Raw genomic sequence first — 443,015 nt, 5'->3', positions numbered from 1 at the left:
CGGTGCACGATCGTGCCGTCCGTGATCGTGACGGACGAGGTACGCATCGACAGCAGCGCGCCCCCGAGGCCAAGCACGACGCCGGTCAGGATGGCACCGACGACGACCGCGAGCGGCACGACGCCACCTCCGGTCAGCCACGTCGCCACCCCGGAGACGAGGGCGACCCCGCCGTAGAGCACGGCCACGACGACGATCGCCGGCTCCGGCCGACGGAGCCAGGCGACGTAGCGGTCCGCGTCCGGTCGCAGCACCAGAGGCTCGACGGCGGTCATGCGGCCTCCAGCCAGCGCCAGGTCGACATGATCGCGTCGAACAGCTCGACCATGGCGTCGGCCAGCCCGTCCCGCGGGTGCTCGTGGCCGAACGTCGTGAACGTCACGACGTACCAGTACCGCTCGTCGGCCGGCAGGGCCGTCGTGTACTCGACCTTGCGCACGCTGACGTCGTCGGACACCGTCTCGTCAGCCGCGCGGTCGACGACCTCCTCGGTCCGGACCCACACGGTGTGTCCTGCGGTGACCGGCTTCGCGCCGTCGTCGGCCAGCAGTCGCGCCAGGACCTGGCCCGTGACCCCCTCCGGTGCTGACGCGTCGGGCAGCACCTCGTTGACGAGGAAGGAGGATCGGACGTCGACCCCGCGCGTCAGGGCCGTCGGCAGGTAGAAGTCGACCGCGCCCGTCTCGACGGCCGCCCTCAGTCGGGTCTCCAGCATCTCGGTGAGCTTGATCCGCCCCTGCGCGACCTGGTCGGGCGGCGCATCGTCGGGGAGCCTCGCCAACGCCTCGTCGACGATCTCGGCGATCCGTTCCCTGCGCCCGCGTCCGAGCGGCACGTGCTGCCACGGCGACGGCAGCATGAGTCCGTAGCGCATGTCGCTCACGCGCTGCCCCTGGCGTGCAGGGTGCGACACAGCAGATCGAGGTCCGAGACGGCCTCGACCATCAGGTTGGGGTGGGTGGAGGCCGTGTGCACGACGGCGAGGAGCGAGGGGGACGACGGCGACTCCACGACGTACCGAAGACTGACGACGAGCTCGTCGTCCAGGAGGCTGTACGACAGGCTGCGGCGGACCGATCGGCCGTCGGGAACGTCCTCGACCGCCTCGACGACCGGCGCCTCGACGACCAGGAGGTCCTCGGCCCGCAGGTAGGCCTCGACGTCCTCGGCGGGCCAGCTCTCCCGCGTCACCATGCCGAAGCGAACCGGCAGGGGGGCGTCCTCGACGGCCCTCCATCGGAGCAGGCGTTCGGTCAGGGGGTGGTCGTCGTCGCGGCCGAAGACCTGCAGGACCTGCGTGACGTAGTCCCGGCCCTCGGCGTCCTCGACCTCGAAGTCCTCACACACCACGTCGACCGCGGCGGGCAGCCAGCGGTCGTACGGCCGGTCCTCGGTGGGCCCGATCAGCCACGTCGACGGGTCGGCGTCGACGTCGAGACGCGCTCGTCCCACTAGTCGCGCACCGCGCCCACCGCCGACGGGAGCCCTGCGACGGAGTTGATGTTGATGGCGAAGCTGCCGCCGTTGGCCATCGTCCAGGTGTTCTGCAGCGCCCGGCTGGGGTTGTAGGCAGGGAAGGTCTTCTGGATGTCGGCGATGCTGCGGGTGAACTGCACCATGTCCCGGTTGAACCCGGACTTGACGATCTCCCTGAGGGTGCCCGACTGGCCGCTGGCCATGGTGAACTTGCGCAGGTCCATGACCCCCTTGAACGACTTGTACGCCTGGGAGAAGCGGCTCAGACCGGTGTTGCCGTTGAAGGCGGCGCGGGCGGCCGACGAGGCCGGCCGGCTCAGGAACGCCAGGCGTCCGCCCTTCGCCAGCGCCCCGATCGCCGATCCGAGGCCGAAGGTCGCCAGCGAGGCGAGGTCGAGCCAGACGTCGGTCCACGATCCGTTGCCGGTGGACGCCAGGGTCAGGTTGATCGCCAGTGAGGCGAGGATCAGCCCCAGCACGATCATGTTGAGTCCGGGGATGAACAGGGCCACCACCGCGAGCACGACGATGGCGATCGTGATGAGGACCTTCAGGGCCTTCAGGAACGGGGCGATCTTGTCGATGACCGACTTGAAGCGGTCCCACCGGGAGTCCTTCATGTCGTCGTCCGCGGCCTCCCTGATCTTCCGGGCGATGCTGTCGGCCGTGGTGTTGAAGGCCTCCATGGCGTCCTGGGCCTTCTTCTGCGCCGGCGTCCGCTCCCCCGGCAGGCGTGGCTCGGGGTCCTCCTCCTCGGCAGCCTCCTCCAGCTCGGTCAGCCTCAGGTCGAGCGCGGCCCTGGTCTCGCTGCGGGCCGTCTCGAGGGCCGGTTCCAGCAGCGTGAGCTGTTGGCTGGTGACGAGGAAGCGGTGGTGGACGTCGTCGAGCTGGTCGGCGACGTCGGCCATGCTGGACTTGATCTCGTCGACGTAGTGTCCCCGGAGGTCGTCGTCGGACTCCGACATCCGGCGGAGCCGGTACGCCTGGGCCTTGATCGTCCCGGCGATGTCGCCGTAGTCCGTGGCCTCCCGGCCGACGTCATCGGGGTCGCCGGGCACCGGGTCGGAGCTGTACCCGAGGTGGTGCCACTCGCCTGCACGTGCGCCCACGGCTACTCCTTCTCCCATGCCGTGACGAGCTCGTCCTCGGCGTCGCGGAACGCCTGGAGCGTGGCGCTGATCTGCTCGCCGAGCACCTGCAGGGACTCCGACAGCTTCTTGCGGCTGCGGTCCATGTTGCCGGCGAACTCGCCCATGGCGTCGCGGACCCCCCGGTGACCCCACAGGTCCTCGGTCTCGTCGCGGCGCTTCTCGAGGTTGTCGAACTCGTGCTTGAGCGTCCCGAGATCCTTCTCGGCCATCTCGAGCAGCATGAAGTCGACCTTGAGGTCGGACACGGCTCGGCCCCCCTTGCGTCGTCACCGGTGCATCCGCGGCCAGTCTAGCCACACGGGACTGCCGCGATGCGTCTCAGCCGGTCCGGGCGATGGTGGCCGATCCGACCACCCTGGTGCCGTCGTAGATGACGCAGGCCTGGCCGGGTGCGATCCCCTCCGCGGGATCGGTCAGCTCGACGTCGACCGCGCCCTCCGCGACCCGGACACGGGCACGGTGCTCGGCGCCGTGCGCCCGCAGCTGGACCGTGGCGTGCAGCGAGACCGGGGGCGAGCCGCACCACAACGGCTTGATGCACTCCAACCGGTCGACGGTCAGCGACTCCCGCGCGCCGACCGTGACGGTGCCGCTGACCGGCTCGATGTCCAGCACGAACCGCGGCCTGCCGTCGTCGGCGGGCACCCCGAGCCGGAGGCCCCGGCGCTGGCCGATCGTGAACGCGTAGGCACCGTCGTGCGACCCCACCACCGCGCCCTGCTCGTCGACGATCTCCCCGGGCCGCGGACCGAGCTTCTCGGTGAGCCAAGCGGCGTTGTCGCCGTCGGGGATGAAGCAGATGTCGTGGCTGTCGGGCTTGGTCGCGACCTGCAGCCCGCGTCGCTCGGCCTCGATCCGCACGTCGGACTTGACCGAACCCCCGAGGGGGAACATCGAGTGGGCGAGCTGGTCCTGGGTCAGCACCCCGAGCACGTACGACTGGTCCTTCGCGGCGTCGACGGCGCGGTGCATCTCGATCGTGCCGTCTGGCGCGGTCCGCAGGTCGGCGTAGTGGCCGGTGACGACAGCGTCGAACCCCAGGGCCAGGGCCCGGTCGAGGACGGCGGCGAACTTGATCGACTCGTTGCACCGCAGACACGGGTTGGGCGTTCTCCCGGCGGCGTACTCGGCCACGAAGTCGTCGACGACGTGGTCGGCGAACTCCTCGCTCATGTCCCACACGTAGAACGCGATGCCGAGGGCGTCGGCGGCACGACGGGCGTCACCGGCGTCCTCGATGGAGCAGCAGCCCCGGGCGCCGGACCGGTACGAGCGCGGATTGCGGCTGAGCGCCAGGTGCACGCCTGTGACGTCGTGTCCGGCATCGACCGCACGCGCCGCGGCGACGGCCGAGTCGACACCGCCGGACATCGCGGCGACGACCCTCATCGCGCCCGCCTCATCGGGCACCGCGCGCCGACGACGCCGACACCGCCCGGGCGTGCACCTCGGGCAGGGCCGCGAGGACCCGGTCGACGTCGTCGTCGGTGCTGCTGTGGCCGAGGCTGAACCGCAACGATCCGCGTGCGGCGGTCTCGTCGTAGCCCATGGCCAGCAGGACGTGGCTGGGCTGGGGCACGCCGGCCGTGCAGGCCGACCCCGTCGAGACCGAGACGCCGCGGGCGTCGAACAGCATCAACATGGCGTCGCCCTCGCACCCCGGGAAGGTGACGTGCGCGATGTTGGGCAGTCGCTCGGCCGGATCGGCGGCGCCGTTGACGATCGCGTCGGGGACGATCGCCGTGATGCCGTCGACGAGCCGCGAACGCAGCGCCTCCAGGCGCGGACCGGTCTGCTCCCGCCGGGCCGCGGACACGTCGACGGCGGTGGCGAAGGCCGCGATGAGCGCGGAGCCGATCGTGCCGGACCGCAGGTCGCCCTCCTGCCCCCCGCCGTGGAGCAGGGGGACGACGTCGAGGCCGCGGCGCACCAGCAGTGCCCCGATCCCGAGCGGACCACCGAGCTTGTGGGCCGTCAGGGTGAGGGCGTCCAGCCCGCTGGCGGCGAAGTCGAGCGGCAGGTGACCGGCTGCCTGCACCGCGTCGCTGTGGACGGCGATCCCGTGCTCGCGGGCGATCGCCACGACCTCGTGGACCGGCTGGACCGACCCCATCTCGTTGTTGGCCCACATCGTGGTGACCGCCGCCACGGAGCCGGGGTCGGCCTCGACGGTGGACCGCAGGTCGTCGACCAGCAGCCGGCCGGCGCGGTCGACACCGGTCGTGACGACGTCGGCACCTTCGTGCTTGGCCAACCACTGCACGGGGTCCAGGAGGGCGTGGTGCTCGATCGCGCTGTAGACGACGCGCGTGCGGGACGGGTCCCGCTCGTGCCGGGCCCAGTACAACCCCTTGATCGCCAGATTGTTGGCCTCGGTGCCGCCGGAGCAGAACACGACCTCGCTCGGCCGGGCGCCGAGCCGTTCCGCGATCAGCTCGCGCGACTCCTCCACCACGCGCTTCGCGGCGCGACCCTGGGCGTGCAGGGACGAGGGGTTGCCGACCCGGGCGAGCTCCTCGGCCATCGTGGCGATCGCCTCGGGGACCATCGGCGTGGTGGCCGCATGGTCGAGGTAGGCGTGGGAGGACGGCATGGTCATGACTCCCCCAGCGTAGTCTCGCCCCGGCTGCGACCGGGTCGCAGCCGGGGCGAGACGAACGATGCCGGTCAGCCCTTGAGGGCGGACGCGAGCTGCTCGTCGGTGTCCTCGAGCGCCTGGGCGGCCTTCACGAGGTACTCACCCATGCCGGTGAGACCCTCGATCATCTCGCGGGCACCGGAGTTGAAGTCCTCGTAGCTGGTGTTGAAGGCCTTGGAGGACTTGTCGGTGACGTAGCCGCCGCTGACGAGCTCCTCGACGAGCGACTTGAGCTTGTCGAGGGTGCCCTCGATCTCGCCCTGTCCGCTCTTGAGCTTCGTGGCCGCTCCACGCATGTCCTCGTAGGTGACGTTGACGTTCGCCATGATCGAACCTTTCGGTAGTGGTGCCGGCCCCCCGACGGCCTCTGCTGGCCTCCGGATCACATCCGGCTCTGGGTCGATACTGCAGCCACGATAACCGAGGCCCCGACCCACGTCATCCCGTCCGCCGCGACGTCAGCCCACCCGTTGAACGAGGGTCTGGGCCTCGCGGACCGGGATCTCGGTCGTCGACGTCAGGCTCACCCCGTCGAGCGGCTGGGCCCCGGCGGGAACCCCGGGGCCGGACCCCGTCCACGAGGCCGACCACGCGACCGTCGCCCGTACCGGGAACCCGGCCGGGTACCGCACCGACGCGCGGTCGAAGGTCAGCACGCAGGCGGTGTTCTCCGCGACGGTCGGCGCCCAGGCCGTGCGGGCCTGGGCCGGCGAGCACGACACCGCGCCTCCGGGCGACGCGATCTGCAGCGCCCCGGCCACGGCGGTGACGGTGACCGACACGGTCTGGCCGCCGGCGCCGGCCGTCGCGGTGACGGAGCGTTCGCCCTGCGCGTCACCCACGGCCGCATCGGCGTTGGTGACCCACAGCCAGGTGGGCAGGTTGACCAGGGTCGCGCCACCGATCTGCGCCGCTCGCGGGTTCCAGTCCAACGCGGCCGGCTGCAGGTCCAGGTACTCCAGGGCCACCGCGGCCATCTCCTCCGGCGCCGGCAGTGGGACCGGCGGGTTGCCGGGCGGGAACGGACGGATCAACGACCCGATGAACAAGCCCTCGTAGGGACCGGAGAAACCGTTGCAGCCGGCCGCCGCCAGCTGCTCGTCGGTGGCCCCGTCACGGTGCCGGCGGACGTACCAGCCGAACTGCTCCCCGGTGGCCTCCTGGTCGGCGTACACCTGCTGGAGGGCCGCGAGGTCGGCACCGATGCCGAAGATCGCGAAGAAGCCGGCGATCGCCTCGACACTCTCGGTGGTCAGCGCGATCGGCTCCCACCAGCACAGGGCCGGCGCGGAGGCCGCGACGGTCGTCCCTCCGGGGACCTGCCCGGAGATGCTGATCGGCGCCGTGGCCACGTAGCCGTCGCCTGTGGACTCGCCCCCGGGATCGGTGAAACCGGCCGACGCCGGGCTGGCGCACAGGGCCACGGCGAGCAGCGCAAAGAGCAGGAGCACGGCCAGGGCGTGCGGACGGCGGGCGCCCGTTGCGGAGACGATCATGCGAGGCAGCTCCCGTCCGGGTAGGTCACCGCGAAGCCGGTGACCTGTGTCCGCGGGCCGTCGGACGACAAGGAGGCGGTGATCTCGTAGAAGGGACGGATCTCCTCCGTCGGCTCGCCCGCGGCGTCGACGTTGAACGAGTAGTTCTCCCCGCAGATCCGCAGGACCGTCGCGGCACCGCTGCCCTCGATCGCCTGGACGTGGGTCCGGGTCCAGCCGACCACCCGCTGGCCGGTGGACTGCAGCTGGTTGAGCCCGTCGAGGACGAAGGTGGAGGCCTGACCGGTCGCGACGTCGAGCTTCGGCGACGGGCTGCCGGAGGAGAAGGTCTCGGTCACGGCCTCCCAGTAGGTCATCCAGGCCTCGACCGCAGCCTGCTCCTCGGCCGTCTCGGCGACGCTCGAGCCGAGGTCGGCCACGGCGATCTGCTTGGCCTGCTCGATCGTCGTCGGGAGGTCCTCCGACCCGCCGTCCTCGTCGGGCGTCTGCGCACCGAGCGAGGGCAACGGGGCCGACTCGTCGTCACCGCCTCCGCACCCGGCCGTGAGCAGGAGGCCCAGGACGGCAGCACTCGCCGCGATTCTCGTGATCATCGTCATCCCCCGACATCTCGATCAGTTCGGCGCTCACGCTACCGGATCCGGTGGGGTGCACGCCGACCTATGCTGCGTACATGCGGATCGAGATGATCGTGGTTGATCCTCGGGTGGGGTCGAGACAGCACGTGGTGGTCGACGGCGAGGCGTCGGCGCCCATGTCCGAGGTGTTCGACAGCCTCCTGGAGCGAGCCGGCCTGCCGGCGATGGAGACGGCCGGTGTCATCTCGTTGACCGCCCGTCGCGACGGGCGGGCGCGCGGTGCCGGGGAACGACCGACGTTCTTCCTGCGGGGTGAACCGGTCGACCCCGACCTGCCGTTCGCCGAGTCCGGGATCCGGCACGGCTCGGTCCTGTCGATCGGGGACGTCTCGACCTCGGTCGTGGAGGAGCCCGACGGACTGCTCGAGATCCGGGTGGTGTCGGGCACCGGGGCCGGAGCCGTCCACCGGCTCGGCGTGGGCGACTCCACGATCGGCACCGACCCGGGATGCGCGATCGCGCTGACCGACGGGCGGATCCCGCCGGTGTGCGCCGTCATCGACCTGGACGTGCACGCGATGGCCATGGTCCACGCGATCGACGGGGCTGCCGAGGTGCTCGCGGAGTCCGTCCCCCACGTCGACCACGGGCTGACGCTCGACCGCGCACCGCTGACCGGCGAGCCGGTCCTCTGGCCGATCGGTGGGCAGCTGCGCATCGGCGACACCCTGCTGGAGCTCGAGCACGTCGACACCCCCGACGCCGCCGTGGAGGACAGCCCGGACCCCGGGTGGATCGACTACAACCGGCCGCCCCGCCTGCTCCCGCCCGACCGCGACACCGCCTTCAAGCTGCCGCCGGTCCCGAAGGAGTCCGATCGAGGTGGGCTGCCGTGGCTGGTGATGCTGCTGCCCGTGATCATGGGCGTGAGCCTCGCCGTGGTCCTCGGCCGGTGGTACATGCTGACCATGGCGATCTTCTCGCCGATGATGATGCTGGGCTCGTACGTCCAGGGCAAGAAGCAGGGCAAACGGACGTACCGTCAGCAGATCGCCGAGTACCGCGACAAGAAGAGCCGTATCGAGGCCGACGTCGAGCAGGCCGTGGTCGACGAACGGATCGCCCGCCGCATGGAGGCGCCCGACCCCGCGCTCACACTGCTGATCGCCCACGGACCGCGCGCCCGCCTGTGGGAGCGACGCACCACCGACCCCGACTACCTGTCGCTGCGGATCGGGGTGGGCGACCTGGAGTCCGAGGTCACGGTCGACGACCCCGAGGAGCTCGAGCATCGCCGCCGCACCGTGCAGCGCGCCTACGACGTGCCGGTCACCGTGTCGCTGGCCGACCGCGGCGTCATCGGCATCGCCGGCGACGACGACCTCACCCGGCGGCTCACCTCGTGGATGGTCGCCCAGCTCGCGACGCTCCAGAGCCCCCGTGACACGCAGGTCTACGTGCTGACGAACGCCGACGGCGCTGACGCCTGGGACTGGATCCGCTGGTTGCCGCACGCCCGCCCGCAGTCCGGCCAGGACACCGTGGTGACGATCGGGATCGACGCCGAGACCTGTGCCCGCCGGATCGCCGAGCTCACCGCCATGATGGCCGCCCGGCAGGCGGCGTCGTCGTCGCGCACCACCCGCGAGCACGGCTGGGCCGACGTGGTGGTCGTCCTGGACGGCGCCCGCCGGCTGCGGTCGCTGCCCGGCGTCGTGGCGCTGCTGAAGCAGGGACCCTCGGTCGGGATCTTCAGCATCGGCCTCGACACCGACGAGCGACTGCTCCCCGAGGAAGCCAGCGCCGTCGTGCTGCAGACGCGCAGCGGGGTCACGCTGCGGCAGCAGAAGGTCACCGTGGTGGACGACATCACGCCCGATCTCGTCGAGCCGGCCTGGTTCGCCCGCGTCGCCCGCGCCCTGGCCCCGCTGCGGGACATCTCCGGCGGTGACGACGACTCGGTGCTGCCCGCCGCGTGCCGGCTGACCGAGGTCATGTCGATCGAACCACCGACCTCGGACCTGATCCGCGGTCGCTGGGCCGTCAGCCCCCGGTCGACCGAGGCCGTGGTCGGCATCTCGCTGGACGGCCCGTTCGCGATCGACATGCGCAAGGACGGCCCGCACGGGCTCATCGCCGGTACCACCGGTGCGGGCAAGTCCGAGCTGCTGCAGTCGATCGTCGCGTCGCTGGCCGTGGCCAACCGTCCGGACGGCATGACGTTCGTGCTGGTCGACTACAAGGGTGGGGCGGCGTTCAAGGACTGCGTCGACCTGCCGCACACCGTCGGCATGGTCACCGACCTCGACACCCACCTCGTCGAGCGCGCCCTCGTGTCGCTCGGCGCGGAGCTGAACCGTCGCGAGCACCAGCTCGCCGACGCCGGCGCGAAGGACATCGAGGACTACGTCGACCTGCAGACCAAGCGCCCCGAGCTGGACGCGATGCCGCGCCTGCTGATCGTCATCGACGAGTTCGCGTCCCTGGCGCGTGAGCTGCCGGACTTCGTGACCGGCCTGGTCAACATCGCGCAGCGCGGTCGGTCGCTCGGCATCCACCTGATCCTCGCCACGCAGCGCCCCGGCGGGGTGGTGTCGCCCGAGATCCGCGCCAACACCAACCTCCGGATCGCCCTGCGGGTCACCGACGGGTCGGAGAGCTCGGACGTGATCGACTCGCCCGAAGCCGGCAACATCGCCAAGAGCACGCCCGGACGGGCCTACGTGCGGCTCGGCGCGAACTCGCTCGTGCCGTTCCAGTCGGGTCGGGTCGGCGGCCGTCGGCCGGGCACCGTCACGACCACCTCGGCGCCGTGGGTCAGCCCCATCGACCTCCCGCAGCTTCCGCAGCCGGCCGCCGTTCCCCCGAAGGTCGACGTGGTGGACGACGCCGAGGTCACCGACCTCACGGTGCTGGTCGCGGCGATCCGCGAGGCCAACGACGAGCTCGGGCTCGCCCCTCAGCACAGCCCATGGCTGCCGTCACTGACGACCGACGTGCGGCTCGGCGACCTGCTCACCGAGGCCGCACCCCCAGTGCCGAACACGGCCGTGCTGCCCCCGATCCCGTTCGGGATCGAGGACCTGCCGGCGCAGCAGGCCCGGCGACACGCTGCCATCGACTTCTCGACGTTCTCGCACCTGTCGATCGTGGGCGGTCCGCGCAGCGGCCGCTCGCAGGCGCTGCGCACCATGGCCGGGTCGATCGCGCAGACCGTGAGCCCGGCCGACGTGCACCTGTACGCGCTCGACTGCGGCAACGGTGCGCTGCTCCCGCTCGACGACCTGCCGCACTGCGGGGCCGTGGTGCAGCGCATCCAGACCGATCGGGCCACCCGACTGTTCGGCCGTCTCCGGGCCGAGCTCGCCCGGCGACAGGAGGTCTTGGCCACCGGGGGCTTCGCCGACCTCGACGAGCTGCGGTCGTCGGTGCCCGAGGGTGAGCGACTCCCCCACGTGGTGGTGATGATCGACCGCTGGGAGGGGTTCCTCGGCAGCCTGGCCGAGCTCGACGGTGGAGCACTGCTGGACATCGTCCACAGCTTCCTCCGCGAGGGTGCGTCCGCCGGGATCCACCTGGTCATCACGGGCGACCGACAGCTCGTCAACGCGCGGATGGGCTCGATGGTCGAGGACAAGATCGGCCTGCGCCTGCCCGACCGTGGTGACTACTCGCTCATCGGCCTGCAGCCCCGCTCGATGCCCGAGGAGATCGCTGAGGGCCGGGGGTTCCGGTCGGAGTCCGGGATCGAGCTGCAGATCGCCCTGCTCGACGCCGATCCTGCGGGCCAGGCCCAGGGTGCCGAGCTGCGCCGCCTCGGGCAGGAGTCGGCCGAGAGGTACGCCGAGGTGCCGCGATCGGCGCGCCCGTTCCGTGTGGACGTGCTGCCGGCGCGGATCACCTTCGACGAGGCCTGGGCCCTGCGCGTCGACCCCGAGCCGGCTCCCCTGTGGGGTCTGGTCGGCGTGGGTGGTGACGAGCTGACCGCCGTCGGACTGGACCTCGCCCTGACGCCGGTGGCGATGGTCGGCGGGCCACCGCGGTCGGGCCGGTCGACCGTGCTGCACTCCGTCGCCGAGTCGGTCCTCCGCGGTGGCGGAGAGCTCGTCGTCATCGCACCCCGACCCTCACCGCTGCGCGATCTGGCCGGGCGCGACGGGGTCCGAGGGGTCCTCACCGGCGCGGAGCTGGCCGAGGACGAGCTGCGCCCGCTGATCGAGCTGCGGGACGGTCCGGTCGTGTTGATCGTCGACGACGGCGAGCTGCTCAAGGACGTCGACGCGAAGGACTACCTCAAGTCCTTGCAGCGCACCGCCGCCGATCACCGTCGGGCCATCGTGGTCGGTGGTGACTCCAGCGAGATCGGTAGCGGCTTCAGCGGCTGGCAGGTCGACCTGAAGGGCCGCCAGGGCGTCGTCATCGCCCCGCAGAGCACCAGCGACGGCGAGCTGATCGGTGTGCGGATGCCGCGCAGCTCCATCGGTGCGCCCGCACAGGCGGGCCGCGTCCTGGCCAACCTCGGCGACAGCGCCCTGGTCACCATCCAGGTCCCCCTGATCGCCTGACCCGGGTCACCCTCCCGCTGGGAGTGACGTTTCGGCCCCGGAATCGGTGATCTCGGGGCCGAAACGTCACTCCCAGCGGGGAGGTGCCGGTCAGCTGCCGGAGGCGAGGGACCCGCTCGACGGGAGGAGCTCCTCGACCAAGGCCTCGGTCTCGGGTTCCAGGGCCAACCCGTGCAGGGCGACACTCATCTCGTCCAGGGTCTTCTGCACCCCCGCCACGCCGGACTCGGCGTGCCGGGCGCGCAGCAGCACCCGCCACAACGCCTGGTTGGCCGCGGCTGCCCGCAACCCTGCCTCGGCGGCCTGCACGACACCGGGGTGGTCGCCGTCGTCGCCGGCCAGCGCCGCCAGCCGCAGCGACGCGTCGACCACCACACCGAGGATGGTCCGTGCGGTGTCGTCACGAGCGACCCAGCCGTACCGTCCTTCGGGAACACCCGCGAAGGCCTCTCCGCGCACCAGCTTCAGGGCACGTCGCAGGTGCTCCGTCTCGTCGCGGGTCGTCGACGACCCGTGGGCCTGCACCAGCAGGTTGCGCAAGCAGTCCCAGTCGCAGACGACGTCGTCGGACAGCGACAGGCGGCCGTCGGCGTCGGCCCGCAGCACGTGGCTGCCGTCCGGTGCCGAGCCCAGCCACGCGCGGGCCCGCTCGATGGTCGCGTCGCGAACGTCGGCGGTCACGCCACGTGGCCACAGCACGCCGGCGAGGACGGTCGGGTGGACACCTTCGGGGTGCAGGGCGAGATAGGTCGTCAGCTCGGTCGCGACCGCGGCCCGGTCGGCCGGAAGGTCACCCGTGCCCTGGACGGTGAGGACGCCGAGCACCCCGACCCGCAGGCCCGCCGTGCTCCAGTCGGCGTCCACGTGACGCCGCAGCGGGGTCTGCACCTCGACCCGGTCCGTGGCGTCGGGCCGCGCGTCCTCGGCCGCGGTGAACAGCTCGGCGATGCCGGACGCCTGAGCGGGGCTGATGCGGCTGGCGGCCAGGGTGAGGTCGAGGGCCGGGACCGTGAGGGAGCCGTGCTCGTCGACGTGCAGGCGCCACCGCGCCGCCGGGTGCGCGCCGGCCACGACGACCGACAGGGACTGCCGCCGGTCCCCGGCCAGGGCGCTCAGTCGCTCGGACACCTCCGGCGTGGGTCTGCTGCCCGCCACCACCAGGTGGGTGGCCTGGGGCGAACGGCGCCGCATGCGACCGGTGAGCACGTCCTCGCGCAGCCCGTCGACCCTGGCCTCGAGGTCGGCCAGGGCGGCGCCCAGGTCGTCGACAGAGGTCAGCCGGTCCGGGGCGATGTCGCGCAGGTCGTCGGGCAGGTCCGAGGCGATCACGGCCATGGTCCGCGCCCAGGGCGCGGTGGCAGCCTGGACCGCGATCGACGCGGCGATCTCGGCAGCGATCGACGGGTCGCCGCCGAGGGAGATGACGCCGCCGGCGGCCTCCAGGTCGACCAGCACGTCTCGCCCGTCGTCGTCGACGCCGAGGCTCACCAGGCCGGGGTACGGCGCGATGTCGTCGACGGTGCCGGAGACGTCGTCGGTCAGTTCACGTCGCCAGACGCGGCCCTCGTCGTCGACGGTCCATCCGTCGACCGCCTCCGGGACCGCCGGTGCGAGGCGCAGCTCCACCGCCCGCTCGTCGACGACCACCGCGTACACCGGCGGCAGTCCCACCGCTGCGCGTCGGCAGTCGGCGGCCAGCGACCGCAGGACCCGGTCGAGCCCCGTGGCCCGTCGCAGGGTCGCGGCGACGAGGAGCTCGTCCTCGACCACGCGCGCCTCGTCGTCCGGCCGGCGGCCGATCGTGGAGCGCCGCCGCAGGGCCAGGGCCGCGATCACTCCCGCCGCCACGAGTCCGGCACCCCCTGACCACGCGCCCTGCACGCCCGAACCGTCCGAGGCGAGATCCGTCGAACCGGCGTCGCCGGGCTCGACGGCCCCGTCGACGGGCGTCGGTGCCGGCGGCGCGGGTGCGGCGTCGGGTGCGGCGACGGGCGCGATGCCCAGCGCGTCGGCCGGCATGACCAGCTCCCACCCGGGCTGGATCAGCCGTGCCAGCTCGAGCTGGCGACCGTCGGCCTGGACCCGGTCCTTGTTGAGCTCGTAGATCTCCTTGTACCGCAGTCCGCTGCCGAGGTGGTTCTCGGCGATGTCCCACAGGTTGTCGTGGTACCCGTTGTTCGGCGCCTTGACGGTGTAGACCTTCTGGTCGGCGAGGTCGGACTCCTGGGCGGCGGTCTCGGTCGCGGTGTCGGGGGCGGGCGTGGGCGCATCGGCCTCGACCACCGCACTCGCCACATGGGCCGGCGCGGGCGCGTGGTCCGTCGTGGCCGCCTGCGCCGAGGTGGCCATGAGTCCGGTCAGCAGCAGGGTGCCGACCAGCACCTGCGCCAGCTTCTGCAGAGGACCGGCGAGCGGGACGGTGCGCGCGAGTCCGCCGCGGCGGGCGGCGACCACCTCGACGGCCACACACACCAGGAAGTACAACCAGGCCAGCCACACGACGGCGACCAGCAGCATCACGAGGTCCTCGACGCTCAGCTGTTGGGCGAAGTCGCGGGCCGAGGGTACCGACGTGGGAATCGGCGGCGGGCCGGACAACGCGATCAGGACGGCGGGGACGCCGACCACGAGCCCGAGGAGGGCGAGCAGCGAGCCGACGACCTCGAGGCCGCGACGACGCGGCGGCGGCGCCGTCCGTGCGGGTCGGGCGAATCGGGCCGGGTCGGTGGAGACCGGCTCGTGGTGCGTCGACGGTTCGGTCATGGTGCCCCCTGGGGTCCGGTGTTCGGGGTGGACGTGGCCCCGGCGCTGACGTCGTACTGGTTGATGCCCACCAGGCCCAGGATCAGGGTGGTGGTGGTGTCGCGGAGCTCGACGGTGACGGCGCCGTTGGCGGCGTCGACCACGACGGTCGCCTGCCCTGCCCCGTAGCCGCGGTTCGCCAGGAACGCTCCGGCCCGCTGCGTCGCCAGCCCCGCGTCGATGACGATCCCGCTGCCGGCGCGCAGCGCGGCCACGTCGATGGAGTCGGCGCCGATCCGCGCGGCCTGCTCGGCATCGTCGGCGACCGCCATCCGGGCGTTGATCGCGAGTCCGCCGTCGACCACCAGCCCGGCGCACAGCAGGAGCACGACCGAGAGCCCCAGCACGAAGATCGTGGCCGCACCCCGTTCCTCCCGGGGCCGCCTCATCCGGTCCTCCGGTAGGTGTCGATCGGGGCACTGGCATCGCCCGAGATCTGCAGGCTGCCGCCGAGCCCGATCAGGCCGAGACCCTCGTTGCTGACCCGGCACTCCAACGTGATGTCGATGACGCCCCCCGAGACGAACGAGCCGCCCATGCGGGCGACCTGGCAGTCGGAGTACCCCTGCAGCTGTGAGGCCGCCACCTGCTGGGCCGCCGCCCGGGCGGCCGCAGGAGTGCGCTCGAGCGAGGCCGCCCGCGCGGCGTCGCGCGCCGCGGAGTCGATGTCGGACCGCACGGTGACGTACCGGCCGGCGGCCACGACGAGCAGGAGGAACATGACCAGGATCGGCACGAGGAGCACCACCTCGATCGCCATCGACCCCCGCTCGTCCCCGCGCCGCCGACGCACCGGCGCCCTCATGGTGCGTCCTGCACGAACTGCTCGATGGGGCCCTGCACGGAGTCGCTGACGCGCGGCGGGGTCAGGAACGGCAGGATCCCCGGTGCGCGACCGGAGACGGTGGCCCGCATCCGGTCGCCGTCGATCTGCACCACCTGCACGTCGACGTCGTCGAGCACGCCTCGCCCGAGGTCGCGCGCGAGGCTCTCCCCCTTGGCCTGCCCCTGAGTGGCGTCGCCGGTGACCCGGGCGACCCGAGCCGCCTCACGGGCCGAGGCCGACGCCGCTTGGTTGCCCAGGTAGACGAGCGAGAACTGCACGGTCATGAGGATGGCGGTCATGAGCAGGGGCATGTAGAGGACGAGCTCGATCGAGCTCACCCCCGCCTCCTCGGGCCGCCGCCTCCGCACGGTCAGCGGATCTGGTTGCCGACGTCTTCGGCGCGACCCTCGATCGCGTCGCGCAGGACGGCGACGACCGCACCCACGATGAGGACCAGGGCGGCCGCGATCAGCACCCACTCGACGGCCGAGGCACCACGCTCGTCACGGACGCGCGTGCGCTGGACGTCGAGGAAGGTCATCAGGAAACCCAGCGTCGAGGCCGGGTTCACGAGTCGGTCGTAGTTCTTCATGGAGTACCTCCGGGGGTGAGGGGTTCAGACACCGACGACATTGGCGATCGCCGGGTAGATGAGGAAGAGCAGGAATCCGAGGCAGAGCAGCAGCTGGGCGACGAGCATCGACTGGGACTGCTGCTCGGCCCGGCCCTCGGCGTCGGTCAGCTCCCGCTGACGCATCGAGGCGGCACGGGCGGCGAGCGACTGACGGACCTTGGCGCCGTCCTCGGCCACCAGCGCCAGGGCCGCTGCGAGGTCGCTCAGCTCCTTGACGGCCATCTCGTCACCGAGGTCTCCGAGCGCGGCCCACGGAGTGACGCCCTGCAGCCGCGCCGACTCCATCGCGTCGCGGAGACGGACCATCGCCCACCCGTCGCTGAGCCCGGCCGCGGCGCTGAGCGCCTCGGGGACACCGCGACCGCCGGCCAGGTTCATGGACACCAGGTCGAGGAAGGCACTGACGACATGGCGGAAGTCGCGGCGACGTTCCTTCGCCTCGGTCGACAGCTGAGCCGTCGCGAGCACGAAGCCACCGGCGCCACCGACCAGGGCCAACCAGAGCGGGATGGTGAGGCTCAGGTCGAAGGCGTAGATGAGCGGGGACAGCGCCACGGCCGGCGCGAACAGGCCGGCGACCCCGGCGAGCACCGACATGCCCAGGTGGGTCTCGACCGAGCGGCCCATGACGGCGAGGTCGGCGCGGACCCCGGCGGGCACCTTCCACCCCCGGGCCTCCATGCCTGCTCTCACGGTGGACCCGACCCGGCGCAGTCGCTGCGACTCGGTCTGGTGCCGGCGGTCGGCCGTGAGGGTGGTGGTGCGGGTGGAGCGTTGCCGGGCGGCGTCCAGACGGGCCAGCTCGGCGGCGGCCGTGCCGGTGCCGTGGTCGAACTGCAGGACGAGCAGGAGGGCGCCGACTCCGGCCAGCGCGCCACAGGCGAGGACGAGGATCATCGGCGAGCCTCCTGCGTCCCGGCGGTGAACAGGAACCGGTCGGGCAGCTCGAAGTCCGACAACCGGCGCATCCAGGCGAAGCCAGCCACGAAGAACAGCATCACCACCAGGAGCACGACCTGCCCCAGCGCCGACGAGAACGGCTCCACGTAGTCGCGGTTGAACAGCGTCAGGCCGAACACGAAGGCGATCGAGATCGCCATGACGATCTGCACGCTGCGGCGCGTGCTCGCCCGGCCCGCACCGACCCGGCGTCGCATCTCCAGCTCCTCGCGGGCCGAGTCGGCCAGCGAGGTGAGGACGTCCCGCAGACCGGGACCGCGCAGCTTGGCGTTGAGCATCAGGGCGGCGACGATGAGGTCGGCACTGGGATCGTCCAGGTCGTCGGCGAACCGCTGCAGGGCCACCGGCAGCGGCGTGCGGACCCGCAGCCGATCGGCGAGGATCGTCAGCTGGGGCGCGATCGAGGGTGCGGCCGCGTAGGCGGTCGCCGGGATGGCCTGCTCCAGGCCGACCGCGCCGGCGATCGTGTCGCGCAGGGACTCGGTCCAGGCCGCGAGGCCCTCGAGCTTGGCGATCGCCCGCTTCTCCTGCGCGGCTCCGCCGAACAGGGCCGGACCGAAGAACACCAGGGCACCGGCCGCCGCCGCGAGGACCGGCCACCGGGTGAGCAGCAGGGTGACCAGCACCGCCGCGGCGGTGCCGGGAACGCGGGCACCGAGCCGTCGCAGGGCCGGCTGCACGCCCGAGCGCGGTCCGACGACGCTGCGCTCCTCCCGCGGCCGCAGCGCGAACACCAGCAGCACGCCGGCACCGCCCACGGCGGCACCGAGGGCGATGATGAGGAGCAGGTCGAGGGAGACCATGGTCAGCCGACCCGTTCGTGGAACAACGTCGGACGGTAGCCCGCCGCCTCGAGGTCGTCCTGACAGCTGATCGCGGCCGCCGGGACGGCCATGGCATCGGGCCCCTCGGCGAACACCTCGCTGGACAGCACCCGACCGTCGACGCCGTTGACCTCGCGGACCGAGGTGATCAACCGGCGCAGGCCCCCGCCGCTCGCGAACTCGTTGCGTCGCTCGACGAAGACGACGAAGTCGATGGCACCGGCGATGAGCATCGCGGTGGCATCGGCCGGAAGCCGTTCGGTCGACTGGATCGCGTACGTCGAGATGCGGTTGAAGACCTCCAGCGAGGAGTTCGCGTGGATCGTCGACAGCGAGCCGTCGTTGCCCTGGCTCATGGCGTTGAGCATCGTGACGATCTCGTCGCCGAGCACCTCACCCACGATGACCCGGCTGGGATTCATCCGCAGGGACCTCCGGACCAGGTCGGCCATCCCGATGGCTCCCTGCCCCTCGGAGTTGGGCAGACGTTCCTCGAAGGCCACGACGTTGGGGTGCAGGTCGCGGAACTCGCCGAGGCCGAGCTCCAGTGCCCGCTCGACGGTGATGAGTCGTTCGTCGGGCGGGATCTCGTTGGCCAGGGCGCGCAGCAACGTCGTCTTGCCGGCGTTGGTGGCTCCCGCGATCATGATGTTCTTGCGCGCACCGACCGCGGCGGACAGGAACGACGCGAGGTCGGGCGACATGGTGCCGCTCTCGACGAGCATGTCCAGGCTCACCCGACTCAACCGGGCGCGACGGATCGACAGCGAGGGCCGTGGAGTGACGCCCATGACGGCCGACAACCGGCTGCCGTCCGGCAGCCGCAGGTCGAGCTGGGGGTTGGCGCTGTCGAACGGCCGGCTGGTGAGGCCGGAGTAGGCGCCCAGCACCTGGACCAGCTCGACGAGCTCGTCGTCGGACTCCGCGACGGGCGGCAGACGCCGCTCCTCGCCGTTGGCGTAGCCGACGAAGACGTTGTCGCACCCGTTGATGTCGATGTTCTCGACCTCGGGGTCGTCCAGCAGCGGCTGCAGCCGGCCCACGCCGTAGAGCGCCGCGTGGATGCCGTCGGCGAGCTCCTCCTCGGCACCGCGGTCCGGCGGCGTGCGGCCGGCCGCGATCTCGGTGCGGGCGTGCGCCTCCAGCACGCGGGCGATGACGGCGCGCGCGAACTGGCGCTCGTCCTCGCTGGTCATCGGCGGGAGGCCGGCCGTGGCATCCTCGCGCCGCTGACGCGACAAGGTGTCGGCGACCTGTTCGCGCAGGCGGCGGAGCAGCTGCTGGTCCATGGTCACCTCGCCCCCTCGACGGCTCGCGAGCGGCTCGCCGCCAGCGAGCGGACGCCCGCCGCGACGTCGTGCAAGGAGCGGATGAACGAGGTGCGGTGCAGGTGGCGCACGGACCCCGCCGACAGGCCGCGGACCGTGCGGGGGTCGTGGGCCACCACCCCGAGCACGCTCACCGGGAGTCCGGCCGATCCCAGGAGCTGGTCGACGTCCTTGGCGCTGCGGCCGTCACGAGGATCCCCCACGAGGACGACGCCGGTCGGGAGTCCGTCGACGGCGCCCAGGTGCAGCGGCTCGGCGAGGGCGGTGAGCCGCTCCCGCAGGTGAGCCAGGGCCTCGACCTCCGAGCGCACGACGAAGACGAGGGCCGATGACCGCTCGACCACCGGCGTGACCGGCGACCCCGGCGAGAACCGGCCACCGTCGACGAGGACGTCCTCGCCGGCCGACCGCAAGGTCGTGGCGATGTGGGGCAGCGAGGTGCCCAGGCCCTGGACCTGGCCCGGCGAGGTGACGCCCACGAGCACATGGTGCCCGTCCTCGGTGTGCTGCAGGTGGTCGTGGAGGTCCGCCGCGTCGCCCCGCCGCAGGGCGGCACCGAGCGACACCACGCCGTGGTCCAGATCCAGGGGTGTGCCGTCCTCGCCCCGGTGCCGCAGGGCGAGGTCGCCGCCGGCCGGGTCGAGATCGGCGACGACGACCGGGTCGCCCCACACCGTCGCCAGGCCGGTGACCGTGCGGGTGACACCGGGCGAGCCCTTGGCGGACACGAAGGAGACGAGGCTCACGAGGGCGCCCCCAGCACCCGCAGGTCGGCGTCGTCGATCGCGACGCCGCGCCGCACGACGGTCACGCCGAGCAGGTCGCGGCCGGCCGCGTCGACCACGGCGTCGCTGGCCCCCTCGGCCACCAGGACCGTGCCGAAACCGTCGCTCGCGATGTCGCCGCCGAGGCCGCCGCCACCGTCGGTCGGCGAGCTGGCGCTCAGCACGAGCCCGACGGCCAGCGCCTCGGCCGGCTGGGTCCCGTCGCCGAGACGCACCAGGCGGACCTCGTCGCCCGAGCGCAGGTCGGGCGGGACCCGACCCGGGGTCAGGGTGAACCCGACCCGGACGTCACCCGCCGAGACCGGCTCCTCACGGGTCAGCATCGAGGTGTCGAGCAGCTGCCCCTCGGAGAGGCCGGTGCGGGCGTAGGTGCCCAGCACCTGGTCGACCTGGTTCTCCCGCACCAGCATCAGCGGACTGCTGGCGACGTCGGCGGTGGTCAGCAGGTCGGCGGTGATCTCGGTGCCGGCGGAGACGTCCTGGTTGAGCACCAGGACGGGCTCGCGGCTGTCCAGCCGGAGGGCCAGCAGACCCGCGAGGGCCGCTCCGCCCACGATGAGGAGCACCGCGAGGGCGGCCAGAGCCGGACGCCGGCGCCGCGGCGGGGAGGGCCGGTCGGCTCCCCCGGCGGCGCGCTCACGGGAGCGGATCCCGCGGGCGGCGCGGTCACGCTGACGGTCCTGCTCGGTGGTGGACGCAACCCGCGTGGTGTCGGTGGCCATCGTCGACGATCTCCCCGGTTCTGGTGTTCGGGGGAATGCAGTCGTCTCGCGCGCCGTGCGCGTCCCCCGAACGTGACACGGCCGAGCGCCATCCTAGGCGACCTCCGGGGCAGGGGCGAACCTGAGGTCAGCGCACCCGGGTGACGAGCGACTGGATCTCGCCCACCTCCAGCGCGAAGGGGTCGCTCGTGGTGGTCAGTGGTGTCCCCAACGTGATCGTGGGCGCACCGGGGACGACGACGGTGACGGTGTACGCCTGGGTGACCGAGACCTGTCGGGTGCCGGCCCGGCGGTACTGGTGCTCGACGGCCCCGGGGGCGCCGACCGCGGCCCCGGCGATGCCGGCCCCGGTGGCGGAGGATCCGTCGCCGAACGACCAGGTGGCGGTGGTCGGTTCGAACTGCACCTGCAGGGCGACGCCGAGGACCGTGACCGTCCGGGTCTCGCCGGCGGCCGTGGTCGAGAAGTTCGTCGGCACGTTGACGTAGGTCACGGGGGTCGGCTCGGCGTTGACCACCGGACGCGGGGCGGTCTCACGGACCGCCTCCAGCACGTCGGCCTCGGTGATCTGGACCGGGCCGCCCTCGGAGCCCTGCGACGCCGCACGGCACTCGGAGCCCTGGAACGCCCAGTTGGTGGGTCGGCCCTCCACCGGATGGACCCGGGTGTAGACGAACCAGCGGTTCTCGCCGTCCCCAGGACACGCGGACCACGCCGTGCACAGCACGTCAGCGTACGTGATGGTGTTGCCCTCGGCGTCCTGCGAGACCGAGTTCGGGCTGCACGCCGGAACGCGGTAGGTCTCGGTCCACTCCTGAGGGACGGACACGACGGTGCCGCCGCCCGGATTGCTGCCCGTGGAGCCCGGCTGGGACCCCTCGATGATCACGGTGTCGCCGTCGCCCTCGGCGTCCCAGTCGGCGTACGCGCCGGACGCACCCAGCAGCGAAGCCGCGGCGAGCGCCAGGCAGGCGACGATGGTCGTGACGGTGCGACGGGTCATGCGGGGGCCCTTTCGGGGAAGCTGAACGACTGGAGCTGCCAGCGGCCGTCGTCCCACCGGAGATTGACCGACATGTTGCGCTGCCCGGTCTCGAGCTCCTCGAGCACGTCTCCGCTGTCGGGATCGATCTCCTGGCCGTCGGGATAGGTGACGATCTGCTGGACGTTGATGAAACCGTCGCCGTTGTCGGTGACCAGCGGGTCGGCGACCGTCAACGGATCGGCCGACACCTGGCGGGTCCCGCTGTTCTGGGCGTAGTCGCCGCAGAGGTCGCACAGCTCGAGGTCGGCGATGTCCGTCAGCGGATCGTTGTCGCCCGAGCCCAACGCGTAGAAGGTCAGCTGCGCCACGTAGGCGGCGAACTCGGCGGCGCCCGCCTCCGACTCCTCGTCGTCGGGGCGCTCCGGCGGTTCGGTCGGGACCAGCCCGAGCGGGCCGTCGGCGGTGGCTGACGCGGTCGGCAGGATCTCCGGCGGGTCGTCGTCCTGGGCCGACGAGCAGCCGGCGAGCACGAGCAGGGCGACCAGCAGCAGGCCGGCCGGGCCGCGAACAGCGATGACGATCAACTCCCCCGAGTCGGGTACGAACCGTGCTCAGACTACCTCAGGCGACGCTGGCCACCAGAGCGTCCACCGCTTCAGCCAGCTGGTCGTCGGTGACGTGCGGGCCGAAGCTGAACCGCACGGCCGTCTGCGCGACCTCGGGTTCCAGGCCCATCGCGATCAGCACGTGGCTGGGCTCGTCGCTGCCGGCGGCACACGCCGACCCGCTGGAGCAGACGATGCCGCGCCGCTCCAGGTCGAGCAGGATCGACTCCCCGCTGCGGCCCGGGAAGACGAACGACGCGCTGCCCGGCAGCCGCTCGGTGGGGTGACCCGTGAGGCGGGCGACGGGCACCTCGGCCAGGACCCGCTCGATGAACGCGTCGCGCCGGCGCACCACGGACGCGGTGTCGACGTCGAGCAGGCGGACGGCCGCCGCGAGGCCGACCGCCCCGGCGACGTTCTCGGTGCCCGAGCGGCGCTCCGACTCCTGCCCGCCGCCGTGCAGCAGCGGCTCGAACGGCGTGCGGCGCGCGAGGTAGAGCACCCCGATGCCCTTGGGCGCGCCCAGCTTGTGGCCCGACAGGCTCAGGGCCTGCACGCCCAGGGCGCCGACGTCGAGGTCGAGCCAGCCGGCGGTCTGCACCGCATCGGTGTGGAACGGGACGCCCCTCGCCGCGGCGACCGCGGCGAGGTCGGCGACCGGCTGGACCGTGCCGACCTCGTTGTTGGCGTGCTGGATGCTGACGAGCGCGGTCTCGTCGCGCAGGGCCTGCTCGAGGTCGGCGGGGTCGACCCGGCCGGCGCCGTCGACCGGCAGCACCGTGAGCGCTCCCCCCGTGCGTGCCACGTGGTGCGCCGACTCCAGCACGGCCGGGTGCTCGACCGCCGACACCACGACGTGTCGTCCGCGGGTCGACGCAGCCGTGATGCCCTTGACCGCGGCGTTGTCCGCCTCCGTGCCGCCGCCGGTGAACACGACCTCACCGGGCCGGCAGCCGAGGAAGCGTGCGACGTCGGCCCGCGCCGCGTCCAGCGCACGGCGTGCGGACTCCCCCACCTCGTGGTGGCTCGACGGATTGCCGAAGTCGCCGGTGAGGTGCGGCCACATCGCCTCGATCACCTCGCGGCGCACCGGCGAGGTGGCGGCGGCGTCGAGGTAGATCATGCGGTGAGGACCACGTCCAGGCCCAGGTCCAGAGCCCGTGCGCTGTGGGTGAGCGCTCCGACGCTGACGACGTCGACCCCCGTGGCGGCGATCGTGGCGATGCTGTCGAGGGTCACACCCCCGCTGGCCTCGACGACGGCGCGTCCGGCGACCAGAGCGACGCCTTCGCGGAGCTCGTCGGGCGTGAAGTTGTCGAGCATGATCGTGTCGACACCGCCGGCGAGCACCGGCTCGATCTGCGCGATGCGGTCGACCTCGACCTCCAGGTGGGTCGTGTGCGGCAGCGCGGCACGGGCGGACCTGATCGCCGCCGTGAGGTCACCGATGAGGGCGAGGTGGTTGTCCTTGGCCATCACCGCGTCCGACAGCGAGAACCGGTGGTTGTGTCCACCACCGCACCGCACCGCGTGCCGTTCGAGGGCCCGCAGCCCCGGCGTCGTCTTGCGCGTGTCGGCGACCCGGACCCCGGTGCCGTCGACGGCCGCGACGTACTGCGCCGTCAAGGTGGCGATCCCGCACATCCGCTGCAGCAGGTTGAGCGCCACCCGCTCGGACTGCAGGACCGCACGCGCGGGACCCTCGACGTGGGCCAGCCGGTCGCCGGCGGAGAACGCCTCGCCGTCGTCCAGGTGGGTCCGCACCTCGACCGCGGGGTCCAGGGTGGTCATGGCCACCTCGAACACCTCACGTCCGGCGAACACCCCCGGTTCACGGGCCACGAGGTCGGCGACGGCCATGGCCCCGGCCGGCACGAAGACCTGGGAGGTCAGGTCGCCCGACGGTGCGTCCTCGTCGAGCGCCATCTCCACGACCCGCCGGATCTGCCGGCGTTCCAGCGTCATGCCGGCACCATGGCCCGGGCCGGCACGAGCACCGAGTGCAGGGCCTGGGCCGGGTCGGTGTCCGGCGCGTCGGTGCGGAAGTGCCCGCCGCGTGACTCGACCCGCGCCGCGCCGGCGTCGACCATGGCCCGGGCGACCAGCAGCAGGTTGGCGTCCTCGGCCGACTTCACGTCGGAGACCGCCGGTGCACGCCAGCTGCGCAGCACGCGGCGGGCCTCGGCCAGACCGGCAGCATCGCGGCTCAGCCCCACGGCGTCCCACATGAGCTCCTGCAGGTCGGCCCGGGTGAACTCGGCCGCCTCCTCGGTGTCGGCGAGGTCGACCACCACCGGCTCGGCCCACTGCGGATCCCGGGGCTCGGCCGCGGGTCGGGCGAGGAGCGCCTCGACCACCCTGCCGCCGTACACGGCACCCTCGAGCAGCGAGTTGGACGCGAGCCGGTTGGCGCCGTGCAGGCCGTTGCAGGCGACCTCACCGACGGCCCACAGCCCCGCCACGGAGGTGCGGCCCCATGCGTCGGTCCGGACACCGCCCATGAAGTAGTGCGCCGCCGGCGCGACCGGGACGGGGGTGGTGGACCAGTCCCACCCGCGGGCGCGGCAGGCCGCGTCGATCGTGGGGAACCGGCGGGCGAGGAAGTCGGGCCCGAGCGCGGTGGCGTCGAGCGTCACGGGCACCCCCGGCTGGTCGGCCATGCAGGCCGCGATACCTCGCGCCACCACGTCGCGCGGCGCGAGCTCGGCATCGGGGTGGACGTCGGTCATGAACCTGCGGCCGGCGGCGTCGAGCAGCACCGCACCCTCGCCGCGGACCGCCTCGGAGACGAGGAAGCTGTCGGTGGCGACCAGGGCAGTGGGGTGGAACTGGTAGAACTCCAGGTCCGCGACGGCTGCCCCGGCGCGCAGGGCCATGGCGATGCCGTCGGCGGTCGCCACCTCGGGATTGGTGGTGTGGGGGAACAGCTGCCCGGCTCCCCCCGTGGCCAGCACCACCTCGTCGGCCCGCAGGTCGCGACCGTCGAGCAGCCGCACGCCCACCACGCGCTCGCCATCGACGACGAGGTCGACCACGGTGGTCTCCTCGAGGATCGTCACCGCGGCAGCGCGCACCCGGTCGACCAGGGCGTACGCGATCCCGGCGCCGGTGGCATCGCCCCCGGCGTGCAGGATGCGCGGGTGCGAGTGCGCCGCCTCCAGACCGTGGGCGAGGTCGTCGCCGTCACGGTCGAACTGCACCCCGCGGCCGATCAGCTCGTGGATCGCGGTCGGGCCCTCCGCGCACAGGATGCCCGCCGTGTCGGGGTCGCCCAGACCGGCGCCGGCGGCCAGGGTGTCGGCCAGATGGGACGCGGGGCTGTCGACGTCGGCGAGAGCGACCGCCACGCCGCCCTGCGCGTAGCGGGTGTTGCTCTCGGTGAGCCGCGCCTTGGCGAGCAGGGTGACCTCGAAGCCGGCGGCGGCCGCTTCGAGAGCACAGGTCAGTCCGGCCACGCCGGATCCGACCACGATGAGGTGGGTCATGAGCAGAACCCTCCGATCTACTTCGGCAGCGCCGCGAGCATGCGCTCGAGCGCGACCTTGGCATGGGTGGCGACCTCGGCATCGACCACGATCTCGTTGCGGACCTCGCCCTCGACGATGCCGTCGAGGACCCAGGCCAGGTACCCGGGATGGATCCGGTACATCGTCGAGCACGGGCAGACCACCGGGTCCAGGCAGAAGATGGTGCGGTCCGGGTACTCGGCGGCCAACCGGTTGACCATGTTGATCTCGGTGCCGATCGCGATGACGTCACCGGGTTCGGACGCCGCCACGAACTTGCGGATGAAGTCGGTGGACCCGGCGGCGTCAGCAGCGTCGACGACCGGCATGGGGCACTCGGGGTGCACCACGACCTTGACGCCCGGGTGCTGGGCGCGGGCAGCCTCGATCTGCGCGACGGTGAACCGCTTGTGCACCGAGCAGAAGCCCGGCCACAGCAGGACCTCGGCGTCGCGCAGGACCTGCTCGGTCTGACCGAGCAGCGGCTTGCGGGGGTTGACCATCGGCATGGCGTCCAGCTCGATGCCCATCGCCTTGGCGGTGTTGCGGCCGAGGTGTTGGTCGGGGAAGAACAGCACCCGCTGCCCGCGCTCGAACGCCCACTCCAGCACGGTGGAGGCGTTCGAGGAGGTGCACACGATCCCGCCGTGCCGGCCGCAGAAGGCCTTGAGCGCGGCCGAGGAGTTCATGTACGTCACGGGGATGACGGGCTGGCGGCCCGACGCGTCGGGCTCGGTGCCGTAGATCTCGGTGAGCTGCTCCCACGCGGACTCGACGGAGTCCTCGTCGGCCATGTCGGCCATCGAGCAGCCGGCCGCGAGGTTCGGCAGGATCACGTGCTGGTCGGGCCTGGCCAGGATGTCGGCGGTCTCGGCCATGAAGTGCACGCCGCAGAACACGATGTGCTCGGCGTCGGGTCGGGTCAGCGCCGCGTTGGCCAGCTGGAAGGAGTCACCCACGAAGTCCGCGTGCCGCACGACCTCGTCGCGCTGGTAGAAGTGGCCGAGGATCACCAGCCGGTCTCCCAAGGACTCCTTGGCGGCCCGGATCCGGGCGTGCAGGTCCTCCTCGTCCATCCGCTGGTACGCGGCCGGCAGCTGTCCGGGACGGACGACGGGGTCGGGGATGACGTCGTCCTCGGAGGCCCCGGGGCCGTAGCCGGCGACGAGGTCGAACTCCCACGGGCCGGCCGCCAGCTCGACGTCGCAGCTGGAGGACGGGTCGGACGTGATGGTCTGGTTGACCGATCGGGTGTCGGTGGTCATGCCTGCTCCTCGGGCTGGTGGGTGGGACGCGACAGCGACCGGTACAGGGCCGGCGGTCGGTGGCTGGTGCCGGTCAGGAACTGCCCCGTCGGCTCGACCGAGCTGGAGGCCAGCACCTGCCGGCGGAAGTTCGCCGGATCGAGAGGACGCAGCAGGACACCCTCGTGCACGGCCCTCAGCTGGGCGAGCGTGAACTCGTCGTCGAGGAAGGCGTGGGCGATCGGCGAGTAGGTGATCTTGCTGCGGAGTCGGGCCAGGGCGTAGCGCACGATGGCGTTGTGGTCGAAGGCCAGCTCCGGCACCTCGTCGGCGACGAACCACCGCACGTTCTGCCCGTTCACCGCCCGCTCGGCCTCCTCGGCCCGCACGAGGGCCCAGTAGACGATCGACACGACCCGGTCGCGGCACTGCTGCTCGTCGCCCGCGCGTGACCGGTCGACCGCTCCGAAGGAGTACAGCTGCTCGAGGTGGCGAGGGTCCAGACCGGTGGTGCGCTCCAAGGTGCGGCGCGCCGACGTGACCAGGTCCTCGTCGGACTCCAGCGGTCCGCCCGGCAGGGCCCACTGGCCCTCGTACGGTTCGCGGATCCGCCGGACGAGCGGGAGCCACAGCGTGGACACCCCCGTCGTGGGGTGCGGACGCAGCGCGAAGATGACCGTCGACACGGCGACGGTCACGTGGTCCGTCGCCGGTACGGGTCCGGCCAGCACGTCGGTCGACATCGGCCACCTCCTTCAGGTACTCCTGACTCTAACCCCACCTTATGGTCAGTGCAACCCTGTGGCCGGCATCGATCGGTCGGACCGCGTTCGGGACCCCGTGACCAGGTGTTCACCGCCGGTGCCCGTGAGCGACCTAGGGTCGCGGGCGTGAGGACCCTGCGCCACCTGACCGTGCTCACCGTCCTGGTCGGCGCCGGTCTGGTCGGTGTCGCGGTGGCGGTCGACACGACGCCGAGCGCATCCGCCGCCGTCGCCCCGGGCACCGCGCCGGACCGGGTCGTCCTCAACCCCGGCGCCTCCCCCGACTCCCGGAGCGTCACCTGGCGCACCGCGGAACCGGTCACGGAGGGCGCGGTCGAGATCGGGACGCCCGGCGGGCCGACCCGACGGGTCGCGGCCATGAGGTCGCAGGTCGTCCGGCCGGGCCGCGATGCTCCGGCGGCACGGCACCACACCGCCGTGGTGGACGACCTGGCGGCTGGGCAGACCTACCGCTACCGGGTCGGCGGCGACGGGGTCTGGTCGCCCTGGTTCGAGTTCACGACCGTGACGGCCGACGACCCGTGGACGTTCCTCTACTTCGGCGACGCCCAGGAGGGACTCGGAGAGGCGTGGCCGGCCGCCGCGGAGGCCGCGTTCGACGCCCACCCCCAGGCCCGCGCCCAGGTCCACGCGGGAGACCTGGTCAACCTGGCGGACGACGACGGCCAGTGGGGTGCGTGGTTCGCCGGGCTCGGACCGCACGCCGCCTCCTCGACGCTCCTCAGCGCACCGGGCAACCACGAGCTCTGGGGCGACCCGGGGATGACGGCCTACCTCGGGCACTTCGGTCTGCCGGACAACGGTCCGGTCGGGCAGAGCGAGGGAGCCTGGTTCGCCGACCTCGGCGGGGTCCGGTTCGTCAGTCTGGACGCGAACTCCAACCTCGACGGTCGGGACGTGACCCAGACCGCGTGGCTGCGGCGGACGCTGGCCGAGAACCCGATGCCGTGGACCGTGGTCACGTTCCACCAACCGATGTTCGCCGCCCGCGCCGACCGCAACAACGCTGCGCTGCGGGAGTCCTGGTTGCCGATCCTCGAGCAGTACGACGTCGACCTGGTGCTGCAGGGCCACGACCACGCGTACGCGCGGGGTCGGCTCGACACCGATGCTGCCACGGACCGCGGGCCGGTGTTCGTGGTGTCGCACGCCGGTGCCAAGTTCTACGACCTGGACACCGCGGACCGGAACAACTGGACCCGCAACGGCGCGATCCGTGAGGTCGCCCACGACCAGGTGGCCACCTGGCAGAGCATCCGCGTCGAGGCCGACCGCCTCATGTACCGCTCCTACGTCGCCGGACTCGGACCGGACCGCGCCCGCACCGACCTGGCGGTCGGCGACCTGGCCGACGCCTTCACCGTGACCCGCCTGCCCGACGGCTCGACCCGGGTCACCGACGACCCCCGCTGACCCCCTTCCCCTCCCCGGGGGCGGGCGGACGTCACTGGTAGTCGCGGGAGCGGTGCCGGCCGGGGATCCGGCCGGCGGCCGCCGGGTACAGCCCCTCGATGCGGTCGGCCCGTTCGGCGACCAGGTTGACCACCCGGGCGTCGGTGATCTCCAGCATGCCCCGGATCACCACGCCCGCAGCGTTGCGCAGGACCCGACGGTTGCGCTCCCACACCTCGGTGAGCACGACCACGTTGAGCATGCCGGTCTCGTCCTCGAGGTTGAGGAAGGTGACCCCCGAGGCGGTCATGGGCCGCTGCCGGTGCGTGATGAGTCCGGCCACCCGCACCCGCCGGCCGTGCTCGCCGGCCATGGCGCCCGCCACCGAGAGCACCTGCTCGGACGTCAGCAGCTCACGCAGGTGCTCCATCGGGTGCCGGTCGGGCGAGATCCGCGTGGACCACAGATCGGCCAGCGTGGTCTCGACCGCGCTCATGCCCGGCAGCGTGGGCGGCGGTGCCGTGGTGGCGGTTCCGGGCAGCTGGTCGGGACGGTCGGTGTACCCGGCGTTCCACAACGCCTGCCGTCGGGTGAGACCGAAGCTGTCGAAGGCTCCCGCGGTGGCGAGCGACTCCATCTGGGCGACCGTGAGGGCGGTGCGACGGGCCACGTCGGCCATGTCGGCGAAGGGTCGCTCCTCGCGGGCGGCCACCACCCGGGCCGCGACCTCGGCACCGACGCCCTGCACGGCGTCGAGCCCGAGCCGGACCGCGAGCCCCTCGTCGCGACGGTGGGTGGTGGTGGGGTCGACGCCGTCGGGATCGAACCGCGTCATCGGCGGCTGCTCGCGATGCAGACAGGAGTCGAGGCCGGAGGCCCGCACCGACCGGGCGTCGAGCGGCTCGAGATCGGCGGTGGCCATCGAGCGGACGATGTCGGGGCCGCGCGTCGTCACCCCGTGGTGACGGGCATCGGCGACGAGCGACTGGGGGGAGTAGAAGCCCATCGGCTGGTTGCGCAGCAGGGCGGCGAGGAAGGCCGCCGGATAGTGCAGCTTCAGCCAGCTGCTGGCATAGACGAGCAGCGCGAAGCTGAGGGCGTGGCTCTCGGCGAACCCGAAGTTGGCGAACGACTGGATCGTGACGTAGATCGCGTCGGCGGCCTCGCCGGTGATGCCGTGCTCGGCCATGCCGGTGAACAGCTGGTCCTTGAGTCGTTCGATGCGCTCGATGCCGCGCTTGGACCCCATCGCCCGGCGGAGCAGGTCGGCCTCGTCGCCGGTGCAGCCTCCCAGCACGATGGCCATCTGCATGAGCTGCTCCTGGAACAGCGGCACCCCCTTGGTGCGTCGCAGCACGGGCTCGAGGACGGGGTGGGGGTAGGTCACCGGTTCACGGCCGGTGGCCCGGCGGATGTACGGGTGCACGGCACCGCCCTGGATCGGGCCGGGCCGGATGAGGGCGATCTCGATCGCCAGGTCGTAGTAGCTGCGCGGCTGCAGCCGGGGCAGGGTGCCGATCTGGGCGCGGCTCTCGACCTGGAAGACCCCGATCGAGTCGGCCCGGCACAGCATGTCGAAGACGCCGGGCTCCTCCTTGGGGATGGTGTCCAGACCCCACCGCTCCCCCAGATGGGTCTCGACGAGGCCGAAGGTGTGGTCGAGCGCGCCGAGCATGCCCAGACCCAGCAGGTCGAACTTGACCAGCCCCATCCACTCGCAGGCGTCCTTGTCCCACTGCAGCACGGTGCGGTCAGTCATGCGGGCCCGCTCGATGGGGCACACCTCGCCGATCGGACGCTCCGTCAGGATCATGCCGCCGGAGTGGATGCCCAGATGTCGTGGCGAGCCCATGAGCTGCTCGGCCAGCTCGACGACCGGGGCCGGCAGCTCGGCGTCGGGCTCCAGCCCACCCCACCGCTCGGCGGACCTGCTCCACGCGTCCTGCTGTCCGGTGGAGTACCCCAGCGCCTTGGCCGCGTCGCGGATCGCCGACCGTGGCCGGTAGGTGATGACGTTGGCGACCTGGGCGGCGTTGCGACGCCCGTACGTGTCGTAGACCCACTGGATGACCTCCTCGCGCCGGTCGGAGTCGAAGTCGACGTCGATGTCGGGCTCCTCGTCACGGGTGGAGGCCAGGAACCGCTCGAACGGCAGGCCGTAGCGGATCGAGTCGACGGCCGTGATCTCGAGGGCGTAGCAGAGCGCGGAGTTGGCCGACGATCCCCGACCCTGGCAGAGGATGCCGCGCTCGCGTGCCTCGCGGACGATGTCGTGCACGATGAGGAAGTAGCCCTCGAACCCCTTGTCGGCGATGACCGCCAGCTCACGCTCGATGCGTTCGCGGGCGGGACCGGGGTCGTGGGCGTACCGCCGGGCGATGCCACGGTCGGCCAGCTCACGCAGCCAGGACAGGTTGGTGTGCCCGGCGGGCACACCGCGCACGGGCAACCGTGGCGTGACCGACCGCAGGTCGAAGGCGATCTGCTCGGCGATGGTGACCGACCGGGCCACCGCGCCGGGGTACCGGGCGAAGCGTGCCTGCATCTCGGCGCCCGAGCGCAGGTGGGCCGCGCCCGAGGGTGGCAGCCAGCCGTCGAGATCGGCCAGACTGCGGCGGGCCCGGATGGCCGCCATGGCGGCGGCGAGCCGCCCGCCGGCGGGGGTGGCGTGGTGCACGTTCCCGGTGGCGACGACCGGGAGGCCGTGGTCGGCGGCCAACGAGGCCAGGGCGTCGTTGCGGCGGCTGTCGTCGGGCAGACCGTGGTGGGTGAGCTCGACGACCACGTGGTCCAGACCGAACAGTGCCGTGAGCCGGTCGAGCTCGGCCGCCGCGGCCGACACACCGGCGGTGGCCAGGGCATGGCGGACCGCGCCCTTGCGGCACCCGGTGAGCACGATCCAGTGGTCGCGACCGTGTGCCGCCAGCTGGTCGAGGTCGTACACCGGCCGGCCCTTCTCGTCGCCGTGCAGGTGGGCGTCGGTGATGGCGGCGGCGAGCCGGTGGTACCCCTCGGCCCCGCGGGCCAGCACCAGCAGGTGGGTGCCCACGGGATCGGCGACCCCGTTCTGCGGGCCGGGCAGGCCGAGGGACAGCTCGGCGCCGAACACGGTGGCGAGACCGTGCTCCTGGGCTGCCTCGGCGAACACCGGGGCTCCGGCGAACCCGTCGTGGTCGGTGAGGGCCAGCGCGGACAGTCCGAGGCGCACCGCCTCCTCGGCCAGGTCGGCCGGACCGCTGGCGCCGTCGAGGAAGCTGTAGTGGCTGTGGCAGTGCAGCTCGGCATACGGCACGACCGGACCGGACGGGCCGGCGAGCGGTGTCGGTTCGTAGCGCGGACGCTTGCGGCTGAACGCCGGACCGTCGCCCCCGTCGGGACGCTCGTCGGTGAGCGGCGCGCCGCTGAGTCGGCGTTCGAGCTCACGCCACGGCATGTCGGGGTTGTTCCACCCCATCAGTCCTCCCTCCCGCCCCCGCTGGGAGGGACGTTCCTGCCCTGAAATGCGCGGTTTCGGGGCAGAAACGTCACTGCCAGCGGGAAGGTGTGGGCCAGCGGGAAGGTGGGGGGCAGCGGGAGGGTGGGGTCAGTCATAGCGGGCCTCGGTCCACCACCGGGAGCCCTCGACGACCATCAGCCAGGCGCTGCCGTCGACCCCGACGACCTGGAACCGGGCGAGCCGTCGGGCTCCGGCTTCGTCCCACCAGCGTTCGTCGACCGGCCACGGACCGGCCCAGGAGGCCACCGGTTGCCAGTCACCGTCGGCGGTGGCCCGGAAGCGGGCGGGGGCGGCCGACACCGCACCACGGCCACTGACGCCGACCGGCTGGCCCTCGGCACCCACCACGACCGCGGCCGGCGGGGAGTCGAACACCGTGGCCGGCGCGGGGGCAGGGAGCCGCCCGGGCCACGGCCGACCGGCGGGACGACCGGTGTCGTCACGCTCGCCCCACGGGACCAGTCGTTGCCGGTCGGCCGGCCCGCGACCGCCCTGCACCGCGACCGCCTGCACCGCGTCGTGCCCGAGGAGGCTCTGCACCCGGGCGACACCCCGTTCGACCTCGGCATCGGGTCCCGAACCGAACAACGACTCGGCGTGCTCGCCCAGACCGTGGGTCTCCTCCGGGACGAGCCGGACGGCATCGACCGGCGCCCGCACCGTGTCGGTGCCCTGCAGCTGCCACCGGACCCGGTCGAGCAGGTCGACACTGCTGAACCACCGGGGGTGGCGCCACGTGCGGGAGGACGCGAGGGCGCCGTCGGCGTCGACCTCGACCGTGACCGCGGTGCAGACCAGCTGGTGGTCGGCCAGTCGCTGCACGAAGGACTCCGCCGTGCGACGCAGGCTGAAGACGATCGGCTCGACCAGCTCGACCGGGGGCTCCAGGGTCAGACCGGCCGTGAACTCCGGCGGCATCGACCGTCGGGAGATCGGGTGCGGGTCCTCGCCCCGCGCCAGCCGGTGCAGGAGCATCCCGTGGTCACCGAACCGGGTGCGGACGTCACCCGCCGCGAGGGAGGCGAACGCCCCCAACGTGCGGACCCCGAGCCGGCGCAGCAGGTCGACCATGGCGGTGTCGTCGGCCGCCTCGACGGGCAGGTCGGCCAGGAAGTCGGCCGATCCACCGGGCGCCACGATGAGGACGTCCTGCGTGAGAGCCCGGCGGGACGCCTGCTCGGCGGCGAACATGCCGTCAGCGATGCCCAGGCGGACGTCCCACAGACCGAGCTCGACGACCCGCTCGGCGATGACGGCGGCGGTCTCACGCTCACCCCCGTGGTACCGCGGAGGCACCCGGAGGGCGCACAGCCCCGGTCGCAGCGGCGCCACCCCGGGGGTGAGGTCCTCGATGGCGGCCAGCACCTCCTCGAACGCCCGGGCATCGAGCTCGGGCCGGTGGTCGAGCAGGGTCAGCTCGGGACAGCGCGACTGGGCGTCACGGCGTCGCATGCCACGGCGGACCCCCTCCAGTCGTGCCGCGGGTGAACAGGCCAGCACCTCTCCCCCGGCGATGACCGCGGCCGGGACCGTGACCGGAACCCGGGCCGCGACGACCGGCCAGTCGGGGCACCACACCGCGAGCGTCCTCATGCCGTGCTCCTCATGCCGGGACGGCGGATCGGGGTGGGGGCGGTGAGTGGCGGCTCGACCTCGCGGGCCACCAGATCGGCCGCGGGCCACCACACCTCGCTGCGCCGGACGGGACCGGCACCCTGGCGGACCTCGAGCACGGCTCGGCGGGCGACCAACCGGCCGTGGCCGGCACCCACCCCCGACCAGTGCGACCGGACGAGGCTGAGGCGGGCGTCGCACCGCGGCCACTCCCCCCAGACGACGAGCGCCGAACCCCTGGTGCGCAGCCGGGCGGTGAGCCGCGAGGCGTCACCGGGACGCACCGACCGCGGCGGCCGGACCGCCACGATGCCGAGCACGTCGACCAGAGCCGCGGTGACCTCCAACCAGGCATCGCCCGGGTCGGGCACCAGCACGGTCCGGGAGAGGTCGAGACCGGCCTCGGCGGCAGCCTCGAGCCCCAGATCGGCCGAGCCGACGATGCCGCACCACGCCCCGTGGGCCGAGGGGCCGGCCAGCACCGTGGTGAGCAGACTGGCGGCATCGACCCCGTAGACGCCACCGGCGCGCAGGGCGACCAGCCCGGCCAGCGCGGGGTGGACGGGCAGGGCCGCACCCCCGGCACGCCCCTCGAGCGCGGCGACCCGCTGCCTGAGCTCCTCGAGATCGACCGTCACTCACCCATGATCGAACATGCGTTCGAACGAGTCAACCCGGCGTCCCACCCCCTGGTCGGTGGCTAGTCGTCGCCCGCCTCGACCACGCCGATGGGGATCGAACCGCCCGGGATGGCGTCCAGCAGCGCCCGGGTGTACGGCTCCCGCGGGGAGTCGAACACCTCGGTGACGCTCGCCGCCTCCACGATCCGGCCGTCCTGCATGACCAGCACGTCGTCGGCGATCTGCCGCACGACCGCCAGGTCGTGGGTGATGAACAGGTAGCTGAGCCCCAGCTCGGCCTGCAGGTCGTTGAGCAGCGACAGGATCTGCGCCTGCACCAGCACGTCGAGCGCCGACACCGCCTCGTCGCAGATGACGACCTCGGGATCGAGTGCGAGGGCCCGCGCGATCGCCACCCGCTGACGCTGGCCGCCGGACAGCTCGTGCGGGAACCGGCTCATGACCGTCGTCGGCAGCGACACCTGGTCGAGCAGCTGCCGGATCTTGGCCTCCCGCTCGGCGTCGGTGCCGATGCCATGGGTGCGCAGGGGCTCCTCGATCGAGCGGTAGATCGTGTAGATCGGATCGAGCGAGGCGTACGGGTTCTGGAACACCGGCTGCATCCGACGCCGCAGCTGCAGTTGCGCGCCCTTGCCCGACACCGTGGAGACGTCGACGCCGTCGAACCTGACCGTTCCCGAGGTCGGCTCCAGCAGCCCCAGCACCATCCGGGCGACGGTGGACTTGCCCGATCCCGACTCGCCCACGATCGCCGTCGTCGTGCCCCGCGGCAGGCGGAACGACACGTCGTCGACCGCGGTGAAGTCGGTCGAGGAGAACGGCCCCTTGCCCGGGAGCTTGAACACCTTGGTGAGGTCCTCGACCACGATGACGTCGTCGCGGGTGGACGCGGTGTCGGTGCCGGGCACCTCGGTCGCGGCCTCGCGCACCTCGGTGCGGGCCTGCTGCGACGACAACCGCTGCGAGGCCAACGACGGCGCCGACGACACGAGGCGCCGGGTGTAGGGGTGGCGCGGATCCGTGAGGATCTCCAGGGCCGGACCGGACTCCACCACGCGACCGCGGTACATCACCACGAGGTGGTCGGCCCGCTCCGCGGCGAGGCCCAGGTCGTGGGTGATGAGCAGCACCGCGACCCCGAGGTCGGCGGTCAGCGTCTCGAGGTGGTCGAGGATCTGCTTCTGCACCGTCACGTCGAGCGCGGAGGTGGGCTCGTCGGCGATCAGCAGCTTCGGTCGCGCCGCCAGACCCATCGCGATCAGCGCCCGCTGCCGCATGCCGCCGGAGAACTCGTGGGGGAACTGTCGCGCCCGCCGGTCGGCGTCGGGCAGGCCGGCCTCCTCGAGCAGCTCGACGACCCGCCGATCGGCGGCCTTGCCGGTCGCGACGTCGTTGGCGACCAACGACTCCTTGATCTGCCGGCCGACCCGCCACAGCGGGTTGAGGTTCGACATCGGGTCCTGAGGGACCAGCCCGATCGACGAGCCGCGCAGGGCGACGATGTCACGTCTGCGGGCGTGCGCGATGTCCTTGCCCTCGAACAGGATCTCGCCGCCGGTGACCTCTCCGGTGCCCGGCAGCAGACCGATCACGGCGTGCGCCGTGGTGGACTTGCCGGAGCCGGACTCGCCGACGATGGCCACGGTCTGCCCCGGGTACACGGTCAGACTGGCGCCGCTGACCGCCGGGACGAGATCCTTGCCGTCGCGGAAGGCGACGCTCAGGTCGCGGACCTCCAGCAGGGGGGTGCTCATGACTTCCTCGCCTTCGGGTCGAGCGCGTCCTTGACCGCATCACCCAGCAGGATGAACGCGAGCACGGTCAGCGCGAGGGCGGTGGCGGGCACGAACATGACCGAGAGGTTGTCACCGGCCCGCACCAGCACCTGCGCGTCGGAGATGTCGTTGCCCCACGAGATCACCTGGTTGGGCAGCCCGAGTCCCAGGAACGACAGGGTCGCCTCGGTGACGATGAAGATGCCCAGCGAGATGGTCGAGGTGACGATCACCGGCGCCAACGAGTTGGGCACGATGTGCCGCACCAGGTTGGCCCGCGGCGACGCGCCGATCGCCTTGGCCGCGTCGACGAACTCAAGGTTCTTCACCGTGAGCACCGCGGCCCGCATCTGCCGGGTGATGCTGGGCCACGCGAACAACGACAGCGCCAGGATGACCGCCATGCAGCCGCCCCAGAAGCCGCGGTCCGGGAAGACGTTGTTGAGCACCGAGAGCGTCACGATCGCGGCGAGCAGCAACGGGATGGAGAAGAAGATGTCGGCGATCCGCGAGATCACCGCGTCGAGCCAGCGGCCGTAGAAGCCGGCCACGGCACCCGTCACGACGCCGATCAGGGCGACGATGAGGGTCGTGACCACGCCGACGAGCACCGAGGCGCGCGCCCCGTAGAGGGTGCGGGCCCAGACGTCGCAGCCCTGCTGGTTGAAGCCGAAGGGATGGCCGCTGCGCGCCGGGCCGAGCGAGTCGCTGAGCTGGCAGAAGGTCGGGTCCTGGCTGGTGAAGAGCCCGGGCACCGCCAGCATGATCGCCAGCAGGAACAGCAGCACGCTGGACACCCAGAACAGCGGGTTGACCCGCATCCGCTTCCAGGCCTCCTTCCACTGGCTCTCGGGCGGGGCGTCGTCGTCGACGGAGTCGACCGCGCGCAGGGGCGTCTCCTCCAGCGGGGCGACCCAACGCTCCTGACCGGGGCGGGGAGTCTCAGACATAGCGGATCCTCGGGTCGAGTGCGGCGTACAGCAGGTCGACGATCAGGCTCGTGGCGACGTAGATCAGCACGAACACCGTCACGACCGAGACGATCGTGGGGGTCTCACCTCGTTGGATGGCCCCGAAGGCCAGACCGCCGACGCCGGGGATGTTGAAGATGCCCTCGGTGACCACCGCCCCGGCCATGAGCGTGCCGAGGTCGACACCGAGGAACGTCACGACGGGCACCAGGGAGTTGCGCAGCACGTGCCGGTTGGTCACGGTGCGTTCGGACAGGCCCTTGGCCCGTGCCGTGCGGACGTGGTCGGCGGTCAGGTTCTCCGAGACCGCGGTGCGCGTCAGGCGCAGCACGTACGCGAACGAGACGAGTCCCAGCACGATGGCCGGCAGCAGCAGGTTGCGGAAGGAGGCCTCGCCGCCCACCGTCGGCGGGGCCCACCCCAGCTGGACGCCGACGATCAGCTGCAGCAGGAAGCCGAACACGAAGATCGGCACCGCGATGACCAGCAGCGAGGTCACGAGCATGGTGGAGTCGAACAGCTTGCCCCGGCGCAGACCGGCGATCGTGCCGGCGATGACGCCGAGCACCATCTCGATGACCAGGGCCATGCCGGCCAGTTTCAACGTGACCGGGAAGGCGCTCGCGAGCAGGTCGGTGACCGGCCGGCCGCTGAAGGCGGTGCCGAAGTCGAGCGTCAGCGCGTCCTTGAGGAACAACAGCCACTGCACGACGAAGGGCTTGTCGAGGTTGTACTGCATCTCGATCTGGGCCTTGACGGCCTCGCTGACCGGCTTGTCACCGAACAACGCACCCACCGGGTCACCCGGGCGCAGGAACACCAGCGCGTAGATGATGAACGTTGCTCCGAGGACCACCGGGATGGTCTGGAGCAACCGCTTGCCGACGTACCACCACACGGGAGCCTCCTGGGCCGGGATTGCCGATCACGAGAGGTCGCGTGGGGTGGCGCCGCAGCGCCACCCCACGCGACCGTCGTGCAGATCAGACGGGACGGGTCAGACCGGGTGGGTCAGCCGTTCCACGGGTTGATCTCGTTGGCCTGCTCCCACAGGTCCTTGGCCCGCTCGGGATCGAACTCGAGCACGTCGCTGCCCTCCAGGGCGTCGTTGTACCCGGGCATGACCGGCGAGCTGAAGTCCCGCGCCGGCGTGCGGCTGCCGTTGAAGATCGCGTCGGTGATCTCCTCACGGTTGATCGCCAGGCTGATCGCCTGACGACGCAGACGACCCTCCTCGTCGTCGCCGAAGTGCTCGAGCGAGAACGGGATGGTGAACGACTGGAACACCGAGCCGGGCACGTTGAACGACTGCACGTTCTCGTCCGTCTCGTAGGTCGTCAGAGCACTGTCGGGCACGGTCTTCAGCACGTCGAGGTTGCCGGCCTGCACGTCGGTGTAGGCGGCGTCCAGGTTCGTGTAGAAGGTGAAGGTGATGCCGTCGTTGGCCGGGACGACGTCACCCACGTAGTTCTCGTTGGGGACCAGCGAGATGCGGACGTCGTCCTCCCAGGCGTCCGGGCCGGCCAGGCGGTACACGCCGTTGCCGATCGGGTTGCGGCCGAAGGCCTCCAGGTCGTCGAAGGCCGTCGCGGGCAGCGGGTAGAACGCCGAGTAGCCCAGACGGTCCGGGAAGCTCGCCTCGGGCTGGTTCAGCTCGATGGTGAACGTCGAGTCGTCGACCACGGTCAGACCGGACAGGCCGTCGGCCTCGTCGGCCTGCGCCTCGTCGAATCCGGCGATCGGGTAGTAGAAGTACGAGTTCAGCTGGGCGTTGGAGCCCACCGCGCCGTAGTTCCAGGCATCCACGAAGGAGCTGGCCGTGACGGGGGTGCCGTCCGCGAACTGCTGACCGTCCTTGATGACCACGGTCCAGGTGAGGTTGTCCTCGGAGGTGATCGACTCGGCCACGGCGTTGACCGCGGTGCCGTCGGACTCGTAGCGGACCAGGCCCTCCCACAGGTTGTCGATGACGTTGCCGCCACCGGTCTCGTTGGTCGCCGAGGGCACCAACGGGTTCTGCGGCTGCGAGCCGTCGACCGTGATGGGTCCGCCCTCGGGCTTGCTGATGGACACGTAGTCGGGCAGGTTCTGCCACGTGAAGGACACGTTCTCGACGTCGAGGGCGGCGACCGCGGCGACGTTGGAGTACCACAGCGGGATGGCCGGCAGGTCCTGCAGCAGGACCTCCTGGGCCTGCTCCTGCAGGCTGAACGCCTCGGCCTGCTCCTGGGCGCCGGAGACCTGCGTCATGAGGTCGTCGAACTCCTCGCTGGAGTAGTCGCCGTCGTTGGAGCCGGCTCCGGTGAAGTAGAGCGGCTGCAGGTAGTTGTAGATCGACGGGTAGTCCGGCTGCCAGCCGGTGCGGAAGGCCGTCGTGATCGTCCGGTCGACCACGTCGTTGCGCAGCTCGTCGAAGGTCGCGTAGGAGCGGCCCGAGGCGTCGATGTCCAGGTTGTTGCGCAGCTGGTTGGAGACCGCGTCGACCCAGGCGTCGTGTCCGCCGTCGCCGTTGTAGGCGATCTGGAACGAGTCGGAGTCACCTCCGCCGCTGTCGTCCCCGCCTGAGCAGGCTGCCAGGACCAAGCTGCTGGCAGCGACTGCCGCCACCAGGCCCGTCAGGCGATTACGCCGAGTGAGACGCATCCGATTCCTCCTGTGTCGTCATGCTGGGGCGCCCGGCTTCCGTACCGGGCGCGCAGCATCCATACCTATCACCGGGCAGAGCCACCTGAGTAGTCACTTCGGGCTACTTCATCAAACTGACACCTGGTTCGAGGCAACCATGCCGACCGGCCCGGAGGGACTACGGACGCACCGAACCCCCGGGACCGCGAGGCCCGGGGGTTCGGTGGGGTGGTGCGTGGAGCGGATCAGCCCTTGCGCTTGGCGACCTCGTCGGTGGCCTGCGGCAGGACCGTCTTGAGGTCTCCCACGACGCCGAAGTCGACGAGCTCGAAGATCGGCGCCTCCTCGTCCTTGTTGACCGCGACGATGGTCTTGGACGTCTGCATGCCGGCGCGGTGCTGGATGGCACCGGAGATGCCGTTGGCGACGTACAGCTGGGGCGACACGACCTTGCCGGTCTGACCGACCTGGAACGAGTGCGGGTACCAGCCGGAGTCGACCGCGGCGCGCGAGGCGCCCACGGCGGCACCGAGGCTGTCGGCGAAGGCCTCGACCTCGGAGAAGTCGCCACCGGTGCCACGACCGCCGGAGACCACGATGGCCGCCTCGGTCAGCTCGGGACGTCCCGAGGCCTCCTTGGGCTTGCTGGAGGTGATCTTGGCGCCCTTCGCGGCGTCGGAGACCTCACAGGTGACGGCCTCGACGGTGCCGGCGCCCGTGACCGCCTCGGGTGCGGTCGAGTTCGGCTTGACCGCGATGACCGGGACGCCCTGGGTGACCTTGGCGTCGACGGTGAAGTTGCCGGCGAACACCGACTGAGTCGTGACGATGGCACCGTCGGCGACCTGGACGTCGACGGCGTCGGTGATCAGGCCGGAGTCGGCGCGCAGGGCGACCCGGGCGGCGATCTCCTTGCCCTCGGCGGACGACGGGACGAGCACGGCGGCCGGGCTCTTCTCGGCGACGAGCTGCGAGAGGGCCTCGGCCTTGGGGGCCACGAGGAACTCGTCGTAGACGGCGTCGTCGAACTGGTAGATCTTCTCGGCGCCGTACTCGGCGAGCGTGCTCGGGACCGAGCCGCCGAAGACGACGGCGGACGGTTCGCCGATGCGGCGGGCGATGGTCAGGAGCTCCAGGGACGGCTTGGTGGCCTTGCCCTCGGGAGCATCGATCAGCACGAGAACTTCAGTCATGGACGTGCTCCTTCTCAGACGAACTTCTTGGCGGCGAGGAAGTCGACGAGCTTGGAGCCGCCGTCCCCCTCGTCGGTGACGATCTCACCGGCCGTGCGCGGCGGGCGAGGCGTGGACGACTCGACGGCCGACCAGGCGTTGTCGAGACCGACGTCGCCGGCGTCGACACCGAGGTCGGCCAGGCTCCAGCTCTCGACGGGCTTCTTCTTCGCAGCCATGATGCCCTTGAACGACGGGTAGCGGGCCTCGCCGGTCTGGTCGGTCACGCTGACGACGAGCTTGCCGCTGGCCTGGATCTCCTGCGTGGCGGCGTCGCCGTCACGACGGATGGTGACGGTGTCGCCGTCGACGCTGACCTCCGAGGCGAACGTCACGGCGGGCAGGCCGAGGCGCTCGGCGACGAGCGTCGGGACGATGCCCAGGCCGCCGTCGGTCGACGCCATGCCGAAGAACACCAGGTCGTAGTCGAGCTTCTCGATGGCCTTGGCCAGCACCAGGGAGGTGGCGAACGCGTCGGAACCGGCGATGGCGTCGTCCTCGACGTGGACGCCTGCGTCGGCGCCCATCTGGAGAGCCTTGCGGACCGCGTCGGCGGCGTCGGCCGGGCCGACCGTGAGCACGGTGACCTCACCCTCGCCGGCCTCGACGACCTGCAGCGCCTGCTCGACCGCGTACTCGTCGAGCTCGGACAGCAGACCGTCCACGCCCTCGCGATCGACGGTGTTGTCAGAGGTGAAGGTGCGGTCTGCCGTGGCATCCGGCACGTACTTGACCGCCACAACGATCTTGGTCACGAGGACCCTCCTGGGACGTTCGGGGATCACGGAGCCGGGCTTCGGCACCGCGGCCATCGTCGATGGCTGTCGGGTCCACTCTGCCACTGCGTCGTCCGCGGCGGGAGTCGGCCCGGTTCACCCGCATGCTACCGAGTCGTAGCACGAGCGGCGACCCGTGCGCCGCATGCCATGGGTCACACGGCCGGGCCCGCCCGTGCGCCGTCGCCTCCGTCAGCGGGGCGCGGCCTCGACCCGTGCCCGCAGCACCGACTGTGCCGCCAGACCCACCACGAGGTAGATCATCGATCCCAGACCCCACGCGACGAGTGATTCCTTCTTGTCGGCGTTCGTGCCGCTGAAGTCGACCAGACCCTGCAGCGGACCGGTGAGCACGTTGCACACGGACTCGAGTGCGCCGAAGAACCCTCCGCCGTCGGCGCCCAGCGCCACGATCAGGGCGCCGACCGCCAGGACGACCGAGAAGATGAGTCCCGCCGCGCCCACGACCGCGGCTGCGGCCGCGAGCGCCTTCTTCGTGGTGCCGTTGCCACCGGGGAGATCCGGAGGTTCCGGCACCTCGTCGTGACGGGCTTCGGCGACCTGGGCAGCCTTGGCCTGCTGCTTCTCCTCGCGGCGACGCAGCTTGTCCGCCGCGGCGCCGGCCTTGCGGGCCGCGCGCTCCTCGGCCGCCTGCCGCTTGGCCTCGAGCTTCTCGGCCTTGCGGGCGGCTCGCTCGTCGCCCGTGTCGCGGACCTCGACCGGTTCGGGCTCGGGGTCCGGCTCAGGTTCGGGCTCCGGCTCGGGTTCCGGCTCGGGCTCGGGTTCCGGCTCGGGCTCGGGTTCCGGCTCGGGCTCGGGTTCCGGCTCGGGCTCCGGCTCCGGCTCCGGCTCCGGCTCAGGTTCCGGCTCCGGCTCGGGCTCCGGCTCCGGCTCGGGCTCCGGCTCCGGCTCCGGCTCAGGTTCCGGCTCCGGCTCCGGTTCCGGCTCCGGCTCCGGCTCGGTCGATTCGACCGCGAGGATCTCCTCGACCAGGGCCTCCTCGACGGCGGCCTCGTCCTCGACGGGCACGGCGTCCACCGGTGCGTCGTCAGCGGTCTCCTGCACGGCCGGCTTCGGGGCACGTCGCCGCTGCTCGCGTCGGGCGATCTTGGCCTCGCGCCGGGCGACAGCGGCCGCAGCGCGGGCCTCCTGTCGCTCCCGCCGCGCGACCTGTCGCTCCTGCAGAGCCCGCTGCCGCGGGGTCAGCTGCTCGACGGGCTCGGGATCGCCGTCCCCCGTGGTCTCGTCGACCACGGTGAGGTCGATCCGGACGTCCTCGACCGCCTGCGGGGCCTCCGTCGACTCCGACGCGAGACCCTCCTGCGTGCCGGTGTCGTCCGCCTCGGCGTCGGCGGACTGATCGGCGTCGTCGTCCGCGACGATGTCACCGGCCGTCGGCGCCCGGAACGGCGCCCACCGGCGCCGCGGGGTCTCCTCCGGATCGTCCTCGGGAGGAACGACGGCTTCTCCTGCCGCAGCGAAGCTCGCGGCGGCAGCGGCGATCGGGTCGGCCCGGGTCAGGTCAGCTGCGTCGGATGTTTCTTTTTTTGGTCGGGGGGGCGAGGGCTCCGGACTCGTCATTCACCTCCCGGAGCGATTCGCCCTCGGCGGTCTCGCCTGCATCAGGCTGGTCCTGCTCGGGGTCTGCGGCGGGCTCGTCGACGAACTCCTCCACGGCGGGCGCCGGTGCAGCGAAGCTGGATTCCTTCGCCGACTGGTTGGCCATGACGATGTGGGACTGCGCGACCCGCTCGGCCTCCGCCTCGGCAGCAGCGACCCACTCCATGGCCGTGCGCTCGGCCTCCTGCAGCTTCTGCTCGGCGGCCTCACGCGCGGCAGCGACCGCGCGGCTGAGCCGGTCCTGCGCATCCCGCTTGGACTCCGCGGTGAGTCGCTCGGCCTCGGCGCGCGCCTCGGCGACCCGCTGCTGGGCGTCCGCCTCGGCCTGCGCGGCGACCCGGCGGGCCTCCTCCTGGGCCTGGGCCACCCGTTCGGCGGCGTCACGCTCGGCCTCGGCGACCTTGCGCTCGGCGTCCTGCCGGGCCGCCTCTGCCTCGGCGTGCTGGCGACGCTCGGCGTCGGCCCGCGCCTCTGCGGCCACCCGGGCGGCCTCCGCCGCCTCGGCAGCGACCCGCTCGGCCTCCGCCTGGGCCAGCCGGACGCGTTCCTCGGCCTGCCGCTCGGCGTCGGCCAGTCGGGCTGCCGCCTCGACGCGCTGCGCCTCTGCGTCGCGAGCCAGCTTCTCCGCCTCGGCGTTCGCGCGCTCGACCAGCAGCTTCGCCTCGTCGCGCTCGCGGGCCAGCTCGGCCGCAGCCTCCTCGTGCCGGACGGCGGCGGCGGAAGCCAGGCGCTCGGCCTCGACCTTGGCCGCCACCAGCTTCTCCTCGGCCTGACGCTCGGCATCGGCGATGCGCACGGCGATCGCGACCCGCTCGGACGCCACCTCCTGCGCATACTTCTCGGCCTCGGCCTTGGCGGCGGCGACGTGGGCCGCCGACGACTGCTCGGCCTCCTTGACGATCCGCTCGGCCTCGGCGGTGACCTCGGCCAGACGGGCGTCACCGTCGGCCCGCTCCTGGCCCAGCTGCGCGAGGGCGGCCTCGCGGTCCTCAGCAGCCTTGCGTGCGACCTCGTCGGCCGCGGCACGTGCCTGGTCGATCTGACGCTGAGCATCGGCCTCGGCGGCCTCGAGTCGACGTTGCGCGGCCTCCTCGGCTGCTGCCTCCGCCTCGGCCATGCGGCGCTCGGCCGTGGCCTTGACCTGGGCCTCGGACTCCTCGGCGAGGCGCTGGGCCTCTGCGGTGGCCTCGGCGATGCGCTGCTGGGCCTGCCGCTCGGCGTCGGCGCGTGCGGCCTCGACCCGCTGGTCGGCGGCGAGCTGGAGCTCGGCGATCTTGGCGGCGGCCGCCTCGCGCTCGCGCTCGATCTCGCGGGCGACACGGTCGGCCTCGGAGCGGGCGGCGGCCACGCGCTCCTCGGCCGCCTGCTCGGCCGCGCGGAGGGTGGCCTGGGCCAGCTCCCGCTGGGTGGTCTCGTCGGCCTCGAGCCTGGCGGCGACCTCGGCCCGCTCGCGGGCAGCCTCGTCCATCAGGCGCGAGGCCTCGGCACGGGCAGCCGCGACACGCTGCTGAGCAGCGGCGCTCGCCGCCGCGAGCTTCTCGGCGAAGGTCGGCCCGGCAGCAGGCTGCGCGGGCGGGTCGGCGTCGAAGGTGAACTCCGACGATGCGGCCGGAGCCTGCTCGGCCACCGGTTCGGGCTCGGGCTGCTGCTCGGCCACCGGTTCGGGCTCGGGCTGCTGCTCGGCCACCGGTTCGGGCTCGGGCTCCTGCTCGGCCACCGGCTCGGCGACCGGCTCCGGCTCGACCTCGGGCGTCTGCTCGGGCTCCGGAACCGTGGCGCCAGCTTCCGGCGCGGACCCGGCTGCCTCATCGAGCTGCGGGTCGGCGTCGGGCTCGACCTCGGCGTCCGGCGTCTCGGCGGCGGCCTGTGCGGCGGTCACCGGGGCTCGCAACGCGGCCAGGCGCGATCCGAGCGTCATCTCGGCCGGCTTCTCGGGCTCCGGCTCCGGACGGGACCACGACGACCAGCTCGGCAGTCCGTCGTCCTCGACGACGACCGGGTCGGCGTCGAGCTCGGCAGCGATCTGGTCGGGCGGCGTCGAGGCTGCGGACCGGGCGGCCTCGAGCTTCTGCGCAAGGGTCTGCTCGGCCGGCTTCTCGTCGGCCCGGTGGTCGTCGGACGCCGAAGCGGTCTCGGCGGAGGGCTCCTCGTGCGACGTGGACTCGTCGCCGTCATCGGGGTCGGTGTCCTGGGAGTCGTCGGCCCTGGCCCCACGGCGACCGCGCTGCGCGCGCGCTGCGGCTCGCTCCTGGCGACGCTGTTCGAGGGCAGCAGCCTTGGCAGCACGAGCCGCGGCCCGCCGCTCGCGCGGGCTCAGGGATCGGTCCTCGTCCGCTGCAGCAGTGGCCTCGGCCTCGTCGCTGTCCCGACTGTTCAGGACGTCCGCGGCGACCTGCAGGGGGTCCGATCGCATGCGATCGGACGCCGGGTTCTGGTCTGAGTCCGTCATGACTCCCTCTCCTTGCGCGACCGTGTTGTCACCGTCCCGGGCCAGTATGCCTCATGCGATCGGTCGTATCGGGGACTCCCCGCACGGCCCCGGGCCAGCGCGTCGAGCCTCAGCGACCCGTGAACGTGGCCCGCCCCGGACCGTCCTCCACGAAGGACGTCATGCCCGCCGTGCGGTCATCGGTGGCGAACAGACCGGTGAACTCCAGGCGCTCGATCTCCAGACCGCTCTGCAGGTCCACCTCGAGTCCACGATCGATGGCGCTCTTCGCCGCCCGCAACGCCAGCGCCGGGCCCCCCACGAACTGCGTGGCCCACTCGACGGCTGCCGTGTGGACGTCGGCGGCGGGGACCACCCGATCGACCAGGCCGATCTCGAGCGCCTCGGCGGCATCGACGAAGCGTCCGGTGAAGATCAGGTCCTTCGCGCGGGCCGGGCCGACCAGCCGGGCCAGCCGTTGGGTGCCACCGGCGCCCGGGATGATGCCGAGGCCGATCTCCGGCTGTCCGAGCTTCGCGGAGTCGGCGGCGATCCGGACGTCGGCCGCCAGCGCCACCTCGCAGCCGCCACCGAGCGCGAACCCGGTGATGGCGGCGACCGTCGGCTTGCCGATCGCCGCGACCGCACGGGTGAAGTCCTGCAGCAGGTGACCGTGGAGGACCATCTCCTGGTAGGTCATGGTCTGCATCTCCTTGACGTCCGCACCGGCGGCGAAGACCCGCTCACCGCCGTAGAGGACGACGGCGGCCACGTCGTCACGTCGGTCGGCCTCGACGGCGGCCTCGATGATCTCGCGCTGCATCTGCGCGTCGAGAGCGTTCATCTTCGGACGGTCCAGGCGCAGCGTCCCCACGCCTGCCTCGACCTCGAGCCGGACGAACTCACCCATGACGGCCTCCTGCGTCGTGACCACCGCGGTCGGCGGCCTGCGTGTCGCAGCATAGACAGGGTCGGGCGGACCGGCCGGAGAGCCCGTCACCCGGACGTGCTTGACATCACACTCCCGCCGGTGTTCACTGTGAAAGCCACACAAGACCACATCAAATCCACATGAACTCACGCGGGAAGCAGCAGCCATGTCAGACCTCGGACTCATCACCACCGATCTCGTGTCACTCGACACCGACCTCGGCACCGACGCCGCCGCCGTCATCGGTGCACTGGCCACCCAGGTGGCGGCCGCCGGCCGTGCCGGCTCGGCCGACCGGCTGCGCGACGACGCCCTGGCCCGCGAGGCGCAGTCGGCCACCGGCCTGCCCTGGGGCATCGCCATCCCCCACTGCCGATCGACGGCCGTCAGCAGTCCGACCCTGGCCTTCGCCCGGCTTCGGCCGGCCGCCGACTTCGGCGCGGCCGACGGTGGCGCCGACCTGGTCTTCCTGATCGCGGCCCCCGAGGGCGGGGACTCCGACCACCTCACGCTGTTGTCGGCCCTGGCCCGCTCGCTCGTGCGACCGGACTTCACCGCGGCCCTGCGCGCGGCACCCGACGCCGAGGCCGTCGTGTCGCTCGTGAACGAGGCGATCGCCCCGGACGCGGCTCCCACCGCGCAGGCCGCTCCGACCGCCGGCGTCTCGATCGTGGCCGTCACGGCGTGCCCCACCGGCATCGCGCACACCTACATGGCGGCCGACGCACTGACCGCCGCCGCCGACCGGGCGGGGGTCACCCTGACCGTCGAGACCCAGGGGTCGTCGGGCTCCACCCCCGTGGCCGCCGACGTGCTGCGGCGGGCCGGCGCGGTCATCTTCGCCACCGACGTCGGCGTGAAGGACCGCTCCCGGTTCGTCGGCAAGCCGGTCGTGGCCAGCGGGGTCAAGCGCGCCATCAACGACCCGGACGCCATGATCGCCGACGCCGTCGCCGCGGCCTCCGACCCCGCTGCAGCCACCGTGCAGGCCGAGGCCAAGGACGCCGCCTCCGAGCCGTCGGGCACGACCTCCGGCGAGGCCGGGATCGGGCTCAGGCTCCGGCAGTGGTTGCTGACCGGAGTCAGCTACATGATCCCGTTCGTGGCGGCCGGCGGTCTGCTGATCGCCCTCGGCTTCCTGCTGGGCGGCTACGAGCTCGCCCTGACCCCCGAGGGTGGCGACGCGAACAACGCCACCCTCTTCCTGCAGAGCAACTCGCTGCTGAACCTCCCGGACGCGCTGCCGCAGGCCGCGTTCGACAGCAGCCTGTTCACCTTCATCGGCGCCCTGCTGTTCCTCCTGGGCGGCTGGGCGTTCTCGTTCCTGGTGCCGGCCCTCGCCGGCTACATCGCCTACGCGATGGCCGACCGACCGGGCATCGCCCCCGGCTTCGTCATGGGTTTCCTGGCCAACCAGATCGGAGCCGGGTTCCTCGGGGGCATCGTGGGCGGCCTGCTCGCGGGCCTCGTCGCCGGCTACCTCGGCCGGCGCCCGACCCCTCGGTGGCTCGCCGGACTGATGCCGGTCGTCGTGATCCCCCTGGTGACCACGATCGTCGCCGGTCTCCTGATGCTGCTGGTGCTGGGTCGCCCCATCGCCGACGCAGCCGACGGCCTGACCGACTGGCTCAACGGCCTGTCCGGCGGATCGGTCGTGCTGCTCGGCGCCATCCTCGGGGCGATGATGGCCTTCGACCTCGGCGGTCCGGTCAACAAGGCGGCCTACGTGTTCGCCACGACCGGCCTCACGGCCGGGGCGATCGCCGGCGGTGACTCCACCGAGCTCAAGATCATGGCCGCGGTGATGATCTCCGGCATGACCCCTCCGCTCGCCATGGCGCTGTCGACCGTCCTGCGGCCCCGCCTCTACAGCAATGCCGAGCGCGAAAACGGCAAGGCTGCGTGGCTGCTGGGTGCCTCGTTCATCAGCGAGGGAACGATCCCGTTCGCCGCCGCCGACCCGTTGCGGGTCATCCCGGCGATGATGCTCGGCTCGTCGGTCGCCGGCGCCATGGCGATGGGCACCGGGGTGACCCTCGCAGCACCCCACGGCGGCATCTTCGTGCTGTTCGCCGTCGACAACGTGGCGTGGTTCCTGGCCTCGCTGCTCGTCGGTACCGTCATCAGCGCGATCGCCGTGACCGCGCTCAAGGAGGTCACCCGACCGGCCGACTCGCCGGTGACCGACGCTCCCGTGCCCGCCACCGTCTGACCGACCATCCACCTGCCCGAGAGGACCACCATGGCCACCACCACCGTCACCGTCGGATCGTCGGTCGGACTGCACGCCCGTCCCGCCGCCACCATCGCCCAGGCCGCCACGGAGGCCGGGGTCCCGGTCACCCTCGCGACCGCCGGAGGGGTGCCGGTCGATGCCGGCTCGGCCCTCATGATCATGACGCTCGGCGCGAAGGCCGGCGACGAGATCACCGTCGAGAGTGACGACGAGGCGACCCTGGCCCGCATCGCGGAGCTCGTCGCCACCGACCTCGACGCCTGAGCTCCCCCCACTCCCCCGCTGCTTGCCTCCCCCGCTGGGAGTGACGTTTCTGCCCTCGAAACACCTCTTCTGGGGCAGGAACGTCACTCCCAGCGGGTTGGTGAGGTCCCGCGGGTTGGTGAGGTCCCGCGGGTGGTGAGGTCAGGGGGTGGGCGGGGCTCCGAGGGCGGCGAGGGCCGGGCCCGAGAGTCGGTAGGTCGACCACCCGTCCATGGGCCGTGCGCCGAGCGACTCGTAGAAGGCGATCGAGGGAGCGTTCCAGTCGAGCACGGACCACGTGAGACGTGAGTAGCCGCGTGCTGCGCACAGGCGGGCCAGGGTCGCCAGGAGGTCCCGCCCCGCTCCCCTGCCCCTGACGTCCGGCCGGACGAACAGGTCCTCGAGGTAGATGCCGTGCGCGCCGTCCCACGTGGAGTAGTTGAGGAACCAGATCGCGGTGCCGACCACGTCGTCGTCGACGACCGCCACATGGGCGAACAGCGCCGGGGCGTCCCCGAACAACGCCGTCCGGAGCTGGTCGACCGTCACGGTGCAGCTGTCCGGTTCGCGCTCGTACGCGGCCAGCTCGTGCACCAGCGCATGGATCCGTGGGACGTCGTCGGTCCGGGCCGGCCGGACGGTGGTGTCGCTCATCGCACCATGGTGGCCCACGTCGACCGGGGCGCGGGCCACGGCGGCGCGTCGTACGGTGGACCCGTCCGCCGTCTCGTCCCCGGGAGCCCGCATGTCCGACCCCCTGCCCGCAGCCACCGGCGAGCTCCGGGACGGCGACCTCGTCCTCCGGCCGACGCGCAGCACCGGCGGGTTCGACGGCTTCGCGGTCCTCGTCGACGACGAGCGGGTCGGCTCCGTCGCCCTGCGCGAGGAGTCGGCGGGGGTCCGTTCGGCGCGCTGGAACCTGGGCACCGGCCCCGACGCCATGACGTGGGCCGTCCGCACCCTGCGTCTGGTCTTCGACCACACCTTCGGCGAGCTCGGCGCGACGCGGGTCGAGGCGCGGGTCCCGGTCGACCGCACCGCCGACATCCGGGCCGCGTCGATCGCCGGCATGCGACGTGAGGGAGTGCTGCGCGGCGGGTCCGACGCCGACCGGGTCTTGGTCGCGCGCCTGGCCGACGACCCACCGTTGGACAGCCGCGACGCCTTCATCGCCATCCTGAACGCGGGACTGCCGACCAAGCGCGTCATCAGCCAGGGCCTGGTCCGCGACCCGGCCGGTCGGGTGCTGATGTGCGAGCTGACCTACAAGACGGAGTGGGACCTCCCCGGGGGCGTGATCGAGGTCGGGGAGTCGCCCGCGGTCGGTCTCGTGCGCGAGCTGTCCGAGGAGCTCGGCGTGACCGTCGAGGTCCGGGGGCTGCTGACGGTGACCTGGCTGCCCGCGTGGCGCGGCTGGGACGACGCGTGCATGTTCCTGTTCGACCTCGGCGTCGCCGAGCCCGAGATCGTCGACACGTTCGACCTGCAGGCCAACGAGATCGCCGCCGTCCACTGGTGCACGCCGGACGACCTGTCCGCCCGCGCCACGGCGGCGTCGCAGGAGATGCTGCGTCACGTGCGCGAGGGGACGGTCACCGCCTACCGGGACGCTCCCCTGGCACCCTGACGCGTCAGTCGGCCAGACCGACGAATCCCCCGAACTGACCGATGGCCCGCGGGGCGCCGTCCCCCGGGGGCAGCTGCAGCAGCACCTGGTGCCGGTACTGCAACGTCCCGGAGCCCGTGATGCCCTCGTCGAGGAACGCCGCCTGGGCCGAGCCCTCCGGCCACCGCACCGACAGGCCGGCCGGGACCCGATAGGTGTCGTCCCTCGCCAGGGTCACGAAAGCGAGAGCGCCCCCGTCGCTGGTGCGGAGCACGAAGCGGACGTCCTCGGCCGCCCAGGACTGCTCGAAGTCGACCCCGTCGAGGGAAGCGTTCTGGTCAGCGAGGCGGCGCATCTGCAGCACGAAGTCGTCATCGGTCCCGTCGCTGTCGGGGTCGAGCCCCGCGAGGGTCTCGGCGTAGGCGACCGCGGCGTCCTGCGGGGACGCGGCGAGACCTCGCCCGTTGGCGGGGTCGACCGTGACCGCGACACCCTCGCCGCCGGTGCGGATCGACGGCAGCTCGGCATCGGCGACGACCTCCGGGGTGGCCACCAGCAACCACGGATCGACCGCCCGCGTCCGCTCGAACACCTGCACCCGCTGCACGTCCGCGTCGGCCTCGCGCACCACGGCGACGAACCACAACGGGTACTCGCTGAACACCGGCGTGAGGACCCGGCGCACCTCGATGGGACCGATCTCGGCCCGGTCGGTCGAGAGCTGCTGGGCCACCTCGAACGACCCGGTGTCGATGGCCAGCACGGCTCCGGACTCCACGATCGACAACGGCCGGGGGTCGAGCAGACCGATCGCGGCATTGCGGACCTCGCGGTAGCGGTCGAAGATCTCCTGGGCACGGTCGGCGGTGACGGCCGGCTTGTTCACCTCGACGGCGGACCGTTCACGCGGGATCGTGCAGCCGGCAGCCAGGACGGCCACCACCAGGAGCCCGGCGACGGGCCGCAGCGCGCGGCGGTTCATCGCTCCTCCTCGGCCGGCTCGTCGACGACCTCGACGTCACCCAGCTCGTCCAGCTCGTCGGCCGAGATCTCGTGCTCCACCCCGTCCTCGTCGACCCACACGAACACTTCCTCCTCGATGACGTGGTGGCCCGCGGCATCCAGGGTGACCACGTCGGCGAACCCGGCTCCACGGCGCAGCAGCAGGCCGGCCCAGAGCAGCCCGGCCCCGAACATCGCCAGGCTCGCTCCCTGCCCGAAACCGCCGCGGACCCCGTACGCGAAGGTGACCTCGAGTCCGGCCAGGTTGGCCGAGCCGACCGACAGGATCGCCACCGACACGGTCTCGTCCGGCAGGGGGAGGCTGATCATCGCCCCACCGAGCCCGGCCTGGTCGGCGATCCACCAGTCCAGGGCCGTCGGGGCACTCGGCAGGTTCGCGTCACCGTCCACCTCGCGGGACTCCACGGTCCACGGCGTGCTGAACGAGGTCACCTCGATGCGGGCGGTGTCGCGCAGGTAGTCCTCGACGTCGACGGAGTTGCCGACCCCCACGAAGACCGGCTTGCCGACCGGCAGCTCGGCCAGCAGGTCGACCTGCAGCCCGCGCCACGACACGACCCCCGGGGCGGTGACGACGGCCACGCCGTCGGTGTCGACGGCGTGGGGGCCCGTGACGAAGCGACCGTCCGGCCCCAGCAGGACCATCACGGTGGCACCGAACAGCAGCAGGACGCCACCGAGACCGGTGACGGCCCACGCGGCCTTGTTCTGCATCGACGACTCCCTGTGGCGCACTCAGCGCGCCGTCACCCTACCTGCCCGAGCCTTCAGAACAGGGCAGTGGCAAGACGTCGACGCGCCGCGGCGACCCGCGGGTCGGCCACACCGACCACCGTGAACAGCTCGAGCAGTCGCTCACGGACGCGTTCACGCTCGGCACCTGCCGACCGCGCCACCAGGTCCAGCAGCCGGCCGAAGGCGTCCTCCACGTGTCCGCCGCTGACGTCGAGGTCGGCCACCAACAGCTGCGCGTCGACGTCGTCGGGAGCGTCGCCAGCGGCCTGGCGCGCAGAGGTGAGGTCCGCGCCATGGGTGCGATGCATCAGCCGGGCGCCCGCCAGCCGCTCCTTGACCTCGTCGTCACCCGGGTGCTGCGCGGCGAGCTTCTCGTACTCGGCCACGGCCAGCGCGAGGTCGCCGGTGGCGAACGCGGCGTCGGCCGCCGCGAACCGCGGGTCGTCGACCGGGTCGTCGTCGGGCTCGGCCACCGGCTCGCCCGATCCCACCGGGTCGGCGCGTCCGGTCAGACCGTTCTGGGCGGCGACCCGGATCAGCTCGTCGAAGTACGAGCGGATCTGCTCGTCGTCGACGGTGCTCTGGAAGAGCGGGACCGGTTGACCCTTGACCAGGCCGACCACGAGCGGGACGGCCTGGGCGCCGAGCGCCTGGCCGATGCCGGGCTGGCTGTCGACGTCGACCTGCACCAGCAGGATCTGCCCGTCGTAGGAGTTGGTGACCGCCGCCAGGCGGGCGTTGAACTCCGGGCCCTGCGGCGAGCGGGGGGACCACAGGCTCAGCACCACGAGGTGCCGCAACGACGCCTCCAGGGCGACGGTCTGGAAGTCCTGCTCGGTGGCGTCCACCACGTAGCCGGCGCCGGCAGGACCGGGTGCACCGGCCGCGGCGGGCGGCCGTGGAGCGAGGGCGGACAGGTCGATGGCGCCTGGTCGCGAGAAGTTCATGCCCACCATCCTAGGCAGGGGACCCCGCGCGCGGTCACCGCCCGTCGAGCGGATCCACCCCCGTGCGGGGGCCTCGCAGACCGGCCCGCTGCACCACCCGCTGGATCGTCAGGTCGCGCCGGTCGGGGTCCCCGATGTAGCGGATGTCCCGCAGCCCCTGGGCCTGCGCGGCCGACTCGAACACGAAGTGCCCGTACCCCAGCACCCGACCCACCAGCGGCTTGTCGACCGTGATGTCCAGGATCCGGGTGATGGGCATCGTGGCGATCTTCACGTTGAAGACCCCCGAGGCCCGGAACACCCGCATGTTGGTGATGACGAAGATGTCGCGGCGTTCCCGGGCGGTCCCGTACACCGCGTGGCCCGCCAGCGCGAACCCGAGGAGGAGGAAGAACCACCCGAGGTCGATCGGGCCGAGCACGGCCACGATCCACGACGCCGCCACGAGGAGGAGCTCGGTCGCCGGGAGCGCGTAGACGATCGAGTGCTTGCGGACGAGGTCGACGACGACCTCACCCTCCTCGCTCAGCAGGTGGGCGTCGACCTGCTGGTCGGGGATGCGGTCGATCAGCAGCTGGATCATGGGGCTCCCCCTACTGGAAGAGCTCCTGCACGAACACGCCGACGCTGCCGAACCCGTCGATGACGGCGTCGAAGGCTCCCTCGACGGCGTCGGCGGCAGCAGCCGGGGCCGTCAGCAGGTAGTAGACGGCGAATCCGGCCACGAGCAGGACGAGGAGCTTCTTCAGCACGCATCCTGTCTAGTGCACCTGTGCCGCCCGGCGGCGCAGGCGCGCCGAGGAGTCAGAGTCCGGCGATGAGCGAGTCCGCCGCGGAGAACGGATCCTGTCGGCCCCCGACGACGTCGGCGGCCAGTCCGTCGAGCCGGTGGTCGCCCGACAGGTGGTCGAAGCGCCGGCTCACCTCGCCGAGGGCGATGGCCTCGATCTCGCGTCGCGCTCTCGCCACACGGCGCCGCTCCCCCTGGCCGGACGACTCCAGGTGGGCGCGGTGCTCCTCGATGTGCTGCACGACCTCGTCCACGCCCTGCCCGGTCGTGGCGACCGTGAGCGTGATCGGTGGCTTCCACGCGCCGTCGACCCGGTCGGTCATCGACAGCATGGCCCGCACCTCGCGCCGCGTCGTCGCTGCGCCGTCCCGATCGGCCTTGTTGACCACGAACAGGTCGCCGATCTCCAGGATCCCGGCCTTGGCGGCCTGGATCCCGTCACCCATGCCCGGGGCGAGCAGCACCAGGGTGGTGTCGGCCAGACCGGCGATCTCGACCTCGGACTGTCCGACACCGACGGTCTCGACGAGAACCACGTCGCAACCGGCCGCGTCGAGCACGCGCAGGGCCTGCGGCGCCGCCGCCGAGAGCCCGCCGAGGTGACCCCGGCTCGCCATCGACCGGATGAAGACGCGCGGGTCGGTGGCGTGCTCGGTCATCCGGACCCGGTCGCCCAGGAGCGCCCCGCCGGAGAACGGCGAGGTGGGGTCGACCGCCAGCACCCCGACGGTGTGGTCGGCCGCGCGCAGGGCCGTCACCAGCGCGGAGGTCGACGTCGACTTGCCCACGCCGGGCGAGCCGGTGAGACCCACGACGTGGGCGCCGGTGGTCCGGGGCACCAGGGCCCGCGCGACGTCGCGCAGGGCCGGCGAGTCGTCCTCGACCAACGAGATGAGACGGGCGACGGCCCGGGGCTTGCCCGGGCCGTCGCCGCACGCGGTCTCGACCAGCTCGTCGACGTCGTCGGTGCGACGCGCCATCGACGGCTCCTGTCGACCCGGGGTCAGGCCTGCGGCACGCGGATGATCAGGGCGTCGCCCTGTCCTCCGCCACCGCACAGTGCGGCTGCGCCGACGCCTCCGCCACGACGCCCGAGCTCCAGCGCGAGGTGCAGCACGATACGGGCGCCGCTCATGCCGATCGGGTGGCCGAGGGCGATCGCCCCGCCGTTGACGTTGACGATGTCCTCGCTGATGCCGAGCTCGCGGGCGGACGCCAGACCGACCGCGGCGAAGGCCTCGTTGATCTCGACCAGGTCGAGGTCGGAGGCGGAGATGCCCTCCTTCTCGCAGGCCTTCGCGATCGCGTTGGCCGGCTGCAGCTGCAGGGTCGAGTCGGGTCCCGAGACGACACCGGAGGCACCGATCTCGGCGATCCAGGACAGACCGAGCTCCTCGGCCTTGGCCTTGCTCATGACGACCACGGCGGCGGCGCCGTCGGAGATCTGGCTGGCGGTGCCGGCCGTGATGGTGCCCTCCTTGGCGAACGCGGGACGCAGCTTGCCCAGCGACTCGCCGGTGGTGTCACCCCGGACACCCTCGTCGGCGCTGACGACGACCGGGTCGCCCTTGCGGGTCGGGATCTCGACCGGGACGATCTCGTCGTCGAACACACCGTTCTTGGCCGCGGTGGCCGCCAGCTGGTGCGAGCGCGCACCGAAGGCGTCCTGCTCCTCGCGCGACAGGCCGAGACCCTCGGCGTTGCACTGCTCGGTCAGCTTGCCCATGGCCTGGTCGGTCAGCGCGTCCCAGAGCCCGTCGTACTCCATGTGGTCGAGCATCGTGGTGGCCCCGTACTTGTGGCCCTCGCGCGAGTTCTTCAACAGGTGCGGCGCCTGGGTCATCGACTCCTGACCGCCGGCGACGACGACGTCGTACTCACCCGCCCGGATCAGCTGGTCGGCCAGCGCGATGGCGTTGATGCCCGACAGGCACACCTTGTTGATGGTCAGGGCCGGGACGCCCAGCGGGATCCCGCCCTTGTAGGCGGCCTGACGGGCCGGCACCTGGCCGGCGCCGGCGCCGAGGACCTGACCCATGATCACGTACTCGACCTGGTCGCCGGCGACGCCGGCCTTCTCGAGCGCGCCCTTGATGGCGAGGCCGCCCAGGTCGGACCCGGACAAGGTCTTGAGGCCGCCGAGGAGGCGGCCGATCGGGGTGCGCGCACCCGCGACGATGACGGAGGTGGTCATGTGGAACTCCTTCGAAGCCTGACGATGTCGTCACTGTACTCGCGGGTTACAGGCCCGTTACCCCGGTGTGCCGAACACCACGGGGGCCGGACGCGCCCCTGCTCTACCCTGCTGGCATGACCGAGCCCATCGTTCCCGACCACCTGCTCCTGGCGATCGACCACGTCGGCATCGCCGTGCCCGACCTCGACGAGGCCATCGAGTTCTACGGCAGCACCTTCGGCCTGCACTCCGTGCACGAGGAGGTCAACGAGGAGCAGGGAGTCCGCGAGGCGATGCTCGCCGTCGGTGACTCCGGTTCCTTCATCCAGCTCCTCGCACCGCTCAGCCCGGAGTCGACGATCGCGAAGTTCCTCGACCGCAACGGGCAGGGCGTGCAGCAGCTGGCCTACCGGGTGTCGGACATCGACGCCGTCGGAGCCACGCTGCGCGAGCGCGGCGTCCGGCTGCTGTACGACGCGCCGAAGAACGGCACCGGTGGCAGCCGCGTCAACTTCGTCCACCCCAAGGACGCCGGTGGCGTGCTCGTCGAGCTGGTCGAGCCCGCCGGCGACCTGCACCACTGACCCGTCGCGGCGCCGGTCCCCGTCGACGGAGACCGGAGTCACACGCCACCACGTGGGCGGCCCACGTTTCCCGCCGGTAACATCGGCGCAACCCTGACCCGGAGGACACCTGTGCAGAACATTCTCGATGCCATCCAGGCCGGCGACACCTCCTCGGAGGAGTACGCCGCGATCGACATCCCGAAGACCTACAAGGCCATCACCGTCCACAAGGAGGACGAGAAGATGTTCGAGGGGGTGCCGACCAAGGAGAAGGACCCCCGCAAGAGCCTGCACCTGGACGACGTGCCCGTCCCCGAGCTCGCCCCGGGTGAGGCCCTCGTGGCCGTGATGGCCAGCGCCATCAACTACAACACCGTGTGGACCTCGATCTTCGAGCCGGTCTCGACGTTCGGCTTCCTCGAGCGGTACGGCAAGCTCTCGGAGTACTCCAAGCGTCACGACCTGCCCTACCACGTGGTCGGCTCCGACCTCGCCGGCGTCGTGCTGCGCACCGGTCCGGGCGTCAACGCCTGGAAGCCGGGCGCCGAGGTCGTCGCGCACTGCCTGTCGGTCGAGCTGGAGAGCCCCGACGGCCACGACGACACCATGATGGATCCGCAGCAGCGCATCTGGGGCTTCGAGACCAACTTCGGCGGTCTGGCCGAGCTGGCCATCGTCAAGTCCAACCAGCTCATGCCCAAGCCCGACCACCTGTCGTGGGAGGAGGCGGCGAGCCCCGGCCTGGTGAACTCCACCGCCTACCGCCAGCTGGTGTCCAAGAACGGCGCCAACATGAAGCAGGGCGACGTCGTGCTGATCTGGGGCGCTTCCGGCGGCCTGGGTTCCTACGCGACGCAGATGGCGCTCAACGGCGGAGCCATCCCCGTGTGCGTCGTCTCGTCGCCGGAGAAGGCCGAGATCGTCCGCTCGCTCGGTGCCGAGCACGTCATCGACCGTTCGGCCGAGGGCTACAAGTTCTGGAGCGACCCGAGCACGCAGGACCCCAAGGAGTGGCGTCGCTTCGGCAAGAAGATCCGTGAGCTCACCGGCGGCGAGGACCCGGACATCGTCTTCGAGCACCCGGGTCGTGAGACCTTCGGCGCGTCGGTCTACGTGACCCGCAAGGGCGGCACCATCATCACCTGCGCGTCGACCTCGGGCTACATGCACGAGTACGACAACCGCTTCCTGTGGATGAACCTGAAGCAGATCAAGAGCTCGCACTTCGCGAACTACCGTGAGGCCTACGAGGCCAACCGGCTGATCGAGAAGGGCCTCATCCACCCGACCGTCTCGAAGGTCTACCCCCTGGCCGAGACCGGCCAGGCGGCGCTCGACGTGCACCACAACCTGCACCAGGGCAAGGTCGGCGTGCTCGCGCTCTCCCCCGAGGAGGGTCTCGGCGTCCGCAACGCCGAGAAGCGGGCCAAGCACCTCGACGCGATCAACCGCTTCCGGGGCATCTGACGCCTTCCCCAACCCGGTCCCACGAGGGGGCGCGACCGACGCGGTCGCGCCCCCTCGTGGCGTTCGTGGACCGTGGTGCGCGGTCCGTCCCGCGGGTCGAGCGCGGTGCACGGGAGCGTTCGGTGCGGGCAGTAGAATGGGCGACGACCCTCACCTCCACCCTGCTGTCACCTGCCTTGGAGCGTTATGTCCGATCAGTCCGGAGTGTCCATCTTCGATGCCGCGGCCCAGTCCGCCAACGCCAGCTTCCCGCCGGCGCGACGAGGTGGGTACGACCCCGACGCGGTCGACGCCTGGGTCCGGTCCCAGTCGGCCGAGCTCACCAAGGCCGCCGAAGCCGTCCGCGACCTGCAGCAGGCCCATGACCAGCTGGCCCGCACCAACGAGGAGCAGGCCGCCCGCATCGCCGAGCTGACCGAGCGCGTCGAGGCCGTCGACCGTCCCAGCTACGCCGGCCTGGGCAACCACGCCGCCCAGCTGCTCGGGCTGGCCGAGGCGGAGGCCGCCGAGGTGCGCGAGCGGGCCACCCGTGAGGCCGCCGAGGTCGTGGCGAGTGCCCACGAGGACGCGGCCCTGCTGCGCGCCGAGGCCTCGGCGGAGGTCGAGGAGCTGCGCACCACGGCCGTCAGCGAGCTGGAGGCCAAGCGCAAGCAGCTGCTCGACGAGGCCCACGCCCTGCACACCGAGGCCACCGCCACCGCAGCCGACCTGCGCGACCAGGCCGAGCGCGAGGCGGCCCGGGTCAAGATCGCCGCCGAGCAGGACGCCCAGTCGATGCGGCTGGGGGCGACCCGAGAGGTCGAGCAGTCCCGTGCGGCCGCCGACCGCGAGGTCACCGAGGCCCGTCGGGTGCTGGCGGTCGAGAAGGAGCGGTTGGCCCGCGAGGCCGCCGAGCACCACGAGTCGGCCGCCCAGCAGACCGCGCAGCTGGTCGCCGACGCGGAGTCCCGCGCCGGCGCCGCCGACCAGCGGGCGCGGGAGATCCTCGGGCAGGCCACCACCGCACGTGACAACGCCACGGCCGAGGCCACCCAGCTGCTCGAGAACGCCCGGGGGGAAGCCGCTGCGGTGGTCGCCCAGGCCCGGGCCGACGCCGAGAACATCCGCGTCGGAGCCACCACCGAGGTCGAGCGCCACACGCGGGCCCTGCGCTCGGAGGTCGAGGAGCTGGAGCGCAAGCGCGAGCGCATCGTCTCCCAGATGGGCCAGCTGCGGGACATCGTCTCGACCTTCGCCCCCAGCAGCGATCTGGGCGAGGTGGCAGCGGGCGCCGAGGTGGCTGACCTCGAGGGCGAGCAGGACGACGACGCCGCCGACGACGACGAGGCCCCGACCAGCACGAGCTGACGGCTCAGCGACCGCGCTCCCAGCAGGTGCGGTGCCAGTGTCGACGTTCGTCGAGGGCGTCGCGACTCAGGAGGGCCTTCTCGACCGGCCAGGCGACGACGTGGGCCGTCCCGGGAGGGATCGGCCGGTGGCAGCCCGGGCAGGTGTAGGTCTTGGCCGTCGTCGCACCGGTCAGCCGGCGCACGTGCCACGCGCCGGATCCGCGGTGCTCGATCTCGTCCCCGCCCAGCGGTCGGGCCGCGGTCCGGCGTGGCGGACGGCGGCGGGGCATGGACGGAGTCTACGGCGCGGCGGGAACCGATGACTGGGTCATCGTCGGCGTCAGGTCCACCGACCGCAGGTTGTCGTTGAACAACCCCAGGGCCGCCACACCACAGACGTAGGCGCCGACCGCGCACGAGAAGGCGACCCGAACCACTTGCGCGGTCCGCTGCACTGCTGCCGTGCTCATCCGCGCCTCCTGACGTCCGTCCTGTACACCACAACGAGGCGGCAGCCCGGGGGTTACCGCCTCGTCGAGGTGATTCGTGCCGCGCGCGGACGGCGGCCGGTCCGGCCTCAGTAGGTGTGGAAGCCTGCCTTGGTCTTGCGCCCCAGCCTGCCCTCGGCCACGACCTGCTCGAGCAGGGGTGCCGGCGTCCAGCCGTCGTGCCCGAACGTGGCGTGCAGCGTCTGCTGGATCGCAAGGGACACGTCGTTGCCGACGACGTCGAGCAGCTCGAACGGACCCATCGGCAGACGGGTCTCCTTGAGGGCGGTGTCGATCTCCTCCAGCGTGCCGCCGCCGGCCACGTGCAGGTTGACGGCGTCGTTCAGGTACGGGAACAGCAGCGCGTTGACGATGAACCCGGCCCGGTCGGTGCACGACACCGGGTGCTTGCCGACCGACAGGCACAGGGCCCGGGTGGTCTCGGCCACCTCGGCCGACGTCGCGGCGCCCGAGACGACCTCGACGAGCTTCATGACCGGCGCCGGGTTGAAGAAGTGCATCCCGATCACGTCGGACGGACGGGCGGTCTCGGCGGCCAGCGCGTCGATCGAGAGCGAGGACGTCGTGGTCGCCAGGATCGCACCGGGCTTGGTGATCCGGTCGAGGTCACGGAACAGCTGCAGCTTGATGTCGAGGTCCTCGGCGATCGCCTCGACCACGATGTCGACGCCGGCCAGGGCCTCGCGCTCGGTCGAGCCCGAGATCCGGCCCAGCAGGTCGGACTTGGCGTCCTCGTCCAGGCGGCCCTTCGCGATCGCCCGGTCGAGGTTCTTGGTGATGGCGGCCTCGACGCCGGCGAGCTGGGTCTCACCGCGGCCGACGTAGGTGACGTCGTAGCCCGCCTTGGCGAACACCTCGACGATGCCGGACGCCATCGTGCCGGTACCGACGACGCCGACCGAGCCGATGGAGTGCCGCAGCTCCGGCGCGGCCGGAGCGTCCGCGGAGGCGGCTTCGGCCTCGAAGGTCGAACCGGAGCCCGAGAGCCGCGTGAGGACGGGCGCCGGCTGGTGCAGCGGATCGCCGGTGGTGGCGCGCTGCGCCTCCAGGCCGGCCACCACGGTCGCCGCGCCGAGGGCGTCGACGAGGGCCAGGGGGCCGACGGGGTATCCACAGCCGAAGCGCATCGACGCGTCGATGTCGGCGGCGGTCGCGTAGCCGCTCTCGAACATCGTGGCGGCGTGGTTCAGGTAGGGGTAGATCAGCGTTCGAGCGATCTCGGCACCTCGGTCGGTACCGGTCAGACGGTCGACGATCTCCTGCATGGCTACTCCTCAGTAGTGAAGCGGTCGTGACACACTAGCGTGACCGTGACGACGCTGGGACGGGGAGCCGATGAATCGACGTGTGCAGGTGGCCACAGGCCTCGTGGTGGCCGTGATGACGGTGCTGGCGGGGTGCGGCGAGCCGGACGACGACCCCTCGGCGAGCCCTTCACCGACGAGCGGCACGACGTCCGAGGCGACTCCGTCGCCGACGACCGAGCCCTCGCAGACCCCTGACGGGCCGGCCGCGGAGCTGGTCGGCACCTGGCGCAGCGAGGAGGCCGACTGGACCGTGCGGTTCGCCGCCGACGGCACCTTCGTGGAGGACTTCCAGGGCAACGTGGACTTCCGCTCCGGCGAGTGGGAGCTGTCGGGCGACACGCTGCTGCTGATCGGCGGCGACGGCAACACCACCGAAGGGGTCCGGGTCGGCGACGACTGGGAGTTCATGCTCGGCACCCTCTCGAAGCGCTGACCGTGCGGCTGGTCATCGCCCGCTGCCAGGTCGACTACGCGGGGCGGCTCTCGGCGCACCTGCCGCCGGCCACCCGGGTCATCATGGTCAAGAACGACGGCTCGGTGCTGGTGCACTCCGACGGCGGCTCGTACAAGCCGCTCAACTGGATGAGCCCCCCGTGCACGCTGCGCGAGGGCGTGGCCGACGACGGGGTGGCCGAGTGGGTCGTGTCGGCCACCAAGTCCGACGACACGCTGCGCATCCGGCTCGAGGAGGTGCTGCACGACTCCTCGCACGACCTGGGCGTCGATCCCGGCCTGCAGAAGGACGGGGTCGAGAAGCACCTGCAGGAGCTGCTGGCCGAGCACACGTCGGCGCTCGGCGTCGGCATGAGCCTGGTCCGGCGGGAGTACATGACGGCGATCGGGCCCGTCGACCTGCTCTGCAAGGATCCGGCGGGCGCATCGGTCGCCGTGGAGATCAAGCGGCGCGGCGACATCGACGGCGTCGAGCAGCTGACGCGCTACCTCGAGCTGATGAACCGCGACCCGGGCCTGCGCCCGGTGCGCGGGATCTTCGCCGCGCAGGAGATCAAGCCGCAGGCGCGCGTCCTGGCGACCGACCGCGGGATCGAGTGCGTCGTCGTGAACTACGACGAGCTCCGCGGCATCGACGATCCCAGCCTCAGGCTGTTCTGATCACTGCAGGGGAACGTCGAAGAACGTCGTGCCGAGCGTGTCCCACCGGTCGATCTCGCAGCCGTTGGAGCGGCTGAACGCAGCGTCGACGGGCTCGCCCCGGTACGTCCCCGACACCTCGGCTCGCTGGGGTCCACCGAAGATCATCGTGCAGATCTCGTCCGGGCCGACCGGGTCGAAGACCTCGCCTCCTGCAGCGTCGAGAGCGGCGCACGCCTGCTCCGGCTGCGGGTGCTCGCCGCCCGCCGGGTCGCAGGTGAGCGTCAGCACCCGCGGGGCGGCTCCCTCGTCGGTCGTCACCTCGATGCGCAGCGAGGTGCCGGTGCCGGCGGTCGACGTCGGGTCGGCCGCCGTCGGCCCGGGCTCCGCGCCCGGCGACGGGTCGTCGACCGATCCGCACCCCGCCAGCAGTCCGAGCAGGACGATGCCGGCCTGCGCCTGCCTACGCACCGGCGGCGGGCGGCGCCGTCGGGTCGCCGTCGGAGCCCTTGTCCTCGCGAGCGATCCAGTCCTCGATGCGCTCGTAGTCGTCCGCCGAGCGGGTGACCACGGCCAGCAGGTCGCTCATCTTGGCGACCTCCTCGACCTGTTCCTTGATGAACCACTGCATGAACTGGTCGGAGGCGAAGTCGCTGGCGTCGCGAGCGATGCGGGTCAGCTCGTTGATCTGCTGCGTGACGCGCTTCTCCTGCTCCAGCGCCAGCCGCACCGGCGCGACCACGTCGGCGAACCCGGTCTGCGGGGCCGGGGTGGCCGGGATCAGCGGCGTCTCGTCGGCGTCGAGGAGGTAGCGGATCATCATCATCGCGTGCTCGCGCTCCTCCACCGCCTGCTGGTAGAAGAGCCCGGCGATCTGCGGCATCGTGAGCGCGTCGTAGAAGGTCGCGATCGCGATGTACTGCTGGTGGGCCGCGAACTCGTTGCCGAGCTGCTCGTTGAGCTTCTGCGTGAAGGCTGGTGCCGCCATGGTGAACCCCTCCTGGAAAGTGTAGTTAGCCTAACCTGAGGTACGGTGGTGTCGTGCCTCCGAAGCCGAAGAAGAAGTGCTGCAGCGACAAGCCTGCCTGCAAGCGCTGCCCCCTGCAGATGATGAAGAAGGGCACTCTTCCCCCCGGCTACACGGTCAAGAAGCGCAAGCTGGTCAAGGTCAAGAAGTCCGACAAGAAGAGCAAGGTCGCCGCCTGAGCCGCACCGCGAGCCTACGGGCTCGACGGAACCGCCCGCCAGCAAGGACCGGCTGACCTCAGGAGAGGCCGTTGGCCTTGCGGACCTCGTCGGCGACGCGGTCCATGATGTCGGTCATCCCGAAGTCCTTGGGCGTGAAGACCGCAGCGATGCCCTCGGCCTCGAGCCGGCGAGCGTCGGAGTCGGGGATGATGCCACCGACGATGACCGGGACGTTGTCCAGACCCGCCTCCAGCAGGCCCTTCTGCACCTCCGGCACCAGCTCCATGTGCGACCCCGACAGGATCGACAGGCCCACCACGTGCACGTCCTCGGCCACCGCCGCCGCCACGATCTGCGACGGGGTCAGCCGGATGCCCTGGTAGACGACCTCGAACCCGGCGTCGCGGGCCCGCACGGCCACCTGCTCGGCGCCGTTGGAGTGCCCGTCGAGGCCCGGCTTGCCGACGAGGAAGCGCAACCGGCCACCCAGCTCCTCGCCGGTGCGAGCCACCTTCTCGCGCACCGCGGTGAGCTCGGCACCCGCCTCGGCGACACCGACCACCCCGGCCACGCCGGTCGGTGCCCGGTACTCACCGAACACGCCACGCAGGGTGTGCGACCACTCCCCCACCGTCGCGCCGGCCCGGACCGCGTCGAGGGTCGCTGCCATCAGGTTGGTCGTGGTCTTGGCCTCGGCGGCGAGTCGCTCCAGGGCGGCGTCGACCGCGGCCTGGTCGCGCTGGCTGCGCCACTGCTGCACGTCGGCCACGGCGTTGGCCTCGGCCTGCGGGTCGGAGGCCATGATGGCGCCGTCGAGGTCGGCGGTCAGCGGCGACGGCTCGGTGGAGGTGTAGGAGTTGACGCCCACGACCTTCATCTCGCCCGACTCGATCCGCGCCCGACGCTCGGCGTGCGACGAGACCAGCGCCTGCTTCATGTAGCCGGACTCCACGGCCGCGACCGCGCCGCCCATCGCCTGCACGCGGTCGATCTCGGCCTTCGCGCCCTCGACCAGCTCGGCGACCTTGGCCTCGATGACCACCGACCCCTCGAAGATGTCGTCGTACTCCAGCAGGTCGGACTCGAACGCCAGCACCTGCTGCAGCCGCAGCGACCACTGCTGGTCCCACGGCCGAGGCAGGCCCAGGGCCTCGTTCCAGGCCGGCAGCTGCACCGCGCGGGCGCGCGCGTCCTTGCTGAGCGTGACACCGAGCATCTCCAGGACGATGCGCTGCACGTTGTTCTCGGGCTGCGCCTCGGTGAGCCCGAGGGAGTTGACCTGCACGCCGTAGCGCAGACGTCGCATCTTCGGGTCGGTCACGCCGTAGCGCTCGCGGGTGATCTCGTCCCACAGCGCACCGAAGGCACGCATCTTGCACATCTCCTCGATGAACCGCACCCCGGCGTTGACGAAGAACGAGATGCGTCCCACGACCCGCTCGAACTCCTCGGGCGGCACCTGTCCGGAGTCACGCACCGAGTCCAGCACCGCGATCGCCGTGGTGAGGGCGTAGGCCAGCTCCTGCGTCGGAGTCGCACCGGCCTCCTGCAGGTGGTAGCTGCAGATGTTCAGCGGGTTCCACTTCGGGATGGAGCTGACCGTGTAGGCGATCATGTCGGTCGTGAGTCGCAGGGAGGACTCCGGCGGGAACACGTAGGTGCCGCGCGACAGGTACTCCTTGATGATGTCGTTCTGGGTGGTGCCGGCCAGCTCGGCGGCATCGACGCCCTGCTCCTCCGCGGCGACCTGGTACATGGCCAGCAGCCACATGGCGGTGGCGTTGATCGTCATCGACGTGTTCATCTCGCCGAGCGGGATGTCCTGGAACAGCCGGCGCATCGACCCCAGGTGCGGGATCGGCACGCCCACCTTGCCGACCTCGCCGCGCGAGAGCTCGTGGTCGGGGTCGTACCCGGTCTGGGTCGGCAGGTCGAACGCCACCGAGAGACCGGTCTGACCCTTGGCCAGGTTCTTGCGGTACAGGGCGTTGGACTCCGCGGCGGAGCTGTGTCCGGCGTAGGTGCGCATCACCCAGGGCTTGTCAGGCGCAGACTTGTCAGGCATGGGGGCAGATTACCGTGACGTAAACGTCCACCGCACCGACGGTGAGGCACGCAACAGTCGCGTGGGGGTCGGTCGCTCCACGGACCGGCCGATACGCTCGGCCCCATGGTCAACCTGACGAGGATCTACACCCGCACCGGAGACGACGGCACCACGGCGCTGGTCGACATGAGTCGCACCAGCAAGAACGACCGGCGTCTGGTCGCCTACGCCGACGTCGACGAGGCCAACAGCCACCTGGGCGTGGTGCTCTCGCTGGGCGAGCTCGACGACGACGTCGCCGCGGTCCTGACCCACGTGCAGAACGACCTGTTCGACGTCGGTGCCGACCTCGGTGCCCCCGTGGTGGACGACCCCCCGTACCCGCCGCTGCGGGTGGAGCCCGACTACGTCGAGCGGCTCGAGCAGTGGTGCGACCTCTACAACGAGCGGGTGGAGAAGCTGCGGTCGTTCATCCTGCCCGGCGGCACGCCCTCCGCGGCCCATCTGCACGTCGCCCGGACCGTCGTGCGGCGCGCCGAGCGGGCTGCGTGGTCGGCCATCGAGGAGCACGGCGACAGCATGAACCCGCTCACGGCCACCTACCTCAACCGACTGAGCGACCTGCTGTTCATCCTGGCCCGGTGCGCGAACACCGGACGCGGGGACGTGCTGTGGGTGCCCGGCGGCGAGCGCCAGGCGTGACGGTGCGGTGCTGACGAGTCAGCGCTGACCGGTCAGTGCCAGTCGATCGCCCGCGCGACGACGAACGACCCTCCCGCAGGTCCGGCAGCCTTGCCGATCTTGACCGTCGACGTCGACGGCTCTGACGGGGCTGCGGAGGCGGCGGGGGTGGTGCCGAGAACCGGCACCAACACCAGAGCGAATGCGGCGGCGAACTTCTTCATCTCGATGTCCTCACGACGACGGCGGACCCGGAGGTCCTCTCCCTCGACACCGTCGATGACGGCGCCGTTGGTCCCAGACTAGCGCGGGACGCCGTCGTCGTCATCAGACGACCTTGTTGACACCGCGGCCCGGCGGCGACGACTCCAGCCACGCGAGCAGCCCGGTGAGCGAGGTGGGACTCATCGCGAGCTGACGGACCCCCGAGGAGGTCGTGCAGGTCGCCACGACCTGACCGGGGTGCAGGGTGAAGGCCTCCGCGCCCTGCGGCTGGCGGCGACCCTCGATCGCCACCTCACCGCGCGGGAACCGGTGCCGGGGCCGCCATGACAACGAGAAGGTGCGGTACCACTCGACCTCGGTGGCCCCGTAGACGGCGACGCCCAGGATCCATCCCCGCGGACCGGGCGCCTCGTGCCGGTTGATGCTCATCTCGAAGGCGCCAGCGGTCCGCTCCAGGTACCGCCGACGGATCACGACGGCGATCAGCACCAGGATCGCCAAGATGGCGAGCACGGCAAGGGAGTCGACGAACCACAGCCACAGTGGCACGGTGAACCCCCTCAGGTCGTCAGGACGCCTTGCCGATGGTGCGGAACTTGGCCTCCGCGCGCAGCACCGCGTCGTGGTCCTCGGCGGCTCGTGCCGTCTCGATCTCGTGCTGGATGGTCGCCGTGTCGAGCTCGGACTCCAGGTACACGTCCTCGCTGAGGATCGACACGTGGTCGTTCGCGACCGAGAGGAAGCCCTCGGCCACGGCCGCGCGCACCGTCTCACCGTCGGTGGACCGGATCACGACGACGCCGGGCACCAGCAGGGAGAGCAACGGGGTGTGACCGCGCAGCACGCCGAGGTCACCCTCGACCGTGCGCGCGCTCACCTCGCCTGCCTGACCGGACCACACGACCCGGTCAGCGGCCACGAGCTCGACCTGGAGGGCCTTGCCCTGTTCCTTGGCTGCCATCAGAGGCTCTTCTGGATTCGTTCCCAGTTGGCGTCGACGTCCTCGAGACCGCCGCACATGAAGAACGCCTGCTCCGCCACGTGGTCGTAGTCGCCGTCGCAGATCTTGGTGAAGCCGTCGATCGTCTCGTCGATGGAGACGGTCGAGCCCTCGATGCCGGTGAACTGCTTGGCCACGTAGGTGTTCTGGGAGAGGAAGCGCTGGATGCGACGGGCGCGGGACACCAGCGTCTTGTCCTCCTCGCTCAGCTCGTCGACACCGAGGATCGCGATGATGTCCTGCAGCTCCTTGTTGCGCTGCAGGATGCTCTTGACCCGGTTGGCGGTCGTGTAGTGGTCGTGGCTGATGTACCGCGGGTCGAGGATCCGCGACGTCGAGGTCAGCGGGTCCACGGCCGGGTAGATGCCCATCGACGCGATCTCACGGTTGAGCTCGGTCGTGGCGTCCAGGTGGGCGAACGTCGTGGCCGGGGCCGGGTCGGTGTAGTCGTCGGCCGGCACGTAGATCGCCTGCAGCGAGGTGATCGAGTGACCGCGCGTGGAGGTGATGCGCTCCTGCAGGACGCCCATCTCGTCGGCCAGCGTCGGCTGGTAGCCCACGGCGGACGGCATGCGGCCGAGCAGCGTGGAGACCTCCGAGCCGGCCTGCGTGAACCGGAAGATGTTGTCGATGAACAGCAGCACGTCCTGGTTCTGGACGTCGCGGAAGTACTCGGCCATGGTGAGGGCCGACAGGGCGACGCGCAGGCGGGCTCCGGGCGGCTCGTCCATCTGGCCGAAGACCAGGGCGGTCTGTCCGAGGACGCCCGCCTCCTCCATCTCGGCGATGAGGTCGTTGCCCTCGCGGGTGCGCTCACCCACGCCGGCGAACACCGACACGCCACCGTGGTCGCGCGCCACACGGGCGATCATCTCCTGGATGAGCACGGTCTTGCCGACGCCGGCACCACCGAACAGGCCGATCTTTCCGCCCAGCACGTACGGCGTCAGCAGGTCGATGACCTTGATGCCGGTCTGGAACATCTCGGTCTTGGACTCCAGCTGGTCGAACGCCGGGGCCTTGGCATGGATGCCGCGACGCTCCTCGACCTCCCACACCTCGCCCTCGGCCAGGTTCATGACGTCGCCGGTGGTGTTGAACACCTTGCCGAGCGTCTGGTTGCCGACGGGCACGGTGATCGGCTCGCCGGTGTTGATGACGGTCGCGCCGCGCACGATGCCGTCGGTCGGACGCAGGCTGATGGCGCGCACCAGGCCGTCACCGATGTGCAGCGCGACCTCGAGGGTCAGCGTCTCGGTGACGCCGTCGATCGTGGTGTCGACCTTCAGCGCGTTGTACATCTCGGGGATCGCATCGCTCGGGAACTCGATGTCGAGCACCGGGCCGATGACGCGCGCCACGCGGCCCGTGGCCAGGGTCTTCTCTTCGACGGTTGCAGTCATGATCTCTCTCACTCGCTCCCAGCGGTGGCGTCGGCCAGCGCGTTGGCGCCACCGACGATCTCGCTGATCTCCTGGGTAATGCCCGCCTGGCGGGCCTGGTTGGCAGTCCGGGTGTACTTCTGGATCAGGTCCTCGGCGTTGTCCGTCGCCGACTTCATGGCCTTCTGCCGCGCCGCGAGCTCGGAGGCCGAGGCCTGCAGCAGGCAGAAGTAGATCCGGCTGTTGACGTACTTCGGCAGCAGCGCGTCGAGCACCTCGTGCGCGGACGGTTCGAACTCGTACAGCGGCAGCAGCTCGGACTCCTCGGGAGCCTCGGTGCCCTCGACGACCTCCAGCGGCAGCAGCCGGATCACGTCGGGCTCCTGGGTCAGCATCGACCGGAACCGGGTGAAGACCACGTGCAGCTCGTCGGCCGCACGGGCGGGATCGACCGTGTCGTCCTCGTCGTCACCGGAGTTGAACGCCCGCACCAGCGTGGTGCCGATGTCGCGGGCGTCGGAGAACTCCGGCTTGTCGGAGAACCCGGTCCACGAGGTGACGAACGGACGCTGGCGGAAGTTGTAGTACGCCTCCGCCTTGCGTCCGGTGAGGTACAGGTCGACCTCCTTGCCCTCGTTCGTCAGCTTCTCGACGAGACGCTCGGCCTCCTTGATGACGGCCGAGGAGTAGGAACCGGCCAGACCGCGGTCGCTCGCCACGACCAGCACGGCGGCCCGGGTCGGGTTCTCCTTCTCGGTCGTCAACGGGTGGTCGACGTTGGAGAACGTGGCGACCGCCGACACGGCGCGGGTCAGCTCACGGGCGTACGGCGCTGCCGCCGCCGCTCGCTGCTGCGCCTTGATGATGCGCGAGGCGGCGATCAGCTCCATGGCGCGCGTGATCTTCTTCGTGGCCTGGGTCGACCTGATCTTCGCGCGGAGTTCACGGACCGAAGCTGCCATCGTCAGCCCCGCTTCTGCTTGACGATCTGCTCCTGCTCGACGTCCTCGTCGGACAGGGCCTCGTGCTCCTCGTGACCGACCTTGATCGAGCCGCCCTCGGACGTCTCGAACTGGTCGGTGAACGACTCGTAGGCCTCCTCGAGCGCCTGCTTGCTGTCGTCCTCGAACTTCCCGGTCTCGCGGATCGCGTCGAGGATCCCGGTGTGCGAGCGCTTGAGGTAGTCGAGGAACTCGGTCTCGAACCGGCTGATGTCCTCGACCGGCACGGGATCGAGCTTGCCCGCCGACGCGGCCCAGATCGACACGACCTGGTGCTCGACCGGGAACGGCTCGTACTGACCCTGCTTGAACAGCTCCATGATGCGCTGACCACGGGCCAGCTGCTGCTTGGACGCGGCGTCGAGGTCGGAGGCGAACATCGCGAACGCCTCCATCGCGCGGTACTGCGCGAGCTCGACCTTGAGCGAACCGGTGACCGCCTTCATCGACTTCTGCATCGCCGCACCACCCACGCGCGACACCGAGATGCCGACGTCGACCGCGGGACGCTGGTTGGCGTTGAAGAGGTCGGACTGCAGGAAGATCTGGCCGTCGGTGATGCTGATGACGTTGGTCGGGATGTAGGCCGACACGTCGTTGGCCTTGGTCTCGATGATCGGCAGGCCGGTCATCGAGCCGGCGCCCAGCTCGTCGCTGAGCTTGGCGCAGCGCTCCAGCAGCCGGCTGTGCAGGTAGAACACGTCGCCGGGGTAGGCCTCGCGGCCCGGCGGGCGACGCAGCAGCAGCGACACCGCACGGTAGGCCTCGGCCTGCTTGGACAGGTCGTCGAACACGATCAGCACGTGCTTGCCGGCGTACATCCACTCCTGGCCGATGGCCGAGCCGGTGTACGGGGCGAGGTACTTGAAGCCGGCCGAGTCCGAGGCGGGAGCGGCCACGATGGTGGTGTACTCCAGCGCGCCGGCCTCCTCCAGGGCGCCGCGCACGGCGGCGATGGTCGAACCCTTCTGACCGATGGCCACGTAGATGCAGCGCACCTGCTTGGACTCGTCGCCGGACTCCCAGAACGCCTTCTGGTTGATGATCGTGTCGATCGCGATGGCGGTCTTGCCGGTCTGGCGGTCACCGATGATCAGCTGGCGCTGACCGCGGCCGATCGGGGTGAGCGAGTCGATCGACTTGAGCCCGGTCATCAGCGGCTCGTGCACGCTCTTGCGCTGCATGACGTTGGGGGCCTGCAGCTCCAGCGCGCGACGCTTGCTCGACTCGATCTCGCCGAGCCCGTCGATCGGGGAGCCCAGCGGGTCCACCACGCGACCGAGGTAGGCGTCACCGACGGGGACGGAGAGGACCTCACCGGTGCGACGGACCTTCTGACCCTCCTCGATGCCGGAGAACTCACCGAGGATGACGACGCCGATCTCGCGGACGTCGAGGTTGAGCGCCAGGCCCAACGTGCCGTCCTCGAACTCCAGCAGCTCGTTGGCCATCGCCGAGGGCAGTCCCTCGACGCGCGCGATGCCGTCACCGGCCTCGGCGACGATGCCGACCTCTTCGGCCGCGGCTGCGGCCGGCTTGTAGTCGGCCACGAACTTCTGCAACGCGTCGCGGATCTCGTCCGGACGGATCGTGAGTTCCGCCATGTGTGTGCCTGCCTTCTTCTTCGTGGAGAGTGTGGTCAGCCTGCGAGTCGCCGACGGGCGTTCTCGAGACGAGTGGACATGGAACCGTCGACGGACTCGTCGCCGACGGAGACGGCGATGCCTCCGAGGACCGACGGGTCGACGATGATGTTGAGGTGGACCTCGCGGCCGTACTTGGCCGCGAGCGCCCGCGCCAGGCGGTCGGTCTCGGTGGCACCCAGCTCGGCGGCGACGCGGACCTCGGCGAGCAGCCGATGACGACGTGCCGCGACGGTCTCACCGAACGCGGCGATCGCCCGCTCGAAGGAGCCGGTACGAGCAGCCGCTGCCTGCGTGGCCAGGGCCAAGGTCGGGCCCGTCACCTTGCCGCCGACGAGGGAGGCGAGCAGCGTCGCCTTCGCGTCGGTCGCGACGGAGCGGTCCGAGACCACCTGCCGCAGCTCGGCGTCGGACCGCACCAGGCGGCCGACCTCGAACAGCTCGGTCTCGAGGGCGTCGAGCTCGCCGGCGGCATCGGCGGCCGCGACGAGCGCGGAGACCCCTGCCGTCTCGAGCCCGTCGGTGAGGTCACGCGACGACCCCCACCGTCCGCGGGCCGCGGTCTCGATGACGGCCACGGCGTCGGCCCCGACCTTGCCACCGAAGACCTGCGCGGCCAGACCGGCCTTGGCCTCGTCCTCGGTGGACGGGTCGGTGAGGACCCGCCGCAGCGCGGGTGCGCCGTCGAGGACGGCCACGGCACCGAAGAGCTCGGCGCCGAGGTCGCCGGTCGACCCCGTGGCGGCGTCGACCGCCGCCAGGACGTCGGCCAAGGACTTCGCTGAGATTCCACGCATCAGTTCGAGGACTCCTCGAGCTCGGCGATGAACCGCTCGACGGTGCGCTGCTGACGTGCATCGTCCTCGAGCGCCTCGCCGACGATCCGGCTCGCGAGCTGGGTCGCCATCGAGCCGACCTCGCTCTTGAGCTGGGCCACGACCTGGGCACGCTCGGCCTCGACCTGCGCGTGCGCGGTCGCGGTGATGCGCTCGGCGTCGGCCTGCGCCTGGGCCCGCAGCTCGGCGAGGATCTGCGCACCCTGCTCCTTGGCCTCCTCGCGGATGCGAGCGGCCTCGTGGCGGGCGTCGGCCAGCTGGGCGTTGTACTTCTCCAGCGCGGCCTGGGCTTCCTTCTGCGCTGCCTGCGCGTCCTCGATGCCACCTTCGATGGCGGCGGTGCGCTCGGCGTACGCCTGCTCGAACATCGGGACGACGAACTTGCGCAGGAGGAAGAAGAGCAGCCCGAAGACGACCAGGCCGATGATGATCTCGCTGACATGCGGGATGAGGGGGTTGAGCTCCTCACCCTCGGCTGCTGCGACGAGAGTCTCGATCATTGACGTGCCTTCTGTCGACGAATGGTGCGGTGGCTACAGGACGAACGCGAGTGCGACGCCGATGATGAACAGCTGCTCGGCGAGCACGAAGCCGAGGATGGCGATGGAGCGCAGCTTGCCCTCGGCCTCGGGCTGGCGGGCGACACCACTGACGAACGCGGCGAAGATCAGACCGATACCGATACCGGGGCCGATCGCGGCCAAGCCGAGACCGATCATGTTCAAAGTGCCTTCCACGGCATTTCCTTTCGTAGTGACGTCGACGACGCCAGCGAGGGGAATCTATGTAGTTGTGGGCCGGCAGACGCCGGCTGGATCAGGGGGTGGTGCGGAGCTCAGTGCTCCTCGGAGATCGCCGTGCCGATGTACATGGCGGTCAGCAGGGTGAAGACGTAGGCCTGCAGGAACATGATCAGCATCTCCAGGAAGCTGATGACGATCGCCATCAGCACCGACAGGATGCCGCCGGGGATCGCGAACGCGTTGTCCGAGCTCAGGAGCAGGTACTCGCCGCCGAGGGCGAACAGGATCAGCAGGAGGTGGCCGGCGAACATCGTGGCGAACAGTCGCAGGATGAGCGTGAACGGCCGCACGACGATGTTGGAGAAGAACTCCAGCGGGACCAGCAGGACCAGGATCGGGCCGTCGATGCCGGCAGGCACGGTCTGGTGCTTGAGGTAGCCGAAGAAGCCGTGCTTGATGATGCCGGCGATGTTGTAGACCAACCAGGCGATGCCGGCGATGGCGACGACGTAGCCGATGCGCGACATGGTCGGGAACTGGATGAACGGGATGATGCCGAAGTAGTTGTTGACCAGCACGAACAGGAAGATCGTGAACAGGTACGGCACGTACTTCATGTACTCGGCCGAGCCGATGTTGTCGCGGGCGACACCCTTGACGAAGCCGTAGACGCTCTCGCCGGCGAACTGCATCCGGCTGGGGACGACCGCCGCCTGGCGGGCCATGGCGTACATGACGCCGAAGGCGATGACGGCGGACAGGACCACCAGGACCATCGGCTTGGTGACGCCGAACTCACCGATCTCGAAGATCGGGGGGAGGTTGAAGTCCGCAGGTCCGGGGCTCGGCGGCTCCGAAACGGCAGCAAACGTCGTCCAGGCGAAAGTCACTCGGTCACCCTTGTCTCATGGCGCGGTCGCTGTCGACTGTGAGGTCGCGATCCGGCATACGGCCAGCGTCATCGTGCATCGAGAACCGGCGGTTCCGGAAAGCCGAAGGGGGTCGGTTCATCGCGCCTTGAGGCTATCAGGCAATCCTCACGGGGTGTCGCCCAGGTCATACGTCGGCACGCGCCGACGCCGGTACTGCAGCACCTGGAGCGTCGTGCTGGTGAGCGACGTGGCCAGCAGGGTGAATCCCAGCGACGGGCCGTCGAACCGCTCGGCGACGGAGTCGGAGTTCAGGAACACCGCCAGCAGCACCAGGACGACCGCCACCTTGCCGGTGAACAGCGCGAGGGACACCAGCAGCGCCAACGAGGGATCGGCCTTCGTCGCCGGCTCGAGGATCGTGCCGTTGGAGCTGAGGAACACCGCCACCAGTCCCCCGCCCACGGCGGCGCCGGCGACCCCCGCCGAGCCGACCACGAAGCCGGCCACGACGGCACAGACCGCGGTCAGCAGCAGGACGGGAAGGATCACGGAGCGCAGCGTCGACATGGCCCGATCATGTCAGGTGGCGACGTCGTCCCCGGGGTCGGCGGCAGCGACGCGGGCATCGAGGCGCGGCAGCAGGAAGATCGCTGCGGCGGTGAGCACGACCAGCGCGCCGAACCCGACGAAGGACTGCCAGCCGCTGAACAGGCTCACCACCACGGTGCCGAACGCCACCAGCCCGGCGACGGCGTACATGAGCAGCACGGCCATGCGGTGCGAGTGGCCGATCTCGAGGAGGCGGTGGTGGATGTGCATCTTGTCGGGCGAGAACGGCGAACGGCCCGCGCGGGTGCGGCGCACCACGGCGAGGCCGAGGTCGACGAACGGCACCAGCAGGATCAGGAAGGGCAGCAGCACCGGCAGCAGGGCGGGCAGCAGACTGGCCTCCGCCCCGTCGACGCCCTCGGCGAGGCTGGTCGGTGGGAACTGGCCGGTGAGACTGATCGACGAGCAGGCGATGACCAGCCCGATCAGCATCGAGCCGGAGTCGCCGATGAACATCCGGGCGGGGTAGAAGTTGTGCGGCAGGATGCCGACGCAGACCCCGGCGAGCGCGATGGTCAGCAGGGCGGCGGCGATGGCCCTGGTCTCACCGTTGACGACGGCGAGGACGAACGCGTAGGAGAAGAAGGCGACCGCGCCGATCGCGACGATCCCGGACGCGAGACCGTCGAGGCCGTCGACGAAGTTGACCGCGTTGGCGGTGCCGACGATGAGCAGCACCGTGACGATCACGGCCTGCGCCTGGTCGAGTCCGATGTAGGTCTGCGGCAGGGGGAGGTACACGAACTGCACGCCCAGGGCCACCACGACGATGCCGGCGAGGATCTGCCCCGCGAACTTGCTGAGCGCGTCAAGCTCGAAGAGGTCGTCGACGACCCCCACCAGACAGATGACGACCCCTCCCACCAGCACCGCCCGGACGTCGCGGAACACGCCGTCGTCGGCCGACCCGAGGAAGGGCAGCCGCTCGGCGACCAGCGAGGCGGCGAGCAGCCCGCCGAGCATCGCCGGTCCACCGAAGTACGGCGTCGGCAGGGCGTGGACGTCACGGTCGCGCACCGCGGCCACGGCCCCCAGGTGGACGGCGAGCTGTCGGGCGACGGACGCCAGCAGGTAGGTGACGCCCACCGCGACCCCGAAGACCACGAGGTACTCACGCACCGCGGACGTCCTCGATCGTGTTGTTGAACTCGTGCAGGGTCTCGAGGTCGATCGCGCCGGCCCGCAGGATCCGCGGGGTGTGCGCCGTGACGTCCAGGATGGTGGAGGGGGTGCCGCCCCGACTCGGGCCGCCGTCGAGGTAGACCGCCACGGAGTCGCCGAGCATCTCCTCGGCCTGCTCCACGGTGGTTGCCGCCGGCGCACCGGTCGTGTTGGCGCTGCTGACCGCCAGGGGTCCGGAGTCCCGCAGGACCGCGAGGGCCACCGGGTCGTCGGGCATCCGCACGGCCACGGTGTCGTGGGTGTCACCGAGGTCCCACGTCAAGGACGGCTGCTGCCGGCAGACCACTGTCAGCGGACCCGGCCAGTGTCGACCGATGAGGTGCCGCAGCCACGAGGGGATGTCGGTCGCGAGCGCCTCGATCGTCGTGGGCGCGCCGACCAGGACCGGCGGCGGCATGTCGCGTCCGCGACCCTTCGCCGCGAGCAGCCTGGCCACCGCTGACGGCGAGAACGAGTTGGCCGCGATGCCGTAGACGGTGTCGGTCGGGACCACCACCAGACGGTCGGCCGCGAGCGCCTCCACGGCGGCGGCGATGCCGGCGTGGAAGTCGTCGCCGGGGGTCGTGCAGTCGTACCTCACCGGTTCATCGTAGGGCGTGGGTCTCCGGACGGACGTCCGCCGCGGCGCGAGGGGTCAGAACGCCGCGTGCAGCAGGAACGCGAGGACGAGGTACTGCAGGGTCCGGCCCACGAAGACCATCGCCAGGAACAGCCACAGGGGCTGCCGGGACATCCCCGCGATGATCGTGACGACGGCGAGCGGCGGCACCATCAGCGCCGACGACACGAACACCGTGGCCGCACCGAGGTACGGCCGGTCGAGCAGGCCCAGCATCCAGTCGCTGAACCGTCGCACCCGCAGCATGAAGCGGTTGCGCGGTGGCTTGCGCTCGACCGAGCGGAACTTCGAGGCGCCCCGCCGGGCCAGGTCGAACACCACGGCCTTGCCGATCACGGTGCCGACGCTCAAGGCCATGACCAGCCAGAACAGGAAGACCCGGCTGGAGGTGAGGGTGCCGAGCGCCACCACGTAGACCTCGGCGTTGAGGAACATCGGCAGCAGGGACGACCCGACCCCGAAGGCGAATGCCGTCGCGAGCAGCGCGAGGTCACCCATGCCCGGCAGCCTATCGGCTGCGCGTCACCGTGACTCGAGGTCGTCGACCAGCCACTCGCCGTCGCGCTGCAGCATCGTGAGCACCACGCGGTTGCGCTCGGTGACGGGCTCGCCCGTGGTGCCCTGCACGACGGTCTGGTCGACGAACAGCACGACGACGACCTCGTCGGCGTCCACGACGTCCACGCCGGCTCCCAGCACCTCGCCCCGAGCACTCGCCCCGACGCCGACGATGACCTCGCGCAGCGGCTCGTTGGCCGCCGCGTACTCCGCCGCGAAGGCCTCCGTGGCACCCTCGGCCACCCAGGACTGGTCCTCGTCGAGAGTCGCGGCGGTGTACGTGGTGATCTGCTCGGCCCGCATCGTGGCGACCTCGAGCGCCGCCTGCCCGGCGGACAGCTCGGCCCGTGCGGTGCGACCGGACCACCAGACCGCGACGAGGGCGACCGCCAGCACGACCACGACGGCCCGGACGACCCACTCGCCGCCGGACCGCTCCTGACGACGGAGCCTGGTCAGGACCTCGCTCACGGCTCGACCCTCATCGCGCGAGGGGTCCGGGTGCGTGCGCCGCCCCGCGCTGCTGACGCTCGAACTCCGGTGAGCAGCCGCGGGTGCCGTCGATCTCGGGACGGGTCGGGTCGGTGGGGACCCGGTCGGGCACCCCGTAGGAGCACACGACGCTGTCGGCCACGAACATGCTCACCTGGATCCGGCCGTCGATGATGGTTCCCGCGAACTTGTTGAAGGCGCCCGGCAGGTCCGAGAGGGTCTGCCGCAGGTGCGGCTCGTACGGGATGGTGAAGTCGGTGAACTCCAGCATCTCCGCCAGCAGGGCCGGCAGCTTGAGCCCGAAGGTCGACGTCAGGGCGCGCAGCTCCTCGACCTGGGCCGGCGCCTCGTCGACGATCGCCCGCGCGTTGGGGTCGTAGGCCCGCAGCCAGGCGCCCAGCTCCCGCGCGGACCCGGCGAACTCCCGCAGGTCCGGACCGAGCTCGGCGCCCGTCGCCAGGACGGTGTTGCCGTTGCGCAGCACGCGCTGCGTCGTGGGCCACAGCGCCTCCAGCGAGGCGATGACCGACTGGCTGGACCCGATGATGTCGCCCAGGTCGTCGGGCGAGGCGAAGGCGATGCTCAGCTCGTCGAGCGTCGTCCGCAGGTCCTCGGGCTCGATCTGGGCCATCAGGTCCTCGATCGACCGCAGCGACTCCGCCACCGACACGGGGGTGGAGGTCCGGTCGGCGGAGATGCGGTCGCCGTCGGCGAAGTAGGGCGGCTCGTGGTCGTCGGGCTGGAAGTCCAGGAACTGCTCTCCGGCGGGCGACAGCAGCCGGACCACGGCGACGCTGTCGGCCGGGACCTCGCTGCCGGGCTCGATCGAGAGCACCACCTCCACGCCGGTGTCGGTGGTGCGGATGGCGTCGACCCGACCGACCCGGACGCCTCGGTAGGTGACGCCCGAGGACTCGAACAGACCGCCGGTCTCGGCGAGACTGACCGTCACCTGTGCCGGTCGCTCGGTGACCGAACCCCGGAGGAACCCTTGGTAGAGGTACACCGAGGTCAGCACCAGCACGACCACCAGGGCCAGCGCGGGGGCGACCAGACGGAACGGGAGCCGCTTCATGACCGGCCTCCTGACATCAGGCCGCGCAGCAGCCCGCCGAGGCCGAGATCGGGCGCGGTCTGCTGGGGTCCGGCCGGAGCCGCCTGCTGGTCCTCGGCCGGCGCCAGCGGGCCCTGGCCGCCGGTCCCGCCGAGCAGGTCCGTCAACGTGCTGGGGCTCAGGGTCGTGTCACCGAGGGTGAGCTCGAGGTGGAAGAACAGCTCGGCATTGAGGTACGTGCCCGGTACGGCCCGGTCCATCAGACCGACGAACCCGAGGATGTCGGCGACACCGGGCGCGATCTCGTCGCTGACCGCCGACACCTGGTCGAAGATGGGCGCTGTCTGCGCCAGCACCTGCAGCAGGTCGGACCGGGACTCGGTGATGACCTGCACCGCGGTGTCGCCCAGGTCGTCCACGCCGGTCAGCAGCGCCACGAGCTGGTCAGTGTTCTCGCGCAGCACCGCCGCCGCCGGTGAGATCTCGACCAAGGACTGGTTGATCGTCGCCTGACGCGCATCGAGCGCTGCTGCAGCGGCGCTGATCGCTGCGAGGGCGACGTCGATGTCGGCGCTGGCGTCGTTCAGGTCGGCCGCGGTGCCGGCCATCCGGCGCACGACGCTGCGGGCGGTGTCCTCGCGCCCGCCGAGGATCGCATTGGTCTCCTCGACGATCGTCTGCAGCTGGCCCAGACCGCCGCCGTTGATGAACAGCGACGCGGCCGAGAGGGTGTCCTCGATGCTCGGGGCGGCCAGCGAGTTGGCGGGGTCGACCGTGGCCCCGTCGTCGAGCACCTCCGTGGCGCCGGGCTCCTGCACGATGTCGACGAACAGCTCGCCGAGGGCCGTGGTGGCGCGCAGGCGGATGTCGGCGTCGGCTGCCACCTCGATGTCGGACTCGATGTCCAGGGTCACGATCGCGGTGTAGTCCTGCACCGCCAGCTCACTGACCCGGCCGACCGGGACGCCGCCCAGCTTCACGGGCGCACCGAGAGCGAGGTTGAGCGCGTCGGGGAAGGTCGCGGTGATGGAGTAGGTGTCCCCGCGGACACTGTTGCCCGGGAGCGGCAGATCCGCAGCGGTCGTGCCGCACCCGGCCGCCACCAGGGCGACCCCCACCAGGGCGATGACCGGCTTGAGCAGTCGGTTCACGGCGTCCTCACCCCCTGGATGATCTGCAGCAGGTCGAACAGCGGCAGGGACTGCAGGTCGAGCGTGTCGCAGATCGGCCCCAGCTGTCCGCACAGGATGCCGAGAGCCGCCTCGCCGGGAATCAGGTCGAGCACCCGCACCAGGAACGTGAGCCGGCCGCGCTCGTCGATGGCGCCGCCCAGGTTCTGGTTCAGCAGCGGACCGTTCTCGAGCAGCCGCGCCAAGTCGTCCTGCTGGTCCATGAGTCCCTGGGCCAGCACCACGAAGTCGTCGATCTGCCCGCTGACCTGCTCGCGGTGGTCGCGCGAGAACTCCGCCACCTCACGCACCATCGCCGCGAGGGCGTCGAACGTCGCTCCGATGGCGTCGCGCTGGCCGGCCAGCATCGTGGTGGCGTCGGTGACCTCGGTGGTGAACCGGCGCACCAGTGCGTCGTTGTCGGCCAGCGCCGCGGTGAGCTCGTCGAGTCCGGCCAGGTTCTGCTCGACGTCACCCATGCTTCCCTCGACCGCCGACAGCAGGGTCGCCAGGTCGCCCATGCTCTGGGCGATCAACCCGCCCTGGCCGTCGAGCGTGGCCGCGGTCGCCGAGAGGATCCGGTTCAGGGGTCCGGCCTCGCCGCCCTGCCCCGACATCGCCGACGAGACCTGCTCGACCGAGCCCAGGATCTCCTCGAACTCCACGGGGGTGCGGGTCCGGTCGAGCGGGACGGTGTCGCCGTCACCGATCTTCGGGCCGCCGGAGTAGGCCGGCGTCAGCTCGACGTAACGGTCGGTGGCGACCGAGCGGGCCACGATCAACGCGGAGACGTCGGCCGGCAACGGGACGTCGCCGTCGACCCGGATCTCGACCTCGACGTGGCCGCCCGCCGGAGTGATCGACACGACCTCGCCCACGCCCACCCCGCGGACGCCGACGTCGTTGCCCCGGAACAGACCGGTCGCGTCGGTGAACTGGACCGTGAGGGTGGTGGAGTCCGGTCCGACGCACCCCGACAGCAGGGCGATCGGCAGCAGCAGGGCCGGCAGCAGGCGCTTCACGAGCAGACCCCCGGGGTGGCGAGGCAGGTGAGGTCGTCCGGCACCACGAACGGCACGTGCAGGTCGATCCACGGACCGTTGCCGCTGGCGTTGGCGACGTACTTGGCCATCAACGACAGTCCTTGCACCGCGTCCGTGATCTGGTCCTGGTTGGCCCGGAGCTCGCCGAGGGCGAACGTCAGACCCTCCATCAAGGGGTCCAGGTCGGCCTCGGACTCGGCGAGCAGCCCGGTGACCTGGGTGGCCATGGCCAGACTGTCGCGCAGCAGGGCGTCGATCGTGTCCTTGCGCAGGTTCAGCTCGGCCAGGACGAGCACCGACTGGTCCAGCAGCGCGAGGATGTCGTCACGGTTGGCGTTCAGCTGACCGGTGACGCTGTTGGAGGCCTCCAGCAACCGGGTGAGCTGGTCGGTGCGGTCCGCCGCGACGGCCGACAGCTCGGCCACACCGGCCACGGCCGCCCGCGTCTCCTCCGGGGTCTGCTCGAGCACCTCGGCCACCACCGTCATGGCCTCGGCCAGCCGCGTCTCGTCCAGATCGGTCAGGGCACCCTCGACACCCTCGATGACGTCCTGCAGGTTGAAGGGGACGGACGTCCGGGCCAGGGCGATGGTGTCGTCGGGCAGCTCGCCGGAACCCGACGGGGCGACCTCGAGGAAGTGCGTGCCGAGCAGGGTGGCCACCTTCACCGCTGCCGTGGTGTCGGCGCCGAGCGGGATGTCGGCGTCGATCGTGAAGGTGACGGCGACGGCGGTGTCGGTGAGCTCGATGCCGGTGACCTCGCCGACCCCCACACCGGCCACCTGCACCTCCTCACCGACGCGCAGACCGGCGGTGTGCTCGACGACCGCGGTGACGGTGCGCTGGCCGAAGGAGGCGACGCTCAGCAGGAGCACCGCCAGACCGAGGGCCGCGACCGCGCTGATCCCGATCAGGCCCATCAGACGGGGGTTGGTCATGAGCTTCTTCATCGGCACACCTGCGAGAACTGACGGTCCGGCAGACCCAGCGGCACCGGCGTGCCCTGCAGGTCGATGTTCATCGCACACAGGTAGGTGTTCAGCCAGGTGCCGGAGTTCATCGGTCGGGCGAAGGCGCCGGTGGCGGTCGACATCGCGGGCAACAGCTCGCGGAGCTGGTCGGCGTTGACGACGAACAGGTCGGCGACGTCGCGCAACGAGGAGATGGTGGAGACGGCGTCGGGCCGCGCCTCGGCCAGCAGGTCGGCCGTGGCCGTCGAGAGCTCGGAGATGCCGGCGAGCGAACCACCGATGGCCTGCCGGTCCTCGGCGAGCCCCGTCATCAGCGCCTTGAGCTCGTCGATCGTGCCCGCGAGTGCCTGGTCCTGCGCCGTCAGGTTCTCGAGCACGGGGGTGAGCCGGTCCAGCACCTGCCCGAAGACCTCGTCCTTGGAGGCCAGGTCGGAGGTGAGCTCGGCGGTCTCGGCCAGCAGGGACTCCACCGTGCCGCCCTCGCCCTGCATGACGGCGACGATCGATCCGGCGAGCTGGTTGACGTCCTCGGGCTGCAGGGTCGCGAACAGGGGCTCGAACCCGTTGAGCAGGGTCGTGAGGTCGAAGCCCGGGTCCGTGCGTTCGCTCGGGACGGTCGCGCCGGCCTCGAGGACCTCGCCGGGCTGCTCGCCGGGGCTCAGCGACAGGTACCGCTGACCCAGCAGGTTCTGGTAGCGGACGGTGAGCCGGCTGGTGTCGGTGAGGGCCTGGTCGGCTCCCACCACGAAGGTGACCCGGGCGGTGGCGCCCTCGACCAGCTCGACCCGGTTGACCCGGCCGACCCGGATGCCGGCCGCGCGCACGTCGTCGCCGGCCTGCAGGCCACTGGCGGAGGTGAAGTCGGCCCGGTACTCGGTGGAGTCGCCCGCCACCTGGTTCACCATCGTGTTGTAGAGCACCAGCATGATCGCGAGGGCGACGATGCCGAACAGGACGAACTTCACCCGGATCCCGTAGTTCATCGGACGTCGCCTCCGGCGGCCGGGCCCAGGTACGGCCTGGCCAGCATCGCGCCGACTCCCCCGGGGTCGGCCGCACCGGCGCGCTCGAGGTCGGCCAGGAGCGTCTGGAGCTCGACCACCAGGGCTCGGTCGGCCTCGCCCGGCGCGGCTGCGTCGGCGGCGCCGCTGCCCGTACCAGCGGCAGCGGCGTCGGCACAGTTGTCGCCGACGGCGGGGCCGTACCGGGGGCAGTCGGCCGCCGTGTAGGGCTGGGCGTTGCCGACCCGGATGTACACGTCGGTGCTCATGAACGGACCGTTGCCGAACACCTGCTGGCCACCCTGGGACAGCGCGACGAGGGCTCTGAACGTCTCGGGGAAGCCCCGGCGTTCGTCGAACATGGTCTGGACGATGACCGCGGACTGGTCGATCGCGTCGACGAAGGACTGCGCCGTGTCGTCCGCCACCCGACGGGCCTCGGTGACGAGGGCCGAGCCGCCGGCGATCAGCGAGGTGATCTGGGCCCGCTTCTCGACCACGGTCCGCATCGCCACCAAGGAGTCGTCGGTCGCGTCGAACAGCTCGGGAGCGATCTCGGCCACGGTCTGCATGTTGGTCGCCAGCAGTCGCAGGTCCTCCCTGATGAGCGGGATCTCCGGCTGCACCTGACCCAGCAGCGAGTCGAGGGACTCCAGCGTCGAGCCGAGCTCCTCGCCTCGACCGTCGAGCGCGTCGGCGAACGCGCCGAGGGTCGCCGAGAGCCGCGCCGGCTCGACACTGGTGAGGATGTCGTAGCTGCGGTCCAGGGCGTCCTGCAGCTCCAGGGTCTGCGAGCTGGCGTCCTGCGGGATCACCGCGCCGGCGGCCAGACGCTCACCGGTGGGCACCGGCGGTGGCACCAGGTCGACGAAGGAGGTGCCGAAGACCGTGGCCGGCAGCACCCGGGCGGTGACACCCGCCGGGAGCCGGTCGGCCTCGTCGCCGCGGACCTGCAGCCCGAGACGCACGACGTCACCCCGCCGTTCGACGGTGTCGACCCGGCCGATGATGACGCCCTTGATCTTGACGTCGTTGCCGACGGTGAGCGCTCCGCCGATGTCGTCGACCTCGACCACCACCTGCTGGCGGTCGGCGAACATGCCACCACCCACGGCGGCCAGGAAGCCCACGGCCAGGACCAGCAGGACCAGTGCGATCAGGCCCCGCTGCGCCAGGGCCGACCGCTTCTCGGCGAGGTCGCGCGAGATGTGCGCCGCGCTCATCCGGAGATCCTCACGCCGGGGTCGGAGCCCCAGAAGACGAGGGTCAGGATCATGTTGAGCAGGACCACCACGACGATGCTGGCGCGGATGGCGCGCCCGGTGGCCTCGCCGACGCCCTCGGCACCGCCGGAGGCCATGAAGCCGTACCAGCAGTGGATCAGGGTCACGGCGAACGCGAAGACCAGCACCTTGACGATCGACAAGGCGATGTCCTCGAGCGCGATGAACGTGCCGAAGTAGTGCTGGTAGGTGCCCACCGGTTGCCCGAACAGCACCGTGACCGCCAGCTGGGACGCCAGGTAGGAGCCGACCAGCCCGATCATGTACAGCGGCAGGATCGCCAGCATCGACGCGATGAGCCGGGTCGTCACCAGGTAGGGGATGGCCGGAACGGCCATGACGCTGAGCGCGTCGATCTCCTCGCTGGTGCGCATCGATCCCAGCTGGGCCGTGAACCGGCAGCCGACCTGTGCGGCCAGCGCGAGGGCCGCGACCAGGGGGGCCAGCTCACGGGTGTTGACGACCGCCGAGATGAAGCCGGTGAGCGGCGCCAGGCCGATGGTCTCCAGCCCGTTGAAGCCCTCGATCCCCAGGGAGGTCCCGGCGGACACCGCGAGCAGGACCATGACCCCGACGGTGCCGCCGCCGACGAGCAGGGCGCCGGTGCCCCAGCTGATGTCGAGCAGGATGCGGAACACCTCGGCGCGGTAGTGCCGCAGGGTCATGGGGATGGAGCCGATCGCCCGGCCCGCGAACGTCATCTGCGTCCCGACGAGCGCCAGCATCGACGTCGGCCGCTCGAGCAGCACGTCCTTGGTGCTCATGCGATCCTCTGCGGCACGAGCATCACGTAGCCCTGGGTGATGGCGACGTTGACGACCGCGAGGACGATGACGGCGATCACGACACACTGGTTGACCGCATCGGCGACCCCCTTGGGTCCGCCGCTGGCGTTGAGTCCCTTGTGCGCCGCGATGATCGTGGCCAGGAAACCGAAGATGACCGCCTTGCCCTCGGCGAGCAGCAGGTCGGTCGGCTGGGCGAAGGCGATGAACGACCCCAGGTAGGCACCCGAGCTGACCGCTCCCCCGCCGACGTTGATCAGGTAGCCGGTGACCATCGCCGTGGCCGCGACGAAGACGTTCAGCAGGGCACCGACCACCATGGCGGCGGCGACGCGGGGGGCCACGATGCGCTGGACCGGGTTGAGTCCCATGACCTTCATGGCGTCGACCTCCTCGCGGACGGTCTGGGCTCCGAGCTGGGCGCAGATGGCCGACCCGACGGCTCCGGCCATCAGCAGCGACGTCACGAGCGGCGCTGCCTGCCGCAGGATCCCGATGCCGTTGACCGCACCGGTGAACGAGACCGCCCCGATCTGCTGGGCGACCGCCCCCACCTGGATGGCGATGATGATGCCGAACGGGATCGCCACGAGCACCGTGGGAAGGAAGGCCACGCGGGTCATGAACCACGCCTGGTCGTAGAACTCCTTCCAGGAGAACTTGCGGGTGACGATGTCCGTGGCGATGTACCGCAGGGCACCGATGCCGAGGATGACCATCGCTCCGAAGGTGTCGATGCCGTCGAAGGTCTTGCCGCGGACGGTGTCGACGGTGCGTCGCGCGCGGGTGGACGTCGTGGACATGGCCCGCCCCTCCCTCGTGCTCGAAACGCACCCTCCGGTTCCTACCAAGCGGTAGGATGCGCACACGGTACCGTGCCGTGTCACAGATCACAACGACGGGGGGTGCACGATGTCACGGGCGATGTCACATAGGAGCGGTCACCCCGATCGCCGGTCGCGTGCGGCCCATCTCGGCCCGGTCGCCCGACGGCCGCTGGTCCTCGACGCCGCGCTCGCGGTCTGGGACCGCCACGGCTACGCGGGGGCGACCACCGCGGCGATCGCCGAGGAGGCCGGCGTCAGCAAACCCGTGCTCTACGAGTGCTACTCCACCAAGGACGCGATCCTGTTCGCGCTGCTCGACCGCGAGGAGGAGCGACTCATGGCGGCCGTCGCCGCCGCCGTCCCGTCCGCGATCGACCCCGAGCACCCCGAGCACACGTTCCGCCAGATGTACGTCACTTTCTTCACCGCGGTCCTGGGCGATCCGATGTCGTGGCGGGTGTTCCTCGACGCGGGCCGCACGGTCCCCCGGGCGCTGCAGCAGCGGGTCGCCGAGGGCCGCGAGGTCTCCGTCGCCGGCATCGCCGCGCTGCTCGACACGTTCACCGTCGAACAGGGCCGACCGATGAGTCCCCGCGAGCTGCACCTGCGGGCCGAGCTGCTCGTCACGCTGGTCGAGAAGAACGCGCTGCTGCTGCTCTCGCAGGAGCCGGGACCCGACGCCTGGACCGTGGAGGACCTGGCGGAGGTCACCACCCGGATCGCCCTGCAGGGCTGGGCCTGATCGACCGCTACAGCGGTCCGGCCGGCGCCGGCCGGCCCTACGCAGAACATCGTATTCTCCCGGCCGGGGCCGGTCGGCAGACTGGGCGCGCCCCCCGCCGCCGTCCCGACGAGGATCCATGAAGAGCCTGCACCCCGCCCGTCCCGCCCGTGTCCGGACCTCCACGACGCGGCGTGCCGGTGCGGCGACGGTCGCCACCGTGGCCCTCCTCGCGTGCGGTGCGTGCTCGGGGACGGTCGACGTGAGTCTGGGCGGTTCGGACGGGATCAGCGGTCCGGCCCTGGAGCAGGACCTCTCGGACCGGGTCGTCGAGCTCACCGACCTGGCCCCGGCGTCGGTGGACTGCCCGGACGGCCTGACCGCCGAGGTCGGGGCCACGACCACGTGCGAGATGGTCCACGGTGGCGTGCGGGCCACGCTGGACGTCGAGGCCACCAGCGTCGCAGAGGACGAGGCCACGCTGGACTTCTCCTGGCAGGTCGAGCCCGGCTCGCAGAGCCTCCTGACCGAGGTCGTGGCCGACACCATCGCCGACGCGTTCGCCGCCGAGACCGGTCTGGTGCTCACGGGGGTGACCTGCCCCGCGTCCGAGCTCGACGGGACGCCCGGGACGGTGATGACCTGCGAGGCCGAGACGTCCGGCGGCCGTTCCGGACCGGTCGAGCTGCAGGTCCGGGGCGCCGAGGGCATGCGGGTCGACTTCTCGTGGCGGCTGGCCGACCGGTAGACCCCGCGGACCCGCTGACGACGTGGCGGCCGGACCGGCCGCCGGCGCCGTCAGCTGCCGCGGACGACCGCCACCGCCGCGGCGGCTCGCGACGACACCCCGAGCACGGCCATCAACGTCTCGACGTGCTTGCGTGCCGTGCCGGGTGAGATGGTCAGGGCCCGCGCGATCTGGACGTTGGTCGCACCGTCGACGATCAGCAACGCCACCTCCGCCTGCCGCCGGGTGAGGCCCAGACGCATCGCCGACTCGACCGTCGCCGCGTGCGCGGGCCGCAGGAGCAGGACGTGGGGTCCGACCGGGTTGACCGTGAGGGACGCGTCGAAGGCGCCGCCGACCTCCAGACTCGTCGACGGCACCCGCTTGACCGACCACCACTCCTGGCCCGGGGTCGAGGGCGTCGACCGCCCCCACAGGGTGGTGCCGAGCAACGAGTCGCCGATGGCCAGTCCCGTGCCGATCCGGCGGCCGATCTCCTCGGCGGCCGGAGTGGACTCGAGGACGGTCCCGTCGTCGGCGACGAGGAGCGTCTCCCACCCGTCGAGCCCGACCGCCGCGGTCATCCCGCGGGCCCGCTCGTAGGCCGCGACCATCCGGTGGATGTTCGAGAGGTGGAGGCGCAGCTCCTCCATGACCCGGCGGTCACGGCCGGTGAAGTCCGCGCCGTCGCGGTTGACGACGAGCGCGATCACGACCCCGGAGGGGGCCGGCAGCCCGAAGGCCGCCTGGCTCCGCACACCGAGCGGGGCGTAGTAGTGCCGGAACAGCTCGGTGTCCTCGAAGGTCCGGTCGGGGTCGAGGTCGAGCAGCGTCCGGACGTCGGACTCGCCGTCCTCGGAGATGTGCCGCACCAACGGGCTCTGGTGGGCGTACCGCGTGAACGTCCCGATGTTCTGGTCGAACCAGTCGGCCTCCCGTTCCGGCCAGACGAAGGTCGCCGTGCGGGCCGTCGACAGGTTGGTCTCGTTGTACGAGGCCCAGATGCCCGGGACCAGCCGGTGCAGCTCGCGGCAGGCCATCCGCGCGAACTCCTCGAGGGTCGCAGCCCGTCCGATCCGGCCGATGGCCTCCAGGACGGCCTCCTGGTCCTCCACGGTCAGCCCTTCGGTGGCGGTGGCCCGCGGCCGGTCGGGTTCCGACGCCGGGTGCACCACCCGTCGCATCAGGAGCCGCCACCGTCGCTGGTGCTCCACGGCCTGCACGTCGACGCCGCCGTAGGCGCTGTCGATCCGGTGGACGCCGGTCGGGCCGGCTCCCGCCGTCGCGACCGACCAGAGGTGGGTGCCCACGAGGGAGCGACCGACCAGCACCGACGCGCCGATGCTCTCCCCCAGCAGGGCGGCGTCCTGCGTCGCCGCCAGCACGACGCCCTCGGCGTCGACCACGGCCACCTTCCACCCGTCGCTCACCGTCAGCGCAGCGGCCAGCCGGGCCCGCTCACGCCAGACGAACAGGTCGCGCAGGTTCGCCACGTGGGGTCGCCAGAGCGCGGCGATCTCCCGATCGAGGGGCTCGAATCCCTCGGCGGCCCGGCACACGGTCATGGTGGCCACGGTCCGGGGGGCCGACGGCAGACGGATCGCGAGCTGGTCGTGGACCCCGTGCAGTGCGTAGAAGTCGGTGTGCAGCACGCTGGTGGTGAACGGTTCGAGGCGGCCGAGGTCACCCCAGGTCGCCACCGTTGCCGCGTCGTCGGCGAAAAGGTGTCGCAACGTCGGGTGCTCGCGACCGTGTCGTGCGTGCATCGCGACGTAGGACTCGTGCCAGTCGGCCGACTGCTCGGGCCAGGTCGTGACGGACGCGTCGCCCGACACGAGGTCGACCTCCTCGAAGGTCGCCCAGAGACCCGGGACCAGCCCGTGCAGCTCGCGGCTGGCCGCCGCGGCGAACTCCGCGCGGGTCGCGGACGACCCCAGGCGGGCGACGGCCTCCAGCACTCGCGCGTGCGGGGTGGGGACGAACGCCTCCCTCGGATCCGCCTGCTCGCGATCGCCGCCGGTCCTCACCGATCGGATCCTATCGATCCGCCGGCCGGCGAGCGGTCACGAACCGTGGTCTGCCGGCCAGGTCGACGTGGTCGCGCACGTCGACCCACCGACCCGCGAACACGGCCGGTGCGGTGTCGCCCTGGGCGTCGGCGTGCTCGGCCCCGACGACTCCCCCCGGCCGCAGCAACCGCCACGCGGTCTGCTCGACGACCCGCATGGCGTCCAGCCCGTCGTCGCCGGACCACAGGGCCAGCGCCGGGTCGTGGTCGCGCACCTCGGGCGCCACGCTCTCCCAGGCGTCGAGCGGGATGTACGGCGGGTTGGCGACCACCACGTCGACGGTGCCGTCGAGGTCACCGAACGCGTCCGCCATGTCGCCGAGCCTCAGGTCGATCCCGGTGCCGGCGAGGTTCTGGTGCGCCCACCCGAAGGCCACCTCGTCGAGCTCGACGGCGTGCACCACGGCGGTGGGCACCTCGTGCACGATGCTCAGGGCGATCGCCCCCGAACCGGTGCAGAGGTCGACCACCACCGGGGATTCCGGGCCGCGGGCGGAGAGCTGCTGCACAGCCCAGCCCGCCAGCAGCTCGGTCTCGGGTCGGGGGACGAAGACGCCGGGCCCGACCTCGAGGTCGACGTGCCGGAAGGCCGCGGAGCCGGTGAGGTGCTGCAGGGGCACGCGGGCGGCGCGGGCGGCCACGAGGGCGAGGTAGTCGCGTCGCTGGACCTCGTTGGGGCGCGCCGACAGGCGCAACATCGCCCTCGGCACCCCGGTCACGTGGCTGAGCAGGAGCTCTGCATCGACCCGGGGGGAACCGACGCCGGCGTCGGTGAGGGTCGTGGTGGCCTGGTCGAGCAGTCGCTCGCCGGGTGGGCGGATGCTCACCCGTGCTCGACGGCGGCGAGCCGGTCGGCGAGGTCGGCCTCGACCAGCGAACCGATGACGTCCTCGAGCCCGCCGTCCATGACGGCGTCGAGGTTGTAGGCCTTGAAGCCGGTGCGGTGGTCGGAGATCCGGTTCTCGGGGAAGTTGTAGGTGCGGACCCGCTCGGACCGGTCGACCGTGCGGATCTGCGAGCGACGCGCGTCCGACGCCTCGGCATCGGCGGTGGCCTGGGCCGCCTCGAGCAGCCGGGCCCGGAGGATGCGCAGGGCCTGCTCCTTGTTCTGCAGCTGGCTCTTCTCGTTCTGGCAGCTGGCCACGACCCCCGTGGGCACGTGGGTGATGCGGACGGCCGAATCGGTGGTGTTGACGCTCTGGCCCCCGGGCCCGGAGGACCGGTACACGTCGATCCGCAGGTCGCTGTCGTGGATCTCGACGTCGACGTCCTCGGCCTCGGGCAGCACGAGCACCCCGGCGGCCGAGGTGTGGATGCGACCCTGGGACTCCGTGACGGGGACACGCTGCACCCGGTGGACCCCGCCCTCGAACTTGAGCAGGGCACCGGGCGCCTCGCCCGGCTCGGGCGTGGACCGCGCCTTGACCGCCGCCGTCACCGACTTGTAGCCGCCGAGGGCGGACTCGGTGGAGTCGAGGATGTCGACCCGCCAACCGCGGCGCTCGGCGAAGCGCGTGTACATGCGCAGGAGGTCGGCGGCGAACAGGGCCGACTCCTCGCCCCCCTCGCCGCCCTTGATCTCCAGAATCACGTCCTTGGCGTCGCCCGGGTCGCGGGGCACCAGGAGCCGTTGGAGACGCTCGCCGAGCTCAGGCAGCCGGGCCTCCAGCTGGACGACGTCGTCGTCCATCCGGAGCTCCCGGGCTGCCTGCAGGTCGTCCCCGGTCTGCTGCCACTCGCGGTAGGTGCGGATGACGGCGGTCAGCTCGGCGTACCGCTGACCGATCCGTTTGGCCTGCACAGGGTCGGCGTGGACCGAGGGGTCGGCCATCTTGCGCTCGAGCTCGGCGTGCTCGGCGACGAGTGTCTCGACGGCGTCGAACACCCGTGGCGCTTACTTGTTGCCGTAGCGCTTCTCGAACCGCGCGACACGTCCGCCGGTGTCGAGGATCTTCTGCTTGCCGGTGTAGAAGGGGTGGCAGGCCGAGCACACGTCGGCACGCAGGGTGCCCTCGGTGGCCGTGCTGCGGGTCGTGAACGAGTTGCCACAGGTGCAGGTGACCTGGGTCTCGACGTACTCCGGGTGGATGTCGCGCTTCATGGTGGTCCTCTCGTGGGGCCGCTGGGTCGGCTGCGCGGCTGCGCACCGTGAACCAGAGCCAAGGAGTGATGGTGCCAGTGTCGACGGGGTCAACACAAATCGCCGACCGGGTGTTCCCGGGCCCGGCGCGGGTCCGATCAGGCCGGGAGGAGCTTCTCGATGTCAGCCGCGATCTTCTCGGGCTTGGTCGTGGAGCCGTAGCGCTTCACGACGTTGCCGTCGGGGTCGATGAGGAACTTGGTGAAGTTCCACTTGATCTTGCTCGGCCCGAGCCCGCCCTTCTCCTTCTTCAACCACTGGTAGAGCGGGTGGGCACCGTCGCCGTTGACCTCGATCTCGGAGAACAGCGGGAAGGTCACGCCGAAGTTCTTCTCGCAGAAGGTCGCGGTCTCGTCGTCGTCACCGGGGTTCTGGCCGCCGAACTGGTCGCACGGGAACCCGAGTACCACCAGTCCGCGGTCGACGTACTGCTGGTACACCGTCTCGAGGCCCTTGAACTGCGGCGTGAAGCCGCACTGGGTGGCCGTGTTGACGACGAGGAGGACCTTGCCGCGGTAGTCGGCGAGGTGTCGTTCGGTGCCGTCGATGGCGGTGGCGGAGAAGTCATGCGCTGTGGTCATGGGACCAGCCTAGGAGGTCCGGCGGCGACCCACCGGGTGACCTGAGCCGGACGACCGGCCGGACCGGTCGGACTCCGTCGTGCGCCGACTCATGGTCATTCAGGACCAGATCGACCCCCGGATCGCGTTTTCGCCCACGATCGCCGCGCGCGAGAGGCATTCCGGCCCTATCCTCGTTCCACGGGTCCGCGGCCGATCGGCCATCGAGGAACGGACCCACGGATTGGGAGGTCCGCCATGAAGAAGTTCGCTTGCGGTGACGTCGTGCCCGGGTGCCGCGCCGAGTGGGTGTGCACGACGGAGGACGAGATCTTGTCCAACGTCGCGGCCCACGCGACGGCCGACCACGGTCTGATGGAGGTGTCGGCCGAGCTGGTGGCGGCTGTCCGCTCCAGCATCGTGACCGTCTGAGGCCCGAGCTCGCGCCGTGCCGGATCGGCGGCGCGCACCCGGAACGGTGATGACCGACATGAGGGGGGGACGGGACCCGCGGGGTTCCGTCGTGGGTTCCCAACCCATCCTCGACGTGGTGCGCGGGGTCGCTGCGGGCTACCAGGCCGTCGCGCTCACCCCCGACGGTCAGGCGCAGCCCAGACCCCGCGGGGGCGAGGCACGGGTCGCGCAGACCGAGCACCTGGTGCGGTCGGCCCTGACGACGGTGCCGGCGCTGCCCACCAACACCTTCATCTCGATCCCCGTACCGCTCGACCTGCTGGCGCAGGGACGGGTGCGTTCGCCCCTCGATGCCCACGGGGAGCTGTCGGGCATCGTCCTGGACGTGGTCGACTTCGTGCCGGACCCGGCTCCCGCCGACCTCGACGCCCTGGCCGCGTACCGCCACGCGGGCGCGACGATCGCCGTCGGCGGCAGCGAGACGGCGCAGCCCGAGCTGCGGAGCATCCTCGACCTGCGACCGGACATCATCCGGCTCGGGCGTGACTGGATCCACGAGATCGACACGTCGGACCCCAAGCGGGCGGCGGTCGAGCTGGTCGGCAACCTGGCCGCGCAGCTCGATGCCTGGATCCTGACCGAGTCGGTCTCGACCGCCGGTGAGCTGCGTGCTCTGGCGGGCCTCGGGGTGCCCCTGGCACAGGGTCCGCTGATCGGTCGTCCGAGCCCGGGGTGGCCCGACATCACCCACGCGGCGCACCGCGCGCTGCCGCGCCCCGTGGGTCCCGGGGACCGCGGGCTCCGGTCGCTGCTGCAGCAGGCCTACACGACCGACCGCCCTCCGGCCGCGGACGCACCGGACGGCGAGACCAGCGGTTTCGAGGTGGTCGTCGTCGTCGACGAGGCGCGACGCCCGGTCCAGCTGCTGGTGAGGAACGACACGGGGGGCTGGCTGCCGCTGGATCCCCTGACCGTCAACGTCGACACCCCGGTCGGGGAGGCGGCGACCCGGGCCGTGGCCCGCCCCCGCGCGGCGCGGTTCTCGCCGGTCGTCTGCACCGACGCTGCCGGACGGTTCCTCGGGATCTTGTCGATCGAGCGGCTGATGGCCCGGCTGGCCGACGGGTCGTCCTGACCCGTCGGCCCGGGCCGAGGACTACTCCTCGACGTCGCCCGACGCGGGAATGGTCCGGGTGATCTGCTGCAGGAACTCGGCGTTGGTCGAGGTCTTGCGCAGCTTCTCGAGCATCAGCTCCATGCCCTGCTGACCGTCCAGCCCGGACAGGACGCGGCGCAGCTTCCAGACGACCGCGAGCTCGTCCTTGGACATGAGCTGCTCCTCGCGGCGGGTGCTCGAGGCGACGACGTCGATGGCGGGGAAGATCCGCTTGTCGGCGAGGTCACGGCGCAGGCGCAGCTCCCAGTTGCCGGTGCCCTTGAACTCCTCGAAGATCACCTCGTCCATGCGCGAGCCGGTCTCGACGAGCGCCGTCGCCAGGATGGTGAGCGATCCGCCGTTCTCGATGTTGCGTGCCGCGCCGAAGAACTTCTTCGGCGGGTAGAGGGCCGACGAGTCGACCCCACCCGACATGATGCGGCCCGAGGCGGGAGCGGCGAGGTTGTAGGCCCGTCCCAGACGGGTGATGCCGTCGAGGAGCACGACCACGTCGAGGCCGAGCTCGACCAGTCGCTTGGCCCGCTCGATCGCGAGCTCGGCGACCGTCGTGTGGTCGGTCGCGGGCCGGTCGAAGGTCGAGGCGATGACTTCACCCTTGACGGTCCGCTGGAAGTCGGTGACCTCCTCGGGACGCTCGTCGACCAGCACGATCATCAGGTGGCACTCGGGGTTGTTCGCCGTGATGGCGTTGGCGACCTGCTGCATGATCATCGTCTTGCCGGCCTTGGGCGGCGAGACGATGAGGCCACGCTGGCCCTTGCCGATCGGCGAGACCAGGTCGATGATGCGACCGGCGAAGGCGTTCTGGTCGCCCTCGAGGCGCAGTCGCTCCGAGGGGTAGAGCGGCGTCAGCTTGCCGAACTCGACCCGCTGCTTGGCCTCCTCGACCGACATGCCGTTGACCGAGTCGACCCGCACCATCGGGTTGAACTTCTCCTTGCGCTCGCCCTCACGAGGCTGACGCACCTGCCCGACCACGGCATCGCCGCGGCGCAGCCCCCACTTGCGGGCCATCGCGAGCGACACGTAGACGTCGTTCTCGCTGGGCAGGTAACCGGTGGTCCGGACGAACGCGTAGTTGTCCAGGATGTCGAGGATGCCCGCGGCGGGCACCAGCACGTCGTCGTCGCTCACCTGGATCTCGGTGTCGCCACCGCGGTTGCCGCCGCGGTTGCGACCACGGCGGTTGCGCCGGCGACCGTTGCCGAACTCGTCGTCGCCCTGACCGTCGTCCTGCTGGCCGCGGTCGTTGTTCTGGCCACGGTCGTTGTTCTGGTCCCGGTCGTCGCCCTTGGACTGGTTGCCGCCCTTGGACTGGTTGCCGCCCTTGGACTGGTTGCCGCCCTTGGACTGGTTGCGGTCGTCGCCCTTGGGCTGGTTGCCGCCCTTGCCCTGGTTGCGGTCGTCGTCCTTGCCCTGGTTGCGGTCGTCACCCTTGGCCTGGTTGCCGCCGTCACCCTTGGCCTGGTTGCCGCCGTCACCCTTGGCCTGGTTGCCGCCGTCACCCTTGGCCTGGTTGCCGCCGTCACCCTTGGCCTGGTTGCCCCCGCGACCCCGGCCACCCCGTCCACGCGACTCGTCAGCGCCCGCATCGGACGCGCTGGTGGCGGGTGCCTGCTCAGCCGGCTCGGTGGCATCGGGAGCGGCCTGGGCGCGCTTGGCCTGCCGGCGGGCCGGCTTCTCGGCCGCCGGTGCCGACTCCGGGGCCTTCGCCGCCGCAGACGTCGCCGGCGCCGCGTCGGCGGGCGCCTTCGCCTCGGTGCCCTTGGCCGCGGGCGCGTCGCCGCGGGCGGCCTTGATGGCGTCGATCAACGCTCCCTTGCGCATCGAGGAGGCCCCCGAGATGCCGAGGTCGGTGGCGATCTCCTGGAGCTCGGCGAGGACCTTGCCGCCGAGAGCCCCGGAGGACTTGCGGGGCGCAGCGGGCGCAGCGGAATCTGAGGCGATGGTGGTGTCGGTCACGTGGTTCCCTTTGACGTAGGACTGGCCACAGCCGGAGACTCCGGCGGATGTGATGAACTCGCCCGCATCTGGCGTGGCGATCTCTGTGGCGTCGTGCCGGGGAGCATGGAACTCGACTCCGGCGTTTTCATGCTAGCACCCGGTCGCCACCGCACCCGACGGTGCCGACCGACCCGTCAGGCCGTCAGGACGCGGGGAGGACCACGGCACCGTGAGGATCGACGTCGAGATGGTGGACCACCCATCCAGGCGGACAGAAGTCGTCGATGCCGCGGGCGAAGGCGAGCACGGTGGGCCCGGCCCCGGAGATGATGGCCGGCACACCCTCGACGCGCATCCGCCGGACCAGGGCGTAGGAGTCCGGCATGGCCAAAGACCGGTACGTCTGGTGCAGACGGTCCTCGGTCGCCGAGATCAACCGGTCGGGCGCGGCGGTCAGCGCAGCCACCAGGAGGGCCGCCCGACCGGCATTGAACGAGGCGTCCGCGTGGGTGACGGTGTCCGGCAGCAGACCCCTGGCCCGTTCGGTCGACACCGGCTCCGGCGGCACGAAGACGGTCACCGGCACGTCGCAGTCGAGGCGTTGCGCGGCAGCCGCCGCGCCGTCGACCCAGGCGATGGTCAGGCCGCCCAGCAGGGCGGGAGCCACGTTGTCCGGATGTCCCTCGAGGTCGGTGGCAAGCTGCAGGAGCATGAGGTCGTCCAGCCGGTCCTCCCCCGCGACGAGTGCCCGGGCAGCGACGAGTCCGCCCACGATGGCCGCAGCACTCGATCCGAGCCCGCGCCCGTGCGGCACGGCGTTGGTGCAGGTGAGCCGAACCCCGGCCGGACGCTCGCCGAGCAGCGAGAACGCCGCCTCCATCGACCGCACCACCAGGTGCGTGTCGTCGAGCGGGACCTCCCCGGCACCCTCGCCACGCACCTCGACCACCAGCCCGTCGTCGGTCGCCTCGACCGTGAGCTCGTCGTGCAGTCCCAGGGCCAGGCCGAGGGCGTCGAAGCCCGGGCCGAGGTTGGCGCTGGAGGCCGGTACGCGGACGCGCAGCGGCCCGCTGACCGGACTCACCGGAGTCCGGCCGCCTCGGCGGCGGCGTCGACGTCGGCCTCGATCACGGAGTCCACGAGGGTGCCGCCGTGGTCGAACAGTCCCGAGAGGGCGGTGTCGATGTCCTTCAGGCCGTGACCGGTGACCGTGACGGTGACGGTGAGTCCCGGCTCGACCTCTCCGGCCGCGGCAGCGGCCAGCAGGCCGGCGACGCCGGCGGCCGACGCCGGCTCGACGAAGACGCCCTCCCGCGCCGCGAGCTCACGCTGGGCGGCCAGGATCTGCTCGTCGGTGACGGACCCGATCCGTCCGCCGGACTCGTCGCGCGCGGCGACCGCCAGGTGCCAGGAGGCCGGGTTGCCGATCCGGATGGCCGTCGCCACCGTCTCCGGGTGAGGCACCGGGATGCCCGACACCAACGGCGCCGCTCCGGCCGCCTGGAACCCCCAGAGGGTCGGCGTGTGCGCGGCCAGACCGGCCTCGGCGTACTCGCGGAACCCCAGCCAGTAGGCCGAGATGTTGCCGGCGTTGCCCACCGGCAGGACGTGCAGGTCCGGTGCCGCGCCGAGAGCGTCGACCAGCTCGAAGGACGCCGTCTTCTGACCCTGGAGGCGGACCGGGTTGACCGAGTTGACGAGGGCGACGGGGTAGCGCTCGGCCAGCCCGCGGGACACCTGCAGGCACTCGTCGAAGCCGCCGTGCACCTGGATGACCTCGGCGCCGTGCATGACCGCCTGCGCCATCTTGCCGGCGGCGATCTTGCCGTGCGGGACGAGCACGATCGGGGTCAGACCCGCCCGGGCCGCGTAGGCCGTCATCGACGCGGAGGTGTTGCCGGTGGAGGCGCAGACCACGGCCTTCGCACCCTCGCCGACCGCCACGGAGATCGCGGCCGTCATGCCCCGGTCCTTGAACGAGCCGGTCGGGTTGTCACCCTCGACCTTGAGCCACACGTCGCCGTGGACGAGCCCGGAGAGCCATGCCGAGTGGACCAGGGGTGTGCCGCCCTCCCGCAGGGTGACCACCGGGGTCTCGGCCGTGACGGGCAACCAGTCGCGGTACTCCTCGATGACGCCGCGCCACAGGTGGGCGCCGGTACGGGTCTGCATCAGATTCCTCCCTCGACCCGCATCACCGAGGACACGTCCCGCACGATGTCGAGCCCCCGCAGGGCCTCGACCGTCGCGGCGAGCGAGGCGTCCTCGGCCTCGTGGGTCACGATGACCAGCTGGGCGTCGGAGCCGTGGCCCTCCTGGCGCAGGTTCTTGATCGAGACGTCGAACCGGGCGAACTCCTGGGCGATGACGGCCAGGACTCCGGCGCGGTCCTGCACGTCGATCGCCACGTGGTAGCGCGTCCGGGCCCGACCGACGTCGATCACCTCGAGGTCGGCGTGGGTGGTCTCCCCCGGTCCGAAGATCTCCCTGACCCGGTTGCGGGCCACCGAGACCACGTCGCCGAGGATCGCGCTGGCGGTCGGGGCGCCGCCGGCCCCCGGACCGTAGAACATCAGCTGGCCCGCTGCCTCGCTCTCGACGAAGACGGCGTTGTACGCACCGCGGACGCTCGCGAGCGGGTGCTCGAGCGGGATCATGGCGGGGTGGACGCGGGCACCGACGGAGGTCTCGGTCCGCTCGCAGATCGCCAGCAGCTTCACGACGCAGCCCATCTCGGCCGCCGAACGGACGTCTGCGGCGGTGACGTCGCTGATGCCCTCACGGTGGACGTCGCCCAGCGACACCCGGGTGTGGAACGCCAGCGAGGCGAGGATCGCGGCCTTCGCCGCGGCGTCGAACCCCTCGATGTCCGCGGTGGGGTCGGCCTCGGCGTAACCCAGACGCTGGGCCTCCTCGAGTGCCTCGGAGAACCCCTGCCCGAGGGTGGTCATCTGGTCGAGCACGTAGTTGGTGGTCCCGTTGACGATGCCCAGCACCCGCTGCACCCGGTCGCCGGCCAACGACTCACGCAGCGGCCGGACGATGGGGATGGCGCCGGCGACGGCGGCCTCGAACGACAGGTCCCGCTCGGCCTTCGTCGCGGCCGCGGACAACCGGGCACCGTCCTCGGCGACCAGCGCCTTGTTGGCCGTGACGACCGACGCTCCCGCCTCGAGCGCGGCGAGGATCAGCTCGCGGGCCGGCTCGATGCCACCGATGACCTCGACCACGACATCGATGTCGCCCCGGGTCACCAGGCCGAGCGCGTCGGTGGTGAACAGCTCGGCCGGCACGTCGAGGTCGCGGTCACGATCCAGCCGGCGGACCGCGATACCGACCAGCTCGAGCGGCAGACCGACCCGACGGGCCAGCTCGTCGGCGTCGCGGGTGAGCAGTCGGGCGACCTCCGTGCCGACCACGCCGCACCCGAGGAGGGCGATGCGCAGGGGACGGTCGACGGACGGCTCGGACGGGTTCACCGGACCAGCGTATCGGCGCGGCGTCCGGCCGCGGACCGCAGTGCGGGGCGAGCAGGTCGACGGATGCGGGATCCGGCGTTCTGTCGCCCCCACGTCCTACGGTCGGGGCATGACGGGCGACACGACGTGGGACACCCACCCCCTGACCCCCGACCGGTTCGACGACTTCGCCGACGTGATCAACCCGAACCGGCGGGCCACGCACTGCTGGTGCCTCAGCCACCGGCTCCGGGCACGCGACATCACCGAGCTCGGCGACGGTGACCGGGAGCGGGCGATGCGGACGTTGACCGCGCGTCGGCCCCCGCCCGGCGTGGTCACGTACCGCGACGGCGTCCAGGTCGGCTGGGCCCACATCGGACCGCGGGCCGAGATCCCTCGCCTCGCGGGCTCGAGGCTGATGCGACCGGTCGACGACCTCCCGGTCTGGAGCATCGTGTGCGTCGTGGTGCGCGGCGGCCACCGCCGCCAGGGCGTCACCCGGCACCTGATCGACGGAGCCGTGGCCCACGCCGCCGAGCACGGAGCGCCGGCCGTCGAGGCGCATCCCGTCGACCCTGGCGACGACCGGATCGACCTCACCATGGCGTTCGTGGGCACCCGCGCGATGTTCGAGCGCAGCGGTTTCGAGGTCGTGGGCACCACGGACGCCGTGGCCTCGAAGCTGCCCCGGCTGGTCATGCGACGAGCCCTGCCGACCTGAACGAGCCGCGCCGTAGGCTCAGCGGTCATGGACGCCACCTCCTTCCGTCTCGGGTTGCGGGCCGGTGTCCCCTTCGGCGCCGCCAGCTTCCTGCTGTCCCTGTCGTTCGGTGTCCTGGCCCGCGAGACCGGGTTCTCGCCGACGGCGGCCCTGGTCATGTCCGCCCTGGTGTTCGCCGGCTCGGCACAGTTCGCGTCCGTCGCGATCCTGGCCGGCGGTGGCGGGGCGCCCGCGGCGATCGCGGCGGCCGGCCTGATGAACTCCCGCTTCCTGCCCATGGGGCTGGCGCTGGCACCGTCGCTCCCCGGCAACCGGTGGTGGCGGGCGGCCCAGGGCCAGGCCGTGGTCGACTCCTCGTGGGCGTTGGCGATGCGACCGGACGGTTCGTTCGACCGGTGGTTCCTCTTCGGCACGACGGCCCCGCAGTACGTGGCGTGGTTGGCCGGCACCGCGACCGGGGCCTGGGGCGGGCGGGTGCTCCCTGATCCGGCCACCTTGGGTCTCGACGCGGTCTACCCCGCCTTCTTCCTCGCGATCCTCGCGCCCGAGCTGCGGCGCCGGCGCGGCGCCGGAGTGGCGGCAGGCGGCGCAGTCCTCGCGTTCGCCCTCGTCCCGTTCAGCCCGCCGGGGGTGCCGATCCTCGTGGCCGGTGCGGCCGCCCTCTGGGGGCTGCGACCTCCCCCGGCTCCGAGGATCCGTGCGGAAGCTCGTGCGTCGTGACGACCGTCTGGTGGACCATCGCCGGGTGCATCGTCGTCACCGCCGTGATCAAGGGCATCGGGCCGCTCCTGCTGGGTGACCGCGAGCTGCCGCCGTGGTTCGCACGGGTCGTGGTGCTGATGGCGCCGGCCCTGCTCGCCGCCCTCGTGGTCACGAGCGCTCTCGCCGACGGCCGCACCTGGCAGTTCGGCGCCGACACCGTCGGCGTGGCGGCGGCCGGGATCGTGGTGTGGCGGGGTGGGTCGGCGATCCGTGCGGTGATCGTGGCGGTGGTCGTGACGGCTCTGCTGCGGGCGGTCGGCTGACGGCTCAGGCCACCGGGTCGGGCGAGGACCGACGACGCAGCTGGGCGATCACGCCGCGCTCGGGCGCCCCCAGGTAGACCAGTGCGAACAGCGATCCCTGGGCCAGCACGACCAAGGCCCCGGGCGACGCGTCCACCACGTAGCTGACGTAGATGCCGACCACCCCGCACCCCGCGGCCGACACGGGCGCGATCCACAGCATCCGGTCGAACCGGTCCGTCAGCAGGTGGGCCGTGGCGCCGGGGATGATCAGCATCGCCACCACGAGGATCACCCCGACGACCTGCAGGGCGACCACCGTCGTGAGGGCCAGCAGACCGAGCAGCAGCGCGCTCAGCCGGGCCGGCGACAGACCGATCGTGTGGGCGTGGGCCGGATCGAACGCGAACAACGTCAGGTCGCGGCGCTTCAGCAGCAGCACCGCGAGCACGGCGGTCCCGATCACGGCCACCTGCAGCAGCTCGCCGTCGCTGACCCCGAGGACGTTGCCGAACACGATGTGGCTGAGATCGGTCTGGCTCGGGGTGACGGAGATCAGGGCGAGTCCGAGCGCGAACAAGGTGGTGAAGACGATCCCGATCGCGGCGTCCTCGCGGATCCGGCTGGTCGAGCGGACGACCCCGATCAGCACGACCGCGAGCAACCCGAAGACCAGGGCACCGATCGAGAACGGTGCGCCGACCAGGTAGGCGAGCACCACGCCCGGCAGCACGGCGTGCGACACCGCGTCCCCCATCAGCGACCACCCGATCAGCACCAACCAGCAGCTGATCACGGCGCACACCACCGAGGCCACCGTCGTGATCGCGAACGCGATGAGCATGAAGTCGTAGGAGAACGGCTCGAGCAGGTCGGTCATCGACGCTCCTGCTCGTCGAGTCCGAACACGGTGCCCAGGTGCTCCGGGGCGAGCACGTGCTCGATCGGACCGTGCAGGACGACCCGGTTCCGCAGGGCCACCGCCTCGTCGCAGAGGCCGGCGAGCCCGTGCAGGTCGTGGGTGGCGACGAGCAGGGTGCGCCCCTCGGCCGCGAGCTCGCGGAGCAGGGCGGTGATCGCCGCCTCGGTGGGACGGTCGACACCGGCGAACGGCTCGTCGAGCAGCAGCACGGCGGCGTCCTGGGCGATGCCGCGGGCGACGAACGCCCGCTTGCGCTGGCCGCCGGACAGCTGACCGACCTGCCGCCGGGCGAGCCGGGTCAGGTCGACCCGCTCGAGCGCGGCGTCGACGGCCTCGTGGTCGGCCGCCCGCGGGCGCCGGGTGGGTCCGAGCCGTCCGTACCTCCCCATCATCACGATCTCGCGGACGTCGACGGGGAACGCCCGGTCGATGCCGTCCTCCTGGGGCACGTAGGCGACCCGACCGTGACGTCGGGCCTCGGCGGGCGAGCCACCCAGGATCCGGACCTCCCCGCGGTCGGGTCGCACGGTGTCGGTCAGGGCCTTGAACAGGGTGCTCTTGCCCGAACCGTTCATGCCGATCACGCCACAGACCCGCCCCGGCCGGACGACGAGGTCGACCTCGCGCAGCGCACGGGTCGACCCGTAGCTCACCGAGAGGTCGCGGACCTCGACCGCCGGCGTCACGGGCGCTCGCCGGTCAGGGCCCCGACGATCACGTCGACGTCGTGCCGGATGAGGTCGAGGTAGGTGGGCACCGGACCGTCGGCCTCGGACAGGGAGTCGACGTAGAGCACCCCACCGAACCGGGCGCCCGTCGTCGACGCCACCCGCTGCATCGCGTCGTCGGACACCGTCGACTCGCAGAACACCGCCGGCACCTCGGCGGACTCGACGAAGGCGGTGAGGTCCGCCACCCGCTGGGGTGTGGCCTGCTGCTCGGCGTTGACCGGCCAGAGGTACTTCTCGGTCAGACCGGCGTCGCGGGCCAGGTAGGAGAAGGCTCCCTCGCAGGTCACCAGCGCCCTCCGCCCGGGGGGCAGCACCGCCAGGGCCGCCACGAGGTCGTCGTTGACCTGCTGCAGCTCGGCGCGGTACGCAGACCCGTTGGCGGCGAAGTCCGCCGCGTGCTCGGGCGCGAGCTCGCTGAAGGCCTCGACCATCACGTCGACGTACAGCTGCACGTTCAACGGCGACATCCAGGCGTGCGGGTTGGGCCGGCCGGCGTAGGCGTCGCCGGCGATGTCGATGGGATCGACACCATCGCTCACCACCACGTGGGGCGCGTCGACCCGGGCGAGGAACTGTTCGAACCAGGCCTCCAGGCCCAGTCCGTTGTCCAGCACGAGGTCGGCCTCGGACGCGCGACCGATGTCGCGCGGGGTCGGCTCGTAGCCGTGCACCTCGGCGCCGGGCTTGGTGATCGACTCCACGCGCAGGTGCTCGCCCGCCACCTCCCTGGCGATGTCGGCCAGGACCGTGAACGTGGTCAGCACCACGGGTCGGTCGTCGTCGGAGCCTGCCGCCCCACACCCCGCCACGAGCAGCACGGCGAGCGCAGGAGCGACGGCACGGACGAGGAACGACACCGCGCCAGCGTAGATCCCCTCGGTCAGATGACGTCGAGGCGGAGCAGGTCGTCCTCGGTCTCGCGGCGCAGGATCAGCCGTGCCTCGCCCTCGCGGACGGCGACGACCGCGGCTCGGGGCACATGGTTGTAGTTGCTGGCCAGCGACCGGCAGTAGGCACCGGTCCCGGGCACCGCCACGAGATCGCCCGCGGCGACGTCGGCCGGCAGGTACTCGTCCTTGACCACGATGTCGCCCGACTCGCAGTGCTTGCCGACGACGCGGCTCAGCACCGCCGGCGCCTCGGACGAACGGGACGCGAGCGTGGCCGAGTAGTCGGCGCTGTACAACGCGGTGCGGATGTTGTCGCTCATGCCACCGTCGACCGCGACGTAGCGCCGACTCGCGCCGCCGTCGAGCGCCACCTCCTTGGTGGTGCCGACCTCGTACAGCGTGAAGGTGGACGGCCCGACGATCGCCCGACCCGGCTCGATCGACAGCTTCGGCACGCCGATGTCGAGCGCACCGCACTCGTCGTGGACGATCTTGACCATCTCGCGGGCGAGGTCCTGCGGGTGGCGGGGGTCGTCCTGGGTCGTGTAGGCGATCCCGAAGCCGCCGCCGAGGTCGAACTCCGGCAGCGTCACCCCCAGCTCGCGCTCGATCTCGGCCTGGAGCCGCAGGACCCGGCGGGCCGCGACCTCGAAACCGTCGGTGACGAAGATCTGCGAGCCGATGTGCGAGTGCAGCCCCAGCAGCTTGAGACCGGGAGCGGCGACGATGCGGCGCACCGCCTGGAGGGCGTCGCTGGGACGGCCCTCCCGACCGTGGATCGAGAAGCCGAACTTCTGGTCCTCGTGCGCCGTCGAGATGTACTCGTGCGTGTGGGCCTCGACGCCGGCGGTGACCCTGACCATGACCCGGGCGGTCACCCCCAGCTCCTCGGTGAGCCCGACCAGCCGGTCGATCTCCTCGACGGAGTCCACGATGATGCGGCCCACCCCGAGCTCGAGCGCGCGCCGCAGCTCGGCCACGGACTTGTTGTTGCCGTGCAGCCCGATCCGCGCCGGCGGGAAGTCGGCCGCCATCGCCACCGCCAGCTCGCCGCCGGTGCAGACGTCGAGGTTCAGGCCCTCCTCGGCGACCCAGCGGGCCGTCGCCACGGACAGGAACGCCTTGCCCGCGTAGTACACGTCGGCGGTGTCGAACGCCTCGCGGAACGCGCGGGCCCGCCGGCGGAAGTCGTCCTCGTCGAGGACGTACAGCGGGGTGCCGAACTCCGTGGCCAGCTCGGTGACCGACTCGCCCGCGACGGTGAGGACGCCGTCGACCTTGGAGACGTGCGTGGCCCACAGGTGGGGCACCAGCTCGTTGACGTCGTCGGGGCGGTTCAGCCAGGCGGGGCCACGGTCGCCGGCCTGGCCGTGCAGGGCACCGGCCTCGTGTGCACGCATCCGGGTCACATCCTCTCGGGCGCGCCGACGCCGAGCAGCGCGAGTCCGTTGGCGACGACCTGACGGGTGGCGGCGACCAGCACCAGTCTGGCGCGGTGCAGGTCGGTGGCGTCCTCGTCCCCCTGCGGGAGGACCCGGCACTGGTCGTAGAACTGGTGGAAGGAGCCGGCGACGGACTCCAGGTAGCGGGCGACCCGGTGCGGCTCCCGCAGCTCGGCCGCGCGGGCCACGAGCCGCGGGTACTCCGCCAGGCTGCGCAGCAGTTCGCCCTCGCGGTCGGTCGACAGCTGACCCGGGTCGAAGCCCTCGAGATCGACGCCGAGACCGAGATCGGCGGCGTTGCGCAGGATCGAGGACAGGCGCGCGTGGGCGTACTGCACGTAGTACACCGGGTTGTCGCTGTCGGCCTTGGCCCACAGGTCGAGGTCGATGTCGATCGTCGAGTCGGTGGAGTAGCGGGCGAGGGCGTACCGGGCGGCGTCGACGCCGATGGCCTCGACGAGGTCCTCCAGCGAGACGACGGTGCCCGCCCGCTTGCTCATGCGCAGCGGCTCGCCGTCGCGGACCAGGTTGACCATCTGCCCGATCAGCAGCTCGAGGTTGACCCCCGGCTCGTCGCCGAAGGCCGCGCACATCGCGAGCATGCGGGACACGTAGCCGTGGTGGTCCGCGCCCAGCATGATCAGGCAGCGGTCGAAGCCACGCTCCCGCTTGTCGAGGTAGTACGCCAGGTCCCCGGAGATGTAGGCGGGCTCTCCGTCGGACTTGACGACCACCCGGTCCTTGTCGTCGCCGAAGTCCGACGTGCGCAGCCAGGTGGCGCCCTCGGACTGGTACATCTTGCCCAGCTCGGTGAGCCGGGCGATGGCACGGTCGACGGCCCCGGACTCGTGCAGGTCGTTCTCGTGGAAGTAGACGTCGAAGTCGACACCGAAGTCGTGCAGGCTGGCCTTGATCTCGCCGAACATCTGCTCGACGCCGGCAGCACGGAACACCTCGGTCGCCTCGTCGTCGGGCAGGTCGGCGGCACCCGGGTGCACCGCGACGACGTCCCGCGCGATGTCGTGGATGTACTGGCCGCCGTAGCCGTCCTCCGGCGCCGCCTGCCCCCGGGCGCTGGCCAGCAGCGAGCGGGCGAACCGGTCGATCTGCGCACCGTGGTCGTTGAAGTAGTACTCGCGGGTGACCTCACCGCCCACCGCGGTCAGGATGCGACCGAGGCAGTCCCCGACGGCCGCCCACCGGACCCCGCCGATGTGGATCGGGCCGGTCGGGTTGGCGCTGACGAACTCCAGGTTGATCCGCTGGCCGGCGTAGAGGTCGCCGGAGCCGTAGGCGTCACCCGCCGTGAGCACGTCGGCCGCGACCGTGCCCTGGGCTCCCGCAGCGACCCGGATGTTGAGGAATCCCGGACCGGCGATCTCCGCCGCCGCGACACCGTCGTGGCCCACGAGGGCGTCCGCCAGGTGCTGGGCGAGCTCGCGGGGGTTCACCCCGGCCTGCTTGGCCAGCCGGAGCGCGATGTTCGTGGCGTAGTCGCCGTGCTCACGGACCTTGGGTCGCTCCACCAGCACGGTGTCGGGGACACCGCCCGGAAGGTTCAGCACCCCGGCCTCGACGAGCGAGGCGAGGGCACCGACGATGGCGTCGGACAGCTGCTCGGGGGTCACCCGCGGAGTCTACCGACGCCGCTGCTCGACCAGGTCCTGGACCGTCCGCACCAGGTGGTCGGGGTCGAACGGCTTGACGATGTAGGCATCGACGCCGGCGTCCATCCCCCGCTGCACGGAGGCCGGGTGCCCCTGGGTGCTGACCATCACGACCGTCAGGCCGGCCAGTCGCGGATCGGCGCGGATGGCGACCACCGCGGCGACGCCGTCCATGCGGGGCATCATCACGTCGACCGTGACCGCGTCGGGCAGCGGGTCGGCGGCGCGGAGCTGCTCGAGGCAGTCGATCCCGTCGACCGCCTCGTCGATGTCGAATCCGGCCAGCTCCAGATTGGCCCGGATGAGGAACCTGATCGAGGCGGTGTCGTCGACGACCAGGACCCGCGGTCGCCGAGGATCTCCCATGCGTCCCACGATATCGGCCGTGGGGTAGGCTCGGCGCCGAACGAAGGCCGGATCCGGCCCCCGTAGCTCAGGGGATAGAGCGCCGCCCTCCGGAGGCGGAAGCGCAGGTTCGAATCCTGCCGGGGGCACCACGATCGTAGGCTGGGCAGGTGGACACCGAGCGCGCGATCCGCGGGCCGTGGGTCCTGGTCCTCCTCGGCGGCACCGCCGGGACGCTGGCCCGGTACGGCATCGACACCGCCGTGCCGGCCGACGGCGCCTTCGCCCCGTCGACGGTGTTCGTCAACCTGGTCGGCTCGTTCGCCCTCGGGCTCCTGCTGGGCTCCGGCCCCTCCAGCCGGCTGCGGCTGCTGGTCGGGACCGGGTTCCTCGGCGGCTTCACCACCTACAGCGCGCTCGCGGTACAGACCGACCTGCTGCTGCGTGACGGTGCGGTGCTGCTGGCCGTCGCCGACCCGTTGGTCAGCGTCGTCGGCGGCGCCGCTCTCGCGGTGGCGGGGTTCCGTCTGGCCCGGGGGCCCGCATGACGGCGCTCCTCGTGGCACTGGCCGGTGGTCTCGGCGCTACCGGCCGCTACGCACTGGAGTCGTGGCTCCGGCCGCGGACGTCGACCCGTCTGCCGTGGCCACTCCTGCTGGTCAACGTCTCCGGGTCCTTCGCCCTGGGGTTCGCGACCGGGGTCCTCGCCGACGACCGGACCCTGCTGGTGATCGGCTCGGGTCTGCTCGGCGGGTACACGACCTTCAGCGGCGCGTCGGTCGACGTCGCCGAGCGGTGGGAGCGGGGTGAGTGGCGCGGTGCCGTGCTCTCGGCGGTCCTGATGCTCACGGCATCGCTCCTCGCCGCCATGCTCGGGCTCACCCTCGGACGCGGCTGACCCCCGCTCGGGGGCGGTGGATTCGCGACCGAAAGCTCGGGGCGGTGGGTTCGCGACCGAAAGACGGCCCATTCGGTCGCATCGTCACCGACCACAGCGGGGAACCGGTATTCGGTCGCGAATCCACCGCCCCGGCGGGCTGACCTAGGGTGGCGGACGTGACGATCCTGGGAACCCCGCTGTCCGACGGCGCCACCCGCGTCCTGCTCCTCGGAGCGGGCGAGCTCGGCAAGGAGGTCGTGATCGAGCTGCAGCGCCTCGGGGTCGAGACGATCGCGGTCGACCGGTACGCCGACGCACCCGCCATGCAGGTCGCGCACCGCAGCCACGTCGTCGACATGCTCGACCCGCGGGCCGTGCGGGCGGTGATCGAGGCCGAACGGCCGCACTGGGTGGTCCCGGAGATCGAGGCCATCCACACCCCGACGCTGCTCGAGCTGGAGGCCGAGGGCGTCACCGTCGTCCCCACGGCACGCGCGACCCGCCTCACGATGGACCGCGAGGGCATCCGCCGCCTCGTCGCCGAGGACCTCGGGCTGCCCACCTCGCCCTACCGGTTCGCCGACACGCTCGACGAGCTGACCGCGGCCGTCGACGCCGTGGGCACACCGTGCGTCGTCAAGCCGGTGATGTCCTCGTCGGGCAAGGGCCAGTCCGTGATCCGCACCATCGACGACACGGCCCACGCGTGGGAGTACGCCCAGGCCGGAGGCCGTGCCGGTGCGGGCCGGGTCATCGTGGAGGGGTTCGTTGACTTCGACGTCGAGATCACCCTGCTCACGCTCAAGCACGCCGCGACCGACGGCGGCTCCGACGTCATCTCCTTCTGTCCGCCGATCGGCCACACCCAGGTCGACGGCGACTACCGGGAGTCGTGGCAGCCCCAGCAGCTCTCCGACGCCGTCCTGCAGCGGGCCCAGGAGGTGTCGGCCGCGGTGGTCGCCGACCTGTGCGGGCCCGCGGGTCGCGGACTGTTCGGGGTCGAGCTGTTCATCCGCGGCGACGAGGTGATCTTCTCCGAGCTGTCGCCTCGCCCCCACGACACCGGCCTGGTCACCCTGGTCTCGCAGGACCTCTCGGAGTTCGCGCTGCACGTGCGCGCCGTCCTCGGGCTGCCGGTGCCGAACGTCCGCACCCGGGGACCGGCGGCGTCCTGCGCCGTGCTGCTGGAGGGCGAGATCGAGGCGCCTCGCTTCACCGGGGTGGGCGCGGCGCTCTCCGAGCCGGACACCGCCGTCCGCCTGTTCGGCAAGCCGTCGGTGTCGGGCCGACGACGCATGGCGGTGGCCCTCGCCCTCGGCGACGACGTCGACGCCGCCCGGGCGGCCGCCCGCAGGGCCGCTGCGCACATCCGCCCGACCGACGCGCACACCGACTGACACGCCGTCCGTCCGCCCTCACCTCCCGTCGTGGCCGCGGCACGGCGCGGTAGTGTGGAATCCACTGTTCCCCCCGCATCACGCACCGACCGGAAGAGGCGATCTGGGCCGTGGCCGAGTCCTCCACCAACGACAGCTCCCAGCCGAATTTCGGTACGAACCAGTGGCTCGTCGAGGAGATGTACGAGCGCTACACCGACGACCCCTCCTCCGTCGACGCGTCGTGGAAGACGTTCTTCGCCGAGGGTGGCTACTCCAACGGCGCCACCCCGGAGAAGAAGTCCGCCCCCGCCGCCCCGGAACGCCCCGGGGTGACCCCCGCCACGACCACCTCGCCGGCGACCGGCAACGGCACCGTCCCCGACGGAGCCACGCGCGGCAAGTCCGTCCGGCCCGCTGCATCCTCCGGCGCTCCCGACGCCCCCGCACCTCCCGCTGCCGTGGCCAAGTCCCCGGCACCCGAGGCCCCGAAGAAGACCGCCGCCGACAAGCCGGCCGGGCCGGGCACCGTCGAGAAGGTCGTGCTGCGCGGCGCCTCGGCCCGCACCGCGCAGAACATGGACGTCAGCCTCACCGTCCCCACCGCCACGAGCGTGCGGTCGGTCCCGGTCAAGCTCCTGTTCGACAACCGGACGGTCATCAACAACCATCTGGCCCGTGCCCGCGGCGGCAAGGTCTCGTTCACCCACCTGATCGGCTTCGCCGTCGTGCAGGCCATCAAGTCCCTGCCGGAGATGAACACCGGCTACGAGGTCGACGAGAAGGGCAAGCCCAACCAGCTCAAGCCCGAGCACATCAACTTCGGGCTCGCGATCGACCTGCAGAAGCCCGACGGGACCCGCCAGCTGCTGGTGCCGTCGATCAAGGCCGCCGACACCATGAGCTTCGCCGACTTCTGGCGTGCGTACGAGGTCATGGTCAAGAAGGCCCGCGACGGCAAGCTCGAGGTCAGCGACTTCCAGGGCACCACCGTCAGCCTCACCAACCCCGGCGGCATCGGCACCAACCACTCGGTGCCCCGCCTGATGTCCGGCCAGGGCGTCATCGTCGGCGTGGGCTCGATGGAGTACCCGCCGGAGTTCCACGGCGCGTCCGACCACACGATCGCCCAGCTGGCCGTGTCCAAGATGATGACGCTCACCTCGACGTACGACCACCGCGTCATCCAGGGTGCGCAGTCCGGTGAGTTCCTCAAGCGCGTGCACCAGCTGCTGCTGGGCGACGAGGGCTTCTACGACGACATCTTCCGCGCGCTCAAGATCCCCTACGAGCCGATCCGCTGGGCCCGCGACATCGCGGTCAACCACGACGACGACATCGACCGCCAGGCACGCGTGCTCGAGCTGATCCACGCATTCCGGGTCCGCGGCCACCTGATGGCAGACACCAACCCGCTGGAGTACAAGCAGCGCAGCCATCCCGACCTCGACACCGCCAGCCACGGCCTGACCCTGTGGGACCTCGACCGCGAGTTCCCCACCGGCCCGTCCTTCGGCGGCGAGCGTCGCCACATGAAGCTGCGCGAGATCCTCGGCACGCTGCGCGACTCGTACTGCCGCACGATCGGCACCGAGTACATGTACATCCAGGACCCGGCCGAGCGTCAGTGGTTCCAGGAGCGCATCGAGCAGGGGTACACCAAGCCGCCGCGCGAGGAGCAGCTGCGCATCCTGCTGAAGCTCAACCAGGCCGAGGCGTTCGAGACCTTCCTGCAGACCAAGTTCGTCGGTCAGAAGCGGTTCAGCCTCGAGGGCGGTGAGACCACCATCCCGCTGCTCGACGAGATCTGCGAGGCCGCCGCCGCCGACGCGCTCGACGAGGTCTGCATCGGCATGGCGCACCGCGGCCGGCTCAACGCGCTGGTCAACATCGCCGGCAAGAGCCCGAGCCAGGTGTTCCGCGAGTTCGAGGGCAACATCGACCCGCGCACCGTCCAGGGTTCCGGCGACGTGAAGTACCACCTCGGTGTCGAGGGCGAGTTCACCTCCGGCAACGGCGACTCGATCAAGGTCTCCATCGCGGCCAACCCGTCGCACCTGGAGGTCGTCGACCCCGTCCTGGAGGGCATCGCCCGGGCCAAGCAGGACCGGCTCAACCGCGGCGAGGAGTTCCCCGTGCTGCCGGTGCTGGTGCACGGCGACGCCGCGTTCGCCGGCCAGGGAGTCGTCGCCGAGACGCTCAACCTCAGCCTCCTGCGGGGCTACCGCACCGGCGGCACGATCCACGTCATCGTCAACAACCAGGTGGGGTTCACCACGAGCCCCTCGGCGTCGCGGTCCTCCACCTACTGCACCGACGTCGCCCGGATGATCTCGGCGCCGGTGTTCCACGTCAACGGTGACGATCCCGAGGCCTGCATCCGAGTCGCGCAGCTCGCGTACGACTACCGGCGCACGTTCAACAAGGACGTCGTCATCGACCTCATCTGCTACCGCCGACGCGGCCACAACGAGGGCGACGACCCCAGCTTCACCCAGCCGCTCATGTACGACACGATCGAGACCAAGAAGTCGGTGCGCAAGCTCTACACCGAGGCCCTGGTCGGCCGTGGCGACATCACCCTGGAGGAGGCCGAGGCCGCGCTCAGCGACTACCAGGCCAAGCTCGAGAGCAACTTCGCCGAGGTCAAGGCCGCCGACTCCGGCGACCTGGACTACATGCGCACCCCGGAGTACCCCGACAAGCCCGAGGTGTCCGGCCGGCTCGAGACCGCGATCTCCCCGGAGACGATGAAGGCGATCGCCGACGCGTACACCAACGTGCCGGACGGCTTCACCGTGCATCCCAAGGTCCTGCCGCAGCTGCAGCGCCGTGCGCAGTCGATCTCGTCGGGACCGATCGACTGGGGCACCGGCGAGATCCTCGCGATGGGCTCGCTGCTGCTCGACGGTCGACCAGTCCGGATGGCCGGGCAGGACTCGCGTCGTGGCACCTTCTCGTCGCGGTTCGCCACCATCATCGACCGGACGAACGCCGAGGAATGGACCCCGCTGTCGCACATCAGCGAGGACCAGGCGACGTTCTACATCTACGACTCGCTGCTGAGCGAGTACGCCGCCCTCGGCTTCGAGTACGGCTACTCCGTCGCCCGGCCCGAGGCGCTCACGCTGTGGGAGGCGCAGTTCGGCGACTTCGTGAACGGTGCCCAGTCGGTCATCGACGAGTACATCTCGGCCGGCGAGACCAAGTGGGGCCAGAAGTCGGGCGTCGTGCTGCTGCTGCCGCACGGGTACGAGGGCCAGGGCCCCGACCACTCCTCGGCCCGCATCGAGCGCTTCATGGCGCTGTGCGCGAACGACGAGATCACGCTGGCTCAGCCGTCGTCGCCCGCCTCGTACTTCCACCTGCTGCGCCGGCAGAACCTGGAGGCCGAGCACCGTCCGCTGGTCGTGTTCACCCCCAAGTCGATGCTGCGCAACAAGGCGGCGGCCTCGCAGCCCGAGGACTTCACGTCGGGCTCCTTCCTGCCGGTCATCGGTGACACCTCGGTGCAGGCCGACCAGGTCGAGCGGGTCATCCTCTGCTCCGGAAAGATCACCTGGGAGCTGCTGGCCGAGCGCGCCAAGCGGGAGGAGGGGCTGTCCCGCACCGCGATCGTGCGGGTCGAGCAGCTGTACCCACGGCCGGTCGCCGAGCTGACCGCCGAGCTGTCCCGGTTCCCCTCGGTCAACGAGATCCGCTGGGTGCAGGACGAGCCGGCCAACCAGGGTCCGTGGCCGCACTGGGCACAGCACCTCGTCGGTGCGTTCGACGCCCCGCTGAAGGGCATCACCCGGCCGGAGTCGTCGGCGCCGTCGGTGGGCTCGCACCCGCGTCACGTCGAGGAGCACCAGGTGCTCATGGACCGCGCCTTCGCCTGAGCCGTGTACTTCACCGATCGCGGCATCGAGGAGCTGGCGGCACGCCGGGGTGACGAGGACGTCACCTTGGCGTGGCTGGCCGAACGCCTGAGCGAGTTCGTCGACCTCAACCACGAGTTCGAGGTCCCGATCGAGCGCTTCGCGACCTGGCTGGCCCGCCTCGACGACGACGACTGAGCGGCCCACCCCCTCCCCCGCCCCGCCTTCCCCGCGAGTGGCGCAGTTCGGTGGTTTCGAGACGGCGTGTCGCCTCATTCTGCGCCACTCGGTCTCCGTTCTGCGCCACTCGGTCGTGGGGTCGTGGTGCGGACGAACCTGGCGAGCCGGCGCGCCAACGCCGTGGAGCCGCGGGCGGACAGCGACGACTCCGCCACCTCCCTCAGCCAGGGCAGCACGCGGGCGGGATCGTGCGGGACCCCGCGCGCCTCGTCGGCGTCGCGGACGACGCGGGCGGGATCACCCACGACCTCACGGGCGATGTAGCCGTACCGCTCGTACCCGGCGCGAGCCAGAGCCTTGTCCCGGCGGAGGTCATCCTCGTGCTGCCGGCGGTCCCGATGACTGGCCCCGTCGTACTCCGCGATCCGCCGGGTTCCGAGGATCAGCAGGTCGCCCCGGGCCACCGCCACACCGGCCCGATTGCACACCACGGTCTGCGGCTCGACGTCGATCCCTGCCATGACGTGGATCAGGCGCAGGATCGTCTCCCAGGCCGATTCGCTCCGCCCGTCGCACAGCTCGATCGCCCGCCGCAGGGACCTCACACCCCGTCGCCCTCGCACCATCGTCGCGCGGATCTCATCGACGGTGGTGTGACCCAGGTGCAGGGCGCCGTCGACCACCACGACCAGGTCGACGAGCGACAGGTGCTCGGCCAGCTCCACGATGGTCCACGCCGCCGAGGCGACGGCGAGGTCGCCGAGCATCTGCCGATGGGCGGGAGGGATGGCGCAGCGGCGCACGTAGACACCGCGACGGTCGTGGTGCGGGGCCTCCCCGTCCGTGCAGGCGATGAGGGGGAGGTCGTCCGAGGTCGGCAGCCACCACTGCCGCAGCCGCGCGCTCGTGAGGTGGGTGAACACCGCGTCGGCGGGCAGCACCTTTGCCACGGCCCGACATCGGCTGGGCAGGTCGGCCGACCGCGAGGCGTGCAGTGCGACACCGGCCGCCGGACGGGTGAAGTCCGGGCCGCGCAGCACGGCGAGCGACACCCCGTGCAGCTCCGCCTCCCGGGTGAGGATCGGTTCCATGGACCGAAGATGGTCGAGCAGACCTCACGCGTGCGAACTGGTCGGCCACCTGTGGACCCGGCTCACGATCCACAACCAGTGGCGCGGTTCGGGTGCCGAGTGGCGCAAAACTGCGCGACACGCCGTCTCAGAACCGCCGAACTGCGCCACTCGCGGGACGGGGGTGGGGTGGACGGGTGGTGGGTGGGTCAGAGGGTGAGGACGATCTTGCCGAACAGGCTGCCGTCGACGACCTTCTCGAGGCCCTCGGCCGCGCGGTCCATCGGCAGCTCGGCGTCGATCAGCGGCCGCACCCCGGTGACGTCCATGAACTGCGCCAACGCGTGCAGCTCGTCGCGCGTGCCCATCGTCGATCCGTGGACGCGCATCTGCTGGAAGAAGATGCGGGTCAGCTCGGCCGCCGGTGGGGCGTCGCCGGACGTCGCGCCGGCGATGACGATGGTGCCACCGGGCCGCATCGACTTCACCGAGTGCGACCACGTGGCCGCACCGACGGTCTCGATGACCGCGTCCACCTTGGTGGGCAGACGGGCGCCGGACTCGAACGCCTCGTGGGCCCCGATCTCGACCGCCCGGGTCCGCTTGTCCTCGTCGCGGCTGGTGGCGTAGACCCGGAAGCCCGCGGCCCGCGCCAGGGTGATGGCGGCCGTGGCGACGCCACCGCCGGCGCCCTGCACCAGCACGGTGTCGCCCTGCTTCAGTCCCGACTGCGTGAACAGCATCCGGTACGCGGTCAGCCACGCGGTGGGCAGGCAGGCCGCCTCGGTGAACGACAGCCCCGCCGGCTTCGCGACGACGTTGCGCATCGGGACCGTGACGCGTTCGGCGAAGGTGCCCTGGTGCCGCTCGGAGAGCAGCGACCGGCGCGGATCGAGGGTCTCGTCACCGCGCCAGGACGGGTCGCTGATGACGGCGTGCACCAGCACCTCGTTGCCGTCCTCGTCGAGCCCCGCGGCGTCGCACCCGAGGATCATCGGCAGCGACTTCTCGCCCAGGCCGACGCCACGCAGGCTCCACACGTCGTGGTGGTTGATGGAGGCCGCCTTGACCGTGACCGTGGTCCACCCGTCGGGCACCTCCGGATCGGGACGTTCCCCGACGACGAGACCCGACAGCGGGTCCTGGGCATCGATCGAGCCTGCATAGACGGCGAACATGGGCGCTCCTGTCGTGGTGCGGGGACTTCAGTACGGGCGGCGGGCGAGGCCTTCGCGGCGCGCGGTGTCGGTGACCGCCCGCGCCACGGCCTGCGCGACCCGGGGATCGAACGGCGAGGGGATCACGTAGGCCTCGGTGAGGTCGTCGCCGACGAGATCGGCGATCGCGGTGGCCGCCGCGAGCTTCATCGCCTCGGAGATGCCGGTGGCCCGCACGTCGAGCGCCCCGCGGAAGATGCCGGGGAAGACCAGCACGTTGTTGATCTGGTTCGGGAAGTCCGAGCGTCCGGTGGCGACGACCCGGGCGTACCGCTGCGCCACCTCGGGGTGCACCTCGGGGTTCGGGTTGGCCATCGCGAAGATGATCGCGTCCGGGGCCATGCCGGCCAGCGCCTCCTCGGGCACGGTGCCGCCGGAGACCCCGATGTACACGTCGGCCCCGGACATCGCCTCGGCGATCGTGCCGGGCCGGGCCCACTCGGCGGTCTGGTCGGCCAGCCACTGCTTGGCCTCGTTGAGGCCCTCACGGCCCGGATGGATCACCCCGGACCGGTCGATCACCTGGATGCGGCGCACCCCGGCCGCGTGCAGGATCTTGGTGATCGCCACGCCCGCCGCGCCGGCGCCGGAGATGACCACCTTCAGGTGCTGCATGTCGCGCTCGGTGAGCCGGACGGCGTTGATCAGGGCGGCGAGCGTCACGACGGCGGTGCCGTGCTGGTCGTCGTGGAACACGGGGATGTCGAGCCGCTCGATGAGTCGGCGCTCGATCTCGAAGCACCGTGGCGCCGAGATGTCCTCGAGGTTGATGCCGCCGAACGAGGGCGCCAACCGGGCGACGGTCTCGACGATCTCGTCGACGTCGGTCGTGTCGAGCGCGATCGGGATCGCGTCGACCCCGCCGAACTGCTTGAACAGCACGGCCTTGCCCTCCATGACCGGCATGGAGGCGGCCGGGCCGATGTCCCCGAGGCCCAGCACGGCGGTGCCGTCGGTGACGACGGCGACGGTGTTGGACACCCACGTGTACTCGTGGGCGACCTCGGGATCGGTGTGGATCGCCTCGCACACCAGGGCGACGCCCGGCGTGTACGACATCGACAGGTCGGCGGCGTCGCGCAGCGGGACGGTCGCCGAGATCTCCATCTTGCCGCCGCGGTGCAGGGCGAAGACGGGATCCTCGGGATCGATCGCAGAGCCGGTCATGTCGATGTCTGTGGCAACCATGGGTGTCGTGGGCGTTTCGTTCGGGAGGGTTCCCGGCGGGGAACGGGGCAGGGGGGACACCGGGCAGGGAGGACCGTTCTGGTCCGGCCGGACTGGCTCGGGGTCGCGGATCGCGCGTGGCGACGAGCGCCGGGGGCAGGTCGTGCCCGACGGTCATCGTCTCACACGGAAGGGTGCGTCATCCCATCGGGAGCGTCGCCGTCGTCGGGCCAGGCGGGCTCCAGCAGACGGTTGACGGGGGGTGCCAACAGGCAGGCCAGCACGACGACCGCACCCCCGGCCAGGACGGCCGGCACCCAGGGCAGCCCCGCATCGCCCAGGTCGGCCCCCCGAAGGTTCCAGGCGAGCCCGAGGCTGATCAGCTGCGCCACCACGAGCGGACCCCGCGCGCCGCCGGCACCACGGTTGAGGGCCACCACCGCCGCGACGAGCCCCAGGCCGGCCGCCACGAAGAACAGGGCCACCGAGACGCCCAGTCCGAGCCGCTCGCCCGACAGCTGACCCAGGTCGGCCACCGCGAGTCCGAGGAGAGCCAGCGCCTGCAGCGTGACCAGCACCGACGCCACCAGGAGCAGGATCCGGGCGGACGGACCCGCCGGGGGGCCCGCAGCAGGGGGGGTCGTCATCGGAACAGCCTACGGGCGGGTGTTACAACGGTGTGACAGAGACGACAGGATCCGTGCCGCGGCACCCTTGTCTTACGCCCCGATTGTTGAAAGCATGGGTTCATCATCCCGGGGCGGCCTTGCAGCCTGCCCGGATGCACCACCACCACGGGAAGGAGTGTCCACATGGACTGGCGACACAAGTCTGCCTGCCTCGATGAGGACCCTGAACTCTTCTTCCCCATCGGCAACACGGGCCCGGCGATCATGCAGATCGAAGAAGCCAAGCTCGTGTGCCGCCGCTGTGACGTCCGCGACCAGTGCCTGCAGTGGGCCCTGGAATCCGGACAGGACCACGGAGTCTGGGGAGGCCTGAGCGAGGACGAGCGTCGTTCGCTGAAGCGCCGCAACGCCCGGGCACGCATCCGCACCGCCTGAGTGCGTCGCGCCTGAGCGTTCGCACGTCGAACGTGGGACCCCGTGGCCGTCGGCCGCGGGGTTCTCTGCTCGTGGCGTCAGCCCGCACGCGCCGCCGGGACGTCCAGGGCGATCGACACCGTCGTGCCGCCGCTCCCCCGGCTCTCGAACGCGAGGCTGCCTCCGAGCTCGGTCTGCACCAGCGTCGACACGATCGACAGCCCGAGGCTGCTCTCGGCGGAGAAGTCGGCCGGCAGCCCGACCCCGTCGTCGCTGACCCGGACCTTGACCCGGTCGCGGATCCGGTTGGCCGCCACACCGATGTGCCCGGGCCGGCCGTCGACGAAGGCGTGTTCCGCAGCGTTCTGGATCAGCTCGGTCAGGACCATCGCCAGGGGCGTCGCGACCTCTCCGGGCAGCGAACCGAAGCTGCCGACGCGCTCGGCGCGGACGGTGCCGTCGCCGGCCACGTCGAGCACCGTGCGCAGCAGCCGGTCGGCGATGTCGTCGAAGTCCACCGCGTCGCCGGCCGAGTGGCTGAGGGTCTCGTGGACCAGCGCGATCGAACCCACGCGGCGGACCGCCTCGTCGAGGGCGTGCCGGGCCTCGGGGTTGCTGAGCCGGCGACCCTGCAACCGCAGCAGGGCGGCCACGGTCTGCAGGTTGTTCTTCACCCGGTGGTGGATCTCGCGGATCGTCGCGTCCTTGCTGAGCAGCTCGCGCTCCCTCGACCGCAGCTCGGTGACGTCGCGCAGCAGGATCAGGGACCCGTGCGACTCACCGCGGATGCGGACGGCGATGACCCGGATGCGCAGCGTCGCCGTGGCGTTCTCGAGCTCTCCCTCGGTCCCCTCACCCCCCGCGAGCAGCCCGGGCGAGCCGTGGGCCTGGGTGCGGCGTGACAGCAGACCGGCGGTCACGTCGGGGAGCCGGGCTCCGACCAGGTCGCCCACCAGCCCCAGCCGGCGGTACGCGGACAGCGCGTTCGGGCTGGCGAACCTCACCACCCCGGCCGGGTCGGTGCGCACGAAGCCGTCCCCCACCCGCAGGCTGTCGGCGAGCTCGGAGCGGTGCGTGTCGCCCGGGAACTCGCCCCGACGGATCATCTCGAACAGCTCGTCGGCGACCTCGAGGTACGCCGACTCCAGGGCACCCGCCGACCGCGTCCCGGGATCCTCACGGCGACGCTCCACGACGGCGATGATCCGCCCGGCACGTCGCACCGGCACCGCGTGCACGGCGCGGCCCAGCGCGTCGGGGACCCCGCCGACCGGAGCCCGTCCGGCCAGGGCGGACTCGACCGCCGGATGCCGCCCGGTCGGGACGAAGGAGCCGACGACGTCCTCCAGCAGCGTGGTCGGCCCGGTCGTCGGTCGGATCTGGGCCGCCGCCCACGTGCCGCGCGCCTCGACGTCCTCCACCCAGAGCACCAGGTCGGAGAAGGCCAGGTCGGCGATCATCTGCCAGTCGGCCACCAGCGCCAGCAGCCACGCGGTGTCGGCGGGGGACAGCGCGGTCTGGAACCGCATCACGTCGTCCGGGGCAGGCACGACCGCCAGCCTACGGCCCGTGGCACCATGACGGTGATGTCCGACGAGTACTGGAAGAGCGTCAAGGTCACCGGTATGCCGGTTCCGGTCGACCGCTCGCTCGAGGACTCGACCGTCGAGCTGGTCGGCATGCTCGACCACCCGGACCCCCGCCTGCGCGACGACCTCGCCGTCTCGGTGCTCACGACGTGGATCGGTCGCGGGGTGTACGACGAGCTGTTGCACGGGCTCGGCGACGGACTGGTGGCCGGCCTGAACCACGGGCTGGGCCGTCCGGAGGACCCGACGGTGCTGCGCCGCACGTCCAGCGCCCTGCTGCTGGCCGAGGTCGTGAACCGCGACACGGTCGCGCAGGTCCTCGACCCCGGCACCCTGCTCGCCTGGGGTGACGCGGCAGCGGGCTGGCTGGTGCGGGAGCAGGACCAGCGCGGCTGGTCCGCCGACCTCGGCCCGATCCAGACCGTCGCGAACGGGGCCGACCTGCTCGCGGCCCTCGCCCGGTCCCGGCACCTCGGCCGGCTCGAGCTGACGGTGCTGCTCGACGTGGTCGGTGACCTGCTGCTGAGCCCCACCCCACACGTGTGGCACCACGGGGAGGACGACCGGGTCGCCCACGCCGTCATGACGGTCATCCACCGGGCCGTCGTCGATCGGGCCGTGGTCGAGGCCTGGATCGCGCGTCTGGGCGCCGGGACCCGGCCGCCCGCCACCCGCGGGCACGCCTCGACCCCGTGGCCCACCCCCGGCGCGCGCAACACCTCCGCCACGCTGCGGGCGCTGTACCTGCAGCTGGCGCTGGGCGTCCGCGGCCGCGTCGACCTGCCCGGCGACGCGGACCTGTTCGACCGGCCTCCGCACGACCGCGCCGACCTGTTGCTCAGCCTCCTCGACGAGATCCGGGCCGAGAGCCCGTGGCTCTTCCGCACCCCCGGCAGCACCTGACGCAGCGGGGTGACCGCCGGGTAACCTTCGTCACATGAGCGACACCGAGCCCCGTGCCGACGACACCACCACCGCCTCCGACGCCGCCGTCCACGGCGGGGTCATCGCCACCGCCGTCGCGCGAGCCCACGGGGTGGAGGCCATGTTCACCCTGTCCGGCGCCCACGTGTTCCCGATGTACGACGGGGCGGTCACGGCCGACCCGCCCATGCCGATCATCGACGTCCGGCACGAGCCGTCGGCGGTGTTCGCGGCCGAGGCCATCGGCAAGCTCACCCGCACGCCCGGCCTGGCCGTCCTGACCGCCGGCCCGGGTGTCACCAACGGGGTCAGCCCCGTCGCGCAGGCGCAGTTCGCCGGGTCACCGCTGGTGGTCGTCGGTGGACGCGCCCCCGCCAACCGGTGGGGCATGGGCAGCCTGCAGGAGCTCGACCACCCGCCGATCTTCTCGACGATCTCCAAGTCCGCCACCACCGCCCACACCTGCGACGTGATCGGCCGGACCGTCGACGAGGCCTTCGCCCTCGCCGGGTCGTCCCATCGCGGTCCGACCTTCGTCGACGTGCCCATGGACGAGTTCTTCAACGTCGCCGCTCCCTTCGCCTCGGCCCCCGCGGCCGCCGACCCGATCGAGCCGGACGGCGACGACCTGGCAGCCGTGGCCCGCCTGCTCGCCGGGTCCACGCGGCCGGTCCTGATCATCGGCACCGACGTCTGGGCCGACGGGGCGGAGGAGGCCGCGCTGCGCTTCGTCACCGAGACGGGCATCCCCGTCATCGCCAACGGCATGGGGCGCGGCATCGTCCCCGGCGGACATCCGCAGCTGGTCACCAAGGCCCGCAGCACGGCGCTCGGGCAGTGCGACCTGACCGTCGTCGTCGGCACGCCGCTGGACTTCCGGCTCGGCTACGGCGTGTTCGGTGGCAAGGAGGAGTCCCCCCCGGCCCAGGTCGTGCACCTCGCCGACTCCCCCGGTCAGCTGTCGGGGCACGCCGACCTCGCGGCCCGGGCGGCCGGCGACCTCACCGCCGTGTTCGACGGCATCCTGCGGCACCTGCAGGGCGCCGCCGGGTCACGGCCCGACTGGTCGGCCTGGCTCGAGGCGCTCCAGCAGCAGGTCGGCCTCGGCGTCGAGCGGGACAACGCGCTGCTGACCGCCACCGCCGACCCCATCCACCCGGCGCGCATCTACGGCGAGCTGCTCCCCCGGCTGGCCGACGACGCCGTCGTGATCGGCGACGGCGGGGACTTCGTCTCGTTCGCGGGCAAGTACGTCGAGCCCCAGCGGCCGGGCGGGTGGCTCGACCCCGGACCGTACGGATGCCTGGGTGCCGGTCTCGGCGCCGCCATGGCCGCCCGGATCGCGCGGCCGTCCAGCCAGGTCGTCCTGCTGTTCGGCGACGGCGCGGCAGGCATGTCGATCATCGACGTCGACACGCTCGTACGACACAACCTGCCGGTCGTGATGGTCATGGGCAACAACGGCGCCTGGGGCCTGGAGAAGGGGCCCATGCAGATGCTGTACGGCTACGACGTCGCCGCCGACCTGATCCCGGGCACGCGCTACGACCAGGTCGTGACCGCGCTGGGCGGTGGCGGCGAGCTGGTGACCGACCCGACCCAGATCGGTCCCGCCCTCGACCGGGCCTTCGCCTCGGGCATCCCGTACCTGGTCAACATCATCACCGACGTCGAGGCGGCGTACCCGCGCAACACCTTCGGCATCTGACGTGGAGGTGCGGGTCGCCCGGCCCACCGAGCTGGCCGACGCCGGCGCGCTCACGGTGGCCGGGTACGAGGCCGACGGCCACCTCCGCCGGCCGGACGGGACGTTCGACGATCGTTACGCTGCGTGGCTCACCGACGCCCCCGGCCGCAGCGCCGCGGGGTCGACGATCCTCGTGGCGGTCGACCCCGACGGGGTCGGCGGGCTGCTGGGTGCGGTCACGTGGTGTCCACCCGGGTCGCCGCACCGCGAGCTCGCCACCGGTGCGCACCAGGGCGAGTTCCGCTCGCTGTCGGTCGCACCGACGGCCCGTCGGCGGGGCGTGGCCCGGGCGCTCGTGACCGACTGCCTCCAGCGGGCCCGCGACCTCGGCCTCACCGAGATGGTGCTGTCCTCACTGGTCGAGATGACGCCGGCCCACAAGCTCTACGCGTCCCTCGGGTTCGTGCGTCGGCCCGAGCTCGACTGGTCGCCCGTGCCCGAGGTCCACCTGTGGGCCTTCTCCCTCACCCTCCCCTGACCCCGCGAGCGGCTCAGAGGCTGCGGGTGCGGGGCCGCCGCCAGTACCCGGCGATGTCGCACGTGCCCCGGGCGAAGCCGTTCGACCGGGCCCACACCCGCACCGGCTTCAGGAGTGCGGCCTCCCCGGCCGCCCAGAGGTACACCGGCCGACCGTCCGTCCGGTCCACGCCGGCCGCGAAGTCGGCGAGCACCGAGCTCGGCACGGCCGGGTCGTCCTCATGGAACCAGGTGAGGTCGACGCCGTCCCGTACGAGCAGGTCCTGCTCCTCGGCCCGGTCCGGCACGAGCACCGCGACACTCGCACGGACCCCGTCCGGCAGATCCTCGAGCCACCGGCCGATCGCCGGGAGCGCGGTGTGGTCGCCCAGCAGGACGTGGTGGGTGAAGGTCCCGGGAACCACCTCGCCTGCCCGCGGCCCGGCGACCGCGAGGGTCGCACCCGGTGCCGCAGCGACGGCCCAGCCCGACGCGAGCCCGCCCTCGTGGACGACGAAGTCGATCCAGCACTCGTCGGCGGTCAGGCGGCGGATCGTGTACTCGCGGGTCTCGGGGAACGGGCGTGGCCACTCCAGCGAGAGCCCGTCGGCCGACCGGACCGGCAGTCGCACCCGGCCGGTGTCGGAGTCGGGGAAGACCAGCTTGACGTGGTCGTCGGGGGTGCGGCTCTCGAGGCCGGCGAGCCCCGGTCCGCCCAGCACCAGTCGCACCATCCTCGGCGTGACGTACTCCTGCCGCAGCACGACGAGCTCATGGACGTCCACGGTCATCGCTCCCGTCCTCGGCTCGGCCCACGGTGCCGGTGCACCGGTCCGCCATCGTAGGAGACACCGCACCGGTCGGCGCTACCGTGGGCCGATGACCACCCTCACCAAGACGGTCCGCGCCGACGACACCGCACGTGCCGTCGGCAGCGGCGACCTCGACGTCCTCGGCACCCCCGTGCTCACCGCCTGGTGCGAGGAGGCCACCTGCGCCGCTCTCGATCTCCCCGCGGAGCAGACCAGCGTGGGGGTCCGGGTGCTGGTGAACCATCTCGCCGCCAGCCCCGTCGGCATGGAGATCAAGATCGACGCCCACGTCACCTCCCGGGACGGCCGCGCGGTGACGTTCGAGGTCACGGCCGACGACGCCCACGGCACCCGCGTCGCCGATGCCCGGATCGAGCGGGCGGTCGTCGACCGGGAGCGATTCCTGGCCCGCCTGCCGGGTGTGACACCATAGGGACTCGCATCTTGGAGGAGGATCCCATGGGCAAGACCGGACGCAAGCGCCGCGCGCGTCGCAAGAAGGGCGCCAACCACGGCAAGCGCCCCAACGCGTGAGACATGACCGAGCCCCCGCCACCGGCGGGGGCTTCGTCGTTCCCCGGGGCCGGTGCCGGATCAGTCCGGACGGGTGCGGGTGACGCGGACCTCGTCGACGCGCACCGTCTGCCGGCCGTCGGCGATCTCGACCTGCACCGTGCGGATCGACCGCAGCACCTTCTCGCGCAGCGGCTCGGGGGCGACCTCCGAGCACGACCTGGACACCAAGGTCTTGACCAGGTGCTCCAGGTCGTAGGCCGTCAGGCAGGTGGAGCAGTCGTCGAGGTGCGACTGGATCTCCTCGCAGGTCGCGTCGTCGATCTCGCGGTCGAGGAACAGGTACAGGTTCTGCAGCGCCTCGCCGCAGTCGGGACCCTCGCACTCGCTCCCGCTCATGCCTGATCCCCTGCCGTCGAGACCGCCATCCCGCGGTCGCGGGCGTAGTCCGAGAGCAGGGCCCGCAGCTGGCGGCGGCCCCGGTGCAACCGCGACATCACCGTGCCGATCGGGGTGCCCATGATCTCGGCGATCTCCTTGTACGGAAACCCCTCGACGTCGGCGAGGTAGACCGCGTACCGGAAGTCGTCCGGCAGCTGTTGCAGGGCGTCCTTGACGTCACTGTCGGGCAGGTGCTCCAACGCCTCCATCTCGGCCGACTTCAGGCCAGAGGAGCTGTGGGCCGCAGCGGCGGCGATCTGCCAGTCCTCGACCTCCTCGGTCACCTGGGTCGGCTGGCGCTGCTTCTTGCGGTACGTGTTGATGTACGTGTTGGTGAGGATCCGGTAGAGCCACGCCTTGAGGTTCGTCCCCGGCTTGAACTGGTGGAAGGCCGAGAATGCCTTGGCGAAGGTCTCCTGCACCAGGTCCTCGGCGTCCGCGGGGTTGCGGGTCATCCGCAGGGCTGCCGAGTACAGCTGGTCGAGGAAGGGCAGGGCCTCGGCCTCGAAGCGCGCCTGGCGCTGCTCCGGGGTCTCGGTGTCGCGGGGGTCGGGGGTCTCACCGGTCACGGTCATCGCGACCCAGCCTACTCCCGGGCCGGCCGCGGCACCTGTCGCCGGCGACGTCGTGGGACGTTCCTCGCAGATGAGCATGCTGGCGTCAACGACCCGCGGTGGCCCGCTATTCCGCGGCCAGGGGACGGATCAGCTCGGGGCCGTTGTTGCGCACGTTGTTGACCGCCGTCGACACCGGCCACGCGTCGAGCCGGCCCGGTGTCGCGGGCACGAGCAGCTCGAACAGCTCCTCGCGCGGCCGCGGCGCGGGGTCGAGCCAGGTGTCGAAGGCCTCGGCCTCCAGCAGCAGCGGCGCACGGTCGTGCAGGCGCCCGGAGGCGTCCTCCGCCGAGGTCGTGAGGATGGTGAAGGTGACCAGCCACTCCGCGTCGGGCTCGTCCCGGGGCTTCCAGAACTCGTGGAGCCCGGCGAGCGCCAGCACGCCGTGGTCGGCCGGCGTGATGTAGAACGGCTGCTTGGCGGGCTTCGAGCCGTCCTCGGCCGGGGCCTGGTACCACTCGTAGTAGCCGTCGGCCGGCACGATCGCGCGCCGCTGGGCGAAGGCTCGCCGGAACGACGGCTTCTCGTGCACGGTCTCGGACCGCGCATTGATCATCCGGTTGCCGATGGAGCGGTCCTTGGCCCAGCTGGGCACCAGCCCCCAGGTGGCGGTGACCACCTCGCGCCCCACCTCCTGCTCACCGACCCGTCGGCCGATGACCAGCGGGGCGCGCTTGGTCGGTGCCATGTTGTAGTCGGCCGCGATCTCGGGCTCGGCCGCCGCGAGACTCGCGCCGAAGGCGTCGGAGAGGTCGGACGAGGTCCGCGTGGTGGCGTAGCGACCGCACATGGGGCCAGCGTCCCACACGGCAGCAGGGACGCGGCCGGGGTCAGCGGGTGAGCGCCGTGAGGACCGCACCGACGGCGCGGTGGTCCGCCGGGAGCACCTCGACCCAGATCCGCGGCTCCGGCGGGGCGAGTCGGGTGCGGCCGAGCAGGCGGGCCAGCAGGGCGGTGCCCACCGGGTCGGCGTCCTCGGTCGCGACCAGGGCCGCGAACCGCCGGTCGGCCAGCTGCGTCAGGGTCTCGTGCGCGGGGAAGACGACGTGCATCACCTCGGCGACCTCCAGGGCGCGCAGCGCTCCCTCGAACGAGTGCCCGGCCGGTCGGCGGACCAGCTCCACCACGACCAGCCGGTGCGTGTGGCTCACGTCCCCACCACGGTGCTCGGCCTGGCGGTAGAGGTCGTCCAACCGGGCCCGCAGGTGCGGGACCGCGTCCATCGAGGTCAGGGGATCGCGGCACGACCGGTCGGCGGCGAAGCCCTCCTGCGCCTCCACCCAGCCCTCGGCGACCCACCGCACGACCCGGGCCGAGGCCTGGCCTCCCGGGGACGCCCGCTCCACGCGGTCCAGGACCTCGTGGAGCGGGACCCCCAGCCGCGCGGCACTCGCTCCCACCTCGAGTGCCGCATCGGCCGGGGTCGCCCCTCCCTCGTGTCCCCCGCTCCTGACGACCGCGGACCAGGCAGCGCTGGCCGTCTCGAACTCGTCCATGCCACCTCCTTGATCGCGGTCTCAGGAAGGGGACGTCGTCGAGCGGTCGCCATGACGCGAGTTCGTGGAAGAATCCTCCGGGTGCGTCCGAAGGTCGTGGCTCGTGACGCCGTGACACGTCCGTCGTTGTCATGAGGGAAGGGATCCACATGACCGAGGCAGCAAGGACCGCCGACGACCTGCTCGACGCGTCGCGTTCGGACGCCGAGCTGATCAGCGCGGTGCGCGGCGGCGACCTCGCCGCCTACGGCGAGCTGTTCGAACGCCACCACACCGCAGCCCGCCGGTTGGCCTCCCAGCTCGTGCGAGGACCGGACGCCGACGACCTGGTCTCCGACGCCTTCGCGAAGGTGCTGAGGGTCGTCTCGGGCGGCGGCGGTCCCGACGAGTCGTTCCGTGCCTACCTCCTGACCGCCGTGCGACGGCTGCACGTCGACGGGATCCGCGCCGGTCGGAGGGTGTCGCCCACCGGCGACGAGGAGGAGCTGGACCGTGCGGTCGAGTTCATCGATCCCGCAGCGATGGCCTTCGAGGCCGGCGCCGCCGCCGATGCCTTCAGCTCCCTGCCCGAGCGCTGGCAGCTGGTGCTGTGGCACCTGGACGTCGAGGGCCAGAAGCCCGCCGACATCGCCCCGCTCCTCGGCCTGAGCCCCAACAGCGTCTCCGCCCTGGTCTACCGCGCGCGGGAGGGTCTGCGGCAGGCCTACCTGCAGCAGCACCTGGCGCCCGCGGTGGATCCGGGCTGCCGCGAGACGATCGCCGTGCTCGGGTCGCACGTCCGGCACGGGCTGGCGGCTCGTGGCTCGGCCAAGGTCGAGACCCACCTCGACACCTGCGCGCGGTGCACCGGCCTGTACCTGGAGCTGCGCGACGTCAACTCCGACCTGGCCGGGATCCTCGGGCCGGCGTTCCTGGGTCCCGCCGCCGCCGGGTACCTCGGCGGCGCGGCCGGCGTCGCCACCGCGTCCGCGTCGGCCATCGGTGCGGGCACGGCGGCCGGTATGGCGCTGTCCGCCCAGGTGTTCGCCGTCGAGGGCATCAAGATCGTCGCCGCGCCCGCGCGTCTGGCGATCGGTGCCGGGGCGAGCACCGCCCAGGCCGCCGTCGCGACCGTGACCGTCGCGGGGGTCGCCACCGCCGGGGTCGTCGCCACCACGACCGACCTGATCGACAGCCCGCCCGAGCAGTCCGTCGTCGCACCGGTGACGCCCGGGCCCACGGCCGACACCCCGACGCCGGAGCCCTCACCCGAACCGACGCCGGAACCGACGCCGGAGCCCACCCCGGAGGCCGAGGTGGTGCCGGTCGCGCCGACTCCGGTGCCGAGCCAGGCTCCCGAGGCACTGCCGGCGCCCCTGCCCGAGCCGGAGGTCACCGCTCCGCCACCGGAGCCGTTCGTGGCCACCGACTTCTCGATCGCGTCGATCACCACCCGCAACGAGTCCTCGTACCTCCAGCGTGAGCTCGCGATCACCGTGGCCGGGGCGACACCGGGTCGCGCCGCCGACCGTCAGGTCTTCCTCCGCGTCGACTTCGCCGGTCAGACCCGCTACCGCGGCCTGGGGTCCCCGGAGTGGTCGTGCGACGCGCAGCCGGGCACGACCGTGCGCAGTCTCACCTGTGCCACCACCGTCCCGGCAGGAGGCACCGGCCGCCTGGTGCTCAGCATCCAGGGCATCCGGCCGTCCGGCCTCGTGTCGATGGTCGCGGACGCCGACCCCGATCCGTCGAACGACGTCGGATCGTTCATGACGCCGGCCTGGTTCCTGCTGCTCTGACCCGACCGGCACGCGCCGTGTCCCGGCTGCCCGCCTCGACCGGGTGGGGTATGAATGGGGCATGACTCTTCTGCGCACCGTGGCCCGTCCGCTGCTCGCCTCGATGTTCGTCTACGGAGGCGTCAACGCGCTGCGCAACGCCAGTGCCATGGCTCCCAAGGCGCAGCCTTTCTCCGACCAGCTGCAGCCGCTGGCCCCGAAGGCGCCGCTCGGTCCGGCCAACCTGGTGCGCATCAACGGTGCGGTCCACGTGGTCGCCGGCACCGCCCTGGCGACGGGTCGGGTGCCTCGCCTCTCGGCCCTGGCGCTGGCCGCGTCGCTGGTGCCCACCACCGCCGCCGGGCACCAGTTCTGGAACGAGACCGACCCGGCCTCGCGGACCAACCAGCGCATCCACTTCCTCAAGAACCTCTCGATGGCCGGCGGTCTGCTGATGGCCACGCTCGACCCCGATCCGCACAAGAAGATCCTCGTCCGCCGCGCCAAGGACAAGGTCGCCGAGGCCACCGGCACGGTCGCCGACCAGCTGGACTCCCTGCGCCGCTGACGCCCCGGCCGCTCGGGTCGACGTGACGCTACATTGATCGACGATGACCGAACCGCTCCCCTGGCTGGCCCCCCACCGCGACTCCCCCGTCGTCGGACGCGTGATCGTCCCCGGCTCGAAGTCGCTGACCAACCGGGCGCTGGTGCTCGCGGCCGTCGCCGACGGCCCGTCGACCCTGCGCCGGGCCCTCGGGTCACGGGACACCTCCTTGATGATCGGCGCGCTCACGGCGCTGGGAGCCGAGGTCACCCGCGACGGCCTGGAGTGGACGGTGCGCCCCCTCGACACCGGCCGCACCGGTGCCGTGGCGGTCGACTGTGGTCTGGCCGGCACCGTCATGCGGTTCGTCCCCGCTCTCGCAGCCCTCGGTCGGGCCCGGGTCACCTTCGACGGTGACGAGCGGGCCCGGGAGCGGCCGATGGCCACCACCATCGGCTCCCTGCGCCGGTTGGGCGTCGAGGTCGACGACCGCGGTGCAGGATCGCTGCCGTTCACCGTGCACGGGCAGGGCGGGGTGCGGGGCGGCCGTCTCGAGATCGACGCGTCCGCGTCGTCGCAGTTCGTGTCCGCCCTGTTGCTCGCGGCCCCCCGGTTCGTCGAGGGGCTCGACCTGCACCACACCGGTGACACCCTGCCGTCGGCACCGCACATCGCCATGACCGTGGCGCAGCTGCGCGACCGCGGCGTCGTGGTGCACGACGACGTGACCCGGTGGCGCGTGGAGCCGGGTCCGGTCGCCGCCACCGACCTGGAGATCGAGCCCGACCTCTCCAACGCCGGGGTGTTCGTGGCGGCCGCGCTGGTGACCGCCGGCGAGGTCACCGTGCGGCACTGGCCCGCGGCCACCGACCAGGCCGGTGACGCGTGGCGGACCATCACGGAGGCCTTCGGCGGCACCGCCCACCGCGAGGGGGACGACGTCGTGTTCACCGGCCCCGACCGGCTGGCCGGTGTCGACCTGGACCTGCGCGACGTGGGCGAGCTGGCGCCCGTGGTGGCGGCCGTGGCCGCGTTCGCCGACCGCCCCTCGACGCTGCGCGGCATCGCCCACCTGCGGGGCCACGAGACCGACCGCCTCGCGGCACTGGCCACCGAGATCAACCGCCTCGGCGGCGACGTCTCCGAGACCCCCGACGGGCTCGAGATCCGGCCCCGCCCCCTGCACGGTGACGTCGTCCGGACGTACCACGACCACCGGATGGCCCATGCGGCCGTGGTGCTGGCCCTGAGGGTGCCGGACGTGTTCGTCGAGAACGTCGTCACCACCGTCAAGACCTACCCGAACTTCGCGCCGGTCTGGGAGCGGCTGGTCACGGCGTGAGGGACGACGACGACCACGCCCGGTTCGAGCGGCCGCGCCGCCGCACCCGACCGCGCACCAAGGACCGCCCCAACTACGACGACGCTGCCGTCGGCCGGGTCGTCACGGTCGACCGCGGCCGGTACACGGTGCGCCGGCTCAACGACGACGGCGTCGTCACGGCCATGAAGTCGCGGCCGCTCGGACGACAGGGGGTGGTGGTCGGGGACGAGGTGCGCCTCGTGGGCGACACCACCGGTGACGAGGGCTCGCTCGCCAGGATCGTCGAGGTCCTGCCCCGCCGCACCGTGCTGCGCAGGACCGCGGACGACGACGACCCGATCGAGCGGATCGTGGTCGCCAACGCCGACCAGCTCGTCGTCGTCGCGTCCCTGGCCGACCCCCCACCGCGGCCCGGTCTGATCGACCGGTGTCTCGTCGCGGCGTTCGACGCCGGCATGCAGCCGCTCGTCATCCTCACCAAGGCCGACATCGGCGATCCCGCTCCCGTGCTCGTGCAGCTGGAGCCGCTCGACGTGCCGGTGATCGTGATCGAGCGCGGGATCGACCTGGACCCCGTGCGTGAGGCGCTGGCCGGGCACACCAGCGTCCTGCTCGGCCACAGCGGGGTCGGCAAGTCCACGCTGGTCAACGCCCTGGTGCCCGACGCCGACCGCACCACCAGCCACGTCAACGCCGTGACGGGTCGCGGTCGACAGACGTCGACGTCGGCGATGGTCCTGGAGCTGCCCTTCGGCGGCCGCATCGTCGACACACCGGGGTTCCGGTCGTTCGGACTGGCCCACGTCGAGACCGGTCGCATCATCGCGTCGTTCGTGGACCTCGACGCCGTCACCGACGAGTGCTCACGGGGCTGCACCCACGCGGCCACCGAGCCCGAGTGCGGTCTCGACCTCGGGGTGGCCGACGGTCGGTTGCGGGCCGAACGGGTCGAGTCGTTCCGTCGCATCCTCTCCAGCAAGGACCAGGCCGACCCGTACTGAGCGCCCGTTTCCGCCTGTCCCTGCGGCTCCCGGGGCGGCCGGACGGCTACCGTGAGGGCATGGCCCACTCGTACGCCGACGACCTCCGCCTGGCCCACGTCCTGGCGGACAGCGCCGACAACCTCTCGATGGACCGGTTCGGGGCGATCGACCTCGAGGTCTCGACCAAGCCGGACCTGTCGTGGGTCACCGAGTCCGACCAGGCGGTCGAGGAGTCCATCCGCCGCACCCTGCGGTCGGCCCGCACCCGTGACGCGGTGTTCGGTGAGGAGATGGGCGCGCACGAGGGGTCCACCGGGTCGGCCGAGCGACGCTGGATCATCGATCCGATCGACGGCACCTCCAACTTCGTGCGCGGCGTGCCCGTGTGGGCGACCCTCATCGCGCTGGAGGAGGCCGGCGAGATCGTCGCCGGTCTGGTGTCGGCACCGGCGCTGGGTCGCCGGTGGTGGGCGCACAAGGGCAGCGGGGCGTACACGGGCAAGTCGGTCATGAACGCGCGTGAGATCCGCGTGTCGCGGGTGTCCGACCTCGAGAACGCCTCGTTCTCCTTCAGCTCGACCGAGAGCTGGGAGGACATCGGCAAGGCCGAGGCCTTCACCGCCCTCACGCGCCGCTGCTGGCGCACCCGCGCGTACGGGGACTTCTGGTCCTACATGCTGCTGGCCGAGGGCGCCGTCGACATCGCCGCCGAGCCGGAGCTGAAGCTGTGGGACATGGCCGCCCTGGACGTCATCGTGCGCGAGGCGGGCGGACGGTTCACCAGCCTGGCCGGTGACGACGGACCCTGGGGCGCCAACGCCCTGGCCACCAACGGACGGCTGCACGACGCGGCGATGGCCTACCTGGGTCACTTCCCCGACGACGGGCCGCACGACGAGACGTGGGCGGACGAACCGGAGGCGGCCGACCTGCCGGCCACCCCCCGCAACAACGTGCGCAGCCTGGACTTCGGACGACCGGACGCCTTCGACCAGTAGATGGTCGACCCGCCGGTGTGACGCGGGTTACACTCCCGGCAAGTCGACCGAGGAGAAGCACCGTGCGAGTCCGCGACATCATGACGACCAAGGGATCCGACGTGGTCCACACCATCTCCCCCGAGGCCTCCGTGCGGGAGCTGCTGGACCTGCTGGCCGAGCACGACATCGGTGCGCTCGTGGTCAGCACCGACGGCGACCGGCTCGCCGGCATCGTGTCGGAGCGCGACGTCGTGCGCAAGCTCCGTGGGGTGCCCGACCCGAACGCTGCGACGGTCGCCACGATCATGACGGCCGAGGTGATCACCTGCGGCCCCGACGACTCCGCCGGGAGCCTCATGGCGATCATGACGCAGCGGCGGGTGCGGCACGTCCCGGTGGTCGACGACGGCCACCTCGTGGGCATCCTCAGCGTGGGCGACGCCGTCAAGCACCGCATGGACCAGCTGGAGTTCGAGCGCGACCAGCTGACCTCGTACCTGCAGAGCTGACCCGCGGCGGCCCACTACCGTGGAGCCATGTCCCGCCTGCACCTGCCCGACGCCGAGCTGACCTGGCGGTTCAGCCGGTCCTCGGGCGCCGGTGGTCAGCACGTCAACACCACCGACACCCGGGTCGAGCTGCTGTGGGACCTGCGCGCCACGACGGCTCTCTCGGCCGCCCAGCGCGACCGGGCGGCCGACGTCCTGCGTTCCCGGCTGGTCGACGGCACCATCACGGTCGTGTCGTCGCAGTACCGCTCCCAGCACCGCAACCGTGAGGCCGCCCGGGCCCGGCTGGAGGACCTCGTGGCGCGGGCGATCGTTCCGCCGAAGGTCCGGCGCGCGACCCGCCCCACTCGCGCGTCGTCGCGGCGCCGGCTGGAGGCCAAGAAGCGACGGAGCGACCTCAAGCAGGGACGAGCCGGCGGATGGACTGACGGATAACGGACTGCCTTGGCGTCATCGGTCGTCCAGCCTGCGCCGGTGGTAGGCGGCCTGACGCGCACGGTGGGAGCACTCCGGCCGGCAGAAGCGGCGGCGGTGGTGGTCCGCGACGAACCTCAGGCCACAGGTCGGGGCGTCGCACCGCCGCACGTCGCCGGCCATGCCTGACCGGACCAGGTCGATGCAGTCCGAGGCGACCAGGCCGAGCAGCGCCTCGACGCCGTCACCCCACCACCGACGCCCCACGCCGAGTCGGCCCGATCCGTCGACCGACAGGATCCACGACGGGGATGCCTCGGAGTCGTACCGGTTGACCACGGCGAGTGACGACGGGCGCGGGGAACCGCCCAGGACCTGCTCCACCGCGCCGCGCAGCAGCACCATCGACTCCAGCTCCGCCTCGCTCAGCCGCGGTACCCGGGGGAACGGCTCGTCGGGATTCGCCTCGGCCCACGCGATCAGCCACCGACCCGCCAGGTCGACGTCGGACAGCAGGTCGACCGCTCCGCCCGTCCCCTCCGGCGCCGTGTTGACCAGCTCGACCACGGGACGTTCGCCCAGCACCACGACCTCGACCATGGACTGACGCTAACACCTCACCGCTTGCGTCAGCGGAAGGCGGACTCGCCGGTGAGCGCCCGACCGATGGTGAGCTGGTGGACCTCCGACGTGCCCTCGTAGGTGAGGACGGACTCCAGGTTGTTGGCGTGCCTCAGCACCGGGTACTCCAGCGAGATGCCGTTGGCCCCGAGGATCGTGCGGCACTCGCGGGCGATGCCGATCGCCTCCCTCACGTTGTTGAGCTTGCCGAGACTGACCTGCTCGGGCCGGAGCTCACCGGCGTCCTTGAGCCGCCCGAGGTGCAGGGCCAGCAACATGCCCTTGCCCAGCTCGAGGGTCATGTCGGCCAGCTTGGTCTGGGTGATCTGGAAGCTCGCGAGCGACTGGTCGAAGATCTGCCGGTCGCGGGCGTAGTCCAGCGCCGTGCGCAGGCAGTCGCGAGCCGCTCCCATGGCGCCGAACACGATGCCGAACCGCGCCTCGTTGAGACAGGACAACGGCCCGGAGAGGCCCGCCGCCTCCGGCAGCATCGCGTCAGCCGGCAGACGGACGCCCTCGAGCACCAGCTCGCTGGTCACCGACGCCCGCAACGAGAGCTTGCGGGTGATCTCGGGAGCGGAGAACCCCGGGGTGTCGGTGGGCACCACAAAGCCACGGATGCCCTCGTCGGTGCGGGCCCACACGACGGCGACGTCCGCCACCGACCCGTTGGTGATCCACATCTTGCTGCCGTCGAGCACCCAGTCCGAGCCGTCACGACGGGCCCTGGTCCGCATGCCTCCCGGGTCGGAGCCGAAGTCCGGCTCGGTCAGACCGAAGCAACCGAGCGCCTCACCCGTGGCCATCCGCGGCAACCAGGTCGTGCGCTGCTCCTCACTGCCCCAGCGGTGGATGGCGTACATGGCCAACGACCCCTGCACCGACACCAGCGAGCGCAGTCCGGAGTCGCCCGCCTCCAGCTCCAGACAGGCCAGCCCGTAGGCGGTCGCGGACGAGCCGGCGCAGCCGTAACCCTCCAGGTGCATCCCCATCACGCCGAGGTCACCGAGCTCGCGCGCGAGCTCGCGGACCGGGAGCCTGGCCTCGTCGAACCACGTGCCGACGTCGGGGCGGACCCGGCGGTCGACGAACGACCGCACCGCAGCCGCCAGGTCACGCTCGGTGTCGTCGACCAGACGGTCCAGCGCGAACAGGTCCCAGGGGGTCGTCGAGGTCATGCACCCGATCGTGCCACCCCGCCGGGTGTCGCGCGGTGCCCGACGACCGTGGCGTGCGGCAGACTGGAGGTCTTGACCACCCGACCCCACCATCGAGAAGAGCACCCATGACCGACCCGGGCGACCCCCGCGTCGCGGTCTACATCGACTTCGACAACATCGTCATCTCCCGCTACGACCAGGTCCACGGCCGCCACATGTGGCAGCGGGACAAGGTCCGCGGCTACGCGCCCGGCGAAGGTGGCGACACCGGTGACATCGGTGAGCGCCTGCGGGAGGCCACGGTCGACGTCGGCGCGGTCATCGACTACGCCTCGTCGTTCGGCACGCTCGTCCTCACGCGGGCCTACGCCGACTGGTCCGCCCCGGTCAACGCCGAGTACCGCCATCAGCTCGTCGGCCGGGCCGTCGACCTCGTCCAGCTGTTCCCGGCAGCGGCGTACGCCAAGAACGGAGCCGACATCCGCCTGGCGGTCGACGCCGTGGAGGACATGTTCCGGCTGCCGGACCTCACCCACGTCGTGATCGTCGCCGGCGACTCCGACTACATCGCCCTGGCACAGCGCTGCAAGCGGCTCGGTCGCTACGTCGTCGGCATCGGCGTGGCCGGCTCCACCAGCAAGTCGCTCGCCGCCGCGTGCGACGAGCTGGTGACCTACGACGCCCTGCCGGGCATCACCCCGATCACGCCGCGCCAGCGGTCCGGCTCGCGGTCGGAGGGCAAGCCGGCCGCGGAACCTGCCCGCGACCAGGACCAGCCCGCCGGACGGGCGATCAACCCCACCTTCACCGCTCCCCCGCGCTCGTCCGACGACGACGACGTCGACGGTGACGACACGCCGTCGGAGGACACGCAGGACGTGGCCACCCGCCTGCTCGAGCGGGCGCTGCGCATCGGGCACGAGAAGGACGACGCCGAGTGGCTGCACAGCTCGACGGTGAAGAACCAGATGAAGCGGATGGATCCCTCGTTCAGCGAGAAGGCTCTGGGCTACCGGTCGTTCTCGGACTTCATCAAGTCCCGCGGGTCGGTCGCCGAGCTGGACGAGTCGTCCACGACACGCCTGGTGCGGATCGTCGGCTGACCCTTCCGTCCCGGCGGTCTGCTAGGCTGGCTCCAAGTTGCAAGACGTTTTCTTCACAGTTTTGAATGCAGTTCCTCGCAAGAGTGGTTGTTTCTTCTCCAGGTTGATGTGCGTCGCGACACCCAGTCGCCCGCGATTCACGCGTGCGCACTCATCAAGGAGATATCTCATGGCTACTGGCACCGTGAAGTGGTTCAACGCTGACAAGGGCTTCGGCTTCATCGCTCCCGACGGCGGCGGCGAGGACCTGTTCGCTCACTTCAGCTCCATCGCGGCCTCGGGCTTCCGCTCGCTGGACGAGAACCAGAAGGTCGAGTTCGACGTCGAGCAGGGCCAGAAGGGCCTGCAGGCCGCGAACATCCGTCCGCTCTGATCGAGCCGACACCGCAGCACCGCTGAGGCCCTGAGCCTCACGCACACGAGCCCCCGACCACTCACGCAGTGGTCGGGGGCTCGTTCGTGTCGCGGGACGGGCGGTCAGCGGCCGACGGTCAGCTGCTCGGCCGCGGGGTCGATGCCCAGGATGATGTCGCGGGCCCGCTCACTGTCGGCATCCATGCACGACACCTCGAAGTTGCCGATCGGCTCGCGCCGCGACCCGATCCAGACGTCGAAGCCCGCGGCCCTCAGGGCCGCGATGATGGGGGCGTTGGGCCGGTCGTCGCCCGGACGCCAGGCGATGACGCGGGGCTTCTCGGGTCGTTCGTGGCTCATCCCCCACCGGCTGAAGTCCTTGGGCTCGCGCACCTTCTTGCCGTTCGACCAGGCGGTTCCGGGCTGCTCGGTCATCCGGGGCACCCCTCTCGTGTGACCGGCGACGGAGCACCGGGTGTGCAGCGTGCCGGGTTCACCAGCCTAGTCCACCCCGGCCGCCCGAGTGACCGAGTTCTCGTGCCGGAAGGCCCGCGAGCCTGCGCCAGGACCGGTACCATCGAAGGCTGACCCGTCCCCCTGCCTGCGAGGTGTCCGATGCGCACGACCAGCCTCAGTCGATCCGTGGCCGGTCTCGTGATGGCCACCGTGGCCGCGGCGGCGGTCATCACCTTCGTGCTGGACGGTGGCGGCGACGAGACGTTCGCGGCCCCGAACGTGGTGCAGCCGGCCACCGGCGCGGCATCGGACGAACCCGCCGACGAGGCGAGCGACGACACCGCGGACGAGCCGGGCGATCCCGGTGAGCCCTCGCCGCCGGCCCGTGAGCCGTCCTCGCCCGACGAGGACCGGGTGCCCGAGCGGGCCGAGCCGTCGGCGTCGCCGGACGCGCCGGCTCCGACCACCGCCCCGGTGACACCTCGTCCGACGCCTGCGCCGGCCCCCACGACGCCCGCGCCGGCGCCCACGACCCCGCCGCCTCCGCCGCCGGCCCCGAGTCCCACTCCGTCGCCGTCTCCTGCGCCCCCGTGCGGGCTCCTGGGGACCATCTTCGGCGCCTGCTGACCGGTACCGGGCGAGACGGCCCGGCGCGCGGGAGGATGGGCCCATGATCCTGGCTCTGGTGACCGGTGTCCTGGCCGGCATCGCGATCGGCTACGTCCTGCAGCGCGGACAGCTGTGCTTCCACTCCGCGATCGCCCGCGGTCTCGACGGTCGAGGACTCCTGGCCCGCGGCTGGGCCCTCGGGGTCGCGATCGGGGCCACCGGCCTGGCGGTGCTGTACCTCCTGCCCGGCACCGACGGCCTCAACGAGGGCCTGGCCTTCCGGCCGGTCGCCAACGTCGTGGGCGGTCTGGTCATCGGCGTCGGCATGGTGGTGGCGATGTCGTGCGTGTCCGGCCTCTTCTACAAGCTGGGATCGGGGATGCTCGGTGCCGGTGTGGGCATCGCGGGCTGGGCCGCCGGAGAGCTGCTGGCCCGTCAGGTGACCCTGCCCGGGCCGACGACGCTCGGCGGCGGGGTCGACGGCACCGTGCCCGGCGTGCTCGGGGTGCCACGGTTGCTCGCGGCGGTCGTCCTGCTGGTGGCCGTGGTGGTCTGGTTGCTCCGCCGGCCGGGCGCCGACCGGCCGTGGGAGACCTGGCAGTGGGGCTGGCGGGTCACCGGCCCGGCCCTGGGCGTCGCGCTGGTCGCCGGCTGGGCGCTCGCCGCCCTGGGTGACTCCGGCTTCGGTCCGAGCTCGGTCGGTGCCGTCGACAGCGTCGCGGACGGCACGCCGAACCACTGGTTGATCGCCTTCCTGGTCGGCATCGTCGCGGGCGGATTCCTCGCCGCCCGCAGCGCCGGGGGCCTGTGGGTCCGGGGCGAGCAGCCGGTCCGCTACGTCCAGCTGGCCGTCGGTGGCGCGCTGCTCGGCGCGGGCGGCTGGATCGCCGGCGGGTGCAACCTCGGCCACGGGCTCTCGGGTGTCGCCCAGCTCAACGTGTCGTCGTTCGTCGTGGTCGCCGCCATGGTCGCGGGGGTCGCCGTGACCCGAGCCGTGCTGCGGCGCTCCGGCACCTCGCCGGTCAGCCCGGTCCGCCCTTCATCCGGCTGACCGCCTCGATGCGTGAGCTGAGGTCGCGCAGCTCGTCGAGGATGGCCACGGCCCCCCAGATCCGGTCACGACGTCGTTTGCCCATGGGCTCCAGGACGCCGGCCTCGGCCAGCTCCGCGACCACGCCGTTGATGGCCCGCGACGACACGTCGACCCGGGTGGCGAGGTGCTCGGCCGTCACGATCGGCTCGGACGGCAGGACGGCCAGCACGCGCGCCACCGGCGAGCCCGGCCTGACCCCGCCGAGCACCTCGTCCCACTCCTGGCGGATCTCGTGCAGGTTGGTGGCGCTGCGTCGCGACTCGTGGCTGGCCACCACCGTCGCCGACGTGAGCATCGCGATGAGGGTGCGGGCGTAGCCGGCCCGGTAGTCGTTGAGGGCGTCGAAGTACCGCTCGCGGTGCGCCACGAGGCCCGACGCGATCGGCACCGTGAGGTGGCGGGTGGCCTTGCGGCGCCTCAGCACCGCATGGATCAGCGTGCGCCCGATCCGGCCGTTGCCGTCGACGAACGGATGGATCGACTCGAACTGCGCGTGCATGATCGCGGCCTGGGCGAGGATCGGCAGGTCGTCGCGGTTGGCGAAGGCGAACAGGTCGTCGAGGTACGCGTCGACCGTGGCCGGAGGCGGAGGGACGTACAGCGCGTTGCGCGGGGTGTAGTCGCTGCCGCCGATCCAGTTCTGCTTGGTGCGGACCGTCCCGGCGATGTCCGAGAAGTCCGGGTGCCGCCGGAACAACGAATGGTGGGCCGTGAGCATGGCCTCCTTGCGCAGCTGACCGGTGGTGCCGGCGTCGTCGATGATGCCCACGAGGGCGTCGGTCGCCGAGGCCATCGACACGGCCGACGCGTTCGCCCGGGCACCGTAGAGGGCCCGACCGTAGTCCGCCAGGCTCGCCTCGATGTTCTCGATCTTCGAGGAGGCGACCGACTCGGTGCGCAGCAGCAGCTGGTTGAGGGCACCGAGCCGCGCGCCGTGGGTGTGGTCCAGCGCCGCGAGCCCGCCGAGGGCGTTGTCCATCATGGTGCGCAACGAACGGTCGGTGTCGTAGTGCAGGTCGGCGATCCGGGGCGGCAGCTGCACCACGATCTCGCGCAGCTCACGGTCGGCCTTCGGCCCTCGGGGCTCGGTCTGCCGCCAGGCCCGCCGCTGCGGGGTGTGGGGCGCCCAGTCGACCTCGGGCTGGTGGTTCACCCGGTCAGTCTCCCAGAGTCCTCAGTCACCCCGCTGGTGGAGAGCGAACACCCGGGCCGGGAACCCCGACCCGCCCAGCGGCTTCGGCCACGTCGCGACGACGAGCGCCCCGGCCTCCGGGACGCGGTCGAGGTGGGTCATCAGCTCGATCTGCCAGCGGTCGTGCTGCAGCAGGTACAGCTCGAGCCCGTAGTCGCCCTCGCTGGTCGCACTCCCGGGGTCGGTGTCGGTGCCCTCGTGCCCGACCGCGCTGACGTCGGCCGTCTCGACGAGGTACTCCAGCACCTCCCGCGACCAGCCCGGTGCGTGACTGTCACCGGCGTCGTCGAGGTTGGCCATCGCCTCGGCGTCGGGCCAGCGACGACTCCAGTCGGTGCGCAGGGCGACGAAGCTCTTCGCCGGAACCGGACCGTTGCGGCTCTCCCAGGCCCGGACGTCGACCATCGTCGGCACCGTGTCCGGGTCGTCGCGCACCCGGCCGGAGATGTCCAGCACGACCAGCGGGAGCATCATCTGGGTCACCGGGATCTCGTCGAGCGTGCGGGCGCCGGCCACGAAGTGCGACGGCGGGTCGACGTGGGTGCCCCACTGCCCGACGATCCGGTACTGGTGCACCGAGAAGCCGTCGCCGGCCGCGGCGTCGAAGATCTGCGCCCGCTCCTCGTCCGGGAAGGCCGGGAAGTGCGGCTGACCCGGATGGAACGCGTGGGTCAGGTCGGTGTACTCGCAGTCCTCGAGCAGTCGGCGCTGGAGGTCCCACAGCGGGGTCGGGCCGGACGGTGGTGAGGTGGTCATGGCGCTCCTGTCGTCCGCGTCAGGTTGTCACGCCCGGCCGTAACCGGTTCGGCCGACCGGTCGTTGTGCCTGACATGCTCAAGCTCATCGCCCTCGTCCTCTTCCTGGTGCCTGCACTTGCACCGGTCGCGCAGGATCCGGCACCGGCCACCCCCGTCAACGCACCGGCTCCGGGCGGCACGCCTCTGGACGTGATGTTCGTCGGCAACAACTGGGCCGGCACCGCCGATGTCGTCGACGCCCGCACCTTCGAGAAGCTGCGCACCATCGACGTGGTGCCGGACCGGCAGCAGCGGCTCAACGAGATCCTGCTCGACCCCGTCGCGGCCGGCTTCCTCCTCGCCATCCGTGGCCTGGTCGGGCAGGGCAACGACCAGTTCGTGGACGACATGTTCTCGACCCCGGACGGCACGTTGCTGGCGGTGTCGCGGCCGAGCCTGGCCGACGTGGTCGGCATCGACCTGGCCACCGAGGAGATCGTGTGGCGGTTCCCGATGGAGGGGTACCGCACCGACCACATGGGGGTCTCGCCCGACGGCAGCCGCCTGCTCGTGTCGGACTCGACGGCCAACAAGGTGCACGAGCTTGACCTGCGCACCGGCGAGAAGCTGCGGGAGTTCGCGTCCGGCGACACCCCCCACGAGAACGAGTACCTGGAGGACGGCAGCAAGATCTTCCACGCCAGCATCGGGCGGGTGTACGTGCCGGGCAACCTGAACCCGCTCGGCGGCGCCGACGCCATCGTCAAGGGCTCGCAGGTGTTCCAGATCGTCGACAACGAGACCTTCGAGATCGAGAAGCGCTGGGACATGGGCGCAGAGCTGGACGAGGCCGGCTACCCCGGCTTCAGCTCCGCGGTCCGCCCCATGGCCATCGCCCCGGACGAGCGGTACGTGTACCTGCAGGTGTCCTACCACCACGGCTTCGTGGAGTTCGACACCGCCGGCGAGGGCCGCGTCACCCGGGTGGCGTTGCTGCCCCAGAGCGAGAAGGCCAAGTCGATCCCCGAGTCCCGGTACGTCCTGAACTCCGCACACCACGGACTGGCGATGAACGAGGCCGGGACGACGCTGTGCGCGGCGGGCACCATGTCGGACTACGCGGCCATCGTGGACCGGGAGTCGTTCCGCCACACGATCATCCCGGTGGGCGACAAGCCGTACTGGTCGACCACCGGCGTCGACGGCGACACCTGCTGGGTGTCGGTGAGCGGCACCGACCAGGTCGTCGTGATCGACTACGACTCCGCCGAGGTCATCGCCGAGATCCCGGTGGGCGACCACCCGCAGCGGGTCCGGGCCGGAACCGTGTCGGAGGGCATCCTCTCGACCTGGTGACCCATCCTCAGGGCGATGTGATCCGAATCACAGGTGAGCGGGGACATCACCGACAGGAGCACATGCCATGACCGATCCACTCCACCAGGCCGTCCGCACCGCCCAGGCCAGGCTGGCCGAGCGGCTCGAGCTGGCCTCCGCCGCGATGGCCGAGCACATCAGCACCCGCGAGATCATCGCGCGGACCGACGCCTTCCTCGTCAACACCTGCCGGCACGCGGCGGCGATGTGCGACCAGGTGCTGCCCGCCGCACGGGCCCACATGCCGCAGGGCGACGCCCGCGTGCAGGCGTACCTGGAGCAGTGTCGCCGCATGGAACGCGCCGTGATGCGGGCCAAGCAGCGCATGTACGGCGAGGCGCACGCCGTCTCGGCTTCGTGGACGCAGGTGTGGGCCGCCGTGATCGACGAGGTACGGGCGTTGCACGCCCTCGAGGACGACCTCGTGGAGGACCTGGGCCGCGCCGAGGGCGCCCCGGACCGCGCACGCATCGCCCGCCACCTGCACGCCGTCAGCATGGCCGCGCCGACGCGGCCGCATCCCCGGTCGCCGCACCTCGGCCGCATCGCGCACGTGACCCGCCGGTTCTGGGCCCGCGCGGACCAGTTCTGGGACAACGCCGAGGGACGCACCGTGGTGGACCGGCCGGCCCCGGCCGAGGCCGCGGGCGATCGCGAGGACCTGGCGTCGTAGTCGGGCGGGATGCCTCGGCGGCTCGCAGCGCCTACCGTCGGACCATGGACGAGACACCGCTGGAGCGACACCGCCGACCGGCCGGCGCCGACGACGCGACGGTCGAGGCGCTGGGCAAGCTCAGTGAGGCGCTCGAGGCCGTCGAACAGGCCCGAGGCTTCCTCTACGGGTTCCACCGGACCACCGGCGGGGCCGACCTGATGCTGGGCGAGGCGGTCGACCTGTTCCGCGACGCCGGTCACCCCGACGTCGCCGACCGGATCGAGACCGAGCTGGTCGGGCGCAACGTGCTCGAGGGCCGGTGGACCTTCCAGGTCGTCGAGGAGTACGACGAGGGGTACTACGCGGCGTTCAAGGAGCAGGAACGACGGGCCCGCGACGACCTGCTGGGGGGCCGCACCCATGTGTTCGAGGCAGAGATGAAGGAGGACCGGCGCACGTACGGCCGCCGACACCACGAGGCTCGCCCCGACGCCTGAACGTCGGTACCGTCGGCCCATGACCACCATCGACCTGGGCCGGCCCGAGGCCGGCGACGTGATCGACCTGATCCTCGACGACCACCGTCGCTTCGAAGGACTCCTGCGCCAGCTGCGGGACGCCTCGAGCGACCGTGACGCCGTCCGCGAGGCCTTCGCCACGCTCCACGTGGCCCACGCCCGCGCCGAGGAGCAGTGCGTCTACCCCACGCTGCGTCGGCGCGACGCCATCGACGAGCACGAGGCGGAGCACGGCGCGCAGGAGCACGCCGAGGGGCACCAGGCGCTGCTCGACCTGCTGGAGTGCGCCGGCACCGACACGCAGAAGTTCGACGATGCCCTGGAACACCTCGCCTCCGTGGTCAACCACCACCTCACCGAGGAGGAGCTGACCATCCTCAACCCGGCGCGCGAGGATGTGCCACCTGGCACGCGCGAGAGCCTCGGCGAGGCGTTCGCCGCCGAACGGAACCGGCAGATCGACGCCGGCTGCGGCAGCCTGCAGACCGTCCGGAAGATCGTCGCGGCCGCCGAACGCGACGGCCTGCTCGACGACTGAGCGAGGCCGCCGGCGCGCCCGGTGGTCAGCCGGGCGGCCGGGCGACGCCGGCAGCGGTCGGCACCCGGGGGTCGACGCCGAGGTCGGCCGAGCGCCCGCCCGACCCGATGACGACCATGGTGCCGTAGCCGAACGGACCTGAGCCCGACTGCAGCGAGACGTTCTGGCCCCGGCGGCGCAGCGAGTCCACCACGTCGCTCGGCGTGCTCGTCTCGACCCTGACCTGGTTGGGCGTGCGGTGCGGAGCGATGCTGCCGGGCGTGTTCTGCGTGACGAACCGGTACCGGGCGATCGCGTCGGCGGCGCTCAGCCCGAAGTCCAGGACGTTGACGACGTGCTGGGTCTGGACCTGTGCCTGGGTGTCGCCGCCGATCGTCCCGCCGAGCAGGCGGAGCGCTCCGTCCGCGTCGGTCACGATGTACGGGTTGCCGGTGTAGCGGACCTTCTTGCCCGGTTCGAGGAAGTTGGGGCTGCCCGGGTCAGTGGCCGTCATGTACCGCATGCGGTTGTTCATCATGATGCCCGTGCTGCCGGCGGCCTGGAGCTGGTAGCCGGTGCTGGTCGTCACGGCCACGGCGTTGCCCCCGGCATCCACGACCTGGAAGGTCGTGGTGTTGTCCAGACCGGAGGCGATGGGCGCGTCGATCGACGAACCGGGATCGATCCGTGCCAGCTGCTGCCGGCCGTAGTCGTCGGACAGCAGCGCCTCGACCGGCACGTCGGTGAAGGCCGGGTCGCCGACGAACTCCTCCCGGTCGGCCATCGCCAGCTTGAGCGCCTCGATGACCAGGTGGGCGGCGTCGGGACTGGCGGCGTCCTCGGGGCGCAGGTCGGCCTTCTCGATGGTGTTCAGCGCCGTCAGCATCGTGAGCCCCTGGGTCCCCGGCGGCGTCTGGTGGACGGTGACGTCGTCGTACTCCAACGAGATGGCCTCACCCGTCGTCGCCTCGAACCGGGCCATGTCCGCAGCGGTGAAGGTCGCCCCCTCGGCCCGCGCAGCCTCGGTGAGGGCCGCACCGAGCGGGCCGCGGTACACGTGGTCGCGGGCCGCCCGGAGTCCGGCGGTCCGGCTGTCCGCGGCAGCGAAGACGTCCGCGATGCCCTGCAGCGAGGCGGCGAAGTCGGACTGCACGACCGTCTCCCCCGCCCGGACGGCTCGGCCACCGGGGACGTAGACGGCGCGCGCCGCGGCGTTGATCGAACCGGCGCCCAGGGCACTCACCACCTGGTTCTGCAGCTCGGCGGTGGCGACGTGACCGTCACGCGCCAGCTCGATCGCCGGGCGCAGCAGGCGGTCGAGCCCGAGCTCGCCGTGCTCGGCCAGCAGCACCATCCAGCCGTCCCACGATCCCGGCACGAGGGCCTGGTCGAGGCCGAACGGCTGGCCGCCGCGGTAGGTGTCGAGCGAGAACTCCTCGCCCACGAAGCCCACGCCGTCGAGGCTGCGGACCTCCTGCCGGGCCGCGTCGTAGTACAGCGCCGCGGTCTCGCCACCGATCAGGTTGGAGTAGTACGGCTCCACCACGCTCAGCACGGCGGCGGCGGTCACCGCCGCGTCGGCGGCCGTCCCGCCGTCGTCCAGCACGGCCAGTGCGGCATCGGTGGCCCGCTGGTCGATCGTGACGACCGCCTCGACGTGCGGCTCCGCCTCCGGCGGCGGTGGCGTCGTGGTGGTCACCGGCCCGGCCTGCGCCGCGGGCTCCGGGTCGTCCCGCGTGACCACGACCGCGACGACGAGGGCGGACACCACGACGACCGCGAGGGCGGCGAAGATCCTCGACCTGGACGGCATGCCCCCATGGTGGCCAGCGGGTCCAAGCCGGCACGGAGGTCAGGCGGGTGAGAGACGCGCGGTGGGGGTGGGTTCGGCACGGCCCCGCAGCACGACCGTCTCGTGGGCCACCCAGTGCGACTGCTCGTCGCCACCCGCGGCCGTCACGCTGTCGGCCGCCACGAGCACGCCGCCCTCGACCTCCTTGGCCAGGTCGGTGAGCCGGGCGGCGGCGTTGACCGCGTCACCGATCACCGTGTACTCGAAGCGCGAGCTGTGCCCCACGTTGCCGGCGACCGCGCGACCGGTGGAGACACCGATGCCGGCTCCCACCTCCGGCACCTCGACGCCGAGCCGGCCCGCGATCGCACGCGCCGTGGCCAGAGCTGCGCCCGCGTGGTCCCCGACGTCGACGGGTGCGCCGAAGATCGCGAGCACCGCATCGCCCATGAACTTGTTGACCAGGCCCTCGTGACGGTCGACCTCCTCCACGACGACCGCGAAGAAGCGGTTCAGCATCTCGACGACCTCGGCCGGCTCGCGGTCGGTGGCGAACGCCGTGGAGCCGGTGAGGTCGATCATGAGCACCGACACCGTGCGGGTCTCGCCACCGAGCTCGACGCGGCCCTGCGTGGCCGCGGTGGCGACCGCCGCACCGACGTGCCGGCCGAACAGGTCGCGGATGCGCTCGCGTTCCCGCAGCCCGACCGCCATGTCGTTGAAGCCGGCCTGCAGGAGCCCGAGCTCGGTGCCGTCGTCGACCTGCACCGTGACGTCGAGCTCACCGTCGCGCACCTGCTCCATGGCCGCGGAGACGGCGGCGATCGGTGCCACGACGACCCGTGCGTTGAGCACCGTGACGAGCAGGCCGAAGGCCAGGATGACCGCGGCGAGCCCCAGCACGACCGATGCCAGCTGCCCGACCGTGATGTCCGACCTCGACAGCGCCAGCACGGCGGCGACCACGAGCCCGAGCACCGGGGCCGCCGTCCCGAGACTCCAGAACAGCACCATCCGCCATTGGACCCCTGCGCCGAGCTTCTCGTCCGGCAGCCGGCCGGCCAGGGCCCGGGCGGCGATCGGGCGGAAGGAGAACTCGGTGAACAGGTAGGCGATCGCACTGACCACGACGCCGGTGATGCCCACCGAGAAGGCCGTGCTGAGGGCCGCCGCCGGCTGGGCCCACAGGGCGATGCCGGTGAAGAGCACCACCGCTGCGATCCACAGGCCGAACTGGATCAGGGTCATCCGCCACGGCAGCCGCAGGGCCACCCGCCGCTCGGCAGGCGTCGCCTCCCGCTCCTCCAGCGCCCACCGCAGCGGCCTGATCGCGCTGAGCGTGACGACGCTCGCCCCCACCACGACCGCGGCGACGACGTACACCGGCACGCTGATCGCGAGAGCGGCCACGTACCGCGAGTTGGGTCCACCGGGGGTCACGATGAAGCTGAGCCCGAACACGATCACCGCACCGATGACGTTGGTCAGCACCAGCGTCGTCGTGAGCGCCACCTGGAGCCCTCGGCGCAGCTGCACGGTCGACTGGTCGGTGGGTCCGACCAACCACGCACTGGTCACGGAGCTCCGTCCTGGTCGGGTCGAGGGGACGTCGAGAGCGTACAGGCCGCGCTCCCCCGGCGGCGTAGGATCGGGACCACCCGACGAAGGACGAGCCATGACCGCGAGCCGCCCACCCGGCGAGACGTTCCGTGTCCTCTCCGAGCCCGAGTGCCGCGAGCTGCTCACCACCACCACGGTCGGTCGGGTCGCGTTCGTCGACGCGGCGGGGATCCACCTCGTCCCGTTGAACTTCGCGGTCATCGACGACCTCGTCTTCTTCCGCACCTCTCCCGACAGTCTGCTGGCCGGACTGCCCGAGGCGGGCGAGATCGCCTTCGGCGTCGACCACCACGCGGAGCTGTTCCGCCACGGGTGGAACGTCACGGTGAAGGGGTCCGCGTCCCGCGTGACCGACCCCGAGCAGATCCGGACGGTGCTGGCCACCGCCCGACTGCGTCCGTGGGCCGGGGGCGAGCGAGACGTGGTCATCGCCCTCGAGCCCCGCTCGATCGAGGGTCGTCGGGTGCACGACTGACCCGGACGGTCAGCGGCGGGTCAACACGAACGGCGCCGCCGTGGCTCGGGCCACCACCCCGGCCCTGCCGACGAGGGTGAGGCCCAGGAGGTGGTCGTCGTCGAGACTGCGCAGCTCGTCGCGCACCCACCGCCACGGTCGTGGCGCGTCGGCGGCGTAGCTGATCGCCGCGACCGGACCGCCGCCGCACCACGAGTCGTCGCCGGTGACGAGCATCGGCAGCCGCTCACCGAGCGGTCCCTCGCCTCGGCTGCGGACGAGGTTGGCGCCCTGGCCGGCGTCGAACCGCTTGCCGAACCACCGTGGCAGCCCGACCACGGCCAGGCCCGCCGGTGCGACGTGCACGAGCGGGCGCAGGAATCCGGACTCCCAGGTGCCGTCGAGCTGACCGGGCTGGGGTGCCGGCAGGTCGGGCCAGCACCGACGGGCCGCCACCACCGACCGGGGCGCCGTCACGTGCGCCCGGCCTCCGGCTGCCGGGCCACGCTGACCGCGAACTCCGCGGAGGAGTCGAACGGTCGCAGGTCCCACGTCGCGAACCTCTGCTCCAGCACCAGACCGGCCGCGGCCAGATCGGTGTCGAGCCCGTCGACCCCGTAGTGCCAGTCGAGCCGGAATCCCAGCACCAGGACACCTCCGGGCGCCACGTGGGCGGCGAGGCGGCGCACCACGTCCCCCTCGGTCCCCGGGGCGAGGAACACCATGACGTTGCCCGCCGTCACCACCGCGTCGAAGGTCCGCCCCAGGTCGAGCCCGGCGAGGTCCGCCTCGACCCAGGTGGGCCCGGCGTGCTGGGCCCGCGCCTCGGCCACGAGGACCGCGTCGACGTCGACCCCCACGACCTCGTGGCCGAAGGAGTGCAGCGCCGCCCCCAGCCGGCCGGTGCCGCAGCCGGCGTCGAGCACGCTCGACGCCGGCTGCACCAGGGCGTTGACCAACCGGGCCTCACCGGCGAGGTCGGCCCCCTCCTCCGCCAGGGCACGGAACCGCTCGGCGTACCACTGGGAGTGGCCGTCCTTGGTGTCGGTGAACCAGCGAGGCGTCGTCATGGTCAGGCCAGGTCGTAGCGACCCAGGTTCATGACCTTGTCCCACGCGGCCACGAAGTCGCGCACGAACTTGCCGGTGGCGTCGTCGCTGGCGTACACCTCGGCGACGGCCCGCAGCTCGGAGTTCGAGCCGAAGACCAGGTCGGCGCGGGTCCCGGTCCAGACGACCTGACCGGAGGCGTCGCGGGCCTCGAACGTCTCCTCGGACTCGTCGACCGGCTTCCACTCGGTCCCGAGGTCGAGCAGGTTGACGAAGAAATCGTTCGTGAGCGTGCCCGGCGTGCGGGTGAGCACGCCGTGGTCGGAGCCGGCGTGGTTGGCGCCGAGGACCCGCAGACCGCCGACGAGCACGGTCATCTCGGGGGCCGAGAGCGTCAGCAGGTTCGCGCGGTCGACCAGCAGGTACTCCGCCGGGAGGCGGTGGCCCTTGCCCAGGTAGTTGCGGAACCCGTCGGCGGTCGGCTCCAGCGCGGAGAACGACTCGACATCGGTCTGCTCCTGGGTCGCGTCGGTGCGACCCGGGGTGAACGGCACGGTGACCTCGTGGCCGGCCGCCTTCGCCGCCTGCTCGACCGCGGCGACACCGCCCAGCACGATCAGGTCGGCCATCGAGATCGTCCCGGCGAAGCCCGAGCGGATGCCCTCCAGCGTGCTCAGCACCTGCGCCAGCTGGTCGGGGTGGTTGACCTCCCAGCCGTTCTGCGGCTCGAGCCGCACCCGGCCACCGTTGGAACCGCCCCGCTTGTCACTGCCGCGGAAGGTCGAGGCCGAGGCCCACGCGGCCGAGACCAGCTGGGGGACGGTGAGTCCCGAGGCCAGGATCTCGGCCTTCAGCGCGGCCACGTCGTCGTCGCCCACGAGCTCGTGGTCGACCGCCGGCACCGGGTCCTGCCAGATGAGGGTCTCGGACGGGACCTCGGGGCCGAGGTAGCGCTCGATCGGACCCATGTCGCGGTGCGTCAGCTTGAACCAGGCGCGGGCGAACGCGTCGGCGAACTCGGCCGGGTTCTCCAGGAAGCGGCGCGAGATCGGCTCGTAGACCGGGTCGAGGCGCAGCGCCAGGTCGGTGGTGAGCATCGTCGGCGGCCGCGACAGCGAGCCGTCCTCGGGGTCGGGCACGGTGTTGGCACCGGCGCCGTCCTTGGGCTGCCACTGGTGGGCGCCGGCCGGGCTCTTCGTGAGCTCCCACTCGAAGCCGAACAGGTTCTCGAAGTAGAGGTTGGTCCACTCCGTCGGCTTCTGGGTCCAGGTGACCTCCAGGCCGCTGGTGATCGCGTCGCGGCCCTTGCCGGAACCGAACGAGTTCTTCCAGCCCAGGCCCAGCTCGGCCATCGGCGCGGCCTCGGGGTCGTCACCGACGTACTCGTCGGGATCGGCGGCACCGTGGGTCTTGCCGAAGGTGTGGCCACCGGCGATCAGCGCGACGGTCTCCTCGTCGTTCATCGCCATCCGGCGGAACGTCTCGCGGATGTCGCGGGCCGCGGCGAGCGGGTCGGGCTGCCCGTTGGGACCCTCGGGGTTGACGTAGATGAGGCCCATCTGCACCGCGGCGAGCGGATTCTCCAACTCACGGTCGCCGGTGTAGCGCTCGTCGCCGAGCCAGGTCTGCTCCGGGCCCCAGTAGACGTCCTCGTCGGGCTCCCAGACGTCGGCGCGACCACCGGCGAAGCCGAAGGTCTGCAGGCCCATCGACTCCAGGGCGACGTTGCCGGTCAGGACCATCAGGTCGGCCCAGGAGATCTGCTGGCCGTACTTCTTCTTGATCGGCCACAGCAGACGGCGCGCCTTGTCGAGGTTGCCGTTGTCGGGCCAGCTGTTGAGGGGCGCGAAGCGCTGCATGCCGGTACCGGCACCGCCGCGGCCGTCACTGATCCGGTAGGTGCCGGCGGCGTGCCACGCCATCCGGATGAAGAAGGGGCCGTAGTGCCCGTAGTCGGCCGGCCAGAAGTCCTGCGAGTCGGTCATCAGGGCGTGCAGGTCGGACTTGAGGGCCTGGTAGTCGAGCGCCTCGAAGGCCTCGCCGTACTCGAACCCGTCGTCGAGGGGGTCGGTGGCGGGCGCGTTCTTGGCCAGGATCTTCAGGTTCAGGCGGTCCGGCCACCACTCCTGGTTGGCCGATCCGATCGTCGGGTGCGCGCGGCCTCCGCCGGTGACGGGGCAGACCCCGGCCTGCTCGCTGGCCTCGTCGTTCATGTCTCCGACGACTGCGTCATGTTCTGCGGACATGGGAATCCTTTCGTTGGGTGCAAGCAGGGCAGGTGCCCCAGTAGATGACTTCGGCCTCGTCGACGACGTAGCCGTGGTGGTCCGACCCGGTCAGGCAGGGCGCCTCGCCGACGGCGCAGTCGACGTCGGCGATCGAGCCGCAGGAGCGGCACACCACGTGGTGGTGGTTGTCGCCGACGCGCGCCTCGTAGCGGGCGAGGGAACCCGACGGCTGGATGCGGCGGACGAGACCGGCGGTGGTCAGGGCGCGCAGGACGTCGTAGACGGCCTGGTGCGACACCTCGCCGATGTCGGCGCGGACGACGCCGAGGATGGTGTCGGTGTCCGCGTGCGCGTGGGTGTGCACGGCCGTCATGACCGCGGTCCGTGGCCGGGTGACCCTCAGGCCCGCGGAGCGGAGGAGCTGCTCGACCCCGTCGACGGGGAGTGCTGCACCGGTGGACACGTTCTCACCATGGCCCACTTTCTGGAACGAGTCAAGAAACGGCGGATGTCGGTGTGGCGTACGGCACCCGACCACGACCGGTGGCGAGTAGGTTCACGTCATGCGCGCCGTCACCCTGCACCGAGGTCAGCTCGAGGTCGAGGACGTCCCCGACCTCCGTCCGACGAAGGGGCAGGTCCTGCTCGACGTGACCCGGTGCGGCATTTGTGGGTCGGACCTGCACGCCCGCGTGCACGGCGATGCCACTGCCGACGTGGCCGCCGAGATCGGCTACGACCACTTCATGCGGTCCGACCAGCGGGTCGTGATGGGGCACGAGTTCACCGGCACGGTGGTCGACTACGGCCCCGGCACCCGCCGGCGGTGGTCCTCCGGGACGCCGGTGGTGGCGATGCCGATCCTGGGCACCGGCGACGGCATCCACCTGACCGGGCTCTCGCAGCCCGCCGCGGGCGGCTACGCCGAGCAGGTCCTCACCACCGAGGCCCTCACCTTCGAGGTGCCGAACGGTCTGGCCCCCGAACGAGCCGCGCTGACCGAGCCGCTGGCGGTCGCCCTGCACGCCGTCAACCGGGGCGCGGTCGGCACCCGGGACACCGCCGTGGTCGTCGGGTGCGGACCGATCGGCCTGGCCGTGATCCTGGTGCTCAAGGCTCGTGGCGTGCGGACCGTCATCGCCAGCGACTACTCCCCCGGCCGCCGCGAGCTGGCGCGCCGCTGCGGGGCCGACGTCGTCGTCGACCCGGCCGCCGAGTCCCCCTGGTCCACCTTCGACGACAGCCGGAAGTACCTCACCGAGGCCAGCTCGCTGTTCGAGCTCGCGGTGGACTCGATGACCAAGCTGCGCGCCGTGCCGCTGCTGCCGTGGAACCGGGTGCTCGAGACCGCGCAGAAGCTCGGGGCCGGTCCGCGTGGTCCGGTCGTCTTCGAGTGCGTCGGGATGCCCGGGGTGATCGAACACATCGTCAGTGCCGCCCCGCTGCTGACCCGCGTGGTCGTCGTGGGGGTGTGCATGGAGCCGGACACCTTCCGGCCGGCGATGGCCATCAACAAGGAGGTCGAGCTGCGGTTCGCCTTCGGCTACGACCCGGCGGAGTTCCACCGCGCCCTGCTGCTGATAGCCGAGGGCAAGGTCGACCCGTCACCGCTCGTGACCGACACGGTCGGTCTCGACGGGGTGGCCGACGCCTTCGACCGCCTCGCGGACCCCGAGCGCCACGCGAAGATTCTCGTCGACCCCTCCGCCTGACCCCCCGTTCGCGAAGTTACGGAGCCGGCACGGGAGTTTGGCACATGACACGGCAGATCTGCCGTGCCGTGTGAGAGGTTGCCGTGCCGGCTCCGTAATTTCGCGCGGGGTGCGTGGCGGGTCAGGGGGCGAGGTGGTCGAGCAGGAGCGCGGCGACCACGTCGGGCCGCTCGACCTGGAGGAAGTGGCCGGCGCCGGGGACGACGTGCACGTCAGGCTGCGGAAGGACCGCGCGCGCCCGCTCGGCGAAGCCCGCGTGCACGCAGCCGTCGTCGGCGCCGTGCAGGTACCGCACCGGCACCCGGGCGGCCCGGAAGGCGTCGGCCTGCAGCGCCCGGTAGGCCCGATCCGGCCGGTTCACGCGGATGGTCGCGCGGTACGGCGCGACCATGGCCTGCCGGCCCTCCCGGGTGGCCATCGCGGCTGCCAGCAGCTCGAGGTCCTCCGCGGCGTCGTGGCCGGGTGACCACCGTCGCCACAGGAACGGGACCAGCCGCGGCACCAGCCGGTCGGACCCGGGCAGGGCGAGCACCACGGTGTACCAGCTGAGCAGCAGCTGGGGACCCACGGCGCGGATCCACCGCAGCGGGTGCGGCCACGGACGGAACAGCGCGACGGGCGCCGGCACGGCCATCGCGACGACCCGCGAGAACGGCGACCGCCCGTGGGCCGCCAGTCCGTGGGCGGCGAGCGCGCCCCAGTCGTGGCCGACGACAGCCGCCCGGTCGTCGGCGCCGAGGGCCGCGTGCCACTCGATGGCGTCGGACATGAGGGCCCCGACGTGGAAGTCGCGGTCGTCCGGTCGTGCCGTCGGTGGGTAGCCGCGCAGGAACGGCGCCACCACCCGGTACCCCTGGGCGGCGAGCAGCGGCGCGACGGCACGCCACGTCCAGGCGGTGTCCGGGAAACCGTGCAGGCACAGCACGAGCGGTCCGTCGTCGGGACCCCACGCGAGCGCCGAGGCCCGCAGCCGGGGCAGGTCGACCTCGAGCGTCCTCGGTCCGGCGACGTCAGCCACGTGCGCGCTCCCAGAGCTCGAGCGACACGTCCCACAGCCGCTCCGCGGCCACCGGGTCGAGCGCGTGCGGCACGACCCCGTGCAGGCCGTCGGTGATCTCGTCGACCACCTCGGCCTCGCGGCAGTCCTCGAAGTAGCGACCGCCGACGCCCTCGAGGGCCGGCGCCGTCGCCACCAGCACCGACGTCGCCGCCCCCTGCTCGGGGGTCTTGGCCAGCCCCGCAGCGGCCCGCTTGGTCGAGGCGAGGACCTCGGGATCCCAGTGCCGTTGGAGGTTGGTGAAGATGCCGCCGGGCATCACCGCGTTGACGGTGATGCCGTCGGTCGCCCACCGCCGGGTGGCCTCGACGGCGAACAGCACGTTCGCGGTCTTGGACTGCCCGTAGGCGAGACCGGGATCGTAGGCGCGCCGGTCGAAGAACAGGTCGTCGAACACGACCGGGGAGCCGGCGTGACCGCTGGACGACACCGACACGACCCGCGCAGCACCGTCCGCGACCAGCGCGTCGTGAAGTCCGAGCGCGAGGCCGAAGTGCCCGAGGTGGTTGGTGGCGAACTGCAACTCCCACCCCTGCCGTGTGTAGGTCTCGGGCGTCATCATGACGCCGGCGTTGTTGACCAGGATGCCGAGCGGTCCCTCCCAGTCGGCGACGAAGGCCTCGACCGACCCGGGATCGGCCAGGTCCAGCGGTGCGACGACGACGTCCCCACCGGTCGACCGGCCGATGTCGTCGGCCACCGTCCGGCCGGCAGACGGGTCACGCACCGCCAGCACCACGCGCGCTCCGGCGGCGGCGAGAGCACGTGCGGTCTCGACGCCGATCCCCGACGAGGCACCCGTCACGACCGCGACCCGCCCCGTGAGGTCGATCCCCGCGGCGACCTCGGCGGCCGTGCTGGTGGCGTCGAACGAGGTGGCGATGCGGGGCTCGGTCACCCTGCGAGCCTAGTGCTGGGTGGCGAGCCGCGCCTCGAGGCCGTCGAGCACCAGGTCGAGCCCGAACCCGAACTCGTCGCCGTAGTCGTACCCGCCGCCGACGACCTGGTCGGTGACCATCTCGACGAGGTGCGGATAGCGGTCGGCCGGGATCAGGTCGCGGATGGTCCCGATGAACTCCTCGGCCTGCTCGCCGGCCTCGAACGGCAGGTTGACCTCGGTGAGGACGAACCCGTAGACGTACGCGTCGATGGCGGAGAAGGCGTGGGCGGCGAGCCCCACGCCGAAGCCACCGGCCCGCAGGCAGCCGAGCACGGCGTCGTGGTGGCGCAGCATGTCGGGCCCGGGGGCGCGCCGCGACTCGATCAACCCCAGCGCCCAAGGGTGCGCCGACAGCTCGGCCCGCGCGGACGCCGCCCGCGCCGCCATGGCCGGCCGCCACGGACCGGTGCCCGACGGCAGCTCGATCCGGGTGAACACCCAGTTCGCCAGGGCGTCGAGCACCTCGTCCTTGTTCGCCACGTGGTGGTAGAGCGCCATCGCGGTGGCGCCCAGCTCGGCACCCACGTTGCGCATGCTGACGTCGACCAGACCGCCGCGGTCTGCGACCCGCACCGCGGCGTCGACGATGGCGTCCCGGCTGAGGGTCGATCGGCGCTGACTCGATCGGCTGACCATGGCGGCACCTCCGGCGGGTTGCATGTGTACAGGCGTAAGGCTAGCATTCGACCACCATTCATACGGGTGTAAGGACGCGACATGCGAGCAGCAGTGGTGCAGCGGTACGGACCTCCGGAGGTCGTGCGGATGGCCGAGGTGCCCCGGCCCGAGCCCGGTCGGGGTGAGGTGTTGGTGCGCGTCCGCTCGGTGGCCGTCACCTCGGCCGACGCGCGGATCCGCGCCGCCCGGTTCCCCCGCGGTTTCGGGGTCCTCGCCCGACTGGCGTTCGGGGTGCGCCGGCCGCGCCGGTCCGTGCTCGGCAGCGCGTTCGCCGGGACAGTCGAGGCTCTCGGCCCCCGCGTCGACGGTGTGGCCATCGGCGACGACGTGTGCGGCATGACCGGCATCTCGATGGGGGCGCACGCCGAGTACCTGACGCTGGCGGCTGCCAAAGCGGTGCCGGTCCCCCCGACCGTCGGTCACGACGAGGCCGCCGCCCTGCTGTTCGGCGGCTCCACCGCCCTGCACTTCATTCGCGACAAGGCCGACGTCGGCCCCGGCACGACCGTCCTGGTCGTGGGTGCGTCCGGCGCGGTCGGCTCCAGCGCCGTGCAGATCGCCCGTCATCTCGGGGCGACCGTGACCGGGGTGTGTAGCGGAGCCAATGCCGACCTGGTCACCCGCCTGGGTGCCGACCGGGTCATCGACCACACCCGCACCGACCTCGCCGACGTGAGCGACCGGTTCGACGTCGTACTCGACACGGTCGGGACCGTCTCGATCAGGTCGGGCCGGAGGCTGCTCGCCCCCGGCGGGCGACTCCTGCTCGCGGTGGCCGGGCTGGGCGAGACGCTGCGCGCCCGCGGCGACGTCGTCGCCGGCCCCGCGAAGGAACGGGTCGAGGACTTCGCGCACCTGCTCGACCTGGCCGCGTCCGGCCACCTCGACCCGGTGATCGACGACGTGCTGGACCTCGACGACGTCGTCCGAGCGCACCAGCGGGTGGACACCGGGCGCAAGGTCGGGAACCTGGTCCTGCGCCCCTGACCGATCAACCGACCAACGACCGCACCACCAGCACCACGGCCGAGGCTCCGCTCACGAGCAGGACCAGGGGGCGCACGACCTCGGTGGGCAGCCGGCGGCGCAACGGTCCGCTGATGGCGAACCCGACCAGGAGGGCGGGCAGCATGGCGACGGCGACCATCAGCTCGTCACGCGTGAGCTCGCCGGAGATCCCGAGCCCGACCAGGCTCATCGCCGCGCCGACGAGGAAGAACACCGCCAACGTCGTGCGGATCTGACGCGGCGGGCGCCGCTGGTACAGCAGCGCGAACGGCGGCCCGCCGATCGAGGTCGCGGTGCCGGTGACCCCGCTGACGAATCCGGCCACACCGAGCGTGCGCCTCGTGATCGGCACGACGACCGTGCGTGCGGTCAGCAGGACCGCGGCGAGCACGATCAGGCCGATGCCGACCCCCAGCTGCCGCTCGCTCAGCGAGGCGACGACCCACACCCCCACCCCTGTTCCCACCACCCGCGCGGGCAGCGACCAGCCGAGGCCGTGCCAGTCGATCTCCTCGCGCTCGCGGGACAGCGTCACCACCGGCAGCACCGAGGCCAGCATCAACATCGCGCCGGGCATCAGCTGGGGCGCCAGCAGGGTGATCACCGGGGCGGCGACCAGGCCGAGCCCCAGTCCCACGACCGACTGCACGAAGGTGCCGACCAGCAGCGCGGCCGCGATCGCCACGAAGGTCCACACGCCGAGGTCACCCACGGCCCCAGCCTCGCACCAGCGCTCAGACGGTCGCCAACAGGTCCAGCAGGATGTCCTGCACCACGGCCAGCACGTCGGCGTCGGGCGCCACGGCCGCCGCGAAGCCCGACAGGTACAGCAGGTTCTTGAAGAACAGGACGAGGTCCTTGGGCATCCGGAACCCGTTGCGGGCGAGCACCTGCAGCAGTCGTCCCAGGGTCACGCCGAGCTGGTCGAACGTCACCTGGCCACGGGCCCGCTCCTGCAACAGGTCGAGCTCGGCCTGCAGCTCGGCGACCAGCGTCCCGGTCGGGACGTCGCGGTCGATGGCACCGAACGCCTGCATCGCCTCGATCTGGCCCGCGGCGTCGTTCGCGGCCCAGGCCGCGAGGTACTGCACGAGTCCCGCACGCTGCGCCGCGTCCAGCCGCCCGGCGATCCCGAAGTCGACCAGCGAGAACGACCCGGTCGACGCGTCGATCAACACGTTGCCGGCGTGCAGGTCGCCGTGGAACACCCCGTACCTCAGCGTCGCCTCCACGACGCCCCGGATACCGGTGCCCAGCAGGACGTCACCGTCCAGCGCGGCCGTCCGGTCCAGCCGCGCGTAGGACGCGCCCGGCAGGTACTCCATGACGAGGACCTTCTCGGTCACCATGCCGGGCACGGGCCGGGGAGCCAGCATGTGGTGGGCCCCCATCGCCTCCAGCACGGCGCTGGAGTCCACCAGGTTGGCTGCCTCGAGCCGGAAGTCGAGCTCCTCCAGCGCCAGCTGCGCGAACAGCTCGACGAACCCGGTCAGGTTCGCCGAACGGGCCGCCGGGTGCAGCCGCTCGGCGGCGGCCGACGCGAGGGCCAACGTCTCGATGTCGGTGCGGAACCGGCGCCGCAGACCGGGCCGCAGCACCTTCACGACCACCTCGGTGCCGTCGGTGAGGCGCCCCCGGTGCACCTGACCGATCGAGCCGGCCGCGAGCGGGGCGTCGTCGAACCACGCGAGCCGGTCCTGCGCAAGCCCCAGCTCGCGGTCGATCACCGCCCGGGCGACGCCGGGTTCGAGCTGCGGGGCCTCGTCCCGGCACCAGGCGAAGGCGCGGACCCACTCGTCCGGCACCAGCCCGTCGCCGGTCGCGACGAACTGGCCGAGCTTGACGTACGCCGGCCCTCCGGCCCGCACCAGTCGCTGCACCCGCTCGATCGTCGCCGCTCCGGCCTCCGGCGGCTCGACCCTCAGCCCCACGGCGGCCGAGGCGACCGCGAGCAGCTGGAAGGGCGCACCCGGTGCCGCGACCCCGGCGAGCCGCCACCCGGTCGTGAGCAGCGACGCGATGGTGTCGGGCCACAGGCGCGGTGAGGCCAGCCGCCGCGCATCGCGAGCCACCGCCGCTCGACCGGCCACCGCCTCGTGGTGCCACCGCAGGGCCTGCTCGGTCAGCCCCGGCACCGCGGCGAGGCGGTCCGAACCGCGGATCAGGTCGTCGATACGGGGCAGGGGCGGCGGCACGTCAGCGGACAGCAGGTCGGACATACCGAGAGAATGTCACGGCGACCGGCGCCGGGCGAGAGCTCCGGACCGTGGGTCCCGTCACCCTGTCGCCGCGCCACGACGCTCCCGACTGTCTAGGCTCACGCCCATGGCCACCCTGATCCTGGTCCGTCACGGACGCACGACCGCGAACGCCTCCGGGCTGCTCGCGGGCCGGACCGCCGGTGTGCGCCTGGACGCCACCGGACGGGACCAGGCCGACCGGACCGCGACCCGGCTCGGCGACGTCCCCCTGGTCGGTGTGGTCACCAGCCCGTTGGAACGGTGCCGACAGACCGCGCGGGCCATCCTGGCGCGGCAGACCGATGACGTCCCCCTGGCCGTCGAGCGCGGGATCGTGGAGTGCGACTACGGCGACTGGCAGGGTCGCTCGCTGGCGGACCTGGCGAAGGAGCCGCTGTGGAAGGTGGTCCAGAACCATCCCTCAGCCGCGGTGTTCCCGGGCGGCGAGTCGCTGCCGACCATGCAGGCACGGGCGGTCGAGGCGGTACGACGACACGATGCCGCGGTCGAGGCGGAGCACGGTCCGGGCGCCGTCTGGGTCGCGGTGAGCCACGGCGACATCATCAAGTCGGTCCTGGCGGACGCTCTGGGCATGCACCTGGACCTGTTCCAGCGGATCAGCGTCAACCCGGCATCGGTCTCGATCGTGCGGTACGGGGCCGCGCGTCCCGACGTCGTGGCGACCAACACCGACGCCGGTGACCTGTCCTGGCTGCGCGCAGCGCCGCCCGCCGAGGACGCTGCGGTGGGCGGAGGCGCGGGCCCGGAGGCGGCAGCGCAGCCTCCCTCCTAACATGGGGACATGGCCCCCATCGTCCACCACTTCGACTGGCCGGACCGGTTCGTCACCGGCACGGTGGGCCGGCCTGGCGCCCGCACCTTCTTCCTGCAGGCGCGCAGCGGCAGCGATCTGGTGAGCGTGGTCGTCGAGAAGGAGCAGACCGCCGCCCTGGCCGACAAGATCGACGAGGTCCTCGACGAGCTGATGGCCCAGGACGGCAACCCGTTCAGCATCCCTGCGCTCACACCCGAGGGCCTGGTCGACAACGACCCGTTGGAGGAGCCGGTCGCCGAGCAGTTCCGCGCCGGCGCCATGAGCCTGGGCTGGGACCCGTCGACCGGCCAGGTGGTCATCGAGGCGTTCCCGCTGCTCGAGACCGACCTGGAGGAGCTCGACCCGGTCGAGATCGAACCGGCCGAGGTGCTGCAGGTGCGGATCCCGGTGGGCAGCGCCCGCGCCTTCACCCAGCGCACCCGCGAGGTCGTGGGCGCGGGGCGGCCGCTGTGCTCGCTGTGCAGGATGCCGATGGACGGCCCCGACCACGTGTGCGAGCTGCCCGACGGGTTCCGGTGACCGAGGCCGGACCTGCGGAGCTGGTCGTCTCGGGCCGGATCATGCCGGCCTCCAACGCCACCTTCGCCGGTCACATCGCCGACGTCGAGGTGGTCTACAAGCCGGTCGCCGGCGAGCAGCCGCTGTGGGACTTCCCCGACGGGTGCCTGGCCCACCGCGAGGTCGCCGCCTACCTGGTCTCGGAGGCCACGGGGTGGGACGTGGTGCCCCGCACCTGGCTGCAGGACGGGCCGATGGGACCCGGGATGGTGCAGCAGTGGCAGGACACCGATCCCGAGCAGGAGGCGGTCAGCCTGGTGGCCGCCGGCGACATGCCTGAGCAGGGCTGGTGCCACGTGCTCGACGGCATCGACGCCCGCGACCGCGCCGTGTCGTTGATCCACGAGGACTCGTCGGCGCTGCGTCGCATGGCGGTCTTCGACGTCGTCACCAACAACGCCGACCGCAAGGGCGGCCACGTGCTCGAGATGGCCGACGGGCACCGTCACGGCATCGACCACGGCCTGACGTTCCACGCCGAGCACAAGCTGCGCACCGTGCTGTGGGGCTGGCTCGGCCAGCAGCTCACCGAGCAGGAGTGCGCGGGCGTCCAGCAGGTGCGCGACGCCCTCGCGGGTGAGCTCGGCGACCGGCTGGTCGACCTGATCACCGACGAGGAGATCGAGGCCCTGGACCGTCGCTGCGACCGGCTGCTGCGCACCGGCCGGTTCCCGGCCCCTCGCGGTCGCATGCCCGCCGTCCCGTGGCCCCCCTTCTGATGAGGACCCGATGACGCAGCCACCTCCCGACGTCCTGCTGGTCGGCTGCGGCGAGCTGGGGGCCGAGATCGGCCGGCGGCTGGCCGTCCGCGGACACCGTGTCGCGGCCATCCGCCGCCGGGCCGACCTGGTGCCGCCCCCGCTCGTCGGGGTGTCGGCCGACCTGACGCGCGAGGCTCCGCGGCTGCCGCCGCTCGACCTGGCCCATCTGGTGGTGGCGCTGGCCGCCCGCCCCCGGACCGAGGACGCGTACCGGGCCACCTATGTCGACGGCATGCGACGCGCGCTCGACGCGGTGGAGGCCGGCGGTGCTGCGCCGCGTCGAGCCGTGCTGGTCTCGTCGTCCGGTGTGTTCGGCGACGCCGGTCCCGAGCCTGTGCTCGACGAGCGCTCCCCCGCCGTGCCGGCCGACGGTCCCGGCCGCGTGCTGCTGGCCGCCGAGGAGCTGTTCGCCGAGCGGTTGCCGGGAGGCACGGTGCTTCGCCTGTCGGGACTCTACGGCGGCGACAGCACCTTCCTGCTCGACCAGGTCCGCGAGGGCCGGGTGACCGATCCTCACCGCTGGACCAACCGGATCCACCGCGAGGACGCGGCAGCGGCGGTCGTGCACCTGCTCACCCGCGACGCCGACCCCGACCGGCTCTACGTGGGCACCGACGACGAACCCACCCAGCTCGGCGACGTCGCCGCCCACCTGGCCGCGCTGAGCGGCGCGCCGACTCCCCCGGCGGCGGACCCGGCCAGCGGTCACGGCAAGCGGCTGTCGAACGCACGCCTGCGCGCGAGCGGCTGGACGCCCCGCTACCCCAGCTACCGCGAGGGCTACCCCGGCTGAGGCTATCCACCATTGACCAATGGTGCATAGCATGATGAGATGCATGAGTGCGTGCGTCCGCGCGTCCCCGCCTCCCAGGAGCTCCCCATGATCGGTTTCGGATCCAAGCGCACGCACGACTCACGAGCCGTCGTCACCGGCGCCGGCAGCGGCATCGGCGAGGCGTTCGCGCTCGAACTCGCGAAGCGCGGCGGCAGCGTCGTCTGCAGCGACATCGACGTCCGGACGGCCCAGGCCACCGCCGACCGCATCACCGAGGCGGGCGGCAAGGCCGTCGCCCTGGCGTGCGACGTCTCCTCCCTGGAGCAGGTCACCGCGCTGGCCCAGGACGCCCAGGAGTGGTTCGGCGGGGTGCCGACCCTCGTGGTCAACAACGCGGGCGTCGGTGCCGGCGGTCAGCTGGTGGGCGAGACGCCCTGGGCCGACTGGGAGTGGACGCTGGGCATCAACCTCTACGGCGTCATCCACGGCTGCCACACCTTCGTCCCGATGATGCGTGAGGCCGGGCAGGGCGGCGTCATCAACGTCGCGTCCGCGGCGGCCTTCAGCGCCGCCCCGCGCATGGCGCAGTACAACGTCAGCAAGGCCGGGGTGATGGCCCTGTCGGAGACGCTGTCGGCCGAGCTGGCCGGCAGCGGCGTGGGCGTCACGGTGCTGTGCCCCACGTTCGTGAAGACCAACATCCTCACCGGCGGTCGCATCACCTCGGCCTCGACCGAGCTGGCCGCGAAGCTGATGGCGTTCGGCATGTCACCCGAGCGCGTCGCCCGCACCACGCTGAACACCCACGACCGCGGCGGCCTCTACGTCATGCCCCAGCTCGACGCCAAGGCCGTCTGGGCCGCCAAGCGCCACACTCCGCGCACCTACACCCGGGGGGTCGGTCTGCTGGACAGGTTCACCTCTCTGGGAGCCTGACCCTGTGACCACCCCCACCCTGGACCACGAGGTCGCCGTCGTCGGCGCCGGCTTCTCCGGCATCGGCGTCGCGATCGCCCTCGGCCGCGCCGGCATCTTCGTCATCCTCGAGGACGGTGACGGCGTGGGCGGCGCCTGGCACTGGAACACCTATCCCGGCGTGGCCGTGGACATCCCCTCGTTCAGCTACCAGTTCTCGTTCGCCCAGCGGTCGGACTGGTCGCGGGTGTACGCCCCCGGCGCCGAGCTGAAGGGTTACGCCGAGGACTGCGTCGACACCTACGGGCTGCGGCCGAAGATCCGCTTCGACTCCCGGGTCACCGACGCGGAGTTCGACGAGGACCTCCACGTCTGGCGCCTCACGCTGCGCGGCGGCGACACCCTGACCGTGCGCCACCTGGTGGGAGCCACCGGCGTGCTGACCCAGCCCAAGCCCCCGGCGATCCCCGGCGTGGACGACTTCGCCGGCACCGCGGTGCACACCGCACGGTGGGACCACGACCTCGACCTGACCGGCCAGCGCGTCGCCGTCATCGGCACCGGCGCCTCGGCGGTGCAGCTGATCCCGTCGATCGCCGAGCAGGTCGAGCACCTGACCGTCTTCCAGCGCACCCCCATCTGGTGCCTGCCGAAGTTCGACGCCCCGCTGCCGGCCGCGGCGCGGACGGCCCTGCGCCGCGTCCCGGGCGCGAAGGCGGTGGCCCGCCTGCTCAGCCAGTCCTACGTGGAGGCGACCTTCCCCCTGGCGGCCCACTTCTCGACGATCCTGCCCGTGGCGAAGATCGGCGCCCGCGGCGGCCGCGCGTTCCTGGCCCAGCAGGTCCACGACCCGGTGGTGCGCGAGAAGCTCACCCCGCAGTACGGCCTGGGGTGCAAGCGTCCGAGCTTCTCCAACGAGTACCTGGCGACGTTCAACCGGCCCGACGTGGCCCTGGAGACCACGCCCATCGCCGAGATCACCGCGACCGGCGTCACCACCACCGACGGCGTCGAGCACCCCGTCGACGTGCTGGTGCTGGCCACCGGGTTCCAGGTGTTCGAGGTCGGCAACATGCCGCCGTTCCCCGTGCGCGGTCGCGGAGGGGTGAACCTCGGGCAGTGGTGGGAGCAGAACCGGTACCAGGCCTACGAGGGCGCCACGGTGCCCGGCTTCCCGAACTTCTTCACCGTGCTCGGCCCCTACGGGTACAACGGGTCGTCGTACTTCACGCTCATCGAGAACCAGGCCCGACACATCGTCCGGTGCCTGGTACGGGCGCGCGCCGAGCAGGCGACCGCCGTCGAGATCTCGGCGGCCGCCCACGACCGGTACTTCACGAAGATGCTGGCCCGCCGGCCCCGGCAGATCTTCTTCCAGGGCACGTGCGGCGGCTCCAACAGCTACTACTTCGACGCCCACGGCGACGTTCCGCTGCGCCCGTCCTCCACGCTCGAGGTCGCGTGGCGCAGCGCCCACTTCGACCTCGACGACTACCGGTTCGAGCAGACCCCGGCATGACCAGCTGGCAGCTGCAGGCCGTGAACGTGTTCCTCCGCCTCACGAAGAAGCGTCGGTACGCGACCGCCGCTCGGGGCGTCCATGCCCTGCACCACGGCAGGGACCACGCGGACCCGCCTCGCGGCCTGGCGGGTCGTATCACCGGCCGTCCGCTGGCCACCGGTGAGCTGCTGACCGTGGCCGGCGCCTCCCGCGTCGACGGTCAGGACACCGGCGACGCCCTGGTGTACCTGCACGGCGGAGCGTTCGTGCACGGCATGGCCCCGCAGCACTGGATGCTGGTCGCCCACCTGGCCGAGCACACCGGGCTCGACGTCCACGTCGTGCGGTACGGGCTCGCACCGACCCACGGGATCGATGACGCCCACACCCTGCTCGCGGAGCTGGCCACGACCCTGCGGGACCGGCGACTCCACGTCCTCGGCGACTCCGCCGGCGGCAACCTGGCCCTGCTGCTCGCCCAGTTCCACGGCGAGCACCTCACGATCGCCGGCATGACCCTCCTGGCACCCTGGCTGGACGTGTCGCTCGCCAATCCCGAGGTCGATGCCGTCGAACCGACCGACCCGTGGCTGAGCCGCGCGGGCATGCACCCCATCGCCGAGCGGTGGGCCGGACCCCACGCCCGGGACTCGGCCCGGGTCAGCCCGTTGTTCGGTGACCTCTCCGACCTGCCGCCGACCCTGGTGATGGTGGGCTCGCGCGACGTGTGCCTGCCCGACGCCCTGCTGCTGCGTGACCGAGCCACGCCGGCCGGCCGGGTGTCCCTGACCGTGGCCGACGGGGCTCCTCACGTCTACCCGCTGCTCCCCGTGCCGGAGGGACGCACAGGACGCACCGAGATCGTGACGCACGTGCGACGGACCTTCGACGCCGAATGATCCGGCTCAGGTCAGCTTCGCGTTCACCTCGTAGGACGTGTTGGTCGCCTCGAAGAAGTTGACCAGCTGCAGGGTGTCGTTGGCGGTCGCCATCCACTTGGCGGGGTTCGTCGCGCCATAGTGGGGCCCGAAGCCGAGCTCCTCGAGCCGCCGGTCGGCCAGGTAGCGCACGTACTGGTTGATGTAGTCCGCGTTGAGTCCCAGGATCCCGCCGGGCAGCAGGTCGCGGTTGTAGGCCTCCTCCATCTCGACGGCATCGAGCACCATCTGCTGGATCTCGGCGGCGAACTCCGCGGTGGCGACCTCGGGGTTCTCCTCCAGCACGGTGAGGATGAGGTTGATCCCGAACTTCAGGTGCAGACTCTCGTCGCGCACGATCCAGTCGATCAGCGAACCGAAGTTGCGCAACAGGTTCCGCTGCCGGAAGCTCAACGCCACCATGAACCCGGAGTAGAACCAGATGCCCTCGAGGATGACGTTGTAGGCCACCAGGTTGCGCACGAAGTCCTGCTTGCCCTCCGTGGTGGTGATGTCGAGCGTCTGCTCGGTCATCCGCCGGATGAAGCGGATCTCGAACTCCTCCTTGGCGGCCATCGACGGCACCGTCACGTGCGACCCGTACGCGGCCTCGCGGTCGATCGGGAACGTCTCGAGCACGTACTCGAAGCTCATGCAGTGGTTGGCCTCCTCCCACATCTGCTTGGCGAGGTACAGGTGGCACTCGGCGGCGTTGACGTACGGGTAGACACCGAACGCCAGCGCCTTGTTGACCAGCAGCTCGTTGGGGTTGAAGTAGCTCATGAGGAAGGTGAGGGCGTGCCGCTCCTCGTCGCTCATGCGCTCGAAGTCGGCCAGGTCCTCGCCCAGCTGGATCTCGTTCGGGAACCAGGTGTTGGCGACGGCCTGGTCGTACAGCTCCATCGCCCACGGGTAGGTGACGGGCTTGAGCAGGAGTCCTTCGTCGATGCCGGTGCCGAGGATGCCCCGGCGGGTGGTGGTGGGTGCAGTGGTCATGGTGGTGTCCGTTCCGGTTCGGGGGGTCAGCAGGCTGGCGTGGATGGCGCGGCGGGGGCGGGTCACTGGCACGAGTCGCACTGGAGTCGCTCGGCCGGGTCGACCGGGCAGGCTGCTCCGTCGACCACCTCGAGCTCCTGGACCTCGACCGGTGCCGTCGCGACGGCACCGAACCCTCGTCGGGCCGCTCCCCCGGCCGGGGTGCTGGACGCGGCCTTGTTGACCTTGACGGTGCTCTGCTCGGCGGTGTGCCGAGGCATCATGTGCAGGTAGTAGGTCGTCTTGACGCCCATGCGCCAGGCCGCCGCGTACAGCTCGGCCATCTCCCCGACGTCCCGGCTCTGCAGGTAGATGTTGCGGCTGATCGCCTGGTCGATCCACTTCTGGGCCCGCGCGGCCACGTGCAGGAAGGCGTACGGCGACAGCTGGAAGCTGGTGCGGTAGATCTCCTGCAGCTCGGCGGGCACCCCGTCCACCTTGGACAGGTCGCCCTGGTGGCGCAGCAGGTCCTCGCGGACCGTCTCCCACAGGCCGAGCGCCTGCAGGTCCTCCACCAGGTTGCGGTTGACCTCCAGGAACTTGCCCGAGCTCGTCGCGCGGCTGAAGATCTGGCTGAACTGCGGGTCGAGGCCCGGCGTCGTGCCCGCCACCAGGCCGATCGACGCCGTGGGCGCGACCGCCATCAGCGTGGAGTTGCGGACACCCCCGGCGACCTTGGCCCGCAGGGCGTCCCAGTCCAGCCGGGTGGTGCGGTCGACCTCGACCGGCACGCCGCGGTCGGCGGCGAGCAGGTCGAGCGAGTCGATCGGCACGAGCCCCTGGCTCCACCGCGATCCCTCGAAGTTCGGGTAGGCGCCCCGCTCGCGGGCCAGGTCGGCCGAGGCGTCGATCGCGTGCCAGCTGACGAACTCCATCACCTCGTCGATCAGGTCGTACGCCTGCTCGGACTCGTACGACCACCCGAACCGCTCCACGACGTCGGTGAAGCCCATGACCCCGAGTCCCAGGGCGCGGTTCTGCTCGTTGGACCGTTCGGACTCCGGCACCGAGCTGATGGTGATGTCGATCAGGTTGTCGAGCTGGCGGACCGCCAGCCGGGTCGACCCGGCCAGCCGGTCCCAGTCGATGTGCGCGTCCGACCGGCGGCCGACGAGGTGCCGCGAGAGGTTGATCGACGCCAGGTTGCAGACCGCGACGTTGTCACGGTCCTGCGGCAGGGTGATCTCGGTGCACAGGTTCGACAGGTGGATCGTGCCGGTGTTGTGGTTGAGCGCCCGGGTGTTGATCGTGTCCTTCCACGTCAGCCACGGGTGGGAGCTGGCCTGCAGGCTCACCAGGATCGCGCGGAACTGTTCGCGGGCTCGCAGCTTCTTGTGCCGCAGCCGGCCGGCGTCGGCCTCGGCCACGTACTCGGCGTACCGGGCCGAGAACGCCGCACCGAACAGCTCGGTCAGGTCGGGCACGTCGAGCGGGTCGAACAGGTACCAGTCGAGGTCGTCCGCGACCCGCTTCATGAACTCGTCGCTGATCCACACCGCGGTGTTCGCGGTGCGGGTGCGCCGGTACGGGTCGCCGGAGTTGGCGCGCAGGTCGAGGAACTGGGCGAAGTCGAGGTGCCAGTTCTCCATGTAGAAGCACAACGCCCCGAACTTCTTGCCGCCCCGGCTGATCGCCCGCAGGGTCGAGTCGATGGTGTGCATGAACGGGATCGGCCCGGTCGAGGTGGTGTGGTTGGAGCGGATGGGCGAGCCCTCGGACCGCAGCTTGCTGACCGACAGACCGATGCCTCCGGTGCCCTTCGTCAGCCACATCACGTCCCGCACGCTCTTGGCGATGTGTTCGATGTCGTCCTCCATCTGCATCACGAAGCAGTTGGAGAGCTGGGCGTAGCCGGTGCCGGCGTTCACCAGCGTCGACCCGGCGGCCAGGTACTCCAGCCGCGACATCTTGTCGTAGAAGGCGAGGGCGGCGGCGGTGGGATCGGCCTCGTCCAGGGCCAGCCCCATGCTGACCCGCATCCAGAAGAACTGCGGCACCTCCAGCGGTGTGCCGTCGGGTTCGACGAGCATGTACCGGGTGCGCATCGTCTGCACGCCGATGTAGCGCAGCAGGTCGTCGCGGGCGGGATCGAGCGCGGCACCGAGGACCTCCAGGTCGTAGCGCTCGGCCAGCCGGTGGTCGAGCAGGCCGAGCTCGACCCCGCGCACGACCGAGGCGACGAACGCCGGTCCATGGAAGGCGTCGACCTCGTCGCGGGTGACACCCTCGCCGAAGACCTTCTTGTAGAGCGTCTTGACCAGCAGGCGCGACGCGATCGTGTCGAAGGCGGGGTCGTCCTTGACGTTCTGCAGGGCGACGCCGACGACGGCCTCGTCGAGCTGTTCGCTGGTGATGCCGTCGAAGAGCGTGATCTCCAGCTCGGACTGCAGCTGCGTGACGCGGGCGACCTGGTCGGGCAGACCGGTGGCGGCCTCCTCGATCGACCGGGCGATCTCGTAGCCGTCGTACGGTGCGCGCGTTCCGTCGCGCTTGATGACAGTGATGGTCATGCGGTTCACCCCTCGTGAACTGGTGCGTGAGACGCAGTCCGTGAGTGACGGGGGTGAACGGGAGAAGGGGTCGACGGGCGACCTGATCCCCTGACCTTCCCACGAGGTCGCGGACCCACTCCGTCGTCGGGACGGGGTGGCACTGGCAGGTCTTCGGACTCACGGGCCAGGTGGCGCTCGCGCGCCGCCGCCTACTGGGTGTCGCTTCCCAAGCCGTACCTCGTGCGAGGCAGAGGGCTCAGTGCGTGTGACACCGGTCGTTCCCGTTCACCGCTGCGGGGCAGTTCCGGTCTTGCACCGGATTCCCTGTTGCCACGACTCCCCTGGATGAGGAGGCGAACCAGCTGCGTCGACCACACTATCTGGTGAATGACACCGATGTAACCCCTACATGTGGGGTTTCGCAGGAGTCAGCCGACGACGAGCGGCTTCAGGGGGTGGATGGCCGGCGCGGCGGCGAGCTCCGATCCCAGCACGGCCAGGGCGGACTGGATGTGCGGGGTCTGCATGTGCAGGTCGAGGTCGGACGGGTCGTTCCACTTCTCGACCGTGACGAACGTGCCGGGCGCGGCGGCCGACTCCGACAGGTCGTAGCCCAGGCAGCCGGCCTCCTCGCGGGTCGGGGCGACCAGACCCCGGAGCGCCTCACGCACGGCGTCCTCGGACCCGGGCTTGGCGGTGATGACGGCGACGACGTCGATGCTCATGGTTCCTCCGGTGATCGGTGTGACGGCCATCATGTCAGGCGAGTCGCCGGACAGACCCTGGGTACGAGGAGGGGACCTGACCACGACCGCCGACCGCACGGCGGGAAGGAGACGACATGACCGACCGACTCACAGGGCGCCACATCGCCATCCTCGCCGCCGACGGCGTCGAGAGGGTCGAGCTCGACCGACCCGCGGAGGCCGCCCGGGAGGAGGGAGCCACCGTCGAGGTGGTGTCGCTCGAACCGGGGCGGATCGCGGCGAAGAACGGTGACCTCGAGGACGCCGGGGAGATCGAGGTCGACCGCGTGGTGGCCGACGTCTCCGTCGACGACTACGACGCCCTGGTGCTGCCCGGCGGCACGGTCAACCCCGACAAGCTGCGACTCGACGAGCAGGCCGTCGCATTCGTGCGGGACTTCGTCCACAGCGGCAAGCCCGTCGCGTCGATCTGTCACGGCCCGTGGACCCTCGTCGAGGCAGGGGTCGTGCAGGGGCGGACGTTGACGTCGTTCCCGAGCATCCGTACGGACCTGCGCAACGCGGGCGCGACCGTCGTCGACGAGGAGGTCGCACGGGACGGCAACCTCGTCACGAGCCGCTCGCCCGACGACCTGGACGCCTTCTGCGCCGTGATGGTCGAGGTGGTCGGGGCCGCCCGGTCCTGACCCTCAGCGGGGCATCCGCCCCGCCTCGTGCAACCGGTTCAGCTCGATGAGGCCGAGGCGGGCGTCGCGCGCCAGCGCGCGAACGGCCCCGTCTCGACCGGCCCCCGGCTCGTGCGCCCCGCGTGAGAGGCGCCCGAGGGCGACGAGGACGGCGAGGACGAGGGCGATCAGGGCGACGGATGACCACATGGCAGATTCTTTCTGTTCGACTCTTTCCTGCCACTGTGTCACCGGGCCGAGGGTCGCGGAAGGGACCGCGGCCGTGATGGCAGCAATTCGCCGCCGAATGACCGGATCGACCCGTCCGGGTCAGGCGTCGTAGTCCAGTCCGACCCGTGAGGTGGTCGGCCGCGCCTGGCAGGTGAGGACGTAGCCGGCCTCACGGTCCTCAGGCGTGAGCGCGTGGTCGGTGTCCATGGCCACCGAGCCCCGCGTGACCAGGGCGCGGCAGGTGCCGCACGCGCCGCCGGCGCACGCGTACGGCGGGTCGAGCCGGGCCCGCAGCGCCGCTTCGAGCACGGTCTCGTCGCGGTCGGTCACCACGTTGGTCTCCACGCCGTCGATGGTGAGCGCGAGCTCGGACTCCACCGCCAGCGCGGCTGCGGCGTCGTCGGTCTCGACGAAGAACAGCTCATGGTGGAGGCGGTCCGCTGCCACCCCGCCGCCGGCCAGGGCTTCGCCGACCAGGTCCACGACGCCCTGGGGTCCGCACACGAACCACGCGTCGGCCCGTGCGAGCCGGTCACCGACGAGGTCGGTCAGCAGACCCGGGGTGAGCCGGCCACCGACGAAGCGCTCGTGCGAGACAGCCGTCGCCTCGCCGGTCGTGGCCGCCGCCGCGGGCGCGTCCTCGCGGCTCAGCACGTGCACGACCTTCAACCGGCCCTCGGCCTGTCGCGCCAGCATGGCGATCTCGTCGGCGAACATCGTGCCGGCGCGGGTGCCGTTGGCGTAGACGAGGGTGGCGGTGACGTCATCGGACGCGAGCAGGGCCGATCCGAGCATCGCCAGCACCGGCGTGATGCCGCTGCCGGCCGCCACGGCGGCGTAGTGACCGGAGTCCTCGGGTGCGGGCGCCAGCGTGAAGCGCCCGGCCGGCGGTGCCACGTCGAGGGAGTCACCGGCCTTCAGCTCGGTGGTGGCGAACGTCGAGAACGCTCCGCCGTCGAGCCTGCGGACGGCGATGCGCAGCAGGTCGGACCCGGCCGCGGAGCACACCGAGTAGGTGCGTCGGACCTCGCGACCGTCGACCTCGGCGCGGACCACCACGTGCTGACCCGGGACGAACGCGAAGGCGGCCCGGTGCTCGTCGGGGACGTCGAGGCAGATGGCCCCCGAGTCGTCGGTGAGGGGGCGGACCTCCGCGACGGTCAGGGTCCGGAACTCGTGGTCGCGGCTCCCGGGCTCCTCGGCGCCGGTCGTCGCCCACCGGTCACCGACGTTGCGCCAGGCCCGGTACTCCGAGACGGACAGCTCGCGTCCCCAGGCGGTCGCGATCGGCACACCCTCGGCCAGGTAGGCCTCCTCGTTGTTCTTCCACGCACGGACGTAGCGGTAGAACGGGATGGACGGATGCAGGTGGTGCACCAGGTGGTAGTTCTGGTACAGCAGCACGGGGGTCATCGCCCACTCCGCGCCCACCCGCACGCGGGTCGCGAGGTAGCGGTTCTCGCGCTGGGTGTGGGCCAGACCGTGGTGGGGCAGCCAGTCGAACCACCAGGCCAGGACGGTCAGGCCGATGCGCTGGGGCAGCACCACCAGCAGCAGGAAGTTCACGAGGTTCCCGGTGAGGGCCGCACCCACGACCAGCGCCACGCCGAACAGCAGACCCGCCACCACCTCACGACGCTCGGCCGTCGGGCGCCCGGCCATGCGGGGGACGTAGAAGCGGACGTACCAGGCATCGATCGTCGCCCAGCGGAACGGCAGCTGCCACCAGGACCCGTGCGACGTCCAGGCATCGGGATCGGTACGGATGTCCTCGTTGGTGTTGCGGTGGTGCTCGATGTGGATGTACCGGATCATCGGGAAGCTCGCGAAGAACACCACGAACGGGATCGAGAGCCGCCCCAGGGTCTCGTTGATCCGCGACGACCGCCCTGCGGCGTGGTGGGTGGCCTCGTGCAGCACGGTGAACATCAGGAACGTCACGGCGGCCAGGAGCGGGACCGCGACCAGCAACGACACCCGGTCGGTCAGTGCCGTCGCCATCGTGCCGACCCACAGGGCGAAGGTGCCGACCCACAGCGCCACGGTCGGCCACGCCACTCCGGGCAGTGCGATGCCCGGATCGGGCACACCGCGGCGCACCGCCCGCGCCTCGGCCTCGTTCAGGACGGGTGTGTCGGCACTCATGGATGCACCCTAGCACCGAACTTGACAGATCACACCGTTGTGTAAACCGGTGATGATTTGCGGCATCGTCACTTGCTGCCGTGCACCAGGGCGATGATCGTGCCCAACCGCTCCTCGACCTTGGCGGTGCGACCGAAGGACATCAGCGGCAACGGTGACGCGAACTTCTGCCGCACGACCGAGTGCGCGTAGCAGAACTCCCGCAACCCCTCCTCGCCGTGGATCCGACCGAATCCGGAGTCTCCGACTCCCCCGAACGGGATCGACGCGACGACGGCGAAGCTGAAGACCGAGTTGACCGCGACCATCCCCGAACGGATCCGGTCGGCGATCGCGGTGCCGTGGTGCTTGCTGAACACCGACGCCGCGAGGTGGTACCGGGATGCGTTCGTCAACCGCACGGCCTCGTCCATGTCCTCCACGCGGCGCAGGGTCAGGGTCGGCCCGAAGGTCTCCTCCCGCACGGCCGCCGCATCCTCCGGGACGTCGGCCAGGAGCACCGGCTGCACGACCTGACCGTCGATCGAGCCGCTGCCGGCCACGATCCGTCCACCCGAGGCGACCGCGTCGGCGACGTGCCGCCGGATGATCTCCACCTGGGACGGCATCGTGATCGGGCCGACGAGCGCGCCGCTGTCGGCGCCGGCACGCAGCGCTCCCACCCGGTCGGCGAGCATCGCCTCGAAGGCGTCGTGGACCGCGGTGTGCACGTAGATGCGCTCGACCCCGATGCAGGACTGGCCCGCATTCGCGATGCCGCCCCAGACGGCGGCGTCGGCCGCGGCCTCGAGATCGGCGTCCTGGTCGACGAGGAGCGCGTCCTTGCCGCCGCACTCGGCGACGATCGGCGTCAGCGTCTCCGCGCACGTGGCCATGACCCGCTTCGCCGTGGCCGTCGACCCGGTGAACGCCACCTTGTCGACCCCGGCGCGGCACAGGGCGGCACCCGTCGAACCGTCGCCGGTGACGAGCTGCATGACCGGATGCTCCGGCACGACCTGGCTGAACGCGTCGACCAGCCAGGCCCCGACGCCCGGCGTGTACTCACTGGGCTTGAACACGATGGTGTTGCCCGCCGCGAGCGCGTAGACGATCGAACCCATGGGGGTGAAGACCGGGTAGTTCCAGGGGCCGATGACCCCGACGACGCCGAGGGCCTTGTGCTCCACGGTCGCGCCGAGGTTGGCATTGAGCGGCCCGGCGTGGGCCTTGCGCTTGCCGAGGACCTTGCCGGCGTTCTTGGCGGCCCACGCGAGGTGGTCGAGCACGAGCGCGACCTCGAGGTAGGCGTCGCCGTGCGGCTTGCCCATCTCCTCGTGGATCACGCCGGCCAGCTGGTTGATCCGTCGGGCGATCACGCCGCGGAAGGCGTCCAGGCGCTTGCGACGCTCGTCGAATCCGATGCCGTCCCACCACACGGCCGCTTCGCGCGCCCGCTCCACCGCCGCCGCGACCTCGGGCTCACCGTGGACGGGGTACTGCCCGACCACGTCACCGGTACCGGGGTTGCGGACGTCGAACATCGTGGCCGCCGGAGCGGGTGCTGTGTGGACGGTCATCGGACGGTCTCCTTGGTGCGGGCGCCCTGGGGCGCGCTGGTGGTGGTCCGGGGCAGCTGCCGGCCCCGGAGGAGGTCGGCCGCCTTCTCGCCGATCATGATGGCCGGGGCGTTGGTGTTGCCCCGCGTCACCTTGGGCATCACCGAGGCGTCGGCGACCCGGAGCCCTTCGACTCCGCGGACCTTGAGCTCGGGGTCGACCACGGCGTCGTCGTGGGATCCCATCGCGCACGTGCCCACCGGGTGGTAGAGGGTCTGCGTCCAACGGCTGATGTAGGCGTCGATCGCCTCGTCGCTGTCACTGTCGCGCAGGAAGGGTCGCTCGAGCAGCCGAGCGAGCGGGCCCTGGGACGCGATCTCGATCGCCTGCCGGCAGCCGGCACGCACGGATTCCAGGTCCGAGGCCTCGGCGAAGTACGCCGGATCCATCTCCGGCTTCCACCGGGGATCGCTTCCTCGCAGGCGGAGGCGCCCCCGACTGGCCACGTCCACCAGGGTGACCCCGGTCGTGAACATGGCGCCGGCCGGCTCTCGCAGCCCGTTGTCGTAGAAGCCCGTCGGTGCCGCGATGTACTGGATGTCCGGGCCCTCGAGTCCGTCCCTGGTGCGCACGAAACCGCCGGTCTCGCCGACGTTCGACGTCAGCGGCCCCCGTCCGGTCACCTGCCACTGGATCAGGCGGGCGGGAGTGACGTGGTCGACGGCAAGGTCCTTGCCACTGGTGTGCCACATGAGCGGGGTGACCGGATGGTCGTGCAGGTTGGCGCCGACACCGTCGAGGTCGACGACGACATCGACGCCCATGTCGACCAGGTGGTCGGCGGGTCCGATGCCCGACAGCATCAACAGGTGGGGCGAGTTGATGGCCCCTCCCGACAGGACGACCTCGCCGTCGACCCACGCGTGCGCCTCGATGCCGTCGTCCAGGTAGGTCACGCCGATCGCCCGCCCACCCTCGACGATCACCCGGGTCATCAAGGAGCCGGTCCGGACCAGCAGATTGGGTCGGAGCAGGACGTCAGGACCGAGGAAGGCCTCAGCGGTCGACCACCGCCGACCCTGGTGGCAGGACGCCTGGTACCGGCCGACACCTTCCTGGACGGCGCCGTTGAAGTCGTCGGTCGCGGGCAGGCCGGCGGCGCGCGCCGACTCCAGCCACGCCTCCGTCGTCGCGTGCGTGTAGCGACGGTCCTCGACGTGCAGCGGACCGTCGGCGCGGTGGTACTCACTGGCCCCGCGGGAGTTGTTCTCCGAACGGAGGAAGTACGGCAGCACGTCGTCGTAGGACCACCCGACGGCGCCGGCGTCACGCTGCCAGCCGTCGTAGTCGGCACGAGAGCCTCGGACGTACATCATCGCGTTCATCGACGAGCAGCCGCCGAGCGCCTTCATCCGCGGCCAGTAGGCCGACTGTCCGCCGAGGCCGGGCTGGGGGGTGGTCGAGTAGTTCCAGTCCCACTTCGTCTTGAACAGGTTCGGGAACGCGGCCGGCATCGCGATCTCCATGGCGTCGTTCGACGGGCCTGCCTCCAGCAGGAGGACGGTCGTCGACCGGTCCTCGCTCAACCGACTGGCGACGGCGGCGCCGGCGCTGCCGGCTCCGACCACGATGTAGTCGTAGGTCTCATGTCGGGTCACGTCGGACCTCCGGGTCTCGGTTCGAGGGGTGTGATCGCGACCACATCGATCGCAACGATTCAGAGTCCACCACAATCACCCCTCCCGGATCTTGAGCGTTTCTGCCACAATCCCGTCCATGAACTGTGCTCCCGCACAGTCATCGACGGACGAGGAGACCACGTGAGCGAGACGGATGCAGCACTGCTGACGTGGGTCCGGGGCTATGTCGCGGAAGCCAGCCGCGAGAAGAACCTCGACGCCTTCGTGGCGGAGGTCGACGCCGCGATCCTCGCGGAGACCCCCGAGCTCGCGTCGAACCCGGTCCTCGTCGCCGAGCTGCACGCCAGCACCAAGGCCCAGTTCCACGTGTTCCTGAGCCTGCTGGAGCGCGAGAAGCAGGAGCTGCTCCTGCCCCCGCAGGCGGTCGACCTGGCGCTCTCCATCGCTCGGCGTCAGCTCGAGCTCGGGGTCCTGCTCAAGGTCTACCGGGTCGCGGCTGCCGCGGTGTGGGAGTTCTTCGCGCGGGTCGCAGCGGCCGTCCCCGCGGGCGGGCCGGATCGCACCGACGTCCTCGTCTACCTGTGGGGCCACGGCGGCACCTGGATCAACGAGGCCATCGAGCAGCTCATCACGGTCTTCGCCGACGAACGCGAGGCGACCCTGCACGGCGCTCTGGCCCGCAGGACCGAGACCGTGCACGCCCTGCTCCGCGGTGATCCTGTCCCCGTCGACACGGCCACGTCGGATCTCGGGCACCCGGTCCGGGGTCCGCAGACCGCCCTCGTCCTCTGGACCGACGACGGTGACTCCGCCGAGGCCGTCACCTCCCTCCAAGGGCTGGCCACCGCGCTGGCCACGGCTGCGGGCGGCACCGCCGTCTCGATCCCGGCCGGTCGGCGTGAGGTATGGGCGTGGATCACCGGTCGCGTCGCGCCGGACGTCAGCACGATGCGGGAGGTGGTCGACGCTGCGTCCGGCCAGATCGAACCCCACGTCGCGGTGGGTCAGACCGCGGCGGGTGCCGCCGGCTTCCGGCAGAGCCACCGTGAGGCGATCGCCGCTCAGCGGCTGGCCGTGAGGTCTCCCTCCGCCGGCCGGCTGACCGCGCACGCCGAGCATGAGCTGGCCTGCCTCGTGGCCGGCGACGACGCAGGCGTCCGCACGCTGATCGGCCGTGAGCTCGGCGGTCTGGCGGGGGCCGAGAAGGGTCTGGACCGACTCCGCGAGACCGTGGCGACCTTCCTCCGCCACGGAGGAAGCGTCGACCTCACCGCCTCACAGCTCATCGTGCACAAGAACACGGTCCGCTACCGGCTGGCGCAGGCCGAGGATCTGATCGGCCACCCGTTGACCGAGCGCCGGACCGAGATCGCGGTCGCCCTGGAGTGCCTGGGCCCGTTGACCGAGCCGCCTGCTGTGTGAGTCGCGTCACGCGTGATTGTGACTGGCTCACAACGATCGGCCGGATCTTCGTGGTGCAGGACGTGGGAACGGCCGCCGCGACTTGGCATCGTCCTGGAGCAGCAGGGGTGCATCCGGCACCCGGCGACCACCAGGAGGTCAACCATGCAGGACGCCATGATCGTGTTCCCCGTCTTCGCCGGCATGCTCTTCCCCGTCTTCGTCCCCGTGATCAGCGCCACGGTCGGCGCCGTCGCCGACCGTGTGCGGCCGCCGGTCGAGTCGCCGGTCGAGCAGACCGTCAGCCGCATCAAGGAACGATCGGCGGCCGCGCGTCGTGCCGAGGCCGTGCTCGCGCAGGACGCGCCGGCGACCACCACGGCGCACGGTCCCGCCCGCGATCAGCAGCTCTACCGCCGGGCCGCCTGACGGCGGTACGGCGCCTGCGCCAGCACCGACGCCATGCCACAGGCCGCCGCACCCACGAGCACCGGCACCGCGGGTGCCGCCTGGTACAGCGCCGTGCCGAGCAGCGGGCCGATGATGAAGGTCGTGCCCGCGGTGGCGGTGATCATGCCGGCCACGGCGCCCTGCTGGCGCGGGCCGACCAGCAGGGTGGGTGCGGCGGTGAAGCCGGGCATCGCCAGTCCGAGACCCGCGGCGACCACCACCAGGGCGCCGATGATCGTGACGAACGAGTCGGCGACCGAGAGCAGCAACAACCCTGCTGCACCGATCGGGGCCCCGACCCGTATGAGGCGCATCGCGGGCCACCTGAGTCTGGGCACCACGCCGGCCTGGACCACGACCAGCACCACGCCGATGGCCACGAGGACCGCTCCGATGGAACTGGCCGCTTCCTCCTGCTCGAGACCGAGTCGGTCCGCCACGAGGAATCCGATCACGATCTGCACCATCGCCAGGCTGACGTAGAGGAAGAAGCCGATGACCAGCAGTCGCGCGAACCGCGGCTCCCACGGGCGCGGGCCGGGCTCTCTCGGACCAGGCTCGGTGTCGGCGACCCGCGGCAGGGAGGGGATCGCGACGAGGACCCACACGATGAGCGCAGCGCACACCACCGGGGCGATGACCAGCGGCAGGACCAGGCTCACGGCCGCCAGCAGACCTCCGGCTGCCGGACCGAGCACCATGGAAGCGCCCTGCGCGGCCCCGACGAGGCCCACGGCACGGGTGCGGGCTCCCTCGTCGCCCGTGGTGGCTCCGGCCGCAGCGATGGCCGCCACCGGTACGGCACCGACCCCTGCACCGAAGAGCAGGCTGCGCGTCACCAGCAGGAGCAGCCACGTGGTGGTGGGCGTGTTCGACCCGTCGAGGCCGACGGCGGAGACCACGGCGAATCCGGCCAGCCCGGCCGTGGACAGGCTGAGCCCGACGAGCAGGGTCGCCCGCACACCCCAGGCGTCGATGAGGCGCCCCCACACGGGGCCGACGACGGTGAACACGAGGGCGCCGACCGCGAGGACCGCGCCGAGCTGGGTCTCGGTCAGGTCCAGCTCACGTGACAGAGGTACCAGCAGGGGGATCAGCAGCTGTTGGGCAGTGAAGAGGACGAGCACCGACACCAGCAGCGGGGCCATGGGGTTGCCACGTCTCACCGCACGTCCCTTCGACCAAGGCGTGAGGGCGCCCTCACCTGTGCGTGACAGTGTGGCCGACCTTGCCGGTGCGCAACCCGCCGGGCCCCCACGGTCAGGCGGCGGGGACGTATTCGAGGTGGGTGGTGATGGGGAGGTAGATCTCCGAGTTCAGGTACCTGGTGACTGGTGGTGGGTCGGGTTCGTGGGGCAGGACCCAGCGCAGGACCCGGTGGCCCTTCATGGAGTGGTGCCGCCGGCACAACGCCCACATGTTCTCGCCCGAGGTGTTGCCTTCGGGCCAGGGTCTGCGGTGGTCCAGATCGCACCGGTCAGCCGGTGTCAGGCATCCCGGGGCCTGGCAGACCCCGTCGCGGAACCTGAGTGCTTTCGCGAGGATCTCGGGGGCGTAGCGGCCGTCGTACTCATGGGCCAGCACGTCCCCGGTCACCGGGTGCAGCACCATCCGATGCCAGAACGCCCCACCGTGCTCGGCCAGGTTCAGCGCCAGTTCGGTGATCCAGGCGGCCGGGACACCCCACGACCCGTCGGCAGCCTCGGCGAACCCCTCGCGGGCGCCGGCGAGGATGTCCGCGGTGATCGTGACCGCAACATCAGCACCCATGGCCGCTTGACCGGCCTCGTTGGTGGTCAGCCACGCCGCGAACAGATCAGCACGTCGTTGGGCCTTGGTGCGGGGGTCGTCAGCACCGAACCCGATGGCTTCCTTCGACAGGCGCTTGTCGATCGCAGCAGCGACGTGCGACGGCAGGTACGCGGTCAACCACGCCATCCCGTCATCGGTGTGGCGGACCTCCACACACCGGTGCTTACGTTCCTCGTCTGCTCGTTCGACCGCGAGGTCGCCCTCGACCCGGCGGACGAACCGCCGCAACCACGCCCGCAACTCCGCCACCGTGTGACCGGATGCGTAGGCGACGACTTTCGCGTCCAGGCGGGCCTTCGACTCGGTACGGACCAGCTTGTCCAACGTCAGGCCGATCTCGCGGACCCGGGCACCGTCGACCATCCCGGCACGAAACGCCGCCCAGGTCAGTGGCGCGTCGGCGATCACCCGATCAGCCGCGGCGAACCGGTTCATCACCTGGGACTCGGACAACCCGAGGGCCTGACCGATGGACCACACCACGCCGTCGCGCTCGACCCGCTGCCGCACCACCCCGTCCAGCTCCCGCACCCGCACACACTCGGTCTGACGGAAGCGCAGCATCGCCACCCACTCGGCGGCCTCGGCACGTGCGCGGGCCCGCGCCAGCACGGTCAGATGCCCCGCCGCCTCACGCTCCCCGATGTCCATACATCCAACCTAGACGTCACCACTGACACCCACTTTCTGCCCGCAAACCCGGCCATCAGGTCCTTGGCGGAGGTCGCCTCGGGCTCCGCCCTCACGGTCGCTCCGCTCCCTGGCGACCACCACCCACGCGTTCGCCAGCCCGAGCTTGCGAGGGCGTGAGCGAAGCGAGGCGAACCTTGCGTGAGCGTCGCCTCGGGCTCCGCCCTCACGGTCGCTCCGCTCCCTGGCGACCATGAGGGGCGTGGTTTCGAGGCTGCTCGTTCCTCGCAGCACCTCAACCACCGCGCCGTCGCGACCAGGTGTTCGCCAGCCCGAGCTTGCGAGGGCGTGAGCGAAGCGAGGCGAACCTTGCGTGAGTGTCCGCCTCGGGCTCGTTCCTCGCCCTCACGGTCGCTCCGCTCCCTGGCGAACGAGTGGAAGCGTTCGCCAGCCCGAGCTTGCGAGGGCGTGAGCGCAGCGAGGCGAACCCCACGCCCGCTGGCGACCGCACGTACCCTCGACGCGAGCCCATCGAGGAGGAGACACATGTACGGCACGGTCGTGACCACCGAGCAGCTGACGCCGGACCTGGTGAGGGTCGTCCTCGGCGGCGAGGGGCTCGCGGACTTCACCCCGTCGCCGGACACCGACGCCTATGTCAACGCCTCGTTCCTGCCCGTCGGCGCCCCGTACTCCGTGCCGTTCGACGAGCAGGAGATCCGCCACCTCCCGCGCGAGCTGAGACCGTTCCCCCGTCGGTACACCGTCCGCCGGTGGGACGAGGCCACCCGCGAGCTCACCATCGACTTCGTGGTCCATGGCGACGTCGGTCTGGCCGGTCGCTGGGCTGCCCACGCCGAGCCGGGAGACCGGCTGCAGATGAAGGGGCCCGGCGGCGGCTACCGCCCGCACGACGACGCGGACTGCTACCTGCTGGTCGGCGACGAGAGCGCTCTGCCGGCCATCGCCGCATCGGCGGAGGCGGTGCCCGAGGGCCGGCCCGTCGTGGTCGTCGTCGAGATCGAGTCGTCCGACAGCGAGCTCGTCCTGCACTCCCCCGGCGAGCTCGACGTCCAGTGGGTCCATCGCCGAGGCTCCGCCGGCGACCCCGACACGCTGCTGGTCGAAGCCGTCCAGGCGCTCCCTCGCCCGGGCGGCGTGGTCAGTGCGTTCGTGCACGGCGAGGCGGTCGCGGTGCGCGCGGTCCGACGCCACCTGCTCGCCGGCGGCATCGTCGATCGCGACCGGCTGTCGGTCTCGCCGTACTGGCGTCGCGGCCACACCGACGAGCAGTGGCGCAGCATCAAGGCGGACTGGCAGCGCGAGGTCGAGACCGACGTGCCGCTCACGACCTGATCGGCTCGCCGGCCCGGGCCTACTCCGCCGACGTCTCGTCGTCCGGCAGATCGGCGAAGGCCTTCTTCGCCCCGAGGTACCAGTCGAGCGACTTCTTGGGTCGCTTCCACCGGCCCTTCATGGCGTCGCGCGCCTCCTGGTGGCTGGCGTCACCGGCCTGCTCGGCGTCCTTGAGGTGCTGGTCCTGAGCGATGATCACGTCGTCCGCCGTCTCGCCGCGATGCTCCAGGTCGCACGGGCCGCCGAGCTGGCGGCAGGTCATGGTCTTCATGGGGTTCCTCTCCGTGGATGGTCGGTTCACCTGTCTGACGACTGCCGCGCCGGAAGTGTGACCGCTCCGAGGCGGTCAGTCGTCGATCGGGTCCGGAGCGCGGCGGACGACGCCGGCAAGCACGTCCGGATCGGCACGGAAGTCGATGCGCCCCACGAGCCCGTCCTGCACCGTGAAGTCGAACAGGACCTTGGCCTCCCCCCGATGGAACCACGCGGCACCCGGGCGCCCGCCGACGGTGACCGGGAGGGCCGCGTGCGCCGAGCCGTTGAAGAACTCCGCGACCTCCTGCCGACCGCTGATCCGTTCGGGCGTCCCGGCCAGGATCGCGGCCGCATCGGATCCGACCTCGACCTGAGGAGCGAGCACCCCGAGGAGCCGCTCGAACTCGCCGTTGCGGGCCGCCGCCATGAAGGCGTCGACGACGCGCGCGTCGGCCCTGCGGTGTCCCTCGTCCGCGCCGCCGACCTTGCGCCGGGCCCGGGACGCCAGCTGACGGGCCGCCGCCGGCGTGACGTCGAGGATCTCGGCCACGGTGGTGAACTCGACCCCGAAGCTGTCGTGCAGCACCAGCGCGACCCGCTCAGCAGGCGAGAGCCGGTCGAGCACGACGTGCAACGCGGCCCCGACCGACTCGGCGAGCTCGATCCGCTCGGTCGGGTCGGGGCCGTGCACCTCGTCCGGCATCTCCTCGACTGCGACAGGCACTCGGGCCCGCAACCGGTCGAGGCACAACCGGGTGGTCACCGTGGTGAGCCAGCCGGGCAGGTTGAGGATGTCCGCCTGCGTGGAGTCCAACCGCAACCACGCCAGCTGCACGACGTCCTCAGCCTCCGCGGAGTCCGACAACACCCGCGAAGCGAGCGTCACGAGACGGGCGCGCTCGAGCTCGAACACCGCCGTACGATCCATCGCCGATCCTCCTCGTCCCGCCGATTCTGCCCGACGGCTCGGACGACAGAGAGGGTCAGGTTGCCGCTCGGATGGCCGCGAGCAGCCGGGTGCGCTCCTTGACGATCCACCGGCCCTCGTCGTAGTTGCCGAGGAAGGCCTCGGCGAACTCGATCGGGTCGTCGCCGACGACGTCGTGGACGCTGCTGCCGGCGGCCGCCGCGGACCGGAACAGGTCCAGCAGGTCGTCCAGCATCGTCAGCACGACCTGTCCGTCGGAGATCATCCCTGCGGTGTGGAAGTAGCGCTCCAGTGCGGTGACGGCGGCACGGTGGCTCTCGGGGAGCTCGTGCACGGCAGCCCTGTACTGCCGGTAGCGGCGCTTGTCGGCGAGCATGCGGGTGAGGAACATGGTCATTCTCCTTCGTGGTGGAGCCGGTCGATGCGGGCGGCGAGGAAGGCCCAGGTGGCCCAGAACTCCTCGAGGTGCTCGCGCCCGCGGTCGTTGAGCGTGTAGACCTTGCGCGGCGGACCCTTCTCCGACGGGACCTTCTCCACGTCGACCAGGCCGCGCTTCTCGATACGGATCAGCAGGGCGTAGACGGTGCCCTCGGCGATGTCGGTGAAGCCCTGGTCCCGCAACGAGGCGGTGATCTCGTAGCCGTAGGCGGACCGGCCGGACAGCAACGCCAGGACGATGCCCTCCAGCGTCCCCTTCAGCATCTCGGTGATCTGCTTGCCCATGCGGGCACCTCCGACTACTCAGCGACAGTGACTACCGGTACGAAGTATCACTGACTAGTGAGGGCGCCAAGCCCGCTCCCGCCGCTCAGTCGTCGATGACCGCGCGACCGTCTCGCTCCAGCTGCGCCAGCCCGTCACGCATCGCCCGGATCTGTTCGGGAGTGTGCCCGGTCCAGTCCTCCAGCTCACCGACGATCCTGACCGGATCGGTCGTGCGGAACGACCGGGTCGGATTGCCGGGGAACTTCCGGTCGGTCACGTTGGGGTCGTCGTGCACCGGCCCGGTCGGTTCGACCACGTAGATCCGTGGCGGACCGTCTCCGACGGCGAGTTCAGCTCCCCAAGCCGCGGCGTCGAGCGTCTCGGTGACGTAGACGTGGTTCGCCGTGCGGTCGCGACCGTAGTTGGACAGCTGCCCGGCGGTCAGCAGGTCACCCACCACGAGATCGGCCCGCGTGCCGTGGAGGAGCACGTCCGGCTCGTGCACCTCGAAGGGCTTCGGCGCGTCCGTCATGGGTCCCCCTCGGTCGATCCGGACAGCAGCCTAGACCGGACCGCATGCCGTGGACGGGCTCCCGGGCTTGCCTCGCACCGTGCGAGGGTCGCTAGGTTCACCGGTGTGAAGGTCTCCGAGCTGTCCCGGCGGACCGGGGTGTCGATCCACCGGCTCCGGCGGTGGGAGGCGGCCGGGCTGGTGCAGGCGCACCGGGACGGACGGGGGGTGCGGCACTTCGACGACGCTGCGGTGCGCGTCGTGACGTTCGTGGCGATGGCCCGGGACCTCGGCTTCGGGCTCGACCGGATCGGCCGGATCGCGCCGGGCTACGCCGCCGGAAGGGTGAGCATCGACGAGTACGTCGGACACCTGCAGACCCGCCTGACCGAGATCGACGCCCAGATCGCCGAGCTGCAGGAACAGCGTCGCCGCGTGGTCGATCACGTGGCGTGGTTCGACGCCCGCCGTCCGCACCCCCTCGAGGAGTCCCCATGACCGACATCGACCCCACCCTGACCCATGTCCGCGACGCCGTCCTCGCGATGCCGATGGCGCGCACGCTCGGCATCGAGTTCACCGCACTGGCACGTGGCCACGTGGAGCTGCGCACCCCGATCGCCGAGGCGATGACGTTTCGTCCGGGTCAGCTGCAGGCCGCGGCCGTGTTCGCCGCGGGCGACTGCGCCGGGGTCTCCGCCGCCGGGACGCTGCTCGCACCGGGCTCCTGGGCCGCGACGATCGACGGGGACGATCAAGCTGGTCGCTCCCGCCACGGGCACCGGCCTCCGCGCCGTGGGGCGGGTCGTCGACGCCGGCCGGCTGCTCACCACCTGCGCGGCCGAGGTCTACGCGGTCGACGGCGACACCGAGCGACTCTGCGCCACCTGGCTCGGGACAGCACGCACCATGACCCCCCGGACGACCGGCTGACCCACACCCGGTCGCACCGCCGGCCTCACCGGCGCGCCTGCTCCTCACGGGCCGGCTGCCGCAGCCTCTCGAAGCGCGGACGCACCAGCGGCAGGCGGGACACCCCGGGGGCGGGGAACACCAGGAGGGCCAGCCCGAGCAGTCCCACCGCCACCGCTCCGTCGAGGAACCAGTGGTTGGCCGTGACCGTCACGACCGTGATCGTGACCGCCGCGTGAGCGACGGCCAGTCGCCGCAGGATCGCGGGGCCGGTGCGCGAGACCACCACGGCGATCAGCACCGACCACCCGACGTGCAGGCTGGGCATGGCGGCGTACTGGTTCGCCACGGCCGCGCTGGCACCGTCGTAGGCCGAGGGACCGTAGACCGTCATCGTGTCGACGAAACCCCAGTCAGGGAACATCCGCGGCGGCGCGAGGGGATACACGATGTGCAGGACCACCGAGAACGCCGTCTGCACGACCATGAGGTTGCGGGCCCAGACGTACTCGGCCCGCGGACGCCGCAGGTACCCCCACAGCAGGAATCCGATGGTGACCGGGAAGTGGACCGCCACGTAGTAGACGTTGGCGGACTCCAACAGGTCGATCGACGGCACCAGGGCCTGCAGGGACGCCTCGGACGGCAGGCGCAGGGCCTGCTGGAGGTTCCTGACGTCGACGGCGTTGGCCAGGGCCGTGCGCTCGGCGTCCAGGGTCACCATCCGGCCGGCCCGGTAGAGCAGGTACACGACCGCGACCAGCCCCAGTTCCAAGGCGGCCGCCAGCAGCCGCGAGCCCGATGAGGCCGCGGGCGCGGTCTGTCGCTCCTGCATGATCCTCTCGTCTACAGCACCCGGGGCCGCGTGTCCAGCACCCGAACGGTGGGTGACGCCGACATGGACGGTGCCCGGCCGCGGGTCGCGCCCTAGGATCTGGTCGTGGAGATCCTCGATGTCGGTCGCGTCCTCGCCGGGTTGGTCCTGCTGATCGGCGGTGGCGAACTCCTCGTCAGGGGAGCCTCGGCCGTCGCCCGGACCGTCGGCATCAGCCCCCTCGTGGTCGGACTGATCGTGGTGTCGGCGGCCACGTCGGCACCCGAGCTGGCCGTCACCCTCGACGCCGTCGCGAGCGGCGAACCCGGCCTCGCGGTGGGCAACGTCGTCGGCAGCAACATCGCCAACATCCTGCTCATCCTCGGCCTCTCGGCCGCGGTCGCGCCGCTGCTGGTCAAGCGCCAGCTGGTGCGGTTCGACCTGCCCGTCATGGTCGGCATCTCCGTGCTGTTCCTCGTGCTGTCGCTCGACGGCAACCTGCAGTGGTGGGACGGCCTCGTGCTGATCGCCTGCCTCGTCGGACACTCGGTCCTGACCGTGCTCATCGGGCGCCGCGAGGCGCTCGACCTGGACGACGGCGACGGAGGCCGGCCATCGACGCCGCTCGCCCTCCTGCTGGTGATCGCGGGCATCGGTGTCCTGGTGGCCGGGGCCAACGTGCTGGTGGACGGGGCGGTCAACATCGCGACCGACTTCGGTGTCAGCAGCCTGGTGGTGGGCCTCACGGTCGTGGCGATCGGCACCTCGCTGCCGGAGCTGGCCACCTCGATCGTCGCGCTGCGTCGCGGCGAGCGCGACCTGGCGGTGGGCAACATCATCGGCAGCAACATCTTCAACATCGGCATGGTGCTCGGCCTGCCGGCGCTCGTCTTCAGCGGCGGCATCCCGGTGCCGGACGCGGCGATCGCCCTCGACCTGCCCCTCATGCTCGCCGCCGCGGTGGCCCTGCTGCCGATCGCCTTCACCGGCTTCGTCGTGTCCCGGTGGGAGGGAGTGCTGTTCGTCGCCCTGTACACGGCCTACCTGGGGTATCTGGTACTCGCCGCGACGCAGCACGACGCCCTCGACGGCTTCACCTCGGTCATGCTGTGGTTCGTGCTCCCCCTCGTGGCGATCACCCTCGTCGTGTTCACGACCTACGAGGTGGGGCTCGCACGGGGCCGCCGGCAGGCGCTGGACGAACGGTCCACGGGCGGTTCGTGACGGCTGCATGAGCGACGACCACCGGGGTACGGAGCCGGTGACGAGGAAGAGGTGGCCATGACGACATCGCACGAGGCCCCATCGCCCTGGCCGGACGAGGACACCGGGCCCGACGAACCACCGCAGTCGGCCGAACAGGCGTGGGCCGCCATGGTCGACGGCCGAGCCGGCGGACGGGGCGACGCCCCGATGCGTATGCGTCCGGAGTCCGGTGACCATCAGCCGGACGCGACCTGGGACGCCGACGACCTGGCCGACGAGATGTCCGAGGAGTCCTTCCCCTCCAGCGATCCACCGTCGACGTGGGTCGGTGACACGCGGCGCAACGGCTGATCGCCGGAGCGGGACGCTCGACTCGTCGCGAGGCCGATCCGCTGCCACGCTGGTCAGGTGCCTGCCCTCCCGCCGCTGCCCCACGTCGACGACACCGACGCCCTGCTGGCCTGGGTGGGTACCCATCTGGGTCACCTGACCCTCGAGGGCCCGGAGGGGATCCGGCCGGGCGGGCACCGCGGTGGCCAGACGGCGGCCGACGGAGCCCTCGCCACGCTCGACATCACCGGGTACTCGCGCTCACGCTCCACCGTGCTCCCCGAGCGGGCGCGTGGCGCCAGCCGGATGTCCCCCTACATCCGTCACGGACTGCTCGACCTGCCGACGGTGTGGGACGCGGTGACCGACGCTCCCGCGTCGGACCGCCGCCGCTACCGCGACGAGCTGCTGTGGCAGGAGTACGCGCGTCACCTCTACGCCCGACTGGGGACCGCGACGGCCGAGCCACTGCGATTCGACCCACCCCGCCCGGCAGCGGACCCGCAGTGGGACGAGCAGATGGCGTGCACGGCTGCGGTGCGCCGCGAGCTGAAGGACGACGGCTGGCTGGTGAACCAGACCCGCATGTGGTGGGCCTCGCACTGGACGGTGCGGCACGGCCGGCACTGGCGCGACGGCGAGGACGACTTCTTCCGACACCTGCTCGACGGCTCACGGGCCGCGAACCGTCTGGGCTGGCAGTGGACGGTCGGCACCGGGACCGGTAAACCCTACGGCTTCAGTCGGTGGCAGGTCGAGAAGCGGGCCCCGCAGCTGTGCCGCTCGTGCGTGCTGAGGGAGGCCTGCCCCGTGCAGGAGTGGCCCGAGGCCCAGGCCGGCCCCGCGGTCGAGGACAGCCCGGTCCGCGCCGGTCGGGCGGCGGGCGCCTCGGGACCCGGCCCGAAGTCCCCCGTCGTCGACGGTGACCCGGCCGCCGTCTGGCTGACCGCGGAGTCACTGGGAGACGCCGACCCCGCGCTCACGGCTCACCCGGACCTGCCGGTCGTCTTCGTGTTCGACGAGCCCCTGCTGCGGTCGTGGCAGCTGTCGGGCAAGCGCCTGGTGTTCCTCACCGAGTGCCTGGCCGACCTGGCGGAGCGGCGCGAGGTCGAGGTGCGCCTCGGCCGGGTCACCGAGGAGCTGGCCGGCACGCCGGTCGCGGTCACGTTCGCCCCGGTGCCGAGATTCGCCCGGCGGGCACCACGCCTTCCGATCGCTGCGCTGCACCCCTGGCCCTGGTTGGCCCGGCCGGTCGAGCAGCGGCTCACCTCGTTCAGCGCCTGGCGCAAGGGCATCGAACGTGGGACGGACCGGTCACCCACGACCTGAAACCGCCTCCGACCAGCGGCCCTTCGGGCTAGGGTGCCGGGATGCTCGGAGTCTGTGATGTGCGTCATACGAGACTGGTCGCGGCGGTGGCCGTCAGCGTCTCCCTCGTCCTGGGCGGCGGGTCCGCGGCCGCTGTCGACCTCGAGCCGGTGGGCCCGCGCGAGGCCGCTGAGCAGCGGACGGAGTCCCACCCCCGGCTGGTGCAGGCGCCCGAGCCGCCCCCGCGCAGCCAGGTGCCGCAGGACCGGTACGCGATGGCCGGCGGCTGCTACACGCTGCAGGACCCGAACGGCGACTGGGTGGTCGCCGCCGACGGCGGCGGCTACACCGTGAGTCCCGAGGCGGGTGACGCCACCGGCTTCCACTTCCAGGCCACCGAGCTCGGCCGCTATCTGCTGTTCGACCCCGCCGAGGCCTTCGTCTCGCGCTCCGGTGGCGTCGAGGCCGCCGACCTGCCCAGCCCGGACGCGGAGTGGACGGTCGACCTCACCGATGACGGGTTCGTGATCGGCGAGCCCGGCGCCTTCCTCACGGTCAGTGGTGGCTCGGTCGGCGTCGGCGAGGCGACCCCGTTCGACCTGCGGCTCACCGACGGCTGCGCGCCGTGGGACGAGATCGAGCTCAACGTCGACGGCCCGGTCTTCGCCGGGACGTCGGCGCTGCAGGAGGTCCGCGGCTACCTCGACGACCACATCCACCACATGGCGTACGGCTTCCTCGGCGGCAACATCCACTGCGGCCGGCCGTGGCACCCGTACGGCGTGAAGTTCGCCCTGGTCGACTGCGACGACCACCTGACGACCCAGGGTCAGCTCGCGCTGCCCGAGATCGTGCTGAGCAACAAGCTGTCCCACGATCCCATCGGCTGGCCGACGTTCGCCGACTGGCCGGCGTGGGACTCCCTCACGCACGAGGGCACGTACTTCCGGTGGGTCGAGCGGGCCTGGCGCGGCGGACAGCGGCTGTGGGTGAACCTGCTGGTCGAGAACAGCACCCTGTGCGCCGCCTACCCCGGGCCCAACAAGACCTGCACCGACCTGGACTCCATCCGCACCCAGGCCCAGCAGACCCGCGACTTCGCGAACTACGTCGACGCGCAGAGCGGCGGGCCAGGCCTGGGCTGGTACCGCGTGGTGACCACTCCGGCCGAGGCCCGTGCCGTCATCAACGAGGGCAAGCTCGCCGTGGTGCTGGGCACCGAGAGCAGCACCCTGTTCGGCTGCCGCACGATCCTGGACTCACCCGCCTCGGAGTGCACCGAGGAGGCTGTCGAAGCGGGACTCGACGAGCTGTCCGAGCTCGGGGTCCGCCAGATGGTCCCGACTCACAAGTTCGACAACGCGTTCTCCGGCGTCAAGGGCGACGAGGGCACCTTCGGCGTGGTGACGAACCTCGGCAACTTCCTGCACAACGGCACGTTCCTCGACATGCGGGCGTGCGCCGACGGCGCTCCGGCCGACAACGCGCAGCTCAATCCCGACGCGCTCCCCGAGCCGAGCCTCGCGAAGCTGGTCGGGGAGCTGTTCGGCGTCGTCGGAGAGGTCAACCCGCTCCCGGTGGCGCTGCCGCTCTACGGGCCGGCACCGCACTGCAACTCCCGCGGCCTGACCGACATGGGCCGCTTCATGCTCGCCGAGATGGTCGAGCGGAACATCATCTACGACGTCGACCACATGAGCGCCAAGGGTCGGTCGGAAGCCCTCGACGAGTTCGAGCAGCTCGGCTACTCCGGCGTCATCTCCAGCCACTCGTGGTCCGACCCCGAGGCGATCCCGCGCATCTTCTCCCTCGGCGGGATGGTGAACTCCTACGCCGGCGACAGCACCGGGTTCGTAGACGAGTGGCACGGCCACGTCGACGACATGGATCCGGACTACTACTTCGGCATGGGCTACGGCGCCGACACCAACGGCCTCGGCCTGCAGGGTGCGCCCCGAGGAGCGGAGGCCGAGGACCCGGTCGAGTACCCGTTCACCGCCCTGTTCGGTGTCGAGGTCGACCAGCAGCGCTCCGGTGAGCGCGTCTACGACGTCAACGTCGACGGCGTCGCCCACTACGGGCTGTACCCGGACTGGATCGAGGACCTGCGGCGGCTCGCCGGCGACGACATCGACGCTGACCTCGTGCGTGGCCCGGAGGCCTACCTGCAGATGTGGGAGCGCGCCGAGGGCATCGGGAACGACGCCTGCCGCCAGCCGGAGCTGCGTCGGCAGGCGGACTCGTTCGACGCCATCACGCCGGGGACGAGCGCCCAGGCCGTCCTCGAGGGGTTCGGCCAGCCGCACCTGCGGCGTGACGACACCTACCGGTACTGCGCCCTCGACGGCGACGACGACGCGACCGTGACGGTGCGGTTCGCCGGCACCGAGGTCGCGTCAGTCGTCACGGGAGGCGACCTTGTCGACGGCCAGGATGGCCCCGGCCAAGGTGACGACCGAGGCGACAATGCCGGGCGTCCGGGCGCGGTGTTCGGCATCGACGGGCGGCCGATCGCCGACGGCTCGGCGGCTGACATCGCGACGGACCGGACCCCGGACCGCGCGACGGATCCGGTCCCCGACGCCGGCGGACCGCCGCTGGCGCTCCTGCTCGGCGGACTGGTGCTGTTCGCGCTCGGCGTGGCGGCCCTGGTGCGCCGGGGCCGAACCGGCCAGGCCTGAGGACAGGCGGCCGGAGCGACGCTCGAGTCCCTGCCGCAGAAATAGCATTCATGCTACGTTTCGTTCCATGAGTCCCCAGTCCCCCGGCTCTGACCCGGTGATGGCGGTGCACGACCTGCGCATGAGCTACAACGACAAGGTCGTGCTCGACGGCGTCACGTTCGACGCCCGGCCGGGTGAGGTCCTGGCGCTCCTCGGCCCCAACGGTGCCGGCAAGAGCACCACGATCGAGATCCTCGAGGGCTTCCGGCACCGGTCCGACGGCGAGGTCTCCGTGCTCGGCCTCGACCCGGCCACGGCCGACGAGACGTGGCGGGCCCGGCTCGGCATCGTCCAGCAGTCGTGGCGTGACCACGGACGCTGGGGTGTGCGGCAGCTGCTCACCCACCTGGGCGCGTACTACGCGCCGTTCTCCACTCCCACCCGGCCCCGCCCGATGGACGTGGACGAGCTGCTGGCCACCGTCGGCCTCACCGAGCACGCCCACCAGAAGGCGGGGTCCCTGTCGGGGGGCCAGCGACGTCGCCTCGACGTCGCGATCGGCATCGTGGGCAGACCCGACGTGCTGTTCCTCGACGAGCCCACCACCGGCTTCGACCCGCAGGCCCGGCGCGAGTTCCACGACGTGGTGCACCGGCTCGCCGACCTGGAGGGCACCACCATCCTGCTCACGACCCACGACCTCGACGAGGCCGAGAAGCTCGCCGACCGCATCCTGATCCTCGCCGGTGGCCGCATCGTCGCCAACGGCAGCGCCGCAGAGCTGTCGCGCGAGGTCGAGGGCCGCACCGAGGTGCGGTGGAGCCGGGGAGGCGAGCACTACGTCCACGCGGCCGCCGACGCGACCCGCTTCGTCCGCGAGCTGTTCGAGCAGCACGGTGACGCCATCGGCGACCTCGAGGTCCGCCGCAGCACCCTGGAGGACAGCTACATGGCCCTGGTCCAGCGCTTCGAGACCGACCCGACGGCGGGAGAGCAACCGCTGGAGGTCGTGCGATGAGCGGCCCGACGACCCTGTCGAGCACACTGCTGCACGCCGCACGCCTGGGCGTGCGGCGTGGCTGGATCGAGACGGTGCACAGCCTGACGAACCGGGCCGACCAGATCTGGATCGTCGTGGTGAACGGCATCTTCATCGCCGTGCTCGTGCTCCAGCGCGACTCCGAGCTCGGGTCCACCGGGTTCTCACTCGCCGTCGCGACCCTGCCCGGGCTCATCGGCATGAACGTCGTCATGGGCGGCTGGATGGGCACCGCGCAGATGCTCGCCGTCGAACGCGAGGACGGCACGCTCCTGCGGGCCAAGTCCACGCCGCACGGGATGCTCGCCTATCTCGTCGCCCGGGTCACCCTGGCCGTGCTCAACACCGCTCTCGGGCTGGTGGTCTTCCTCGTCGCCGGTCTGTTCCTCCTGCCCGGCCTCACCGACGTGCCGATCACGGGCTGGCTGATGCTGCTCGCGGTGTTCGTGCTCGGCATGCTCGCCACGATGCCGTGGGGCGCCGTCGTCGGGGCCTCGGTGAAGTCGGCCGGTGCGGGCTTCGGCCTGACCTTCCTGCCGATGATCGCGCTCATCGCGATCTCCGGCATTTTCTACCCCATCACCGGCATGCCCGACTGGCTCCATCCGGTGGCCCAGGCCTTCCCCGTCTACTGGCTGGGCGCGGGCATGCGGGAGGCCCTGCTGCCCGACGCCGCCGCAGCGGCCGAGCTGGGCGGGCAGTTCCAGACCCTGACGATGTTCGGGGTGCTCGGCGCCTACGCCGTCCTGGGCCTGCTCGTCGCACCCCGGGTGCTGCGGGCCATGGCCCGCAAGGAGTCCGGCTCGGCGGTCGAGAGCCGCAAGGCCAAGGCGATGCAGGGGTGGGGCTGAGTGGCCCCCAGCAGCGAGGTCGTGCACCAGCGCATCGCGATGCTGCGTGCCGAGCGTGGCATCTCGCGGCGGGACCTGGCCGACGGGGTCGGCGTGCACTACCAGACCATCGGCTACCTCGAGCGCGGCGAGTTCAGCCCCAGCCTGCACCTCGCGCTCAGCATCGCCGCGTTCTTCGAGGTACCGGTCGAGGTCGTCTTCTCGCTCGAGCCGTTCCCGCGGCTCGGCGAGCAGACCGCCTGACGTCAGCCCGTGACCGGCCGGCCCCTTCCGCAAACCTAGAACACGTTCTAGGTTTGCCCCCATGGACCTCGTCGCGATCGAAGAGATCAAGCGCCTCAAGCACCGCTACTTCCGCACGCTCGACCTGAAGCTCTGGGACGAGTTCGGCGACTGTCTCACCGAGGACGTCAGCGCCCGCTACGGCACGCAGGCCATGGACCAGCCCGTGCACCACGACAACCGCGCGGACGTCGTGGACTTCATGGCGAAGAACCTCGGCCCGGGCGTCATCACCGTCCACGTCGCCCAGCACCCGGAGATCGACCTCGACGGCGACACCGCGACCGGTTCGTGGGCTTTCGAGGACACCGTGATCGTCCCGGACTTCGCGATCATCATCCGCGGTGCCGGCTACTACACCGACCGCTACCAGCGGGACGCCGGCGGCACGTGGCGGATCGCCGCCACCGCGTACGAACGCATCTACGAGTCGATGACCTCGCTCGAGGACACCCCCAGCTTCAAGCTGATCGCGAACCGGTGGGACCCGACCCTCAAGCATTGACGGTCACCGGCGCATCCTCCGGCTCGTGGTCCAGCTGCGGGAGCCGGCGGTCCAGCCACCCCGGCAGCCACCAGTTCGCGTCGCCGAGCAGCTTCATGGTGGCCGGGACGAGCACCAGACGGACGACGGTCGCGTCGAGGAAGATCGCGGTGGCCAGCCCCACGCCCATCATCTTCACGACCGGGTCGCTGCCCAGGATGAAGCCCGAGAAGACGGCGACCATGATCAGCGCGGCCGCGGTGATGGTGCGTCCGGTGCCGGCGATCCCCGCCACGACCGCCCGGGTGTTGTCGCCGCAGCGGCGGTACTCCTCGCGCACCCGTGACAGCAGGAACACCTCGTAGTCCATCGAGAGCCCGAACAGGATCGCGAACATGAACAGCGGGATGAACGACACGATCGGCACGGCCTGTTCCACCCCGATCAGCCCGGCCCCCCAGCCCCACTGGAAGACCATGACGAGCACCCCGTAGGCCGCGCCGACGCTCAGCAGGTTCAGCACCACCGCCTTCAGCGGCACCAGCACCGACCGGAACAGCACCATGAGCAGCAGGAACGACAGCACCAGCACGGCCACCACGAAGCGCGGCATCCGCTCCTGGACCCGGTCACCCAGGTCGGCGAACGTGGCGGTCTGACCGCCGACGTGAGCCGTGGCCCCGGTGCCGTCGAGCACCGCCGGGAACACCTCGCCGCGCAGTCTCGCGACGGTCTCCTGCGTGGCTTCGTCCTGGGGCGAGGTGGTCGGCTGCGCCACCAGGGTCGCGACGCCCGCGGCACGGTCGACCACCGGGTCGCCGACAGCGGTGATGCCCGGGTCGGCCGCGACCGCCGCGGTCAGCGCAGCCACGACGGACCCGCCGCCGGAGATGTCGACCGCGATCACCAGCGGCCCGTTGGCCCCGGGACCGAACCCCTCCGCGATGAGGTCGTAGGCGCGACGCTCGGTCCTCGACTCGGGCTTGGTCCCGTCGTCGGGGAATCCGAGGTTGAGTGCGAGGACGGGCGCGGCCAGCGCGACCATGAGGACCACGCCGCCGGCGAGGTAAGCCGTCGCGTGACGGGTCACGTGGGTCCCCCAGCGGTACCAGCCGGCGCTCGGACGGTGCGGCCTGCGCCGGCGCCCGTTGATCCTCTCCCCGGTCAGGCCGAGCAGCGCGGGGAGGAGGGTGACGGAGGCGAGCACCATCACGAACACCATGACGGAGATGGCGATACCGCCGCCGCTCACGAACGGGATCCCCGCGAACAGCAGCCCGAGGATCGCCACGACGACAGTGCCGCCGGCGAAGATCACCGCCTGCCCGGCCGTCGCCAGCGCCCGACCGGCTGCTTCGGGGACCGACATCCCCTGGGCCAGGTGTTCGCGGTGCCGGGTGACAAGGAAGAGCGCGTAGTCGATGCCGACGCCGAGACCGACCATGGCCGCGAGCTGGGGCGCCCAGGCCGGGATGTCGATCAGGTAGGTCACCAACGCCATCGAGGAGAAGCCGACGACCAGACCGAACAGCGCCATGCCGATCGGCAGCCCCATCGCGACGAACGACCCGAAGGCGACCAGCAGCACGATCATCGCGACCACGATCCCGGCGACCTCGCCGAGGCCGGTGGGCGCCTCCTCGAACGCGAAGAACAGGTCACCTCCGGTCTCCAGGGTCAGCGACGAGTCGTCGCGCAGGTCGGCGACGGCCTCCTTGAGCAGGTCCAGGTCGGCGGCGTCCAGGCGGTCGATCGTCGGGTACTGCACCCGCACGAGCGCGATGGTGCCGTCCGGCGAGAAGGTGCTGGTCGTGCTGATCACCCGCGGGAGCGCCTCGAGGGCAGCCTGCACCGGCGGCAGCTCGGCGGCAGCGTCCGGGGCCTGCAGCACGACGTGGGCGGTGAGGCCGCCCTCGTCCGCGCTGGCCTCGTCGAGCAGCTCGGCTGCCAGGTAGGAGTCGAGGCCGGGGGCCTCGAAGCTCTCCTCCAGGTCACGACCGAAGGCGACGGAGGAGGCGATGACGACGAACGCGAGCACGGCCCACGCGCCGATCGCGACCCAGGGACGGGTGGCGGCGGACCGGCCGAGCCGGTGGAGGAGATTCGACATGCGTCCACCGTGTCGGCGCGGGGACCCCCGCACATCGGGCTCCGGACCGGGAACCGGCTCGGCCGAAAGGACCAGAGATGCCTCGTGCTCGTGCCCGGTACGCGGGCGCTTGCCGCTGTCTAGGCTGCAGGGATGTTCACCGCCTTCCTCCGCTCGGTCCTCGCCGAGCCCCGCGCCCCGCAGCCGCCGGCGCGGGCGTGGTGGGACTGGGTTCTGGTCGGCGCCCTGCTGGTCACGGCCGCGGGCGAGGCGGTCCTCCGCCCTGACCTCGAGATGCGCCCGCTGGCCGCTGCGGTCGCGCTCCTGGTGATCCCGGTCCTGCTGTGGCGCCGCACCCATCCGCTGCCGGCGACGGCGGTCGGCTTCGGCGGGGCGATGGTCCTGCTCCTGCCGACAATCCTGGGCGACGCCGACGAGGTGGGGCTCAACACCATGGCCGCCGTCCTGCTGCTGCCGTACGCGCTGTACCGCTGGGCATCCGGCCCGGAGGCCCTGGTCGGGACGGCCGTCGTGGCCGTTCCCGCCGGCCTGGGGCTCGCGGCCAGTGGAAGTCTCGGCGACGTGGTCGGCGGCACCACCGTGCTGGTCGCGTCGTTCGCCCTCGGGGCCGCCATGCGGTACCGCGCGGTGGCCCGCCAGCGCGAGGTGCAGCAGGTCAGGACGCTCGAGCGCGGCGAGCTCGCCCGCGAGCTGCACGACACCGTCGCGCACCACGTGTCGGCCATCGCGATCCAGGCCCAGGCAGGACGCGCGGTGGCGGCCACCGACCCGGCATCGGCGGTCGAGGCCCTCGCGGTGATCGAGGCCGAGGCGTCGAGGACCCTGTACGAGATGCGCACGATGGTCCGCGTGCTGCGTGCGGTCGACGGGGGCGACGGCGGACCGGCCGACTACGCTCCGCAGCGCGGCGTCGGCGACCTGGACGAGCTGGGCCGGATGAGCCCGACGGTGCGGGTGCATCGCGCCGGCGACCTCGACGGGCTGCCGCAACCGGTCGACACGGCGGTCTACCGGATCTGCCAGGAGTCGGTCACCAACGCGATCCGGCACGCGCTGAACGCCACGGCGGTCACGGTGGAGGTCACCGGCGACGTCGGCGTCGTACGGTTGCGTGTGCACGACGACGGAGAGGCAGCCCGCCCGACGACGCCCATGGGCTACGGACTGCTCGGGATGGCCGAACGGGCCAAGCTGCTCGGCGGCACCTTCGAAGCCGGCCCCGACCCGGCCGGCGGATGGACCGTCGACGCGACCCTCCCGCGGGACGTGCCGCGATGACGACCCGGGTGGTGGTCGCCGACGACCAGCTGCTGGTGCGCACCGGACTCACCATGATCCTCAACGCGCAGCCCGGGATCGAGGTCGTCGGTGAGGCGACCGACGGCCACGAGGCAGTCGACGTGGCCCGTCGGCTGCGCCCCGACGTGTGCCTGTTCGACATCCGGATGCCCGGCATCGACGGTGTCGAGGCCACCCGGCGGCTCGCCGGCCCGGGCGTCGAGGACCCCCTGGCCATCGTGATCATCACGACCTTCGACCTCGACGAGTACGTCCACGGTGCGCTCAAGGCGGGCGCCCGCGGCTTCCTGCTCAAGGACGCCGGACCGGAGTTGTTGGTCCAGGCGATCCACGCGGCCGCGAACGGCGACGCGCTCATCTCCCCCGACATCACCCGCCGCCTGCTCACCACGCTGGCCGGCCTCGAGCGGGCCACCCCGCCGGCCCAGCCGATCGAACCGCTCACCGAGCGCGAGGAGGAGGTGCTGCTCACCGTCGCCCGCGGCCGCACCAACGCCGAGATCGCCGACGAGCTGCACATCACCCTCAGCACGGTGAAGACCCATGTCGCCGCACTCATGAACAAGCTCGGCGCCCGCAACCGCGTCGAGGTCGCCATGTGGGCCTACGAGACGGGGCGGGTCCCGGGGTAGCAGGACACGGGTGCCGGTCCTGCTCCGTCCGTCCGTCGACGATGACGCCCGTGCCTCACCGAGGAGCGCGGGGCGGGTTCGTGCGCCGGGTGGCGGTCGCGCTGCGGGGGTCCTCGGGCCAGGCGTGCTTGGGGTAGCGGCCGCGCAGGTCGGCACGCACCCCCGGGTAGCCGTTGTCCCAGAAGGAGTCGAGGTCGGCCGTCACGGCGGCGGGGCGCCGGGCGGGTGAGAGCAGGTGCAGCAGGAGCGGGACCCTGCCGTCCGCGAGCACCGGCACGGCGGCCCAGCCGAAGACCTCCTGCAGCCTGACGGCCAGCACCGGTTGTTCCTGGGAGTAGTCGATCCGCACGCTCGACCCGCTGGGAACCTCCACCCGCTCGGGGGCCAGCTCGTCGAGCCGGCCCGCCTGGGGCCACGGCACCAACCCCCGCAGGGCGGCCCCGACGTCGATGCGACGAAGGTCCTGGGCGGAGCGGACCCGCGTCAGCTGGGGACCCAGCCACGACTGCAGGTTCCGCGTGAGGGCCTCGTCGCTCGCGTCGGGCCACGGGCCACCGAGGGTCCGGTGCAGGAAGTCGAGGCGGGCGCGCAGGGCCGTGGCCGCCTCCGACCAGCTCAGGAGCCCGAGTCCCTCACTCTCCAGCGCCTCGCGGAGGGCCGCGGTCACGGCCTCTGCCGGCGGATCGCCGATCGCGACGGAGCCGAGCTCGATCGCGCCCAGCAGCGTGCGCCGGCGAGCCAGCACCCGGCTGTCGGTCCAGGTGACCTCGTCGACCTCGGTCCACAGCGAGCCCGCCGCCTCCAGCGCCAGGTCCTCGGTGAGCGGGGCGGCCGCCCGGATCCGGGCCTCACGTTCCCCGGACCGCCGGTCCGCGTCGCCGATGGCGAGCCACTCCAGCCCGGCCAGCGGCCCCGGATCACGCGGATCGAGTGCCGCACCCGTCCCGGACGTCATCAGGTAGCTCGAGCCGCCGGAGCGCTTGCGCGCGATCCGGTCCGGGTGCGCAAGGGCCACCACCAGCCCCACGGCCACGTCATCGGTCAGTGCTCGGGCGTGGTCCGGCGACCGAGCTCCCTGCTCCTTCACGATGGCCTCCAGCCGGGTGACCTGGCTGCGCCACGCGTCTGCCCGCCGGCCCGCACGAAGGGACCGGAGCGCAGCCACCAGGTCCCCGCCCGGGGCCCGGACATCCTCGCTGAGCATCGCGACCACCTCCGCCGCACGTCGTGCCCCGACGAGCCCGGCCCCGTCGATGAGCGCCCGCGCCAACCTCGGGTCGACCGGCACGCCGGCGATCACCCGACCCCGGGGGGTGGCCGTCCCGTCCTCAGTGATCGCTCCCAGGTCCACCAGCACCTGCCTGGCTGCCGACAGGGCATGCTCAGGCGGCTGGTCGAGCAACGCGAGGTCGCGCACGTCGGCGCTCCCCCAGCACGCCAGCTCCAAGGTGAAGGCCGTCAGGTCCGCGGTGACGATCTCGGGGTCCGGGTGGGCGGCGAGGTGGGCGTGCTCGGTCTCGGACCAGCAGCGCAGCACGACGCCCGGTCCCAGACGTCCGGCCCGACCGGCTCGTTGTTCGGCCGCTGCCCGGCTCACGGCGACGGTGACGAGGGAGGACAACCCGCGACGGTGATCGGTGCGCGGCTCGCGCGAGAACCCGGCATCCACCACGATGCGCACGCCGGGCACCGTCAGTGACGACTCGGCCACGGCCGTGGAGACGATCACCCGCCGACGCGGACCCTCGTTGAGTGCGCGGTCCTGCTCGGCGCCGGAGAGACGTCCGTGCAGGGCGTGCACGTCCGCGTCGACGCCGGAGAGCCGACGCATCGTCGCCTCGACCTCGCCGACACCCGGCACGAACACCAGGACGTCACCCTCGTGCTCGGCGAGCGCGCGACGCACCGTGGTGGCCACGTGGTCGTGGAAGGCCGGGGTGATCCCTCGGTCGTCGGTGCGGCGTGCCGCCGGGGGCAGCGGGCACCAGACGGATCGGACCGGGTGCAGGGCACTCGGAACACTGATCACCGGGGCGTCCTCGTCGCCGCTCGCGAGCAGGGCGGCCGTCCGTTCGGCCTCGACCGTGGCCGACATCGTCACCAGGGACAGGTCCTCGCGCAGGTTGGTCCGGACGTCGATGAGCAACGCCAGGGTCAGGTCGGCGTCGAGGTGGCGCTCGTGCACCTCGTCGAGGACGACGGCGCCGACGCCCACCAGCTCGGGATCGTGCTGGATCCGCCGGAGCAGCAGGCCCGTCGTGACGACCTCGACCCGCGTCCGTTGGCTGGTACGCCGGTCTCCGCGGACCGCATACCCCACCGTCTCCCCCACCGGTTCTCCGAGCAGGTGCGCCAACCGACGAGCGGCAGCGCGGGCGGCGATGCGACTGGGCTGCGTGACGACGACGCGTCCGGCGACGACCGCGGCGACCGCGGGTGGGACCAGGGTCGTCTTGCCCGTGCCGGGCGGCGCCTGGACCACCGCGACGCCGCGGGTGCGGAGCGCTTGCTCGAGATCGGCCAGCCCCGCGACGACCGGGAGGTCGGGCGGTGCGGCGAGCAGGCTGCGCAGCGGGTCGGACACTCCAGCAGTCTGCCCGAGGGGCCGCATCGACCGGAGTGACGTTCCCAGTTCCCGGTGTCCACGCAGCTGTTCACCGACTGGTACGGCGTCCGCCCACCCCGTGCGCCTCCCTACCGCGAACACATTCAAACTGATGGCGCTTGCCATCAGTGATGGCAAGCGCCATCATAATCTCGCGTGGGCCTCACTCGCGCGGAGCGTGACACCGCTCCTCTCGTTGCACCGACAGAAGGTGGACCCAGGATGCGACTCATCCGAAACCGACCTGCTCGCGCAGTCGTGACCCTCGTGGCCGTGATGCCCCTGTGGGCCGGCACGGTACAGACGGCGCAGGCGGCACCCGCTGTGCGTCTGTCCGGCGACTCACTCAACGCGGGCGGGAACCTTCTCTCCACCGTTCTCGGATCCCTTCTCGACCCCGTCCTCGATCCCATCCTCACTCCCGTCCTCGGGGCCGTGGGTGGCGTGACCGGCCCGGTGACCGACGCGGCGTGCGACGCGGCCGGCGGGATCGGCGGCGCGCTCGGCCTCCCGGCCTGCCCGTTCGATCTGTCCTTCCGCACCGAGCTCCAGAGCGACGACGGCGTCACGACCCGCATGCACGCCGCAACCGTGGGAGTGCCGACCTCGCTGAATGTCGATGGCGACCCGGCGCCTGATCTCGTTGCCACCGTCGGCCTGGCGGCCGACGGACAGGTGGGTCTCACCGTCACGGCGCACCCGTTGCAGTCCGGACCGCTGCCGGTGTCGGTCGAGGCAGTGCTCTCCGACTTCGGTCCGATCGTCGGAGCAAACCTGCCGGCCGAGACCATCTCCTTCGGCTACGACGCTCGCGCCGACCGGGCTCCGGGCGAGTTCACTCTCACCGCGCGCTTGGCCAGCCTCCTCGACGGGGAGCTGGACCTGAGCCTGGCGCAGTCCGATCTCGGCTCGCGGATCGCCGTGATCGCAGACCTCGTCGACGGCGACGTCGCCGCACCCGAGCAGGCCACGGCCATCAGCCTCGACTACCTCACCTCTCCACAGTCGGCGCTCATCCAGGTGGGCATCGCCGACCCCCGGAAGGATCTCTCGGCGACGCTGACCCAACCGAGCACCGGCACAGTCGTCGTCGAGGCGGTCATCGACAGGGACGGCGACGACGCCGACGTCACGGCGGACTCGCGCACCACGGCCACCGTCACCATCGACGAGATTCCCAGCAGTCTGTCGATCGACCTGCTGCGGCCTCGTGATGGCATCATCGAGGTCGACTACGACGCCACGGCACGCATCGACGCCCTCGACGTCGGCCTGCGTCTGGACGCCCTGCCGGCCGCCGACGGACTCGACCCGCAGGTCCAGGTCGCCATCGCCGATGTCGCCCCGTCGCTGAACCTCTCGGTTGACACCACCGGCGAGACCGTCAGCAGCACCGATCCCGCCGGTGGCCCCATCGTGGTCACCTTCATCGGCGATCCGTCGTCTGCTCCCGGTGACACCAGCGTCGAATCCGTTGTCGCCCAGATCCGGGACCTCGAAGGGTTGCCCGACCTGGACCTCTCGATCGCGAAACTCCCGCAGACCCTGAGCCTGTGCTTCGACCGCGGTCCGGCCTGTCGCCGCGACGAGGGCCGCGAACGGCCGGACGGGAACGGCTACACCCCCCATCTCTCGATCGACGCCGTCTCCAGCCACACGAGCGACTTCGTCACCGTCAACGCCGCGGTCGATACCGACGACGGCGAGATCCGAGTCGAGGACCTCCGCTTCCGCGAGTTGGCCGTCGACACCACGGAGGGACCGGACAGAGAGATCTTCCGTGTAGCCCTTCCGAGGATCGCCGTGTTCGTGGACAGCGACGACCAGCCGTTCACGATCGGCAACGTGACCTTCGGGGCGGTGGATTCGCTCCGGCTCGGGTCAGTGAGCAACCCGGCACGCGCCCAGGACCGCTTCCTCTGGATCACGGGGTATCGGATCGTCAATCTGCTCCTCCTCAGAGGGGCGATCGAGCAGGAGCTGGCAGGCACACTCGAGTGCGGCGGAAACCGGGTGCTGGCGGTCAAGGGCTTCAACCTGCTCGACTTCGGGATCTTCGGCCTGGACCCGGTCGACCTGTGCAGTTGATCGCACGTCGCGAGCCGCGGTAGGCGGGGGACGGGCTGGGGACGGGCTGGGGACGTCTAGCATGACGTCACCAGCCCGTTCCTCCTGAACCGGAGATCCTGCATGGCCCCGACCCGAGCCAGTACCGGTCTGTACGGCGGCAAGACGGCCGAGCAACGCCGGGACGAGCGTCGGACCCGGCTGCTGGAAGCGGGCGCCGCGATCTGGATCGCCGACGGGTGGGCCGCGGTCTCAATGCGAGCCGTCTGCTCCAGGGCCGGGCTGACCGACCGCTACTTCTACGCCGAGTTCAGCAACGTCCACGACCTCCTGGCAGCGCTGTGGGACCAGGCCAACGAGCGTGCTCTCGCCGTGGTGGTGGCCGACTTCGCCACGCACGAGGACGAAACTCCGCGGGACCGGCTGAGGTCGGGCATCGCGACCTACATCAGTCACCTGGCCACCCATCCTGACGACGCCCGGATACTCTTCGGGGACAGCGCCGGATGCGCCGTCCTGACGAGTCGTCAACGGGACCTTCGCCTGACGGGTGTCGCGGTCGTCGCTGATTTCGGCGAGCCCTTCCTGGCGGCCGGCATCGACCACGACGACTTCCTCGTGCGCGTCCGGATGGCGATCGGCGGCCTGCTGGAGCTGCTGGCTGCCTGGCAGGCCGGGGACATCCCGGGCACCGTCGACGAGATCGTCGCTCATGCCACGACGTTCTGCGAGCTGCTCGCTGCCTCCGTGACGTGACGCCGGTCTCAGCAGCCCCTTGACGGCGAGTGTGGTGCCGGTCATACTCCCGGAAGAGCATCTGACGTCATGTGACCTCACATGGAGTGACGATGCCGCCACGGAGCATCCGTCGAGAGGACCAGGCGTGAGGATTCACGAGTCGACCCGGTACCACCGAGCCGAAGGACGGGCGGGGGCCGCAGTACTGGCGTCCTTCGCCATGGTTGCCGTCTCCCTCACCTTCTCGCCGCAGGCGAGTGCCGTGGCGGCGAGCGGGACCACGCCTGCGTCGACGCCGACGTGCACGCCGATCCCTGCCGCTGACGGGAACGAACCGCTCTGCAACCCGTTCCTCGCAGACTCCCCGTGGCCGGCCGCCCAACGCAACTCCTACGCCCAGGGCTCGTCGCCCCTGCCGGGGCCGACCGGACCCGCCGACCGGATCGGCGTCTCCCAGGTGGGCGCCACCGGTGCACCGGTGTTCATCAACTTCTCCCCGGAGTACCCGGACGGCAAGCGGGTCATCTGGGCCTCGACCGTCGGTTTCACCGGAGAGATCCTCAAGATCGACCCGGAGACCAACCAGCTGATCGACAAGTACGTGCCGGGACTGGAAGGCGGCAACGCGTTCGTCCGTCCGGGTGTGTCCGGCGCGTACAACCTGGTCGACGCCGACAACCGCTTCATCGTCGGCACGGGCGACAGCATCCAGATCTTCGGCGACGTCGACCCGGACGAGCGCAGCTCGTCGATTGCCCGGCTCCATGTCTTCGAGCTGCCCGAGCAGGCCCGGTGCGGCGACGACGAGCTCGTGGGCATCACCATGACCTACGACGGACGGGTCGCGTTCGCCACGAAGAACGGGATCGTCGGAACCGTGGCGAGGTCACCCGAGGCGATGAATGCCGACAGTCTCCGCATCCTGTCGATCAACGGCACCGACTGCGCGAGCCTGCCCGCCGACGCTCGTGAGGACGTCTCGAACTCGATCGCGGCCGACGAGGACGGCGGCATCTTCGTCGTCACCAGCGGCGCGCTCTACCGGTTCGACGAGGACCAGGACGGGCTCGAGCAGGTCTGGCGGACCGAGTACCAGGGTGCGGGGCTGACCGGTGCGGGACGGCTCGGAGGCGGCTCGGGCTCGACCCCGTCGCTCATGGGAACGGGTGCCGGCGACGACCGGTTCGTCGTCATCACCGACGGACAGGAGCAGGTCCACCTCGACCTCATGTGGCGCGACGAGATCCCGGCCGACTGGGAGCCGATCAGGCCGGGCGCGGACCCCCGCATCGCCTGCGAGGTCCCCATCACGTACGGCCAGGCACCAGGATCGCCGTCGTTGAGCGAACAGTCGGTGCTGGTCCGAGGCAACAGCGCGGTCGTCGTCAACAACTTCCAGGGCCTCAACTCCGTGCTGAGCCTGGTGCCGGCCCAGCTGCAGACCTTCACCCAGCTGCTCAGCGGTCTGCCCGGCAACGTGCCGCGTGGGATCGAGCGCGTCGACTGGAACCCGGAGACGCGCGAGTGCGACACGGTCTGGTCGAACCCTGACGTCTCGATCCCCAACGGCATCCCGACCATGAGCGTCGCCACCAACATGTTCTACGGCATCGGAGCTCGGGGCGGCGTGTGGACGTTGGAGGGGCTCGACTTCGACACCGGAGAGGTCACGCTGACGGTTCCGACCACGCCCCTGCCCACGTCGAACAGCTTCTACGCCGCGACGACGATCGGACCGGACGGGTCCATCTTCACCGGCACGTTCGGCGGGATGACCCGCTTCCGGCAGTGTGCCGCGAACGAGCCGTGCGAGCGGCTCGGCCCGGTCGAGGCGGCCGTGGGCCAGGTGCCGCTGAAGCCCGAGCCGCTGCTGCGCTACCTGTTCGGTCTGCCGAACTGACCCGGCGGTCCCCTGCGGAGCTTCTCGCGCAGGACCGGGCTCGAGGATCCCTCCGGGGCCGCGCGTCACGGCCTCCACGCATCCCCCAGGGGGGTTGTACGCTGACGGTGGGCACCTGCCCGACCGACCGCGAGGAGGACCCATGACCGACCTCACCATGAAGGTGACCAGCCGCCACGACTACGACGACACCGTGGCGCTGGTGCGCGACCAGCTGGCCGAGGCCGGCTTCGGCGTGCTCACCGAGATCGACATCAAGGCCACGCTCAAGACCAAGCTCGACGTCGACGTCGAGCCGCAGATCATCCTGGGCGCCTGCCGGCCCCAGCTCGCCCACGCCGCAATGCAGGCCGATCCCTCCATCGCCGCCATGCTGCCCTGCAACGTCGTCGTGCGACGCGACGGCGACACCACCGTCGTCGAGGCCTTCGACCCCCAGGCCATGATCACGATGGCCAACGACGCGCCGAGCGCCCTCCGGGAGGTCGCGACCGACGCCCGCGCGCGCCTCTCCGGGGCGCTCGAGGCCGTGAGCAGGGCCTGATGCCCTCCCCCGACGCCATGGGCCTGGAGCCCACGGAGATCAAGGCCATCATCACCCGCATGAAGAGGGCGCACGGCCACCTCGGCAGCGTCATCCGCATGATGGAGGAGGGGTCGGACTGCGAGTCCGTCCTCACGCAGCTGGCCGCCGTGGACAAGGCGCTCGCGCGGGCGGGCTACGCCATCGTCTCCACCGGGATGCAGCACTGCCTCACCGAGGGCGACGGACCCGGTGGCGTCGACGCCAAGAAGATGGAGAAGCTCTTCCTCGCCCTCGCCTGACGTGGGACGCAGCCTCGGACGAGGCACCACGATGTCAGGCCCGAGCGATGGCGGCCTTGTGGGCGGGTGCCTAGACTGCCCACCATGAGGAGGAGCGCGACCGTCAGCCGCCTAGGCCGACGACGCTGGACACAGATGTGTGTCCTTTCCCTGCTGCTCCTGGGGCTGGTGGGGATGCACCAGGCCCAGCTGACGGAGGAGCACCACGCTCCGGCCGATCCCGCCGCCGCGGTCGTCGTGATGGCGGACGAGAGCCACCCGGGCGACTCCCACCACCCGACGTCGGAGAGCGCGGTGGCGTGCGGGGCGATCGCCGTGTGCCTGTCGATGCTGGCTGCGTTCGCCGTCCTGACCCTGGCCTCGGGCCGCTCGACGCGGGTCCTGTGGGCCCTGCCTCGGATGCCTCGATGGGACCTCCCCGCGGTCCAACTGCTTCCCCCTGTCGACATCAACCAACGACTGGCGATCCTGCGCTGCTGAGGAGAGGTCTGCCCGGGCAAGGCCCGGACCACGACCCATGTCCCCCCTCCCCACGAAGGATTCCCATGATTCGCAAGTTCACTCTGTCGACCCTGTTCGCCGCCGCCCTCGTGCTCGGCGCCTGTTCCGGTTCCGACTCCACCTCCGCAGGCGACTTCAACGACGCCGACGTCACCTTCGCCCAGGAGATGATTCCGCACCACCGACAGGCCGTGGAGATGTCGGACCTCGCCGCGACCCGCTCGACCGACCCCGACATCCTGGCTCTCGCCGACGAGATCATCGCGGCCCAGGACCCCGAGATCGCCCTGATGACCGGTTGGCTCGACGACTGGGACGAGGACGTCCCCGGCGACATGGGCGACATGTCCGGCATGGACCACGGCGGTGACGGACAGATGGCCGGGATGATGAGCCCGGAGCAGATGTCGGACCTCAGGGGCTCGACCGGCCCGGAGTTCGACCGGTTGTTCCTGGAGCAGATGATCGAACACCACGAGGGCGCGCTCGAGATGGCCGTCCGGGAGCAGTCCGACGGCCGGTTCACCGACGCCATCGCCCTGGCACAGGAGATCGAGCGGACCCAGATGGCAGAGATCGCGCGGATGAAGGACCTCCTCGCGTCCTGACCCACCGGCCGGCCCGGGGTGCCCTGACTCGTCAGGGCACCCCGAGGAACCACCGAACCCCGAAGGAGACCCATGCTCCGCACGACCTCGCGGTCCGCCGTCCTGATCCCGCTGCTGCTCCTCGTCGCGTGCGCCGGCTCGCCCCCTGCTGACGCCCCGGGGGCCGACGTCACCGGTGTCCCGTTCGAGGATTTCGGCCATGTCCACGGCGTCGCCACGAATCCCGCCGACGGTTCCGTCTACGTCGCCGCCCATGCCGGCGTTTACCGCCTCGATCCCACCGCCAACACCGGGATCCGGATGGCCGGCCGGGTCCAGGACACGATGGGCTTCACCGCCGCGGGCCCCGACACGTTCCTCGGCAGTGGGCACCCGGACCTGCGCGAGGACCTTCCGCCGAACCTCGGCCTGATCCGTTCCACTGATGCCGGACGGACCTGGGACGCGGTGAGTCTGTCCGGCGAGGCTGATCTGCACGCGATGGACACGGCCGACGACCTCATCATGGCCTACGACGCACTGTCGGGCCGGGTGATCTCGACGACCGACGGCACCACGTGGGAGACCGTGGCCGCCGGTGAGGTCCGGGATCTCGCCGTCGCACCCGACGGCACCGTCTGGAGCGTCGACGCAGCAGGTGCGCTGGCCACCGCCAGCGGCGGGGCATGGGTTGCCGCTGATGGCCCCTCCGAGGCCGTGGGCTTCATCGACATCACGCCCGACGGGACCCTCGTCGTCGCCACCCCCGGCGGTGAGGTGCTGACGTCGAGCACCGACGGTGTCTGGCAGGCAGCCGGCTCCGTGCCTCCCGGCATCCAAGCCGTGGACGTCGCCGACCGATGGCTGGCCGTCTCCGCGACAGCGGTCCACGAGTCGACCGACGGGGGGAGTACCTGGACGACCCTGCTGACGAGCTCGGCGCCGGGCGAAGGGCCGTGAGCCGCCGAGGCTCGCGCGACGCACGGCACCGCCGGCGCAGCACGCTCCACCTCCGTCGTCGCCGGGTACTCCTCACGGCCACGGTGACCGCCCTCGTGACGATCGGCGGGTCCGGTGCCTGGTGGTTGTCGGCCTCCGACGGACCGACGCAGGCACGCAGCACCGTCGAGGCCACCACCGTCCGGGGCAGCGAGCCTCCCCGGCATCATCCGCCGCCCCCACCCGCCGCCGCGTCGGCCGAACCCCCCGTGACCGAGGCCGGGGACGGATCCTTCGCCGTGATGGCCCCGACCACACCACCCGGCCCCCTCGTCGGACTCGCCTACACCGTCGAGGTCGAGGGGCAGGTCCAGGTCGATGGGCTCGACTTCGCCACCACCGTCGACGCCACTCTGGCGTCACCTCGTGGTTGGGCCAGCGAGGGCTTCACCTTCCGACGAGTCGCCACAGACGCCACGATCCGAGTCCTGCTCGCCAGCCCGGCCACCACCGACCAGCTGTGCGCGCCGCTCCGGACGAACGGAGAGGTGTCGTGCCGCAACGGAGACCTCGTCGTGATCAATCTGCGCCGGTGGATCCTCGGTGCCGAGACCTTCGGTGATGACATCTCCGGCTACCGCACCTACGTGATCAACCACGAGGTCGGCCACGCGCTCGGCAAGGGCCACGAACCCTGCCCCGGCCCGGGACTTCCGGCCCCCATCATGCTCCAGCAGACCCTCGGCCTCGACGGGTGCACAGCCACCACCACACCCGACCAATCATGAGGACGAGACCGGGCGGGCGGAACTGCTGCAGGATTCCTTGACGTCAACTCGTCGAGCGGCGCCTTCGGATCGCGCACGCGTGCCTCGAGGCAACACTCAGCTCCGGGAGTCTCCCGCGCGCCGGGACCGAGCCGAGACTCCCGTCAGGCCGACCCACCAGAGGTCCTCGATGGCCTCCCTCACCTGATCCAGCATGACGTCCCCGGGGTGGCGCAGCACGTGGGCACACAGCTCGAACGACGCCCCGATCACCCCGAGGCCGGCCAGCGCCACCGGCGGGACCGCCGCGGGATCGCGAGCCTGCAGGTCGGCCGCCAGTGCGTCGAAGAGGTCCTGACCGAGGCGGAGCATCTCCTCGCGGGCCTGCAGGCCCGGCTCCCCCGTCGCGTAGACCTCCAGGATGAAGGCGCGACTGGCCTCGGGCTCCTGACGGGCTCTCTGGACGAGGACCTCACCGCTGGCGGCGATGATCTCCCGCAGCGAGCCGGCCTGCTGGCCGGCCCGGACCAGGTCGCCGAAGAACTGCCGACCCCAGGCGGTGTACGCCGCCAAGAAGGCTTCGCGCTTGTCGGAGTACTGCTCGTAGAAGGCGCTGCGCGACACCCGTGCGGCTGTCGTCACGTGCGCCACCGTCGCTTCGTGGTAGCCGCGGGTGCCCACGGCGAGCATCACGGCCTCCAGGATCCGCTGCTGCTGGGAGGCGCGGACCTCCTCGCGACTGAGCCCGTGGGGCCCGTGCGGGAGCCGCTCGACGATGGCACCTGGCTCGGTCATTTCAGCCACGGTACCGGCCCCGGTGGCAGAGGTCCCCGGACCCACCTCTTGACGCAGCACTCCACCGAGGCCTACCGTTCGAGTTGCGTACGCTCATGTACGCCACTCTATCGGGTGCCGCGCGGCCTCCGATCCCGAGCTCGAACACCACATCCCGGAGCCGTCCGATGCCGCAGCCTGACCGCAGCCGCCGTCGGTCGACGTCGCTGGTGGTCGGCGTCGCCGCCCTCCTCTGCGCAGCCCTGATCGGCGCGTCCCCGGTGAGCGGCACCGCGGCCGCGGTCCCGACGAACATCGGGGCGCGACCGGTGGCAGCCGAGGTGACCGCCCAGAGCTGGATCCGGCCCGGCCGCGAGGTGGACCTGACGATCGACTCCCCGGCGCTGGGCTCCGAAGCCGCGGTCAAGCTGCTCCTGCCCCGGGACTGGTCTCCCACGGCGACCCGGACCTGGCCGGTCCTCTACCTGCTGCACGGGTGCTGCGAGGCCAGCGGCCACACGGTCTGGACCCGGATGACCGACGTGGAACAGCAGGTCGAGGACCGCGACGTCATCGTCGTCATGCCCGCCGCAGGGTGGGCAGGCTTCTACTCGAACTGGCGCAACCACGGCCTGGGCGGCGGTCCGCAGTGGGAGGACTTCCATCTGACCGAGCTCCGCGAGATCGTGGAGCGGGACTTCCTCGGTGGCCAGCGCCGCGCCGTGGCCGGCCTCTCGATGGGCGGGTTCGGGGCGCTCTCCTACGCCGCTCGCCATCCCGGGATGTTCCAGGCAGCGGCCAGCTTCAGCGGGGTCGTCCACACCCTGATGGACCTCCGCGGACCGCTGCTGACCAGCGGCCTGGTCCTCTCCGGCGGTTCTGCTCCCACCGCAGTCTGGGGCGACCCGCTGACGGCGCGTCGGGTCTGGGCCGAGCACAACCCCTACGACCTCGCCGACCGCCTGACCGGCCTCCCGGTGTACATCTCCAGCGGCAACGGGCGCCCCGGCCCGCTCGATGCCAGCTTCGGCCTGATCGACCCCCTCGAATCACCGATCGGCGACATGAACCGGCGGCTGGTCGAGCGCCTTCGCCAGGTCGGAGCAGACGTGACCGCCCACCTGTACGGCGCGGGCACCCACACCTGGCCCTACTGGCAGCGCGAGCTGGAGCTCGCACTCCCTCTGCTGCTCGAGGAGATCGGCGCATGAGACGGATCCTGCTCTGCACGGCGGCCGCCCTGGTGGCGCTCCTCGGCACGGCCGCAACGCCGGTGGTCGGAGCCGGCGTCGAGGTCGAGCGACCCGGCCTCGAGTACGTCGCGATGGGCGACTCGTTCAGCTCCGCGGCCGGGGTCCTCCCGCTCGACCTCCGGGCACCGCTGCTCTGCCAGAGGTCCCTGGTCAACTACCCGAGCCTGATCGCCGAGGCCACCGGTGCCGCCCTCACCGACGTGACCTGCGGTGGGGCCACCACCGGGAACTTCACGACCTCGCAGTACCCCGGCGTCGCCCCGCAGCTGCAGGCGCTCGGCCCGACGACGCAGCTGGTCACGATGACCATCGGACTCAACGACAGCCTGATGTTCCTCCGGCTCCAGGCAGCCTGTGGGTCGGCCGGATTGACCACACTGGGCTTCGGCAGCCCCTGCCAGCACCGGTACGGGACGTCGTTCGCCGACACCATCACCACGACGACCTACCCGGCGCTGGTCGAGGCCCTGCGGGCGGTCCGGGGGCGGGCGCCGCAGGCCCAGGTCGCGATCCTCGGGATCCCGTGGATCCTGCCGGCCACCGGGGGGTGCTTCCCGTTCATGCCGGTGGCCCGCGGCGACGTGCCCTACCTCCGGACGATCCAGGCGACGCTCAACGATGCGATACGTCGCGCCGCAGAGGTCACCGGCGCCGTGTACGTCGACTTCAGCGAGATCTCCGAGGGACACGACGCCTGCCAACGCCCGGCCGACCGATGGATCGAGCCGGCCCTGCTCGGGACCAACCCGATCATCGTCCACCCCAACGCCCGCGGCGAGGCGGCGATGGCCGAGCACACCCTGACCGTGCTGGGTCTGCGATGAGGCGGCCGTCCGGCCGCCGGCCCATCACCCCTGACGACACCGCACCATCGAGCCGACCGGCGTCGGCCTGGAAGGACACCTTATGACGACCACCTCAGGAGCCCTCCGGGGCCGACGCCTTCGCACTCGGGCTGCTGTGCTGGGCGCAGCCACCGTGATCCTGGCGCTGGTACCCGTGGTCACCTCCACGCCCCCGGCTGCCGCTGTGACGACCTCCACCGCACCCGGCCCGGTCCTGGTCGACGCCGGAGAGGTCAGCACGGAGGTCCGCACCGCCCCGTTCGGTCTGGCCTTTCGCGACGGCGACGGTCGCGAGGTGCTGGCGTCGGTCCCCGGCCGCGGGCGACCGACCCTGAGCCTGCACCTCTCCGACCTGCAGGGCCTCCTCGGCGACACCGACGTCATCCCCGCACGCTACGCACCGATCACCTTCACCACCGGGAAGGTGTCGATGACCCAGATCGAACCGTTCCCGCTGGTCACGGGGAACCCCTTCCTGACGGTGTCCGGCGGAACGACGTACTCCTTGACCAACGTCCGCCGCACCACGCGGCTGGCCGACGGGGGCGTCCGGCTCGAGGTCGCGACCGACGACCCGACCGGCCGGAAGGCCATCGTCGAGGTGCGACCGGACGAGGGCGACGCGGTCCGCACCCAGGTGCAGTTCCAGCCGGCGACCAACATCGCCTTCGTCGGCGCGGGGTTCACCTCAGGACCGGACGAGGCCTTCCACGGGTTCGGCGGCCGCCGCAACGCGATCGACCAGGCGGGCGAGAGCTTCTTCAACTGGATCGATCAGACCATCTTCTCCGTGCCGCCGCTGGCCGGTCAGCCGCAGTCCGGCTGGTACCAGCAGGCGCAGTTCATCTCCTCGCGCCCCTACGGCTTCTTCCTCGAGCAGAGCGAGCTGTCCCGATGGCGGCTGCGCTCGGACCGGGACGACGCCTGGCAGGTGGAGAGCAACTCCGCGGGCCTGAAGTTCACCGTCGCGCCGGGCGACGGGCCGAAGGCGATCCAGACGTTGACCGCGATCACCGGCCGCACCCCGGTGCCGCCGTCGTGGCAGGTCTCGCCGACCTTCGCCCAGACGCTCGTGGGCGGCCTCACCGGCAAGTCGGCCGCCGCCTACGAGGCCGAGATCCGCGAGTCGATCCGCCAGATCGTGGAGCTGGACCTGCCGTACGAGTCCTTCAGCTTCGAGGCCTGGTGGATGCTCAAGCAGGCCGGCCGACTGGACGAGATCATCGCCCTGATCAGGGAGAACGGGATGCGGCCGCTGGTCTACTTCCGCGCATGGGCCGGCAACGACGGCCAGGGTCTGGAGGACGACGCGGCGTTCGAGACCGCCAAGACCGAGGGTTACGCCGCCCGCCGCGCCAACGGTTCGCCGTACGTCTTCTCCAACACGCTGGCCCCCGGCAAGCTGGCGGTCCAGCTGGACTTCACCAACCCCGAGACCGTGGCCTGGTGGCGTCTGCGGATCCGCGAGGCCCTCGACGCCGGCGCCGACGGGTTCATGCAGGACTTCGGCGAGCAGACGATGTGGGACATGCGGTTCGCCGACGGTTCCACCGGCCGGGAGGCCCACAACCGCTATCCGATCGACTTCCACCGCGCGACCCGCGAGATCGTCGACGAGTGGCACGCGGACAACCCGGACCGCACCGAGCCGATGTTCTACGTCCGCTCCGGCTACTCCGGCCGCCCCGGGTCAGCGGCGTACGAGTCGGCCAACTGGTGCGGCGACTACGAGTCCAACTGGAGCCGCCGGACCGGCCTGCCCGCCCTGACCACCGACATGCTGAACCGCGCCGTCGGCGGAGCCTACGGATTCCACTGCGACACCGGCGGCTACATGGACCTGCTCTCGGGCCCGCCGTCGCGCGAGCTCTTCCTGCGCTGGTCCTGGTACGCCGCGCTGACCCCGGGCAACCGGGTCCACGGCGGCCCCGTCCTGGAGCAGAGGTTCCCGTGGAGCTGGGACGAGGAGGCCGCCCAGATCCACCGGGACACGCTGCGCCTGCACCGTGCCGCCGAGCCGTACATCATGGATCTGTGGCGGGAGGCGAAGCAGACCGGCATGCCGATCACCCGCCCGTTGTGGCTGGCCTACCCGGAGATGCCCGGAGCTCATCAGATCGACCAGGAGTACATGCTCGGGCCTGACGTCTTCGTCGCGCCGGTGGTGACGCAGGGAGCCACGACCCGCGAGGTCGTCTTCCCGCCGGGCTGCTGGCGACACCCCGAGACCGGTCAGACCTACTCCGGGTCGGCGACCGTGCCGGCACCGCTCGACCAGCACCCGTACTTCTTCAAGTGCGGAACGACCCCGTTCGAGCCGCCGACCCGCTGAGCACGCGGCGGGTTGCGACCGCAAGGAAGGCCTGGGGTGCGGTGCAGCGCTGGGTCGGGGCGCCTAGCTGGGCGACTCGATCGTCCGTTCAACACCGCCTCGTGCGACGGGTCGAACGGTGAGCGCCTGGCCGATGACTCCGATGGGTCCTTCTGATTCGTCGTGCAGGACGGTGCTGGTCAGGCCCAGTCCGTTGGAGCCGAATGAAGCAGACGTGTCGAACCCCAGCCAGTCGCTACGAGGGGTGCCGAACAGGTGAACGGTCAGGTCCACGTTCGGGTAGGTGGCCTCGGTCGGGCTGACCCGAGCCGCCATGCCGTTGGCGACATCGAACAGACCCGCCGCTCGAGCCAGAGGGCTGACCGGTTCGTCGTCGAGCAGCGCTTCGTCTGTTCGCAGCCAGTACGCTGCCCGACCCGGAGCTTCTTCGGCGCGCCGCACACTGATCGTCTTGATGAACTCGCCGCGCCACACGCTGGTGGCGTCCCACGGCTGCATGTCGAGCGGGGGAGCTATGCGCGGCAGTGGTGTGCCGGCCAGGCTCTGTGTGTCGTGCGGCTTCAGCAGCCACGCGCGCAGGCGCACCACCGGGCGCTGGTGGTGGGAGAGGCTCGCTTCCGTCAACTCAACCGTCCGCCCTGCCCGCACGAGGTGGACATCGGCCTCGAACGGTTCGATCGGCAGTGGTCCGAGAATGTCGTAGGAGAGCCGCCCGATGACGAAGTCGTCGGCTCGCCCGATGCGATCGTGTTCCACGAGGTGAGTCAGGAGCCCCAACGCGGGTGCGATGTGCTGTTCGCGAAGGTTCCACGCGCCACCCGTCCACAGCGAAGGCTGGAACGTGCGGTCATCGATCCGGCTGAAGTAGGCCATGCGACTCCTTGTCGATGATGGTCTGGCCTAGGCGAGGGGTGTCACCGGATGGTGCAGCAACGCCCGTCCGAGCTGGCCAGCGGGACCTTCGAGTGGATCGAAGCGTTCTTCAACTCGACCCGGCGCCACTCGAGCTTGGACTACCTGAGCCCGATCGAGTTCGAAACCCCTCCAACCTCCCCCGAGCAAGCAGCATGATCGACACACAACAATCGTCCGCGACAGGCCACCTGCACTATCGGGCGCGCGGGAACGCCCAAAGAGAGAAGTCAGAAGCCGAACAACTTGCTGAAGGCCGATGTGAAGGAGGCAAAAACTCGTGCGATCGGATTACTGGGCCCATCGGCGCTGGAGTTCTGCCAGAAGAGTTGATGGTGGCCGGTGAACTCATTGTCGACGAGCGGGGTCTTCCCCCACAGGTAGGGCCAGAATGTTTCGGTCCTATTGACGCCCATGCTCAGGCGAGAATCGAAACCCATCATCAGGTTCTGTTCCATCCTCGTGGACCGGCCATGGGGGCTCGTCGCGACGACATCGCCGGTTCCCTGGACGATCAGGCTGCCGCTGCCAGTGAACATGATGTAGCGCACCTGCCATGTCGCAACAGAGGCGATGCCCCACCGCCAGCGCGTCGCCAACTCCGGGGTTCCGATGACGCCCACGACGTGCCTCGGTCGCATCACCAGACCTGGATGGTCCCTGAAATCGATTCGCATCAAGCACGAGTCGGGGGCATCGGGCGTCGACAGCGTCGCCGAGTTGAGGTCTTCATCGCCGACGATCCGACTCAGACTGTGGAGCCCAGCCGCGAAACTGATGAATGGCGACGCCCAGTCATACAGAAGCTGGCTACTTGCGACTTTCACGGTACGAAAATGCTCCGACCGCGCTGACAACACCTCGCCCGGGGCGAGCTGGATCTCCAGGGTCCGCTGCGCCGCGTCAGTGCGAAGGTCGGCGTTGACGTTGTCTGTCCCAGCCGCCAAGTGAATCGGCTTGTGGGTTCGACTCACCACGGGCATCAGCAGGAAATAGCTGACGACGCGCACAACCACCGGCATGACGAGTACGAGCAGCGCGATGGCGGCCAACCACCTCCACGACTGCGCCCATTGATTGACCACCCATCCCGCACCGGATGCCTGGGCGGCCTTCAAGCTTTGCTCTTCGGCGTCCTTCTGGCGCAGTTCAGACCGCTTGTTGTTGATCTCTCTCTCGGTGGAGGACTGGCCGCCACCTCCGGCGAGGCGATCGAGCTTCTGCTGGTTCGTCAGGTAGGGGTTGTTGAGGACAGCAGCCTCCCCCTCAGCCTCGCGGAGACTCCCCTCGATAGTGTCGAGCGCTTCGTCCGCCTTCTTGGTCAACTTCTCGGCAGCTTCGCAGGCGTTACCGGGAAGCACCCATGACGCGGCCCTGCGAACCAAGCCGCAAACCTTCCGCTCGTCCTCACGCAGGCGCCGCAGTTCCGCCTTCTTCTCGGCGACGCTGCGCCGACTCTCCTCGATCTCGGCGTCGATCCTGCCCTCGATCGATTCGATCGCCCTGCCTTGGCCCTCTGTCACGCTGTCCCTGAGTTGATCGAGATCCCCTTCCAGAACTGCTTTTTCCTCAGCCACCCGTTCCAATCGATCTCGCTCCGCCACAGCCTCCTGGAGAGCCGGGACAAAAGCTTGGATGAGCAGATAGCCCAAGAACAAGGACAGCAGCAGCGCTCCGAGCAGGCCCAGCTTCTTCAACACGAAGCCAAGGACATGGGAGAGCAGGCGCATGAGCGCGATCCTAGAGGCGAGGATCGGCCTCTGCCGACCAGCTCTGCGTCGACCGGTTCGGGCCGTAGCCGTACCGGTCTCACCCTCGCCGCAAACGTCGGGCGTACGTTCGTCGGTCGCCGCTCGCAGCGGCGGGGTGTGCGTCACGGACGGAGGTGACTACAGCCATCTTCCACGTCATTTGAGATCGCTGAAACTTCGTCACTCGAGCCCATGTTTCCGGCATGACAAAGGCCCCTGACCGGCATCTCTGCTGGTCAGGGGCCTTCGGTTGGTAGCGGGGACAGGATGTGAACCTGTGACCTCTGGGTCACGAGCCTGACCTACGAACACACCCGGGCCGCGATTTTCCTCAACGGCACATCCGCGTCAGATGAACGATGATCCGTATGCCGTTTCCGCCACACGGTGTGCAGGTCGCTGGTGCCGGCGCGGCGGACTGCTTCGTGCTGCGCTGGTCCGCGAGGATTGCGAGCGTCACTTGCGCAACAGCCCGAGCGACAGACCGGCTGGCGCTCATCGGGTCGGATCCTTCATGACTTGATCAGTCGCGCGATGGCGCGTGAGGCCTCGTCGAGCTTCTCCGTCGCTTCGGGGCCACCTGCCCGGGCGGCGTCCACCACACAGTGCCTCAGATGATCGTCCAGCAGACCGAGCGCGACGTTCTCCAGCGCGCTCGTCAGAGCGCTGATCTGGGTGAGGATGTCGATGCAGTAGGAGTCCTCGTCGATCATCCGGTGAATGCCTCGCGCCTGGCCCTCGATCCGCTTGAGCCGAGCGAGGTAGCGGTCCTTGTCACTGATGTAGCCGTGATCGGACGGGCCTGGGGCCGTCGGCGTGCTGGGCATCGTGGTTGCTCCTGGGGTCGGCGTCCTGACGATCATGACTGATGTGCGGCTGTCATGGGGTGCGGAGGCCGAGGAACGTGGTCGCGCTCGCCTCGGGCGACAGGTCAAGGCGCCGGAGGAGCTGGGCGTTGAGTGCCACCACCACCGTGGACACCGACATGAGAACCGCACCGACGCTCATCGGCATGACGAATCCGATGGGCGCGAGCACTCCTGCCGCCAAGGGCACGGAGATGAGGTTGTAGCCCCCGGCCCACCACAGGTTCTGCTTCATCTTGCGGTAGCTGGCCTGCGAGAGATCGATGACCGAGAGGACGGACCGTGGGTCCGACGACGCGAGGATCACCCCGGCGGAGCCGATCGCGACGTCAGTGCCGGCCCCGATGGCGATGCCGACGTCAGCCTGAGCCAGGGCCGGGGCGTCGTTGACGCCATCGCCGACCATGGCGATCCGCTTGCCCTCCGCCTGCAGCTCGGCGACCTTCGCGGCCTTGTCCTCGGGGCGCACCCCGGCAAAGACCCGGTCGATGTTCAGGTCTCTCGCGACCGTGTCGGCAACTGCTCGGGCATCGCCCGTGATCATCACCACCTGGACGCCGGCGGCATGGAGGGCGTCGACAGCCTGACGGGACTCGGGCCTGATCTCGTCAGCCAACCGCAGCGCGCCGATCACGTGTCGATCGACGAGCACGTGGAGGATGATCGCGCCTTCCTTCCGCCATTGATCGGCGACCTGCAGCTCCGCCTCGGCTCGCTCGGCGAGCAGGTTCGGACCACCGACCTCCACCGTCCGACCCCCGACGGTTGCCGAGACTCCCACGGCGGGCGAGGACGAGAAGTCCGAGGACGCAGGCACAGGCAGCCCCCGGGCACGCGCGGCAGCCGTGATGGCCTTCGCGAGGGGGTGTTCGCTGTCGAGCTCGGCTGCGGCGGCCAGGGCGAGCACGTCGTCGAGGCGGTGCCCCTCGGCCGTCTCGACACCGGTGACGGTCGGCTCCCCCTTGGTCAGGGTGCCGGTCTTGTCGAACAGGACGGCATCGACCGTACGCATGGATTCCAGCGCGAGCCGGTCCTTGACCAGAACTCCACCGCGGGCAGCTCGCTCGGTGGCGATGGAGACGACCAGAGGTATGGCCAGTCCGAGGGCGTGCGGGCACGCGATCACCAGGACCGTGATGGTGCGGACCACGGCGTTGTCGGGCTGACCGACCAGGGACCATACCGCCGCAGTGATCACCGCAGAACCCAGAGCGAACCAGAAGAGCCAGCCTGCGGCGATGTCCGCGATTCGTTGCGCCCGCGACGACGAGGCCTGCGCATGGGCGACAAGCTTGCGGATCCCGGCCAGTGCGGTGTCGTCACCGATCGCCGTGACCTCCACCCGCAGACCGGAATCGGTGGCCACGGCGCCGGCGACGACCGATTGCCCTCTCTCGCGCTGCACGGGCGCGGACTCACCGGTGATCATCGACTCGTCCATGCTGGCCGAACCGTCGACGATCCTGCCGTCGGCCGGAACCGCTGCGCCGGGCCGGACCACCACGACGTCCCCGACAACGAGGTCGGCAGGAGCGACCGTGACGACCTCGCCGCCCTGGATCTTTTCGGCCTCGTCCGGCAGCAACGCCGCCAGGGAGTCCAGCGCCGACGTGGTCTGGGCCAGGGAACGCATCTCGATCCAGTGGCCCAGCAACATGATGACCACCAACAGCGCCAGCTCCCACCAGAAGTTCAACTCGTGGTCGAGCACGCGGAGCGTTGCACCCCACGAGGCGACGAACGCCACCGTGATGGCGAGAGCTATCAGCAACATCATCCCGGGCTTGCGCGAGCGGATCTCGGCGACGGCCCCTGTCAGGAACGGACGACCGCCCCAGCCGTAGACGACGCTGCCCAGCACGGGAGAGACCCACCACACCCATGCGCTGTCCGGCAGTCCGTAGCCGACGAGATGGGCGAACATCTCGTTGAAGCCCACCACCGGGACCGCCAGGACGAGCATGATCCAGAACAGGCGCCGGAACTGCCCGACGTGGTCGCCGTGACCACCGTGACCCTGATGGGAGCCGTCGACCTGCGCCGGATCATGGCTACCGTCGGAGTCAGGCTGATGGTTTCCCGCCGAGCGTTCGGCAACGGCCGGTCGCTGCCCCGCATGTCGGTCGCCGTGCGCGCTCATGCTGCGTAACCGTCCGGATCGGCGTCGAACATCGGCCCGCAGGCATCACAGCACAACCAGTAGCGCTGTCCGCGGTGCGTGCGAACCAGACCAGCCGCTTCAGCCTCGGCCTTGATCACCGTGGTGCCGGCCATCACCGGACACTCGGCAACGTCGCGGGCGTCGGGGCGTGTGCCGTCATCGGCCTTCGCGCTGTGTCCGCAGCACGTACCGGTCGTCGTCTCCTGGTCCTCATGGCCCTGTGGATGGATCATCGTCTGCTTCCTTTCGTCGGAGTTCTTCATGTGGTCGTCGCCATCGGTCCGTGTTGCCGGGTCGCGGCGTCTGGGGTGGAGTCGTTCGCCGCCGACGTGAAGGTGCGCAGTCGCAGGCTGTTGGAGACCACGAACACGGACGAGAACGCCATGGCGGCGCCCGCGAGCATCGGGTTGAGCAGGCCCAGGGCAGCCAGCGGGATGGCCGCCGTGTTGTAGGCGAAGGCCCAGAACAGGTTGGTCTTGATGGTGCGAAGCGTCCGTCGGGACAGCCGGATCGCATCGGCTGCGGCTCGGAGATCCCCGCGCACCAGGGTGATGTCGGCAGCTTCGATGGCCACGTCGGTTCCAGTGCCCATCGCCAGACCCAGGTTGGCCTGGGCCAGGGCCGGAGCATCGTTGACGCCGTCGCCGACCATGGCCACGGTCCTGCCATCGCGCTGGAGCCGGCTGACGACGTCGACCTTGTCCCTCGGCATCACCTCGGCGATGACCTCGGTGATCCCGACCTCATTGGCGACCTGCTCGGCCACGGTCCGGTTGTCACCGGTCAGCAACACGGGGGTGAGGCCCAGGTCCCTGAGCTGACGAATCGCCTCTGCGCTGGTGGGCTTGACCTGGTCGGCCACGACGAGGATGCCGCGAGCCGCACCGTCCCAACCGACCGCGACAGCGGTCTTGCCCTGCGCCTCGGCGGCCTGCTTGGCGGCCAGCAGATCGTCGTCCAGGTGCTGCGACCACTTGGCCAGCAGCGCCTCTCGGCCCACCAGGACGGCGTGGCCGTCCACGATGCCCTGCACGCCGAGCCCTTCGACGTTCTCGAAGGACTCCGGGGTGGGCAGGTCCCCCACCTGTGCTCGCGCCCCGGCGGCGATCGCCTGGGCGATCGGATGCTCCGAGGCGTCCTCCAGTGCTCCCGCGAGGCGGAGCAGCGTGGCGTGGTCCACACCGCCGGCAGGTACGGCGTCGATCAAGGTCATCTTGCCGGTCGTGACCGTGCCGGTCTTGTCCAGCACGATGGTGTCGATCCGCCGGGTGGACTCGAGCACCTCGGGACCCTTGATCAGCACACCCATCTGGGCACCGCGGCCGGTGCCGACGAGCAGCGCGGTGGGCGTGGCGAGGCCGAGCGCGCACGGGCAGGCGATGATCAGCACTGCAACGGCTGCCGTGAACCCGGCGGACACCGGGAAGCCGGCACCGATCCACGCGGCCAGGGTGGCCACGGCGATCGCGATGGCGATCGGCACGAACACTCCGGACACCCGATCGGCCAGACGCTGGATCTCGGCCTTCCCGGACTGGGCATCCTCGACGAGCTGAGCCATCTGCGCCAGCTGCGTGTCGGAGCCGACCCTGGTCGCGCGGATCACGAGACGTCCACCCGCGTTGGCCGTCGCTCCGATGACCGGATCGCCTTCGGTGACCTCGACCGGCACGGACTCACCGGTCAGCATCGAGGCGTCGATGGCGCTCGTGCCGGAGGTGATCACACCGTCGGTGGCGATCTTCTCCCCCGGGCGCACGACAAACTCATCACCCACCGCGAGCTCCTCGATCGGCATGCGGTGCTCCTGGCCGTCGCGAAGGACCGCGACCTCTTTCGCGCCGAGCTCGAGCAGAGCTCGTAGCGCAGCGCCTGCGCTGCGCTTGGACCGCTTCTCGAAGTAGCGGCCCATGAGGACGAAGGTGATGACACCGGCGGCCACCTCCAGGTAGATGTTGCTCAAGCCGTCGGTACGCGAGATCGTCAGCTCGAACGGGTGGATCATCCCCGGCTCGCCTGCCGTGCCGAGGAACAACGCCACCACCGACCAGGACAGCGCCGCGATCGTGCCGACCGAGATCAAGGTGTCCATCGTCGCTGCACCGTGGCGCAGGTTCATGGCCGCCGCGCGATGGAACGGCCAGCCGGCCCAGAGCACCACGGGTGCGGCCAGGACGAGGGAGGCGAAGCCCCAGTAGTCGAACTGCAGGACCGGGACCATCGCCATGGCGATGACCGGCACGGCGAGGACCGCGGACCCGATGAGGCGCCGTCGCAGGGACAGCAACTCGGCGTCCTCCTCGGTGCGCTCCTGCCCGGTCTGGTCATCCTGGCCTCCGCCCGCGGTGGGCCCCGGCACGGTGGCGGTGTAGCCGGTCTTCTCCACCTCAGCGATCAGCGCCAGTGGGTCCAGGCCGTGCGGTCCGGAGACGGTGGCCTTCTCTGTGGCGTAGTTGACGCTCGCGGTGACGCCGTCAAGCGTGTTGAGCTTCCTCTCGATCCGGTTCGCGCAGGAGGCGCAGGTCATCCCGCCGATCGTCAGTTCGACGTTGACCGGTGTCGTAACGGTCTCAGTGGTCATGGTCGTCCTCTCTCGTCGTGTCCTCGTGCTCGTTCTCGTCGTGGCTGCCGGCCCCGTGGCCGGACATCGGCGAGCTGGTCCCCGTCGTGGCGTCCAGAACGAACGCAGCCGTGTGCACCTGTCCCCCGATCTGGAAGTCCAGGTAGAGCAGGTAGCGGCCTGGTGTGGAGGCGGTGACGTCGAAGGCCACGTCGGGTCCGGAGGTCCCGCCCGCCTGCGCCGGTTCACCGCGTGGATGCACGTGCAGGTACGCCAGGTCTCCTTCACGTAGTGCCACCAGGTGGCCGAAGGCGCCCAAGTAGGGCTCCAGGTCCGTCACCGGTCGGCCGTCGCGAGTGATCGTGACCACGACCTCCGAGGCTGCGCCGGAGACGATCTCGCCGTCGATGCTCACGTCGTAGCCACCGGCCCGGGTCGCGGAGATCGCGTCGGAGGGATTCGACGGCGCGAAGTCGCCGCGCACGTGCGTCACGGTGGACAGCGTGACGGTCTCACCCGTTGCTGCCGGCTCGAACTCGGCGAAAGCCCGGTAGCCGCCTGCCGCGTCCCACTGCCACGGGATTGACCATTGGCCGTCCGTGTCGCGCTCGGGGTGCACGTGCCGGAACCCCGAGCCATCGGTGCGCACCACGATCAGATGCAACTCCTTGTCGTGCGACTCCTCGAAATCCGTGACCGGCTCCCCGTCGGGCCCCAGCACCGTCAGGAGGAGTTCTCCCTCGGTGCCGGTCGCTGACGGTGAGCTCACACCGGCGAGGCGGTAGCCGCCCGACTCCGACGTGAGGCCTCCCGCCGAGGGGCCACGAGTCCCTACCTGGTCAGTGTCGTGGCCGGCACCGTAGCCGCCCGAGCGGTCGTCGCTCTGCTCTGCCCACTGCTCGACGTACTCCTGCGGGACGACCGCACCGGCGGCGGCGAAGGCCACCGCGAAGATGGCGACGAGGGTGGCGCCGTACAGGCCGAGCCTGGTCGAGGCCCGCATGTCAGGACCGCACCGCTCGGTAGCCGGCCGCGTCGACAGCGGCCATGACGATGGCGTCGTCGACGGGCTGATCCGCCGAGACCGTCAGGCGGCCGGTGGCGGCACTGACATCGACGTGCTGGACGTGAGCGATCAAGGACACCTCGTCCCGGATCGCGGACTCGCAATGACCGCACGTCATCCCGGTGACGACGTAGTTCTGGATGGTGCTCATCAGCAGCCTTTCGGGTAGTCGGATGTTGGTACCATATACCCCTATGGGGTATTTGCCAAGGAACACTTGTCCAGGCGTCGCGTCATCGCCTTCCCGACGACCGCCGCCTGCGGACCACGAGCCCAGAGGCAGCGCTCAGCACGAGGTGCGGACTGGCTTCCCAGCCGCCGCGGCGCTTCGAACGGCTGCCTAGACTGCCCCCATGAGCAGGAGGGCATCGAACAGCGGGGGCCGGCGACGCTGGGTCCAGTTGTGTCTGCTGTCCCTGCTGCTCCTCGGGCTCGTCGGGATGCACCAGGCGCAGCTCTCCGATGGTCACCACGTTTCTGCCGGCCCGACGGCAGCAGTCGTGACGATGGCCGATCACGAGCCGCCGGGCGACTCCCACCACCCGACTGCCGAGAACGCCATGGTGTGCGGGGCGATTGCGGTGTGCCTGTCCATGCTTGCCGCGTTCGCGATCCTGGCCCCGGCATCGGGGCGTTCCTCGCGGGTCCTGTGGGCCGCGCCCCGCATGCCGCGCTGGAACCTCCCTGCCGACCGACTGATGCCTCCGGTCGACATCAACCAACGCCTGTCGATCCTGCGCTGCTGAGGAGAAGTCTGCCCGGGCTCGACCCGAGGACACGACTTCCACCACCCCTCACGACACAAGGATTGCCATGACACGAACGTTCACCCTTGCGACCCTGCTGGCCGCGGTCGCCCTCCTCGCCGGTGCCTGCTCGGGATCCGACCCCTCCGCCGATGGAGGCTTCAACGACGCCGACGTCGCTTTCGCCCAGGACATGATCCCGCACCATCGGCAGGCAGTGGAGATGGCCGAGCTCGCCGCGGACCGCTCGACCGACCCCGAGATCTTGGGTCTTGCTGACGAGATCATCGCGGCCCAGGGCCCCGAGATCGCCATGATGAGTGGCTGGCTCGAGCAGTGGGGCGAGGACGTGCCCGACGACATGTCAGGGATGTCAGGCATGGACCACGGCGGCGACATGTCGATGCCCGGCATGATGAGCGCCGAACAGATGTCCGACCTCATGGACTCCAGCGGTGCCGAGTTCGACCGGCTGTTCCTCGAGCAGATGATCGTGCACCACGAGGGTGCTCTCGAGATGGCGCTGCGGCAGCAGTCCGAAGGCGAGTTCGCCGAGGCCGTCGCTCTGGCGCGAGAGATCGAGCAGACCCAGACGGCCGAGATCACCCGGATGCAGGACCTGCTCGCGTCCTGACCCGTCTCCCCCTTTCCGGGGTGCCCCGCCGCGGCGGGGCACCCCGGAAACTCCGACCTTCGAAGGATGTCCATGTTCCGCACAGTTGTTCGTCTCGCCGTCGTGATCCCGCTGATGTTCCTGGTCGCGTGCGCCGACACACCCGATGCAGACGCACCGGGCTCCGATGTCCTCGGTGTGGTGTTCGACGACTTCGGTCACGTCCACGGTGTCGGCACCAATCCCGCCGACGGCGCGGTCTTCGTGGCCGCCCACGCCGGCGTGTACCGTCTCGACCCCGCCACCAACACCGGGACCCGGATGGCCGGCAGGGTCCAGGACACGATGGGCTTCACCGTCACGGGCCCCGACACCTTCCTCGGCAGCGGACATCCGGACCTGCGTGAGGATCTGCCGCCCAACCTCGGCCTGCTTCGCTCGACCGACGCCGGTCGCACCTGGGACACGATGAGCCTGTCCGGCGAGGCCGACCTGCATGCGATGGACACCAGCGGGGATCTCGTCGTTGCCTACGACGCCCTGTCGGGCCAGGTGATGTCGACGACAGATGGGACCTCGTGGTCGACCCTGGCTGCCGGCGATGTCCGTGACCTTGCCGTCGCGCCCGACGGAACCGTCTGGATCATCGACGCGATTGGCGCGTTGGCCACCATCGACGACCAGACCATCGTCGCCACCGACGACGGACCCTCGGCAGAGCTGGGCCTAATCGACGTCGCCCCTGACGGGACCGTCGTCGTGGCCACCCCCGACGGGGAGATCCTGACCAGGAGCGCCGACGGCACCTTCCGGACGACCGGCTCAGTCCCTCCCGGCACACAAGCCTTGGACGTCGCGGACCGGTGGCTCATCGTCTCCGCGTCGGCAGTCCACGAGTCCGTCGATCAAGGGAAGACATGGACCGACCTCCTGACGAGTTCTGCGGTTCGCAGCGGACCGTGAACCGAGAAGTCTCTCGACGGCCGCGCCACCACCCCGTCCCGGGATCCGGCGACGGGTCAGGACATCGGACTCCGGCATCAGCGCGTGAGCACGACCGGCAGTCGTCAGTCGTGGGGGTCCTCGCCGGTGATGAGGTGGTCGGCGTGGTTCAGGCCCTCACGGACGAGGCGGGCGACGTGTCCGCCTCGCAGGCTGTAGTGCTGGAACCGGCCCGACCGGGTGACGTCGACGAGGCCGGCTCTGCGGAGCCTGGCCAGGTGCTGACTGACCCCGGTGCGCGGGGCGCCGGTCCGATCGACCAGCTCGGTGACCGTTGCCGGCCCGTCACCGAGGTGCCACAGCAGGTGCAGGCGGGTGGTGTCGGACAACAGGGCGAAGAGGTGGGACGCGTGGTGCAGGCGGGTGGGATCCGGCGGGGTCGCGTGGTCGAGGCTGGGTCCGTCCGGGCTGGAAGTGGGGTCGGCCATCGGTCCAGTGTGTCGTCTCATCGGGGTCTGGTCGCCATGGCCGCTCCGGTTGCCGCAACAGCAGCCGCCCCGAGTACGCCGGTGGCCACCGCGACCGAGGTGAGGCTGCCGACCCACCCGGCCACCGGGTAGGCGGCGAGGTAGCAGGCGTGTGAGAGCGAGAAGTGGGCGGCGAAGGCCGCCGGTCGCTCGCCGGAGGTGACGGCTGCGTTGACGACTCGCCCCGACGGGGTGAGCACCATCGATGATGCTGCACCCAGCGCGCACCACACGACCAGCAACACCGACCAACTTCCTCGATCTCCGACCGCCGGGATCGCGACGATCAGCAGCCCGGCACAAAGGCCACCACCGGTGATCATGAAGCTGAGATCCTGCCGGCGCTCGAGGATGCGGGGAGTCGCGAGTGCCACGGCCATCGACCCGGCGCCGAAGACCGCGAGTGCGACAGCAACCGACGGTGAACCGCGGCTTAGGTCCTCGCGGACCACCACGACGGTGTTGACCAGCACCGTGGCCACCGCGCACGCCGCCGCGATGTCGAGCAGGAACAGCGTGCGCAGGCTACGGCGCTGACGGAAAATCGACACCCCGGCCGTCGCCCTGGACCGGAACGACGACAGTGGAGCGGCGCCCTGTACCGAGAGTCCCGACCGAAGGACGAACACCGCGGACAGGACGAAGCCGAGCGCGGTGCCGACGAAGAGCCAGTGGTACGACATCACCAGCAGCAGGCCGGCTGCGACCACTGGGCTGGCCACTGCCTCCAGGTCGTAGGCCAGGCGCGACAGCGACAGCCCGCGGGTGTACTGCCTCTCGTCGGGCAGCACCACGGGGATCACGGCTTGGAACGTAGGGGTGAAGGTGGCCGACGCCGACTGCAGGACCACGATCAGGACGTACACGTGCCACACCTGGTCGACCCACGGCAGTGCCAGCGCCACCGCTGCCCGCACCGCGTCGGCCCCCATCATCACTGCCCTCGGGCTCCACCGGCCGGTGACGGCCGTGATCATCGGCGCGACCGCGACATACGCGACCATCTTCAACGTCAACGCCGTCGCCAACACGGCCCCCGCCCTCTCCGGGGCCACCTCGAAAGCCAGCAGGCTCAACGCCACGGTCAGCAGCCCCGTGCCGAGCAGCGCGATCACCTGCGCGCTGAACAGGCGTCGATACGTGCGATCGGTCAGGACCGACGTCACTGCCGGAGAGGACACCTGGTCACCATACGTGCGCGAACACGCACTTGTACATGGGAGCCATGACCTCGCTCTGTCGTCGACCGCAACTGACATCCCGGGATGCGTCCAGCAACCGACGCGAATGGCAAAGGCCCCTGACCGGCATCTCTGCTGGTCAGGGACCTTCGATTGGTAGCGGGGACAGGATTTGAACCTGTGACCTCTGGGCGTGATCGGAGGCCCAGTCCCGACTAGCTCAAACTTCGGGTCCCTCTGGGAAACCTCGGATTCTTGAGGAGGTTCCCCATCGGACTCCTCCAACTCTATCGGAACGCCTTGGAACGGTTGCCGGTCGTTTCCGATGACTTTTCGATGACGGGTCGATTCTCCGGATCGGTCACGGCATCGTCAGGACGATCTTCTGCTCTGGCTCCAGGCGGAGGTCTGCGGGGTCTCCGGTGACCGGGGTGCCGCTGCTGGTGACCTGGACCTGTTGCCCGCGCTTGGCGCGTACGCCGCCGATCTGCTGCGGAGTGAGCGCCACGCCCCACTGGGTGAAGAACTGGCCGAGCGTGAAAACCTCCCCCACCGAGTCGGCCTCGATGTGGATGGTCCCGTCGCCTTCGTGGGTGTGCAGCGCGGACATGGCCCCAGTGGCCGGATCGACGCCAATGTTGGGCGGGACCGGCACATCGGCGCCGTCGACGACGATCCGGAGCTGGGGGTGGTAGTGCTCGGCGGTGCCCATGGGTCCCAGGTCGAGTCCGGCGGCTGCCACGCGCGCGGCGACGTCGGTGGGGGCCGGCCACGACGGCATCGCTGCATCGCCCGGTGTCGGATTGCCGTCCGAGCTCGGCGTCGAGATCGCCGGATCCGCGCTCGGGTCGTTGCGGTCGGTGTCAGTTGCGCAACCGCTCAGGCCGACGGCCGCGGTGAGTGCGAAGGCGACGTACGAGCGGCGTTTCATACAGAAGGCTTCCTACCTGGGAACGATCGAGGGCTCAGCCACCGGGGCGTGGTGGCAACGTACCGAACCCATTCCGCACCGAACTTGTCGGCCATCGCACGCTCCTCGGCTTCGATCTGTGCCTTGTCGATGAGGAGGACGACGCCGGCTGCCGGGAGCATGCCGAGCGTCGAGCGCCTGGCCACGGCGTTGGCCACGAGGACGCCGGCCATGGCGACGTACATCGGGTTGCGGGTGAGCAGGAAGGGCCCGTCGCTGACCAGTTGGCTGGCACGCTCCGGGGCGAGGGGGTCCACCGTGGTCTCGTGGCGCCGGAAAGCCCTGACGGCCCAGGCAAGGAGACCGAGACTCGCCGCGAGGATCATGCCTGCGAGGCCGCGTGATGTCCGCCTCGGGTGACCGCCGCCAGGAAGCCCCCGCTGCGCCAGAAGTCCGGCGGCAAGCCAGCCGAGTGGCGGAACCCGCTGAAGCTCACCAGCCGAGTTCATGGCACTGCTCCCCTTTGACGGCTTCGACCTGAAGTGTCGCGTGCTCAATATGGTGGCGCTCGGCGAGGGCGCGCTGCGCCGACACCAGCACCGTCTGTGCGCTGACACCGTCGTCGACGACCAGGTGAGCGGTGGCGACGTTCATCCCGGAGGTCAGCGTCCAGATGTGGAGGTCGTGGATGTCGGCGACCCCGGGCACGGATTCCAGGTCGGCGACGACGTCCTGGAGTTCCATGCCCTCGGGGAGGTGCTGGCCGAGGACCGCGAGTACCTGACGGCCGAGGATGACTGCGCGTACGGCGACGAAGATGCCGATGGCCAAGGCGACGATCGTGTCCCACAATCCGTTGCCGGTCGCGGCGACCAGGAGCCCAGCGAGGATGACGCCCACGCTCCCGGCGGCATCCGAGACGACCTCGAAGTAGGCGCCCTTGACGTTCAGCGACTCCTTGGACCCCGCGCGCAGCAGCATCATCGTCACCACATTGATGCCCAGGCCGATCACGCCGACGATGAGCATGGCGGTCGAGGCGACCTCGGGTTCGCTGTTGATCCGGCTGATGGCTTCGATGACGACGTACACGGCGACGCCGAGCATGATCAGGACGGTGAGCCCGGAGGCGAAGACCTCAGCTCGGTAGGAACCGTACGTGCGACGTCCGGTCGAGTCGGGCCGGGTGGCGATCCTGGTGGCCACCAATGCAGCACCGAGGGCGACGACGTCGGCGGCCATGTGTCCGGCGTCGGAGATCAGAGCCAGCGATCCGGAGAGGATTCCGGTGACGAGCTCGACGACGAAGAACGCCCCGACGAGAGCGAACGCCGCGGCAAGGCGTGCCCGGTAGCGGCCGCCGGCATGGCCGGCCGGCGGTCCGTGCGAGTGTCCGGCGCCCATCAGTCGAGTCCTCTCTCAGTCGTCGTCATCGTCATCCTCGACCAGCTCGCCCTCCCAGGCCTCGCGTCCCTCGTGGATGGCGAAGAGCGCGATCACAAACCCGGCGACCGGGTCGAGCCAGGCCGCGCCAGTCAGCGCGAACAACCCCAGTCCGAATAGGGTTGAGATGCTCAGCAGCACGCAGATCTTCGTCTCGGCAGCGTCAGCCAGGATCAGTTGGTCGCCGCCGAGCGCTTCTCCGACCTGGCGCTTGGCGCGGGCGAGGAGTGGCATCACGATCACCGACGCGGCGAGCAGGACGATGCCGACGGTGGAGTTGTCGGGGGCCTCGCCGTTGATCAGGGAGCGGGTTCCTTCGATGGCGACGTAGGCGGCGAGCACGAAGAAGGTGATCGCCACCGCCTTGAGTGCGCGACGCTCCTTGGCCTCGTCCGCCTCGCCATGGCGCAACCGCGCCGCTAGGCGGAGCCCGACTAGGACCGATGCAGCGGACTCGATCCCGGAGTCGAGGCCGAAGCCAATCAGCGAGACCAGCCCGGCCAGGATCCCCGCGGTGATGGCGACGACGCCTTCCACGACGTTGTAGGCGACGGTGAACTGGGCAAGGCGGAGCCCGCGACGCGTCAGCCGTTCGACCTCCAACTCGGTGGGGGCGGTTTCGGTCGCCTGCCGCGGGTCTGTCATGCGGGGTCCTTTCGGGCTCCGTAGTTCGGGCAGAGCGTGACTGCGTCGCCGGTAAGGCTGAGCAGCCGCTCGGCGGCGGCAAGGAGGTCGATCACGGCCTCGGGATGGGTCAGGGTGAACATGGAGGCGCGGCCGACGGGTCGGGACTCCACGAGTCCGCAGTCGCGCAGGCAGGCCAGGTGCTTGGAGACGGTCGACTGGGCCAGGCCGAGGTGCTGGGTCAGGTCAGCGACGTTGTGTTCGCCGAGTAGCAGGTGGCGCAGGATCGCCACCCGCGAGACGTCGCTCATCCCGCGGAACAGACAGGCAGCGGCGCGACTGGCTACCTGTTCGTCGAGGCCGTCGGTGCCCGCCGAAGCCGGAGTCAAATCCATCGTCATGCGGCGATATTACCGCCCGATCTGCGCGACCGGTCAACACTGCCGCCTACAGGTAGCGGCAGACCTCGTCAGCGCCGCAGGTGTCAGGCTCGGGATCTGAGGCGGCGTCGCGGAGCGAAGCGACGTTGTCGCGCAGGGCGCCGAGGTCAGCGATCTGTCGGTCGATGTCGGCCAGGCGCGCGGCCAGCAGGCCGCGCACGTGGCCGCACGGCGCCTGGCCGTGGTCGCGGATGTCGAGGATCTGCTTGATCTGGGCGAGGGTCAGCCCGGCAGCCTGGCCGCGGTGGACGAAGTCGATCCGGCTGACGGCGTCGGGCGTGTAGTCGCGGTAGCCGGCCGGTGTGCGTTCGGCGGTCGGCAGCAGCCCTTGGTCTTCGTAGAATCGCAGCGTCTTAGTGGTGGTGCCGGCTGCTTCGGCGAGTTCTCCGATCCGCATCCCGGCCTCCGTTGTGTCGCAGGTCGCCATTGACCTTCCCCTGCACTGGAAGGTCCAGTATCGCTGCATCAGGAAGCGTTTCCCAACAGTTCTGGGAGGAATCGGGATGCAGACCAGCTACGACCTCGCGATCATCGGATCCGGCGGCGGTGCGTTCGCCGCGGCCATCCGGGCGACGACGCTGGGCAAGTCGGTGGTGATGGTCGAGCGTGGCACGTTCGGCGGCACGTGCGTGAACACCGGCTGCGTGCCGTCGAAGGCATTGCTCGCGGCCGCCGACGCACGGCACGTGGCAGCGGATGCGTCGACCCGGTTCCCGGGCATCGCCACCACAACCGACCCGGTGGACATGCCTGCCCTGGTCCGCGGCAAGCAGGACCTCATCGAGGCGCTGCGGGGCGAGAAGTACGTCGACGTCGCGGACTCCTACGGCTGGCAGATCCGCCACGGCAACGCCGCGTTCGCCGGCACGCCGGCCGCTCCCCTGCTTGAGGTCACCGCGGCCGACGGCACCGTCGAAACAATCGAGGCCGAGCACTACCTTGTGGCCACCGGGTCCCGCCCCTGGACCCCGCCGATCGACGGGCTGGAGGAGGCCGGGTATCTGACCTCGACCACGGCGATGGAGCTGACCGAGGTTCCCGACTCGCTGCTGGTGCTCGGCGGTGGTTACGTGGCTCTGGAACAGGCGCAGCTGTTCGCCCGGCTGGGGGCGAATGTGACCGTGCTGGTGCGCTCCCGGCTGGCGTCGAGGGAGGAGCCGGAGGTCTCCACGGCGCTGCAGGCAGTCTTCGCCGACGAGGGCATCCGGGTGGTCCGCCGCGCGGTTCCCACCCGGGTGACCCGCGACGCCGCCACTGGCGAGACGGTCATGACGGCAGACGTGTCCGGCGGCGAGCAGGAGTTCCGCGCCGACCAGGTCCTGGTCGCGCTCGGCCGCCGTCCGGTGACCGACGCCCTGAACCTCGACGCGGTCGAGGTGAAGACCGGTGAAGCCGGCGAGATCGTGGTCACCGACCAACTGCAGTCCTCCAACCCCCGAGTCTGGGCGGCCGGCGACGTGACCGGGCACCCCGAGTTCGTCTACGTCGCGGCCCACCACGGCACCCTGGTCGCCGAGAATGCGTTCACTGCCGCCGAGAAGTCGGTGGACTACGCCCGGCTGCCGCGGGTGACGTTCACCGGCCCCGCGATCGGGGCGGTCGGGCTGACCGAGGCCCAGGTGCTCGCCGCCGGTATCCGCTGCGACTGCCGGGTCCTGCCGCTGAAGTACGTAGCCAGGGCGCTGGTCAACCGGGACACCCGCGGCTTCATCAAGATGGTCGCCAACGCCGACACCGGCGAGATCCTCGGCCTGACCGCGGTCGCCAAGGACGCCGGCGAGCTCGCCGCCGCCGGCGTCCACATCCTCGGCAAGACCATCACCGAGGTCGCCGACGCCTGGGCGCCCTACCTGACCATGGCCGAGGGCATCCGGATCGTCGCCAAGGCCTTCACCACCGATGTCTCGAAGCTGTCCTGCTGCGCCTGACCCGCGCCCACCCACTCAAGAAGGAGGCATCCGCACATGTCGGACCTCAGCAGCCAACTGCCCCAACGACTCACCCGCCCCGAGGAGACCGGCCTCGACGCCGGCCTGCTGATCCCGCTGCTGCGCCTGCTCGTCGACGGCGACGCGGTCACCGTCGAGGAACTCGCCGCGGCCGCGGGCCGAACCCTCGAGGAGGTACGGCGTGGTCTCGCCGCCGTGCCGGACACCGAGTACGACCAGGGCCGGATCATCGGCCAGGGCCTCACGCTGCGGCCGACCCCGCACCGGTTCACCGTGGCCGGGGAGGAGCTCTACACCTGGTGTGCGCTGGACACCCTCATCTTCCCCGCCCTCCTCGACCGCCCGGCGCGCGTGGAGTCGGTCTCCCCGGTCAGCGGCGAGCCGATCCGGGTCACTGTCGACCCCGCCGACGGGGTGACCAGCGTCGATCCCGCCACGGCGATGGTTTCCCTGGTCAATCCCGAGCAGATCACCGCGATCCGTTCGTCCTTCTGCAACCAGGTGCACTACTTCACGTCCCCCGAGGACGCGGCTGGCTGGCTGGCCGAGCACCCGGGCGCGGAGGTGGTTCCGGTGGCCGAGGCGTATCGGATCGGGACCGCCATGACCACCGGCCTGCTCGACCGGCTCCGGTCGCCCGCCGAGGGCGACGACTGCCACACCTGCTGCTGACCCACATCTTCCGGAGGGATCGAGAACACCGATGACGTCCAACCACGACGACCGGCCGGGAGGCAGCGGCCTGCTCCTCGGAGCCGGCGCCGCGCTACTCATGGTCGCCTGCTGCGCCCTACTGCCCCTCTTGGTCGCCGGTGGTGCAATCGCCGCGATCGGGGGCCTTCTGGGCAACCCGTGGGTGATCGGCGCCGGCATTACCCTGGCGGTCCTTGCACTGATTGCCACCTTCCGGCGCCGCAGCGGCGACGCCGCGGCTGGCCACGACTGTTGCCCATCCACGTAACCCGGCCAAGCACGTTGACCCGATGGACGAGCAGAAGCGATGACGATCACCCGCCGCCCCCACCGCACTCTGGATCGCCGCCGCGCTCGTTGCTGGATCGCTGGCCCTGACCGCCTGCGGCAACATCAACTCCGACTCCACGTCCGCGCACCCACGTCCACGTCCCTCGGGCGGGAGCTTCTCCGAGCAGTTCGCACTGCTCTTCCGCGACTACCTCCGCGATCACGACCAGGCCCGGGTCGAGTAGGCGAACCTCAAGCAAGATCTGGCCGCCCGGTTTCCCGACAACCAGCACGCCTACGCCGACGCCAAGGTGCCGTTCTCCTGGCAGACCATCCGCCGCGCCGACCAACGCGCACAGCGCACCGGTTGGGAGCCCGGCCCGAGCGACGCCCGACCGGGCGGCGCTGACGCCGCGGATGGTGGCCGGCGTGTCACGGCAGCCGCCGGTCGATCCACCGCAGGATCCCGCCGATCACCGGCCGGTCATGCCAGCCGCGGCCGATCACGGCGGCTCGAATCCGCGCCAGCATCCGACGCAGGCGAGCCCCGACGCCGTGTCGACGTGCGTCCGCGCCCTGCACCGCTCGGCGACGTACCCACCGCGCGCAGTCGAAGCAGAGCGCGACCTCGGGATGGGCACCCAGGTGGACAACTTCCTCGGGCGAGAACTCGTTGTCACAGCACCAGCAGCGCTGCAGCTCGTCGACCACCTGCTCCGAGTGCGTCGTCATGATGCCAGCGTCCCCTGCGCAATCGATGTCGGCAACCGCGGCGAGTCGGGCAGTAGCCACTACCCCAACGCTGACCGAACCTCACAGTCCGAGGTCCTTGCTCGACGTGGTGGCGAGGGCCTCGAGGGGGCGGATGTAGCGGTTGACGAGGACGCCGAGATCTTTGTGCCGGGTCTGGGCGGCGATCCGGTTGAGTGGTACGCCGGCGAGTGCGGCCGTGGTGGCGTGCCCAGCGCGGAGCGAGTGTGCAGTGATGCGGGTGCCGTCGAGTCCAGCGGCCTCGGCGCGGGCGCGCAGCATCCGGGCCGGGACGTGCCCGGACAGCGGTTCGAGGCTGATCGTGTTGCCCCAGATCCGGGTGAACAGGGCGCCGTTGGTCTCGCCGCGCAGCTCCCGCCAGGCGTTGACGGCGGCGACGGGGTCGGTGGCAGCGTGTTGACCGTGGGCGACGGCAACGTGTTCGCCGTGGCCGTCTTGGTCCATCTTCGATTGCCGGACGTGCAGCAGAAGCCCGGCGGGCTTGGGTTCGACGTCGCTCAGAGTGAGGGCGACCAGCTCGGCTCGGCGCATGGCTGATGCGTACCCGAGCAGGATGATCGCGGCGTCGCGGATGCCGTGCGGGGTGGTCCGGTTGATACCGCCGACGATCTGGCGGATCTCCTCGACCGACAGCGGCCGGGCGAGGCGGCGGGGTGCGGCGCCGTAGGTGCGACGCAGGCCCCGACGGACCTGGCGGACGGCCTCGGACGCGATCGGGTCAACAGCTCCTGTGGTGCGGTGGACGTGCCTGATCACGGTGCAGGCCATGTCCAGGGTGCCGGTGGCGCGGCCTGCCTCCGCGCGTTCGGTCAAATAGGCGCAGACCATAAGCGGGTCGGCGGGTACGGCGGCGACGTCCCGCTCGGCGCACCAGCGTTGCCATTGGCCCCAGACGACGTCGTAGAGGCGCCGGGTGCCGTCGGTGCGAGCGGCGGCGAGGGCTTCGCCGATGCGGGCGGCATCCACCGGCGTGAGCCCTGCGCGCGTCAGGTCACGATCGTCGGCGGTGGTGGGCGGAAATGTGGGTCGGGCGCTGGCCGGTAGGGCGGCGATCATGAGCGGGTTCATCGCCCTGTCGTAGCGGCGTCGACGCGGCCACCAGCGGCGGGGCTCCTGCTGGACCCGGGCCACGTTGGCCGCAGTGACGCGACCGGCCACGGCCTTGGTCACATAAGGCTGACTTTGTGATGACCGAGTCAAGTTAGAAAGCTTTCAGGCTCGGTTCCCCAGAGGGAACCGAGCCTGAAATTCGTAGCGGGGGCAGGATTTGAACCTGCGACCTCTGGGTTATGAGCCTGTTCGCCTCGCGACGCGAGGGCATCCACGGAGGAATGACGGACTGTTCGCGGTCGTCCAGCGGTCCCCAACCGGCGCCGTTGACTCAATCGCGGCAGCTAGGTTTACAGCGATGGAGATCCAGTACGCGTCTACCGATGCCGAGCGACTCGAGGTTCGGCAGTTTCTGGCCGAGCACATTCCTGGCATCGCAATCACTGCGGTGCCGGCGACAGCGATGGATACCGCGTACGCACCCCTCGTCCCCGTGATTCGCGCTGGCAGCGGTCAGATCCTCGCGGCCGCGTTGACCTGCCGTGCGCAAGTGGCAGCTGGTGCGAAGCTCGTCTCCGACTCGGACGTCGTGCCATGCCGGAACGTCCTCAACGAACAACGCCACGATCACCGCCCGCGTGTCATCCCCCGGCCGGACATCGGTGCGGGCGAATCAGAAGACTGGGCCAGCTGTTTGGGCCCCGTCATCCCAACCGGGCAGACCCCAGTTCGGGCGATAGGTGAAGCGGTTGTCGGGCGCTGCGCCACCGGACAGCCCGAAGCTGCGGCCACCAGCTTCCGTGGAAAGGAGGTGGAGCTCGATACCAAATGCGAGAGTCTCAACAGGCTCCATCCCTCGACCCTACGAGCCGGCCCAATCGCCTGGTAGGCCCCGGTCATGTGGGGCAGTGATCGACACCGATGCGAGGGCACCGAGGCGCTGCTCACCGACCGCATCCGTCGCCCACGCGTCCGTACCGTGCTTCACGAGGGACAACGCGACAGCAAGGCCGAGGACCCACAGTACGATCACTCGTCCTCGGGAACACTCGGGATACCGAGTGCGTCACTGAACTGATCGTCGAGCCATCTTTGGCTCGAGAACCCCCAGTCCCCGGGTTCAAGAGCTAAACCCGCTCTGTCAGCACGCTCCGGTGAGATGATCTGATTGTGACTCAGCCAGAGGAAGGCCCGGGACAAAGGTGGTCTTCGACTCTCCGCCCGTACCCTGCACCGGGCCGTCCTGAGCAGCCGATGCGTAGTCCTTCTTCTGGTCGGTGGGCGTGGGTAGTGGCTGCGGTGGGCGCGATGGTGCTTGTACCCGTGATCGCACTACTGGTGGCCTTCGTGGTCTTTCAGGCGCACTAGCGCGTGCCGGTGTGCTGCCAAGCTGACCGCCGAAACACTGGGCGGCTCTGAGGTCCTAGGGCGGTGGGACCGATGCGGCGGGATCGAGTCCCGATGGGGGCCCAGCGGTGAGAGACTCCGAGGATGTCGATAGATGCCGATCGGATGCTCCGTCGCGTCTTGGCTGAGGTGTTCGGCGACAACATCGAGGTCGAGTACTCCTACGATCCGAAGAGCATGGGTCACCGCGCGCTACTAACGTCGGTCGACGACAAGCCCACGCAGCTTGGTTTTCACGTCACTCATGACTGGTGCTCGGTCTGGATTCTTGATCTCGAACCGGACGTCAGCATGACCGATTTCGACTACGACTACGAGGAAGAACCCAAGGCAGCGAACCTCCGCGCGCTCGCTCGAGTACTCCACGCCTACGTCAACGGCGAGGGTCGGATTGAGTACCGGCCAACGCTGATCCGCCGACGCCTCCAGCCCCACTTCGTCGTCGAAATCGATGGGGGTGTGTGGTCGCTCGGTCACCACTTCAGCAGGAGGCCTGTGTAGGAGGCCGGGGCCTTCGCCACTGGAGAGTCCCCACCGAGACCTAGGCACAGACCAATGCGGGGTGGCCAAGCCCGTTTGTATGCACCTACTACCTAATGCTGAGAACGGACGATGGGACGTTCCTCCGCCGTCAATACAGCCTGCAGAGCATCGTGTTCGAGGCGTCTCAGTTCCTTGAGTTCGGTTCAGCCGCGATCCCCGGTGCACCCCGCGAGGCATGTGACTATGGGCGTGTGGACTCCAACGAGAACTCAGCGGCGGCTGCGTCTGAGTCCGGGCTAGGATCCATCGACCTTGCCGGGACCTGGGTCAGCAACGTGTCAGCGGGTCTTTACAGCGTCAACCTTGTACTCCAAGGCGACGACCCGCGTGCACCGAGTTCAGTCGTGGGCATCGAATCATCCGTGACACTGGTCGACAGCGTCGGCGGGCGGGAACGGGCAGACTCAGACGACTCGATGCTCGATGCGTCTCGTCTGCTGTTGAGGTTGCTGGGAAAGCACGTTGAGGCACACACCTTCGATGGACGAGACCTAGAAGTCAGATTCAGTTCTGGCGAGGTTCTCACTGTCCACCGTAAGGACATGCCGTACGAGTCCTACCAGGTCACGCACCACGGGATCACGTACGTGGTGGGCCCGCTTCCCGCCTGAGGCCCTGCCAAGCCGACAGACTCTCGATGCTCCTAGTGGAAAGCTGCCTGCGCGAACCCGACCGCTGAGGAGCGCCAATGGGCGAGACTGGTGTCAGCGACGATCGGGAGGACTAGGCGTGGGGAGACCGAGAGTTGGCGACGTGTTCGTCATCCCTACCGGCGACGACCGCGCCGGGGTCGGACAGGTTGTCGCGACGTACGGGCAGTCCGCGTTCTACTTCGCGGTGTTCGACCTGGTCGTTCCGCTGATTGACGCGTCCCAGCGCGCCCGCGAGGCGCTTTCCACGGGAGTCAAGTTCTTGGCTCTCTCCATGGACGCAAAGCTCCACGCTGGGCACTGGACGGTCGTCGCCACCGCGCCCGTCGATGCCGGAATTCCACTGCCTGGGTACAAGGAGGTCGTTGAGCTCGAGGGCAGCTTTCACTTCCAGGTCGTCGACCACTCCGGACAACGCACGAGGACCGCCACGCCGTCAGAAGTGTCGCAGCTACCAAACAGGACATTCGTTGCACCCGTCCGCCTTGAAAAGGCGCTGCGAGCCGATCTGGGGCTAGAGCCTTGGCTGGACCACTATGCCGCTCTCCGGATCGAAAACGTCGTCTCCGACGAGTCCCTATTCTCACAACCGTCCGAGTAGGGACGGCAGACCGGCGAGCCCGCAAACTCCCCATACACCTAGTGGTGGTGACGGACGGGAGTACCAGTGTTCAAAATGACAGTGGCACACGATACTGATGATCCCTTCCCACTCCACCCGGCCCGCTGCAGAACCTGACGATGAGGACGGTCCATTGATGGACTGTGCGTGCACCGCTCTCCATCACCTCGATGACGCTGAAGCGCGAGAGTACGCAACTGAGCACCTTCAGCGGCTTTCGGCCGACTACGAGACCTGGGCCGTGACCTACGCCTGCCCGACGACTGGTCGGAGGTGGCTCCTTGACTATCCGCAGAGTGAGTTTCACGGCGGTGGCCCGCCCCGGCTGAGGCAACTCGATTCGGAGGGTGTGCCCCGCGAGGATTCCGGAACGGATTCTTAGCCGCTCCGCGTCGGTGGTGTCGGCAAGACCGCCTGTGTCTCCCTGCTGGTGCCTCGCGCACCTCGTGACCGCGACCGACCTTCGGTTCGGAGGAAGTAAACGCGTGAAGCGGACCGTAGGTCGACTATGCGAGTGCACCTGCTGTGAAGCTTGCGCCCTTAAGCTCGTCTGAAGTGCGCGGTCAGTGACTCTCGGACCGCTGACACGTCGAGCGATCCCTCTGACGTTGTCAGAAGCTTGCTGAGCCGCTTGGGCCAGAGCACCTCGACTCCGCGGGTCGTGAAGGCTCCCCCGATCAACGGCCAGTCGGCGTCGATGAAGCACAGCGCAGGCGTCACCGGCACGTCGCCCACCACATGTCGGACCAGGTCGACCTGCTTCAGGACTCCGTCGACCAACTTGGTGCAGTCGCGTCGACCGACCATGAGCTTCTCGGTGCGTGGACGGCTCATGCCGCCCTCGACCTTCAACGCCGGCCGTCCCTTGTACCGTTTCGCGTCGATCACCCAGACCCCGCCGGGCGTGACTGCCAGGTGGTCGATGTTGGCCCGACTGCCCGGGACGCGCCGGTCGTGCAGGACCACGATCGACTCCGAAGCGAGACCATCGAGGCGAGCACCCAGGCGCTCCTCCCCGACCGCGCCCGTCGCCCACGCCTTCGTGCTCTGCTTCTCGTCGGACAACGCCACCGCGAGGCCGCCGAGCTTCCCCCACTTCTGACGCAGCCGCTCCTCGTCCTTGGCCTTGCGCCGTTCGAACTCGCGACGCTGGCTTCTTCGACGCTGGCTTCTTCGACGCTGGCATCAGCTACCTGCACCTCGGCTGACGCCAGGTCCGCAACGTCCGCGGCAGAGGTCGTGCACTCCACACAGCGCACGGTCTTCGTCGCCCGCTCGTAGACGGCGTCGGCCCGGGCAGGCAGTTCTGCCTCGCAGAGCCGGCACACCCCGGCGTAGCGCAGCTTCATCCGCTTGTCAGCAGCCGCGGCGAAACCGGCTTCGTCATTCGAGGTGGACACCTGGTCAGCGTATGAACGTCAGGGGTCAACCCTGGCCGACACCGACGGCGTGAATCCGACCTACACCTGCAGGCATGACAAAGGCCCCTGACCGACATCTCTGCTGGTCAGGGGCCTTCGATTGGTAGCGGGGACAGGATTTGAACCTGTGACCTCTGGGTTATGAGCCCAGCGAGCTACCGAGCTGCTCCACCCCGCGTCGCCCGCTCAACTTTACGCCATACCCGCCGACGCACCAAATCCGGGTGACGGGTCGTCGAACGCGCGACGACGGGCCGGGATGTTCGCCGGCACCGATCCGGGGTACAACCATGGATGTGGAACAGATCATCGGTGACCGCTACCACCTGCAGACCGAGATCGGTCGCGGTGGCATGGGCGCGGTCTGGAGCGCTCGCGACACGGTGCTCGAGCGGGAGGTCGCGCTCAAGCGCATCGGCTCGCCCGACTCCGACGACGCGCCCGCCCTCGAGCGTGCCCGGCGTGAGGCACGCCTGGCCGCCAGCCTGCAGCACCAGAACGTCGTCGCCGTGCACGACCTCGTGGTCGACGGCGACGGCTGGTCCTGGTTGGTGATGGAACGCGTCGACGGCCACACGCTCGCCGCGGAGATCGCCCAGCACGGACCGCTGACCCCGTCACGCGCCGCCGCCGTCGGACACCAGATCGCGTCGGCGCTGACGGCCGCGCACGCGATCGGCATCGTCCACCGCGACGTCAAGCCGTCCAACATCCTCATCACCACCGACGGCTCCGCCAAGCTGACCGACTTCGGCATCGCCCGCGCCGAGGCCGACCTCGCCCTCACCCGCACCGGAGTCGTCGTCGGGTCACCCGGCTACCTGCCACCGGAGATCGCCACCGGCCGACTCGCCGTGGCGGCGAGCGACGTCTGGTCCCTCGGCGCCACGCTGTTCCACGCCGCCACGGGCCGTCCCCCGTACCTCGGGTCCGACAACCTGGTCGGTGCGCTCTACAAGATCGTCAACGAACCACCGCCCCGGTTGCCCGGCGACAACGGCTTCTCGGTCGCGGTGGGATCGATGATGACCAGGGACCCCGACCAGAGGCCGACCATGGCCGACGTCGCCGAGCGGCTGAGCGAGGCGGAGGTCGCCCTGGTCGGTGCCCCGCCGATCGTCGACGCCCTCGACACGACGGGACCCCAGGAGGTCGTGTCGGCCGTCATCACCCAGGCGTCTCCTGTCCAGCCGTACCCCACCGCCGACGGGCTCGGCACGCGTTCTCGCGTGGCTCTCTGGACGGTCGCCGCGGCCGGTACGGTGGCGGCCGTCGTCCTGTCGGTCCTGGCGGTCACCGGCGGGTCCGAGCCGGTCACCGCCGCCGGACCCACGGAGGTGACCGAGGCCAGTGCGGTGGACCCGGTGCAGGTCGAGCAGTTCGCCCGTGACTGGGTGGCGCTCGTGGTGGCCGATCCGGCCCGCGCCTTCGAGCTCCTGACGCCGGAGCTGCAGGCCTCAGCCGGCGGCATCGACGCCTTCGTCGACGCCTGGTCGCAGATCGACACCGCCGTTGTCAATCCCGGATCCTTCGACCCCGAGACCCTCACGGCGACTGTGACCGCCACCCGCACGGTCAGCACCCCCGCCCCGGCCCCCGCACCAGCGCCGGCCCCGGTGCCCGAGGCACCGGTCAACCCGGGCAACGGGAACCCGGGCAACCCTGGCAACGGGAACGGGAACCCCGGCAACGGCAACGCGCGCAATGCCAGTGCCCCGATCGTCCTGCAGACCACGACGTCCGGCTTCGTCCTCGGCCTCGAGGTGATCGACGGAACGATCCGCGTCGCCTCCATCACCCCCCTCTGACCGGCGGTCCGACCAGCATCCGCCGGGCACCTACGCTGGTTGGATGATCAACGGCAGGTACGAGGTCGGGCCGGAGGTGGGTCGCGGCGGCATGGGAACGGTGTGGCGCGGCCACGACACCCTCCTCGACCGGGTCGTCGCCCTCAAGCGCATCGGCGCTGCGGGCTCCGCGGCAGTCCCGGACCTCGACCGCGTCCGACGCGAGGCCCGCCTCGCCGCCCAGCTGCACCACCCCCACGTGGTCTCGGTCTTCGACCTGGTCGACGGCGACGACGGCTGGTCGTGGTTGGTCATGGAGTACGTCGCCGGAGAGACGCTCGCCGCCGAGATCGACCGAGCGGGATCGTTGACCCCCACCCGGACCACCACGGTGGGTCGGCAGATCGCCTCGGCCCTCGCCGCTGCGCACGCAATCGGGATCGTGCACCGTGACGTCACGCCCGCGAACGTGCTGATCGCCGCCGACGGGTCCGCCAAACTGACCGACTTCGGCATCGCTCGGGCCCAGGCCGAGGCCGCGCTCACCAGCACGGGCGTGGTGATCGGGTCCCCCGCCTACCTCCCGCCCGAGGTCGCCTCCGGCGGTCGCGCCACACCGGCCAGCGACGTCTGGTCCCTCGGCGCCACTCTCTTCCACGCCGCGTCGGGCCGAGCGCCCTACGACGCATCGGACAACGTGGTGGGCGCGCTCTACAAGATCGTCCACGAACCGCCGCCCCGGCTGCCCGCGGACCACCCGCTCGCGTCCGTCGTCGCAGCGGCGATGCACCGCGACCCCGAGGCCCGACCTGCCATGGAGGACCTGGCGGTGGAGCTCCGCGGCGACGGGCCGGCACCCCTGCCCACCCCGGAGGCGGGCCCGCCGGGCGTGACCCAGCCGATGTCGACCCCGGCAGTCAACCCTCCCGCGGACGGTCACACCGCAGTGATGCCCGCCCCGACCGCCGCGGTCTCGCACCGCCGCGACCTGCGGACAGCAGGGTGGGTCGGCGCCGCAGTGATCCTCGTCGTGGCCACCGCAGCCTGGGCCGGCGGCAGCGACGGTATCGATGCCGCCGTGCCCGGCGACCGGGCCGCGGCCGCCGCGCCCGCGACGCCGGCCCCCACCCCCACGGAGGTCGCCCCCACCGCCGCCGAGGTCGAGCAGTTCGTCGCCGACCACGTCGCGTTGATCCTCGCCGACCCGGCTGCTGCCTTCGACCAGCTGACGCCCGAGGCCCAGGCTGCCTACGGCGGTGTCGAGCAGTTCCGGCAGGCCTGGTCCGGCACCGTGCAGATCGACCCCGTGCCGGGATCAGCCGACGCCGGCAGCCTGACGGCCGCGGCCACCGTGGTGTCCTCCGGTGCGCCCGGCCCGGACCCCAGGGCCGGCAAGCCCGGCAAGAAGGACGACGACGACCGTGACGACGACGACGACGATGACGACAGCGAGCGGGTCACGACCAGGGGCATCGTGCTGCAGCTGGTCGACACGCCCGAGGGTCTCCGCGTCGCCGGCGTGACCGACGCCTGAACCCCGGCACGACGAGGGCGGCCCAGGTCTCCGGTCTCCCGGAACCTGGGCCGCCCTGGCCTGCTCAGCCGATCGGTGTCACTGACCCAGCGAGGCCTGCGCACCCTCGATCGCGGTGTTCATCGCATTGATCTGCCGCTGGTAGCCGGACAGGTCACCGGCGGCCAACGCCTGCTGGGCCGCGTTGTAGGCGGCCGAGGCGTCCTCGAGCCACTGTGCGGTGGTCTTGGTCGCGCCGTCCGGAGCCGGCGTCTCGCCCTCGTCCGGCGGCGTGCCCTCCTCCGGCGGTGCGTCCTCCCCGGCCGGCGGGGTCGGGATGTCGCCGCTCTCCAGGCCCAGCGCGACCCGCAGCGCCTCCTCCAGCGTCTGGCCGAACCCGACCGTCTCGCCGAACGATGCCGCCACGAACTGCAGCACCGGGAAGGTGCCCTCGCTCGCGCTGCGCTGGATGTAGACCGGCTGCACGTACAGCAGACCGTCGCCGACCGGCAGGGTCAGCAGGTTGCCGCGGAGGATCCGCGCCTGCTGCGACTGCTCGAACTGCAGCAGCGCCTGCGTGACACCACGGTCGGTCTGGAACGAGTTCGCGATCTGCGACGGACCCGGCACCTGCGTCTCGCTCGGCAGCTGCAGGATCTGCATCTTGCCGTAGTTCTCCTCGTCACTCGCCTCGGAGTTGACCGAGACGAACGACGCCAGGTTCTGCCGGCTGTTGGGCAGGAACACGCTGGTCAGCGAGAAGCGGGTCTCCTCCTGGCCGGGACGCGTCGTCGACAGGTAGTACGGCGGCTGCAGGGTGGTGGACTCGCTGCCCTGGGTGGGGTCACCCGGCACGCGCCAGCGCTCACCGTCCTCGTAGAAGGTGGCAGCGTCGGTGACGTGGTAGCGGGCCAGCACGTCGCGCTGCACCTTGAACAGGTCGACCGGGTAGCGCAGGTGCTCCAGCAGGCTCTCGCTGATCTCGTCCTTGGGCTGCACCGCGTCGGGGAAGACCTTCATCCACGTCTCGAGGATGGGGTCCTCGGTGTCCCACTGGTACAGGTCGACCGAGCCGTCGTACGCGTCGACCACGGCCTTGACCGAGTTGCGCATGTAGTTGATCTCGTCGGTCGGCAGGGCCGCCTGCGCGCTGCTCTCGGTCAGCGTGTCGGCCGTCGCCTCGTCCAGCGAGCGGTGCTCGGAGTACGGGTAGTTGTTGCTGGTGGTGTACCCGTCGACGATCCACACGACGCGTCCGTCGACCACGGCCGGGTAGACGTCGCCGTCCACGGTCAGCCAGGGCGCGACCTTCTCGACCCGCAGGCGCGGCTCGCGGTCGTAGAGGATCTTGGAGTTCTCGTTGACCCGGTTGGACAGGATGATGTTCGGCTCGGCGAACTTGAAGGCGTAGAGCGCCTTCTTGAAGATGTTGCCGACCGGCACGCCGCCCTCACCGTCGTAGGTGTTCTGGGTGGCGTTCGCATCGGCGTCGTCGGCCCCGGCGCTGCCGCCGCGGGGGATGTCGACCTCGATCGGGTCGGCACCGTCAGGACGACCGACGATGGAGTAGGTCGGGGAGTTCTCGCCGAAGTAGATCCGCGGCGGGATGTCGGTCTCGATCTCGCCCACCGGCGGGATGTCGCGCTGGACCCACACCGGCTCGCCCTGCGCGCCGCGCTGGTTGCCGCGGGCGGCGATGACGCCGTAGCCGTGGGTGTACACGGTGTGGTCGTTCGCCCAGTTGCGCTGGCTGGCCTGCAGACCGTTGAGGTCGACCTCGCGGGCCGCGATGATGACGTCCTGCGGCTGCTCCTCGCCGTCGAGCACGTACCGGTCGACGTCGAGGGTCTCGGGCACCGTGTAGTAGCCGCGGACCTGCTGCAGCTGCTGGAAGGCGTCGGAGATGAGGGTCGGGTCGAGCAGCCGGCTGCTGACGCGCGAGGCCGCGGTCTCGTTGAGCTCCTCGGCACTCAGGGTCGTGCTGGCGCTGTACTCCAGCACTTCTGAGTCCGACACCCCGTAGGCGTCTCGGGTGGCCTCGATGTTCCGCGCGATGTACGGCGCCTCCTTGTCCGGCTCCGACGGACGCACCTGGAACGACTGCATGATGTACGGCCAGATGCCGCCGATCAGCACCGAGGAGAGGATCAGCAGACCCAGACCGATGCCCGGCAGGGTCCACGACTTCAGGAAGATCGTGGAGAAGAACAGGATCGCGCAGACGATCGCCACGATGATCAGGATGTTGCGGGCCGGGATCCGCGCGTTGTCGTCGGTAAAGCCGATGCCGTCGAACAGGGCGGAGTTGCCGACCGCCAGGCCGAACCGGTCGAGGTAGTACGAGAACGCCCGCAGCAGCACACCGAGTCCGACCAGCACCGCGATCTGGACCTGCGCGGCGCGGGTGAAGCGCGGTCCGCGCCCGACGATGCGGATGCCGCCGAACACGTAGTGCACGAAGGCCGTCACCAGCACCGCGATGACGATCATGGTGAACGAGAACGACGACAGGAACCGCAGCCACGGGTAGTCGAAGACGAAGAAGCCGACGTCACGGCTGAACTGCGGGTCGGTGATGCCGAACGAGCCGCCGTTGCGCCACAGCTGGAAGGTCTGCCACTGCCCGGAGGCCACCGAGCCCGCGAACGTGGTCATCAGCAGCGTGACGACGATCAGGACGGGGCGACCGATCGGCGCCAGCGCCTGCCGGTACCGGAATGCCGGGTCGTCGCGACGGAACGTCACGTTCTCGGGGCGGAAGCGCCACGCGAGGTAGGCGTTGACGGCCACGAACAGGCCGAAGACCAGACCGAGCACCAGGAACAGACCGATGCGCGAGATCAGCACGGTGCGGAACACGTCGCTGTAGCCCACCGACTGGAACCACAGCCGGTCGGTGTAGACCGAGGTGAAGATCGAACCGAGGAACAGCAGCACCGCAAGGGTGATGAGCGTCGGCACGAGGACGCGGCGGCGACGATCGGGAGCCGGCTCGGCCGGCTGGGTGGGGCGGGGTTCTCCGAAGAAGTCGCTCACTGGGCTCCTGATGGGCGGATGTTTCCGTGCAGGTGAACTCTACGGGACATGGGCTGAGGTCACCCGTGTCGGTCGAGCGTCGAGGCGAGCCGGCGGACCAGCCCGGGCACCAGGTCGGGGCCCTCGAGCAGCTGGGAGTCGGCAGCCTCCGCCTCGGCGGTGGCACCGCGCGAGCGGACGGCCGAGTGGGCCTGGCCGCCGCGCAGCACGGCCGCGACGAGTCGCACCTCCCGGCGTCCGGGGTGCTGGGCCACGAACGTCGCCAGCTCGTCGAGGTCGGTGGGGAGGTCGTCCTCGGCCTCCGGGGGGAGCATCAGCCGTTCGACCACGGCGGCGCACCCCGCCACGGCGTCCGGCCACTCGATCGCGTCGAGCGCGTCCTCGAAGCCGTGGTCGGCCGGGAGTCCGTCCTGCTCGACCGGGGTGAACGACCCGTCCGTTCCCGTGCCCAGCTGGTCGGCGAGGTGCGGCTCGGCGGCCACCAGGTCGGCGGTCGGCACCAGGGCGAACAACCGTGGGGCCTGGTCCCAGCCCTGCTCGGCCACGTGCGCCTCGATCTCGAGCGCGGCACGGCGCAGCGGCGAGTCCGGATGGAGCTCGGCGACCCCGTCGGTCAGCTGCACGACGGCACCTCGGCGTCCGGGTCCTCGGCGAGCGCCTCCAGCGACTCGATCGCGTCGTCCAGCGTCGTCACCCGCACCAGGGTCATGCCGTAGTCGGTGCCCCGGTCGGCCTCGTCGCAGTTGGCGTCCGGCACGAGGAAGACGTCGACGTCGTCGGCACCCGCGCCGGCCATCTTCTGCCGGATCCCGCCGATCGGCCGGACCTCACCGTCGGGGGTGATCTCGCCGGTGCCCGCCACCCGGGCCCCGCCGGTCAGCTCGCCGGGGGTGAGCATGTCGTAGATGGCGAGGGCAAACATCGTGCCGGCGCTGGGCCCGCCGATGCTGTCGCCCACCTGATTGACGATGTCGACCGGGAACTCGAAGGCCGAGCCCAGGGTCACCCCGATGCGGGGAAGGTCCGGGTCCTCCGCGTCGGGCTGGGTGACGATCTGCACGTCGCTCTCGACGCCCTCGCGGCGGATCCGCAGCGAGATCGTGTCGCCGGGGCTGGTGCGGGCCACGGCTGCCACGACCTCGTCGGGCGAGTCGACCGGCACACCGCCCACGCCGAGGACCTCGTCGGACGGTTCCAGGATGCCCTCCGAGGCGCCGTCGTCGACGACCGTCCCGATCACCGGCACCTCGGGGACCTCGTAGCCGGCGGCGCGCAGGGCGGCGACCCGCGAGGAGTCCTTCGACGACGTCAGCTGCGCCGCCCCCTGCTCCTGGGACTGCTCGGCGGTGAAGCCCTCGGGGTACACCAGCGACCGCGGCACGACCGCCACGTCGTCGTCGAAATAGGCCCGGATCGCCTCGACCAGCGACACCTCGCCGGAGACGCTCGTGACCGCGACGGTCGTGAAGTCGAGGGTGCCCGACGTCGGGAAGGTCTCGACGTCGGACCCGATGACCAGCATCTGCTCGCCGTTGAAGTCACCGAGGGTGTCGAAGACCGGCCCCGGGCTCATCTTGACGTACGGCACGGGCACCATCCACGCGACGCACGTGAGGACGATGACCGACAGGGAGGCCGCGACGAGCGTCACGTAGCGGCGGCTCAGCCGCGTGGCCTCCGACGAGGGCCGGGATCCGTCTGGGTCTGTCACGCGACCACCCTAGACGTCGGTGCACAACGCGACCGCGTCGAACGACCGGTCAGAGCCCGACCCAGGTGGCGTCGCCGTCGAGGAAGGTCTCGTGCTTCCAGACCGGCACCTGGTCCTTCAGCTCGTCGATGAACCGGCGGCAGGCCGCGAACGCCGCGGGCCGGTGACCGGCCGCGACGGCGCAGACGACGGCCAGGTCGCCGACGGCGAGGGGGCCGACCCGGTGCACCGCCGCCACGGCGATCACGTCGTCGACCGTGCTCACCGCGGTGGCGACCTCGGTCAGGCGGTCGGCCGCACTGGGGTGCGACGAGTACTCCAGGGCCGTGACGTCGCGGGAGCCGTCGTGGTCACGCACCACGCCGACGAACAGGCAGACGCCCCCGGCGGCCGGGTCGCGGACGGCGGCGAACACCTCGTCGATGCTCAACGGGGTGTCGCGGATCCCGATCAGGCGGACGGCCGCCGGCACTGTGCTCACCGCGCCCACTGTAGTGCGGGTTCGGCCCCCGCACCCCCGTGGAATCGCTCGCTATCGTGGGGGCATGTCCTCCGACAGCCCCGACCATCCCGAGAACGATCCCGACGACGGACGCCCCGATCCGCAGAACCCCTTCGCGGGGACGCCGATGGAGCAGATGTTCGCGCAGTTCGGCGGAGGTTCGATGCCGGACCTGAGCCAGCTGATGGGTCAGATGCAGAAGATGTTCGCCCCGCACGAGGGCAGCGTGAACTTCGACGTCGCCAAGGACGTCGCCCGGCGCACGGTCGCGGCCGAGGGGCCGGACCCCAGCCCGTCGGCCACCGAGTCCGGCGCCGTCGCCGACGCCGTCCGCCTGGCCGAGGCATGGCTGGACCGCGCGACCGAGATCCCCGTCGGCGCCACCACCTCCGTGGCGTGGAGCCGCGCGGAGTGGATCGAGCACACCGCCGGCACCTGGTCGGGGCTGGTCGAGCCGATCGCGCAGCACGTCACGGCCGCCATGGGCGACGCGATGCCCGAGGAGGTCAAGGCCATGGCCGGCCCGCTCCTGGGCATGCTCACCCAGGCCGGCGGCGCCCTGTTCGGCCAGCAGGTCGGCCAGGCGCTCGGCACCCTCTCGACCGAGGTCCTCAGCTCCACCGACATCGGGCTGCCCCTCGGACCGGCCCGCACCGTGGCCGTGCTCCCCCACAACCTGCGGGCCTTCGGCGACGGCCTGGAGGTCTCGGCCGCCGACGTGATGCTGCACGTGGTGCTGCGCGAGTGCGCCCACCACCGTCTCTTCCACCATGCTCCGTGGCTCGCCGGGGCGCTGACGTCGGTCATCGAGGAGTTCGGCCGCGGCACCCGCATCGACCTCAGCGCCATCGAGAGCCGGCTCGGCTCCCTCGACCCCACCCAGCCCGACCAGATCGCCGAGGCGATGTCGAGCGGCATGTTCGAGCCCGAACCGACGCCCGAGCAGCAGCAGGCGCTGCAGCGGCTCGAGCTGCTGCTGGCCCTGATCGAGGGGTGGGTCGACGACGTCGTCACCCGGGCCACCGCCGACACCATGCCGACCGCCGCTCCCCTCGCCGAGGCCATGCGTCGCCGCCGGGCGACCGGTGGGCCCGCTGAGCAGACCTTCGCGTCCCTGGTGGGTCTCGAGCTGCGTCCGCGGCGCCTGCGCGACGCGTCGAACCTGTGGGCCGCCGTGCGGACCCAGCACGACGCCGCCGCCCGTGACCGCGTGTGGTCGCATCCCGACCTGCTCCCCACGACGGCCGACCTCGACGACCCGCTGGGATTCAGCGAGCGACTCGGTGCGGCGTCGACCGACGACTTCGATGCCGAGCTCGACCGTCTGCTGGACGACGAGTCCGAGTGACGCTGCACGCCGATGCCGCCGCGCGACTGGCGGCATGGGCGCCGCCCGGGCCGGAGCAGGTGGCCCTGCGTGAGGCCTACCTGCAGCACCTCGGCGCGCACCCTGACGCGATGCTCCGGGAGTGCCACCCCGACCACCTGACGGCGAGCGCGTTGGTCGTGAGCCACGACCACGCCCGGGTGGCCCTGACCCTGCACGCCCGGCTCGGACGCTGGTTGCAGACCGGCGGCCACTGCGAGGCCGCCGACCCCGACCTCGCCGCGGCGGCCCTGCGCGAGGCCGCTGAGGAGACCGGCATCGACGGGCTCGTCATCGACCCGAGCCCGGTGCTGCTGTCGCGCCACGAGGTGCCGTGCGGACCGGTGCGCCCGGCGCACCACCTCGACGTGCAGTTCGTCGCGGTGGCGCCACGCGGCGCCCGCCTCGTCCGCAGCGAGGAGTCGTCGGACCTCGCCTGGTTCGGCGTCGACGAGCTGCCCACCGGGGTCGACGACAGCGTCCGCGACCTGGTCAGCGCGGGTGCTCGACGCCTTCGAGGAACCCCCTAGCGCGTTCCATGCGTGGATAGCGGCCGGCCAGGGCCCAGAACGCGGGGCCGTGGTGCGGCTCGACCAGGTGGGCGAGCTCGTGCACGATGACGGAGTCGACGACCCAGTCGGGCAGACCCTGCAGCCGGTGCGACAACCGGATGCTCCGGTCGCCGACCGAGCACGACCCCCACCGTGACTCCTGGTTGGTGACCCACCGGATGCTGGCCGGCTCCGCCTGACCGTCGAGGTACCGGTCGGACAGACGCCGGGCCCGCTCCATCAGGTCGTCGTCGCTCGGCCGGCGACCCCGTTCGCGCCGCTCGAGCCTGGCCAACAGGGTGTCGACGTGCTGCTGCTCCTGCGCTGCGGACAGTCCGGCGGGCATCAGCACGACGGTGCGGCCACCCTCGCGACGGGCCGTCACGGTGCGCCGGCGTCGAGAGCTGCGCCTGATCTCGATGTCCTCCACCGGCACGACGCTACCCACCCGGTCCGACATCCACCGCCCTGTCCACCGGCTGTCCACACCCTGACGCGGCGATCCCCACATGTTGTCCCCAGCGTTGTCCACAGGCGTGGACAACCTGCGCTCCCGGCGCGGCGTCGCCCGACCCGGTCGGAGGCCGCCGTATGCTCGATGTGATCGACGTCACACCACGTCGGCAGCGGACCCGAGCTGGAGGAGATCGAGATGTCGGAGACCTGGAGCGGTGAGTTCTACTGCGTGAAGTGCCGGGACAAGCGGGAGGCCAGCGGCGAGGTCCGCGTCAACGACAAGGGCACCAAGATGGCCAAGGCCGTGTGTCCGGTCTGCAGCACCAACCTGAACCGGATTCTCGGCAAGGCCTGAACCGCTCGGGGGTGTGGACGGCCCCCTGGCCCGCTCGCCCGTCGCGCGGCACCCTGACGGACATGCCCGCACCCCGAGACGCCCGCCGACCCCTGCTGCGTCCGGGCACCCGAGCCGTCCCGACGTCCGCCGGTCGACTGCGCATGGGTCGGTCGTCGGGGCCCGCCGTGCGCGACGACGAGGTCACCCGGCTCGTGCTGCGCACCGTCGACGGGGTCCGTGACGTCGACCGGGTGCTCGCCCTCGTCGCTGAGACGCGACCGGACCTGGTGGGGCCGGCCCGCACGCTCGTGGACGCGTGGCTCCGGTCGGGGCTGCTGGTCGACACCGCTACCTGGCCGCCCGGCATCCCGTGGGACGAGCTCGGGCACGCCGTGCTGCGTGACCGACCGACGTCGCCGCTCGCGGGTCGCAGGCGCCGGGCCGTCCGGATCCACTCGGCGCCCGGCTGCCACGGCCTGGAGGAGCTGCTGGTCCCGGCGCTCCGGCTCGCCGGGGTGTCAGCGCCACCCGGGGACCGGGCCGACCTGTTGGTGCTGGTCACCGCCGGGGACGAGCCGCACTCCGCGGTCGCGGTCGCCGGGCAGGCCGGCCTCACCACCGTCACGGTCGTGCTCGAGGACGGCCGGGCACGGGTCGGGCCGTGGGTCGAGCCCGGCACCACGCCCTGCCTGTGGTGCGCCGACCAGGCCCGGGCGCGGTGGGACCCGGCCTGGTCGTCAGGGCGTCCGGTCGTGGACCGCTGCCCCAGCGACCTGCTGGGGGTCGGGTCGGAGCTGTTGCTCACCGTCGCGGGGCTGGTGCTGCACGACGTGCTCGCGGCCCTCGACGGCCGTCCGACCCGCCTGGCCGGGCGACGACTGACCGTCGGTCCGGACCCGACAGCGGTGTCGACCGAGGCCGTGCCCTTCTCGTCGCGGTGCTGCTGCCACCTGCTTTCCGACGTATCCTGACGGGGTGCCAGACGACGAGCGGCGAGACCCGAGAATCTCCGGCAACGCGTTCACCCGCACCGCCAAGCTCGCCGCTCTCCCGGCCGCCTTCGCCGGCCGCACCACCCTGGGTGTCGGCAAGCGCATGGTCGGCCGGCCCGCCGAGGCCGTGCTGAGCGAGGTCCAGCGCCGCACCGCCGACCAGATCTTCAGCACGCTCGGCCAGCTCAAGGGCGGGGCGATGAAGTTCGGCCAGGCCATGAGCGTGTTCGAGGCCGCGCTGCCCGAGGAGATCATCGGCCCGTACCGGGAGGCGTTCACCCGGCTGCAGGACGCCGCTCCCCCGATGCCGCCGTCGGTCGTGCACCGCATGCTGGCCGCCGAGCTCGGCGAGGACTGGCGGCAACGGTTCACCTCCTTCGAGGACACCCCGGCAGCCTCGGCCTCGATCGGTCAGGTGCACCGGGCCGTGTGGGCCGACGGCCGGGAGGTCGCCGTCAAGATCCAGTACCCCGGTGCCGCCAAGGCACTGCAGTCCGACCTGCGTCAGATCGGCCGGCTGTCGCGCATGTTCGGGGTGCTGGTGCCCGGACTCGACGTCAAGCCGCTCATCAAGGAGCTGCAGGACCGGGTGGCCGAGGAGCTGGACTACTCGCTGGAGGCCACCTCGCAGGCCGCGTTCGCCGAGGCCTACGCGGGCGATCCCGACGTGGCCGTCCCGCCGGTCGTGACCCACACCGAGCGGGTCCTGGTCACCGAGTGGATGGAGTCGGTCTCCTCGCTGGCCGAGATCATCTCCACCGGCACCCAGGCCGAGCGCGACCACTTCGGTGAGAAGTTCGCCCGGTTCCTCATCAGCGCGCCGCAGCGGGTCGGGCTCCTGCACGCCGACCCGCACCCCGGCAACTTCCGGATCCTCGCCGACGGCCGGCTCGGCGTGGTCGACTACGGCGCCGTCGCCCGTCTCCCCGACGGGTTCCCGCCCGCCATCGGCCATCTGCTGTCGGTCGCGGTGACCGGCGACGCCGAAGCCGTCACCGAGGGGCTGCGCGAGGAGGGCTTCATCAAGCCCGGCGTGCAGATCGCCCCCGAGGTGCTCGCCGCCTACATCGGCCCGTTCTTCGAACCCGCCACCGTCGAGCAGTTCAGCTTCAGCCGGGCCTGGCTGCGCGAGCAGATGTCGCGGGTCATGAGCCCGGGCACCGAGGGCTTCGGCACCGCGGTCAAGGTCAACCTGCCGCCGAACTACCTGCTGATCCACCGGGTGTGGCTCGGCGCCATCGGCGTGCTGAGCCAGCTCGAGGCCACCGCGCCGTTCCGCGCGATCCTGCTGGAGTCGCTACCGGGATTCGCCGACCAGGGCCAGCACTGACTCGCCGTACTTCTCCAGCTTGCTCTGCCCGATGCCGGGAATGCGCAGGAGCGCCCGCGGGTCGACCGGCTTGACCTCGGCGATGGATTGCAGGGTGGCGTCGGTGAACACCACGAACGCCGGCACCTTGTGCTCGGCCGCGGTCTCGGACCGCCACGCGCGCAGCCGCTCGAACAACGCCTCGTCGTAGGTCGACGGACAGCCCTCGCAGCGTCCGCGGCGCCGTTCGTCGGCGGTCGCGAGCACGGCGTCGCAGACCCGGCAGCGCGACACCTTGCGGCTGCGTGGCTGGTCGGCGGTGCGCCGGGCGGCGTGGTTCGCCGGGATGAGCGGGTCGAGGAAGCGGGTGGGGCCGCGCTGGGACCGCCCGCCCTGCCGCCGGGTGGCCGCCCACGACACCAGCAGGTCGTGGCGGGCCCGGGTGAGACCGACGTAGAACAACCGTCGCTCCTCCTCCACCGCCTCGGGGGTGTCGGCGTGGACGCTGGGCATCATGCCCTCGTGCATGCCGACGCAGAAGACGGCGTCCCACTCCAGGCCCTTGGCCGAGTGCAGGGTGGCCAGGGTGACGCCGTCCGCGGTGGGGGCGTGGGCCGACGCCGCACGACGCTCGAGGTCGGCCACCAGCGCCCCCATGCCGGCCGCGGGGTCGGCCGTGGCCAGGTCTGCGGCCATCGAGACCAGTGCGTTGAGCGACTCCCACCGGTCCCGGGTGGCCCCGGCTCCGCTCGGGGGCTCGTCGGTGTAGCCCATCGAGGCCAGCACGGCCCGGACGTCGGCCGCGAGACCGGCGTCGGCGCCCTCACCGGCGTGGGCGGACCCGCGCAGGAGAGCCACGGCCTGGCGCACCTCGGCCCGTTGGAAGAATCCCTCGACCCCGCGCAGGACGAAGGGGATGCCGTGCTCACCGAGCGCCTCCTCGAAGGCCTCGGACTGGGCGTTGATCCGGAACAGGACGGCCATCTCGCGGTAGGGGACACCGCGCCGGTGCAGCAGGGCGATCTCGCTGGCGACCCCGGCGGCCTCGGCCGGCTCGTCGGGGTAGCCGGTGTAGCTGACCGGGTTGCCCGACTCCTGCTGCGACTGCAGCACGACCCCCTCGACCGCGTCGCGACGGCGCGGCGGGAACACCGCGTTGGCGACGGCGACGATCTGCGGCGTCGACCGGTAGTTGCGGACCAGCTCGTGCCGCTCGGCGCCGGGGTGGACACGGGAGAAGTCGCGCAGGATGCGGGGCGAGGCACCCGCGAAGGAGTAGATGGTCTGTCGCGGGTCACCGACCACGCAGATGTCGTCGCGACCGCCGAGCCACAGGTCGAGCAGCAGCGACTGCAACGGGTTGACGTCCTGGAACTCGTCGACGACGAACCAGCGGTACTGCCGGCGGACCTGGGCCGCGATGCGCTCGTCCTCGGCGAGGATCGCGGCCGTGATGAGCAGGATGTCCTCCATGTCGATGCGACCCCGCTCGCGCTTGACGTCCTCGTAGGCCGTCATGAGCGAGGCGACGGTGCCCGGGTCGAGGTCGGCCACCTGCCGGCGGGCCGGACCGGCCGCAGCCGGGTAGTCGGCGGGTCGCAGGTTGGTGACCTTGGCCCACTCGATCTCGGCCGAGAGGTCGCGCAGCAGCGACCGTTCGGAGGAGAGGCCGTGCCGGCGCGCCGCGTCGGCCACCAGCCCGAACTTGGACGCGATGATCTCGGGGAACTCGCCGCCGTACACCTGCGGCCAGAAGTACCGGGCCTGCCGCAGGGCGGCGGAGTGGAAGGTGCGGGCCTGCACCCCGGCGGCGTCCAGCGCACCGAGCCGGGTGCGCATCTCGCCGGCGGCCCGGGTGGTGAAGGTGACCGCGAGGACCTCGGTGGGCTTGTAGACCCCGGTGGCGACGCCGTAGGCGATGCGGTGGGTGACGGCCCGGGTCTTGCCCGTGCCGGCGCCCGCGATGACGCAGACCGGACCGCGCAGCGCCCGGGCGACCGCCTGCTGTTCGGGGTCGAGGCCTCGCAGCAGGTCGTCGGCGTCGGGCACGGTGCTCCTCGGGAGGTCACGACGGCAGGTGCGTCGGGCGGAATGCGATGGCGTCGGGCAGGGTTGACCCCAGCGTAGACGTCGAAGGAGACACTCCATGTCCAGCCAGTTCACGATGTACTCGACCCCGTGGTGCGGCTACTGCCACCGGCTGAAGAGCCAGCTCGCCCGTGAGGGGATCGAGTTCGACGAGGTCGACATCGAGGCCGTCCCCGAAGCCGCCGCGATCGTCGAGAAGGCCAACGGCGGCAACCAGACGGTGCCGACGCTGGTGTTCCCCGACGGGTCGGCCCTGACCAACCCGTCCGTGGCGCAGATCAAGGCCCAGCTGGCCTCCTGACCCCGGCCCCAGCCGGTGCCGGCTCACCAGTGGCCGGGGATCGACCCGCCGTGCCACGTCTCGATGAGCCACCGCGAGATCGAGACGTACGGCGGCGGGAGCACCAGTTCGCCGGACTCCCCCAGCACGGTGAGCTCCTCGCGGGTCACCCACCGGGCCTCGGCGATCTCGTGCTCGTCGACGACGATCTCGGTGGTCTCGGCGACGCCGAAGAACCCCAGCATCAGGCTGGACGGGAACGGCCAGGGCTGGCTCGCGGCGTACCGGACCTCGCCGACCGTGACGCCCACCTCCTCGGCGACCTCGCGGCGCACTGCGTCCTCGAGGTTCTCCCCCGGCTCGACGAACCCGGCCAGGGTCGAGAACCGGCCGGCCGGCCACGCCGCCTGGCGGCCCAGGAGCGCCCGGTCCTCGGCGTCGGTGACCAGCATGATGACGGCCGGGTCGGTCCGCGGGAAGTGGTCGGTGCCGCAGCTCGTGCAGTGCCTCAGGTGTCCTGCGGCCCGTACCTCGGTCGCGGCGCCGCACCGAGGACAGAACGGGTGCGAGCCGAGCCAGCGGGCCATCGCGACGGCATGGATCGCCAACGACAGCTCTGCCGCGCCCAGCAGCGGCGCGAGGACCCGCAGGCTGACCGGGGCCAGGTCCGCGGGCACCCGGTCGACCACGACCGCGGCGTGCTGACGTCCGTCCTGCTCGCCGAGGTGGATCCAGGTGCCCTCGGGCGCCTCGGCCAGACCCATCCACCGCACCGCCGGGCCGTCGACGGTGGCGACGTGCTCGCCGCCCAGCACCATCACCCGGGGGTCGGCCTCACGCCACCGGTCGTCGGCGCGCAGGTGTCCGGCGCGATCGTGGCGGGTGCGGTCGAAGGCGAAACCGGATCGGGTCACCGGCTCAGGCTAGCCGGGCCGTCGTCATCCTCCGAGCAGCCGCTCCAGCTCGGGTCGGCCCGGCAGGTCGTCGTGGCGCACCACCTGGTCGAGCCGCACGTAGACGAACGTGCCGACGACCCGGTCGACGGGCACGTCGTGCTTCTCGGCCCAGGCCAACCGGTACACCGCGAGCTGGAGCGGATCGGCCGTGGCGGCGCGGTTGGTCTTCCAGTCGACGACCTCGTAGCCGTCGGTGCCGTCGGGCAGCGTCGTGGTGAAGACGGCGTCGATCCGGCCGATCAGCCGCTGTGCGCCGAGGTGCAGGGTGAACCCCTCCTCGATCGACACCGGCTCGCGACCCGCGTACGGACCGGCCTCGAACGCCGCCTTCATCGCGGCCAGGTCGGCGTCGTCGCTGATGTCGGTGTCGCCGCGGCCCGGGAGGTCCGACGGGTCCAGCAGCAGGCCCTGCTGGTTCGGCAGGTAGGTGGACTCGATCCACGCGTGGAAGGAGGTGCCGAACCGCGCGGCGCGCGACGGTCGGCGGGGGCGGGGTCGGGCCAGGTCGCGGGCGAACGCGTCGGCGTCGGCCGCCCACGCCATGGCCTGGGTGGCGCTGAGCGCGGACGGCAGGGTGACCTCCACGACCGGGTCGGCGACCCGCTCGGCCTCGGCAAGCAGCAGGTCGAGCTCGGTGGCCAGGTCGGCGTGCACGGGGTGCACGTCGGGCGGTGGGCCATCCGCGGCCATCCGACGCCGGACCTCGGCCGCGAGCTCCCTGCGGGGCTGCATCCCGTCGACCGGGTGCGGCCACGCGTGGCGCACCGTCTCGCCCAGCGGGTTGGGCTCGTCGTCGGCCGGCTCCGGCGACCAGACCTCGGGCTCGCAGCCGGATGCCACGCTCCACTCGTGGGCGTCGGCGAGGAAGCGAGAGACGCCGCGCGGCCGCTTCTGGGTCCGACCCCACCGGTGACCGCTCAGGTGCAACCGGTGCCGTGCGCGGGTGAAGGCGACGTAGGCCAGCCGCACCTCCTCCATCATCGACTCCTGGGCGGACTCCTGCTTGTAGCGGGCGACGCCGGCGGTGGTGAACTCCGTGAGGTCGGCGAGGCTGTCGCCGTCACCCCGCAGCGACACCGGCAGGGCCCGGGCGACACCGGTCCAGCGGTCGCGCGACCGGCCCGACGGGAACACCCCGTCGGCCAGGAAGGGGACGAACACCTCGTCGTACTCCAGCCCCTTCGACTTGTGGACCGTGAGCACCTTGACCGAGTTGGCCTCCGACGGCGTGCTGACGTCGAGCCCGTCGGCGTAGTCGCGCTCGGCCTGCAGGTAGGCCATCAGTCCCCCGAGCGAGGCGTGGGGGTCGTCTCCGGCGTAGCGGGCCACGGCGTCGTGCAGCTGCGTCAGGTTGTCGGTGCCGACGCCCTCGACGTCGAGCTCGACGTCGAGCTGCAGGTCGCGCACCACCCGGTGCACCAGGTCGACGAGGGGCTCGTGCGCATGACGCCGGAGCCGGGCGAGGAACTGCGCGATCTCGCCCAGCCGCTGCCGGGCCTCCGGCGAGTACGGCGCCGGGCCGGGATCGGCCACCGCCTCGGCGAGCGAGACGACCTCGGTGGGGTCGACGCCGGCGGTGGCGCGCTCCAGCTCGTGCGCGAGCACCGCGTCGACGTCCCCGGCATCGGGGTCCTCCCGCGTGCGCGCCGACTCGCTGAGCCGGCGGGCGCGACGCCCCAGCAGGGCCAGGTCGCGGTCACCGATCCGCCACCGGGGACCGGCCAGCAGCCGCAGCATCGACGGGTTGGCGGTCATGTCGTCGAGGACCTCGAGCACGGCGAGGACGTCGAGCACCTCCGGCTGGGCCAGCAGCCCGGTGAGGCCGACGATCTCGACGGGAACCTCGCGGGCTCGCAGCGCCTGCACGATCTCGGCGTTCTCGGCCCCGTTGCGCACCAGGACGCCGATCTCGTTCCACTGCGGCGGGTCGTGCCGGCGCCCGGCCTCGCGCACGGCGTCGGCCACGGCGGCGATCTCGTCGGCGACGGTGCGGTGCAACGCGACGGTGACCTCGCCCTCGGGGTTGTCGGGCGCGGCCCGCAGCGGCTGCACCACGTCGGAGGACGCGTAGAAGTCGCGCGCCGCGTGACCGGCGATGTCGATGATGCGGTGCCCGCACCGCCGGCTGACCGCCAGGCTGAAGGGGCGGACGCGCTCGACACCCGCGGGGGTGAACTGCTCGATGAAGCCCTCGAGGTTGCCCGTGGCTGCGCCCCGCCATCCGTAGATGCCCTGGGCCGGGTCGCCCACGGCGGTGATGCGGCCCTGGAAGAGGGCGGCCAGCAGGTCGCGCTGGGCCACCGAGGTGTCCTGGTACTCGTCGAGCAGCACCACGTCGTACCGCCCGCCGAGGTCGTCGGACACCTCCGGCAGGCGGGCCAGCTCGGTGCCCCACGCCATCTGGTCGGAGAAGTCCATGACACCGGCCTCGGCCTTCGCCGCGCGGTAGCGGTCGACGAGCCCGCTGAGCTCGATCCGCTTGGCAGCGGTGGCGGCGACGTCGCGGTGCAGCTTCAGCGGCTTGTCGGCCGCGGCCATCTCGGCAACGACCGCATGGTCGTGCAGGCGCAGCTGCTCGGTGGTGACCAGGTGCTCGGAGAGCTGGCCGTCGAGCGCGAGGACGTCACCCACCACCGACGGCAGGTGGGTCGAGACGTGCTGCAGGGGGTGGTCCACCCGGCGGAGCACCCGGACGACCAGCTGGTGACGTCGGGCGTCGGTCAGCACCCGCAGGTCCGGCTCCAGTCCGAGGCGCAGACCGTGCTCGGCGATGAGCCGGCCGGCGAAGGCGTGGTAGGTCGAGATGGTCGGTTCACCGGCGTCGCCCATGTCGAGCGCCGTCGCCAGCGAGGCGCGGACCCGCCCGGCGAGCTCGGCGGCGGCCTTGGCCGTGAAGGTGAGCCCGAGGACACGTTCGGGGTCGACGCGCTCGTGGCCGACCAGCCAGACGACGCGGGCGGCCATGACCGCGGTCTTGCCCGAGCCGGCGCCCGCGATGATCGCGTGGGTGCCGTGCTGGGGCGCGGTGATGGCGGCCCGTTGCTCGTCGCTGTAGTCGATGTCGAGCACCCGGCAGAGGTGGTCGATGTCGCTGATCGGGCGGGGCGCGCCGTCGGTCGGGCTCATCGCCGGGCCCCGATGGAGAAGGTGGTGCGGGCGGGGCAGACGACCTCGAACTCGCAGAACGTGCACGTGTCGGGAGTGGCCGCGAGCTCCTCGGTGCGCATCGTGTGCACCGCCTGCCGCACCAGGTCGTGCACGAAGGACGCCGTCGGGTCGGCCGGAGCGGGCTGCACCTGCACCTTCGGGGCGTCGGGCGTGGCGCTGCCCGCCGGGATGCGCAGCTGCACCAGCTCGCTGCCCCCGACCTCGTGGTGCCCCTCGATGCCCTCGGTCGCGATCGCCAGCTGGTAGACACCCAGCTGGGGGTGCTGCAGCACCTCCGCGGCCGCGGGAGCGTGCTTGCTGTTCTTGAAGTCGACGATGTGGACCCGGCCCTCGGCATCGAGCTCGACCCGGTCCATCGACCCCCGCAGCACGACGGTCTCGCCGTCGACCACCAGCTCGGCCCGGAACTCGTGCTCGGCGGCCAGGGGGGTGCGGGCGTTGGCGGCGTGCCACGTGGCGAACCGCGCCAAGGCCTGGTGCGCCTCGGCGCGCTCGCGCTCGCCGATCCAGGCGGTCTCGTGCCCGAGCCTGTGCCACACCGCGTCGAGGTGCGCCTGCAGCTCGGCGGCGGTCGGCCGCTCGAGCCCGCGGCGCACCACGTCGGCGGCCACGGCGTGCACCACCAGGCCGAAGCCCTGCGCCGTGGACGACCCCCGCGATCCGTTCGCCTCGCTGGACAGGAACCACTTGAGCGAGCAGCCCGTGATGCTGGTGATGCTGGAACCCGAGAGCCCCAGCGACTGCTCGGGGTCACGCAACGGCGCCTCCGAGCGGGTCGGGTCCACCAGGCCCCACCACGTGTCGGGGTGCGCGACCCGGGCGTTCGGCGAGCCGTGACCGGCGATGCGGGCCAACAGCCCGGCAGCGGAGGCCCGGACCTCGGGGTCGGGGTCGGCGGCGCAGCGCCGCAGCGCCGTGATGACCGACCGCAACGACATCGGCCGGGAGGGTCGACCCAGCCGGGACTCGACGCCGAAGCCGTGGTCGCTCCCGGCCGCGGCCAGCTCCGCGACGAACCGGCTGGGGCCCTCGGCCTCGGCCGATCCGGGGTCGACCGCCGTGACGACCAGCCGCTCGCCGGCCCGCGTGAGCGCGACGTACAGCACCCGACGTTCCTCGTGCAGACGGTCGCGGGCCGTGACCGGGGACCCGTCCAGCAGGTCGGGTCGCAGCAGCGACGGTCGGGCGGTCAGGTTCGGCCAGATGTCCTCCTGCACGCCGGCGACGACCACGACGGGCCACTCCAGACCCTTGGCGCGGTGCGCCGTCATCAGCCGGACCGCAGCAGGGCGGGCCGTGCTGTCGGCCAGCCGGTCGGCCGGCAGCTGCTGCGACCTGAGGTCGGCGAGGAAGGCCTGCACCGTGCGGCGGGTGTGCCGCTCCTCCGACCGTGCCGCATGGTGGAACAGCGCCACCACGGCGTCGAGATCGCGGTCGGCGGCCGCACGGTCGGCGCCTCCGGACTCCCAGGCCAGATCGAGCCGGCGCGGCCAGTCGGTGCCGTCCCACAGCTCCCACAGGACCTGCTCGGGGGGTTCGCGTCGCTGCACCAGGTCCGCCGCGCGGGCGAGCAGCTCGGCCAGGCGTCGGGCGGCCGGGTCGAGTTCGTGATCGCCCGCGTGCAGGCCGGAGACCGCACGCGCCAGCAGCACACGGGAGGGGGTCTCGCGGTCGGTGTCGCGCAGACGGCGGGCGAAGGACCGCAGGTCGGGTGCATCCATCCCGGCCAGCGGTCCGGTGAGCAGGGTGTGCGCGAGCTCGGGCTCCAGCTCCTCGCCGCGGGCGAGCCGGTCGGCCGCGCCGAGCGCACCCAGCAGGACCCGGACGGCCGGTTCGGCGACCAGTGGGATCTCGTCGCCGGCGACCTCGCACGGCACGTCGGCGGCGACGAGGGCCCGGTGCAGCCGGTCGAGCTGCGCCGACGTGCGGACCAGCACGGCCAGGTCGGACCACGGCCGCCCGCCCTCGAGGTGCTCACGGCGCAACAGCTGGGCGATGTGCTCGACCTCGGCGGCGGGAGTGGCGAAGGTGAGGATCTCGACCTCGCCCTCGCTCGCCGCGACGCACGCGAGGTCGCGGTGCTGACGGACCACCTCGACGGGGAGCCCCCCGGGCTGCCCGGGCGGCAGCACCGCGGTGGCCGCAGCCCGGATCCGCGGCCCGAACCGCCGGGTCGTGCGCAACGCGCGCACCTCGGCGCCCTCGAAGTGGTCGGTGAAGCGGGCCATGTTCGCGACGTCGGCACCACGGAAGCCGTAGACGGACTGGTCGTGGTCGCCCACGGCCACCAGCTGCTGGGCGGGTCCGACCAGCTTGCGCAGCACCTCGACCTGCAGGGTGTCGGTGTCCTGGTACTCGTCGACGACGACCAGCCGCAGGTCGTGCCGGACCGCCGCCGAGGCCTCCGGGTCGTCGAGCAACGCCGACGCGCGGACCACCAGCTCGGCGTAGTCGGTGAGGTTCTGCGCGTCCGTGACGGCGCCGTACTCCTCCAGCGCATCGGCGACCCGGGCCCAGGCGGGCCGGTCGAGATCGGCCGCGAGCCGGCGCAGGTCGTCGGTGGTGCGTCCGCCGGAGGCGAGAGAGCTCAGGAAACCGCCGACCTCGGTGGCGAATCCTCGGGTGCGCAGGGCCGGCCGCAGACCGGCGGGCCAGGTGGACGGATCGTGACCGGCCAGCAGCTCGGCGAGCACCGCGTCCTGCTCGGCGGCGGTCATCAGCGTCGGCGGGGCGGCGAACTCCTCGGGATCGGCGAACTGCCGGACCAGGGCGTAGCACCAGGCGTGGAAGGTCATCGCCCGCACCGGTGCCGCGGTGCCGCCCAGACGAGCGGCGACCCGGGCGCGCATCTCCTCGGCGGCCTTGCGGCTGAACGTCAGCATCAGCACCTGGTCGGGCTGCACCTCGTCGTGGCCGATGCGGTCGGCCACCAGCTCGACGAGGGTGGTGGTCTTGCCGGTGCCGGGGCCGGCCAGGACCAGCAGGGGCGCGCCGCGGTGGTCGACCACGGCCCGCTGGTCGGGGTCGAGCCGCGGAGCGGACGCCGAGGCGCGCTCGGGCCGGCGGAGCCGGAACTGCGGGGCGGTGGGGTCGGGCACGTCGCCCATCGAATCAGAGACCACCGACAGGGTGGTCCGCGACGGCGCGGGCGACGTCGACCCGACCGCGCCGCACCGGCGTGCCCTCGTCCTTCCAGCGTTGCTGGGCCTCGATCATGAGGTGGGGCGGGAGGCTGCCGTCGGCACGGACGACCCGCCACCAGCAGACGGCCTCACCGTCGCGCGCCATCACCCCGCCCACCTGGCGCGGACCGCCGCGGCCCACGGCGTCGGCGATCAGGCCGTAGGTGAGCACGCGGCCGACCGGGATCGACTCGACGACCGCCAGCACCTGCTCGGTGAACTCACCGTCCATGCCGGCCCCCTCCCCCGCTGGGAGTGACGTTTCGGCCCTGATTCACCGGAATTCGGGGCAGAATCGTCACTCCCAGCGTGAAGGTGAGGGTCAGTAGGTCGGTTGGCTGGGATCGATCTGGTTGACCCAGGCGACGACGCCGCCGCCGACGTGCACCGCGTCGGCGTAGCCGGCGCCCTTCAGCACCGCGAGCGCCTCGGCCGAGCGCACCCCGGACTTGCAGTACAGGACGATCTGCTCGTCGTCGGGCAGCTGCTCCAGGGCCGAACCGTTGAGGAACTCCCCCTTGGGGATCAGGACCGAGCCCGGGATCTGGTTGATCTCGTACTCGTTCGGCTCCCGCACGTCGACCAGGGTGAACCGGCGGCCGCCGTCGGCACGCTCCTTCAGCCAGCCGTCGAGCGTGACCACTGAGATCGTGGAGTCCGCGGCCGCATCGGCCGCCTCGGTGCTGATGGCACCGCAGAAGGCCTCGTAGTCGCTCATCAGCTCGGTCGGCAGCACGCCGTCGGGGTCGCGGCGGATCTTCAGGGTCGAGTACCGCATCTCGAGCGCGTCGTACACCATCAGCCGGCCGATCAGCGGGTCGCCGATGCCGGTGATGAGCTTGATCGCCTCGGTGACCATGATCGACCCGATCGAGGCGCACAGGACGCCCAGCACGCCGCCCTCGGCGCACGAGGGGACCATGCCCGGTGGCGGCGGCTCGGGGTAGAGGTCGCGGTACTGCGGTCCCTCCTGCGCCCAGAACACCGAGACCTGGCCCTCGAACCGGTAGATCGAGCCCCAGACGTACGGCTTGCCCAGGATGACCGCCGCGTCGTTGACCAGGTAGCGGGTGGCGAAGTTGTCGGTGCCGTCGACGATCAGGTCGTACTGGGAGAAGATCTCCAGCACGTTGTCGTTGTCGAGCCGCTCGTTGTGCACGATCGTCGTGACGTACGGGTTGGTCTCCGCGACCGAGGCCGCGGCCGACTCCGCCTTGGGCTTGTCGATGTCGGACTGCCCGTGGATGATCTGCCGCTGCAGGTTCGACTCGTCGACCACGTCGTCGTCGATGATGCCGAGCGTGCCGACGCCGGCCGCCGCCAGGTACAGCAGCGCGGGGCTGCCGAGTCCGCCGGCGCCGATGACCAGCACGCGAGCGTTCTTGAGTCGCTTCTGCCCGGTCATCCCGACGTCGGGGATGATCAGGTGACGGCTGTAGCGACGGACCTCGTCGATCGTCAGTTCGTCGGCGGGTTCCACGAGTGGGGCGACCACGGGTGCTCCTTCGTCGGGGGGCGGGCTGCTGCACCAGCACAACAGATCGCGGCGGCGATCTGTTCCTCCATTGTGGCGCGGTCGTCCCGAGGGGCGGTACGAGTGTCCGAACAGCGGACGTCCGACGCGTGGCCGCGGCGCGCGGCGGACTGGTGACCGACCGGTACGATCGCCGGGTGACCGACACCTCGACCGCGCGACCCCGTTCCGGACGCCTCCCCCGGTCGGCCCGCAAGGCACAGCTGCTCGAGGTCGCCCTCGAGGTGTTCGTCGAGCAGGGCTACCACGCGGCCTCCATGGACGAGATCGCCGAGCGCGCCGGGGTGTCCAAGCCCGTGCTGTACCAGCACTTCCCCGGCAAGCTCGACCTGTACCTCGCGCTGCTGGAGTCCTCGTGCGACACCGTGGTCGCCGGGGTGCGCGAGGCGCTCGCCTCCACGACCGACAACCGTCGACGGGTCCGGGCCACGATCGAGCTCTGGTACGACTACGTCGCCGGCCAGGGTGCCGCGTTCCGCCTGGTCTTCGAGTCCGACCTCACCAACGACCCGGCCGTGCGCGCCCAGCTCGACCGGGTCACCGCCGAGTCCGCCGCCGCGATCGCCGAGGTCATCGGCGAGGACACCGGGCTGGCCGAGGACGCCGCGCACCTGCTCGCGGTCGGACTCGTCGGCCTCGGACACGTCAGCGCCCGCAACTGGCTCGACACCCGCTCGTCGGTGTCCCGCGAGGACGCGGTCCAGCTCATCGCCGGGCTCGCCTGGCGGGGCATCGGTGGCTTCCCGAAGCCGTCGTCGCCCGACCCCACCTGAACCACCGTTCCCCACCGGAAGGACTGACCATGGAGGTCAAGATCGGCGTGCAGAACGCCGCCCGCGAGCTGAGTGTCGAGACCGAGAGCACGGCCGACGAGGTCCTCGAGGCCCTGAACGCCGCCCTGTCGGCGGAGTCGGTGTTCTCGATCAGCGATGCCAAGGGCCGCACCGTCGCGGTGCCGGCCGACAAGGTCGCCTACCTGTACTTCACGTCCGACACCGGCCGCCCGGTCGGCTTCGGCCTCGCCACCGGCGTCTGACGATCCCGCGGTTTCCCAGGAGATCCTGGGAAACTGTCACCTGACCCCGGTTGCAACAGGGGTCAGGTGACAGTTTCCTGTGCCAGGACGCCCCCGTCAGTCAGGTCAGGACGCGAGGCCGAGCTTGGCCATGCGCTCGGCGTGCGCCTCGGTGAGGCGGGTGAACATCCGCCCGATCGCCGCGAGGTCCATGCCCGGCGAGTCGACCCCGCCGACCAGCAGGGCGCTGAGGTCGTCGCGCTCGGCCACGACCATCTGGGCCTGGCTGAGCGCCTCGCCCATCAGCCGCCGGCCCCACAGCGCGAGCCGTCCGCCCACGCGGGGGTCGGCCTCGATGGCCCCGCGCACCGCGTCGACGACGAACTCCGACGAGCCGGTGCCGCTCATCGTGTCGAGCACCAGCTCGCGCGTCTCGGCGTCGAGGAACGCGGCGATCTCGCGGTAGAAGTCGGCCGCCAGCCCGTCGAACACGAACGCCTTGACCAGACCCTCGAGCCAGTCCGACGGCCGGGTCTTGACGTGGAAGGCGTCGAAGGTCGACCGGAAGGGCTCCATCCGGGCGTACGGGTCCTCGCCCAGGGCCACCAGGTGGTCACGCAGCTGCGCGAAGTGCCCGAACTCCGACGTGGCCATCGCGCCGATCTCGGTGGTCGTGCGCAGGTCGGGAGCCATCGCGGCGTCCTCGGCCAGTCGCATCCAGGCACCGATCTCGCCGGCGGCCAGCAGACCGAGCAGCTCGATGACGCCGGTGCGGTAGGTGGGGTCCTCCAGCGCGGGGTTGCTCATGGTTCCGCAGCGTAGCGTCCGGATCGCGGACGGCGGACGGTAGACTGCCCGGGAATCCACACGAAGTCTCAAGAATTCGAGAAGACCCTGACCACGTTCAGAGATCTGGGCGTCATGCCCGAGATCGCCGATGCCCTGACGGGCCACGGCATCGAGACCCCCTTTCCCATCCAGGAGATGACCCTGTCGGTCGCCCTCATGGGTACCGACCTCATCGGGCAGGCGCGCACCGGCACGGGCAAGACCCTCGCGTTCGCGATCCCGGTCATCCAGCGCACCGTCGCCCCGCACGACCCCGAGTACGGCGAGCTGGCCGCGCCCGGCAAGCCTCAGGCGCTGATCATCGCCCCGACCCGCGAGCTCGCGATCCAGGTCGCCGGCGACGTCGCGATGGCGTCGAAGCTGCGCGGCACCCGCAACCTGACGATCTACGGCGGCGTGCCCTACGAGGGCCAGCTGGACGCCCTGGAGTCCGGCGTCGACATCGTGATCGGCACGCCCGGGCGCATCCTCGACCTGGCCAACCGCCGCGCGCTCGACCTGTCCCACGTCAAGTCGATGGTGCTCGACGAGGCCGACGAGATGCTCGACCTGGGCTTCCTGCCCGACGTCGAGGCCATCCTCGCCAAGACCCCGGAGCTGCGTCAGACGATGCTGTTCTCGGCGACCATGCCCGGCGCCATCGTGGGCCTGGCCCGCAAGCACATGCGGCACCCCATGAACATCCGGGCCGAGTCGTCCGAGGACACCCAGATGGTCCCCGCCACGGCGCAGTTCGTGTGGCAGGCCCACGACATGGACAAGCCCGAGATCGTGTCCCGCATCCTGCAGGCCGACGACGTGGCGCGGGTCATCATCTTCACCCGCACCAAGCGCACCGCCCAGCGGGTCGCCGACGAGCTGGTCGACCGCGGCTTCCCGGCCTCGCCGTTGCACGGCGACATGGCCCAGACCGCCCGCGAGAAGGCGCTGCAGCGGTTCCGTGACGGCAAGATCAACACGCTGGTCGCCACCGACGTCGCCGCCCGCGGCATCGACGTCGCGAACATCTCGCACGTCATCAACTACAACTGCCCCGAGGACGACAAGACCTACGTGCACCGCATCGGGCGCACCGGTCGCGCCGGTGCGTCAGGCATCGCGGTCACGTTCGTCGACTGGGCCGACCTGCACCGGTGGAAGATGATCAACACCGCGCTGGGTCTGCCGTTCGCCGAGCCGCAGGAGACGTACTCGTCGTCGGACCACCTGTTCCACGACCTGGGCATCTCCCGTGACGTGAAGGGTCGACTGAAGCCGCCGTCGCCCAAGGAGCCCAAGACCGACGGTGGCCGGGGATCCTCCGGCGGTGGCGGTCGCGGCTCCTCCGGCGGACGTCCCGCCGGTGGTGGCGGCGGCCGTGGCCCCCGCTCCGGCAACGACTCCGCACAGGGATCGTCCGGCGACGGCTCCGGTGGCACCCCGCGCCGGCGCAACCGCAGTCGCAGCCGCTCCCGCGGCGGCGCACCGGTGGCCAAGACCGAGTGACCCGGCCGGTCGGCGTCAGGCGGTGACGACCACCGTGGTGCCGACCTGCCCGAACTCCCACATCGCGACGGCATCCTCGTCGGCCTGACGGATGCACCCGGCCGACAGGGGCGTGCCCAGCTGCTCCACGGTCTGCTCCGGAGTGCCGTCGTTGTAGGACGGGATGTTGTGGAACCCGATCGGGGCGTTCTCACCCGACGTGAACCGCACGAAGTACTCCATCGTGCCGCTGTAGTCGTAGGCCACGGCATGTCGCGTCCGCGACTGCACGGCGTAGGTCCCGGGGTCGAGGTTGTCGAACCGGCTGCCCGACACGAGGTAGGTGCGGGTGACCGAGCCGGTCTCGTCGACCAGCCACACCCGCTGCAGGCCCTCGGAGAAGACGACCCGGCGTCCCTCTCCGGAGTCCGGCGGCAGCACGAGAGGGTCCGTGACCACCGGAGCCGGCACCACGGCAGGCTCGGGCACCACGGGAGGCTCGGGGACCAGGACGACCCTGCGGGGCGGGGCGGTCAGGCCGACGGTGTCCTGCGCGAGCTCGTCGATGGCGTCGAGCAGCGCGGTCGACGCACCGGGCGCCGCCGTCACCGGGGCGGGGGTCGGAGCCGTGGGCGCCTCGACGGTCACCGCGGCGACACCGACGGCGAGCAGCCCGACCGCCGCGACGAGACCGGTGGCGCGATGCAGCACCGCCGCACGTCGTGGTGCGGCGTGGCGGCCCCGACTGCGGTGCACGGTCACGGGCCCATGCTAGCCCCGCCCGCGCGGTCGGGGACGGGGTTCAGTCGAGCAGTCCGGCGGCCACCGCGCGGTACGCCTCGGCGCCCTTGTGGGTCTTGCTGGTGCCCAGGATCGTCCGACCGATGGCCGGTGCCTCGGCGAACCGGATCGACTTGGGGATCGGCGGCTGCAGGACGGTGAGCCCGTAGGTGGACTCGATCGCCTCGAGCACGGCCTGCGCGTGGCGGGTGCGGCCGTCGTACATCGTCGGGAGCACTCCGAGGACCTCCAGGCCGGAGTTGATGAACTGCTTGACGTCGTGGATCGTGTCGAGCAGCTGACCCACCCCGCGGTGCGACAGCGTCTCGGCCTGCAGGGGGATGAGGACCTGCTGCGAGGCCGAGAGGGCTCCCACGGTGAGCACGCCGAGGGTCGGCGGGCAGTCGATGAGGATCCAGTCGTACTCGGCCGCGACCTTGTCGAGCGCGACCCGGAGCCGCTGTTCGCGGCCCGTGCGCGTGACGAGTCCCTCCTCGGCCTGCGTGACCGTGATGTTCGACGGCAGCAGGTGCATGCCGTCCTCGGTCACGACGATCGCGTCGTCGGCCTTGTTGGTGCCGAGCAGCACGTCACCGACCGTGACGTCGACGTCCTCGGGGTCGATGCCCAGCGAGAAGGTCAGGCCGCCCTGGGGATCGAGGTCGACCAGCAGGACCCGCTGGCCACGCTCGACCAGCGCCGCGCCGAGGGAGGCCACGGTGGTCGTCTTGCCGACGCCACCCTTCTGGTTCACCACGCTGATCGTTGTCGTCACGCGCGCCATTGTGCCACCCGCCCGACGGTCGCCCCGTCACCCCGGCGGTGACCGCATGCCGGGGGGCCACCGACCTTTGGCATGCTTGCGCCATGGCAGGACGCGCACTGATCACGGGAGCCACCGCCGGCATCGGCAACGCCTTCGCCCGAGCCCTGGCCGAACGGGGTCACGACCTCGTCGTCGTGGCGCGCGACACCGCCCGTCTCGAGCAGCTGGCCGCCGACCTGCGAGCCACGAACGGCGTCGAGGTCGAGGTCCTGACGGCGGACCTCACGGACCCGGACGGACTCGCGCGGGTCGTCAACGCGGTCACCGACAGCACCCGCCCGGTCGACCTGCTGGTCAACAACGCGGGCGCCTCCCTGGCCGGGTGGTTCGGCTCCACCGACATCGCCGACGAGGACCGTCAGCTGGACCTGCTGGTCCGCGCACCGATGCACCTCATGGACGCCGCCATCAAGGCGATGTCGGGCCGGGGCCACGGCCAGGTCGTCAACGTCGCCAGCGTGGCGGCCTTCACCCCGCGCGGCGCCTACTCGGCCCACAAGGCGTGGCTCGTCAACCTCTCGCAGTGGGCCCACCTGCACTACGCCGATGCCGGCATCTCGGTGATGGCACTGTGTCCGGGGTTCGTGCGCACCGAGTTCCACCAGCGGATGGGCGCCGACATCTCGACCGTCCCCCGCTGGATGTGGCTCAACGCCGACAAGGTCGTCGCGACGGCGCTGGAGGACCTCGAGCGCGGCCGACCGATCTCGGTCCCGTCGCTGCGCTACAAGCTCCTGACGGCGTTGTCGCGCCACCTGCCCGCCGGGCTCGTGGCGAAGATCGCCAAGCGTGGTCGCTGAGCCGGTGACGGCCGCATGAGCACGCCCACCAGCGTGACGCTGCCGGACGGCGTCGACGCCGTCACGGTCCACACCGCCCGCGGTGCGTTCGCCGCCCACCGCTCGTGCCCGCCCGACCCGGTCGCGCAGATCGTCCTCGTGCCCGGCTGGACCGGCAGCAAGGAGGACTTCACGCCCGTCCTGCCCCTGTTGTCCGCTGCCGGGTTCGGTGTCACCGCCTACGACCAGCGCGGGCAGTTCGAGTCCCCCGGTGGACCCGGCGACGACTACACGCTGGCAGCGCTGGCCGCCGACGCCCTGGCCGTGGCCGGTGACCTCGGGGGCCGTCCCCACCTGCTGGGGCACTCCTTCGGCGGACTCGTCGCGCAGCGGGCCGTGGTCGACCATCCCGGCGCGTGGGCGTCGGTCAGCCTGCTCTGCAGCGGACCCGGGGCCCTCGGCGAGGAGGCGGCTCGGTTCTTCGCGCCCCTGATCCGGTCGTTGACGACGGTCCCGCTCGACACGATCCACACGCTGCGCGAGCAGATCGCGGGCGTGGACCGTCCGCCGGAGATCGCGGAGTTCCTGCGCCGACGGTTCACCTCCAACTCCGCCGACGGACTGCGGGCCTTCACCCAGCACCTCGTCGACGCGCCGGACTGCACGGCCGAGGTCGCCGCGACCGGCGTGCCGGTCTGGGTGGGACGGGGTGCGGGCGACGACGCCTGGCCACACCCGGTGCAGGACGCGATGGCGTCACGCCTGGGGACGACGGTCCGGGTGATCGACGGCGCCGACCACTCCCCCGCGGTCGAGAACCCCCGGGGACTCGTGGACGCGTGGCTGCCGTTCCTGCGCTCCCGCTGAGGTGTGTCCGAGGATGGTGGCAGACTGGCAGCGACAGCCGCGCACGAGGACAAAAGCACTGGAATCGCAGTGAAATAGTTGGATGCAGGGGTTGTGCTCCGTCGGTCGGATCGACTACCATGGAACACATGTTCGACACCGGTTCTGCTCCCGACCAGCTGCTTGCGCAGCTGCACCAGGCGCTGGACACCGTGTCGACCGAGGCGTGGGCGGGTCTCGCGCCGGCCGAGCAGACTTCCGCCGCAGCATCGATTGCGCGGTTGAAGGCCCGCCTGACGGCGCACGAGTTCGCGGTCACCCGGGCGATGCAGACCTCCCGTGCCGCGAGGGCGGCCGGGTCCACGTCGACGGGCGCGTTGATCGCGAACCAGTTCGGTGGCGACCGCCGTACCGCGGACGCATCGGTCAAGCGTGCCGAGGTCGTGGGGAAGGCCCGGTCGACACAGGACGCACTCGCGGCGGGGCGGATCAGCGAGAAGCAGGCCGCTCTGATCGCCGGCGCCCTGCCGAAGATCCCCGAACAGCATCGGGCTGCCGCGGAGGCCAAGCTGCTCGACGAGGCGCCCCGGATGGATCTGAAGACGTTGGAGCGCAGGATTGACCGGATCAGTGACACCTGGGCCGAACCCGACGTCGTGGACGCGACCGAGGACCAGATCCTCGCCGCCCGCGAGAAGCGGGCGTGGGCCAAGACCGAGTTCTGGATGTCCGGCGCCGTCGACGGTGTCGTCAAGTGCGGATTCACCATCCCCGAGGCCCAGGCCGACATGCTCCGCACCGCCGTCGAAGCACTCGCGGCCCCGCAGCATCAAGATCCGGCCGAGGCGACGTTGGACGAGCGGCCGTCCATCGGGCAGATCCGTGGGCGGGCGTTCTGCACCCTCATCGAATCCCTCGACACCACCAAGCTCCCGACCAAGAACGCGGTCGGACCGATCCTGACGATCAATCTCGACCACGACACGTTGTTGGGCAAGCTCCGCGCCGCCACGTTGTCCACCGGCACTCGCATCAGCGCCGGCGAAGCCCGGCGGATGGCGTGCGAGCACCGCTTGCTTCCCACCGTCTTCGACGGCACGTCTCTCCCGCTGGACCAGGGACGCGACAAGCGACTCTTCACCACCCACCAGCGCAGAGCGTTGGAGCACCGCGACAAGGGCTGCAGCTTCCCCGGCTGTGACAGGCCACCGGGAATGGAGCCGTCGCAATGGGCGCGTAGCGGCGACGGAGTGCGTGGCGCACCACGCGAACGAGCAATGGGCCCACGGCGGCGACACCAACCTGCGGGACGGGGTCCTGATCTGCCCCGCCCACCACCGCATCCTGCACGCCGACGGCTGGCAGATCAGATTCACCGACGGGATTCCCGAGTACATCCCTCCACCGGCCGTCGACCCACGACGCAGGCCACGCAGACACACCCGGTACACCGACCAGCGAGTCGCGTGACCCCGCGAAGTGCCGGCCAGAGCCCGTCAGCCCAGGAGTCGCTCGAGCTGCTCCGGGGCGGTCGTGTTGCACCCCAGGTGGAACGCCGCGGACTTGCCGGTGCCGTGGTAGTCGCTCGACCCGGTGACGACGAGGTCGAGGTCGGTGGCGATCGTCCGCAGCGCCTCGCGCGCGGCGGGGTCATGGTCGTTGTGATCGACCTCGATGCCGGCCAGGCCGTGCGGCACCAACCCCGCGATGGCGTCGGCGGTCAGCACCCGGTCGCTGCCGCGCGACCACGGGTGGGCCAGGACGGTCGTTCCGCCGGCGGCGACGATCAGCTCGATCGCGGTCGCCAGCGGCGCGGCGTACCGGTCGACGTACGCCGGACGCCCGGGCTTGAGGAACCTCTCGAACGCCTCACTGCGGTCGGCGACCACGCCTCGCTCGACCAGCGCGTCGGCCACGTGCGGGCGGCCCGATGCCATGGCGTGGCCCGACACCGCGGCCACGTCCGCCTGCGTGATCTCGATGCCCAGATCGTTCAACCGGCCGATGATGCCGGGCAGGCGGCCGTCGCGTCCAGCGAGCACGCGGTCCAGCTCGGCCAGCAACGCCTCGTCGTGCGGGTCGAAGGCGTAGCCCAGCAGGTGGATGCTCTGGTGCTCGAGCCGGCACGACACCTCGATGCCCGGCACCAGGCGGATGCCCGCACGATCCGCGGCGGCCTGCGCCTCGTCCCACCCGGCGGTGGAGTCGTGGTCGGTCAGCGCCACGACCGACAGCCCCGCGGCCGCTGCGTGCTCGACCAGCTCGGTCGGCGAGTCGGTGCCGTCCGAGCGGTTGGAGTGCGTGTGCAGGTCGATGGTCACGACGTCAGGCTACCGACCGACGGCCACGTTCCAGGTGGCGACGACCGGGGTGCCCCGGTCGTCTCCGAGGGTGCTGACCGTGGCCGTGTCGAGGAACAGGTGACGACCGTGAGCAGCCGGCAGGCCCAGCCATCGGGCCGCCAGGACCCGCAACGAATGGCCGTGCGCGAACACCAGGGTCGGTCCGTCCGCGGCCCGCACCCGTCGCACCACACGGTCCAGCCGGGCCTCGACCTCGGCCGGCGACTCGCCACCGGGGGTGGGCCCCTCCCACACCGTCCAGGTCGGATCGGTCTCGCGGATCACCGCGGTCGTGATGCCCTCGTAGGCGCCGTAGCGCCACTCCGACAGGTCGTCGTCGACCGTCGCGCCGCCGTACCCGGCGATCTCGGCGGTGCGTCGGGCCCGGCCGCGGGGGCTGGTGAGCACCTGCGCGAACTCCACGCCGGCGAGCAACGGCACCACCGCGGCGGCCTGACGCTCTCCCTCGGTCGTCAACGGCAGATCCGTGGTGGAGGTGTGCCGGCCGTCACGGCTCCACTCCGTCTCACCGTGGCGGACCATCCACAGCTGGGACCTCAGCGGGGCCATCAGCGCGGGACGAGGACCCAGACGTCCAGGTCGAGCAGCACCCCGGCCGCATACTTGCCGTCGTCGCCGCGCAGCACCATCGCCTCGTCGCGACCCTTCGTGGCGACCAGGCGCAGCCGCAGAGCTCCGACCCCGGGCGCCGCGGTGTCCGCGACGTCGAGCACCTCCGACCACGCGTACACCGTGTCACCGGCGAACGCGGGGGCCGCGTGCGACCCACCGTTGATCGCCGCGACCAGCTGGGCGTTGGCCAGCCCGTTGAACGACAACGCGCGCGCCAGCGAGATGATGTGCCCCCCGTAGACCAGCCGGTTGCCGTCCGGCCGGGCCTCGGTGTTGAAGTGCACCTTCGCGGTGTTCTGCCACAGCCGGGTCGCCAGCATGTGCTCGGCGTCGGTCAGGGTGACGCCGTCGACGTGGTCGATCTTCTCGCCCACGGTGTAGTCACCGGCCCGGTGCGGCTCGCCCGCGGCCACGTGGTCGTAGGCGCTGAAGTCCAGACCCTCGGGGATCACCAGGTCCTCGGGAGCGACCACGGCACTGAGCTCGGGAACCACCGTCTCGGGCGCCGGCGACCCGGCATCGCGCTTGTTGACCATGACCCATCGGACCCAGTCGATGACGACATCGTCCCGCTGGTTGGTCGCGGTCGAACGCACGTGCACCACGCCCGTGCGGCCGTTGGAGTTCTGCTTGAGCCCGATGACCTCCGAGCGGGTGCGGATCGTGTCACCGGTGGTGACCGGGCGGTGGAACCGGCACTCGGCGTAACCGAGGTTGGCGACCGCGTTGAGCGAGATGTCGGGCACGGTCTTGCCGAACGCGATGTGGAAGGCGATCAGCTCGTCGACCGGCGCCGGCGACAGCCCCACCGCGGCAGCGAACTCCGCCGACGACGAGAGCGCGAAGCGTGACGGGTACAGCGCTCCGTACAGCGCCCGGTCCCCCTCGGTCACGGTCCGCGGGGTGGCGTGCTCGATGACCTGCCCGACCGTGAAGTCCTCGAAGAAGTTCCCGGCGTTGGTCTTGCTCATGCGTCTCCTCAGGCGAAGGGTGGATGCCGCCCCCATCATCGCCGACGCGCCGCCCGCCGCCCCGCTCCGGGTCGACCTGTCACCAGCGCTCGCGCTGCACCTCGGCCTCCACCACCGCGTCGATGTCGGCGAGCCGCCGCATCCCGGCCAGCGGCTGCGCCATCCGGTGGTTGCCGCGGATGAATGGCTCGACCCGGTGCAGGAACGCCCAGTAGCCCGCGGTGTACGGGCAGGCGTCGTCACCGAGCCGCTTCCTGGGATCGAACGTGCAACCGCCGCAGTGGTCGCTCATCCGGTTCACGTAGGCGCCACCTGCGGCGTAGGGCTTGGTGGCCACGAGGCCACCGTCGGCGTGCTGGCTCATGCCGATCACGTTGGCCGGCATGACCCAGGGGGTTCCGTCGACGAAGGCGTCGGTGAACCACCGGTTCAGCTCGACCGGGTCGTGCCCGCGCTGCAGCGAGAAGTTGCCCAGGACCATGAGCCGTTCGATGTGGTGGGCCCAGCCGGTGTCGCCCACCCGGCGCAGCACGTGGGAGAGGCACGCCGACTCCACCCCGTCACCGTCCAGCGCCCACCAGGCCGAGGGCAACGGCTCGCCCGCACCGAGGTGGTCGTGCGAGGTGGCGTAGTCGCGACCCAGGTACCAGTACAGGTGCCAGACCCAGTCCCGCCAGCCGACGACCTGCCGCACGAAACCCTCGACGCCGGCCAGCGGGGCGTCGCCGGCGTCGAAGGCGGCGAGCGCGGCGGCCACCACCTCCCGCGGATCGAGGAGACCCAGGTTCAGCGGCACGCTCAGGCGGGAGTGCGCCATGACCGGATCAGCGGCCAGCATCGCGTCCTCGTGCGGGCCGAAGGCCGGGAGGCGGTGCCGGACGAAGTCGTCGAGCGCAGCCAGGGCCTCGTCCCGGGTGGCGGCGAACCACCGGGGACCGTCGCGACCCAGGAACTGCACCCCCTCGGCCTCCATCGCGTCGAGGTCGCGGCGCACCGCCTCGTCGACGTCGTCCTCGGTCGGGGCCCACGACGCCGGCAGGCCCAGGGTGGCCTGGCCCCGAGGTGGCGGCTCGCGGTTGTCGTGGTCGTAGTTCCACCGGCCACCCTCGGGGTCGTCGGGGCCGTTCATGAGGATCCGCTCCCGGGTCCGGACGTCGCGGTAGAAGTGCTCCATCACCAGCCGGGAGGCGTCGCGGCCGTCGGCCCAGGCGGCGAACGTTGCCTCGTCGGTGACGAAGCCCCGACTGGGCAGCACCGTGGCTCCGTGCTCCCCCACCAGGTCACGCTCGGCCCACGAGGTCGGCGCGACGACCTCGATGTCGTCGCGGTCGGTCAGCAGGCGCGGCAGGTCGGCCGCCGTGACGATGGCGGCCCGTTCGCCCAGCTCGGCGGCGCGACGACGCAGCGCCGTCAGCAGCAGGTGCGCCTTCTGCCGGTGGATCGGACGGTCGCGCCACGACGCGGTGGCGTCGACCAGCAGGAGGTCACCGCCGTCGTCGAAGTGCGGGCCCAGCTGGTCGCCGAAGATCACCCTCGCCATGGCCTCGACGCTAGGTGATCAGGTACCGCGGTGCTCGCCGAAGAGCTCGGCCGCGTTGTGCCACAGGACCCGCCGCAACCACTCGTCGCCCAGCTCGAGCCGGACGAGGGACTCCACCTGGTGCGCGTAGGCGTACGGGATGTTCGGGAAGTCGGTCCCGAACAGGATCTTGTCGCGCAGCGCCTCGACCCGCGGCAGGAGGACCGGGTCGAACGGCTCGCCGAAGAAGTCGACGAACACCATCGTGGTGTCCAGCCGCACCTGCTCGTACCGCTCGGCGAGATCGAGGAACTCCGGGATCTCCGGCATCCCCATGTGCGCGACGACGACCGGCAGGTCCGGGTGCCGGGTCAGCACGTCGGCGACGCCCTCCACGCCGGTGTACGTCCCGGGGGCCGGCCCCGACCCCGCGTGCAGCACGATCGGCGTCCCGGACGCGGCGAGGCTCGCCCAGACCGGCTCGAGCAACGGGTGGTTGGCGGGGAAGTCCCCCACCTGCACGTGCGCCTTGAACACCTCGACGCCGTCGGAGATCGCCGCGTCGACGTAGGCGTCGACCCCCGGCTCGGGGTAGAACGTCGCCGACCACAGGCTCTCGGGATGGGCGGCGGCGAACTCGTTGCTCCACTCGTTCATGAACCCGGCCACCCCGGGCTTGTGCGCGTAGGACAACGCCGAGTAGCGGCGCACGCCCATCGCCCGCAGATGGGCGACCCGCTCGTCGTCGGACCACCGGTAGGTGATCGGCCACGGCCGTCCCAGCAGCGGCCCGGCCGAGTCGAAGTAGGCCCAGACCTTGGCCAGCACCCGGGGATGCATGAAGTGCACGTGCACGTCGAACAGCCCCGGGATCCCCAGCCGCTCCGCCAGGGCCGGGAGGTCCTCGTCGAGCACTACAGACCCTTCATGCGACGACCCAGCTCACGGGTCGCCTCGTTGCGAGCGGTGCGCTCGGCGATCGCGTGCCGCTTGTCGTACTCCTTCTTGCCCCGGGCCAGCGCGATCTCGACCTTGGCCCGCCCGTCCTTGAAGTACAGGCTGAGCGGGATGATCGTCAGCCCCTTCTCGGACGTGCGGCGCTCGATCTTGTCGATCTCGACCCGGTTCAGCAGCAGCTTGCGACGCCGGCGGGTCTCGTGGTTCGTCCACGTGCCCTGGCTGTAGTGCGGGATGTGCACCTGCAGCAGCCAGGCCTCACCGCGGTCGATCTCGCCGAAGCCGTCGACCAGCGACGCCCGACCCGCACGCAGGCTCTTGACCTCCGTGCCGGTGAGCACGAGGCCGGCCTCGAAGGTGTCCTCGATGTGGTAGTCGTGGCGCGCCTTGCGGTTCTGCGCGACGAGCTGCCGACCGGTCTCCTTGGACATGGCCCCAGTCTCTCATCCGGGCGGACACGACGGCCGTGGCGTCGTGCGGGCGAACCCCTACAGCCAGTTCATCGGGTTGGTGGTGCTGCCGTTGGCCAGCACCATGAAGTGCAGGTGGCAGCCGGTGGAGTACCCGGTGCTGCCGACGTAGCCGATCACCTGGCCGCGGGACACCCGGCTGCCGGCGCTGACCGCGAACCGCGACAGGTGGTTGTAGGTCGTGACGACGCTCTGGCCCCGGATGATGCCGTGGTTGATGATGACCCGGTTGCCGTAGGCCGCGTTGTAGAACTGCTGGATGACGGTGCCGTCGGCGGCCGCGATGATCGGCGTGCCGCACGCACCGCGGAAGTCGGTGCCGTCGTGCAGCTTGTACACCCCGGTGATGGGGTGGGTCCGCATGCCGTAGGACGAGGTCACCGAGCCCGACACCGGACGCGACAGGGCGCTGTTGTTGGCAGGGGGCGGCGGTGGGGCCGGGTTGCCGCCGGCGGCTGCGGCGGCGGCCGCAGCGGCGGCCGCGGCCTGACGCTCGCGCTCCTTGCGCAGCTCCTCGGCCACGATCGCGGCGATCGCCGCCTCGGTGCGGGCCCGCTCGGCCTCCAGCGCCGCCACCTGGGCGGCATCGTCGGCACGGATGCGCTCGGCGTCCTGCTGGTTCGTGGCGTTGACCTGCACCAGACCGTTGATCTCGGCCTCCTGCGCGGCGGCCTCGGCCTCGAGCGCCTGCATCGCCGCCAGGTTGGCAGCGGCCTCGTCGCGAGCCACCTGCACCTGGTCGCGCAGCTCCTGCACCTTCTCGCGGTTGAGGTCGAGGATCACCCGCGTGGCGGCGAGCCGCTGCATCAGCGCGACCTGAGCGTCACCGATCGAGTCCTTGATCGCCATCTTCTCGGAGAAGACCGAGGGGTCCTCGCCGCGCAGCAGGTCGCCGAAGGCCCGCAGGCCGGGGTCGCCGTCCTGCAGGTTCTCCACCGCGAAGGCCTCGACCTCCGAGGCCGACGTCGCCAGCTCGGACTCGGCGACCTTCAGCGCCTCCTCGGCGACCCGCAGGGCCTCCTCGCTGCGCGCCAGCTCGGCCTGCATCTCGGCGTCACGGGCGCGCGAGGCGGCCAGCTGTCCACGGACCTCGCCGAGCCGGGTCTGGGCGGCGGCGAGCTGGGCCTGCGAGGCCTGCAGCACGGCGGTCGCGTCGGCGAACGCCTTCGACGACTCGTCGAACGAGCGCTGGGCCTCACCGAGCTGTCCGTTCAGACCGTTGCGACGCTGCTCGAGGTCGTCCCGCGAGCTGGCCGACACCGGGTTGGCGGCGGCCACCAGGGCGAGGGTCAGCACCGCAGCGGTGATCGTGTTGCGCAGGGAAGAGGTCATGGGTCTCGACTTCGGGGAAGATCCGCCCGGGGGCGGGAGCGTCGATGGACTGTGGACTTGTCGCCCAGGCGTGGGACGCCTGTGACAGGTGTGACTCAGGAGACTCTAGTTCACCTTGAGGGTCCAGACCACCCCTCGCGCCCGATCGACCTCAGACGTCGAGGTACTTGCGGGTCATCACCAGGGTCGGCACGAGCGCCAGGAGGAGGGCCAGACCCGTCGTGTACGCCATCACCGTGATCGCCTCCGACCAGCCGACCCAGGTGGTGATCTGCCCGAGCGTCGAGCGCAGGTAGCCGTACACGACGAACACCATGAAGGCCACGAGACCGGCCGAGGCCAGGGCCGCGGAGATGAGCGCCGCCAGCAGCGACTCGAGCACGAACGGCAGCTGGATGTGCCAGCTCGACGCCCCGACGTACCGCATGATGCTGATCTCGCGACGGCGTGCGTGCGCGGTCATCCGGATCGTGTTCGACACCTGCAGCACGGCGGCGAGGATCAGCAGCAACGACGCACCCAGCGCGGCGTACCGCATCTTGTCGAGGATCTCGAACAGCGGTCCGAGCAGCTCCCGCAGGGAGTTGACGCTGCCGACGCCGTCGAGGCCGGAGACCTGGCTGACCACCCCGTCGAACTCCTGCGGGTCGACCAGGGTGACGAAGTAGGACTCGGGGAACGAGTCAGGACCGAGCGTCTCGAGCTGGCGCTGGCCGGTCTCGGACTGGCCGAAGACCTCACGGGCCTTCTCGAAGTTCTCGGCCGGGGTCCGGATCTCGAAGGACCGCACCTCGGGGTTGTCGTCGAGCGCGGCCTGGACGGCCTCGCGCTGGGCGTCGGTCGCGGCCCCGCCCAGGCAGGTGGCGGCCGGCGAGTTCTGGGTGCACAGGTTGACCTGCAGCTGCAGCCGGTCGCCGAAGAACTGCTCCGTGCGGTCGGCCTGCGCCTGGATCAGCAGCCCGAGGGCCGCGAGCACCAGGGACACGCTCATCGTGACGACCAACGAGATGGTCATCGACTTGTTGCGCGACAGGCTCGCGCCGAGTTCCTTCAGAGTGGAGTTCATGGCACCTCAGTTCTGGTAGCCGTAGATGCCCTGCGCCTCGTCGCGCACGACGCGACCGTCGTCGAGCTCGATGACCCGCTTGCGCATCTGGTCGACGATCGAGGAGTCGTGGGTGGCCATCACGACGGTGGTGTCGGTGCGGTTGATGCGGTCGAGCAGCTTCATGATGCCGATGCTCGTGGCCGGGTCGAGGTTGCCGGTGGGCTCGTCGGCGATGAGGATCATGGGCCGGTTGACGAACGCGCGGGCGACGGCCACGCGCTGCTGCTCACCGCCGGAGAGCTCGCCGGGGAGCCGGTCGCCCTTGCCCTCCAGCCCCACCAGCTCGAGGGTCTCGGGCACGAGCTTGTCGATCTCGGCGCGCGGCTTGCCGATGACCTGCAGCGCGAACGCCACGTTCTCGTTGACCGTGCGGTTGGGCAGCAGCCGGAAGTCCTGGAACACCGTGCCGACCTGGCGGCGCAGCTTGGGCACCTTCCAGTTCGAGAGCTTGTTGATCTCCTTGCCGGCGACGAAGACGCGGCCGGTGGACGGCCGCTCCTCGCGCAGGATCATGCGCAGGAAGGTCGACTTGCCGGAGCCGGAGGCACCGACGAGGAAGACGAACTCCCCCTTGGCGATCTCGAGGTCGAGCGCGTCGAGGGCAGGACGCTTCTGGCCGGTGTACGTCTTGGAGACGTGGTCGAAGCGGATCACCCGCCCGAGTCTAGGCAGGTGACCCCACGAGACCCTGCAGGCTCGCCCGCCGGGACTACCGTGGGGCGATGCACCTGCACCTGCCCGATCCCCGCCGGATGGCCCCCCTCGCAGCGGAGGTGGCGTCGGTGGTCCCCCGCGCGCTGCACCTGCTCACCGCCACCGAGCAGCTGCTGCGCCGGGTCGACGAGCTCGTCGACCGGATCGAGCAGACCCGGCAGGCGGCGGACGCCGTGATCGTCCGGACCGCGGGCACCGTGGGCAGTGCCGAGCCGACGCTACGACGGGCCGAGGAGCTGCTGGACTCGTTCGCACCGTCCCTGCAGCGGTTGCAGCCCACCCTCGACCGGCTGGCCGAGACGACCCACCCCGACGAGGTCACGGCGCTGGTGGACCTGATCGACCACCTGCCGATGCTCGTGGCCAGGCTGGAGACCGACATCGTTCCGATCCTGGAGAACCTGGGCACCGTCGGACCGGACATCCACGACCTGCTGGACACCGTGCAGGGACTGGGCGAGATGCTCGCCAAGGTGCCGGGCCTGGCCCGGATGCGTCAGCGGGGCGCCGACGCCGAGGATCAGCGGCCCACGTAATCGGCCCCCACGTAATCGGCAAGGTGCTCGCCGGTGATGGTCGACCGGGCCGCGACCAGGTCGGCGGGGGTGCCCTCGAACACGACGCGTCCACCGTCGTGGCCGGCCCCCGGGCCGAGATCGATGATCCAGTCGGCGTGGGCCATGACGGCCTGGTGGTGCTCGATGACGACGACCGACGTGCCGGACTCGACCAGCCGGTCGAGCAGACCCAGCAGGTGCGCGACATCGGCCAGGTGCAGACCGGTGGTGGGTTCGTCGAGGATGTAGACACCGCCCTCCGTCCCCAGGTGGGTCGCGAGCTTGAGTCGTTGCCGTTCGCCGCCGGAGAGGGTCGTGAGTGGTTGGCCCAGTCCCACGTAGCCGAGACCGACGTCGACCAGGCGCAGCAGGATTCGGTGGGCCGCCGGGACGCTGGCCTCCCCGGGGCCGAAGAACTCCGCGGCGTCGGCGAGCGGCATCGACAGGACCTCGCTGATGTTCCTGCCCCCCAGGGTGTGCTCGAGCACGGCGGGTCGGAACCGTCTGCCCTCGCAGTCCTCACAGGTGGTCGGGACGCCGGCCATGATGCCCAGGTCGGAGTAGATGACACCGGCCCCCTTGCAGGTGTCGCACGCGCCCTCGGAGTTCGCGCTGAACAGCGCGGGCTTGACGCCTCCGGCCTTCGCGAAGGCCTTGCGGACGGGCTCGAGCAGGCCGGTGTAGGTGCCGGGGTTGCTGCGACGCGACCCCTTGATCGCGCCCTGGTCGATCGCCACGACCCCGTCGCGGCCGACCAGCGACCCGTGGATCAGTGAGCTCTTGCCGGATCCGGCCACCCCGGTGACGACCGTGAGCACCCCGAGGGGGATGTCGACGTCGACGTCGCGCAGGTTGTGCGACGACGCGCCCCGGATCTGCAGGGCACCGGTCGGAGCGCGGACCGACTCCTTGACGGACACCCGGTCGTCGAGGTGGCGCCCCGTGAGGGTGTCGCTGGCCCGCAGCTCCTCGACCGTGCCCTCGAACACGATCTCGCCGCCGGCCGTGCCGGCACGCGGCCCGAGATCGACCACGTGGTCGGCGATCGCGATGGCCTCGGGCTTGTGCTCGACGACCAGGACGGTGTTGCCCTTGTCGCGCAGCTGCAGCAGCAGGGCGTTCATGCGGGCGATGTCGTGCGGGTGCAGGCCGATCGTGGGCTCGTCGAAGACGTAGGTGATGTCGGTGAGCGCCGAGCCGAGGTGCCGGATCATCTTGGTGCGTTGCGCCTCGCCACCGGACAGCGTGCCCGACGGCCGGTCGAGCGACAGGTAGCCCAGGCCGATCTCGACGAACGAGTCGATCGTCCGGGCCAACGCGGTGAGCAGCGGAGCGACCGACGGCTCGTCGAGCTCGGCGATCCAGGCCGCGAGGTCGGTGATCTGCAGGGAGCACAGGTCGGCGATGCTCATGCCGGCGATCTTCGAGGACCGGGCCTCGGCACTGAGCCGGGTGCCGTCGCAGTCCGGACACGTGGTGAACGTGACCGCCCGCTCGACGAAGGCGCGGATGTGCGGTTGCATCGCCTCGACGTCCTTGGACAGGAAGGACTTCCGGATCTGCGGGATGATGCCCAGATAGGTCAGGTTGATGCCCTCGACCTTGATCTTGGTGGCCTCGGCGTGCAGCAGACCGTCGAGCTCCTTGGCGGTGAAGTCCTTGATCGGCTTGTCGCAGTCGAACAGTCCGACCCCGCGCAGGATCCGCCCCTGCCAGCCGTCCATGCTCCAGCCCGGGATGGTCAGCGCGCCCTCGTTGATCGACCTGGTGTCGTCGTACAGGGCCGACAGGTCGAAGTCGTGGACCGCACCGCGCCCCTCGCACCGCAGGCACATGCCACCGGTGACGGTGAACTCGGCGCGTTCCTTGACCTCACGACCGCCCTTGGACGTGGTCACCGCGCCGGCGCCGCTGACCGAGGCGACGTTGAAGCTGAACGCCTGCGGTCCGCCGATGTGCGGTTCCCCGAGTCGGCTGTAGAGCCGGCGCAGCATCGCGTTGACGTCGGTGGCGGTGCCGACCGTGGAGCGCGGATCCGACCCCATCCGCTCCTGGTCGACGATGATCGCCGTGGTGAGCCCGTCGAGCAGGTCGACGTCGGGCCGCGCCATCGAGGGCATGAAGCCCTGCAGGAAGGCGCTGTAGGTCTCGTTGATCATGCGCTGCGACTCGGCGGCGATCGTCGCGAACACCAACGAGCTCTTGCCGGAGCCGGAGACACCGGTGAACACGGTGAGGCGGCGTTTGGGAAGGACGACACTGACGTCCTTGAGATTGTTCTCGCGCGCGCCCTGCACGCGGATCAGGTCGTGGCGGTCGGCGGGGTGCGGCTCACTCATCGGGTCAGACGTTCTCGACGCCCTGCTCGCGACGCCAGCGGATGCCGGCCTCGATGAAGTCGTCGATCTCGCCGTCGAGCACGCCCTGGGTGTTGCCGCTCTCGTGCTCGGTCCGCAGGTCCTTGACCATCTGGTACGGGTTGAGCACGTAGTTGCGCATCTGGTCGCCCCACGACGCCTGCACGTCGCCGCGCAGCTCGTCGAGGTGCGCGCGCTCCTCGGCCTTCTTCAGGGCGAGCAGCTTGGCCTTGAGGATCACCATGGCGCTGGCCTTGTTCTGCAGCTGGCTCTTCTCGTTCTGGCAGCTGACCACCGTGCCGGTGGGGATGTGGGTCAGACGCACGGCCGAGTCGGTCGTGTTGACGCTCTGACCGCCCGGACCGCTGGAGCGGTAGACGTCGACCCGGATCTCCTCGTCGGGCACGTCGATCTCGTCGGTCTGCTCCAGCACCGGCACGACCTCGATCGCCGCGAACGACGTCTGGCGGCGACCCTGGTTGTCGAACGGCGAGATGCGCACGAGCCGGTGGGTGCCGGACTCGACCGACAGGGTGCCGTAGGCGTACGGGGCCTTGACCGCGAACGTCGTGGACTTCAGGCCCGCCTCCTCGGCGTACGACACGTCGTAGATCTCGACGGTGTACCCGTGCCGCTCGGCCCAGCGGATGTACATGCGCTGCAGCATCAGCGCGAAGTCGGCCGCGTCGACGCCACCGGCGCCGGACCGGATCGACACCAGCGCGTCGCGCATGTCGTACTCGCCCGACAGCAGCGTGCGGACCTCCAGCGCCTCGATCGACTTGTGCACGCGCACCAGCTCGGCGGCGGCATCGGCCACGGAGGCGTCGTCGCCCTCCTCCAGCGCCATCTCGTGCAGCAGCTCCAGGTCGTCGAGCCGCTGACGCAGACCCGTGACCTTGTCGACCTCCGCCTGCAGCACCGACAGCCGGCCGGTGACGCGCTGGGCGTTGGCCTGGTCGTCCCACAGGTCCGGGGCGCCGACCTGCTCCTGCAGCTCGGCGATCTCCTTGCGCATGGCGTCCAGGTCGAGGACCTTCTCGACCGACGTCAGGGTCTGGTCGAGCGCCTTGACCTGGTCTGCGAAATCGATGGTGGCCACCCGTGGAGATTACAGGTCCGACTCAGCCGCTCTTGCGGCGGAACTCCCGTGCTCCGGTGGGGCCGTTGGCGCCGTGCGACTTCTCGCTGCCGTCGTGCTCGGCGCCCGCGGCGGAGGCGTGGTGCTTGGCGTTCTTCTTCTCCAACGCCTCGCGGAACTTGGCCTTCATGTCGGCCTTGTCGTCGGCAGTCATGCATCCTCCTGGGGTCGACCCCACCGTAGACCACCGACGTCCGGGCGAAAACTGCAAGGAATCGGCCGCCCGCGCCTCCTACCCCTGACCGAGCCGCAGGAGGAGAGGGATGACCGATGACCGTCGTGACGCCTCAGCACCCCGGTTCTCCCCTAGGATCCCGGCATGAACGCCCCGACGGACGCCGAGCTGGTCGCCGGCGTGCTCGCGGGGGACCGCGAGGCCTTCGCCGCGGTGTACGACCGCTACGGCGGCAAGCTCTACGACTTCGCGTACGCGATGATGCGCAGCCGCGAGGAGGCCGAGGACTCCGTCGCGGACTCCTTCGTCATCCTGGCCGAACGGCTCACCCAGCTGCGCGACCCGGACCGGCTGCGGCCGTGGCTGTACGCCGTGGTGCGCAGCGAGTGCCTGCGGCGGTTGAAGGCACGCAAGCGGGTCGTGTACGACGGCGAGGACCAGCTGGTCGCCATGGCTGACGACGCGAGGACGCCCGAGGACGAGGCGCAGGCGACCGCCCTGCGTGAGCTGGTGTGGGACGCCGCGGCCGGGTTGGCCGACCGTGACCGGGCCCTGCTCGACCTGCACCTGCGGCAGGGGCTGGAGGGCGCGGAGCTCGGTGAGGCGATGGGGGTGACCGCCGCCAACGCGTACGTGATGCTCAGCCGCCTGCGCACCCAGGTCGACCGGTCGCTCGGTGCGTTGCTCATCGCGCGGCTCGGGCGGGACGACTGCGACGAGCTCGACGACCTGCTGGCCGATTGGGACGGCAGCTTCTCGCCGCTGATCCGCAAGCGCGTCGCCCGGCACGTCGACGGGTGCGACGTCTGCTCCGAACGGCGCAAGGTCATCGTCAGTCCGTGGGCGCTGCTGGCGGCGGTGCCGGTGTTCACCGTGCCGCTGGGTCTGCGGGACCGCGTCATGGCGGAGACCACCCTGGTCGCCATGGGCGCGCCCGGCAGCGGCGGTGCGGCCGGCGCCCCGGCCACAGGTCTGCTGCGGAGCACCGCGTTCCGGGTCGCTGCGGCCGTCCTCGCGGTGGTGGCCGTCGTGGCGACGGTGCTGCTGTGGCCCGGCGGAGCCGACGACGACGTGCCCGCACCCTCCCCCGCGACCGCCACCACCGAGCCGGCCGAGGCGACCCCGTCCCCCACCGACCCGGCGACCACGGAACCCCCGGCAGAGGTGGTCGTCACGGCGGGCACCCTGACGCTGTCGACCCGCACGATCGACCTCGGGGCGACGGCGGGGTCGGCTCCACTGCGGCTCACCAACACCGGGGGCGAGGCGGTGTCGTACCGGATCACCTCGGGGGCGGCGTGGCTCACGGTGTCGCCGCCTGCCGGCACCCTGGACCCCGGCCGCCGAGCGGACGTCGAGGTCCGCGCCGGTCGGGGCGGCCTCGCCGAGGGCCCGACGAGCGGCACCCTGACGGTGACGTGGGACGGAGGCAGCGCCACGGTGACGGTGCGGGTCGGGGTCGAGCGCCCGCCCACGGTCGGCGCGCCGGGCATCACGGACCCCAATGCGTCCTGCGCAGACGTCCCGGTGTCGGTCGGGGTGTCCGACGAGTCCGGTCTGACGTCGGTCGTGCTCAGCTGGAGCGGACCCGGCGGATCGGGGAGCTCGGCCATGTCGGCGTCCGGCGGCTCGTACTCCACCACCATGGGCCCGTTCGCGAGCGGCGGCCCGGTCACGATGCAGGTCACCGCCACCGACACCCGCGGCAATGTCGCGACGGGGCCGGCGACCACCTCGAACGTGAATCCCTGCCCCGGGTGATCCCGCAATAGTTGTCAGGTCACGCGGGTCCGGATCCTCCTACTGGTGACAGCACCCCACCCGGAGGTCCCGATGCACCACACCCTCGCGCGCGCCGCGACGTCACTGGCCCTGGCGGTCGCGCTGGCCGTCCCGGCCGGTTGCGCCACCTCCCCCGCCCCCGCGGCACCCGAGCGGCCGATGCCGACGTTCGCGGCACCGTCGCTGCCGCCGGTGCCGGGCGAGGTGGGCGAGCCGACCCGCCTGCGCATCCCGGCCATCGGCGTCGACGAGTCGCTCTCCGGCGTCGGGCTCAAGGCCGACGGCGCCATGCAGACGCCGGACTTCGGCGCGGCGGGCTGGTACGGCCTGGGCCCGCGCCCGGGTGCTCCCGGACCGGCCGTGGTGCTGGCGCACGTGCACGGGCCCGACGGACCCGACGTGTTCTTCCGGCTGCACGAGCTGGCACCCGGCGACCCGGTGACCGTCCACCGCACCGACGGCGTGTCCACGTTCGTGGTGGAGTCGGTCGAGCAGGTCCGCAAGGAGCAGCTGCCGTACGACCGGATCTGGGGCGACACCCCGGAGCCGCTGCTGCGGCTGATCACCTGCGGAGGAACGCCGACCCCCGGCGCCGGCTACCCCGACAACACGATCGTCTACCTGCGTCTGGCCTGACGTCAGCCGGCGATCGAACCGACGAAGATCTGCCAGGCCAACGCCGACTTGGCGCCCAGGCTCAGCACCAGGTACGCCTTCTCGCCGAACGCGTAGCTGCGCCACGGCCCGATCTCGCGGTACTGCAGGTACTGGTTGACGGCGAACGACATGAAGAACACGAACAGCGACACGAAGATCCCGTACACGAAACCGGGCACCGTGTCGGCGCCGACGATGTTGTAGGTGATGACGATCCACGGCACGGCGCCGGCGACACAGCCGAACCAGAACGGCAGCATGGTCGTGACGCTCCGACCGGGCGGGTTCATCTGTTCCTGCAGCCACCCGAACAGGATCATGGCCACGTTGGCGCCGGCGATCGCGATGACCGCGTTCATCTGGGTGATGCCGGCGTACAGCGCGATGAGCAGGATCATGATCGTCGCGCTGACGGAGTACTCCACCCACCGGAACCGGTTGATGCCCGCCCGGAGCCCCGCCTCATAACGGCCGCGCATCACGGTGGAGGTCAGGCCGTGGTCGAGCGCCGCCAGGGCGAGGAACACCGCGATCGCGACGCTGATGCGCACGTCCACGAGGTCCGTCGGCGCGGGGATGCGCGTGCCGGGAGGCCCCTCGGGGAACGAGGTCGACAAGGTGATCGCGAAGTCCGATGCGAGGACCAGCACCGCGACCGCCTGGACGGCGTGCAGCACGGTCAGCGCCCAGTTCCACCGTTTCAGACCCAGCAGACGGGTGTCGTCCACCCCGGTGGCGTGGCTGTCGGGCGCGGGAGATGCGTGGGTAGCCATGTCTCCCACCTTGCCATCGCCGCCCGGATCCGCACCTCCCCACCGGGGCGGTGGATTCGCGACCGAATGACCGGGGCGGTGCCCAACGGTCCGAATGACGCCCCATTCGGTCGCATGTCCACCGCCGGACGGGAGAAGTGAGGAGGAAAGTTGTCAGGTTCTGGCCGGTCGGATGCTCCTACCCCTGAAGCACCCACCCACACCGACCCAGGAGAACACCATGAACAGCACCCTCACCCGCATCGTCATCGCCGCCCCGCTGGCGGCCGCGGCCTTCGCGCTGACGACCGTCCCCGCGACCGCCGGCCCCGGCATCGACCCGGGCATCAAGATCGTCCAGCCCGGCCCCGTCGACCCCGACCCCCAGCCGCAGCCCGGCCCCGTCGTGATCGGGGTCCCCGAGCCCGGCCCGGTCGGCCCGCAGGGCCCCGGAGACGTGAAGGCGCCGGTCCCCGGGCCGGTCGATCCCGACCCGAAGCCGCAGGGTCCCGGCGACATCAAGGCCCCCCAGCCCGGCCCGGCCGACCCCAAGCCTCAGGGCCCCGGAGACCTCACGGCCCCGGCGCCGTGCCCCACGCACGGCGCGGACTGCGGCGGCGACGAGCCGGTCGACGAGCCCGGCGACAGCAGCACCGGCGACGACACCACCGGTGACCCCACGTCGACGTCGGCCGACCGCGAGTTCGCCACCCCGACGCGGATCGATGCCGGCACCCCGGCCGCCGACGACGACCTCACCTGGATGCTGCTGGGCGGTTCGCTGGTCGCACTGAGCGGTGCCGCGGTCGCCGCCCGCACCCTGGCCCGGCGCGGCTGACCGCCGGCCGTCCGCTCCCCTGACCGGACCGCCCCCACACCCACCCGGGTGTGGGGGCGGTCCGGCGTCGTCCACCGGTTGGGATGCAGGGGCTTCCCTGATCCGGCTCGCTCTGCCACGATGCTCACACTTCTTCTGTCGGGGGACGGGGGGCCCAGAAGATGGTCGACGCCATGGCGCCGGAACTGGTCGCGCGCGTGCGTCAGGTCGTGCGCGACCGACGCATCGACCCGCGGGCCGACGCGGGCGCCGTCCGCCGCGCCGCCCTCGACGTGGTGGCCGAGCACGAGCAGCTCAGCCTCACCGGTCAGGTGCGGTCGCTGGCCGAGCCCGAGCTGATGGTCGGTCGCATCGTGGCCGACATCGCCGGGTTCGGCGACCTGCAGCCGTACCTCGACGACCCGGACGTCGAGGAGATCTGGATCAACGCCCCCGACCGGGTCTTCGTGGCACGCCACGGTCGGCACGAGCTCACCAGCGTCATCCTGACCGCGCAGGGCGTCCGCGAGCTCGTCGAGCGGATGCTGTCGAGCTCGGGCCGCCGGCTCGACGTGTCGACGCCGTTCGTCGACGCGATGCTGCCGGGCGGGCACCGGCTGCACGTGGTGCTCGACGGCATCAGTCGGGGCTTCACCGCCGTCAACGTCCGGAAGTTCGTAGCCCGTGCGCACCGACTCGACGACCTCGTCCCGCTCGGCACCCTCGACCAGCAGGCCGCGGACTTCCTCGCCGCCAGCGTCCTCGCGGGTCTCAACATCGTCGTGTCCGGCGGCACCCAGGCCGGCAAGACGACCCTGCTGAACTGTCTCGCGGCCGCCATCCCCGGCAGCCAGAGGCTGGTGTCGGTCGAAGAGGTCTTCGAGCTCCAGACGGGCCACCCGGACTGGGTCGCGCTGCAGACCCGCCAGGCCGGTCTCGAGGGCACCGGCGAGGTCGACCTGCGAGCGCTGGTCAAGGAGTCGCTGCGGATGCGACCCAGCCGGATCATCGTCGGCGAGGTACGCGCCGCGGAGTGCCTCGACCTGCTGCTGGCGTTCAACGCGGGCCTGCCCGGGATGGCGTCCATCCACGCGAGCTCCGCCAAGCAGGCTCTCGTGAAGATGTGCACCCTGCCGTTGCTGGCCGGGGACAACATCGGCTCCCGGTTCGTCGTCCCGACCGTCGCCACCTCGGTCGACCTGGTCGTCCACACCGCTCTGGGGGCCGACGGTCGACGTGCCGTCCGCGAGATCGTGGCCGTCACCGGTCGGGTCGAGAACGACATCATCGAGACCGAACCGGTGTTCGTCCGGCGCGAGGGGCGACTGGAGCGCGCCCACGGGCGGCCCGCCCGCCGTGAAGCCTTCGAGCGGGTGGGGCTGGACCTCGACCGACTGCTGGAGGCGATGTCGTGGGCGCCCTGATCGGACTGTTCTTCGGCTGGGGCCTGCTGCTGGTCGCCTGGGCCTGGACGTCACCTCCGCCCCGGCGGCGCGCGACGCGTCCGACCGGAGGACGTCTCGCTGCACTCCTCACCCGCGCGGGCGCCACGGGCGTCCCGCCGCGGGCCGTCGTCGGTCTGTGTGTCGCGCTCGGGTCGGTCGTGTTCGTCGCCGTGACCGCGGCGACGGGCGTCCCGGTCATCGGTCTGGTCTTCGCCTCGATGGCGGCCGCAGCTCCGGTGGCCGTGCTCCGCGGCCGGGCCGCACGACGACTGCGCGACCACGCCGCATCGTGGCCGGACGCGGTCGACAACCTCGCCTCCGCCGTCCGCGCCGGCATGTCGCTCCCCGAGGCGGTGATGCAGGTGGGCGAGCGTGGACCCGAGGTCCTGCGCGCCGACTTCGTGGCCTTCGGACGCGACTACCGCGCCACCGGACGGTTCGAGGAGGCGCTCGACCTGTTGAAGATCCGGCTCGCCGACCCGGTCGGCGACCGTGTGGTGGAGTCGCTGCGCCTGGCCCGCGACGTCGGAGGCGGAGACCTCGGTCGGATGCTCCGCGCCCTCTCGGCCTACCTGCGCGACGACCTGCGCACGCGTGGCGAGCTGGAGTCCCGTCAGTCCTGGACCGTCAACGGCGCCCGGCTGGCCGTCGCCGCGCCGTGGCTGGTCCTGGCGAGCATGAGCCTCCAGCCCGACGTCATCGCCCGGTTCGGGTCGCCGACCGGCACACTCATCCTCGTGGTCGGGGCGGCCACCTGCCTCGGCGCCTACCGTGCGATGACGTGGATCGGACGGCTGCCGACCGAGCGCCGGGTCCTGGCATGAACGGCGCCGTGCTCGGGCTGCTCTGGGGTGCAGGCCTCTGCCTGGTGGCCGCCGGCTGGGTCCGGTCGCGCCGACCCTCCCTGCACGACCGGGTCGCTCCCTACGTGAGGGACGTCCACCCCGTCCTGGCTGCGGGGCCGCCGGTCGGTGCCGTCCGAGCCGTCTTCGGCCCCGGCCTCACCTCGGTGGCGTCCCGACTCGGCGAGCTGGTCGGCAGCAGCGAGAGCGTGCAGCGACGGCTGGACCGTGCGAGCGGGGGTGGCACCCTCGACGAGTTCCGGTTCCGGCAGCTGGTGTGGACCGCCGGCACCCTCGCCGCCGCCGGCTCCCTGTCCGGTCTGGTCTGGTGGGAACGTCGCAGCGGCGCCGTCGCCCTCCTGGCGTTCAGCCTCATCGCGGCAATCGGTGGAGCGCTGGTCTGCGACCAGCGGCTCTCGGCCGAGGTCCGGCGTCGTGAGCAGGCGATGACCGAGGAGTTCCCCGCCGTCGCCGACCTCCTCGCTCTCGCCGTGGCGGCGGGCGAGAGCCCCACGGCAGCCCTGCAGCGGGTCGTGGCCCGGGCCCACGGCGAGCTGGCGGACGAGCTCGGGCGGGTCCTCGCCGAGGTCCGGACCGGCTCGACCATTGTGCAGGCCTTCGACCGGCTGGCCGCACGCACCGGGGTCACGAGCATCGCCCGCTTCGCCGAGGGTCTGGCCGTCGCGGTCGACCGGGGCACACCCGTGGTCGACGTCCTGCACGCCCAGACCGCCGACGTCCGTGAGGCGGCGAGGCGCCATCTGATGGAGACCGGCGGTCGGCGCGAGGTCCTCATGATGGTCCCGGTCGTCTTCGCCATCCTTCCCGTCACCGTCGTCTTCGCCTTCTACCCCGGACTCGTGGGGCTCCACCTCACCTCGGGATCGTGAAAGGAACTGCCATGTCCCTGCCCCTGCTCCACCCCCTCGATCGAATCGACCGCCGAGGTCGGCCACGGGACGATCGGGGGGACGTCCCCGGCTGGGTCATGATCACCGTCATGAGTGCCGGCATCGTCGCCGCGCTCACGGCCGTGGCGGGCCCCCAGCTGGCCAGCATGCTGCGACAGGCACTCTCCGCGGTCGGCGGCTGACCCGATGGCCGGGTCGGAGCGGGCGGAGGCCGGGTCCGCCGTCGTGGACTTCGTCCTGGTCACGCTGCTGCTGGTGCCGCTCGTGCTCGGCATCGCCCAGGTGGGCCTGGTGCTGCACGTCCGCAACACCGCCACGGCGGCTGCCGCCGAGGGCGCTCGGGCGGCGGCGCCGCTCGGATCCACCCCCGAGATCGGGGCCGAGCGCACCCGCCAGATGATTCGAGCGACCCTGGCCGACCGCTACGCCGACGACGTCACAGCGTCGACCACCGTGCGCAGCGGCATCCCGGCCACCGAGGTGGTCGTCCGGACCCGGGTGCCGGCCCTCGGGCTGTTCGGACCGACCGTTCCCCTCACCGTGCGGGGCCACGCCGTCCGCGAGGTGGCGCCGTGATCGCCGCCCGCCGGGAGCGCGGCTCGGCCACCATCGAGTTCATCTGGCTCACCCTGCTGCTGCTCGTGCCCCTCGTCTACGTGATGGTCGCGGTGTTCGACACCCAGCGGGCCGCCTACGGGGTGTCGGCGGCCAGCCAGTCCGCTGCGCAGGCCTTCGTCCGGTCTCCCGACGTCGTGACCGCCGAGCGGCGCGCGCGGACGGCCGCACAGCTGGCCCTGGACGACCACGGGCTCCCTGCGGCGACCGTCACCATCGCCTGCCTGCCGTCGACGGCCGACTGTCTGGCCCCGGGCTCGAAGGTGCGGGTGCTGGTGCGCACGACCCAGCCCCTGCCGCTGACGCCGGCGGTCCTGGGCGACCAGGTGGGCGCGATCACCGTCGACAGCACGCACACCGAGACCTACGGCACCTACCGGGAGGGGCGGTGAGACGTGAGGACGGCCAGATCACCGTCCTGACGGTGGGCTTCTTCCTGGTGCTCGGACTGCTGATGACGGTCGTCGTGAACGCCTCGGCCGCCTTCCTGGAGCGCCAGCGTCTGAACGCCCTGGCCGACGGGGCCGCGCTGGCCGCGGCCGACGGACTCGACAGCGCGGCGTTCTACGGCAGCGGCATCGTGCGGGTCGACCCGGCCGCGGCGCGACGCAACGCGCTCGACCACGTCGCCGCCAGCGGCACGCCACCCGAGGTGGTCCGGGTGACGACCGACGCCGACACGGTCACGGTCCGCCTCGAGCACACGGTCGACCTCGCCCTTGCCCCGCCGGGGTTCCCGCAGACCACGACCATCGTCAGCGAGGCGACGTCGCAGCTGCGGCCGTCGCCCTGAGCACACACGCGGCCCGCCCCCACGTCCGGCTGGACGTGGGGGCGGGCCGCCCCGAGAGGGCGTGGGGGTCAGCCGACGCGGCGGTGCAGGGCCCGGCCGGCCACGGCTCCACCGCCGAGGGCGACCACGGTGCCGCCGACCAGCAGCCAGGTGAGGCTGTCGTCCCCGGTGTCGGCACCGAGGGCGCCGGCATCGATCCGGGTCGGCTTCGGGATCTCCGTGCCGGTCGAGGAGTCCGGAGTGTCCTCGGGGGTCTCGGGGGTCTCCTCGGGCTCGTCGCAAGCGGCGCCGGGCGTCGTGCAGCCCGGGTTGCTGGTCAGGTCGTCCGGACCCTGCGGCTTCGGGTCGTCCGGGCCGGGGATCGGAGCGGTCAGGTCGCCGGGGCCCTGCGGCTGCGGCTGGGGGTGCGGGTCGACCGGGCCCGGCTGGGGCTGCGCGATGTCGCCGGGGCCCTGCGGCTGCGGCTGGGGGTCCGGGTCGACCGGGCCGGGCTGGACGATCGAGAAGCCCGGGTCGATGCCGGGTCCGGCGGTCGCGGCCACGGTGGACGCGGCGAACGCGGCGGTGGCCAGCGGGGCGGCCAGGACGAGGCGGGTGAGGGTGCGGTTCATGGTGATCTCCTGTGTCGGTGCGGGTGGGTGGTTCTCGGTGCTCACGGGTAGGAGCACCGGACCGGGCCGGACCTGACACTTTTTCGGGAGACTTTTTCCGGAGACCTTTTCCCGGGCTCTTGCGGCGAGACCTGGCGGCCCGCTCAGCGGTCGGGGACCCAGGCGCCCGGCCACCACCCGGAGCCCGCGGGCGTGCCGGCGAAGTCCGGCACCGGCCGCTGCTCGGCCTCCGCCTCGCTGGTGGCGGGACCGTTCTCGGCGATGTCGTCGAGCAACCACTCCATCTCCGCGATCTCCTCGACCTGGGTCGCGCTGATCCCGGCCGCCAGCTCCTGCACCCGCAGGTCCTCCAGACCGGCCCGCTCGCTGGTGAGGATCGCGATCGAGTGGTGCGGGATCATCCCCCGCAGGTAGGCGCCGTCCTCCACGAGCACCTGGCTCTGCGACAGCGCCAGCGCCCCGGAGCCCACCACCAGGGCACCGGCGACGATCGCGACATTGACCCGCACGCGGCGGTACATGGTGCCCCACATGAACCCGAGCATGATGATCGCCATCGCCGAGCCCATCAGCAGCGCCATGTAGACGCGCTCCTCGCTCACGTGGGAGTGCCCGAGGTCGAACACGTTCGTGTAGGTCAGGCCGAACATGACCAGTGTCGAGGTCGTGATCATGCCGGCGAACCGCCCGTACATGGCCATGTCGTCGTGACCTGTTCCCTGCTCGCTCGCCGCGTCCGCCATGGTTCCTCCTCTGCGATGGACTCGTTCGAGGACGGCGTACCCGGCCGGCGCGGGCCTACACGGGGTCGGTCCGCCGGCCGGGGACGTCATCCAGGGCCGAGAGGTCCCCGGCCGCCGACCTGGGCACGACGCTCATCGACCCGTCGGTCTCCAGCACGACTGCGGCGACGGCCGTCAGGTCACCCTGCCCGCTGCTGCGCACGGCCTGGCGGATCTCGGCGGGGGCGATCCGGGCCCGACGGGCGGCGGCCTCGTCCAGCCGGCCGTCGCGCAGCAGGACCGTCGGCGGCGACGTGAGCACGTGGTGACCGCCGGGCAGCCATGCCGACAGGGCTGCCACCACGAACTGCAGACCGATCAGCAGCGCCAGCGCGACCACCCCCTCGGCCCACGCCACGTCGCTGGTCAGCAGCACCGTCGCCAGCGTCGACCCGAGCGCCACCGTGGCGACCAGGTCGAAGGCGTTGAGCTTGGCCAGGGTGCGCTTGCCCGAGATGCGCAGCAGCACCAGCAGGCTCGCGTAGGTGGCCGTGCCCACCAGGAGCACCCGCACGATCTGGGACCACGCATCGAACCACATGCAGGGGACGTACCCCGCCCGGCCGGCCTGACGCGTCAGTCCCGGGGGGTGGCGACCGGCGTGGGGGTGGAGCGACCGCGGGCCACGAACGGCTCGAGCTGCTCCCAGTGCTGCGCCTCGTCGCCCGCGGCGTCGAGCAGCGAGGCACGGGCGACGACCTTGCGCGTCGTCGACTTCGCGTGGTCCATCAGGCGCGCCGCCTCGTTGACCGGGTCGCCGATGACCGTGTACTCGTAGCGTTCGGCCGCCCCGACGTTGCCGGCCACGGCCGTGCCGGCCGACACCCCGATGCCGGCGGTCAGGCCGGTGACCTCCGCCGCGAGCCGCTCCCCCAGCACCCGGGCCGCGCGCAGCACCTTGGCCTCGAGGTCGGCGACCTCCACCGGCGCGTTCCAGATGGCCAGCGCCGCGTCGCCCTCGAACTTGTTGATCCAGCCGTCGTGGTCGTGCACCACCTCGATGACCACGCTGAAGAACTGGTTCAGCAACGACACGACCTCGTCCGGCGGCCGCTCGGTGGCCAGGGTGGTGGATCCGATGACGTCGACGAACAGCACGGCGACGTGACGGGTCTCGCCACCCAGCTCGACCCCGCCGCCCAGAGCGGCCCGAGCGACGTCGTCGCCGACGTGACGACCGAACAGGTCACGGATCTGTTCACGCTCCCGCAGGCCCGTGACCATCTCGTTGAAGCCGGCCTGCAGCATGCCGATCTCGGTGCCGTCGTCGATGTCGACGACGACGTCCAGGTCGCCACCCTCGACCCGGGCGAGAGCCTTGCGCATCTGGCGGATCGGGTCGGAGCTGGCCTTGGCCGCGGCCAGGGTCGTGAGGCCACCGACGGTGAACCCGATGCCCCCCACGACCACCATCGTGACGGCCAGCTGGGTGACCGTCACGTTCTCCTGGCGCACCAGCGAGACGATCCCGAGGATCGTCAGCCCCGCCACGGACACCCCAGTGCCCAGCACCCAGGCGAACATCGTCCGGCCGGCCACCGAGCGCACCCGCATGCCGTCGGGCACCCCCGAGGCGAGCGCCCGCCGCGCCAACGGCCGCAGAACCCGCTCGGCCACCAGGTACGCGATCGACGACACGGTGACGCCGGCCAGGCTGACCACCTGCACGACGGTGATCCCGAGCTGGATGGAGGTGAGGGCGTTGAACGCCGAGAAGAACAGCGCCGCGCCGATCCAGAGCGCAGCGTGCAGGAAGAACATCCGACGCGGCACGTTCAGGAGGGTCCGCTGCTCGGCCGGCGTCGGTTCGCGCTCGTCCCGGACCCACCGCACGGCCGGGCCGAGGATCCGGATCCCGCGGAGCACACCGATGACCACCAGGACCGGCACGACCAGTGCCGTCAGCACCAGGTTCTCCAGCGCCAGCTCCTCGTCCTCGGGGATCGGCAGCGGCACGACGAAGGCCGCCACCGCGTACACGATGACGGCGCCGAGGACGCTGGTCATGACCAGGCCGAAGAACATCACGACCCGCATCCGCCACACGATCGACATGCGGCGGACGTACCGCTGGATGCGGGAGCGCCGGCTGCGGGAAGTCACGGGACATGTCTATCGTCCGCGGCGACCCCGTAGGGCATGAACCGCCGAGGTGTAACCCCGCGGTCGGTCGGCTCGTTGTGACCTGCGACACCCTCTGCAGGTCAACGTCAAGGAGCGCCCGTGCGCCGTGCCAGCCTCGTCACCGCCGTCAGCGCGATCGCCCTGGGAGGGCTGCTGATGCCCGTCGCGGCCGCGACGCCGAGCATCCCCTCGCCCGCCACCGCCGACGAGTACGGCGAGGTGCGCAGCGTCGTCCCGGCCGGCCAACGGGGGTCGATCAACGCGCTGCAGCTGGCCCAGGTGCTGACCGGGTTCGGGCTCACGGCGGTCGACGGGCAGAACGCCCCTCGCAACTACGCCGACCAGCTCGAGATGTACGACGACCTCGCGACCTACCGGCCCGGCGAGATCACCGACGACGTCATCGACCGTGACTACAAGCGCTCCGGCTTCGTGCCCGACCGGGTCGTCAGCACCGAGAAGCCCCGCGCCGGCGTCACCATCGTGCGTGACTCGTTCGGCGTCCCCTACATCACCGGCAAGACGTACGAGGACACGATGTTCGGCGCCGGCTTCGCCGCCACGCAGGACCGGATGTTCCTGATGGACGCCCTGCGCCACCTCGGCGCCGGTCGTGGTGCCGAGTTCGTCGGCGGCACCCCCGGCAACATCGCGATGGACCGCGCCCAGGTCCGCTCCGCCTACTACACGCCCCAGGAGGCGGCCGACCAGCTGCAGGTCATCGCCGACGAGAACGGGGCCGAGGGTGAGCGGCTGCTGCGCGGAGCCGACGCGTACCTCGCCGGGATCAACGCGGCGCAGTCCAAGATGTGCCTCCTGCTGCTGCCCGTCGGGCCCACCTGCCCGGCCGAGTACCTGGCCCTGCAGAAGAAGCCAACCAAGTGGACCCGGGCGGACCTGACCTACGTGGCCTCCCTGGTGGGCGGCATCTTCGGCAAGGGCGGTGGCGCGGAGTTCGCCAACGCCACCTACTACGCCCAGCTGGTCGAGAAGTTCGGCACCGCCGAGGCCGACACGATCTTCGCCGCGCTGCGAGGCAAGAACGACCCCGAGGCACCGACCACCGCCACCACGTCGTTCCCCTACGACACCGCACCGTTCGACCCCACCAAGCCGGGGGTCGCCCTGCCGGACCTGGACGGACCCATGGGCACCGGCACCGGCGACGACGCCGGCGCGACCAGCCCGCTGCAGACGCTGGTCGACGCCCTCAAGCTCGGGCTGACCGGTGTCCCTGCCGAGGTCGACACGCCGTCCGGCACCATCGACCTGAGCAGCCTGTTCGGCACGGTCGGCACGAGCAACGCCCTGGTGATCGGCGCCGACGCGACGTCGACCGGTCGGCCGCTGGCGGTGTTCGGACCACAGACGGGCTACTTCAACCCCCAGCTGCTCACCGAACAGGTGCTGATGGGTCCCGGCGTGTTCGCCCGGGGTGTCTCGTTCGCCGGCACCAACCTGGTGGTCCAGCTCGGCCACGGGCTCGACTACTCCTGGTCGGCAACCAGCTCGGGCAGCGACAACATCGACACCGTGGTCGAACGGCTGTGCAACGCCGACGGCAGCACCCCCACCGTCGACTCCACGTCCTACCTCAAGGACGGCGCGTGCGTGCCGATGACCTACAACGAGCACCGGCAGACCATCGTCCCGAACGTCGCCGCGCCCGCCGGGCTCTCGACGCTGTCGATGCAGGTCTGGCGCACCCACCACGGCATCGTCCAGACCCGGACGACCGTGGACGGCGTCCCCGTGGCGATCGTGATCGAGCGCAGCACGTACGGCCGAGAGGCTGCGTCGATCCTCGGCTTCTCGCGCTTCAACGACCCGGGATTCGTCACCGACGCGGAGAGCTTCCAGCAGGCCGCGAACAGCATCGACTACACGTTCAACTGGTTCTACGCCGACGACCGGGACATCGCGTTCTTCTCCTCCGGCCTGCTGCCCGTCCGGGATCCCGAGACCGACTCCTCCCTGCCCCGCTGGTCGGACCCGGAGTTCGACCCGAGCGGCTGGCTCGACTTCGCCGGGCACCCCCAGCAGATCAACCCGCCGACCGGATTCCTCGCCAGCTGGAACAACAAGCCGGCGCCCGACTTCGCGGCCGCGGACGACAAGTGGTCCGACAACTCGATCCACCGGTCGCTGGCCCTCAGCCGCCGCGCGTCCGAGGCGATCGCCCAGGGCCCGGTCAGCCGGGCCGACCTGGCCGGCATCGTGCAGGACGCCGCGACCGAGGACGTCCGGGCGAGGACGCTCCTGCCGAACCTCCTGGCCGTGCTGGGCGACGACGCGGCGACGCAGCCGGCACGTGAGCTGTTGTCGGCCTGGTTGGCCGACGGGGCCCACCGGGTCGACTACGACCGCACCGGCTCGTACGAGCACGAAGCGGCCATCCGGATCTTCGACACCTGGTGGGAGGACGGCGACGAGGCGCTCGCCTACGACGTCGCGTCACCGGGTCTCGGTGACCTGGCCCGCGCCCTCCCCCAGTCGTTGGACAACCATCCGCGGAGCGGTCAGGGTTCGGCCTGGCTCGGCTCACCCTGGTACGGGTACCTCGACAAGGCACTGCGTGACGTGAGCGGTGAGGCCGTGGAGGCGCCGTACCCGATCAGCCTGTGCGGTTCGTTGGCCACCTGCCGGACGACCCTGAGCGAGTCGTTGGTCGGGGCCGTCGAGCGTGCGACGGCCGCTCAGGGCGTCTCGAGTCCCGCGGACCTGACCTACGACAAGTCGATCGACTTCATCCGCGCCAACAGCGGAGGGGTGGTGGGCGTGCGGCCGATCGACTGGCAGAACCGCCCGACCTACCAGCAGGTCGTCGACTTCCGCTCGCACCGGCCCCGGTAGCCCGGTCGCCGTTCTCGCGCAGGGGGTGTGTCAGACCCCGCCCCTAGGGTGGAATCATGGAGGTTTCGGGGGCTACGGCGGTCGGTCGGTTGACCGACCTGGCGCGCGCCCAGGCCCGAGCAGAGGCCGAGTCCTGGTCGGCGATGCTGGAGTTCCGCGAGGCCGAGCACGCCCGCACCGAAGCCGTCGAGTCGCCGATGCTGCGGCTCGTCGAGCGGTCCGCGATCGCCCTGGAGATCGGGCAGGCCATGGGGCTGTCCGAGGGCCAGGTCGTCCACCGGTTGGCAGCCGCACAGCGGGTGCGCGACTCCGCACCGCACGTGTGGGTCGCGTTCTCCCGTGGCCGCATCGACGGTGCCCGGGTCCGCGAGATCAGCCTGACCATCGAGAAGCTCCAGCGGCCGGCGTCCGTCATGCGGTTGGACCAGCGGGTCGTGGCCTACGCGGAGTCGCACACCACCGCCGAGCTGCGGGCCTGGTTGCGACGGTTCGTGATGCGGGTCGAGGGTGACCTCGCCGTCCCGCGGGCAGAGGCGGCCCGTAGCAGCCGCAAGGTCGACATCGTCCACACCGACGACGGCATGGCGTGGCTCAACGCCCACCTGCCCTCCCACATGGCCGCCGCGATCGACAAGAGACTGACGAAGGAAGCCCGCACCTTCGGGGCGGACGACGACAGGTCGATCCCGCAGCGACGGGCCGGCCTGCTGGCGTCCTGGGCCACCTCGAACGAGGCCGGTGAGCCGGCCCTGCATGCCGACATCGCCGTCACGATCACCGCCGACGTCCTCGCCGGCGCCACCGAAGGCTTCGCCGTCAGTGCCGACGGCAGCTGGGGTGTCCCCGCCCGGTGGGTGACAGACCTCGCCCGGTCCGGTGACCCGTTCTGGCACCGCATCGTCGTGGAGCCCGTGACGCACGACGTCCTCGCTCACGACCACGTCGGCCGCTTCGCACCGGACGTGCTGGCGAAGGCTCTGCAGTTCCGGGACGGGGTCTGTCAGGCACCCGGCTGCCTCACCCCCGCCGACCGCTGCGACCTCGACCACCGAGAACCCTGGCCCGACGGACGAACCTCGGGCGACAACATGTGGGCCCTCTGCCGGCGCCACCACTCCATGAAGGGACACCAGGTCCTTCGATGGAGCACGACCCACGGCCACCGTTCCCGCCCAGAACCGGCCCACCACGGCCCCCCGACGGGCTCCGTCTCCGGCTCCGAACAGCACCTCGCCAGGTTCATGGCCGACGCCGTCGTTGTCTGACGACCACCCATGGGACAAGATCGACCTGTGCGCGCATGGGGAAGGGTCCTGCTGCTGACCGCAGCGCTGACCTGGGGCGCCTCCACGGCCGCGGTCGCCGAGCAGCCGGTCGACGTCTCCGGGCCGGTCACCGATCGTTCGGGTGTGCTCGGTCCTGATCTCGAGCGGGTGCAGGCCGCCATCGACGACCTGTTCGAGCAGCGCGGGGTGCAGCTGTTCGTGGTCTACGTCGACGACTTCGACGGTCTCGACGGAGCCGTCTGGGCCGACGCGTCCGCCACCACCTCGGGGATCGGCGACACCGACCTGCTGCTCGCCGTGGCCACCACCGAACGCAGCTACGGCTTCTCGGTCCCGCCCGGTGGCGACATCAGCGACGGCGAGCTGGAGCGGATCGACCGCGAGCGGGTCCTGCCCGAGCTGCGCGACGAGGACTGGGCGGGTGCCGCCGTCGCCGCGGTCGAAGGGGTCGACGACGCGCTCGAGCCGGGTACGCCGTGGGGCCTCATCACGCTGGGCGGTGCGACGGTCCTCGGTGGCGCCGGCGTCGCCGGTTGGCAGGTCGCGCGGCACCGTGGCCGGCGTGCGTCGCTGGCGGAGCTCGACCAGCAGGTCGGGCAGTCGCTGGTGGCGATCGACGACCGGCTCCGGGCCGCCGCCCAGGAGATCGGCTTCGCCCAGGCCGAGTTCGGCGAGGACGCCACCACCGCGTTCGCCGAGACGCTCGCCACCGCCCAGCAGAAGGTGCGGGAGGCGTTCGCGTTGCAGCAGTCGCTGGACGACGAACACCCCGAGACCGACGACGAGCACCGCCGCGTCGGCGAGCAGATCCTCACGATCTGCGCAGAGATCGACGCGCTGGTCGACGCCCAGGTCGACGAGTTCGACGCGCTCCGCGACCTGCTCACCCGGGCCCCGGAGGTGCTGCAGACGCTGCCGCCCCGGATCGACGAGCTGGAGCGCAGGATCCCGGCCGCCCGCGCCACCCTGACCGAGCTCGCGGCCCGCCACCGCGCCGACGACCTGCTGCCGTACGCCGACAATCCCGACCAGGCCGTCACCCTGCTCGCGGCGGCGCGCGAGGACGTCGCCGCCGGGGGTGCGACGCTCACCAGCGACCGGCCGGCGGCGGCCCGGCACGTCCGGTCGGCCCAGTCAGCCGTCGGCCTGGCCGCGGCCGAGATCGAGGCCGTCGAGGGTGCGGCCGCCGACCTCACCGCCCTGGAGGCCGGGCGTGAGCGCGCCACCTCGGCCCTCACCCGCGTCTCGGGGCAGGTCAAGGCCGTCTCGACCTTCATCGACGCCCGCTCGGGCGCCGTCGGGTCCACGGCCCGCACCCGCCTGTCGGAAGCCGCGCGCAGACTCGACGAGGCCGCGTCCGTCATCGGCTCGGACCACACCGCCGCCACGGCCCTGCTGGACCAGGCCGCCGAGCAGGCGGCGGAGGCCCAGCGTCTGGCGAGTGCCGACGTCACCACCGCCGACCGGCCACGGTCGACCACCCGCAGCAGCACCGCCCGCCGGGGATCCAGCAGTCGGCGCTCCTCCAGCACCCGATCTCGCTCGCGCTCACGCTCGAGCAGCTCCCGCCGCAGCCGCGGTGGGCGCTTCTGACCCATCCACCACCACAGAAGGACCACCATGGCCCAGAAACAGTCCATCCTCGGCCGCATCGGCCAGCTCACGCGCGCCAACCTCAACGCGCTGATCGACCGGGCGGAGGATCCGCAGAAGATGCTCGACCAGCTGGTCCGTGACTTCACCAGTTCGATCGCCGAGGCCGAGGAGGCCGTTGCCCAGACCATCGGCAACCTGCGCCTCGCCGAGGCCGACCACGCCGAGGACATCGCCGCGTCCAAGGAGTGGGGCGCCAAGGCCATCGCCGCCTCGCAGAAGGCCGACTCCCTGCGCGGCAACGGGCAGGACGGCGAGGCCGACCGCTTCGACCAGCTCGCCAAGGTCGCCCTCGGCAAGCAGATCAGCTTCGAGAACGAGGCCAAGGCGGCCGCGCCGATGATCGCCTCCCAGGGCGAGACGGTCGAGAAGCTCAAGACCGGCCTCGTGCAGATGCGGGTCAAGCTCGACGAGCTGAAGACCAAGCGCGACCAGCTCGTGGCCCGCGCCAAGTCCGCCGAGGCCCAGGCCAAGGTGCAGGAGGCGGTCAAGTCGATCAACGTGCTCGACCCCACCAGCGAGCTGTCCCGCTTCGAGGAGAAGATCCGTCGCGACGAGGCCCTCGTGGCCGGACACGCCGAGCTCGCCTCGGCCGGTCTGGACCAGCAGTTCGCCGAGCTCGAGACCGACAGCACCCAGCTGGAGATCGAGGCGCGGCTGGCCGAGCTCAAGGGCATCGGCACCGCCACGCCGAACGCCTCGGATTCCACCGCGGACTGACCCGACAACTGCGAGGATGACCGCATGAAGCTCACCGAGAAGTTCAGCTACCCGGGAGTCGGCGTCGAGGACGTCTACGGACTCATCACCGACCAGGCCTTCCGCGAGGAGGCCTGCGAGGACCAGCACTCCTTGGAGTACGACGTCTCGATCGACGGCGGCACCGTCACCATCGTGCGCACGATGCCGGCCGAGATGCCTGACTTCGTCAAGAAGCTCACCGGCGACACCGTCAAGGTCAAGCAGACCGAGCGGTGGAGCGACCCGGGCGACGGCACCCGCGTGGCCGACGTCAAGGTCTCCATCATCGGTCAGCCGGCCGAGATGGTCGGCACGGCCAAGCTGTCGACCAACGGGGACAACACCGACTTCGTCATCAACGGCGACGTCAAGGTGTCGATCCCGTTCCTCGGCAAGAAGATCGAGCCGGAGGTGCACAAGGCGATCGTCGCCTCCCTGCACTCCGAGGTCGAGCTGGGCATGACCAAGCTCTGACCCACGTCCCTGTCACGGGGTCCGGTCAGCCGATGTCACGGCGCAGCGTCACGACGCGCGCGAGCGCCGCGAGCACCACGATGTACCCGAGCATGAGCAGTCCGCCGGCCCACTGCGGCAGCAGGTCGGTGGAGCCGTTCATGGCGCTGTAGAAGCTGGCGCCCTGGATCGCGTCGGCCGCGGCGCCGGGCAGGTACTGCGCGACCCCGGACGTGGACTCGAACGCGCCCAGCGCCACCCGGGCGATCGGCTCGACGAACTGGGTGAACGCCAGCACCACCACGATGGCGGCGATCTGGTTGGTCAGCAGACCGCCGAACGCGACCCCCATGACCGCCCACAGCATCATCACGATCACCGAGAGCCCGATCAGCTCGAGGCTGTCGGCGGTGCCCAGGTAGGCGCCGTCGCCCTGCCAGGCGAGGATCGGCGCCCCCACCGCCACGACCATGGCCGTCCCGGCGATGCCGTAGAGCAGACCGATGCCGACGCTCGCGACCAGCTTGGCGCCGAGCAGCACCGAGCGTCGCGGTTCCACGAGCAGGCTGGGGGTGATGGTCTGGTGCCGGAACTCGCCGGTGAACGCGAGGCTGCCGATCACGAGCGGGAAGACGTAGCCGATCGCGCTGGTCAGCGAGTACACCGTGCGAGCGGTCTCCTCACCGCCGAGCTCGGCGCTCGGCGCGAACCCGGTCGACGAGCCGCCGACCGTGAGCGAGAAGGCCATGACGCCGGCGATGAACGCCAGGTAGGCCATCATCACGACCAGCAGGATCCACCAGAGGCGGGTGCTGAAGAACTTGCGGACCTCGGCCCGGAGTGCGGCGCTCATGCGGCCACCCCCTGGTCGGTGAGGCGGAGGAAGACTTCCTCGAGCCCGACACCCCCGTCGGACAGCTGGTGCAGCTCGACGGACGCCGCGAACGCCGCCGCCCCCACCGCCGCGGCGGTCACGTCGTGCACGACCAGGCTCGAGCCCTCGGTGGTGACGCGCCACCCCCGGGTGGCCGCCAGGTCGGCGAACGCCCGGTCGGCCGGGGTGCGCACCAGGACCCGCTGCTCGGCGAGCGCCTCGAGCCCGGACAACGGGGAGGTGTGGACGAGCCGGCCGGCACCGATGATGACGACGTCGTCGACCGTGTGCTGCACCTCGGCCAGGACGTGGCTCGACACCAGCACGGTGCGCCCTTCGGCCGCGAAGGCCCGCAGCAGGGTGCGCAGCCACACGATGCCCTGGGGATCGAGCCCGTTGGCGGGCTCGTCGAGGATGATGATCGAGGGATCGCCCAGCAGCGCGGCGGCGAGTCCGAGTCGCTGGCGCATGCCCATCGAGTAGCCGCCGACCCGGCGAGACTTCGCCGCGGCCAGACCCACCAGCTCGATCACCTCGTGGCACCGGGCGTCGGGCACGCCGATCTGCGGCGCGAGGGTCCGCAGGTGTCCCAGCCCCGTGCGCCCCGGGTGGAAGCTCGACGCCTCCAGGGCGGCACCGACCAGCTGGGCGGGGCGGCCGATCTCGCGGTACGGGCGGTCGCCGACGAGGGCGCTGCCCTCGGTCGGCTCGACCAGACCGAGCAGCATGCGCAGCGTCGTGGTCTTGCCGGACCCGTTGGGGCCGAGGAAGCCGGTGACCGCCCCCGGGCGGACCGAGAACGACAGGTCGTCGACAGCGGTGACGCTGCCGAACCGTTTGGTCAGGTGCTCGACGGTGATGGCCGACGACACGTGCATGGGATCCCCTTCCCGACGACTTCCGCCGAGACTAGCCGACCACGACCCCGGTCAGGTCAGACGGCTGACGGCGGCCTCGACCCGCTCGTCGCTGGCCGTGAACGCGACCCGGACGTGCCGCGCACCGGCCGGGCCGTAGAAGTCGCCGGGAGCGACGAGGATGCCCACCTCGGCGAGCCGGTCGACCGTGGCGCGGCACGGTTCGTCGCGGGTGGCCCACAGGTACAGCGCACCTTCGGAGTGGTCGACGGTGTAGCCGGCCGACTCCAGCGCCGCCCGGAGCCGCAGCCGCCGACGGGCGTACCGCTGCAGCTGGTCGTCGACGTGGGTGTCGTCGGCCAGCGTCGCCGCCATCGCCTGCTGGACCGGCGCCGGCACCATGAAACCGAGGTGCTTGCGGACCGCCAGCAGCTCGGCCACCACGGCGGCGTCGCCCGCGACGAACGCGGCCCGGTATCCCGCCAGGTTGGAGCGCTTGGAGGTCGAGTGCACCGCCAGCAGGCCGGTGTGGTCCCCACCGCTGACGTCGGGATGCAGCACCGACACGGCCGCGCCCTCCCACGCGAACTCCAGGTAGCACTCGTCGGACACGACCAGCACCCCCCGCTCACGCGCCCACGTGACGACCTTGCGCAGGTGGTCGGCACCGAGGATCCGGCCGCTGGGGTTCGCCGGGGAGTTGAGGTACAGCAGCGCCGGGGTCCGCGGGCCGATCGCCACGGTCGAGTCGGCGGCCAGCACCTCGCAGCCGGCGTACCGCGCACCGACCTCGTAGGTGGGGTACGCCAGCTCGGGGAACACCACGAGATCGCCGGCTCCGAGACCCAGCTGGACGGGCAGGTTGGCGATCAGCTCCTTGGAGCCGATCGTCATGAGCACCTGGTCGGGACGCAGGCCCGTCACGCCGGCCCGGCGCTCCAGCCAGCTGACCGCGGCCTGCCTCACCTCGACCGGTCCCAGGACCGTGGGGTAGCCGGGGGCGTCGGCCGCCGCCACGAGCGCGGCTCGCGCCACCTCGGGCGTCGGGTCGACCGGTGTGCCGATCGACAGGTCGACGATTCCGCCCGGATGCTCGGCCGCTCGCGTCTTGGCAGCGGCGAGGGTGTCCCACGGGAAGTCGGGGAATCGCGCCGAGACGGGGCGGCCCACGCGGACTACTCCTGGTTCTGCGGCGGCAGGGCGGCGATGATCGGGTGGTCGTCGTCGACGACACCGAGCTTGGCCGCGCCCCCGGGGGAGCCGAGCTTGTCGAAGAAGTGCACGTTGGCGTCGTAGTACTCGGCCCACTCCGCCGGCGTGTCGTCCTCGTAGAAGATCGCCTCCACGGGACAGACCGGTTCGCAGGCGCCGCAGTCGACGCACTCGTCGGGATGGATGTAGAGCATCCGATTGCCCTCGTAGATGCAGTCGACGGGGCACTCGTCGACGCAGGCGCGGTCCTTGAGGTCCACACACGGCTGGGCGATCACGTACGTCACAGGGCGATTCTCCTTCGAGTTCCGTCCACCAGTATCCCTGCTGGCGACGAGCGCCCGCACGTAGGGTTCACCACATGGACAACCGCGCCGCTCGGCCTCCGATCGGCCCGGAATCACAGGGCCTGCGCGTCACGGTGCGTCGCCGGTTGCCCGACGGGTCCGCGACCGACGTCGTCGGACGGGTGCTCGAGGCCGGCCCGCCGGTCACGGTCGAGACCAGGACCGGCGAGCTGGTCCGGATCGACCCGGCCACCGTGCTGCTGTGGCGGGTGGTGCCGGACCGGCCGCTGCGCCGCCGCCCCGCCGCCCGGGTGCCCGCGGACGACCTGCAGCGGATCACCTCGCGGGGGTGGCCGGCCGTCGAGTCGGCGGCCCTCGGGGACTGGGAGCTGCGGGCGTCGTCAGGGTTCACGCAGCGGGCGAACTCCGTCGACGTGCACGGCGACCCCGGCGTCGGGGCCGGCGAGGCCTCGGCGGCCGTGACCGGGTTCTACCGGGCCCGGCACCTGCCGCCACTGGCCCAGGTCGTCTCCGGGTCGTCGTGGGAGCGTCGGCTCGTCGACCTCGGGTGGCGGGCCACCGCCGGCGAGCGTGCGGCAGCGTCGGTGCAGGTCCTCGACCTGGCGGCCGGGCCGGTCCCCGATCCGGAGGTCCGGGTCGAGCCGCTCGCCACCGACGCGTGGCTGGCGCGCTACCCCCGCGTCGGGGATCCCGCCGTGGCCCGCCGGGTGCTGCAGGGTCCGGCGCGGGTGCGCTTCCTCCACCTCGACGAGGCGATCTGCCGGGTGGTCGTGACGGGCGAGTGGGCCGGCGTCTCGGCCGTGGAGGTGCCGGCCGCCCGCCGACGCCGGGGCCTGGGGCGCCGGATCGTGCTCACCGCCCTGGCCTGGGCTGCGTCCGAGGGCGCCGACAAGGCCTACCTGCAGACCACGCCGGACAACGCCCCGGCCCTCGGGCTGTGGGCCGACCTCGGCTTCCACCACCACCACGGGTACCGCTACCTCACGACCGACGGGCCGTGATCAGGCAGCGGGCGGAGGCTCCTCCGCCGGGGGCGGGCCGCAGGTGACCCGGTCGGCCGCCTGGTACACGGCGGTGTCGGTCTCGCGCTTCACGACCTCACCGTTCTGCCGGAACACCCGGTAGATGTCGATGTCGAAGCCCTGGATGGGGCTCTGCGGCACGCACCGGTCGGTCTCGTCGAAGCGCATGCCCGGCGTGCGCAGGTTGCGGCGGGCGGACTGCCCGGCCTCGATGTCCCACACCTTGGTGCTCCACATCTGCACCGTCATGGTGCCGCGGCTGCCCGGCGTGCTGCGCTGCACGAAGGCCTTGATCAGCACGCCGTGGTCGGTGGAGTTCTTGAACCGCAGGTCCAGCGACCCGAAGTAGATCGTGGCCTCCCGGCCCACCGGGTACCGGTCGATGTAGAAGGCGTGCGGGTGGTGCTCGACGTCGTCGAGCCCGGCGAAGAACGCCGCGTTGTACACCGTGGTGGCCACCTGGGACACGCCACCACCGAGCTCCTCCCGGAACACGCCACCGTTGATGACGATGCCGTCGGTGAACCCGTTCGCACGCGTGCGCTGGCCGACGGTGTCGTTGAAGCTGAACGTCTCGCCCGGCTTGATCAGGGTGCCGTCGAGGAGGACGGCCGCGCGGCCGATGTTGATGTTGCGGTACTCCGCGAACGGGAAGAACGTCGAGAACTCACTGACCTTCTCGGTGATGTTCAGCGCCTCGGCGTCCTCGGTGGTGAACAACGGGTCGACCGGCTTGGCCTCCACCGAGATGCTGCGCGCCTCTCCGGTCTCGGTCAGGGCCGGCAGCAGCGCCGTCGCCATCTCCTCGGGCTGCAGGCCGATGCCCGGCTTGCCCGGGGTGACGACCGGTGCTCCGTTCACGATGTCGACGGAGGCGTCGACCGCCTGCTCGCCGAAACCGGTGGTGGAGCTGGTAAGCGGCTCGGCGAGCGCCACCGGATCCAGGTAGGGCACCATCTCGCCGTCGTCGACCTGCACCACGAGCGCCGGGACGTAGGCGCTGACCGGCAGGTCGATGCGCTGGTCGCCGACCTGCAGGGCCACGGGACCGCTGATCGCCGGCAGGGCGATCTCGTCCAGCGCGGTCTGCAGACCCTCGGCGTCGACGGCCGGCTCGACCGCGGCGGTGGGGACCTCGCCGGGTTCGTCGCTGGTGAGGTAGAGCGACCGGATCAGGTCGGACGTGTCGTCCTTCACCACCACCAGGCCCGGGATGGGCTGACGCGGCTCCGGCTGGCCCTCGGGGAAGGTGATGAGCGCCTCGACCACCTCGACGTTGATGGTCTCGCTGATCGAGTCGACGGCGTCGCCGAGGGCGGACTCGTCGACGTCGAGCACCGGGTCGTGCTCGGCCGACCCGAAGAACAGGCGTGCCATGTCGCGGGGGTCCCAGCTGCGCTGTCCGCCGGCACGGTCGACCGAACCGTCGAGGTCCAGCGCCAGGCCGACGGTCGCCGGGTCGAGCACGAACTGCTGGTCCTGGTGCACCAGCGTGACCGGGTCGTCGACCCGGGGCGCCAGCGCGGCGTCGAGGGTGGCTCGCGCGTCGGCCGGGCTCATGCCACCGACCTCCACGCCGGCGACGGAGGTGTCGGACGGGAGTCGCTCGCCGGTGAGGTACCAGCCACCTAGGTAGAGCCCACCGAGCAGCAGCGCGATCGCGGGCAGCCCGAGCAGCAGCACCCGGCGACCGCGCCGGGACTCGGGCAGAGGCTCCGGCTCCGCCTCGTGCTCCGGCTCCGGCTCGTACGGCGGGGGCGGCTCGGCCTGCTCGTCATCGGTGCTCGGCGGCGGGGGCGGCTCGATCTGCTCGTCGTCGGTGCCCGGCGGCGGGGGCGGCGGGGTGACGGACTCGTCCGGCTCGTTGTGCTCGGTGCTCACCGCTCCCCCTTGTCGTAGGACGTCTCCGACGTCGATGATCGCACGAGACGCGCGTAGTGCGAGCGGTAGTAGACCAAGGGGGCGTCCTCGACGTCCGCCGTCCCGGCCGCCACCACGTCGCCGAGGAGGATCGAGTGGTCGCCTCCGTCGTGCACCGCGCGGGTCCGGCACTCCAGCCAGGCCAGGGCCCCGTCGAGCAGCGGGACCCCGAGCTCGCCCGTCCGGTACGGCACCCCGTCGAACTGCGAGTCCAGCGGTCGACCCTTGCGGGCGAACCGGGCCGAGACCCGCTCGCCGGCCTCGGTGAGGATCGAGATCCCCCACACCCCGGACTCCACCACCGCGTCGTGGAACCGGCTGCTGCGGTCGGAGCACACCAGGACCTGCGGCGGGTCGAGCGACACCGAGGTGAAGGCGCTGGCCGTCATCGCGTGATGGACCCCGCCCGTGACGGTGGTGACCACGGTGACCCCGCTCGCGAAGCGTCCGAGGGCCCCTCGGAACGCCGCGTCGTCGGCCACGGGCATCGCGGAGGTCATCGGTTCAGCCTAGGGACGAACACCACCAGGCACACGAGGACCCCCAGGCCCCCGAGCGAGAACGACCACCCGAGCGCGTCGCCGGCGACCCACTGACCTCCACCGGGCGCGTACCCCTGCACCATCAGCAGGAGGGCCCACCCGATGGCCACCCAGGCGCTGCCCAGACGGACCCAGGCGTCGGCGGCCAGGGCGACCGGAACGATCACGGCGACGGCCAGCACCAGGCCCCACGGCAGCTCGATCCCGGCCGGCGAGGCGACCTGCCGGTGCAGCACCGCACCGAGCGCCGCCACGTAGAACCCGACCAGGACCAGCGCGGACCGGGTCACAACCCGGCGAACAGGTCCTCCTCGAGGCCGGAGTCGCCCACGGGCCCGCGCCGCCCGCGGGCCAGCCGGTAGTGCTCGGCTCCCCACGCGACCGCCGCGAGGTCGACACCCATCGCGAAGAACGCGCCGTCCGGGGTGATCTGGGTGGCGTGGGCGCGCATCGCGTCCAGCTTGGCCGGCACGTGCTCGGGGGCGTCGACCACCGCGTCGAGGTCGGCGTCCTCGATCGCGAAGGGCGGGAGGTGGTCGGGGTCCATGCCCTCGAACGAGGTCGTGTCGCCCGCGTCACGCAGCATGCGGAGTCCGTCACGGAACCGGCTGGCCGACATCGCGGTCCAGTACAGCTTCGAGATCTCCCACGGCTCCCCCAGGTCGGGCCGGTAGGAACGGACGCCCGCGAGGTCGGCGGCGTAGTGGCTGACCCGGTTGGCCTGCACGTGGTCGGGGTGCCCGTAGTTGCCGAACTGGTCGTAGGTGACCAGCACCTGCGGACGGACCTCACGGATGATGGCGACGAGGTGGTCGGCCGCCTCCGTCAGGTCGGCGTGCCAGAACGCGTCGGGGCCGGTCTCGTCGGCGGCGGTCGCGTGACCGCTGGCGTCCCACTGCATGCCGGAGTCGCGGTAGTGACCCGGTCCGCCGAGGACGCGGTGGTCGGTGACGCCGAGGTGGCGCATCGCCTCGGCGAGCTCCCCCGCGCGGTGGGCTCCCAGGGTGTCGTCCCGGTCGGCCGCCAGGTGGGCCAGCTCGGGGACGAGGACCTCTCCCAGGTCGCCCAGCGTGCAGGTCACCAGGGTCACGTGGGCACCCTCGGCGACGTACTTGGCCATCGTGGCCCCGTTGTTGATCGACTCGTCGTCGGGGTGGGCGTGGACCAGCAGCAACCGGCGGTCGGGCGACGTCATGCGCCAAGGCTACCGACACGCCCGCCGCGGCTCGGGCGTCGCGGGCCCGGGGTGATGGAATGACCGCATGACCCTGTCCTACCCGCGACTGGCGGCCCGCACCCTTCGCTTCACCCTGGGGGTGCCGCGTTCGATCACGGTCGCCCCCGACGGCCGGACGGTGCGGTTCGTCCGCACCTCCGACGGGGTCACCCGCACGGGGATCCTGCGGGAGATCGACGTGGCCACCGGCGAGGAGGCCGTGCTGGCCGATCCCTCGGTGCTGCTGGGTGAGAGCGGTGAGCAGCTGTCGGCCGCCGAACGGGTCCGCCGCGAGCGCAGCCGCGAGTCCGCCGCCGGGATCGTGGGCTACGACGTCGATCCCGCCGGCCGGTGGGCCTGCTTCGCGCTGTCCGGCGGCCTGTGGGTCGTCGACCTGCGCACCCGTGCCTCCCGCCGGCTGCCGACGCCTGACGGCGTGGTGGACCCCCGACTCGACCCGACCGGTCGGCGCATCGCCTACGCCGCAGGTCGCTCCCTGCGGGTCATCGCCGTGGACGGCACCGGCGACCAGGCCCTCGCGGAGCCCGAGGGCGCCACCGAGACCTGGGGCCAGGCCGAGTTCATCGCCGCCGAGGAGATGGACCGCATGCGCGGGTTCTGGTGGGCGCCGGACGGCGAGTCCCTGCTGGTCGAGCGGTTCGACGAGGCCCCGGTTCAGGAGTGGCACATCGCCGACCCCGAACACCCCGAACGTCGGCCCGCCACGGTGCGCTACCCGGCCGCCGGCACGCCGAACGCCGCCGTCAGCCTGTGGCACGTCTCCCTCGACGGCGACCGCCGGCAGGTGCAGTGGGACCACGTGGCGTTCGAGTACCTCGCGCGGGTCAGCTGGACCGAGCACGGTGACCCGGTGGTGCAGGTGCTCAGCCGGGACCAGCGCCGGTCCCAGGTCCTGGCGATCGACCCGGCCGACGACTCGACCCGGGTGCTGCGCGACCTCAGCGACGACCACTGGGTCGAGCTGACCGCCGCGCCCCGCTTCGCCCCCGGAGGCCGTCTGGTGTCGTTGGAGGACGTCGACGGCTGGCGCCGCGTGGTCGTCGACGGCGTCGCCGTCTCACCGACCGGGTGGCAGGTGCGCTCGGTCGTCGCGGTGCTCGACGACGCGGTGGTGGCGACGGCGTCGCACGAGCCCACCGAGATCCAGGTGGTCCGGTTCGGGTTCGACGGCACGCTCGAGGAGCTCACCGTCGGGGCGGCCGTCCACGGTGCGGTGGTCGGCGGCGGGACCACCGTCGTGGTCCGGTCCGCCCTGGACCACCCCTCCACGACCGTGACCGCCCACCCGGCGGCCGGCGACGCGGTGCGCATCGGGTCCGTCGCCGAACCGGTGCCGTTCGAGCCGCACGTCCACCTGCTGGCCGCCGGTGACCGGGAGCTGCGCACGGCCGTGGTCTTCCCGCGGGACCACACCCCCGGCACCCCCCTGCCCGTCCTCATGGACCCGTACGGGGGCCCGCACGCCCAGCGGGTCCTCGCGTCCGCCCGGATGTTCACCGAGGCCCAGTGGCTGGCAGATCAAGGGTTCTGCGTCGTCGTCGCCGACGGCCGCGGCACCCCCGGTCGCGGTCATGCTTGGGAGCGCGAGATCGCGGGGGCGTTCGCCGACGTCACCCTCGACGACCAGGTCGACGCCCTGCACGCCGTCGCGGCGGCCTTCCCGGGCGACGTCGACACCTCCCGGGTCGGCATCATGGGCTGGTCGTACGGGGGCTACCTCGCGGCGTTGGCGGTGCTGAAGCGGCCCGACGTCTTCCACGTCGCCGTCGCCGGGGCGCCCGTCACGGAGTGGCGGCTGTACGACACCTGCTACACCGAGCGGTACCTCGGCGACCCGACCGCCCGGCCCGACGTCTACGACGCGAACTCGCTGCTGCCTCTCGCGGCCGACCTGAGTCGTCCGCTGCTGCTCATCCACGGACTGGCCGACGACAACGTCGTCGCGGCCCACACCCTGCGCCTGTCGTCGGCCCTGATGGCCGCCGGCCGGTCGCACACCGTGCTGCCGCTCGCGGGGGTCACCCACATGACCCCGCAGGAGACCGTCGCGGAGAACCTCAAGCTGCTGCAGGTCCGGTTCCTGCACGAGAACCTGCCGCGGGTCGAGGTCAGCCCTCAGGACGCTTGATCCGGCGCGGCTGCGCCGGCAGGTCGAGCGGCTCGGCCGGCAACCGGTCGTCGCCGGGCATCCAGCCGCCGTAGACGTCCACCATCTCGACCACCCGGTCGTCGAACGGATCGACCTCGAGCAGCCATGCCCGGTCGTCGGAGTCGTCCTCGCCGGCGAACGACTCGCGGCGCAGCTCGGTGCGGTAGCCCTCGGCCTGCAGGGCCTTGACGATCTCCTCCGCGTCCTCGGCCTCGTCGAACCAGATCCCGGTCATGGGAGCAGATTATCGCCGCGGGGCGTGGCCTACACTGGTGCCCACGGACCGCTGATCCCGAGCCCCGCGCGACCTCGTCGCGTCCCCTCCGGATCCTTGGAGCCCTCGTGCGTCCTTCTCTCTCCTGTTCGAACCTGACCGTCGTGCACCCCGACGGGACCCCCGCCCTCACCGGGCTCGACCTGGCCGTCGGTCCCGGGCTGCACGGCCTCGTCGGCCGCAACGGCTCCGGCAAGTCGACCCTGCTGCGGGTGCTGGCCGGCGCGCTGTCGCCCACTTCCGGGTCGGTCGCCGTGCAGGGCCGGGTGGGTCATCTGCCGCAGGATCCGGCGACCGACACCGCCGCCACGGTGGCGTCGGTGCTGGGGATCGCGGACACCCTCCGAGCGCTCGCCGCTGTCGAGACCGGGTCGACCGATCCGGCCGACTTCGACACCGTCGGCGACGACTGGGACGTCGCCGAGCGTGCCGCCGCCCACCTGGGCCGGCTCGGACTCGACCACCTCGACCTGGGGCGGCGGGCCGGCGAGGTGTCGGGGGGTGAGCTCGTGCTGCTGACCCTGGCCGGGGTGCTCCTGCAGCGTCCCGACGTCCTGCTGCTCGACGAGCCGACCACCCATCTCGACGGTGCCGCACGCGGCCGCGTGCGCGACCTGGTGCGGACGTGGAGCGGCACGCTGCTGGTCGTCAGCCACGACCGGGAGCTGCTGAACCTCGTCGACGACATCGGCGAGATGCGGGACCACACGGTGCGCTGGTACGGCGGGGGGTTCGACGCCTACGAGGCGGCCGTGGCTGCCGAGTCCGAGGTCGCCGAACGGGCGGTCCGGACGGCCACCACCGACCTGCGACGCCAGCAGCGCGACCTGGCCGACACCCAGGTGGTGCTCGCTCGACGCCGTCGCTACGGCGCCCGTGCCGCCGCCGAGAAGCGGGTGCCGAAGATCGTCGCGGGCCACCTGCGGCGATCCGCCCAGGAGTCGGCGGGCGCCCTGCGCGGCGTGCACGAGGACCGGTTGGACGGCGCTCGGGAACGTCTGGAGGCCGCCGAGGCCCGGCTGAGGACCGACCGCGAGATCACGATCGACCTGCCGGACACCCGGGTGCCGTCACGGCGGGACGTGCTGACCCTCGACCGCGTCCGCCCCGGGTTCGGTGACGCCGTGGTCGACCTCGATCTCCGCGGGCCCGAACGGGTCGCACTGGTGGGTCCCAACGGGATCGGCAAGACGTCGGTGCTGCGGGCGATCACCGGTGAGCTGCCACCCCGAGCGGGGAGCGTGCGGGTGCATGTGCCCTGGCGACACCTCCGCCAGGACGGCCGCCTCCTGGACGACACCCTTTCGGTCGTCGCGAACGTCGCGGCGCAGGCGCCGGCCGCCACCCCGCACGAGATCCGCGAGCGACTGGCCCGCTTCGGGTTCAGGGGCCGGGCCGCAGACCAGCCGGCCGGGACGCTGTCGGGGGGTGAGCGGATCCGGGCCACGTTGGCCTGCCTGCTGCTGGCCCGGCCGGCGCCGCAGCTCCTGCTGCTCGACGAGCCGACCAACCACCTCGACCTGCCGAGCATCGACCGGGTCGTCGAGGCGCTCGACGCCTACCGCGGTGCGCTCGTCGTGGTGAGCCACGACGAGACCTTCCTCAACGACCTACGACTGGATCGACGGATCCGGCTGGGAGGATCCAACGGGTGAGGGCGACACCCCAGAGGGCCGCCAGCACGAACATCACGACGCCGTAGACCGCCGCCGGCACGGAGATCTCCGTGGAGTCGAGCACCTCGACGGCCACGTAGATCGCCAACGTCGCGTTGTGCACCCCGATCTCGAACGAGCTGGCGATCGCCTGCCGCTCGGTGACGCCGGCCCACCGCGGCACGACGTACCCGACGACCAGGCTGACGACGCAGAACAGGCTGGCGGCGATGCCGACGTCGGCGAGGTAGTCGCCGACGTCGTCGCGCTGGTCGACCAGGATGGCGAGCACGAGCACCGCCAGGATCACGGCCGACGCGATGCGGACGGGTCGGTCCATGCGGTCGGCGAAACCGGCGCTGCGGGCCCGCGTCAGCATGCCCAGCACCACCGGGACCAGCACGATGGCGAAGACCTCGACGACCTTGCGGAACTGCAGGCTCACCGTGTCGTCCAGCTCGTAGTAGGCGATGGCGAGGTTCGTGATGACCGGCAGGGTCCCGATGGCGATGATCGAGTTGATCGCCGTGAGCGACACGTTCAGGGCGACGTCGCCGCGGAACAGGTGGCTGTACAGATTGGCCGTGGTGCCGCCCGGCGACGCCGCGAGCAGCAGCAGACCGACCGCGAGCAGAGGTGACAGGTCGAGCGCCAGCACCAGCCCGAAGCACGCTGCCGGCAGGATCAGCAGCTGGCAGCCCAACGCCACGGCGACGGCGCGAGGGTGGCGGCCCACCCGGCGGAAGTCCTCGACGGTCAGCGACAGGCCCAGCCCGTACATGATGATCCCGAGCGCGATCGGCAGTCCGACGGTGCTGAGGGCGGAGTCCATCCGCCCACCCTAGAGGTGTCGTCCGCCACACGGAGGTGCCCCGACGGACCCCGCCCTTGCACTCAGATCGTGATCCATGGTGTCATCGTCAGGTGACGATGACACCTGACCTGACCGCCGCTGCGTGCCTGTTCCACGGGTTCGGCGACCGCTCCCGCCTCGCGATCGTGCGGCACCTCGTGACCAACGAGCACCGGGTGGTCGATCTGGTCGGTCGACTCGGGCTGGCCCAGTCCACCGTGTCGCAGCACCTCGCCTGTCTCGTCGACTGCGGCATCGCGCAGGTTCGGGCCCAGGGTCGCGCCTCGTACTACTCGTTGACCCATCCGGAGGCGACGCTGGCCGTGCTGGCCGCCGCCGAACAGCTGCTCGCCCTCACCGGAGACGCCGTCACCCTGTGTCCGTCCCACGGCGCCGCCGCACAGGAGGCTCCGCGGTGAGGACCGAGGAGCGCGCCCGCCTGGGGAGGCGCGCGAAGCTCTTGGCCGGGGTGTCGGTCGGCTACAACGCGGCCGAGGCCGTGATCGCCGTCGCCGCCGGCCTCGCCGCCGGCTCGGTCGCCCTGGTCGGGTTCGGGCTCGACTCCACCGTCGAGGTGGCCAGCGGACTCATCATCCTGTGGCAGTTCAGCCATCGCGTCCCGGAGTCGCGCGAGAGGATCGCCCTGCGCCTGATGGCGCTCTCGTTCTTCGCCCTGGCCGGGTACGTCTCGGTGGAGTCGGTCCGGTCCCTGGTCTCCCGCGACGAACCCGAGCCGTCGACGGTCGGCATCGTCCTGGCAGCAGTGTCCCTCGTCGTCATGCCGTTCCTCTCCTGGGCGCAGCGCCGCACCGGGCGTGCCCTGGGATCCGACACCGTGGTCGCGGACTCCACCCAGACCTTGCTGTGCACCTACCTCTCGGCCGTCCTGCTGGTCGGACTCGTGCTGAACGCCGCGTGGGGCTGGTCGTGGGCCGACCCCCTCGCCGGGCTCGTCATCGCCGCCGTCGCCGCGCGTGAGGGCCGTGAGGCCTGGCGCGGCGAGAACTGCGCCTGCGGCGACCCCACGTAGCCGACCTCACACGTCGCCGACGCGCGGTGGCGGGCGCGCAGGTCCACAGTGATCTCGTGACGACCTTCAGCCCGCATCCGGCCCCGCTGGCAGGCCCCCGGCTCATGAGGCAGGTGTGGGCCGACCTCACCTTCGTCCACTGGGCCGTCGACCCCGACCGGGTGGCCCATCTGCTGCCGCGCGGCACCGTGCCGGACGAGCTGGGCGGCGCGACGTACGTGGGCCTCATCCCGTTCCGCATGCAGCAGGCCGGGTTCGGACGCGGACCCGCGATCCCCTACCTCGGCGACTTCGCCGAGACGAACGTGCGGCTCTACTCCGTGGACGGTCAGGGACGCCACGGGGTCGTGTTCCGCTCGCTGGAGACCAGCCGACTGGTCGCGGCCGTCGGGGCACGGCTGGCCTTCGCGACCCCGTACACGTGGGCCCGCATGCGGATCGATCGTCGCGACGACGTGGTCGACTACACGACCCGCCGACGCTGGCCCGGGCCGCGAGGAGCCGGCGGTCGCCTCACCGCACGCATCGGCGACCGCATCACCGATCCGTCGGAGCTGGACCTGTTCCTCACCGCACGGTTCGGGCTGCACACCCGCTGGGCCGGGCAGACCCTGTGGATCCCCAACCACCACGAGCCCTGGCCCCTCCGGCAGGCCGACCTGTTGCACCTGGACGACTCCCTGGTCGCGGCCGCCGGCCTGCCCGGGCTGGTCGACGTGGCGCCCGCCTCGGTGCTGCACGCCGACCCGGTCCGCACCGTCTTCGGTCTGCCGCAGCGGGTCCGGACCTGACGTCAGGCGAGCTCGAAGTCGTCGAAGTCGAAGCCGGGCGACACCAGGCAGCTGACCAGTGCGTCCTCGTCCGCAGCAACCGTGCGCTGCCACCACCCGGCCGGGACGAGCACGTGCGGTTCGGTGGCGAGGCTGCACGCGACCGTGGTGACCTCGCCGGGACGCTCACCCTCGCCGCCGAGCTCCAGGGTGACCTCACCGGTCTGCGCGACCCACAGCTCGTCGGACGCAACGCGGTGCCAGTCGGAGCGCTCGCCCGCGGGCAGGAGGAACAGGATGAGCGTGGCGGTGGGACGCACCCGGCCGTCGGGCAACGTCACCGTGACGGGCGACGCCCACGTCTGGCGGTACCACCCGCCCTCGGGGTGGGGGGCCAGGTCGAGTCGTTCCGCGGCGGGCGGCCGGGTCATGCCAGGGCCTCCTCGATGGCGGGGATCCGGGTCCGGAAGTCGGCCACCCGGTCGCGGGTGCGCTGCGGCTCCCCTCTCGAAGCGAGGGCGACCATGCCGGGGTCACCCCGCTCGATGCCCGCGGCGATGCGCTCGGTCGCGGTCGTCATGCGGTCGACCACGGCGTTCAGCACGGTGACCGGCCCCCACTCGCCGTAGGTGTCGGCCACGAGGTCGAGCCGGCGTGCCGCATCGACCGGATCGGTCGCCCGGTACAGCGGGACCGCCGTCCAGCACAGGAAGGCCAGGTCGTCGATCGCCCGGCCGGGACCGGCCAGGTCCCAGTCGATCATCCCGACGAAGTGGCCGCTCTGGATGATCCAGTTGTACGCGCCGGGGTCGGCATGACAGATGATCTGACCCGGCTCCAGCTCCGCCGTGCCGCTGCGCCAGGTGAGCGGTTCGGTGGGCCGGAAGTCCTCGACGACGTCGTGGAACTCCCGCAACCACTGGACCGCCTCGACCAGCACGGAGTCGAGCACCACCTCGTCGTCGACCGGCACCCCGCGGCCCTCGATGTAGCTCAGCACCTCACGGCCGTCGTCGTCGAGACCGTGCACGTGCGGGATGCCGCCCAGGCCCTGGTCGGCCAACCAGCGCAGCAGGCGGTGGACCGCGGGGGTCCACGCGCCGGTCGGGCGGTGGACGGTGCGGCCGACCTTCCAGACACCCCCGGTGCCGCCCGGCAGGTGCTCCGGGGTCTCCTCGGTTCCTCGTGGCACGCTGTTCATCGTGACACACAGCCACGCCGCCGGCCATGGCCACTCGCACGGCCACGGGCCCGTCGACCCCGGCCCTCCACGACCCGCCCTGGCCCGTGCCCTCGGTCTCGTCGTCGGGATCGTCGCCGCCGTCGCGCTGACCGGCATGGCGCTGCTGTGGCCCGATGCGGAGAGCGTGCCGGAGGGCCCGGACCCCTTCGCGAACGAGGGCGTCACGCTGGTCGAGGGCACCGTCACGTCGGTGGAGCCGTTCGACTGCGGCAACACCGGCATCGGGCCCGACAACACGCCGGTGGTGCAGGGCGACTGCGCTGACGTGGTCGCCACCACCGAGGACGGCGAGGAAGCCTCCTTCATCCTGGACCCGAGCCGGTTCGTCGGTGGCGGCATGTCGGTGGGCGACGAGGTCGAGCTGGTCCGGTTCCAGCCCCCCGGACAGGCGCCCAGCTACGAGTTCCGCGACTTCACCCGCGGATTCCCCCTGCTGGCGATGACCATCGCCTTCGCCGTGCTGGTGAGTCTGATCGGCCGGTGGCGCGGGGTGTTCGCCCTGCTGGGCATCGGCGTCACCCTGCTGGCGCTGGTGAAGTTCGTCCTCCCGGCGCTGCTCTCGGGCGAACCACCGCTGGCCGTGGCCGTCGTCGGCTCGACCGTCATCATGATCTCGGTGCTGTATCTGGCCCACGGCATCTCGATCCGCACCACCTCGGCCCTGTTCGGCACGCTCTTCGGCATCGCCTTCACCGCGATCGCGGGCGTCCTCGCCACGGGATGGGCCAACCTCACCGGGGTCGGTTCCGAGGACGACCGCCTGCTCGTGGCCACCGCGCCGGAGATCAACCTCTCGGGCGTCGTGGCCGCCACCATGGTGATCGCCGGGCTCGGCGTGCTGAACGACGTCACCGTCACCCAGGCCAGCGCGGTGTGGGAGCTGCGCGCCCTGCAGCCTTTCGCCCGCCGCGTGGACCTGTTCCGCTCCGCGATGCGCATCGGCCGCGACCACATCGCCTCCAGCGTGTACACGCTGGTGTTCGCCTACGCCGGGTCGGCGATGACGGTGATGCTGCTGATCACCGCCTACCAGCGCGATCTGCTCGACGCCGTCACGACCGAGGAGATCGCCCAGGAGGTCGTGCGCACGTTGATCGGCGCGATCGGTCTGGTGCTCGCCGTGCCGGTCACGACGGCGTTCGCCGTGTGGCTCGCCCCGCCGGGCGAGACCGTCGAGACGTCCGGCGGGTCGGGCAGCCACGCCGCCTGACCGGGGCAGCCGTGACTCAGTACCCCGTCACGCCGTCGACGGCCTCGCGCAGCAGGTCGGCGTGACCGAGGTGGCGGGCGTACTCCTCGACCAGGTGCACCAGGACCCATCGCAGGTTGACGGTCTGACCGTGGTGCCGGCCCGGCAACGGTGCGTCGAGATCGGTGACGCCGCGCACCCGCTCGCGGGAGACCGGCAGCTCGGCGAGGTACCGCTCGAGGTCCGCCAGCGCGGTCTCGGGACGGGCCCCGGCGAAGTCTCCGTCGCGATCGGTCTCGCGGTACAGCGGCGGCAGCTCGAGCCCGGCGACGACGGTGCCGCACCAGAACTGCTCCACGAACGTCAGGTGCCTGACGATGCCGGCCAGCGTCAGGCCCGACGGCGGGACCGACCGGGTGCAGAGCTGCTCGGGCGTGAGTCCGGCGACCTTCAGGGGCACCGAGGCCCGGTAGAAGTCCAGCCAGGACTCCAGGGAGTCCCGGTCCCCGGCCAGCCGCGGCGGACCGATGCGGGGCTCCTCGGGATCGGGCGCCGTGCGGACGTCGCTCATCCCCCTACGCTAGCCGCGTGAGCCCGGAGACTGCCCTGCTGGCTGCGACGGCCGTCCACCTGGGGTTCCAGCTGGTGGTGACGACGGTGGTGTATCCGGCGCTGGCCGCGGTGACCGACGAGTCCTGGGTGACCGCGCACGCCGCCCACTCGAGCCGGATCGCGGTCGTGGTCGCGCCGCTGTACCTGACGCTGGCAGCGGTGGGTCTGTGGGTGCTGCTCGACGCGGACCTCACCGCGGTGATCTGGCTCGCGCTGGCAGGCACGGGCGTGGCGTGCTTCACCACCGCCTTGGTGGCCGCTCCCGCCCACGGGCGGCTGGGTCGGGACGGCCGCGCCGCTGCCCTGATGACAAGCCTGAGGTGGGCGGACGCGGTGCGCACCGTCGGCGCCGCCGTCGCTCTGGTCGCGGCCGCCGTGGCCGTCTGACCGGTCAGGCGCGCGCCTCGGTCAACCGGCGCACCGCTGACGGACCGAAGCCGTGCAGGGCCAGCAGCTCGTCGAGGTCGGCCGGCAGGTCGGCCACGGTCGAGTAGCCGGCGTCGATCAACGCCCCGGTGGCGGGTCGACCGATGCGGACACCGTCGAACACCGGACCCCGGTCCTCCGTCGCTTCACCCACGGGACGCCGCCATCGCCTCGGCCATCCCCCGGGTGGCCAGCTGGTCGGCCAGCTCGTTGTCGGGCACCCCACTGTGGCCCTTGACCCAGAACCACTCGACCTCGTGCTGCTCACAGGCCGCCTTGAGCCGCTTCCACAGGTCGACGTTCTTGACCGGCTGCTTCGCCGAGGTGCGCCAGCCGTTGCGCTCCCAGCCGGCCATCCACTGGGTGATGCCGCCCCGCACGTAGGTGCTGTCGGTGTGCAGGTGCACCAGCACCGGCCGGGTCAGCGCCTCCAGCGCCATGATCGGCGCGGTGAGCTCCATCCGGTTGTTGGTCGTGATGCCCGGCTCACCGCCGTACAGCTCGCGGACGTGGCTCCCCTGCCGCAGCACCGCTCCCCAGCCACCCGGGCCGGGATTGGGGGTGCAGCCGCCGTCGGTGTGGATGATCACGGGCTCCTGGGTCACGCTGCCATGGTCCCATCCGACGGTCAGTTCGACTCCCAGGGCCAGCCACGGGCGAGGAACACCTCGCGCACCCGATCACGCTTCGCCTCGAGCGGTCGGGCGAACAGGACCCTGCCCCCTTCGCCGTCGACGACCACCTTCTTGCCGTCGCGGTGGATGCCGAGGACCTGGTCGCGGCGCAGGGTGCGGCGGTCGTCGCCGTGCACCAGGACCAGGGTGTCGTCGTGGACCTCGATCCGGTGCTCGTCCCAGATGGTCACCAGGGCGAGGGCGACACCGGCGAGCAGGCCCACCCCGACCCGCGCTGCGGCGGCCCACGGCTGGTCGAACGACGAGACCCAGTTCCCGACCTCACGGAACGGCACCAGGGGGACGCCGCTCAGCAGGTCCAGCACCCACGGCAGGATCGCGAGGAGGACCGCTCCTCCGGCGCCGAGCAGCACCACGGTCCACCGCCGGTCCTCCCGGGACATGCCCAGCACGTCGTGGTCCTGCGAACTCTCCATGGTCCGGACGCTAGCGGCGTCCCGGGACCGGTCTCATCGCCCGATCGGCCACGGCACCGTCAGCCGAAAGTCACGGGGTCCACCGATCCGGAGTCCCGCCGCCCTAGGCTCGGCGCGTGCCCACCAGGAGCAGAGCCGCGACCCACGCGCGCCGGCGCAAGCGCCGGATGGCGAAGGTCGAGCACGACCTCACCGAGCTGCAGTGGGACGCCCTGGTGGCGACGTGGGCCGGGTGCGCCTACTGCGGGGCGACGGACCGGGCTCTGCAGAAGGACTGCATGCTGCCGATCTCCCGCGGGGGCCGCTACACCGTCACGAACGTCGTCCCGGCGTGCGGCTCCTGCAACGCCAGCAAGTGCAACACCGAGGTGACCACGTGGTTGCGCCGCAAGAAGCTCGACGAGGGCCGGTTCCTGCTCCGCCAGGCCGAGATCCTCGGGCTCGTGCTGCGCTGACGCTCAACCCGGACCGCGCAGGCCGGCCCGGACCTGCGACGGCGTCTGACCGAACCATCGACGGCACGACCGGTTCAAGGAGCTCTGCTCGGCGTAGCCGAGCAGAGCGGCGACCTGGCTGAGGTGCAGGCCCGGCTGGGCCAGGTAGTGGGCTGCCTGGTCCTTCCGGGCGCTCTCGATCAGGTCCTGGCACCGGACGCCCTCGCGGGCGAGCTGGCGCTGAAGGGTCCGCGGGTGCAGGTTCAGCTGATCGGCGATGGAGTCGATCGTGCAGCTGCCGGTCATCAGCAACCGGCGGGCCAGTTCGCTGGTGCGTTCAGCCAGGGTCGCCGTCCCCACGGGGTACCGGGACTCCAGGTACATCACGGCGATGCGCTGCGTCTCCGGGTGGGCGGTGTCGATGGGCCGGGCCGCCAGCTCCGGGCTCACCTCGAAGCCGCACCACGCCTGCCCGAACCTGACGGGGCAGCCGAGCACGCGCTCGTAGGCGGCGTCCGGCGCAGTCTGCTGGTGCGTGAAGGAGACGGCGATCGGACCGCTGCCTCCCAGCAGACGCAGGATCTGGACCACGATCCCCATGCTCACCTCATAGGACTGACGGAGGTCGTCGAGGAACGGTTCGTCGACCTCGTACTCGAAGCGCAGGTGGGGACCCTCGCCGGCAAAGGCCTCCATGCGCAGCGCCGGTGAGTGCGCGTAGAGGTAGCGGGCGATCGCCCCGAGCGCCTCCTGGACGGTCGGATTGTTCCGCGCGATGACCGCCACGGGTCCGAGCATGTCCAGGCCCTGCCACCCCGACAGCCGCAGGCCCAGGTCCGGACAGTCCAGCTCGGCTGCCGTGGTCTCCAGCAGTCGGACGTATCCGCGGACGGACACGAAGCCCTCGGGCTGCGTCTCGACGCCGGGTTCGATCCCGAACCTGCTCCTCAGCGCCGCCGGGTCCCCGCCCAGCTGGGTGACCAGCTCGTCGTAGCCCCACAGCGCGCTGGCACGGAGCAGGCTTCCCACCGTGGACCTCCTGTCGCGAAATGACAAAAGTATGTCGCAGCCTGTCAAGACCAGGGCGGCACCGAGCCCGCAGTGTGGGGGAAGGAACCCTGCACGTGCAGGCCGAGCGAACGTGAGGAAGCCATGAACACCCAGCACTTCGACACCCTGATCATCGGCGCCGGGCTGTCCGGCATCGGTACCGCGTGCCAGATCCAGCAGGCCTTCCCCGAGCGCGAGATCGCCATCCTCGAGCGCCGCGACCGCCTCGGCGGCACCTGGGACCTGTTCCGGTACCCGGGTGTCCGCTCCGACTCCGACATGCTCACCTTCGGCTACAAGTTCCGCCCGTGGCACGACGTCAAGGTCCTGGCCGACGGCGCGTCGATCCGTGACTACATCGCCGACACGGCCGCGGAGTACGGGGTCGACGAGAAGATCCACTACGGCCTCAGGACCACCACCGCGGAGTTCTCCACCGCGGAGGCGCGCTGGACCGTGACGGCCGTGCACGAGGCGTCCGGCGAGGTCCGCACGTTCGCCGCCGACTTCCTCATCAGCTGCACCGGCTACTACGACTACGACGCCGGCCACCTCCCGACGTTCCCGGGCATCGAGGCGTTCACGGGCCGGACGGTCCACCCGCAGCACTGGCCCGAGGACCTCGACCACACCGGCAAGCGAGTCGTGGTCATCGGCAGCGGCGCCACGGCCGTGACCCTCGTCCCCGCGATGGCGGACCGGGCCGAGCACGTGACGATGCTGCAACGGTCACCCTCCTACGTCTTCGCCCTGCCGGCCCTCGACAAGATCTCCCGGGCGCTGTGCCACGTGCTGCCCGACCGGTGGGTCTTCGAGCTCGGCCGCCGGCGCAACATCGCCATCCAGAACTGGATGTACCGGGCGTGCCGGCGGTGGCCCCGACAAACGCGGCGATTCCTGCTGTCCCAGGTGCGACGCAAGGTCGGGCCGTCGGTCGACATGCGCCACTTCACCCCGGAGTACATGCCGTGGGACGAGCGCCTCTGCGCCGTGCCGGACGGCGACCTCTTCGCGGTGCTGGCCGCGGGCGACGCCTCGGTCGTGACCGACCACATCGACACCTTCACCGAGGACGGCATCCTCCTGAGGTCGGGCGCACGGCTGGAGGCGGACATCGTCGTCACGGCCACCGGTCTCAACGTCCAGATGCTCGGCGGCATGGAGCTGTTCGTCGACGGCGACCGTCGCGCGCTGCACGACCACCTCACGTACAAAGGCGTCCTGATCGAGGGCATCCCGAACCTCGCCTGGATCTTCGGCTACACCAACGCGCCCTGGACGTTGAAGTCCGACATCGCCGGGCGGTACCTCTGCCGTCTGTTCGCCCACATGGACGAGCACGGCCTCACGGTCGCCACCCCCCACGACGCCGACGGCTCGGCGCTCGACGAGGGCATGCTCGACATGCTGCGGTCGGGCTACGTGCAACGAGCCAAGGAGACGCTCCCCCGTCAGGGCAGGGGCGAGCCGTGGAAGGTCCTGATGCACTACGGCCGCGACAGCCAGGTCCTCCTGCAGGATCCCGTCGACGACGGCGCCGTGCGGTTCGACGTCGCCCGTGCGGCCGACGAGGTGCCGGTCGCATGACCCGGCGGCAGGACGTCTCCTTCACGAGCCACGGCGTCACCTGTCGCGCCTGGCACTTCACCGCGACGAGTGACGCGCTCAGCACCGCCGACGGCCGCCCGTGCGTCGTGATGGCCCACGGGTTCGGCGGTACGCGTGACACCGGCCTGGCGGGCTACGCCGAGGGGTTCGCGCGGGCCGGCCTGGACGTGCTGCTCTTCGACTACCGGGGCTTCGGCGACTCCGACGGCGCTCCCCGCCAGCACATCTCGTTCCGGCGTCAACGCGCCGACTACCGCGCAGCCGTCGCCGCCGCCCGTGGCATCGACGGTGTCGACGCCGACCGCATCGTGCTCTGGGGCACGTCGTACTCAGGCGGCCACGTCCTCGCCGTGGCGGCGAAGGACCACCGGATCGCGGCGGTCGTCTCCATGACACCGGCCGTCGACGGCTCGGCCGCCCTGCTCGCCATGGTGAGGCACCGCGGTCCGCGCAGCCTCGCCGTCCTGGTGGGACACGGGCTCATCGATGTCGGCCGTCTGCTGACCCGACGCAGCCCACACCATCTCGCGGTCGTCGGGGAGCCGGCGTCGGTGGCCGTCATCACGGCACCGGGCGCGCTCACGGGCTACCTCGCGGTCGCCGGTCCCACGTGGCGCAACGAGGTGTGCGCCCGGACCACCCTCGAGGTCGCGTTCAACCGGCCGGCACGGTTCGCCGCACGCGTGCGATCACCGTTGCTGGTCCAGATCGGCGAGCACGACACGGTCGCCCCGCCCCGTGCGGCGGCCCGGGCCGCAGCAGCGGGGACGTACGCCCGGACCCACACCTACCCGATCGACCACTTCGACGTGTACGACGGCCCCTGGCAGCAACAGGCGCTGTCCGACCAGGTCGCCTTCCTCCTGCAGTCCCCCGGCGTGACGCCTCACGCCCGACAGAAAGTGATGAACCCATGAGCAGCTTCTCCGTGAAGGGCAAGGTCGCCCTGATCACCGGCGGCGCACGCGGCATCGGCTACGAGACCGCGCGCCACCTGCACGAGCGTGGCGCCAGGATCGCCCTGGTCGACCTCGACCCCCAGGACACCAGCGCCTCGGCCGCTCGGCTGGGACCGGACGTCGTCGGGCTGTCCGCCGACGTGACCGACGCGGCCGCCATGGCCGCCGTCGTCGACCGAGTGGTCGAGCGGTTCGGCCGCCTCGACATCGTCGTGGCCAACGCGGGCATCGCTCCGGCACCCAACACGACCCACTCCATGGGCGCGGAGGAGTTCGAGCGGGTGCTGGAGGTCAACGCCCTCGGCGTGTACCGCACGGTGAAGCCCGCCCTGCCCCACATCGTCGCCCACGGCGGTCATGTCGTGGTCGTGGCCTCGGTCTACGCGTTCGTCAACGGTGTCCTGATGGCGCCGTACGCGATGTCGAAGGCTGCGGTCGAGCAGTTCGGTCGGGCGCTGCGCGGCGAGCTGGCGCAGCACGGCGCCTCTGCCAGCGTGGCGTACTTCGGCTTCATCGACACCGCCATGGTCCGCGAGGGGTTCGCCAGCACCATGGCGCAACGCTTCGAGGCCACCTTCCCCGGCTTCCTCCGCAAGCGTCTGCAGCCCGCCGTCGCCGGTCAGGCGATCGCCGACGGCATCGAACGTCGCGCGGCCCGGATCATCGCGCCGCGGCGGTGGAGCGTCTACTCGGTGCTCCGGGGCGTGCTCAACCCCGGTCTCGATCGCCGGACCCGAAGCCACCGCGAGATCCAGGCGGTGCTCCGCGACATCGAGCTGGGGGAAGCGGCCGCGCCCGCCGAGCTGACGGGCCGGACCGCACCGACTACACGTTGAAGCGGAACTCCACCACGTCGCCGTCGGCCATCACGTAGTCCTTGCCCTCCATGCGCACCTTGCCGACGCTCTTGGCGGCCGCCATGGATCCCGCCTCGACCAGGTCGTCGAACGACACGATCTCGGCCTTGATGAAGCCGCGCTCGAAGTCGGTGTGGATGACACCGGCGGCCTGGGGGGCGGTGGCGCCCTTCGGGATGGTCCACGCCCGCGACTCCTTGGGGCCGGCCGTGAGGTACGTCTGCAGGCCCAGGGTGTCGAACCCGACCCGGGCGAGCGCGTCCAGGCCCGGCTCCTCGACCCCCATGTCGGCCAGCATCTCGGCGCGCATCTGCTCGGCGTCCTCGTCGTCGCCCAGCTCGACCAGCTCGGCCTCGGCGCGGGCGTCGAGGAAGATCGCCTCGGCCGGGGCCACCAGGTCGCGCATACGGCCCTTGAGCTCGTCGTCGTTCAGCTCCTCGGCGTCGCAGTTGAACACGTAGATGAACCGCTTGGAGGTCATCAGGTGCAGGTCGCGCAGCAGGGCCAGGTCGAGCCCGGCGTTCAGCACTCCGTCGCCGGCCTCGAGCGCGGCCTTGGCCTTCGTGACCTCGTCGAGCACCGGCACGAGCGACTTGTCCTTGCGGGACTCCTTGTCCAGCCGGGGCAGCGCGTTGTCGACCGTCTGCAGGTCGGCCAGCACCAGCTCGATCGAGATCGTCTCGATGTCGTTGGCCGGGTTGACGTCGCCGTCGACGTGGGTCACGTCCTCGTCGCGGAACACCCGCGTCACCTGGCAGATCGCGTCGGACTCGCGGATGTGCGACAGGAACTTGTTGCCCATCCCCTCGCCCTCGGACGCGCCCCGGACGATGCCGGCGATGTCGACGAACTGCACCGTGGCGGGCAGGATCTTCTCGGACCCGAAGATCTCGGCGAGCGCGGCCAACCGCGAGTCGGGCACCCCCACCACGCCCACGTTCGGCTCGATCGTCGCGAACGGGTAGTTCGCCGCGAGCACGTCGTTCTTGGTCAGGGCGTTGAAGAGCGTCGACTTGCCTGCGTTGGGGAGTCCGACGATGCCGATGGAGAGAGCCACGAGGGACGATCCTACGGTGTGCCCAGCGGCCGCGGCTCAGGCGCTCGTCGCCGCCAACCGGGCGCGCAGCCAGCTCGGGTCGGGATTGACGTGCGCCTCGCCGTCGATGAGCACCGTCGGCACGGTCTCGTCGCCGCCGGTGGCCTCACGGACCCTCGCCGCCGCGGCGTCGTCGGCCCAGATGTCGGCCCACGTGGCCCGGCCGGCCAGGCCGGAGACCGCGAACCTCAGCTTCAGACAGAAGGGACATCCGGGGCGGAAGAGCACCACCACACCGCCCGCACCCTCGACGCGCTGCCACTGGGCGGTGGGAGCCGAGCCCGGGAAGGGCAGCGGCGAGACGAGCAGACCGGCGGTGGCCAGGACAGCGGCCAGCACCGTCGCGGTCGCGGCGTCGCCGGAGGTCAGCCCACTGACGACAGCCGCGATCGCGCCGAGGAGGAACAGGGTGGCGGGCAGGGTGCGTCGCATGCGTCCACGGTAGGACACCGCGTCACCGTGGGACTACGGCCGCCGGAGCCGGAACGCCCGCAGCTCCCGGTCGTACCAGCAGTCACAGAGACCCAGGTCGGCCATGCCGAGGCGTCGGCAGACGGCCTGCGAGCGCAGGTTGTCCGGGTGGGTCACGGCATGGACCTCGGGCAGCCCGGCGGTGAACGCCCGGTCGACCAACGCGGTCGCCGCCTCCGTCGCGTAGCCGTGCCCCCAGGCGTCGGGCAGGACGTGCCACCCGACCTCGTGGTCGCCGCCGTCGCGGCCCCGACTGGGCGGGATCGGCACCACCAGCACCATCCCGACGGGCGCGCGGCCGTCCTCGAGCTCGACCAGGCGGATCGCCGCAGCCGGGTGGTCCCCGGCGCGGGCCCGGTACCCCGCGATGCGGTCGACCGCCTCGTCCCGGCGGGTCAGCGGCCGACCGTCGCCGCTCCACCGCGCCACCTCGAGACGTCCGAACAGGTCGAGGACGAAGTCGGCGTCGGCGGCGGTGAAGTCCCGCAGCAGGAGTCGTTCGGTCTCGATCACCGTCACGGTCCGTTCCTATCAGGTGTCAGACTCGGGACATGACCGTCATCAAGATCAACGCCATCACCGTGCCCGCCGGTTCCGGGGACGAGCTCGCGCACCGGTTCGCGGCCCGTGCCGGGGCCGTCGACGGCGCCGAGGGCTTCGAGGGCTTCGAGCTGCTCAAGCCCACCGACGACCGTGACCAGTGGCTCGTGGTCACCCGCTGGCGCGACGAGGACTCGTTCCAGGCCTGGGTCGCGTCGCCGTCGTTCGCCGAGGGGCACCGCTCGGCCGTCGAGCGTGCCGGCGGCGAGGCGCCCAAGCCGGTGTCGACGCACAGCGAGGTCTGGAACTACGAGATCGCCGGCGGTTCGCCGGGCTGAGCTGCTCCGACCGCAGGGCGTGGTGCCGGGAATCGCTGGCATCCCGGGACTAGGGTCGGACCATGGCCGCCACGGGGATCCTGTCGCCGGCCGCCTGGGCGCGGCGCGACCTCGACGCCCCCCACGCGGCCCGCCTGGCCTGCGTCGCGCTCGGTCTCGTCCTCGTCGCGGACCTGCTCGACGGCCGCCTCGGCTGGATGTACTCGGCCGGGTTCATCGGCGTCAGCCTCGCGGTCGCCCTCGGCGTCCGCCACCGCAGCCTGTTCGCCGCGGGGCTGCTGCCGGCCGGGCTGATGCTGGGATCCCTGGCGGTCGTGGCCGTGGTCGCCGGTGACGCGATCGTCGTGCCGGGACTGGCCGACACCACCGGAGCGCCGGGTCGCTGGCTGGCCGCGGTCATCGACCGCGGCGTGACGCTGATCGCCGGCTCGGCCGCTGCCGTCGCCGTGATCCTCGTGCGCCTGCGCACCGACCCCGAGGCCTGAACCACTTCGCCCGAGGGGCTCAGAGCCGGCCGGCGGCCTTCATGTCGCGGCGGAGCTCGGGGGGCAGCGCGAAGATCAGGCTCTCGTCGGCGGTGCGGATGGCCCGGGCGTCACCGATGCCCCGCTCGGCGAGGTAGCCGAGCACGTCCTGCACCAGGTCGTCGGGCACCGAGGCGCCCGAGGTGACGCCGACGGTCGTGACGCCCTCCAGCCAGGCCTCGTCGATCTCGCTGATGTCGTCGACGCGGTACGAGGCGGCGGCACCGGCCTCCAGGGCGACCTCGACGAGTCGCACCGAGTTGGAGCTGTTGGCCGAGCCCACCACGATCACCAGGTCGGCGTCCTTGGCGATCTCCTTGACCGCCACCTGCCGGTTCTGCGTGGCGTAGCAGATGTCGTCGGACGGCGGGTCCTCCAGCTGGGGGAACTTCTCACGCAACCGGCGCACCGTCTCCATGGTCTCGTCGACGCTGAGCGTGGTCTGCGAGAGCCACGACAGGGCCGTGCCCTCGGGAAACTCCAGGGCGTCGACGTCGTCGGGGTGCTCGACGAGGGTGATGTGCTCGGGTGCCTCGCCGGCTGTTCCCTCGACCTCCTCGTGACCCTCGTGGCCGATCAGCAGGATCTGCTTGCCCTCCTGGGCGAAGCGGCGGGCCTCGTGGTGCACCTTCGTGACGAGCGGGCACGTGGCGTCGATGGTCTTCAGCTCGCGCTCGGCGGCCTCGGCGTGCACCATCGGCGACACCCCGTGGGCGCTGAACACGACCGTGGCACCCTCGGGCACCTCGTCGAGCTCCTCGACGAAGATCGCGCCCCGGGCGGCGAGGTCGTTGACGACGTGCTTGTTGTGCACGATCTGCTTGCGCACGTAGACCGGTGCGCCGTACAGGTCGAGCGCCTTCTCGACGGTGATCACCGCCCGATCGACGCCGGCGCAGTAGCCGCGGGGGTCGGCGAGGAGGACGGAGCCGCCGAGGGGCGGCATCCCGAGGTCGACCGTGGAGGACATGTCCCCATCCTAACGACCGTGTCTGCGCCGCACCCTAGGGTGAACCGCATGGCCCTCGACACCAGCCCGGACGCACCGGCGCCGCTGCGTCAGGTCTCCCAGCTGATCGGCGGCTACATCGGCCGCCTCGGTGCGGTGTGGGTCGAGGCCGAGGTCGCCCAGCTCAACCGGCGGCCCGGCATCTGCTTCCTCGTGCTGCGCGACCTCGAGGCCAAGATCTCCGTCTCCGCCAAGTGCCACGCGTCGGTGCTCGACGCGGCGGCCGCGCCGGTGACGGCCGGCGCACGCGTCGTGGTCCACGCCCGGCCGTCGTTCTACGAGCCCAACGGCAGCCTGGCGCTCGACATCCGCGAGATCCGTCCCGCCGGTGAGGGCGAGCTGCTGGCCCAGCTCGAACGCCGCAAGCAGCTGCTCGCCGCCGAGGGCCTGTTCGACAGCCGGCTGAAGCACCCGCTGCCCCTGCTGCCCGGTGCCGTCGGGCTGATCACCGGCCGCGACTCCGCCGCCGAGCGTGACGTCCTGCAGAACGCCCGGCTGCGGTGGCCGGCCGTGCGGTTCGAGGTCCGGCACGTCCTCGTCCAGGGGGCCGGCTCCGCCCGCGCCGTCATCGCGGCCGTCGCCGAGCTCGACGCCCACCCCGACGTCGACGTCATCGTCATCGCCCGCGGCGGCGGCTCGGTCGAGGACCTCCTGCCGTTCTCCGACGAGGCGCTCGTGCGGGCCGTCGCGGCGTGCCGCACCCCCGTGGTCAGCGCCATCGGCCACGAGCCGGACACGCCGATCCTCGACCTCGTCGCCGACGTCCGGGCCTCCACCCCCACCGACGCCGCCAAGCGCGTGGTCCCCGATGCCCGCGAGGAGGCGGTCGCCGTCGCCGTGCTGCGCGACCGGGCGGCCACCGCCGTGCGGCAGATGATCGCCCAGCAGCAGGCCGGCCTCGACTCGTGCCGCAGCCGCCCGGTGCTGGCGCGCCCCACGACCGTCGTCGACGAGCAGACCGCCGCCGTGCTCACCGCCCGCGATCGTGGGCGCCAGGCCGTCCTGCGCCGGCTCGACCGGGCCGCTGACGAGATCGGCCACCACCTCGCCCGGGTGCGCGGCCTGTCACCGCTGGCCACCCTTCAGCGCGGCTACGCCGTCGCCCAGTCCGACGACGGCACCGTGCTGACCTCGGTGCACGACGTCCCCGAGCAGTTCACCGTCCGACTCGCCGACGGCCAGGTCCTGGCCGCCCGGCAGTCCGTGCAGGAGGAGACCCATGGCTGACGACCCGCAGATCCCCTACGAGGAGGCCCGCGACGAGCTGATCGCCACGGTCAGCCGGCTCGAGACCGGGGGCACCTCGCTGGCGGAGTCGTTGGCGCTGTGGGAGCGCGGCGAGGAGCTCGCCCGCGTCTGCCAGCAGTGGCTCGACGGGGCACGGGCGAGGCTGGCAGCCGTCGACCCGACCTCGGACGATCAGCCGGCCGACAACAGCGCCACGTAGCGCCGCACGTCGCCGATCGGCGCCGTGCCGGTGGTGACGAGGGTCGTCGCCCCATCGGTCTCGTCGACCAGGGTGATCCGGTCGTCCGGACCCGAGCGCAGCTCCCAGACCCGGTCCCCCACCTCGATCGTGCCGTCGGGCTCGCTGCCCTCCGCGAACCGCTCGACCATCTCGTCGGCGGGCAGGGTGGACTGCTCCAGGCCGATGTAGCGCTCCTGGTCGGTCAGCACCCCCAGGTGCCACAGCTGGTCGGGCCCGGGCGAGAACCGCGCCCCGTTGGCCAGCCAGCCGTCCGGCAGCGTGCCCGGCGACAGCAGGGGGTACTCGACCACCTGGCGCGCGCTCTGGGCGATCGGTTCGTAGTCGACGGGCCGCACGGCGGTCTCGGGGGTCCGGGTCAGGGTCAGACCGGCGACCCACAGGGCCAGCACGATGCCGCCCATCACGGCGACCGACCGCAGGATGTCGCCCATCGAGGGGTTGCCGCGCGACGACGGACGGGACGAGCTCACCGCCCCATCGTACTTTCAGGACAGCAGGGCCCGCACGGCGACGATCTCGTCGGCGGCGTACCAGGCGAGGTGCCCGCTGCCGTCGAGGTCGACGTGGAACGCGGCCACCCGGGCCAGCAGCACCGGGTCGTCCTCGGCGTCGACCTCGGCAGCCACCGCGACCTCTCCGTGCTCGGCAGCGACCTCCAGCGCGGCCAGCTCGTCCTCCTCGTCCTCGCTGGCCGGGACGAACTGCTCGGCGAGCACGGGCTCACCCGCCGCCAACCGGTCGAGGGCTGCGGCATCGAGCCCGAGGTAGACCCTCACCGCGAGCTGCCGCGGTCCGGACGCTTGCGACCCCGAGGGGCCTGGCGGCGCGATGTCTCGCAGGTGTCGACCAGCTCGACGAGCGCCTCCTCGATGCACTGCGCCAGGACGTCGACGTCCGGCACGGCGTCACGGTCGGCGACGATGCCGAAGAACACCTGCCCGTGGTACGAGGTGACCCCGATCGACACCGCCCGGTGACCGGTGAGCGGGATGCACGGGTAGACCTCGTGCAGCTCCCGCCCGGCCATGTACACCGGGTCCTGCGGACCGGGGACGTTCGTGATCGTGATGTGGTGGTCGCGACCGGACTCCGCCAACGCCACCCGTGCGCCCACGGCGTGGAAGGTCGAGGTCGCGAAGCCCGGCAGGTTGGCCAGCTCGTTGGCGGCCACCGCCGAGCCGGTCTCGCGGTGGTCCTTCAACGCGTACGAGACCTGGTGCAGGCGGACCACCGGGTTGGACTCACCCACCGGCAGCGACAGCAGGTGCCCCCGCACCTTCGACCCCAGTGAGGTGGGGAGTCCGTCGGAGACGACCGACATCGGCACCATGGCCCGAAAGCTCGTCTTGGGCGTGACCGGCTCCGCGCGGGTCAGCATCCACCCCCGCAGGCCTCCGGCGATCGAGGCCAGGATGACGTCGTTGACCGTGCCGCCGTGGTGCTCGCGCACCCGCCGGAAGTCCTCGAAGGGAGCGGCCAGGGTGGCGAAACGGCGGTGCCGCGACAGCGTGGCGGACAGCACGCCGGACGGCGTCTGCGGACTGCGGCCCATGCGTGGCATCCGGCGCAGCGCGCGACCGGCGTTGATCTCGGCGATCCGCAGCGCCTCGGTGGGACGGGACAGGTTGAGCCCCACCGAACCGCCGACCAGGCGGGTCACGCCCGGCTGGGTGCGGGCGGTCCACTCCTCGTGGGGGATGTCGCGGGCATGGGCGACCTCCTCCAGCAGCACCTGGGCGAGGTCGACCGTCTCCGAGCCGTCGACGAGCGCCTGGTGGGCTTTGAACAGCAGGGCGGTCCGACCGGACTCCAGACCCTCGACGAGGTACAGCTCCCACAGGGGTCGGTCGAGGTCGAGGCGACGGGCCACGAGCCGGCCGACCAGCTCGTTGAGGGACGCACGCGTGCCCGGCTTCGGCAGGGCCGAGCGTCGCACGTGCAGCGTGATGTCGAAGTGCTCGTCGTCGACCCACACCGGGGTGCCGAGCGCCCCGGGGACCCGACGGGCCACCTGGCGGTACCGCGGCACCAGGTCGATGCGCTCGTTGATGACCTGGATCAGCCGGTCGTAGTCCAGCGGCGTGTCACCGCCCTCGACGATGGCGAGGGACGCGATCTGCCGGGGGACGTTGGCGCTGTCCTTGTACAGGAAGGTCGCGTCCAGAGGGCTCAGCCGTTGCATGCGTCTCCTCACACAGGTCGTGGCGAGGGTATCACCGCCCTCTCGGTCAGCAGTGCTGAGACGACGGTCTCGATCCGGGCGACGAACGGCGATCCCGGAGCTGCCGAGCGCGGGGTCGTGCCCCGCATCGCCGCAGCGTCCAGCCCGGTCTGGTCCCACGGGAGGAAGGCGACCGGCTCGACCCCGGCGAGCCGGTCCAGCGTGTCCCTCACCTCGCTCTCGGACCACCCCAGCGACGGACGCATCTGGTTCACCACCACGGTGGGGGTGAGGCGGCCGGCGACCTCGGCCAGCTCGGCCAGGCCGCGCACCAGCCGGGCCAGTCCGACCGGGTCCGCGCGGCCCACCACCACCAGCTCGTCGGCCTCGCCGACCAGGTGCAGGGCCGCCTGGTTGCGTGACCGTGCGGGCCCGGCGTCGCCCGCCTCCAGACAGGCGCCGGTGTCGGCCACGACCACCTCGTGGGTCGCGCGCAACCGCTGGAGGACGATCTCGAGCGCCCCGGTGCGCACGTGCGACCACATGTCGCCGCGCGGCAGCCCGGTGAGCAGCCGCAGGTCGGGTTCGACCTCCAGCAGGTGGTCGTCGATCTCGTCGACCCGGCCGTGGTTGGCCGACCGGCAGGCGGCCATGAGGCCCGACACGTCGTCGGACATGGCAGGGCAAAGACACACCGCCGTTTCAGGCCTTCTCGAACACCGTCACCTTCGCACGAGACACCCCACCGCGGCCACCCACACCGCTCGCCCGGGCAGTCTCGACCTCGACCCGGTCGACCAGATCCCGCAGCGTCGTCCGCAGCACATCGAACGGCAGCCGATCCCACTGATCGACCAGGCGCTGCGCGATCGCGACCTGGTCGACACCCGCCGCCCGGACCGCCCGTGACGCCTCCTCGAGCTGATCCACCAGCACCTGCCGGCGGCCCATCAGCTCATCCCTCGCCTCGGTGTAGGCCTCAGCCGGGACGAGCCCGTCAGCCAGCTGCACCGTCAGTCTCCGCAGTGAGCCCTCCACCCGGACCACAGCGGCCGCGAGACGGGTCTCCTCCCCCTCGGCCGTGACTTGCGCCGCCAACGTCGACGCCGCCCGCTCGGTCGCGTCATCGACCTGCGCCGCGAACGCCGTCACCCACTCGCGGACCTTCTCCTCCACGACCCACATCTGCACCGCCCCACCGGTGCACCCGTGCTCGCGCCCGTACGCCGCGCGCCGCCGGCAGCGGAACTGCGGCCCGAACGTCACCGTGCTCCCTGTCATCGGCCCGCCGCAGCGGCCGCACTTCACCATCCCGGACAGCAGGTAGGGGGACCGCTTGGTCCTCGGCGGGACGGTGAGGCGTTGTGCTCGCCGGTCGGTGTAGGCCTGCCACAGCTCGGTGGTGATGAGCGGTTCGTGGGCGCCCGGGTAGACGTCGCCCTTCCACACGATGCGGCCGGCCGCGAAGCCCTGGTCGAGGAACCTGGTCAGGGTGGTGTCCGACCAGGGGCCCTCCTTCACGGTGCGGAAGCCGCGGTTGTTGAGCGCCTCGGCGATCGTGCGGGGCGACTCCCCCGCTGCGGCCCGTTCGTACGCGGTCACGACGGCGGGCGCCTCGAGCGGGTGCGGCTCGTGGATCCGGGTCTCACGGTTGAGGGTGTACCCGAACCGGCGGTTGCCGTTGGGCACGAGACCGCGCTGCACCCGGGACGCGTGGACCTCCTTCCACACCTCTCCTATGCGGTCGGACTCGAACGCCGCGAACTCCGTCAACACCCCACGGGCGAGGCGCCCGGTCGCAGTGGTGACGTCGACGGCCTCGGTCGCTGACTCGATGCGTCCGCCGGCGACGTCGACCTTGTCCGCGGCGATCGCCCAGTCCCGCCGCGACCGGCTGAGGCGGCTCCACCGCCAGAGGACGATGACGTCGGCCTGGCCGTCCTCGACCATCGCGATCGTCCGCTGCACGGCTGGCCGCTGCCACGTCCGCCCGGACACGCCAGGGTCTGACTCAACGGCGACGACCTGGTACCCGTTCTGGACGGCGTGCTGCCGGCATGCGGCTTCCTGCAGAGCGAGGCTGATCGAGTCGTCACGCGAGACAGACTGACGCAGGTACAGGACCGCGCGAGGTGGGGTCTCAGGTACCGGCCGGAGCGAACTGGCCATGAGGCAGGCTACACGTCGATGCTGAGTCGCTTGGCCGAACGAGCACGTGCACGGTCGGCGCGGAGCCGCTGCAGCCGCTTGACGGTGAGCGGGTCATGCGCGAGAGCCGCCGGCTGGTCCATCAGACGGTTGAGCTCGCTGTAGTAACGCGTCGCGGAGACGCCGAACGTCTCGCGGATGACCTGTTCCTTGGCGCCGGCGTACTGGAACCACTTCTGCTCGAGCGCGAGGATGGCGCGTTCGCGGTCGGTGATGGTGGTGTCAGTCGTTGCGGTGCTCATGTCACTGACGCTAGGGGTGACCGCCGACAGTTCTCAGGGGTGCTGCTGTTCGTCGCGTACCAGCTGGCTGATGAGGCGGCGTTCGGCGATGTGCATGAACCGAGGGTCGACGCGGGCCTCGAACGTGGGGACGTCGAGCCAGAGGTGGTCGGCTGCCTGGATCTTGTCGCCGCCGGCCCAGATGATCGCGTCGGCGACCTTGCGGGGGTCGGGGCAGAGCCACTGGGCGGCGCGGAACCTGATGCGGGCTTCCATGGTTCCGCCGACGCACCCGTCGTGGCCGGCGTCGAGGTGCTCCTGCTCGTGGCGGGCGGCGCACCGGCGTTCGACCTGCAGGGTCTTGGTGGACTGCCAGACCTTGGAGACGCCGTCGGTGCGGGCTCGGATGCCTCGGCCGAGGTCGCGCCAGTAGACGTTCACGTGGGGGTAGGCGTCCCGGTAGGCGCGCCATGGGTGGGGGCCGCCTGCCCAGGGATGCGGTGTGCTCATCGTGGCGGTGACGCTACGGCCGACCGCCGACAGGAAGCGTCAGGCCGAGCGCGGCTCTTCGCGGGTGGGCGGCCAAGACTGCGCCGGGCGAACGTCGTCCAGGTACTGGGTGAAGACCATGGCCCGGAGCCAGTAGAGGGTGCGGCCGGCCTTCATGACGAGCATCGCGGACGCCCACACGGCTATCGCTGGGCCTACCGGTCCTGTTCCAACCAGCAAGAGGGCAACTAGAGGGGCCACTGCGGCGACGAAGGTGATGGCGAAGATCGACACCCAGTTGCGCTGGATCTGGACGCCGAAGGCAATGCGAAGATCGACCACTCGTTGGGCGGAGGACTGATAGGTCAGCGTGCACACGAAGGCGGCCGCCGCAAGCACCAGAGCCGAGACAGTGGCAAGACCCACCAAGAACTCCGGGACGTTGCTGACCTCGAGGTCGCGCATAAGCAGAGCCCACGTCCCCACGGCGAGGATCGCGGGTAGGTGGTCCAGTCCCGGGTGCTCGACGACGAGGTCTCGGAGTCCGTACTCACGCGTCGCCATGCTGCTCACCCTCTCAGGATCTCATCCACCCGAGTCTGCATGTCCACACTGACGCTTTTCAGACCGTCCAGCAAGGCCGAGTACCGCCGGCTCTCCGTGGCTTCGCGCTCCAACTCGATAGACGACGCGAGCTTGCCGGCCACCAGGTCAATGACCTCGTTGCTGTCGTCGTCGAACACGGCCTTGGCCGTCACCGATCGCTTCTTGCCCGAAAGACGTGGCAAGTCGTTCAGCACGAGATCCTTGAGCCCCGCCAAACTCCCCGAGTGGCGGTAGCCCGGCGCAATGCGGATGTTGACGTCGATGATCAGCTCAGCGCCGAGAGAGCTGGCTGTGTTGTCGAAGGTCGTGGCCAAGCCCCTGCGCTGAGGGTCAGGATCGTCGAGGAGGCTCAACGTCTCGTATCGCGCTTGCAGTGCCTGGACACCCTTCGCTCGGCGGAGGTCATCCAGCTGAGGCGGCGTCATGATCGGCTCGACGAACCAGTGGGCGCCACGACCGACGCTGACGTGTCGCTGCAAGAAGAGTTCCGCCGCAGACTTCGCTCGCGGCGAGTTGGCACCGCCCCGAACAACCGCGATGGCGTTGTGGCGAGGCAGCATCGCCATCACGGTCGTGTGCGCGAACTCGGGGCCGTCCTCCTCCCCGGAGACGTCGTCCATGATGTCCCTGATCGACTCGCTCTTTGCGTCGATCGTGGTCATGAAGTCCTTGTTGAGGACGCGGTGCGCACCAACTAGCACGAGATCTCCGTCGACTATGAGGTCGTACACATCGTCGTCGTGGGTCCGCTCCCTCAACGGGAGCGTCGCGGCAGCCCGCAGAGCGTCAGACCAGTCGAGCCCGGCCGCGCGCTTCGCTGCTTTGTCCAGAACTCGTGCCTGCCAGAAGCTCACCGGTAGTGGCTTGTCGACCATCGTCAGCGCCCCTCGTTGTCGTCGCCGTGCTCAGCGTCGAACTGCTTGGTGTACTCGGTGTCCTCGTCGGTCGCGTCGGCCGCGAGCTCCGCCGGCGGCTCAGGGCCCTCGATCGACGTCTCGGCTTCGGCGGCCGCGCGCCGTCGAGCCAATTCGTCGGGCTCGAGCTCGCGGGCGCTGTTGACCTGCCCTCTGGCGGTGAAGGTGATGGAAGCGGTGCCGCGCCGTTCGAGGTACTCGTCCACCATCGCGTCGAGCCGCAACTGCTTCTGCCGCTCTTCCTCGATCCGTCTCCACGCCAAGGTGTCGACAGGGAACGGGTTCTCAGCATCCACCACCGTCGCACCTGACTCCGCCTCGTTCTGCCGGCTGATGAACTCCAAGATCTCCAACTCATCGGCTCGGCGTCGTTCCGCGGCCCACTCCTGGTCGCTCACTACTCGCCTGGACATCCGCTGGGAAATCTCGTCCAACAGCTCGTGGTCGGTTGCATCCTTAAGCTCGTGCACGATCGTCGGGAGGGCCTCGGTGGGCAAACCCATGGCGCGGGCGACGACCTGCCAGACGGTCGCCGGCGGAACACGGAACGCCTTCGCGATCCCCTCGACCGTGGCTTGCTCGGGTGGGCGAGGAAGCACATCGCGCTGGTCCTTGAGCAGCTTGCTCACAAGCGCACGGGACATCCCAGACTCACGGACAAGGTCGGCCTGTCGCCACGTGCGGTCGTCAAGGCCCTGCTGGAGAAAATCGCGAAACGCGTGAGGCATGCTGAACACCTATCGCGGCCACTCCCCCGTGAGGAAGCCACCAGTAGCAGCGCTGTCAACTGAACAGCGACAAGTCTGCCTGAATCTGTGTCTACAAGACAGCGCCACGCCACACGCCTGTCATTCCAGTGACCACCAGAAATACAAGCCTGTAACTCGTTTACTACTTGTCAACTCTGATGAAGTCCGATACGGTTTCACTGTTGACAACAAGCCAACCCAGGAGCAACGATGAAGCACACGACCCGGCGACGCCGAGCGAAAGGCAGATGGATGAAGCTCCGCAGCACCAAGTTGCTGATCGACTACATGGAGGCCGGCGACTTCAGCCAGGCCCGACTCGGTCGACACGCGGAATGCTCGCGGCAGTTCATCAGCATGATGGTCCGCGGCGAGCGCACCACGTGCACACCTGCTGTTGCGCAGCGCATCGAGGAGGCGCTGCGCGTCCTCCCCGGGACTCTTTTCGTGCCGTCGATGTCAACTCTGATGACGCGCCATGACTCGTCTGATGCGGTGTCGGCATGAAGGTCGACCGCACCAACGCCACTCACTGGGTCTACCGGTGCTTCGACCAGGACGGCCGACTCATCTACGTCGGCTCGACCGCGAACCTGCCCAACCGGCTCGCCCAGCACCGCTCCACCTCCTGGTGGGCGCCGACCGTCACCAAGGTCCGAGCCCACGTCTACCCGACCGGAATCACCGCCCGCGAGGTCGAGCGCCGCGCCATCCGCGACGAGGTTCCCCGCTGGAACAAGTCCGGCAAGTGGGCAGGCCGCCACCTCTGGACCGAGCAGGACTGGTTCGACTGGTTCACCGTCCTCATCCGTGACAGCGAGACGCCGAACGGCGCGTACCTGCCGAAGGGTCTCGTCACCGCTGTCGCCGACTACCGGGCGCTCTTCGGAACGCCGGTCCCGGCTCTGATCGAGCAGCGCATCGAAACCCTGCAGCGGCTCGCCCGTGAACGGGCCGCCGAACTCGACCTCGTTGGCGTTCGCCGGCGGCGCGAGATCCAGCGACAGGACGAGCTCTCCGCTCGTCGCGGCCGCAAGGCGGTGTCGGCATGAGCACCGCGGACGCCAAGCGGCCCGGCAACGGCATCCCGTCCCAGGAGCGCATCGACGCCGCCGGCCGGACCCTCGCCTACGGGCTCGCCGCCCGCGACCGGATGACCCCGCGTGAGGCAGCCGAGGCCGCCCACCACGCGACCAACCCGTACACCGTCGACGAGCTCGAGGACCTCATCCGCGCCGACCGCGGCCTCCCGCCGCTCGACCGGGCCAGATCCGCCTGAGACCACCGGCGCCGCGGACGCTCCCTCGCCCCGGCACCGGAGCCCGGCCGACTCCCACGGTCGGGCACGGGGCCCCACAGAGAAACGGGGCCCCACCCAACTTCAGAGCACCACCCAGACACGACCGGGGCCCGGCTCCCCAACCACGAGAAAACCGGGCCCACGACTTGAAAGGCAGTCTACCGATGTTCCTCATCGCCACCCCCGATCTCCGCCGTGCCGCGGCCATGTCCGACGGCACCGGCAAGCACCGCGAGGACCACTGGTGCCCGTTCTGCGACCTGGTCACCCGCGAGCTGCAACTCGACGTCGCGAAGATCACCGGCGAGGACCCGTCCCCCAAACACCGCCGCGACACCGCCCTCGACGTCCACGCGGCCGAGGCGATCAACCTCGCGAACGGCTCCGACCGATGACCCGCCGCATGGCCGCCGTCGGCGGCATCGTCGTCGGCCTGGCGTGGGTCAACTTCGTCCTCGCTGTGCTCGTGGGGCTGCTGCTCGCGCAGGCGGTCCTCCGGATCGAGCGGGTGCACGCATGAGCGCCGCGCAGGAAGACCTCGATCGCTACGACGAGCCCGGGGAGGGCCGACGCCGGGTGACGCGGGTGACCAGATCACGTGGCGGCCGTTCGGTCTATCGCCGCTGCGCCGAGTGCAGCTTCTGGACGCGCGACTCGCGCAGGAAGGCCGACACAGCGCTGCAGCAGCACCGCGAAGCGAAGCACGGAGGGAAGTCATGAACACCATGGCGTACGCCTTCGCGGCCTACTACACGCAGCCGACCCCCGTCGACGTCCCCAACCACCACGAGCCGGTCGACTGCCCAGAGGGCAGCGCCTGCACCGAGCGGGTGGACTGCACCGTCTGCGGGGTGACGCTCTGCGTCGAGGACTCCGACGAGTTCACGACCTGCGGCGACGGCTGGTCCTCGGAGTATCACCACCTCGACTGCGCCGACGTCTGCCCGACGTGCACCGGCATCCGCCGCACCGAAGGCGAGATCTGACATGGACACCGTGCTGTCAGTGGCGCTGCTCATCGCCCAGATCGCGGTCGTCGTCGGCGCCATCACCCTCGTCGTCGGACTCTTCTGGGCCTGGGTCCTGTGGCTGCTCAAGGTCGGCGACAAGTTCGCCCGGCCGCGACACCTCCCCACGGTCACCGGCGAGCACGAGCTGCGCACCCATTCCGAGCAGTGGGTCGAGCGCCGCATGAAGAGTGCCGTGCTCCCCAGGGACGAGGCCGCATGAACATCGCCGAGTCCAACGCCTGGTGCCACGTCCTGCGGTCCCTGGAGACCGCCGCCTCCGAAACCGACCGCGAGCGGGGCACCCGCTCCGCCCAGTTCCTCACCGAGCGCGCCAACGCCGCGCTGCACGCCGGGCCCCGGCCCCCACAGATTGCGTCCCTCATCACGGACGTGCACGTCGCTGTCGACCTCGCCACCGAACAGGGCGTCGCCGTACAGCTCCCACCCATCCCCGTCACCACTGCACAGACCACAGGAGAGTTCCTATGACCACCCAGCCCCTCGCCGCCGACGCCGTCCTCAACCTCGACGCCGACACCGACGCCCGCCTCGCCCAGCTCCACGCCGCGTACCCCGCCGCCAAGGCCGCCGCCGACGCCGCAGCCGCCCAGCTCAAGGTCATCACAGACGGGATCAAGGCCGAGCTCGCCGCCCGTGCCGCCGACCACCTGAAGATCCAGCTCAACGGTCCCCACGCCCCGTCCCTGCGCCTCTCCCACTCCGAGCGCTGGACCGTCGACGCCAAGAAGCTCAAGGCCGAGGCCCCCGAGACCTACGTCCGATACGCCAAGAAGTCCGAGTCCTGGTCCCTCACCGTCGTCAAGGGCGGCGGTGAGGACCAGTGACCGCCGTCCGCGATACTCATCGTCAGCACGGCACCCGCGTCAAGTACGTCGTGGATCGTTGCCGCTGCTCTCCTTGCAGGGCGGCGAACTCGGTCGCGGAAGCCGAGCGTTCCCGCCAGCAGGCGTACGGCCGTTGGCAGCCGTACATCGACGCGGACCCCGCGCGTCGGCACGTTCTCCGTCTTGGCCGTCAGGGCATGGGGTGGAAGCGCGTCGCACGTTCCGCGGGGCTCTCCCCCTCGACCGTGTGGAAGCTGATCTACGGCGACCCGTCCCGAGGTCAGGTCCCGTCGAAGCGTGTCCGGCCGGCGACGGCTGAGAAGTTGCTGGCGGTCGAGCTCGACCTCGCCGCCGGCGCGATCGTGCCGTCGATCGGCACAGCACGCCGGATCCAGGCTCTCGTGGCGATCGGCTGGTCTCAGTCGAAGATCGCTGCTCAGATCGGCATGAACCGAAGCAACTTCGGACCTCTGGCCCACGGGCGCCGCGACGTCACCGCGGGCACTGCGGCCGCTGTCCGGAAGATCTACGACGAGCTGTCGATGACGCCGGCCCCCGTCTCCCTCGTTCACGAACGGTCGTCTGTGTCCCGCAGCCTCAGGTTTGCGGCAGTCGCCGGCTGGGTCACCCCGCTGGCCTGGGACGACGACACCATCGACGACCCGGCCGCCGTCCCTCAGGTCGGGGCCCCCGCGCGCCGTGACCTGGTCGAGGACTACGACTGGCTCGTCGAGAACGGCGAATCCCGCTGGTCGGCGCTGCAGATCCTTGGTGTCACCCAGTCCGCGATCGACCACGCTCGTCGCCGACAGACGGCCGCGGCATGAGCACGCCCATCTCCCCCACCGAGTTCATGTCGGCCGCGCCGAAGTCGGTCAGCGGGTCGAGTCCGTGGGCCGCCCGCTACGCCATCGAACTGCGCCGGGTGTTCCTCGACCACGCTGCCCGCGCCCCCCGGACGCTGCAGCAGCACCTCGGCCCCAGCGAGCTCGGTGTGGAGTGCGACCGGCAGGTCGTCGGGAAGATGGCCGCGCTGCCCACCACCAACCACGTGGCCGACCCGTGGCCCTCGATCCGCGGCACCGCGCTGCACGCCTGGGCCGCCGACGCGTTCACCGAGGACAACGAGCGCCGCGGCCTCCTGAGGTGGGTCGCCGAGAACCCGGTCGTGCCGCACCCCGACCACCCCGGCACCTCCGACCTCTACGACGCGGTCGAGCAGTCCGTCGACGACCACAAGTTCCTCGGCGAGTCCTCCATGGCCAAGATCCGCAAAGGCTGGCCCCGCAAGTACCTGGTGCAGCTGCTGCTCTACGGCCTCGGCTACCTCAACCTCGGCCTGCCGGTGCGCCGCGTCGTCGTGGCCGCCTACCCCGCCACCGCGGCCAGCCTCGACGGGCTCTACGTCCGCGACCACGAGTTCACCTCCGACGGCTACACGCTGCTGCCCGAGAACGTCGACCTGCTGGAACTGGTGTTCCGCCAGACGGCCGAGCGCCGCGCCCTCGCGGACCAGGTCCTCGCCGGCGATCTCCGGATCGACGCCGTCAACGCCTCGCCGGACAACGACGAGTGCTTCTTCTGCCCCTTCTACCGACCTCAGTCGGCCAAGGATTCCGGCCCGGGATGTCCCGGGACGGCCGCCGCCAGCACCCCCAACGGGTGACGGCGGCTCACCACCAACACACCCATCGCACAGAACACGGAGCATGACCATGAACTACCCCGCACCGCAGTACCCCTACCCGCCCCAGCAGCCCGCAGCCCCGCAGGCCCAGCCGCAGTACCCGGGCTACCCGCAGGCTCCCGGCTACCCGCCCCAGGCCCAGTACCCGCCGCAGCAGTACGCGCCTCCGCAGGCACCGGCCCAGCCGACCGTCCCGCTCGCACAGGGGACGATCGACGACTTCTACAACCAGCCGGCGACGGGGGGAGGTCCGTCGATCAGCTGGAAGGACAAGCCGCTCGGCACGACCTACGCGGGCTTCGTGGCGCGGGACGTCACCAGGGCCGACATCCAGCAGCAGGTCAACTTCCAGACCAAGCAGCCCGAGTTCTACCGCGACGGACGCCCGAAGTTCGTCATGAAGGTCCCGCTCAAGGTCCAGGCGTCCGCCGAGTTCCCCGAGGGCGAGGCCGTGTACTACGTGCGCGGTCAGGCCCGCGACGAGCTCGTCCGCGCCATGGCCGAGGCCGGGGTCGAAGGCGCACCACAGGGCGGGGCGACGATCGTCGTCACGCTCGTGCAGCGCAAGCCCAGCGGTCAGGGCATGAACCCGTCCAACGTCGTCCAGATCCAGTACACCCCGCCCGGCGGCGCCCAGGCACCCGCCATGCCCCAGGCGTCAGCACCGCAGCAGGCGCCCCAGCCGGTCCAGCAGCACGCGGCACCGCAGGTCCCCCAGCAGTTCGTGCCGCAGCCCGCGGCACAGCAGCCGGTCCAGCAGGCCGCACCGCAGCAGACGGTGGAGTCGGCCCAGCCGCAGCCGCCGTCGGACCTCAGCGGTGAGCAGCAGGCTCTGCTCGCCCGCCTCACCGGCGGTCAGCAGCCCGGAGCCCAGCCGCAGTGACAACCATCCACGCGGAACTGACCGCCGGCGGGGAGAGCATCGTGCTCCTCGCCGGCGGTACGGCCGCGCCTGCCGACATGGCCGCGGCCGCGCGACTTCTCGCGACGCTCACGCCCCTGTTCACCAAGTCGAACCCGCCCGGAGCGCTCGTCGTGCCGGCGACGTGGCCCGCCGTGGTGCAACTGTCGGCAGCGTTCGGCGCCGCGTGGGTACCCGGGCCCCGCCTCCAGGCGTGGATCCTCGACCAGGCCGCCGCCCGCCAGCAGCCGGCCGAGATGCGCTATACCCCGCCCCAGGGCCTCGTACCGTTCCACTGGCAGGCAGACGGAGCGGCCATGGTCGCCGCCACCGGGCAGGCACTCTTCACCGACGAGCCGGGCACCGGCAAGACCATCACCGCGATCCTCGGCCTCGTCGAGCACGGACGGATGTCCGGCTTCCCTGACGACGGCGGACCCGTGATCGTGGTCTGCCCCGCCTCCGTCGTCGACCCGTGGGTCGAGGCCTGGCGCACCTGGGCGCCTCACGTCCGCACCGTCGCGTGGCGCGGTGCCCCCAAGGCCCGTCACACCCTCGCCGGCACCGCCGACGTCTACGTCGTCAGCTACGACACCGCCCGCGCCGACGTCCCGCCCGTCGCCAAGGCCAGCCCCCTGCGCAAGCTCGGCGCCGCACACCTGGTCATCGACGAGTGCCACCTGATCAAGAACCCCCGCACCGAGCGGTCGAAGTCCGTGCACCGCCTCGCGAGCATCGCCGCGAAGAAGGGCGGCGCCGTCGTCGCGCTGTCCGGCACCCCGATCACCCACAACCCGGGCGACCTGTGGTCCGCGCTGGCCTGCCTCATGCCCGACGCCTGGCCGAGCAAAGAGCGCTGGGTCGCCCGCTACTGCCAGAGCCTCTCGGCCGACTACGGCGAAGAGATCCTCGGCCTGCTGCCCTACCGCGAGGCCGAGTTCCGGCTCACCCTCCTCGGTCAGCACCGCCGCGTGGCCAAGGCCGACGTGCTCACGGAGCTGCCGCCGAAGGTCTACAGCGTCCGCACCGTCGACATGCCGCCGAAGTGGCGCAAGGTCTACGACGACTTCGAGGCCGAGATGCTCGCCGAACTGCCCGACGGCACCGAGCTGCAGGTCATGGACGTGATGTCGAAGTTCGGCCACCTGTCCCGTCTCGCCAGCGCCGCGGCTGACGTCGAGGTCACCTACGGCCCCGACGTCGACCAGGTCACCGGCCTGGAGAAGCGGCACGTCAGTCTCACGCTGAAGGACCCGTCGTGGAAGGTCGACGCACTGCTGGAGGTCCTCGACGAGCGGCCCGGCCAGCCCGTCGTGGTGTTCGCGCCCTCACGCCAGCTGGTCACCCTCGCCGGCGAGGCCGCGGCCAAGGCCGGCCTGCGCGTCGGCTACATCGTCGGCGGCCAGACCATGACCGAGCGCACCGCCACCGTCACCGCCTTCCAGGGCGGCGAGCTCGACGTCGTGTGCGTCACCACCGGCGCCGGCGGCGTGGGCCTGACCCTCACGGCGGCCAAGACCGTGGTGTTCCTGCAGCGGCCCTGGTCCCTGGTCGAGTCGATCCAGGCCGAGGACCGCTGCCACCGCATCGGCAGCGAGCAGCACGACTGCATCGAGATCGTCGACATCGTCGCCCGCAACACCATCGACACCCGAGTCCGCGCAGTCCTGCGAGAGCGTGCCGGCCAGCTCGCCGACCTCGTCCAGGACCCCCGGATCGTCTCCCAGCTGCTCGGCGGCGCCGACCTCAAGGCGGCGTCATGACCGAGATCTACACCTGCCCCCTGTGCGGCTGCCCGATCCAGCGCCTCCACGGCGGCACCCTCGCCGACGGCGTCGCCGCCCACACCCAGACCGTGCACCCCGACCAACCCACCCCCCGAGCCTGAGGAGCGCCCATGACCCGCACCCCCACCTTCGACGGCACCTGCCGAAAGTCCGTGCCCGTGCCGTACGACAAGCACAACCCCGACCACACTGACCAGCCCAGCCGCTGGGACCCCAAGCTCAAGGCCGAGGTCATCTGGACGCGCTGCGACTTCGAGACCGGCGACCGCAAGCAGTTCGAGGAGCACCAGCGCAAGGTCCACGGCGCACGCTTCCTGCGCCCGTCATGGGCTCCCTCAGCACGGTGGCGAGCACCGAAGCTGACCGAGGAGGGCATCGCGTTCCGCCCCACCGGCATGGAGGTCGGCGCCGAGATCACCTGGTCGCAAGACGTTCCCACCGGACAGACGCAGCGCGTGGCGGGGTTCAACCACGTGACGAAGCAGGACGAGTACCGGGACGTCCCGGTGACGCGCCGGGCCGAGCGCACCGGCCAGGTCTGGAGCCCGGGCCCCGCTCCCCGATCGGCGTGGGTGATCCCCGAGGATCTGTTGCCCGGTGAGATGGCGGTGCTCCTGCGCCGGCACAGCGCCGACTCCGAGATCTACGTGGACGCGACTCTCACCAACAGCCGCCGCGACGAGGCGGTGGCGTGAGCTCGCAGCTGCGGGCGATCGGCATCGACCCGGGACCCGTGCCCGGGTTCGTCGAGCTGCGCTGGGCAGGCGGCCGGCTCCTGCAGCGTCAGATCACCGTCGCCCAGTGCTCAGCCGAGATCGCCCGCCCCGTGCTGTTCGCCATGCTCGAGGAGGTCAGCCTCGACGCCTGGCCGACACTCGTGCAGATCGAGCAGTTCGTCGTGGGCTCCCGGTCCGGCCGGTCATCCACCGCAGCCGCCGGCGCGACGACCCGCGACCTGGTCGGCGAGCTGCGAGCTGAAGCCCTGCACTACGGCGCCACGACCGTGCTGCGCAGCGCTGCGGCGGTGAAGCCCTGGGCCACCGACGCCCGCATGGAGGCCGCCGGCCTCACGGCCAAGGTCCGCGGCATGCGGCACGCCCGCGACGCCGGACGCCACGCCCTCTTCACCGCGGTCCACGACGGCCGCATCCCCGACCCGCTGAGCAAGGAGTTCCGCCGATGACCACGTTCACCGCCCGCTACGGCGGCAACTGCGGGGCCTGCGACACCCGGATCAAGCCCGGCGACGAGGTCGCCTACTCGGCCACCGACGAGCTCGTGCACGTGCAGTGCCCGGACGTCGAGCAGCGGCCGGCTCGTGGTTCCTGCTCGTCGTGCTTCATCGAGCTGCCCGTCACGGGTGTCTGCGGGGAGTGCTCATGAACGAGATCCCGGTCGTCGAGGCGGTCGAGCACGACGACCACTATTACGTGATCGGCGAGCAGGTCCGTGTCGGTAGGAGCCGCACGGTCTGGCAGATCACGAGCTTCTTCGGCCCCGAGTTCTCGCACGCCGCACTCCAGCGCCCCGACCTGCCCACCAGCAACAGCAGCGCCCACGTCAGCCGACTGGTCCCGGTGGTCTGACCCGTGCCCGCCGTCCGCACCGGAACCCGCCTGGAGGCGCTGCAACGACTGCAGCGTCGGACCAAGCACGAGATCGACAGCGCCCGGAGGCGGGACGACAGGTACGAGCTGAAGCGCCTGGCCGATCTCGCCGCGCGCATCGACGACGAGATCCGTCTGGCCTCTGCCGGCCGGCCTCGTTCCAAGCGCGTCGAGAAGGTCCTGCCCCGCATGCACGACCTCTGCGTCACCGCCCGCGAGGTGAAGGTCTGGGCCGTCGAGGCCGGCCTGATCCCCGCCGTGGTCCGCGGCCGGGTCTCCGGCGCGCTGGTCGAGGCGTACGCCGCCGCACATTCCACCCACGAGCACCAGGAGCTGAACCACCTGTGAACGACCAGACGCCCCCGATCTACGCCGAGCACGTCGCCGACTACGTGCAGGCCGGCTGGCCGTGCGTGCTGCCGGTGCCGCCCCGGGACAAGTTCCCCCCGCCGACCGGCTTCACCGGCGCGGACGGCAAGGACACCGACGTCGCCCAGGTCGTGGAGTTCGCCGGCAGCCACCCCCACCACTCCATCGCCCTGCGCATGCCCGACGGCGTCATCGGCATCGACGTCGACCAGTACGTGAAGAAGGGCAAGCAGAAGCACGGCGCCGATACCCTCGCCGCACTCGTCGAGAAGCTCGGCCCCCTGCCGCCCACCTGGAGCTCCACGGCCCGCGGCGACGAGCACGGCCCGGGCCCCTCACGGGTCCTGCTCTTCCAGGTCCCCGCCCAGCGGTACATCACCAACCTCACCGCCGCCGGCACCGGGGACATCGAGATCATCCAGCGGCACCACCGCTACATCGTGGTCGCGCCGAGCATCAACCCCGAGACCGGCACCCAGTACCAGTGGTACGACGAGACCGACCAGCCAAGCGACAAGGTCCCCAACCCGCTGCAGCTGGCCGAGCTGCCCGCAGCGTGGCTGGCCCACCTGCTCGAGGGCGCCACCAGCGCCGGCCCGTCCGCGGCCGACCCCGCCAGCGGCGAGGCCCTGCTCGAGCAGCTGCTCGACGACTGGCGCCCCGAGTGCGCCGACATCTACGGCGCGCGGCTCAACGCCCTGGACACCCTGGCCACCGCCGACGCCGGCAGCCGCCACGACACCATGACCGCCCGCGTGCACCACCTGGTGCAGCTCGCCGCCCAGGGCCACCCCGGAGTCGCCTGGGCGATCACCGAGCTGCGCGTCATCTGGGACAACCTCACCGCCGGCGAGCTGCGCGGCAACGAGTTCGACCGGATGCTGCTCACCAGCGCCCGCAAGGCCGTGACCGTCGTCGGCACCGTGCAGAACCCCCGCGACCCCTGCGTCTACGACCTCGCGTTCATGGTCTCCGGGGCCGCCCCCGACGACGCGACCGGCGAGCCCGGCACCGCGGTGGCCCCCGAGCGCCGCTGGTCCATCCGCGAGGTCATCGGGGCGCACGCCTTCGACCCTCCGGCCGAGCTCGACCAGCCTCTCGCGCAGGCCGTGCTGGAACGCACCTACCCGGTCGTCCGGTACGCCCACGACACCGGTGGCTGGCTGCTGCGCCTGCCCGACCGGTGGACCCTGGCCGGAGATCTCTCCCAGTGGTCGGTCGCCCAGGTCGCCGGCCTCCTGCCGATCGGCAACCCCGAGGCCGAGAAGGGCTCGGACGAACACGCCCGGTCGCGTCGACGTGCCCGGTTCAACACCCAGGCCGGAGCGAAGGCGATCGCGTCCAAGATGGCCGCCCTGGTCGCCGCCGGCACCCACCCCTGCGCCATCGACCTCGGCGGCCTGGACTCCGCGCCCGACATCCTCTGGGCCGGCGGCGTGCCGTGGGACCTGAAGTCCTGCCTGCCCGACGCCCCTGTCCAGTCGTGGGTCGCGGCCATGGACCCGGCCACCCCGCACCTGCACACCGCCGCGGTCCTGCCCGAGCGACGCGACACCCCGCTGTGGGACGCCTTCCTCGCCGCGGTGTGGCCCGACCCCGAGGTCCGGGCCTGGGCCGTGCGGGTCTTGTCGATCGCGCTGACCGGCTACCCGGACCGCGCCCTGCCGATCCTCATCGGCGACACCGGACGCGGCAAGACCCAGGTCGTCAGCCTGCTGATGAGCGTCCTCGGCTCCTACGCGCACGCCGCAGACCCCCGACTGATGGGCGCCGAGGGGGCCAAGGCCCACGCCAGCATCGTGTTCGCCCTCAAGGGCCGCCGGCTCTCGTTCATCGACGAGGGCCCCCGCGAGGGCCGCTGGGCCCAGGAGCGGCTGAAGCAGCTCACCGGCGGCGGCGAACTGACCGCCAACCAGATGAACCAGAACCCGATCACCTTCCGGCCGACCCACACCCTGGTGCTGACCACCAACGACGAGCCTGCCCTGACCGACCCGGCCATCCGGGCCCGGGCCCGGCTCCTGCCGTGCGACGGCGACCCCGAGGCCGTGCGGATCGCTCGCGCCGCGATCGGCCACACCAACAGCGCCGCCTGGCGCGAGGAGGCCCCCGGTGTACTGGCGTCGATGATGGCCGAAGCCGGCTCCTGGCTGGCCGAACCCACCACCGCTCACGTCAGCGCCGCACCGATCCACCTGCGGGACATGGCCGAGAAGGTCGGAGCCGAGCAAGACCCCGTCCGGGTCTGGCTCGAGGAGGAGACCGAGCCGTGGGAGGCCGGCACCCCCAGCCGCGAGCTGTACCAGGCGTTCTGGTCCTCCTGCCGACGCAGCGGCATCAGGGCCGACGTCATCCCGACCGAACAGCGCTGGGGCCGGGCGCTCTCACGATTCGAAGTGCCGATCCAGCACACGAAGCAGGGAAAACGGCGCCCACTGAGGGTCCGCACGCCAGGGTTCATGCCCGAGGCCGCCAAGTCTGCTCCGACGACCGCGAGCCCGGTTCCGCAGCCGGGTGACGGATACGCCCCCTCTGGTGACGGATTGGTGACGGATGTTCCCGCGTATCCGTCACCCACGTTTTCGCAGGTCAACCCCGATGAGATCCGTCTGAGTGACGGAAGTGACGGATTGACAGACCCCCTTACGCACATGCGCACGCGCACATGCGCACACGGCGGCGAGGTCCAGTCGACCTCATATCCGACACCCGATCCGTCGGACCCCTGCGATTCCAGCGAATCTGCTGTCGCGAATCCGTCACCGCCCAAGCCGAAGCGCGCGAAGACCGCGGAGGCCGTGGCGAAGGCGGCAGCGGTGAAGGCCGAGAAGCTGGCCGCGGCGATCTCCGAAGCCGGCGGACCGATCATCCAGCTGCCGGCGCTGGTGACCCAGGACGGTGCCGTGGTGGCGATCCGCCTGACCGACGCCGACGCGCTCCTGGGCACCATCACCGTCACGCCGGCCGCACTCACCGTCGACGTGGAGACCACGGGCTACCCGCTGGGCCACCGCGACTACGCGCTGCGGACCATCCAGCTCGGCAACGACGCGTTCGCGATCGACTTCGACGCCGCCGACCCCGAGCAGGCCCAGGTGGCCGGCCGGCACGTCGGAGCCGCGGCCATGCTGCACGCGCACTCGGCGACCGCCGACCTGATCCCCCTGGCCCATGCCGGGCTGATCGACCTCGACGACGCCTGGTCTCGGATGCACGACACCGTGATCCCGGCCAAGCTTGCCGACCCCGCTTCCACCGGCAGCGACCCCGGCCTGAAGAAGCTCGCCGGCGCCGTGCTCGGCGACGCCGCGGTCTCCACCGCAGCCGAGGAGGGACGCAAGGCACTGTTCAAGGCCGGCAAGTGGCTTACCGAGGTCAAGAGCACCACCCCGATCAGCCGATCCGGCTGGGCCCAGGTCAACCCCGCCTGCGAGACGATGATCCGCTACGCCGCCAGCGACGTCATCGACGACGCCGCGCTCGCGCTGCGCCTGCCCCCGCTGCCCCCGGAGCTGCTGGAGCGTGAACGCCTCGCCCAGCGCATGACCGCCCGCGTGGCCGACCGAGGACTGCGGCTCGACGCCGACCTGGTCGAGCGGCTGCACGCGGAGCAGACCGCCGCGCTGACCGCTGCGTCCGAGCACATCCGTGCCTTCGGTGTCGACAACCCCGGCAGTGACCAGCAGGTGGCCGCGGCCCTCGAGCGACTGGGCGCCCCACTGCCGCGGACCAAGACCGGCCGGCCGAGCGTGGCCAAGGGCGTGCTCGACCCGCTGAAGAACGTCGACGGCGAGATCGGCGACCTCGTGCGGGCACGGCTGGACTACCAGACCGCCGAGAACCGGCTCGGCCTGTTCCTCGAGCCCTACCGTCAGCTCGTCACCAACGGCGACGGCCGGGCCCGCCCGACGATCTACACCCTGGCCGCGGACACCGGGCGCATGTCCTGCGTCAGGCCCAACCTGCAGCAGGTCCCCCGCGAGGGCGGCTTCCGTGCCTGCATCACCGCCGATCCGGGGCACGTGCTGATCTCGGCCGACTTCTCTGGCGTCGAGCTCCGTGTGGCTGCGGCCCTCAGCCAGGACCAGAACCTGATGGCGATCGTCGCCGACCCCGACCGCGATATCCACCGCGAGATCGCGCAGCTCGTGTGGGGCCCCGACGCAGGCAAACCCGAGCGGTACCAGGCCAAGCGCAAGGTGTTCGGCCGGCTCTACGGATCCGGGCTCAACGGGCTGATCACGTCGGATCCACCGGTCAGCGAGCCGATCGCGAAGGCGATCATCGAGGCGATGGACCTGATGACCCCGGGTCTGTCCTCCTGGTCACGGATGGTGGCCGACGGCGTCGATGCCGGCCGCACCGAGTTCCAGGCCTACTCCGGCCGGACGATCTACATGCCGACCGACCGCGGCTACGCCGGCCCCAACTACTGCATCCAGGGCACCGCCCGCGAGCTGCTGATCGACGCACTCGTGCGCTGGTCGGGCACCCGCTGGGGCAACGCCGTGCTGCTGCCGGTGCACGACGAGCTCGTGGTCCACGTCCCCGAGGACGAGGCCGAGGAGGCCACCGCCGCACTGACCGCTGCCATGGCCACCGAGCTGCACGGCGTCCAGATCATCGCCGAAGCCAGCGAGCCGACCTTCGCCTGGGCAGACAGCGCATGACGAACCAGGAGACGACTATGCCGGACAACATCCGACGCTGCCGCAACTGCGGGTGCACTGACGACGAGGCCTGCTGGCCCTTCCGGTGCTGGTGGGTCGATGACGACCTCTGCAGCGGGTGTGACGACGGGCGGGGCCGCGACGATGAGTGACCCCAAGGCGTGCTCTCAGTGCGGCCAACCCCATGTCTTGCGGGGTACAGAGAAGCCATCGTGTGCCGGCCACCGGAAGTCCGACGGTGGACCCTGTGGCCAGCCACCGCGCAAGGGCCAGCGAGTGTGCCGAAAGCACGGCGGCAACACCCCTCAGGCGCTGGCCGCCGCCGAACGTCGTACGCAGGCCGAGGCTGCCCAGCGCGAGCTCGGACGCGCGCTCGCCGAGGCCTACGGGACGAGCGTGCCGACCGTCGACCCGGCGGACGCGATGCTGCAGGCGGTCTCGTGGAAGCACGCCGAGGTCACCGTGCTGCGCACCAAGGTCGCCGGCATGGCCATGGACGACCCGAAGTCCCTGGTCTGGGGCGTGACCCGTCAGCACACCGGCGAGGGCTACGGCACCACCCGCGAGTCCGGCGAGAACATCTGGCTGCAGATGCTGCACAAGTCCGAGGAGCAGTTGGTCCGGTTCTCGGCGGCCGCGCGGTCCGCCGGCTGCGATGAGGCGCGGATCCTCGCGGCCGAGCGCTACGGCACGCAGATCGCGTCGATGCTGCAGGCCTTCGCCGCGGCCCAGCTCGCCGCCGTCAGCCGGCTGCTCGCCGATCACGAAGAAGCCGTGGCGCTGTTGGCCGACGCGTGGTCCCAGATCGTGCGGGAGACCGCTCCCGTCGTCCTGCGTGCCATCGACGCAGGAACCGCACCCACCACCGAAGGAGCACACCCGTGACCACCCCCACCACCCTGGCCGGCATCGTCGAAGCCCTCGACGACGTCGACTTCACCCAGCTCACCCACGAACCCGCACAACCCCGCACCGTCATCCAGTTGCCGAACAGGACTGCGTTCGAGGCAGCGTGCACCGCCCTCGACCTGGAACCGCGGGAGTCGCCGTCGACCGTGCTGGGTCGGCGTGAGTTCTACGCCACCGCCGGCCCGCTGAACAGCACGCCGCTGCTGCTGACCGCGGCGTCGCTTTCGTCCGACGCGGACTGGGAGGACCCGGCATGAGGCGCCTCCGTCTGAGCGGAACCGGCTGCCCGTTCCCGGTCAAGACACGAGGCGGCGTCATCCGATGCGTGGTCAGTGCCGACGCCTGCAAGCAGCACCGGGACGTGCCGCGGGCCGTGAGGTACCTCGCGGACGTCGCCTGGTGGGTTCGCCCGTGGTGGCCGAACGAGATCGGTCACGCCCAGGACAACGCCGGGCGGGCACGGATGGGCCTCAAGCCCGATCGGGTCGACGCCGCCATGGTGCGGCTTCAGGGGCTGACCCGGCGATGACCGCGCCGATCGAGCAGCTGACCGACTTGGTCGTAGACCACACCCCCGGCGACCGCGACCTCGCCGCCCGGATCGCGACCGCGGTCATCGCCGCCGGCTGGCAACCCCTCCCGCCCATGTCGCTGCCGTTCGACATCCGCGCCACAGTCGACGACGGGGTCGTCCACCTCGACCTCGACGGTCAGACCCTGGCGAAGACGAAGCCGGCTGTTCACGCAGCGCTGCTGGCCTGGTTGGGCGCCCACGACATCGGCGCGACCGAGATCCCATCCCTCGCGCGCATCACGGTCAACACCGCGGACGGAACCATCACATTCCCGATGATCACCCAGGTCGACGGGGAGCTGGTCGTCGTCAACGGCGAACTGCACCGCACGCTGACGACTCGCCGGCCGTCGAAGGTCCAGCCGTTCCCGACCGAACTGCAGGAACTGGTCGAGTGCACCCACCCGGACGCGTTCGACGTGCGCCTGCTCTGCGAAGACGCCACGACCTCGCGCTGCCCTGACTGCGGTCACACCTGGACCACCGCCGAGCCGATCGACACCGAGGGAGACGACCTTGCCTGAAGTCAGCTGCTACTTCGCCGGCCAAGACGAGCCGCGACGCCTTCACCGCGAGCACGACGACGAGTGCCCGGACGACTCGGCCTGCCGAGGCTGTGCCGCGTGCCCCGAGGACCACTGCGTCGTCTGCACGGTGGCCCACAGCGACGACCAGCACCCCCTGACGTGCGCGGCGTGCGTCGCGGCTTTCCGCGAGGACCTCGACCAGGTGGTGCGGCTCTCAGGCGGCCTGCTGGCTCACGCCGTGCTGGGCAGCGGCGGGCGTCTCGCGCGGTCACCGATCCCCGGCGGCGAGGCGATGGTCCTGATGGGGCCTGGAACCCAACCGCATGGACGAGCTTGGTATGCCGAGCAGCCCCAGGGCAAGCGAGACCACAGTCACCGCGACGACGAGCGTGAGACCGACAGCGCCACCCTCGGTCTCACGCTCGCGCAGATCGAGGACGACTGGCGCGAGGTCCTGCAGATCCCCGCAGCCGACAATGAATTGCACAGCGTCGGGAGCGCGGCGGCGTTCCTCGACCAGCACCTCAGCCGGATGGCGCAGATTGAGGCCGGCGACTTCCCGTCCAATGCGAGTGACGTCGCAACCCTGCGTCACACGCTCGAGGACGTGCTCGGTGACGGCGCGCGGGACGAGCCCGGGGCCCCGTGCGTGCACTGCGGCTTCTCGCTGGTTCGCAAGTCCGCCAAGCCGAAGCTGTGCCGGCATCGACGGCTGCGCGATGAGGTGGCCCAGATGTCAGGCGAGCCTCGGTTCTCGCTGCTGGATCTGCTCCGTGCGTACCCCGCTCTCGCCTTCGAGCACGAGGCGTGTGGCGACCAGGGCGGCAGCCGCGATCGGTGGGAGTGCCTGCGTTGTCGCCGTCGTTACAGCGAAGATCAGTACCGGTTCGCGGTCGGGGTCACCTACCTGGGCCACTCCCCGGCGCTCACCGCGGCCGAGCTGGAACGCAAGATCGGCACCCCGGCGACCCAGATCCGAGTCTGGGGCTCACGCGGGCTGGTGGCCAAGCGCGGCCGGGATGAGCACGGGGTCTGGCGCTACGACGTCGCCGAGGTGGAGTCGCGTGTGCGGCAGCTGGAGGAGGAGCAGCGAGCCGGGCAGGAGGCTGCCCGGCTCGCCGCCGCCACCCGCAACACACCGAAGCGGGGTGTTGCGTGACCGCGCTGCACTGTGTTGAAATCTCAGTGCCTACGATCGCGCCCGAAAACTGCTGGTCACCTCAGCTGCTTGGGCACGCGCTGCTCGTTCTTCTTCACGATGTCGTAGGCCTGAGCCAGCTGGAGCACGGCTTCGGCGGTGCCGACCTGCTTCACCCGGTCCGCGATCTCGTCGATGATCGCCTGCCGCGCCTCGTCCTGAGTGGCCATGGTGGATTCCTTTCGTCGATGACGGGTCCGTCGAAGCGGACGCTAGCCGTCACCACCGACAGCGCTGCCGCCGTTCACCTCCGAGGGAGGCCAGCGTGACCCCCTGGGAAGCGGCCGCCCGCAACTTCGAGGACGACGGCAGCCACTGGACGACCCCCGGCAAGATGGCCGCCAGTCTCGACCCCTCGACCCGGCAGACGCCCGCCCTGGACCTGATCGACGCCGCCCTGGTCGACGTCGCCGAAGACCGCTGCGAGCGCCTGATCCTGTCGATGCCGCCCCAGGAGGGCAAGAGCCAGCGGACCTCACGCCGCTTCCCGCTGTGGATGCTTCACCGCAACCCGAAGCTGCGCGTCGCGATCATCTCCTTCGAGCTGAGGATCGCCGCTCGGTGGGGCCGGGCCATCCGCGAGGACGTAGTCGCGAACCCGAAGCTCGGTCTCACCGTGGACCGCACCTCCCGCGCGAAGCACGACTGGGAGCTGCTCGGCCCCGGCGGGTCGGTCTACTGCGCCGGAATCGACGGAGCCCTCACCGGGCGTCCCGTCGACCTGCTGATCATCGACGACCCGTACAAGAACGCAGCCCAGGCGGAGTCCGAGGCGTGGCGCGACACCGTCCGAGACTTCTGGACCGAGGTCGCGCTCCCCCGACTGGCCCCCGGCGCTCCAGTGGTGCTCATCCAGACGCGCTGGCGAGAAGACGACATGGCCGGGTGGTTGGCTGACGAGTTCGCCGACCAGTGGCGGGTGCTCAACATCCCCGCCCAGGCTGACCACCGCCCAGAGCGGGGCGAGGTCGACGTGCTCGGCCGCGAGCCCGGCGAGTTCATGGAGTCGGCGCGAGACAGAACCCGAGCCGACTGGACCAAGAAGAAGCGCGAGGTCGGCTCCCGGTCCTGGAACGCCCTGTACCAGGGCCGGCCGTCCCCCGCCGCCGGCGACATCTTCCACCGCACCTCCTGGAAGAAGTTCACCGAGCCGCTGCACCTCGAGCGTGCCGACGGGTCGCGCATCGTGACCGAGTACGACGACCTGCTGCAGTCGTGGGACCTGACGTTCAAGGACACCAAGAACGCCGACTACGTGGTCGGCCAGGTGTGGATGCGGCGCGGGGCGAACGCGTACCTGCTCGACCAGGTCCGCGGCCGAATGGACTTCCCAGCCACCTGCGGCGCGATGAAGGCCATGCACCGGCGCTGGCCCCAAGCCCTGCTGAAGGTCGTGGAGGACAAGGCCAACGGCCCGGCCGTCATCGCGGCGCTGCGCTCGACGGTGCCCGGCATCGTCCCCGAGGAACCCCAAGGCTCGAAGGTGGCCAGGGCCTCCGCGGTGTCCCCGCTGGTCGAGGCCGGCAACGTCTGGCTGCCGGAGTTCGAGGCATGGGCGGACGACCTGATCGAGGAGGCCGCCGGCTTCCCGAACGCCGCCCACGACGACATGGTCGATGCGATGAGCCAGGGCCTGAATCGTCTGATCCTGCAGCCGCTGCTCAGCGGTGATGACCTCGGTGACGTGATCACCGACGAGGACATCGACCCCGAGCTCGCCGGCTATTCCATCTCCCCATATTGACCACGGAAGGCGGCCCGCATGCCCGACACCGCCGTCCTCACCGAGACCGCTCCGGCCCAGACGCTGCAGTACCTGTCCGAGCAACTCGACCAGGCGTCGAACCAGATCGAGATCCTCGAGGAGTCCCTCGCGGACATCGAGTTGGCCCGCGAGGACCACGGCTGGAAGCGGATCGGGTTCTGGGGCGAGATGGAGTTCACCCGCGAGGGCCTCCGGAACTCCGCTCAGCTGTGCCGCATCATGGCGATCGCCAACCCGATCCTGAAGCGTGGTCTGTCGCTGCGGTTCGCGTACATCTGGGGCTCCGGCGTCCAGATCAGCGCTCGCGCCACTGGCCCGACCGACGAGAACCAGGCACAGCAGGACGTCAACGGCTTCCTGCAGGGCTGGCTCGACGACCCCGAGACCCTGCGGGTGCTGTACGGAGCCCAGGCCCGCGAGCGCAACGAGCGGACCCTCGGCACCGACGGGAACCTGTTCGTCGCCCTCTTCACCAACCAGGTCACCGGTTGGGTGCGGCCCCGGTTGATCCCGTTCGACGAGATCGCCCGCGTGGTCACCAACCCGGATGACCGGCTGGACCGGTGGTTCTTTCTGCGCGAGTGGACCCAGCTGGTGACCGAGGACGGCACCGCACCGGGCACGACCCGTGTGCGCCGGGTGACTCGTCGTCAGCTGTACCCGTCGATCGACTACCGACCGACCAGCAAGCCGACCACCATCCAGGGCATCCCGGTCGCGTGGGACTCCCCGATCGCCGAGCTCGACGTCAACGGCCTCGACACGTGGGACTTCGGCATCGGCGACGCGTTCGCGTCCCTGCCCTGGGCGAAGGGCTACACCGACTTCCTCACCGACTGGGCTCGCCTCATGAAGGCGCTGTCCCGGTACGCGTTCAAGGGCTCCGCACCGAGCCGAGGCGCTGCGCAGAAGGCCGCGGCCGCGCAGCGCTCCAGCCAGCTCGACCCCACCCTCCCGGGGCCGCGGCGAGCCGGCGTGAACCAGTCCGAGGCTGGCGCGACCGTCCACCTGGGACCCGGTCAGGACTTCACCGCGATCCCCAAGACCGGTGCGACGATCGACGCCGAGTCGGGCAAGCCGATCGCGGCCATGGTCGCCGCGGGGCTCGACATCCCCGTCACGATGCTGCTCACCGACCCGGGCATCACCGGGACGCGTGCGACCGCCGAGACGCTGGACAAGCCGACCGAGCTCATGGCCAACGCGCGCCGTGACGTGTGGTCGGCGTTCCTGCGCCGGATCTGCAACTACGTCATCGACTCCGCAGCGAAGGCCCCGTCCGGTCCGCTGAAGCGCAAGGCGACCACGCGGGACCGGTTCACCGGACGTGAGACCGTCATCCTCGCCGGCAACACGGACCGGACGATCGAGATCGCCTGGCCCGACATCTCCGAGACCCCGCTCAAGGACCTCGTGGAGTCGATCGTGTCGGCCGACAGCACCCGCCGGGTTCCGCCGCTCGTCACCCTCAAGCTGCTGCTGCAGGCGCTGCACGTGGACGACGTGGACGACATCCTGGCCGACGTCACCGACGAGCAGGGCAACTTCATCGACCCGAACCTCAACGCCGGGCAGGCGATGATCGACGCACTGCGTAGGGGCGAGAGTGTTCCGCCGTTCGACCGGCCGCCCGCGGCTGACGCTGCCTGATGTCCGTCACCCGCGAGACCCTGCAGCTGGTCGGTCAGATCCGCATCCAGATCGCCGAGAGCGTCAACTCCGCCACCGACGACCTGGTGCGGTCTTGGGCGAAGGCCTGGACGATCGTCGCCGGCGACTGGCAGGCCGCCGTCAACGAGCTCGAGGCGCTCCGCGTCGACGGTGCGTGGCCGACGGCCAGTCAGGTGATGCGCGCCGAGCGGGCGCAGGAGGCGCTCGAGGCAACGTTCGAGGGCCTGCAGGGGCTGACGGACAACGCCGGCGTGCGGATCATGTCGTCGGTGTCGGACGTCGTCTCGGCGGCGACCGGGCAGATCGACGTGATCGGCTCCCAGTTGCCGCGCGGCGCGGGCGCTGAGCTGCGGGGCACGCTCGTCCGAGCCGACACCGGCCAGATCCGGGCGATCGTCGAGCGCACGCAGGTGCGGGTCACGAAGACGCTGCTGCCGCTAGCGGGCGACTCCTACGACATCATTCGCACCGAGCTGATCCGCGGCGTCGCCTTCGGCCGCAACCCGCGCGTCACGGCCCGTGAGATGGTCCGCGACTTGGAGATCGGGTTCAACCGATCACTGACCCGGGCTCTCGTCGTGGCGCAGACGGAGACGCTGGACGCCCACCGCGCCGCGGCGGCCGCCCACGAGCGCGCCAACGAGGACGTGCTGACCGGTTGGGACTGGCTCGCGACGCTGGACTCCGACACCTGCCCGTCGTGCTGGGCGCAACACGGCACACGCCACGCGATCACCGAGCCCGGGCCCAACGACCACCAGAACGGCCGGTGCGCACGACTCCCGGTGACGAAGTCGTGGCGCGACCTGGGGTTCGACATCGACGAACCGCCGTCGCTGATGCCCGACTCCGAAGCGCGGTTCGGCCGGCTCTCGAAGGCCGACCAGCTGAAGGTCATGGGGCCGACCCGGCTGGAGCTGCTGAAATCCGGCGACGTCGCGTGGTCGGACCTGTCGACGCTGCGGAACAACCCCGGGTGGCGCGACTCTCAGGTCGTCACGCCCGTGCGGGACCTGGCGTCTTCCGCATCGTGACCGCGTCACACCGCAGGCACTTGTAGTCCTCGTGGGCGCCGTCCATCGCGATCGTCACACCCGCCAACTTCCAGGCGTGCTCCAGGCACTCGTCGGGCGCTGAGCCCTCGTTCCGGTCGTCCTGACCCATCCGAACACCCTACGACCTCACGAGGAGATCGACCATGCACAAGCAGATCATGGAGTCGACGGCTCTCGCCGCGACGCCCATCTCCGGCAAGCCGGGCGAGCTGATGATCACCCTCATCACCCCCGGCCAGGGTTCGTCCGGCACCTACTCCGTGGAGTGCCTGGAGGCAGCCGGCGCCGACGAGGTGTTCCCCGCCGGCACCCACATGTACCTGGACCACCCGAGCGAGAGCGACCAGTACGAACGCCCCGAACGGTCCGTCAAGGACCTCGGTGCCGTGCTCACGGGCCCCGCAGTGTGGAACGCCGAGGCGTCGGCCCTGCAGGCGCCCGCCCGCCCGTTCAGCCAGCATCGCGAACTGCTCTCGGAGATGCAGCAGTACATCGGCGTGTCCATCCGGGCCGCCGCCGAGGTCAACGAGGCCGGCAGCGACCGGGAGATCCTCAAGATCCTGCCCAGCCCGGCGAACAGCGTCGACTTCGTCACCCGCGCCGGCCGCGGGGGGACGTTCCAGGTGCTCGAGTCCGCACGGCCCGGCCGCGTCAACGCTCGAGCCCGCCGCCACGGTGTCAGCGAGGCGAGCGTCAACGACCGCCGCGAGGCCCTGTCCGTGCTGATCCGCGAGGAGTACGCCACCGACGGCGACGACCGCGTGTGGGCGTGGCTGCGGGACTTCGACGAGACCACGGCCTGGTTCGAGATCGAGAACGGCGACGACGCCGGGATCTACGCCCAGACCTACGACTCCGGCAGCGACGGCCTGCCGAGCGCCCTCACGGGCGAGCGCACCGAGGTGCGTGTCGTCACCCAGTACGTCCCTGCCAACCCGGCTGGGAACACCGAAGAGTCCGCAGGAGGACACATGGCAAAGATCCAGATCGAGGAGTCGGCTCACACCGAGCTGCTCGAGAAGGCCGGCCGGGTGACCGCGCTCGAAGCTGAGCGTGACACGGCCATCAAGGAGCGGGACGCCGCGAAGACCGAGCTCTCCGAGAGCAAGGCCGCGTCCGCCCGCAGCAAGGCCGCCGACGCGGTCATCTCCACCGTCGCGAAGGAACACGAGGTCTCGTTCTCCAACCTCGAGATCACCGGCCTGAAGGCCGACCTCCCGGTCAAGGAGGGCGAGCTCGACGACGAGGCGTTCACCAAGGCCGTCGAGGCCGCCGCGGCCGAGGTCCTCGAGGCCCGCGGGACCGGACGCGTCACCGACCTCGGTGGCGGTCAGCGGTCGACCGGCGTGTCGGAGTCCGACTTCGACAACATCTTCAACCCGAAGGGAGCCTGACATGAAGAACCTCGCGTTCCGGCCGGGCAACGAACTGTCCCTGCCCGTCCCGTCGGGCACCGTGTCCGGTGAGCCTGTCAAGGTCGGCGCCTTCTGCGGCGTCGCCGCGACCAGCCGGGGTGAGGGTGTCGGCAACATCGCCACCCACGCCTCGGTCGACATCACCGGTGCGGTGTTCCAGATCGACGTGGACGGCGCCATCACCGGCGTCGGCCAGCCGATCTACATCATCACAGCGACCCGTGCCCTCACGGTCACGGCGACCGACAACGAGCTCTGGGGCCACTCCGCGTGTGCCGCCGACGGCTCGTTCACCACCAAGTCCAGCGGCGTCGGTCCGGCGCTCGTCAAGCCCCTGACGGTCTGAGGAGGCCATCGTGACCACCACCCTTCTGCGTCCCGACACGTTCGAGCTGGGCGCCGACATGACCATGCTCGGCGAGGGACCTGTCGCCCGTCGAGCCCGCTCGCGCGCCAACCCCGGCATGCGTGCTGCCATGGTCGACGCCCACCGCGTGTACGAGGCGGCGAAGTCGGGCAACCGGCTCGCGCTCATGCAGCTCAACGAGGCGATCACCACGTCGGACCTGTTCAAGTCCGCGCTCGGTGAGGTCCTCGACCGTGAGCTGATCGCCCAGTACGACGACGTCCCCACCCAGTGGACGAAGTACTCGGCGCGCACCACGGTCAAGGACTTCAAGCCCAAGCGCCTGGTGGAGCTGACGCGCAACCGTCACGCCCTGCCGAAGGTGCCCGAGAAGACGAACTACCCGGTCGCGTCGACGTCGGTCGACGAGCGGACGGTCAAGGTCGAGAAGTTCGGCGAGCAGTTCGGGTACACCTTCGAGGCCCGGATCAACGACGACATCGGCGAGCTCGAGGTCGTCCCCAACGGCTGGGCCACGCAGGCCCGGTACACCGAGGACGACGTCACGCTCACCCAGCTGGCCAACCCGGTCACCGGTGCACCGAACACGACGTTCTTCAGCGTCGGGAACGGCAACATCGGCACGGGGATCCTCAACGAGGCGAACCTGCAGGCGGCCATCACCCTGGTCACCACGAAGCGGGACTCCGACGGCCGCATCCTGCGGCCCGGACCCCTGCAGCTCGTGGTCGGCCCGGCGCTGCAGTTCACCGCCGAGCGGGTCCTGAACGCCGAGGAGATCCGGGTCACCGTCGGTGGCACCACGACCGTGGAGCGCAACCCGTTCCGCGGCAAGGTCACCCTCGACGTGCTGGAGAACCTGCCGGGCGTCGCCTGGTTCGTCATCCCGCTGGCCACCGCGCCCCGGCCGGCGTTCTACACCGCGTTCCTCCGTGGGTTCGAGACCCCGGACATGCGGTACAAGAACGACCAGGGCAAGCGCCCCGGCGGCGGGGACATCTCGGTCGACGAGGGGTCGTTCGACAACGACACCATCTGGTACCGCGGACGTCACATCGTCGGAGCCGCCCACGGCGACCCGATGTTCACGTTCGCCTCCGACGGAGAGGCGGAGTGACGTGAAGCTCTACACCGAGAAGGACTTCGTCGACGTCGTCGACGAGGTCACCGACGAGGCTGCCGGTTCGGTCCCGAAGGGCTGGCTGGGCAAGGAGTTCGGCACCGGTCTGAAGAAGGCCGGCAAGGGCAAGGCCACGCCGCCGGCCGATCCGGACCCGGTCGTGGTGCCCGAGGGTGCCCCGGAGGAGGCCTGGACTGTCCCGCAGATCGACGCGTGGGCGGAGCGTGAGGGTTTCGACTTCGGCGACGCGAAGAACAAGGGCGAGAAGCTCGCCGCGATCACCGCGGCGACCGACAGCTGATCGGCTGACGCTCCTCTTCGGTCCCGCCCACACTCTCTCGGGGTGTGGGCGGGGTCGTGGTGGCACGTCAACTCCGCCGAAGCCGGACTGTTCGTACGACTGGTCCACAGGGATGCGCGGGGAAGGTCTGTCCGGGGGTGCCGTGGCGGGTAACGCCAGGCTGCCGGCGCCTCACTTTCCACCCCTGCCAGGGATTCTCCTGCGTGCCACCACCCACCCCTGAGCCGCGAGGAGGCCGTCATGGTGTTCACCTACAACATCAAGGACCTGAACTCGGTCGGCCAGGTGCGCCTCCTGCTGAACGACGTCGACGAGCACGCGCCTGTGTTCCAGGACGAGGAGATCGCGGCGTTCCTGCTCATGGAGGGCGAGCAGGTGAAGCTCGCGGCCGCGCAGGCGATCGACGTGAACGCGTCGAACGAGCTGTTGGCGTCCAAGGTGCTGCGGACGCAGGACCTGCAGGTCGACGGGGCGAAGGTGGCCGACGCGATGCGGGCCCACGCGAAGGCGCTCAGGCAGCAGCACTTCGACGCGCTGGAGGGTGACGGGTACTTCGAGGTTGTGGAGTACGACCAGTACCCGTGGCCGGAGCTGACCTGATGCCTCGCCCGACTCGCGCCTACGGGCGCCCCGGCACCCGGGTTCTGCCGGAGAACTGGGAGCGGGACCATGCCCCTGTCGTCGCGAAGACCCGCACAGCGATGATCGAGATCCGGCCCCCGGCCGCGCTCCCGACCTTCACCCCCGGTGAGGGGTACGGCGACCCGGCCAGCCTGGACCCGATCTACACCGGATCGGCGCGCATCCAGGCCCTCGACGCCGACGCCCGCCGCCGGCTCGTCGGCGAGCAGGACCAGGGCACGTCGGCCTACCTGGTGGCGATCGACATCGACGCCGCGGCCATCCCGGACAACTCGACCATCCGCGTCACCGCGTCCAACGACCCGTGGATGACCACCGACCGGACCCTCATCGTCCGCAACGCCGACCTCGGGTCGCTGCGCTTCGAACGCGACCTCTACGCCGTCGACGACCTCGACCGACCGACCACGGGAGGCTGACATGGCGTCGTTCGAGTTCGACGGCCTTCAGGTGATCGCGTCGGACATGAAGAACGCCGGCAAGAAGGCCAAGCGGCTCGTCCCGCTGATCGTGGCGAAGACGACGTTCGACATCGAGGCCGACGCGAAGATCATCGTCGCGGTCGACACCGGCAACCTGATGGGCTCGATCGGGTCGGACATCGACCCCGACGGCCTCGGTTCCACGATCGGGCCGACGGCGGACTACGGCCGGTTCATCGAGAAGGGCACGGACGTGATGCCCGCGCAGCCGTTCATGGCGCCGGCGTTCGACCGCCGTGCGCCCGGGTTCGTCCAGGCCATCGAGCAGATGCCGAAGCTCTGACATGCCGACCATCCCCCGCGACCACTTCGACACCCAGATCCTGACCCGGCTGCGGACGCTGACCGGCGTCGAGGTGTTCGACGTGATCGTCCCCGTGACGCCGCCGTCAGAGCCGAACGCGCCCGGTGTGGTCAAGCCGTACGCCGTCTACCAGCCGTCCGGTGGCGGCCCGTCCACGATGCTCACCCTCGCGGACTGCGACGACTCCCTGGTGCTCCGGCCGATGGTCAAGTGCGTCGCAGGCTGGCGCCACAAGCTGATGCCGCTCGTCGACGACGTGCAGGACCTGCTGCAGCGCTGGCGACCCGCCGCCCCCGAAGGGCTCGACGTGTCCGTGTCGACGTTGAAGTTCCCGCTCGGGTTCACCGCCGGCACAGCGACGGTCGAGCGCGGCGAGACCCCGGGCCGCCTGTTCCTGACGCTCTGGTTCGAGTTCACCGTCTCCACCTGATCCACCAACCACCACCCCTTCACCGTCCAGGAGGACGCCATGGCATTCGTCGACGCCTACGACACCAAGACCGGGAAGAAGCTCCCGTACCTGGTGCCCGAGCACCACATCGACCACCCCGTCCTGGGCAAGCGCATCGCCCGCATCCCGTCGAAGAACAAGACGGTCACCGAACCGGCCCAGCCGGCCGAGGGCGCCCAGATCACCGAGCCGAAGCGGCCCGGCCGCGGCACCAGCCGCACCACCAACACCGACACGCCGGCCGCCGGCGACAAGGAGTGAACAGACATGCCGAAGCAGCTCTCTGACGAGCGGATCGCCGTCGTCGTCCTCGACGGTCCGCCCGCCGACCCCGCAGCGATCACCGATGCCGAGTTCGACGCCGGCCTGCGCCTCGAGTGCCGGATCATGGCCGGCGAGTACCGGCTGACCCCGGTCGGCTCGGACACCGTCAACCAGTCCGAGATGTGCGAGGGCGGCAACGCGACCGTCTACGGCCGCTCGAACTACGAGGGCATGATGACCGTGTTCCGGTACCTCGACGGCGACGGCCTCGCCGACGAGACCAACGACGTCGCCTGGGACGCCACGAAGCTCAAGGGCACCCTGCTGCATATCGTCGAGCGGGAGGGCCCCGAGCACGACGCCGCCGGCGCGGTCGGCCAGGGCTACTCGTACTTCGAGGTCCTCACCGACAACCCGCAGGCCCCGTCGGAGCGCACCGGGTTCATCCGCCGGGTGATCCCCCTGGGCGTGCAGCGCGCCGTCCTGGACAAGCTCCTGGTCGCCGGCGCCTGAGCCCCCCTGACTCTGCCCGGCGCGCCACACGGGAGCGCGCCGGGCAGGGAACTCCCGTGATCCCGTGACCCCGTGGAAGGAACCCGCATGACCACCACCCCCAGCATCCGTGACGAGTTCGCGTCGTCGTTCGACGACTGGATCGCCGGCGCGACCGTGTCGAAGCGGTCCGTCGTGATCTACGGCAAGGCGGGCCTGTACGCCACCTACCAGCAGCTCGAGCGTGACCTCGCGATCGCCACGGCGGTTGAGTCGCCGGGTGAGTCGATGGGCGGGTCCGAGGCGTCCCGGATCCGCAAGGACCTGCAGGCGGTCTACGACGAGTGGATGGAGTCGAAGTCCACGTGGGTCGTCCGGGCAGTGTCGGACGCCGACTGGGATGCGGTGCGCGCCGGCGACGAGTCGGAGGACCTGGCCCCGTTGGTGGAGCCGGAGAAGATGGAGAAGCCGGTCGAGCCGGTGCTGCCGGAGAAGCCGACCGAGGCGCAGAAGAAGTCCCACACGGTGGCGGTCCGGAAGTACGCCAAGGCGTTGGCCGCGTACGAGGCGAAGGTGCCGGCCTACCGCGAGGAGATCGCGGCGTACCTGGACGAGCTGAACCTGCGGCTGATCCGCCGGGTCGTGGTGTCGGTGACGATCGGCAGCGGCGCCACCCGGACCGCCGACGGCGATGTCCCGGTGGTCACGATCGCGCAGCTGCGGGCGTTGCGGGCGCAGATCGGTGAGAAGCAGTTCACGGGTCTGTTGAACGCCGCCCAGCAGGCGACCAGTGAGGAGCCGGTGATTCCGGCCCCTTTCTCGCCGAGCACCTCGGAGGACGACCCGACCTGATCGTGGCCCTGCAGGCTGCCAGGGCGTGGGGTGAGCGGCCGACGGTGTTCTTGGGGCATGCGGAGGCTGCGGGGCCGTGGAGTGAGCGGGATCGGGAGCTGTCGAAGTCGTTGCTGCTGTACGAGCGGTCGCTGTGTGACGGGTGCGGGAATGACGCCGCACAGGCGCAGGACCCGGACCGTGAGGGCTGGTATCTGGTGCAGCCGGTGGTGTGTGCGGGGTGTCGGGCGAAGGAGTTGGAGGCGAAGCAGTCTCCGCCTGAGCCGGGGGTGAGGTTCCGGGTGGTGCCGGATCCGGCGTACGTCAAGCGCTCCTAGCGCTGCACGACGTTGACGGTGATGTCGTCGGGTCGGACATTGTTCTCCGAGTCGAAGAGCACATCGCACTCGTAGCTGCTGCGAACCATCGCTCCCATGGGGTTCTGAGCGTCAACTTCGCCCTTCACCTTGACCACGAAGGCACCAACAGCGCTCGAAGAGACGAAGTCCGCAGTCGAGGGCGCCTTCAACCTGTCGAGCACAGCGTTCTGGCATGCCGCGATGGCATCCGTCTTCTTGCGATCCGAAGCGCTCTCCTGAGGCTCCTCATCGCTCTCGCTGCCGCACGCGGACAGCGCGAGAAGAGCGATAACGGCCGCAACTGAGGTCCTCATCCAAGCCATTCAACTACAGACGGGAGACGGACCGTGACCGAACGCGACGTCTCCGTCAGGCTCCGCGCCGAGATCGGCCAGTACGAGCGCGACATGGAGCGCGCCGGGAAGGCCGCGGAGAACCTCGGCAAGGCCGGCCAGCGCGCCGCAGAGATGCTCGAGAAGGCGCAGAAGCGTCAGGCCGAAGCCGCCGCCTCGCTGCGCCTGGCCGAGCTGCGCCTCGAGGAGATCCGCGCCAAGGGCACTGCGTCGACGTCACAACTGGTCTCAGCGGAGCAGAGGGTCTCCAAGGCCCGTCAGGACTCCGCGGCTGCTGCTCTCGGCGTCGCCCAGGCCGAGGGCCGGGTCGAGGACGCCGCGGATCGTTCCTCGACCGCTATGGGCCGGCTGACGGCGTCGGTCGAGGACAACCAGGTCGCGTGGCAGCGCGCCGGTGTCGGCCTGGTCGCGGCCGGCACTGCGATCACCGGACTCGGCATTGCGGCGCTCAAGACCGGCATCGCGTACAACACGCTGCAGCAGACCTCCCGGGCCGCGCTGACCTCTCTCCTGGGGTCGTCGTCGGCCGCCGCCGATCAGATGGACCGGCTCGACGATTTCGCCCGCACGTCGCCGTTCGCGAAGTCGACGTTCATCACCGCGCAGCAGCAGATGCTGGCTTTCGGCATCGAAGCGCGCAAGGTCGTCCCCTACCTCGATGCGATCCAGAACGCCGTGGCCGCGGCCGGCGGCTCGAACGACGACATCGCCGGGATCGTCGCGACGATGTCGAAGATCCAGTCCTCGTCCAAGGTGACAGCTGAAGACCTGAACGAGTTCGGCAACCGCGGCGTCAACGCGGCCGAGCTCATCGGTTCCCAGATGGGCAAGACCGGCGCGCAGATCCGCGACGACATCTCCTCTGGCGCCCTCGACGCGACAGCTGCGCTCGACGCCCTGGCCGCCGGCATGTCCGAGCGGTTCGACGGAGCTGCGGACAACGTGAAGAACACCTTCGCCGGCGCCATGGACCGGGTCAAGGCAGCGTGGCGCGACCTGTCGTCCGCGCTCGCTGAGCCGTTCGTCGGCACCGAGGGCGGAGGCATCTTCACCGGCCTGCTCAACGAGTCTGCCGACCTGATGCGCGCCTTCCAGGACCTGCCGGGCCCCGTACAGGGGACCGTAGCTGTGCTCACCGGGCTCGCCGGTGTCGGCTCGCTTGCAGCGGGTGGTTTCATCCTGATGCTGCCGCGGATCATCGAGACCCGCGAGGCGCTGAAGGAGCTGGGACCCTCGGGTCAGCGTGCGGTCGGCATCCTCGGCCGAGTCGGCAAGGCTGCCGGTGTCGCCGGGGCGGCGTTCGCAGCCTGGCAGATTGCCGATTCGATCATCCCCGACTCGGCGATCGCAGGACTCGAAGACTTCGAGTCCGCTCTGCTGGACATCGCTGATGGCTCCAGCATCGCCGGCCAGTCGCTCGAGGAGCTGTTCAAGAGCGAGGCGTTCGGCAACCCGCTCGCTGGCACCGGTGACGAGATCCGTGGTCTCGACGATGCGATCCAGAGCCTTGACCGCAGCGCCGGTGACTGGATCGCCAAGGCGTCGAACCTGTTCCTGTACGACGACAAGGCCGACCTCGCGAGGCAGTCGTTCGAGCGGGTCGATGAGGCGCTGGCCGGGATGGTCGGGTCGGGCAACCTCGGTCAGGCCGCTGCTGGCTTCGACCTCATCGCTGAGCGGATGCGGGAGCAGGGCTTCTCCGCGGAGCGGATCGAGGAAGTCCTCCCTGGCTACACCGCGGCGCTCAAGGACGTGGACAACCAGTCTCGGACCACTAGTGAGAGCGCACGGGCTGTCACCCAGTCACTGGAGGAGCAGGTCGACGCGTGGATCGCCGCCGCAGATGCTGCGCTGGCCGCCAGCAACGCCGAGATCGCTGCAGTCGAGGCTCAGCTCGCGGCCAACGAGGCCATCTCTGATGGCGCGCAGGTCGTCCGCGAACAGTCAGGTGCTGTCGATCTCAACGCAGAGTCGTCGCGCAACGCAGTCAGTGCGCTCAACGACCTGGCTGGGGCAAACCTGGCGAATGTGCAGGCGATGGACGACGCGGGGGCGTCATCGGCCGAGCTCGATTCGGCCCTTGCAACACAGCGCGAATCGTTCATCAACACCGCGATTCAGATGGGCTACACCGCTGATGAGGCGGCCGCCTTGGCTGACCAGCTGGGGCAGATCCCGCGCTCCGTTGAGACGACGGCCAACCTCACGAAGGCGAACAACTGGAACTTCGTCCTGGGTTCGATCAAGGCGGACATCGCGAACGCTAGCCGCACCGGGCTCATGGGTCTCGCGGTGTCCGCTGCGACAGGTATCCGGGAGTCGAACGGTGGAGTGCTCGACTTCGCGAAGGACGAGTTCTACGCCAACGGCGGCATGCGCGAGAACCACGTCGCGCAGATCGCCCCCGCTGGCGCCAACCGCCACTGGGCTGAGCCGGAGACCGGCGGCGAGGCGTACATCCCCCTGTCGCCGGCGAAGTGGGCCCGATCGCGCGAGATCTGGGTCGAGACCGGCAAGCGCCTCGGCATGGGCGACAACAGCAACGCCTGGGACCAGTCCTTCCAGTCGGCCGCCGCGGCCTACGCCCCACGCCCCACCGCCACAGCAGCCACCGGCACCCCGATGCCCCCGGCTCCGACTGTCGCAGGAGGGAACACCGTGCAGGTTGACGTCACCACGATGCCCGGCCAGGACCCCCACGAGCTCGGGAACAAGGTCGGCCAGAGCGTCCTGTGGGCGATGTCGTCATGACCGAGTGCCTGCACGCGACCGTCGAGGACTTCGAGCTACGCACCAAGCTCGACTCCGGTGTCATCCGCAAGGTCACGGCCGTGTCCGGGTGGGACGAGGGCGCGAGCCTCGAGACCACCAGCCCGGGCCGCCCCGAACGGCACGGCACCTTCGAGACCCCGGCGTACATGCGCGGACTGGAGCCGGTCATCGAAGGCGCCGTCACCTGCCCCGACCACGCGACAGCCGTCGAAGAGCAGCAGCTGTTCGGGCGGATCCTCGCAGGCGGCGCGTACGGCACCCTGACCCTGCAGCACGCGGGCACCGAGCTGCTGTCCGCCCGCGTGCGTAGAGCCGCGCGGGTCGCGATCATCCCGACCTCGGACCGGACGTTCTCGTACAGGCTGCAGCTGTTCTCCCCCGACCCCTACCGGTATGGGCCGGAGCAGTCGGCGTCGACCGGTTTCGCGATGCCGCCCGCGGGCGCCGGACTCAGGTTCCCGATGTTCGGTCACCCGTCGGGACAGATCGACTTCGGGGCACCGCCGGTGGCGGCGTCGATCCTGCTGGAGAACGCCGGCCCGCAGACCGCGTGGCCGACGTTCGAGGTGGTGGGGCCCGTGGACGGGTTCCGGATCCTGGATGTGACGACCGGGTCGGCGACCGACTTCACCGGATCCCTGGTGGAGGGCGCGTCGGTCCTCATCCACACCGCTACCGGGCGCGCGACTCGCGGTGACGGAGCCGACGTGACGACCGGGCTGCGGATGCCGGTCATCCCCACGATCCCCCCGTACAGCCAGCGGGAGTTCCTGTTCGAGCCGCTTTCGGCTGCCACTGATGCGGTGCTCACCGGCCGCGTCTACCCGACCTACTTCTAGGGAGACCGCACATGTCGATGAACCAGGGATTCCCGGCGGCTGAGGGCCCCAGCTTCGGTGCGCTCGCGTCCGACGTCCGCCGTGACATCTCCGGCCTCCTGTCGCTGAACAGCGGCGACTCCGCGGACGTGCGGCTCGGGGTGTTCCGCGACTCCGATGTCGCGATCGTGTCCGGCACCTCGGCCACCTCACCGCCGACGTACAGCGTCCGGGCTCTGGTCGCGGTCGTCGAGGGGCCTGTGCTCGTCGCGACGACTGGCACGACCATCGTGGAGTCGACAGCGCCTCCCGGGTCGAACCCCCGCATCGACGTGATCTGGATCCGGCAGCGTCGGATCTCCGGCGACGGCGGATCGGAGACTGACCCGATCGCCGAGCTGGGCGTCACCCAGGGTTCGCCGAACCCGGTCCCTGCTGTGCCGGCGATCCCCGCGGGAGCCTTGGCGCTCGCGCAGTCCCTGGTGCAGCCTGCGGACGCTGCGACGAACGCCGCCGACATCACCCAGACGCACCGGTGGACGGTCGCGAGGGGCGCGCCGATCCCTGTCCGCACTCTCGCGGAGCGCGCCACGATCACCCCCGTGGTCGGGACCCGGGTGCTCCGCTTGGACACGGGCGGGATCCAGCGGTACGACCCCGCGAGCGTGTGGGTCGACGACGGTGCAGGCCCCGTTGTATCGGCGTTCCGGTCGTTGGCGCTGGACCCGGCACCAACGGCGGTCGGGACCTACGAGGTCCCATTCACCGGTGTTGACGAGGACCCGGCCGGCATGTGGAGCGCTGGCAACCCCGGACGCCTGACGGCGAAGGTCGCCGGCGTCTATCGCCTGAGCGCCACCGGCGGCTGGAACAGTCCCACGACTGTGACCGGGGCGCAGATCTCCGTCAACGGCACCCCCGTGCGGCTTGGCATCACCACCGGCACTGCTCAGCAGACAGCTCAGGTGGAGGTCCATCGCCGTCTCAACGTGGGCGACTTCGCGACGATGCAGATGTACAACGAGCGCAGCGGCGGCAACACGATCCTGACAGTCGCCGATCGTCGACCCCTCATGACGGCGCAGTGGATCGCACCGTGACCTCCCCCAGGTATCGCTGCTACCACGGCGACCTGGTCACCGGCGGGCCCCTGACCGAGGTCGACCTCGTCGCGATGACCTGGACCGCACCCTGCACAGGCGCTGGCACGATCCGCGGCAGCTTCCCTCTGTCGTCGGGTGAGTGGCCGACCAATCACGCCGACTCGACGGTCGGGAAGCGGTGCCTGGTCGTGACCTACGACGACGGCAACGGCAACGAGGTCGCGATCGAGGGCGGGCCCATCTGGCGCACCTCCTACGACTACTCGACGGCAACCCTGACGATCGCGGCCTTCGGCCTGTGGACGTACTTCGACCACCGCAAGCTCCTCGCCCGGGTCCTGTCCTCGCTGGTCGAGGAGAGCCGGACGCTGACGTTCGCGGGGAGCCTCGCCCAGATCGCCGTCGACATCGTGACAGAGGTCGTCGCCGCGTTCCCCCAGTCGGTCCCGGTGATTCTCCCCGACCGCGACAGCCTCGGCACCGGACCGCACGAGCGGAACTACCCCGCGCACGAGCTCGGCAACGCCGGCGAGCGACTGAAGCAGCTGACCGAGGTCATCGACGGCCCGGAGATCCAGTTCGCCCCGACGCTGGTGGACGTGTCGGGCAAGAAGTTCGTCCGCTGGATCATGCGGACGGGCACTGAAGCGACCCAGTCGATGGTCACCCAGAACGGGCCGGACCATGTGCTCGACGTGAGGCCGGTCCGCGCCGGCGTGCACAACATCGAGGTCGAGACCGACGGGACGATGCTCGCGGATCGCACGTTCGCGGCCGGACGGGGCGCCGGGGAGGGACGGCCGGTGGAGCTGGCGGTGTCCGACTTCCTGGTCTCGCGCGGGTGGCCGGCACTGGATGCTGAGGCAAGGTCGACCGACACCGTGTCTGAACGGTCGACCCTGCAGTCGCACGCGGCCGGCCGCCAGCAGGTCGGGTCCAGGCCGCTGCGGACCACCACCGTGCACTGGGAGCGTGACGGGGCCCCCGACATCGCCTCGGTGCGACCCGGCGACTGGTGCGCGCTGACCGTGCAGGACGACTGGCACATCCCCGACGGGGAGACCCGCCAGCGGATCGTGCAGATGTCCGGCGGGAACGGCGCCAACGCCGCGTTCGTGTCCTATGCGATGCAGGAAGGTGCCCTCTGATGGCTGGCGGATTCGTCGTCCCGAAGACCGGCGAGGCCGGAGTCGCAGAGACGATCGTCGAGGTGCAACGGCAGCAGGCGAACACCCGCAGCGCCAACGACTTCGAGTCCGCGGTGATCGGTGCCGGCGGCATCACCGTGAAGGACGGCGGCGGTGTCGTCCTGCTGGACTCCGAGGGCCGCCCGGTCACGCAGATCCGCGAGGGGTCGATCGTCGCTGACGACCCTGACACCGGTGCGGCGCTGATGTACTTCGGCGGCTCGCTGTTCATGTGGGACGACCGCGCCGGCAACCCCGAAGGGTTCGGCCAGATCTACACCGACCCGGGAGCCGGGTCCCGCCTGGTCCGGATCTTCCCCCCGCACGATCCGGCAGCGTCCGGGCTGGAGAACTCGCTCACCCTGCAGGGCACCGGTGACGCGGCGGCCGGGAACGCGTGGATGTACTCCGACGGGCAGATCACCCTGCGCGTGCAGAACGCCGGCGGGACCCGGGTCGGAACGCTGAGTCTGGCGGCCGCGCGTGTCGACATCGACGCGAACCACCTCGGCCTCTACTCGCTGCCCACGACGTCGTCGGGCGCGAACCTTCATCTCGGCACGGTCGGCGGGCAGTTCACCGTCGCCCTGGTCACGTCGTCGGAGCGGTACAAGCAGGACATCGCTGACGCCGAGATCGACCCTGACGCGGTCCTGCGGTGGGTGCCGCGGACGTGGCGCGACAAGCACGACGTCGCTGCGGTCGGTGACGACGCTGCCGAGCATGTCGGGTTCATCGCAGAGGAGATCCACGCCGAGACCCCGGAGTTCGTGAACCTCGACGACGAGGGCCGCCCCGACTCCCTGAAGTACGACCGCATGGTCGCCGGGCTCCACGCCGTGGTCAAGGCGCAGGCCGAGCTGCTCGATGAGCTCAAGGCGCGAGTCGCATCTCTGGAGGCGCAGCAGTGACCCGCGCAGCACGAGTCCTCCGCGACGTGTGCCTGATCGCGGTCGGCATCCTCGCGTTCGTCGAGACACCGGCGTCGATCGAGTACGCCGGCATCCACGGGCCGCTGTCGGCGTTCTGGGCCGTGATGATCGGCGGCGGAGCCGCGGCTTCGCTGTACGGGGTGACGACCAGCAGGCTCGGCCCAGAGGTGTGGGGCTGCTCCTTCGTCGGAGCCGGGTTCGCCGTCTGGGCTGTGTCCGCGCTGATCCAACCGGCCGCCGACATCACCAGCGTGATCGTCGCGCTGGTGTTCCTCTCCGGTACCGCAGGTCAGGTCTACAGGGTGGGGATGATCACCGAGGGCCGGGTGCTCCGTGACTGAGACAGGACTCGCATTGATCGTCGCCGCCATCACCGCTGCCTCCGGACTCGCCGCGTGGCGTCGCCCCCGCAAGCCGAAGGGTGAGCGGGAGAACGACTTCATCGACCAGTTGCAGGAGGAGCGGTCGAAGGACCGGGAGCGGTTGGATCGGCTCGAGCGCCGCGCTGACGCCGCCGCGCAGCGTGAGCGGATCCGCGACGACTACATCATGACGCTCCGCCAGCACATCGCCGACGGGAAGCCGCCCCCGCCACCTCCGTTCCCGCCCGGCCTGTACGGCGACGGCTCCCTGTAGTCCCTGCTTCATTCCGTCCGGATCAAGCCCCCAACTTCATCGGAGCCCATCATGCTGACTGACCTCGCCGCCGCCTGCAGGAAGTCCGGCCTCCGGGTCGTGGAGTCCCCCGGGTGGAAGACCCGCGGCCGCCCCGCCAGCACGGGCCAGTTCACACCGATGGGCGTCCTGAACCACCACACCGCCACCGGTCGCGGCACCAGCGACCAGGCGACCACGAGCCTGCTCATCAACGGCCACAAGGACCTGCCCGGCCCGCTGTCGCAGCTCGGCTTCAGCCGGGACCGCACGGTCCACGTGATCGCGGCCGGGCGGTGCAACCACGCCGGCCCCTCGCGCGCCTTCGCCGGTGTCCCTGGCGGCGACGGGAACCGGTGGTGGCTGGGGATCGAGGTCTTCAACTCCGGCTACGAGGGCTGGCCGGACGACGTCATGGACGGGCTGCACGCGCTGAACGCCGCGCTGCTGGACCACTACGGGTGGCCCCGTTCCCGTGTCGCCGCGCACGGGGAGATCAGCACCTCCGGGAAGTGGGACCCCGGCGTGAACGGCCGCCTGATCGACATGAACGCCTTCCGCGCCGCCGTGGCCGGAGTGACCCAAGGAGACGACGACATGCAGAACACCGAAGAGCAGTACGAGATCTTCAGGCACTTCCTGGCCCGGGCGCTGCGGTACGACGTCCGACCGCTCGGCGCCGGCGCGGACTGGAAGCTCGGCCCGACCCTGTGGGAGCGTCTCGCGCAGCTCGAGGGGAACCTGGGCGACCAGATCACCGGTATCGAGGGCGCCGACGTCGAGGAGATCGCCCAGCAGGTCGTGGAGTCGCTCGACGACGACCTGGCGGAGAAGGTCCTGGCGCTCCTGTCGGACCGGATCGGGGGGAAGGCATGAGCACGATCTTCTCGCGGACCTTCGCCCGTGACGCCCTCGAGCGGGCCCTCGCCACCTTCGCCGAGGTCCTCCCCGCCTCGTGGGTCGTCGGCCAGACCGGCGTGCTGGACGTCGACTGGACCGGGTCCCTGTCGATCGCCGGACTCGCGGCCCTCGCGTCCATCTGCAAGTCGGTCGTGGCCACGCGCGTCGGCGACGACACCGCACGCCTCGGCAGCGCCTGATGTTCACCACCACCCCGAACCTCGTCCTCCTGACGCTGTTCTGCGGAGGGGTCGTCGGCGCCGCTCTGGCGGGTGCGGTGCTCGCGGCCGGCTGCGAGCTCATCGACCGCGAGAAGGAGACCCGCCGTGGCTGACTGCCGAGTGACGATGGACGCGCTCTGGGGCGCAGACACCCCCATCACGGGGACCGCACGGATCGCCCGCCTCACCGAAGGCATCTCCGACGAGGGCCTGGTGCTCCCGATCGCCCAACCCGTCCCCCTGCGCGACGGGGCAACGACGTGGGACGGCGAGCAGGGCGTCGGCTACGTCATCAAGGTCCCCGGCTATGACGACCGGTACGTCACCCTCCCGGCCGCGGCCACGGTGAACCTGTCCGAGCTCGAGCCCACGGTCCCCATCCCCGCCGGACCCGTCCCGCTCGGTGACACCGTCGTCGCCACCGCACTGGCCACACAGGGCAGCGAGTCCAGCAGCGTCCTGGCCGGTGCTGTCGAACCGACCACCCGCGACACCCGCACCGTTGCCTACGCCCGCGAGAGCCGGCGTCTGACCGTCGCCGCCTCACCGGCGACCATCAACGTCGACGTCGCCCCCAGCGGCACCTACAACCGGGTCTACAACCGCGGCACCGGCGCAACCGCTCCCGCGACCTGGCCGGTCGACAACGGCTGGTCCTCCGTCCGCGTCGCGTCCACGAACTACGAGGTCGGCAATGGCCCCGGCATCGAACCGACCCTGGTCCGGCGCCGGTTCATGGCCGACCGTGACCGGTTCGTGCTCGAGGTCGTCCCCACAGCGATCGGCAGCGCCCTGCAGGTCTACATCGACGGCGTCCCCCAGACCGCCACCCCGACGCTCTTCGCGTCGACGGCCAACCAGTTCGTCGAGATCATCCAGGCCGGCGCCGGCGGCGCGACCGTCCCCCGCGAGATCGAGGTCGTCGGCGACTTCTACCTACGCAACCTCTACACCGTGAAGCCCGGGAAGCTGTGGAAGCCCGGACCACCGGTCGGCACCAAGATGCTCGTCCTCGGCGACTCCTACGCCCAACCGTCGGTGATGAACACGCCCACCGGGTCACTGCCCCGCAAGCTGCTCGGCGCGTACCAGGGATTGGCCCCGCTGCTCGGCCTCCCGGAGATCCTCGTCGACGGCCGCGGCGGAACCGGCTACCTGCGCACCAACACCTCGCCCGCCTACGCGAACTACCGCGACCGGCTGCCCGACCTGCTGGACGACTACGACCCTGACGTCCTGGTGATCCACGGAGGCGGCGGCAACGACCTGTTCGGCGGGTTCACCACCGCGCAGATCATCACCCAGGCCGTCGCCACGTTCACCGAGGCCAGGCAGGCGAAGCCGAACGCGAAGCTCGTGTTCGTCGAAGGGTTCGCACCTCCCGGGTTCACCGCGGCGACCTACAACCCCGCCTACGTCGCCATCCGTCAGGGCGTGCAGGCCGCCTGCGAGGCCGTCGGCGTCTACTACGTCGACGTGGCCACGACGTCGCCGTGGATCAACGGCGCCGGCAACACCGGTGCGGTCAACGCCGACGCCGAGAACGCCAACATCTACGTCGGCGACGACACCCTGCACCTCACCGCCGCCGGCCACGCCTACATCCGCGAGCGCCTCGCCATCGCCCTGCAGCGGATCCTCCGCGACAACGGCCCCCTGCTGAACACCCTCATCTGACCCGCCACACCACCAAGGAGCACCACCATGGGAACCTTCACCCCCGCCGCCCGCGAGACCGCCAGCCTCGAGGTCACCGGCCTCGGACTGCACATCAGCCTGCACACCGCCGACCCCGGCACGACCGGCGCCAGCGAGGCCACCGGCGGCAGCCCGGCCTACGCCCGGCAGCCGACCACCTGGACCGGTGGAGCCTCGGACGGCTCCGTCGCAGGCTCCGAGGTCACCTTCGACGCTGCGGCCGGCACGTACTCCCACTTCGGCATCTGGTCGGCGTCGACCGCCGGCACGTTCATCGGCGGCGGGGCGCTGTCCTCGCCCGCCACCCTCGGCGCCCAGGGCCAGGTGAAGGTCACCCCCACGGTGACGGTCAACAACTGACCCGTCCCCTCCCGCTACGACCCGTGAGGGGCACCCATGACCGTTGAGACGTTCACCAGCTCGACGACATGGACGTGCCCCGCGGGAGTGTTCTCGGTGTCGGTCGAGGGCATCGGTGGTGGTGGCGGAGGTCTGACGTCGACCTTCGGCACCAACCGCGGCGGTGGCGGTGGTGGCGCAGCGGCCACTAAGGTCGTCGCCACGACACCGGGCGTCGACTACACGATCACGGTCGGCGCTGCGGTCGGTCAGGGGACAGACGGCAACCCGACGATCTTCGGTGCGTCGCTGTTCGTGGCCGCGGCGGGCAAGGCCGGGCAGTCCGCAGCTGGCGGCGCTGGCGGTCTCGCGGGGGACTGTGTCGCCGACTCCGCGGTGTCCGGCTCGGACGGCACCCGCGCACCTGGCACGTTCGGTCGTGGCGGCGCAGCGGCGTCGATCGGGTCGCTGACCGGTGGCGGCACACAGGAGACGTCGGGCACCGCCGGAAACGTCCCTGGTGGCGGAGGATCATCGGGCGGCACGGCCGGGCAGACGGGTGGCAATGGCGCTCGTGGTGTCATTCGCCTGGAGTACACGGCCCTAGTCATTGAGACCCGCAGTGGTACCGCCACGCTGAGCGTCGCCGCCACCGGCACCGGAGTTGCCACCGGTGGCACCTTTACGCGCACCGGCTCGGCATCGCTGGCCTTGGTCGCATCTGGCACCGGTACGGCCTTCGGCGGCGTGTGGGAACGCAACGGCTCCGCCACGCTCACCCTGTCCGCGACGTCGACGTCCGTCGAGGTCGAACGCGCCACTGGTACGGCCTCACTGAGTTTGAACGCCAGCTGCCAGTCCGTCGAGGTCGAGAAGTCCGCGGCGACCGCGACGCTCTCACTGGCCGCGTCCGCGGCGTCCACAGCTGTCGAGGTCCGCACCGGCACCGCATCGATGGTCGTCGTTGCCTCCGGAACCGGTATCGCCGACGGGGGCGTGCTGGAGCGCACGGGCACCGCGACGGCATCCGTGGTCGGAGCAGCAACGGCTGATGTTGAGGGCGGCGCAGTCACCCGCACTGGGCTCGCGACGCTGGCGCTCAGCGGCGCAGCTGACGCGACACCGGACGGCGGGGAAGTCACACGCGCCGGCACCGCGACCCTCAGCCTCGACGGCACCGCAATGGCTCAGGTCGTTGGCGGAGAGGTCTCCCGGGCCGGCACAGCCACGCTCACGCTCACGGCCACTGCTGTCGCCACAGTCACCTTCGCCCGCACCGGCACTGCCGCCAGCGCGATCGTCGGCTCGGCCGTCGCCAACCCCTTCGGCGGCATCCACCCGCGCACCGGGACCGCCACCGTCACCCTTGCGGCAGGTAGCGCCGACTACGCCATCGAGATCCGTACCGCCACGGGTGCGCTCACCCTGGCAGCCACGGCCGCCTCTTCGGTCGTCGAGCGTCGGACCGCCGTCGCCACCATGACGCTCACCGGCGTGGGCCTGATCGTCCGCGACCAGCGGAACATCCGCGTCGTCTCCGCCGAGGCCCGCGAAAGGACTGTCGGTTTCGCCGGCGGCCGCCGCACGACCACCATGACCCCGCGCACGCGGACCGTCACCTTCGAAGGAGACCGACAGTGAGACTCCACCGCGCTGGCGCCGAGTTCTACGCCTACAAGATCACCACCACACCCCCGGTCGCCCCCACCGACTGGGAGCTGTCGATCGACGGCGGCACCACCTGGGCAGACGCGCAGGCTGACGGCGACTACTCCGTCTGGCTGATCGCCGGCCCCGACTACCCCGGCCCCGGCGACAACGGCGGAGCCGAGCCGGCGTTCACCGCCACGGACAACACTGACGTGCTCGTCCGCCTGATCGACTCCCCCGAGACCGTCATCTGGGACGCACCTCAGATCACCATCTGGTCCTGACCCACCCGAACCACCCGATCGCCCCTCATCGCCCTCGCGGCGGTGGGGGGCGTTCTTGTCGTCCCCGGGTGGCACCATCCGGTCATGCCCGACCGTGACCGGATCCTCGCAGCGAAGATCGGCGGCACCGCCCGCCGCCTCGCCACCACCGGAGTGCCCCAGGCTGATGCCGTCACGCAGCTGCGTGCGCTAGCCGGCGACCGGACCGACCTGCTCGCCTCCGAGCTCGGGGCCATCCTCGGCGGATACCTCGCGAGGCCGATCTACGCCGAAGCCCTCGCAACCGCGCACCTCCTCGCCGTAGCCATCGGCGTCCCCGAGACCGGACCGATGACCGAGGCGTTCGACCGCGCGCGAGACGCCGCAACCCGAGGCGGGTACAGCCACAGACCGGGCACGTGACCAGCCGAACTGGACGACGCCCCAGCTGTGGAACCTGCGGCTCCGGCCAGGGCGTCTACACCATCGGGGGATGGGTTCCGCCAGCCTAGGACGATCGAGAAGCGCTGGCTAGACCTCGACGAGAACCGACCGGTGTCTTTGCCCCCGGTCGTCGTCGAGCACCGCGAACTGCTGCCCGATCGAGCCGCCGTAGGTGTCGGCGTCGACCAGCGCCGTGCCGAGGCCGCGTGCCGCCGTGGCCGCCGCGACCGACAGGGCCACCGTGCTGCGACCGGGCGAGCCGCCCGGGCCCCAGACGGCCACGAGGGTCCCGTGCTGCCGGGCGGGGACGGCGGCCGGCGGCGTCAGCAGGTCGACCGCGTCGATCCGGCCGGGCTCGACCACCACGGTGACGCCGCGCCGGGCGGCGGCCCCGTCGTGGTCCCCCACCGCGGCCACCCGCACGCCCACCGACTCCAGCTGATGGACCGCGTCCGCATCGAGACCGGGCAGCGCCGCGTCGACCAGCGCCACCCCCACGGCGCCGCTGCGGGCGACGGCGATCAGCTCGGCCACGTCGACACAGCGGCGGACCAGTCGCAGCCCGGGGGCCCGGCCGATCTCGGCGAGCACGTCCGGCTCCCACGCCGCCCCGCCGGCGGCCACCGCGAGGTCCGTCACGGCACGCCGACGACGGTGACGTGACCGGAGGCGAGTCGCGCCACCTGGCCGCCGTCGACGCCCGCGTCACCGGCGTCGACCACGACGGTGCGACTGAGCTCGGTCCCCACCGAGGACGACGGCTCACCGGCCTGCAGCACCCGGACGCCGTCGAGCACCAGCACCGCCGGTTCCACGGAGTCGTCACCGGGGCCGGGGCCGACCCAGACGTCGACCAGCTGTCCCCGCGCCAGGCCCGGGGGAAACGCTCCGACCGTGACGTTCAGGGGGACCTCCCGCGTCGTCCGGTCCCCGCCGACCTGCACCGCGGCACGGTCGAGCAGGTCACCGGCCCGTCCGTCCCGCGTCCACCGCAAGGAGCCCAGCGCGGCCGGCAGGTCGTCGTCGACGGCGAGATAGCCCTCGGCGGTGGAGTCCGACCAGCGGACCGAGGTCGCCACGAGGTCGGCCCGCTGCACGGGGTCGCCCGCCGTCACCGCGTCGGCCAGCATCCAGTACTGCACGGTGTCGTCGGACGTGGCGACCCAGCGCGCACCCACGGTCGTCGTGGTGAGCAGCACCAGCACCCCGGCCAGCAGGCGCGGATCTCGCCAGCGCCTCAGTTGCAACCGCCGTGCCGGACGCGCGCCGGCCGTCCTGGTGCCCTCGTCCGTGGTGCTCATCCGCCCGCTACCCCAGGCCCCCGCCAGGTGATCATGCGCCATGTCTACCGAGTCCGGGCCGTCCCGTCCAGACCCGGTGACGTTCTCCACAGCAGCGGGCGCACTCCGACGGACTGACACTGGACCGTGCGAAACTGGGACACATGCCTGCTGCCAGTCCTCGGTTCCTGACCTTGGCCGATGTCGCCGAGGTCCTGAACGTGACGGTGCGACAGGTGTACTCCCTCGTGCGGTCCGGTGACCTCCGCGGGATCCAGATCGGCGGTCGCGGGCAGTGGCGGATCGAGCAGGTCGAGCTCGAGGACTACATCCAGCGGCAGTACGACCGCACCGGGCCGTCGGCGGACGACCGGGAGCCGTCCCGCGACGACGACGTCTTCACCGACTCCTGATCGCCGCCACGGCCGCGAACGGCACCACGACGGGTCGCCCGCCGCCGGCGTCCAGGCGGACGAAGTCCCGGCCGACGACGTCGACCCGGCCGTCGAGCACCGCACCGTCGGTCCGGTGGACCCGCACCTCGGCGTCGTCGACCGCCAGCGCCCGCATGACGTGACCCCATCCGAGCCGCCCGGTCACCGGTCCGATCTCGGCCGGCCGCCGCGACCCGTCCGTGACCAGGCCGCGGACGGCCCCCAGGTCGACCACGAGGGTGTGGGTCCCGACATCGAGGCGCACCAGGGTCGGCGTCGCCAGCCGGACGACGCCCTCGACCCGGCCGAGGCCGGCGACGTCGAGCACGACGGCACCGTCGAGCAGATCGTTCCAGCCGGTTCCTGACCATTCACCGTCGAGGAGCTCGGACACCAGGACGTCCCGCTCGTCGAGGTCCTCCCCCTCCGCCCGCGCCTCCAGGTCGGCGAACAACCGGTCCCATCGCATGGGACGAGGCTACGCCTGGGGATGACCCCTTGACCGGCGGGCCAGGATGCACTTCACTGCTCGTCAACGACATCAGATGTCATCAAACGTCGTCAAATGCATCGATCGGGGGATCATGGCGCTCACCACTGCCGGTCGCGTGGTCGTGGGGTGTGCCCTCGCCGGCATCACCGTCTCGGGGCCGGCTGCCCCGGCTGCGATCGACGCCCTCAGCGGTCGCGACCTGCCCGGCCTGGTCGGTGGCCTCGTCACTCTCCTGCACCTCGGCCTGTCCGCATGGGTGCTGGCCGTGCTCGTCGTCGTCGCCACCGGACACGGGATCGTCCACGGCCGAGCCGGCACGAGACGCCGGCGCATGGTCCCGCGACTGGCCTTCCATCTCGTGGTGGTCGGAGCGGTCGGCGCCGGTGCGGTGCTGCCCGCCGCAGCCGAACAGTCCGGCCGCGGGCAGCTCGACGGCCTCATGCTTCCCGACCGGCCGTCCGTGGTGGCACCCGCCACGCTGCCCGCCGAGAGCCTCCCGACCGCTCCGACCGTGACGGTCGCGCCCGGCGACACGCTCTGGGCCATCGCTGCCGCCCGGCTGGCACCCGGGGCGCCTCCCGACCGGATCGCCGCGGCCGTCGTGGTCTGGCACGCCGCCAACCACGCCGTGATCGGCGACGACCCCGACCTCATCCACCCCGGCCACCGGCTGACCGTCCCCCAGGAGCTCCTGCCATGAGATCAGCCACCGCACTGGCCGTCGTGCCCCACCGGCGCTTCGACCACGCAGGCGACGACCACCAGATCCCGTTGCCGTTCCCGGCCGTGCGACCGGTCCTGCCGGTCCCGATCGAGCGCGGCGAGGACGCGGCCGCCAAGCCGCTGCGCGAGCGGTCGGCCCGGTTCCTGCAGGCGCTGGTCGAGGTGCTGACCGGCGACCGCCCGGCGCGCCAGCTCGCCGCCTGGATGTCGCCCGACGTCTACCAGGCCCTGCAGGCCCGCCTGACCGTGCACGCCCGGAGCCCCCGCCGGCCCGGCACCGCCTCGGGCGCCCGCATCGTCTCGGTCCACGTCTCGATGGTCGACGACCAGATCGCCGAGATCGCCGGCCGCATGGTCCACCGGGGCCGGTCCCGCGCGATCGCGGTCCGGCTCGAGCTGGTCACCGACCACCGCGGGGGTCGGCAGTGGCGCTGCACCGCACTCTGCTGGGCGTAGGGGCTGGGGTCAGCGGTTGCGCTTGCGCGACTGACGCTGGGCCTTGGCCTTCTGCCGGGACTTCGACTTGGCATTGAGCTGTCGCTGCCGGTCCTTGGCCTCGGTGTCCTCCGCGGACGCCGCATCGGTGCGGACCTCGGCCTCGCCGGACTCGCTCGGGGCGGAGTAGGCGAGCTTGCGCTGCTTCTCCTCCTCGATGCCCTTCGCGGAGATCTGTGTCGGCGCCTCGGCGTCGGCGCCCTCGGCCGGCTGCTGCACCTGGACCTCGACGTTGAACAGGAACCCGACGGACTCCTCCTGGATGCCCTCCATCATGGTGGAGAACAGGTCGAAGCCCTCCCGCTGGTACTCGACCAGTGGATCGCGCTGGCTGTAGGCCCGCAGACCGATGCCCTCGCGCAGGTAGTCCATCTCGTACAGGTGCTCGCGCCACTTGCGGTCCAGCACGCTGAGCACGACCTTGCGCTCGAGCTCCCGGGTGACCGTCGACCCGAGGTCGGCCTCGCGGCGACCGTAGGCGGCCCAGGCGTCGTCGGTGAGCGAGGTCGTCAGGGACTCCCGCGTCAACCCGCTCCGTCCGCCGGCCGCGGCCTCCAGCTCCTCGGCCGTGACACCGACGGGGTAGAGGGTGCCCAACGCGGTCCACAGCTGATCGAGGTCCCACTGCTCCGGGACCCCGTCGGTGGCGCCGGCGACGTACGCCGTCACGACCTGGGCGATCATCGTGCGCACCCACTCCTGGAGGTCCTCACCCTCCAGCACGCGGCGACGCTCGGTGTAGATGACCTCGCGCTGCCGGCTCATGACGTCGTCGTACTTGAGGATGTTCTTGCGCGACTCGAAGTTCTGCGTCTCGACCTGGCCCTGCGCCGACGCGATGGCCCCGGTGACGCGCTTGTTCTCGATCGGGACGTCGTCCGGGATGTTGAGGCGCTGCAGCACGAAGTTGACCCAGTCCGCCTTGAACAGGCGCATCAGGTCGTCCTCGAGCGAGAGGTAGAAGCGCGTCTCGCCGGGATCACCCTGACGACCCGAACGGCCGCGCAGCTGGTTGTCGATGCGGCGTGACTCGTGCCGCTCCGTGCCGATGACGGCCAGACCGCCGAGGGCGGTGACCTCGTCGTGCTCGGCCTTGACCTGGGCGGTCGCAGCAGCAACGGCCTCCGACCATGCTGCCTCGTAGGCGTCGGCGTCCTCGACCGGGTCGAGCCCCTTCTTGCGCAGGGCGGCGTCGGCGAGGAACTCCACGTTGCCACCGAGCATGATGTCGGTGCCTCGGCCGGCCATGTTGGTGGCCACCGTGACGGCTCCCTTGTGACCGGCCATCGCGACGATCGCCGCCTCGCGCTCGTGCTGCTTGGCGTTGAGCACCTCGTGCGCGACCCCCCGCTGGCGCAGCAGCGTGCTGAGCCGCTCGCTCTTGGCGACGCTGGTGGTGCCCACCAGGATCGGCTGCCCCGCGGCGTGCCGGTCGAGGATGTCCTGGGCCACGGCCTCGAACTTGGCGTCCTCGGTGCGGTAGACCAGGTCCGGCTGGTCGACGCGCGCCACCGGCTTGTTGGTGCGCACCGGGACCACGCCCAGCCCGTAGATCTTGTCGAACTCGCTGGCCTCGGTCATCGCCGTGCCGGTCATGCCCGAGAGCTTCTCGTACAGACGGAAGTAGTTCTGCAGGGTGATGGTGGCCAGCGTCTGGTACTCCTCGCGGATGCGGACGCCCTCCTTGGCCTCGATCGCCTGGTGCAGGCCCTCGTTGTAGCGCCGACCCTCCAGGATGCGGCCGGTGTGCTCGTCGACGATGATCACGTTGCCGTCGATGACGACGTAGTCCTTGTCCTTGCGGAACAGCTCCTTGGCCTTGATGGCGTTGTTGAGGAAGCCGATCAGCGGCGTGTTGACCGAGTCGTACAGGTTGTCGATGCCCAAGGCGTCCTCGACCTTGTCGATGCCCTCCTCGGTGACGCTGATGGTGCGCTTCTTCTCGTCGACCTCGTAGTCGACGTCGATCGTCATCCGGCCGATGATGCGGGAGAACTCCCCGTACCACTTGACCTCCTCCTGGGTGGGCCCGGAGATGATCAGCGGGGTGCGGGCCTCGTCGATGAGGATCGAGTCGACCTCGTCGACGACCGCGAAGAAGTGGCCCCGCTGCACGCACGACGCGAGCTCGGACGCCATGTTGTCGCGCAGGTAGTCGAAGCCCAGCTCGTTGTTGGTCGCGTAGGTGATGTCGCAGGCGTAGGCCGCGCGGCGCGCCTCGGGCGTCATGCTCGGCATGATGGTGCCGATCGAGAGGCCCAGGAAGCGGTGCACGCGTCCCATCCACTCGCCCTGGTACTTGGCCAGGTAGTCGTTGACCGTGACCACATGGACGCCGCGTCCGGCCAGCGCGTTGAGGTAGACCGGCAGCGTCGAGACCAGGGTCTTGCCCTCACCGGTCTTCATCTCCGCGATGTTGCCCAGGTGCAGCGCGGCGCCGCCGATGATCTGCACGTCGAAGTGCCGCTGGCCGAGCACCCGGTCGGCCGCCTCGCGGACCGTCGCGAACGCCTCGGGCATGAGGTCGTCGAGCGACTCCCCGGCCTCCAGCCGCTCCCGGAACTCCGCGGTCATGCCCTGCAGCTCCTCGTCGGTCATGGCGCGGAACTCGTCCTCGAGGGCGTTGACCTGGGCCGCGATGGCCTCGAGCTGGCGGAGGATCTTGCCCTCACCGGCCCGCAGGACCTTGTCGATGATCTTGGGCACGACGATGCACTTCCTGACGGTGGGCGTGACGATCCGGCCCGTGGCCGGGATCTGGCGATCAGTCTAGGTGACCGCTCCAGCGTCGCGGCACCTCGGCGGCCAGCGCGGTGGCGAGGTCGCCGTGGTCCGCCACCGCGACGTCCTCGAGGCCGAGCCACCCGGCCATCAGCCACAGCTCGGCGGCCAGCTCGGCCGCGGTGTGCGGCGGAGCCGACGGCTCCCCGAACGCACCGTGCACCCGCAGGACACCGGCGGCGCGGTCGGCCGCGAGGTCGACCCGGGCCACCAACCGGTCCCCGAGGAGGAACGGCAGCACGTAGTAGCCGTGGACCCGGCGCTCGCGCGGCACGTAGATCTCGAGCCGGTACCGGAAGTCGAACAGCCGCTCGGTGCGGGTCCGCTCGAACACCAGCGGGTCGAAGGGGCTGAGCAGGGCCCGGGCGCGGACGGCCCGTGGCAGCACCGCATCACGGTGCAGCCAGGCCGGTCGGTCCCACCCCTGCACGGTCGCCGGGACCAGGACGCCCTCGTCGGCGAGGTCCTCGACGGCGGCCGCGGTCGGTCCGGGGCGGAGCCGGAAGTAGTCGGCCAGGCACTGGCGCGTGGCAACGCCGTGGGCCGACGCCGCGTGCTCGACGAGCACGCGGTAGCACTGGTCCGGGGACAGCGCGGGGGCCGCGAGCACCTCAGCCGGCAGCACGCGCTCGGTGAGGTCGTAGAGCCGCTCGAACTGCGGCGTCCGGCCGGCCGACGTGACCTGGCCGGTGTAGAAGAGGTACTCCAGGGCGTGCTTGGCGTCCGACCAGTTCCAGCCCCAGTGGTCACGATCGGTCGGCGCCTCGTGCTCGACCTGCCGCGCGGTGACGGGGCCCGCGGCCCGCACGTCGGCCAGCACGCGGCGGACGAGGTCGGGCTGCTCGGCGCCGACGCGGGCGATCCCGCCCCACATCCGGTCGGGCTGCTCGCGCCGGAACGCGAACGCCGGCCACAGCCGCACGTCCAGCAGCGCCGCCTCGTGCGCCCAGTACTCCACCAGTCGCCGGGGGGCCCGCCCGTAGGCCCGGTGCAGCAGGTCCGGGTCGTAGGGTCCGGCCCGTGAGTACAGGGGCAGGTGGTGGGCCCGGGCCAGCACGTTGACGGAGTCGATCTGGAACAGCCCCAGCCTGCCCACGACGGCCGCCAGATGACGCGCTGTCACGGGACCAGGCGGCCGGGGGCGGGTGAATCCCTGCGCGGCCAGCGCCACCCGCCGGGCCTGGGTCCGCGTCAGCCGCCGCACCGGGGTGGGCACCGGAGGAACCGGGTCAGACGTCGTCGACGAGACGACTGCGCACGGCGTACATGGCGGCCTCCATGCGGGACTTCATCTGCAGCTTCTCGAGGATGTTGCGGATGTGGTTCTTGACCGTGTTCTCGCTGATGAACAGCTCACCGGCGATCTCGCGGTTGCTGAACCCCTTCGCCACGTGCCGCAGCACCTGCAGCTCGCGGGCGGTGAGACTGGCGGCCGGCGCCGGGGTGCGGGAGATCTGCACGAACTCGTCGAGCAGCTTGGTGGCCATGGTGGGGCTGATGAGGGACTGACCCGACGCGACCAGACGGACCGCCTCGCCCACCTGGTCGTAGGTGGAGCCGTCCTTCAGCAGGTAGCCGGAGGCACCGCCCTTGATCGACTCGTAGAGGTCGGACTCCTCGTCGCTGGCGGTCAGCATGATGATGCCGGTCGTCGGCGAGACCGCCTTGATCGCGGCGCACACCTCGACCCCGCTGCGCTCGGGCATCCGCACGTCCAGCAGCACCACGTCGGGCGGGTTCTCGGCGACCTGCTCGAGGGCCTCGTCGCCGCTGCCGACCTCGACGAGGTCGAGATCGGGGTCGGCGCTCAGCACCATGCTGACCCCGCGGCGGAACAGCTCTTGGTCGTCGACGAGCAGCACCCGGATCCGCGCTGCGCCTGACGTCACCACGCGATCATGTCACAGTCGCGGACTGCCGGCTGGCCTCGTGTCCCCCCGGACACCAGGTCAGTCCTGCACGTCGAGGTGGATGACGCCGTAGTCGAATCCCTTGCGGCGGTACACGACGCTGGGCATCATCGAGTCCTTCTCCATGAACAGGTAGAAGTCGTGCCCGACCAGCTCCATCTCGTAGAGAGCCTGGTCGAGGGTCATCGAATGGGTCTGGTGCGTCTTCTCGCGCACCACCAACGGGCCGTCGCCCTGCACGTCGAGCGGTCCGACCTTGCGCGAGAGGCCGGCATCGTCGTCGGCCGGGGCCTCCTCGACCTCGGGGACGACCGCCGTGGCCTGCGCGAGCGACATCGGGGCGTGCTGGCCGTGGTGGATGCGCTGCCGGTCCGCGGCCTTGCGCAGACGGGACTCCAGCTTGTCGACGACGGCGTCGAGGGCGGAGTGCTGGTCGGTGGAGCAGGCCTCGGCCCGCACGACCGGACCACGGGAACGGACGGTGAGCTCGATCCGCGCGGCGGTGTCGTGCTGACGAGGGTTCTTCTCGTGCGTGACCTCGACCTCGATGCGGTTGATGCGGTGACGTGCGTCGTACTTCTCGATCCGCTGCAGCTTGTCCTCGACGTGGCTCCTGAACCGCTCCGAGATCTCACTGTTCCGACCCTTGACGACAATTTCCATGACCAGTCCTCCTGCAGTTGGGTGGATGAGAATGCGTGCACGTCGTACCGACGACCGTAGACCGACGGGGGGGCAAAGAGAAGGGCTTGGTGCAAGTTCGCCGGTCAGCGCGGGGGCGGGGTCTGCGCGACGACGGCAACCCCCCCGGACCGGGCGGCCCGCGGCGGCCAGCGCTCGCACGGCCTCGGACGCCGTGGCGCCGGTCGTCACGATGTCGTCGACCACGACCAGGTCGTGGTCGGCCGGGATGCGGCGGGGCAGCGCGACGAACGCTCCTCGCACGTTGGCCTGCCGGTCGCTCGCACCGAGACCTCGCTGGTCGAGGGTGTGCCGACGCCGGCGCAGGCACGGGGCGGCCACGACCTCGACCCCGGTGCGTCGCAGCTCGGTGGCTGCGAGCCGGGTGAGGTCGAGCACGAGGTCCCCGCCACGGCGCCGCACGTGGGCCGGGTCCGTCGGCACCGGCACCAGCGCCAGTGGCCGGCCGGGGTCGACGTGCAGACAGGCGGCGGACGCGAGGGCCGCCGCCCAGGGCCGGAGCAGGGCGAACCGTCCCTGTTCCTTCCACCCGACCAGCAGGCGCGCGACCACCTCGGTGTTGACCAGCGCAGCGGTCACCGGTGGTCCCGTCACCAGCGCGACCGGCGCCGGGTCGACCGGACCGGGGGTCGGTCGCGCCCGCACGGCGCACGGGCGGCACCAGGTGAGCGCCGGACGGTCGCACCCCGGGCAGGTCGCCCCGAGCACCAGGTCGGCGAGGTCGACCACGATCCTCCGCCCGACTCCCACCGGACCAGCGTCGCCGTCGCCGGGCCCCGCCGCCTGCTGCGACCGGGCGGCTGGGGGCTGCCGCCACCCTGTGGACGACCGCTCAGCGGCCGCTGCCCAGCGCGGTCACGTCGAGCAGGCCGAGCAAACGCCACGACCCACCGGCCCTCAGGTGCCACAGCCGGTCGCGGTCGTCGGTGACGTACCACGAGGGCGCGCTGCCGACGTCGATCGCGAGCCGGCGTGCCCCGACGTCCGGGAGCCGTGGGACCGCTCCGAACGCCCCTCCGACCGCCGGGGAGCCGTCGATCCTGGAGGTGAACACCTGTCGGCCGGCGGAGCTGTCGGCGAGGAAGGCCAAACTCGACGCGCCGGTCCACACCACGGCCGCCGGGGCGGCGGCGTCCGGAGCGACGACCCGTCCCGGCCCGATGCCGGTGACGCCGGATCGCTGGTCGCGCTGCACCAGACCCACCAGGACCTGCGGGGACTCCCCCGCGGTCGTGACCGCGTACCTCCGCGCCCCGGGGTCGAGGGCGAACGAGGTGACGGTTCCGAGCGGCGCGACCTGCACGTCGCGGACGGCCTCCGCCGTCACGAGCCGGATGCGCAGCGCACCGCCCGGCCGGTCGGCGACCCACAGCACCCCCGTGGGGTCCCACACCAGCGAGACCACGTCCTCGGCCGGCACCACGACCTCCGGATCGCCGGCGAAGGCGACGCCGATGTCGCCGCCGGCCGACACCGCGATGGCGTCCTCGGACACCGCCACCACCGTGGCGCCGCCCGCGTCGTCGCCCCGGGGTCCGGGGACGGGCTCCGCCGCGTCGTCGACCAGCCGCACGACCCGGCCGTCGACCACCGCGCCGGGGCGGCCGCGCGGTTCCGGCGGGTCGAAACGCAGCCAGGCGCCCAGGTCCTGGACGGAGCCCCCGCCGACGGCCAGCGGGCCGGTGGCGGTGATGATCCGCACCCCCTCGACCTCCGGCACCTGGGCCAGGGTCCGGACGACCTGCGCCGACCAGCGGTTGCGGATGCCGGCGTCGAGGGACGACCCGTCGACGTCGAACTCGACCTCGGCGACGCCCTCGGCATCGACCGTCACCGACGGCTGCCAGGCCTCCGGGTCGGGCAGGTAGGTCCTGAGCTCGCCGGCGAGGGCGGTGGGCGGACCGGCGGTGAGCGAGGCCATCAGTCCGGTGGCCAGCTGCTCCCCGACGGCCACGTGGACGGGGTCGGCCACCAGCTGGGCCCCGCGCGCGTCGAAGAAGAAGGAGTCGAAGACGCGGAAGTACGAGGCGAAGTAGGCGGCCGTCACCATCCGGCCGACCGGCGGGTTGGCGATGCGCCACTCCCCGTCGACCGGCTCGAGCACGAAGGTCTCCGTGACGTCCCGGTCGGTGCCGCGGTAGTGCCCGGTCTCGTCGAGCACGGCGTCCTCGCGGACCTCGACCTCGACGGCCACCGGGCGGCCGTCGTCGACCGTGACGGCAGGGACCGACGGAGGGCCCACCTCCGGCGCACGATAGATGCGGACCCCGGCGGACGACTGCCAGGCGTCGGCCGCGTCGGGGGTCAGGTATGCCGAGGCGGTCGCGGTCGACACGGGGTAGGCCAGCATGGCGTCGAGGAACCCCCGCACGACCTCCTGCGGCTCGGCGCCGGGCACCGGCGGGGCCGGGGCGTACCGCACGACCGCGTCGACCCGCGGCTCGTCGGGGCCGACCTGCTGGATCGGACCGCTGGTCGGCAGTCCGGCGCAGGCGCCGGCCGCCAGGAGCGCCACGAGGGCGAGCAACCGCCTCATCGTCCCTGCCCTCCGACGACCGGGGCGAGCTCCGACACCAGGGCGGGACGATCGGCCGACCCGCCCGCCTTGGGCAGGGTCAGGATGAACTCGGTGCCCTGCCCCGGTCGTGCCCACACGTGCAGGGTGCCACCGTGCAGGGTCGCGTCCTCGCGCGAGATCGGCAGGCCGAGGCCGGTGCCGCCGTGGGCGCGGGCGGGGTCGGCCCGCCAGAACCGGTCGAACACGCGAGCGGCCTCCTCGGCGCTGAGGCCGACCCCGAAGTCACGGATGCCCACCGACACGCACTCGTCGTTCTGGGCGACCCGCACCAGCAGCTCGTCGGAGCCGCTGTAGGTGGCGGCGTTGGCCGCCAGGTTCCGCAGGATCCGGTCGACCCGCCGCACGTCCGCGGCGACGACCGCCGGCGTGTGGACGCCCTCGAACCTCACCGAGATCGCCTTGCGTTGCACGATCGGGTGGTGCTCGACCAGGGCCGCCTCGTGCGCCACGTCGACGTCGTCGAGCTCCAGCTGGGCGGCGCCGGCGTCGAAGCGGGACAGGTCCAGCAGGTCCGACAGGAGGGTCTCGAACCGGTCCAGCTCACCCATCAACAGCTCGGCCGCCCGGGCTGTGCCCGGATCGAACCGCGACCGCGCCTCGAACAGCACCTCGCCGGCCATCTGGACGGTCGTCAGCGGCGTGCGCAGCTCGTGCGACACGTCGGACACGAACCGCTGCTGCAGGCGCGACAGGTTCTCCAGGCGCCGGATCTGGGTCTGCAGGCTCGACGCCATCTGGTTGAGCGAGGTGGACAGGCGGGCGATGTCGTCCTCGCCCCGGACGTGCATCCGCTCCTCGAGGTTGCCCGCCGCGAACCGCTCGGCGATCCGGCGGGCCAGTCGGACCGGGTCGAGCACCTGACGCGACACCAGCCCGGCGACGCCGCCGACCAGCAGCACCATGACGACGCCGCCCACCCCGAGGGCGTTGCGCACCAGGGCCAGGGTCGACTGCTGCTGCTCGAGGCTGAACACGTAGTACATGGCGTACTGGTCGCCGGTGGCCGGCGCCAGCAAGCGACTGCCGACCACGACCGACGGGGTGGTGCGGTCGGCCGCGGTGAGCTCGGAGTACCGCCAGTACACGCCCTCACCGCCGCGCACCGACCGGGCGAGGTCCTGGGGGACGGAGCCGGGCGAGACGGCTCCGGAGGACAGCACCGGAGCCGCCGACGCCCCCTCCGACAACGGGCCCTCGACGACGACCTGGCCCTGCTGGGGTGCGTCGCCGCGTACGGTGACCGAGCCGACCATCTGGGCGATGGTCTGCGAGGCGGCGCCCGGTTCGGTGTCCAGCGCCGCGTCGAGCTGCTCCTGGGCGCGGTCGAAACCGGTGCGGGCCTCCGCCACGGCGCTGACCCGCCGGTCCTCGGCCAGCCCCTCGGCGACGCTGCCCAGAAGGGCCCATCCGGTGAGGCCGATGGCCAGGGCGCTGAGCACCACGGTGCTGGCCACGACGCGCAGCTGGACCGACCGGCGCCAGGCGCCGACCAGTGCTCCCGCACCCCGCCGCACGGCGACCCGACCGGAGCCGCGGATCTTCACGGGGTCACGACTGGAGGGTCACGTCGGGGCGATCGCCTGGTACCCGACGCCGCGGACGGTGCGGATGACGCTGGGGTTGTCGGCATCGTCCTCGATCTTGGACCGCAGGCGGGTCATGTGGACGTTGACCAGCTTGGTGTCCCCCGGATGGTGGTAGCCCCACACCTTCTGCAGCAGGACCTCGCGGGTGAAGACCTGCTCCGGGGTGGCCAGCAGGCACGCGAGCAGGTCGAACTCCAGCGGCGTGAGCTCCAACGGCTCACCCTTGCGGGTCACGGTGTGCCCCACGGGGTCGAGCACGATGTCGCCGAACACCAGCGGTTCGCCCAGCTGGTCCGTCCGGCGCAGCCGGGCCTTGATGCGGGCGACCAGCTCGACGTTCTTGAACGGCTTGGTGAGGTAGTCGTCGGCACCGGCATCCAGACCGGCGACGACGTCCGGCGTGTCGGACTTCGCGGTCAGCATGATGATCGGGACCGACGAGGTGGCGCGGATCTGGCGACACACGCTCATGCCGTCCATGCCCGGGAGCATGAGGTCCAGCAGCACCAGGTCGGGCCGGAACGACTCGAACGCGGTCATGACCTTGTCGCCGGACCGGCACACCGCCGCGGTCAGCCCCTCCGCCTCCAGGACGATCGACAGCATCTCGGCGAGGGACGCGTCGTCGTCGACGACGAGCACCCGATCGCGCTTGGATCGTCGATAGCTCATGGAGTTCGGAGGGGCCGCCGTCGGACTCAGTAGCGGTAGAGGTCCGACTTGTACGGGCCGGCGACGTCGACGCCGAGGTACTCGGCCTGCTCCTTGGTGAGCTCGGTCAGCTCGACGCCGAGGGCCCCGAGGTGCAGGCGGGCGACCTCCTCGTCGAGGTGCTTGGGCAGCACGTGGACACCCAGCTCGTACTGGCTGGCCTTGGTGAACAGCTCGATCTGCGCGAGGACCTGGTTGGTGAAGGACGTCGACATGACGAACGACGGGTGACCCGTCGCGTTGCCCAGGTTGAGCAGGCGGCCCTCCGACAGCACGATGATCTTCTTGCCGTCGGGGAAGATCCACTGGTGGACCTGCGGCTTGATCTCGTCCTTGACGATGCCGGGGATCCGGGCCAGGCCGGCCATGTTGATCTCGTTGTCGAAGTGGCCGATGTTGCCCACGATGGCCTGGTGCTTCATCTTCTCGAAGTGGTCGACCGTGATGATGTCGAAGTTGCCGGTCGTGGTGATGAAGATGTCGGCGGTGTCGATGACCGACTCCAGGCGCTTGACCTCGTAGCCGTCCATGACCGCCTGCAGGGCGCAGATCGGGTCGATCTCGGTGACGATGACGCGCGCACCCTGGCCGCGGAGCGACTCGGCGGAGCCCTTGCCCACGTCGCCGTAGCCGCAGACGACCGCGACCTTGCCGCCGATCATGACGTCGGTGGCGCGATTGAGGCCGTCGATCAGCGAGTGGCGGCAGCCGTACTTGTTGTCGAACTTGCTCTTGGTGACCGAGTCGTTGACGTTGATCGCGGGGAAGAGCAGCGAGCCCTCCTTGAAGCGGTCGTACAGGCGCAGGACGCCGGTGGTGGTCTCCTCGGAGACGCCGCGGATGTCCTTCGCGAGGGTCGTCCAGTACTGCGGCTTCTCGGCGACCGAGCGGGCCAGCACCCGCAGCACCTCCTTGAACTCCTCGTTGTCGGTGGAGTCCTGCGGCGGGACGACGCCGGTCTTCTCGTACTCGACGCCGAGGTGCAGGAGCATCGTGATGTCGCCGCCGTCGTCGAGCAGCACGTTGGGGCCGCAGGCGGCGCCCTGGTCGTCGGTGAAGGCGAAGACCTTCTCGGCCTCGTCCCAGTACTCGGCGAGGGTCTCGCCCTTCCACGCGAAGACCGGGGTGCCCTTCGGGTCGGCGGCGGTGCCGTCACGGCCGACGACGACCGCGGCGGCCGCGTGGTCCTGGGTGGAGAAGATGTTGCAGGTCGCCCAGCGCACGTCGGCACCGAGCTCCACGAGGGTCTCGATCAGCACCGCGGTCTGGATCGTCATGTGCAGCGATCCGGCGATTCGGGCGCCGGCGAGCGGCTGCTGGGCGCCGAAGCGCTCGCGCATCATCATGAGGCCGGGCATCTCGTGCTCGGCGAGTTCGATTTCCTTGCGGCCGTACTCGGCGAGGGAGAGGTCAGCGACGTTGTAATCCATGCGCACCATCGTAACGGCGCACAGCGACGTCAGCGCGCCGGCCGGCCGAAAACTCGCCGCACGTGACGCGATCGTCAGAGCGTGCGTGCCTCGTCGACCAGCATGACCGGCACCCCGCCCCGCACGGCGTACGCCAGACCGCAGGCCTGGCAGACCAGCTCGGAGGCCTCCTCGTCGACGAACAGCGTGTCGCGGCACTGCGGACACACGAGGATCTCGAGGAGGGCCGGATCGAGGAACATGTCGTCAGCCTAGCGCCGCACGAGCGCCAGCACGTCGTCGCGGACCGAGGCCATGACGGCCTCGTCGTCACCCTCGACGTTCAGCCGGAGCAGCGGCTCGGTGTTGGAGGCGCGCACGTTGAACCACCACGTCGGGGCCGTGACGGTGAGCCCGTCGAGGCGGTCCTGGTCGTGCGCGGCGTAGGCCTCGGCGATCCGCTCCGTCACGACGGCCGCGTCGTCGACGGTGCTGTTGATCTCGCCGGACGCGGCGTACCGCGAGAACTGGTCCATCAGCTCCGACACCGGTCCCGACTGCTCGGCCAGGGCGCCCATGACGTGCAGCGCCGCGAGCATGCCGGAGTCGGCCAGGTAGAAGTCCCGGAAGTAGAAGTGACCCGAGTGCTCGCCGCCGAACACCGCGTCGGTCCGGGCCATCTCGGCCTTGATGAGCGAGTGACCGACGGGGGTCCGGACGGCCGTCCCCCCGTGCTCGGCGATGATCTCGGGGACGGCGCGCGAGCAGATGACGTTGTGGAGGATCGTGGCACCCGGCATCTGTACCAGGTGGCGCGAGGCGATCAGGGCGGTGATCGCCGACGGGGTCACCAGCTCGGCGCGCTCGTCGACCACGAAGCACCGGTCGGCGTCGCCGTCGAAGGCCAGCCCGAGGTCGGCCCCGTGCTCGCGGACGGCGGCCTGCAGGTCCACGAGCGTCGAGGAGTCGAGCGGGTTGGCGTCGTGGTTCGGAAAGGTGCCGTCGAGCTCGAAGTACAGGGGAACGACCTCCACGTCGATGCGGTCGAGCACCGCCCGGGCGGTGTGTCCGGCCATGCCGTTGCCGGCGTCGACCACGACCCGGAGGCGGCGACCGGCGACCGGGGCGAGCCCGACCAGCTGGTCGGCGTACGCCTGGAGGAAGTCGAGGCGCTCGGGCTCGGGTGCGGTGGTGAGGTCGACGGGGTCGTCGAGCAGTCCGCCCGCGACCTCGGCCATCGCTGCCAGCCCGGTCTCCAGGCCGATGGGACGGGCGCCCGCCCGGCACAGCTTCAGCCCGTTGTACCCGGCCGGGTTGTGGCTCGCGGTGATCATGACCCCCGGCAGGTCGAGCTGCCCGGACGCGGCGTAGAGCATGTCGGTGGAGGCCAGTCCGATCGACACGACCGACCCGCCGCGCGACGCGACCCCGGCGGCGAACGCGGCGGCGAACCCCGGGGACGTGTCCCGCATGTCGTGGCCCACCACGGCGCGGCCGCGGCCGTCACTGATGCCCACCTCGTCGGCGAACGCCGCGCCGAGCGCTGCGACGATCCCGTCGTCGAGCTGCTCAGGGGTCCGTCCGCGGACGTCGTAGGCCTTGGTCACGGCGGCGAGCCGAGGATGCATGGGGTTCCGTTCGTCGGGTGGGATCAGGCGTCTGCAGGAGGCTCGACCAGGCGAAGACCGGAGGGCGGCGCCGGGGTCGGGGGGCGGCGCCCGGCCTCCCGCACGGCATCGGCCAGGGCGGCCAGGTCGTCGTGCGAGGGCGCGGTGCCGGCCGGGTCGGGAGCCAGGCGGATGACGTTCCAGCCCTGCGGGACGGAGAGTCGGCCGGCATGGTCGGCGCACAGGTCGTAGGTGTGGGGCTCGGCCGAGGTGGCGAGGGGACCGAGCACGGCCACCTGGTCGGCGTAGACATAGGTCAGCGTCGAGACGGCGGACTGGGGGCACGCCGCGCGCGTGCAACGTCGAAGACCCACGCGGCGACATTACCCGGCCGGCCGGGCCCTGCGGACTAGGCTCGCGGCATGCCCGACCCGGACCGGCCGTCACCCCAGCGGCACCGCCGCTTCGTCGGGCCGGTCCTGCAGACGGTGGTGACCGGACCCCGTCCGGGCCGGATGCGTGACCGCCGGGGTCGCGGACGGCGGGGACCGATGGCGCTGCCGGGACCTCTGTCGCCCGACAGCGTCCCGGCCCACCACTCGCCCCGCGAGGCCTTCGACACCCTCGTCGCGTCGGTGCTGCACGCGCTCGAGCCGCACTTCGCGGTCGAGCGCGACGACGTGGACATCGTGGTGGAGGAGGCGCCCCTGCTGCCGCAGGAGTGGGACGAACGCGTTCCGACGAGTGTGGTCGCCCACCACCACGACCCGACCCGCCTCGTGCTCTACCGGTTGCCCATGGCGCAGGTCGCGATCACCCACGACGACCTGGCCGATCTGGTGTGGCGCACCGTGCTCGACGGCCTCGCCGAGATCTGGCACGTCCCGCCGGAGTCCCTGGACCCCCGAGGCTGACGGCTCAGAAGGCCGGACGCACCCGAGGACCGATCGCGGTGGTGGGCGCGGCGTCCAGCGGCACGACCGCGACGAGGTCACCCGACCGGTACACGGCTGATCCGCGGACGGGTCGTTCGGCGGTCGCCACCACGTAGGCGACCTCGCCGGTGAACAGGCCGGGTGCCGCCAGGTCGACCACCGCGACGGCGTCTGCAGCCGCGCTCGCGACCGTGGTGCCGAGGGAGGCGCCGGCCGCGTCGAAACCCTCGAAGGTCACCAGACTCGTGTCCGCGACCGCCGACAGCTGCACGACCGGTGGCACGGTCGAGGAGCCCAGCGCGACGGGGACGACCGTCGGTCCGGTCCACGTCGGGTCGGCCGTGGCGTACGCCAGGTCGACGGCCGTGGGGCTCATCCGCAGCGATGCGACGACCGGCTCGTCCGAGCGCACCCGCAGGACCGAGGCATCGGCACCGGCGGTGTCGGGGACGGGCACGACGACGAGCGCACCGGGCTCGACCGAGATCTCGGCGAGACCCTCGGGCACGAACGGACCGTCGGGACCGACGATCTCGATCTCGGCACGGGCCGACGACTCGCCCGGGTTGGCCACGAGCAGGGTGCGGCCACCGCCGGGCACCACCCCGGTCATGGTGATCGCCCGAGCGGGTCCCGGGACGGGTGCCATGACCTCCGATCCGGCCGGTCCGGTGGTCGAGGTGTCGATCACCGTGGCGGCCAGCGCACCGCGCTGCCGCACGACGCGCACGGCCAGCTCGGCCTCGCCCGCGGCGAGCTCGTCCAGCCGGATGCGGCGCATGGACCCCGGCTCGACCAGCAGGCCCGTGCTGTCGACGGCGTCGACGACCCCGCCCACGCCGAACAGCTCCACGTCGGCCACCGCGGGCACGTCGGACAGGTTGGTGAGCACCAGGGTGGAGACCCCCCGGGTGACCGCACCGGCTCCGACGAACCAGGCCTCGTCGACGATGCCCCCGCACGTGTCGACGGCCAGCCCGCCACCCTCGACCGCGTCCCCGCTCGCGGCGGCGAAGGCCACCCCGCCGGAGCCGTCGCCGTCCTGACGGACGACCACCGCATCGCCGCCGGGTGCCCCGACCTCCCACAGCGCCGGGTCACGCGGGGCCTCCGTGACGCCGTCGTCGGAGATGACGCTGACGGTGGTCTCGTCGCCGGGGCCCAGCTGTCCCGTGGCGACGTTCCACCCGCCCGTGGTGGGGCAGGCGTGCAGCACCTCGGTGATCGGCACCTCCAGCGGTGGGGACAACGACGGTCGGGGCCCGCCCGCGAGGACGGCGGCGAGGACGACCACCGCGAGCGCGAGCGGGACCGCCACGATCGGCAGGGTCGACCGCAGGCGGGACACTGCCGGACGGCTGATCCGGCGACGTGACGCCCCTGGCGTGCTCACGAGGCCTCCCGGACGTCGGCGTCGACCTCGGCCGGCGGCGGTTCCTCGCGACGCCGGACCGGCGCCGTCAGCAGGACCGCGACGATCCACAGGATGCTCTGGACCGACCCCACCGCGGTGCGGGTCCAGGTGCCCGGGCCGCCCGGATCGGCCACCGCGGCGTCGGTCTCGATCGTCCACACCCGCGAACCCGGCTGGTCACCTCCGGCGGGCGCCAGTGAGGGCACGGCGTCGATACGCGTCTCGACACCGGGATCGACCGCCGGCGCGTACACCGCGTCGACACCGGCCTCGACCAGGACGGCGACGTCCTCGGGGACCGGGGCGCTGAGCAGTCGCTCGAGCGCCGCCTCCACCGCACGGGACGTGTCGGTCCTGCGCGCCAACGCCTCCTCGCCCAGGGTCGGCCCGAGACCGTCCTCGACCCGGAAGGTCAGTCCGTCCTGCACCGTCCCGGTCACGACGAGGGTGGAGCCGTCCCGCTCGGCCAGGTAGGCCGGGACCACGCCGTACCGCGCGTCGGTCAGCGGGTCGTCGACCCCCCGCGCGAGCCACCAGGCTCCGGCACCGACCGGCAGCACCAGCGCGATGACGGCGATCACCGCCGTGAGCGTCGTGGGCAGGAACTCCAGCTCCTCGGCGGCCAGCAGACCGGCCACGAGCAGGGCTCCGACGCCCAGCGCCACCGGGACACCCAGCCACGGCGTGAAGCCGTCGGCACCGGACGCGGTGCCGTAGGTGACCTGGGACCCGACGGCGGCGACGACCCCGCACAACAACGCCAGACCCCAGGCCCAGCGGACCTGGTCACGTGTCAGTGGCGGCACCAGGGCGAGCAGCGCCAGCAGCACCGCGCCACCCGCGAGCCACCAGGGCATCCCCGACGGCATCCCGCCGGACAACGGCAGGCCCGCGTCCCACCACACGGTCCACGGACGGATCGCGCGCTGGACGACCCAGGGTCCGGTCAGCAGGAGGGACAGGCCGAGCGCGAGGGCGGCCGAACGGCGCACGGCGGCCGAGCCGGTGACGGCGACGAGCGCCAGACCGGACACCGCGATGACCAGGAACACGGGGGCGAAGGCCGTCGCCACGGCCGTCCACAACGCCCAGCGGAGCGCCGCCTGCCAGTGCGGCTCGGCCGTGAGCTGCAGCCCCACGTTGACCACGATCGGCGCGACCACCAGCGCGACCACGGGGCCGAGCCGACCCTCCGCGACGGCTCCGGTGCCGACGACCACCAGTCCGTAGGAGACCGCCGTGACGATCCGGGCGACCCGCAGGTCGCTCAGGAGGCGGACCAACCGGTGCATCGTGAGCGCCGCCAGGGGGGCGGCCAGGACCAGCAGCGCCCACACCAGGAGGTCCGGGGCGAACCACACCGGCACCGCGGCGAAGGCCAGCAGCAGGACGTAGGTCGGACCCCAGGCCGCCGTCGGCAACGGCAGGTCCGCCGACGGCGACAGCACGAGTCCCCACCAGCTGCCCGCGGTGTCGGGCGCCGGCAGCAGGGCGCCACCGTGCAGGGTGCCAGGGTCGAGCCCCCGCGCCGCGAACATCGACGCGACCACGAGCAGCAGGACCGTGACCAGCCAGGGTCGACGACGGGCCAGGGACGGCCCGGCCGGGAGGTCGAGGTCCTCGGGCAGGTCGTCCCCGAGCGTCGACCGGCGGCCGGTCGTCTCGGTCGTCTCCGGTCGCACGATCGCCCGGACGGCGTCGCGCAGTCCGTCCCACGCGTGCTGGTACGGCAACCACCACGGGGGGAACAGGTCGGCCAGCTCGGCGTGCGGCCGACCGGCGGAGCGTGCGCGACGGGCCGCCCGCAGGCGTCCCGGACGGCCGTAGACGTCCCGCACCGCGAGCAGCTCGTCGCCGGCCGACTCGGGGTCGCGGGACAGCAGGTGTCCCAGCACCCGCAGCAGGGATCCGAAGAACAGCCGGACGTACTGCCACGGGAACCGGCGCGGACTGGTGTTCGCCAGCACGACGTGCAGCAGGGCCCGACGGCGCTCCCACTGCGGTCGGTCGCCCGCCGTGGTGCGGCGGATGGCACGCCGGCTCGCCTCCGCGTGGAACACGACGGCGTCGGGCACCACCCGCACGCCGTGGCCGGCTCGGTTGGCACGCCAGCCCAGGTCCAGGTCGTCCCCGTGCAGCGGCAGGTCGGGGTCGAGACCGCCCAGCTCGTCCCACACGTCGCGGCGGACCAGCATGCCGGCGGTGTTGACGGCCAGCACGTCGCTGACCCGGTCGTGCTGGCCGGCGTCGGGCTCCCCGGGCTCGAGGCCCGTCTCCCGCGACGCGGTGCCGGTGACGGTGAGGCCGACCTCCAGCAGCCGGCGCAGCGACGGCCACTCGCGGATCTTCGGTCCGACGATGCCGGTGCGGTCGTCGCCCACCGCGGCGTCGAGCAGATGGGTGAGGGTCGTCGGGGTGACCGCCATGTCGTCGTGCAGGAGCCAGATCCAGTCGGTGCGGGGCAGGGCCGCCAGCGCCAGCCGCACCGCGTCGCCGAAGCCCGTGCCGGACGGGGCGTAGGTGATGCGGCCGGGTCCGAAGTGGTCGCGCAACAGCTCGGCCGAACCGTCGGTCGAACTGACGTCGACGGCGTGCCACACCGTGGGGGCCGTGCCGGAGCGCTCGAGCGAGGGCAGGACCTTCGGCAGCCATGCGGCGCCGTCGTGGGCCACCAGGACGGCCGCGACGCTCACGTCCGCGGGTCGCCGCGCGGAGGCTGCTGCGACGTCATCCATGGCCACCGACCCTACTGGACCGGTGGGTGCCGACGGACCGTCGCCGTCAGGCGCGCTTCTTGAGCTTGCGCCGCTCCCGCTCCGACAGGCCGCCCCAGATGCCGAATCGTTCGTCGTGCTCGAGCGCGTAGTCGAGGCACTCCGTGCGGACGTCACACGTGAGGCACACCCGCTTGGCCTCGCGGGTCGATCCGCCCTTCTCGGGGAAGAACGCTTCCGGGTCGGTCTGGGCGCACAGCCCACGCTCCTGCCACATGAGCTCTTCGGTCTCGTCGAGCGGCAGTTCCAGATCGAATGACATAGGTGTGATTACAGTCGGTCCGGCTGCCATACGTCAAGCCGTCTGGCAAGATTCATCGATCCACCGGCGTGTCGCGGCGGCATCCGGGGCACCCGTCATGATGGGTCCATGCATCTCGTCCTCATCGCCGGCGCCGCCGGAGCCGACCTGGCCACCAACCTGCGCGCCGCTCTGGGGGACGGCGGCCGGATGACGGTCGTCGCCCCGACGACCCGTGACGCCTGGGTGGCGGGCCTCAAGAGGTGTCCGGACCTCGACGCGCACCTGCGGGTCGACGGTCCCGGGTCCCACGGGGTCGCCGACGCACTGGAGGGTCTCGGTTTCGCCGCCGGGTGGCAGCGCGCCGACGACTCCGAGATGGCCCTGCGCATCGTCCGCACCGAGCTGCTGCACGCGGGCTTCAGCCTCACCGAGGCGACCCGCGCCCTCGCGGCACGGTCCGGCGCGACGGTCGACCTGCTCCCGCTCAGCGACGACCGGGGCGAGTGGCACCGCGTCGTCGACGGCCCTGACGGACGCCGGGCGGTGCACGTCGACGAGCACGGTGACGCTCAGGGCGAGGAGCCGTGGGTGCTGGTCCACGACACGTGGACCGTCTCGCCCGCCGTCCTGGCCGCGGTCGACGAGGCCGATGCCGTGCTCGTCCACGGACCGGCGTCGGCCCGGGGCCACCTGCTCGACCACGCGGTGTCGGCGGTCGTCGGCGAACGACCCGGACTCGCCCCCGTGGCCACCGGTGACCACCCGCCGACCGACATCCTGCGAGCCGTGGGAGCGCTGTCATGAGCGGGGTCGGCCGCGGGACCCTGGCCGGCCTGCTCGACCGGGTGGCCGACCGGTCCGCGCCGTTCGTCACCCACTACGACGAGAGCACCGGTGAACGGACCGAGCTGAGTGCGACCACGGCAGCCAACTGGGTCGCCAAGACGGCCAACTTCCTCGTGGACGAGCTCGACGCGGCCCCCGGGACCCGGCTGCGTCTCGGGCTGCCCACGCACTGGCAACGGGTCGTGTGGCTGCTGTCGGCATGGGAGGTCGGAGCGGCGGTCACCGACGGCCCCGCCGACATCGGCGTCAGCGGCCCCGAGCTGCGGGCCGACGAGCCGGTGCGACTCGCCGCCTCGCTGCTGCCGTTCGGGGCGCGCTTCCCCGACCCTCCTGCCGGCTTCGTGGACCTCGGCGCGGAGCTGCCCGGTCAGGGTGACCACTTCCTCGCGCTCGACCCGCCGACACCCGACGAGGTCGCCCTCGACCTGGGAGGCACCACGCTGACCCATCGCCAGCTGCTGACCACCACGGTGCCCGACCCCCGCCGGTTGGTCGTGACACCGGGGGACGTCGGACGCGACGCGCGCCTGGTGACGGCCGCGGCGACCGGTGGCGGATCGCTCGTGCTGGTGACGGCCGCCGACCCCGACCGCCGGGCGGCGATCGCCGTTCAGGAGCAGGCCACCTGACCGACGCCGGCTGTTCGACCCGGAGCCCTAGGGTCCGGCGTTGTGACCGTCGACGAGCGCTGGGCCACGATCGCGGGGTCCGCGGATCCCCGGCCCCTCACCCGGGTCGGCGCCCGTCCGGCGCTGCCCGCCTACCTGCGGCAGGTGTGGCAGCGGCGCCGGTTCGTCTCGTCACTGGCGCGGTTCCGGATCCGCGCCGAGAACGACCAGAACCGCCTCGGCATGGGCTGGGTGATCCTCAAGCCCCTGCTGAACGCGGCGGTGTACGGCACGGTGTTCGGCATCCTGATGGCGAGCGGCCGCCCGGACCACTTCATCGAGTTCCTGGTCATCGGCGTGTTCTGGTTCGAGTTCTTCGCCTCGTCGGTGACGACGGGCGCGAAGTCGATCACGACCAACGCCGCACTCGTGCAGAGCCTGGCGTTCCCCCGGATGGTCCTGCCGCTGGCGGTGGTCACCCAGCGGTTCCTGCAGTTCCTGCCGATGCTGGCCATCAGTCTGGTCATGGTGGTCGCGTTCGGACACCCACCGACCTGGCAGTGGGTGCTGCTCGTGCCGCTCGCCCTGCTGTTCGCGGGCTTCAACACCGGCCTGGCGCTGGCCGCGGCACGACTGACCGTCCACGTGCGCGACCTCAACCAGCTGCTGCCGTTCCTCACCCGGCTGGTGTTCTACACGACGGGGATCTTCTACAGCATCGAGCAGCGGTTCGCCGACGACCCGACCGTCCTGGCCGTGGCGGACCTGGTGCCGGTCCACGAGGTGCTCAGCCTGGCCCGCGGGATCCTGCTCAGCGGTCCCGACCACGTGGTCCGGCCCGAGTACTGGCTGTACGCCAGCGGCTGGACCGCCGTGGTGCTGACGGCAGGCGTGGTGTTCTTCTGGGCGGCCGAGGAGCGGTATGGCCGGGTCGACTGAGCGACGGCCGACGGTGGTCGTCGACGACGTGCACGTGACCTACCGGGTGCACGCCACCGGCAAGGCCGCGGCCGGCGTCGACACCCGGGGTGGTCTGCTCCGCCGGGCCCGGTCGACGCGCACCGTGCACGCGCTGCGCGGGGTCAGCTTCACCGCCCACGAGAACGACAGCGTGGGGATCATCGGTCCCAACGGATCGGGCAAGTCGACGCTGATGCGCACCCTGGTCGGGCTGACGCCGACCAGCGCCGGGGCGGTCCACGCGGCCAGCCGGCCGAACCTCCTCGGCGTGGGTGCCGCCCTGATCCGCGACCTGTCGGGCGCCAACAACGTGGTCCTCGGGTGCCTGGCGATGGGCCTGGACCGCGACGAGATCGATGCCCGGTTCGACGAGATCGTCGACTTCGCCGGCCTGCGGGAGTTCATCGACCTGCCGATGCGCACCTACTCCTCCGGCATGACCGCCCGCCTGAAGTTCGCGATCGCCACCGCCCGCGCGCACGACATCCTCATCGTCGACGAGGCGCTCGCGGTCGGCGACCGGCAGTTCCGGGCCCGCAGCGAGGAACGCATCCGGGAGATCCGCGACAACGCCGGGACGGTCTTCCTCGTCAGCCACTCGATGGGCTCCATCCGCGACACCTGCAACCGGGTGGTGTGGATCGATCGCGGCAGGGTCGTCATGGACGGGCCCACCGATGACGTCGTCGACGCCTACGAGGCCGGTCGGGCCTGACCCCCGCGGGAGCGGTCAGCAGACCGCCGCGAGGTCGTCGCTCTGGTTGACCCGGTCCTGGATCGCGAAGGGGTCGGGGGTCGGCGACGCCTCGACGGACGGCCGGCCGGCCGGTGGCGTCACCGTGACGTCCGGCACCGGGACGAATCCTTCGATCGCGGCGGCGACGGTGTCCGCGATCTCCTCGAAGTCGGGGTCGGTCACGTCGACGAGCGGCGGCACGAGGGACACCGTCGTGATCGGATTGTCCCGCGACCTCAGCACCAGGTCCGCGAACCGGCCCAGCTCCGACGCCGGCAGGTCCGTCGTGAGCAGCTCCTTGCTGGAGTCGCCGATGGCCGTGGCGTTGAGCAGCACCGTCTGCGGGTCGAGCTGCTCGACCATCGCCGCGATGAGGCACTTCTGCCGGGCCATCCGGGTGAAGTCGTCGGACTGCACCCTGCTGCGGGCGAACCACAGCGCGTCCTCGCCGTCGAGCACCTGCCGGCCGGCCGGGATGAACCGGGTCCGGTCGAGGTTCGTGGCCCCGAACTTCGCGATCGGTGCCGCGACGTCGACCTCGACGCCGCCGACGGCGTCGACCAGGGAGCTGAAGCCCTCCATGTTGAGCACGACGTGGTAGCTGATGCCGAGCCCCGTGACGCCCTCCACCGCCTCGACCATCGCCGTGAGTCCGGGCTCGGGATCGCCGGGGTAGAGGTCGGGGCGGTCCTCCCCCAGGGTGTACACGGCGTTCAGGAGACACTCCTCGCCGCAGTCGTAGCCCCGCGGGAACACCTCGGCCAGGGGCGAGTCGTCGGGGAAGGGCACCCGCTGCAGGTTGCGGGGCAGGCCGACCAGGACGATCCGCCCGGTGTCGGCGTCGATGCTCACGACGGTGAGCGAGTCAGGACGTAGGCCGGCGCGGTCGGCACCGGAGTCGGCGCCCAGCAGCAGGATGTTGAAACGACCCTGCAAGGGGTCGGAGGTGGCCTCGGCGACGAAGACCGAGGTCACGACGTCCCGTTGGACGGTCATCACCTGCACCGTGGCCGCCGTGGCTCCGACGACCAGCATCGAGACCGTCACGTAGACGACCCCCACGACGCCCGCCCGCCACCATCGGAGCCGGCGCGGCGAGGCCAGCCGCCAGGCGTCCACGAACAGCGCCAGCCAGGCCACCGCCAGCACGACCACCACGACGCGCAGCACGAGCACCAGGTCGGCGTCGGCCGCCCAGCCCAGCACACGGGCCCGGTCGGCGCGGTAGGTCCACACCGCCCACACGGCCGTGACCAGCAGCCCGGCCCACGCGGTGAGGGCGACCCGGCCGAGGGTGCGGGACCCGAGCAGGACCTGGGCCGAGCCGGGGGCGACGACCGTGAGGAGCGCGACCGACAGGGCGCGCCGGAATCGCACGGACGCCGGGTCGCGGGCGGTGTCTCCGTACCCACGCCCCAGGACGCTGGCACGGTGCTGCATGGCGGTCCTCGGTCAGCAGGTCTCGGCGAGATTCTCCGACTGATTGTCCAACGTCGGATCGGCCGCCTGCTGCTCGGGTGTGTCGAAGCTGGGGAGGTCCAGGCGGGCGGTCTGCAGGGCCGGCGGCGCCTCGACTCCCTCGGCGACGGCGATCGCCTCGTCGACGAGGCGGCGAACGGTCGGGTAGTCGGGGTTGCCGGTGTACACGAGCGGGGGGACGAGCGAGACCGTCGACATCGGCTCCTGGCGGGCCTTGAGGGCCAGGTCCATGAAGGTGTTCAGCTCGCCGGCCGGGATGTCGGTGTGCAGCAGCGCCTCGCTGGACGCGGCGATCTCCTCCACGTTCAGCAGGACCTTGCTGGGACTCAGCTGCTGCAGCATCGCGTTCATGACGCACTTCTGGCGACCCATGCGCGAGAAGTCGCTGTTCTGCACCCGGCTGCGCGAGTACCAGAGCGCCTCGTCGCCGTCGAGCTCGCGGGTGCCGGCCTCGATCCACCCGGTGATCGGTGAGCCGATGCCGCCGATGGCCGTCCGCTCCTTGACGTCCACGGTCACGCCGCCGACGGCGTCGATCAGCTGCGCGAAACCCTGCATGTTGACCATCGCGTGGTAGTTGATCGTCAGGCCCGTGACGGCCTCCACGGCCTCGACGGTGGCGTCCATGCCCGGGTCGTCCGATCCCGGGAACAGGTCGGCGTGGTCGGTCGCCCAGGTGTGGACGGAGTTCAGGTAGCAGTCGTCGCAGGTGAAGCCGTCGGGGAACTCCTCGTGCATGACGCTGCCTTCAGGGAACGGGACGTCCTCGAGGTTGCGGGGCAGGCCGACCAGCACCGTGCGACCGGTGTCGGCGTCGATGCTGGCCACGGTGAGGGAGTCCGGCCGCATGCCCTCGCGGTCGCTGCCGGAGTCGCCGCCGAGCAGCAGGACGTTGTAGCGTCCCTCGGTCGCGTCGGAGGACTCCGTGGCCGCGAACACCGTGCCGATGAAGGCGTTCTGGACGCTCACGAGGTGCGCCGCGAACAGCATCACGGCCGCCGTCGCGAAGCACAGCGCGCCGTTGATGCCGGTCATCCAGAGCCGGTGGGGCCGCGGCAGCTGCAGGGGCGTGCCGAGCCGCCAGGCGTCGAGCAGCAGCAGGACCCAGCCGACGGCGCCCAGGATCAGGTACCAGCGCACCAGCGTGAGGACGTTCCCGTTGGTCAGCAGCCCGAACAGTCCGGTGCGCGACACCATCGCGAGGGCCAGCACGAGGACGAGCGCCGCGATCGTGGCGAGCCACACCCGGACCGCGATGCGGCCCACCTGCCGGTTGCCGAGGACGAGCTGGGCCGAACCGGGCATGACCATCGTCATGACCGTCAGCGTCAGGGCACGACGGAACTGGATCCGCGCGGTCGCGGACGCCGCGGCCGAACCACGGCTCGAGCGATCGTCAGGCATGGCAACCTCAACGTGGGGAAGGAGCTGGAGCCCGACCAGTATGAGCACAAACCCTCGACCTGAGGTTGAGGGCGCGCCGGGGTCGGTGACGTATTTCCCGGAACTCCCGTGGCGCTCGGGTACGGTCGGACCATGCCCGAGCCGCACCCCGATGACCGGTACGCGTGGTTGTACGACGACGGTCGTCCGGCTCGGGGCACACCGTCCGGCGACCCGTCACGACGACAGCCCGACCTGCCCCCGCCGAACCTGCCGCCCCCGGGTGGCCGGCCGGCTGCGGGTCCGCCGTCGCCCCCGCGGCGCCGGCGCCCGGTCGGCAGGATCGTGGGCCTCGTGCTCGGCGCCTGGCTGATCTTCCTGGTCGCCGTCCCCGTGTGGGCCTGGTCGCAGATCGAGCGGGTCGATGCCGAGCCCGACGGTGACCGCCCGGCGGAGCAGCCGGGCCGCACGTACCTGCTGGTCGGCACCGACAGTCGCGCAGGTCTGACCGAGGCCGAGCAGGTCGAGCTCGCGACCGGGCCCGACGAGGGCGGCAACGGACGCACCGACACGATCATGCTGATGCACGTCGGCTCCGGTCCCACCGTCCTGCTGTCGATCCCCCGGGACTCCCTGGTCGACATCCCCGGCTACGACCGGACGAAGATCAACGCGGCGTACGCCTTCGGCGGTCCCGAGCTGCTGGTGCAGACCGTCGAGCTCAACACCGGCATCCGGGTCGACGACTACGTCGAGATCGGGTTCGGAGGCCTGGTCAAGGTCGTCGACTCCCTCGGCGGCGTCGAGATCTGCCCCGAGACCGCGATCGACGACCCGTTGGCCGGCATCTCGCTGCAGGCCGGCTGCCAGGAGGCCGACGGTGCCACCGCCCTCGGGTACTCGCGGTCACGCAAGACCTTCGCCACGCAGGACATCCAGCGGGTGCAGAGCCAGCGCGAGGTCATCGGATCGATCGCCGGCGAGGCCAAGAGCCCGTGGACGGTCCTCAACCCGGTGCGGTACGTGCAGGTCGCCCGGGCGGGCACCGGCTCCCTGGCCATCGGCGACAACGTCGGGCCGATCAGTCTGGCCCGCTTCGCCTGGTCGCTGTCGTCGGCGATGGGCGGCGGCGGCCTCAACTGCACCGTGCCGCTGCGCGACTTCGCCGTCAACTGGGACCCCGAACGCGCTCCGGCCCTGTTCGACCTGATCGCCAGCGACCGCAGCGCCGACATCGGGGCGCTGTGCACTCCCGACGGACTCCCCGCCGCCTGACCCCCGCCCCGGGCGGTGGATTCGGGACCGAATCCCCGGCGCGGTGAGCATGCGACCGAATGGCGCCGTATTCGGTCCGTGGGGCACCGCCGGGGCCTATCGGTCGCGAATCCACCGCCCCTAGGGGGAGGTGAGGTGGTGGGCCACGTGGGGTGCCATGAGCGTCAGGGCGCGGCCCCGGTGACTGATCCGGTCCTTCTCGACCGGGTCCAGCTCGGCGGTCGACACCTCGTAGCCGTCCGCCGCGAACAGCGGGTCGTAGCCGAACCCGCCCTCACCCTGTTCCGCCCGCAGGACCCGCCCGGGCATCTCGCCGTGCTCGACGACCTCGACGCCGCCGGGCAGGCACAGCGCCACCGCGCACACGAACCGGGCGCCCCGACGCTCGTCGGGCACGTCGGACAGCTGGCTCAGCAGCAACGCGTTGTTGGCGGCGTCACCACCGTCGGCCTTGGGCACGCCCGACCACCGGGCCGAGAGGACCCCCGGCATCGCGTTGAGCGCGTCGACGCACAGACCCGAGTCGTCGGCCAGCGACGGCAGACCGGTCACCTGCAGACAGGCGCGCGCCTTGAGCAGGGCGTTGCCGGCGAAGGTCGGTTCGGTCTCAGCCGGCTCGTCGTAGGACTCCACGTCCGCGAGGCCCAGCACCTCGACCCCCGGGACGAGCGGCGCCAGGATGCGGCGCAGCTCAGTCAGCTTCTTGGCGTTGTTGGACGCCAGCACGACCTGCGTCACCCGGCCGCTCCGATCATGCCGACAGGGCCTCGGTCTGCAGCCGGGTGAGGTCGGCGCACCCGCCGGCCGCCAGCTCGAGCAGCGCGTCGAGCTCCGCCTTGTCGAACGGCTGCCCCTCGGCCGTGCCCTGGACCTCCACGAACGCACCGCTGCCCGTCATCACCACGTTCATGTCGGTGTGGGCCCTGACGTCCTCGACGTACGGAAGGTCCAGCATCGGCACCCCGTCGACGATGCCGACGCTGATGGCGGCCACCGACTCCACGAGCGGTTCGCCCGCGGTGGCGCCCAGGCCCTTCAGGTGCGCGACCGCGTCCGCCAGCGCGATGTACGCACCGGTGATGGCCGCCGTCCGGGTACCCCCGTCGGCCTGCAGCACGTCGCAGTCGATCGTGATGGTGTTCTCGCCGAGCGCCTTGTCGTCGATCGTCGCCCGCAGGGACCGGCCGACGAGCCGGGAGATCTCGTGGGTGCGTCCGCCGATGCGACCCTTGACCGACTCACGGGACGACCGGTCGTGGGTGGCCTGCGGCAGCATCGCGTACTCGGCGGTGACCCAGCCCAGACCCGAACCCTTGCGCCACCTCGGCACGCCTTCGGAGGCCGCAGCGGCGCACAGCACCCGGGTCTTGCCGAACTCGATCAGGCAGGACCCCTGGGCGTGGTCGAGCCACCCCCGGGTGATGCGGATGTCCCGGAGCTGGTCGACGGCTCGGCCGTCCTCGCGCGAAGTCATGCCCCGACCCTACGAGGAGACTCAGACCTCGAAGACGTCGCCCGGCCGCACGATCCGGTAGTCACCGTCCCAGGAGGACTTCACGTCCGCCTCGACCTCGGCCGCGTCGGTCCAGGCGGGGATGTGGGTGACGAGCAGCAGCCGGCTCCCCGAGCTGGCCGCGAACCGGCCCGCCTCGGCACCCGTGAGGTGCAGGTTCGGCGGGTTGTCACGCGACTCGAGGAAGGACGCCTCGCACAGGAACAGGTCGGCGTCGCGGGCCACGTCGTCGATCGCCGGGGTGGGCCCGGTGTCGCCGGAGTAGGCCACGACGTGGCCCTGCACCTCGACCCGCAGACCGAAGGCCGTGACCGGGTGGTCGACCTGCGTCGCGACGACCCGAAACGGACCGATCTCGGCCACGGGGTCCTGCTCCCACACCGAGAAGGCCAGGTTCGCGCACACCGGTTCGCCGCCGGGACCGCCGGCGACCGAGATGTACTCGGCCGCGCCCGCCGGCGCGTGGATCGGGACCCGGCCGTACGCGCCGTCGGGGTGGTACTTGCTGAGCACCGTGTAGCTGGTGAGGTCCAGGCAGTGGTCGGGGTGCAGGTGGCTGATGGCGAACCCGTCGACGTCACGGGGGTCGCAGTAGCGCTGCAGCTGGCCGAGCGAGCCGTTGCCCAGGTCGAGCACCAGGCGCCACGTGCGCCCCTCGTGCTCGGTCTCCAGCAGGTAGCAGCTCGCGGCCGAGTCGGGCCCGGGGTACGAACCCGCACAGCCGACGACGGTCAGCCTCATGCGATCACCTCCGGGGCCGGCCGGGTGAACGCCTCGACGTCGCCGACCTCCGGGCCGAGGAAGCGTCGGCCGATCTCTCCGAACTCGCCAGGGCGCCCGGTCGTCATGAAGCGGTGCCGCGGTGCGGACGCGCCGGGGCCCCGGGCGAGGTCCTCGCGTGCGAGCAGCGCGAAGACGTCCTTCGCGGTCTCCTCCGCGCTGGACACCAACGTCACCGTGTCACCCATGACGTACGACACTACGCCGGTCAGCAACGGGTAGTGGGTGCAACCCAGCACGAGGGTGTCGACACCGGCCTCCTTCAACGGGGCCAGGTACTCGCGGGCGACGGTGATCAGTTCCTCCCCGCCGGTCACACCCGCCTCGACGAACTCCACGAACCGCGGGCACGCGCGGGTGTGCAGCTCGATCGACGGGTTCGCGGCGAAGGCGTCGTCGTACGCGCGCGACGTGGCGGTGGACTGCGTGCAGATGACGCCGACCCGGCCGTTGCGGGTCGCGTTGACCGCGCGGCGTGTCGCCGGGACGATCACCTCCACCACCGGGACGGCATACCGCTCCCGGGCGTCGCGGAGCACCGCGGCGCTGGCGGAGTTGCAGGCGATCACCAACGCCTTCACCCCGTGGTCCACCAGGTGGTCGAGGCAGTCCAGCGCGTACTCGCGGACCTGGGAGATCGGCAGGGGTCCGTACGGCTGCCGGGCCGTGTCGCCCAGGTAGAGCACCGACTCGTGCGGCAGCTGGTCGAGCACGGCTCGCGCCACGGTCAGACCCCCGAACCCGGAGTCGAAGATGCCGATCGGTGCGTCGCTCACAACAACAGAGGGTAGGTGGGCGGGCGTCAGAGGGGGAGCTTGGGCTGGGGCGGGGCGTGGGTGGGATCGACGCCGTCGAACAGGCTGGAGACCGACTCCCCTGCGTGGATGCGGGCGATCGCCTCGGCGAAGAGCGGCGCCACCGAACGCACCTTGAGCTCGGGCCAGTCCGTCGGCGCGGGGACGGTGTCGGTCGTGACGACCTCGGTGATGAGGGGGTGCGACCGCAGCCGCTCCACCGCCTTGCCGGTGAACAGGCCGTGCGTGCAGGCCACGGAGGTCTCGGTGACCCCCTCGGCCTCGAGCATGGCGATCAGCTCGATGATCGACCCGCCGGTGGCGATCTCGTCGTCCAGCACGATGACCCGCTTGCCGTGCACGTCGCCGACGATGGCGTCGATCACGACCTTGTCGTCGGCCTTGCGCTGCTTGCTGCCGGCCGCGACGGGCAGGCCGAGGAGCCGGGCGAACTGCGAGGCCGTCTTGGCGTTGCCGAAGTCCGGCGAGACCACCACGGTGTCGGTCAGGTCGGTCGACCGGTAGTAGTCGGCCAGCTCGCCGATGGCCGTCAGGTGGTCCAGCGGCATGGAGAAGAACCCGTGCACCTGGGGCGCGTGCAGCGTCATGGTGACGACCCGGCTCACCCCCGCCGTCGCCATCATGTCGGCGACCAGCTTGCCGCCGATCGAGATGCGCGACGCGTCCTTCTTGTCCGACCGCGCGTACGCGTAGTGCGGCACGACGACGGTGACCGAGGACGCCGAGGCGCCCCTGGCCGCGTCGACCATCAGCAGCAGCTCCATCAGGTGGTCCTGCGTCGGCGGGACGAGGGGCTGCACGATGTAGACGTCGCGCTGGCGACAGTTGGCCAGCAGCTGCACCTGGAGGCAGTCGTTGCTGAACCGCACCGTCTCCGACGGCGACAGGGTCGTCCCGAGGTGGCTGCAGATCTGCTCGGCCAGACCACGGTGGGCGCTTCCGGAGAACACGACGATGTCGTTCACGCACCCGAGGCTAGTGGACGCGGGCCGCGCCGTGTGAGTCGTCGTCCGCCGTGTCAGCATGGGGCATGCACATCCGGAGCCTCGCCCTCACGCTCGCGGCCGCCCTGGCGCTGACCGGCTGCGTCGGTGCGGGCGGGCCGGCCGACCGCAGCTACACCGGCATCCCGCCGCAGCTGCAGCTGGAGGCCCTGGACATGACCGACGACCGCGGACCGATCGTCACGTGGTTGGAGCGCGACCGCCGGTTCGCCGTCACGGTGTGGGGCAGCCGCACGTGCCCGTTCCAGGCGGTCGAGCTCACCGACCAGGACGACCAGGTGACCATCGAGCTCGAGGCCGAGACCGGTGAGGCGTGCCTGGCCGACCTGGCGCCGTCGACGAGTGAGTTCACGCGCGACGACTCGTCCTCCGGTCCGCTCACCGTGAAGCTGGTCGGGCTCCCCACCGGCGAGATCGACCTGGAGCTCGAGTGACGCCGGGCCGTGCGCCCGCGGCCCGGTTCGCGCTGCTCGGCCTGCTGCTGGTCGCGGGGTGCGCCGGCGGCTCCGACGACCCGGCGACGAGCCCGTCGACCACCACCGCCACCGTCCCTCCCGACGCCCCCACGGGGACGCCGGTCGACGCCGCCGACGTGGTCGGCGCCTGGCGCGGCGGGGACACCGGGCTGGTCCAGTTCGTGACCGGCGGCGAGCTGATCCTCTTCGACGGCTGCAACACCGGCGAGGGTCGCTGGGAGGTCGACGGCAGTGAGGTCGTCGTCAGCGACGTCACGGCCACCGAGCGCGCCTGCCCCGACGTGGACCCCGTCCCGGTCTGGATCCTCTCGGCCGACACCGTCACCGTCGACGGCGACGCCCTGGTCGTCACCGACGACGAGACCGGCGAGTCGGGGCGCCTCGCCCGCGCGGTCAACTGACCCGCCCGGTTCAGGCCCAGAGCTGGCCGTCGAGGGCGTCCTCCGCCTCGTCGAGCGTGCCCTCGTAGGCCCCCGTCGACAGGTACTTCCAGCCGCCGTCGCAGACGATGAACACGATGTCGGCGGACTCGCCGTTCTTCACGCACTTCGCCGCCTGGGCGAGCGCCGCGTGCAGGATGGCCCCGGTCGAGATGCCCGCGAAGATCCCCTCGGACGCGATGAGCTCACGCACGCGGCGGACCGCGTCGCGCGGACCCACCGAGAACCGGGCATCGATCAACGACTCGTCGTACAGCTCGGGCACGAAGCCCTCGTCGAGGTTGCGCAGGCCGTAGACCAGCTCGCCGTACCGCGGCTCGGCGGCGACGATACGCACCTCCGGCTTGGCCTCGCGGAAGAACCGTCCGACGCCCATGAGGGTCCCCGTGGTGCCCAGACCCGCGACGAAGTGGGTCACCTCCGGCAGGTCGGCGAGCACCTCGGGTCCTGTGCCCGTGTAGTGCGCGTCGGCGTTGGCCGGGTTGCCGTACTGGTACAGCATGACCCAGTCGGGGTGCTCGGCGGCGATGCCCTTGGCGACCCGTACGGCCTCGTTGGAACCACCCGCGGCCGGGGACGCGATGATCTCCGCGCCCCACATCCGCAGCAGCTGGCGCCGCTCCTCCGAGGTGTTCTCGGGCATGACGCACACCATCCGGTAGCCGCGCAGCTTCGCGACCATGGCCATGGAGATCCCGGTGTTGCCGCTCGTCGGTTCCAGGATCGTGGCACCGGGCGTCAGCCGACCCTCCGCCTCGGCCCGTTCGATCATCGCCAGGGCGGCCCGGTCCTTGATGGACCCGGTGGGGTTCTGGTCCTCCAGCTTGGCCCACAGCCGCACCTCGGGGGACGGCGACAGGGTGGGCAGGCCGACCAGCGGGGTGTGGCCGACGGAGTCGACCAGCGAGGCGTGGCGGGTCACCGGGTCGTCAGCCGCCGGCGACGGCCGGCAGGATCACGACGGTGTCACCGTCGCCGACGGCGGTCTCGAGGTGTCCGGTGAACCGGATGTCCTCGTCGTTGACGTAGATGTTGACGAACCGGCGGACGGCGCCGTCCTCGACCAGCCGCTCCTTCAGCCCGGCGTGCTGCGACTCCAGGGTGTCGATGAGCTCGGCGACCGTGGCACCGGTGCTCTCGACCGCCCGCTCACCACCGGTGTAGGGGCGCAGGATCGTGGGGATGCGGACCTCGATGGCCATCAGGGGTTCACCTTTTCGTGGGGGACGTCGTGGTCATAACGCTCGACGATGCGGACTTCTTCCTCCGTGACCTCGCCGTCCACGATGCGGTACGACCGCACGTCCACGGGGCCGGCCTCGTGCGCACCGTCGCGGGTGCTCACCAGCACGTAGTGCGCGCCGGGCTCGGAGGCGAGGTCGATGTCGGTGCGCGACGGGTACGCCTCGGTCGCGGTGTGCGAGTGGTAGACGACCACGGGCTCCTCGTCGCGGTCGTCCATGTCGCGGTACAGCCGCAACAGGTCCCCGGAGTCGAACTCGTAGAAGGTGGGCGACATGGCGGCGTTCAGCATCGGCACGTGGCGGGTGGGCAGGTCCGAGCCGATGGCCCCCGCCACCACGCCGCAGGCCTCGTCGGGGTGGTCACGACGGGCGTGCGCGATAATCGCGTCGACGGTCGCGCGGTCGATGGTGAGCACGGTTCCGGAGTCTATCGAGGTGTCCGCCACGCGCCCGACAGCCGTCCGCGAGCCGGACGCGCTTCACCGCGAGTGGCGCAGTTCGGGTCCCGAGTGGCGCAGTCCAGCGCGACACGCCGTCTCGAAACCGCAGAACTGCGCCACTCGCGGTTCCGGGGGGGGTGGGGTGGGGGGTCAGTCCAGGGACTGGACGAGGGTCTCCTGCACGTAGCCGAGCCAGTCGTAGATCTCGCTCATCGCGATCACGGCGTCGTCGGTGGAGTGCGCAGCGAGGTGCGCATCCTCCTCGTCCTCGATGCCGAGGCGGACGGCGACAGCGAGCCGGATGTCGTTGAGCGTCCGCAGCCACGCCTGGGCCGCAGCCGGGTCCAGCTCGACCTCGACCGGCGAGGCATCGGCGGCTCCCGGGCGCGCCTCGGGGTCGAGCCCGCCGTCGACCAGCGACCCGATGACCGCCTCGGCGTTGGCGACCTTCCCGGTGGTCAGGGTCCGTTCGGTGAACCGGCGGAACTCACCGGACTCCTCGGCGTCGTCGCGGTAGGCGTCGGGGAGGAGTCGTTGCAGGACCGGGTCCTCCGGCGGGGTCGCCGGTCCCCCCATGCCGAGCTGGAGGGCCAACGGATCGGGGTCGGACTCCGGCGCGCCGTTGCGGTCCATCAGCAGCTCGACGACCTGGCGGGCGAGCGTCACCAGCAGCTGGGCCTCGGCGGCGTCGAAGGTCGCGACGAACCCTCCTCGACGGCGGCGCTTGAAGGCCTTCACGCGTCGGCCCGCTGCAGGGTGGCCCACAGGCCGTACTCGTGCATGGCCTGCACGTGCCGCTCCATCTGCTCGCGGCTGCCGGTCGAGACGACTGCCTTGCCCTCGTGGTGGACCGCCAGCATCAGCTCGGTGGCCTTCTCGTCGGTGTAGCCGAAGTAGTTGCGGAACACGTAGGAGACGTAGGACATCAGGTTGACCGGGTCGTTCCACACGATGGTGACCCAGGGCGCCTCGAGCTCGACGGCCTCGTCGACCTCGGGCTCGCGGTGCTCCACGGGGGCGGTCCTCGTCACGCCGTCCATTGTGACGCAGTCGACGCGCCCAGCCAAAGCCCCCGGTCAGAGCAGGGCGGCGCCCAGCAGCTCGACCGTCGCCACCCGTGCGGGAGCGGTGTCGGCGTCGGTGCCCCGAGGCGCCGAACCGATGGGGTTGACCATCACCTCGTCGACCTCGAACTGCTCGGCCAGACGCCGGAGCTGGTCCGCCGCGTCGTCCGGGGCACCGAGCACCGCCCGGGCCAGACCCGCCTCGACCAGCTCCTGGAGGCGCGGCGGCAGCTCGACCTCGGCCGCGTCCTCCACGAGGTCGATCGCACGGAGCGGCAGTCCGCCGAGCAACCGCGCCATCAGCTGCATCTGCGGCAGTGCGGCCGCCACGGCGTCGGCGTGGGTGGGCGCGACCGACGCGTTGACGGTGAGGAAGGTGGTCGGCGCCGCGCACCGGGCGCTCGGCACGAACTCGCGGCGGTAGGTGGCCAGCGCCTCGGCCGTGCCCTGTCCGGAGAAGTGGTGGGCGAACACGTAGGGCAGGCCCTGGGCGGCAGCCAGCCGGGCGGAGTACAAGGACGAGCCCAGCAGCCACAGGGCGGGTTCGGTCCGGGCCGCGGGCGTCGCCCGGAGCACGTACTCCTGCCGCGGGACGGGAACCCGCACCCCGTCGGCGCCCATCAGCGCCACGACGTCCTCGAGGTACTGCGGGAACCGCTGCACGTCGGTGTCGTCCCTGCCGGCCGGCCCCCGCAAGGCCATCGAGGTGACCGGGTCCGACCCGGGCGCCCGGCCGATGCCGAGGTCGATGCGGCCGGGGTGCATCGCCTCCAGCAGCGCGAACTGCTCCGCCACCGCCAGCGGCGCGTGGTTGGGCAGCATCACTCCCCCCGAACCGACCCGGATCGACGACGTGCGGGACGCCAGATGGGCGATGATCACCGGCGGGCTGGTGGCGGCGACGGCCGGCATGTTGTGGTGCTCGGCGATCCAGTACCGGGTGTACCCGGCTCGGTCCGCCGCCTGGGCGACGGCGGTCGACGCCGCGAGCGCGTCGCCGGTGCTCTGGTCGGAGCGGAGGGGCACGAGGTCCAGGACGGAGAGCTTCACCCCCGGGTCAACGCCACGCGGGTCGCGGCTCTTCCCGGCTCCCGCCTAGGCGACCCGCTCGTCGTCGAGGTCGGGCATCGTCGACGGGAAGGTGCCGAGCCGCTCCACCAGGTAGCCGTTGGGGTACGACCGCACCCGCGCGAGATCCCGTGCGTAGGTGGGGGTCAGCCGCGGCGGGAGGCGGCGGACGAACGCCGCCCGCAGGCGCAGGGCCCGCCGCGAGGCCGAGACCGCCCAGCCGGGCGGCCGCTCGTACCCGAACGCGTCGAGCAGCGGCTGGTCCATGAGGCTGCGGCTGAACAGCTCGACGGCACCGCGCAGCGGCCTGGGGTAGAACGACACGAGCAGCTCGAGCGTCGAGTCGGCCACGGCGCGGCTCTTGGGGTCATAGACGAAGTGCTCGGCCTCGTAGGCGTCGAGCAGGTCGGAGAACCCCACGTAGTCCTCCGGCAGGTCCTTGATGCCCATGAGGGCACCCAGTCGGGCGTAGTAGCGGGTGGTGGCGTCGATCTCGGTCGCCGTGAGCGGTCGGTAGCCGTGGTCGGCGATCCACCGCACCGGCATCACCACGAACGTGGCGAGCACGTAGCGCATGTCGTCGTTGCTGATGTCGTAGCTGCCGTGCATCTGGTTCATGCGGCGGATCGCCGCCCGACCGTCCGCCGACTCGGTGCCGTGGTCGAGCACCGACTCGAGCACCAGGACGGTGTCGTCGTGCCGCTTCTGGGTGTCGGTCGTGAACTGGCCGGTGTCGTACAGCAGCCGGCCGATCGACGGCACCGCGTAGGTGCGGAACAGGGCGAAGCTCAGGGCCTGCTGGAGGTCCCAGGGGAACTCGTGCAGGGCCAGGATCTGGGCGATCCGGCCGTGGTCGGTGGCGGGGTCGAGCCGGTCGACCTCGCGCTGCCAGTGGTCGCGTCGACGGGACCGCCACGATGAAATGCGAATCATGACTCGCATCCTAGCGGGCGGCGGCCCGGGCCACCAGGGTCAGCTCGACGCGCGCAGGGCCCACGACCGGATCAGGTCGATCCGCTGCTGCAGCACCGCCGACGAGGCGGACGCCGCCGGAGGTCCGCCGGTGCCCGACCGCAGCCGGGTGTGGATGACGCCGTGCGGCTCACCGGTGCGGTGGTGCCACGCCCCGACCAGCCCGTTGAGCTCGCGCCGCAGGGCTCCCCGCTGCTCGAAGAGCACCTCCTCGCGCACCGCAGCCGGCGTGGCGGGCTTGCGCTGACGGCGGGACCGCTGCAGCAGCTCGGCCACCTGCTCGGGGTCGAGCAGGCCCGGGATGCCCAGGAAGTCCAGCTCCTCGCCGTCGTCGGAGAGGCTCTCGTAGCCGAACTCGCCACCGTCGTAGAGCACCCGGTCGAACGAGGCGTCGCTGCCCAGCGCCTTGTACGTGCCGAGCTCGTCCGCCGAGGCCGCCTCGGACTGCTGCGCCCGGGCGAGGAGCTCGGCCTCGGCCGCGAACAGGTCGGCCGCGTCGTCGACGGGTCGACCCAGGACGTGGTCGCGCTGGGTCTCCAGGTCGCCGGCGTGGCCCAGCAGGGCGGGCACGCTGGGCAGGAAGATCGTGGCGGTCTCCCCCCGACGACGCAGCCGGACGAACCGGCCGACCGCCTGGGCGAAGAACAGCGAGGTGGCCGTGGTCGTGGCGTAGACCCCGACCGACAGTCGTGGGATGTCGACGCCCTCGCTGACCATCCGCACGGCGACCATCCAGGGCTCCATGCCGGCCGAGAACTCCGCGATCCGCTGGCTGGCACCGGCATCGTCCGACAGCACCACGACCGGGTCGACCCCGGCGATCTCACGCAGGATCGCGGCATACGCCCGCGCCGACTGCTGGTCGCTGGCGATCACCAGACCACCCGCGTCCGGCACGTCGCGTCGCACCTCCAGCAGCCGCGTGTGGGCCGCCCGGAGCACCTGAGGGATCCACGACCCGGCCGGGTCGAGAGCGGTCCGCAACGCCTGCGCCGTGGCATCACGGGTCAACGGCTCGCCCAGCCGAGCGACCATCTCGTCGCCGGCCCGCGTGCGCCAGTGCATCGCACCGGAGTAGGCCATGAACAGCACGGGCCGCACCACGCCGTCTCGCAGGGCCGAGCCGTACCCGTAGGAGTGGTCGGCGACGCTCGTGGTCGTCCCGTCGTCGGCCGGTGCATAGGTGACGAACGGGATCGGGTGGTCGTCGGAGCGGAACGGGGTGCCGGTCAGGGCGAGGCGCCGTTCGGCCGGCTCGCACGCCTCGCGGACGGCCTCGCCCCAGCTGAGCGCGTCGGCGGCGTGGTGCACCTCGTCGAGGATCACGAAGGTGCGACGGTGCTCGATGCGCACCCGGAACGCCGCCGGGTTGACGGCCAGACCGGCGTAGGTGACGACGAATCCCTGGAATCCCGCCCCGAGCGCGCCCGAGCCGGCGACCCCGGGGTCCAGCGAGATGCCCGCACCGGCGGCGGCGTGGGCCCACTGCGTCTTGAGGTGGTCCGTGGGTGCCACCACCACCACCCGCTCGACCACGCCGCGGTGCAGCAGGTCGGCCGCGAGAGTCAGGGCGAACGTCGTCTTGCCGGCGCCGGGCGTCGCCACCGCCAGGAAGTCCCGAGGCTGTCGCCGCTGATAGGTCTCGAGGGCGGTGCGCTGCCAGGCACGGAGCCTGGGGCTACTCACCCGATCCGGACCCGCCGCCGTCGCCGTCGCCGTCCTGCATGCCGTCCCAGATCTCCTTGCAGGTGGGGCACACCGGGTAGCGCTTCGGGTCGCGACTGGGCACCCAGACCTTGCCGCACAGCGCGACGCACGGGGTCCCCATCACCATCGCCTCGGTGAGGACGTCCTTGGGGACGTAGTGGCTGAACCGTTCGTGGTCACCGTCCTCGGTGCGCAGGTCGGTGCGCTCGTCCTGGACCGTCTGGGTACCGCTGCCGAAGAATCCCACCGGACCATCGTAACGAGTCCCGGTGACCCTTCGTGCCGTCAGTTGTCGTGCGGGTCGTCGGGGTAGGTCGACCAGAACCGGAGGTCGTCCTGCTGACGGCGCAGCACCTGCCGCCACAGCGTGTCGGGGTGGGGCGAGAGCAGGTCCTCGGGGTCGGCGGCCACGACCATCCACGACGACTCGGCCACCTCGTCCTCCAGCTGACCCGGACCCCAGCCCGCGTAGCCGGCGAACACCCGGACCCCGCGGAAGTCCCCGGCCGCCGGCGGCGGCGCGTCGAGGTCGACCAGCCCCACGAGTCCGTCGGTTCGGCGCCAGCCGGGCGGGTCGGAGGGGGGAGACTCCGGCAGGATGCCGAGCGCCAGCGCGGCGTCGGCGGCGACCGGCCCGCCCTCGAACAGGCAACCGGGCGAGATGACGGAGTCGACCCAGTCCGGCAGCACGTCGTCGACGTCGGCGTCCAGGGGTCGGTTGACGATCACGCCCAGGGCCCCGTCGGCGTCGTGCTCGATCAGGTAGACGACGCTGCGCCAGAAGACCCCGGACTCGATCGCCGAGGTCGCCACGAGCAACCGGCCCCGCATCGTGTCCATACCTCTATGATGCCCGCATGACTGCCCCTACATCGTCAGCCGAGCCGTCGGACTCCTCGGCGTCCGGCGAGGAGCAGTACACCGTCGACGAGCTCGCGGCCCACGTGGGCATGACGGTCCGCAACGTCCGGGCCTACGCGAGCCGTGGTCTGCTGCCGCCCCCGAGGCTGGCCGGACGTACCGGCTTCTACAACCGCGAGCACGTGCAGCGCCTGCAGCTGGTGCGCGAGCTGCTCGACCGCGGCATCACCCTCGCGGCGGTCGAGACCGCCATCCGCGACGCCCGACCGGCGACCGCGGGGCACACGTTGGACCTGCTGCACCTGCTGGACACGCCCCACGACGTGGAGCCCGAGATCATGTCCCGTGACGCCCTGGCCGCCCTGGCCGGTGTCGAACGGGACGACCAGCTGATCCATGCCATGGCCGAGCACGGCCTGGTGCGCTACCTCGACGACGAGATGGTCGAGGTGCTGCAGCCGCAGGTGGTCCGGATCGGGGCGACGGCCGTGGCCCTCGGCCTCGCGCCCGACACGATCATCCGGCTCTACCCGCTGATGAAGTCGCGTCTGCGCGCGATCGCCGACGCGTTCGTCGCCTCGGTGCTCGAGGAGATCGTCGAACCGTTCGTCGCGGCCGGCATGCCCGAGCACGACTGGTCCAGGATCCTCACCATCATCGAGGAGCTGCTGCCCGTCTCGGGACAGATCACGGTCGCGATCCTGCGGGCCCAGCTCGGCGAGGCGATCGACTCGGAGCTGACGACCCAGCTCGGCCGCGTCCTGCCGGAAGCAGACGCGGCCGGCTGAGCCGGTGGGTGGTCAGGCAGCCAGCGTGTTGCGCAGCCACGACAGGATCGTGACCGGCGCGGGCTCGGCGGGGGCGATCTCCGGCAGCACCGCCGAGCGGCGAGCCGTCCGGCCGATCTCGCGACCGCGCTCGAGCAGGTTCGGCGACATGACCGGCACGCCGGCGGCGCGCGCGATCAGCTCGTCCTCCTTCTCGAAGGCACGGGCGAGCGCCTCGTTGTCGAGGGCGGAGTCGAGGATCCGGCGGGCGCCGGGGGCGATCGCGGCGGCGTTCACCCAGGCCGAGACGACCCCGATCTCGGGGGTCTCCGCTCCGGGGCCGACGAGCTGCTCGAGCTGGTTGCTCAGCTGGGCCGACCAGTACATCTGGACGTCGAACAGCAGGGCGTCGGCGTCGTGGAACGCCTCGCGGGCGCCGGGCACGGCGTCCAGCGCGGAGTCCGCGGTGATCTCGGAGGTCGCATCGGCCACTGCGAGGATCTGCTGCAGCGCGGCCTTGCGCAGGTGGTAGGCATCCCAGGTCATGGTGGTGTTCCTTTCGGTGCCGTTGGACCACGAGCGACATACTCGCGGTACGTACTTCGAGTATGTGGCATTTGCGCAGGTCAGGCCACTCACGGGCACTGTGATTCCGAGCACCTGTACCCCCCGTGCGTAGGATGTGACCCATGACTCACCCCGCCAAGGTGCTGCGCGCGGCGCGCAAGACCGGCCGTCGCCCCGCCATGTCGGGCACGAAGCGCTCGCTGCTGGACAGCGCCACCGCGTTGTTCACCGACCACGGCTACGCCGGGACCTCCCTCGACGAGGTCGTCGTCGCCGCCCGGGTCACCAAGGGCGCGCTCTACCACCACTTCCCGAGCAAGCTCGCCCTGTTCGAGAGCGTCTTCACGACGCTGCAGCGCGAGACCGTCCACCGCATCGAGAAGGCGATCGACACCTCCAAGGACCCGTGGGAGCGGGCCCGGATCGGCCTGCAGATGTTCCTCGAGGTGTGCCGGGACTCCCAGTACCGCCGGATCTGCCTGCAGGAGGCGCCGGTCGCACTCGGCCACGAGCGCTACCGGGAGGCCGAGCGCACCGCCACCCTGGGCGTCGTGCAGAACGCCGTCGACGGGGTGCTGGCGGACATCGGCGGCGTCGACGACCTCAACGAGGCGTTCGCGGCGATCTTCAACGGCGCCATCCGCTCGGCCGCGGAGTTCGTGGCCGACGCGGAGGACCCCGACGTCGCGAGCGAGCGGGTCGAGATGTCGATCGGCACGATCCTCGCCGGGATGCGCCTGCTCCCGCAGTCCGCCCGCTGAGGCCTACTGGGCGGTCGCCGACCCGCTCTCGGGCACCAGCTCGATCCAGATCTTGCCCGGGTCGATCGTCACCGGGGCGCCGGCCGCGTCGGTGAAGGTCAGGCGGCCGCCGAGGCCGTCCTTCGCCCACGACACGTCCTGGGCCTGGTCGCCGGCGAGGATCAGCGCCCGACCGCCCCCCTGGAACACCGTCTCGGGCACGTCGTTGCCCCCGGGGTCGAGGTAGCCGGCCGACTGGACCGGGGCGAACACGACGATCAGGGTGGTGGCCGCGAAGTCCTGGCCCTCGGCGGCGAACCCGTTGGTGCGCGACCACACCCCGTTGCCGAACGCCCAGGTGTGCGTGGTCGACCGCGAGAACTGCACGGAGGCCGACGACACCGTGCGGGTGGCAGGCGGGGCAGCCGTCGTCCCCGCCGAACCCTCGGCCTCGGCGGGCTCCTCGGCGCCCTCGGCCTCCTCGCCCTCGGCCGGCGTGAAGTCCAGGTACGGCCCCGGGATGTCGGTGGCCGTCGCCGCCGCGGCGACCGCGGTCAGGTCGACCAGCCGGTTGTACGGACGCGACTTGGAGCTGTCGGTGCTGAAGCCGGGGGCGCCGCCGTCCTCGGAGAACACCGGGATGCCCGCGGCCGCCACCTGGTCGACGGTCGGCGGCGCGCCACCGGTGGCGACGAGCTGGCCGGCCACCGGGGCGGCGATGCCGATGTCGGTGCCGCGCATCGAGCGCACGTGGCCGACCTGGGTCGGCAGCGCGGTGTAGTAGAACGCCGCGAGGCGCGTGACGCCGCCCTCGACGAGCTGGCCGACGACGAGGTCGGCCTGGTTCAGGCCGTACTGCGGAGCGCCGGCACGGGTGTTCTCGACCTTCACGACGAACACCGGGTTGGCGGGGGCGCCGTCCGGCAGCTCCAGTCCGGTCAGGGGGTTCATCTGCACCAGCGGCGTGCTGTCGCCCTCGGTCGCCTCGTCGGCCGGGGCGGGGTCGTCCCCACCGCAGGCGGCCAGGGACAGGGCGACGGCGGACACGACCGCGAGCAGGCGAAGCTTCATGCCTGACAGGATGCCGCACCGGACCCCACCACCCGGTGCGGACACACCGGCGCCCCTGCTGCCGCCGGCTCGCGCTGTCGGCGCCGGCTGCGACGATGGACGGGTGTCAGATCCGCTGAGTCGTTTCGCGCCCGCGACCGCGGAGTGGTTCGCGAACGCACTCGGCGAGCCGACCCCCGTGCAGGCGCAGGCCTGGGACCGCGAGGGGGCGGGCGCGTCCGGCCACCACCAGCTGGTGGTGGCGCCGACCGGCTCGGGCAAGACCCTCGCGGCGTTCCTGGCCGCCATCGACCACCTGCTGCACACGACCGAGGAGCGCGAGGGCACCGCGGTGCTCTACGTGTCGCCGCTGAAGGCCCTGGGCGTCGACGTCGAGCGGAACCTGCGCTCCCCGTTGGTCGGCATCACCCAGACCGCGGCCCGACGCGGCGAGGAGTTCCGGGCCGTCACGATCGGGGTCCGGTCCGGCGACACCCCCGCGGCCGAGCGTCGCCGGCTCGTGGCCAAGCCGCCCGACATCCTCATCACCACCCCGGAGTCGCTGTTCCTCATGCTCACGTCGGCAGCGCGCGAGACCCTGCGCCACGTGCGCACGGTCATCGTCGACGAGGTGCACGCGGTGGCCGGCACCAAGCGGGGCGCCCACCTGGCCCTGTCGCTGGAGCGGCTCGACGCCCTGCAGCACGACCCGGCCCGCAGGCCGCGACGGATCGGCCTCAGCGCCACGGTGCGCCCCCACGACGAGGTCGCCCGATTCCTGGGCGGCCGGTCCACCGTGCAGGTCGTGGCCCCGCCGTCGCCGTCGCGACTCGACGTGCAGGTGGTGGTGCCGGTCGACGACCTCACCCACATCCCGCCGCTGCAGCCCGCCACCGAGGGCGGGTCCGGGGCCCGGTCGCTCGACGACCCCGGCGGCAGCATCTGGCCGCACCTGGAGGCCGACATCCTCGAGCGGGTGCAACGACACCGTTCCACCCTCGTCTTCGTCAACTCCCGGGGCCTCGCCGAGCGGCTGACGTCCCGGCTCAACGAGGCGTGGGCCGAACGGCACGGTGCCGCCGACGACGACTCCGGCCTGCTCGCCCGCGCGCACCACGGCTCGGTCAGCAAGGAGCAGCGCGACCTCATCGAGGACGCCCTCAAGTCCGGCACGCTGCGGTGCGTCGTCGCCACGTCCAGCCTCGAGCTCGGGATCGACATGGGGGCCATCGACCTGGTCGTCCAGGTCGCGTCGCCGCCGTCGGTCGCCAACGGACTGCAACGGGTCGGTCGTGCCGGGCACCAGGTGGGCGGCACGTCCCTGGGGGTGGTCCATCCCGTGTCGCGTACCGACCTGCTCGGTGCCGCCGTCACCACCGGCCGCATGCGCGACGGTCTCATCGAGGCCTTGGCGGTGCCGGCCAACCCGCTCGACGTGCTGGCCCAGCAGACCGTGGCCGCGTGCGCCCTGGAGCCCCTCGACGTCGAGGAGTGGTTCGACCTCGTGCGCCGCAGCGCACCCTTCGCCGGACTGCCCCGGCGGGCCTTCGACGCCACGCTGGACCTCGTCGCGGGCCGGTACCCGTCCGACGAGTTCGCCGAGCTGCGGCCCCGGGTGGTGTGGGACCGGTCGGCCGGCACCCTCACCGGCCGACCCGGCGCCCAACGCCTCGCCGTCACCAGCGGCGGCACCATCCCCGACCGGGGCATGTTCACCGTCGTCCTGCCCGAGGACCCGGAGTCGGCCGGCGGCCGGCGGGTGGGCGAGCTCGACGAGGAGATGGTGTACGAGTCCCGCGTCAACGACGTCATCAGCCTGGGAGCCACCAGCTGGCGGATCCAGGACATCACGCACGACCGGGTCGTCGTCACGCCGGCCTTCGGGCTCCCCGCCCGCCTCCCGTTCTGGCGCGGGGACAACATCGGCCGCTCGGCCGAGCTGGGCGAGGCCATCGGCGCCTTCGTGCGCGAGCAGGGCGGCCGGTCCACGCCACCAGCGGGACTCGACCACCGCTCGGCGACCAACCTCGCCGCCTTCCTCGCCGAGCAGGCCGAGGCGACCGGTGTCGTGCCGAGCGACCGCACCCTGGTCGTCGAGCGCTTCCGCGACGAGCTCGGCGACTGGCGCATCGTCCTGCTCTCGCCCTACGGGCGTCGGGTGCACGCGCCGTGGGCCCTGGCCGTCGGCACCCGCATCACCGAGCGCTACGGGGTCGACGGTGCCGTGGTGGCCAGCGACGACGGCATCGTCGCCCGCGTCCCCGACGTCACGGGCGGCTGGGACGGGTCCGCCGAGGAGTCCGCCGTCCCGGGGGCCGACCTGTTCGTGTTCGAGCCCGACGAGCTCGACGCCATCGTCACCCGCGAGGTGGGCTCCTCCGCCCTGTTCGCGGCCCGCTTCCGCGAGTGCGCCGCACGGGCGTTGCTGCTGCCCCGCCGCACCCCCGGCGCCCGGGCGCCGCTGTGGCAGCAACGCCAACGGTCCGCGCAGCTGCTCGAGGTCGCCCGCAAGTACCCCGACTTCCCGATCCTGCTCGAGACCGCGCGCGAGTGCCTGCAGGACGTCTACGACCTGCCCGCCCTGGACGCCCTGACCCGCAGGATCGCCTCCCGCGAGGTCCAGCTGGCCGAGGTCACCACCACGCGGGCGTCACCGTTCGCCCAGAACCTGGTGTTCGGCTACGTCGCGGCGTTCCTCTACGAGGGCGACGCACCCCTGGCCGAACGACGAGCGTCGGCCCTGGCGCTGGACTCCGGCATGCTCGCCGAGCTGCTGGGGCGCGCCGAGCTGCGCGAGCTGCTCGACCCCGAGGTCGTCGACCGCACCGAGGCCGAGCTGCAGCGCCTCGCCGAGGACCGCCGCGCCCGCGACGCCGAGGGGGTCGCGGACCTGGTCCGGTCGATCGGTCCGCTCTCCACCGCCGAGGTCGCGGCCCGCGTCACCGCGCCCGAGCACACCGACGAATGGCTCGAGCAGCTGCGGGACCAGCGACGGCTCATCGAGGTCGCCGTGGGCGGGGAGGTCCGGTGGGCGGCCGTCGAGGACGCCGGCCGGCTGCGCGACGCCCTGGGGGCCGTCATCGCGCTCGGCGTCCCCGAGGCGCACCTGGCCGCGGTCGCCGATCCCCTGGGGGACCTCGTCGCCCGGTACGCCCGCACCCACGGACCGTTCACCGCCGCCGACGTCGCCGGCCGCCTGTCGCTGGGCAGCGCCGTCGTCCTCGACGTCCTGCGCCGGCTCGGCCAGGACGGCCGGGTCACCGAGGGCGAGTTCCGGCCCCAGGCCACCGGCTCGGAGTGGGTCGACCCGGGAGTCCTGCGACGGCTGCGCAGCCGCTCCCTCGCGGCGGCCCGCCACCAGGTCGAGCCGGTCGATCCTCGGGCGTTCGCCCGGTTCCTGCCGGCCTGGCACGAGGTCGGCACCCGGCGGCGGGGCACCGATGCGGTGCTGGCCGCGGTCGACCAGCTCGCCGGGGTCTCACTGCCGGCCTCGGCGTGGGAGTCGCTCGTGCTGCCCGCGCGGGTCGCCGACTACTCCCCCGCCATGCTCGACGAGCTGTTGGCGGCCGGCGAGGTGGTGTGGTCGGGCGCCGGCACCCTGGCCGCCCGCGACGGCTGGCTGCAGCTGCACCCCGCCGACCTGGTGCTGCCCGCCACCGTGCCGCCCGGCGAACACGGCGACCGCCACCTCGAGGTCATCTCGGCCCTCGACGGCGGCGGCGCGTTCCTCTTCCGTCAGCTGGTCGAGGCGGTCGGCGACGAGCAGGGCGACCTGGTGGACGTGCTGTGGCAGCTGGTGTGGGAGGGCCGGGTCAGCAACGACACGCTGGCACCCGTCCGCCTGCTCGTCGGCCGCCGTGGCACCCACCGGTCCCCCGGGCGGGCGCCCCGGGCGCGGGTGCACCGCCTGCGAGCCGGCGGCTCACGTCCGCCCCGTCCTGCCGGGCCACCCACGGCCAGCGGTCGCTGGTTCGCGCTGCCGGTGCCGGCGGTCGACCCCACGGCGGAGGCTCTCGCACGCACCGAGACCCTGCTCTCGCGGTACGGGGTGGTCACCCGGGGGTCGGTCATGGCCGAGCAGACGCCCGGCGGTTTCGCCCGCGCCTACCGCGTGCTCCGGGAGCTGGAGCAGACCGGCGCCTGCCTGCGTGGCTACTTCATCGACTCCCTGGGCGCTGCCCAGTTCGCGTCAGCGGCCACGATCGACCGGCTGCGGGCCTTCGGCGACGACGCGCCGACCGGTCCCGACGTGCCCGCCCTGGTCCTCGCGGCCACGGATCCCGCCCACCCGTTCGGGGCCGCCCTGCCGTGGCCCGAGCGCGACACCGATGCGGGTCACCGGCCGGCTCGCAAGTCCGGCGCCCTCGTCGTGCTCCGCGACGGGGCGCTGGTGCTGTACGTCGAGAAGGGTGGCCGCAAGGTCCTCACCTGGACCGACGACCCGCTCGCGTTGGCGGCCGCGGCCGAGGCGCTGACCTCGGTGGTGCGGTCGGGCCGGATCGGCCGGCTCACCGTGGAGTCGGCCGACGACCGGCCGGTCGAAGGGTCGCCGCTCGGCGAGGCACTGCGGGCCGCGGGCTTCGAGCGTCACCCCAAGGGCCTGCGCCTCGGCTGACCCCACCCCCTCTCCCCGCGAAGTGGGGAGGGGCGAGAGGGACGATGATGGACGGGACGAGCGACGGACGGAGGATGACGCGTGCCGGAGGGTGACACCGTGTGGCGCACCGCGCACCACCTCCACGAGGTGCTGGCCGGGCGCGACCTGGTCACGTTCGACCTGCGCGTCCCCGACTTCGCGACCTCCGACCTGACCGGCCACCGGGTCGACGAGGTGGTCAGCCGCGGCAAGCACCTGCTCACCCGCATCGGCTCGTTCACCCTGCACACCCATCTCAAGATGGAGGGCGCCTGGCACGTGCAGCCCCGCGGAGCCGGTTGGCGTCGCCCTGCCCACAGCGCCCGCGCCGTCCTCGAGACCACCGAGCACCAGGCCATCGGCTACTCCCTGGGGGTCGTCGAGCTGGTCCCCCGGGACGCCGAGGACACCGTCGTCGGCCACCTGGGCCCCGACCTCCTCGGACCGGACTGGGACGCCGCCGAGGCGGTGCGCCGACTGCGGACCGACCCGACCCGACCCGTCTTCCTCGCCCTGCTCGACCAGCGCAACCTCGCCGGGCTCGGCAACGAGTACGTCAACGAGCTGCTGTTCACCGCGGGACTCGCGCCCACGCGGCCGGTGTCGGACGTGCCGGACCTGCCCCGCCTGGTCGCCCGGGGCCGGCAGATGCTCGACGTCAACAAGGCCCGGGTCGAACGGTCCTTCACCGGGTCGACGCGCCCGGGTCAGGAGCGGTGGGTCTACTCCCGGGAGCGCCGTCCCTGCCGTCGCTGCGGCACCCGCATCAGCCAGGGATCACTCGGCGACGACCCGGTCCGGCAGCGCAACACGTTCTGGTGCCCGCACTGCCAGACCTGAGGTCAGACGGCCACGCGGTCCTGCGTGCCCCACACCATGGCCTCGTCCAGGTCGGTCCGGCGGAAGTCCAGCGAGTCCAGCCACCAGTTCTGACGGATCGTCCACGGCCGGGCCGTGCCCTGCTGCGGCAGCAACGACGTCACCCGCTGGACGTACCCCGACTGCAGGTCGAGCAGGGGCCGCTCCTGGCCCGCGGCGCCGGCGGGGTCGGGCATGCCGAAGGCGTGACCGGTGCGGTCGAGGTGCTGCATGAACCGCGCGACGTACTGCGAGGTCAGGTCGGCCCGCAACGTCCACGACGCGTTGGTGTAGCCGACGCACCAGGCCAGGTTGGGCACGCCGCTGAACATGAGCCCCTTGTAGACGTGCAGGTCGTGCGGGTCGATCGCGCGGCCGTCGACCTCCAGGGCGACCTCGCCGAACGTCACCAGCTGCAGGCCCGTCGCCGTCACGACGACGTCGGCGTCGAGGTGGTCGCCGGAGGCCAGCGCGATGCCCTTCGGGGTGAACTCGGCCACGTGGTCGGTGACGATCGAGGCCTCGCCGCGCCGGATCACCCGGAACAGGTCGCCGTTCGGCACGATGCACAGCCGCTGGTCCCAGGGGTCGTACGAGGGGTTCAGGTGGGTGTCGACGTCGAAGTCGGCGGGCAGGCTGCGCCGGGCCCGCGTGAGCAGGATCCGCCGCGCCAGCTTCGGGAACCGCTGGCAGAACTCGTAGAAGCCCACCGCGACCGACGCGTTGCGGAACCGGGTGATGCGGTGCGCGAGACCGTCGGGCAGCACCTTGCGGGTCCACCCCGCCAGCACGTCCTCCTGGGGCAGCGAGGTGATGAAGGTGGGCGACCGCTGCAGCATCGTCACGTGCTCGGTCCGGCCGGCCAACGACGGAATCAGGGTCACCGCGGTCGCCCCGCTGCCGATCACCACGACCCGCTGCCCCGACACGTCGAGGTCCTCGGGCCAGAACTGCGGGTGCACCACCGTGCCCTCGAAGTTCTCGAGGCCCGGGAAGTCCGGGGTGTACCCCTCCCGGTAGGAGTAGTAGCCGGTGCAGAAGTACAGGAACCTCGCCGTGACGACGGTCTGCTCGTCCCCGACCTGCGAGGTGATGGTCCACCGCGCGGCCTCGCTGGACCACGAGGCGCTGACCACCCGGTGGCCGAAGCGGATGTGCTGCCGGATGCCGAACTCGTCGGCGGTGTCGTTGATGTACTGACGGATGTCGTGACCGTCGGCGATGGACTTGCGGTTCGTCCACGGCCGGTAGGGGAAGCTCAGCGTGTACATGTCGGAGTCCGAGCGGATGCCGGGGTACCGGAAGATGTCCCAGGTGCCCCCGATGCTGTCGCGGGACTCCAGGATCGCGTAGGTCTGGCCGGGCGCCTGCTCGGCGAGGCGGTAGGCCGCCCCGATCCCGGACAGCCCGGCTCCGACGATGACGACGTCGAAATGGTCGGTGGCGGTCATGCGGTCTCCGTCCGTACACGTCACCGACCTATGTGTCAGCGACGATGTCACGATACCCGCGGTATGCCGATCGGGGAACCGAACGTGATGCACGCCCTCCACCTAGGATGAGCGCGTGACCACCCCGATTCCCGACACCGACCTCGACACCGACCTCGACGCGGTCGAGACCCCCTCCCTTCGCGGGTACGGGCTGTTCCTCGCCGTCACGGCCTCCGTCGCGCTCGCCGCGGCGCTGATCCTGGTCCACGACAAGATCACGCTGCTGGAGAATCCCGGCGAGACGCTCAACTGCGACATCAGCGCCTTCGTCAGCTGCGGCGGGGTGCTGACCCAGCCGCAGGCCGAGGTGTTCGGCTTCGCCAATCCGCTCATGGGCATCGTCGGCTTCTCGATCCTGGCCGCGTTCGGCGTCCTGCTGGCCAGCGGCGGGACCCTGCCCCACTGGTTCTGGGGCGGCCTGCAGGTCGGCGTGCTGTTCGGCATCGGCTTCGTCACCTGGCTGCAGAGCCAGAGCATCTACGTCATCGAGCTGCTCTGCCCGTGGTGCATGGTCGTCTGGGCGATGATGATCCCGATCTTCGTGGTCACGACCGGTCAGGTGCTGCGCCAGTACGCGCCCGGCGCGGCCCTCACCCGGTTCGTCAACGACTGGCGGGTGCTGATCATCGCCCTGTGGTTCGTGGCCCTGGTGAGCCTCATCTGGTTCAAGTTCGGCGACACCCTCTGGGCCTGATCGACCCCGCCTGGTCAGTCCTACGGGACCGTGCCGGACACCTGCTCCAGCACGGTGGCCAGCGTGACGTCCCGCTCGGTGATGCCGCCGGCGTCGTGGCTGCTGAGCCGGACCGTGACCCGGTCGTAGACGTTGCTCCACTCCGGGTGGTGGTCCATCTCGTCGATCCGCGGTGCGGCGGCGGCCATGAACGCCATGGCCGCGCCGAAGCTGCTGAAGGTGAAGGTCTTGGCGATCGCGTCGCCGTCACGCTGCCATCCGTCCAGCTCGGTCAGGGCCGCGGTGATCCGGTCGTCGTCGAGGAGTCCCATCCCCCGACCGTACGCCTGCGGCGACCGTCCATCCACCCGTCACCCAGGATCCACCGGGACGACATCGACGCCTTCTAGCCTGCCGCCCATGCATCCCTCCCCCCGAAGGCGCTCCCGCGTCCGATCCGTCGCCGCGGCGACGGCAGTCCTGGCCCTCCTCTCCACCGCGACCGTCGCGTCGGCAGCCGAACCGGCCGTCGAGCTGTCCGCCCCCGACGCCGCCGTCGAGCTCGACGTGCTGGGCACCTACCGCACCGGTCAGTTCGACGTCAGCGCGGCCGAGATCGTGGCCTTCCACCCGGCCACCGACCGCACCTTCGTCGTCAACGCCTTGTCGGGCCGGGTCGACGTGCTCGACGCCGCCGATCCCACGGCCCCCACACTGGTCGGCTCGATCGCGGTCGACCAGATCGGTGAGGGCGCCGTGGCGAACTCGGTTGCCATCCGCGCCGACGGCCTGGTCGTCGTGGCGGTCGAGGCCCCGGTCAAGACCGACCCGGGTGCCCTGGTGTTCGCCGATGCCGCGACGCTCGCCGTCCTCGGCTCGGTGCAGGTGGGGGCCCTGCCCGACATGGTCACCCTGACCCCGGACGGATCGACGGCCGTGGTCGCCAACGAGGGCGAGCCGGCCGACGACTACAGCATCGACCCGGAGGGATCGGTCGGTGTCGTCGCGCTGCCGGACACCCTCGCCGCCCCCTCCCAGGACGCCGTCCGGACGGCCGACTTCCACGCGTACGAGGCCGACGGCGACCGCACCCTCGACGAGGACGTGCGCGTGTTCGGCCCGACGGTCAACGAGGCGTTCCCGGTCTCGGCGAACCTCGAGCCGGAGTACATCGCCATCGGCGGCGACGGCACCACCGCCTACGCCGCCCTGCAGGAGGCCAACGCCGTGGCGGTCGTCGACTTGGCCTCGGCGACGGTGACCGACGTCTGGCCGATGGGGTTCAAGGACCACTCGGTGGAGGGCAACGGCTTCGACGCCTCGGACCGCGACGGCGGCATCGACATCTCGACCCATCCCGTGCTCGGCATGTACATGCCCGACGGCCTCAACTCCTACACCGCAGGTGGCACGACCTACCTGGTCTCGGCCAACGAGGGTGACGCCCGCGAGTGGGGCGACTACGAAGAGCCGGTCCGGGTCAAGGACCTCGGCGACGACGGCTTCGCGCCGATCTGCGAGGACTCCCCCGCTGCCGGCCTGACGGGCGACGCCGACCTCGGACGACTGAACGTCTCGATCGCCAACGGTCTCCGCGAGGACGGCACCTGCTACGAGCAGCTGTACTCCTTCGGCGCCCGGTCGTTCTCGATCTGGACCACCGACGGCACCCAGGTGTTCGACTCCGGCGACGCGCTGGAGCAGATCACCGCGGCAGCCGTGCCGGAGTTCTTCAACTCCAACCACAGCGAGTCCAACCTCGAGGGACGCAGCGACGACAAGGGTCCGGAGCCGGAGAACCTCACCATCGGCACGGTCGGCGACCGGACCTACGCGTTCATCGGGTTCGAGCGCGTCGGCGGGATCGGCGTCTTCGACATCACCTCCCCCGGCGACGTCCAGTTCGTGACCTACGCCAACAACCGGGACTTCGCCGTCTCGGTCGAGGACGCTGACGACCCGGCCGCGGTGCTGGACTCCGCGGGTGACCTCGGACCTGAGGGCCTGACGTTCGTGCCGGCCGACGACTCCCCGACCGGCGAGGCCCTGCTCGTCGTCGGCAGCGAGGTCTCGGGCACCACGACGTACTTCGGCGTCAGTGACCTCACCGAGGTCGGCGACACCCCCTTGGCCATCAGTCTGGACAGCGCCACGGTCGTGGCGGGCGGCACGCTGACCGGTTCGGTGTCCGGGGCCGAGCCCGGCGAGGTCCTCACGGCCACGCTGTTCTCCGACCCGGTCGACCTCGGCACGCTGACCGCCGGGGCCGACGGGGTCGCCGGGCTGTCGCTGGTGGTCCCGGCGTCCACGCCGGCCGGGACCCACACCCTGCAGGTGTCCGGCCCGTCGGGCACGGCGACCGCGGCGGTCGTGGTCACGGCCGCCCCCGGCGCCGGCAGTGGCGACGGTGCCGGGCCGGGCAGCGGTACCGGCGCTGGAACGCCGGGTGGCTCGAACGGCCTGTTGCCCGACACCGGCACCGGTGTCGCCCTGACGGCCCTCGCGGCAGCCTTGGCCCTCGTGGCCACCGGTGTCGCCCTGGTGCGTCGCCGATCGGCGGCGTAGGCACCGCGTGAGACCCCGTCGTCGGGCGTCGACCTCATCGGTCGGCGCCCGACGACGCGTCCCGTGACCCCGTGGCGTGTGATGCTGGTCACGTGAGCCTGCCGTGAGGCAGTGACGTGAATGGATGGACCGCGGCGCAGGAGGGTGCGACGCACCGTCGATCGTCGGCTTGCCGCCAACTCACTGCCCGGCAGCCCGTCGTGACACCTGCGCCGGCCACCCCCGACCGCGCCGGTGGCGAGGGAGTCGGGATCGTTCCCCCGTGATCGCCAACAGTCCTGTGGGAGCCGATCATGCAGCACCTCCGTCCGTCCGCCCGTCCGGCTCCGCGCCGTGGCCGACCTCGCCTGCTCGCCGCGGTGGCGGCCACGGCCCTGACGTCCGTGCCCGCCCTCGTGGCCGTCGCGGCGCACGCCGCGGACCCCGACATCCAGCTGGGCACCGCGTGGAGCTTCTCGGTGCTGGCCGGGTCCGGCGTCACCAACACCGGCGTGACCAGCCTGGCCGGCAACGTCGGCTCGTACGAGACGACCACCGTCAGCACCGACACCCCGTGGGTCTTCACCGGCGCCGGGGCCGGTGACGAGGCCGGCAGCGGAGTCACGCAGCAGGCCAAGCAGGACCTGCTTGTCGCGTACAACACCGCCGCCGGCGCCTCGCAGACCGCCGACCTGCCGGCCGAGCTCACGCGGAACGACCCGTACCTGGCGGGCGTGTACCGCGTGACCAGCAGCGCGTTGCTCAGCGGTCCGATGGTCCTGGACGGAGGGGGCAGCACCGACGGCATCTTCGTGTTCCAGATCCCGTCGACCCTGACCACCGCATCGGGCTCGGCCGTGACCTTCGTGAACGGCGCGCGGCCGTGCAACGTCTACTGGCAGATCGGCAGCTCGGCGACCTTCGGCACGAACAGCGTCTTCATCGGCAACGTGCTCGCGTACACGAGCATCACGGCGACGACCGGTGCCGTCTTCGAGGGCCGGCTGCTGGCCATGAACGGCGCGGTGACGCTGGACAGCAACACCATCACGGGCACCGGGTGCGCCACGACCGGCGGGGACGACGACGACGGGGGCGACGACGACGGTGGTGACGGCGGCGACGGTGGTGACGGCGGCGGCACGACGCCTCCGCCGGGAGGCACCGGCACGGTGACGCCCCCCGTCGACGGGACCCCCGGCGGCTCGACCCGTCCGCCCGGCTCCCGCACGGGTGGCCCCAGCAGCTCGACCGGGCCGGTCGGCAACCCGGCCTCGACCCGGACCGACCTGCCCCGGGTGGGCGGACCCGAGCTCCTGCTGCTGCCGCTCGGCCTGGTGGCCCTGCTCGCCGGCGCGACGGCGCTGCGTCGCTCCCGCGCCGACTGAGGGGTCAGGTGTTGGGGCGGTCGGTGCCGAGGCCGGCCGCCCCGGCGGCGTCGTCGGCGAGCGTCTGGCCGGCACCGTCGTACAGGTGCAGCACGATGTCGGCACCGTGCTCACGGGCCTGGGCCGCCTCGTCGGCGAACTGCACCACGACCGCCACCACCCCACCGAAGCCGCTCTCCTCCAGCCGTGTGATGGCCGTGCGGTTGGCGCCGTGGAACGGCATCGCCAGCACCGCGAGGTCGAGGTCGTCCGCAGCGGTGAGTCGCATCCAGAACTCGGGGTCACTCGCGTCGCCCTCGACCACCTGGAGGCCGGCCTCGCGCAGGCTCTCGACCCGTTCACCGTCGGCGTCGACGCCCACGACCTCGAGTCCGTGCTCGTCGACCAGCTGCTCGTACGCGGACCGACCGACCCGGCCCATGCCGATCACGACCCCCTGCGCGTGGGCCACGTCGATCGGCCGGTCCTGGTCGAGCAGCCGGTCCGGGTCCTTGGCCGGGAGCCACCGTGCCGCCAGCGTGACCAGCTGCTCGCGGCCCGTGTTGGCCGCGGTGGAGGCGAGGAAGCTGAACGCCACCGCGGTGGAGATCACCACCAGCCAGTCCTCCTCCAGGACCCCGGAGGTGACCCCGTTGTCGACGACGATCAGGCCGAACTCCGAGAAGCTCGCCAGGGACGCGGCGACGAGCGCCGCGCTGCGGTGCCGCAACCCGGTCCGGTCGAGCAGGACCGCGAAGCCCACGGCCTTGAGCGGAACGAGCAGCAGCACCAGCAACAGGGCGACCAGGAGGTCGCTCGCGGACGGCAGACCGACGAACCCGATGGAGACGAAGAAGCCGACGAGCAGGAACTCCTTGAGGCCGAAGATCGCCCTGCGGATCTCGCCCGACCGCTCGTGCGAGGCCAGCAGCATGCCGAGCACGAGCGCGCCGAGGTCACCCTTCAGCCCGACCGCGTCGAACAGGAGGTAACCGGGCACGAGCGCGATCACGACCCCGAACAGCACCTGCACCTCACCGTGGTCGAGCCGCCCCATGACCCACCGGACCACCCACGCACCGGGCACGACCAACACCAGGCTCAGGGCCCACGGACTGGGCAGCTCGCCGGTGCTGCCGGTGAGCACGGCGACGGCCACGATGTCCTGGATGACCAGCACCCCGATCGCGGTCCGGCCGAAAAAGGCCTGGGTCGAGTTGGTCGCCTCGAGCAGCTTGACGACGAACACCGTGCTCGAGAACGACAGGGCCACGCCGATCAGCGCGTACCCGCGCCAGTCGAGCCCGGCGACCAGGCCGAGCCCCGTGAGCCCGAGGGCGGCGATCATCGCCACCGCCACCACGGTGGAGACCACGATGTGCACCGTGGCCGTGACCCAGACCTCGCGCCGCACCAGGGTGCGCGGATCGAGCTTCAGACCGATGCCGAACAGCAGCAGCGTGACACCCACGTCGGCGGCGACGTCGAGGGCCTCGAACGACCGCACGCCCGACGCGTTGAGGATGAACCCGGCGGCCAGGAATCCCACCATGGGCGGCACCCGCACCGCCTGGGCCGCGAGTCCGCACACCAGTGGCACGGTGAGGAGCAGGCTGAGGTCCATCGGTCGGGCTCCTCGTCGGGCGGCGGGGGTCCAGCAGGACAGGACGCAAGGATACGGGTCGGGTACGGGGCGGGGCATGTCGTGCAGCTGCGGGGATCCCCTGGAGCTGCGGGGATCCCCTACTGCGCAACAAGGCTCGCAGCGGGGGCCCACTCGATTCACCGACCTGATTCACGACAGCTGCGGGGATCCCCTACTGCTCGCAGAGCTCGCAGCGGGGGCCCACTCGATTCACCGGCCTGAATCACGACATGACGAGGCCCCACCACCCAAAACCGGGGTGGTGGGGCCTCGTCATGTCGTGGAGCTGCGGGGAATCGAACCCCGGTCCTCTGGCGCTGATTCAGGTCTTCTCCGGGTGCAGTCCGCCTGACGCTTTTCTCAGCCCCGGTGCTCGGACGGACACGTCACCGACAGGCTCAGTCACAGAAAAGTCCCGATCACGCCCTGTGACACGGCGTGGTCGGCAAGTCCCCTTGATGAGACAGACGATCCGGGACGGGGACGCTCCCGGGTCTGCCCTTCACCAGTCGCTGTCAGGCAGCGAGGGCGAAGTCAGTGCGCTTGGAATCGGCACTTATAAGGTTCCAGGGGTCGTTTAAGAGATAACCCTGGGTTCTCTACCCGCTTCATCTGAATCGAACGACCACAGTCGAAACCGATCAGCCCCTCTGGAGTTGTCAACCACCGCCGAAGCGGTGTCGTCCAGCATAACCCCTGGGGACGACCGATTGTTCCCCCTGCGACCGACCTTTCAGCGCCGGCCGGCCGTCAGCATGCGGGCCACACCGGCGAACGTCCGGCCCGCGGACTCGGCGACCTGCAGCGGCAGCGCCAGCACGGTGCGAGGAGCGACCGCCACCAGCACGTTCTCGGCGGCGGCCAGCAGCCGCTCCGCCCGCGCCACCACCGCGTCGAACCGCGCGACCGTCAGGTCGAAGCCCTCGACCGACCGGCTCAGGTCGTCCAGGGCGCTCGCGAGCTCACCGACCACCGGGTCGAACGACCCGACGGTCCCCTCCAACCGGGTGACGGCAGCACTGAGGTCGCGCAACGTCTCGTCGACGTCGAGCAGACTGCGGAACCGTCCCCGGCCTTCGTTCGCCATGGGCCGAGCATAGGCACCGGCCACGGTCACCGGGCCGGAACGCGTCTCAGAGCTTGTAGTCCTTCAGCAGCGCACGGCCGATGATCATCTTCTGGATGTCCGACGTGCCCTCACCGATCAGCATGAACGCCGACTCGCGGTACAGGCGCTCGATCTCGTACTCCTTGGAGTAGCCGTAGCCGCCGTGGATGCGGAACGACGCCTCGACGACCTCGTTGCAGTACTCGCTGGCGAGCATCTTGGCCATGCCGGCCTCGACGTCGTTGCGCTTGCCGGCGTCCTT

469 protein-coding genes, 2 tRNA genes, 1 other RNA gene, 1 pseudogene and 1 riboswitch (2 of these 474 running past the window's edge) are annotated in these 443,015 nt (G+C 71.4%); of the genes and pseudogenes, 212 read left to right on the top strand and 261 right to left on the bottom strand.

Annotated elements, in window-relative coordinates; translation table 11 throughout:
* From HMPREF0063_RS04080 to HMPREF0063_RS04035, 10 genes are all read right to left on the bottom strand, one after another.
* On the bottom strand, window positions 1–275 hold the 5' end (the start) of the coding sequence (locus HMPREF0063_RS04080; RefSeq protein WP_040320080.1) for a hypothetical protein. 754 nt of this gene lie to the left of the window's left edge; the window shows 275 of its 1,029 coding nt (coding positions 1–275); the start codon lies at window positions 273–275; its stop codon lies beyond the left edge, outside the window.
* Window positions 272–883 carry a hypothetical protein gene (locus tag HMPREF0063_RS04075; RefSeq protein WP_040320079.1) on the bottom strand — a complete coding sequence of 204 codons (612 nt, stop codon included), beginning with the start codon at window positions 881–883 and terminating at the stop codon, window positions 272–274. The genes HMPREF0063_RS04080 and HMPREF0063_RS04075 overlap by 4 nt, the downstream gene beginning before the upstream one ends.
* Complete coding sequence (locus tag HMPREF0063_RS04070) at window positions 880–1,452, bottom strand: hypothetical protein (RefSeq protein ID WP_007077387.1); 573 nt, start codon at window positions 1,450–1,452, stop codon at window positions 880–882. Before HMPREF0063_RS04070 ends, HMPREF0063_RS04075 begins: the two co-directional genes overlap by 4 nt.
* On the bottom strand, window positions 1,452–2,585 hold the full coding sequence (locus tag HMPREF0063_RS04065) for a hypothetical protein (protein WP_040320078.1): 1,134 nt from the start codon (window positions 2,583–2,585) through the stop codon (window positions 1,452–1,454). Before HMPREF0063_RS04065 ends, HMPREF0063_RS04070 begins: the two co-directional genes overlap by 1 nt.
* Before the next feature lie 2 nt (window positions 2,586–2,587).
* Entirely contained in the window at window positions 2,588–2,872 is a 285-nt protein-coding gene (locus HMPREF0063_RS04060) for a hypothetical protein (protein WP_007077385.1), read from the bottom strand.
* A 73-nt stretch (window positions 2,873–2,945) separates the two neighbouring features.
* Entirely contained in the window at window positions 2,946–4,016 is a 1,071-nt protein-coding gene (gene mnmA, locus HMPREF0063_RS04055; protein WP_040320077.1) for a tRNA 2-thiouridine(34) synthase MnmA, read from the bottom strand.
* A 10-nt stretch (window positions 4,017–4,026) separates the two neighbouring features.
* The gene (locus tag HMPREF0063_RS04050) at window positions 4,027–5,226 is read right to left on the bottom strand and encodes a cysteine desulfurase family protein (protein WP_007077383.1); all 1,200 of its coding nucleotides are present in this window, start codon (window positions 5,224–5,226) and stop codon (window positions 4,027–4,029) included.
* Between the two features lie 68 nt (window positions 5,227–5,294).
* Window positions 5,295–5,591, bottom strand: coding sequence for a WXG100 family type VII secretion target (locus HMPREF0063_RS04045; protein WP_007077382.1), 297 nt, complete (start codon window positions 5,589–5,591; stop codon window positions 5,295–5,297).
* A 132-nt stretch (window positions 5,592–5,723) separates the two neighbouring features.
* Complete coding sequence (locus HMPREF0063_RS04040) at window positions 5,724–6,761, bottom strand: hypothetical protein (RefSeq protein WP_007077381.1); 1,038 nt, start codon at window positions 6,759–6,761, stop codon at window positions 5,724–5,726.
* Window positions 6,758–7,360 (bottom strand): hypothetical protein, encoded by a 603-nt coding sequence (locus HMPREF0063_RS04035; RefSeq protein WP_040320076.1) that lies wholly within the window; start codon window positions 7,358–7,360, stop codon window positions 6,758–6,760. Before HMPREF0063_RS04035 ends, HMPREF0063_RS04040 begins: the two co-directional genes overlap by 4 nt.
* Before the next feature lie 74 nt (window positions 7,361–7,434).
* Here HMPREF0063_RS04035 and HMPREF0063_RS04030 point away from each other — a divergent pair, with 74 nt between their 5' ends.
* Window positions 7,435–11,904, top strand: a complete 4,470-nt coding sequence (locus HMPREF0063_RS04030) for a type VII secretion EssC family protein (RefSeq protein ID WP_007077380.1) — start codon at window positions 7,435–7,437, stop codon at window positions 11,902–11,904.
* A gap of 90 nt (window positions 11,905–11,994) precedes the next feature.
* Here HMPREF0063_RS04030 and HMPREF0063_RS04025 read toward each other — a convergent pair whose 3' ends face one another.
* The 17 genes from HMPREF0063_RS04025 to HMPREF0063_RS03945 form a co-directional block, all read right to left on the bottom strand.
* On the bottom strand, window positions 11,995–14,667 hold the full coding sequence (locus tag HMPREF0063_RS04025; protein WP_007077379.1) for a hypothetical protein: 2,673 nt from the start codon (window positions 14,665–14,667) through the stop codon (window positions 11,995–11,997).
* Complete coding sequence (locus tag HMPREF0063_RS04020; protein WP_007077378.1) at window positions 14,664–15,095, bottom strand: hypothetical protein; 432 nt, start codon at window positions 15,093–15,095, stop codon at window positions 14,664–14,666. Before HMPREF0063_RS04020 ends, HMPREF0063_RS04025 begins: the two co-directional genes overlap by 4 nt.
* On the bottom strand, window positions 15,092–15,511 hold the full coding sequence (locus tag HMPREF0063_RS04015; RefSeq protein WP_007077377.1) for a TadE/TadG family type IV pilus assembly protein: 420 nt from the start codon (window positions 15,509–15,511) through the stop codon (window positions 15,092–15,094). Before HMPREF0063_RS04015 ends, HMPREF0063_RS04020 begins: the two co-directional genes overlap by 4 nt.
* A complete protein-coding gene (locus HMPREF0063_RS04010) occupies window positions 15,508–15,870 on the bottom strand; it encodes a TadE/TadG family type IV pilus assembly protein (RefSeq protein WP_245527735.1) in 363 nt (120 codons plus the stop codon). The genes HMPREF0063_RS04015 and HMPREF0063_RS04010 overlap by 4 nt, the downstream gene beginning before the upstream one ends.
* A 32-nt stretch (window positions 15,871–15,902) precedes the next feature.
* A complete protein-coding gene (locus HMPREF0063_RS04005) occupies window positions 15,903–16,124 on the bottom strand; it encodes a Flp family type IVb pilin (protein ID WP_007077375.1) in 222 nt (73 codons plus the stop codon).
* Between the two features lie 24 nt (window positions 16,125–16,148).
* Window positions 16,149–17,063: a type II secretion system F family protein gene (locus tag HMPREF0063_RS04000; protein WP_007077374.1), complete on the bottom strand. Its 915-nt coding sequence runs from the start codon at window positions 17,061–17,063 to the stop codon at window positions 16,149–16,151.
* Window positions 17,060–17,929, bottom strand: a complete 870-nt coding sequence (locus HMPREF0063_RS03995) for a type II secretion system F family protein (RefSeq protein ID WP_007077373.1) — start codon at window positions 17,927–17,929, stop codon at window positions 17,060–17,062. The genes HMPREF0063_RS04000 and HMPREF0063_RS03995 overlap by 4 nt, the downstream gene beginning before the upstream one ends.
* A gap of 2 nt (window positions 17,930–17,931) precedes the next feature.
* Window positions 17,932–19,239 (bottom strand): TadA family conjugal transfer-associated ATPase, encoded by a 1,308-nt coding sequence (locus HMPREF0063_RS03990; protein ID WP_211208784.1) that lies wholly within the window; start codon window positions 19,237–19,239, stop codon window positions 17,932–17,934.
* Between the two features lie 2 nt (window positions 19,240–19,241).
* Entirely contained in the window at window positions 19,242–20,024 is a 783-nt protein-coding gene (locus HMPREF0063_RS03985) for a CpaE/TadZ family protein (RefSeq protein WP_050760904.1), read from the bottom strand.
* A complete protein-coding gene (locus tag HMPREF0063_RS15650) occupies window positions 20,021–20,785 on the bottom strand; it encodes an SAF domain-containing protein (RefSeq protein WP_050760903.1) in 765 nt (254 codons plus the stop codon). Before HMPREF0063_RS15650 ends, HMPREF0063_RS03985 begins: the two co-directional genes overlap by 4 nt.
* Window positions 20,786–20,912: 127 nt before the next feature.
* On the bottom strand, window positions 20,913–21,788 hold the full coding sequence (locus tag HMPREF0063_RS03975) for a hypothetical protein (protein ID WP_007077371.1): 876 nt from the start codon (window positions 21,786–21,788) through the stop codon (window positions 20,913–20,915).
* A complete protein-coding gene (locus HMPREF0063_RS15645; RefSeq protein WP_007077370.1) occupies window positions 21,785–22,354 on the bottom strand; it encodes a DUF6318 family protein in 570 nt (189 codons plus the stop codon). Before HMPREF0063_RS15645 ends, HMPREF0063_RS03975 begins: the two co-directional genes overlap by 4 nt.
* 37 nt (window positions 22,355–22,391) lie before the next feature.
* Window positions 22,392–23,498: a cysteine desulfurase family protein gene (locus tag HMPREF0063_RS03965; RefSeq protein ID WP_007077369.1), complete on the bottom strand. Its 1,107-nt coding sequence runs from the start codon at window positions 23,496–23,498 to the stop codon at window positions 22,392–22,394.
* Entirely contained in the window at window positions 23,495–24,340 is an 846-nt protein-coding gene (gene nadC, locus HMPREF0063_RS03960; RefSeq protein WP_007077368.1) for a carboxylating nicotinate-nucleotide diphosphorylase, read from the bottom strand. Before nadC ends, HMPREF0063_RS03965 begins: the two co-directional genes overlap by 4 nt.
* On the bottom strand, window positions 24,337–25,860 hold the full coding sequence (gene nadB / locus HMPREF0063_RS03955) for an L-aspartate oxidase (protein ID WP_007077367.1): 1,524 nt from the start codon (window positions 25,858–25,860) through the stop codon (window positions 24,337–24,339). Before nadB ends, nadC begins: the two co-directional genes overlap by 4 nt.
* 17 nt (window positions 25,861–25,877) lie before the next feature.
* The gene (gene nadA, locus HMPREF0063_RS03950; protein ID WP_007077366.1) at window positions 25,878–27,146 is read right to left on the bottom strand and encodes a quinolinate synthase NadA; all 1,269 of its coding nucleotides are present in this window, start codon (window positions 27,144–27,146) and stop codon (window positions 25,878–25,880) included.
* Window positions 27,143–27,868, bottom strand: coding sequence for an NUDIX hydrolase (locus HMPREF0063_RS03945; RefSeq protein ID WP_007077365.1), 726 nt, complete (start codon window positions 27,866–27,868; stop codon window positions 27,143–27,145). The genes nadA and HMPREF0063_RS03945 overlap by 4 nt, the downstream gene beginning before the upstream one ends.
* 147 nt (window positions 27,869–28,015) lie before the next feature.
* Between HMPREF0063_RS03945 and HMPREF0063_RS03940 the strand changes: the two genes are divergently transcribed.
* On the top strand, window positions 28,016–29,323 hold the full coding sequence (locus HMPREF0063_RS03940; protein WP_007077364.1) for a purple acid phosphatase family protein: 1,308 nt from the start codon (window positions 28,016–28,018) through the stop codon (window positions 29,321–29,323).
* Window positions 29,324–29,354: 31 nt separating this feature from the next.
* Here HMPREF0063_RS03940 and HMPREF0063_RS03935 read toward each other — a convergent pair whose 3' ends face one another.
* From HMPREF0063_RS03935 to HMPREF0063_RS03880, 12 genes are all read right to left on the bottom strand, one after another.
* Window positions 29,355–32,756, bottom strand: a complete 3,402-nt coding sequence (locus HMPREF0063_RS03935) for an error-prone DNA polymerase (RefSeq protein ID WP_007077363.1) — start codon at window positions 32,754–32,756, stop codon at window positions 29,355–29,357.
* Between the two features lie 129 nt (window positions 32,757–32,885).
* Complete coding sequence (locus HMPREF0063_RS03930; protein ID WP_007077362.1) at window positions 32,886–34,391, bottom strand: DNA polymerase Y family protein; 1,506 nt, start codon at window positions 34,389–34,391, stop codon at window positions 32,886–32,888.
* Window positions 34,388–35,050: a hypothetical protein gene (locus HMPREF0063_RS03925; protein ID WP_007077361.1), complete on the bottom strand. Its 663-nt coding sequence runs from the start codon at window positions 35,048–35,050 to the stop codon at window positions 34,388–34,390. The genes HMPREF0063_RS03930 and HMPREF0063_RS03925 overlap by 4 nt, the downstream gene beginning before the upstream one ends.
* Before the next feature lie 62 nt (window positions 35,051–35,112).
* Window positions 35,113–36,807 (bottom strand): dipeptide ABC transporter ATP-binding protein, encoded by a 1,695-nt coding sequence (locus HMPREF0063_RS03920; RefSeq protein WP_007077360.1) that lies wholly within the window; start codon window positions 36,805–36,807, stop codon window positions 35,113–35,115.
* Window positions 36,804–37,778 carry an ABC transporter permease gene (locus tag HMPREF0063_RS03915; RefSeq protein ID WP_007077359.1) on the bottom strand — a complete coding sequence of 325 codons (975 nt, stop codon included), beginning with the start codon at window positions 37,776–37,778 and terminating at the stop codon, window positions 36,804–36,806. Before HMPREF0063_RS03915 ends, HMPREF0063_RS03920 begins: the two co-directional genes overlap by 4 nt.
* Window positions 37,771–38,697, bottom strand: a complete 927-nt coding sequence (locus HMPREF0063_RS03910) for an ABC transporter permease (protein WP_007077358.1) — start codon at window positions 38,695–38,697, stop codon at window positions 37,771–37,773. Before HMPREF0063_RS03910 ends, HMPREF0063_RS03915 begins: the two co-directional genes overlap by 8 nt.
* A 113-nt stretch (window positions 38,698–38,810) precedes the next feature.
* Window positions 38,811–40,406 (bottom strand): ABC transporter substrate-binding protein, encoded by a 1,596-nt coding sequence (locus HMPREF0063_RS03905; protein ID WP_211208754.1) that lies wholly within the window; start codon window positions 40,404–40,406, stop codon window positions 38,811–38,813.
* Window positions 40,407–40,669: 263 nt separating this feature from the next.
* Window positions 40,670–41,617: an electron transfer flavoprotein subunit alpha/FixB family protein gene (locus tag HMPREF0063_RS03900; RefSeq protein ID WP_007077356.1), complete on the bottom strand. Its 948-nt coding sequence runs from the start codon at window positions 41,615–41,617 to the stop codon at window positions 40,670–40,672.
* 14 nt (window positions 41,618–41,631) lie between these two features.
* Window positions 41,632–42,411, bottom strand: coding sequence for an electron transfer flavoprotein subunit beta/FixA family protein (locus HMPREF0063_RS03895; protein ID WP_040320510.1), 780 nt, complete (start codon window positions 42,409–42,411; stop codon window positions 41,632–41,634).
* 213 nt (window positions 42,412–42,624) lie between these two features.
* A complete protein-coding gene (locus HMPREF0063_RS16760) occupies window positions 42,625–44,013 on the bottom strand; it encodes a hypothetical protein (protein ID WP_007077354.1) in 1,389 nt (462 codons plus the stop codon).
* On the bottom strand, window positions 43,955–46,501 hold the full coding sequence (locus tag HMPREF0063_RS03885; RefSeq protein WP_007077353.1) for a hypothetical protein: 2,547 nt from the start codon (window positions 46,499–46,501) through the stop codon (window positions 43,955–43,957). Before HMPREF0063_RS03885 ends, HMPREF0063_RS16760 begins: the two co-directional genes overlap by 59 nt.
* A gap of 109 nt (window positions 46,502–46,610) precedes the next feature.
* The gene (locus HMPREF0063_RS03880) at window positions 46,611–47,390 is read right to left on the bottom strand and encodes an enoyl-CoA hydratase/isomerase family protein (RefSeq protein WP_040320508.1); all 780 of its coding nucleotides are present in this window, start codon (window positions 47,388–47,390) and stop codon (window positions 46,611–46,613) included.
* Window positions 47,391–47,577: 187 nt separating this feature from the next.
* On the opposite strand from HMPREF0063_RS03880, the gene HMPREF0063_RS03875 reads away from it, so the two are divergent.
* Window positions 47,578–49,623: a PTS fructose transporter subunit IIABC gene (locus HMPREF0063_RS03875; protein WP_007077351.1), complete on the top strand. Its 2,046-nt coding sequence runs from the start codon at window positions 47,578–47,580 to the stop codon at window positions 49,621–49,623.
* A gap of 30 nt (window positions 49,624–49,653) precedes the next feature.
* The gene (locus HMPREF0063_RS03870) at window positions 49,654–49,911 is read left to right on the top strand and encodes an HPr family phosphocarrier protein (protein ID WP_007077350.1); all 258 of its coding nucleotides are present in this window, start codon (window positions 49,654–49,656) and stop codon (window positions 49,909–49,911) included.
* A 141-nt stretch (window positions 49,912–50,052) separates the two neighbouring features.
* Here HMPREF0063_RS03870 and HMPREF0063_RS03865 read toward each other — a convergent pair whose 3' ends face one another.
* On the bottom strand, window positions 50,053–50,544 hold the full coding sequence (locus HMPREF0063_RS03865; RefSeq protein ID WP_040320507.1) for a GNAT family N-acetyltransferase: 492 nt from the start codon (window positions 50,542–50,544) through the stop codon (window positions 50,053–50,055).
* A 415-nt stretch (window positions 50,545–50,959) separates the two neighbouring features.
* On the opposite strand from HMPREF0063_RS03865, the gene HMPREF0063_RS17305 reads away from it, so the two are divergent.
* A complete protein-coding gene (locus tag HMPREF0063_RS17305) occupies window positions 50,960–51,517 on the top strand; it encodes an NUDIX domain-containing protein (RefSeq protein WP_083788970.1) in 558 nt (185 codons plus the stop codon).
* 4 nt (window positions 51,518–51,521) lie between these two features.
* Here the strand turns inward: HMPREF0063_RS17305 and HMPREF0063_RS03855 are convergent, their stop codons facing one another.
* The 7 genes from HMPREF0063_RS03855 to HMPREF0063_RS03830 are packed head-to-tail and all read right to left on the bottom strand — an operon-like array spanning window position 51,522 to window position 57,185.
* Complete coding sequence (locus HMPREF0063_RS03855) at window positions 51,522–52,478, bottom strand: DUF8094 domain-containing protein (protein ID WP_007077347.1); 957 nt, start codon at window positions 52,476–52,478, stop codon at window positions 51,522–51,524.
* Window positions 52,475–53,233 (bottom strand): hypothetical protein, encoded by a 759-nt coding sequence (locus HMPREF0063_RS03850; RefSeq protein ID WP_040320075.1) that lies wholly within the window; start codon window positions 53,231–53,233, stop codon window positions 52,475–52,477. The genes HMPREF0063_RS03855 and HMPREF0063_RS03850 overlap by 4 nt, the downstream gene beginning before the upstream one ends.
* A gap of 53 nt (window positions 53,234–53,286) precedes the next feature.
* On the bottom strand, window positions 53,287–54,201 hold the full coding sequence (locus tag HMPREF0063_RS03845; RefSeq protein ID WP_050760902.1) for a tetratricopeptide repeat protein: 915 nt from the start codon (window positions 54,199–54,201) through the stop codon (window positions 53,287–53,289).
* A gap of 34 nt (window positions 54,202–54,235) precedes the next feature.
* Window positions 54,236–54,784 (bottom strand): PH domain-containing protein, encoded by a 549-nt coding sequence (locus HMPREF0063_RS03840; RefSeq protein WP_007077345.1) that lies wholly within the window; start codon window positions 54,782–54,784, stop codon window positions 54,236–54,238.
* Window positions 54,785–54,794: 10 nt separating this feature from the next.
* On the bottom strand, window positions 54,795–54,953 hold the full coding sequence (locus tag HMPREF0063_RS16755; protein WP_007077344.1) for a hypothetical protein: 159 nt from the start codon (window positions 54,951–54,953) through the stop codon (window positions 54,795–54,797).
* Window positions 54,954–55,005: 52 nt separating this feature from the next.
* On the bottom strand, window positions 55,006–55,971 hold the full coding sequence (gene meaB, locus HMPREF0063_RS03835; RefSeq protein ID WP_007077343.1) for a methylmalonyl Co-A mutase-associated GTPase MeaB: 966 nt from the start codon (window positions 55,969–55,971) through the stop codon (window positions 55,006–55,008).
* A gap of 23 nt (window positions 55,972–55,994) precedes the next feature.
* On the bottom strand, window positions 55,995–57,185 hold the full coding sequence (locus HMPREF0063_RS03830; RefSeq protein WP_007077342.1) for an acetyl-CoA C-acetyltransferase: 1,191 nt from the start codon (window positions 57,183–57,185) through the stop codon (window positions 55,995–55,997).
* A 116-nt stretch (window positions 57,186–57,301) separates the two neighbouring features.
* Between HMPREF0063_RS03830 and mce the strand changes: the two genes are divergently transcribed.
* The 3 genes from mce (at window position 57,302) to HMPREF0063_RS03815 (ending at window position 60,547) form a co-directional block, all read left to right on the top strand.
* A complete protein-coding gene (gene mce, locus HMPREF0063_RS03825; RefSeq protein ID WP_007077340.1) occupies window positions 57,302–57,751 on the top strand; it encodes a methylmalonyl-CoA epimerase in 450 nt (149 codons plus the stop codon).
* Between the two features lie 111 nt (window positions 57,752–57,862).
* Window positions 57,863–59,200, top strand: a complete 1,338-nt coding sequence (ccrA, locus tag HMPREF0063_RS03820; protein ID WP_007077339.1) for a crotonyl-CoA carboxylase/reductase — start codon at window positions 57,863–57,865, stop codon at window positions 59,198–59,200.
* Window positions 59,201–59,404: 204 nt separating this feature from the next.
* Window positions 59,405–60,547 carry a coiled-coil domain-containing protein gene (locus HMPREF0063_RS03815; RefSeq protein ID WP_156794032.1) on the top strand — a complete coding sequence of 381 codons (1,143 nt, stop codon included), beginning with the start codon at window positions 59,405–59,407 and terminating at the stop codon, window positions 60,545–60,547.
* A gap of 4 nt (window positions 60,548–60,551) precedes the next feature.
* On the opposite strand, the gene HMPREF0063_RS03810 is transcribed toward HMPREF0063_RS03815, so the two are convergent.
* The 3 genes from HMPREF0063_RS03810 to HMPREF0063_RS03805 form a co-directional block, all read right to left on the bottom strand.
* A complete protein-coding gene (locus tag HMPREF0063_RS03810) occupies window positions 60,552–60,818 on the bottom strand; it encodes a hypothetical protein (protein WP_007077338.1) in 267 nt (88 codons plus the stop codon).
* A 9-nt stretch (window positions 60,819–60,827) separates the two neighbouring features.
* A complete protein-coding gene (locus tag HMPREF0063_RS16525; RefSeq protein ID WP_007077337.1) occupies window positions 60,828–60,998 on the bottom strand; it encodes a hypothetical protein in 171 nt (56 codons plus the stop codon).
* Between the two features lie 107 nt (window positions 60,999–61,105).
* Window positions 61,106–62,302: a 3-hydroxyacyl-CoA dehydrogenase family protein gene (locus HMPREF0063_RS03805; protein ID WP_007077336.1), complete on the bottom strand. Its 1,197-nt coding sequence runs from the start codon at window positions 62,300–62,302 to the stop codon at window positions 61,106–61,108.
* Window positions 62,303–62,372: 70 nt separating this feature from the next.
* On the opposite strand from HMPREF0063_RS03805, the gene HMPREF0063_RS03800 reads away from it, so the two are divergent.
* Together HMPREF0063_RS03800 and nucS are read left to right on the top strand one after the other, a co-directional pair.
* A complete protein-coding gene (locus HMPREF0063_RS03800; protein ID WP_156794031.1) occupies window positions 62,373–62,777 on the top strand; it encodes a hypothetical protein in 405 nt (134 codons plus the stop codon).
* Window positions 62,778–62,779: 2 nt separating this feature from the next.
* Complete coding sequence (gene nucS, locus HMPREF0063_RS03795; RefSeq protein ID WP_007077334.1) at window positions 62,780–63,457, top strand: endonuclease NucS; 678 nt, start codon at window positions 62,780–62,782, stop codon at window positions 63,455–63,457.
* On the opposite strand, the gene HMPREF0063_RS03790 is transcribed toward nucS, so the two are convergent.
* A complete protein-coding gene (locus tag HMPREF0063_RS03790) occupies window positions 63,458–63,907 on the bottom strand; it encodes an SSI family serine proteinase inhibitor (protein WP_007077333.1) in 450 nt (149 codons plus the stop codon).
* Window positions 63,900–64,424: a ferritin gene (locus HMPREF0063_RS03785; protein ID WP_007077332.1), complete on the bottom strand. Its 525-nt coding sequence runs from the start codon at window positions 64,422–64,424 to the stop codon at window positions 63,900–63,902. Before HMPREF0063_RS03785 ends, HMPREF0063_RS03790 begins: the two co-directional genes overlap by 8 nt.
* Before the next feature lie 53 nt (window positions 64,425–64,477).
* Here HMPREF0063_RS03785 and HMPREF0063_RS16750 point away from each other — a divergent pair, with 53 nt between their 5' ends.
* Window positions 64,478–64,642 (top strand): hypothetical protein, encoded by a 165-nt coding sequence (locus HMPREF0063_RS16750; protein ID WP_007077331.1) that lies wholly within the window; start codon window positions 64,478–64,480, stop codon window positions 64,640–64,642.
* Window positions 64,643–64,700: 58 nt separating this feature from the next.
* On the opposite strand, the gene HMPREF0063_RS03780 is transcribed toward HMPREF0063_RS16750, so the two are convergent.
* The gene (locus HMPREF0063_RS03780; RefSeq protein WP_040320074.1) at window positions 64,701–66,689 is read right to left on the bottom strand and encodes a protein meaA; all 1,989 of its coding nucleotides are present in this window, start codon (window positions 66,687–66,689) and stop codon (window positions 64,701–64,703) included.
* Between the two features lie 105 nt (window positions 66,690–66,794).
* On the opposite strand from HMPREF0063_RS03780, the gene HMPREF0063_RS03775 reads away from it, so the two are divergent.
* On the top strand, window positions 66,795–67,373 hold the full coding sequence (locus HMPREF0063_RS03775; RefSeq protein ID WP_007077329.1) for a cob(I)yrinic acid a,c-diamide adenosyltransferase: 579 nt from the start codon (window positions 66,795–66,797) through the stop codon (window positions 67,371–67,373).
* A 32-nt stretch (window positions 67,374–67,405) separates the two neighbouring features.
* Here HMPREF0063_RS03775 and HMPREF0063_RS16520 read toward each other — a convergent pair whose 3' ends face one another.
* From HMPREF0063_RS16520 to HMPREF0063_RS03665, 23 genes are all read right to left on the bottom strand, one after another.
* Entirely contained in the window at window positions 67,406–67,576 is a 171-nt protein-coding gene (locus HMPREF0063_RS16520; RefSeq protein WP_007077328.1) for a hypothetical protein, read from the bottom strand.
* 103 nt (window positions 67,577–67,679) lie between these two features.
* A complete protein-coding gene (locus HMPREF0063_RS03770) occupies window positions 67,680–68,126 on the bottom strand; it encodes a DUF2550 domain-containing protein (protein WP_007077327.1) in 447 nt (148 codons plus the stop codon).
* A 19-nt stretch (window positions 68,127–68,145) separates the two neighbouring features.
* Window positions 68,146–68,538 carry a F0F1 ATP synthase subunit epsilon gene (locus HMPREF0063_RS03765; RefSeq protein WP_007077326.1) on the bottom strand — a complete coding sequence of 131 codons (393 nt, stop codon included), beginning with the start codon at window positions 68,536–68,538 and terminating at the stop codon, window positions 68,146–68,148.
* The gene (gene atpD / locus HMPREF0063_RS03760; RefSeq protein WP_040320073.1) at window positions 68,538–69,980 is read right to left on the bottom strand and encodes a F0F1 ATP synthase subunit beta; all 1,443 of its coding nucleotides are present in this window, start codon (window positions 69,978–69,980) and stop codon (window positions 68,538–68,540) included. The genes HMPREF0063_RS03765 and atpD overlap by 1 nt, the downstream gene beginning before the upstream one ends.
* A gap of 8 nt (window positions 69,981–69,988) precedes the next feature.
* Complete coding sequence (locus tag HMPREF0063_RS03755; RefSeq protein ID WP_007077324.1) at window positions 69,989–70,921, bottom strand: F0F1 ATP synthase subunit gamma; 933 nt, start codon at window positions 70,919–70,921, stop codon at window positions 69,989–69,991.
* Window positions 70,922–70,923: 2 nt separating this feature from the next.
* Window positions 70,924–72,564 (bottom strand): F0F1 ATP synthase subunit alpha, encoded by a 1,641-nt coding sequence (gene atpA / locus HMPREF0063_RS03750; protein ID WP_007077323.1) that lies wholly within the window; start codon window positions 72,562–72,564, stop codon window positions 70,924–70,926.
* 35 nt (window positions 72,565–72,599) lie between these two features.
* Window positions 72,600–73,400 (bottom strand): F0F1 ATP synthase subunit delta, encoded by an 801-nt coding sequence (locus tag HMPREF0063_RS03745; RefSeq protein WP_007077322.1) that lies wholly within the window; start codon window positions 73,398–73,400, stop codon window positions 72,600–72,602.
* A complete protein-coding gene (locus HMPREF0063_RS03740; protein WP_007077321.1) occupies window positions 73,400–73,939 on the bottom strand; it encodes a F0F1 ATP synthase subunit B in 540 nt (179 codons plus the stop codon). Before HMPREF0063_RS03740 ends, HMPREF0063_RS03745 begins: the two co-directional genes overlap by 1 nt.
* 33 nt (window positions 73,940–73,972) lie before the next feature.
* Window positions 73,973–74,158: an ATP synthase F0 subunit C gene (atpE, locus tag HMPREF0063_RS03735; protein ID WP_211208753.1), complete on the bottom strand. Its 186-nt coding sequence runs from the start codon at window positions 74,156–74,158 to the stop codon at window positions 73,973–73,975.
* A gap of 116 nt (window positions 74,159–74,274) precedes the next feature.
* Entirely contained in the window at window positions 74,275–75,072 is a 798-nt protein-coding gene (gene atpB / locus HMPREF0063_RS03730) for a F0F1 ATP synthase subunit A (RefSeq protein WP_007077319.1), read from the bottom strand.
* A gap of 147 nt (window positions 75,073–75,219) precedes the next feature.
* Window positions 75,220–75,621 (bottom strand): Cg1360 family ATP-synthase-associated protein, encoded by a 402-nt coding sequence (locus HMPREF0063_RS03725; RefSeq protein ID WP_007077318.1) that lies wholly within the window; start codon window positions 75,619–75,621, stop codon window positions 75,220–75,222.
* A gap of 12 nt (window positions 75,622–75,633) precedes the next feature.
* A complete protein-coding gene (locus HMPREF0063_RS03720; protein ID WP_007077317.1) occupies window positions 75,634–76,782 on the bottom strand; it encodes a glycosyltransferase family 4 protein in 1,149 nt (382 codons plus the stop codon).
* Window positions 76,775–77,425: an L-threonylcarbamoyladenylate synthase gene (locus tag HMPREF0063_RS03715; protein WP_007077316.1), complete on the bottom strand. Its 651-nt coding sequence runs from the start codon at window positions 77,423–77,425 to the stop codon at window positions 76,775–76,777. The genes HMPREF0063_RS03720 and HMPREF0063_RS03715 overlap by 8 nt, the downstream gene beginning before the upstream one ends.
* A 54-nt stretch (window positions 77,426–77,479) precedes the next feature.
* Complete coding sequence (locus HMPREF0063_RS03710; protein WP_007077315.1) at window positions 77,480–77,962, bottom strand: VTT domain-containing protein; 483 nt, start codon at window positions 77,960–77,962, stop codon at window positions 77,480–77,482.
* A gap of 24 nt (window positions 77,963–77,986) precedes the next feature.
* The gene (locus tag HMPREF0063_RS03705) at window positions 77,987–78,493 is read right to left on the bottom strand and encodes a hypothetical protein (protein ID WP_050760900.1); all 507 of its coding nucleotides are present in this window, start codon (window positions 78,491–78,493) and stop codon (window positions 77,987–77,989) included.
* A 10-nt stretch (window positions 78,494–78,503) separates the two neighbouring features.
* Window positions 78,504–79,589, bottom strand: coding sequence for an MCE family protein (locus tag HMPREF0063_RS15635; protein ID WP_007077314.1), 1,086 nt, complete (start codon window positions 79,587–79,589; stop codon window positions 78,504–78,506).
* Window positions 79,586–80,719, bottom strand: a complete 1,134-nt coding sequence (locus HMPREF0063_RS03695; protein ID WP_007077313.1) for an MCE family protein — start codon at window positions 80,717–80,719, stop codon at window positions 79,586–79,588. The genes HMPREF0063_RS15635 and HMPREF0063_RS03695 overlap by 4 nt, the downstream gene beginning before the upstream one ends.
* Window positions 80,716–81,759 (bottom strand): MCE family protein, encoded by a 1,044-nt coding sequence (locus tag HMPREF0063_RS03690; RefSeq protein WP_007077312.1) that lies wholly within the window; start codon window positions 81,757–81,759, stop codon window positions 80,716–80,718. The genes HMPREF0063_RS03695 and HMPREF0063_RS03690 overlap by 4 nt, the downstream gene beginning before the upstream one ends.
* Window positions 81,756–82,730 carry an MCE family protein gene (locus HMPREF0063_RS03685; RefSeq protein WP_007077311.1) on the bottom strand — a complete coding sequence of 325 codons (975 nt, stop codon included), beginning with the start codon at window positions 82,728–82,730 and terminating at the stop codon, window positions 81,756–81,758. Before HMPREF0063_RS03685 ends, HMPREF0063_RS03690 begins: the two co-directional genes overlap by 4 nt.
* Entirely contained in the window at window positions 82,727–83,734 is a 1,008-nt protein-coding gene (locus tag HMPREF0063_RS03680) for an MCE family protein (RefSeq protein WP_007077310.1), read from the bottom strand. The genes HMPREF0063_RS03685 and HMPREF0063_RS03680 overlap by 4 nt, the downstream gene beginning before the upstream one ends.
* Window positions 83,731–84,975, bottom strand: coding sequence for an MCE family protein (locus tag HMPREF0063_RS15630; protein ID WP_007077309.1), 1,245 nt, complete (start codon window positions 84,973–84,975; stop codon window positions 83,731–83,733). The genes HMPREF0063_RS03680 and HMPREF0063_RS15630 overlap by 4 nt, the downstream gene beginning before the upstream one ends.
* Complete coding sequence (locus tag HMPREF0063_RS03670; protein ID WP_007077308.1) at window positions 84,972–85,799, bottom strand: ABC transporter permease; 828 nt, start codon at window positions 85,797–85,799, stop codon at window positions 84,972–84,974. Before HMPREF0063_RS03670 ends, HMPREF0063_RS15630 begins: the two co-directional genes overlap by 4 nt.
* Window positions 85,796–86,623: an MlaE family ABC transporter permease gene (locus HMPREF0063_RS03665; RefSeq protein ID WP_007077307.1), complete on the bottom strand. Its 828-nt coding sequence runs from the start codon at window positions 86,621–86,623 to the stop codon at window positions 85,796–85,798. Before HMPREF0063_RS03665 ends, HMPREF0063_RS03670 begins: the two co-directional genes overlap by 4 nt.
* A 121-nt stretch (window positions 86,624–86,744) precedes the next feature.
* Here HMPREF0063_RS03665 and HMPREF0063_RS15625 point away from each other — a divergent pair, with 121 nt between their 5' ends.
* Both HMPREF0063_RS15625 and HMPREF0063_RS15620 read left to right on the top strand, forming a co-directional pair.
* Window positions 86,745–87,389, top strand: a complete 645-nt coding sequence (locus HMPREF0063_RS15625; RefSeq protein ID WP_007077306.1) for a TetR/AcrR family transcriptional regulator — start codon at window positions 86,745–86,747, stop codon at window positions 87,387–87,389.
* Between the two features lie 118 nt (window positions 87,390–87,507).
* Window positions 87,508–88,116 (top strand): DUF4333 domain-containing protein, encoded by a 609-nt coding sequence (locus HMPREF0063_RS15620; RefSeq protein WP_007077305.1) that lies wholly within the window; start codon window positions 87,508–87,510, stop codon window positions 88,114–88,116.
* A 50-nt stretch (window positions 88,117–88,166) separates the two neighbouring features.
* Here HMPREF0063_RS15620 and HMPREF0063_RS16930 read toward each other — a convergent pair whose 3' ends face one another.
* From HMPREF0063_RS16930 to HMPREF0063_RS03630, 5 genes are all read right to left on the bottom strand, one after another.
* Window positions 88,167–90,122 carry a response regulator transcription factor gene (locus HMPREF0063_RS16930; protein WP_007077304.1) on the bottom strand — a complete coding sequence of 652 codons (1,956 nt, stop codon included), beginning with the start codon at window positions 90,120–90,122 and terminating at the stop codon, window positions 88,167–88,169.
* A 10-nt stretch (window positions 90,123–90,132) separates the two neighbouring features.
* Window positions 90,133–90,990 carry a peptide chain release factor N(5)-glutamine methyltransferase gene (prmC, locus tag HMPREF0063_RS03645; protein WP_007077303.1) on the bottom strand — a complete coding sequence of 286 codons (858 nt, stop codon included), beginning with the start codon at window positions 90,988–90,990 and terminating at the stop codon, window positions 90,133–90,135.
* Entirely contained in the window at window positions 90,987–92,048 is a 1,062-nt protein-coding gene (prfA, locus tag HMPREF0063_RS03640) for a peptide chain release factor 1 (protein ID WP_007077302.1), read from the bottom strand. The genes prmC and prfA overlap by 4 nt, the downstream gene beginning before the upstream one ends.
* A gap of 9 nt (window positions 92,049–92,057) precedes the next feature.
* Entirely contained in the window at window positions 92,058–92,264 is a 207-nt protein-coding gene (rpmE, locus tag HMPREF0063_RS03635; RefSeq protein ID WP_007077301.1) for a 50S ribosomal protein L31, read from the bottom strand.
* 137 nt (window positions 92,265–92,401) lie between these two features.
* Window positions 92,402–92,884 carry a glutathione peroxidase gene (locus HMPREF0063_RS03630; protein WP_007077300.1) on the bottom strand — a complete coding sequence of 161 codons (483 nt, stop codon included), beginning with the start codon at window positions 92,882–92,884 and terminating at the stop codon, window positions 92,402–92,404.
* Between the two features lie 237 nt (window positions 92,885–93,121).
* On the opposite strand from HMPREF0063_RS03630, the gene HMPREF0063_RS16165 reads away from it, so the two are divergent.
* Complete coding sequence (locus HMPREF0063_RS16165; protein WP_007077299.1) at window positions 93,122–93,295, top strand: DUF1059 domain-containing protein; 174 nt, start codon at window positions 93,122–93,124, stop codon at window positions 93,293–93,295.
* A 91-nt stretch (window positions 93,296–93,386) separates the two neighbouring features.
* Window positions 93,387–94,412 carry an EAL domain-containing protein gene (locus HMPREF0063_RS03625; protein ID WP_040320072.1) on the top strand — a complete coding sequence of 342 codons (1,026 nt, stop codon included), beginning with the start codon at window positions 93,387–93,389 and terminating at the stop codon, window positions 94,410–94,412.
* Window positions 94,413–94,433: 21 nt separating this feature from the next.
* On the opposite strand, the gene rho is transcribed toward HMPREF0063_RS03625, so the two are convergent.
* The 4 genes from rho to HMPREF0063_RS03605 form a co-directional block, all read right to left on the bottom strand.
* Window positions 94,434–96,416 carry a transcription termination factor Rho gene (gene rho, locus HMPREF0063_RS03620; RefSeq protein WP_007077297.1) on the bottom strand — a complete coding sequence of 661 codons (1,983 nt, stop codon included), beginning with the start codon at window positions 96,414–96,416 and terminating at the stop codon, window positions 94,434–94,436.
* 184 nt (window positions 96,417–96,600) lie between these two features.
* Window positions 96,601–97,482, bottom strand: a complete 882-nt coding sequence (thrB, locus tag HMPREF0063_RS03615) for a homoserine kinase (protein WP_007077296.1) — start codon at window positions 97,480–97,482, stop codon at window positions 96,601–96,603.
* Complete coding sequence (gene thrC, locus HMPREF0063_RS03610) at window positions 97,479–98,570, bottom strand: threonine synthase (RefSeq protein WP_007077295.1); 1,092 nt, start codon at window positions 98,568–98,570, stop codon at window positions 97,479–97,481. Before thrC ends, thrB begins: the two co-directional genes overlap by 4 nt.
* Window positions 98,570–99,877 (bottom strand): homoserine dehydrogenase, encoded by a 1,308-nt coding sequence (locus HMPREF0063_RS03605; RefSeq protein WP_007077294.1) that lies wholly within the window; start codon window positions 99,875–99,877, stop codon window positions 98,570–98,572. Before HMPREF0063_RS03605 ends, thrC begins: the two co-directional genes overlap by 1 nt.
* 109 nt (window positions 99,878–99,986) lie before the next feature.
* On the opposite strand from HMPREF0063_RS03605, the gene HMPREF0063_RS03600 reads away from it, so the two are divergent.
* From HMPREF0063_RS03600 to HMPREF0063_RS03590, 3 genes are read left to right on the top strand one after another with little or no spacing between them, the layout of a single operon-like run.
* Window positions 99,987–100,580: a GNAT family N-acetyltransferase gene (locus HMPREF0063_RS03600; RefSeq protein WP_007077293.1), complete on the top strand. Its 594-nt coding sequence runs from the start codon at window positions 99,987–99,989 to the stop codon at window positions 100,578–100,580.
* Window positions 100,581–100,607: 27 nt separating this feature from the next.
* On the top strand, window positions 100,608–101,300 hold the full coding sequence (locus HMPREF0063_RS03595) for an AzlC family ABC transporter permease (protein ID WP_007077292.1): 693 nt from the start codon (window positions 100,608–100,610) through the stop codon (window positions 101,298–101,300).
* The gene (locus tag HMPREF0063_RS03590; RefSeq protein WP_007077291.1) at window positions 101,297–101,605 is read left to right on the top strand and encodes an AzlD domain-containing protein; all 309 of its coding nucleotides are present in this window, start codon (window positions 101,297–101,299) and stop codon (window positions 101,603–101,605) included. The genes HMPREF0063_RS03595 and HMPREF0063_RS03590 overlap by 4 nt, the downstream gene beginning before the upstream one ends.
* Before the next feature lie 4 nt (window positions 101,606–101,609).
* On the opposite strand, the gene HMPREF0063_RS03585 is transcribed toward HMPREF0063_RS03590, so the two are convergent.
* The 6 genes from HMPREF0063_RS03585 to HMPREF0063_RS03560 are packed head-to-tail and all read right to left on the bottom strand — an operon-like array spanning window position 101,610 to window position 107,602.
* The gene (locus tag HMPREF0063_RS03585) at window positions 101,610–102,464 is read right to left on the bottom strand and encodes a metal ABC transporter permease (protein WP_007077290.1); all 855 of its coding nucleotides are present in this window, start codon (window positions 102,462–102,464) and stop codon (window positions 101,610–101,612) included.
* Entirely contained in the window at window positions 102,461–103,192 is a 732-nt protein-coding gene (locus HMPREF0063_RS03580) for a metal ABC transporter ATP-binding protein (RefSeq protein WP_007077289.1), read from the bottom strand. Before HMPREF0063_RS03580 ends, HMPREF0063_RS03585 begins: the two co-directional genes overlap by 4 nt.
* The gene (locus HMPREF0063_RS03575; RefSeq protein WP_007077288.1) at window positions 103,189–104,094 is read right to left on the bottom strand and encodes a metal ABC transporter substrate-binding protein; all 906 of its coding nucleotides are present in this window, start codon (window positions 104,092–104,094) and stop codon (window positions 103,189–103,191) included. Before HMPREF0063_RS03575 ends, HMPREF0063_RS03580 begins: the two co-directional genes overlap by 4 nt.
* 23 nt (window positions 104,095–104,117) lie before the next feature.
* Window positions 104,118–105,527, bottom strand: coding sequence for a diaminopimelate decarboxylase (lysA, locus tag HMPREF0063_RS03570; RefSeq protein ID WP_007077287.1), 1,410 nt, complete (start codon window positions 105,525–105,527; stop codon window positions 104,118–104,120).
* 5 nt (window positions 105,528–105,532) lie between these two features.
* Window positions 105,533–107,197, bottom strand: a complete 1,665-nt coding sequence (gene argS, locus HMPREF0063_RS03565) for an arginine--tRNA ligase (RefSeq protein WP_007077286.1) — start codon at window positions 107,195–107,197, stop codon at window positions 105,533–105,535.
* A gap of 9 nt (window positions 107,198–107,206) precedes the next feature.
* Window positions 107,207–107,602 (bottom strand): response regulator, encoded by a 396-nt coding sequence (locus HMPREF0063_RS03560; RefSeq protein WP_007077285.1) that lies wholly within the window; start codon window positions 107,600–107,602, stop codon window positions 107,207–107,209.
* A 56-nt stretch (window positions 107,603–107,658) separates the two neighbouring features.
* Here HMPREF0063_RS03560 and HMPREF0063_RS03555 point away from each other — a divergent pair.
* The 6 genes from HMPREF0063_RS03555 (at window position 107,659) to HMPREF0063_RS16745 (ending at window position 113,895) form a co-directional block, all read left to right on the top strand.
* A tRNA-Arg gene (locus HMPREF0063_RS03555) sits at window positions 107,659–107,733 on the top strand.
* An 18-nt stretch (window positions 107,734–107,751) separates the two neighbouring features.
* Window positions 107,752–108,129: a fluoride efflux transporter FluC gene (locus HMPREF0063_RS03550; RefSeq protein WP_007077284.1), complete on the top strand. Its 378-nt coding sequence runs from the start codon at window positions 107,752–107,754 to the stop codon at window positions 108,127–108,129.
* Window positions 108,126–108,479 carry a fluoride efflux transporter FluC gene (locus HMPREF0063_RS03545; RefSeq protein ID WP_007077283.1) on the top strand — a complete coding sequence of 118 codons (354 nt, stop codon included), beginning with the start codon at window positions 108,126–108,128 and terminating at the stop codon, window positions 108,477–108,479. The genes HMPREF0063_RS03550 and HMPREF0063_RS03545 overlap by 4 nt, the downstream gene beginning before the upstream one ends.
* Before the next feature lie 158 nt (window positions 108,480–108,637).
* Window positions 108,638–109,858 carry a formate-dependent phosphoribosylglycinamide formyltransferase gene (gene purT / locus HMPREF0063_RS03540; RefSeq protein ID WP_040320071.1) on the top strand — a complete coding sequence of 407 codons (1,221 nt, stop codon included), beginning with the start codon at window positions 108,638–108,640 and terminating at the stop codon, window positions 109,856–109,858.
* Window positions 109,859–109,968: 110 nt separating this feature from the next.
* Complete coding sequence (locus HMPREF0063_RS03535) at window positions 109,969–113,718, top strand: multifunctional oxoglutarate decarboxylase/oxoglutarate dehydrogenase thiamine pyrophosphate-binding subunit/dihydrolipoyllysine-residue succinyltransferase subunit (protein WP_007077281.1); 3,750 nt, start codon at window positions 109,969–109,971, stop codon at window positions 113,716–113,718.
* Between the two features lie 3 nt (window positions 113,719–113,721).
* Window positions 113,722–113,895, top strand: coding sequence for a DUF6104 family protein (locus HMPREF0063_RS16745; protein ID WP_007077280.1), 174 nt, complete (start codon window positions 113,722–113,724; stop codon window positions 113,893–113,895).
* A 74-nt stretch (window positions 113,896–113,969) separates the two neighbouring features.
* Here the strand turns inward: HMPREF0063_RS16745 and HMPREF0063_RS15610 are convergent, their stop codons facing one another.
* The 4 genes from HMPREF0063_RS15610 to HMPREF0063_RS03515 form a co-directional block, all read right to left on the bottom strand.
* Entirely contained in the window at window positions 113,970–114,968 is a 999-nt protein-coding gene (locus HMPREF0063_RS15610) for a hypothetical protein (protein ID WP_007077279.1), read from the bottom strand.
* Between the two features lie 188 nt (window positions 114,969–115,156).
* Window positions 115,157–116,125 carry a zinc-binding dehydrogenase gene (locus HMPREF0063_RS03525; protein ID WP_007077278.1) on the bottom strand — a complete coding sequence of 323 codons (969 nt, stop codon included), beginning with the start codon at window positions 116,123–116,125 and terminating at the stop codon, window positions 115,157–115,159.
* Window positions 116,126–116,152: 27 nt separating this feature from the next.
* Window positions 116,153–117,331, bottom strand: coding sequence for an NAD(P)-dependent malic enzyme (locus HMPREF0063_RS03520; RefSeq protein ID WP_245527734.1), 1,179 nt, complete (start codon window positions 117,329–117,331; stop codon window positions 116,153–116,155).
* Between the two features lie 182 nt (window positions 117,332–117,513).
* Window positions 117,514–117,978, bottom strand: coding sequence for a hypothetical protein (locus tag HMPREF0063_RS03515; protein WP_040320069.1), 465 nt, complete (start codon window positions 117,976–117,978; stop codon window positions 117,514–117,516).
* Window positions 117,979–118,143: 165 nt separating this feature from the next.
* Between HMPREF0063_RS03515 and HMPREF0063_RS03510 the strand changes: the two genes are divergently transcribed.
* Window positions 118,144–118,395, top strand: coding sequence for a WhiB family transcriptional regulator (locus HMPREF0063_RS03510; RefSeq protein WP_007077276.1), 252 nt, complete (start codon window positions 118,144–118,146; stop codon window positions 118,393–118,395).
* 77 nt (window positions 118,396–118,472) lie between these two features.
* On the opposite strand, the gene HMPREF0063_RS03505 is transcribed toward HMPREF0063_RS03510, so the two are convergent.
* Entirely contained in the window at window positions 118,473–119,924 is a 1,452-nt protein-coding gene (locus HMPREF0063_RS03505; protein ID WP_040320068.1) for a sensor histidine kinase, read from the bottom strand.
* A 36-nt stretch (window positions 119,925–119,960) separates the two neighbouring features.
* On the opposite strand from HMPREF0063_RS03505, the gene HMPREF0063_RS03500 reads away from it, so the two are divergent.
* The 3 genes from HMPREF0063_RS03500 to HMPREF0063_RS03490 are packed head-to-tail and all read left to right on the top strand — an operon-like array spanning window position 119,961 to window position 123,112.
* Window positions 119,961–120,866, top strand: a complete 906-nt coding sequence (locus tag HMPREF0063_RS03500) for a DUF2785 domain-containing protein (RefSeq protein ID WP_040320491.1) — start codon at window positions 119,961–119,963, stop codon at window positions 120,864–120,866.
* 34 nt (window positions 120,867–120,900) lie between these two features.
* Window positions 120,901–122,595: an acetolactate synthase gene (locus HMPREF0063_RS03495; protein ID WP_007077274.1), complete on the top strand. Its 1,695-nt coding sequence runs from the start codon at window positions 120,901–120,903 to the stop codon at window positions 122,593–122,595.
* A 1-nt stretch (window position 122,596) separates the two neighbouring features.
* On the top strand, window positions 122,597–123,112 hold the full coding sequence (locus HMPREF0063_RS03490; RefSeq protein WP_007077273.1) for a GNAT family N-acetyltransferase: 516 nt from the start codon (window positions 122,597–122,599) through the stop codon (window positions 123,110–123,112).
* 13 nt (window positions 123,113–123,125) lie between these two features.
* Here HMPREF0063_RS03490 and HMPREF0063_RS03485 read toward each other — a convergent pair whose 3' ends face one another.
* Window positions 123,126–123,881 (bottom strand): siderophore-interacting protein, encoded by a 756-nt coding sequence (locus HMPREF0063_RS03485; protein WP_007077272.1) that lies wholly within the window; start codon window positions 123,879–123,881, stop codon window positions 123,126–123,128.
* 88 nt (window positions 123,882–123,969) lie between these two features.
* Between HMPREF0063_RS03485 and HMPREF0063_RS03480 the strand changes: the two genes are divergently transcribed.
* Window positions 123,970–124,335 (top strand): thioesterase family protein, encoded by a 366-nt coding sequence (locus tag HMPREF0063_RS03480; protein WP_007077271.1) that lies wholly within the window; start codon window positions 123,970–123,972, stop codon window positions 124,333–124,335.
* Window positions 124,336–124,361: 26 nt separating this feature from the next.
* The gene (locus HMPREF0063_RS17300) at window positions 124,362–124,436 is read left to right on the top strand and encodes a 50S ribosomal protein bL37 (RefSeq protein ID WP_369797015.1); all 75 of its coding nucleotides are present in this window, start codon (window positions 124,362–124,364) and stop codon (window positions 124,434–124,436) included.
* A gap of 60 nt (window positions 124,437–124,496) precedes the next feature.
* Here HMPREF0063_RS17300 and rsrA read toward each other — a convergent pair whose 3' ends face one another.
* From rsrA to HMPREF0063_RS03460, 4 genes are all read right to left on the bottom strand, one after another.
* Window positions 124,497–124,814 carry a mycothiol system anti-sigma-R factor gene (gene rsrA, locus HMPREF0063_RS03475; protein WP_007077270.1) on the bottom strand — a complete coding sequence of 106 codons (318 nt, stop codon included), beginning with the start codon at window positions 124,812–124,814 and terminating at the stop codon, window positions 124,497–124,499.
* On the bottom strand, window positions 124,811–125,431 hold the full coding sequence (locus HMPREF0063_RS03470) for a sigma-70 family RNA polymerase sigma factor (RefSeq protein WP_050760898.1): 621 nt from the start codon (window positions 125,429–125,431) through the stop codon (window positions 124,811–124,813). Before HMPREF0063_RS03470 ends, rsrA begins: the two co-directional genes overlap by 4 nt.
* Before the next feature lie 106 nt (window positions 125,432–125,537).
* Complete coding sequence (locus HMPREF0063_RS03465) at window positions 125,538–126,260, bottom strand: SOS response-associated peptidase (RefSeq protein WP_007077268.1); 723 nt, start codon at window positions 126,258–126,260, stop codon at window positions 125,538–125,540.
* Window positions 126,261–126,300: 40 nt separating this feature from the next.
* Window positions 126,301–126,966 carry a hypothetical protein gene (locus tag HMPREF0063_RS03460; protein ID WP_050760897.1) on the bottom strand — a complete coding sequence of 222 codons (666 nt, stop codon included), beginning with the start codon at window positions 126,964–126,966 and terminating at the stop codon, window positions 126,301–126,303.
* Between the two features lie 149 nt (window positions 126,967–127,115).
* Here HMPREF0063_RS03460 and HMPREF0063_RS03455 point away from each other — a divergent pair, with 149 nt between their 5' ends.
* The 7 genes from HMPREF0063_RS03455 to arfB all read left to right on the top strand — a co-directional run bounded on the left by HMPREF0063_RS03455 (window position 127,116) and on the right by arfB (window position 133,501).
* Window positions 127,116–128,744 (top strand): sigma-70 family RNA polymerase sigma factor, encoded by a 1,629-nt coding sequence (locus HMPREF0063_RS03455; RefSeq protein WP_050760896.1) that lies wholly within the window; start codon window positions 127,116–127,118, stop codon window positions 128,742–128,744.
* 61 nt (window positions 128,745–128,805) lie between these two features.
* Window positions 128,806–129,291, top strand: coding sequence for a DoxX family protein (locus HMPREF0063_RS03450; RefSeq protein ID WP_007077266.1), 486 nt, complete (start codon window positions 128,806–128,808; stop codon window positions 129,289–129,291).
* Between the two features lie 43 nt (window positions 129,292–129,334).
* The gene (aroA, locus tag HMPREF0063_RS03445; RefSeq protein ID WP_007077265.1) at window positions 129,335–130,612 is read left to right on the top strand and encodes a 3-phosphoshikimate 1-carboxyvinyltransferase; all 1,278 of its coding nucleotides are present in this window, start codon (window positions 129,335–129,337) and stop codon (window positions 130,610–130,612) included.
* Window positions 130,609–131,595, top strand: coding sequence for a ribosome small subunit-dependent GTPase A (gene rsgA, locus HMPREF0063_RS03440; protein WP_007077264.1), 987 nt, complete (start codon window positions 130,609–130,611; stop codon window positions 131,593–131,595). Before aroA ends, rsgA begins: the two co-directional genes overlap by 4 nt.
* A gap of 59 nt (window positions 131,596–131,654) precedes the next feature.
* The gene (hisN, locus tag HMPREF0063_RS03435) at window positions 131,655–132,575 is read left to right on the top strand and encodes a histidinol-phosphatase (protein ID WP_007077263.1); all 921 of its coding nucleotides are present in this window, start codon (window positions 131,655–131,657) and stop codon (window positions 132,573–132,575) included.
* A gap of 62 nt (window positions 132,576–132,637) precedes the next feature.
* On the top strand, window positions 132,638–133,066 hold the full coding sequence (locus HMPREF0063_RS03430) for a CBS domain-containing protein (RefSeq protein WP_007077262.1): 429 nt from the start codon (window positions 132,638–132,640) through the stop codon (window positions 133,064–133,066).
* A 27-nt stretch (window positions 133,067–133,093) separates the two neighbouring features.
* The gene (gene arfB, locus HMPREF0063_RS03425; protein WP_007077261.1) at window positions 133,094–133,501 is read left to right on the top strand and encodes an alternative ribosome rescue aminoacyl-tRNA hydrolase ArfB; all 408 of its coding nucleotides are present in this window, start codon (window positions 133,094–133,096) and stop codon (window positions 133,499–133,501) included.
* A gap of 15 nt (window positions 133,502–133,516) precedes the next feature.
* Here arfB and HMPREF0063_RS03420 read toward each other — a convergent pair whose 3' ends face one another.
* Entirely contained in the window at window positions 133,517–134,080 is a 564-nt protein-coding gene (locus HMPREF0063_RS03420; RefSeq protein ID WP_007077260.1) for a CGNR zinc finger domain-containing protein, read from the bottom strand.
* Window positions 134,081–134,109: 29 nt separating this feature from the next.
* A complete protein-coding gene (locus HMPREF0063_RS03415; protein WP_040320067.1) occupies window positions 134,110–135,279 on the bottom strand; it encodes an acyl-CoA dehydrogenase family protein in 1,170 nt (389 codons plus the stop codon).
* Between the two features lie 107 nt (window positions 135,280–135,386).
* Between HMPREF0063_RS03415 and HMPREF0063_RS03410 the strand changes: the two genes are divergently transcribed.
* Together HMPREF0063_RS03410 and HMPREF0063_RS03405 are read left to right on the top strand one after the other, a co-directional pair.
* On the top strand, window positions 135,387–136,364 hold the full coding sequence (locus tag HMPREF0063_RS03410) for an NYN domain-containing protein (protein ID WP_007077258.1): 978 nt from the start codon (window positions 135,387–135,389) through the stop codon (window positions 136,362–136,364).
* A 169-nt stretch (window positions 136,365–136,533) separates the two neighbouring features.
* Entirely contained in the window at window positions 136,534–136,737 is a 204-nt protein-coding gene (locus HMPREF0063_RS03405) for a cold-shock protein (RefSeq protein ID WP_007077257.1), read from the top strand.
* A gap of 104 nt (window positions 136,738–136,841) precedes the next feature.
* Here the strand turns inward: HMPREF0063_RS03405 and HMPREF0063_RS03400 are convergent, their stop codons facing one another.
* Window positions 136,842–137,153, bottom strand: coding sequence for a hypothetical protein (locus HMPREF0063_RS03400; protein WP_007077256.1), 312 nt, complete (start codon window positions 137,151–137,153; stop codon window positions 136,842–136,844).
* Between the two features lie 180 nt (window positions 137,154–137,333).
* Here HMPREF0063_RS03400 and HMPREF0063_RS16925 point away from each other — a divergent pair, with 180 nt between their 5' ends.
* Both HMPREF0063_RS16925 and HMPREF0063_RS03390 read left to right on the top strand, forming a co-directional pair.
* Window positions 137,334–137,801: a hypothetical protein gene (locus tag HMPREF0063_RS16925; RefSeq protein ID WP_007077255.1), complete on the top strand. Its 468-nt coding sequence runs from the start codon at window positions 137,334–137,336 to the stop codon at window positions 137,799–137,801.
* A gap of 43 nt (window positions 137,802–137,844) precedes the next feature.
* Entirely contained in the window at window positions 137,845–138,834 is a 990-nt protein-coding gene (locus tag HMPREF0063_RS03390) for a YeeE/YedE thiosulfate transporter family protein (protein ID WP_040320065.1), read from the top strand.
* Here the strand turns inward: HMPREF0063_RS03390 and HMPREF0063_RS03385 are convergent.
* Together HMPREF0063_RS03385 and HMPREF0063_RS03380 are read right to left on the bottom strand one after the other, a co-directional pair.
* Window positions 138,806–140,029, bottom strand: coding sequence for a Fic family protein (locus HMPREF0063_RS03385; RefSeq protein ID WP_007077254.1), 1,224 nt, complete (start codon window positions 140,027–140,029; stop codon window positions 138,806–138,808). The genes HMPREF0063_RS03390 and HMPREF0063_RS03385 overlap by 29 nt on opposite strands.
* A 21-nt stretch (window positions 140,030–140,050) precedes the next feature.
* Window positions 140,051–140,824 carry a cyclase family protein gene (locus tag HMPREF0063_RS03380; RefSeq protein ID WP_007077253.1) on the bottom strand — a complete coding sequence of 258 codons (774 nt, stop codon included), beginning with the start codon at window positions 140,822–140,824 and terminating at the stop codon, window positions 140,051–140,053.
* Between the two features lie 74 nt (window positions 140,825–140,898).
* On the opposite strand from HMPREF0063_RS03380, the gene HMPREF0063_RS03375 reads away from it, so the two are divergent.
* The 4 genes from HMPREF0063_RS03375 (at window position 140,899) to HMPREF0063_RS03360 (ending at window position 143,893) form a co-directional block, all read left to right on the top strand.
* The gene (locus tag HMPREF0063_RS03375; protein WP_007077252.1) at window positions 140,899–142,161 is read left to right on the top strand and encodes a YncE family protein; all 1,263 of its coding nucleotides are present in this window, start codon (window positions 140,899–140,901) and stop codon (window positions 142,159–142,161) included.
* A gap of 67 nt (window positions 142,162–142,228) precedes the next feature.
* On the top strand, window positions 142,229–142,855 hold the full coding sequence (locus HMPREF0063_RS03370; RefSeq protein ID WP_007077251.1) for a hypothetical protein: 627 nt from the start codon (window positions 142,229–142,231) through the stop codon (window positions 142,853–142,855).
* Window positions 142,856–142,899: 44 nt separating this feature from the next.
* Complete coding sequence (locus HMPREF0063_RS03365) at window positions 142,900–143,334, top strand: hypothetical protein (RefSeq protein WP_007077250.1); 435 nt, start codon at window positions 142,900–142,902, stop codon at window positions 143,332–143,334.
* 19 nt (window positions 143,335–143,353) lie between these two features.
* Window positions 143,354–143,893, top strand: a complete 540-nt coding sequence (locus HMPREF0063_RS03360) for a hemerythrin domain-containing protein (RefSeq protein ID WP_007077249.1) — start codon at window positions 143,354–143,356, stop codon at window positions 143,891–143,893.
* A gap of 25 nt (window positions 143,894–143,918) precedes the next feature.
* On the opposite strand, the gene HMPREF0063_RS03355 is transcribed toward HMPREF0063_RS03360, so the two are convergent.
* On the bottom strand, window positions 143,919–145,685 hold the full coding sequence (locus HMPREF0063_RS03355; RefSeq protein ID WP_007077248.1) for a gamma-glutamyltransferase family protein: 1,767 nt from the start codon (window positions 145,683–145,685) through the stop codon (window positions 143,919–143,921).
* A 39-nt stretch (window positions 145,686–145,724) separates the two neighbouring features.
* A complete protein-coding gene (locus HMPREF0063_RS03350; RefSeq protein ID WP_245527733.1) occupies window positions 145,725–147,242 on the bottom strand; it encodes an adenylate/guanylate cyclase domain-containing protein in 1,518 nt (505 codons plus the stop codon).
* Window positions 147,243–147,339: 97 nt separating this feature from the next.
* Here HMPREF0063_RS03350 and HMPREF0063_RS16510 point away from each other — a divergent pair, with 97 nt between their 5' ends.
* The gene (locus HMPREF0063_RS16510; RefSeq protein ID WP_007077246.1) at window positions 147,340–147,759 is read left to right on the top strand and encodes a pyridoxamine 5'-phosphate oxidase family protein; all 420 of its coding nucleotides are present in this window, start codon (window positions 147,340–147,342) and stop codon (window positions 147,757–147,759) included.
* A 9-nt stretch (window positions 147,760–147,768) separates the two neighbouring features.
* Here the strand turns inward: HMPREF0063_RS16510 and HMPREF0063_RS03340 are convergent, their stop codons facing one another.
* Genes HMPREF0063_RS03340 through HMPREF0063_RS03325 form a run of 4 tightly spaced genes read right to left on the bottom strand, consistent with a single transcriptional unit; the run spans window position 147,769 to window position 151,478 of the window.
* Entirely contained in the window at window positions 147,769–148,215 is a 447-nt protein-coding gene (locus tag HMPREF0063_RS03340) for a hypothetical protein (protein ID WP_007077245.1), read from the bottom strand.
* On the bottom strand, window positions 148,212–148,808 hold the full coding sequence (locus HMPREF0063_RS03335; RefSeq protein ID WP_007077244.1) for a class I SAM-dependent DNA methyltransferase: 597 nt from the start codon (window positions 148,806–148,808) through the stop codon (window positions 148,212–148,214). The genes HMPREF0063_RS03340 and HMPREF0063_RS03335 overlap by 4 nt, the downstream gene beginning before the upstream one ends.
* A gap of 2 nt (window positions 148,809–148,810) precedes the next feature.
* Window positions 148,811–151,033 (bottom strand): catalase/peroxidase HPI, encoded by a 2,223-nt coding sequence (gene katG, locus HMPREF0063_RS03330; protein ID WP_007077243.1) that lies wholly within the window; start codon window positions 151,031–151,033, stop codon window positions 148,811–148,813.
* A complete protein-coding gene (locus HMPREF0063_RS03325; protein WP_007077242.1) occupies window positions 151,017–151,478 on the bottom strand; it encodes a Fur family transcriptional regulator in 462 nt (153 codons plus the stop codon). Before HMPREF0063_RS03325 ends, katG begins: the two co-directional genes overlap by 17 nt.
* Before the next feature lie 100 nt (window positions 151,479–151,578).
* Between HMPREF0063_RS03325 and HMPREF0063_RS03320 the strand changes: the two genes are divergently transcribed.
* Entirely contained in the window at window positions 151,579–152,727 is a 1,149-nt protein-coding gene (locus HMPREF0063_RS03320; protein WP_007077241.1) for a zinc-binding dehydrogenase, read from the top strand.
* 121 nt (window positions 152,728–152,848) lie between these two features.
* Here HMPREF0063_RS03320 and HMPREF0063_RS03315 read toward each other — a convergent pair whose 3' ends face one another.
* Genes HMPREF0063_RS03315 through HMPREF0063_RS03305 form a run of 3 tightly spaced genes read right to left on the bottom strand, consistent with a single transcriptional unit; the run spans window position 152,849 to window position 155,360 of the window.
* A complete protein-coding gene (locus HMPREF0063_RS03315; RefSeq protein WP_007077240.1) occupies window positions 152,849–153,745 on the bottom strand; it encodes an alpha/beta fold hydrolase in 897 nt (298 codons plus the stop codon).
* Complete coding sequence (locus HMPREF0063_RS03310) at window positions 153,738–154,682, bottom strand: SDR family NAD(P)-dependent oxidoreductase (protein ID WP_007077239.1); 945 nt, start codon at window positions 154,680–154,682, stop codon at window positions 153,738–153,740. The genes HMPREF0063_RS03315 and HMPREF0063_RS03310 overlap by 8 nt, the downstream gene beginning before the upstream one ends.
* Window positions 154,683–154,691: 9 nt before the next feature.
* On the bottom strand, window positions 154,692–155,360 hold the full coding sequence (locus HMPREF0063_RS03305; RefSeq protein WP_007077238.1) for a TetR/AcrR family transcriptional regulator: 669 nt from the start codon (window positions 155,358–155,360) through the stop codon (window positions 154,692–154,694).
* Between the two features lie 81 nt (window positions 155,361–155,441).
* Here HMPREF0063_RS03305 and HMPREF0063_RS03300 point away from each other — a divergent pair, with 81 nt between their 5' ends.
* Window positions 155,442–156,389, top strand: coding sequence for an NAD(P)-dependent alcohol dehydrogenase (locus HMPREF0063_RS03300; RefSeq protein ID WP_007077237.1), 948 nt, complete (start codon window positions 155,442–155,444; stop codon window positions 156,387–156,389).
* A gap of 4 nt (window positions 156,390–156,393) precedes the next feature.
* Here HMPREF0063_RS03300 and HMPREF0063_RS03295 read toward each other — a convergent pair whose 3' ends face one another.
* The gene (locus HMPREF0063_RS03295; protein ID WP_007077236.1) at window positions 156,394–157,122 is read right to left on the bottom strand and encodes a sulfite exporter TauE/SafE family protein; all 729 of its coding nucleotides are present in this window, start codon (window positions 157,120–157,122) and stop codon (window positions 156,394–156,396) included.
* Window positions 157,123–157,144: 22 nt separating this feature from the next.
* Window positions 157,145–158,629, bottom strand: a complete 1,485-nt coding sequence (locus tag HMPREF0063_RS03290; RefSeq protein WP_007077235.1) for an ABC1 kinase family protein — start codon at window positions 158,627–158,629, stop codon at window positions 157,145–157,147.
* A 106-nt stretch (window positions 158,630–158,735) separates the two neighbouring features.
* Here HMPREF0063_RS03290 and HMPREF0063_RS03285 point away from each other — a divergent pair, with 106 nt between their 5' ends.
* From HMPREF0063_RS03285 to HMPREF0063_RS03255, 7 genes are all read left to right on the top strand, one after another.
* Entirely contained in the window at window positions 158,736–159,443 is a 708-nt protein-coding gene (locus tag HMPREF0063_RS03285; protein WP_007077234.1) for a histidine phosphatase family protein, read from the top strand.
* A gap of 9 nt (window positions 159,444–159,452) precedes the next feature.
* Window positions 159,453–160,004, top strand: coding sequence for a DUF3090 domain-containing protein (locus HMPREF0063_RS03280; protein WP_007077233.1), 552 nt, complete (start codon window positions 159,453–159,455; stop codon window positions 160,002–160,004).
* A complete protein-coding gene (locus HMPREF0063_RS03275; RefSeq protein ID WP_007077232.1) occupies window positions 160,001–160,762 on the top strand; it encodes an SCO1664 family protein in 762 nt (253 codons plus the stop codon). Before HMPREF0063_RS03280 ends, HMPREF0063_RS03275 begins: the two co-directional genes overlap by 4 nt.
* Window positions 160,763–160,772: 10 nt before the next feature.
* Window positions 160,773–161,597, top strand: a complete 825-nt coding sequence (locus HMPREF0063_RS03270) for an NAD-dependent epimerase/dehydratase family protein (protein WP_007077231.1) — start codon at window positions 160,773–160,775, stop codon at window positions 161,595–161,597.
* Window positions 161,598–161,684: 87 nt separating this feature from the next.
* The gene (locus HMPREF0063_RS03265; protein WP_040320064.1) at window positions 161,685–162,515 is read left to right on the top strand and encodes an SDR family NAD(P)-dependent oxidoreductase; all 831 of its coding nucleotides are present in this window, start codon (window positions 161,685–161,687) and stop codon (window positions 162,513–162,515) included.
* 4 nt (window positions 162,516–162,519) lie between these two features.
* A complete protein-coding gene (locus HMPREF0063_RS03260; protein ID WP_007077229.1) occupies window positions 162,520–164,013 on the top strand; it encodes a flavin-containing monooxygenase in 1,494 nt (497 codons plus the stop codon).
* On the top strand, window positions 164,010–164,894 hold the full coding sequence (locus tag HMPREF0063_RS03255; RefSeq protein ID WP_007077228.1) for an alpha/beta hydrolase fold domain-containing protein: 885 nt from the start codon (window positions 164,010–164,012) through the stop codon (window positions 164,892–164,894). Before HMPREF0063_RS03260 ends, HMPREF0063_RS03255 begins: the two co-directional genes overlap by 4 nt.
* 6 nt (window positions 164,895–164,900) lie before the next feature.
* On the opposite strand, the gene HMPREF0063_RS03250 is transcribed toward HMPREF0063_RS03255, so the two are convergent.
* The 3 genes from HMPREF0063_RS03250 to HMPREF0063_RS03240 all read right to left on the bottom strand — a co-directional run bounded on the left by HMPREF0063_RS03250 (window position 164,901) and on the right by HMPREF0063_RS03240 (window position 169,164).
* Window positions 164,901–165,908, bottom strand: a complete 1,008-nt coding sequence (locus tag HMPREF0063_RS03250) for a ribonucleotide-diphosphate reductase subunit beta (RefSeq protein WP_040320480.1) — start codon at window positions 165,906–165,908, stop codon at window positions 164,901–164,903.
* A gap of 62 nt (window positions 165,909–165,970) precedes the next feature.
* Window positions 165,971–168,457 (bottom strand): ribonucleoside-diphosphate reductase subunit alpha, encoded by a 2,487-nt coding sequence (locus HMPREF0063_RS03245; protein WP_007077226.1) that lies wholly within the window; start codon window positions 168,455–168,457, stop codon window positions 165,971–165,973.
* A gap of 127 nt (window positions 168,458–168,584) precedes the next feature.
* Window positions 168,585–168,818: riboswitch (cobalamin riboswitch) on the bottom strand.
* Window positions 168,819–168,867: 49 nt separating this feature from the next.
* On the bottom strand, window positions 168,868–169,164 hold the full coding sequence (locus tag HMPREF0063_RS03240) for a putative quinol monooxygenase (protein ID WP_040320479.1): 297 nt from the start codon (window positions 169,162–169,164) through the stop codon (window positions 168,868–168,870).
* Window positions 169,165–169,280: 116 nt separating this feature from the next.
* On the opposite strand from HMPREF0063_RS03240, the gene HMPREF0063_RS03235 reads away from it, so the two are divergent.
* Window positions 169,281–169,832 carry a type 1 glutamine amidotransferase domain-containing protein gene (locus HMPREF0063_RS03235; RefSeq protein WP_007077224.1) on the top strand — a complete coding sequence of 184 codons (552 nt, stop codon included), beginning with the start codon at window positions 169,281–169,283 and terminating at the stop codon, window positions 169,830–169,832.
* A 3-nt stretch (window positions 169,833–169,835) separates the two neighbouring features.
* On the opposite strand, the gene HMPREF0063_RS03230 is transcribed toward HMPREF0063_RS03235, so the two are convergent.
* The 4 genes from HMPREF0063_RS03230 to HMPREF0063_RS03215 form a co-directional block, all read right to left on the bottom strand.
* Window positions 169,836–170,021, bottom strand: coding sequence for a hypothetical protein (locus HMPREF0063_RS03230; protein WP_007077223.1), 186 nt, complete (start codon window positions 170,019–170,021; stop codon window positions 169,836–169,838).
* A 120-nt stretch (window positions 170,022–170,141) separates the two neighbouring features.
* Window positions 170,142–172,187, bottom strand: a complete 2,046-nt coding sequence (locus HMPREF0063_RS03225) for a fatty acid desaturase (RefSeq protein WP_007077222.1) — start codon at window positions 172,185–172,187, stop codon at window positions 170,142–170,144.
* A 68-nt stretch (window positions 172,188–172,255) separates the two neighbouring features.
* Window positions 172,256–173,746: an aldehyde dehydrogenase family protein gene (locus HMPREF0063_RS03220; RefSeq protein ID WP_007077221.1), complete on the bottom strand. Its 1,491-nt coding sequence runs from the start codon at window positions 173,744–173,746 to the stop codon at window positions 172,256–172,258.
* Window positions 173,743–175,383 (bottom strand): GMC family oxidoreductase, encoded by a 1,641-nt coding sequence (locus tag HMPREF0063_RS03215; RefSeq protein WP_007077220.1) that lies wholly within the window; start codon window positions 175,381–175,383, stop codon window positions 173,743–173,745. The genes HMPREF0063_RS03220 and HMPREF0063_RS03215 overlap by 4 nt, the downstream gene beginning before the upstream one ends.
* Window positions 175,384–175,545: 162 nt before the next feature.
* On the opposite strand from HMPREF0063_RS03215, the gene HMPREF0063_RS03210 reads away from it, so the two are divergent.
* The gene (locus HMPREF0063_RS03210; RefSeq protein WP_007077219.1) at window positions 175,546–176,787 is read left to right on the top strand and encodes a PucR family transcriptional regulator; all 1,242 of its coding nucleotides are present in this window, start codon (window positions 175,546–175,548) and stop codon (window positions 176,785–176,787) included.
* A 144-nt stretch (window positions 176,788–176,931) separates the two neighbouring features.
* Window positions 176,932–177,195 (top strand): hypothetical protein, encoded by a 264-nt coding sequence (locus HMPREF0063_RS03205; RefSeq protein ID WP_007077218.1) that lies wholly within the window; start codon window positions 176,932–176,934, stop codon window positions 177,193–177,195.
* Here HMPREF0063_RS03205 and HMPREF0063_RS03200 read toward each other — a convergent pair.
* Entirely contained in the window at window positions 177,177–178,382 is a 1,206-nt protein-coding gene (locus HMPREF0063_RS03200; RefSeq protein WP_211208752.1) for an MFS transporter, read from the bottom strand. The genes HMPREF0063_RS03205 and HMPREF0063_RS03200 overlap by 19 nt on opposite strands.
* A 94-nt stretch (window positions 178,383–178,476) precedes the next feature.
* Window positions 178,477–179,679 carry an HNH endonuclease signature motif containing protein gene (locus tag HMPREF0063_RS03195; protein WP_007077216.1) on the bottom strand — a complete coding sequence of 401 codons (1,203 nt, stop codon included), beginning with the start codon at window positions 179,677–179,679 and terminating at the stop codon, window positions 178,477–178,479.
* Between the two features lie 525 nt (window positions 179,680–180,204).
* Between HMPREF0063_RS03195 and HMPREF0063_RS03190 the strand changes: the two genes are divergently transcribed.
* Window positions 180,205–181,014, top strand: a complete 810-nt coding sequence (locus HMPREF0063_RS03190) for a siderophore-interacting protein (protein WP_007077214.1) — start codon at window positions 180,205–180,207, stop codon at window positions 181,012–181,014.
* A gap of 19 nt (window positions 181,015–181,033) precedes the next feature.
* Here the strand turns inward: HMPREF0063_RS03190 and HMPREF0063_RS03185 are convergent, their stop codons facing one another.
* The 5 genes from HMPREF0063_RS03185 to arr all read right to left on the bottom strand — a co-directional run bounded on the left by HMPREF0063_RS03185 (window position 181,034) and on the right by arr (window position 183,434).
* Complete coding sequence (locus tag HMPREF0063_RS03185) at window positions 181,034–181,285, bottom strand: hypothetical protein (RefSeq protein ID WP_007077213.1); 252 nt, start codon at window positions 181,283–181,285, stop codon at window positions 181,034–181,036.
* 75 nt (window positions 181,286–181,360) lie between these two features.
* Entirely contained in the window at window positions 181,361–182,197 is an 837-nt protein-coding gene (locus HMPREF0063_RS03180; protein WP_007077212.1) for a sigma-70 family RNA polymerase sigma factor, read from the bottom strand.
* Between the two features lie 55 nt (window positions 182,198–182,252).
* Complete coding sequence (locus HMPREF0063_RS03175; RefSeq protein WP_211208751.1) at window positions 182,253–182,588, bottom strand: DUF1048 domain-containing protein; 336 nt, start codon at window positions 182,586–182,588, stop codon at window positions 182,253–182,255.
* A 2-nt stretch (window positions 182,589–182,590) separates the two neighbouring features.
* Window positions 182,591–182,920: a PadR family transcriptional regulator gene (locus tag HMPREF0063_RS03170; protein ID WP_007077210.1), complete on the bottom strand. Its 330-nt coding sequence runs from the start codon at window positions 182,918–182,920 to the stop codon at window positions 182,591–182,593.
* A gap of 85 nt (window positions 182,921–183,005) precedes the next feature.
* Window positions 183,006–183,434 (bottom strand): NAD(+)--rifampin ADP-ribosyltransferase, encoded by a 429-nt coding sequence (arr, locus tag HMPREF0063_RS03165; protein WP_007077209.1) that lies wholly within the window; start codon window positions 183,432–183,434, stop codon window positions 183,006–183,008.
* A gap of 105 nt (window positions 183,435–183,539) precedes the next feature.
* Here arr and HMPREF0063_RS16740 point away from each other — a divergent pair, with 105 nt between their 5' ends.
* Both HMPREF0063_RS16740 and HMPREF0063_RS16920 read left to right on the top strand, forming a co-directional pair.
* Complete coding sequence (locus HMPREF0063_RS16740) at window positions 183,540–183,911, top strand: MerR family transcriptional regulator (protein WP_007077208.1); 372 nt, start codon at window positions 183,540–183,542, stop codon at window positions 183,909–183,911.
* Window positions 183,912–184,208: 297 nt separating this feature from the next.
* Window positions 184,209–184,346 (top strand): hypothetical protein, encoded by a 138-nt coding sequence (locus HMPREF0063_RS16920; protein WP_007077207.1) that lies wholly within the window; start codon window positions 184,209–184,211, stop codon window positions 184,344–184,346.
* Window positions 184,347–184,371: 25 nt separating this feature from the next.
* Here the strand turns inward: HMPREF0063_RS16920 and HMPREF0063_RS03150 are convergent, their stop codons facing one another.
* The gene (locus tag HMPREF0063_RS03150; RefSeq protein WP_007077206.1) at window positions 184,372–185,160 is read right to left on the bottom strand and encodes a phosphatase PAP2 family protein; all 789 of its coding nucleotides are present in this window, start codon (window positions 185,158–185,160) and stop codon (window positions 184,372–184,374) included.
* 105 nt (window positions 185,161–185,265) lie between these two features.
* Here HMPREF0063_RS03150 and HMPREF0063_RS03145 point away from each other — a divergent pair, with 105 nt between their 5' ends.
* From HMPREF0063_RS03145 to HMPREF0063_RS03110, 8 genes are all read left to right on the top strand, one after another.
* Window positions 185,266–186,363, top strand: a complete 1,098-nt coding sequence (locus tag HMPREF0063_RS03145) for a calcium/sodium antiporter (RefSeq protein ID WP_007077205.1) — start codon at window positions 185,266–185,268, stop codon at window positions 186,361–186,363.
* Window positions 186,364–186,420: 57 nt separating this feature from the next.
* The gene (locus HMPREF0063_RS03140) at window positions 186,421–186,696 is read left to right on the top strand and encodes a hypothetical protein (RefSeq protein WP_007077204.1); all 276 of its coding nucleotides are present in this window, start codon (window positions 186,421–186,423) and stop codon (window positions 186,694–186,696) included.
* Between the two features lie 57 nt (window positions 186,697–186,753).
* Window positions 186,754–188,004 (top strand): FAD-binding domain-containing protein, encoded by a 1,251-nt coding sequence (locus HMPREF0063_RS03135; protein WP_007077203.1) that lies wholly within the window; start codon window positions 186,754–186,756, stop codon window positions 188,002–188,004.
* Window positions 188,005–188,090: 86 nt separating this feature from the next.
* The gene (locus HMPREF0063_RS03130; RefSeq protein WP_050760895.1) at window positions 188,091–190,664 is read left to right on the top strand and encodes a hypothetical protein; all 2,574 of its coding nucleotides are present in this window, start codon (window positions 188,091–188,093) and stop codon (window positions 190,662–190,664) included.
* Window positions 190,665–190,731: 67 nt separating this feature from the next.
* Complete coding sequence (locus HMPREF0063_RS03125; protein WP_007077201.1) at window positions 190,732–191,664, top strand: ABC transporter ATP-binding protein; 933 nt, start codon at window positions 190,732–190,734, stop codon at window positions 191,662–191,664.
* Window positions 191,661–192,536, top strand: a complete 876-nt coding sequence (locus HMPREF0063_RS03120; protein ID WP_007077200.1) for an ABC transporter permease — start codon at window positions 191,661–191,663, stop codon at window positions 192,534–192,536. Before HMPREF0063_RS03125 ends, HMPREF0063_RS03120 begins: the two co-directional genes overlap by 4 nt.
* Complete coding sequence (locus tag HMPREF0063_RS03115) at window positions 192,537–192,779, top strand: helix-turn-helix transcriptional regulator (protein ID WP_007077199.1); 243 nt, start codon at window positions 192,537–192,539, stop codon at window positions 192,777–192,779.
* 61 nt (window positions 192,780–192,840) lie between these two features.
* Window positions 192,841–193,323 (top strand): nuclear transport factor 2 family protein, encoded by a 483-nt coding sequence (locus tag HMPREF0063_RS03110; RefSeq protein WP_007077198.1) that lies wholly within the window; start codon window positions 192,841–192,843, stop codon window positions 193,321–193,323.
* Here HMPREF0063_RS03110 and HMPREF0063_RS03105 read toward each other — a convergent pair.
* Window positions 193,313–195,412 (bottom strand): MMPL family transporter, encoded by a 2,100-nt coding sequence (locus HMPREF0063_RS03105; RefSeq protein ID WP_007077197.1) that lies wholly within the window; start codon window positions 195,410–195,412, stop codon window positions 193,313–193,315. The two genes, HMPREF0063_RS03110 and HMPREF0063_RS03105, sit on opposite strands and share 11 nt — an antisense overlap.
* Window positions 195,413–195,544: 132 nt before the next feature.
* Between HMPREF0063_RS03105 and HMPREF0063_RS03100 the strand changes: the two genes are divergently transcribed.
* Window positions 195,545–196,690, top strand: a complete 1,146-nt coding sequence (locus HMPREF0063_RS03100) for a sensor histidine kinase (RefSeq protein ID WP_007077195.1) — start codon at window positions 195,545–195,547, stop codon at window positions 196,688–196,690.
* On the top strand, window positions 196,687–197,343 hold the full coding sequence (locus tag HMPREF0063_RS03095; protein ID WP_007077194.1) for a response regulator: 657 nt from the start codon (window positions 196,687–196,689) through the stop codon (window positions 197,341–197,343). The genes HMPREF0063_RS03100 and HMPREF0063_RS03095 overlap by 4 nt, the downstream gene beginning before the upstream one ends.
* Before the next feature lie 55 nt (window positions 197,344–197,398).
* On the opposite strand, the gene hrpB is transcribed toward HMPREF0063_RS03095, so the two are convergent.
* The gene (gene hrpB, locus HMPREF0063_RS03090; RefSeq protein WP_007077193.1) at window positions 197,399–199,954 is read right to left on the bottom strand and encodes an ATP-dependent helicase HrpB; all 2,556 of its coding nucleotides are present in this window, start codon (window positions 199,952–199,954) and stop codon (window positions 197,399–197,401) included.
* A 438-nt stretch (window positions 199,955–200,392) separates the two neighbouring features.
* Between hrpB and HMPREF0063_RS03085 the strand changes: the two genes are divergently transcribed.
* The 9 genes from HMPREF0063_RS03085 (at window position 200,393) to HMPREF0063_RS16915 (ending at window position 208,293) form a co-directional block, all read left to right on the top strand.
* Complete coding sequence (locus HMPREF0063_RS03085; RefSeq protein WP_156794026.1) at window positions 200,393–202,036, top strand: hypothetical protein; 1,644 nt, start codon at window positions 200,393–200,395, stop codon at window positions 202,034–202,036.
* A gap of 102 nt (window positions 202,037–202,138) precedes the next feature.
* Window positions 202,139–202,771: a TetR/AcrR family transcriptional regulator gene (locus tag HMPREF0063_RS03080; protein WP_007077191.1), complete on the top strand. Its 633-nt coding sequence runs from the start codon at window positions 202,139–202,141 to the stop codon at window positions 202,769–202,771.
* Window positions 202,772–202,973: 202 nt separating this feature from the next.
* Window positions 202,974–204,653 carry a hypothetical protein gene (locus tag HMPREF0063_RS03075; RefSeq protein WP_040320062.1) on the top strand — a complete coding sequence of 560 codons (1,680 nt, stop codon included), beginning with the start codon at window positions 202,974–202,976 and terminating at the stop codon, window positions 204,651–204,653.
* Window positions 204,654–204,795: 142 nt separating this feature from the next.
* On the top strand, window positions 204,796–205,197 hold the full coding sequence (locus HMPREF0063_RS03070) for a DUF302 domain-containing protein (protein WP_007077189.1): 402 nt from the start codon (window positions 204,796–204,798) through the stop codon (window positions 205,195–205,197).
* Window positions 205,197–205,478, top strand: a complete 282-nt coding sequence (locus HMPREF0063_RS03065) for a metal-sensitive transcriptional regulator (RefSeq protein WP_007077188.1) — start codon at window positions 205,197–205,199, stop codon at window positions 205,476–205,478. Before HMPREF0063_RS03070 ends, HMPREF0063_RS03065 begins: the two co-directional genes overlap by 1 nt.
* Window positions 205,479–205,613: 135 nt before the next feature.
* A complete protein-coding gene (locus HMPREF0063_RS03060) occupies window positions 205,614–205,958 on the top strand; it encodes a hypothetical protein (RefSeq protein WP_007077187.1) in 345 nt (114 codons plus the stop codon).
* Between the two features lie 65 nt (window positions 205,959–206,023).
* A complete protein-coding gene (locus HMPREF0063_RS03055) occupies window positions 206,024–206,587 on the top strand; it encodes a DUF305 domain-containing protein (RefSeq protein ID WP_007077186.1) in 564 nt (187 codons plus the stop codon).
* Between the two features lie 72 nt (window positions 206,588–206,659).
* Entirely contained in the window at window positions 206,660–207,526 is an 867-nt protein-coding gene (locus HMPREF0063_RS03050; RefSeq protein ID WP_007077185.1) for a WD40/YVTN/BNR-like repeat-containing protein, read from the top strand.
* Between the two features lie 83 nt (window positions 207,527–207,609).
* Window positions 207,610–208,293, top strand: a complete 684-nt coding sequence (locus HMPREF0063_RS16915; RefSeq protein ID WP_245527731.1) for a DUF3152 domain-containing protein — start codon at window positions 207,610–207,612, stop codon at window positions 208,291–208,293.
* Window positions 208,294–208,389: 96 nt separating this feature from the next.
* Here the strand turns inward: HMPREF0063_RS16915 and HMPREF0063_RS03040 are convergent, their stop codons facing one another.
* Window positions 208,390–209,067 carry a TetR/AcrR family transcriptional regulator gene (locus tag HMPREF0063_RS03040; RefSeq protein WP_007077183.1) on the bottom strand — a complete coding sequence of 226 codons (678 nt, stop codon included), beginning with the start codon at window positions 209,065–209,067 and terminating at the stop codon, window positions 208,390–208,392.
* 167 nt (window positions 209,068–209,234) lie between these two features.
* On the opposite strand from HMPREF0063_RS03040, the gene HMPREF0063_RS03035 reads away from it, so the two are divergent.
* From HMPREF0063_RS03035 to HMPREF0063_RS03025, 3 genes are all read left to right on the top strand, one after another.
* Complete coding sequence (locus HMPREF0063_RS03035) at window positions 209,235–210,257, top strand: alpha/beta hydrolase (protein ID WP_007077182.1); 1,023 nt, start codon at window positions 209,235–209,237, stop codon at window positions 210,255–210,257.
* Complete coding sequence (locus HMPREF0063_RS03030; protein WP_007077181.1) at window positions 210,254–211,123, top strand: SGNH/GDSL hydrolase family protein; 870 nt, start codon at window positions 210,254–210,256, stop codon at window positions 211,121–211,123. The genes HMPREF0063_RS03035 and HMPREF0063_RS03030 overlap by 4 nt, the downstream gene beginning before the upstream one ends.
* A gap of 205 nt (window positions 211,124–211,328) precedes the next feature.
* The gene (locus tag HMPREF0063_RS03025; RefSeq protein WP_169309967.1) at window positions 211,329–213,476 is read left to right on the top strand and encodes a TIM-barrel domain-containing protein; all 2,148 of its coding nucleotides are present in this window, start codon (window positions 211,329–211,331) and stop codon (window positions 213,474–213,476) included.
* 63 nt (window positions 213,477–213,539) lie between these two features.
* Here the strand turns inward: HMPREF0063_RS03025 and HMPREF0063_RS03020 are convergent, their stop codons facing one another.
* The 8 genes from HMPREF0063_RS03020 to HMPREF0063_RS02985 form a co-directional block, all read right to left on the bottom strand.
* Window positions 213,540–214,349 carry a thioesterase family protein gene (locus HMPREF0063_RS03020; protein WP_007077179.1) on the bottom strand — a complete coding sequence of 270 codons (810 nt, stop codon included), beginning with the start codon at window positions 214,347–214,349 and terminating at the stop codon, window positions 213,540–213,542.
* Window positions 214,350–214,618: 269 nt separating this feature from the next.
* Window positions 214,619–216,118: a hypothetical protein gene (locus HMPREF0063_RS03015; protein WP_007077177.1), complete on the bottom strand. Its 1,500-nt coding sequence runs from the start codon at window positions 216,116–216,118 to the stop codon at window positions 214,619–214,621.
* 533 nt (window positions 216,119–216,651) lie between these two features.
* On the bottom strand, window positions 216,652–216,966 hold the full coding sequence (locus HMPREF0063_RS03010; RefSeq protein ID WP_040320060.1) for a metal-sensitive transcriptional regulator: 315 nt from the start codon (window positions 216,964–216,966) through the stop codon (window positions 216,652–216,654).
* A gap of 52 nt (window positions 216,967–217,018) precedes the next feature.
* Window positions 217,019–218,968 carry a heavy metal translocating P-type ATPase gene (locus tag HMPREF0063_RS03005; RefSeq protein WP_040320059.1) on the bottom strand — a complete coding sequence of 650 codons (1,950 nt, stop codon included), beginning with the start codon at window positions 218,966–218,968 and terminating at the stop codon, window positions 217,019–217,021.
* A 173-nt stretch (window positions 218,969–219,141) separates the two neighbouring features.
* Window positions 219,142–219,429, bottom strand: a complete 288-nt coding sequence (locus HMPREF0063_RS03000) for a hypothetical protein (RefSeq protein WP_007077174.1) — start codon at window positions 219,427–219,429, stop codon at window positions 219,142–219,144.
* On the bottom strand, window positions 219,426–221,747 hold the full coding sequence (locus tag HMPREF0063_RS02995; RefSeq protein WP_007077173.1) for a heavy metal translocating P-type ATPase: 2,322 nt from the start codon (window positions 221,745–221,747) through the stop codon (window positions 219,426–219,428). The genes HMPREF0063_RS03000 and HMPREF0063_RS02995 overlap by 4 nt, the downstream gene beginning before the upstream one ends.
* A complete protein-coding gene (locus HMPREF0063_RS02990; protein ID WP_007077172.1) occupies window positions 221,737–222,729 on the bottom strand; it encodes a hypothetical protein in 993 nt (330 codons plus the stop codon). Before HMPREF0063_RS02990 ends, HMPREF0063_RS02995 begins: the two co-directional genes overlap by 11 nt.
* A 1-nt stretch (window position 222,730) precedes the next feature.
* Window positions 222,731–222,943, bottom strand: a complete 213-nt coding sequence (locus tag HMPREF0063_RS02985; protein WP_007077171.1) for a heavy-metal-associated domain-containing protein — start codon at window positions 222,941–222,943, stop codon at window positions 222,731–222,733.
* A gap of 202 nt (window positions 222,944–223,145) precedes the next feature.
* Here HMPREF0063_RS02985 and HMPREF0063_RS02980 point away from each other — a divergent pair, with 202 nt between their 5' ends.
* The 3 genes from HMPREF0063_RS02980 (at window position 223,146) to HMPREF0063_RS02970 (ending at window position 225,114) form a co-directional block, all read left to right on the top strand.
* On the top strand, window positions 223,146–223,538 hold the full coding sequence (locus HMPREF0063_RS02980; RefSeq protein WP_007077170.1) for a hypothetical protein: 393 nt from the start codon (window positions 223,146–223,148) through the stop codon (window positions 223,536–223,538).
* Window positions 223,539–223,605: 67 nt separating this feature from the next.
* Window positions 223,606–224,172: a DUF305 domain-containing protein gene (locus HMPREF0063_RS02975; RefSeq protein WP_007077169.1), complete on the top strand. Its 567-nt coding sequence runs from the start codon at window positions 223,606–223,608 to the stop codon at window positions 224,170–224,172.
* Window positions 224,173–224,238: 66 nt separating this feature from the next.
* On the top strand, window positions 224,239–225,114 hold the full coding sequence (locus HMPREF0063_RS02970) for a WD40/YVTN/BNR-like repeat-containing protein (RefSeq protein WP_007077168.1): 876 nt from the start codon (window positions 224,239–224,241) through the stop codon (window positions 225,112–225,114).
* Window positions 225,115–225,218: 104 nt separating this feature from the next.
* Here the strand turns inward: HMPREF0063_RS02970 and HMPREF0063_RS02965 are convergent, their stop codons facing one another.
* The 8 genes from HMPREF0063_RS02965 to HMPREF0063_RS02930 all read right to left on the bottom strand — a co-directional run bounded on the left by HMPREF0063_RS02965 (window position 225,219) and on the right by HMPREF0063_RS02930 (window position 230,615).
* Window positions 225,219–225,581 (bottom strand): ArsR/SmtB family transcription factor, encoded by a 363-nt coding sequence (locus HMPREF0063_RS02965; protein ID WP_007077167.1) that lies wholly within the window; start codon window positions 225,579–225,581, stop codon window positions 225,219–225,221.
* A 17-nt stretch (window positions 225,582–225,598) separates the two neighbouring features.
* Window positions 225,599–226,801 (bottom strand): MFS transporter, encoded by a 1,203-nt coding sequence (locus HMPREF0063_RS02960; protein WP_245527730.1) that lies wholly within the window; start codon window positions 226,799–226,801, stop codon window positions 225,599–225,601.
* A 361-nt stretch (window positions 226,802–227,162) separates the two neighbouring features.
* Entirely contained in the window at window positions 227,163–227,732 is a 570-nt protein-coding gene (locus tag HMPREF0063_RS02955; RefSeq protein WP_007077165.1) for a hypothetical protein, read from the bottom strand.
* Complete coding sequence (locus HMPREF0063_RS02950; protein ID WP_007077164.1) at window positions 227,729–228,097, bottom strand: methyltransferase family protein; 369 nt, start codon at window positions 228,095–228,097, stop codon at window positions 227,729–227,731. Before HMPREF0063_RS02950 ends, HMPREF0063_RS02955 begins: the two co-directional genes overlap by 4 nt.
* Window positions 228,098–228,203: 106 nt before the next feature.
* A complete protein-coding gene (locus tag HMPREF0063_RS02945) occupies window positions 228,204–229,115 on the bottom strand; it encodes a cation diffusion facilitator family transporter (RefSeq protein WP_007077163.1) in 912 nt (303 codons plus the stop codon).
* A 15-nt stretch (window positions 229,116–229,130) separates the two neighbouring features.
* A complete protein-coding gene (locus tag HMPREF0063_RS02940) occupies window positions 229,131–229,799 on the bottom strand; it encodes a cation diffusion facilitator family transporter (RefSeq protein WP_007077162.1) in 669 nt (222 codons plus the stop codon).
* Window positions 229,796–230,179 carry an ArsR/SmtB family transcription factor gene (locus tag HMPREF0063_RS02935; RefSeq protein ID WP_007077161.1) on the bottom strand — a complete coding sequence of 128 codons (384 nt, stop codon included), beginning with the start codon at window positions 230,177–230,179 and terminating at the stop codon, window positions 229,796–229,798. The genes HMPREF0063_RS02940 and HMPREF0063_RS02935 overlap by 4 nt, the downstream gene beginning before the upstream one ends.
* Before the next feature lie 46 nt (window positions 230,180–230,225).
* Window positions 230,226–230,615 carry a heavy metal-responsive transcriptional regulator gene (locus tag HMPREF0063_RS02930; protein ID WP_040320057.1) on the bottom strand — a complete coding sequence of 130 codons (390 nt, stop codon included), beginning with the start codon at window positions 230,613–230,615 and terminating at the stop codon, window positions 230,226–230,228.
* Between the two features lie 106 nt (window positions 230,616–230,721).
* On the opposite strand from HMPREF0063_RS02930, the gene merA reads away from it, so the two are divergent.
* Together merA and merB are read left to right on the top strand one after the other, a co-directional pair.
* Window positions 230,722–232,146: a mercury(II) reductase gene (gene merA, locus HMPREF0063_RS02925; RefSeq protein WP_007077159.1), complete on the top strand. Its 1,425-nt coding sequence runs from the start codon at window positions 230,722–230,724 to the stop codon at window positions 232,144–232,146.
* 36 nt (window positions 232,147–232,182) lie between these two features.
* Complete coding sequence (merB, locus tag HMPREF0063_RS02920) at window positions 232,183–232,839, top strand: organomercurial lyase MerB (RefSeq protein ID WP_007077158.1); 657 nt, start codon at window positions 232,183–232,185, stop codon at window positions 232,837–232,839.
* Window positions 232,840–233,562: 723 nt separating this feature from the next.
* Here merB and HMPREF0063_RS02910 read toward each other — a convergent pair.
* Window positions 233,563–233,862, bottom strand: coding sequence for a hypothetical protein (locus tag HMPREF0063_RS02910; protein WP_007077156.1), 300 nt, complete (start codon window positions 233,860–233,862; stop codon window positions 233,563–233,565).
* Between the two features lie 81 nt (window positions 233,863–233,943).
* Entirely contained in the window at window positions 233,944–235,071 is a 1,128-nt protein-coding gene (locus HMPREF0063_RS02905; protein ID WP_156794023.1) for a site-specific integrase, read from the bottom strand.
* Between the two features lie 238 nt (window positions 235,072–235,309).
* Here HMPREF0063_RS02905 and HMPREF0063_RS02900 point away from each other — a divergent pair, with 238 nt between their 5' ends.
* The 5 genes from HMPREF0063_RS02900 to HMPREF0063_RS17290 all read left to right on the top strand — a co-directional run bounded on the left by HMPREF0063_RS02900 (window position 235,310) and on the right by HMPREF0063_RS17290 (window position 238,555).
* A complete protein-coding gene (locus HMPREF0063_RS02900; protein ID WP_040320056.1) occupies window positions 235,310–235,840 on the top strand; it encodes a hypothetical protein in 531 nt (176 codons plus the stop codon).
* A gap of 623 nt (window positions 235,841–236,463) precedes the next feature.
* Window positions 236,464–236,859, top strand: coding sequence for a hypothetical protein (locus HMPREF0063_RS02895; RefSeq protein WP_040320055.1), 396 nt, complete (start codon window positions 236,464–236,466; stop codon window positions 236,857–236,859).
* Between the two features lie 233 nt (window positions 236,860–237,092).
* A complete protein-coding gene (locus tag HMPREF0063_RS16500; protein WP_156794022.1) occupies window positions 237,093–237,512 on the top strand; it encodes a DUF6188 family protein in 420 nt (139 codons plus the stop codon).
* Between the two features lie 142 nt (window positions 237,513–237,654).
* On the top strand, window positions 237,655–238,152 hold the full coding sequence (locus HMPREF0063_RS02885) for a hypothetical protein (RefSeq protein WP_007077151.1): 498 nt from the start codon (window positions 237,655–237,657) through the stop codon (window positions 238,150–238,152).
* Window positions 238,153–238,249: 97 nt separating this feature from the next.
* On the top strand, window positions 238,250–238,555 hold the full coding sequence (locus HMPREF0063_RS17290) for an Imm27 family immunity protein (RefSeq protein WP_083788839.1): 306 nt from the start codon (window positions 238,250–238,252) through the stop codon (window positions 238,553–238,555).
* Window positions 238,556–238,713: 158 nt separating this feature from the next.
* Here HMPREF0063_RS17290 and HMPREF0063_RS02880 read toward each other — a convergent pair whose 3' ends face one another.
* Both HMPREF0063_RS02880 and HMPREF0063_RS02875 read right to left on the bottom strand, forming a co-directional pair.
* Entirely contained in the window at window positions 238,714–239,244 is a 531-nt protein-coding gene (locus tag HMPREF0063_RS02880) for a nuclease-related domain-containing protein (protein WP_007077150.1), read from the bottom strand.
* A gap of 451 nt (window positions 239,245–239,695) precedes the next feature.
* Window positions 239,696–239,772: transfer RNA gene (locus HMPREF0063_RS02875), tRNA-Met, on the bottom strand.
* A gap of 112 nt (window positions 239,773–239,884) precedes the next feature.
* Here HMPREF0063_RS02875 and HMPREF0063_RS02870 point away from each other — a divergent pair.
* Window positions 239,885–241,402, top strand: a complete 1,518-nt coding sequence (locus HMPREF0063_RS02870) for a serine/threonine-protein kinase (protein WP_007077149.1) — start codon at window positions 239,885–239,887, stop codon at window positions 241,400–241,402.
* A 43-nt stretch (window positions 241,403–241,445) separates the two neighbouring features.
* The gene (locus HMPREF0063_RS02865) at window positions 241,446–242,915 is read left to right on the top strand and encodes a serine/threonine-protein kinase (protein WP_007077148.1); all 1,470 of its coding nucleotides are present in this window, start codon (window positions 241,446–241,448) and stop codon (window positions 242,913–242,915) included.
* A gap of 78 nt (window positions 242,916–242,993) precedes the next feature.
* Here HMPREF0063_RS02865 and HMPREF0063_RS02860 read toward each other — a convergent pair whose 3' ends face one another.
* From HMPREF0063_RS02860 to HMPREF0063_RS02845, 4 genes are read right to left on the bottom strand one after another with little or no spacing between them, the layout of a single operon-like run.
* On the bottom strand, window positions 242,994–245,930 hold the full coding sequence (locus tag HMPREF0063_RS02860; RefSeq protein WP_007077147.1) for a UPF0182 family membrane protein: 2,937 nt from the start codon (window positions 245,928–245,930) through the stop codon (window positions 242,994–242,996).
* A gap of 59 nt (window positions 245,931–245,989) precedes the next feature.
* Window positions 245,990–246,553 carry a PPA1309 family protein gene (locus HMPREF0063_RS02855; RefSeq protein ID WP_007077146.1) on the bottom strand — a complete coding sequence of 188 codons (564 nt, stop codon included), beginning with the start codon at window positions 246,551–246,553 and terminating at the stop codon, window positions 245,990–245,992.
* Window positions 246,544–247,641, bottom strand: coding sequence for a YlbL family protein (locus HMPREF0063_RS02850; protein ID WP_083788837.1), 1,098 nt, complete (start codon window positions 247,639–247,641; stop codon window positions 246,544–246,546). Before HMPREF0063_RS02850 ends, HMPREF0063_RS02855 begins: the two co-directional genes overlap by 10 nt.
* 49 nt (window positions 247,642–247,690) lie before the next feature.
* Window positions 247,691–248,122: a molybdenum cofactor biosynthesis protein MoaE gene (locus HMPREF0063_RS02845; RefSeq protein WP_245527729.1), complete on the bottom strand. Its 432-nt coding sequence runs from the start codon at window positions 248,120–248,122 to the stop codon at window positions 247,691–247,693.
* A 64-nt stretch (window positions 248,123–248,186) separates the two neighbouring features.
* Here HMPREF0063_RS02845 and HMPREF0063_RS02840 point away from each other — a divergent pair, with 64 nt between their 5' ends.
* Together HMPREF0063_RS02840 and HMPREF0063_RS02835 are read left to right on the top strand one after the other, a co-directional pair.
* Window positions 248,187–249,491 (top strand): zinc-dependent metalloprotease, encoded by a 1,305-nt coding sequence (locus HMPREF0063_RS02840; protein WP_007077143.1) that lies wholly within the window; start codon window positions 248,187–248,189, stop codon window positions 249,489–249,491.
* Entirely contained in the window at window positions 249,488–250,039 is a 552-nt protein-coding gene (locus HMPREF0063_RS02835; RefSeq protein ID WP_007077142.1) for an NUDIX domain-containing protein, read from the top strand. The genes HMPREF0063_RS02840 and HMPREF0063_RS02835 overlap by 4 nt, the downstream gene beginning before the upstream one ends.
* Here the strand turns inward: HMPREF0063_RS02835 and HMPREF0063_RS02830 are convergent.
* Complete coding sequence (locus HMPREF0063_RS02830) at window positions 250,002–250,490, bottom strand: M48 metallopeptidase family protein (RefSeq protein WP_342610416.1); 489 nt, start codon at window positions 250,488–250,490, stop codon at window positions 250,002–250,004. The genes HMPREF0063_RS02835 and HMPREF0063_RS02830 overlap by 38 nt on opposite strands.
* A 222-nt stretch (window positions 250,491–250,712) precedes the next feature.
* Between HMPREF0063_RS02830 and HMPREF0063_RS16735 the strand changes: the two genes are divergently transcribed.
* The 3 genes from HMPREF0063_RS16735 to HMPREF0063_RS02820 all read left to right on the top strand — a co-directional run bounded on the left by HMPREF0063_RS16735 (window position 250,713) and on the right by HMPREF0063_RS02820 (window position 253,175).
* The gene (locus tag HMPREF0063_RS16735; protein ID WP_007077140.1) at window positions 250,713–250,871 is read left to right on the top strand and encodes a DUF5679 domain-containing protein; all 159 of its coding nucleotides are present in this window, start codon (window positions 250,713–250,715) and stop codon (window positions 250,869–250,871) included.
* A 62-nt stretch (window positions 250,872–250,933) separates the two neighbouring features.
* Entirely contained in the window at window positions 250,934–251,824 is an 891-nt protein-coding gene (locus HMPREF0063_RS02825; RefSeq protein WP_007077139.1) for a hypothetical protein, read from the top strand.
* 4 nt (window positions 251,825–251,828) lie between these two features.
* Window positions 251,829–253,175, top strand: coding sequence for an ABC1 kinase family protein (locus HMPREF0063_RS02820; RefSeq protein WP_007077138.1), 1,347 nt, complete (start codon window positions 251,829–251,831; stop codon window positions 253,173–253,175).
* On the opposite strand, the gene HMPREF0063_RS02815 is transcribed toward HMPREF0063_RS02820, so the two are convergent.
* Complete coding sequence (locus tag HMPREF0063_RS02815; protein ID WP_007077137.1) at window positions 253,143–255,203, bottom strand: ATP-dependent helicase; 2,061 nt, start codon at window positions 255,201–255,203, stop codon at window positions 253,143–253,145. The two genes, HMPREF0063_RS02820 and HMPREF0063_RS02815, sit on opposite strands and share 33 nt — an antisense overlap.
* 97 nt (window positions 255,204–255,300) lie before the next feature.
* On the opposite strand from HMPREF0063_RS02815, the gene HMPREF0063_RS02810 reads away from it, so the two are divergent.
* A complete protein-coding gene (locus HMPREF0063_RS02810; protein WP_007077136.1) occupies window positions 255,301–255,543 on the top strand; it encodes a mycoredoxin in 243 nt (80 codons plus the stop codon).
* A 23-nt stretch (window positions 255,544–255,566) separates the two neighbouring features.
* Here HMPREF0063_RS02810 and nudC read toward each other — a convergent pair whose 3' ends face one another.
* The 5 genes from nudC to moeZ form a co-directional block, all read right to left on the bottom strand.
* Window positions 255,567–256,436 carry an NAD(+) diphosphatase gene (gene nudC, locus HMPREF0063_RS02805; protein WP_007077135.1) on the bottom strand — a complete coding sequence of 290 codons (870 nt, stop codon included), beginning with the start codon at window positions 256,434–256,436 and terminating at the stop codon, window positions 255,567–255,569.
* A gap of 24 nt (window positions 256,437–256,460) precedes the next feature.
* Complete coding sequence (locus HMPREF0063_RS02800) at window positions 256,461–259,604, bottom strand: ATP-dependent helicase (protein ID WP_007077134.1); 3,144 nt, start codon at window positions 259,602–259,604, stop codon at window positions 256,461–256,463.
* The gene (locus HMPREF0063_RS02795; RefSeq protein ID WP_050760892.1) at window positions 259,601–262,744 is read right to left on the bottom strand and encodes an ATP-dependent helicase; all 3,144 of its coding nucleotides are present in this window, start codon (window positions 262,742–262,744) and stop codon (window positions 259,601–259,603) included. The genes HMPREF0063_RS02800 and HMPREF0063_RS02795 overlap by 4 nt, the downstream gene beginning before the upstream one ends.
* Before the next feature lie 13 nt (window positions 262,745–262,757).
* Window positions 262,758–263,060, bottom strand: a complete 303-nt coding sequence (locus HMPREF0063_RS02790) for an MGMT family protein (RefSeq protein WP_007077132.1) — start codon at window positions 263,058–263,060, stop codon at window positions 262,758–262,760.
* Window positions 263,061–263,150: 90 nt separating this feature from the next.
* The gene (moeZ, locus tag HMPREF0063_RS02785; RefSeq protein WP_007077131.1) at window positions 263,151–264,323 is read right to left on the bottom strand and encodes an adenylyltransferase/sulfurtransferase MoeZ; all 1,173 of its coding nucleotides are present in this window, start codon (window positions 264,321–264,323) and stop codon (window positions 263,151–263,153) included.
* A gap of 176 nt (window positions 264,324–264,499) precedes the next feature.
* Between moeZ and HMPREF0063_RS02780 the strand changes: the two genes are divergently transcribed.
* Together HMPREF0063_RS02780 and HMPREF0063_RS02775 are read left to right on the top strand one after the other, a co-directional pair.
* Window positions 264,500–265,135, top strand: coding sequence for a TetR/AcrR family transcriptional regulator (locus tag HMPREF0063_RS02780; protein WP_040320457.1), 636 nt, complete (start codon window positions 264,500–264,502; stop codon window positions 265,133–265,135).
* Window positions 265,136–265,164: 29 nt separating this feature from the next.
* Window positions 265,165–265,398, top strand: a complete 234-nt coding sequence (locus tag HMPREF0063_RS02775; RefSeq protein ID WP_007077129.1) for a DUF3107 domain-containing protein — start codon at window positions 265,165–265,167, stop codon at window positions 265,396–265,398.
* A 105-nt stretch (window positions 265,399–265,503) separates the two neighbouring features.
* Here HMPREF0063_RS02775 and HMPREF0063_RS02770 read toward each other — a convergent pair whose 3' ends face one another.
* Window positions 265,504–266,184: a ferritin-like fold-containing protein gene (locus HMPREF0063_RS02770; protein WP_007077128.1), complete on the bottom strand. Its 681-nt coding sequence runs from the start codon at window positions 266,182–266,184 to the stop codon at window positions 265,504–265,506.
* 177 nt (window positions 266,185–266,361) lie between these two features.
* Here HMPREF0063_RS02770 and HMPREF0063_RS02765 point away from each other — a divergent pair.
* Window positions 266,362–267,486: pseudogene (locus HMPREF0063_RS02765) on the top strand (DEAD/DEAH box helicase); the annotation flags it as partial.
* Window positions 267,487–267,726: 240 nt separating this feature from the next.
* On the opposite strand, the gene HMPREF0063_RS15605 reads toward HMPREF0063_RS02765, so the two are convergent.
* Together HMPREF0063_RS15605 and HMPREF0063_RS02755 are read right to left on the bottom strand one after the other, a co-directional pair.
* On the bottom strand, window positions 267,727–268,452 hold the full coding sequence (locus HMPREF0063_RS15605; protein WP_050760891.1) for a L,D-transpeptidase: 726 nt from the start codon (window positions 268,450–268,452) through the stop codon (window positions 267,727–267,729).
* Between the two features lie 40 nt (window positions 268,453–268,492).
* Window positions 268,493–269,254, bottom strand: coding sequence for a ParA family protein (locus tag HMPREF0063_RS02755; protein WP_007077125.1), 762 nt, complete (start codon window positions 269,252–269,254; stop codon window positions 268,493–268,495).
* 83 nt (window positions 269,255–269,337) lie between these two features.
* Between HMPREF0063_RS02755 and HMPREF0063_RS02750 the strand changes: the two genes are divergently transcribed.
* The 3 genes from HMPREF0063_RS02750 to HMPREF0063_RS02735 all read left to right on the top strand — a co-directional run bounded on the left by HMPREF0063_RS02750 (window position 269,338) and on the right by HMPREF0063_RS02735 (window position 272,391).
* Window positions 269,338–270,096 (top strand): SDR family NAD(P)-dependent oxidoreductase, encoded by a 759-nt coding sequence (locus HMPREF0063_RS02750; protein WP_007077124.1) that lies wholly within the window; start codon window positions 269,338–269,340, stop codon window positions 270,094–270,096.
* Window positions 270,097–270,111: 15 nt separating this feature from the next.
* Window positions 270,112–270,942: an alpha/beta fold hydrolase gene (locus HMPREF0063_RS02745; protein WP_007077123.1), complete on the top strand. Its 831-nt coding sequence runs from the start codon at window positions 270,112–270,114 to the stop codon at window positions 270,940–270,942.
* 1,233 nt (window positions 270,943–272,175) lie between these two features.
* Window positions 272,176–272,391, top strand: coding sequence for a hypothetical protein (locus HMPREF0063_RS02735; RefSeq protein WP_007077121.1), 216 nt, complete (start codon window positions 272,176–272,178; stop codon window positions 272,389–272,391).
* A gap of 26 nt (window positions 272,392–272,417) precedes the next feature.
* Here HMPREF0063_RS02735 and HMPREF0063_RS02730 read toward each other — a convergent pair whose 3' ends face one another.
* The 9 genes from HMPREF0063_RS02730 to ftsE all read right to left on the bottom strand — a co-directional run bounded on the left by HMPREF0063_RS02730 (window position 272,418) and on the right by ftsE (window position 280,907).
* The gene (locus HMPREF0063_RS02730; RefSeq protein WP_007077120.1) at window positions 272,418–273,242 is read right to left on the bottom strand and encodes a PHP domain-containing protein; all 825 of its coding nucleotides are present in this window, start codon (window positions 273,240–273,242) and stop codon (window positions 272,418–272,420) included.
* A gap of 9 nt (window positions 273,243–273,251) precedes the next feature.
* Window positions 273,252–273,806, bottom strand: coding sequence for a histidine phosphatase family protein (locus HMPREF0063_RS02725; protein ID WP_342610514.1), 555 nt, complete (start codon window positions 273,804–273,806; stop codon window positions 273,252–273,254).
* Window positions 273,807–273,832: 26 nt separating this feature from the next.
* Window positions 273,833–274,867 carry a MaoC family dehydratase gene (locus tag HMPREF0063_RS02720; RefSeq protein WP_040320050.1) on the bottom strand — a complete coding sequence of 345 codons (1,035 nt, stop codon included), beginning with the start codon at window positions 274,865–274,867 and terminating at the stop codon, window positions 273,833–273,835.
* A gap of 79 nt (window positions 274,868–274,946) precedes the next feature.
* Window positions 274,947–276,407, bottom strand: coding sequence for a cryptochrome/photolyase family protein (locus HMPREF0063_RS02715; protein ID WP_007077117.1), 1,461 nt, complete (start codon window positions 276,405–276,407; stop codon window positions 274,947–274,949).
* Window positions 276,408–276,425: 18 nt separating this feature from the next.
* On the bottom strand, window positions 276,426–277,301 hold the full coding sequence (locus HMPREF0063_RS02710; protein ID WP_007077116.1) for an amidohydrolase family protein: 876 nt from the start codon (window positions 277,299–277,301) through the stop codon (window positions 276,426–276,428).
* Window positions 277,301–277,774, bottom strand: a complete 474-nt coding sequence (gene smpB / locus HMPREF0063_RS02705; protein ID WP_007077115.1) for an SsrA-binding protein SmpB — start codon at window positions 277,772–277,774, stop codon at window positions 277,301–277,303. The genes HMPREF0063_RS02710 and smpB overlap by 1 nt, the downstream gene beginning before the upstream one ends.
* A 57-nt stretch (window positions 277,775–277,831) precedes the next feature.
* Window positions 277,832–279,145 carry a M23 family metallopeptidase gene (locus tag HMPREF0063_RS15600; protein WP_007077114.1) on the bottom strand — a complete coding sequence of 438 codons (1,314 nt, stop codon included), beginning with the start codon at window positions 279,143–279,145 and terminating at the stop codon, window positions 277,832–277,834.
* Window positions 279,146–279,296: 151 nt separating this feature from the next.
* The gene (ftsX, locus tag HMPREF0063_RS02695) at window positions 279,297–280,211 is read right to left on the bottom strand and encodes a permease-like cell division protein FtsX (protein ID WP_007077113.1); all 915 of its coding nucleotides are present in this window, start codon (window positions 280,209–280,211) and stop codon (window positions 279,297–279,299) included.
* 6 nt (window positions 280,212–280,217) lie between these two features.
* Entirely contained in the window at window positions 280,218–280,907 is a 690-nt protein-coding gene (ftsE, locus tag HMPREF0063_RS02690) for a cell division ATP-binding protein FtsE (protein ID WP_007077112.1), read from the bottom strand.
* A 68-nt stretch (window positions 280,908–280,975) separates the two neighbouring features.
* Between ftsE and HMPREF0063_RS02685 the strand changes: the two genes are divergently transcribed.
* Window positions 280,976–281,503, top strand: coding sequence for a hypothetical protein (locus tag HMPREF0063_RS02685; protein ID WP_007077111.1), 528 nt, complete (start codon window positions 280,976–280,978; stop codon window positions 281,501–281,503).
* Here the strand turns inward: HMPREF0063_RS02685 and HMPREF0063_RS02680 are convergent.
* The 3 genes from HMPREF0063_RS02680 to HMPREF0063_RS16730 are packed head-to-tail and all read right to left on the bottom strand — an operon-like array spanning window position 281,488 to window position 285,176.
* On the bottom strand, window positions 281,488–283,863 hold the full coding sequence (locus tag HMPREF0063_RS02680; RefSeq protein ID WP_007077110.1) for an ATP-binding cassette domain-containing protein: 2,376 nt from the start codon (window positions 283,861–283,863) through the stop codon (window positions 281,488–281,490). The two genes, HMPREF0063_RS02685 and HMPREF0063_RS02680, sit on opposite strands and share 16 nt — an antisense overlap.
* Window positions 283,864–283,867: 4 nt before the next feature.
* Entirely contained in the window at window positions 283,868–284,983 is a 1,116-nt protein-coding gene (gene prfB / locus HMPREF0063_RS02675; protein ID WP_007077109.1) for a peptide chain release factor 2, read from the bottom strand.
* Between the two features lie 22 nt (window positions 284,984–285,005).
* Window positions 285,006–285,176, bottom strand: coding sequence for a DUF5302 domain-containing protein (locus HMPREF0063_RS16730; protein ID WP_007077108.1), 171 nt, complete (start codon window positions 285,174–285,176; stop codon window positions 285,006–285,008).
* Window positions 285,177–285,341: 165 nt separating this feature from the next.
* Here HMPREF0063_RS16730 and HMPREF0063_RS15595 point away from each other — a divergent pair, with 165 nt between their 5' ends.
* Both HMPREF0063_RS15595 and HMPREF0063_RS02665 read left to right on the top strand, forming a co-directional pair.
* Window positions 285,342–286,958: a sigma-70 family RNA polymerase sigma factor gene (locus tag HMPREF0063_RS15595; RefSeq protein WP_007077107.1), complete on the top strand. Its 1,617-nt coding sequence runs from the start codon at window positions 285,342–285,344 to the stop codon at window positions 286,956–286,958.
* A gap of 45 nt (window positions 286,959–287,003) precedes the next feature.
* Window positions 287,004–287,615 carry a sortase domain-containing protein gene (locus HMPREF0063_RS02665; protein ID WP_211208749.1) on the top strand — a complete coding sequence of 204 codons (612 nt, stop codon included), beginning with the start codon at window positions 287,004–287,006 and terminating at the stop codon, window positions 287,613–287,615.
* Between the two features lie 2 nt (window positions 287,616–287,617).
* Here HMPREF0063_RS02665 and heR read toward each other — a convergent pair whose 3' ends face one another.
* Complete coding sequence (gene heR, locus HMPREF0063_RS02660) at window positions 287,618–288,409, bottom strand: heliorhodopsin HeR (protein ID WP_007077105.1); 792 nt, start codon at window positions 288,407–288,409, stop codon at window positions 287,618–287,620.
* A gap of 220 nt (window positions 288,410–288,629) precedes the next feature.
* Here heR and HMPREF0063_RS15590 point away from each other — a divergent pair, with 220 nt between their 5' ends.
* From HMPREF0063_RS15590 to HMPREF0063_RS02620, 7 genes are all read left to right on the top strand, one after another.
* Window positions 288,630–289,226, top strand: a complete 597-nt coding sequence (locus tag HMPREF0063_RS15590; protein WP_050760890.1) for a hypothetical protein — start codon at window positions 288,630–288,632, stop codon at window positions 289,224–289,226.
* 173 nt (window positions 289,227–289,399) lie between these two features.
* The gene (locus tag HMPREF0063_RS02650; protein ID WP_040320451.1) at window positions 289,400–290,629 is read left to right on the top strand and encodes a TadA family conjugal transfer-associated ATPase; all 1,230 of its coding nucleotides are present in this window, start codon (window positions 289,400–289,402) and stop codon (window positions 290,627–290,629) included.
* A complete protein-coding gene (locus HMPREF0063_RS02645; RefSeq protein WP_007077103.1) occupies window positions 290,617–291,474 on the top strand; it encodes a type II secretion system F family protein in 858 nt (285 codons plus the stop codon). The genes HMPREF0063_RS02650 and HMPREF0063_RS02645 overlap by 13 nt, the downstream gene beginning before the upstream one ends.
* Window positions 291,471–292,382: a type II secretion system F family protein gene (locus HMPREF0063_RS02640; protein WP_007077102.1), complete on the top strand. Its 912-nt coding sequence runs from the start codon at window positions 291,471–291,473 to the stop codon at window positions 292,380–292,382. Before HMPREF0063_RS02645 ends, HMPREF0063_RS02640 begins: the two co-directional genes overlap by 4 nt.
* 207 nt (window positions 292,383–292,589) lie before the next feature.
* Window positions 292,590–292,979, top strand: a complete 390-nt coding sequence (locus tag HMPREF0063_RS02630; protein ID WP_007077100.1) for a TadE/TadG family type IV pilus assembly protein — start codon at window positions 292,590–292,592, stop codon at window positions 292,977–292,979.
* On the top strand, window positions 292,976–293,410 hold the full coding sequence (locus tag HMPREF0063_RS02625) for a hypothetical protein (protein WP_007077099.1): 435 nt from the start codon (window positions 292,976–292,978) through the stop codon (window positions 293,408–293,410). The genes HMPREF0063_RS02630 and HMPREF0063_RS02625 overlap by 4 nt, the downstream gene beginning before the upstream one ends.
* Entirely contained in the window at window positions 293,407–293,811 is a 405-nt protein-coding gene (locus HMPREF0063_RS02620; protein WP_007077098.1) for a pilus assembly protein TadG-related protein, read from the top strand. The genes HMPREF0063_RS02625 and HMPREF0063_RS02620 overlap by 4 nt, the downstream gene beginning before the upstream one ends.
* Before the next feature lie 68 nt (window positions 293,812–293,879).
* Here the strand turns inward: HMPREF0063_RS02620 and HMPREF0063_RS02615 are convergent, their stop codons facing one another.
* The 4 genes from HMPREF0063_RS02615 to HMPREF0063_RS02600 form a co-directional block, all read right to left on the bottom strand.
* Entirely contained in the window at window positions 293,880–294,422 is a 543-nt protein-coding gene (locus HMPREF0063_RS02615; RefSeq protein WP_007077097.1) for a hypothetical protein, read from the bottom strand.
* Between the two features lie 143 nt (window positions 294,423–294,565).
* On the bottom strand, window positions 294,566–295,165 hold the full coding sequence (locus HMPREF0063_RS02610) for a DUF305 domain-containing protein (protein ID WP_007077096.1): 600 nt from the start codon (window positions 295,163–295,165) through the stop codon (window positions 294,566–294,568).
* A gap of 55 nt (window positions 295,166–295,220) precedes the next feature.
* On the bottom strand, window positions 295,221–295,745 hold the full coding sequence (locus HMPREF0063_RS02605) for a DUF421 domain-containing protein (protein WP_007077095.1): 525 nt from the start codon (window positions 295,743–295,745) through the stop codon (window positions 295,221–295,223).
* Between the two features lie 35 nt (window positions 295,746–295,780).
* Window positions 295,781–297,307, bottom strand: a complete 1,527-nt coding sequence (locus HMPREF0063_RS02600; protein WP_007077094.1) for an adenylate/guanylate cyclase domain-containing protein — start codon at window positions 297,305–297,307, stop codon at window positions 295,781–295,783.
* A 120-nt stretch (window positions 297,308–297,427) separates the two neighbouring features.
* On the opposite strand from HMPREF0063_RS02600, the gene HMPREF0063_RS02595 reads away from it, so the two are divergent.
* From HMPREF0063_RS02595 to HMPREF0063_RS02575, 5 genes are read left to right on the top strand one after another with little or no spacing between them, the layout of a single operon-like run.
* Window positions 297,428–300,181, top strand: coding sequence for a penicillin acylase family protein (locus tag HMPREF0063_RS02595; protein ID WP_007077093.1), 2,754 nt, complete (start codon window positions 297,428–297,430; stop codon window positions 300,179–300,181).
* Window positions 300,182–300,237: 56 nt separating this feature from the next.
* Window positions 300,238–301,446 (top strand): HNH endonuclease signature motif containing protein, encoded by a 1,209-nt coding sequence (locus HMPREF0063_RS02590; RefSeq protein WP_007077092.1) that lies wholly within the window; start codon window positions 300,238–300,240, stop codon window positions 301,444–301,446.
* Between the two features lie 27 nt (window positions 301,447–301,473).
* Entirely contained in the window at window positions 301,474–303,060 is a 1,587-nt protein-coding gene (locus HMPREF0063_RS17200) for a TPM domain-containing protein (protein ID WP_007077091.1), read from the top strand.
* Between the two features lie 27 nt (window positions 303,061–303,087).
* A complete protein-coding gene (locus HMPREF0063_RS02580; protein ID WP_007077090.1) occupies window positions 303,088–303,840 on the top strand; it encodes a PspA/IM30 family protein in 753 nt (250 codons plus the stop codon).
* Between the two features lie 24 nt (window positions 303,841–303,864).
* Window positions 303,865–304,335 carry a DUF2505 domain-containing protein gene (locus HMPREF0063_RS02575; protein WP_007077089.1) on the top strand — a complete coding sequence of 157 codons (471 nt, stop codon included), beginning with the start codon at window positions 303,865–303,867 and terminating at the stop codon, window positions 304,333–304,335.
* A gap of 25 nt (window positions 304,336–304,360) precedes the next feature.
* On the opposite strand, the gene HMPREF0063_RS02570 is transcribed toward HMPREF0063_RS02575, so the two are convergent.
* From HMPREF0063_RS02570 to fdxA, 4 genes are read right to left on the bottom strand one after another with little or no spacing between them, the layout of a single operon-like run.
* The gene (locus tag HMPREF0063_RS02570; RefSeq protein ID WP_007077088.1) at window positions 304,361–305,167 is read right to left on the bottom strand and encodes an ABC transporter permease; all 807 of its coding nucleotides are present in this window, start codon (window positions 305,165–305,167) and stop codon (window positions 304,361–304,363) included.
* Window positions 305,164–306,066, bottom strand: coding sequence for an ATP-binding cassette domain-containing protein (locus HMPREF0063_RS02565; protein WP_007077087.1), 903 nt, complete (start codon window positions 306,064–306,066; stop codon window positions 305,164–305,166). Before HMPREF0063_RS02565 ends, HMPREF0063_RS02570 begins: the two co-directional genes overlap by 4 nt.
* A gap of 51 nt (window positions 306,067–306,117) precedes the next feature.
* The gene (dapC, locus tag HMPREF0063_RS02560; RefSeq protein WP_007077086.1) at window positions 306,118–307,215 is read right to left on the bottom strand and encodes a succinyldiaminopimelate transaminase; all 1,098 of its coding nucleotides are present in this window, start codon (window positions 307,213–307,215) and stop codon (window positions 306,118–306,120) included.
* Between the two features lie 5 nt (window positions 307,216–307,220).
* A complete protein-coding gene (gene fdxA / locus HMPREF0063_RS16910; RefSeq protein ID WP_007077085.1) occupies window positions 307,221–307,544 on the bottom strand; it encodes a ferredoxin in 324 nt (107 codons plus the stop codon).
* A 74-nt stretch (window positions 307,545–307,618) separates the two neighbouring features.
* On the opposite strand from fdxA, the gene HMPREF0063_RS02550 reads away from it, so the two are divergent.
* Window positions 307,619–308,566 carry a GNAT family N-acetyltransferase gene (locus tag HMPREF0063_RS02550; protein ID WP_007077084.1) on the top strand — a complete coding sequence of 316 codons (948 nt, stop codon included), beginning with the start codon at window positions 307,619–307,621 and terminating at the stop codon, window positions 308,564–308,566.
* Here the strand turns inward: HMPREF0063_RS02550 and HMPREF0063_RS02545 are convergent, their stop codons facing one another.
* The 4 genes from HMPREF0063_RS02545 to mshB are packed head-to-tail and all read right to left on the bottom strand — an operon-like array spanning window position 308,567 to window position 312,244.
* On the bottom strand, window positions 308,567–310,468 hold the full coding sequence (locus HMPREF0063_RS02545; RefSeq protein ID WP_007077083.1) for a VanW family protein: 1,902 nt from the start codon (window positions 310,466–310,468) through the stop codon (window positions 308,567–308,569).
* Entirely contained in the window at window positions 310,465–311,007 is a 543-nt protein-coding gene (locus tag HMPREF0063_RS02540) for a flavin reductase family protein (protein ID WP_007077082.1), read from the bottom strand. The genes HMPREF0063_RS02545 and HMPREF0063_RS02540 overlap by 4 nt, the downstream gene beginning before the upstream one ends.
* The gene (locus tag HMPREF0063_RS02535; RefSeq protein ID WP_007077081.1) at window positions 311,004–311,339 is read right to left on the bottom strand and encodes a hypothetical protein; all 336 of its coding nucleotides are present in this window, start codon (window positions 311,337–311,339) and stop codon (window positions 311,004–311,006) included. The genes HMPREF0063_RS02540 and HMPREF0063_RS02535 overlap by 4 nt, the downstream gene beginning before the upstream one ends.
* A complete protein-coding gene (gene mshB / locus HMPREF0063_RS02530) occupies window positions 311,336–312,244 on the bottom strand; it encodes an N-acetyl-1-D-myo-inositol-2-amino-2-deoxy-alpha-D-glucopyranoside deacetylase (protein WP_007077080.1) in 909 nt (302 codons plus the stop codon). Before mshB ends, HMPREF0063_RS02535 begins: the two co-directional genes overlap by 4 nt.
* A gap of 67 nt (window positions 312,245–312,311) precedes the next feature.
* On the opposite strand from mshB, the gene HMPREF0063_RS02525 reads away from it, so the two are divergent.
* Window positions 312,312–314,414 carry a S9 family peptidase gene (locus HMPREF0063_RS02525; protein ID WP_007077079.1) on the top strand — a complete coding sequence of 701 codons (2,103 nt, stop codon included), beginning with the start codon at window positions 312,312–312,314 and terminating at the stop codon, window positions 314,412–314,414.
* Here the strand turns inward: HMPREF0063_RS02525 and HMPREF0063_RS02520 are convergent.
* Complete coding sequence (locus HMPREF0063_RS02520; protein ID WP_007077078.1) at window positions 314,395–314,670, bottom strand: hypothetical protein; 276 nt, start codon at window positions 314,668–314,670, stop codon at window positions 314,395–314,397. The genes HMPREF0063_RS02525 and HMPREF0063_RS02520 overlap by 20 nt on opposite strands.
* Window positions 314,671–314,777: 107 nt before the next feature.
* On the opposite strand from HMPREF0063_RS02520, the gene HMPREF0063_RS02515 reads away from it, so the two are divergent.
* The gene (locus tag HMPREF0063_RS02515) at window positions 314,778–316,364 is read left to right on the top strand and encodes an ABC-F family ATP-binding cassette domain-containing protein (protein WP_007077077.1); all 1,587 of its coding nucleotides are present in this window, start codon (window positions 314,778–314,780) and stop codon (window positions 316,362–316,364) included.
* Here HMPREF0063_RS02515 and HMPREF0063_RS02510 read toward each other — a convergent pair.
* Window positions 316,312–317,196 carry a bile acid:sodium symporter family protein gene (locus HMPREF0063_RS02510; protein ID WP_007077076.1) on the bottom strand — a complete coding sequence of 295 codons (885 nt, stop codon included), beginning with the start codon at window positions 317,194–317,196 and terminating at the stop codon, window positions 316,312–316,314. The two genes, HMPREF0063_RS02515 and HMPREF0063_RS02510, sit on opposite strands and share 53 nt — an antisense overlap.
* A gap of 98 nt (window positions 317,197–317,294) precedes the next feature.
* On the opposite strand from HMPREF0063_RS02510, the gene HMPREF0063_RS02505 reads away from it, so the two are divergent.
* From HMPREF0063_RS02505 to HMPREF0063_RS02495, 3 genes are read left to right on the top strand one after another with little or no spacing between them, the layout of a single operon-like run.
* Window positions 317,295–317,636, top strand: a complete 342-nt coding sequence (locus HMPREF0063_RS02505; protein WP_040320047.1) for an ArsR/SmtB family transcription factor — start codon at window positions 317,295–317,297, stop codon at window positions 317,634–317,636.
* On the top strand, window positions 317,633–318,247 hold the full coding sequence (locus HMPREF0063_RS02500; RefSeq protein WP_007077074.1) for a cation diffusion facilitator family transporter: 615 nt from the start codon (window positions 317,633–317,635) through the stop codon (window positions 318,245–318,247). Before HMPREF0063_RS02505 ends, HMPREF0063_RS02500 begins: the two co-directional genes overlap by 4 nt.
* A 56-nt stretch (window positions 318,248–318,303) precedes the next feature.
* Window positions 318,304–319,038 (top strand): YqjF family protein, encoded by a 735-nt coding sequence (locus tag HMPREF0063_RS02495; protein ID WP_040320046.1) that lies wholly within the window; start codon window positions 318,304–318,306, stop codon window positions 319,036–319,038.
* A 2-nt stretch (window positions 319,039–319,040) separates the two neighbouring features.
* Here the strand turns inward: HMPREF0063_RS02495 and HMPREF0063_RS02490 are convergent, their stop codons facing one another.
* Window positions 319,041–319,448, bottom strand: coding sequence for a cupin domain-containing protein (locus HMPREF0063_RS02490; RefSeq protein WP_007077072.1), 408 nt, complete (start codon window positions 319,446–319,448; stop codon window positions 319,041–319,043).
* Window positions 319,445–320,218, bottom strand: coding sequence for a phosphotransferase (locus HMPREF0063_RS02485; RefSeq protein ID WP_007077071.1), 774 nt, complete (start codon window positions 320,216–320,218; stop codon window positions 319,445–319,447). Before HMPREF0063_RS02485 ends, HMPREF0063_RS02490 begins: the two co-directional genes overlap by 4 nt.
* Window position 320,219: 1 nt before the next feature.
* Between HMPREF0063_RS02485 and HMPREF0063_RS02480 the strand changes: the two genes are divergently transcribed.
* Entirely contained in the window at window positions 320,220–321,470 is a 1,251-nt protein-coding gene (locus HMPREF0063_RS02480) for a YibE/F family protein (RefSeq protein ID WP_040320045.1), read from the top strand.
* A gap of 16 nt (window positions 321,471–321,486) precedes the next feature.
* Here the strand turns inward: HMPREF0063_RS02480 and HMPREF0063_RS02475 are convergent, their stop codons facing one another.
* Window positions 321,487–322,020, bottom strand: coding sequence for a DinB family protein (locus HMPREF0063_RS02475; RefSeq protein ID WP_007077069.1), 534 nt, complete (start codon window positions 322,018–322,020; stop codon window positions 321,487–321,489).
* Window positions 322,021–322,037: 17 nt separating this feature from the next.
* On the opposite strand from HMPREF0063_RS02475, the gene HMPREF0063_RS02470 reads away from it, so the two are divergent.
* Window positions 322,038–322,448 carry a hypothetical protein gene (locus HMPREF0063_RS02470; protein WP_007077068.1) on the top strand — a complete coding sequence of 137 codons (411 nt, stop codon included), beginning with the start codon at window positions 322,038–322,040 and terminating at the stop codon, window positions 322,446–322,448.
* 4 nt (window positions 322,449–322,452) lie between these two features.
* On the opposite strand, the gene HMPREF0063_RS02465 is transcribed toward HMPREF0063_RS02470, so the two are convergent.
* From HMPREF0063_RS02465 to HMPREF0063_RS02455, 3 genes are read right to left on the bottom strand one after another with little or no spacing between them, the layout of a single operon-like run.
* Window positions 322,453–322,641, bottom strand: a complete 189-nt coding sequence (locus tag HMPREF0063_RS02465) for a helix-hairpin-helix domain-containing protein (protein WP_007077067.1) — start codon at window positions 322,639–322,641, stop codon at window positions 322,453–322,455.
* Window positions 322,634–323,092, bottom strand: a complete 459-nt coding sequence (gene rnhA / locus HMPREF0063_RS02460; RefSeq protein WP_007077066.1) for a ribonuclease HI — start codon at window positions 323,090–323,092, stop codon at window positions 322,634–322,636. Before rnhA ends, HMPREF0063_RS02465 begins: the two co-directional genes overlap by 8 nt.
* A 23-nt stretch (window positions 323,093–323,115) precedes the next feature.
* Entirely contained in the window at window positions 323,116–323,598 is a 483-nt protein-coding gene (locus HMPREF0063_RS02455; RefSeq protein ID WP_007077065.1) for a YqeB family protein, read from the bottom strand.
* 116 nt (window positions 323,599–323,714) lie between these two features.
* On the opposite strand from HMPREF0063_RS02455, the gene HMPREF0063_RS02450 reads away from it, so the two are divergent.
* Window positions 323,715–324,053 (top strand): HNH endonuclease, encoded by a 339-nt coding sequence (locus HMPREF0063_RS02450; RefSeq protein ID WP_040320044.1) that lies wholly within the window; start codon window positions 323,715–323,717, stop codon window positions 324,051–324,053.
* A 3-nt stretch (window positions 324,054–324,056) separates the two neighbouring features.
* Here HMPREF0063_RS02450 and HMPREF0063_RS02445 read toward each other — a convergent pair whose 3' ends face one another.
* Window positions 324,057–325,061 carry an AraC family transcriptional regulator gene (locus HMPREF0063_RS02445; protein ID WP_040320043.1) on the bottom strand — a complete coding sequence of 335 codons (1,005 nt, stop codon included), beginning with the start codon at window positions 325,059–325,061 and terminating at the stop codon, window positions 324,057–324,059.
* Window positions 325,062–325,184: 123 nt separating this feature from the next.
* Here HMPREF0063_RS02445 and HMPREF0063_RS02440 point away from each other — a divergent pair, with 123 nt between their 5' ends.
* Genes HMPREF0063_RS02440 through HMPREF0063_RS02430 form a run of 3 tightly spaced genes read left to right on the top strand, consistent with a single transcriptional unit; the run spans window position 325,185 to window position 328,485 of the window.
* Complete coding sequence (locus HMPREF0063_RS02440) at window positions 325,185–326,669, top strand: flavin-containing monooxygenase (protein WP_007077062.1); 1,485 nt, start codon at window positions 325,185–325,187, stop codon at window positions 326,667–326,669.
* On the top strand, window positions 326,666–327,607 hold the full coding sequence (locus tag HMPREF0063_RS02435; protein WP_007077061.1) for an alpha/beta hydrolase: 942 nt from the start codon (window positions 326,666–326,668) through the stop codon (window positions 327,605–327,607). Before HMPREF0063_RS02440 ends, HMPREF0063_RS02435 begins: the two co-directional genes overlap by 4 nt.
* Window positions 327,604–328,485, top strand: coding sequence for a short-chain dehydrogenase/reductase (locus HMPREF0063_RS02430; protein ID WP_007077060.1), 882 nt, complete (start codon window positions 327,604–327,606; stop codon window positions 328,483–328,485). The genes HMPREF0063_RS02435 and HMPREF0063_RS02430 overlap by 4 nt, the downstream gene beginning before the upstream one ends.
* On the opposite strand, the gene ychF is transcribed toward HMPREF0063_RS02430, so the two are convergent.
* The 3 genes from ychF to HMPREF0063_RS02415 are packed head-to-tail and all read right to left on the bottom strand — an operon-like array spanning window position 328,475 to window position 330,592.
* On the bottom strand, window positions 328,475–329,563 hold the full coding sequence (gene ychF / locus HMPREF0063_RS02425; RefSeq protein ID WP_007077059.1) for a redox-regulated ATPase YchF: 1,089 nt from the start codon (window positions 329,561–329,563) through the stop codon (window positions 328,475–328,477). The two genes, HMPREF0063_RS02430 and ychF, sit on opposite strands and share 11 nt — an antisense overlap.
* A gap of 36 nt (window positions 329,564–329,599) precedes the next feature.
* A complete protein-coding gene (locus HMPREF0063_RS02420; protein WP_007077058.1) occupies window positions 329,600–330,034 on the bottom strand; it encodes a glutaredoxin family protein in 435 nt (144 codons plus the stop codon).
* 33 nt (window positions 330,035–330,067) lie between these two features.
* Window positions 330,068–330,592, bottom strand: coding sequence for a GNAT family N-acetyltransferase (locus HMPREF0063_RS02415; protein ID WP_007077057.1), 525 nt, complete (start codon window positions 330,590–330,592; stop codon window positions 330,068–330,070).
* A 32-nt stretch (window positions 330,593–330,624) separates the two neighbouring features.
* On the opposite strand from HMPREF0063_RS02415, the gene HMPREF0063_RS02410 reads away from it, so the two are divergent.
* A complete protein-coding gene (locus HMPREF0063_RS02410) occupies window positions 330,625–330,951 on the top strand; it encodes an antibiotic biosynthesis monooxygenase family protein (protein WP_007077056.1) in 327 nt (108 codons plus the stop codon).
* 62 nt (window positions 330,952–331,013) lie between these two features.
* Window positions 331,014–331,436, top strand: coding sequence for a DUF6542 domain-containing protein (locus HMPREF0063_RS02405; RefSeq protein WP_007077055.1), 423 nt, complete (start codon window positions 331,014–331,016; stop codon window positions 331,434–331,436).
* A gap of 19 nt (window positions 331,437–331,455) precedes the next feature.
* On the opposite strand, the gene HMPREF0063_RS02400 is transcribed toward HMPREF0063_RS02405, so the two are convergent.
* Complete coding sequence (locus HMPREF0063_RS02400) at window positions 331,456–332,445, bottom strand: 4-hydroxy-3-methylbut-2-enyl diphosphate reductase (RefSeq protein ID WP_007077054.1); 990 nt, start codon at window positions 332,443–332,445, stop codon at window positions 331,456–331,458.
* 48 nt (window positions 332,446–332,493) lie between these two features.
* Between HMPREF0063_RS02400 and xseA the strand changes: the two genes are divergently transcribed.
* Together xseA and HMPREF0063_RS02390 are read left to right on the top strand one after the other, a co-directional pair.
* Window positions 332,494–333,711 carry an exodeoxyribonuclease VII large subunit gene (gene xseA / locus HMPREF0063_RS02395; RefSeq protein ID WP_007077053.1) on the top strand — a complete coding sequence of 406 codons (1,218 nt, stop codon included), beginning with the start codon at window positions 332,494–332,496 and terminating at the stop codon, window positions 333,709–333,711.
* The gene (locus tag HMPREF0063_RS02390) at window positions 333,704–333,931 is read left to right on the top strand and encodes an exodeoxyribonuclease VII small subunit (protein WP_007077052.1); all 228 of its coding nucleotides are present in this window, start codon (window positions 333,704–333,706) and stop codon (window positions 333,929–333,931) included. The genes xseA and HMPREF0063_RS02390 overlap by 8 nt, the downstream gene beginning before the upstream one ends.
* On the opposite strand, the gene HMPREF0063_RS15585 is transcribed toward HMPREF0063_RS02390, so the two are convergent.
* Genes HMPREF0063_RS15585 through HMPREF0063_RS02340 form a run of 10 tightly spaced genes read right to left on the bottom strand, consistent with a single transcriptional unit; the run spans window position 333,904 to window position 341,201 of the window.
* Window positions 333,904–334,443 carry a DUF4245 domain-containing protein gene (locus HMPREF0063_RS15585; RefSeq protein WP_050760889.1) on the bottom strand — a complete coding sequence of 180 codons (540 nt, stop codon included), beginning with the start codon at window positions 334,441–334,443 and terminating at the stop codon, window positions 333,904–333,906. The two genes, HMPREF0063_RS02390 and HMPREF0063_RS15585, sit on opposite strands and share 28 nt — an antisense overlap.
* A 15-nt stretch (window positions 334,444–334,458) precedes the next feature.
* Window positions 334,459–334,749: a hypothetical protein gene (locus HMPREF0063_RS02380; protein ID WP_007077050.1), complete on the bottom strand. Its 291-nt coding sequence runs from the start codon at window positions 334,747–334,749 to the stop codon at window positions 334,459–334,461.
* Window positions 334,746–336,155 carry a WS/DGAT/MGAT family O-acyltransferase gene (locus tag HMPREF0063_RS02375; RefSeq protein ID WP_007077049.1) on the bottom strand — a complete coding sequence of 470 codons (1,410 nt, stop codon included), beginning with the start codon at window positions 336,153–336,155 and terminating at the stop codon, window positions 334,746–334,748. Before HMPREF0063_RS02375 ends, HMPREF0063_RS02380 begins: the two co-directional genes overlap by 4 nt.
* A gap of 8 nt (window positions 336,156–336,163) precedes the next feature.
* On the bottom strand, window positions 336,164–336,811 hold the full coding sequence (locus HMPREF0063_RS02370; protein ID WP_007077048.1) for a CpaE/TadZ family protein: 648 nt from the start codon (window positions 336,809–336,811) through the stop codon (window positions 336,164–336,166).
* A gap of 25 nt (window positions 336,812–336,836) precedes the next feature.
* Entirely contained in the window at window positions 336,837–338,303 is a 1,467-nt protein-coding gene (locus HMPREF0063_RS02365; protein WP_007077047.1) for a recombinase family protein, read from the bottom strand.
* A gap of 8 nt (window positions 338,304–338,311) precedes the next feature.
* Window positions 338,312–338,584 carry a DUF3263 domain-containing protein gene (locus tag HMPREF0063_RS02360; RefSeq protein WP_007077046.1) on the bottom strand — a complete coding sequence of 91 codons (273 nt, stop codon included), beginning with the start codon at window positions 338,582–338,584 and terminating at the stop codon, window positions 338,312–338,314.
* A 33-nt stretch (window positions 338,585–338,617) separates the two neighbouring features.
* Window positions 338,618–339,073 (bottom strand): hypothetical protein, encoded by a 456-nt coding sequence (locus HMPREF0063_RS15580; protein ID WP_156794020.1) that lies wholly within the window; start codon window positions 339,071–339,073, stop codon window positions 338,618–338,620.
* Window positions 339,074–339,112: 39 nt separating this feature from the next.
* Window positions 339,113–339,616, bottom strand: coding sequence for a hypothetical protein (locus HMPREF0063_RS02350; protein WP_007077044.1), 504 nt, complete (start codon window positions 339,614–339,616; stop codon window positions 339,113–339,115).
* Between the two features lie 5 nt (window positions 339,617–339,621).
* On the bottom strand, window positions 339,622–340,533 hold the full coding sequence (locus HMPREF0063_RS02345; protein WP_007077043.1) for a hypothetical protein: 912 nt from the start codon (window positions 340,531–340,533) through the stop codon (window positions 339,622–339,624).
* A gap of 2 nt (window positions 340,534–340,535) precedes the next feature.
* On the bottom strand, window positions 340,536–341,201 hold the full coding sequence (locus HMPREF0063_RS02340) for a hypothetical protein (RefSeq protein WP_156794019.1): 666 nt from the start codon (window positions 341,199–341,201) through the stop codon (window positions 340,536–340,538).
* 372 nt (window positions 341,202–341,573) lie between these two features.
* Between HMPREF0063_RS02340 and HMPREF0063_RS02335 the strand changes: the two genes are divergently transcribed.
* From HMPREF0063_RS02335 to HMPREF0063_RS02225, 26 genes are all read left to right on the top strand, one after another.
* Window positions 341,574–341,828, top strand: a complete 255-nt coding sequence (locus tag HMPREF0063_RS02335; RefSeq protein ID WP_007077041.1) for a helix-turn-helix domain-containing protein — start codon at window positions 341,574–341,576, stop codon at window positions 341,826–341,828.
* On the top strand, window positions 341,825–342,373 hold the full coding sequence (locus HMPREF0063_RS02330) for a GIY-YIG nuclease family protein (protein ID WP_007077040.1): 549 nt from the start codon (window positions 341,825–341,827) through the stop codon (window positions 342,371–342,373). Before HMPREF0063_RS02335 ends, HMPREF0063_RS02330 begins: the two co-directional genes overlap by 4 nt.
* Window positions 342,370–342,600 carry a hypothetical protein gene (locus HMPREF0063_RS02325; RefSeq protein WP_007077039.1) on the top strand — a complete coding sequence of 77 codons (231 nt, stop codon included), beginning with the start codon at window positions 342,370–342,372 and terminating at the stop codon, window positions 342,598–342,600. Before HMPREF0063_RS02330 ends, HMPREF0063_RS02325 begins: the two co-directional genes overlap by 4 nt.
* 185 nt (window positions 342,601–342,785) lie before the next feature.
* Window positions 342,786–343,016 carry a hypothetical protein gene (locus HMPREF0063_RS02320; protein WP_007077038.1) on the top strand — a complete coding sequence of 77 codons (231 nt, stop codon included), beginning with the start codon at window positions 342,786–342,788 and terminating at the stop codon, window positions 343,014–343,016.
* Window positions 343,013–343,141, top strand: a complete 129-nt coding sequence (locus HMPREF0063_RS17195) for a hypothetical protein (RefSeq protein WP_007077037.1) — start codon at window positions 343,013–343,015, stop codon at window positions 343,139–343,141. Before HMPREF0063_RS02320 ends, HMPREF0063_RS17195 begins: the two co-directional genes overlap by 4 nt.
* Complete coding sequence (locus tag HMPREF0063_RS16495) at window positions 343,138–343,341, top strand: hypothetical protein (RefSeq protein WP_156794018.1); 204 nt, start codon at window positions 343,138–343,140, stop codon at window positions 343,339–343,341. The genes HMPREF0063_RS17195 and HMPREF0063_RS16495 overlap by 4 nt, the downstream gene beginning before the upstream one ends.
* Window positions 343,338–343,607 carry a hypothetical protein gene (locus tag HMPREF0063_RS02315; protein ID WP_007077036.1) on the top strand — a complete coding sequence of 90 codons (270 nt, stop codon included), beginning with the start codon at window positions 343,338–343,340 and terminating at the stop codon, window positions 343,605–343,607. The genes HMPREF0063_RS16495 and HMPREF0063_RS02315 overlap by 4 nt, the downstream gene beginning before the upstream one ends.
* A 1-nt stretch (window position 343,608) precedes the next feature.
* Window positions 343,609–343,851, top strand: coding sequence for a hypothetical protein (locus HMPREF0063_RS02310; RefSeq protein WP_007077035.1), 243 nt, complete (start codon window positions 343,609–343,611; stop codon window positions 343,849–343,851).
* Window positions 343,848–344,120, top strand: a complete 273-nt coding sequence (locus HMPREF0063_RS02305) for a hypothetical protein (protein WP_007077034.1) — start codon at window positions 343,848–343,850, stop codon at window positions 344,118–344,120. The genes HMPREF0063_RS02310 and HMPREF0063_RS02305 overlap by 4 nt, the downstream gene beginning before the upstream one ends.
* Window positions 344,117–344,476 carry a hypothetical protein gene (locus HMPREF0063_RS02300; protein ID WP_040320040.1) on the top strand — a complete coding sequence of 120 codons (360 nt, stop codon included), beginning with the start codon at window positions 344,117–344,119 and terminating at the stop codon, window positions 344,474–344,476. Before HMPREF0063_RS02305 ends, HMPREF0063_RS02300 begins: the two co-directional genes overlap by 4 nt.
* The gene (locus HMPREF0063_RS02295) at window positions 344,473–345,303 is read left to right on the top strand and encodes a hypothetical protein (protein ID WP_211208747.1); all 831 of its coding nucleotides are present in this window, start codon (window positions 344,473–344,475) and stop codon (window positions 345,301–345,303) included. The genes HMPREF0063_RS02300 and HMPREF0063_RS02295 overlap by 4 nt, the downstream gene beginning before the upstream one ends.
* Window positions 345,300–346,142 (top strand): hypothetical protein, encoded by an 843-nt coding sequence (locus HMPREF0063_RS15575; RefSeq protein WP_050760888.1) that lies wholly within the window; start codon window positions 345,300–345,302, stop codon window positions 346,140–346,142. The genes HMPREF0063_RS02295 and HMPREF0063_RS15575 overlap by 4 nt, the downstream gene beginning before the upstream one ends.
* A gap of 43 nt (window positions 346,143–346,185) precedes the next feature.
* Window positions 346,186–347,046, top strand: coding sequence for a hypothetical protein (locus HMPREF0063_RS02285; protein ID WP_007077032.1), 861 nt, complete (start codon window positions 346,186–346,188; stop codon window positions 347,044–347,046).
* Window positions 347,043–348,827, top strand: coding sequence for a DEAD/DEAH box helicase (locus tag HMPREF0063_RS02280; protein WP_007077031.1), 1,785 nt, complete (start codon window positions 347,043–347,045; stop codon window positions 348,825–348,827). Before HMPREF0063_RS02285 ends, HMPREF0063_RS02280 begins: the two co-directional genes overlap by 4 nt.
* Window positions 348,824–348,952 (top strand): hypothetical protein, encoded by a 129-nt coding sequence (locus tag HMPREF0063_RS17190; protein ID WP_007077030.1) that lies wholly within the window; start codon window positions 348,824–348,826, stop codon window positions 348,950–348,952. Before HMPREF0063_RS02280 ends, HMPREF0063_RS17190 begins: the two co-directional genes overlap by 4 nt.
* A 9-nt stretch (window positions 348,953–348,961) precedes the next feature.
* On the top strand, window positions 348,962–349,546 hold the full coding sequence (locus HMPREF0063_RS02275) for a hypothetical protein (protein WP_007077029.1): 585 nt from the start codon (window positions 348,962–348,964) through the stop codon (window positions 349,544–349,546).
* Window positions 349,543–350,034 (top strand): hypothetical protein, encoded by a 492-nt coding sequence (locus HMPREF0063_RS02270; protein ID WP_007077028.1) that lies wholly within the window; start codon window positions 349,543–349,545, stop codon window positions 350,032–350,034. Before HMPREF0063_RS02275 ends, HMPREF0063_RS02270 begins: the two co-directional genes overlap by 4 nt.
* Window positions 350,031–350,234, top strand: coding sequence for a hypothetical protein (locus tag HMPREF0063_RS02265; RefSeq protein ID WP_007077027.1), 204 nt, complete (start codon window positions 350,031–350,033; stop codon window positions 350,232–350,234). The genes HMPREF0063_RS02270 and HMPREF0063_RS02265 overlap by 4 nt, the downstream gene beginning before the upstream one ends.
* Window positions 350,231–350,437 (top strand): hypothetical protein, encoded by a 207-nt coding sequence (locus HMPREF0063_RS02260; protein WP_007077026.1) that lies wholly within the window; start codon window positions 350,231–350,233, stop codon window positions 350,435–350,437. The genes HMPREF0063_RS02265 and HMPREF0063_RS02260 overlap by 4 nt, the downstream gene beginning before the upstream one ends.
* Before the next feature lie 3 nt (window positions 350,438–350,440).
* Entirely contained in the window at window positions 350,441–350,806 is a 366-nt protein-coding gene (locus HMPREF0063_RS02255) for a hypothetical protein (RefSeq protein ID WP_007077025.1), read from the top strand.
* Window positions 350,803–355,497, top strand: a complete 4,695-nt coding sequence (locus HMPREF0063_RS02250) for a DNA polymerase (protein WP_007077024.1) — start codon at window positions 350,803–350,805, stop codon at window positions 355,495–355,497. The genes HMPREF0063_RS02255 and HMPREF0063_RS02250 overlap by 4 nt, the downstream gene beginning before the upstream one ends.
* Before the next feature lie 276 nt (window positions 355,498–355,773).
* Complete coding sequence (locus HMPREF0063_RS02245) at window positions 355,774–356,382, top strand: hypothetical protein (protein WP_007077022.1); 609 nt, start codon at window positions 355,774–355,776, stop codon at window positions 356,380–356,382.
* Entirely contained in the window at window positions 356,379–356,663 is a 285-nt protein-coding gene (locus HMPREF0063_RS02240) for a hypothetical protein (RefSeq protein ID WP_007077021.1), read from the top strand. Before HMPREF0063_RS02245 ends, HMPREF0063_RS02240 begins: the two co-directional genes overlap by 4 nt.
* Window positions 356,660–356,935: a hypothetical protein gene (locus HMPREF0063_RS02235; protein ID WP_156794016.1), complete on the top strand. Its 276-nt coding sequence runs from the start codon at window positions 356,660–356,662 to the stop codon at window positions 356,933–356,935. Before HMPREF0063_RS02240 ends, HMPREF0063_RS02235 begins: the two co-directional genes overlap by 4 nt.
* A 116-nt stretch (window positions 356,936–357,051) precedes the next feature.
* The gene (locus tag HMPREF0063_RS02230) at window positions 357,052–357,504 is read left to right on the top strand and encodes a hypothetical protein (protein ID WP_156794015.1); all 453 of its coding nucleotides are present in this window, start codon (window positions 357,052–357,054) and stop codon (window positions 357,502–357,504) included.
* Window positions 357,497–358,666 (top strand): MerR family transcriptional regulator, encoded by a 1,170-nt coding sequence (locus HMPREF0063_RS02225; protein WP_007077018.1) that lies wholly within the window; start codon window positions 357,497–357,499, stop codon window positions 358,664–358,666. Before HMPREF0063_RS02230 ends, HMPREF0063_RS02225 begins: the two co-directional genes overlap by 8 nt.
* A gap of 56 nt (window positions 358,667–358,722) precedes the next feature.
* On the opposite strand, the gene HMPREF0063_RS16490 is transcribed toward HMPREF0063_RS02225, so the two are convergent.
* Complete coding sequence (locus HMPREF0063_RS16490; RefSeq protein WP_007077017.1) at window positions 358,723–358,875, bottom strand: hypothetical protein; 153 nt, start codon at window positions 358,873–358,875, stop codon at window positions 358,723–358,725.
* Between the two features lie 95 nt (window positions 358,876–358,970).
* Between HMPREF0063_RS16490 and terL the strand changes: the two genes are divergently transcribed.
* From terL to HMPREF0063_RS02155, 14 genes are all read left to right on the top strand, one after another.
* Entirely contained in the window at window positions 358,971–360,449 is a 1,479-nt protein-coding gene (gene terL, locus HMPREF0063_RS02220; RefSeq protein ID WP_007077016.1) for a phage terminase large subunit, read from the top strand.
* Between the two features lie 18 nt (window positions 360,450–360,467).
* The gene (locus tag HMPREF0063_RS02215) at window positions 360,468–362,120 is read left to right on the top strand and encodes a prefoldin domain-containing protein (RefSeq protein WP_007077015.1); all 1,653 of its coding nucleotides are present in this window, start codon (window positions 360,468–360,470) and stop codon (window positions 362,118–362,120) included.
* The gene (locus tag HMPREF0063_RS02210) at window positions 362,120–363,175 is read left to right on the top strand and encodes a phage minor head protein (protein ID WP_007077014.1); all 1,056 of its coding nucleotides are present in this window, start codon (window positions 362,120–362,122) and stop codon (window positions 363,173–363,175) included. The genes HMPREF0063_RS02215 and HMPREF0063_RS02210 overlap by 1 nt, the downstream gene beginning before the upstream one ends.
* A gap of 164 nt (window positions 363,176–363,339) precedes the next feature.
* Window positions 363,340–364,590, top strand: coding sequence for a hypothetical protein (locus HMPREF0063_RS02205; RefSeq protein WP_007077012.1), 1,251 nt, complete (start codon window positions 363,340–363,342; stop codon window positions 364,588–364,590).
* Between the two features lies 1 nt (window position 364,591).
* Window positions 364,592–364,957 (top strand): DUF2190 family protein, encoded by a 366-nt coding sequence (locus HMPREF0063_RS02200; protein WP_007077011.1) that lies wholly within the window; start codon window positions 364,592–364,594, stop codon window positions 364,955–364,957.
* Between the two features lie 10 nt (window positions 364,958–364,967).
* Window positions 364,968–366,095 carry a phage major capsid protein gene (locus HMPREF0063_RS02195; protein WP_007077010.1) on the top strand — a complete coding sequence of 376 codons (1,128 nt, stop codon included), beginning with the start codon at window positions 364,968–364,970 and terminating at the stop codon, window positions 366,093–366,095.
* A gap of 1 nt (window position 366,096) precedes the next feature.
* Window positions 366,097–366,399 carry a hypothetical protein gene (locus HMPREF0063_RS02190; RefSeq protein WP_007077009.1) on the top strand — a complete coding sequence of 101 codons (303 nt, stop codon included), beginning with the start codon at window positions 366,097–366,099 and terminating at the stop codon, window positions 366,397–366,399.
* Between the two features lie 240 nt (window positions 366,400–366,639).
* Window positions 366,640–366,999, top strand: coding sequence for a hypothetical protein (locus HMPREF0063_RS02185; protein ID WP_007077008.1), 360 nt, complete (start codon window positions 366,640–366,642; stop codon window positions 366,997–366,999).
* A complete protein-coding gene (locus HMPREF0063_RS02180; RefSeq protein ID WP_007077007.1) occupies window positions 366,999–367,460 on the top strand; it encodes a DUF6093 family protein in 462 nt (153 codons plus the stop codon). The genes HMPREF0063_RS02185 and HMPREF0063_RS02180 overlap by 1 nt, the downstream gene beginning before the upstream one ends.
* 1 nt (window position 367,461) lies before the next feature.
* Window positions 367,462–367,806, top strand: coding sequence for an HK97-gp10 family putative phage morphogenesis protein (locus tag HMPREF0063_RS02175; protein WP_007077006.1), 345 nt, complete (start codon window positions 367,462–367,464; stop codon window positions 367,804–367,806).
* A 1-nt stretch (window position 367,807) separates the two neighbouring features.
* On the top strand, window positions 367,808–368,257 hold the full coding sequence (locus HMPREF0063_RS02170; RefSeq protein ID WP_007077005.1) for a hypothetical protein: 450 nt from the start codon (window positions 367,808–367,810) through the stop codon (window positions 368,255–368,257).
* 39 nt (window positions 368,258–368,296) lie between these two features.
* Window positions 368,297–368,539, top strand: coding sequence for a hypothetical protein (locus HMPREF0063_RS02165; RefSeq protein WP_007077004.1), 243 nt, complete (start codon window positions 368,297–368,299; stop codon window positions 368,537–368,539).
* Window positions 368,540–368,545: 6 nt separating this feature from the next.
* Window positions 368,546–369,055 (top strand): phage tail tube protein, encoded by a 510-nt coding sequence (locus HMPREF0063_RS02160; RefSeq protein ID WP_007077003.1) that lies wholly within the window; start codon window positions 368,546–368,548, stop codon window positions 369,053–369,055.
* Window positions 369,056–369,142: 87 nt separating this feature from the next.
* Window positions 369,143–369,886, top strand: a complete 744-nt coding sequence (locus HMPREF0063_RS02155) for a hypothetical protein (protein ID WP_007077002.1) — start codon at window positions 369,143–369,145, stop codon at window positions 369,884–369,886.
* A gap of 313 nt (window positions 369,887–370,199) precedes the next feature.
* Here the strand turns inward: HMPREF0063_RS02155 and HMPREF0063_RS02145 are convergent, their stop codons facing one another.
* Window positions 370,200–370,538 (bottom strand): hypothetical protein, encoded by a 339-nt coding sequence (locus tag HMPREF0063_RS02145; protein ID WP_040320037.1) that lies wholly within the window; start codon window positions 370,536–370,538, stop codon window positions 370,200–370,202.
* Window positions 370,539–370,571: 33 nt separating this feature from the next.
* Here HMPREF0063_RS02145 and HMPREF0063_RS02140 point away from each other — a divergent pair, with 33 nt between their 5' ends.
* From HMPREF0063_RS02140 to HMPREF0063_RS02075, 15 genes are all read left to right on the top strand, one after another.
* On the top strand, window positions 370,572–373,328 hold the full coding sequence (locus tag HMPREF0063_RS02140; protein WP_007076999.1) for a tape measure protein: 2,757 nt from the start codon (window positions 370,572–370,574) through the stop codon (window positions 373,326–373,328).
* On the top strand, window positions 373,325–374,188 hold the full coding sequence (locus HMPREF0063_RS02135) for a hypothetical protein (protein ID WP_007076998.1): 864 nt from the start codon (window positions 373,325–373,327) through the stop codon (window positions 374,186–374,188). The genes HMPREF0063_RS02140 and HMPREF0063_RS02135 overlap by 4 nt, the downstream gene beginning before the upstream one ends.
* Before the next feature lie 11 nt (window positions 374,189–374,199).
* Window positions 374,200–375,267, top strand: coding sequence for a hypothetical protein (locus HMPREF0063_RS02130; RefSeq protein ID WP_007076997.1), 1,068 nt, complete (start codon window positions 374,200–374,202; stop codon window positions 375,265–375,267).
* Window positions 375,264–376,418, top strand: coding sequence for a hypothetical protein (locus HMPREF0063_RS02125; RefSeq protein ID WP_040320035.1), 1,155 nt, complete (start codon window positions 375,264–375,266; stop codon window positions 376,416–376,418). The genes HMPREF0063_RS02130 and HMPREF0063_RS02125 overlap by 4 nt, the downstream gene beginning before the upstream one ends.
* Window positions 376,418–377,368: a tail fiber domain-containing protein gene (locus HMPREF0063_RS02120; RefSeq protein ID WP_007076995.1), complete on the top strand. Its 951-nt coding sequence runs from the start codon at window positions 376,418–376,420 to the stop codon at window positions 377,366–377,368. The genes HMPREF0063_RS02125 and HMPREF0063_RS02120 overlap by 1 nt, the downstream gene beginning before the upstream one ends.
* Window positions 377,365–377,730 carry a hypothetical protein gene (locus tag HMPREF0063_RS02115; protein ID WP_040320034.1) on the top strand — a complete coding sequence of 122 codons (366 nt, stop codon included), beginning with the start codon at window positions 377,365–377,367 and terminating at the stop codon, window positions 377,728–377,730. The genes HMPREF0063_RS02120 and HMPREF0063_RS02115 overlap by 4 nt, the downstream gene beginning before the upstream one ends.
* Window positions 377,723–378,025 carry a hypothetical protein gene (locus tag HMPREF0063_RS02110; protein ID WP_156794014.1) on the top strand — a complete coding sequence of 101 codons (303 nt, stop codon included), beginning with the start codon at window positions 377,723–377,725 and terminating at the stop codon, window positions 378,023–378,025. Before HMPREF0063_RS02115 ends, HMPREF0063_RS02110 begins: the two co-directional genes overlap by 8 nt.
* Window positions 378,026–378,076: 51 nt before the next feature.
* Entirely contained in the window at window positions 378,077–378,919 is an 843-nt protein-coding gene (locus HMPREF0063_RS15570) for a peptidoglycan recognition protein family protein (protein ID WP_007076992.1), read from the top strand.
* Window positions 378,916–379,143: a holin gene (locus HMPREF0063_RS02100; RefSeq protein ID WP_007076991.1), complete on the top strand. Its 228-nt coding sequence runs from the start codon at window positions 378,916–378,918 to the stop codon at window positions 379,141–379,143. Before HMPREF0063_RS15570 ends, HMPREF0063_RS02100 begins: the two co-directional genes overlap by 4 nt.
* Complete coding sequence (locus HMPREF0063_RS17185; protein WP_007076990.1) at window positions 379,143–379,277, top strand: hypothetical protein; 135 nt, start codon at window positions 379,143–379,145, stop codon at window positions 379,275–379,277. Before HMPREF0063_RS02100 ends, HMPREF0063_RS17185 begins: the two co-directional genes overlap by 1 nt.
* Complete coding sequence (locus HMPREF0063_RS02095; protein ID WP_156794013.1) at window positions 379,270–380,841, top strand: SGNH/GDSL hydrolase family protein; 1,572 nt, start codon at window positions 379,270–379,272, stop codon at window positions 380,839–380,841. Before HMPREF0063_RS17185 ends, HMPREF0063_RS02095 begins: the two co-directional genes overlap by 8 nt.
* A gap of 27 nt (window positions 380,842–380,868) precedes the next feature.
* Window positions 380,869–381,222: a phage tail fiber protein gene (locus HMPREF0063_RS02090; protein WP_007076988.1), complete on the top strand. Its 354-nt coding sequence runs from the start codon at window positions 380,869–380,871 to the stop codon at window positions 381,220–381,222.
* A 36-nt stretch (window positions 381,223–381,258) separates the two neighbouring features.
* Window positions 381,259–382,842: a glycine-rich domain-containing protein gene (locus HMPREF0063_RS15565; RefSeq protein ID WP_007076987.1), complete on the top strand. Its 1,584-nt coding sequence runs from the start codon at window positions 381,259–381,261 to the stop codon at window positions 382,840–382,842.
* Window positions 382,839–383,135, top strand: a complete 297-nt coding sequence (locus HMPREF0063_RS02080; protein ID WP_007076986.1) for a hypothetical protein — start codon at window positions 382,839–382,841, stop codon at window positions 383,133–383,135. The genes HMPREF0063_RS15565 and HMPREF0063_RS02080 overlap by 4 nt, the downstream gene beginning before the upstream one ends.
* Window positions 383,136–383,219: 84 nt before the next feature.
* Window positions 383,220–383,537 carry a hypothetical protein gene (locus HMPREF0063_RS02075; protein WP_007076985.1) on the top strand — a complete coding sequence of 106 codons (318 nt, stop codon included), beginning with the start codon at window positions 383,220–383,222 and terminating at the stop codon, window positions 383,535–383,537.
* 108 nt (window positions 383,538–383,645) lie between these two features.
* Here HMPREF0063_RS02075 and HMPREF0063_RS02070 read toward each other — a convergent pair whose 3' ends face one another.
* Together HMPREF0063_RS02070 and HMPREF0063_RS15560 are read right to left on the bottom strand one after the other, a co-directional pair.
* Window positions 383,646–384,197 (bottom strand): CpaE/TadZ family protein, encoded by a 552-nt coding sequence (locus HMPREF0063_RS02070; RefSeq protein WP_050760886.1) that lies wholly within the window; start codon window positions 384,195–384,197, stop codon window positions 383,646–383,648.
* Window positions 384,194–384,859, bottom strand: coding sequence for a hypothetical protein (locus HMPREF0063_RS15560; protein WP_050760885.1), 666 nt, complete (start codon window positions 384,857–384,859; stop codon window positions 384,194–384,196). The genes HMPREF0063_RS02070 and HMPREF0063_RS15560 overlap by 4 nt, the downstream gene beginning before the upstream one ends.
* Window positions 384,860–385,002: 143 nt before the next feature.
* On the opposite strand from HMPREF0063_RS15560, the gene HMPREF0063_RS02060 reads away from it, so the two are divergent.
* On the top strand, window positions 385,003–385,251 hold the full coding sequence (locus HMPREF0063_RS02060) for a helix-turn-helix domain-containing protein (RefSeq protein WP_007076984.1): 249 nt from the start codon (window positions 385,003–385,005) through the stop codon (window positions 385,249–385,251).
* On the opposite strand, the gene HMPREF0063_RS15555 is transcribed toward HMPREF0063_RS02060, so the two are convergent.
* Window positions 385,238–385,741: a hypothetical protein gene (locus HMPREF0063_RS15555; RefSeq protein ID WP_050760884.1), complete on the bottom strand. Its 504-nt coding sequence runs from the start codon at window positions 385,739–385,741 to the stop codon at window positions 385,238–385,240. The two genes, HMPREF0063_RS02060 and HMPREF0063_RS15555, sit on opposite strands and share 14 nt — an antisense overlap.
* Before the next feature lie 115 nt (window positions 385,742–385,856).
* Here HMPREF0063_RS15555 and HMPREF0063_RS16485 point away from each other — a divergent pair, with 115 nt between their 5' ends.
* On the top strand, window positions 385,857–386,465 hold the full coding sequence (locus tag HMPREF0063_RS16485; protein WP_007076983.1) for a LysM peptidoglycan-binding domain-containing protein: 609 nt from the start codon (window positions 385,857–385,859) through the stop codon (window positions 386,463–386,465).
* The gene (locus tag HMPREF0063_RS16480; protein WP_007076982.1) at window positions 386,462–386,944 is read left to right on the top strand and encodes an Rv3235 family protein; all 483 of its coding nucleotides are present in this window, start codon (window positions 386,462–386,464) and stop codon (window positions 386,942–386,944) included. Before HMPREF0063_RS16485 ends, HMPREF0063_RS16480 begins: the two co-directional genes overlap by 4 nt.
* A 9-nt stretch (window positions 386,945–386,953) precedes the next feature.
* On the opposite strand, the gene secA is transcribed toward HMPREF0063_RS16480, so the two are convergent.
* From secA to HMPREF0063_RS01995, 11 genes are all read right to left on the bottom strand, one after another.
* Window positions 386,954–389,689 (bottom strand): preprotein translocase subunit SecA, encoded by a 2,736-nt coding sequence (secA, locus tag HMPREF0063_RS02040; protein WP_007076981.1) that lies wholly within the window; start codon window positions 389,687–389,689, stop codon window positions 386,954–386,956.
* A 58-nt stretch (window positions 389,690–389,747) separates the two neighbouring features.
* On the bottom strand, window positions 389,748–390,887 hold the full coding sequence (locus tag HMPREF0063_RS02035; RefSeq protein WP_342610393.1) for a winged helix-turn-helix domain-containing protein: 1,140 nt from the start codon (window positions 390,885–390,887) through the stop codon (window positions 389,748–389,750).
* 106 nt (window positions 390,888–390,993) lie between these two features.
* Complete coding sequence (locus HMPREF0063_RS02030) at window positions 390,994–391,653, bottom strand: response regulator (RefSeq protein ID WP_245527728.1); 660 nt, start codon at window positions 391,651–391,653, stop codon at window positions 390,994–390,996.
* A gap of 60 nt (window positions 391,654–391,713) precedes the next feature.
* A complete protein-coding gene (gene hpf, locus HMPREF0063_RS17260) occupies window positions 391,714–393,126 on the bottom strand; it encodes a ribosome hibernation-promoting factor, HPF/YfiA family (RefSeq protein ID WP_007076978.1) in 1,413 nt (470 codons plus the stop codon).
* 82 nt (window positions 393,127–393,208) lie between these two features.
* Window positions 393,209–394,912, bottom strand: a complete 1,704-nt coding sequence (locus HMPREF0063_RS02020) for an LpqB family beta-propeller domain-containing protein (protein ID WP_007076977.1) — start codon at window positions 394,910–394,912, stop codon at window positions 393,209–393,211.
* On the bottom strand, window positions 394,909–396,498 hold the full coding sequence (gene mtrB, locus HMPREF0063_RS02015; RefSeq protein WP_007076976.1) for an MtrAB system histidine kinase MtrB: 1,590 nt from the start codon (window positions 396,496–396,498) through the stop codon (window positions 394,909–394,911). The genes HMPREF0063_RS02020 and mtrB overlap by 4 nt, the downstream gene beginning before the upstream one ends.
* Before the next feature lie 18 nt (window positions 396,499–396,516).
* Window positions 396,517–397,212, bottom strand: a complete 696-nt coding sequence (gene mtrA, locus HMPREF0063_RS02010) for an MtrAB system response regulator MtrA (RefSeq protein ID WP_040320032.1) — start codon at window positions 397,210–397,212, stop codon at window positions 396,517–396,519.
* Between the two features lie 26 nt (window positions 397,213–397,238).
* On the bottom strand, window positions 397,239–398,681 hold the full coding sequence (gene ahcY, locus HMPREF0063_RS02005; RefSeq protein ID WP_040320031.1) for an adenosylhomocysteinase: 1,443 nt from the start codon (window positions 398,679–398,681) through the stop codon (window positions 397,239–397,241).
* 74 nt (window positions 398,682–398,755) lie between these two features.
* Entirely contained in the window at window positions 398,756–398,923 is a 168-nt protein-coding gene (locus tag HMPREF0063_RS16125) for a Trm112 family protein (protein WP_007076973.1), read from the bottom strand.
* A gap of 9 nt (window positions 398,924–398,932) precedes the next feature.
* Entirely contained in the window at window positions 398,933–400,288 is a 1,356-nt protein-coding gene (locus HMPREF0063_RS02000; protein ID WP_007076972.1) for a phosphomannomutase/phosphoglucomutase, read from the bottom strand.
* A 23-nt stretch (window positions 400,289–400,311) separates the two neighbouring features.
* Window positions 400,312–400,641: a DUF3499 domain-containing protein gene (locus HMPREF0063_RS01995; RefSeq protein WP_007076971.1), complete on the bottom strand. Its 330-nt coding sequence runs from the start codon at window positions 400,639–400,641 to the stop codon at window positions 400,312–400,314.
* A 48-nt stretch (window positions 400,642–400,689) separates the two neighbouring features.
* Here HMPREF0063_RS01995 and HMPREF0063_RS01990 point away from each other — a divergent pair, with 48 nt between their 5' ends.
* On the top strand, window positions 400,690–401,181 hold the full coding sequence (locus tag HMPREF0063_RS01990; RefSeq protein WP_050760883.1) for a metallopeptidase family protein: 492 nt from the start codon (window positions 400,690–400,692) through the stop codon (window positions 401,179–401,181).
* Between the two features lie 4 nt (window positions 401,182–401,185).
* Here the strand turns inward: HMPREF0063_RS01990 and HMPREF0063_RS01985 are convergent, their stop codons facing one another.
* The 3 genes from HMPREF0063_RS01985 to HMPREF0063_RS01975 all read right to left on the bottom strand — a co-directional run bounded on the left by HMPREF0063_RS01985 (window position 401,186) and on the right by HMPREF0063_RS01975 (window position 405,652).
* Complete coding sequence (locus HMPREF0063_RS01985; RefSeq protein ID WP_169309965.1) at window positions 401,186–402,520, bottom strand: DUF5719 family protein; 1,335 nt, start codon at window positions 402,518–402,520, stop codon at window positions 401,186–401,188.
* Window positions 402,521–402,591: 71 nt separating this feature from the next.
* Complete coding sequence (locus HMPREF0063_RS01980; protein WP_007076968.1) at window positions 402,592–405,351, bottom strand: glycosyltransferase family 2 protein; 2,760 nt, start codon at window positions 405,349–405,351, stop codon at window positions 402,592–402,594.
* A 46-nt stretch (window positions 405,352–405,397) separates the two neighbouring features.
* Complete coding sequence (locus tag HMPREF0063_RS01975; protein WP_007076967.1) at window positions 405,398–405,652, bottom strand: WhiB family transcriptional regulator; 255 nt, start codon at window positions 405,650–405,652, stop codon at window positions 405,398–405,400.
* A gap of 108 nt (window positions 405,653–405,760) precedes the next feature.
* Here HMPREF0063_RS01975 and HMPREF0063_RS01970 point away from each other — a divergent pair, with 108 nt between their 5' ends.
* From HMPREF0063_RS01970 to HMPREF0063_RS01955, 4 genes are read left to right on the top strand one after another with little or no spacing between them, the layout of a single operon-like run.
* A complete protein-coding gene (locus tag HMPREF0063_RS01970; protein ID WP_040320030.1) occupies window positions 405,761–406,438 on the top strand; it encodes a 2-phospho-L-lactate transferase CofD family protein in 678 nt (225 codons plus the stop codon).
* Complete coding sequence (locus HMPREF0063_RS01965) at window positions 406,435–407,109, top strand: TIGR03089 family protein (RefSeq protein ID WP_007076966.1); 675 nt, start codon at window positions 406,435–406,437, stop codon at window positions 407,107–407,109. The genes HMPREF0063_RS01970 and HMPREF0063_RS01965 overlap by 4 nt, the downstream gene beginning before the upstream one ends.
* Before the next feature lie 42 nt (window positions 407,110–407,151).
* Window positions 407,152–408,027, top strand: a complete 876-nt coding sequence (locus tag HMPREF0063_RS01960) for an ABC transporter permease (RefSeq protein ID WP_007076965.1) — start codon at window positions 407,152–407,154, stop codon at window positions 408,025–408,027.
* Entirely contained in the window at window positions 408,011–408,763 is a 753-nt protein-coding gene (locus HMPREF0063_RS01955) for an ABC transporter ATP-binding protein (protein ID WP_007076964.1), read from the top strand. The genes HMPREF0063_RS01960 and HMPREF0063_RS01955 overlap by 17 nt, the downstream gene beginning before the upstream one ends.
* A gap of 15 nt (window positions 408,764–408,778) precedes the next feature.
* On the opposite strand, the gene HMPREF0063_RS01950 is transcribed toward HMPREF0063_RS01955, so the two are convergent.
* Window positions 408,779–410,224 carry an LCP family protein gene (locus HMPREF0063_RS01950; protein WP_007076963.1) on the bottom strand — a complete coding sequence of 482 codons (1,446 nt, stop codon included), beginning with the start codon at window positions 410,222–410,224 and terminating at the stop codon, window positions 408,779–408,781.
* Window positions 410,225–410,236: 12 nt separating this feature from the next.
* Entirely contained in the window at window positions 410,237–411,667 is a 1,431-nt protein-coding gene (locus HMPREF0063_RS01945) for an LCP family protein (RefSeq protein WP_156794010.1), read from the bottom strand.
* Between the two features lie 132 nt (window positions 411,668–411,799).
* On the opposite strand from HMPREF0063_RS01945, the gene HMPREF0063_RS01940 reads away from it, so the two are divergent.
* Window positions 411,800–412,921 carry an LCP family protein gene (locus tag HMPREF0063_RS01940; RefSeq protein ID WP_156794009.1) on the top strand — a complete coding sequence of 374 codons (1,122 nt, stop codon included), beginning with the start codon at window positions 411,800–411,802 and terminating at the stop codon, window positions 412,919–412,921.
* A 120-nt stretch (window positions 412,922–413,041) separates the two neighbouring features.
* Here HMPREF0063_RS01940 and HMPREF0063_RS01935 read toward each other — a convergent pair whose 3' ends face one another.
* Genes HMPREF0063_RS01935 through HMPREF0063_RS01915 form a run of 5 tightly spaced genes read right to left on the bottom strand, consistent with a single transcriptional unit; the run spans window position 413,042 to window position 416,994 of the window.
* On the bottom strand, window positions 413,042–413,659 hold the full coding sequence (locus tag HMPREF0063_RS01935) for a non-canonical purine NTP pyrophosphatase (protein ID WP_007076960.1): 618 nt from the start codon (window positions 413,657–413,659) through the stop codon (window positions 413,042–413,044).
* A gap of 13 nt (window positions 413,660–413,672) precedes the next feature.
* Window positions 413,673–414,395, bottom strand: a complete 723-nt coding sequence (gene rph / locus HMPREF0063_RS01930) for a ribonuclease PH (RefSeq protein WP_007076959.1) — start codon at window positions 414,393–414,395, stop codon at window positions 413,673–413,675.
* Between the two features lie 21 nt (window positions 414,396–414,416).
* The gene (locus HMPREF0063_RS01925) at window positions 414,417–415,175 is read right to left on the bottom strand and encodes an MBL fold metallo-hydrolase (RefSeq protein ID WP_007076958.1); all 759 of its coding nucleotides are present in this window, start codon (window positions 415,173–415,175) and stop codon (window positions 414,417–414,419) included.
* Window positions 415,172–415,990: a glutamate racemase gene (gene murI / locus HMPREF0063_RS01920; RefSeq protein ID WP_007076957.1), complete on the bottom strand. Its 819-nt coding sequence runs from the start codon at window positions 415,988–415,990 to the stop codon at window positions 415,172–415,174. The genes HMPREF0063_RS01925 and murI overlap by 4 nt, the downstream gene beginning before the upstream one ends.
* A 26-nt stretch (window positions 415,991–416,016) precedes the next feature.
* Entirely contained in the window at window positions 416,017–416,994 is a 978-nt protein-coding gene (locus tag HMPREF0063_RS01915) for a ribose-phosphate diphosphokinase (RefSeq protein ID WP_040320029.1), read from the bottom strand.
* Window positions 416,995–417,059: 65 nt separating this feature from the next.
* Here HMPREF0063_RS01915 and HMPREF0063_RS01910 point away from each other — a divergent pair, with 65 nt between their 5' ends.
* Together HMPREF0063_RS01910 and HMPREF0063_RS01905 are read left to right on the top strand one after the other, a co-directional pair.
* Window positions 417,060–417,467, top strand: a complete 408-nt coding sequence (locus tag HMPREF0063_RS01910; protein WP_007076955.1) for a hypothetical protein — start codon at window positions 417,060–417,062, stop codon at window positions 417,465–417,467.
* A complete protein-coding gene (locus HMPREF0063_RS01905) occupies window positions 417,464–417,910 on the top strand; it encodes an META domain-containing protein (protein WP_007076954.1) in 447 nt (148 codons plus the stop codon). Before HMPREF0063_RS01910 ends, HMPREF0063_RS01905 begins: the two co-directional genes overlap by 4 nt.
* A gap of 10 nt (window positions 417,911–417,920) precedes the next feature.
* On the opposite strand, the gene HMPREF0063_RS01900 is transcribed toward HMPREF0063_RS01905, so the two are convergent.
* The 10 genes from HMPREF0063_RS01900 to HMPREF0063_RS01855 all read right to left on the bottom strand — a co-directional run bounded on the left by HMPREF0063_RS01900 (window position 417,921) and on the right by HMPREF0063_RS01855 (window position 425,284).
* On the bottom strand, window positions 417,921–418,871 hold the full coding sequence (locus HMPREF0063_RS01900) for a PLP-dependent cysteine synthase family protein (RefSeq protein WP_007076953.1): 951 nt from the start codon (window positions 418,869–418,871) through the stop codon (window positions 417,921–417,923).
* Window positions 418,872–418,878: 7 nt separating this feature from the next.
* Window positions 418,879–419,151 (bottom strand): MoaD/ThiS family protein, encoded by a 273-nt coding sequence (locus HMPREF0063_RS01895; protein WP_007076952.1) that lies wholly within the window; start codon window positions 419,149–419,151, stop codon window positions 418,879–418,881.
* On the bottom strand, window positions 419,151–419,609 hold the full coding sequence (locus HMPREF0063_RS01890; RefSeq protein WP_040320028.1) for a M67 family metallopeptidase: 459 nt from the start codon (window positions 419,607–419,609) through the stop codon (window positions 419,151–419,153). The genes HMPREF0063_RS01895 and HMPREF0063_RS01890 overlap by 1 nt, the downstream gene beginning before the upstream one ends.
* A 174-nt stretch (window positions 419,610–419,783) precedes the next feature.
* Window positions 419,784–420,371 (bottom strand): DUF2017 domain-containing protein, encoded by a 588-nt coding sequence (locus HMPREF0063_RS01885; protein ID WP_007076950.1) that lies wholly within the window; start codon window positions 420,369–420,371, stop codon window positions 419,784–419,786.
* A complete protein-coding gene (clpS, locus tag HMPREF0063_RS01880) occupies window positions 420,368–420,673 on the bottom strand; it encodes an ATP-dependent Clp protease adapter ClpS (protein ID WP_007076949.1) in 306 nt (101 codons plus the stop codon). Before clpS ends, HMPREF0063_RS01885 begins: the two co-directional genes overlap by 4 nt.
* Window positions 420,674–420,709: 36 nt before the next feature.
* Entirely contained in the window at window positions 420,710–421,747 is a 1,038-nt protein-coding gene (locus HMPREF0063_RS01875) for an LLM class flavin-dependent oxidoreductase (protein ID WP_007076948.1), read from the bottom strand.
* Between the two features lie 45 nt (window positions 421,748–421,792).
* Window positions 421,793–422,698, bottom strand: coding sequence for an oxygenase MpaB family protein (locus HMPREF0063_RS01870; RefSeq protein ID WP_007076947.1), 906 nt, complete (start codon window positions 422,696–422,698; stop codon window positions 421,793–421,795).
* Window positions 422,699–422,737: 39 nt separating this feature from the next.
* Window positions 422,738–424,423: a DEAD/DEAH box helicase gene (locus HMPREF0063_RS01865; RefSeq protein WP_007076946.1), complete on the bottom strand. Its 1,686-nt coding sequence runs from the start codon at window positions 424,421–424,423 to the stop codon at window positions 422,738–422,740.
* Complete coding sequence (locus HMPREF0063_RS01860; RefSeq protein WP_007076945.1) at window positions 424,416–424,691, bottom strand: DUF3039 domain-containing protein; 276 nt, start codon at window positions 424,689–424,691, stop codon at window positions 424,416–424,418. The genes HMPREF0063_RS01865 and HMPREF0063_RS01860 overlap by 8 nt, the downstream gene beginning before the upstream one ends.
* A 38-nt stretch (window positions 424,692–424,729) precedes the next feature.
* The gene (locus tag HMPREF0063_RS01855) at window positions 424,730–425,284 is read right to left on the bottom strand and encodes a YqgE/AlgH family protein (RefSeq protein ID WP_007076944.1); all 555 of its coding nucleotides are present in this window, start codon (window positions 425,282–425,284) and stop codon (window positions 424,730–424,732) included.
* Between the two features lie 17 nt (window positions 425,285–425,301).
* Between HMPREF0063_RS01855 and HMPREF0063_RS17055 the strand changes: the two genes are divergently transcribed.
* Window positions 425,302–426,093, top strand: a complete 792-nt coding sequence (locus HMPREF0063_RS17055; protein WP_007076943.1) for a MerR family transcriptional regulator — start codon at window positions 425,302–425,304, stop codon at window positions 426,091–426,093.
* A gap of 12 nt (window positions 426,094–426,105) precedes the next feature.
* Here HMPREF0063_RS17055 and HMPREF0063_RS15540 read toward each other — a convergent pair whose 3' ends face one another.
* Window positions 426,106–426,618 carry a hypothetical protein gene (locus tag HMPREF0063_RS15540; protein ID WP_050760881.1) on the bottom strand — a complete coding sequence of 171 codons (513 nt, stop codon included), beginning with the start codon at window positions 426,616–426,618 and terminating at the stop codon, window positions 426,106–426,108.
* Window positions 426,619–426,761: 143 nt separating this feature from the next.
* Here HMPREF0063_RS15540 and HMPREF0063_RS01840 point away from each other — a divergent pair, with 143 nt between their 5' ends.
* On the top strand, window positions 426,762–427,400 hold the full coding sequence (locus HMPREF0063_RS01840; RefSeq protein WP_007076942.1) for a TetR/AcrR family transcriptional regulator: 639 nt from the start codon (window positions 426,762–426,764) through the stop codon (window positions 427,398–427,400).
* Window positions 427,401–427,403: 3 nt separating this feature from the next.
* On the opposite strand, the gene HMPREF0063_RS01835 is transcribed toward HMPREF0063_RS01840, so the two are convergent.
* A complete protein-coding gene (locus tag HMPREF0063_RS01835) occupies window positions 427,404–428,450 on the bottom strand; it encodes a DUF3048 domain-containing protein (RefSeq protein WP_007076941.1) in 1,047 nt (348 codons plus the stop codon).
* Window positions 428,451–428,553: 103 nt separating this feature from the next.
* Here HMPREF0063_RS01835 and HMPREF0063_RS01830 point away from each other — a divergent pair, with 103 nt between their 5' ends.
* On the top strand, window positions 428,554–433,044 hold the full coding sequence (locus HMPREF0063_RS01830; RefSeq protein ID WP_040320027.1) for an ATP-dependent helicase: 4,491 nt from the start codon (window positions 428,554–428,556) through the stop codon (window positions 433,042–433,044).
* Between the two features lie 81 nt (window positions 433,045–433,125).
* Window positions 433,126–433,905, top strand: coding sequence for a DNA-formamidopyrimidine glycosylase family protein (locus HMPREF0063_RS01825; RefSeq protein ID WP_007076939.1), 780 nt, complete (start codon window positions 433,126–433,128; stop codon window positions 433,903–433,905).
* A 2-nt stretch (window positions 433,906–433,907) separates the two neighbouring features.
* On the opposite strand, the gene HMPREF0063_RS01820 is transcribed toward HMPREF0063_RS01825, so the two are convergent.
* The gene (locus tag HMPREF0063_RS01820) at window positions 433,908–435,374 is read right to left on the bottom strand and encodes a flavin-containing monooxygenase (RefSeq protein ID WP_007076938.1); all 1,467 of its coding nucleotides are present in this window, start codon (window positions 435,372–435,374) and stop codon (window positions 433,908–433,910) included.
* A gap of 115 nt (window positions 435,375–435,489) precedes the next feature.
* Here HMPREF0063_RS01820 and HMPREF0063_RS01815 point away from each other — a divergent pair, with 115 nt between their 5' ends.
* Window positions 435,490–436,110 carry a vitamin K epoxide reductase family protein gene (locus tag HMPREF0063_RS01815; protein ID WP_007076936.1) on the top strand — a complete coding sequence of 207 codons (621 nt, stop codon included), beginning with the start codon at window positions 435,490–435,492 and terminating at the stop codon, window positions 436,108–436,110.
* 20 nt (window positions 436,111–436,130) lie between these two features.
* Here the strand turns inward: HMPREF0063_RS01815 and HMPREF0063_RS01810 are convergent, their stop codons facing one another.
* Window positions 436,131–436,421: a 4a-hydroxytetrahydrobiopterin dehydratase gene (locus HMPREF0063_RS01810; RefSeq protein ID WP_007076935.1), complete on the bottom strand. Its 291-nt coding sequence runs from the start codon at window positions 436,419–436,421 to the stop codon at window positions 436,131–436,133.
* A gap of 88 nt (window positions 436,422–436,509) precedes the next feature.
* On the opposite strand from HMPREF0063_RS01810, the gene HMPREF0063_RS01805 reads away from it, so the two are divergent.
* Together HMPREF0063_RS01805 and HMPREF0063_RS01800 are read left to right on the top strand one after the other, a co-directional pair.
* Window positions 436,510–438,654: a choice-of-anchor I family protein gene (locus HMPREF0063_RS01805; RefSeq protein ID WP_007076934.1), complete on the top strand. Its 2,145-nt coding sequence runs from the start codon at window positions 436,510–436,512 to the stop codon at window positions 438,652–438,654.
* A 293-nt stretch (window positions 438,655–438,947) separates the two neighbouring features.
* A complete protein-coding gene (locus HMPREF0063_RS01800; protein ID WP_007076933.1) occupies window positions 438,948–440,021 on the top strand; it encodes an ice-binding family protein in 1,074 nt (357 codons plus the stop codon).
* Window positions 440,022–440,025: 4 nt separating this feature from the next.
* Here HMPREF0063_RS01800 and HMPREF0063_RS01795 read toward each other — a convergent pair whose 3' ends face one another.
* The 4 genes from HMPREF0063_RS01795 to HMPREF0063_RS01785 all read right to left on the bottom strand — a co-directional run.
* Window positions 440,026–441,624 (bottom strand): cation:proton antiporter family protein, encoded by a 1,599-nt coding sequence (locus tag HMPREF0063_RS01795; protein WP_007076932.1) that lies wholly within the window; start codon window positions 441,622–441,624, stop codon window positions 440,026–440,028.
* Between the two features lie 299 nt (window positions 441,625–441,923).
* Window positions 441,924–442,294: a transfer-messenger RNA gene (ssrA, locus tag HMPREF0063_RS16120) on the bottom strand.
* Window positions 442,295–442,378: 84 nt separating this feature from the next.
* A complete protein-coding gene (locus HMPREF0063_RS01790; RefSeq protein ID WP_007076930.1) occupies window positions 442,379–442,732 on the bottom strand; it encodes a hypothetical protein in 354 nt (117 codons plus the stop codon).
* Window positions 442,733–442,778: 46 nt separating this feature from the next.
* Window positions 442,779–443,015 carry the 3' end of an acyl-CoA dehydrogenase family protein gene (locus tag HMPREF0063_RS01785; RefSeq protein ID WP_007076929.1) on the bottom strand. It continues 954 nt past the right edge of the window, so 237 of the gene's 1,191 nt are visible here — the last part of the coding sequence; the start codon falls outside the window, past its right edge; it ends in the stop codon at window positions 442,779–442,781.

Origin of the sequence: Aeromicrobium marinum DSM 15272 (genome assembly GCF_000160775.2) — a bacterium.
GTDB classification, from domain to species: domain Bacteria; phylum Actinomycetota; class Actinomycetes; order Propionibacteriales; family Nocardioidaceae; genus Aeromicrobium; species Aeromicrobium marinum.
Note: the sequence above shows the minus strand (reverse complement) of the source record. Positions and strands in the feature narration are given on the sequence as shown.

Bases quoted from the DNA above. Each gene is read 5' to 3' on its own strand.
- HMPREF0063_RS03400 (WP_007077256.1), bottom strand. From the start codon at position 137,153: ATGACCGAGCAGCCCGGAACCGCCTGGTCGAACGGCAAGAAGGTGCGC.
- HMPREF0063_RS02320 (WP_007077038.1), top strand. From the start codon at position 342,786: ATGTTCCTCATCGCCACCCCCGATCTCCGCCGTGCCGCGGCCATGTCC.
- HMPREF0063_RS03495 (WP_007077274.1), top strand. From the start codon at position 120,901: ATGAGCGACACCGAGCCCCGTGCCGACGACACCACCACCGCCTCCGAC.
- HMPREF0063_RS03070 (WP_007077189.1), top strand. From the start codon at position 204,796: ATGACCGACCTCACCATGAAGGTGACCAGCCGCCACGACTACGACGAC.
- HMPREF0063_RS02895 (WP_040320055.1), top strand. From the start codon at position 236,464: ATGCTCCGTCGCGTCTTGGCTGAGGTGTTCGGCGACAACATCGAGGTC.
- HMPREF0063_RS16735 (WP_007077140.1), top strand. From the start codon at position 250,713: ATGTCGGAGACCTGGAGCGGTGAGTTCTACTGCGTGAAGTGCCGGGAC.
- HMPREF0063_RS03935 (WP_007077363.1), bottom strand. From the start codon at position 32,756: ATGGGGTGGAACAACCCCGACATGCCGTGGCGTGAGCTCGAACGCCGA.
- HMPREF0063_RS02440 (WP_007077062.1), top strand. From the start codon at position 325,185: ATGAACACCCAGCACTTCGACACCCTGATCATCGGCGCCGGGCTGTCC.
- HMPREF0063_RS02485 (WP_007077071.1), bottom strand. From the start codon at position 320,218: ATGAACAGCGTGCCACGAGGAACCGAGGAGACCCCGGAGCACCTGCCG.
- HMPREF0063_RS02575 (WP_007077089.1), top strand. From the start codon at position 303,865: ATGAAGCTCACCGAGAAGTTCAGCTACCCGGGAGTCGGCGTCGAGGAC.
- HMPREF0063_RS03685 (WP_007077311.1), bottom strand. From the start codon at position 82,730: ATGAAGAAGCTCATGACCAACCCCCGTCTGATGGGCCTGATCGGGATC.
- HMPREF0063_RS03370 (WP_007077251.1), top strand. From the start codon at position 142,229: ATGACCGATCCACTCCACCAGGCCGTCCGCACCGCCCAGGCCAGGCTG.
- HMPREF0063_RS03710 (WP_007077315.1), bottom strand. From the start codon at position 77,962: ATGGGTGACCTCGCGCTGCTCGCGACGGCATTCGCCTTCGGGGTCGGG.
- HMPREF0063_RS02940 (WP_007077162.1), bottom strand. From the start codon at position 229,799: ATGACAGACCCGCGGCAGGCGACCGAAACCGCCCCCACCGAGTTGGAG.
- HMPREF0063_RS15540 (WP_050760881.1), bottom strand. From the start codon at position 426,618: ATGACCTGGGATGCCTACCACCTGCGCAAGGCCGCGCTGCAGCAGATC.
- HMPREF0063_RS02175 (WP_007077006.1), top strand. From the start codon at position 367,462: ATGGCGTCGTTCGAGTTCGACGGCCTTCAGGTGATCGCGTCGGACATG.
- HMPREF0063_RS17185 (WP_007076990.1), top strand. From the start codon at position 379,143: ATGTTCACCACCACCCCGAACCTCGTCCTCCTGACGCTGTTCTGCGGA.
- HMPREF0063_RS02230 (WP_156794015.1), top strand. From the start codon at position 357,052: ATGTCGCTGCCGTTCGACATCCGCGCCACAGTCGACGACGGGGTCGTC.
- HMPREF0063_RS02865 (WP_007077148.1), top strand. From the start codon at position 241,446: ATGATCAACGGCAGGTACGAGGTCGGGCCGGAGGTGGGTCGCGGCGGC.
- HMPREF0063_RS15580 (WP_156794020.1), bottom strand. From the start codon at position 339,073: ATGAGCACACCGCATCCCTGGGCAGGCGGCCCCCACCCATGGCGCGCC.
- HMPREF0063_RS15635 (WP_007077314.1), bottom strand. From the start codon at position 79,589: ATGAAGCGGCTCCCGTTCCGTCTGGTCGCCCCCGCGCTGGCCCTGGTG.
- HMPREF0063_RS02980 (WP_007077170.1), top strand. From the start codon at position 223,146: ATGAGCAGGAGGGCATCGAACAGCGGGGGCCGGCGACGCTGGGTCCAG.
- HMPREF0063_RS03300 (WP_007077237.1), top strand. From the start codon at position 155,442: ATGCGAGCAGCAGTGGTGCAGCGGTACGGACCTCCGGAGGTCGTGCGG.
- HMPREF0063_RS01800 (WP_007076933.1), top strand. From the start codon at position 438,948: ATGCAGCACCTCCGTCCGTCCGCCCGTCCGGCTCCGCGCCGTGGCCGA.
- HMPREF0063_RS17190 (WP_007077030.1), top strand. From the start codon at position 348,824: ATGACCGAGATCTACACCTGCCCCCTGTGCGGCTGCCCGATCCAGCGC.
- HMPREF0063_RS03185 (WP_007077213.1), bottom strand. From the start codon at position 181,285: ATGAAGACCATGACCTGCCGCCAGCTCGGCGGCCCGTGCGACCTGGAG.
- hrpB (WP_007077193.1), bottom strand. From the start codon at position 199,954: ATGCGGCCCCTCGGGCAGACTGCTGGAGTGTCCGACCCGCTGCGCAGC.
- HMPREF0063_RS03030 (WP_007077181.1), top strand. From the start codon at position 210,254: ATGAGACGGATCCTGCTCTGCACGGCGGCCGCCCTGGTGGCGCTCCTC.
- HMPREF0063_RS04050 (WP_007077383.1), bottom strand. From the start codon at position 5,226: ATGACCATGCCGTCCTCCCACGCCTACCTCGACCATGCGGCCACCACG.
- HMPREF0063_RS03065 (WP_007077188.1), top strand. From the start codon at position 205,197: ATGCCCTCCCCCGACGCCATGGGCCTGGAGCCCACGGAGATCAAGGCC.
- HMPREF0063_RS16125 (WP_007076973.1), bottom strand. From the start codon at position 398,923: ATGTTCCTCGATCCGGCCCTCCTCGAGATCCTCGTGTGTCCGCAGTGC.
- HMPREF0063_RS04025 (WP_007077379.1), bottom strand. From the start codon at position 14,667: ATGACCGAACCGTCGACGCACCACGAGCCGGTCTCCACCGACCCGGCC.
- HMPREF0063_RS16525 (WP_007077337.1), bottom strand. From the start codon at position 60,998: ATGAGCACGGCAGCAGTGCAGCGGACCGCGCAAGTGGTTCGGGTCGCC.
- HMPREF0063_RS03255 (WP_007077228.1), top strand. From the start codon at position 164,010: ATGACCAGCTGGCAGCTGCAGGCCGTGAACGTGTTCCTCCGCCTCACG.
- HMPREF0063_RS15630 (WP_007077309.1), bottom strand. From the start codon at position 84,975: ATGAGCGCGGCGCACATCTCGCGCGACCTCGCCGAGAAGCGGTCGGCC.
- HMPREF0063_RS15570 (WP_007076992.1), top strand. From the start codon at position 378,077: ATGCTGACTGACCTCGCCGCCGCCTGCAGGAAGTCCGGCCTCCGGGTC.
- HMPREF0063_RS02135 (WP_007076998.1), top strand. From the start codon at position 373,325: ATGACCGAGTGCCTGCACGCGACCGTCGAGGACTTCGAGCTACGCACC.
- HMPREF0063_RS03510 (WP_007077276.1), top strand. From the start codon at position 118,144: ATGGACTGGCGACACAAGTCTGCCTGCCTCGATGAGGACCCTGAACTC.
- HMPREF0063_RS03900 (WP_007077356.1), bottom strand. From the start codon at position 41,617: ATGACTGAAGTTCTCGTGCTGATCGATGCTCCCGAGGGCAAGGCCACC.
- HMPREF0063_RS03405 (WP_007077257.1), top strand. From the start codon at position 136,534: ATGGCTACTGGCACCGTGAAGTGGTTCAACGCTGACAAGGGCTTCGGC.
- HMPREF0063_RS01990 (WP_050760883.1), top strand. From the start codon at position 400,690: ATGCCCGACCCGGACCGGCCGTCACCCCAGCGGCACCGCCGCTTCGTC.
- HMPREF0063_RS02975 (WP_007077169.1), top strand. From the start codon at position 223,606: ATGACACGAACGTTCACCCTTGCGACCCTGCTGGCCGCGGTCGCCCTC.
- HMPREF0063_RS02640 (WP_007077102.1), top strand. From the start codon at position 291,471: ATGAACGGCGCCGTGCTCGGGCTGCTCTGGGGTGCAGGCCTCTGCCTG.
- HMPREF0063_RS03220 (WP_007077221.1), bottom strand. From the start codon at position 173,746: ATGACCGTCCACACAGCACCCGCTCCGGCGGCCACGATGTTCGACGTC.
- rpmE (WP_007077301.1), bottom strand. From the start codon at position 92,264: ATGAAGCGCGACATCCACCCGGAGTACGTCGAGACCCAGGTCACCTGC.
- HMPREF0063_RS03725 (WP_007077318.1), bottom strand. From the start codon at position 75,621: ATGTCGACGCTGCGCTCCGTGATCCTTCCCGTCCTGCTGCTGACCGCG.
- HMPREF0063_RS02950 (WP_007077164.1), bottom strand. From the start codon at position 228,097: ATGATCCTCGCGGCGAGTCTCGGTCTCCTTGCCTGGGCCGTCAGGGCT.
- HMPREF0063_RS02100 (WP_007076991.1), top strand. From the start codon at position 378,916: ATGAGCACGATCTTCTCGCGGACCTTCGCCCGTGACGCCCTCGAGCGG.
- HMPREF0063_RS02300 (WP_040320040.1), top strand. From the start codon at position 344,117: ATGACCACCCAGCCCCTCGCCGCCGACGCCGTCCTCAACCTCGACGCC.
- thrC (WP_007077295.1), bottom strand. From the start codon at position 98,570: ATGCAGACCCGTACCGGCGCCCACCTGTGGCGCGGCGTCATCGAGGAG.
- HMPREF0063_RS03930 (WP_007077362.1), bottom strand. From the start codon at position 34,391: ATGAGGACGCTCGCGGTGTGGTGCCCCGACTGGCCGGTCGTCGCGGCC.
- HMPREF0063_RS02550 (WP_007077084.1), top strand. From the start codon at position 307,619: ATGGACAACCGCGCCGCTCGGCCTCCGATCGGCCCGGAATCACAGGGC.
- HMPREF0063_RS03410 (WP_007077258.1), top strand. From the start codon at position 135,387: ATGACCGACCCGGGCGACCCCCGCGTCGCGGTCTACATCGACTTCGAC.
- HMPREF0063_RS03465 (WP_007077268.1), bottom strand. From the start codon at position 126,260: ATGTGCGGTCGCTACGCCACCACGCGGACCTCGTCCGACCTCTCCGAC.
- HMPREF0063_RS02165 (WP_007077004.1), top strand. From the start codon at position 368,297: ATGGCATTCGTCGACGCCTACGACACCAAGACCGGGAAGAAGCTCCCG.
- HMPREF0063_RS03990 (WP_211208784.1), bottom strand. From the start codon at position 19,239: ATGGACCAGCAGCTGCTCCGCCGCCTGCGCGAACAGGTCGCCGACACC.
- HMPREF0063_RS03150 (WP_007077206.1), bottom strand. From the start codon at position 185,160: ATGCAGGAGCGACAGACCGCGCCCGCGGCCTCATCGGGCTCGCGGCTG.
- HMPREF0063_RS02405 (WP_007077055.1), top strand. From the start codon at position 331,014: ATGGCCGCCACGGGGATCCTGTCGCCGGCCGCCTGGGCGCGGCGCGAC.
- HMPREF0063_RS15555 (WP_050760884.1), bottom strand. From the start codon at position 385,741: ATGCGATGGGACCGGTTGTTCGCCGACCTGGAGGCGCGGGCGGAGGGG.
- HMPREF0063_RS01940 (WP_156794009.1), top strand. From the start codon at position 411,800: ATGCCCGAGCCGCACCCCGATGACCGGTACGCGTGGTTGTACGACGAC.
- nadA (WP_007077366.1), bottom strand. From the start codon at position 27,146: ATGACCACCGACACCCGATCGGTCAACCAGACCATCACGTCCGACCCG.
- HMPREF0063_RS03480 (WP_007077271.1), top strand. From the start codon at position 123,970: ATGACCACCCTCACCAAGACGGTCCGCGCCGACGACACCGCACGTGCC.
- HMPREF0063_RS16480 (WP_007076982.1), top strand. From the start codon at position 386,462: ATGAGATCAGCCACCGCACTGGCCGTCGTGCCCCACCGGCGCTTCGAC.
- HMPREF0063_RS02075 (WP_007076985.1), top strand. From the start codon at position 383,220: ATGCCCGACCGTGACCGGATCCTCGCAGCGAAGATCGGCGGCACCGCC.
- HMPREF0063_RS02910 (WP_007077156.1), bottom strand. From the start codon at position 233,862: ATGACGACGCACTCGGAGCAGGTGGTCGACGAGCTGCAGCGCTGCTGG.
- HMPREF0063_RS02330 (WP_007077040.1), top strand. From the start codon at position 341,825: ATGAAGGTCGACCGCACCAACGCCACTCACTGGGTCTACCGGTGCTTC.
- HMPREF0063_RS02505 (WP_040320047.1), top strand. From the start codon at position 317,295: ATGACACCTGACCTGACCGCCGCTGCGTGCCTGTTCCACGGGTTCGGC.
- HMPREF0063_RS03225 (WP_007077222.1), bottom strand. From the start codon at position 172,187: ATGAGTGCCGACACACCCGTCCTGAACGAGGCCGAGGCGCGGGCGGTG.
- atpA (WP_007077323.1), bottom strand. From the start codon at position 72,564: ATGGCGGAACTCACGATCCGTCCGGACGAGATCCGCGACGCGTTGCAG.
- HMPREF0063_RS03455 (WP_050760896.1), top strand. From the start codon at position 127,116: ATGACCGAGGCAGCAAGGACCGCCGACGACCTGCTCGACGCGTCGCGT.
- HMPREF0063_RS02265 (WP_007077027.1), top strand. From the start codon at position 350,031: ATGACCACGTTCACCGCCCGCTACGGCGGCAACTGCGGGGCCTGCGAC.
- HMPREF0063_RS02935 (WP_007077161.1), bottom strand. From the start codon at position 230,179: ATGACGATGGATTTGACTCCGGCTTCGGCGGGCACCGACGGCCTCGAC.
- HMPREF0063_RS02020 (WP_007076977.1), bottom strand. From the start codon at position 394,912: ATGAGGCGGTTGCTCGCCCTCGTGGCGCTCCTGGCGGCCGGCGCCTGC.
- HMPREF0063_RS15600 (WP_007077114.1), bottom strand. From the start codon at position 279,145: ATGACCTCTTCCCTGCGCAACACGATCACCGCTGCGGTGCTGACCCTC.
- HMPREF0063_RS16730 (WP_007077108.1), bottom strand. From the start codon at position 285,176: ATGACTGCCGACGACAAGGCCGACATGAAGGCCAAGTTCCGCGAGGCG.
- HMPREF0063_RS02475 (WP_007077069.1), bottom strand. From the start codon at position 322,020: ATGAGCGACGTCCGCACGGCGCCCGATCCCGAGGAGCCCCGCATCGGT.
- HMPREF0063_RS02840 (WP_007077143.1), top strand. From the start codon at position 248,187: ATGTCCTCCGACAGCCCCGACCATCCCGAGAACGATCCCGACGACGGA.
- HMPREF0063_RS01795 (WP_007076932.1), bottom strand. From the start codon at position 441,624: ATGGACCTCAGCCTGCTCCTCACCGTGCCACTGGTGTGCGGACTCGCG.
- HMPREF0063_RS03205 (WP_007077218.1), top strand. From the start codon at position 176,932: ATGCAGGACGCCATGATCGTGTTCCCCGTCTTCGCCGGCATGCTCTTC.
- HMPREF0063_RS03845 (WP_050760902.1), bottom strand. From the start codon at position 54,201: ATGAACTTCTCGCGACCAGGCGCCATCGACCTGTCCGCCCTCGCTCCA.
- HMPREF0063_RS02215 (WP_007077015.1), top strand. From the start codon at position 360,468: ATGCCCGACACCGCCGTCCTCACCGAGACCGCTCCGGCCCAGACGCTG.
- HMPREF0063_RS15575 (WP_050760888.1), top strand. From the start codon at position 345,300: ATGAGCACGCCCATCTCCCCCACCGAGTTCATGTCGGCCGCGCCGAAG.
- HMPREF0063_RS02945 (WP_007077163.1), bottom strand. From the start codon at position 229,115: ATGGGCGCCGGACACTCGCACGGACCGCCGGCCGGCCATGCCGGCGGC.
- HMPREF0063_RS03780 (WP_040320074.1), bottom strand. From the start codon at position 66,689: ATGCCTGACAAGTCTGCGCCTGACAAGCCCTGGGTGATGCGCACCTAC.
- HMPREF0063_RS03880 (WP_040320508.1), bottom strand. From the start codon at position 47,390: ATGGGTGAGTTCGTCCGGCTCGAGGTCGAGGCAGGCGTGGGGACGCTG.
- HMPREF0063_RS03515 (WP_040320069.1), bottom strand. From the start codon at position 117,978: ATGACGACCCCCCCTGCTGCGGGCCCCCCGGCGGGTCCGTCCGCCCGG.
- HMPREF0063_RS02650 (WP_040320451.1), top strand. From the start codon at position 289,400: ATGGCGCCGGAACTGGTCGCGCGCGTGCGTCAGGTCGTGCGCGACCGA.
- HMPREF0063_RS03885 (WP_007077353.1), bottom strand. From the start codon at position 46,501: ATGACGGACTCAGACCAGAACCCGGCGTCCGATCGCATGCGATCGGAC.
- HMPREF0063_RS03995 (WP_007077373.1), bottom strand. From the start codon at position 17,929: ATGGTCTCCCTCGACCTGCTCCTCATCATCGCCCTCGGTGCCGCCGTG.
- HMPREF0063_RS03375 (WP_007077252.1), top strand. From the start codon at position 140,899: ATGCTCAAGCTCATCGCCCTCGTCCTCTTCCTGGTGCCTGCACTTGCA.
- HMPREF0063_RS02810 (WP_007077136.1), top strand. From the start codon at position 255,301: ATGTCCAGCCAGTTCACGATGTACTCGACCCCGTGGTGCGGCTACTGC.
- HMPREF0063_RS03460 (WP_050760897.1), bottom strand. From the start codon at position 126,966: ATGGACGAGTTCGAGACGGCCAGCGCTGCCTGGTCCGCGGTCGTCAGG.
- HMPREF0063_RS15565 (WP_007076987.1), top strand. From the start codon at position 381,259: ATGACCGTTGAGACGTTCACCAGCTCGACGACATGGACGTGCCCCGCG.
- katG (WP_007077243.1), bottom strand. From the start codon at position 151,033: ATGTCCGCAGAACATGACGCAGTCGTCGGAGACATGAACGACGAGGCC.
- HMPREF0063_RS03235 (WP_007077224.1), top strand. From the start codon at position 169,281: ATGACCGACCGACTCACAGGGCGCCACATCGCCATCCTCGCCGCCGAC.
- HMPREF0063_RS02995 (WP_007077173.1), bottom strand. From the start codon at position 221,747: ATGACCACTGAGACCGTTACGACACCGGTCAACGTCGAACTGACGATC.
- HMPREF0063_RS02310 (WP_007077035.1), top strand. From the start codon at position 343,609: ATGGACACCGTGCTGTCAGTGGCGCTGCTCATCGCCCAGATCGCGGTC.
- merA (WP_007077159.1), top strand. From the start codon at position 230,722: ATGCAGACCAGCTACGACCTCGCGATCATCGGATCCGGCGGCGGTGCG.
- HMPREF0063_RS03240 (WP_040320479.1), bottom strand. From the start codon at position 169,164: ATGAGCATCGACGTCGTCGCCGTCATCACCGCCAAGCCCGGGTCCGAG.
- HMPREF0063_RS01810 (WP_007076935.1), bottom strand. From the start codon at position 436,421: ATGGGACTCCTCGACGACGACCGGATCACCGCGGCCCTGACCGAGCTG.
- HMPREF0063_RS16520 (WP_007077328.1), bottom strand. From the start codon at position 67,576: ATGAAGAAGTTCGCCGCCGCATTCGCTCTGGTGTTGGTGCCGGTTCTC.
- HMPREF0063_RS17195 (WP_007077037.1), top strand. From the start codon at position 343,013: ATGACCCGCCGCATGGCCGCCGTCGGCGGCATCGTCGTCGGCCTGGCG.
- HMPREF0063_RS02285 (WP_007077032.1), top strand. From the start codon at position 346,186: ATGACCATGAACTACCCCGCACCGCAGTACCCCTACCCGCCCCAGCAG.
- HMPREF0063_RS02060 (WP_007076984.1), top strand. From the start codon at position 385,003: ATGCCTGCTGCCAGTCCTCGGTTCCTGACCTTGGCCGATGTCGCCGAG.
- HMPREF0063_RS02200 (WP_007077011.1), top strand. From the start codon at position 364,592: ATGAAGAACCTCGCGTTCCGGCCGGGCAACGAACTGTCCCTGCCCGTC.
- HMPREF0063_RS04005 (WP_007077375.1), bottom strand. From the start codon at position 16,124: ATGAAGAACTACGACCGACTCGTGAACCCGGCCTCGACGCTGGGTTTC.
- HMPREF0063_RS01805 (WP_007076934.1), top strand. From the start codon at position 436,510: ATGCATCCCTCCCCCCGAAGGCGCTCCCGCGTCCGATCCGTCGCCGCG.
- HMPREF0063_RS02275 (WP_007077029.1), top strand. From the start codon at position 348,962: ATGACCCGCACCCCCACCTTCGACGGCACCTGCCGAAAGTCCGTGCCC.
- HMPREF0063_RS02715 (WP_007077117.1), bottom strand. From the start codon at position 276,407: ATGGCGAGGGTGATCTTCGGCGACCAGCTGGGCCCGCACTTCGACGAC.
- HMPREF0063_RS03775 (WP_007077329.1), top strand. From the start codon at position 66,795: ATGGTCAACCTGACGAGGATCTACACCCGCACCGGAGACGACGGCACC.
- HMPREF0063_RS03245 (WP_007077226.1), bottom strand. From the start codon at position 168,457: ATGACCATCACTGTCATCAAGCGCGACGGAACGCGCGCACCGTACGAC.
- HMPREF0063_RS02315 (WP_007077036.1), top strand. From the start codon at position 343,338: ATGAACACCATGGCGTACGCCTTCGCGGCCTACTACACGCAGCCGACC.
- HMPREF0063_RS02800 (WP_007077134.1), bottom strand. From the start codon at position 259,604: ATGAGCCCGACCGACGGCGCGCCCCGCCCGATCAGCGACATCGACCAC.
- HMPREF0063_RS15625 (WP_007077306.1), top strand. From the start codon at position 86,745: ATGTCACATAGGAGCGGTCACCCCGATCGCCGGTCGCGTGCGGCCCAT.
- HMPREF0063_RS02205 (WP_007077012.1), top strand. From the start codon at position 363,340: ATGCACAAGCAGATCATGGAGTCGACGGCTCTCGCCGCGACGCCCATC.
- HMPREF0063_RS01945 (WP_156794010.1), bottom strand. From the start codon at position 411,667: ATGCCTGACGATCGCTCGAGCCGTGGTTCGGCCGCGGCGTCCGCGACC.
- HMPREF0063_RS02420 (WP_007077058.1), bottom strand. From the start codon at position 330,034: ATGCGACGCACCCTGCCCGCCACCCTGTTCCTCCTCGGCGCGATCGCG.
- HMPREF0063_RS02755 (WP_007077125.1), bottom strand. From the start codon at position 269,254: ATGGCGCGCGTGACGACAACGATCAGCGTGGTGAACCAGAAGGGTGGC.
- HMPREF0063_RS03180 (WP_007077212.1), bottom strand. From the start codon at position 182,197: ATGGATCGTACGGCGGTGTTCGAGCTCGAGCGCGCCCGTCTCGTGACG.
- HMPREF0063_RS16925 (WP_007077255.1), top strand. From the start codon at position 137,334: ATGCGCACGACCAGCCTCAGTCGATCCGTGGCCGGTCTCGTGATGGCC.
- HMPREF0063_RS03195 (WP_007077216.1), bottom strand. From the start codon at position 179,679: ATGGACATCGGGGAGCGTGAGGCGGCGGGGCATCTGACCGTGCTGGCG.
- HMPREF0063_RS03840 (WP_007077345.1), bottom strand. From the start codon at position 54,784: ATGATCCAGCTGCTGATCGACCGCATCCCCGACCAGCAGGTCGACGCC.
- HMPREF0063_RS02160 (WP_007077003.1), top strand. From the start codon at position 368,546: ATGCCGAAGCAGCTCTCTGACGAGCGGATCGCCGTCGTCGTCCTCGAC.
- hisN (WP_007077263.1), top strand. From the start codon at position 131,655: ATGGCCCACTCGTACGCCGACGACCTCCGCCTGGCCCACGTCCTGGCG.
- HMPREF0063_RS03170 (WP_007077210.1), bottom strand. From the start codon at position 182,920: ATGGGCAAGCAGATCACCGAGATGCTGAAGGGGACGCTGGAGGGCATC.
- HMPREF0063_RS02965 (WP_007077167.1), bottom strand. From the start codon at position 225,581: ATGGCCGACCCCACTTCCAGCCCGGACGGACCCAGCCTCGACCACGCG.
- HMPREF0063_RS03595 (WP_007077292.1), top strand. From the start codon at position 100,608: ATGGACGCCACCTCCTTCCGTCTCGGGTTGCGGGCCGGTGTCCCCTTC.
- HMPREF0063_RS03290 (WP_007077235.1), bottom strand. From the start codon at position 158,629: ATGTCCGACCTGCTGTCCGCTGACGTGCCGCCGCCCCTGCCCCGTATC.
- nadB (WP_007077367.1), bottom strand. From the start codon at position 25,860: ATGACCCACCTCATCGTGGTCGGATCCGGCGTGGCCGGACTGACCTGT.
- HMPREF0063_RS02130 (WP_007076997.1), top strand. From the start codon at position 374,200: ATGTCGATGAACCAGGGATTCCCGGCGGCTGAGGGCCCCAGCTTCGGT.
- HMPREF0063_RS15610 (WP_007077279.1), bottom strand. From the start codon at position 114,968: ATGGAACCGATCCTCACCCGGGAGGCGGAGCTGCACGGGGTGTCGCTC.
- HMPREF0063_RS02680 (WP_007077110.1), bottom strand. From the start codon at position 283,863: ATGAGTGAGCCGCACCCCGCCGACCGCCACGACCTGATCCGCGTGCAG.
- HMPREF0063_RS01970 (WP_040320030.1), top strand. From the start codon at position 405,761: ATGCATCTCGTCCTCATCGCCGGCGCCGCCGGAGCCGACCTGGCCACC.
- merB (WP_007077158.1), top strand. From the start codon at position 232,183: ATGTCGGACCTCAGCAGCCAACTGCCCCAACGACTCACCCGCCCCGAG.
- HMPREF0063_RS04000 (WP_007077374.1), bottom strand. From the start codon at position 17,063: ATGATCCTCGTCCTCGCCTGTGGCGCGCTGGCCGGAGTCGGCGCCCTC.
- HMPREF0063_RS16490 (WP_007077017.1), bottom strand. From the start codon at position 358,875: ATGGCCACTCAGGACGAGGCGCGGCAGGCGATCATCGACGAGATCGCG.
- HMPREF0063_RS01855 (WP_007076944.1), bottom strand. From the start codon at position 425,284: ATGGACACGATGCGGGGCCGGTTGCTCGTGGCGACCTCGGCGATCGAG.
- HMPREF0063_RS02540 (WP_007077082.1), bottom strand. From the start codon at position 311,007: ATGACCTCCGCGATGCCCGTGGCCGACGACGCGGCGTTCCGAGGGGCC.
- HMPREF0063_RS03520 (WP_245527734.1), bottom strand. From the start codon at position 117,331: ATGACCGGCTCTGCGATCGATCCCGAGGATCCCGTCTTCGCCCTGCAC.
- HMPREF0063_RS02170 (WP_007077005.1), top strand. From the start codon at position 367,808: ATGCCGACCATCCCCCGCGACCACTTCGACACCCAGATCCTGACCCGG.
- ahcY (WP_040320031.1), bottom strand. From the start codon at position 398,681: ATGGATTACAACGTCGCTGACCTCTCCCTCGCCGAGTACGGCCGCAAG.
- HMPREF0063_RS01835 (WP_007076941.1), bottom strand. From the start codon at position 428,450: ATGAAGCTTCGCCTGCTCGCGGTCGTGTCCGCCGTCGCCCTGTCCCTG.
- HMPREF0063_RS03745 (WP_007077322.1), bottom strand. From the start codon at position 73,400: ATGCGTGGAATCTCAGCGAAGTCCTTGGCCGACGTCCTGGCGGCGGTC.
- HMPREF0063_RS03915 (WP_007077359.1), bottom strand. From the start codon at position 37,778: ATGTCTGAGACTCCCCGCCCCGGTCAGGAGCGTTGGGTCGCCCCGCTG.
- HMPREF0063_RS02510 (WP_007077076.1), bottom strand. From the start codon at position 317,196: ATGGACTCCGCCCTCAGCACCGTCGGACTGCCGATCGCGCTCGGGATC.
- HMPREF0063_RS02345 (WP_007077043.1), bottom strand. From the start codon at position 340,533: ATGGTCGACAAGCCACTACCGGTGAGCTTCTGGCAGGCACGAGTTCTG.
- HMPREF0063_RS03945 (WP_007077365.1), bottom strand. From the start codon at position 27,868: ATGTCGACCGACGTGCTGGCCGGACCCGTACCGGCGACGGACCACGTG.
- HMPREF0063_RS02770 (WP_007077128.1), bottom strand. From the start codon at position 266,184: ATGAGCAACCCCGCGCTGGAGGACCCCACCTACCGCACCGGCGTCATC.
- HMPREF0063_RS03080 (WP_007077191.1), top strand. From the start codon at position 202,139: ATGGCCCCGACCCGAGCCAGTACCGGTCTGTACGGCGGCAAGACGGCC.
- HMPREF0063_RS03920 (WP_007077360.1), bottom strand. From the start codon at position 36,807: ATGAGCACCCCCCTGCTGGAGGTCCGCGACCTGAGCGTCGCCTTCCGC.
- HMPREF0063_RS03265 (WP_040320064.1), top strand. From the start codon at position 161,685: ATGATCGGTTTCGGATCCAAGCGCACGCACGACTCACGAGCCGTCGTC.
- HMPREF0063_RS03560 (WP_007077285.1), bottom strand. From the start codon at position 107,602: ATGGGAGATCCTCGGCGACCGCGGGTCCTGGTCGTCGACGACACCGCC.
- HMPREF0063_RS01980 (WP_007076968.1), bottom strand. From the start codon at position 405,351: ATGGATGACGTCGCAGCAGCCTCCGCGCGGCGACCCGCGGACGTGAGC.
- HMPREF0063_RS02000 (WP_007076972.1), bottom strand. From the start codon at position 400,288: ATGCATCCTCGGCTCGCCGCCGTGACCAAGGCCTACGACGTCCGCGGA.
- HMPREF0063_RS02590 (WP_007077092.1), top strand. From the start codon at position 300,238: ATGGAGGTTTCGGGGGCTACGGCGGTCGGTCGGTTGACCGACCTGGCG.
- HMPREF0063_RS02790 (WP_007077132.1), bottom strand. From the start codon at position 263,060: ATGGACGGTGAGTTCACCGAGCAGGTGCTGGCGGTCGTCGAGTCGATC.
- HMPREF0063_RS02490 (WP_007077072.1), bottom strand. From the start codon at position 319,448: ATGACCCGGCCGCCCGCCGCGGAACGACTCGACCTGGCCCCCCACCCC.
- HMPREF0063_RS03000 (WP_007077174.1), bottom strand. From the start codon at position 219,429: ATGAAGAACTCCGACGAAAGGAAGCAGACGATGATCCATCCACAGGGC.
- HMPREF0063_RS03380 (WP_007077253.1), bottom strand. From the start codon at position 140,824: ATGACCACCTCACCACCGTCCGGCCCGACCCCGCTGTGGGACCTCCAG.
- aroA (WP_007077265.1), top strand. From the start codon at position 129,335: ATGACCGAACCGCTCCCCTGGCTGGCCCCCCACCGCGACTCCCCCGTC.
- HMPREF0063_RS02970 (WP_007077168.1), top strand. From the start codon at position 224,239: ATGTCCATGTTCCGCACAGTTGTTCGTCTCGCCGTCGTGATCCCGCTG.
- rsrA (WP_007077270.1), bottom strand. From the start codon at position 124,814: ATGAGCGGGAGCGAGTGCGAGGGTCCCGACTGCGGCGAGGCGCTGCAG.
- HMPREF0063_RS03120 (WP_007077200.1), top strand. From the start codon at position 191,661: ATGAGCGGCCCGACGACCCTGTCGAGCACACTGCTGCACGCCGCACGC.
- HMPREF0063_RS01840 (WP_007076942.1), top strand. From the start codon at position 426,762: ATGACTCACCCCGCCAAGGTGCTGCGCGCGGCGCGCAAGACCGGCCGT.
- HMPREF0063_RS02610 (WP_007077096.1), bottom strand. From the start codon at position 295,165: ATGGCGGACGCGGCGAGCGAGCAGGGAACAGGTCACGACGACATGGCC.
- HMPREF0063_RS02325 (WP_007077039.1), top strand. From the start codon at position 342,370: ATGAGCACCGCGGACGCCAAGCGGCCCGGCAACGGCATCCCGTCCCAG.
- HMPREF0063_RS01870 (WP_007076947.1), bottom strand. From the start codon at position 422,698: ATGATTCGCATTTCATCGTGGCGGTCCCGTCGACGCGACCACTGGCAG.
- mnmA (WP_040320077.1), bottom strand. From the start codon at position 4,016: ATGAGGGTCGTCGCCGCGATGTCCGGCGGTGTCGACTCGGCCGTCGCC.
- HMPREF0063_RS03470 (WP_050760898.1), bottom strand. From the start codon at position 125,431: ATGACCGTGACCGGTGAGACCCCCGACCCCCGCGACACCGAGACCCCG.
- HMPREF0063_RS16760 (WP_007077354.1), bottom strand. From the start codon at position 44,013: ATGACGAGTCCGGAGCCCTCGCCCCCCCGACCAAAAAAAGAAACATCC.
- HMPREF0063_RS02370 (WP_007077048.1), bottom strand. From the start codon at position 336,811: ATGTCCGACGACGTGTCGGGCCTCATGGCCGCCTGCCGGTCGGCCAAC.
- atpD (WP_040320073.1), bottom strand. From the start codon at position 69,980: ATGACTGCAACCGTCGAAGAGAAGACCCTGGCCACGGGCCGCGTGGCG.
- HMPREF0063_RS02580 (WP_007077090.1), top strand. From the start codon at position 303,088: ATGGCCCAGAAACAGTCCATCCTCGGCCGCATCGGCCAGCTCACGCGC.
- HMPREF0063_RS03740 (WP_007077321.1), bottom strand. From the start codon at position 73,939: ATGATCGAGACTCTCGTCGCAGCAGCCGAGGGTGAGGAGCTCAACCCC.
- HMPREF0063_RS03035 (WP_007077182.1), top strand. From the start codon at position 209,235: ATGCCGCAGCCTGACCGCAGCCGCCGTCGGTCGACGTCGCTGGTGGTC.
- HMPREF0063_RS02900 (WP_040320056.1), top strand. From the start codon at position 235,310: ATGGAGATCCAGTACGCGTCTACCGATGCCGAGCGACTCGAGGTTCGG.
- HMPREF0063_RS03100 (WP_007077195.1), top strand. From the start codon at position 195,545: ATGTTCACCGCCTTCCTCCGCTCGGTCCTCGCCGAGCCCCGCGCCCCG.
- HMPREF0063_RS02615 (WP_007077097.1), bottom strand. From the start codon at position 294,422: ATGAACCGCACCCTCACCCGCCTCGTCCTGGCCGCCCCGCTGGCCACC.
- HMPREF0063_RS01790 (WP_007076930.1), bottom strand. From the start codon at position 442,732: ATGGCGAACGAAGGCCGGGGACGGTTCCGCAGTCTGCTCGACGTCGAC.
- HMPREF0063_RS03830 (WP_007077342.1), bottom strand. From the start codon at position 57,185: ATGACCACCTCCGTCATCGTCGCGGGTGCGCGCACCCCGATCGGCCGC.
- HMPREF0063_RS02565 (WP_007077087.1), bottom strand. From the start codon at position 306,066: ATGCACGTGTCGTCGGCCATCACCGTCGAGCACCTGACCAAACGGTTC.
- HMPREF0063_RS03680 (WP_007077310.1), bottom strand. From the start codon at position 83,734: ATGAACTACGGGATCCGGGTGAAGTTCGTCCTGTTCGGCATCGTCGCC.
- HMPREF0063_RS03020 (WP_007077179.1), bottom strand. From the start codon at position 214,349: ATGGCCTACTTCAGCCGGATCGATGACCGCACGTTCCAGCCTTCGCTG.
- HMPREF0063_RS03280 (WP_007077233.1), top strand. From the start codon at position 159,453: ATGGCCCCCATCGTCCACCACTTCGACTGGCCGGACCGGTTCGTCACC.
- heR (WP_007077105.1), bottom strand. From the start codon at position 288,409: ATGGCTACCCACGCATCTCCCGCGCCCGACAGCCACGCCACCGGGGTG.
- HMPREF0063_RS02570 (WP_007077088.1), bottom strand. From the start codon at position 305,167: ATGAGCGCCGCACTCCGGGCCGAGGTCCGCAAGTTCTTCAGCACCCGC.
- HMPREF0063_RS02685 (WP_007077111.1), top strand. From the start codon at position 280,976: ATGCACCTGCACCTGCCCGATCCCCGCCGGATGGCCCCCCTCGCAGCG.
- HMPREF0063_RS17055 (WP_007076943.1), top strand. From the start codon at position 425,302: ATGACTGCCCCTACATCGTCAGCCGAGCCGTCGGACTCCTCGGCGTCC.
- HMPREF0063_RS02305 (WP_007077034.1), top strand. From the start codon at position 343,848: ATGAACATCGCCGAGTCCAACGCCTGGTGCCACGTCCTGCGGTCCCTG.
- HMPREF0063_RS02930 (WP_040320057.1), bottom strand. From the start codon at position 230,615: ATGCGGATCGGAGAACTCGCCGAAGCAGCCGGCACCACCACTAAGACG.
- HMPREF0063_RS03965 (WP_007077369.1), bottom strand. From the start codon at position 23,498: ATGATCTACCTCGACGCCGCCGCCACCTCGCCGGTGCGCCGCGAGGTG.
- HMPREF0063_RS03630 (WP_007077300.1), bottom strand. From the start codon at position 92,884: ATGACCACAGCGCATGACTTCTCCGCCACCGCCATCGACGGCACCGAA.
- HMPREF0063_RS01965 (WP_007076966.1), top strand. From the start codon at position 406,435: ATGAGCGGGGTCGGCCGCGGGACCCTGGCCGGCCTGCTCGACCGGGTG.
- mtrA (WP_040320032.1), bottom strand. From the start codon at position 397,212: ATGAGCTATCGACGATCCAAGCGCGATCGGGTGCTCGTCGTCGACGAC.
- HMPREF0063_RS03755 (WP_007077324.1), bottom strand. From the start codon at position 70,921: ATGGCAGCTTCGGTCCGTGAACTCCGCGCGAAGATCAGGTCGACCCAG.
- HMPREF0063_RS02365 (WP_007077047.1), bottom strand. From the start codon at position 338,303: ATGGCCAGTTCGCTCCGGCCGGTACCTGAGACCCCACCTCGCGCGGTC.
- HMPREF0063_RS02455 (WP_007077065.1), bottom strand. From the start codon at position 323,598: ATGGAGAGTTCGCAGGACCACGACGTGCTGGGCATGTCCCGGGAGGAC.
- rph (WP_007076959.1), bottom strand. From the start codon at position 414,395: ATGACTTCGCGCGAGGACGGCCGAGCCGTCGACCAGCTCCGGGACATC.
- HMPREF0063_RS02430 (WP_007077060.1), top strand. From the start codon at position 327,604: ATGAGCAGCTTCTCCGTGAAGGGCAAGGTCGCCCTGATCACCGGCGGC.
- arr (WP_007077209.1), bottom strand. From the start codon at position 183,434: ATGACGGACGCGCCGAAGCCCTTCGAGGTGCACGAGCCGGACGTGCTC.
- HMPREF0063_RS02145 (WP_040320037.1), bottom strand. From the start codon at position 370,538: ATGAGGACCTCAGTTGCGGCCGTTATCGCTCTTCTCGCGCTGTCCGCG.
- nadC (WP_007077368.1), bottom strand. From the start codon at position 24,340: ATGACGCTGGAACGCCGGCAGATCCGGCGGGTCGTGGAGATGGCGCTC.
- HMPREF0063_RS01975 (WP_007076967.1), bottom strand. From the start codon at position 405,652: ATGTCATTCGATCTGGAACTGCCGCTCGACGAGACCGAAGAGCTCATG.
- HMPREF0063_RS03865 (WP_040320507.1), bottom strand. From the start codon at position 50,544: ATGAGCGACACCACCGTCCGGCCGGCCCGGACCGACGACGTCCCACGG.
- mshB (WP_007077080.1), bottom strand. From the start codon at position 312,244: ATGACGTCGCCCGACCGCCGGTTGCTGCTGGTCCACGCCCACCCCGAC.
- smpB (WP_007077115.1), bottom strand. From the start codon at position 277,774: ATGTCCAAGGAGACCGGTCGGCAGCTCGTCGCGCAGAACCGCAAGGCG.
- HMPREF0063_RS04030 (WP_007077380.1), top strand. From the start codon at position 7,435: ATGCGGATCGAGATGATCGTGGTTGATCCTCGGGTGGGGTCGAGACAG.
- lysA (WP_007077287.1), bottom strand. From the start codon at position 105,527: ATGCGTGCACACGAGGCCGGTGCCCTGCACGGCCAGGCCGGCGACCGT.
- HMPREF0063_RS03060 (WP_007077187.1), top strand. From the start codon at position 205,614: ATGTGTGTCCTTTCCCTGCTGCTCCTGGGGCTGGTGGGGATGCACCAG.
- HMPREF0063_RS03365 (WP_007077250.1), top strand. From the start codon at position 142,900: ATGGACGAGACACCGCTGGAGCGACACCGCCGACCGGCCGGCGCCGAC.
- HMPREF0063_RS02350 (WP_007077044.1), bottom strand. From the start codon at position 339,616: ATGGCGACGCGTGAGTACGGACTCCGAGACCTCGTCGTCGAGCACCCG.
- clpS (WP_007076949.1), bottom strand. From the start codon at position 420,673: ATGGACGGCGTGACGAGGACCGCCCCCGTGGAGCACCGCGAGCCCGAG.
- HMPREF0063_RS03285 (WP_007077234.1), top strand. From the start codon at position 158,736: ATGGCCACCCTGATCCTGGTCCGTCACGGACGCACGACCGCGAACGCC.
- HMPREF0063_RS02120 (WP_007076995.1), top strand. From the start codon at position 376,418: ATGGCTGGCGGATTCGTCGTCCCGAAGACCGGCGAGGCCGGAGTCGCA.
- HMPREF0063_RS04020 (WP_007077378.1), bottom strand. From the start codon at position 15,095: ATGAGGCGGCCCCGGGAGGAACGGGGTGCGGCCACGATCTTCGTGCTG.
- HMPREF0063_RS03050 (WP_007077185.1), top strand. From the start codon at position 206,660: ATGCTCCGCACGACCTCGCGGTCCGCCGTCCTGATCCCGCTGCTGCTC.
- HMPREF0063_RS03875 (WP_007077351.1), top strand. From the start codon at position 47,578: ATGTCAGACCTCGGACTCATCACCACCGATCTCGTGTCACTCGACACC.
- HMPREF0063_RS02985 (WP_007077171.1), bottom strand. From the start codon at position 222,943: ATGAGCACCATCCAGAACTACGTCGTCACCGGGATGACGTGCGGTCAT.
- HMPREF0063_RS02155 (WP_007077002.1), top strand. From the start codon at position 369,143: ATGACCACCACCCCCAGCATCCGTGACGAGTTCGCGTCGTCGTTCGAC.
- HMPREF0063_RS02390 (WP_007077052.1), top strand. From the start codon at position 333,704: ATGGCTGACGACCCGCAGATCCCCTACGAGGAGGCCCGCGACGAGCTG.
- arfB (WP_007077261.1), top strand. From the start codon at position 133,094: ATGTCCCGCCTGCACCTGCCCGACGCCGAGCTGACCTGGCGGTTCAGC.
- HMPREF0063_RS02630 (WP_007077100.1), top strand. From the start codon at position 292,590: ATGGCCGGGTCGGAGCGGGCGGAGGCCGGGTCCGCCGTCGTGGACTTC.
- HMPREF0063_RS04015 (WP_007077377.1), bottom strand. From the start codon at position 15,511: ATGAGGGCGCCGGTGCGTCGGCGGCGCGGGGACGAGCGGGGGTCGATG.
- HMPREF0063_RS03055 (WP_007077186.1), top strand. From the start codon at position 206,024: ATGATTCGCAAGTTCACTCTGTCGACCCTGTTCGCCGCCGCCCTCGTG.
- HMPREF0063_RS01820 (WP_007076938.1), bottom strand. From the start codon at position 435,374: ATGACCGCCACCGACCATTTCGACGTCGTCATCGTCGGAGCCGGGCTG.
- atpE (WP_211208753.1), bottom strand. From the start codon at position 74,158: ATGATCGGTCTCGGCTTGGCCGCGATCGGCCCCGGTATCGGTATCGGT.
- HMPREF0063_RS02260 (WP_007077026.1), top strand. From the start codon at position 350,231: ATGAACGAGATCCCGGTCGTCGAGGCGGTCGAGCACGACGACCACTAT.
- HMPREF0063_RS02955 (WP_007077165.1), bottom strand. From the start codon at position 227,732: ATGAAACGCCGCTCGTACGTCGCCTTCGCACTCACCGCGGCCGTCGGC.
- xseA (WP_007077053.1), top strand. From the start codon at position 332,494: ATGGCCCTCGACACCAGCCCGGACGCACCGGCGCCGCTGCGTCAGGTC.
- HMPREF0063_RS02090 (WP_007076988.1), top strand. From the start codon at position 380,869: ATGGGAACCTTCACCCCCGCCGCCCGCGAGACCGCCAGCCTCGAGGTC.
- HMPREF0063_RS02400 (WP_007077054.1), bottom strand. From the start codon at position 332,445: ATGTCCTCCACGGTCGACCTCGGGATGCCGCCCCTCGGCGGCTCCGTC.
- ftsX (WP_007077113.1), bottom strand. From the start codon at position 280,211: ATGAACTCCACTCTGAAGGAACTCGGCGCGAGCCTGTCGCGCAACAAG.
- HMPREF0063_RS03305 (WP_007077238.1), bottom strand. From the start codon at position 155,360: ATGGTCAGCCGATCGAGTCAGCGCCGATCGACCCTCAGCCGGGACGCC.
- HMPREF0063_RS03125 (WP_007077201.1), top strand. From the start codon at position 190,732: ATGAGTCCCCAGTCCCCCGGCTCTGACCCGGTGATGGCGGTGCACGAC.
- HMPREF0063_RS03665 (WP_007077307.1), bottom strand. From the start codon at position 86,623: ATGTCCACGACGTCCACCCGCGCGCGACGCACCGTCGACACCGTCCGC.
- HMPREF0063_RS17305 (WP_083788970.1), top strand. From the start codon at position 50,960: ATGCGACGTGAGGGAGTGCTGCGCGGCGGGTCCGACGCCGACCGGGTC.
- HMPREF0063_RS15595 (WP_007077107.1), top strand. From the start codon at position 285,342: ATGAACGCCCCGACGGACGCCGAGCTGGTCGCCGGCGTGCTCGCGGGG.
- HMPREF0063_RS03360 (WP_007077249.1), top strand. From the start codon at position 143,354: ATGACCACCATCGACCTGGGCCGGCCCGAGGCCGGCGACGTGATCGAC.
- HMPREF0063_RS01955 (WP_007076964.1), top strand. From the start codon at position 408,011: ATGGCCGGGTCGACTGAGCGACGGCCGACGGTGGTCGTCGACGACGTG.
- HMPREF0063_RS03250 (WP_040320480.1), bottom strand. From the start codon at position 165,908: ATGACCACTGCACCCACCACCACCCGCCGGGGCATCCTCGGCACCGGC.
- HMPREF0063_RS03870 (WP_007077350.1), top strand. From the start codon at position 49,654: ATGGCCACCACCACCGTCACCGTCGGATCGTCGGTCGGACTGCACGCC.
- HMPREF0063_RS02360 (WP_007077046.1), bottom strand. From the start codon at position 338,584: ATGAGCACCGCAACGACTGACACCACCATCACCGACCGCGAACGCGCC.
- HMPREF0063_RS04045 (WP_007077382.1), bottom strand. From the start codon at position 5,591: ATGGCGAACGTCAACGTCACCTACGAGGACATGCGTGGAGCGGCCACG.
- HMPREF0063_RS03805 (WP_007077336.1), bottom strand. From the start codon at position 62,302: ATGCAGGAGATCGTCGACCGTCTGACCGGTACCGACCGAGGTGCCGAG.
- HMPREF0063_RS03390 (WP_040320065.1), top strand. From the start codon at position 137,845: ATGATCCTGGCTCTGGTGACCGGTGTCCTGGCCGGCATCGCGATCGGC.
- HMPREF0063_RS03105 (WP_007077197.1), bottom strand. From the start codon at position 195,412: ATGTCGAATCTCCTCCACCGGCTCGGCCGGTCCGCCGCCACCCGTCCC.
- HMPREF0063_RS04040 (WP_007077381.1), bottom strand. From the start codon at position 6,761: ATGATCGTCTCCGCAACGGGCGCCCGCCGTCCGCACGCCCTGGCCGTG.
- HMPREF0063_RS16165 (WP_007077299.1), top strand. From the start codon at position 93,122: ATGAAGAAGTTCGCTTGCGGTGACGTCGTGCCCGGGTGCCGCGCCGAG.
- HMPREF0063_RS16510 (WP_007077246.1), top strand. From the start codon at position 147,340: ATGACCGCGAGCCGCCCACCCGGCGAGACGTTCCGTGTCCTCTCCGAG.
- HMPREF0063_RS02435 (WP_007077061.1), top strand. From the start codon at position 326,666: ATGACCCGGCGGCAGGACGTCTCCTTCACGAGCCACGGCGTCACCTGT.
- HMPREF0063_RS03670 (WP_007077308.1), bottom strand. From the start codon at position 85,799: ATGAGCACCAAGGACGTGCTGCTCGAGCGGCCGACGTCGATGCTGGCG.
- HMPREF0063_RS03420 (WP_007077260.1), bottom strand. From the start codon at position 134,080: ATGGTCGAGGTCGTGGTGCTGGGCGAACGTCCCGTGGTCGAGCTGGTC.
- HMPREF0063_RS03850 (WP_040320075.1), bottom strand. From the start codon at position 53,233: ATGCAGAACAAGGCCGCGTGGGCCGTCACCGGTCTCGGTGGCGTCCTG.
- HMPREF0063_RS03230 (WP_007077223.1), bottom strand. From the start codon at position 170,021: ATGTGGTCATCCGTCGCCCTGATCGCCCTCGTCCTCGCCGTCCTCGTC.
- HMPREF0063_RS02605 (WP_007077095.1), bottom strand. From the start codon at position 295,745: ATGTGGTTCGATGCGTGGTCCCAGATCGTGCGGGTGCTCCTGGTGGGC.
- HMPREF0063_RS03415 (WP_040320067.1), bottom strand. From the start codon at position 135,279: ATGACCTCGACGACCCCCTGGGACCTGTTCGCGCTGGACCGTCTGGTC.
- HMPREF0063_RS03270 (WP_007077231.1), top strand. From the start codon at position 160,773: ATGACGCAGCCACCTCCCGACGTCCTGCTGGTCGGCTGCGGCGAGCTG.
- HMPREF0063_RS03855 (WP_007077347.1), bottom strand. From the start codon at position 52,478: ATGAACCGCCGCGCGCTGCGGCCCGTCGCCGGGCTCCTGGTGGTGGCC.
- HMPREF0063_RS03600 (WP_007077293.1), top strand. From the start codon at position 99,987: ATGACGGGCGACACGACGTGGGACACCCACCCCCTGACCCCCGACCGG.
- HMPREF0063_RS02410 (WP_007077056.1), top strand. From the start codon at position 330,625: ATGACCGTCATCAAGATCAACGCCATCACCGTGCCCGCCGGTTCCGGG.
- HMPREF0063_RS03175 (WP_211208751.1), bottom strand. From the start codon at position 182,588: ATGTTCCTCACCCGCATGCTCGCCGACAAGCGCCGCTACCGGCAGTAC.
- HMPREF0063_RS15590 (WP_050760890.1), top strand. From the start codon at position 288,630: ATGAACAGCACCCTCACCCGCATCGTCATCGCCGCCCCGCTGGCGGCC.
- HMPREF0063_RS02990 (WP_007077172.1), bottom strand. From the start codon at position 222,729: ATGCGGGCCTCGACCAGGCTCGGCCTGTACGGCGCCACCCTCGTCGCC.
- HMPREF0063_RS03005 (WP_040320059.1), bottom strand. From the start codon at position 218,968: ATGCTCGTCCTGGCGGTCCCGGTGGTGGGCTTCAACGAGATGTTCGCC.
- HMPREF0063_RS03140 (WP_007077204.1), top strand. From the start codon at position 186,421: ATGACGACATCGCACGAGGCCCCATCGCCCTGGCCGGACGAGGACACC.
- HMPREF0063_RS03335 (WP_007077244.1), bottom strand. From the start codon at position 148,808: ATGACGACGCCTCGCTGGTTCACCGACACCAAGGACGGCCACTCCCAG.
- HMPREF0063_RS04035 (WP_040320076.1), bottom strand. From the start codon at position 7,360: ATGACGATGATCACGAGAATCGCGGCGAGTGCTGCCGTCCTGGGCCTC.
- HMPREF0063_RS03450 (WP_007077266.1), top strand. From the start codon at position 128,806: ATGACTCTTCTGCGCACCGTGGCCCGTCCGCTGCTCGCCTCGATGTTC.
- HMPREF0063_RS03320 (WP_007077241.1), top strand. From the start codon at position 151,579: ATGCGCGCCGTCACCCTGCACCGAGGTCAGCTCGAGGTCGAGGACGTC.
- HMPREF0063_RS03765 (WP_007077326.1), bottom strand. From the start codon at position 68,538: ATGGCAGCCAAGGAACAGGGCAAGGCCCTCCAGGTCGAGCTCGTGGCC.
- HMPREF0063_RS02335 (WP_007077041.1), top strand. From the start codon at position 341,574: ATGAAGCTCCGCAGCACCAAGTTGCTGATCGACTACATGGAGGCCGGC.
- HMPREF0063_RS02525 (WP_007077079.1), top strand. From the start codon at position 312,312: ATGACCCTGTCCTACCCGCGACTGGCGGCCCGCACCCTTCGCTTCACC.
- HMPREF0063_RS16495 (WP_156794018.1), top strand. From the start codon at position 343,138: ATGAGCGCCGCGCAGGAAGACCTCGATCGCTACGACGAGCCCGGGGAG.
- HMPREF0063_RS03015 (WP_007077177.1), bottom strand. From the start codon at position 216,118: ATGCGCCTGCTCTCCCATGTCCTTGGCTTCGTGTTGAAGAAGCTGGGC.
- HMPREF0063_RS03095 (WP_007077194.1), top strand. From the start codon at position 196,687: ATGACGACCCGGGTGGTGGTCGCCGACGACCAGCTGCTGGTGCGCACC.
- HMPREF0063_RS02210 (WP_007077014.1), top strand. From the start codon at position 362,120: ATGTCCGTCACCCGCGAGACCCTGCAGCTGGTCGGTCAGATCCGCATC.
- HMPREF0063_RS02180 (WP_007077007.1), top strand. From the start codon at position 366,999: ATGCCTCGCCCGACTCGCGCCTACGGGCGCCCCGGCACCCGGGTTCTG.
- HMPREF0063_RS03785 (WP_007077332.1), bottom strand. From the start codon at position 64,424: ATGGCGGCACCAGCCTTCACGCAGAAGCTCAACGAGCAGCTCGGCAAC.
- HMPREF0063_RS16485 (WP_007076983.1), top strand. From the start codon at position 385,857: ATGGCGCTCACCACTGCCGGTCGCGTGGTCGTGGGGTGTGCCCTCGCC.
- HMPREF0063_RS02725 (WP_342610514.1), bottom strand. From the start codon at position 273,806: ATGGTCCGCCACGGTGAGACGGAGTGGAGCCGTGACGGCCGGCACACC.
- mce (WP_007077340.1), top strand. From the start codon at position 57,302: ATGACCGAGCCCATCGTTCCCGACCACCTGCTCCTGGCGATCGACCAC.
- HMPREF0063_RS03355 (WP_007077248.1), bottom strand. From the start codon at position 145,685: ATGCCGTCCAGGTCGAGGATCTTCGCCGCCCTCGCGGTCGTCGTGGTG.
- HMPREF0063_RS01910 (WP_007076955.1), top strand. From the start codon at position 417,060: ATGCACATCCGGAGCCTCGCCCTCACGCTCGCGGCCGCCCTGGCGCTG.
- HMPREF0063_RS01925 (WP_007076958.1), bottom strand. From the start codon at position 415,175: ATGAGGCTGACCGTCGTCGGCTGTGCGGGTTCGTACCCCGGGCCCGAC.
- HMPREF0063_RS17290 (WP_083788839.1), top strand. From the start codon at position 238,250: ATGATCCCTTCCCACTCCACCCGGCCCGCTGCAGAACCTGACGATGAG.
- HMPREF0063_RS03585 (WP_007077290.1), bottom strand. From the start codon at position 102,464: ATGACCGACCTGCTCGAGCCGTTCTCCTACGACTTCATGCTCATCGCG.
- HMPREF0063_RS02870 (WP_007077149.1), top strand. From the start codon at position 239,885: ATGGATGTGGAACAGATCATCGGTGACCGCTACCACCTGCAGACCGAG.
- HMPREF0063_RS03485 (WP_007077272.1), bottom strand. From the start codon at position 123,881: ATGACCGTGGACGTCCATGAGCTCGTCGTGCTGCGGCAGGAGTACGTC.
- HMPREF0063_RS03190 (WP_007077214.1), top strand. From the start codon at position 180,205: ATGTACGGCACGGTCGTGACCACCGAGCAGCTGACGCCGGACCTGGTG.
- HMPREF0063_RS02825 (WP_007077139.1), top strand. From the start codon at position 250,934: ATGCCCGCACCCCGAGACGCCCGCCGACCCCTGCTGCGTCCGGGCACC.
- HMPREF0063_RS15560 (WP_050760885.1), bottom strand. From the start codon at position 384,859: ATGAGCACCACGGACGAGGGCACCAGGACGGCCGGCGCGCGTCCGGCA.
- HMPREF0063_RS03525 (WP_007077278.1), bottom strand. From the start codon at position 116,125: ATGTTCGCCGTCTATGCAGGCTCGATCGATGCCCAGGACCCGCTGTCG.
- HMPREF0063_RS03545 (WP_007077283.1), top strand. From the start codon at position 108,126: ATGACGGCGCTCCTCGTGGCACTGGCCGGTGGTCTCGGCGCTACCGGC.
- HMPREF0063_RS02720 (WP_040320050.1), bottom strand. From the start codon at position 274,867: ATGAGCAAGACCAACGCCGGGAACTTCTTCGAGGACTTCACGGTCGGG.
- HMPREF0063_RS02185 (WP_007077008.1), top strand. From the start codon at position 366,640: ATGGTGTTCACCTACAACATCAAGGACCTGAACTCGGTCGGCCAGGTG.
- HMPREF0063_RS15620 (WP_007077305.1), top strand. From the start codon at position 87,508: ATGAAGAGCCTGCACCCCGCCCGTCCCGCCCGTGTCCGGACCTCCACG.
- HMPREF0063_RS01895 (WP_007076952.1), bottom strand. From the start codon at position 419,151: ATGGCCATCGAGGTCCGCATCCCCACGATCCTGCGCCCCTACACCGGT.
- HMPREF0063_RS02745 (WP_007077123.1), top strand. From the start codon at position 270,112: ATGAGCACGCCCACCAGCGTGACGCTGCCGGACGGCGTCGACGCCGTC.
- HMPREF0063_RS02750 (WP_007077124.1), top strand. From the start codon at position 269,338: ATGGCAGGACGCGCACTGATCACGGGAGCCACCGCCGGCATCGGCAAC.
- HMPREF0063_RS03040 (WP_007077183.1), bottom strand. From the start codon at position 209,067: ATGACCGAGCCAGGTGCCATCGTCGAGCGGCTCCCGCACGGGCCCCAC.
- HMPREF0063_RS03010 (WP_040320060.1), bottom strand. From the start codon at position 216,966: ATGCCCAGCACGCCGACGGCCCCAGGCCCGTCCGATCACGGCTACATC.
- HMPREF0063_RS02375 (WP_007077049.1), bottom strand. From the start codon at position 336,155: ATGCAACGGCTGAGCCCTCTGGACGCGACCTTCCTGTACAAGGACAGC.
- HMPREF0063_RS03110 (WP_007077198.1), top strand. From the start codon at position 192,841: ATGGACCTCGTCGCGATCGAAGAGATCAAGCGCCTCAAGCACCGCTAC.
- HMPREF0063_RS02520 (WP_007077078.1), bottom strand. From the start codon at position 314,670: ATGACCGGGATCTGGTTCGACGAGGCCGAGGACGCGGAGGAGATCGTC.
- HMPREF0063_RS03975 (WP_007077371.1), bottom strand. From the start codon at position 21,788: ATGACCCGTCGCACCGTCACGACCATCGTCGCCTGCCTGGCGCTCGCC.
- HMPREF0063_RS03075 (WP_040320062.1), top strand. From the start codon at position 202,974: ATGGTTGCCGTCTCCCTCACCTTCTCGCCGCAGGCGAGTGCCGTGGCG.
- meaB (WP_007077343.1), bottom strand. From the start codon at position 55,971: ATGGCGCGTCGCACCGACGACGTCGACGAGCTGGTCGAGACCGCGTGC.
- HMPREF0063_RS02235 (WP_156794016.1), top strand. From the start codon at position 356,660: ATGAGGCGCCTCCGTCTGAGCGGAACCGGCTGCCCGTTCCCGGTCAAG.
- HMPREF0063_RS15650 (WP_050760903.1), bottom strand. From the start codon at position 20,785: ATGGCCACCGACACCACGCGGGTTGCGTCCACCACCGAGCAGGACCGT.
- HMPREF0063_RS01950 (WP_007076963.1), bottom strand. From the start codon at position 410,224: ATGCAGCACCGTGCCAGCGTCCTGGGGCGTGGGTACGGAGACACCGCC.
- HMPREF0063_RS02775 (WP_007077129.1), top strand. From the start codon at position 265,165: ATGGAGGTCAAGATCGGCGTGCAGAACGCCGCCCGCGAGCTGAGTGTC.
- HMPREF0063_RS03500 (WP_040320491.1), top strand. From the start codon at position 119,961: ATGTCCGACGAGTACTGGAAGAGCGTCAAGGTCACCGGTATGCCGGTT.
- HMPREF0063_RS03800 (WP_156794031.1), top strand. From the start codon at position 62,373: ATGAATCGACGTGTGCAGGTGGCCACAGGCCTCGTGGTGGCCGTGATG.
- HMPREF0063_RS03810 (WP_007077338.1), bottom strand. From the start codon at position 60,818: ATGCCCCGCCGCCGTCCGCCACGCCGGACCGCGGCCCGACCGCTGGGC.